The following is a 461373-nucleotide window of genomic DNA, read 5'->3' as shown; positions in this document are numbered from 1 at the left end:
TCGGCTACATGATGGATGTCTCCGACGAAAGCGGCGTCGAGTTCGCCAATGAGCGTGGCCAGACCTTTACCCAGGTGCCCGAGGAGGATATCGAGCGGCTGCGTGGCGTGACCGAGGAGCTGATCGCCGCATGGGCCGCCGATGTGGAAGATCGCGGTGTCGACGCCGATGCCGCGCTTGAGCACTTCCGTGAGCAGCTTGCCCTGGCCGCCGAGAGCGAAGGCATCGCCGACCGCGTGGTACGCCAGTAACGTTCCGGCTAGCGGAGACTTTTCATGCCGACCCTGTCGACATTCTGGTTACGGGCCGGCCGTATCATGCAGCTGGGGCTGGAGGGGGTGGCGGGAGCCACCCTCTTCGCCATGATGCTGCTGACCACGGCGGACGTGATCGGTCGCTATTTCTTCAATTCGCCGATTCTCGGCACCGTCGAACTGACCCAGCTGATGCTGGCGGCCGTGGTGTTCCTGTCGCTGCCGGTGGTGTGCTGGCGCCAGGAGCACGTCAGCGTCGACCTGCTCGATGCCATCTTTCCCGCACGGCTGGTGTGGGTGCGTGAGGTGATCGTCAACCTGATCGTCACCGGCGCGCTGTGGGTCATGGCTCGCCGGGTCTGGGCGCTGGGCGAGCGTGCCATGGAATGGGGAGACGTCACCGAGTTCCTGCGTATCCCCAACGGTTACCTGATCTATCTGATTTCCATCATGCTGGCAGCGTCGGCGCTGCTGACGCTGCTGCGAGCCGTGCTCTACTTCCTCGAGGGTATCAAGGTACTCGAGCGTGGCGGCCCGCTCAGTCCTGAGAAAGGCAAGGGAGGCGATACATGATTGAAGCACTCTACGGGTTCGCCGCCCTGCTGCTGCTGGCGTTCCTGCGCGTGCCGCTGGCCTTTGCCATGGGCATCGTCGGCTTCGGAGGCTTCTACTACCTGACCGGCAACTGGAACGCCGCCGAGGCCATGGCCGCGCGCCGGGTGGTGGACACCGCCATGGACTATGGCCTGTCGGTGATCCCGCTGTTCATCCTGATGGGCAACTTCGTCTCCCACGCCGGGCTTTCGGATGCCCTGTTCCGTGCCTCCAACGGTTTTCTGGGTCACCGCAAGGGTGGCCAGGCGATGGCCACCATCGTTGCCTGCGGCGGCTTCAGCGCCATCTGCGGCTCGAGTCTCGCCACCTGCGCCACCATGGGGCGCGTGGCCATGCCCCAGATGCGCAAGTATGGCTACAAGGACTCGCTGGCCGCAGCCTCCATTGCCGCCGGCGGCACCCTGGGGATCCTGATTCCGCCCAGCGTGATGCTGGTGATCTACGGTATCCTCACCGAGACCAGTATCCGCGAGCTGTTCGCTGCCGGCTTCATTCCCGGCGTGCTGGGGATATTTCTCTACCTGGGGGCGGTGAAATGGGTCATGTGGCGCGACCCGGACGCGGGCCCTGCCGGCGAGAGGGTGCCCTGGCCCGAGCGCATGAAGGCACTCAAGAGCGTGGGCAGTACCCTGGCGCTGTTCGTGCTGGTGATCGGTGGCATCTACCTGGGCGTGTTCACCCCCACCGAGGCGGCCGGCATCGGTGCCATGGGCGCCTTCCTCATCGCCCTGGCGCGGCGAGCGCTGACGCCCCAGGTACTGATGAACGTGCTGATGGACACCGTGCGCACCACTGCCATGTTGTTCGCCGTGATTCTTACCGCCCTCATCTTTGCCAACTTCATCAACCGGGCGGGCCTGCCCAGCGATCTGCTGGCCTTTGTCAATGCGCTGGATATCGCGCCCTTCATGGTGATCCTGGTGATACTCGCCATCTATATCCTGCTGGGCTGCGTGTTCGAGAGCATGTCGATGCTGCTGCTCACCGTGCCGGTCTTCTTCCCGGTGGTGGCGGGCCTGGGTTACGACCTGGTGTGGTTCGGCATCCTGGTGGTGATCGTGATCGAGATCAGCCTGATCACGCCGCCAGTGGGGATGAACGTCTTCGTGCTGCGGGCGGTGCTGCCGGATGTCTCCACGGGAACGATCTTCCGCGGCGTGACGCCGTTCTGGGTGGCCGGCATGGTTCGTGCGTTGCTGGTGCTGCTGTTCCCGGCTATTGTGCTGTTCCTGCCGCAACTGCTCTATTGATTTCGCTATTGATGTCAGACCGGGCGTGGGATGAGGAGAGCCGCGATGAACATGGAAGACACCCAAGCCGATAGCGCCAGGGATGGTGCCGTCGGTACTGAAGGGCCGTCGACAAAGCCTGAGCTGGATCTCAACCAGTTCCTGCCCTATCGACTCAATAGCCTGGCCGACCGCATCAGCCAGGCGTTGGCCGAGCTCTATGCGGAGCGCTACCAGCTCAATATCGCCCAGTGGCGTGTATTGGCCTGGCTCAGCCACTGCGACGAGCTGACGGCGAAGAAGGTATGCGCCTACACCAACATGGACAAGGCCCGCGTCTCTCGGGCCATCCAGGCCCTGGAGGACCGGGGACTGATCAGCCGCACGCCGTCGCCCCGGGATCAGCGGCTGCACGACCTGCATCTCACCCCGGCGGGCCAGGCACTGCTGACCGAGCTGATTCCCGCGGCCCAGGCCTGGGAAGCCGAACTGGTCGCGACCCTCACCGCGGGCGAGTATCGCGACCTGCTCAACGTGATGCGCAAGCTGGAACGGCAGCTGGAGCGGATTGGCTAAAAGGGCTGGTCGTGTCGGTTATGGCGTGGCACAGGAGGGAGCCGCGTTTTCCAGCGGCATCACCGGCCGCAGGTAGAATTGTCCGCCCATGTTGCAGCGCGTGCGCCCCTCGCCGCTGAAGTCGACGAAGCAGTCCTGTTGGGAGTGCCCGCCGGCACTTGCCTGGTTCCAGAACCAGCCAGCCGGCGTGTCCGGGAAGGCGTCGAGGTCGATAGCCATGGGCGCCTGTCCCTGACGCTCTTCCGGAGGCTGCATCAGTCCACGCAGCTCATGGAAGCGGGGCAAGCGCCAAGGGCAGTTTGGGCTTGCCAGCGCCTGGATTCGTGACTGTGCCTCACTCCAGCTGAAGCGCTCGGCTTCGCCCAGGCATCGCCCGTCCTGGTATTGTTGACCCAGGCTGCAGCGCATCCAGGCGAGTTGCTGGCGCTTGTCGATGACCACGCCATGAGGTTCGCTTTCATCGCTGGACGCGCTGCTGCCCCAGGCGACACCGCACGCTGCCAGAAGCACTCCCGCAACCATCACCCGAGTGAGCAGGCTCATGCCTCTACCGTCATCTCGGAAGGAACGCGCCCGCCAAGACGGGCAGTGATTTCCGCGGCGGTTTCACGCACCAGCTCGCCGAGCTCCACCAGGCGAGATTCGGGAATGCGCGCCACCGGGCCGGAAACCGAGATCGCCGCCAGCGGTGTGCCATGCTCGTTGTGTACGCAGGCCGCCACGCAGTGCAGGCCGATGGCGTGCTCCTCGCGGTCGCAGGCGTAGCCCTGCTGGCGGATCTCGGCCAGGCCGGCCCGCAGGGAGTCGGGCGTGTGCAGGGTGTTCTCGGTCACCCGGGACAGGCCCCGCTCGGCCAGCACGCGTTCGAACTCGTCATCGGGGAGCCAGGCCATGAGCGCCTTGCCGACTCCCGAGGCATGCAGAGGCGCCCGGGAGCCGAGGCGGGTGATCATGCGCATCATCTGTGGCCATTCGCTCTGGGCCAGGAATACCGCCGTGGCACCATCGCGGATGCCCAGGTTGGCGGTTTCGCCGGTCTGGGCGGTCAGGCGGCGCAGGAAGGGCCGGCTGGTGGCTACGAAGTCCCGGGCCTCCAGGAAGCTGTTGCCGATCCGGAAGGTCTTGACGTCGATCTTCCACACGCCGAGCTCGTTGTCCTGGGTGATGAAGCCCTGGCTCTGCAGGGCCTGGAGCAGCCGATGGGTGGTGGAGGGCGCCAGGTCGACCATCTCGGCCAGCTCGGACAAGGCGAGGCCCCCCGGGGTTGCCGCCAGCCGCTCGAGCAGGTTGAGCCCGCGCACCAGCGATTGGCTATGGCCACTGGTACTCTTGCCGGGACCTGGCGGCCGTCCCGCCGTTCTGCGTTTGACTTCACTCACCTGCATGGTCTCCAAATTCTCGGTGGGCCTTGTGTTGGCACACGTAGCAGCCAGGGTCAGGCCTTCTTGTCGAAATGAAAGCAGCTCTCAGGATACCCGCTCCGTTTCACCTTGTCGCGGCGACGGAAAAGCCTTCCATTCTCTCTTTCCCACGTCTTTTCAGCGATGCCGCCAGATCGGCGGGCGTTTCTCGATGAAGGCATCGATGCCCTCGGCCACATCTTCGGCCATCATGTTGCAGGCCATGGTGTCGCCGGCGAAGGCGTAGGCCTCATCCAGCGGCATCTGCAGCTGGCGCTGGAACATGGCCTTGCCGGTGCGCACCGCCACGGCACTCTTGGCGCAGATGCTGTCGGTCAGTCCACCGAGAACCTCATCCAGCGCGCCCTCCTCGGCGACCCGGTTGATCAAGCCCCAGTCCAGGGCCTGGTCGGCGTCGATGAAGTCGCCAGTGAAGAGCATCTCCTGGGCGCGCTTGCGACCGACGCTGCGCGAGAGCGCCACTGCCGGGGTGGCGCAGAAAAGCCCCACGTTGATACCCGATACGGCAAAGCGGGCCGAGCGGACCGCCACGGCCAGATCGCAGCTGGCCACCAGTTGGCAGCCGGCGGCGGTAGCGATGCCCTGGACCCGGGCGATCACCGGCACCGGCAGGCTGACGATGCGCTGCATGACCTCACCACAATGCGCGAATAGCGATCGGTAGTAGGCTTCGTCGGGGTTGGCGCGCATCTGCTTGAGATCGTGACCGGCACAGAAGGCCTTGCCGGTGGCGGCGATGACTACGCAGCGCACCGTGTCATCCTCGGCCAGACTGGAGAGTTCATTATCCAGTGCTGCCAGCATCTCCTCGGAAAGCGCATTGAACTGGCGCGGACGATTCATCGTCAGGGTGGCGACCCCGCCCTCGTCGCGGCGGATCAGCGGCATGTCGTCATCAGTCGTCTGCATTGATATATCCTAGAGTGGGCCCGCCACCAGCCTAGCCCGTCACGACCGTCTTTCGTCATGCCTGCGACCAAAGACGGTGCCGCCAGGAGACCATCATGATCGAACCGAACTCCCGCCATCCGGACGCTACCTCACTGCATAAAGGGCTGCCCGAGACCGGCAACCGTCTGCTGGCCGATGTGAGCCTGCCCGCTGCCGTCATTCATGAGGCGGCACTGGCCCACAACCTGGCCTGGATGCAGCGTTTCTGCGAGGCCCACGGGGCGCGGCTGGCTCCCCATGGCAAGACCACCATGACACCGGCGCTTTTTCATCGGCAGCTGCAAGCGGGAGCCTGGGGTATCACCCTGGCAACGGCCGCGCAGTGTCGAGCAGCCTTTGCCCACGGTGTCCGGCGTTTACTGATGGCCAACCAGCTCGTCGGTGAGGCCAACATGGCCATTGTTGCCGGATTGATCGAAGCCGGTGCCGACTTCTACTGCGTGGTCGACAGTGCCGAGAACGTTCGTCAACTGGGGCGCTATTTCGCGGCCCGTGGCCTGTGCCTGCAGGTGCTGATCGAGCTGGGTGTCGACGGGGCTCGCTGTGGCTGTCGTGGTCAGAACGAGGTGATGGCACTGGGCGAACTGGTGGAGAGCGAGCAGGCCCTGGTGCTGTCGGGATTGGAGGGCTTTGAGGGCGTGGTCCATGGCGACGACCAGGAGTCCCAGGTGCGCGGGTATGCCTGGCAGCTGGTAGAAGCCGCCCAGGCCCTGGACCACGATGGGCTGATTGAGAATCCCCATCCCTTGATCACGGCATCCGGGTCGGTCTGGTATGACCTGGTAGCCGAGGTCTTTCTGGAGGCTGGGCTAGGCAGCCACTTTGTCCCGGTCCTTCGCCCCGGCTGCTATGTGGTACACGACCACGGCATCTATCGCTCGGCCCAGCATGCGGTGCTGGGGCGGAGACCCGGTATCGATCAGGGCCTCCGGCCGGCACTGGAAGTCTATGCCCAGGTGGTGTCGCTACCCGAACCTGGCTTGGCCATTCTCGGTCTTGGCAAGCGTGATATCGGCCATGACCAGATGCCCGAGCCGCTGCGCCGCCATCGAGAGGGTGGCAGCATCGGTGACATTCGCTCGGTGGCGGGGTGGCGTATCACCAAATTGATGGACCAGCATGCCTTTGTCACATTGCCCCATGACGAGCGGGATGAGCCGCGCCATGATCCGGTCAGGGTCGGTGACATTGTCGCCCTGGGGATTTCACACCCCTGTCTGACTTTCGACAAGTGGCGTCGGCTATGCCGGGTGGACGAGCGCCTCGAGGTTATCGAAGTGATGGAAACCTGCTTCTAGGAGCCTGCCGCCTCACGCAGGGCCTTGAGCCGCGCCAGTCGGTCGCCGAACAGATAGGCGCCCAGGGCCAGCAGGATGATCAGTGCGCCCAGCAGCATGGTGGGCGAGGGCTGCTCCTGGTTCAGCGCCATGCCCAGGCCGAGCGCCAGGATCGGCGTGATCAGTGTCACCAGCGCCACGGTGGCAGCTGGCAGCCGCGAGAGAATCAGGAAGTAGCAGAGAAACCCCAGCAGCGAGCCGAACAGGGCGAGATAGAGGACCGACCACAGGCCGCGGGTGGTGAGCGGCACCGCAAGGGGCTCGCCGCTGGCAAGCCACAGCACGAAGAAGCACGGCAGGCTGAGCGCCAGGGCGCCGAGGGTCTGCTCTAGGGGACCTAGCCCGGCGGCAACGCGTTGAACGGCGATGCCGCTGCCGCTGAACAGCGTTACTGCCACCAGCATCAGTGCCAGCGCCAGGAACTGGTCCTGCCCCAGCGCCAGGCTATCGGCGAAGACCACCGCCAGGCCCACCACGCCCAGGGCGCAGCCCAGCCAGTGCCAGCGCTTCAGCTTGGTGGCCCCCGGCAGCACCTGCAGGATGAGTCCGGAAATCAGTGGCGCCATGCCGAACATCACCGACATCAGCCCCGACGGCAGCGTCATGGAGGCGTGATAGCTCAACGCCATGGCCCCGAATACCCCGGGGACGGCGGCGGCATAGCTGGTCATGGCCCGGCGGTCCAGCCGCAGCCGCTCACGGCGCAGGAACAGTACCACCGCCAGCCCCGCCAGCAGGGCGATCAGCATGCGCAGCAGTACGCTGCCGACCGGCGCGCCCGCTTCGGCGCTCCATTTGATGGTCAGTGGCGTGGTGGCCCACACCAGCACCACGATCAGGTAAGCGACTCCGGTCGGCATGCAATCATCCTTGCTGCTGCCCATGGGCAGGATATTATTCGGATAGTAACCATTAGCACAAAAAACACCGCTGCGTCATACGACGCAGCGGTGTTGTCGGTCTGGAGCCTGTCGGACTTAACGCTGAGCTGCTGCCTGGGCTTGCGGCGCTAGCCGGCCTCAATCCTGAAAGTTGGTCTCGGAGTAGAGCACCCGTACCTTGAGCGTGTGCTCGACCTGGCGCAGGGCTTCCAGTGCCTGGGGGCCATAGGCCTTGTCCACGTCGATGACCACGTAGCCGACCTTCTCGTTGGTCTGCAGGTACTGGCCGGAGATGTTGATATTGCTCTCGGAGAGGACGCGGTTGATCTCGGAGAGCACGCCCGGCACGTTTTCGTGGATATGCAGCACGCGATGCTTGTCCGGGTGCGCCGGCAGGGCCACCTCGGGGAAGTTGACCGAGGTGACGGTGGTGCCGTTGTCGGAGTAAGTGATCAGCTTCTCGGAGACCTCGATGCCGATGTTCTCCTGGGCTTCCAGCGTGGAGCCGCCCACGTGCGGCGTGAGAATCACGTTGTCCAGGCCACGCAGGGGGCTGACGAACTCCTCGTCGTTACCCTTGGGTTCCACCGGGAAGACGTCGATGGCGGCGCCGTAGAGCCGGCCCTCCTTCAGTGCCTCGGCCAGATCCTCGATCACTACCACGCTGCCGCGGGAAGCGTTGATCAGGATGCCACTGCGCTTCATCAGCGCCAGCTGCTCCCTGGCGATCATCCACTTGGTGGAGGGCAGTTCCGGCACGTGCAGGCTGACCACGTCGGCACGGGCCAGCAGCTCTTCCAGGCTGGCCACCTGGTTGGCGTTACCCATGCCGAGCTTGGTCACCACATCGTAGAAGATGACGTTGAAGCCCAGCGATTCCGCCAGCACCGAGAGCTGGGCACCGATATTGCCGTAGCCGACGATACCCAGGGTCTTGCCGCGGGCCTCATGGGAATTCTTGGCGCTCTTCAGCCAGCCGCCCTGATGGGCATGGGCGTTCTTCTGGGGAATGCCGCGAAGCAGCATGATCGCCTCGGCCAGCACCAGCTCCGCCACTGAACGCGTGTTGGAGTAGGGCGCATTGAACACCGGGATACCACGGATCAGCGCCGAGGTCAGGTCGACCTGATTGGTGCCGATGCAGAAACAGCCCACGGCCGCGAGCTTCTCGGCCGCCTCGAACACACGCGAGTTGAGCTGGGTGCGCGAGCGAATGCCGATGAAATGAACGTCCCGTACCTTCTCGACCAGCGTCGCCTCGTCCAGCGAGGTCGCCACGTGTTCGATGTTGGTGTAACCGGCGTTCAGGAAATTGTCCACCGCGCTCTGGTGGACGCCCTCGAGCAGCAGGATTTTGATCTTGCTCTTGTCCAGGGACGTTTTGGCCATGGTCGAATCAACCCCTTCTTCGGTGCGAGCCGCATGCGGTGACGGGACAGCCGTGCCGCGACAGTAGTGAGCCTGAAGGCCTGCCGAACAGCGAGGAAAGGGCATTGGCAGGCTTGAAACAGGGCGCTTATGGTAGCACAGCCGCTTCGGGTGAAGATGAAAATGCTGCGCCGCGAAGATGAGCGCGCTGCAGGTTGTTGCGGGCGGCAGACGAACACCGGGGGAGAGCGTGTATACTGTGGCCCCTATAGATAGCGGTGATGGGCTGGGACTTTCCATGGCAGAGCGAGACAAGCAACCGTCGTCAGAGACGATGGCGAGCGATGAGGCCGGTGCCGACTTCGCCACCACCGTCGAGCGACTGGAACAGTTGGTGGAGCGGCTGGAGTCCGGCGAGCTGTCGCTGGAGGGCTCGCTTGCTGCCTTCGAGCAGGGAGTGCGCCTGACCCGCGACGCCCAGCGTCGCCTCGACGAGGCCGAACTGCGGGTGCGAACCCTGGTCGAGGGCCCGGAAGGCGGCGTCGACTTCGACAGTTTCAGTGCGCCATCCGAGGAGGAGGCCGATAGTGAACGCTGACCCCTTCGCGGTGCGTCTGGCCGCCGATCGTGCCCGGGTGGACGCCTTCCTGGCGCGCGCCTTCGATGCGCGCCAGACCGCCGCCCCTCGCCTGGATGAGGCCATGCGGCATGGGCTGCTGGTGGGCGGCAAGCGGCTGCGTCCGGTGCTGGTCTACCTGGCCGGCCGTGCGCTGGGTGCCGCCGACGCTGACCTGGATCCCTCGGCCGCTGCGGTGGAGCTGGTTCACGCTTACTCGCTGGTACATGACGACCTGCCCGCCATGGACGACGATGACTTGCGCCGCGGCCAGCCCACGGTACATCGCGCCTATGACGAGGCCACGGCGATATTGGCCGGCGATGCCCTGCAGACCCTTGCCTTCGAGGTGCTGGCCAGTGCCGCCCATCCGCGGCTGCCCGCACTGATGCTGACACTCGCCCGGGCCGCCGGCCGCGACGGCATGGTTGGCGGACAGGCGCTGGACCTGGCGGCCGTTGGCGGCCACCCTGACGTCGAGGCCCTTGCCACCATGCATGCCCACAAGACCGGTGCGCTGATTCGTGCCGCGGTACGCATGGGAGCGCTGACGGCGGTGGTCGAGAGCGACCCTCGGGTAGCGGCACTGGAACATTACGCCCAAGCCCTTGGCCTGGCTTTCCAGATACACGACGACGTCCTCGACGTGACCGGTGATACCCGTACGCTGGGCAAGGCCTCCGGCGCCGATGCAGCCCGCGACAAGCCCACCTACCCGGCGCTGCTGGGGCTGGATGGCGCTCGCACCCGGGCCTTGGAGCTGACCGAGGAGGCCCTGGCAGCCCTGGCGCCGCTGGGCGAGGCGAATGCACCGCTGGCCGAGCTGGCCCGCTACATGATCGAACGAGACCACTGAGGAGGCGTTGAAAGCGGTGATTCAGCGATTCCCTGACAGACAGAAGCCTACATGAAGCTCTACGACGAAATTCCCGGCGAGCGCCCGGTGACACCGCTGCTCGACACGCTGGATTCCCCGGCGGCGCTACGGGCGATGAACGCCGGCCAGCTGGCGCAGCTGGCCGATGAGCTACGTGCCTACCTGCTCTACAGCGTCGGGGTGTCCGGTGGCCATTTTGGCGCCGGGCTGGGCGTAGTGGAACTCACCGTGGCGCTGCATCACGCCCTGGAGACGCCCCACGATCGGCTGGTGTGGGACGTGGGCCATCAGGCCTACCCGCACAAGATCTTGACGGGTCGGCGGGAGGCGATGACCAGCATACGACAGTATGGTGGCCTGGCCGCCTTCCCGCGCCGTGCGGAGTCGAAGTACGACACCTTCGGCGTTGGTCATTCCAGCACCTCGATCTCGGCGGCGCTGGGCATGGCCCTGGCAGCGCGCACTCGCGGCGAGACGCGGCGCGTCTGTGCGGTGATCGGCGACGGCGCCCTGACCGCGGGCATGGCCTTCGAGGCACTGGCCCATGCCGGGCACGTGGACGCCAACATGCTCGTGGTGCTCAATGACAACGAGATGTCGATCTCCGAGAATGTCGGCGGCATCGCCAGCTACCTGGCGAGCATTCTCTCGAGCAAGCCCTACCTGGCCATCCGCGAAGAGAGCAAGCGGGTGTTGTCGCATCTGCCGGGTGCGCTGGAGCTGGCGCGGCGCACCGAAGAGCACATGAAGGGCATGGTCAGCCCGGCCACGCTGTTCGAGGAGATGGGTTTCAACTATATCGGCCCCCTCGACGGCCACGACCTGCCCACCCTGGTCCAGACCCTGCGCAACATCCGTGACCTGGAGGGTCCCCAGTTTCTCCACGTCAAGACCCGCAAGGGTCGCGGCTTCCTGCCCGGCGAGGCGGACCCCATTGGCTACCACGCCATCACAAAGCTGGAAAAGAGCGAGCTGGAGAAGAGCGGTGGCGTGGCGAGCAAGCCCGCTGCACCGGCCAAGAAAAAATCGCCCAAGTACTGCAACGTCTTCGGCAACTGGATGTGCGACATGGCGGCCAGCGATTCACGGTTGATCGGCATCACTCCCGCGATGCGCGAAGGCTCCGACCTGATCCGCTTCTCGAAGGAATACCCCGAGCGCTACTACGACGTGGCTATTGCCGAGCAGCATGCGGTGACGCTTGCCGCCGGCATGGCCTGCGAGGGCATGAAACCGGTGGTGGCGATCTACTCCACCTTCCTGCAGCGGGGCTACGACCAGCTGATCCACGATGTGGCGGTGCAGGGGCTCGATGTCACCTTCGCCATCGACCGGGCCGGCCTGGTCGGCGAGGACGGCCCCACCCATCACGGCAGCATGGATCTCTCCTACCTGCGCTGCGTGCCCGGCCTGGTGGTACTGGCGCCCGCCGACGAGGCCGAGTGCCGCGCCATGCTCAGCGCCGCCTACCACTACCCCGGCCCCGCCGCGGTGCGCTACCCCCGCGGCAGCGGCCCCGGCGTGGCGATCCCGGCGAACCTGGTGCCGCTGGAGATCGGCAAGGCGGAGCATCGGCGCGAGGCCGGCAGCGACGGCAGTCGTATCGCACTGCTGGCCTTCGGCAGTCTCAACGGCCCCGCCGCTGCGGTGGCCGAAGCGCTGAACGCCACCCATATCAACATGCGCTCCATCAAGCCGCTGGACCGGGAGGCCATCCTGGCCGCCGCCGACGAGCACGACCTGCTGGTAACCCTGGAAGAGAACGTCGTGGCAGGCGGTGCCGGCAGCGCCGTCAACGAACTGCTTGCCGCCGAGGGGGTGCAGGTGGAACTCCTCAACCTCGGCCTTCCCGACGCCTTCGTCGAACACGGCAAGCCCGCTGAACTGCTTGCCGAATGCAGACTGGACGCGCCGGGTATCGAAGCGGCGATTCGCGCGCGTCTCGGCTAATCGAACCAACCATAGTGCATACCAAGCCGGCCTTATTGGCCGGTTTTTATTGAATTAACGTTGAATAATGATGGTTAAGCAGTGAGCAATAAAAGCTCGCAAATGGTGCATGGCTATGTAAGGTTAGGTAATCAATGCTCTTGACTGCCTTGCTTGCCCATGCCTGAAGGCACGAAGACACCTGCAATTGGTTGCATCGATGATTGAGGGAGGTAGCTTTAGCTCGCGACTGGCGGAGGTGCCATGGTTAGATGGATAAAAATCGGTATCGGCAGTTGCAGGCGTGTGCAGCGAAGGGCAGGAAACGACCCAAAGCGGACTAAGGCGTTGAGATGCCTATGCCATCCTTGGAGTCGCTACGTTCACGGCGAGTGTGAATATTTACCGCTTAGCTTTTACGGGGACATGTGTTGATAAGTAAAGTCAAGATTTATGGCTACCGCGTTTACGACCAGTTCATATTGGAGCCTAACCAGAGTCTAAATTTAATAGTCGGCGCAAACGAGGCCGGAAAATCGACGCTCATGGAAGCGATAACGCTGGCTCTGACAGGACGTGTAAATGGTCGTTATGCCTCGGAAGAACTCAATCCATACTGGTTTAACACGACCATGGTTAACGACTTTGTTTGCAAGCTGCAAAGTGGGATGAACCCCTCACTACCAGAAATACGAATTGAGTTGTTCTTCGACGATCGTGCAGAGCTGCAGCAGTTATGCGGGGCAATCAATACTGATGTGCCAACCACCGCTTGCCCTGGTGTTGCCATTAGGGTATATCCAAATCCAGATTATTCTTCAGAAATTGATGAGTGGAAGAAAAGTCCGTCGAATCTTCTGCCAGTAGAATACTACGCTCTGGATTGGCGGTCTTTTGCCGACGAAAAGATTACGCGCCGTCCAAAGCTTCTATCAACGGCAGTGATTGATTCACGCACTATACGGTCGTTATCTGGCGTTGATTATCACTTGCGCCAAATTCTTGGCGATCATCTAGAGCCAGCGGAGCGAGCAGAGATATCGCTAGCCTTTAGGCAAATGAAAGCTTCAATGTCAGAAACCTCGCTGAGTGGCATCAACGATCGTTTAGGTGGGCTCCATGCCGCCCTTCATGACCGGCCAATGGCATTGGCTATGGATCAAAGCGCTCGAACTTCGTGGGAGAGCTCAGTCATCCCTCATGTCGATAATGTGCCGTTTTCTATGTCGGGACAAGGTCAACAAGCAGCTATCAAGATATCGCTGGCAATGAGTCGTCATTCAGGGGTGACAAACTTTGTGATGGTTGAGGAGCCCGAGAATCACCTTACACATACTAGCCTTACGACCCTGATTTCGCGTATACGCTCTTTGGCGAGCGATGAACAGCAACTTTTCGTGACAACCCATAGCTCTTTCGTTCTCAACCGCTTGGGACTCGATGCTCTCTTGCTTGTGGAGAACAGCCTGCAAAGCAGAATTCCCGATTTAGATCCAGAGACTGTTTCGTACTTCCAGAAACTTCCAGGTTACGACACCCTTCGTATGATACTGGCCAAAAAAGTTGTGCTAGTGGAAGGGCCCTCGGATGAAATAATTTTCGAACGTATTTTTAGTGATTTGCACGGGAAACAACCGATGGAGTGTGGAATTGATGTGCTTAGTATGCGCGGCTTGTCGCTGAGGCGCTGCCTAGAGTTATGTGCATCACTAGACAAAAAGGTAGCTGCACTACGAGATAATGACGGGGCCTCTCCAGCAGAGTTGCGTCAGGGTGTTAAGGTATGGTTGAAGGAAAGTAGGCGCGAAATATTTATTGGCGAAGTTGATCACGGTGAAACACTTGAGCCTCAGCTGATTCACCAGAATGGTGAGGCTTCGCTGAGAAAAATTCTTGGAATTAGAGCGGATGCAGACCTTGCGACCTGGATGAAGCGAGAAAAGACGGAGGGTGCAATCAGAATTGCAAGTACAGCGCAGGTCGTTCAGCCACCGGACTATATGGTGCATGCAGCTCGTTTTATCTATGACTAATTATCTAACGCTTGCGGTTGCCGGATCGCGAAAGACACAAGGCGTGGTCGAACACTGTGCATCGCTTTCTAGCGATCGACGCGTATTGGTTTTGACGTATACGCAAACTAATCAGGCAGAGTTGCGTAGTCGACTCGCGCAGCATGCCGGCGGCCACCTTGGAGTGGAGGTGTTGGGATGGTTTACTTTTCTTTTGCGACATTTTGCTCGTCCGTTCTTGCCATTTAAATTCCCTTCCGAGAGAGTACTTGGCTTTAATTTCGATGGCCGCCCCCACAGAATGGCAAAGGGCAAGAGTCGCTTTATCGATTCGAAAGGTGCTATCTATGGTTGCGAATTGGGTCGCTTATCTCATGAGCTAGTTTCGGCTAGTGCGGGAAAACTAGTGCAGCGACTGGAATGTCTCTACGATGAAATTCTAATAGATGAAGTGCAGGACCTCAGTGCTTATGACTGGGAAATCATTGACGTTCTGCTCTCTTCATCAGTTGATATGCGGATGGTTGGCGATATTCGCCAATCTGTGCTCGCGACGAATCCTCGTAGCAGAATGAACAAGAAATATGCTTACGCCGAAGCGATAAAATGGTTTCGCGAGCGTGAGGGAGAAGGGCTGTTAGAGATCGAAGAGAACGCAATTACTTGGCGTTGCCATCCTAACATTGCTACATTTTCCGACACAATTTTCGACCCAAGCTGGTCGTTTCCGGCAACTGAGTCAAGAAATGAAAAGGTGACAGGACATGATGGCGTGTTCCTCATCGAAAGCAAGCATATCGATGAATATATCGACAATTTCAAACCGCAATGTCTGCGTAGTACGGCAAATTCCGGTAAAGCCTATAGTCTCGACTATTTGAATTTCAAGCTCGCAAAGGGGACGACTCATGAGCGCGTTTTAATAGTGCCGACGAGTGATATCGCCAAGTTTTTGCGTACGGGCGCCTACTTGCCTCCCACGCCTGCAGCTAGTTTCTACGTCGCTGTGACACGGGCGGCACAAAGCGTGGCGATTGTCATGGACAATCCAGGTGGGTCTACTCTTCCCTATTGGCAACCTTAGCGTAAAGGCCTGCTTTTAAAGCCCGCTATTGGCCGATAGACGAAGTATAGGCTAAGCTGTTATGGAGCCTAAGTGCCTGATGCCTTATATTTTAATGCCGAGGCAGTGCTGAGAAGAATTGCACATGATGTTGCTCTTTTCTTTGAGTATATTAGAAGGTTGTAGTTGGTTTTTTCAGATTTTAGTATTTAAAATGTAAAATAATTCGTAGGCAGCATTACGTTAGGCAAAAATTGCTACTGGAGAGGCCAGATGTCATTGCTACCAAACTCGTCCAGCACCGAAATAAAAGCGCCGCGCTCGATAGAAGCATACATGGCCGCTTATGAAGCACTTCGGCCTGTCTCGGAGCTTGATGCGCGCGCCACCTTAACTCTAATAACGTCGCTTGCTCTCATCGGACTCAGCTTAGCAAGCCAGAAGCCGGATAGTGTCCAGGTTTTGGGGTTCAATCTTCAAACTGAACATTGGTTACTACTGGCTTTTCCGCTAGCTGCCGTAGTATTTTATGCAACTACGCAGCTGATGATTGCGTGGTTGATCGAGAAACATTACAAGCGCTATATGCTTCATGGCCCAATTAACTCTATGAGAGAGGAGCTTCGTTTAATTCATCTCCAGTATCTTGATAAGCTTGCGAATTTTCAAGATGAATCTGAGCGGATGTCGGAGAAAAGAAGGGATATCTGGGCCTGGTATAAATCAAAAATTCGAGTTCTAAATGATAAGGAAAAGGAGCTTTTTGATAGTAATTCTGCCGAGGAGTATGATGATAGGAGAGAGTCTCTTTCTAAGGCGAGAAAAAAAATTGAGACGCAGCTAAAGTTGAGGATGGATAAAGCGGGTGTTACCGAATTTGACTATGAGGTTAAGGATTACCTTGAACGTCGATTTGACAAGGGGGTTCCAAGCATGGAGGAGGTTCTTGCCAGTAAGGTCTTGGAGCATATAAGGAGAATATTCTGGCTTCAAAGAATCCGAGTTGCTCTTGGATTTTATCTGCCGCTGGCAATTGCATTTTTTTCGATAGTGACTCTGGCTGTTGCTGCAGTTTTTCCTTCCTGGCTTTCACGCACTTCCCTAACTTTATGACGGTCTATGTTACACAGATTTCTGCCGCCTAAAGGCGGCATCTTTATAAGTTCTCACTGATCGTCCGCTTCTGGCCGATTCCTGCCACTGGGCTGAGGGTATATCTCAGTGACGGAGAAAGAGCCGGCTGGTTTCTTGCTTTCTGTGCCACGCTATTGTTGGTGCTCTCTCCAAGGTTGGCAACACCGCTGTCGCGAGCTAAAGCTACCTCCTACAGCGTTCTTTTCTTATGTGGTGCCGCGTCATGGCGAAAATTGTCTCTATCGAACCACCGCCGTCTCCGCCTGTCGTGCGCTAACGTGTCCTCCTGCAATTGTCTTAGGCAATCAAGGGGGCGGGCTGTCGATTAGGTCGTATCCCATACGACTACTGGATGCTAGGGCAAGTCGTGAGAATCAGTTTATGCAAAGCGGGCCCATCGGCCCACCAGTTCGGAGGGCGTATGTTTGATCATGTCAAATTCGGCGTCAGCGACTATGCGGCAAGTAAAGCCTTCTTCTTGAAAGCCCTCGAACCACTCGGGGTGGTGGGGGGAGCGGAAGGAGACCCGTCATACGGTGTGGAGCTTTGCGGAAGGGGCGATTCGTCGCTGTGTCTGAATCAAGCCAAGGAGAAGCCTGCTCCTCTTCACATCGCGTTCGTCGCTGACACTCGTCAACAGGTCGAGGCATTCTATCGTGCAGCCTTGGAGGCAGGGGGCAAGGACAACGGCGCTCCCGGTCTGCGTCCGCACTATCATCCAAACTATTATGCGGCCTTCGTCATCGCTCCGGATGGGCATAACATCGAGGCCGTTTGCCATCAGCCGGAGGCCTGAGTAGCGGGTGGTGCGCCAAGCGGCAATGCCGTGAAAGGCAGTCTGCGCGTTTACCGGACTGTCGATTGCGTGGTGTCTCGTTCGACGACTGGGTGCGAAAGCAAACCAGGAGGATGAGTTGATGCGTAAAGTGATTGTCGGTGCCATGGTTTCACTGGATGGCGTCATGCAGGCGCCTGGCGGGCCGCATGAAGACCCGACCAGTGGCTTCCGCTACGGCGGCTGGGTCGCACCGCTGGTGGACGAGGTGTTCGGAGAAGAGATGGATAAGCTGTTCCGTCAGCCGTTCGACCTGCTGCTTGGCCGCAAGACGTATGAGATCTTCGCCGCGCACTGGCCGTATGCGGAGGAAGGGCCTGATGACTTCATCGCCAGAACCTTCAATTCGATCAAGAAGTACGTGGCGACTCGAAAGGGCCTGGATTTGACCTGGAAGGAGTCGGTGGCCCTCCGTGACGCGGCATCGGGTGTCGCCAGGCTGAAGCAGGAAGACGGACCGGCACTTCTCACCCAAGGCAGCACTGCGCTGGTCCAGACGCTGCTGCAGAGCGACCTCGTCGATGAAATCAATACGTTCACGTTCCCCGTCGTTTTAGGGAAGGGCAAGAAGCTCTTCGATGATGCGGTAAAGCCAGCAGCGTACGAGCTTGCGGCCAGTCGCGTGTCGCCCAACGGTATTGTGATCGCGAAGCATATACGCGAGGGCGTGGTGAAAACGGGGGATTTTGCCATGGATCCGCCAACTGCGGCGGAGGTCGCGCGGCGCGAGAAGGTGCAGTGGGAAGGTTAGCGAGCGATTAGCCAGGGTGGGCAGCACTCCGGTCACCGAACCGTCGGGCCGGAGCTGAAGCCACCTCCATCAGCGCTTGTCTCTTATGTGGCGCATGGCTGCTATGCCAGCATCGCCGTCGTTGGCTATTCCGTGGTTCTCACGTCATAGACACATTGCCCCGCCACGAACGTCTGCTGCGGCTGAAGTTCGCTGTCGAGAAGCGTTACATCGGCGTCGAAGCCGGTAGCGATACGTCCCTTTCTGGCGTGTAAACCGAGTACCCGAGCCACGTTCGTGGAAATCAGACCCAAGGCCGATTCGAGCGGCAGCACACCTTCACGAACGAGACGTTGCCAATCCGCAATCAGTGTCGTGTTCTTGGCCACCTTCATCCCCAGGTACGTCCCGTTGGTATCGAATTCTGGCAAACTGCCATTGCAATCGGAGCTCATGGTGATGAGTTCGGGGGGAACCCCACGGGCCAATAAGCGAGATACCGCATCAAAGGCGGAGAGTCCATCGCCGGCATCTTCAAAGGCAGTGACATCGACAGTTGCATTGAATGCTAGTGCATAGTCCGCGGCTTCCTCGAGCAGTGCAGCGTAGCGATTTACATGGGTTGGGATCACTTGATCGGCGGGAATTTCGGTCTCGGATAGCAATCTGCGCAGCGGTTCGAGTCCCCGCTTTCCGTCACCGATATGGAAATGGCAGATACCCCGCTTGCCGGCCAGCATGGCGCCAACGCGAGTATCACTGACGATACGTTCGATTTCATCCTGCCGTGGCTGGCTAGATCGATGGTCCGAGATGGCGATTTCGCCGAGGCCTATGACTTCAGGAATCCACGCCAGGTCGCGTTGAATGTCGCCGGTCAGCGTGGGGGGCGGAACGCGATACGCACCGGTATACATGAAGGCCGATATGCCTTCGGCACCAAGCCCACGCACCTTGGCCAGCAGGTCTGCCGGGGAGCGGCTGATGCTGTCGGTGCCAAGCACACCCACCACCGTGCCAATTCCCATCGACGCGATTTCCCGGGCCGTAATTTCCGGGCAGCGGGTACCGCAACCGCCTTCGCCGCCGCCCCCGGTGACATGCACATGCTGGTCGATGAAGGCGGGGACGGCGATAAGATGATGCGCGTCCACCACATGGATAGGCCAGCCCCTGGGGATGTCGAGATCGCGTCCCAGGGCTGTGATTCTCCCCCCTGCCATGAGGATGTCGGTTTGCTCGAGCCGTTCGGGCGAGTTAATACCACCGACGCGCAATAGCGTCATGAGCCCGGCTTTACATACATCGCTGGGTATCATGTTCGTCCACCTGCGTCGCTATCCGCGGTTGGGGTATCCGGCAAGAACCGCCGCCCGCGCAGGCGTTCGGTGGCACTCTCGATATCCTCGATCAGTAGAACCAGTAGATCGCCCTCCCTGGCCTCGTCGAACGCTCTGTCGACGGCGTGACGTTCGTCCATGATTACCTCGACGCGGCAGGTGCCAGACTCCGATTCTGCCCCAGCGCGCAGCAGGCCGACGGTTTCACCGACGGGGCGGCCCCGAGGCGCCGTTTCACAAAGCAAGACGATGTCATGCATGCTGGCCAACTGAGCTCCCAGGGCATAAAGGTCTTCATCACGACGATTACCCGGGGCGCTGGCCACGCTGATGCGCCGCTGAGCAGGGATACGGCTGACGAGTTCGCTCAGGGCTTTCAGCGCCGGCACGTTATGGCCGTAGTCGATCAGCACTTTTATGTCCCCGGCGTCGATAAAATTGGTGCGTCCCGGATTCTGCCCCGGCGTCGGGTGAAACGTCTGCAGGCCCAGTTGGATATCGGCAATGCTCAGCCCCAGCGCGTAGGCTGCGGCGCTGGCGGCCAGGGCATTGGCAACATTGAAACGGGCATGGCCTTCGAAGGTAATCGGGGTATCCCCTACCGAGATGATGGAGGCTTCGACATTCCCTTGGCGCATCACGATGCACTCGTCATGAACCGTGAATGCGACCCCATGGTCTTGCACATGCTCACGGACAGGCTCTGAGTCGGAATCCAGAGAGAAGTAGATCACCTTCCCTCTGGCCCATTCCCTGCTTGCCAGCACACGCGGATCATCGGCATTGAGCACGGCCGTCCCTTCCTGGTGGACCGCGTCGATCACCACGGTCTTGCAACGCGCGAGCTCATCCAGGGTATGGATGTCGTTTTCCCCGAGATGATCACTCTCAATATTCAGCAGCACGCCGACCTGGCATTCATCGAAACCCAACCCGCGACGCATGATGCCGCCCCGCGCCACTTCCAACACGGCATACTCGACGGTTGGCTCGCGCAGAACGGTCACGGCCGCCTGTGGTCCGCTGTAATCTCCCCGCATGATGACGTGGTTGTCGATCTCTATGGCCCCAGTGCAGGCCGTGCCGACACAGCCTCCCGCTTGACGGAGCAGGTGAGAGATCAAACGTACCGTTGTCGTTTTTCCGTTGGTTCCGGTCACCGCAACAATGGGTATGCGACCGGTGTCTTCTTTATCTGGAAATAGCATCTCGATGACGTGATGACCGACATCCCGGCCCGTGCCATGGGTCGGTGAAAGGTGCATGCGAAATCCCGGACCCGCGTTGACTTCGACCACTGCGGCAGACTGCTCCTCCAAGGGCACCGTCAGAGTCTCGGCGAGCAGGTCGATCCCGATGATATCGAGTCCGACCAGGCGGGCGATGCGCTCTGCTGCGTATTTCACTTCAGGGTGAACATCCTCGGTGACATCCGTTGCAGTTCCCCCGGTGCTCAGGTTCGCCGTCGACTTCAGATAGATGACCTTGCCTGTCGCGATGACGCTCTCCAAGCTAAGATTCTGCTGTGCTATCAGCCGATGGGAATGTTCGTCCAGCTGAATCTGTGTCAGCAGGTTTTCATGGCCGATACCGCGACGCGGGTCCCGGTTCTCCCTGTCTATCAGCGCCTGCAGTGTCGTCTGACCATCGATGAGCCGCGCCACGGCCTTGCGCAGCTGCTCCATGACGCCGCGCCGAGTCCATGACGTCCTGGCCAAGTGCTACGGTTCCACCAATCCGGTGAACGTGGTGCGGGCAACCGTCAAGGGCCTCGCTTCCATGCAGTCGCCGGACGACATCGCCGCCAAGCGCGGCCTGTCTGTCGGCGTATGTATCGGGTACGTCGCCCGGCTGTAGTGGCAGTAACTCTTTCTTGGCCGGCTTGGCCAGCGCCGCTTCGATCGCTTCGATATAGGCGCTGAGCTTCACCGGGTCGTTGTTGCCGATGTTGAATAGCCGGTAGGGTGCGCTGCTGGTCGCGGGATCCGGCTGGCTGCTATCCCAGTTCGCGTTGGGCTCGGCGATCTGGTCACTGGCACGAATCACCCCTTCGACGATGTCGTCCACGTAGGTGAAGTCACGGGTGTGGTTACCGTGGTTGAAGACCGGGATCGGCTCATCGGCCAGAATGTTCTTGGTGAACTTGAATAGCGCCATGTCCGGCCGGCCCCAAGGCCCATAAACCGTGAAAAAGCGCAGGCCTGTGGTTGGCAGGCCGAACAGGTGGCTGTAGCTGTGCGCCATCATCTCGTTAGCTTTCTTGGTCGCAGCGTAGAATTGCAGAGGGTGGTTGGCCCCTTCATGCTCAGAGAACGGCATCTTGGTGTTGGCCCCATAAACGCTGCTGGTACTGGCATAGGTCAGGTGTTGAACCTTGGCATAGCGGCAAGCCTCCAGGATATTGGTAAACGCGACGACATTGCTCTCTACGTAGCTGTGCGGATTCTCCAATGAATAGCGAACGCCCGCTTGAGCGGCCAGGTGGATCACTCGATCAAACGCATGCTCGGCAAAAATAGCATTGACCCTGGGCTGATCTGCCAAATTGTCACGGATGAAGTGGTAGTCGCTTCCCGTGTTCGCCGCCGTTTCTTCAAGTATCGCTAGCCGCGCTTCTTTAATGGCGGGATCGTAGTAATCATTGACACTATCGTAACCAACGACACTATCGCCACGCTCGAGAAGACGCTTGGCAGTGTGGAAGCCGATAAAACCGGCATTACCCGTTACAAGTACTTTCATGAGCTCACAACCTGAGTATTTACTAGCGATAATTATAGAAGTAATAGCCATAGTGGCCGGAGGCCGTCGATGCCTTGCGCTCCATGGCATTCAGGATGGCGCCCTGCACTACCAGACCGTTGCCTTCCAGGCGCCGCTTGGCTGCCATGATCTCGCGCACCGGGTTGGTTTCGAACCGCGCCACAAGCAAGGTGGTATCACACTGCTTTCCGACGACGCTGGCATCGGTCACAGCCAGTACCGGCGGTGTATCAACAATAATTAGATCGAACTGTTGACTCAGTTCCTCCATGGCTATGGCAAAACGTGGCTGCATCAGCAGTTCGGAGGGATTGGGCGGCGCCGTGCCTCGAGTGATGAGCCAGTAGTTTTCCATTCCAGTCGGCTGGATGATTTCCTCCAGCGGTATTTGGCCTGCCAGATAGTCGGCTAGGCCGTTTTCGCTCGCCTTGCCAAAGGCGTGGTGAATGTGGCCTTTGCGCAGGTCGGCGTCCACAATCAATACCCTTTTTCCCGCCTGGGCGCTGACAGCACCGAGATTGATACTGACGAAGCTCTTGCCTACACCCGGGCTGGGGCCAGTGATCATCAACCGATTGTTACGCCCTTCGAGCATGGCGAAGTGCAGGCTGGTTCGCAGGCCACGCAGGGCCTCAAGTGCCAGGTCAGAAGGTTCTCGCTCCGCCAGGACTCCCACCACAATGTCTTGAGCGGGCTTTCGGCGTTTACGCTTGACCCGGCGTGCCAGCTTGTTCTGCGCACTGGATAGCGGGATGGTGGCATACACAGGGAGTCCGGCAGACTCGATCTGCTCGGGGGAGTCGACGCCGCGGCGCAAGAGTTCACGCAGTAATACGACGCCGATCGCCAGAATCAAGCCCAGCAGCGTTGCCAGGATAGTGGTCCTCGCCCTGTTGGGCGACACTTGGCCAGAGATTTCAGCGCGGTCTATGATTCGAATGTTACCGATAGTGCCGGCCCGGGCGACCTGAAGTTCCTGCATCTTGTTGAGGACGTTCACATAAATTGCCTGGGTGACTTCCACATCGCGTGTCCGACGCACAACTTCTTGCTGGGCAGCCGGCAGTTCATTGACGCGAGCATTGAGCTCGGCACGATCCTGTTCGATCTGGCTCTTCTGCCGGAGCAGTGCCTGATAGCTGGGGTGACTTGGTGTATAGCGCTGGGCCAGCTCCGCTTCCTGAAACTCAAGCTCATTCAGCCGGGTGTCGAGCTCGATGTAGCGCTGAATGGCTGCCTGAGCTTCGCTGCTGAGGTCCACGCTATCGAGGTTGGCGCGATATTCGTTGAGATTCTGCTCTGCGCTTACCAGTTGTTCACGAAGTTCGGGAGCCTGCTGCTCCAGGAACTCCAGGCTCTGTTGCGCCTGTGCCGACTGACGCTCAACGTTCTGTGTGAGGAAGGTTTCCGCCACTGCATCAAGGGTACGGGTGATCTCCTGAGTATCCGGTCCGACCATGGTCATGCGCAGCATTCCTGTCGGTGTCCCTCGGCCTCCGGCTTCCACTACCTGCAAGCGACTACCGATGGAGCGGATTGCAGAATTGCGGTGCCGCTTGAGCAGTTGAAACCGCGCACCGACAGCAGCATCGAAGCCGTCGATCGTCAACTCAAGGTCGCCATCTAGGAATATTTCCGGCTGACCAATGCGTCCATTACCCACAGCCTCGCCATTGACCAGCACGCGGTAACGATCGTCGAGGATACGCTCAACCAGAATCTGCTGGCCCCGGCGCCGGTCGGACAACTCGAAACGAGGAACATCGATACTTTCATTGCCCCATATATGCGGCTGTCCATCCATGAAGCCGGGGCGCGGTATATTGCGGCGCAAAACGAAATTTCCGATCACCGGCAGCTCGACGGGCCGGATGATTATGTCCTGTCCAAGCCAGTCCACAACCTGCCCCAGCACCATGCGGGACTGCAGAATCTGCAGCTCTGCCGGTGTATTCAGGCTCTCTGTGCCAATGATGTTGCCCACATCGCCCAACGGACTGACGCTCGAACGGCGCTCTACCTGCACAAGCGCATCCGATTGGTAAATCGGCGTCGCCAACATACCGTGAACGAAGCCGACCACGGCAAATAGGCCAGTAACGAATATGATCAACCATTTATGATCGATCAGGACACCAAACATGCGTCCCAGATCGATGGTTTCCTCGGCGGGGGCTTGAGTCACTTGTTTATCAGACATTGCGCTCTACTTCAGACAGTTGAGAAAGATATTGGGGCAACACGTTTCATAGTCTCGACACCCAACCATCGGTTGCTTGCAACAACATCCGATGCACATGCTTGAACACATCATGACTTTTACGATACGGATCGGGGATATCACGCCCATCGCCATCCTCCAGCCACTTCCCGAGTCGCATGGTCTTGCCTAGCATTTCTGGCCAGCGGTTGGCAATTTCCCGACGTTGCCCATCGCTCATCACCAGCACCAGATCTGCGTTGGTCATCATATCGTCGTCGAGCAGGCGCGCCTGATGTCCTGCGACATCGAGGCCATCTGCCATGGCCAGCTGCAACGCCTTGGGATCTACCCCCTGCCCCACCAAGGCGCCGAGGCCCGCTGACTCAAACCGACGCTCAGGCAAGCGCTTGCGGAGCATCGCCGCAGCCACAGGGCTGCGGCAGATATTGCCCGTACAGACAATGAGGATGTGATCGAACATTCTCAGAGCAACTCATCCAGATTGGCAGTGGAGCCGCGGATGTCGCCTGGCAGACCGATGGATGGCAGCAGCAAGCTAATCACACGGTTCCAGCGAGCCAGCGGTGCCGCAGTGACATAGACAATATCTTGCGGCTCCAGCGGAAAGGCGCCTGCCAATGCAAAAGCCGTGGCATCGTTGACATCGAGCTGATAAACCGTTGCCAGTTTTTCGCTTGTCTCCGGCTGGCGACGCAGTACGAAGATACCCGAGGCATTGGCAGTGACTTCATTGATGCCGCCCGCTCGTGAGATGGCATCCGAAAGCGACAAACGCTCGCGATTCATCGGCAAGTTACCCGGCGAACGCACCTGCCCCATCATGGCGATTCCCTGATTCTCGGCAGTGGGGACGTGAATGATGTCGCCATCCTGTAACAGCCGATTCTGCCTCTGGTCCCCTTCGCTGAGCAGCGCGTACAAAGACAGTCGCTCCTCCTCGCCTTCGCGAATGAAAGTGAGATCATGCCAAAAAGCGTCAGAGGTAGGGCCACCCACTTCACTGATGGCATCAATGATTGTCATCGGCACATTGGTGATCGGCAGAACGCCAGGGGAGCCTACCGCACCAGTAACATAGATTTTCTTGGAGTTGAACGCTGCCACGAACACATCGACCTGAGGATCTGTAAGGAATTGGGAAAGGCCGCGAGTCATCTGTAAGCGGATCTGATCGGTGTTCTTGCCCGCCACATTAATACGCCCCAAGAACGGATAGAAAATTGTCCCATCGGCGCGCACCTGATTCCCGACCTCTGCGGGGCTGCGTTCCGCACCGGCAGGAATCGTCAGTTCAGGATGATCGTAAACCACGATGCTCAACACATCACCAGGTCCAACAACATAATCGTAGTCAGCAATCTGGCTACGCAGTGTGTACGGCATGGGGCTAACCCTTCGCTCGGCTCGCTCCAGGGAATTGATAATTTCAGGCGTGATGGGTTCGATATCAACCAGATGCTCCAGTTCCGGTGCTGGGCCCGTGTCGTAGTCCATGTGCCCGCCGGGGGCGATAGCACAGCCTCCGAGCGTCAACATGGCGGTGAGAATCAATATCTGGCGTGTAGCAATCAAAGTGCGCATTGGCCGTTCCCCCATTTTTTCAATTGTATGTGGCGCCCTGGCCTTGGCGATCTCGTCCAGGCACGCTACCGCCCCGAGGTGTGCGGCGCATCCCCGAGGCCTGAAGCGTCACTACGCTTATTCTTTCCTTTAGTGGTTCCCTCAAGGCCAAGGCAATTCTCAAAAGCCCGGCCCTGCCTTACAATTCGCTACGAGTCAGGACGTCTCAATATCCAGCAATTGCCCCGGCAACAACTTTTCCAAGGCGGTAAATTAGTGTCAGCTGAATCTACGCTCCTTTGCCTGCTACCCTCGGCATAACGGCAACAGACGGCCAGTCGCTAACTACCCTCCACTAGCCCGGGCTGTGCTAGCGCCCTTTGGGTGAATAGAAGGCCACACTGGCTGTAACCGGTTTACCGCTGCTTCCCCCCTCTTCCCGAGACGTGCTTGTTTCTTGCCAGTTGGTGGACATCTCGACCTGTGATGGCGATTTTCCTCCTTTCGACAAGACTGTTTCAGACATGCCAGGACTGGGAGTCGTATCGGTGCTTCGCGCTTGTGGCTCGAAATCGATAACATCAGACTGGGGGTGGTACTGGGTCGGCGCTTCCATCAGCACGCGACGAATGCTGTCTGCATCCTGATTCTTACAGGCTGTGTGCAAGGATGAGAGAATCGGCTCTAGTTCCTCCCAACTTAGTGAAGCTTCGTTGGCCGTCATGATCCGAGGATGACGCGTCTTGCCTACAGCCTCGGTCACGAGAAGTTCTTCATAGAGCTTCTCGCCAGGGCGCAGCCCAGTGAAAATGATAGAGATATCACCCTTTTTTTCTCCTTCTGCCAGTCCCTGACCCACCGGACATCCCTTACGCAAAACCTGCGGGGAGGATGGGTTCGACTGGGGGAAGTGTGGCTCGAGGCCAGTCAGGCGCACCATCCGTGTTGCCAACTCGACGATCCTGACCGGCTTGCCCATGTCGAGAACAAACACATCGCCACCCCGGGCCATGCCTCCGGCCTGTATCACCAACTGAGCTGCCTCTGGAATTGTCATGAAGTAACGTGTGATTTCTGGGTGGGTGACAGTGATAGGGCCACCCATTTCGATCTGCTTGCGGAAGAGAGGTACAACGGAGCCAGACGATCCCAGCACGTTTCCGAATCTCACCATGGAGAAGCGGGTCTTTTGCTGCAAGGCGGCCATCGACTGGCAGACTAGCTCTGCCATTCGCTTGCTGGCACCCATAACATTGGTAGGCCTGACCGCTTTGTCGGTAGAGATTAATACCATGTCGTCGACACCTGCAGCGATGGCTGCCTTGGCTACTGCCAAGGTGCCGAATACGTTGTTTAGCACCCCCTCCCCGGGGTTATATTCAACCATTGGCACATGCTTATAAGCTGCGGCATGGTAGATGGTGCTAACCCCAAAATAATCCAGCAACCCTTTAATGCGATCACCATTTTGTACTGATGCCAGGATAGGTTTGAAAACGACCTCTATCGACTCAGCTGCTGCGATGCGCTGTAGATCGTTTTCAATACGGTAAAGTGAAAATTCCGAGGCATCGACCAGCAGCAGTTTACTTGGATGCTGCCGGAGAATTTGGCGACAGAGCTCACTGCCAATTGAGCCTCCAGCACCAGTAACCATGACGACCTTTCCTGCTATATTCGCCACCATGAGAGTCTGGTCGGGAGGCACCGGGTCTCGGCCCAACAAGTCCTCGACCGCCACGTCGCGCAGCTCGTTGAACTTAGCTTTACCGGAAATGACATCCGCCATGTCAGGAATTGTCTGAACCGGGATGGATAGCGGCTCCAGCGACTCAATGATATCCTGACGACGGGAGCGAGTGGCTTCCGGCACCGCTAACAGCAATTTTTCGACGCCATAGCTATTGATTACACGGTTAGTGTCGTCTGGGGCATACACTCTAAGCCCCTGAACATGAGTTCCCTGCAACTTCGGCGCATAATCGACGAATCCGACCGGCTCGTAGTCCCGCCCATGGTGAAGCGACATCACCAACTGCCTGCCTGCAGCCCCTGCACCGTAGATCAGCACCCGCGTCTTGAGGCGCTGTTGACCGCGTTGATACAGCAGGCGCAACGCTAGTCGTACACCACCGATGGTCATCAGCGCTAGCATGATGTAGATAAAGGGCACAGACCGCGGGACAGGTAGACTAAACACAGTGCTGACGACACCCAGCGTCAAGGCCGAACCCATGACCCCGGCCATTACGGCCTGGAAGGCCTTGAGACCCATATAACGAATGATGGCACGGTAGAAACCTAATCTCATGAAGATGATTAAACTAACCGGCACCACCACAGGTAATGCCATCCACACTGCAGGATCCGTAAGGAAACGCGTTGAGTCCAGCCGCAGCAGCATCGCAGTAAAGAAACTGACCACAATTAGAAAAGAATCGGCCAGGAGCTGGATAGTCTGCTTATGACGCCGTGGCAGGCTAAACAGCTTTTTAAGTAGTTGTGCCATTCTCTATCCCTTTTCTTGGCCAAACCAGCCCCAGGCCCATCCTGAACCCTTTGAAGCGCCAGTCACATCAAAATAACGATTGACACATTCAATGTAACATTGAGTATCGAACAATACGACTTGAGCACAACCTTAATAACGTAATCCCCACCCCCTTACAGAAATGATGTTTTCGCCACATTTAGACAATGCCGAAAGCTGATTGCCAACCACAGTGCCACATTACGTATCGGATGAGGTTGAGCGCAACATTAACCCCTTAATACCGACACACCTTATGAATATAAAAGTCAGGCACCACACCAATCTCAGACGATTCATAGAATTGATGCCACACTAATGTTCCGCTCTCAGCATCAGAAGCGAACAATAAAAACATTAACTCTCTAATACCGGCATTCCCAGGAAACTGGCCACCACACCAAATTCACGAGAACTCTACATGGCGAACCCCTGATCCTGGGCAACACTTGATCCTGTTTGGCTAACCACAGTTTCACACTACGTATCCGACGCTATTTAACTCAACCTTAATAGCATCAACCTAACTTGCTTAGAAAATTGGTCATCGCACCAAGCTCAGGTGATGCTTGGTCATGGGTGAGGTTTCGGCTCAGCGTGGCCGCAGGCAGGCTAGTGGGGTATGCTAGCCCGTGTCATTGTGTGCCGAGGCACAGACAATCGTAGACCATAGTCGACCAAGGCATAGCACGCTCTAGGTCAACTGCCCCATGATGACCACATTTTGTTACAGTCAACGCAAGGTGCCTGTTTAGACCGATGGACGCTCAGTACAAGCCCCAAGAGACCGAACGTGACGCCCAGAAGTTCTGGGACGAAAACCAGTGCTTCAAGGCGGTGGAGGACACCGGCCGCGAGAAGTTCTACTGCCTGTCGATGTTTCCCTACCCCAGCGGCAAGCTCCATATGGGGCATGTGCGTAACTACACCATCGGTGACGTGGTTTCTCGCTATCAGCGCATGCAGGGCAAGAATGTGATGCAGCCCATGGGCTGGGACGCCTTTGGCATGCCGGCCGAGAACGCGGCGATCCAGAATCGGGTGCCACCGGCAAAGTGGACCTATGACAACATCGACTACATGCGCAACCAGCTCCAGGCACTAGGCTTCGCCTACGACTGGAGCCGTGAGTTCGCCACCTGCGATACCGACTACTACCGCTGGGAGCAGTGGTTTTTCACCAAGCTGGTGGAAAAAGGGCTGGTCTACAAGAAGATGTCCACCGTCAACTGGGACCCGGTGGACCAGACGGTGCTGGCCAATGAACAGGTCATCGAGGGCCGCGGCTGGCGCTCCGGCGCCCTGGTCGAGCGGAAGGAGATTCCCCTGTGGTTTCTCAAGATCACCGACTATGCCGAGGAGTTGCTGGCCGATCTCGACACTATCGAGTGGCCCGAGCAGGTCAAGACCATGCAACGCAACTGGATCGGCAAGTCACGGGGGGTCGAACTCAGCTTCGACATCAAGGCAGCCGATGGCAGTGGTGCTGAAGCGCTCTTGGTCTACACCACCCGCCCCGACACGCTGATGGGGGTGACCTACGTGGCAGTGGCGGCCGGTCATCCGCTGGCCAAGTCGGCTGCCAGGGACAGCGTCGAGCTGGCCGCCTTCTGCGAAGAGTGCGCCCGTGGCGGAACCTCCGAAGCGGCGCTGGCCACCATGGAGAAGAAGGGCATGCCCACCGGGCATGTTGCGGTGCATCCGCTGACCGGAAGAGAAGTGCCGGTCTACGTGGCTAATTTCGTCCTTATGGAATACGGCACCGGTGCGGTTATGGCGGTGCCCGGCCATGACCAGCGCGACTGGGAATTCGCCACCAAGTATGGCCTCCCGATCGAAGCGGTGATCGCCGACGAGAATGGTCAGGCACCGGACCTCTCCAAAGGAGCCCTGGAAGAGTACGGCATGGTAATCAACTCCGGTGAATTCGACGGCCTCGATTTCGCACAGGCCTTCGATGCCATCGCCGCCAGGCTCGAGTCCCTCGGCCGCGGCGAGGTGAAGACCAACTATCGCCTTCGCGACTGGGGCGTTGCCCGCCAGCGTTACTGGGGCGCACCGATCCCGGTAAAATACGGTCCCGAGGGCCAGACCGTGCCGCTCTCCGACGAGGAACTGCCGGTCGCCCTGCCCATGGAGGTCACCGTCGATGCCAGCGGCTCGCCGCTGAAGCGCATGCCTGAGTTCTCGGACCTGGGAGACGGCTGGGTGCGCGAGACCGACACCTTCGATACTTTCATGGAGTCCTCCTGGTACTTCGCGCGCTTCTGCTGTGCCGATAACCACGATGCCATGCTCGACGAGCGTGCCGACTACTGGCTGCCGGTGGATCTCTATATCGGCGGCATCGAGCACGCCATCCTGCATCTGCTCTATGCGCGCTTCTTCACCAAGCTGATGCGCGACCTGGGCCTGATAAAGGTCGACGAGCCCTTCCAGCGCCTGCTCACCCAGGGCATGGTGATCGCCGAGACCTTCTATCGCTCGACGCCCAACGGCGGCAAGGAATGGTTCAACCCCGCCGACGTGGAGGTCAAGCGCGATGAAAAGGGCCGCCCAATCAGCGCAGTGCTGATCGAAGACGGCCAGCCGGTGGAGATGGGCGGCATCGAGAAGATGTCGAAGTCGAAGAACAACGGCGTCGACCCGCAGTCGATGATCGACCGCTTCGGCGCCGATACCGTGCGCCTGTTCATGATGTTTGCCGCGCCGCCCGAGCAGTCACTGGAGTGGTCCGATTCTGGTGTGGAAGGCGCCAGCCGCTTCCTGAAGCGACTCTGGCGAATCGTTTTTGAACACCTCGAGGCCGGGGCGCCAGGCACGCTGGATAGTGCCTCGCTCGACGATGCCCAGCGTGAGCTGCGCCGCAAGACCCATGAGACGATCAAGAAGGCCAGCGACGACATCGGCCGTCGCACCACCTTCAATACGGCCATCGCTGCGGTCATGGAGCTTTCCAATGCATTGGGCCGCTTTCAGGCTGACAGCAACAGCACCTCCCCCCAAGGCCTGGCCGTGGCACGGGAAGCCATCGAGGCCTGTGTACTGCTGCTCTCACCGATAACGCCGCACGCCTGTCACGCTCTTTGGCACAGCCTTGGCCATGAGGAAGCGGCCATCGACGCTTCCTGGCCGCAGCTGGATGAATCAGCCCTGGCTCGCGATACCCTGGAGCTGGTAGTGCAGGTCAACGGCAAACTGCGGGCACGCATCGAGTCACCGGCAGACGCCGACAAGGCCGATATCGAGGCTCAGGCGCTCTCCGCGGAGAACGTTCAGCGTCACATAGAGGGAAAGACGGTCCGCAAGGTGATCGTGGTACCCGGTAAGCTGGTCAATATCGTTGTGGCGTAACGCCCCCAGGAGTCGATCAATGCAGCGACGCACCTTCCTCGGGTTATTGCTGACCGGCAGCGCCAGTCTCGGCCTCACAGGCTGTGGCTATCGTCTGAGAGGTCTCGATGCGACCGGCCCGGCCCTCAGCGAGATCGCCATCGCCGGTAGCGAGAGCGACCTTGTCGGAATGGTGCGGGAAAGGCTGGAATCCGGCGATACCCGTGTGCATGCCCAGGCGCCACTGGTTTTGAACCTGGGTGCCGAGGCGTTCCGTGAACGCCCCCTCGGCATCCAGGGAACGGGGCCCCGCGAGGTGGAAATGGAGCTCCGGGTGCCCTACTCGGTTCAGCGGCAATCCGATGGGGCCTATCGACTGCCTCAGCGGCAGATCGAGGTCGTTACCCGCTTTACAGTCAGCGATGACAACTTGTTGGCTCAGGAGGATATCCGCGAAGAGGCACGGCAGGAGCTGCGCCGCGATGCTACCCGCCGGCTGCTGGACGAGCTGCGTTCTCTGGAATGACGAAAAAACGATGAAGGTCTTTGCCGACAAGCTTGCCGATGCGCTGGCCAAGAAACTCCCCCCGGTGGTCATCGTCGCCGGTGAGGAGCCTCTACAACACATGGAAGCCTGCGATGCCGTCAGGGCGGCGGCCCGCTCCCGCGGCATCGAAGAGCGCGATATCCTGAATGTTGAAGCCAACTTTGCCTGGGGCAGGCTGCGTGAAACTGCCGCCAGCCTGTCACTATTCGCTTCCAGCAAGCTGATCGAACTCAGGCTGGGCTCAAGCAGCTTGGGGCAGGAAGGCGCTAAGGCTTTGAAGGAGCACGCTGGAGAGCTCCAGGGCAGCGATGATGTGCTGCTCATCGCCATGGGCAAGCTCGACTATCGTCAGCAGAAGAGTGCCTGGTTTCAGGCGCTCGACAAGGTTGGCCTGTTCGTTCCGGTATGGCCGGTGGACCCTTCCCGTCTAGGCTACTGGCTGCGGGATCGCGCCGAGCGATACCAACTGTCCCTCGAGCTCGATGCCGCCCGCATGCTGGGTGAGCGTACCGAAGGCAACCTGCTGGCCGCCGACCAGGAATTGCAGAAACTCTCCTTGCTGCTACCCAAGGGCACCCGTATCGGTCCCACCGAGATCACCGGAGGCGTCGAAAACAGCGCCCGCTACGACGTCTTCACGCTGATGGATGCCTGCCTGAAGGGAGAGCGCGAGCGGGTCTCGCGCATCATTCGCGGGCTGCGTGGCGAAGGTGTCGAGCCGCCGATCGTACTCTGGGCACTGACCCGGGAGCTGCGCACCCTGCTCTCTCTTCATCAGCATCTGTACCAGGGCCAGAGCTTCGAACACGCCTGCAAGGCCCAGAAACCCGCCATCTTCGACAAGCGTCGACCGGCCTATCAGCAGGCCATCGCGCGACTGCCTATGAAGCGGTTGCACAAGCTCCTGCTCCTGGCCCAACGCCTGGACCTGGCGATCAAGGGTGCCAGCCCTCTGCCACTGTGGAACGGCCTGCACGATCTGGCCCTGACCCTGGCCGGCGGCCGTGGCCTACTCGCGGAACTCCCCTCCTCATATCGTGTGGGTTAACGCCTCGATTTAAAGCGTTAACTCTGCGTCAGATATTCGCCCCGAAATACTGCGATCATCCCACTGAAAACCCTGCCTGGGAGCCACCTGCATGAGCCGTCCCTTACGCCTGACGCTTTCACTGGTCGCCCTGACGACCTGCTTGTTCGTGGCGCTCGCCATGGCGCCCGTCCAAGCCTCCGCTGCCGCCCCCAGTGAACTCACCCCGTCACAGGATGAGACGCCGATTCTCACGCTGCACAGCGACGGCGAGCGCCGTCCGGTCAGTCGCGCCGAAATCGAGTCATCCCCCCTCCATGAGGTGACACTTCAGCATTTCGAAGGCCCCCAGGGGAGCTTCGCGGGCGTGTGGCTGGACGACTTTCTCACCTCCCAGAACCTTGACGTTTCCGCCACGCTGCGGCTTATCGCCCACGATGACTATACGGTCTTCATCTCCCCCCAGGATCGTGAAGAGACGCGCTACCTGCTCGCCACGCGACTGGATGGTGATCCCCTGACGCTCGAGGAGTTCGGCCCCACCATGCTGATCGTACCCGCCGATGCCCAGGCCGTTGAAGTCGGCACGGCGAGCATGACGCACTGGATCTGGTCGATTCGAGACATCCAGGTCCAATGAGCCAACGCCATTACCGCGCCCTGAGCTGGCAGATGGCCTTGGGGTTCACCCTGCTGGCGGGCGTCTGTGCCCTGGCCATAGGGTTCTACATGATCAATGCTCGCCAGCACGTGGGGGCCAACTACGCGGCACTGGTCGCCGATGTGGTGCGGGCCCAGCAGCACCCTGTTTTGCTTCGCCACACGTTGGACAGACTACAGTCACCGACACCGCAGTTAGACCAGGAGCGCCTCGAGAATCTGCTGTGGCGCATACCCCAGCATATCGACGGTGTCACCTATGGCCTGGAAAGAAGCCAACTTGATTCAGGGGCCTATGCCTCGGCGCTAGACAGGCTGCGTCGTGTAGAAGAGCAGATGCCGGAGCTGCAACACCACATCGATGACGTACTGGGGGGAGCCGCCCCGGATGGACTAACGCGACTCGGCTACGTGATCGAGAACGAGCTGTCATGGGCCTATAGCGAGCTCAACGAGCTCATCCACGTCGCAGCCGCCGAGCAGCGATTAACAATGGAACGACTCACCTGGGCAATCGGTGCCCTGGTCGTACTGGTGTTGATGGTGGTCGGCGGGCTCATGCTCGCCCTGCTACGTCTGCACAGGGAACGAGAAGCCGTGAAACGTCTCAGCCTGGCCGACGAGCTGACCGGACTTGGCAACCGGCGCTATCTTCTTGAAGTCGCAGGTCGTCTTCATGAGCAGAGCCTGCGCAACAACCAGCCGCTGAGCATAGCGCTGCTCGACCTTGATCTCTTCAAAGAGCTCAATGACAGCCTGGGGCATCCAGCCGGTGATAGAGTGCTGAAGGCCTTTGCCAACGCTATCCAGGAAGAGATACGCCAGGCCGATTTTGTGGCCCGGATCGGCGGCGAGGAGTTTTGCATTCTGATGCCCGACACACCGTCGGAAGGGGCTTTTGAACTCGCTGAACGCATTCGACACCATATCGCTGGGCTCACCGAACCGACACTCGGCGCGCCGACGACACTCACCGTCAGCCTGGGCCTGGCCACGGGACAGGGGCAGGGTTCACACTTCGACTCGCTCTACTCACGCGCCGACAAGGCACTCTACAGAGCCAAGGCGAATGGGCGAAACTGCACACGTGTCGCCTGAGCCGGCCAATTTACATGATGCAAGAGCATGAAATATCACGGCCTTTCTGCTTATACTAAGAAGGCATCGTTGGAGTGCAGGACGCATCCCACTCGCCGTGACAGCGATACGGATCATTCAAGAGCCGGAAGCCCAAACCAAAAAGAAGGAAGATCGCCATGAAAAGACTCTACCGTTATCTCAGCCCGCTGCTGATCATCGCCATGCTGCTGGGAAGTATTTCCGTCGCCACGGCCGCCCCCGTGCCTGCCAGTGATCTTGTGACCACCCAGGCAGCCCTCAGTGCCGAGCGGCCCGATGCCGATCGCGAGCGCATTCACGAGATTCTCTCCCGGGCCGACGTCCAGGAACAGCTGATTGCTCAGGGTGTGGACCTTGATGAAGTGGAAGCTCGTGTAGCCGCTCTTTCCGATGAAGAGGCACGCCAAATGGCCGAGCAACTCGAGCAGCTGCCGGCGGGTGCCAGTGTCGTCGGTGCATTGCTGTTCGTCTTCGTCGTATTGCTGGTTACCGATATTCTCGGTCTCACCAACGTATTCCCCTTCACGCGTTGACAGGAAGCGTTATGACAGCTCGCCGATTCAGGCAGCTCTTGAACGCCCGCTTTGCGGGCGTTCTGCTGTCGGCCCTCTCGATGATGCTCGCTGGGTGTGCCACCAGCCCGCAGCTGGCCGATGCCACGGAAGCTTCCCTTCCCATGCGGGCGAATATCGAAGGCGTACCATTCCATGCCCAGCAGGAGTACCAGTGTGGCCCGGCCTCGCTTGCCATGGTGCTCAACAGCCAGGGTGTGGATGTGGCGGTGGACACCCTGATTCCACAGGTCTTCATCCCGGACCGGGAGGGCAGCGTTCAGCCGGAAATGCTGGCGACCACCCGCCGCCATGGCCTCATACCCTACGTACTGAACAATAGTTTCGATGCTCTTCTTATCGAGATCGCGGCTGGCCATCCGGTAGTGGTAATGCAAAACCTGGCACTTCCTGCCTGGCCCATGTGGCATTACGCCGTGGCCATCGGCTACGATCGAGAGGCCGAGGAGCTGATCCTGCACAGTGGCGAGGAACCCGAGCGCATCGAGTCCTTCCGCCGCTTCGATGCCACCTGGGCACGAAGTGATCGCTGGGCTTTCGTTGCACTGCCAGCGGGGCAGCTTCCAGAGGCGATCGGCGCATATCGTGCCCTCGATGCGATCGCCTCCTTTGAGCAGGTACAGGGGGCGCAGGCGGCACTACCCGCCTGGGAAGCCTTGGTCAGCCGCTTTCCAACGTCCGCCATGGGACACTTCGCGCTGGGCAATGCTCGCCATGGGATCGGCGACATGCCGGGTGCCATTGATGCCTTCCGCGAGGCTGTTCATCATGATGATGAATTTGCCGTGGCATGGCTCAACCTGGGGCTGTCACTGAAGAACCAAGGCAGCGACGAGGAAGCCCAGCGTGCCTTATCGAGAGCGGCGGATATTCCCGGCCAGTGGCAGGCACAGGCCCAAGAGGCATTGAAGACGTACTAGATCGTCATTGGTCACAGGAAGAATCAGATCATGAGCTACGACATTGTCCTCAAGCGCATTTATAGCCCTGCCGAGACGGAGGATGGCGCCCGAGTGCTGGTGGATCGCCTCTGGCCTCGCGGCAAGCGCCGCGAGAGCCTGGCCCTCACGGAGTGGTATCGGGACGCTTCGCCCTCCACCTTGCTCAGGCGCCAGTATCATCAGGACGAGATCAGCGAAACCGTCTTCGCTGCACGCTACCGAGGCGAGCTTCGCGATGACCCTGCCTGCCTGATGCCCCTGATGCGCCATGCCCGACGCGGGCGCTTGACGCTGCTTTCGGCTGCCCGCCATCTTGACGACTCCCACCTGCCACTGCTGCGGGATGCTCTGCTCCAGGCCCTGCAGGACGAGGATGTCGCCGATTGCGAACCGGCCTCGCCACCGTGCTTTGCCCATCAGGTTGACCCGGAGAACTGAAAACGGCGCCCTTGGGCGCCGTTTTCACTTGCGTGGACTCTGACCAGGATCAGAACACCCGATTGAGACCATTCTGCGCCGCCACCCGATAGGCCTCGGCCATGGTGGGGTAGTTGAAGGTGGTGTTGACGAAATACTTCAAGGTGTTGGCCTCGCCCTTCTGCTGCATGATCGCCTGGCCGATATGGACGATCTCCGAGGCCTGGTCACCAAAGCAGTGGATGCCGTAGATCTCCAGGGTGTCCTGGTGGAACAGGATCTTGAGCATCCCGACGGTATCCCCGGTAATCTGCGCACGGGCCGTATCCTTGAAGAAGGCCTGCGCCACTTCATAGGGCACCCGGGCCTCGGTCAGTTCCCGCTCGGTACGGCCGAAGGAGCTGATCTCCGGGATGGTGTAGATCCCCGTGGGCACCTCGTTGACGTAGCGATAGTCCCTGTCGAGCAGCTCGTCGCAGGCGTTGAGACCCTGGTCGTAGGCAGCGCTTGCCAGGCTCGGCCAGCCGATCACGTCACCGGCGGCATAGATGTGGGGGATCGCGGTGCGGTAGTGATCATCCACCTGCAGCTGACCTCGGCCATTGGCCTCCAGTCCGATATTCTCTAGCCCGAGTTCATCGGTATTGCCAGTTCGTCCGTTGGCCCAGAGGAAGGCGTCGGCGCGCAGCTTCTTGCCCGACTTGAGGTAGACCGTAACGCCGGACTCATCGCCCTCGACGCGCTCATACTCTTCGTGGTGACGAATCAGCACCCCGTGCTTGCGCAGGTGATAAGAGAGCGCGTCACTGATCTCATCGTCAAGAAAGGAGAGCAGGCTGTCACGGTTATTGATCAGGTCGACCTTGACGCCCAGGCCGGAGAAGATCGAGGCATATTCGCAGCCGATGACACCGGCACCGAAGATGATCAGCGTTCGGGGAGTATGCGACAGGCTGAGGATAGTGTCGGATTCGTAGATACGCGGGTGACGGAAGTTGATATCCGCTGGCCGATAGGGGCGTGAGCCGGTGGCAATAACGATTTTCTGGGCGACAAGTTCTTCCAGCGCCTCCTGCCGATCACGAATCAGCAGCGTATGCTCATCCTTGAAACGTGCCACACCGCTGAACAGGTCGATCCGATTTCGGGCGTAGAATCGGGTGCGCATTTCGACCTGCTGGTCGATGGTGACCCGTGAGCGTTCCATGACCCTGGGAAAAGAGAACCAGCGAGGCTCACCGATATCGCGAAACATGCGATTGGTATTGAAGGCCATGATCTGTTTGACCTGGTGGCGCAGCGCCTTGGAGGGAATCGTGCCCCAGTGGGTACAGTTGCCGCCCACCACCGGCTGCTTCTCCACGACCGCAACTCGCTTGCCGTGCTTGGCAGCATTGATAGCCGCACTCTCACCGGCGGGGCCGGTCCCGATTACCACCACGTCATAGTTATGAACTGCCATGGACTCTCGCTTCTCCTTTTCCCTAGCATATTGGTTGAGGATGGCAATCAGCGCCGGGTTGCATCGTACCCCAGGTCGGCGCCGCGGCTTTCATCACTCTTGCGACGAGCGCTGCGGCTGTTCTTGCGGTTCTCCTCCTCGCAGATCTCATCCTTGCCACCGCAAACCTCGCAGCCGTCCTTTAGGCCCAGGTTATTGAGCCCGCCGCAGGAGCCGGCTATGGGCTTGCGCCCCATGATCACGCCAATCGCCATGGCAGCCATGACGAGCAGCATGAAACCGAGAACCAAGAAGAAAATGTTCATGTCGCGCTCCTCACAATTAGTGCTCGAGCCACGGCTCCATTGCCGCGGTGTAGAGAATTTCAACACCCTGTGGTGTCTTGACAACGAGCCGGGCGGCACTATCCATCCCCAGCACCTGGCTCATCGTCGTATTCTGCTGGTCGGCGGCCATCAGTAACAGCGCCTGACGCGATGCCTCGCTGGCAGTGTCGGCCACCACGCTGATTCCCAAGGTTCTGGGCAGAGCAGGTATTGTCACGGGGGTGGGCCTGACCTGTCGATGCACCAGTGCAGCACCTGTGAGGTTGATTCGAGGCCCCGCGCCCTGCTCCGGCAGTCCCGCATGCTCGAGAGATAGCCACCAGCCTCCTCCGGGTGGCAGCCCGCGGGTGCGAATCACACCGCCAACCTCGACCATCATGTTTTCGACATCATGATCGGTAAGCCATTCCGTAAGATGATCGACGGCAAGCGCGTGTAATAGACGTTCCAATTCGTCGCCAAGTGATATGGGAGGCGCAAACGGTAGCCGCGCAGCGCCGGAAAAGGCGGCTGCAAGCGACCCCATAAGGGCATCTCGCTGCTGCTGGAGGTGTGCTAGCTCACTTTGTATGCCGACCGCAATACGTTCCCGCTCTTGTGCATCGAGATCGGCATACAGGGTGATATGGTAACCCGTGCCCAGGGCAGTACCCTGGTACAGCTGCTCCTGAAGCTGGCTGCGACAGGCGCTCAGTAGCGCCATGGGCAGCATCATCAGGAGGAACATGAACAGGGCTGGCCCACCATGGGCCAGCCCTGAAAATCGCCGTGAAGCGAGTGAGATCATCCGCCGAAGTCATCCAGCAGGATGTTCTCGGGCTCCACCCCCAGGTCAAGCAATAGCTTGATCACAGACGCGTTCATCATGGGCGGCCCGCACATGTAGTACTCGCAGTCCTCAGGTGCCGGATGGTCCTTGAGGTAGTTGTCGTACAGCACGTTGTGGATGAAACCGGTCGGGCCTTCCCAGTTATCCTCGGGTAGCGGGTCGGAGAGTGCCAGGTGCCACTCGAAGTTGGGGAACTCCTCGGCCAACTGGTCGTACTCCTCGTTGTAGAACGTCTCGCGCCAGGAGCGGGCACCGTACCAGAACGAGATCTTCCGCTGGGATTTCAGGCGCTTGAGCTGATCGAAGATGTGGCTACGCATGGGCGCCATGCCGGCACCGCCGCCGACGAAGATCATTTCCGCGTCGGTCTCCTTGGCGAAGAACTCACCGAAGGGCCCCATCACCGTTACCTTGTCTCCCGCCTTGAGGCTGAAGACATAGGTCGACATCAGGCCCGGCGGATGGCTGGTGTTGGGCGGCGGCGTGGCGATACGGATATTGAACTTGAGGATCCCCACCTCTTCCGGATAGTTCGCCATGGAGTAGGCGCGGATGACCTCCTCGTTGCTCTTGTGGGAGAGCTTGAACAGGTCGAATTTCTCCCAGTCGCCCCGATACTCCTCCTCGATATCGAAGTCGGAGAACTTGATATCGTAGGGCGGCGCCACCAGCTGAACGTAACCGCCGGCACGGAAATCGACGTTCTCGCCTTCGGGTAGCTTGAGGTTGAGCTCCTTGATGAAGGTGGCAACGTTCGGGTTGGAGATGACATCGCACTCCCACTTCTTGACGCCGAAGACCTCCTCGGGCACCTCCACCTTCATGTCCTGCTTCACCGGTACCTGGCAGGAGAGGCGCCAGCCGTCCTTCTTCTCGCGCATGGTGAAGTGGGACTCTTCGGTGGGCAGGATGGCACCGCCGCCCTCTTCTACGCGGCACTTGCACTGGGCGCAGGAGCCACCGCCGCCGCAGGCCGACGACAGGAAAATGCCGTTGGCGGCCAGGGTATCGAGCAGCTTGCCCCCGGCTTGGGTAGTCAGGGTGTGCTCGGGGTCGCCATTGACCTCGATGGTCACGTCCCCGGTGCTCACGAGCTTACTGCGAGCTGCCAGGATCACCCCCGTCAGACTGATAACGATCAGGGTGAACATGAACACACCGAGCAAGATGACAGATGTTGCAACCATGTCGGTTTCCTATTTGCTGTGAGTAACCTGATTCCCGGCGACGGATAACGTCGCCGGAAACGCGCCCTGGCTCAGAGCTGAATGCCGGAGAAGGACATGAAGCCCAGCGACATCAAACCCACGGTGATGAAGGTAATGCCCAGGCCCTGCAGGCCAGCGGGCACATCGCTGTACTTGAGCCTCTCGCGCAGACCCGCCAGAGCCGTGATCGCCAGCGCCCAGCCCACACCGGAGCCGAAACCATAGACCACGGACTCGCCGAAGTTGTAGTTGCGCTCGACCATGAACAGCACGCCACCAAGGATGGCGCAGTTCACGGTGATCAGCGGCAGGAACACACCCAGGGCGTTGTAGAGCACAGGCACATACTTGTCGAGGAACATCTCGAGAATCTGAACCAGGGCGGCGATGACGCCGATATAGCTCAGCAGCCCCAGGAAAGAGAGGTCGACGTTCTCGGTACCGGCGATACCCGTCCAGGTGAGTGCCCCTTCCGCCAACAGGCCATTGTAAATGACGTTGTTGACCGGCACGGAGATGGTCAGCACCACGATGACCGCGATCCCCAGGCCGAAGGCTGCCGAGACCTTCTTGGACACCGCCAGGAAGGTACACATGCCCAGGAAGAACGCCAGGGCCAGGTTCTCGACGAAGACCGAGGCAACGAACAGACTAATATAGTGTTCCATGTTACACGGCCTCCTTGGGTTCGGTGTTGTGCTTCATCTTGAACTCGTTCTCCTCCACCTGCTCGGGGTGCGCTTCACGAATGATCCAGATCATCAGACCAATAATGAAGAACGCCGAGGGCGGCAGCAGAAGCAGGCCATTGGGCACGTACCAGCCCCCGTCCTGAACGGGCTGCAGAATGGTGAAACCGAATATGCTGCCAGAGCCGAACAGCTCGCGCACGAAGCCGACGAACATCAGTACCAGACCATAGCCCAGGCCATTGCCGACACCGTCGATGAAGGACATCTTCGGGTTGTTCTGCATGGCGAAGCCTTCGGCACGGCCCATGATGATGCAGTTGGTGATGATCAGGCCGACGAAGACAGACAGCTGCTTGGACATTTCATAGGCAAACGCCTTGAGTACCTGATCCACCACGATGACCAACGATGCGATGATGGTCATCTGCACGATGATACGGATCGATGAGGGTATGTGATGTCGAATCAGCGATACGAACAGGTTGGAGAAGGCACAGACGAAGATGACAGCCAGGGTCATGACCAGCGAAACACTCATGCTGGTGGTGACCGCCAGCGCCGAGCAGATGCCAAGCACCTGCAGGGCGATGGGGTTGTTCTTCGTCAGCGGCGCCGTAAGTACGCTCTTGGGAGTTGCATCCGCCATGATCAGGCTCCTTCCGCTTCGAGTTCGACGTCGGCTTCCTGAGCCTCTTCCTGGTCGATTCCTGCACGGAATTTCGCCAGGTACTCACCAAAACCTTCCGGGCTCAGCCAGAACTGCAGCATGTTGGTGACGCCATTGGCCGTCAGCGTGGCGCCGGAGAGACCATCAACCTGATGCTCTCCGGTTCCTGCACCGCGGGCTACGCGAATGGCAGGCTGGACACTCTGTTCGTCAGCGTAGATCTCCTTGCCCTGCCACTGAGCCTGCCAGCGCGGGTTGTTGACCTCGGCACCCAGCCCCGGGGTCTCGCTGTGCTCGTAGTAGGTGATGCCGACAATAGTGTTGCCGTCGCCCTCAATGGACATGTAGCCGCGCATCAGCCCCCACAGGCCCTGACCTCGAATCGGTACGATGATCTGCTCGGGATCATCGGGGTCGCCGACCAGGTAGACGGTGGCGTAGTTCTCGACCCGGGACAGGCCGGCAATGTCGCGATCCCCGGAGAGAGTACGACCGGTGGCCGGATCACGGGCCGCCTGGAAGTGGTCGAAGGTCTCCGGATCAAACTGATCGGTATATTCACCGGTACGCATATCCACCACGCGGGGCGTGATTTCGGCGAAGGCAGCCTCCACGTCAATGCCGCGTTCATAGAGGTTGGCAACGCGCAGGATATTAGTCTTGCGGTCGAGTTCCTCATTGAGCTGCTGCATGGGACGCAGCGCCACGGCAGCGGTGGAGACGATGACCGAACACACGATGCAGAGTGCGAACGCCACCGTCAGGATCTTCTTGATGGAGTTATTGCTCTGTGCCATCAGGCAGTCTCCTCGGCCGGTACACCGGTGCGCTGCAAGCGGCGCTTGATGTTGGCCTGAACAAAGAAGTGATCGATCAACGGCGCGAACAGGTTGGCAAACAGGATCGCCAACATGATGCCCTCGGGGAAGGCCGGGTTGACCACACGGATCAGTACGGTCATTACCCCGATCAGCGCACCGAAGATCAGCCTTCCCTGGTTGGTCATGGAGGCGGATACCGGATCAGTGGCCATGAAGACCATGCCGAAGGCGAAGCCGCCGACCACCAGGTGCCAATACCAGGGCATGGCGAACATCGGGTTGGTGTCGGAGCCGATCAGATTGAACAACGCACTGGTCGCCACCATGCCGAGGAAGACCCCGAGCATGATTCGCCACGAAGCGATCTTGGTCCACAGCAGGATGGCCGCGCCGATGAAGATGGCCAGCGTGGATGTCTCACCGATCGACCCCGGGATGAAGCCCAGGAAGGCGTCCCACCAGGTGAACTCAGTGGTCAGTGCAGCCATGCCCTCCTGGAAGGCCAGGGAGAGGGCCGTTGCACCTGTGTAACCATCGGCCGCCACCCACACCGCATCGCCGGAGATCTGGGCCGGGTACGCGAAGTAGAGGAAAGCACGGCCGGTCAGCGCCGGGTTGAGGAAGTTCTTTCCGGTGCCGCCGAAGATTTCCTTGCCGATCACGATACCGAAGGTGATGCCCAGGGCGACCTGCCACAGCGGGATATCAACCGGCAGGATCAATGCGTAGAGCACCGAGGAGACGAAGAAGCCTTCGTTGACCTCGTGGCCACGCTTGACGGCGAAGAGCACTTCCCAGAACCCGCCAACCACGAAGGTCACGAGATAGATCGGCAGGAAGTAGGTCGCACCCAGCACGATATTCGACCAGAAGCTGCCCGGGTCGTGGCCGGCGGTCAGCGTCATCATGATCGCCTCGCGCCAGCCCGCCATGGAGGCGTAGCCTTCGGCAATCGCCATGTTGGACTGCCAGCCGGCATTCCACATGCCGAAGAACATGGCCGGGAAGGTACAGGCCCAGACCGTGATCATGATGCGCTTGAGATCGATACCGTCACGCACGTGGGCCGTGGTCTTGGCCACGCTCGGGGGCGCATAGAAGATGGTGTCGACCGCTTCGTACAGCGGATACATCTTCTCGTACTTGCCACCCTTGTGGAAATGCGGTTCGAGATTGTCGAGTGTCTGTCGGATACCCATCATCAGGCCTCTTTCTCGATCATGGTGAGGTTGTCACGCAGGATGGGACCGTATTCATACTTGCCTGGGCACGCATAGGTGCACAGCGCCAGGTCCTCTTCATCCAGCTCCAGGCACCCGAGCTGCATGGCCACCTCGATGTCGCCGACGATCAGGGAACGCAACAGCTGGGTCGGCAGGATATCCAGCGGCATGAGCCCCTCGTAGACCCCAACCGGCACCATGGCACGCTCGGAGCCGTTGGTCGACGTCGTGGGGGCGTAGTTGCGCAACCCCGTGAACTTCGACAGATAGATACCCATGACCGAGTGGCGATTGAACCCTGGAGACAGCCACCCCATGAACTGGCGCTTGTTGCCCTCTTCCAGCATGGTGAACTGGTTGTGGAAGCGACCCAGGTAACGCAGCGACCCTTCACAGGCAAAGCCTGAAAAGACCGAGCCGGAGATCACGCGCGTCTCATCGGGTTCGATGACTTCACCGGTCAGCAGTTCCTCGGTGCTGGCCCCGATACGGGTCCGCAGCAGTCGTGGGTTCTCGGCCCGGGGACCGCCTACCGCAACGACACGGCTCATGTCGAGCCTGCCCTCAGCGAACAGCTTGCCGAAGGCGATCACATCCTGATAGCCGATGTGCCATACCCGCTTGTGCAGGGCGACCGGCGACAGGAAGTGGATATGCGTGCCGACAAGCCCCGCGGGATGGGGGCCGGAGAAGGTCTCGACCTGAACGCCAGCGACGTTGCCCCCGGGGATTTGCGCATCCGGGGCGGTGCAGAGATAGACCTTGCCCTCGGTCAAGCGCGCAAGCACCTTGAGGCCGTCCTCGAAGGCTTCAGGCTGCTCGTTGATGATCCCGGCAGGATCCGGACAGAGCGGGTGGGTATCGATTGCGGTGACGAAGATATCGGCCGGAATGCCGTCGAGGGCCGGGCTGCGCGAATAGGGGCGTGTCCGCAACGCGGTCCACATCCCCGACTCGACCAGCTGGTCGACCACGGCCTGGCGATCCAGGCTCTCGAGCTTATCGCGACCATGGGCAGTGAATGACACCGCCTCTTCGGTCTCGTCGACCTTGATGACCACCGAGAGCAGCCTGCGCTTCTCTCCGCGATTGATGGCGATGACTTCGCCGGCAGCCGGTGCCGTGAAGCGCACACCCTCGTTTTTCTTGTCGGTGAAGAGCAGTTGGCCCAGCTTCACCTTGTCCCCTTCCCGGACCTCCATGGTCGGCTTCATGCCAACATAGTCGGTACCCAGGAGTGCCACGTGGCGCACCGGCCGCGCATCTTCGATGCGCGGCTCGGGCGCCCCCATGATGGGGAGATCCAGGCCTTTCTTGACTTCGATCATAGTCTCGCCCAGTTGATGGATCGGATATACGAAGGAAAGGGGTTCGAATGGATTCGAATTCTTATTAGCGTCAGTACGTTACCAGTCAGGCCCGAAGGAGCTTCGGACCACCCCGAAAAATCCACGGTATTATAAAGACAAGCGTGCTCAAAGGCCACACGACCTATGGTCGCAAACCGCCAAAGAACACACGCAGGGCGGAACGAACCCAGGGTAAAGAAGACGTTGAAAGTGCCTCATACCGAGCCGCCGCGCGGCCTGGGAAGCCTGCACCGGCACATGAAGGGGTGCCGGCGCAGATGAGGCAAAGATGACCTGCGTCATGGCATTCCCGACCGCAGGGGTCGGGAAAGGGGGACGACTCGGCTTCGGCGCTCAGCCCCGGGCGCGAGGCAACTTGAGAAAATGCACGTTGGAAATGTGCTGCAGGATGCGCACCACCTGGCAGCTGTAGCCGAACTCATTGTCGTACCACACGTAAAGCACCGCGTGGCGGCCGTTGGCGATGGTGGCCTTGGCATCCACGATCCCGGCATGACGGTTACCGACGAAATCGGATGACACTACCTCCGGTGAATCCACGTAGTCGATCTGCTTCTGGTAGGCAGAGTCGATGGACATGCGACGCAGGTAGTCGTTGAGAGCCTCCGCATCGGTTTCCTTCTCCAGGGTCAGGTTGAGGATCGCCATGGAGACATTGGGCGTAGGAACACGGATGGCGTTGCCGGTCAACTTGCCGCCGAGCTCGGGAAGCGCCTTGGCCACGGCCTTGGCGGCGCCGGTTTCGGTCAACACCATGTTGAGCGGCGCACTGCGCCCGCGCCGGTCGCCCTTGTGATAGTTGTCGATCAGGTTCTGGTCGTTGGTGTAGGCATGCACCGTCTCGACATGGCCATGTTCAATGCCATATTCGTCGTTGAGCACCTTGAGCACCGGCACGATGGCATTGGTGGTGCATGACGCTGCCGACAAGATCGTATCCTCGTCGTTGATGTCACCATCGTTGATGCCGAAGACGATGTTCTTGATATCGCCCTTGCCCGGCGCGGTGAGAAGTGCCTTGGCTACTCCTTTGCACTGGAGGTGCTGGCCCAGGCCAGCCTCATCGCGCCAGATACCCGTATTGTCCACCACCACGGCATTGCTGATGCCGTAGACGGTGTAGTCGACATCGGCCGGAGAGTCGGCGTAGATCACCTGGATGACGTTGCCATTGGCGGTGATGGTGCGGGCCTCGACGTCGACGCTGATGGTGCCGTCAAAGGGACCGTGGACGGAGTCGCGACGCAGCAGGCTTGCCCGCTTCTCGAGATCCTTGGCGATATCGCCACGGCCGCGCACGACGATGGCGCGCAGACGCAGCAGGTTGCCTCCGCCGGCTTTCTCGACCAGCACGCGCGCAAGGATCCGGCCAATGCGACCAAAGCCGTAGAGCACGACATCCTTCGACTCACCGTTGTTGCCATTGGCATCGCGCCGATCGACGATCTCGCTGAGCTCCTCACGCAGGAAGGCCTTGGCATCACCCCCGCCGCGCTGCTTGAAGGCCACGCCCAGCTTGCCCACGTCCACATGGGCGGGTCCCAGGTTTAGTTCGGTCATGGCCTGGACCAGCGGGAACGTATCCTGAACGGAAAGCTCCGTCCCCTCGACCTTCCTGACGAAGCGGTGGTCCTTCAGGATGCGAATCACCGAGCGGTTGAACAGCGACCGTCCATAGAGGGTGGTGACCACATTGTTGTGACGGTATAGGCTGCCGATCAGCGGAATCATCTGCTCGGCGAGGGCCTGGTTGTCGTGCCAATCCTGAAAAACGGTGTCGAGGGGTTGCTGACTCACGTGAAGCCTCTCTGATGATCTGGAATTCATACGCATTATCACGTCAGCCATCGGGCGGAGCAATCGCAGGATGGTCGCAGGCGCTGTAGGGGGATTACAGAAATGGCGGGGTGACTACAAGGCAATCCTCGGGCTGGTATGATCCCCTGTGTCGATTTCAAGGCCCGCGCGGTCTCGATACTCGCACCCAGCCCGTTCCATCGGCCCGACCAGAGAGCCTAACGATAGTGCCTGACGACACCATGTCCCATTTCTCACTGCTCGATCCGCCACGCCCCAGGTGTCTCCGAGACACCCTCTTCTGGCACACCCCTCCCGGCAGCGGCACCGCCCTGGCCCTGGCTCACCTTGCCGAGGACGCCCCCCTGCTGGTGGTAACCGCCGATACCGCCGGCGCCCAGCGCCTCGAGAACGACCTGCGCTTCTTCTCCACCACGCCGGTACTGCCCTTTCCCGACTGGGAGACCCTGCCCTACGACAGCTTTTCACCCCATCAGGACATCGTCTCGGCAAGGCTGCGCACCCTGCGCCGGCTGCAGGACGGCACGCACGGCATCGTCCTGGTGGCAATCAACACCCTGATGCAGCGCCTCCCGCCGGTCGAGTACATCGCCGGCCGAGTACTGACGCTGGAAGTGGGCATGCGCCTCGACCGGGAGGGCTTTCGCGAAAGCCTGTCCCGGGCCGGTTACCGGGCGGTCGAGACCGTATACGAACCCGGCGAGTACGCCCTGCGCGGCGCCCTGATCGACCTCTTTCCCATGGGCAGCGAGTCTCCGCTGCGCATCGACCTGTTCGATGACGAGATCGATACGCTGAGACACTTCGACCCGGACACCCAGCGCAGCCGGGAAAAGGTCGATGGCGTGGAACTCCTGCCGGCGCACGAATACTCGCTGGCACGCTCAGCCATTGCCTGTTTCCGCGAAGGCTTCGAGACCCTGTTCGACGTGGATCCACGCCAGTGCCCGCTGTATGTGGATGCACTCAAGGGCATACCCTCCCCCGGGCTGGAGCAGTACCTGCCGCTTTTTTTCGAAAATACCGCAACCCTGTTCGAACACCTGGCGGAGGGAACCCGTGTAGCGCTGCTGCCGGGAGTGTTTGATGCTGCAGAACATCACTGGGCGGCCATAGAGAGCCGCTACGAGAATCTCGGGGTGGACCCCACACGCCCCCTGCTACCACCTCATCGCGCCTTCGTGCCGGTTGCTGAGGCGTTTGCGGCCATCAAGCAGCACCCCCGGGTCGAGATTACCGACGACCCTGACCACCGCCACGCCCTGCTGCCCGCGGCCAAGGCGCCTCCATCGGTACCCATCAACGCAAGGGCGAAGCAGCCGCTAGCCGCCCTTGAGGCGTTCCTGGCCCAGAACCCCGACACCAGGACGCTGTTCGTCGCCGAATCCCGGGGCCGTCGCGAAGCCCTGGAAGAGACGCTGGCCCCGCTGCACCTCCAGCTTCCGCATGCGGCCGATTTTCATAGCTTTCTTGACGGTGATAGCCGCCTGGCGATCACCGAAGGCGAGATCGACGCCGGCCTGTGGCTGGAGCGCCCCGACCTTGCCGTGATCAGCGAGACCGAGCTCCTCGGTGACGTGGTGCGCCAGAGCCGCCGCCGGGAAAAGGCGACCGATGCCAACGAGCTGGCCGTTCGTCACCTCTCCGAGCTGCGCCCCGGCGCCCCCGTCGTCCACCAGACCCACGGTGTCGGACGCTACCGCGGCCTGGAGACCCTGGAAGCCGGCGGCCAGGCAGCCGAGTTCGTCGCGCTGGAATACGCCGAAGGCGCCAGGCTGTATGTGCCCGTGGACAGCCTGCATCTGATCTCCCGCTACGCTGGCGCCGACGACGAACTGGCTCCGCTGCATCGGCTCGGCTCCGACCACTGGGACAAGGCACGCCGCCGTGCCGCCGAGAAGATACGCGACACGGCAGCCGAGCTGCTCGATGTCTATGCCCGCCGCGAGGCGCGCGAAGGGTTTGCCTGCACCCCACCGGATGACGAGTACAGCCGCTTCGCCGCGAGCTTCCCCTTCGAGGAGACCCCGGACCAGCGTGCCGCCATCGCCGCGGTCATCGGCGACATGACGGCCCCTCGCCCCATGGATCGGGTGGTCTGCGGCGACGTCGGCTTCGGCAAGACGGAGGTCGCCATGCGCGCCGCCTTCCTCGCCGTACAGTCAGGCCGCCAGGTGGTGGTGCTGGTGCCCACCACCCTGCTCGCCCGCCAGCACTATGAGAACTTCCGTGACCGCTTCGCCGACACCGCCGTGCAGATCGAGCTGATCTCGCGCTTCACCGCCGGCAAGGGCCAGGCCGAGTCGCTTCAGCGCATCGAGTCCGGCAAGGCCGATATCGTCATCGGCACTCACAAGCTGCTGTCTAAGTCGATGAAACTGCCTAACATGGGACTTATTATCATCGACGAGGAGCACCGCTTCGGCGTTTCACAGAAGGAGCGGCTCAAGAACCTGCGTGCAGAAGTGGACATCCTTACGCTGACCGCCACGCCCATCCCGCGCACCCTGAACATGGCCATGAGCGGGATCCGCGATCTCTCCATCATCGCCACCCCTCCCGCTCGCCGTCTGTCGGTGAAGACTTTTGTCCAGCAGCGCGACGAGTCAGTGATCAAGGAGGCGATCCTGCGCGAGATACTGCGTGGCGGCCAGGTCTACTTCCTGCACAACGAGGTAAAGACCATCGAGATCGCCGCCGAGAAGGTGCGCGAACTGGTGCCAGAAGCGCGGGTGGCAGTGGCCCATGGACAATTGCCGGAACGCGCACTCGAGCGAGTGATGTCCGACTTCTACCACAAACGTTTCAACGTGCTGGTCTGTTCCACCATTATCGAGACCGGCATCGACGTGCCCAGTGCCAATACCATCGTCATCGAGCGCGCCGACCGTTTCGGCCTAGCCCAGCTCCATCAGTTGCGCGGCCGGGTCGGGCGCAGCCACCACCAGGCCTATGCCTACCTGCTCGCTCCCCCACCGCGCACCATGACCCGTGATGCGGCCAAGCGCCTTGAGGCAATCGCCGGAGCAGAGGACCTTGGGGCCGGCTTCACCCTGGCCAGCCACGACATGGAAATCCGCGGCGCCGGTGAACTACTCGGCGAAGAACAGAGCGGCCAAATGGAGGCGATCGGCTTCATCCAGGAAGGCAAGGCCGAACAGGCGCTGGAGAGTATACGCGACATGCTCTCGCCCCAGGCGAACGTGCTGCGTGGGGGAAAGCGGCAGACGATAGATGCCGAGGAGCTGGTGCCCGGCGACATCGTGATGGTGGAGAGCGGCGACCGGATACCGGCGGATCTGCGTCTCATCGAAGCAAAGCGCCTGCGTACCGAAGAGGCGGCGCTGACCGGGGAGTCCACGCCGGTCGACAAGCAGACCGAACCGGTAGAGGAAAACGCCGACCTCGCCGAGCGAAGCGCCATGGCCTACGCCAGCACCATCGTGGCCCAGGGTACGGCGGTGGGTCTCGTGGTGGAAACCGGGACCCGAACCGAAATCGGTCGTATCTCGGAGATGCTGCGCGATGTGGAGCAGCTCAAGACCCCCTTGCTGCGCCAGCTGGACCGGGCCGGGCGGGTGCTGGCCATCTTCATCCTGGGTGCCGCCGCTCTGACCGCAACGTTCGGCGTGATCATTCATGACCAGGCCATCAGCGCCATGTTCATGGCCGCGGTAGGCCTCGCGGTTGCCGCCATCCCCGAAGGGCTACCCGCCATCGTGACCATCACCCTCGCGCTGGGGGTGCAGGCCATGGCCAAGCGCAACGCCATCATTCGCCGGCTGCCTGCAGTGGAGACCCTGGGCTCGATCTCCACCATCTTCTCCGACAAGACCGGCACCCTCACCCGCAACGAGATGACGGCACAGGCCATCTGGCTGCCCGAAGGCGAGTTTCGTCTTTCCGGCATCGGCTTCAAGCCGGAGGGCGAGCTGCAACTCGCCCCGAGGGACAAGGAGAGTGACGAGGAGGGTGAGACGATCTCACTGGACGATTACCCCGCCCTGGCTCACTTCCTCAAGGTCGGCGTGTTGTGCAATGACGCCGAGCTGGCCAAGGAAGAGGAGCGCTGGACGATCCACGGCGACCCCACCGAGGGAGCCCTCGTCGTGGCTGCCGCCAAGGGCGATGTCGATACCCACGAGCTTCGTGAGGAACACCCCCGCAAGGATGCCATTCCCTTCGAGTCCGAACGCAAGTACATGGCCACCCTCAACGACCTGGATGGCAGTCGTCTGCTGGTCAAGGGCGCACCGGACCGGCTGCTGGAAATGTGCCACAAGGTGCGCGGTGACGATGGCGATAACGACCTCGACCACCAGGAGTGGGAGGACCGTATCCATGCCCTCTCGTCCCGGGGGCTTCGGGTACTGGCACTGGCAGAAAAGGATGGCGAAGGCATCTCCGGCGAACTCAGCGACGAACACGCGGAAGAGGGCCTGGTGCTGCTTGGCCTGGTGGGGCTGCTGGACCCCCCACGGGAAGCAGCGATCGAGGCGGTCAAGCAGTGCCTGCAAGCCGGCATTCGCCCGGTCATGGTGACAGGTGACCATGCCGTGACTGCCCGTGCCATCGCCGACCAGCTTGGCTTCGCCCAGACCGAGGAGGCGGTGAGCGGGCGCGAGCTGGAATCCATGAGCGACGAGGAGCTCGAAAAGAAGATTCTGAAAGTGGATGTCTTCGCCCGCGCCGCGCCGGAGCACAAGCTGCGCCTGGTCAAGGCGATGCAGGCCCAGGGCGGCATCTGCGCCATGACCGGCGACGGGGTCAACGATGGCCCTGCCCTCAAGCGTGCCGACGTCGGCGTTGCCATGGGCATCCAGGGCACAGAGGCCGCCAAGGAGGCCGCCGAGATGGTGCTGGCCGATGACAACTTCGCCACCATCGTCAATGCCATCGAAGAGGGACGGAAGGTCTACGACAACATTCGCAAGACCATCACCTTTATCCTGCCCACCAACGGCGGCCAGGGCCTGGCGATCATGCTCGCCGTGCTCGGGGGAACCATGCTGCCGGTGACGCCGCTGCAGGCGTTGTGGGTCAACATGGTGGTGGCGGTGACCCTGGGCCTGGCCCTGGCCTTCGAGAAGGCCGAGCCGGATATCATGCAGCGTCAGCCACGGGATCCATCGGCGGCACTGCTCGAGCAGTCGCTTGATGTCGGCTGCCGGAACATGGCCCTCGATGACATAGCCATCGATCAGCGCCGTATGACAGGAGGAGAGTTCCGGGGTGACACCGTGTTCCATCTTTACCGAGCGCATATCGCGGGTCTTGTGCTGGCGAACCTCGAAGCCCTCCTCTCGGAGGTGATCGGCCCAGTCGGTACAACAGCCACAGTTGGGATCCTGGTACATCTCGACCACCGAACNGGAAGCGTCATGCGATTCGAAGAGACTTCGTAGCTGGCTGGCATCCATGAGCCCCAGATCGGTATCGCTCACACGGACCTCCAATTTTTCCAGTGAGTCCGTATAGAGTGTGGGAAATATCTGGGATATGACAAGTGCATACGAAAAATGCCGCCTGGCGCAGAGCGCCAGGCGGCATTTCAAGTATTCGATGGTGGAGCCTAGCGGGATCGAACCGCTGACCTCAACACTGCCAGTGTTGCGCTCTCCCAGCTGAGCTAAGGCCCCACGTGTACTCTCGCAAGAACGAGGCGAATGATACCGACCACTGTTTTCCCCGTCAACCTTGCTCGTCAGTTTTCGCGCCTCGTTGACGGTAACGTTTAGTACCGGCGCCAAGTCAATTTCCCTTGGCCAACGAGTGTGGCAAGCTTGGTGGTTTAATGACCATACGCTCTCTTCACGGACGGCTCTCTTCACGGGCGCTTCCGTGATCAACAGCAATGACGAGGAACGTCAGCCTTGATCAAGGTTCTCATTGTCGATGACCACCATCTGGTTCGTACCAGTCTCGCTCGCCTGCTGGATGAGGAGGAGGACATCGACGTTGTCGGAGAAGCTGCCAGCGGCGAGGAGGCTATCACGCTGAGCCGCAAGCTCGACCCGGACGTGGTGCTGATGGATCTGCGCATGCCGGGAATTGGCGGACTCGAAGCGACGCGCAAGATCATGCGTAACAGCGCTGATATCCGCGTCCTGGCCCTGACCGGCTTCATGGAAGACAACTTCGCCCAGCGTCTGCTCGAGGCAGGAGCCGGGGGCTTTATCAGCAAGGATACCCAGGTACCGGATATGGTCGATGCCATCCGCAGCGTATTTGCCGGCCACCGCTATATCAGCCCGGACATCGCTCAACGCCTGGTGTTGTCACGCTTCGACTCGGAAGAGAACCCCTTCGATCAGCTCTCTCAGCGCGAGCTGCAGGTGGCGATGATGATCGTCAACTGCCAACGAGTCTCGGAAATATCGGATCGGCTCTTCCTCAGCCCGAAAACCGTCAACACCTATCGCTACCGAATCTTTGAAAAGCTGGGCGTGCAGACCGACGTCGAACTCACCCACCTGGGCCTGAAACATGGTCTGGTCGATGGGTTCGATACCGTCAACTGATTCGAACGATCTGGTAAGCTTGGGACTCACGCTCCAGCCAGTGCCAAGATGACTTTCGACTCTCGACAGTTTCTCGCCCACCTGACCCAGGCACCGGGCATCTATCGCATGCTCGACGAGCAAGGCGAAACCCTCTACGTCGGCAAGGCCAAGCGGCTGAAGGCCCGCTTGTCGAGTTACTTTCGTGGCACCCTCAACGCCAAGACACAGGCCATGGTCGGTCGTATCGCGGACGTTCAGGTCACCGTGACCCGCAGCGAGATCGAGGCGCTACTGCTTGAGCAGACCCTGATCAAGGAGCTGCGTCCGCCCTACAACATCCTGCTTCGCGACGACAAGTCCTATCCCTTCGTCTTCGTCACCGACCGCCACCCCTACCCGGCGCTTGAGTACAAGCGGGCCAGGCGGCGCCACGAGGACGGCCGCTATCTCGGACCCTACCCCAGCAGCGGCGCGGTACGCGAAAGCCTGTCGCTGATGCAGAAGATCTTTCGCATTCGCAACTGCGAGGACAGCGTCTTCGCGCACCGCACCCGACCCTGCCTGCAGTATCAGATCCAACGCTGCAGCGCCCCCTGTGTCGGCTATATCAGCGAGGCAGACTATCGACGCGACCTGGAGCACGCCGTGATGTGCCTGGAAGGTCGCAGTGAACAAGTCACCGGCGAGCTGAGCGAGGCCATGGAGGCTGCCAGCCGGGAGCTGGCCTTCGAGGACGCCGCCCGCCTGCGCGACCAGGTACAGCATCTACGCCAGCTCCAGCAGCGCCAGTTCGTCGACACCGGGGGCGGCGACGCCGACGTCTTCGCCTTGGCGGAACGCGAGGACTCGCTGTGCATCTCCGTGCTGGCGGTGCGTCAGGGGCGCCTGCTGGGTGCCCGCCACCACAAGCCCGGCAACAGCCTGGGCCTGGCGACATCCGACCTGCTGGCCGAATTCGTCAGCCAGTACTATCTCGGCCAGGGCAGGGAAATCCCCCGGGAGGTGATCACCAGCCTGGCGCTTGCCGATGCCGATATCCTGGAAAGTGGCCTTTCGGCTCGCGCCGAGCGCCGAGTTCGCCTGACACACAGCGTACGCGGCCATCGCCAGCAATGGCTCGAACTCGCTCGCACCAACGCCGAGCAGCAATTGGCTGGCCAATTGGCCAGCCAGGCCCAGCTGACCCACCGCTTCGATGCGCTGCGTGATGCCCTGGCGCTGTCCCAGGTGCCGCAGCGGCTGGAGTGCTTCGACATCAGCCACAGCCATGGCGAGGCCACCGTGGCCTCCTGCGTGGTATTCGACCAGAATGGGCCACGCAAATCGGACTACCGGCGTTTCAATATCGACGGCGTAGCAGCCGGTGACGACTATGCCGCCATGCGCCAGGCCCTGAGCCGCCGCTTTCGCAGACTCGCCGAGGGAGAGGGTGTGACGCCGGATATCCTGCTGGTGGATGGCGGCAAGGGCCAGCTGAATCAGGCCCGCGAGGTGCTGTCCGAGCTGGGACTCGAGCATATCCTGCTGCTGGGGGTAGCCAAGGGCCACACTCGCCGTGCCGGCCTGGAAACCCTGTTCGTGGAAACTGTCGATCGCACCCTCGACCTGGACGGAACCTCACCGGCCCTGCACCTTATTCAAAATGTCCGTGATGAAGCCCATCGGTTTGCCATAACAGGGCATCGCAGCCGGCGCGACAAGACAAGACGCAGCTCCACACTGGAAGATATCGAAGGCATCGGCCCCAAGCGCCGACGGGAACTGCTGCGGTTCTTTGGCGGCTTGCAGGGCGTAAAGCAGGCCAGCCGGGAGGAGCTGGCCAGGGTCCCCGGGATCAGCGCCTCCCTCGCAGACACGATTCATCGATCGCTGCATGGATGAAAGGACCCACTGCGGATAGAATGGTGGCCTTCTCGGTAACCCTGACCTCAGGCAAGGATCCCCCTGTCAATGAACATCCCCAACATCCTGACGCTGGCTAGAATCGCCTTCATCCCGCTGCTGGTGGTGTTCTTCTATCTACCCTTCTCCTGGAGCATGCCGGTTGGCGCCGGCCTTTTTGCCCTGGCCGCGGTAACGGACTGGCTTGATGGCTATCTGGCACGCCGCTGGGACCAGGCCACTCCCTTCGGTGCCTTCCTCGACCCGGTGGCTGACAAGCTGATGGTCGCCGTTGCCCTCGCCCTGCTGATCGAACGCTTCGACAGCATGTGGTTGACGCTGCCGGCACTGGTGATCATCGGTCGCGAGATCGTGATCTCGGCGCTGCGGGAGTGGATGGCCGAAATGGGTAAGCGCGGCAGCGTCGCTGTCTCCTGGCTGGGCAAGGTCAAGACCACCCTGCAGATGGTCGCCCTTCTGCTGCTGTTGGCTTTTCCGCCGGGCACCCAGCTCGCCCTTCTCGGCATTGCCACGCTCTACGTCGCCGCCATCCTGACCCTCTGGTCCATGGTGCTTTACCTGCGTTCCGCCTGGCCCCACCTGAGCCGATCCATGTAGCAGGCAAGGCCAACAAGTGATTGACAGAAACGACCTTATCCGTATAATTCGCTCTCGAGTCGAGCGGGAATAGCTCAGTGGTAGAGCATCGCCTTGCCAAGGCGAGGGTCGGGAGTTCGAATCTCCTTTCCCGCTCCAGTTTCTTTTTCCAAATTCGAATGTGCCAAGGCTCGGCCCGAGAGCCGGGGCGAACCCCCTATGGGACGCCATACAGTCTGATGTATCCAGGCAATACCGATAAGCGGGAATAGCTCAGTGGTAGAGCATCGCCTTGCCAAGGCGAGGGTCGGGAGTTCGAATCTCCTTTCCCGCTCCAATCTCTTCGGGTAATGCCTTGGAACAAGGTTCCCAAGAGAAGCGGTATCGAGGGTCGTGAGCCGGTGCGCCGGTCCGATCGATCTCCTTTCCCGCTCCATACGACTCATTGAGGCTGGATGGCAGAGTGGTTATGCAGCGGACTGCAACTCCGTGTACGCCGGTTCGATTCCGACTCCAGCCTCCATTATTCCCTTCAGTTGTCTGCTCGAACCCCGTGCCGCCCGGATGGCGAAATTGGTAGACGCAAGAGACTTAAAATCTCTCGGTGGCAACACCGTGCCGGTTCGAGCCCGGCTCCGGGCACCAGACTCTTCGCTATCCCGTTCCTCTACCGGTATCATCGGACGTTAACGAGCCGATTCGGCTGATGCAACAGGTTCCAGCGAGACCCCGCATGCCCCGTAGCGAACATGACGTACTGATTGTCGGCGGTGGCGTTGCCGGCCTTACCCTGGCCTTGCACGCGGCCGGCAGCCGTCGCGTCACCCTGGTTCGTCCCGCAAGCGACGATCAGAGCGCCAGCCGCTGGGCACAAGGCGGCATTGCCGCCGTGCTTTCTCCCCAGGATGACTTCAGCGCTCATATTGCCGACACCCTGGTGGCAGGCGCCGGCCTGTGCGACGAAGGCGCCGTGCGCTTCACCGTCGAACAGGGACCAAGTGCTATCGAGTGGCTGCTTTCCCTTGGCGTGCCCTTTACCCGCGACCCGGATCCCGCCTCTCTCTATCCTTATCACCTTACAAGGGAAGGGGGACATGGGGCGCGACGCATCATCCATGCCGAGGATGCCACCGGGCGCGCGGTACTCGACACCTTGATGGCAAACACGCTGGCCCACCCCGACATCACGATACGAGACGACCTCACCGCCATCGGACTGCTGGCCGATAGCCGTGGTCAGTGCCGCGGCGCGCGCTGTCTGGCTAGCCATGGCGAGGCCACCGAACTGCTGGCGGCCGACACCATTCTGGCAACGGGAGGCGCCAGCGGCCTCTATCGGCATACCACCAGCCCCAACCCCGCCAGTGGCGAAGGCATGCTGATGGCCGCCGAACTTGGCGCCGAATTGATGAACCTGGAGTTCCAGCAGTTCCACCCCACCTGTCTCTACGATCCGGAAGGCAGCCCTTTCCTGATCAGCGAGGCGGTGAGAGGAGAAGGCGGTCACCTGCTGAATGCGCAAGGTGAACGCTTCATGCCTGCGCTCGACCCCCGCGCGGAGCTGGCCCCCCGGGATATCGTCGCCCGCGCCATCGACGCCGAAATGCAGCGCACCGGCTCCCCCCATGTCTGGCTAGACATACGCCACCTGGGGGAACACGCAATACGCCACCATTTTCCCACCATACACTCGCATTGCCTTGGTCGCGGCCTGGATATTCCTCAACAGCCGATACCGGTGGTGCCTGCCGCTCACTATAGCTGTGGCGGGATCGCCACCAACCTGGATGGTGCCTCTACCGTCCCGCACCTCTACGCCATCGGTGAAGCAGCATGCACCGGGTTGCATGGCGCCAATCGCATGGCCAGCAATTCACTGCTGGAGTGCCTGGTATTCGCTCGCAGCTGCGCGGCATGCCTGGCTGAAACTCCACCACCGCTAGAGGCGCCGCTGGCGGAGTGGCAACCGGGCCGGCAGACCGTCGATCTCGAGCAGGTTCGTCGATGGCGTTTGACCATGCGCGATATCATGACCCATCGCGTTGCCATCGTGCGACGGGACCAGGGCCTTGAGGCCGCGGCGCACGAGCTTGGCGAATTGAGTGCCGAGGTGGGAAAAATGGTGGCCGAGTCAGTACCGAGCGCGCCTCTTGCCAGCCTGTGGCATGCGCTGAGGCTGGCCAGAATGAGCGTGAACGCTGCCAGAAACCGCCGCGAGTCTCGCGGCCTGCACTTCAATCCCGACTGTCCACAACCAGCCCGGCACCCACGGCCTTCCCGCCTGCATCTCAGCGATCTGGAGCAGGCGGGAAAAGACCGCTAAGAAGCAAGCAGTACTGGAAGCGGTCAAGCAGAGAGAACCAGCCAGCGGCGCAGTTGGCGAAGCGCTTCCGGGGAACTGCTGTCCGGCCATAACCAGAGACTGCGCCCATCGATTTCGAGCGCTATCAGCCAGGGACCTAGATAGCGGCAGCGCAGTGCGACATCATGACGCTCGACGCCCGCCTCGGGCCACCAGTTCCAACGACAGCCGCTTTTTCCCTCAGGCACGATATTCAGCCGACCGCAGACACGACCATGCTCAAGCCGCCATGCCACCAGCAACATCCAGGCAAGGCCCAGCCCCGCCAGCCAGGCATTACCAAAACCCACCAGCATAGCCATCAGCATCAGTGCCAATAGCGCATGAACCCACCGCGCTAGCCTAGACGGGACGACGCGGATCGTTATCGGCGTTCTCGGCATGTTCCTGAATCAGCCGCACAATTCGATGAAAGGCGGGATCTTCCGGCTGCTCGCGCCGCATCAGCCAGGCGAACAGATCCTGATCCTCGCCTTCGATCAGCAGCCGGTAGGCCTTCTGGTCCTCTGCGTCCAGGTGATCGAAACAGTGCTCGAGAAAGGGAATCAACAGCAGGTCCAGCTCCCACATGCCGCGACGGGAGTGCCAGTAGAGCTGCTTGCGCAGGGCCGCCGCTTCAGGGGTTGTCACTTGGTCATCCGGATTCGTCGTGTCGCTCAACGTCGGCCTCGACTGTGCAGGTAAGTGGATTGTCAGTATACCGGAGCCATCAAAACGGGACAGCCTAGCGAGACGGTTTCGACACACTCCTTGACCATGGTCGTAGTGCGTTGTTTTATCTCGGTTTGCACAGTATGCTGATCAAAGAAGAATAAAGCCACCCAGGTCCAACCGGATCCGGGAACTGCTTGGAGATCACCGATGACCAAATCCGAATTGATCGAGCAGATTGCAATGCATCAACCGGAGCTTTCGATCAAGGAAGTCGAATCTGCGGTTCGCCTGATCCTCGATGACATCACCGACACCCTGGCAGAGGGCGGGCGCGTGGAAATTCGTGGGTTCGGCAGCTTTTCGCTGCACTATCGCGAGCCACGAGTCGGCCGCAACCCCAAGACTGGCGAGCCAGTCGCGCTCGAGGGCAAGTTCGTGCCACACTTTAAACCGGGCAAGGAGCTTCGCGAGCAGGTCAATGCCAGCCGCGCCCTCGGCTACTAACCGAATTCATCACAAGGGATACCCACATGCGTTGGCTAAAAGGCCTTATCCTGGCCCTCATTCTGCTGGCGGTGCTACTGGTTGGCATTCTGTTCGCCGTGAACAACCAACAGACCGTGCCGCTCAATCTTATCTGGATGGAACTGCCGGCCGTGTCGCTATCGGTCTGGCTGCTGGCTGCCCTGGTCTGTGGCGTAATACTAGGCATGCTGGCCATGACCGGCGTATGGCTGAGACTGCGTACGGCGCTATCCCGTGCCCAGCGACAAAATCGGCAACAGCGCAAGGAGCTCGACCGGCTGCGTGTGCAGGAGCTCAAGGAACTGCCCTAAATGCCCGATGTCCTGCTGCTGGCCCTGTTGGTGGCAGCCGTTGCCATAGGCTGGTGGCTTGGCCGGCGTGAAAGGCGCGGCTACCGCGACGATGACACGCCGGCGTCACTGTCTCGGGATTACTTCGTTGGCCTGAACTATCTGCTCAACGAGGAGCCGGATCGCGCCATCGAGACTTTTGTCGGCGCACTCGAAGTCAACAGCGAAACGATCGATACCCATATCACCCTGGGCAACCTCTTCCGCACCCGGGGTGAAGCCGATCGCGCCGTCAAGATTCACCAGAACCTGCTGGCCAGGCCGACACTCACGTCCGCACAGAGCGATCAGGTCCAGCTCGAGCTCTCGCGTGACTTTTTCAACCTCGGCCTCCTCGACCGAGCCGAGCGATTGCTTCAGCAGCTGATTCGAGAATCCAGCCACGACGATGTTCGCCACGCCGCCAAGCGCCTGCTGGCCGACCTTTTCGATCGCGAAGGCGAGTGGCAGGCCGCCTTCGACGTGGCCCACCCAACACTGACCCGCCAGCATGACGACCTCCGCCGTGCCGCTGCCCACTGGCTTTGCGAACTGGCTGAACAGGAGCGCCGCTCCGCCAGCCCGGGACTGGCCAGAAAGCATTTGCGACTGGCCCTCTCCGTCGATGCGAAGTGCGTTCGCGCCAACCTGCTGCTGGCAGCCATGGCGCAGGACACCGGCCACTACCGGGATGCCATTCGCCTGTTGATGCGCATACCCGACCAGGACCTGGACTTCATTCCCACGGTGCTGGAACCCTTGCGCCACGCCTATCAACTGCTGGGTGATGAGGATGGGCTTGTCACCCGCCTGGAAGGCCTGCTGGACCGCGCCCACTTTACCAGTCTGATCATCATGCTTGCCGAGACGCAGCGAAGGCGACTCGGCAACCAGGCCGCCATCGATCTGGTCAGCGAACTGCTCAATCACTCGCCAAGCCTGGGAGCGCTCGACTACCTGCTCGATCTCTACCAGCACCAGCAACAGGAGCGGGATACGCCCGATAGCCGTATCCAGCTGCTCAAGCAACACACCCACACCCTGCTCCAGGCACGACCGCGACACCGCTGTGGACGCTGTGGTTTCGACGGCGAGCCACTACATTGGCAATGTCCCCGCTGTCGCAGTTGGGGCACTACTCGCCCCATTACAGGCATCGAGGGAGAGTAACTCGCCACCCTGCAGGGATCAGGCAACCAGCTCTTGCTCAATGGCCTCCAGGGCCGCCATGGGATCCTTGGCCCGGGTTACTGGCCGACCAATGACAAGATGCGTACTGCCTGCGGCCATGGCCTCGCGTGGTGTCATGATTCGCCGCTGATCATCCGCTGCAGCGAAGCTCGGGCGAATACCGGGAGTCACCTTGAGAAAGCGGTCTCCACACAATTCGCGCAGACGAGCCGACTCCTGAGCCGAGCAGACGACCCCGTCCATCCCGCTATCCATGGCCAGCCGCGCCAGCCTCTCGACCTGTTCGCCAGGCGCCTGAGTGACGCCTACCTCCTGAAGGTCCGTTGTTTCCATGCTGGTCAAGACCGTCACCGCAATCAGATGTGTGGTCAAACCATGGCGCTCGAGCCGCTCTCGGGCGGCCTCCATCATACGTCGCCCGCCCCCGGCATGGACATTGACCATCCAGACTCCCTGCTCGGCAGCCGCCTGCACGGCGCCAGCCACGGTATTGGGAATGTCGTGGAACTTGAGATCCAGAAAGACCTGAAAGCCTCGTCCATGCAGCGCCTCGACCACATCCGGGCCACTACGGGTAAACAACTCCTTGCCCACCTTGACCCGACAACGTGTTGGATCGAGTCGGTCGGCCAGGCACAAGGCTGCATCAAGCGAGGGTTGATCCAGGGCGATGATCAGCGGCGAGTCACTAGACACAATAGGGGCTCCAGTCGGCGTCTTGGTTGAATGCAGGGAGTATATCAGCCCTATGACTAACCGTTCCCCAACGCCTGGACTATGCTCAAGTCCAAGGAGGAAAAGAGACAGGATAAAGGCCTGCGGTCTTGCCTGAAGGCCCGGGAGGATAATATGACCAGCGACCCTCGAATCGGCCCCATCACCCTGCCCCATAGCCGGGCCCGGCGAGTGCTCGAATCACTGCTGGAAGACTCCGGCATCACATTGAATGGCGATGCTCCCTGGGACCCAAGGATATACCACCCTGACTTTTGCTCCCGAATACTCCGCCAAGGCTCACTGGGTCTTGGCGAGTCCTACATGGATGGCTGGTGGGAGTGTGAACGCCTCGACGAGCTGGCCCAGCGCCTGTTGCTTCATGGCCTCGGGGAACGTGCCCGCCCCCCCTCCGACCGGCTGATGTATCGCCTTCAGGCTGGCCTGCTGAACCTTCAGAGCAAGGCACGCGCCTATATGGTCGGAGAAGCCCACTATGATCTGGGCAATGATCTCTTCGAGCGCATGCTCGATCCCACCATGTGTTACTCCTGCGGCTACTGGAAGGAAGCCGATTCCCTGCACGAAGCGCAGTTGGCCAAGCTGGAGCTGGCCTGTCACAAGCTCGAACTGCAGCCCGGCATGCGGGTGCTTGATATCGGCTGCGGATGGGGGAGCTTCGCCAGGCATGCAGCCATGAACTATGGCGTTTCCGTCACCGGGATCACCATATCCCGGGAACAAGCCGACCTGGCCCAGCTACGCTGCGCAGGCCTGCCCGTGGAGGTTCATCTCGCGGATTATCGCGATCTCCAGGGCAGGTACGACCGCATCGTTTCAATCGGCATGTTCGAGCACGTGGGGCATCGTAACTATCGTGCCTATTTCGAGACCGTCGGGAGGGTGCTGGCGGATGAAGGACTCTTCCTGCTCCATACCATCGGCTCGAACAGCTCGCATATCACCGTCGACCCCTGGATCGATCGCTATATCTTTCCCAATGGCGTCCTGCCCTCTGCCTGCCAGGTGGCAGATGCCAGCGAAGAACTCTTGCTGATGGAGGATTGGCAAAACTTCGGGCCAGACTATGACTCGACCCTGATGGCCTGGCTGAAGAACCTCGAGCATTACTGGCCAGAGCTTGCCAAGCGCTACAGCGAGCGCACACACCGAATGTTCCGTTACTATCTCTCTGTATGCGCAGGCGCCTTCCGTGCCAGGGACCTGCAGCTATGGCAGATCGTATTCTCACGCGACCGTACCTGTCGTTATGACGCCCCGCGGTGAGGCAGACGGCGAATGGCCCTCTTACAACCCCTGTCGTCAATTTCCTACAGCAACAGCCAGATGATTTACTCATCGTTACAACGTATATTAGGCGTTCAAAAACGGCTCAGCCTTTGAAACCAGCGCTTTCGAGCGCCTCGGTTTTCCTTGTGTATTGAGCCCACACAAAATAATGACAGACCTGCACGCAGCAGGGACTACAGGACGCCCGCATGACCGAAGAGAACGCCATGTCGGGTGGGGGGCTGGGGCTGGAGCTGCCTGGCAACGTTCGTGACTTTACCGAACGACTGCCCGGCGTCATCTTCCAGTTTCATCGTGGCCTAGATGGCCACATGCACTTCCCCTACCTCGCCGGGAACGGTACCAGCCTGCCCGGTATCGACCGTGATGCTCTGGGCCAGGACGCACGGCACATGCTCGACCGTCTCTATGACGACGACTATCCCAAGCTGATGGCTGCTATCGAACGCTCGGCGCGATGGCGCGTTCCCATCGCAACCAAGTTTCGCATTCGTCTGGCCCATGGCCGAACCCGATGGGTGGCACTTCGCGCTCAGCCAGAGGATGCCCAGAGCGGCGTACTCTGGTATGGCCTGATGATCGATATCACTGAGCAGATGGTGGAAGAAGCACGCCTGCGCCGACTGTCGGATACCGACGATCTGACCGGGCTGGCCAACCGCCGAAAGCTGATGGTCCGACTCGCCGAAGAGATCTCGAGATGCAACCGGCATGGCTCACCCCTGTCTCTGATGCTCATCGATCTCGACCACTTCAAGCGCGTCAATGATACCTGGGGGCACCTCCAGGGTGATCAGGTGCTGATCGAGCTCGCCAGGCTTTGCCGTAAGCTGCTGCGCGAAGAAGACACCATCGCTCGGCTCGGCGGCGAGGAGTTCGCCGTGGTCCTGCCGGCCACCCCCCTTGTCCGTAGCCTCCCGCTTGCCGAGCGGCTGCGACATCGCATCGGCGAACACCCCTTTGGCATCGAGCCCGGTCAGATCACCGTCAGCATTGGCCTGGCCGAATACCGCCCAGGAGAGCCTCGCGACGTTCTCATTGAACGCGCCGATCGCTGCCTGTATGCGGCCAAGCACCAGGGGCGCAATCGGGTAGAGAGCTGACCTGGACCTCAACGGCGCTGGTCACGTTGCTGGAAAAAACGCATCAGCCCATGCACCGGCAAATACAGCACCAGTGGCCAAACCAGCATCAACAACACCAAATAGACGGGTAAAGGCAGGATATCCTGTTGCATCCCGAAAGGACCCTGTACCCAATTGATGTTTCGTTCGGCCTCGGTGAACAGAAAGGTCAGAGGAATCACCACCCAGGTAAGCAGCGTCTGCCAGATCAAGGCGCGGGGAAGCGCGTACTGGTCGATCCCAAGGGCAGCGATTTCCGCAAGTACCGGGGGGCCAGTGTGATCACGCCCAACCTGGCCGAGTTCGAAGGTGTGGTCGGTCACTGCCGCGACGACGCCGAGCTGGCTGCCCGGGGCGAGGCGCTGTGCGTGGAGCTCGAACTCGAGGCCCTGCTGATCACCCGCAGCGAGAAGGGCATGACGCTGATCCGGGCCGGGCACNCAATCTCAAGGTAGTCAGCATTAATGTCGATGACGCCCCGGAAATCGCCGCCGAACAGGGCGTTCGTGGCGTTCCCACCGTGATGCTGTTCAAGTCGGGCTCCAAGGTCGCCTCGCTGGTCGGTGCCCAATCCAAGTCACAGCTGGCACAGTTCATCGATCAGAACGCCTGACTCCAGGCGGAGCCCCGTTCCCCTTCGCCCCGGCCTGGCCGGGGCGAATCGTGTCCGGCTCAGACAACGTCGGTCAGATAGCTTCGAGCAAATGGCTTCAAACGAATCACTTCGGTTAGGTGATCTCGTCGCGCTCGGAAACGCTCGGCTCCTCCCCGAAGCCTTTCGCGGCGACGACCGGCTCTTTTCCAGGCCCCAGCAGATAAGCAATCCAGCGCGTCTCGGGGTGGCTGTCCAGGGCAATCTTCAGCGTCATGGTCAGCACCACCGACAGCAGCATGCCCACCACACCCAGCATCCAGCCCCACACCACCAGCGACAGGAAGGCAACAAGAGTCGACAACCCCAATGCCCGTCCCATCATTCGCGGCTCCACCAGGTTGCCGAGTGTGAAGTTGATCACCAGATAGGCCATCGCCAGCATGAAGGCATCCGCCACCCCACCGTGCTGTGACACCAGCAGCAGCAGTACGGGGGGGAAGGCGGCCAGCGCCGAGCCGATGTTGGGGATATAGTTGAGGGCAAAGGCCAAGACCCCCCAAAGCAACGGGAAGTCCACTCCCATTACCACGCAGGCCAGCCAGGCCAGCACACCGGTCACCAGGCTGATGACCGTCTTGACCGCCAGGTAGCGCTTGAGTGTCTGGCTGAACTCCTCGAAACGCTGCAGGCTAGGCGCCGGATCATCCAGCGCCAGGGAAACCTTGGCACGAAAATTGAGCGTCTCGTACAGCATAAAGATTACCAGCAGCGCTATCAGGACGCTCTGCACGAACAGGTTTCCCAGTCCACCCAGCAGGGTAGGCAGCCAGGCGCTGCCGTCCTCGACTTCCACCAACCCCGCCAACAGGTCGGGGTCGATGGCCAGACCCATGGAAGCCATGCTGTCGAGAAGATCCAGATAGCGCTCGTAGAGCCGCGACTCGATTCCGGGCAGCGCCTGAATGAAAGTGCTGAAGGAATTGACTACCAGCAGCCCGACCAGGGAGAGGAAGCCACCGATCACCAGCAGGGTGATCAGGACCGCCAGGCGCAGGCTCACCCCCCAACGATGCAACCAGTTCACCGGAGCGGTGCAGATCACCGCAATGAACAGTGCCAATAGCAAAGGCACGATCAAGTCAGCTCCTGCCCTGATGCCGGCAATGATGATCACCAGTGCAGCCAAGGCCAGCGTCAGCGTGAGAGGATAGCTGTAATTCGAGTCACTGTTGCGGCGAAGCATGACCTGTCCCTGTCTGGCGTGTGTAGTCATCATGGCGCCTGTGGGGCGGCGACACAAATGGCCCGTTCACCAGGCGGGTACACGCTGAACGCGGACACTCGACATAATCTGCGCTGTTACGGAACCTTACTCGCCGCCACATCTCGAATCGAACAGCGTCACCCATCAATCACCCTGGCACGCTCATCCCTACAGCACCGCGGCAAGGAGGCTTCATGCCCCGTTCACTTCTCTCAACCTGCCTGTTGGCAGGCGCACTGGTCGCCATGACTCCTTTCAGCGCCATGGCCGTACACGCCGATGACATTCGCTCGCGGCTCGATGTCCAGGCCGAGGCCCAACTGGAAGTGGTGCCTGACCGCGCCACGCTCAATGCCAGACTATGGGAGCGAACTCCGGCTGTGCCCCGGGACGAGGAATCCACCTCTGATCCCGCCGCATTGCGAGAGGCACGTGACCGACTCGAGGAGCGCGCCGCCGTGCTGATTCGCACCCTGGAGGAGGCCGGTGTCGAGCGTGATGCGATCAGTGCCGGTTCGCTGAACGTCCAGCCCGAATACCTCCCCGGCGCCCGAACCAGTGAAGGCGAGCGTGAAACTCTGGTACGAACGCGCCTCGAACGCCCCTTCGAGGTGAAGGTGGCCGACCTGGAGCGCCTGCCCCTGTTGCTCGATGCACTGACCGAAGCCGGGGTCAATGCCCTGGACGGCGTGATGTACGACCTCGCCGACCGCGACGCCGCCACCGATGAAGCGCTGGTAATGGCGCTGGAGAAGGCGCGCCACAAGGCCGAGTTGATGGCCTCCACCCTGGGTGTGACGCTGGGGCCGGTGATCACTGTGAGCGAGACCCAGTCGCCGATCTTCGCCCCGCGCATGATGGCCATGAGTGCCGATATGCGTGAAAGTGCACCCCAGGCGGAGTATCGCCCCGGCACCGTCACCATCGACGCCGGGGTCAGCGTTAGCTGGACGATCGAACCGGAGTCATAAGCCCAAACGAAAACACCCCATCGATGCCAATCGGTGGGGTGTTTCATTTGCCGCACCAAGCATACGGCCGTATGCCTAGGCGCCTGTCGGATTTGACCGATCGTCGCGAGGGATTTGACTTCGGATCTCGCAGTAGATCAGCGTCAAGTGCGACAGGTTTCTAGGTGTTAATTGTCTCGACGCCGCCCATGAAGGGCCGCAACGCCTCGGGCACGGTGATCGAGCCGTCGGCGTTCTGGTGGTTCTCCATCACGGCGATCAGGCAGCGCCCCACCGCCAGGCCGGAACCGTTGAGGGTGTGCAGCAGCTGCGGCTTCTTCTGCTCGGGGTGGCGGAAACGCGCCTGCATGCGCCGCGCCTGGAAGTCCTCGCAGTTGGAGACTGAGGATATCTCGCGATAGGTCTCCTGGCTGGGCAACCACACTTCCAGGTCATAGGTCTTGGCCGCACCGAAACCCATGTCTCCGGTGCATAGGGTCACCACCCGGTAGGGGAGCTCGAGTGCCTGCAGGATCGCTTCGGCATGGCCGCGCATCTCTTCCAGCGCCACATAGCTCTGCTCGGGCTCGACCATCTGCACCATCTCGACCTTGTCGAACTGGTGCTGGCGAATCATGCCCCGGGTGTCGCGGCCATGGGAGCCCGCCTCGCTGCGGAAGCACGGCGTATGGGCGGTGAGCTTCACCGGCAGCGCCTTGTGGGGCAGGATCTCGTCACGGGCGAAGTTGGTCAGCGGCACTTCCGCGGTGGGAATCAGGTGATAGCCCCGCTCGTCGTCCAGCCGGAAGAGATCCTCGCCGAACTTGGGCAGCTGGCCGGTGCCGTACAGCGACGCCTCGTTGACCATAAAGGGGACGTAGCACTCCTCGTAGCCATGCTCCAGGGTCTGCTTGTCGAGCATGAACTGGGTCAGGGCGCGATGCAGGCGGGCGATGGGGCCGCGCATCACCGCGAAACGGGCGCCGGTCAACTTGGTTGCCAGCTCGAAGTCGAGGTTGCCCAGGAGGCCGCCCAGATCCACGTGATCCCTCACCGTGAAGTCGTAGGTCTTGGGTGTGCCCCAGCGATGCAGTTCGACGTTTTCCTCTTCGCTCTCACCCTCCGGCACGCTCTCGTGGGGCAGATTGGGCAGGCCGCTGATCAGCTCGTCCCATTCCGCCTGCACCTCGGCAAGCCGAGCCTTGGCCGCATCGAGCCGATCGCCCAGATCGCTGACCTCGGCCAGCAGCGGCTGGATGTCCTCGCCTTGGGCCTTGGCCTGGCCGATCGACTTGGAGCGGGTGTTGCGCTCGTTTTGCAGGGTCTCGGTCTCGGTCTGGATCTCACGGCGCCGGGACTCCAACGCCTCGAGTCGCATAGTGTCTAGCGTGAAGCCACGCTTGGCCAGTCGTTGTGCGACCATCTCGAGGTCGCTGCGCAGCAGTTTGGGATCGAGCATGGAATCCAGTCCGTCGCATTGGGTGAAATCGGCCGCCCATTGTAGGCAAAAGGGCGGCCGTGTGCCATGCAACAGCCGTTTGCCGGGATGCGCACCACCGCCCTCTCAGGGTAAAGTAGCGGCATCCCTTCTACCTGTCCTGCCACGCCACGACAGCGAAAACGACCGAATACGACACCATGATCTCACGACTGGACACCGCTCAATCGAGCACCCTTGCCGGCCTCGACGCCCGCTACCTACGCTTTCTCGACGTACTCAAGGCGCGGGGCTTCGAGGGCGACATCGCCCCGGACTATGCCAGCCGCACGGTGCAGGCCACCGATAACTCGATCTACCAGCGCCTGCCACAGGCAGTGCTGTTTCCGCGCCACGCCGCGGATCTCGAGCTGATCGCCCGGCTGGCCGGCGAAGCGGCGCACCGCCAGGTCGTGCTGACACCCCGGGGTGGCGGCACCGGCACCAACGGCCAGTCGCTCACCGACGGCCTGGTGGTGGATGTCTCCCGACACATGAACCAGATACTGGAGATCGACGTCGAGAACCGCCGGGCAAGGGTCCAGGCCGGGGTGGTCAAGGACCAGCTCAATGCCGCGTTGAGACCCCACGGGCTGTTTTTCGCACCGGATCTCTCCACCTCCAACCGCGCCACCATCGGCGGCATGATCTCCACCGACGCCAGCGGCCAGGGCAGCTGCGAGTATGGCAAGACACGCGATCACGTACTCGAGCTCGACACCCTACTGCTGGGCGGTGAACGCCTGCTTAGCCGACCCATCGCCGAGGCCGAACTGGAGACGCTGTGCCACCACAGCGGGGTGATCGGCAACGCCTACCGCACCGCCCGGGAGATCATCGATGACCAGGGAAAGCTGATCGCTGCCAAGTTCCCGCCACTCAACCGCTGCCTGACGGGCTATGATCTGGCGCACTTGAGAGATGCGGAAGGTCGCCTCGACATGAACAGCCTGCTGTGCGGCTCGGAAGGTTCGCTGGGTTTCCTCAACGAGGCCGTGCTCAACGTACTACCGATTCCGAAGCACTCGACCCTGGTCAACGTGCGCTACGCCGGCTTCATGGACGCCCTGCGCGATGCTAAGGCGCTGATGGCTTCCGCAGCCAAGCCCACCTCCATCGAGACGGTGGACGACAAGGTGCTGACGCTGGCCATGGAGGACTTCGTCTGGGACAGCGTGGCCGAGTTCTTTCCCAGCGCGGATAGCGCCAAGGACAGCAACACCGCCACCGCAACGCAGCAAGCCGCAGCCATTCGTGGCATCAACCTGGTCGAGTTCAACGACGACGACCCCAAGCGGCTCACCGAGCGTGTCGCTGCCTTCTGTCGCCATCTGGAAGCGGATGCAAGCGTGCCGCGCCTGGGCTACACACTGGCCGAGGGCCGCCCCCAGATCCAGAAAGTCTACGGCATGCGCAAGCGCGCCGTAGGCCTGCTGGGCAATGCCAGGGTCGATGAAAAGGGCGAGAAGCGCCCGATTCCCTTCGTCGAGGATACCGCGGTGCCGCCGGAAAGGCTGGCGGACTATATCGCCGAGTTCCGCGTCCTGCTCGATGCTCGCGGCCTGGCATACGGCATGTTCGGCCATGTGGACGCCGGCGTGCTGCACGTGCGCCCGGCCATCGACATGAAGGACCCCGTCCAGGAACAACTGATTCGAGAGATCTCCGATGAAGTCGCCGAACTGACCCACAAGTACGGCGGGCTGCTGTGGGGCGAGCACGGCAAGGGGGTACGCTCGGAGTACGCACCAAAATTCTTCGGCGAGCTTTACCCCAGCCTGCAGCGGGTCAAGGCCGCTTTCGACCCTCACAATCAGCTCAATCCCGGCAAGATCGCCACGCCTATGTTGATCCCGCCCGAACCCGCGGGAATGGCGCTTGATACCCCGGCCGAGCCCTCTGAGGAGGCATTTGATATCTCGCCCGAAGCGGTAGAGGCGCAGCCGGTCAACCTGATCGACCCGGGCTTGCTGACAATCGATGGTGTGCCCACCCGAGGCCAGCTCGATCGCCAGATCGACGAACGTGTGTGGCAATCCCATGCCGCCACGGTGTACTGCAACGGCAACGGCGCCTGCTACAACTACGACCCCAATGACGCCATGTGCCCCTCGTGGAAGGCCACCCGCGACCGCGTCCATTCGCCCAAGGGCCGTGCCAGTCTGATCCGCGAGTGGCTGCGCCTGCAGGGCAACGCCGGCATCGACCTGGTGGAACAGGCACACCAGCAGCGCGCCGAAGGCTCCCTGGGGTTTCTCAAGCGCCTGCCGGCCCGAATACGCAATACCGTCAAGCGCCGTGAGGAGGCCGACTTCTCCCATGAAGTCTATGACGCCATGGCCGGCTGCCTGGCGTGCAAGTCCTGCGCTGGCCAGTGTCCGGTGAAGGTCAACGTACCCGAATCGCGCTCGCTCTTCCTCGAAGCCTACCACGCTCGCTACCTGCGTCCTGTGCGCGACTACCTGATTGGCGGCCTGGAGTTCTTCGCGCCGGCACTGGCATCGGTCGCACCGCTGTACAACGCCGCACTGAACACCCGCCTGGTCGAGCGACTATTGGCCGGCCCCATCGGCATGGTCGACAGCCCACGGCTATCCCGGGCGAGACTGAAGCAGCAGCTGGCAGCCTGGGGGATTAGCGAAGCCACGCCGATTTCTCTAGGGCTTCTGACCGAAGCGCAGAAGGCCCGAAGCGTGGTCATTGTGCAGGACGCCTTCACCAGCTTCTTTGAGGCCGATGTGGCGCTGGATATCGTCGAGCTACTCTCGCGCCTGGACATCCGGGTGTTCGTCGCCCCCTATTCGCCGAACGGCAAGCCGCTGAATGTGCAGGGCTTCATGGGCGCCTTCACGCGCACCGCCGAAAAACAGGCCCGCCGGCTTCGTGCATTGGCCGAGTTCGGCGTGCAGCTGGTGGGCATCGACCCGGCCATGACCCTGACCTACCGCCAGGAGTACGTGAAGGCACTCGCGCCCGATAGCGTACCCGAGGTGCTGATGCTACAGGAATGGCTGGTGGCTCAGGGCCAGCGACTGGTGCCGCCGGGGCTGAGCCAGCAGTTGGAAGCCCTGGCTGATCCCGGTTACCGGCTGCTGTCCCACTGCACCGAGAAGAGCAACGCCCCCGGCAGTCCCAAGGCGTGGCAGCAGGTATTCGCCGCCTTTGGCTTCGAACTAGAGTTGCTCAGTACCGGTTGCTGCGGCATGTCCGGCACCTACGGGCACGAAGCGCGCAACCTGGAGACCTCGAAGACCATCTATGCCCAGTCGTGGCAGCCAGTCGTGGAAGGCGAAGCCAGCCCCGGCAGGCTGCTGGCTACTGGCTACTCCTGTCGCAGCCAGGCGAAGCGCCTTTCAGACACCGGCTTGCCCCACCCACTCCAGGGGCTGCTGAACCAGCTGCGCCAGTTAAGTTGGTAAATGAACAGGTAAAGCAGAGGCAAACAGAGAGGTCGGCGGGCTGACTCGCTGGCCTCCATCGACCAGCCAGTTACGAACAGGAGGCAGAATGTCCCGCACCCTGATCATCCTCGGACTTTGCAGCGTTGCCATCGGGCTGCTCTGGCCCTGGCTCTCCAAGCTACCCCTCGGCCAACTGCCCGGCGACATTGCGATTCGGCGAGAGAGCTTTTCGTTTTATTTCCCCATTACGACAATGATCCTGATCAGCGTGGTGCTCTCGCTGATCATGTGGCTATCGAGCAGGTGACCTGCGCTGCAACGCCTTGATTCGCCGTGAGAGGCAGCTCCTGTGTGAGTCTAAAATCAACCACCAAAGTATGCTTGGTAATTCACATTCAGCAGCGAATCGTCCTCCCCCATGGACATCAAGAAGATTCTTATCTTTCGATTGCCGTCGATCCAGCCCACTTTCGCTTGTCGCATGGCACCTGCCTGTATCATTTCTGAATCGACTTCTTGTCCATATCGATCGCGCATTATTTCCGTCAATGAATCAACCAACGGCAGCATGGAATCGAAATCACGCGTGTTATTCAGCTTCAATGTCACTTGAGAAAGCTGACCATTAACAAAGAAAAAACGCTGTGTGAAGGTCTCGTCCGCCAGCTCGACGTCATCTCGGCGCACGGCTTCAACCGCACGGGTCGCCAGGCGACCTCCCTCTTCTTCGTCTAAACGGTAAGCGTCATCAATGACACGCATTACCTCTTTAATCGTCATCCCAGCACTGGCAGGCCCCCAAAGCTCCGCTGATAACGCTGGATTAGGCAGCAAAAACAGCACCAAGATGCCAGCAATTAACTTCTTCATCAGTGACCCTTTCATATTATCCGCAGGGAGAGATGCCCGCAAAATTGTCGAGCATTGGCTCATCACCGCTATTGGCGAGCATGGCAAATTGGCGTTGTCGGGGGATCAGCGAGTGAGTGGTAGCTCACCAACCATAAGAGCAACGTGGTGGCTGCCCTTATGGTTGGTATAAAAATGGCTTAGAAGAAAAGTCGCCTCAGCGCTTCGCCGGGGTCATCTTCGCGCATGAAGGCCTCGCCGACGAGGAAACCATTTACGTCGTACTCGCGCATGCGCAACATGTCACTGCGGGTATTGATGCCGGACTCGGTCACCACGGTGACGCCCGCCGGGATATGCCCCAGCATGTCCAGCGTGGTTTCCAGGCGAGTCTCGAAGGTGTGCAGATTGCGGTTATTGATGCCCACCAGGTCGATTCCCAACTTGAGCGCGCGCTCCAGCTCATGCACGTCATGCACTTCCACCAGCACATCCATGCCCAGCAGCACCGCCTGCTGGTATAGATCGGCCATGCGAACGTCATCCAGGGCGGCAACGATCAGCAGGATACAGTCCGCGCCAATAGCGCGTGCTTCGCTGACCTGATAGCCGTGAATGATGAAGTCCTTTCGAATCACCGGCAGATCACACGCCTCGCGTGCCTCGACAAGGAAGTCTTCATGGCCCTGGAAGAAGTCGGCATCGGTGAGTACCGAGAGGCAAGAGGCACCACCGACGGCATATTGTCTGGCGATCTCACCGGGCTGGAAATCTTCACGGATGACACCCCGTGAGGGGGAGGCCTTCTTGATCTCGGCGATCACTGCCGGGTCGCCCTCATCGATGTTCTGGGTCAGCGCTGCAATGAAGCCGCGGGGGGCCTCCTGCCGCTCGGCCAGCGCCAATAGCTCGGCCTCCGGCACGGCACGCTGCCGCTCGGCGACTTCCTCGTCCTTGCGGGCCAGGATGCGGGTCAGGATGGTAGGGGGTGCGTCCTGCGTCGGGCTCATGGTGATGTCTCATTGCGGGCGGCACTGGCCGCGGATAAAGCCGGTAGGCGGACTATCTTACCTATCACCCGCGCGACATTGAAAGAGAGACTGCCCAAGTCGGCTGCCTGCGCGCTCTTCTGCCCCCCCATCACCCGGGCCTCTTCTCCATCCAAGCACAGTCACCGGTGTGCGCTGGCGGCAACGGGGGGCACGTGCCAGAATCCACCGATGGAAACCACGCCGACATTTCATGAGGCCTTCACCAGCGTTTGGCCCTGGGCCTCGCCGCTGCCGGGCGTTCGCCTGGTCGCCACACGCTTCGATCCCACGCGTATTGGCAAGCAGGGAGCCGGGCGCGATCTCTCCGATTCTGGCTCCAGCTACGAGGGCATCGCCCTGCCTCCCCCTCTGCAAGGCGCCATCGCCAAGCGGCGCGCCGAGTTCATTGCCGGGCGCCTGTGCGCAAGGCGAGCTCTATGGCTCCTGGACGGCCGGAACGCGACGCCAGGCATGAACGAAGACCGATCCCCCTGCTGGCCTGGCANGCCACACGCTTCGATCCCACGCGTATTGGCAAGCAGGGAGCCGGGCGCGATCACTCCGATTCTGGCTCCAGCTACGAGGGCATCGCCCTGCCTCCCCCTCTGCAAGGCGCCATCGCCAAGCGGCGCGCCGAGTTCATTGCCGGGCGCCTGTGCGCAAGGCGAGCTCTATGGCTCCTGGACGGCCGGAACGCGACGCCAGGCATGAACGAAGACCGATCCCCCTGCTGGCCTGTTGACTGCGTAGGCGCCATTACCCATAACGATGGCTGGGCCGCTGCGCTGGTTGCCCCCAGGCAGGCCTATCTGGGGCTCGGCCTGGACGCCGAGCGGCTGCTGGATGCAGCCCAGGCCCTTCGCCTGGCCAGGCGCGTGCTTACCCCAGAGGAGGTTGCTCGCCTCGAGCGGTTACCCGAGTCAGAGGCTGGCCTGATGGTTACCGCGACCTTTTCCCTCAAGGAGAGCCTGTTCAAGGCCCTCTATCCGGTGGTGGGCCAGATGTTCCACTTCCAAGCCGCCGAGCTGGTGTCTTGGCACGGCGTCGGCGCAGCTCGCCTGCGCTTGCTCAACAATCTGGGCTCAGGCTGGACGGCCGGGCGCGAGGTCGTCGGCGAAGCCTGCCTGCATGAAGGTCGCCTTCTCAGCCTGGTATCACTGCCCGCCCGTGTCCACGACTCATTCGGCACTTGAGCACATCTCACCCTCTGACACGCCTCATTCCCCCGGGCTTCGCCGGGCCATCAGGGAAGCAGAACACGGGTGAAATCGGCCAGTTCCTTCATTTTCTCCAATGGTAATTTGGAGGCCTGGGCATCCTGGGCCATCATCACGCCCTCTTTCAGCGTGTCGGCAATATCCGCGCAGTAGAGCGCAGCGCCGGCATTGAGTGCGACGATGTCCGCCGCCAGCCCCTCACCCACCAGAGCCTCGCGGACCAGGCGCAGGCTGTCCTCGGCGCTGACCACCTTGAGCGACGTCATGTCATGACGCTCGATACCCAGCTCCTCGGGGGTGATCGTGTAGCGGCGGATCACGCCATCCTTCAGCTCTGCCACCTGGGTCGGTGCGGCCAGCGAGATCTCGTCCAGCCCATCCTCGGCGTGTACCACCATGACATGGCGGCTGCCGAGATACTGCAGTACCTCGGCCATCAGTGGAACCAGCTCTGGTGAGTAGACACCCAGCAGCTGATTGGGAGCGCCGGCGGGGTTGGTGAGGGGCCCCAGGATATTGAACAGGGTGCGCACGCCCATTTCCCGGCGCGGCCCGACAGCAAAGCGCATGGCCGGATGATGGTTGGGGGCAAACATGAAACCGACGCCCACCTGTTCGATACAGCGCCCTACCTGGTCCGGCTTCAGATCCAGGTGGATACCCGCCACGTCGAAGAGGTCGGCGCTGCCGGAAGAGGACGATACGCTGCGATTGCCGTGCTTGGCCACATGGGCGCCACCGGCGGCAGCCACGAAACTGGCGGCGGTCGACACATTGAACAGGTTGGCGCCATCCCCGCCGGTACCGACGATATCGACAACGTTCTCGGCCGAGACCCTGACCCGCTTCATGAGCTCACGCATGACCTGGGCCGCCGCGCCGATCTCTTCGGCGGTCTCACCTTTCATGGCCAAACCAACCAGCAGGCCGCCTATCTGGGCATCGGTAGCCTCGCCGGTCATGATCTGCTGCATCACCGAGTGAGTCTCGTCGAAGCTCAGGTTCTCGCGGCGCATCACCGCGCCAATGGCCTCTCGCATCTGCATGGAGGAAACTCCTCTGTCTCTGTCGGGCGCGGATCAGCGACGCTTCAGGAAGTTGGCCAGCAGCTCATGCCCCTGGCGGGTAAGGATCGACTCAGGGTGGAACTGCACCCCTTCGATGTCCAGTTGGCGATGACGCAGGCCCATGATCAAACCCGGCGTCACGTCGTCCTCGTCGGTCCAGGCGGTTACCTCGATACACTCGGGCAGGCTGTCGGCCGCCACCACTAGGGAGTGATAGCGGGTCACCTCCAGCGGATCATCCAGCCCTTCGAAGACACCCTGGCCATGGTGATGGATCCGGGAGGTCTTGCCGTGCATCACCTGGGGTGCCCGCACGACCTCGCCGCCATAGACCTGGCCGATCGCCTGATGGCCCAGGCAGATACCGAGAATCGGCAGGCGACCGGCAAAATGGCGAATTGCCGCCATGGAAATGCCTGCCTCGTTGGGCGTGCAGGGTCCGGGGGAAATGACCAGGTGGCTGGGTGCAAGCGCCTCGATCTCTTCCAGGGTGATGGCATCGTTGCGATGGGTGACCACGTCGGCCCCCAGTTCACCCAGATACTGCACCACATTGAAAGTGAAGCTGTCGTAGTTGTCGATCATCAGCACGGACATGGCGGTATAGAGTCCTGTTCTATTGCAGCTGACCAGTGGCCAGGCAGAGGTTACCCAGATCGAATGCGTCGGTCATGCCAGCCGTGCAGAGCCACCAGGTACAAAAATGCCGCCCGGACGGCGGCATGGTCATTCAAGACACAGGTATGCCGCCCCGCTTCAGGAGCGCCACCACGTCCGGCTAGAATGAATGTAATCTGGCGATGTCATACCGCAATAGTGCCGTTGTGCCGGGCTGGCTGTCAATCCACCGAATCACGCCCGCGCCCCGCCACAACGACCGCCTGTTTACACGGCGCGGCTAGCCAGCCCAGTCCGCAGTCTCTATTATCGAGTCCATGCGCTGCCGCAAAAAGGAGATTTACGATGCGCCCATCCCGCCATGCCCTGCTCTGGCTGGCTCTCCCCCTGGCTGCCATGGCAGGCACCAGCCAGGCAGTAGCATCCCCCAAGGTGGTAGCCACCTTCTCGATCCTCGGCGATCTTGTAGCCCAGGTCGGGGGCGATGACATTCGCCTGGTGACGCTCACCCCGCCCGGAGCCGAAGTCCACGAGTGGGAGCTGACCCCCAATAACTTCATCGCCCTGGAAGACGCCAAGCTGGTTTTCTACAACGGCTACCAGTTGGAACAGTGGATGCGCCAGGTGCATGCTACCGTAGGCAACCAGGCCCCTCTTGTCCCACTGGCGGAAGCGTCGGAGTACCCCACCCTGCCCATCGTCACCGGCGACTACAGCGGCGAACCCGACCCCCACCTGTGGATGGATCCACGTGCGGCAGCAGCCTATGTACAAGTCATTGCCGAGACGCTGGCCGAGCTGCACCCCGACGCCGCCGACAATTTCCATGCCCGCGCCGAAACGGCGCGCGATATTCTAGCTGCACTGCATAAGGAAATTACGAAAATCCTCGCCGACATTCCCGAAGAGCAGCGTCTACTGATAACCAGCGAGGCCGCCTTCGTCTACTTTGCCGATGCCTATGGGTTCCGTCATGACGGTATCTGGGGCACCAATGCCGAGACCGAAGGCTCCCCCCAGCAGATGATGCGAATCATCGATCTGGTCAACGAGGCGCAACCTGCCTCACTGTTCTGGGAAAGCACCATTTCCGATCGATACGTCAGCAGTATCGCTTCCGATACCGGCCTTGCCGTGTCCGGCCCGCTCTACGTCGACTCACTGAGTGAACCGGATGGAGAGGCAGCCAACTACGTTTCGCTCATGAAGCACAACGCCTCACTGATCCGCACTGCACTGCTCGGCGACGAGGAGATCGCGGACGACAAAGAAGAAGACCATGAGAGTCGCGATGAGGAGGACGAAGAGAAGGACGACGAAAAGTCGGATTCGGAAGCGTAACTTATAGCGGACTCATCACACTGAGTCATTGTATGCGGCGGCCCCAGAGGCCGCCGCACTTCGTAGGAAGCGCCACCAGGCGCCATGCCCCGTTAGACGCTCACAGGTTATCCAGCCCCTTCTCGGCCATGGCCACGGCGCGGAAGATCGCCCGACCCTTGTTGAGTGTTTCCTGCCACTCCATCTCGGGCACCGAGTCCGCGACGACCCCAGCCCCGGCCTGTACATGCAATTCGCCGTCCTTGATCACCGCCGTGCGGATCGCAATCGCGGTGTCCATGTTGCCATGCCAGGAGAGATAGCCTACTGCTCCCGAGTAGATGCCTCGCTTGACCGGCTCCAGCTCGTCGATGATCTCCATGGCGCGGATCTTAGGCGCGCCGGAAAGCGTGCCCGCCGGGAAGGTGGCACGCAGCACGTCCATGGCCGTCAGGCCCGGCTTCAGCCGCCCAGTGACATTGGAGACGATGTGCATCACGTGGGAGTAGCGCTCCACCGCCATCTGGTCGGTCACCACCACCGAGCCGGTCTCGCTGATGCGCCCTACGTCATTGCGCCCCAGGTCGATGAGCATCAGGTGCTCGGCGACCTCCTTGGGGTCACCCAGCAAATCGGCCTCAAGCGCCCGGTCCTCCTCTTCGGTCCTGCCCCGAACCCGGGTGCCGGCAATCGGACGTACCGTCACCTCTCCATCCTCCAGGCGAGTGAGGATCTCCGGAGAGGAGCCCACCACGTGGTGGTCATCGAGGTTGAAAAAGAACATGTAGGGTGAAGGGTTGAGGCTTCGCAGGGCACGGTAGAGGTCAAGCGGCGACGCCTGGTAGGGAATCGACATGCGCTGGGACGGCACGCACTGCATGACGTCACCGGCCAGCACATACTCCTTGATCGTCTCCACCGCTGCCTTGAAACCCGCCTCGGTGAAGCCGGAAGTGAAGTGCCCCTCCTCCACCGCGCTGCGGCCAGTGCCGGGGCTGATGGTGTTGAGCGTGGCACTGCGCAGGCGCACCTCAAGCCGCTGCAACCGCTCCACCGCCGCCTCATAGGCGTCCGACGCCGCAGGGTCGGCATGGGTCCAGAGCGTCAGCCGGCCCGAGAGATTGTCGAACACCACCAGATCATCACAGACCATCAGCAGGATGTCAGGGACACCCAGCGGATCGGCCTTGGCAGCCACATGGGGCCCACGCAGCCGCGGTTCGATATAGCGGATGGTGTCGTAGCCGAAGTAGCCCACCAGGCCACCATCGAAGCGGGGCTGATCGTCCAGCCGAGGCACCTTGAAGCCGGCATGAAACTGCTCGATCCAGTCGAGCGGGTCCTCCACCTCGGCCATGCCCTGCTGCTCGCCGTTGATGATATGGCTGACGGTAAATCCGCGAACCTCGATTCGCTCCTGGCAGGGCAGCCCGATGATGGAGTAGCGGCCCCACTTCTCACCACCCTGCACGGACTCCAGCAGGAAGGTCCAGGGCTCGTCGGCCAGCTTCAGGTAGGTGGAGAGCGGCGTGTCGAGATCGGCCAGCACCTCGCGGGTTACCGGAATGCGGTTGTAGCCGGCAGCCGCCAGCTCGCGGAAACGTTCGAGAGTCATCATGCCCGGGTCCTTGGTGGTGGTGACTAGCTGGTGGTGACTAAACGAGTTCTTTCAGCGTTTCGATCAGGGCGTCAGGAAGACTATTCTGCACCGGTTCGCCATGATTGTAACCGTAGGGAACCGCCAGGGTGCGAAAACCGGCCGCGCGACCGGCGGCGATGTCATGACGGGAATCACCTACCATCAGGCAGGTCGAAGGAGGCAGGTCGAAGTGAGCGGCCACGTGAAGCAGCGGGGCTGGATCCGGTTTCTTCTGCGGCAGGCTGTCGCCGCCCAGGCAGAGCGCAAAATGCCGCTCGAGGCCGAACTGAGCCAGGATCGGCTCGATAAAGGCGTAGGGCTTGTTGGTGACCAGCGTCAGAATCCGGCCGCCTGCCTGCAGGGCATCCAGCGCTTCACACACTCCGGGATAGAGCCGAGTACGCGCCCCTGGGTCCCGGCCGTAGTGATACAGAAAGCGTCGGTGCCCGGCTTCGAGTGATTCGACCTCGGGCGGCTCGCCCAAGGCATCGGTCAGCGCTCGCTCCACCAGCTTTTGCGCCCCGTTGCCAACCCACCTCGTTACCTTCACCTCGCCGGCCGGTGGAAGGTCGAGCTCTTCCAGCACCTTGTCGACGGCAGCGGCCAGGTCGGGCACGGAGTCGATCAGGGTGCCATCCAGATCGAAGCTGATCAGCCGGATATCTTTCAGAATGGGGTGCATGGTGCTTCCTCGCTGTCCTGCCGGTTCTTGATCCAGCTGCGCTTGCCCACCGCCGAGAGCCGCTTGACCTCCGCCTCGAGCCGCAGCGCATCTCCGTGGCTGCCCACCGGCTCCTGATGCACCAGCGTAAGCGGCCCACGCCCGCGCAGGGCCTTGGCGCCCCGCCCCGCCTCATGTTGAGCCACGCGCCGGGCGACGTCGGTGGTGATCCCGGTATAGAGCGCGCCTTGGAGTGTCTCGAGCATGTAGAGGTACCACAGCGGGGCCTGGGCACCTTCGTTCACCGCGGAGCGACTCCGGCCAGCTGCTCGCGGAAGTCGCGGAGCACGCTGTCGTAGCGATGCGGGTCGGCAGCGTTGGCGGCCTTGAAGATCGCGGAGCCGGCCACGAAGGTATCGGCACCGGCCGCAGCGATCTCGGCAATGTTGTCGACCTTGACCCCACCGTCGATCTCGAGGCGAATCGCCCGCCCCGAGGCGTCGATGCGTTGGCGTGCCGCGCGCAGCTTGTCCAGGGTGCCCGGCAGGAAGGCCTGGCCGCCGAAGCCCGGGTTGACGCTCATCAGCAGGATCATGTCGACCTTGTCCATCACGTGGTCGAGGAAGGAGAGCGGTGTCGCCGGGTTGAACACCAGCCCCGCCTTGCAGCCGCCATCGCGAATCAGCTGCAACGAGCGGTCGATATGGTCCGAGGCCTCCGGGTGGAAGGTGATGTAGGTGGCGCCGGCGTCGATGAAGTCGCCGATCAGCCTATCAACCGGCTTGACCATCAGGTGAGCATCGATGGGCGCGGTGACGCCATGCTTGCGCAGCGCCTCGCAGACCATGGGCCCAATGGTCAGGTTGGGTACGTAGTGGTTGTCCATGACGTCGAAATGGACGATATCGGCCCCGGAGGCCAGCACGTTGTCCACTTCCTCGCCCAGCCGGGCGAAGTCGGCGGAGAGAATGGAGGGGGCAATGAGAAAATCGCGGATCGCGTCGGTCATGGCAAGTCCAGGCTATCGCTCGGAAAGAGTGGTCCGCATTCTAGCAGGAACCGCCAGGGACGGGGGAATGGGGCACCGCGGCGAAGAAAACCGCCACAGTCATATTTCTAAAACGAATAAAAAACCTTATTGTAATTCCTCATTGTCAGAATTAACCTTAGCCCACTGTTCCCTTATTGGAGTGTCTCGCATGCATCTGCTGTCCACCGTTCGCCGCACCGCACTAGCCGTTGCCCTGGGTGTCAGCCTTGCCACCCCGGCCCTGGCCGCCGAGCGCGAGATTCTTAACTCCTCCTATGACATCGCCCGCGAGCTCTTCTCCGCCATCAACCCGGAATTCCGCGACTGGTGGCAGGCCGAGCAGGGCGAGGAAATCGCCATCCAGCAATCCCACGGCGGCTCCTCCGCCCAGGCCCGTGCCATCCTGCAGGGGCTGCGTGCCGACGTGGTGACCTACAATCAGGTGACTGACGTCCAGGTGCTCGCCGATGCCGGACTGGTGGCCGGGGACTGGCAGGAACTGCTGCCCAATAACGCCTCGCCCTACTACTCCACCACGGCGTTCCTGGTACGCAAGGACAACCCTAAGGGCATCGAGAGCTGGGACGACCTGGTGCGTGAAGACGTCAGGATGGTCTTCCCCAACCCCAAGACCTCAGGTAATGGCCGCTACACCTACCTGGCCGCCTGGGGCTTTGCCCAGCAGCACTTCGATGGCGATGAAGAGCAGATCCATGACTTCATGCGCACCTTCCTGCGCAACGTGGCAGTCTTCGACACCGGTGGCCGCGGCGCCACCACCACTTTCATCGAGCGTGGCATCGGCGACGTGCTGATCAGCTTCGAATCCGAGGTGAACAACATCCGCGGCGAGTACGGTCGTGACGACTACGAGGTGATCGTGCCGCCGGTCAGCATCCTGGCCGAATTCCCGGTGGCGGTGGTCGAGCCCAATGCCGAGCGCAACGGCACCCAGGACCTGGCCCAGGCCTATGTCGAGTACCTCTACAGCGAAGAGGCCCAGCGCATGCTGGCCGGCTTCAACTACCGCGTCCATCACGAGGCGGTCGTGGAGGAGTTCGCCGACCAGTTCCCCGAGACCGATCTGCTGCGGGTCGAGGATATCGTCGGTAGCTGGGAGCAGGCCATGGACGAGCACTTCGCTGGCGGCGCCCTGCTGGATCAGCTACAGCGCCGCAGATGATCACACTCGCGACTCGCGCCGGCAGTACCCCCAAGCGGGTGCTGCCGGGCTTCGGCCTTTCGCTCGGCATCAGCCTGATGTTCATCTCGCTGGTGCTGCTGCTGCCGCTGACCGGGCTGTTCGGTCAGCTGGCAGGGCTCAGCCTGGCCGAGTACTGGGAAATCATCACCGAAGGCCGGGTGGTGGCCAGCTACATGGTCACCATCGGCGCGGCTGCGGTGGCCGCCTTGGTCAACGGCGCCTTCGGGCTGCTGCTCGCCTGGGTGCTGGTGCGCTACGAATTCCCCGGCAAGCGCCTGCTCGACGCGCTGATGGACCTGCCCTTCGCCCTGCCCACCGCCGTCGCCGGCATCACCCTGGCAACGCTCTACTCCAGCAACGGCTGGATGGGGCGGCTGCTGGAGCCGCTAGGCTTCCAGGTCGCCTACACCTGGGTGGGTATCGCTCTGGCCATGTCCTTCACCAGCATTCCCTTCGTGGTGCGCACGGTACAGCCGGTCCTGGAGGACCTGCCCCATGAAGTGGATGAGGCCGCCTTGACCCTCGGCGCCTCGGACGGCACGGCCTTTCGCCGCGTGATCCTGCCGCACCTGTGGCCGGCCCTGGTCACCGGCACCGGGCTCGCCTTCGTGCGCTCGCTGGGTGAGTTCGGCGCCATCATCTTCATCGCCGGCAACATGCCCTACGAGACCGAGATCACCGCGCTGATGATCTTCGTGAAGCTGCAGGAGTACGACTATGTCGGCGCCTCGGCCATCGCCTCGGTGGTGCTGTTCGTCTCGCTGGCCCTGCTGCTGGTGATCAATATCTGGCAGGGCCGCTTCATCAAGCGACTGCATGGGGGGGCGGGCTGATGCAACGGATCGGTGATGCGCCCCGGGTCCGGCGCCTGCTCGTTTTCCTGGCCGTGGCCCTGTCGGCGCTGTTCCTGCTGCTGCCGCTGGTAGCCATCTTCGCCCAGGCCTTCGCCCAGGGGGTGGGGGTGTTCTGGACCAACGTCAGCAATGAATACACCGTAGCGGCCATCGGCCTTACCCTGTTCATCGCCCTGCTGACGATTCCCGTCTGCCTGGTGTTCGGCGTGGCGCTGGCATGGCTGGTCACCCGCTTTCGCTTTCCCGGCCGGCGGATCCTGCAGACCCTGATCGATATCCCCTTTGCGGTCTCGCCTGTGGTCGCCGGGCTGATCTACCTGCTGCTCTATGGCCGAACCGGCTGGCTCGGCAGCTGGCTCGACGGCTACGACATCCAACTGATGTTCGCCTGGCCCGGCATCCTGATGGTGACCATCTTCGTCACCTGCCCCTTCGTGGCCCGGGAGCTGATACCGCTGATGCAGGCCCAGGGCTCCCGGGAAGAGGAAGCCGCCGTGACCCTCGGGGCACCGGGCTGGACTATCTTTCGCCGGGTGACGCTGCCCAACATCCGCTGGGCACTGCTCTACGGCGTGATACTGACCAATGCCCGTGCGGTGGGAGAATTCGGCGCCGTGTCGGTGGTCTCCGGGGCCATCCGGGGCCAGACCAACACCCTGCCGCTGCACCTGGAGCAGCTCTACCAGGACTACAACACCGTGGGCGCCTTCGCCAGCGCATCGCTGCTGGCCTTCATCGCCCTGCTCACGCTGGTTGCCAAGGCCAGCCTGGAATGGCGCGCTGCGCGCCGGGAGGTTCACGCATGAGCATCCGCCTTCAGAATATCGCCAAGCACTTCGGCACGAGCCGCGCCCTGGAGCCAGTGAACCTGGACATCCGCGACGGTGAGCTGATCGGCCTGCTGGGACCCTCCGGCTCCGGCAAGACCACCCTGCTGCGTATCATTGCCGGCCTGGAGAGCGCCGATCGCGAACCCGCCGGCCGCATCCTGTTCGGCAATCGCGATGTCACCAACCTGCACGTGCGCGACAGGCGCATCGGCTTCGTCTTTCAGCACTATGCGCTGTTTCGCCACATGACCGTGTTCGACAACGTGGCATTCGGTCTTACCGTGATGCCACGCAAGAGCCGGCCCACCAGCGGCGAGATCCGCGCCCGGGTGCATCGACTGCTGGAAATGGTCAAGCTCGAGGAGCTGGCGAACCGTTACCCTGCACAGCTCTCCGGCGGCCAGCAACAGCGCGTCTCGCTGGCCAGGGCGCTTGCCCTGCGTCCCGAGGTGCTGCTGCTCGACGAGCCCTTCGGTGCGCTGGATGCCAAGGTGCGTCAGGAGCTTCGCCGCTGGCTGCGCCACCTGCACGATGAACTCAACTTCACTAGCGTCTTCGTTACCCACGACCAGGAAGAGGCACTGGAACTATCCGACCGTGTGGTGGTGATGAGCAATGGCCGTATCGAGCAGATCGATACCCCGGACACCCTCTATCGGACGCCGACCAACCGCTTCGTGTTCGAGTTCCTGGGTGATGTGAACCACCTGGAAGGCTCGGTACGGGATGGTGTCCTGACCTGTGGCGATGCCCGACTGGCCGTGGACCTGCCCGACGGAGCGGAAGAGCTGCTGCTGCGTCCCCACGAGGTGGAGCTGGTGGAAACCGCCACGGCCAAGGCGCATCTGCCGGTCACCGTGACGGCGATCTCGCCGGTGGGTGCCGAAGTCAGGGTGGAATTAGAGGCCGACTGGCTGGGAGAGCCCTGGCTGGCGACCGTGCGCCATGCCGATTACGAGCGCCTGCGCCTGACCCGCGGCATGCGACTGTTCGCGGTGCCGCGGCGCTGGCACCGATTTCCCGACGAGCGCAGCACGCCTGAAAGCAAGCGCCTAGAGGCCGCCTGAACCGGCCGATGGCCCGATAGGTTCACTCGACGTTGGGCTGGCGGCACCAGGCCATGAGGGTTTCGCTCTCGCCGCTCAGCGGTTCGAGTCGATCCTCCACCGATTGAAAGCCGAGCCTGCGGTAGAACGAGACGGCACGCACGTTGCGCGAATAGACGCACAGGGTGATTCGCTCACGGCACGTCATGGCATGGGCCATCAAGTGCGTGCCGTGGCCGAAGCGCTGGAAGTCCGGGTCGATGAACAGCGCCTCGAGGTGATCACCATTGAGGGCCGCGAAGCCGATGATGCTGCCACCCAGTTCCAGTACGTGCGTCTCGGCGCCAGGCAGATAGCGCGTGGCCATGTCATGGGCGCGACGCTGCCAGAACTCGGCGGGAATGAAGTCGTGGGCCAGCTGCGAGGCGCGCAACCAGATATCGACGAGGTGCGGCATGTCCTCCTTGGCTGCGGGTCGAATCATAAGCGCTCTCCCTGAGTGGAACCCTATTGTAACCGCTCTGCCATTGTCGCGCTCAACGCTGTTGCGGTTGGCCTCGTCGCGGATATACTCGCCATCTGTGCCAGCTCAAGGCGATGCGCTCGATCTTTATGAGCCCCTTTACCTAGCCATTTTCCGTCGCCTTCCTCCATCATCACTCAGGAGAACCCTAGATGATTCGACGACCTTTTCGCCTTACGACGCTGCGTACAGCTGCCCTGCTGCTGGCTAGCGCCCTGCTGGCAGGCTGTGCCAGTCCACACTATCTGCAGTTGGATCCACAGCGCACCGCCGCGGTCCCGGCCAGCGGCAGCGGCCAGGCCATCACGGTAATGGCGGTGGATGACCGCGATGGAGAGGTAATCGGCACCCGGAGCGGAAGTGCCATGGCGACATCCACCATCACCGTCAGCGCCCATGAGCTGGTGCCGCGTCTCCAGCGCGAAGCCGAGCGCGCGGTGCGGGAGATGGGCTTCTCGCCCACCACGGAGCCGGCGGAGGGGCGGCCCAGCCTGACCCTCACCCTGCTTCACCTGGGGTATGAGCGGGGCGAGAGCCGGCCGGTCATCGACGAGGCCCGCCTGGAGGCAGTCTTCGAAGCCAGGGCGGTCAACGGTGGCAACACCTATACCGGCACCTACACCTCGCGCCGCACCCAGAGCTATGCACTTCGTCCGGATCGCGACACCAATGCGCGCATGCTCAACGACCTGCTGAGCGACGGCCTCGATCGCGCCTTCCGCGACCCGGAACTGGGCCAGCTGCTGGCACGCTGAACGAGCCACTGTATCTCCCTCGCATCTCTTCCTGCCAAACCAGAAGCGGGCGCCCAAATGGGCGCCCGCCTGGTTTAACCTGCTCTCTAGAGGTCCCCGCTCCCGCTAGACGGCGGGACCCCGGCGCACCATCGCCCAGACACTTTCACGAAAACCGCTCCCCTCTTCGGGCTCCCCATCCTCCAGGTGAGTAACCAGAAAGTTGGGCTCGAAGAGTTCGCGCACCTCGTCGGCACAGACACTGAACGGCGGACCGCCGCCCTCGTCGCCTGGGGCGCGCATCAGGCTGATCACCAACCCACGCGCGCTGGGCGGGATCAGTTGGGCGAGGTGAAAGGCATAGCGCTGGCGGGTCGCCGGCGGCAATGCGATCAGCGCCGCCCGGTCGTAGAAGGCGTCGATCTCGGCCGCCTGCTCGATGTGGAAATGAAAGAAATCGCCACACCACAGCTCGACGCTGCCCTGGCGGCAGATCGCGAAGGGCTCCTGCCGATAGCGGGAAATCTCACCGGTACCTTCGGCGACAAACTGTTCGACCGCTTCCTCGGCCAGCTCAATGCCCAGCACCGGATGATCGTGCTGGGCAAGCCAGCGCATGTCGAGACTCTTGCCGCAAAGAGGCACCAGCACCTTGGTGCCTGGCTTCGCCCCGAGCAGTGGCCAGTGCTCAATCAGCGCCGGATGCACCTGTGGACGATGAAACCCGATGCGCCCTTCCCGCCAACGTTCTAGCCAATTCAGGGCCATAGCCTCTCCTTCAAGCTCAATGGCATCAGAACCAGCGGTCGCGCTTGCGTTTCTTGCGTGGCAGATGCGGAATGATCAGTCCCACCAACAGGCCGGCGCCAGCCACCCCGCCGCCATACATGAAGTAGCGTATCAGCAGGTCCTCTTCCTGGGTGTCCAGTCGAGCCTGCAATTGACGTATGGTCTGGCGTGACCGGTCGGCTTCGCTGTCGAGCTGGCGATTGCTCGCCTCCAGCTCGGCAATGCGCTGCTCGCGGACCTCCAGGGTCTCGGTCATCGCCGAGACCCTCTCCTCCCAGGTCTCGTTGATGCCGCCAAGCTCCTCTTCCAGATCGGCCACCTGCCTTTCAAGCGCCGGCAACTGCTGGCGCGCACTCGGCTCCTCCTGCAATTCACCGCTGAGCACCCATACGGTATTGCCCTCGGTGTTGCGCACCCGGCTGTAGTTCCCGCTGGTTTCAAGCACGCTCACCGGCTCACCGGAGGTCAGGGTGCCGACAATGCGGTAGCCATCGGTCGGTCCGCTGCGAACATAGGTGGTGAGTTCGTCGGATACCCAATGGGTAGCGTCCGTATTCTGCTGGGCGTGCAGCGGCAGGGCCATCAGCCCCAGTGTGACGCCCGCCATGAGGGTCTTGAATCTATGCATTGTCATGCCGTTGTCCTGCTATCGAAGGCTCGTGCGGCAGCTGCTGCGCCGCGACCTGTATGCCGCCGTCGAACCTCCCGTTCGCACTGCGGCCGATGAGACCATTGTTGAAGAGGGCTATCCACAGCTTCTGTGGATAAGTCCCGGGAAAAACGCGGGAAAGACCCTGCTACCTGTTGCCCCACATGGCCCCGGGTCGAACTGGTCACTTCATGACCAGTTCGACCCGGAGCCGTTAGCCCCCTTCTAACTCTCCCCCCTGGGCGGCGGCATCGGCGCCCGGGGAAACTCGGCGATACGTCCTTCGCTCTTGACTGCCCGAGCCGGCCCCTCACGCTCCACTTCGTCGATACGGACGATGGAGTTGATCGGCAGGTAGCTGCGGGTCACACCATCGAAGGTGTGGCGCAGCTTGTCGGCCGAGGGATCCACCACCAGCTTCGAGCGGTCCTGGAAGACGAATTCCTCGATCTCGATGAATCCCCAGAGGTCGCTTTGGAATATCTCGCGGGCGTAGAGTTCCCACACTTCACCTTGTTGGTGAAAAACCACCCGATAGATTGGCTTGGCCGCCATAAGGCCGTCATTCCTTCCCGTTCGATTGACCGTTGTGCGCCCGAGTTTCAAGGCGCACGCCTGCAGACTCGCAAGCGTAACACAGTCGATGGACGACGAGACCACCACGCTGGCCCCACTGCCCCTGGTTCCGTATAATGCTCCCATCTTCGAGAACGGCCCGGCAGGCTGGCCGAGCCGCATTCCCGCGACACTCCACTCACCGGTGACGCAAGCGTCGGGCAACCGATCGCGATCCTATTCTTATGGCGAAGAAACTCTTCATCAAGACCCACGGCTGCCAGATGAACGAGTACGACTCCGCTCGCATGGCGGATCTGCTCGGCGAATCCCATCAGTTGGAACTGACCGACGACGAAGGCGACGCCGACGTCATCCTTCTCAATACCTGCTCGATTCGCGAGAAGGCCCAGGAGAAGGTCTTCCACCAGCTCGGTCGCTGGAAGAAACTCAAGGAGGCCAATCCCGACCTGGTGATCGGCGTGGGGGGCTGCGTGGCCAGTCAGGAAGGGGAGGCTCTGCGCAAGCGCGCCCCCCATGTCGACATGGTCTTCGGCCCCCAGACCCTGCACCGTGTCCCGGCCATGCTCGATTCCCGGCGCAACGATCAGATTTCCGTGGTCGACGTCACCTTCCCGGAGATCGAGAAGTTCGATCACCTGCCCAGCCCCAGCTCGGACGGGGCCACCGCCTTCGTCTCGGTCATGGAAGGCTGTTCCAAGTACTGCACCTTCTGTGTCGTGCCCTATACCCGCGGCGAGGAAGTCTCACGCCCCTTCGAGTCGGTCATGGACGAGGTCATCCACCTGGCCGATCAGGGGGTACGCGAGATCAACCTGCTGGGACAGAACGTCAATGCCTACCGCGGGGAGAACCAGCTTGGTGACGAGATCGACCTGGCCGAGCTGATCGCCTGCGTGGCGGCGGTGGAAGGCATCGATCGCGTCCGCTTCACCACGTCTCACCCGGTGGAGTTCACCGACAGCCTGATCGAGGCCTATGGCGAGATACCGGAACTGGTCAGCCACCTGCACCTGCCGGTACAGGCCGGCTCCGACCGTATTCTGGCAGCGATGAAGCGCGGCCACACCGTCGAGGAGTACGTGGAGAAGCTGGAGCGCATCCGCAAGTTGCGCCCCGATATCAGCTTCTCGTCGGACTTCATCATCGGCTTCCCCGGCGAGACCGAAGCGGATTTTGAAGCGACCATGGACCTGATCCATCGCATCGGCTTCGACCACTCCTTCAGCTTCGTCTATTCGGCACGCCCCGGCACACCGGCGGCAAGCCTCGCCGACGATACTCCCGAGAGCGTCAAGAAGCAGCGCCTGGCGATTCTTCAGGAGCGTATCATCCAGCAGGCCATGCAGATCAGCCGGCGCATGGTGGGGTCGACCCAGCGGATTCTGGTCACCGGTTTCTCGCCGAGGGATCCAGGCCAGCTCTCAGGGCGTACCGAGAACAATCGGGTGGTCAATTTCCGTGCCGCCAACCCCACCGAGCTGATCGGCCACTTCGTCGACGTGACCATCACAGAAGCGCTACCCAACTCGTTACGTGGCGAGCTGCACTCACCGGCACTACACTGAGCATTCTGTCATTGCCCCGGCCTTCGCCGGGGCAGTAAGCTGAGCCCACATTCGCAACGCATGGATCCCCCTGTCTTGAGCCAGCCAACTTCTCAGGCGAACCGCATCATCACATTGAGTCTCGAACCCAATGACCCCCAGCGTCTGGCCAATCTCTGCGGTCAGCGCGATGAGCACCTCAAACTGGTCGAGGAACGACTCGGCGTCACCCTTCGCAATCGTGGCAACGTGTTTCAGCTGGCAGGGCCCGGACATCGAGTCAAGGCGGCCGCCAACGTACTGGAACACCTCTATCGCGAAGCCGAAGCCAGTGACCTGGCACCAGACACCGTGCATCTCTTCCTTCAGGAGTCCGGCCTCGAGGCGCTGGATGAAGAAGAGGGACACGAAGACGGCGACGTCCTGCTGCGCACGCCCAAGGTGCTGATCAAGCCCCGCGGCCAGAACCAGCAGAGCTACGTTTCGAGCATTCGCGCCCATGACATCAACTTCGGCATCGGTCCGGCCGGCACCGGCAAGACCTACCTGGCCGTCGCTGCAGCGGTTGAAGCCTTGAATCATCAGGAGGTGCGCCGCATCCTGCTGGTGCGCCCGGCCGTGGAGGCTGGTGAAAAGCTCGGCTTCCTGCCCGGCGATCTGGCCCAGAAAATCGATCCCTACCTGCGCCCGCTCTATGACGCTCTCTACGAGATGCTCGGCTTCGAACAGGTCGGCAAGCTCATCGAGCGGCAGGTGATCGAGATTGCCCCACTGGCCTACATGCGTGGGCGCACCCTGAACAACGCCTTCATCATTCTCGACGAAAGCCAGAACACCACTCGCGAGCAGATGAAGATGTTCCTGACCCGTATCGGTTTCGGTTCAACTGCCGTGATCACCGGGGACGTCACCCAGGTCGACCTGCCCCGAGGGTCGAGCTCCGGCTTGATCCAGGTGCTGGAAGTGTTGCGGGGAACGCCCGGTATTGGAGTCACTCACTTCGCGGCCAAGGATGTGGTGCGCCATCCGCTGGTACAGCGCATCATCGAGGCCTACGAGGGCTTCGAGGCCGAGCAGGAGGTGCAGGAGCGTGCCCGGGCCGAGGCCCGCACCCGTGAGCGCGAGTCGCTGCGTCAGGAGCGCGAGCGCCACAGGGGCAGCAAGGACTACGGCGAGACATGAGTTCCCATGCGGTAGTCGACCGTCAGATCGCCTCCACGGGCAGCGGCTTGCCGGTGCAGTCGGCGCTACAGGCCTGGGTCGATGCCGTACTGGCTCACTTCCCGGGAGAGCGTCGCACCGAGGTCACTATCCGCATCGTCGATGCCGACGAAGGCCGGGCGCTCAACCGGGACTATCGCGGCCACGACCGGCCCACCAACGTGCTCTCCTTCCCTTTCGAAGCGCCCCCCGGCATCGAACTGCCGCTGCTCGGGGACCTGGTGATTTGTCACCCGGTGGTTCAACAGGAAGCCCTCGAGCAGGACAAGCGGCTGGAAGATCACTACGCTCATCTGGTGGTCCATGGCACACTGCATCTGCTCGGGCATGACCATATTGACGAGTCGGAAGCCGACACCATGGAGCAGCTGGAGCGCGATATCCTGGCGACCTTTTCCATTGCCGACCCGTATCTACCGGTTCAGGTCATGAGTGGTGGCAATGGCGAGCGACACTTCGATAGCGAGGACGAGAGACTCGACCCATGAGTGAAGACCGATCGAACGGCCAGGGCGGAAAGTCCTGGCTAGAGAAACTACTCGGCGCCCTCTCGGGTGACAATGATGGTCCCAGTTCACGGGAAGAGCTGATGGAGTTCCTGCGCCAGGCCGGCACTCGTCTGAAGTTGGAGCAGGACGCGATGATGATCATCGAGGGGGCCCTGAACATCAGCGACCAGCAGGTGCGCGAAGTGCTGATACCCCGCTCCCAGGTCGCGGCCATTGCCGCCGACCAGCCGCCGGACGAATACCTGGCGCTGATCGACGAGACGGGACACTCCCGTTACCCGGTCATCGGCGAGAACCTTGATGAAATCAAGGGGCTGCTACTGGTCAAGGACCTGCTGCGCTTGCTCAACTGCCCGGACGAGGAGCGCGATAACTTCCGTATCGAGGATATCCTGCGGCCCGCCATGTTCGTACCGGAGTCCAAGCGACTCAACAGCCTGCTCAAGGAGTTTCGCGACACCCACAATCACATGGCGGTGGTAGTCGACGAATATGGCGGTACTGCCGGCATCGTGACCATCGAGGACATTCTCGAGCAGATCGTCGGCGATATCGAAGACGAGCACGATACCGACGAGGAAGACGATATCCGCGACCTGGGCGAAGGTCGCTATGCCATTCGCGCCCTGACGCCGATCGAGGATTTCAACGAGCGCTTCGGCACCGACTTTTCCGACGACGAGTTCGATACCGTCGGCGGCCTGGTCATGCAGCGCTTCGGCCACCTGCCCGGGCGCGGTGAACATGCCGAGCTGGGCGGCTGGCGTTTCACCGTACTCAACGCCGACAATCGTCGCATCCGCCTGCTGGAGGCAGCTCAAAACAGTGACGCAATCACGGAAGAATAGGCAAGCCAGGATGCCACGACTAACCATGACGGAACTTCGCCTTTCCCCGGTAGCCGCCTATCTGCTGGCGGTGATCGCCGGCGTGCTCACCACACTGACCGCCTCCCCGTTCGAACTCTGGTGGCTAGGCCCGGTCGCCGCTGGGCTGATGGTCGTGGGCATTCATTACCTGTCACCCCTCCAGGCCGCGTTGAAGGGCTGGTGCTATGGGGTCGGTCTGTTCGGCTCCGGCGCTTCCTGGGTCTATGTGTCGATTCACGACTACGGCTACACCGGGGTGCCGTTGGCGCTGTTCCTGACCACCCTGTTCGTCTGCTCCATGGCGTTGTTCTTTGCCGCCACCCTCTGGCTCTATCGCCGGCTGACAGGCCCTCGCCTCGCTTTCCTCACCTTTGCCGGCGCCTGGGTGCTCGGTGAGTGGCTGCGCACCTGGCTGTTCACCGGATTCCCCTGGCTGCTTCTCGGCAGCGCCCATGTGGACTCCCCGCTGGCCCCCTGGGCACCGATAGGCGGCGTCTACCTGCTCTCGCTGCTGACGGTGCTCACCGGCACCCTCGGGGTCGAATTCCTGCGTCGCCGCTGGTGGGCCGCAGCACCCGTGGCTGTGTTCTGGTTGGCCCCGTTGATCCTGCCGACTCAATGGACATCACCCGCCGGCGAACCCCTGCGCATCGCCCTGTTGCAGGGTAACCTGGACCAGCTGATCAAATGGACGCCAGAAGGTCAGCGCATCGCAGCCAATACCTATCTGGAGATGACTCGGGAACAGGCCGACGATATCGACCTGATCATCTGGCCGGAAGCGGCCTTGCCGATGTTCGAGGACGAAGCAATGCAGATTCTGGCGCGCGCGCAGTCCACCATGCCGCCAGGCAGCGCCCTGCTGACAGGCATCCTGCAACGCGAACAGCGTGGGCTCTACTACAACAGCGTGATCGGCGTCGGCAATACGGAAGGCGAGTACCGCAAGGCGCATCTGGTGCCCTTCGGCGAGTATCTGCCGCTGGAGCGCTGGCTGCGTGGAACCATCGCCTTCTTCGCCCTGCCGATGCCGGCCATGACCCAAGGTCCTGATAGACAGCCTCCAATCAAGGCCGTGGGCACCACCATCGGCAATGCGATCTGCTACGAGATCATCTACGCCGACCTTGTGGCCGATCGGGCCCGTGATTCCGAGCTGCTGCTGACGGTATCCAATGACACCTGGTTCGGCGAGTCGATCGGTCCGCTGCAGCATCTGCAAATGGCCCGCCTGCGCGCCCTCGAGAATGGCCGCTATGTGGTGCGCGCCACCAGCAATGGCGTCACCGTGATCGTCGACCCCCAGGGCCGCATCACCGCCCGAGCCCCCCAGTTCGAGACCACCTACCTCACCGGGGAAGCCACGCCGATGCAGGGCCTCACGCCATTCACCCGCACCGGCAGCTGGCCAGTCTGGCTGCTCGCCATCTTGCTGGTATTGCCGGGGCTTTGGCTGAAACGTCGTGCCTATGTGACTGCCAAAGCCTGAGGGTGGTGACGTCAATTCCTGCCATGGCAGGCAATCACCACCCTGTCGGAGGTAGCTTTAGCTCGCGACCGCGGTGTTGCCAACGCTGGCGATAGCCACTGCCCTTGCAGCCTCCGCCGGGGCGCCTGCCGGCGCCAGTCGCGATGGAAACCAGCGCTCCAACAGCTGATTTTTCCTGCCATGGCAGGCAATCACCACCCTGTTGGAGGAAGCTTTAGCTCGCGACCGCGGTGCTACCAACGCTGGCGATAGCCACTCACCTTGCAGCCTCCGCCAAGGCGCCTGCCGGCGCCAGTAGCGATGGAAACCAGCGCTCCAACAGCTGATTTTTCCTGCCATGGCAGGCAATCGCCACCCTGTTGGAGGAAGCTTTAGCTCGCGTTCATCCGGACCGACGCTAAATCGTCATCCAAAAAAAACGTGGCCCGCTCAAAGGCGGGCCACGCTGACTCCTTCTCGTCGATGCCTGCCGATTACTCCTTCGGCGGCACTTCCCCCAGCACCTCGGGAATGGTCATGCGCACGTAGCGCCCCGGCGCTTCCTCGAGCAGCGACAGTTCGCCCTCGCCCGGCTGGCGTGCCGGCACCATCTTCTGCAGATCGGCGTAGCCACCCTCGGTCATCCACTGCTGCCAGTGCGGCCACCAGGAACCTTCCTGAGGTTCGGCGCCGGCCAGCCACTCCTCATGACTATCGGGCAACTCGCTATTGGTCCAGTAGCCGTACTTGTTCTTGTGCGGCGGGTTCACGATACCGGCGATATGGCCGGAACCACCCAGCACGAACGTGGTCGGCCCCTTGGGCAGCAGCGCCCCGTAGTAGGTGCTGTTCCACTTGGCGATATGGTCGTCGCGGGTCGAGATAAAATAGCTCGGCGTGGAAACCTTGCGCAGGTCGATCTTGACCCCATCCAACTCAATACCACCGGGCTGCACCAACCGATTTTCCAGGTACATGTTACGCAGATACCAGCCGTGCGTTGCCGCCGGCAGGTTGGTTCCATCGGTATTCCAGTAGAGCAGGTCGAATGGTGCGGGGTTCTCGCCCTTCAGGTAGTTGCTGATATAGAACGACCAGAAGAGATCGTTCTCGCGCAACAGGTTGAAGGTATAGGCCATGGAGCGGCCATCGAGATAGCCATCATTCTCGAGCCGAGCCTCGATACCGGCCAGGATCGGCTCACTCAGGAGCACGCCGATCTCGCCCGGGTCGCGGAAATCCTGCAGCGTGGCCATGTAGGTCACTGACTTGACCTTGCGACCGCGGCGGGTACTGGTGAGATAGGCTACCGTCGATGCCGCCAGGGTTCCACCGACACAGTAACTGAGAAGGTTGACCGATTTTTCGCCACAGGCCTGCTCGATGGCCTCCATGGCGGCGACCGGCCCCATCTGCATATAGTCGGCCCAGGTCAGATCCCCCTGCTCGGACCCCGGGTTGCGCCAGGAAATCAGGAACACGGTGTGTCCCTGATCCACCAGCCACTTGACCATGGAGTTATCCTGACGGAGGTCGAGAATATAGTACTTGTTGATCCAGGGCGGCACGACCAGTAGCGGCGTCTTGAAGACCGTCTCGGTCGTCGGCGTGTACTGAAGCAACTGAATCAGTTCGTTCTCGTAAACCACATGGCCCGGTGTCACGGCGATGTTATCACCCACCTCGAAGGCGCTGCGATCGGTCATGCTCACATTCAGACCATCGGCGGAATTGGCCAGGTCATGCCTCAGTCGGGTCAGACCATCTACCAGGTTCTGGCCGCGTGTCTCCATGGTGCGCCGCATGACTTCGGGGTTGGTAGAGATGAAGTTGGTCGGCGCCATGGCGTTGACCAGTTGGCGCGCATAGAAAGCCAGATTGCGCTTCTGTTGCTCGGGCAGCCCCTCAAGGCGCTCAATCAGCTCTTCGACCATGCGCGAGAACAGCAGGTACTGCTGCATGATCGCCTGGTAGAAGGGGTCATTGCTCCAGGCCTCGTCGTTGAAGCGCCGATCACCCCGCGGGGGTGTTATCAGGGGCTCGACCGGCTCGCCATGGACAGAACGTATGCTGTTCTCCCACAGCTGCCATTGATCCTGAACCAGACGCGCCTGTGTTTGCCACAGCAACATCGGGTCACGCATCAGTGACTCTGCGCCGGCCTTGAAGGCTTCCCGCATATCGCTATGAATGGTGTCGGCCGCCGCATCGGGCGCCATTCGTGCAAGCAGGTCCTGCATCAATGCCTGATACTGCTGCCCCATTTCCTGCAGCTGCGTATTCCACTCTTCCCACTCGGCTTGAGATGGACCTTCCGACCCTGACAGCATTGCCCACTCCTGATCATCGACTCACGGCGTAACTTCAACGAGCCGCCTCCACAACATCCTGCAGGAGGACGCTGTGGAGGCGGCAGCGTCGCCCGGGACTCCAGGCGACACAGGGATATTTTCAGCTTTTGCGCGAAGACTGGCTGGTTGCCTTGGCCGGGGCATCCGCCTTGCCCGAGCCTGCCGGCTTGGCACTCTCGCCACTCTCGCGCGCCTGGTCGGCCAGCTGCTGGCCGGCCTCGCTAAGCAGCTTCTCCAGCTCAGAGCGGAATTCCTGGCTCATCTCGTTCAACGCCTGGGCATCCTCCATCATCTGCTTGGAGAGTTCGCTCATCATTTCGGCCTGCTGAGCGCCGAACTGCTGGAGATCCTCCGCATCACTGATTTCCGAGGCACTGCGCATGCGCTCGGTACCCAGCTGACTGTAGCGTTTCATGGCCTCCAACTGATACTCGGTCATCTTTTCCATATTGCCGAGCATCAGCGAGTTCAGCTTGCGCATGGGCTCGAAGAAGCGGCGCGTCTGCTGATTGAAATTGTCGATCATCTTGTCCTGCATGGTGGTAACCTCCTGTGGACCTGAAGTCATGCGGGCGCAGCGCCAATCCCCCTTCGCCAATCACCCTTCGCTATTACTGAACGGCAAACTTCGCGGCATGAATGCTGCACTGCACAAAGCGTAGTCTGCCACGCCCTTGGTTGCAACTTAATGTAGCTCATTCCAAGGTCGCACAACTGCCGATTTCGCACTTGGAAGCCATTGTCCTGGCCGGGTCACTCACTGCGCTGCGACCTCGAGCGAGCACTCGCCGTACCTGCCCGCTTGCTGCTCTTCTTAGCCTCGGCCGGCTCTGGCTTCTGCTCGCCCTTGGCCGCTGCCTTTTCCTTTCTTGCTCCGGCTCTTTCCTCTTCGGATTCTGCTTGGTCCGCCTTGCCGCTACTGGCCTTGCGCAGCATATCCAGCATCATTTGCTGGTAGGTGCCGAAGCTGGCAAGCCCTTGAGACAACCCCTGGGTCATGCCCTGAGAAAGTCCCTGAGATAGCCCCTGCTGCTGCAGAAAAGGCTGCATAAGGCTCATGGGGTCGTAGCCTTCGACCCCAGCCTCCATCTGCTTGTGAATCCGGTTCAGCAAATCCTGCTGGAAAGCCTCGACATCGGGCAGGCCCAGGGAGCGGCGGAACTCGTCAGGGGTCAGGTCGAACTCGACGTTGATCTTCATGGCGGTACTCGGCTCAAGTGGTTTATTGAGTGTAGCAGCCAGCCAGGCCCAGCGGGCCTAGCCCGGAATCCGATTCAGCGCAGCACCGGCGTGGTGACGCGCACGTCGGTATTCTGCGCGCGGTGACGCAGCAGGTGGTCCATCAAGGTCAGCGCCATCATGGCTTCGGCGATCGGCGTGGCACGAATGCCCACGCAGGGGTCGTGGCGTCCCTTGGTGATCACTTCGACCGCCTGGCCATGCAAGTCGATGGAGCGCCCCGGCGTGGTGATGCTCGAGGTCGGCTTGAGCGCCAGATGCGCGACCAGCTGCTGTCCCGAGGAGATGCCGCCGAGCACGCCGCCGGCGTGATTGGAGAGAAACCCCTCCGGCGTCATTTCATCGCGGTGCTCACTGCCCCGCTGCGCCACGGCGGCGAAGCCGTCGCCGATCTCCACACCCTTGACGGCATTGATGCTCATCAAGCCATGCGCCAGCTCGGCATCAAGCCGGTCGAAGACAGGCTCACCAAGCCCCGGAGGCAGGCCATCGGCCACCACGGTGATCTTCGCACCCACCGAATCCTGGGCTCGACGCAGCTCATCCATGAAGGCCTCGAGCTCAGGCACCCTGTCCGGGTCGGGACAAAAGAAGGGGTTGTCATGTACCGCCTCCCAGCTCTTGAAGGCGATCTCGATGGGGCCGAGCTGGCTCATGTAGCCGCGCACTACGATGCCTTGGGTGGCCAGGTACTTCTTGGCGATCCCCCCTGCCGCCACCCGCATGGCGGTTTCCCGGGCACTGGAGCGGCCACCGCCCCGGTAGTCACGAATACCGTACTTGTGATGGTAGCTATAGTCGGCGTGGGCGGGGCGGAACTGATCCTTGATGTTCGAGTAGTCCTTGGAACGCTGATCGGTGTTCTCGATCAGCAGCCCGATGGAGGTGCCGGTGGTCACCCCCTCGAACACGCCGGAGAGGATCTTCACCTGGTCGGGCTCGCGGCGCTGTGTGGTGTGACGTGACGTGCCGGGGCGCCGACGGTCCAGGTCCTGCTGCAGGTCGGCCTCGGTCAACGGCAGGCCCGGCGGGCACCCGTCGACGATGGCGCCAAGGGCCGGCCCATGGCTCTCGCCGAAGGTAGTGACGGTAAACAGCTTGCCGAATGTGTTGCCGGACATGGGCGTGCCTCCTGAGTGATTCTATGGATGATCGCTGTCAGCGATCAGGCGAAGGACGCCGCATGGGCGTCGAGTTCCGCGGCAGAGAGAGCGAAGACGCCCTGGCCGCCACGCTCGAAGTCGAGCCACAGGAAAGGCACCTCGGGAAAGGCGGCCTCCAGGTGGCGGTCCGAATTGCCCACTTCGACGATCAGTACACCGTCCTCGGTGAGATGCTCACGGGCCTGGCGCAGGATACGCCGGACGATATCGAGCCCGTCATGTCCCGCTTCCAGCGCCAGGCTCGGCTCATGGCGAAACTCGGAGGGCATGGTGGCCAGGTCACGGGCATCCACGTAGGGAGGGTTGGAGACGATCAGGTCGTAGCGCTGGCCGCCGAGGCCGTCGAATACATCCGACAGCACGGCCCGCACCCTGGCACCCACCTCATGACGCTGGATGTTCTGCTTGGCCACCGCCAGCGCTTCCGGGCTGATATCGGCCAGGTCGACGTCGCAGGTGGGCAGGTGCAGCGCCGTGGCGATACCGATGCAGCCCGACCCGGTACAGAGGTCGAGCACCCGGGTCGGCGGTTGATCCGGAAACCACGCCTCGAACCCCGATTCGATGAGCTCGGCAATCGGCGAACGGGGGATCAACACTCTTTCGTCCACGTGGAAGGGAAAGCCGGCGAAGAAGGCTTCGCCCAGAAGATACGGCAGCGGGCGCCGGGTGGTGATGCGTTCGCGTACCAGGGCCACGATACGCAGGCGCTCCATGGGCAGCAGCCGCGCATCCAGCACCGCCGGGTCGACGTTCCAGGGCAGGTGCAGCGAACCCAGCACCAAGGCGACCCCCTCGTCCCAGGGCGAATCGGTGCCGTGCCCGTGGAACAGGCCGGCCAGATGAAACTCGCTGACACTCCAGCGCAGGTAGTCGCGTAGCGTGACGAGGTCGGCGGACAGGGCCGCATCATCCAGGGTGAGCGTCGAACGGGAAACGGAAGAGGATTCGGCCACGTGGGTTCCTGTGGGATCGGTTGCTGACAGGGGTCGATTGTACCCGCGGTGGCCAACGGTTCACAGTCGCGCTCAGGCCGCTATACTGTGCGCCCCGAACCCTTCCCACGAGTAGCACATGAGCCGACGCCGACGCCCACCGGATGAAGACGATGTCAGCGCCTTTCGCCAGGCACTGCATGAAGCCGGCGTGAGGCGTATTGTCAGCGACCGTGCCGATCCCGGTCGACCACGTCGCAAGGATCCGTCGGCGGCCGAGCGGCGCGCCGCGGCGGTTGCCGCGGGGAACAGCGACACTGCCAGCCGAACCAGCGATGGCCGCGTGGAGCCCGTGCGCCCATCGGAGCCGCTCGATTTTGCCCTGTCCGACCTGCCCCACCGCACTCGCACCCAGCTAAAGCGGGGGCGCATTGCCTGGGAGGCGGGGCTCGACCTGCACGGCCTTACGCTGGACGAGGCACGCTGCGAACTGGAGGGGTTTCTGCGTGACGCTGCCGCCAGTCGCATGCGCTGCGTGCTGATCGTGCATGGCAAGGCGTGGGGCAGCACCGCCGACTACCCCGTGATCAAGAGCCATGTGAACGCCTGGTTGCGCGAATGGCCGGCGGTACTCGCCTTCTGCTCGGCCCTGGATGCCGATGGGGGCACCGGCGCGGTTTATGTCCTGTTACGCCGCCGTGGCCAGGATGCCTAGCAGACTCACACGCCGCCTCCCGATTCACGTTCCGCCGGCATCTGGGGCGGCTGAACGACCATTCCTGGGCTTCCCCCATGGGATCGACCTTCGTATTGGTCCAGCGCCTGCAGGGTGAGGTGCCGCCCGAGCCTTATCAGGGCGTCGGCACGATGGAACTCGAAGGCGCCACAGACCGTCTTGGGGACTTCGATGAGGATATCCGGGGGATAACCTGCCACCTTGTATTTCGCCAATGCCGCCTGGGTGATGTCGAAGGAGGCCAGGATCATGTCCAGCCGCCCCCAGGCGCGACGACCAGTGGAGGCCTTCCCCGCCCCGGCTTCACTCTCGTCGCCCCCCCCGCCGTTGCCCAGCCCATCCAGAAAACGGCGGGTCGCACCGCGCACATCCATCCAGCCGCTCAGCGACGAGTCATTCTCTGATACCTCTTCGTCAACGCCCCGCTCTGACGGCAGCAGGTCCTCCAGAGTCACCGGCTGCGGGCTATGGGCAGTGACATTCACCGCCAGAATGAGGTCGGCATGGGCCGATACGGTCGGGATGATCGGCAAAGGGTTGAGCAGGCCGCCATCTACCAGTGTCTGGGCACCAATATGCACCGGGGTGATCACCCCCGGGATGGCGATGGAGGCGCGCATGGCACGCAGCAGAGAGCCCGACTGGAACCACACTTCACGCTGACGTGCCAGGTCGGTGGCCACCGCGGTGAAGGGAATCGGCAGGTCCTCGATCTGGATGTCACCCATCAGGCCCTGCAGCTTGCTCATCACCTTGCTGGCCCGCATGGCTCCCATGGGGCTCCAGGTGACATCCACCAGCTTCAGCACATCGAAATAGTCGAGTTGGCAGACCCATTCGCGATAGGCATCGAGCTCTCCCGCCGCATAGACACCCCCGATGACCGCGCCCATGGAGCAGCCGGAGATTGCCACGACTTCGTAGCCACGGGCCTCCAGCACATCGATCACGCCGATATGGGCATAGCCCCGTGCGCCTCCGCTTCCAAGGGTCAAGGCGACACGCTTACCGGTCTTCGCTGCCATCGAACCACTCATATTGCACCACTCCTGATGTCGCTCCCTGTTACGCGCCCGCTTCCATTGCCTGCCATTCGAGGATGGCTCCCGCTACTGTCGCTACCGCACCGGGCTCCAGGTGCAGATGGTGTCCCCCGGGCAATATCCGCCTGGTCAATGTCGGAACCGCCGATCGTGCGGCGGCAGCCGACTCCCGCCCGCCGAGTATGCCACTCTCGCCTTCGATCAACAGCACCGGCGCCTGGATGGACCCGAGCAGGGCCAGGACCTGTTCCGGCGTCAGGCGCACCGGCGAGGGCCAGAGCAGGCGACCGTCGGTGCGCAACCGCACATGACCGTCGCCTTCGTCATTCAGGTTGCGCGCCACCACCGGGGCGGCCGTTTCGGCATCGATGGGCGTCACTCCACCCGCTACCCGTGCCGCAACGGCAGTCTCGACATCAGGGTAGCGTGGTGGGGCCGATAGGGAACGACGACTGGCGCGCAGCCCTTTGCGCAGCTGTTGTGCAGCATCGCCGGCTGGAGTGGTGAGCGCTCCCAGGCCATCGATCAACACCAGTCGACTGATACGTTCAGGCAGTGCCGCCGCGACCAGGCAGGACACCACTGCTCCCATGGAGTGAGCCAGCAGGGTGGTTTGCTCCAAGCCAAGCTCATCGGCGGCATCCAGCAGGTCGTGGCAGTAGTCCCACAGCGCATAGTCGCCGGCGACATGTTGCGAATGACCGTGTCCGCTGAAGTCGATGGCAACGATGCGGATCCCTAGTTGGCGTACCAGAAGGGGCGCCAGCCGCGAGAAGCTCGCCGCGTTATCCAGCCAGCCGTGGAGTGCCAACCAGGTCGGCACCTCCTCTGGACCCCAGCACAATCCCGCGAGCCGCCCACCGGCCAGGCTAATGTCTCTTGGATCGCTCATGCCGAGTTCTCCAGCAAGTCATCCAGCATTGCCAGCAATGCCTGTCGCGTCTCCTCGGGGTGCTCCATGGGAAACATGTGCGTACCCGGTACCAGAGCCAGCTTGATCCGGTGCCGTTCAAGCCGACGTCGTCGCGCCGGGGTGATCAGGTCGGAATCGCTACCGGCGAGCAGCCCAAAAGGCACTTGCAGGCGCCGTGGAAGGCGGGTCAAGTGGTCCGGAAGCTGGCGGAATATCTCGGTCTCGATGGCTGGATCATAGACCAGCTCGGCCGTTCCATCATCGCGCAGCCGGGTGCCTCCCTCAACATAGTCATGCAGCGCATCGGGCGTGAAGCGCCGGAACAGGCCACGACGACGCAGGTGATTGGCCATGGCCTCACGGTCGGGCCACGCCAATGGCGGGCTCCTGACTATGGGTGAGATGATCGAGCAGCTCATCGCGCAGTGCCAGCCAGTTGTGGCCGACCGGGTAGTCGGGATGATGACCCAGGCGATCGACCGGATGAACGTCGAAGCGCTCGTGTAGCGGTGCGAGCAGGCTGCGGTAGCTCATGCCGGGAAAGCCGTTGGCATGGGCGAAGATCAATCGCGGTCGTTGGCTAGCGGGGGAAGCGGTCATGGTGGAATCCAGTGTCAAGCAAGACGTAAAGTCTATGGCGATAGCAGGCTAACGGGTTTACCCTATTTCGCCAAGTCGATCTGAAGTGTCCCCTAAGGAATCGCTGAACAAATCATCGAGCGAGATGAAGCGCAAGGCGCACGGAGCACAGGAACCGGAGCATATGGGGTATATGTGAGGATTCCGAGCACCGCGCAACGCAGCGATTCGCTCGTGTAGGCATTTGTTCAGTGTTTCCTGGAACCCAAGCCCTATCGGAGTCTCCCCATGCCAGCGCCGCGCCCCCCGCGTGATACCCGGATCCGTAACCGAATTTTCTGGATCACCGTGATTGCCGCCGTGACGGTCGGCCTTTGGCTGGCTCGCTGAATGGAACTGATCGACGTCTTCTTCGGCACCCTGGAAGTCACGCTGCCGGTCTTCGTCATGGTCTTCATCGGCCTGGGCCTGAAGCGTGCCGGCTGGATCGATCAGCCCTTTATCAATACCGCTTCGCTACTGGTCTTCAAGGGCACCATGCCGATGCTGATCTTTCTCAGCATCATCAAGGCCGACCTGGACGCTACCCTGAACCCGCTGCTGCTCGGCTTCTTTGCCCTGGCCACCCTGGGCAATTTCCTGTTCAGCTGGGGCTGGGCGATCCTGCGGGTGCCTCATGCCGACCGTGGCGTCTATGTCCAGGGCGCCTTCCGCGGCAACTGCGGCATCGTCGGGCTCGCCCTCGCCGCAGGCATGTACGGTGACTATGGCCTCTCCGCCGGCGGCCTGCTGCTGGGGGTGGTGATTCTTACCTACAACGCCTTTTCGGTGATTGCCCTGGCCGCCTACCAGCCCCATCAGCGCACCAACTGGCGCAGTATCGCCTCGCACATCGCACACAATCCGCTGATTCTGGCAGTGGTAGTGGCTGTGCCGGTGGCCGCCCTCGAACTGCGCCTTCCCGGCTGGCTGATGACCTCAGGGGAGTATTTTGCCTCGTTGACCCTGCCCCTGGCGCTGGTCTGTATCGGCGCCACCCTCTCCCTGGGCTCGATCCGGGCATCGGGACGCCTGGCCACTGGCGCCAGCCTGATGAAAATGATCACGATACCGGTACTGGCCACCAGTGCCGCCTGGCTGGTCGGCTTCGAAGGGCGCGAACTCGGTGTGCTCTTCCTGTTTTTCGCCAGTCCCACGGCAGCGGCTGCCTTTGTAATGGCCAAGGCGATGGGCGGCAACGCCGTGCTGACCGCCAATATCATCGCCCTCACTACGCTGATGGCAAGCGTGACCATCACGCTAGGGGTGTTTGGCCTGCGTCTCGCCGGGCTGATCTAAGCGTTGCCGTCATCGTCTAGCCACCGCTGCGGATCACAACCTCGAACTGCTCGAGCCCGCCGCCCTCGCCGACGGCTTCCCTGGGCATGGGGTTGGCGTGGGCGCGCTTGAAGTCATCGCCGCCGACCCAGGCGTGAAAGGCCTCCTGGCTCTCCCACTCGGTCTCCACCACATAGGGGGCCTGATTGCCCAATGGCCGAAGCACACGCATGGCCAGAAAGCCCGGCTGCTTGTCGATTTCGCCGGCTCGAGCACGAAAGCGCGCTTCGAATGCCCCCTCATGGCCGGGGTTGACGAAGACGCGATTGTTGACGACGAAAGTCATGGCAGTTCTCCATTGATTCAGGGCCGCTCATCTGGCCAGGTAACGTCGTTTGGCGCCATGAAGCGCAGTAGCCTGGCGCAGCCCGCCGCCCACACCTCGGCTTCGAGCTCGGCCACGGCCGCCGTGGGAAAGCCCAGCCCGCGGTCACTTCGCCCCTCGACCAGCAGCCCTGTCACGGCACCCACCAGCGGCATATGGCTGACCAGCACGAACGGCCCTCGGCCGGTCTGCTCCAGCAGCCAGTCAATCACCGCCTCGGGGGGATCGTCCGGCGTGACGATACCCAGGGTCTGAATCTCACATCCCAGGCTGGCCGCCACATGCACCGCCGTCTGTTGCGCTCGCCGATACGGGCTGGCGAGTATTCGCGCCTGGGCCAGCTCCTGATACTGCAGCCAGTCTGCCATGCGCGCAGCTTCAGCATGGCCACGAACGGTGAGCGTGCGCTCGGCATCGACGCTGCCCGGGCCGGCCTCACCATGGCGCATGATCAGCAGGCGCTTACTCATTGCCCGCTCCCATGCCTGCTGGCGTCCGGCTGGTCGTCGGCGGCCTCGACCCGCCGGTGGGCCCGCTGCACGTCCTCCCGTGAGAGCAGAAATTCCACATCGCTGCTCTGCTCCCCCCGCATCAGCATGCGCGCCATTTCGCGCGCCGGCACGCCCTGGAACAGCACTTGGTAGAGCCCTTCGGCCAGGGGCATGTAGACACCGGCCTCGCGAGCCTTGTCGCGCACCAGGCGCACCGTGTTGACCCCCTCGGCTACCTGACCCAGAGCCGCCACCGCCTCATCGAGGGATTTTCCCTGGCCCAGCGCATAGCCGACTCGGTAGTTGCGCGACAGGTCCGACGAGCAGGTGACGATCAGGTCACCCACGCCGGCAAGGCCGAGGAACGTCATGGGATTGGCCCCCTGGTCCACCGCAAAACGCCCCATCTCGGCCAGCGCCCGGGTCATGAGCATGCTGCGTGTGTTCTCGCCCATGCCCAGCGCGGCGGCCATACCGGCGGCGATCGCATAGATATTCTTTAACGCCCCGCCCAGCTCAACGCCGTAGCGGTCGTTGCTGGCATAGACCCTGAAGTAGTCACAGCTCAGCGCCTGCTGCACCCGGGTACGAGTCAGCGGGTCGTCGCTGGCCACTACCGTGGCGGTGAGCTGTTTCTGGGCGATTTCGGTGGCCAAGTTAGGGCCCGAGATCACCCCGATATGGGTAAAGCCCGTCTCCTCCTGAAGGATCTGGCTCATCAGCTTGAAGCCCTCCTCCTGAATACCCTTGGTCGTACTCACCAGGATCTGGTCGGAGCGAAGCCAGGGGCGTGCCTGCCGCACGACGTCACGAAAGGCCTTGGAGGGAATCGCCACCAGCACCAGTTCCGCCCGCTCGAGCACTGCCTGCATATCACTCGATGCCTTGACCGCCGGGTTGATGGCAAAGTCGGGCAGGTAGCGGCCGTTTCGGTGTTCACGGTTGATCTGTTCCACCAGATCGATGTCGCGTAGCCACTGACACACTTCTGCCCCGTTGTCGGCAGCAATGCTGGCAAGTGCAGTACCGAAACTGCCCCCGCCCAGCACCGCCACCCGCATGGGTTCATCGGACATGTTCACCCCTGAAAAGTCGGGTAGAGAGAAGAGTGTAACGAAAAGCGCCCCCTTCGGGGGCGCCTGATGCCTAGCATAGCACCGGGCCGGCGATACCGGCCCGGGCGATATCGCCTCAGTCGATCAAGGAGAGCAGCGAATCGATGCTCTCACGGGCATCGCCATAGAACATCCGCGTGTTCTCCTTGTAGAAGAGCGGGTTCTCGATGCCCGAATAGCCCGTGCCCTGGCCACGCTTGCAGACGAAGACGACCGAGGACTTCCAGACCTCAAGCACCGGCATGCCGGCGATGGGGCTGTTGGGGTCGTCCTGGGCGGCAGGGTTGACGATATCGTTGGAGCCGATGACGATCGTGACGTCGGTCTTGGGGAAATCATCGTTGATCTCGTCCATTTCCAGCACGATATCGTAGGGCACCCTGGCCTCGGCCAGCAGTACGTTCATGTGCCCTGGCAGACGCCCGGCCACCGGGTGTATGGCGAAGCGTACCTCCTTACCTGCCGAGCGCAGCTTGCGCACCAGCTCGCTCACCGCGTTCTGGGCCTGGGCCACGGCCATGCCGTAGCCAGGCACGATAACCACGCTGTCGGCGTTATTCAGTGAACTGGCCACGCCCGCGGCATCGATGGCCACCTGCTCGCCCTCGATCTCGGCAGCCGGCCCCTGGGTGCCACCACCGAAGCCACCGAGAATGACGCTGACGAAGTTGCGGTTCATCGCCTTGCACATGATGTAGGAGAGAATGGCCCCGGAGGAACCCACCAGCGCCCCCGTGACGATCAGCAGATCGTTGGAGAGGGTGAAGCCGATCGCTGCCGCCGCCCAGCCCGAGTAGCTGTTGAGCATCGACACCACCACCGGCATATCGGCACCGCCGATACCCATGATCAGGTGCCAGCCGATGAAGAAGGCCAGCGCCGCGAGAATCAGCAGGGTCCAGAAGCCGGCACCGTTGAGGTAGAGAATCGCCAACAGCAGACTGAATGCGGCCGCTCCCGCATTGAGCATATGGCCGCCGGGCAGCTTATGTGGCTTGCCGTCCACCTTGCCGGCCAGCTTGCCGAAGGCCACCACCGAACCGGTGAAGGTCACCGCACCGATGAAGATGGCGAACACCACCTCGAGCTGCAGGAAGGTGAGTTCATCCGATGCCTTGGTCGCCACCAGGGCGGCAAAGGCCGAAAACTCCTGGTAGCCGGCACCGAGTGCCTGTGCCGCCAGTACCCGACGCCGCTCGAGATCGGCGTTCCAGGCGACGAACACCGCCGCCAGGCCGACGAAGCTGTGCAGCGCCGCCACCAGCTGGGGCATTTCGGTCATGGCCACCCGCGTGGCCACTTTCCAACCAATCACCGAGCCGATCGCGATCATCGGGATCATCAGCCAGTAGTTGCCGATGCCCGGACCGAAAGCGGTGAAAAGCACCGCCACCGCCATGCCGACGATGCCGTACCAGACGGCACGCTTGGCTTTTTCCTGATTGCTCAGTCCACCCAGGGAGAGCACGAAGAGAACGCTTGCCGCAATGGCTGCGGCAGAAACAAAACCTTGACCCAACATGTCGTTACTCCGCCGCTCAGGACTTCTGGAACATGGCCAGCATCCGGCGTGTCACCAGGAAGCCACCCACTATATTGATGGTCGCGATCAGTACCGAGATCGCCGCAAGCAATACCACCACCCAGTTGCCCGATCCAATCTGCAGGACCGCCCCGAGAATGATGATCCCGGAAATGGCATTGGTCACCGCCATCAGCGGCGTATGCAGCGAATGGCTGACATTCCAGATCACCTGGAAACCGACGAAGCAGGCCAGCACGAAAACGATGAAGTGTTGCATGAACGAGGCCGGGGCAATCTGGCCAAGCAGCAGCATCAATGCGCCCCCGACGCCAAGCAACGTCACCTGTCGTTTGGTCTGCACCTTGAAGGTGGCAAGCTCTGTGGCCTTCTTCTCCTCCGGTGTCGGCACCTTCTCCTTGGGCTTGGGCTTGGCGGCGGCAATCGCCTTGACCTTGGGGGGCGGCGGCGGGAAGGTAACCTCACCCTGATGAGTGACCGTCGCCCCTCGGATCACGTCATCTTCCATGTCATGGACGATGGCACCATCCTTTTCAGGCGTCAGGTCGGTGAGCATGTGACGGATGTTGGTCGAGTAAAGCAACGATGACTGGGTCGCCATGCGCGAAGGGAAGTCGGTAAAGCCGACGATGGTCACGCCATTGTCGCTGACCACCTTCTCGTTGGGCTTGGTGAGGTCGCAGTTGCCGCCCTTCTCGGCGGCCAGGTCGACAATGACCGACCCCGGCTTCATGGCCTTGACCATGTCCTCCAGCCACAGCTTGGGCGCTGGCTTGCCGGGAATCAACGCCGTGGTGATGACAATATCGACCTCTGGCGCCTGCTCACGGAACAGCGCCAGCTGCTTCTCGCGGAACTCGGGGCTTGACGGTGCGGCATAGCCGCCGGTGCCGGAGCCATCCTGGGAATCCTCGAAGTCGAGAAACAGGAACTCGGCGCCCATCGATTCGATCTGCTCGGCAACCTCGGGGCGCACGTCGAAGGAGCGAACCACCGCACCGAGGCTCGTTGCAGTACCAATGGCGGCGAGACCCGCCACACCAGCGCCGATGACCAGCACCTTGGCCGGTGGCACTTTCCCGGCGGCAGTGACCTGGCCGGTGAAAAAGCGGCCGAAATTGTTGCCCGCCTCGATCACCGACCGATAGCCGGCGATATTGGCCATGGACGACAGGGCATCCATCTTCTGGGCCCGAGAGATTCGCGGGACCATGTCCATGGCGACCACGGTGGCCCCCCTCGCCCGGCAGCGCTCCAGCAGCGCCTCGTTCTGGGCCGGCCAGAAGAAGCTGATCAGCGTCTGGCCGTCCCGCAGCAGGTCGGCTTCTGCGTCGCTGGGCTCGCGCACCTTGATAACCACCTCGGCCTCGCGCCAAAGTGCCTCGGCGCTCTCCACCACTGCCACACCGGCGGAGCGATAGGCCTCGTCATCGAAACCGGCAGCGATGCCGGCTCCTGATTCGATCAGGCATTCGTGTCCAAGCTTGTGTATGAGCTGCGCACTGTCAGGGGTCAGCGCGACGCGTGCCTCCCCCTGGGCGAGCTCCTTGGGTGCACCAATCTTCACGTTGGATCTCCCTTATGGTTATCGAAGTTTCGGATAGGTCAAACTGACTATTCATACCTGACCATGCCGCAATGCACAACCGCAATGATGTCGATCGACAGCAACTGAATGTAGCACTATCCGGCTGAAATAATGGAAAAAACAGGATGTGACGTTGACGTAAAGGGCCGACCTGGCCGTGATCACAAACACGCACAGGCCGCCCGAAGGCGGCCTGTGACGTGGACCATCGATGGGGTATTGCCCTTGCGGAATCAGGCTATCAGCAGCGCATTGAGGCGCTTGACGTAGGCCGCCGGATCATCGAGATGACCGCCCTCGGCGATGATCGCCTGATCCAGCAGGATTCGCGCCAGGTCAGCGAAACGTTCGCCCTCCGCCGATTCGAGCCGGTCGACCAGCGCATGTTCCGGGTTGAGCTCGAGTATCGGCTTGACCTCAGGCACCTTCTGCCCGGCCGCCTCCATGATGCGACGCATCTGAAAGCCCATCTCATGCTCGGGCAGCACCACACAGGCCGGCGAATCGATCAGTCGATGGGTCACCTTGACCTCCTGGACCTCGTCCCCCAAGGCCTCCTTGACACGCTTGACCAGCGCCTCCTTGGCCTTGGCGGTCTCTTCCTGGGCCTTCTTCTCCTCTTCACCCTCGATCTCGCCAAGATCGAGATCACCCTTGGCCACGTCGAGCAGGGTCTTACCGTCGAAGTCGGTGAGGTGGCTCATCAGCCACTCGTCGATCCGATCGGAGAGCAGTAGCACCTCGATGCCCTTCTTGCGGAAGATCTCCAGGTGCGGGCTCGACTTGGCCGCATTGAAGCTGTCGGCCACGATGTAGTAAATCTTTGCCTGCCCTTCCTTCATGCGCTCGACGTAGTCGGCCAGTGACTGGTCCTGGGTGGCACTATCGGTATGCGTTGAGGAGAACCGTAGCAGCCCTGCGATCTTTTCACGGTTGGCGTAGTCCTCGGCCGGCCCTTCCTTAAGCACGGTGCCGAAGGTATTCCAGAAGGTCTGGTAGCTTTCCTTGTCCTTGGCCAGCTTCTTGAGCATGTCGAGCGCCCGCTTGGTCAGCGCACTCTTGATCTTCTCGACCTTGGGATCCTGCTGAAGCAGCTCACGGGAAACGTTGAGAGAGAGTTCGCGGGTATCGAGCACCCCCTTGATGAAACGCAGGTAGAGCGGCAGGAACTGCTCGGCATCGTCCATGATGAAGACGCGCTGCACATAGAGCTTCACGCCCCGGGAGCCATCCCGCTCGTAGAGGTCGAAGGGAGCACGCCCCGGCACGAAGAGCAGACTGGTGTACTCGAGCTTGCCCTCGACCTTGTTGTGGCTCCAGGTCAGCGGATCGCTGAAGTCATGGGCCACATGCTTGTAGAACGCCTTGTACTCGTCATCGGAGATCTCGCCCTTGGGCCGGGACCAGAGTGCGGTGGCCTCGTTGACGGTTTCCCAGGTGGTAACTTCGCTTCCCTCTATCTCATTGCCGTCGTCATCCTTGGCGGCCTCGATCCTGGGCATGCGTACCGGGACCTCGATATGATCGGAGTACTTGCGCACCAGCCCCTTGAGGCGGAAGTCGTCGGCAAACTCCTTGGCATCCGGCTTGAGGTGAAGCACGATTTCGGTACCGTGGCGCTCGTTCTCGATATCTGCAACGGTAAACTCGCCTTCTCCCCTGGAGCGCCACTCGACGCCCTCCGCCTTGTCAGTGCCGGCCTTGCGGGTTCGCACTGTCACCTCATCGGCGACGATAAAGCTGGAGTAGAAGCCCACGCCGAACTGGCCGATCAGCCTGGCATCCTTCTGCTGCTCGCCGGAGAGCTGCTTGAGGAACTCGGCGGTGCCGCTCCGAGCAATGGTACCCAGGTTGTGAATCACCTCGTCACGACTCATGCCGATGCCGTTGTCGCGTACCGTTACCGTGCCGGCCTTCTCGTCATGCGTGATCTCGATACGCAGTTCGCTATCGCCTTCATACAGCGCATCGTTGTCCAGCGCCGCATAGCGCAGTTTGTCGCAGGCATCGGCAGCGTTGGAAATCAGCTCGCGTAGAAATATCTCCCGGTTGGAATAGAGGGAGTGAATCATCAGGTGCAGCAGCTGCTTGACCTCAGTCTGGAAGCCGAGCGTTTCCTCGTGAGCGGTAGTGGACATGGATCGGTTACCTCATGGCTTGAACCAGCGGCGACGCCGCCATGGCGTCGCGCGTGTAGAACTGTTCAGCGATATGGGGTCCGAGGCGGGAATTTCAAGCGTCGGGGTGTTCTGTGGTGCTCAAGACGAAGTGCAGACGCGCCGTGGCCACAGGTTCATCTTCACGCTCCTGCCAGGCCTTGACCTGGACATTGGCCATGCGCCGTCCCTCCCGCAAAAGGCTGCAGCGAGCATGGGTCGGTATCACGCGGGCCGCGCGTAGATAATCAATGGAGAAGTCGACGATACGCGGCAACCGGGGTGTCCGCGTCGCGAGCATCAGGTCGAGGGTGCCGGCTGTCTCCATGAAGGCAGCCACCACCCCGCCGTGAACGGCAGGCAGCAGGATGTTGCCGATGTTGTGAGGGCGCGGTTCAAGATGAAAAACCATGCCGTCTCCCTCGGTGTCGGGCGATGCCGAAACGCCAATGAAGCGGGTATAGGGCACTCGCTCCAGCCAGGCGGCGACATCGCCTTCGGCCCGGGTTTTCTCCAGCCAGGCCGCATCGTGAAAGTCGTCAACCATCGTCGTTCGCTCCCTCATTGGCCCCGCTGAACAACGCCTCACCAAAGCCCGGCGGCGTGTTGCGAGGCCCCAGGCGCATGAAATTGCCAATGCCGCGGGCCACCGGCCGCTCGGGATCCTGCCAGAGCGTGCCTTCGGTGAAGACCACCGATTCTGTTACGGAGAGCACACGGGCACTGGCCATGATGGGACGACCCGCCAACGCCGGCCGGTAATGGTCGACGCGCAGGTCCAACGTCGGGCAGACCTCCGGCGAGGGCAGGCCGCAAAGCACCGCAGAGCCGCATACCGTATCCAGCAGCATGGTGAGTACGCCACCATGCACCAGCCCCCGCGTGGAATCGCCCAGCAGCTCGTCACGCCAGGGAAGCCGCATTGTCACCTCCGGGGGAACCACACTGATCACCTCGAGTCCCAATTCCTGGGTATGCGGGATGATAGAGACGAAGCGGGTCAGAGCGATTCGCCAGGCCTCGGGGTCACGGCGGACAACCTCGCCAGGCTGTATGTCTTGGGTCACATCCTACTCCTCACGATAGCCCAACAAGCGTTTGATAGGAACCTGTTCAGCCTAGCCCTCACGCTGTTTGCGCACAAGCATCTCACCGTTGAACGAAGCCAACCAACACCCTGGAAATCATCACCCAACCCCTACTCAAATATGCTCCAATGGGCGACGATACAGAGGTTCCGACTCAAGCCTTCCGGAGGCCGCCACCATGCGCCATCGCCACCTGCTAAACAGCGCCGCCGCCTGGTTTGCCGCGGCTGCCATCAGCCTGCCACTCGTTGCTCATGCCCAGCCGAGCGACAGCGCCATGCGTGAGGCACTGGAGGCGGCTCGCAACCAGCAGTGGAGCAGAATCAACAGCAGCACCATCAATGATCATGTGCTCTACGGCTATGTGGAGTATCACCGCCTGCGCGATCAACTGCCCCAGGCCGAGCCCAGCCAGATACTGGCGTTCATCGAGCGGCACAAGGACGCCCCCCTGGCCGAGTGGATGCGCGGCCAGGCCATCAGCCGCTACGGCAGCGCAGGTCGCTACGGTGCCGTCCTCGCCGTTGCCGATGGCGAGCCCGCAGGCGCCGAACGTCAATGCCATTACTATACGGCGCTGCTTGGCAGCGATCCCGAGGCTGCTGCGCAGGGTGGGCGAAAGCTGTGGCACGTGGGCAGCTCGCAATCGTCAGCCTGCGACCCCCTGTTCCGCCAACTGCGGGAAACGGGGGAGATCAGCGAAGTCGATATCTGGGAGCGCAAGATGCTGGCCTGGCAACAGGGCGAAAGCGGTCTTGCCAGCTACCTGGGTCGCCAGCTCGGCAGTCGTTGGCAGGAAGCCCGCGACGCCAAGGCCCGCCTGCAGGGGAATTACGCCGCCATCACCCAAGTACCCAACTGCATCGGCCCCGAGTGCCTCGGCAGCGGGGCGCTGTTTGCCGCTGCCATGCATGGCTTCACCCGTGCCGATACCGAAGCCGCCATGGAGGCATGGCGCAAGGTTGCCCCTTACCTGACCTTCGACGGCGAGCATCGCCATGCCATCGAGGAGGACCTGGCCTTCTACTCCCTGGTGCGCAACATCGACAATAACCGGGGCTGGGTGGACGATATTCTGCCCCGGGTGGGTACCGCGCGGGTACTCGAGTTGCGCGTGCGCCATGCCCTGAGCAGCCGGGACTGGTCCGGCGCACTCCGCTGGATCGAGGCAATGCCCGATGAGACCCGCGACAATAGTCGTTGGCAATACTGGAAGGCGCGGGCCCACGAACAGCTGGGTGACACGGAGCGTGCCCAGGTCGCCTATGCTCGCGCTGCCGACGGACGCAATTTCTTCGCCTTCGCCGCATCGGACCGTCTCAATCGCCCCTATTCCCTGAACCTCGAGCGCAATGGCTTCGACGAGGCGTATCGTCAGGAGGTCGCCCAGTGGCCAGCCGTGCAGCGTACGGAAGCCCTGCTGCGCATCGGCGAGGATGGCCTGGCCAACAGCGAGTGGCTGAATGCAGTGGCCATTGGAACACCCAGAGAGGCGCGGGCCCTCGCCGACTACGCCGCGCGCCGGGGCTGGCATGCTCGCCTTGTCCAGACCACCATCACCGGCCAGATGTGGGACGCGCTGGACTGGCGCTTTCCGGAAGCCTATCGGGATTACTTCCTGCGCTGGGGCAACAATACCGGCGTTGACCCTTACCTGCTGATGGGCATTGCGCGACGCGAAAGTGCCTACAATCCGACGGCGCTCTCCCCCGCTGGCGCCCGCGGGCTGATGCAGATAATGCCCGGCACCGCCACCCAGCTCAGCCGCCAGCTCGGCATCAGTGACCCCGGGTCTTACGGCGTGCTCGACCCGGAGCTCAACATCCGCTTGGGCAGCACCTATATTCGCGACATGACCGACCGCTATCGGGGCAATCGCCTGGCGGCAGCCGCGGCCTACAATGCCGGCCCCGGCCGGGTCGATCGCTGGCTGCGCGACTCGCCAGAGGAGTTCGACCTCTTCGTGGAGAGCATTCCCTTCCGCGAGACACGCGACTATGTCCAGGCGGTGCTCGCCTACCGGGTCATCTTCGAGAGCCTGGCCAACGGAGGCAGCACCGAGGGCGTTTCGATGCTCAGCTCGGCGGAAACCACGGTGCGCTACGACGGTTCGCTGCTGGCACGCAACTAGCCGGCGCCACTCGAACGACACTAGAATTACCCTTATTGGGCTCCGGTTGCATACCGGGGCCCAAGCGTTTGCAATCGCTCAAACGGGGTGACGCTCCAGCGCCAGCTTGATGCCAAACCCGATCAGTACCGCGCCGGTTGCTCCATTCAAGACGCGCGCAAAGAGGCGGCTTCCCAGCCAGCGCCCCGCACTGCCCACCGTCAAGACGATACCGATCTGCCACAGGTTGGCGATGATGAAATGCACGCCTGCCAGACACAATGACTTGATCAGGGCAGGGTCCGTCGGGGCGATGAATTGGGGCAGAAATGCCATGTAGAAGACAACGGTCTTGGGATTGAGCACGTTGGACAGCAGCCCTTCCCGAAGCGGCCGCCACACCGAGCGCGCCTCGCGCGCGCCCATCACGCCTTCAATTGGCAGGCCCTGGCCACGTCGTGCCGCCAGCAGACTGGCGATCCCCAGCCATATCAGGTAACCGGCTCCCGCCACCTTGAGCAGGCCGAAGGCCCATGCCGACTGCAGCAGGATCAGGGAAATCCCCAGCGCCGACACGGTGGCATGCACGAACAGGCCACAGCAGATCGCCACGCTGGTCAGCACACCATCACGCACGCCACCGCGAGCCGTGTTGCGGATCACCAGTAAAGTATCCACCCCGGGGCTGAGAGTCAGCAGAGTAATGGCAACCACAAATGGCCAGAACTGGGCATCCCACAACATGGCTCGAGCGCTCCCTGCCGATGCATTACCCGGGATCGGGCAACGGGGCGATTCTACGCCATCGCCTTACAAACCAACACCTGGCACTCAATGCCTCGATCGGGACAACACGTTCCGGGTAGCATGGCTGCGGCTTTGCCGTGGTCGTCAGAGAACCGCACCGGTTGGCTACGCGGTGCCGGCGGCCTCCCTGCAGCCAGCTTTTCGATCTGGTGCGTAGCGCCTCGCAGGCAGGCATGGGTCGGCTCAAGGACAGACTCGGTATGGCATATTTCATGCTCGGGATTCGCTGGACGCTCCGATTATTTCTATCTAAAGTTGTTTGGGCGGGCATGGTGGTTCGCCACTCATGCATTATCCGTTGCGTCGGAAAGCAAGTGGGAAGTCGTTAACAGTATGTCGAACTGTCGATAGACCCGAAGCGCACTTTTCTCGCCTTGCCCACGCACTTCGGGCCTCCGGTACTGCCGAGTGCCCTGCACGATCAATCAGTAAGTAAGGAAATCGACAATGGCAACTGGCACTGTCAAGTGGTTCAACGATACCAAGGGCTATGGCTTCATCTCTCCGGACGACGGTGGTGACGACCTGTTCGCCCACTTCTCCGAGATTCAGGCTGACGGCTTCAAGACCCTGCAGGATGGCCAAAAGGTTACCTTCGAGGTCACCCAGGGCAAGAAGGGCCTTCAGGCCTCCAACATCAAGCTCGCCGACTGAGGTACTGCTTCGGCAGGCGCATTGGCCTGGCTTCTGCTTGAAGACTGGCCCCCCAGACGAAAGGCCCGCCTGACGGCGGGCCTTTTTCATGGCATGACGCAGCACGGGCCCTCAATCCTCGATGTCGAACTGAGGCGCTTCACTCTGCGGGTCGCGCCGCTCGGCTTCTTCGAACTGTTCGTCGAGTTGGCGCCGCGCTTCCTCGAAGCGACGCTCGGTTTCCTCCAGCATGGCATCGATATCCGACTGCGTCGTTTCGCCTCGCCGCTCCGCTTCCTCGTCGATGGCCGAAGGGGAGTCGCCGGTATCATCGTCCTGCATGGGTTCGATCGTCGAGCGAAAGTCCGTCGACTCTTCCATCGGCTCCAGTGCCGGCGAATCTCGCTCAACCTCTTCATACTGTTCATCAATACGCCGCTGTGCCTCCTCGAAGCGACGCTCGGTGTCCTCCAGGATGGCATCGATATCCGAGCTGGTAGGCTCACCCGGCAGGGCGCCCCCTTCATCCAAGGTTGCAGCCGGTGATTCACCCAACGTCTCGGCATCCGCTTCTATGTCGTCGCCCGGCTCTATGGGAGCAGCGTCCTCCGGTGTGGCCTCTTCCTCTGTCACGGGCGCCTCTTCGGTCGCCGCTTCCGTATCGTCGGGCATGGTATCTTCCAGTGTCTCGCCCGCGGGAATCTCCGTCTCCTCGACCTCGGGTGCCCCGGCCTCGTCTTCCGTATCGCCACAGCCAGCCAGGCCCAGCGCAAGGGTCAGCCCTACCGCGGCAAGCTTCCAGGGGGTCTTCGCCATTCAAGTATCTCCAGTCAATGTGAGGCCGTCAGGAAAAGAGATCCATTGCAGCAAAGCCCTGACGAACCTGCAAGTCGAGAGCACGTGCCCTGTGATAATAGGTTGGACAGCGCATCGACAAAACGATCCCTTTTCAGCGGGTAGAGCCAGGTATCAATCAGCGGCTGTCGCCGGCAATGGGCAGCCCATTGACCAGGCAACCGCCCGCAACATCTCAGCCTCAGGCGGCGCAATACGACCGTCGTGGAACACGCAGCGCGCCATGGCATCCAGCAGCAGAATCTTGTCGTCGTCCGGCAACTGCAGCAGCTTTTCCACTGCCTGATCCAGCTCCGCCGGACCCGCCAACCGGTCCATGTAAGCTGGCGCGATCGGCAACGCCTGAAGAGCGGACTGAAAAGCCTCCCTGGCCTCAGCCTCTTCCACATCCCCCGCCTTGGCCAGGCTCGACAGCAAACGTGCAATGGGAGCCTCCAGCGCAGCCAGCTGAAGATGACGGTGTCGACGGTAACGTGGCCCTTCGATTCCCACAAGCACGATACGATGCAGCGCCCACTGCAGGGCACCGGGGTGCGTCTCCTCGGCCATCAGCCGGGCAAGGCAGGTCCGGAAGCCGGCGAACTGAGCCGTGGTCAGCTGGCGCAGTACCGGTAAAGCCAGTTCGATCAGCGCCAGCCGCTGGCCAGGGGTCATGGCCGCCAGCGGAGGAGCCAGGCGGTCCAGCTCCACCAGCACCTCTGGTAGCGCCTGGTCCACCAGCGCCTGACGCTGGCGCTGGCGGCTGGATGGATCAACGCCCATCAATATGCCGTAGACCAACGCCCGGGCGGCATAGGGCTCATGGGCAGCCTCCAGCAGGCGGTCGTCCAGCCCATCCAAGGTCTGGCGTGCACGCAGGATATCCGCCGGGCCGGGCTGCCCGACCCGCTGCGAAAGGCCATGCGTACCGGCAGAGTGCGTCGTCGTGGGCCGAGACGACAGGGTATCAACGGCGGCTAGACCCGCCAGCCCGGCAGTCGACGGCATATCGCCGGGTTCACGCCTTTCGGCTGCCGGATCGTCACTGACCGGCCGCGGCTCCGGGAGGTTTCCATCCCAATCGGGCTCTAGTCGCTCGATACGCGTAGTCAGCGGCGGGTGGGTGGCGGTGAGCCCGCTCAGGCCGCGCAGGCCGCGACCGAAATAGAGATGACTGAACTCGGCTGCCTGAGTGGCCCGCAGCTCGGAGCCATGGGAGTGGGCCGCCAGGCGCTTCAGTGCCCGCGCCAGGCCTGCCGGATTGCGGGTGTACTGCACCGCGCTGGCATCCGCCAGGAACTCGCGCTGCCGGCTGACGGCAGCTTTGATGAGATTGCCGCAGAGCGTTCCCACGTAGCCCACTGCCATCAGAGCAATGCCCGCACCCAGCATTACTGCCTGGCCGTTACCGCGACGCGAGCTGCGCACCGCACGCCGACCGACCATGCCCCGCAGCAGCATGCGGCCGACCAGGCCAATCACCAGAATACCGTAGAGTAGCGCGACGAGGCGCATGTTGAGGCGCATGTCGCCGTGCAGGATATGGCTGAATTCATGGGCTATGACACCCTGGAGCTCGTCTCGATCGAGTGACTGGATAGCGCCACGGGTGACACCGATGGCGGCATCGTGGGGCGCGTGGCCCGCGGCAAAGGCGTTGATGGCGGACTCTTCCAGCACATAGACCGCCGGCACGGGCATGCCAGAGGCGATGGCCATCTCCTCCACCACATTGAGCAGTCGTTGCTCGTCGGTGTCATGGGTATTCGCATTGATCAGGCGTCCCCCCAACGCTTCGGCAACCGCAGAGCCGCCGCCCCGGAGCTGCCGGTGGCGCATCAGGCTTCCGACAGCCACCACTGCCACAACCCCAAGGGCGACACTGCCAAGCAACACCGGGTCGAACGCACGCGCCAGGGGATCGGCACCGGCTTGCCCGCCATCGAGCAGTGCCATGGCCACCGCCACGATCAGCACCGCCGCAGCCACCATACCGGCCACCGCCATGAGCAGCAGGAGTACCAGCCGTACCGTCAGCCGCCGCGCCTGGTCCTGGGCTCCGAAAAAGTCCATTCCTACTCCCGTCAGAAGCTGACCTTGGGTGCCGCCTGAATCTCGGCGCTATCCTCGAATTCGAGCAGGGCCGCATCCTCTCGATGCCCCAACGGACCTGCCAGCAGGATCGGAGGGAAACTCTGCTTGTAGGTGTTGTACTGCATGACCGCGTCATTGAAGGCCTGACGAGCAAAGGCGACCCGGTTCTCGGTGCTGGTGAGCGTCTCGGAGAGCTGGCGCATATTCTCGGATGCCTTGAGATCCGGGTATGCCTCCATGACCATGTTGAAGCGTCCAAGCGCAGCCCCCAGCGCCCCTTCGGCACCGGCCAGTTCGGCCATGGCTCCCGGCTCTCCGGGTTGTGCCGCGGCGTGCTTTAGGCCCGCCAGGGCCGTATTACGCGCCTCTGTGACAGCCTGGAGTGTCTCACGCTCATGGGCCATGTAGCCCTTGGCCGTCTCCACCAGATTGGGAATGAGGTCGTAACGACGCTTCAGCTGTACCTCGATCTGTGCAAAGGCATTCTGATAGCGGTTCTTCAAGGCCACCAACCGGTTGTAAATACTGACGCTGTAGATGACCAGCAGGCCCAGCACCACCAGCACGATGATCAACGAGACATTCATGGCTGCTCCTCTCCTTTTTGCGCGATGCGCGCGATCTCGTTCCGGACGAAAAACATAGTCTTGACCCTGATCAATTCACGACAAACCGGGCATTCCCACACAAGGCCATACGCGATGATATAATGTGGCCTCAGACGTATCATGTCGCCAGTGACCGTGGCACATCGCCAGTCATCCATCGAATCAGGCTAATGTTACTATCTGAAATGACAGGCTAGCCTGTCCACGCCCCGCTTAACAGCGACAAGACCGATTGTCGTATCAACGGAACATGCTCAGGGGAGCCGGTCTTGGCAGAGCAACTCAGGGATTTTCTCAAAGCGCTGGCCCATGCCATGCGTAACCTGTTGCCGATTATCATTGTGGTGGTCCTTTTTCAGGCACTGCTGTTGAGGCAATGGCCCGACAACGGGTTAAGCATGACGATCGGCCTGTTGATCGTTGCCGTTGGCGTCGCGCTGTTCCTGCAGGGGCTAGAACTGAGTATCTTCCCGGTGGGCAAGCGCCTGGCCAACCAGTTCGCTCGCCGCGGCTCGATGCCGATCCTGATGCTGTTCGGCTTTGCCATCGGATTCTCTGCGGTGGTGGCCGAGCCGGCGTTGATCGCTGTCGCCGATCAGGCCGCACAGATCAGCGATGGGCGGATCAACGCCCTGACGCTACGCCTGATCGTTGCCGGCTCCGTGGGGCTGGTGATGGCGCTCGGTGTGTTCCGAATCATTCTGGGCCACCCCCTGCACTGGTATATGATCGTGGGGTATATGCTGGTCGTCTTGGTGACGTTCTTCGCGCCCGAAGAAATCGTCGGCCTGGCCTACGACTCCGGCGGGGTGACCACCAATATCGTCACTGTGCCCCTTATAGCCGCCCTGGGCATTGGCCTCGCGGCCTCCATTCGTGGCCGCAGCTCACTGATCGATGGCTTCGGCCTGGTGGCGCTGGCCGTGATGGTGCCGATGATCAGCGTCCAGCTCTACGGCATCCTGGTCTACGCCGATCCGGGCAGCATCGCCAATAGCGCAGAGCTGGTCGCGCCCAGCAGCGACACAGAGCCCCCTTCCGGGCTGTTGGTCATGGTGCTCGATCTTTTCAGCATGTTGCGCGACGTGCTGCCGATCATTCTGGTGATCCTGTTCTTCCAATACGCCGTCCTCAAGCGTTCACTTGCCGATCCACTCAGGGTCAGCATTGGCTTCGCCCTGGTCATCATCGGTCTCTACGCCTTCGTGGTGGGTCTCAAGCTCGGCCTCTTCCCCATCGGCCAGAGCATGGCCTACCAATTGGTCACCCTCGATACCTGGCTCTGGGTCTATCTCTTCGCCTTCTGCATCGGTTTCGCCACCACCATGGCCGAACCGGCACTTATCGCCATTGGTCAGCAGGCCGAAGAGGCAGCAGCGGGCAAGATCCAGGGCAACGTGATCCGCCTGCTGGTGGCACTCGGCGTGGCCATTGGCATTACCATCGGTGTACATCGCATCATCACCGGCGACTCCATTCACCACTACATTATCGGTGGTTATACGCTGGTTATCCTGCTGACCGCCCTGGCGCCCCGGTATATCGTGGCTTTGGCCTTCGACCTGGGAGGCGTAACGACCTCCGAGGTGACCGTGCCCCTGGTAACGGCGCTCGGCATTGGCCTGGCCAGCCAGATCGATGGACGTAACGTACTGATCGACGGCTTCGGGCTGATCGCTTTCGCCTCGATCTTCCCTATCGTGACCGTTATGAGCTATGCCATCCTCATGGATTGGGTGGCCAAGTCTGGAGGCAAGAGGACATGAAGTTTTCGCTATTGGTTGCCATCGCTCCGGAGGATCTCGAGCAGGAGTGCATCGATGCCGCCACCGACGCGGGTGCCGTTGGCATGACCCTGATGTCAGGCCGAGGAATCGGTGGGGAGCGCAAGAAGACCTTCTTCGGCCTGACCTTCGAGGGCAGTCAAAGCATCATGCTGATGACGCTGGAGAAAGGGCTGTCGCTGAAGGTACTTAAGGCCATACGCCAGGTACTCAACGCTTCCGGCGATGACTCCAAGGGTTTGGTAATGACGCTGCCCGTGGAGCACCTCGGTGGCATCGACATGTCGCAGGTCAAGCGCTTCGAAGAGCGGCTCAGACACGACCACTGATTCAATAACAGACGGAGTGACAAGATGCTGGTCAAGGACATCATGATGCGCGACGTGGTGACGGTATCGCCCTTCGCCACCCTTCGCGACGCCCTGGGGTTGATGAAGCGCCACAACCTCAAAAGCCTGGTCGTCGAGCAGCAGGACCCCCACGACGCCTGGGGCCTGATCACCTACACCAATATCCTCAAGACCATCGTCGCCGAGAACGGTGATATCGACTTGATCAACGTCTATGACGTCTGCGCCAAGCCGGCCATCGGCGTCGGCGAGTCACTGGATGTGCGTCATGTCGCCAGCCTGATGACCGACAGCGTGGTGAAGCGGATTCTGGTGCTCGATGACAACAAGTTGGTGGGCCTGGTCACCATGGATGATATCGTAGGGACCGTTCTCGACATGATCGAGTAAGGCTACCGGAACGACACATGCAAGATTTCTTTACCTGGCTGGGCAAGACACTCGGCGAGATCATCCGTTTCATGGTGGATCTGCTGATCCACTTCTTCCAGAACCTGGGCGATGCCGCCCGTGGATTTTTCCACGGCCTCTCCGCTTCGCTAGGCGTCCCGACTACCCTGGTGAGCCTGTTGATCCTGGTTCTCGGCCTGTGGCTGCTCTATCTGGGCCTGCGCGCCCTGCTGCGCCGGCGCCTGGTGGCGACCCTGATCTGGGGGCTGCTCGGCGTCACGGTGTTGAGCTGGCTGATCAACTGAGCCTTCTCCGCCCGAAGCAACAGCACCACCCGAAACAGCAGCGCCGCCCCATGGGCGGCGCTGTGGTTCGTGCCAGGTTTAGCGACCGATTGCCGGCCTTCAAGCCAGCGCTTTTTCCACCACCTCATAGACGTTCGGCGAGAGCTCCTCGGCGCGAATACGCTCGAGCTCACCCTTCATCAAGTCCTGGCGGGTCTCGTCGAAGCGCTGCCAGCGGGTCAGCGGAGTGATCAGCCGTGCGGCGATCTCCGGGTTGAGTCGATTCAGCTCGATCACCACATCGGCGAGCAGTCGGTAGCCCTCTCCATCGATACGATGAAAGTTGACGCGGTTCTGGTTGGCGAAAGTTCCGACCAGGGCACGCACCCTGTTGGGATTCTTCAATGAGAAGGCCGGATGGTCCATCAGGTACCTGACACGGTCCAGCGCATCCGACTGAGGGCGGGTGACCTGAATGCTGAACCACTGGTCCATTACCAGCGGGTCGTGCGCCCATTTCTCACCGAAGGCTCGCAAAGCCGGGTCGGCCAGGTCCGTGCGGCTGCTGTGAGTGAGCAGGGTCAGGGCATGACGCACGTCGGTCATGTTGTGATCGGCACGGAACTGCGCCTGGGCCGATTCGATGCCCTGCTCATCCTCTATCGCCATCAAGTAGTTAAGGGCAACGTTCTTGAGGCTACGCTGGCCAATCTGCTCCGGTTCGGGAGCATAGGGAGCATCCGAGCGATTCGCCTCGAAAAGCGCCATGAATTCATCGCGAAGGGTGACAGCCAGGGATTGCTTGACGAAGGTGCGCGCCGCATGGATGGCATCCACATCCACCAGCGGCTGCTGTTCGGCGATATAAGCTTCGGAGGGAAGGGTCAACATCTCGGCAAGCACCGCCTTGTCGTCGCCGCCACGCTCAAGCAGGGCCCGGAAGGCCTCGACAACACGAGGATCCATCACCTTCTCGACACCATTGCGGTGTGCAGCAATCAAGTCATCCAGCGCCAGCATGGCCAGTCGCTGGCCGGCATCCCAGCGATTAAAACCGTCGGAGTCACTGGCCATGAGGAATGCCAGGTCTTCGCGACTGTAGTGGAAGCGCAGCTGAACCGGCGCAGAGAAGCCGCGCAGCAAGGAGGGCACCGGCGCCTCGGAAACGTCAGTGAAGATGAACGTCTGTTCGTCTTCACATAGATGAATCACCGCATCACTACCCAGCGAATCACCGTTCAACGTCAAGGGCAAGTCACGACCGCTCTTGGTACCTACCAGGCCCATACGCAGCGGAATGTGCAGCGGCTTTTTCTCAGGTTGGCCGGGGGTGGCCGGGGTACGCTGGCGCAGGGTCAGGTGGTATTCGGCATTGGCATAGTCGTACTCACCGTGGGCATCGATCTCCGGCGTCCCGGCCTGAGAGTACCAGCGCATGAACTGGGACAGGTCAAGCCCCGATGCCTCTGCCATGCAGCCTACGAAATCCTCGATGGTTACCGCCTGCCCGTCGAAGCGTCCAAAGTAGAGATCACTGCCGCGGCGAAAAGCTTCCCAGCCCACCAGATTGCGCAGCATGCGGACCACCTCTGCCCCCTTTTCATAAATAGTCAGGGTGTAGAAATTGGTGATCTCTATGTAATGATCAGGGCGTATCGGATGCGCCGTAGGCCCGGCATCCTCGGCAAACTGGGCCGTGCGGAAGAAGGAGACGTCCTCGATGCGCTTGACCGGCGCCGAATTGACATCGGCAGAGAAGCATTGATCACGGAAGACGGTGAATCCCTCCTTCAGCGAGAGCTGGAACCAGTCACGACAGGTCACCCGGTTCCCTGACCAATTGTGGAAGTATTCGTGGGCAACGATCCCCTCGACCCGCTGGAAGGCGGCATCGGTGGCGGTATGGGGATGGGTGAGCACCGCTGCCGAGTTGAAGATGTTGAGTCCCTTGTTCTCCATGGCGCCCATATTGAAGTCGTTGACCGCCACGATCATGAACAGGTCCAGGTCGTACTCACGCCCGTAGGTCTCTTCATCCCACGTCATGGCCCGCTTCAGTGACGCCATGGCATGGTCGGTCTTGTCGAGGTTCTCCTCCTCGACCCATATCTGCAGCGCCACCTCGCGCCCGCTCATGGTGGTAAAGCTGTCTTCTACTTTCTGGAGATCCCCGGCAACCAGGGCGAACAGATAGCAGGGCTTGGGGTGTGGATCCTCCCAGGTCACGAAATGGCGCCCACTCGGCAGCTCACCGCGCTCCACCGGATTGCCGTTCGAAAGCAATACCGGCTCACGGGTTGCGTCGCCTATCACCGTGGTGGAAAAGGTCGCCATGACATCGGGTCGGTCCAGGTAATAGGTGATGCGACGGAAGCCCTCTGCCTCACACTGGGTACAGTACATGCCGTTGGAGAGGTAGAGTCCCTCGAGCGCGGTATTTTCCTGCGGGGCGATTTCCACCTCGGTATCCAGCAGGAAACGCTCCGGCACCCGGTGTACGATCAGACCGGTTGCCGTGAGCGCATACTCATCCTGTTCCAGTGGCTGACCATCGATGGCGATGGACTTGAGCACGAGCTGCTCGCCATCGAGTTCAAGGGCGGCGCCGGCTTCTCGTTCCGGATGGCGCTCCAGGTGCAGGCGAGCCTTGACCCGGGTGGCATCGGGCTTGAGATCGAAGGTCAGTTCGGTGTGAGTGGCACGGTAGGCAGGCGGCCGATAGTCGCTGAGATAGGTCGGCTTGGGTTCAGACATCGCGGAAAGGCTCCTGACGGGAATCGACGACCATTGTACGGGGGCCGGCTCCCGAACCTCAAAGGCAGCCGTCGATTCAGCGGCGAACAAGCTGCGCGGGGGGAGCGCCAAGCCCCCGAGGCTCGGGACGGCTGGCAATCCACAGGCCCAGCAGCACGAGCCCGGTAACAAGCGTCACTTTCAGCCAGACCACGCTGAGGGTGAACAGCAATACCAGGATCGAGAAGCTCAGCATGGCCCCAGCCAACCATTTGGCGTGGCGGGGAATGGCTCTCTCGCCCTCCCAGGCCACCACGGCCGGACCGAAGCGGGGATGCTCACGAATCCACAGCGCAAAACGCGGCGAACCGCGAGAGGCCGCCCAGACCGCCAGCAGCATGAAGCAGGTTGTCGGCATCAGCGGCACGAAGACACCGATGACACCGAGGCAGAAGCTGACCCAGGCCAGGGCAATGTATGCGGCACGGCGAAGCGAGTGCATGCGCTTCCTCCGGAAGTGAGGCGATCCTGTTGCTGACCATTGAAGCCCATCACTGCCACCGTGGCCAATCGCCTCTGCCTATGGCGAAAAAAGAGCCCGCCACTGGGCGAGCCCGATACTGTCATCAGCGACCGGCATTGACAACCGGGTTATCAGCCGTTTTCACTGAATAGGTATTTCACGGCGGGCCGGCTTGGCTTGTTCACTGCGCGGCACCCGCACCGTCAGCACCCCTTTATCGAATGAGGCCTGGATCTCCTCATCCCGGGCATCCGCCGGCAGGTCCAGTACGCGCCGGAAGCTGCCATAGGAGCGCTCGACACGATGTAACTGGTGCTCCTCCGTACGGCTCTCGTGGCGCTTCTCGCCTTCAATGACCAGGCGATGGTCATCCAGGGAGAGCGTGATGTCCTTCTCCTCTACCCCCGGCACCTCGACGCTGATCACGTATTCGCTGCCACGCTCGGCGATATCGAGCCGTGGCTGCAGCAGACCCGGCATGTCCCCAAGGCGACTTTCCAGGGACGGCATGCCGAACTGACGCATCACGCTGTCCATCCAGCGATCCAACTCCTGATGCATGCCCAGGAACGGCGTGAGCTCACCCCGCCGGGACTCAACCGTGGTTGGCGGAGCCGGGGTATCAGCGTTCTCGCTCTTGAACCAGTTCCAGGGAGAGAGCTTCTGCAGATTCATACGCCACCTCCTGTTTGCTCACTTCATATGTGACACAAATCGGAATACCCAATGCCGTCGGGCTGCCCCTTGACATTAGCAGAATTGGTGGCGAATGGCGGGATTTCAAGTTCGCTTTCACCCCGACTTGACCTGTATCAGATCACACTGCAGTAGGGTGGAGGATCCAGCATCGAATGTCGTGATGCGGCAAGGCAGCACGACACCAAGGCACTCGCTCAGTCCCGAAAGTTGTCGAACTGCAGCGCCAGGTCGGGGCCGCCCTCGCCCCGCAACAGGGCCATGACCTGCTGCAGGTCGTCGCGCTTCTTGCCGGTCACACGGACCTTGTCGCCCTGGATCTGGGCCTGGACCTTGAGCTTGCTATCCTTGATGCGCTTGACGATATCCTTGGCTTCCTTCTGCTCGAGCCCCTGCTTCAGGACGATCTGCTGGCGGGCCCGGACGCCGGAAAGCTCGGGGTCCTGGGGATCCATGCAGCGGGCATCGATACCCCGGGCAATGAGCCGGTTGCGCAGCACGTCGAGCATCTGCGTCAGCTGGAAATCGACCTCGGCCTCGAGCTGAACGGTGTCACCATTGAGTTCGAGGCTCGCCGTCACACCCTTGAAGTCGAAACGACCCTGGATCTCGCGATTGGCCTGGTCAACGGCGTTGCTGGCTTCGTGCTTGTCGAATTCGGAAACGATGTCGAAGGATGGCATGGTCAAGTCCCACTGGCCGATTATAAGGAGGGTGGAAACGCATTCTAGCAGTTGCAGGTTATATTCACCTATCACACCGCCGTCAGCGGCTTTTCCATCTGCCAGCCGGCGCATCCATCCTCATAGTAGTCTTCCAGCCAACGCTGCAGGGTGAAGCCCATGCGCCGATATAACGCCAGCGCAACCCGGTTGTCGGCACGCACCTCCAGAACCAGGCGCTCACCGCCGCACCGCCGCGCCTCCTGCTCCAGGGCCTCGAGCAATTGGCGACCGATTCCCATCCCACGCACCTCGGGATGTACGCAGAAGGAGTAGAGACGCACACGCTGACTGCTTCGGCGAAACAGCAGGATGCCATGGCCGAGCAGGCGGTTCTCGGCGTTCTCGACCAGCAGAATATGGGCATTGGCCCGATTGAGCAGGTGCCACAGTTGCCGACGGCTGAATTGATCACCCTCGAAGGCGACCTGCTCGAGACGAACGAGGGCGTCCAGATCCTTGGCCTGCGCCTCGCGCAACGTAACGGTCATGTCATGAATTCCGGTTTGGCAGCAACGGATTGTCGCTATGCATCGCACACTTGTCAGCAGCAGCGCTGGATGAAATTTTTTCAGGCTGCCAGCATCTTGTCCATAACCTCGGTCAAGGGCATGCTGAATGCCTCTCCCCGCCGCCCTACCTACCTCACCAGGAACCTCATGTGCCCGCTACGTATCGTCGTTGACCGCCTGGATGACTGGCGGCCCTATTACCCTACCGAGGATCTGGTCAGTGCCGACGATTTCCTGTCACTGGACCGACGGCATCGTACCAGCCGCGACGACCAGGACCGGGCCACTCATGTCATCAACCTTTGCAGTGAGTTGGACTATCTGGGGCGCGGCTACTACGTCTCGCTACTCGCCCAGGCCCGTGGGCAACGTGTCCTGCCCACCGTGGAGACGCTCAACGCACTGGCACGCAAGTCACTGACCGACTTGCAGCTGGACTCCCTGGCACCGCTGCTCGGCGAGCTGGCCAGCGAGGGGCAGCTTCTTGGAGACCAGGTGACGCTGCGCCTGCTTTTCGGCGAGTGTCGCGAGCCCGGGCTTGCCAGGCTGGCACGGCGCCTGTTCGAGCGCTTGCCCTGCCCGCTGCTGGAAGCCCGCCTGGTACGTCGTCACGATCTATGGCGCCTGTCACGGCTCAAGCCATTGCGGCTGCGCGACCTGACCGTCGATGAACAGGACCTGTTCGCCTCATCGCTCAATCGCCATTCGCTCAAGGTATGGCGCACGCCCAAGGCGCGTCGGCGCTATCGCTACGACCTGGCAATCCTTATCGATCCTCAGGAAGCCCTTCCACCAAGCAATCGCGGCGCGCTTCGGGCGTTCATCCGCGCGGGCCGCCGCATGGGAATCAATGTGTCGCTCATCACCCGCCGCGATATGAGCCGGCTTGCCGAATTCGACGGCCTGTTCATTCGCGAAACCACGGCGCTTGATCACCACACTTATCGCATGGCCCGGCTGGCTGAGCATGAAGGCCTGGTGGTGATCGATACCTCTCAGGACATCCTGCGCTGCACCAACAAGGTCTATCTGCATGCCCTGCTACGCGCCCGGGGGGTGCCTGCGCCGGAAGGCCGGCTATTGAAGCGCGGGGACCGGGGCCGCCTGGCCGAATCGCTGCAGGGCATGACCTTCCCACTGGTCTTGAAAATACCTGATGGCGCCTTTTCCCGCGGCGTGGTGAAGGTTTCGGACTCAGACCAACTGGAACGGGAGGCCACCAAGCTGTTCGACAGTTCCGCTCTGCTGCTGCTCCAGGAGTGGCTGCCTACCGAATATGACTGGCGCATCGGCGTGCTCGACGGCCAGGTTCTCTTCGCCAGTTGCTACTACATGTCGCGTGGCCATTGGCAGATCTATGACCATTCCGGTGAACGGATGAAAAGCGGCGGCTTCACCACCCACGATCCCGATGACGCGCCGCCCGCGGTACTTCAGGCTGCCCTCAAGGCCACTCGCCTGATCGGCAACGGCTTCTATGGTGTGGACATCAAGCAGGCCGGCGAGCGAGTCGTGGTCATCGAAGTCAATGACAACCCCAATGTGGATGCTGGCATAGAGGATGCCGTGCTGGGCAAGGCACTTTATGAGCGCATCATGCGCGTCTTCCTGACACGCATGGAAGCACGGCGACATCAGGCGGGCATCGTCAGCCTGCCTTGAAATGCGCCCCCCAAAAAGAACAAGCCGGCTTACGCCGGCTTGTTGCTTCTATTTCTGTATTCTCTTCCGATAACGACTAATTTCGATGTCGATCAAGCCTTACGACTGGCTACTCGCCGTCGAACGGGTTACGCAGCACGATGGTCTCGTTGCGGTCCGGCCCGGTGGAAATGATATCGATGGAAATACCCACCTTCTCTTCCAGGAAGCTGATATAGGAGCGAGCGTTCGCCGGCAGTTCTTCCACTCGCTTGATCCCGAGGGTCGATTCGCTCCAGCCCGGCAGGTCCTCGTAGACTGGCTCGAGGGCTTCGTAGCCTTCGGAATCCACCGGCGTGTCGAGTACCTCGCCGTCCTTGCCGCGATAGCCGACGCAAACCCGGATATTTTCCAGGCCGTCCAGCACATCCAGCTTGGTCAGGCAGATGCCGGAGACCGAGTTGATCTGCACGGCGTGCCGCAGGGCGACGGCATCGAACCAGCCACAGCGACGCGGGCGCCCGGTGGTGGCGCCGAACTCGTGCCCGCGCTCGGCCAGATGGCGGCCATGCTCGTCGAAGAGCTCCGTGGGAAAGGGTCCGGAGCCGACACGGGTGGTGTAAGCCTTGGTGATGCCCAGCACGTAATCGAGGTAGAGCGGCCCCACGCCGGAGCCGGTAGCGGTGCCGCCGGCAGTGGTATTGGAGCTGGTAACGAAGGGATAGGTACCGTGGTCGATATCGAGCAGTGAGCCCTGCGCACCTTCGAAGAGGATGTTTTCCCCAGCTCGGCGAAGCTCATGCACCAGGCCCACAGTGTCGCAGACCATGGGGCGCAGTTCCTCCACCATGACCATGGCTTCGTCGAGCACCTGCTGGAAATCCACCGCCTGCTCGCCGTGATAGTTCACCAGCACGAAGTTGTGATAGTCCAGGACCTCGCCCAGCTTGGAGGCAAAGCGCTCACGATGGAGCATATCCCCCAGGCGCAGACCGCGGCGCGCGACCTTGTCCTCGTAGGCGGGGCCGATACCGCGGCCGGTGGTGCCGATCTTGGCGACGCCACGCGCCTTCTCCCGCGCCAGGTCGAGACGGACATGGTAAGGCAGGATCAGCGGGCAGGCGGGCGAAAGACGCAACCGCTCGCGTACCGGAACCCCCTTCGCCTCGAGCTCGCGGATCTCCTTGATCAAGGCTTCCGGCGACAGCACCACGCCGTTGCCGATGACACAGGTCTTGTCCTTGCGCAGGATACCGGAAGGGATCAGGTGGAGAACGGTCTTCTCACCGTCGATGACCAGGGTATGGCCAGCATTGTGCCCCCCCTGGAAACGCACCACTGCAGAAGCGGATTCGGTCAGCAGGTCGACGACCTTGCCCTTGCCCTCGTCTCCCCACTGCGTGCCCAGTACGACTACGTTCTTGCCCATTGTGATCTCGTCTCTCGTGTCGGCGCCCCCACTGGGGCGCGTCCATGATCCGGCCCGCGGGCCGCGTTCGGTGACCGGCCCGCATTGCCGGTGTGGTCAAGTCTAAAGCGCCACTATCTGCCAGCGACCATCGCTATCTACCAACTGGTGGCTGCAACGATGTGCCTCAGGAGCGGTAGCCTGGCCCGGCAAGGCCTGAACCACGCGCTTGCCTTGCTCACGCAGTGTTGCGATCGCTTCTGCTATACCCTCGCCTTGCGCCGGTGCCCAGATGCCATCGCAAGCCGGCTCGCTCTGTACCAAACTGGCCAGCAGCTTGAGGTCCATGGAAAAACCGGTCGCCGGCCGCGCACGGCCAAAGGCCCTGCCGGTATCGTCATAGCGTCCGCCCTTGGCCAGCGCCTGGCCATAGCCGGGCACGAAGGCGGTAAACATCATGCCCGTGTGATAACGGTAGCCCCGTAGCTCGGCAAGATCGAAATAGAGGTCGACCTGAGGGTGGGCATCCCGCACACCCTGGTACAGCGCTCTCAACTGAGCCAGCGCCTCGGTTACCGCTACCGGAGCACCGGTAAAGTGATCAAGCGCCTCGTCCAGCACCTCCGGACCACCGTGCAGCTCGCCAAGTGCCATGAGCATTGCCGCCAATGCCGGATCCGACACGCTGGCACCGACCTGCTCCGACAGTGCCCCGGGAGACTTCAGTTCGAGTGCTTCGAACAGCGCCCGCTCCTGATCGCGATCGAGCTCGGCCGCCTCGACCAGGCTGCGATAAATCCCGATATGTCCCAGGGCCAGGTGCAGCTCCTCGGCGCCCGCCAGCCTGAGACTGGTCAACGCCAGCAGCAGGATTTCCAGGTCGGCTTCCAGGCCGGCATGACCAAACAGCTCCACACCTACCTGCACCGGGCTGCGCCCACCCTGATGCTGGTCGGCCTTGGCGCGCAGCACGTTGGTGCAGTAACAGAGCCTGGCCGGCCCCTGGTGCCGCATCGAATGGGCATCCATTCGAGCCACCTGGGGCGTCACGTCGGCACTGACCCCCATCATGCGGCCCGTCAACTGGTCGGTCAGCTTGAAAGTCTGCAGATCGAGGTCGGTGCCGGTACCGGTAAGCAGGGAGTCGAGGAACTCCACCGGCGGTGGCATTACCTGATCGTAACCCCAGCAGGGATAGAGATCGAGCAGCGCCCGGCGCAGCTCTTCCATGCGGCTCGCCTGAGGCGGCAGCACTTCGTCCATGCCGTCGGGCAGCAGCCAGCGGTCAGCAATGGTCATGTTGTCAATCCTGCAAGACAGTTGGAAGCGGGGCGAAAAGTATTTGCGTTGCCAAAGAATGCCCACAAAAAAACCGGGCCACGCCCGGTTCGAGGATTCTATCACGTTTGCCGGCGGGTTGAACCCCGCCGGGCGCCAGGATGAAAGCTCATGGAGGGGGCGGAAAGCCTGCCCCGCCCCTCCAACTCAGTCCTGATCTGGGAACGGCGACTTGAGATAGCGGAAGAAGTCGCTGGAGGGATCCAGCACCAGCATATCCTTTTCGCCATCGAAGCTATCACGATAGGCGTTCAGGCTGCGCCAGAAGGAGAAGAACTCCTGGTCCTGGCCGTAGGCTTCGGAGAAGATGCCTGCCGCTTCGGCATCACCTTCACCTCGAAGCGTTTCGGCACGCTCGGTGGCCTGTGCCAGAAGTACCTGGCGTCGGCGATCGGCGTTGGCGCGAATACGCTCGGCCTCTTCCTGGCCCTGGGCTCGCCATTCGCGAGCCTCCCGCTCACGTTCGGAGCGCATACGGTCATAGACAGCCGCCGACACGTCTTCCGGAAGGTCGATCCGCTTGACTCGAATGTCGAGTATCGAGACCCCCAGTTCTTCACGCATCAGGGAGTCGAGATCCTCGGTGGGCCGGATCATCAAGTCGTCGCGACGCTCGGCGATGATCTGCTGAAGGTCCAACCGGCCAAACTCGTTACGCAGGCTCTCGTCGACCCGCGGCTGGATCAGGCGGATCGCCATCAGCTCATCACCGGCAGTCGCCTCGTAGTAGCGGGTCGGATTGACCACCTGCCACTTGACGAAGGAGTCGACGATCACCGCCTTCTGTTCGAGGGTCAGGTAGCGGCTGGTATCGGTATCCAGCGTCAGCACCCGGGTATCGAACTTGCGTACGGTCTGGGTGATCGGGACCTTGAAGTGCAGTCCCGGCTGGATGTTCTCCTCTATGACCTCACCGAAGCGCAGCTTGACGGCACGTTCGGTCTCGTCGACCACATAGAGACTGTTACTGGCCAGCCAGGCAGCGGCCGCCAGAGTACCCACGATAATCAGTGAACGATTATTGATCATTTAGCGGCCCTCCCTGCGGATACCACTGTTGCTGCCGCCGCCCTGCGCGGAGGAGGTGGTGCGGAGCCGCTCCAGGACGCGCGGGTCCAGCTCGCCGCTCTCGCCACGGGCACTGTCACCTTCGCCATCTCCGCTGCGGGTTCCGCCGGGACGCTGGTCGAGGGGCAGATACATCAGCGGTGTCTCGTCGCTGACGTCGATCAGCACCTTCGGTGTCTCGCCGAAGACCTCGGCGATGGCATCCAGGTAGAGACGCTCACGCATGATTTCCGGTGCATTGCGGTACTGGACCAGCAGTGCATTGAAGCGGTTCGCCTGACCCTGAGCCTCGGCAACCACCGACTCACGATAACCCTGACCCTGTTCGACCAGGCGCTGCGCCTGACCCTGAGCGGCAGGTATGATGGCATTGGCGTAAGCCATGCCCTCGTTGATGGTCCGCTGACGATCCTCACGAGCCCTGATGACGTCATCGAAAGCATCAATGACGGGAGCCGGCGCCGAGGTGGACTCGATGTTGATGGTCTGCAGGCGTATACCGGTGCCATAGCTGTCCAGATACGACTGCAGGCGGCTGGCGACGGAGCTGCCGAGAATTTCACGTCCGGAAGTGAGGATCTCGATCATATCGGTGCCACCGACCACGTGACGCAGTGCGGAGTCCAGCGCATTCTCGATCGACAACTGCGGGTTGCGCACGTTGAGCACGAAGTCACGCGGATTGTTGACCTGATACTGGGCCGATATCTCGACCTCGACGATATTCTCGTCGCGGGTCAGCATCGCCTGTGATTGCGTCAGCGAGCGAACCCGGGTCACGTTGACCATGCGCACATCATCGATCAGGGGCGGATTCCAGTGCAGGCCGGGCGTGACCACGTCCTGGAACTTGCCGAAGCGCAGTACGACACCGCGCTCTGCCTGGTCGACCAGATAGAAGCCCGAGGCCCCCCAAATCGCCAGGGCAATGACGAGCAGCAGGCCGGGCAACGCCAGAGTATTGCGCGGCTTGCCGCTGCCCCCCTTGCCGCCCTTGCCACCGCCACCTTTGCCACCGCGACCACCCAGCATGCCATTGAGCTTGTCCTGAAACTTCTTCAGGGCTTCATCAAGGTCGGGTGGCCCCTGGTTACCGCCACGGTTTCCGCCCCCGCCGCCATTACCACCGCCGCGCCGGCCCCCTCCGCTCCAGGGGTCATGCTGGTTGCCACCACCACCAGGCTCATTCCAAGCCATACGTCGTCTCCACTCTGCGTTGCCTCCCCGCCACCGTCTTCTGGGTAGTGGGGGAGTCGGTTGCCATCCTGTCGTCGGCGCCAACGGCGCCTGGCTATTCTGTTTATGGGGAAGCCGGTCATCTGGCCAGAGAGCCCGAGGCTATCTGGCCTCCCATACCGGGCGTTCACACAGTTCAGGAGGAAGGTAATCCTCGGCCCGCTCATCCAGCCGAGACATCAGCTGCAGGAAGTCGCGCCGGGGAAGTCGCACTTTGAGTCCCACTCTGCCATCCGGTTCCTCGAAATGCTCTTCTCTGACTGCGCCAAGCTCATGCAGGCCCGCCCGCAGCCGCCCCTGTTCCGGAGAAAGTGTCAGTGAAAAGTCAATCACGTCATCGGCGAGGCACTCCGAAAGCGCCTCCTCCAACAAGTCGAGCCCCCGGCCCTCCTGCGCTGAAACCCAGACCACCTCCGGGCGGCCCTGGCCGTCACGCTCGATTCGCGGAGCGCTGTCGAGCAGATCGATCTTGTTCATTACCTTGAGCATCGGCACATCCAGGGCACCGATTTCATTCAGGACACCCTCGACCTCGCTGATATTGCGTTCGCGATCAGGGTCTGCGGCATCAATGACGTGTACCAGCAAGGTTGCCTCGGATGCCTCCTGGAGCGTGGCCTGAAACGCCTCTACCAACTTGTGTGGCAGGTGGCGGATAAAGCCGACGGTATCGGCTAGCACCACGGGGCCCACATCGCCGATTTCCAGGCGCCTCAACGTCGGATCGAGGGTAGCGAACAGCTGGTCTGCCGTATAGACCTTCGATTCGGTCAACGCATTGAATAGCGTCGACTTGCCGGCGTTGGTGTAACCGACCAGCGAAACGCTGGGTATCTCGGCCCGAGCCCGGGCACGTCGATTCTGGGCACGCTGAGTACGCACCTTGTCGAGGCGCTTGTGTATTGCCTTGATGCGCGCCCTCAGCAGACGCCGGTCAGTCTCCAACTGGGTCTCGCCGGGCCCACGCAGGCCAATGCCGCCCTTCTGTCGCTCCAGGTGAGTCCAGCCGCGCACCAGTCGGGTCGACATGTACTCCAGTTGCGCCAGCTCGACCTGCAGCTTGCCCTCATGCGTACGTGCCCGCTGGGCGAAGATATCGAGGATGAGCCCCGTGCGATCGAGAACGCGACACTTGAGCACTTGCTCGAGATTGCGTTCCTGGGAAGGGCTCAGGGCATGGTTGAAGATCACCAGTTCCGCGCCGTGAACGCTCAGCGTCTCGCGCAGCTCCTCGACCTTACCGCTGCCGATGAAGGTACGCGAATCGGGCCGTTGCCGGCTACCACTCAACAGGGTGGCAGGCTCGGCACCCGCCGAGCGCACGAGCTCCAGGAATTCACCTGGATCCTCGCGCTCACGCTCATCCTGAAAGTCCACATGAACCAGTACTGCCGTTTCGCCGGCATCGGGACGTTCAAAAAACAATCAATAACCTCACACGTTGCTTTCCGGCTGAGCCGCAGGGTCCTGCGGCGGCAGGCGTACATTACGCGATGGCACCACCGTGGAAATGGCATGTTTGTAGACCATCTGGCTGACGGTATTGCGCAGCAGTATGACGAACTGATCGAATGACTCGATCTGTCCCTGCAGCTTGATGCCGTTGACCAGGAAAATCGACACCGGAATGCGCTCCTTGCGCAGGATATTCAGGTACGGGTCTTGAAGGGATTGCCCTTTGGACATGCTACCTCTCCCTAAAACGTTCTCATGAGGGGTGGAAGTTGTGTTCTTGGGTTGTCTGCCTATAGCGGCATGACACCATGCCGGCTTGGCCTGGTCACCCGGCCACTCGAAGCCAACATCTTACGCTAAGAGCCGAATTCGCGCACGAATTTCAGGATTTCACTCAACGCGTCGTTACCTTGGGTATCGACCCAGTGTAGACCCGGCCAACCTCGCAGCCAGGTCAATTGGCGCTTTGCCAGTTGCCGCGTCGCAATAACGGTGCGCTGGCGCAGCAGCTCGATATCACCCTCGCCATCGAGCTTACCATCGAGATAGTCCCATACCTGACGATAGCCCACGCTCTTCATGGAGGGCAGGTCGGCATGCAGGTCGTCACGGGCACGCAGCGTTGCCACTTCCTCGACCAAGCCGTCCTCCAGCATGCCATCGAAGCGTTGGGCAATACGCTCGTGCAGGATATGACGTTCGAATGGCGTGACTCCTATCGACAACACCTTCCAGGGGAAGGTTTCAGGACGTTGCTCCCGCCAAAGATCAGTGAGGGTCTTATTCGTGGCCCGGTAAACCTCCAGGGCACGCATGAGACGCTGCGGATCATTGGGGTGTATGCGGCTGGCAGATTCCGGATCGATGCGCGACAGCGCTTCATGCAGGGCGGCGAGCCCATCCCGCTCGACCTCACGCAATAGCTCGGCGCGTATTGCCGGGTCGGCCGGCGGGAGGTTGGCCACGCCTTCGAGCAGGCGCTTGGCGTACATCATGGTGCCGCCCACCAGCAGCGGCACCCGGCCCGCTGCGGTAATTTGTCGCATCTCGCGAAGTGCGTCATCGCGAAAATCCGCCGCCGAATAGGGCTCGGCCGGATCGCGAATGTCGATCAATCGGTGTGGCGCCCGGGCTAGCTCCTGGGGCGAGGGCTTGGCGCTGCCGATATCCATGCCGCGGTAGACCATGGCCGAATCCATGCTGACCAGGTCACACTCGAGGCGCTCATGCAGCGCCATGGCCAGGTCGGTCTTGCCGGCGGCGGTGGGACCCATCAGAAGGATGGCGGGGGGGCGGGTATCTGGCAGTGACAAGGAGCTACTGTCCTCTCATAAAGAGCCGGTCGAGGTCCTTCATGCTCATCTCGGTCCAGGTGGGACGGCCGTGATTGCACTGGCCGCTGCGCTCGGTACGCTCCATGTCACGCAGCAGAGCGTTCATTTCCGCGATCGTCAGCCGCCGGTTGGCTCGCACGCTGCCATGGCAGGCCATGGTGGCCAGCAGCTCGTTGACGTGTGCCTCCAGGCGATCGGACCGGCCGTAGCGCTCCAGGTCGCTCAGCATGTCGCGAATCAACGGCTCGACATCGGCATCCATCAGCAGCGCCGGTACCTGGCGTACCAGCAAGGTCTCGGGGCCGGCCACATCGAGCTCCACGCCCAGGCGGGAGAAGGCGTCGCGCTCGGCCTCCGCGGTGGAGACTTCCGCGGCGCTGGCCGCCAGCGACACCGGCACCAGCAGCGGCTGGGCCTGCAGTCCACCATCATCCCCGGCCTCACCATGCACCTGATGCTTCATGCGCTCGTAGACGATGCGCTCATGGGCGGCATGCATGTCCACGATCATCAGGCCGCGCTCGGTCTCGGAGAGGATATAGACACCATGCAGCTGGGCAATGGCGTAGCCCAGCGGCGGCGCGCGGGTAGCATCCTCCTCGGGTAGCGATGGCCGCGCCGGCAGGGTCTCGGTGCCCGCAACCGCGGGCTGGCGCTCGGCAAGGGCCGCGCCACCACCGGCGTCTGGCGCCGCCGGCTGGGGGGTGAGCAGGCTCTCCTCATGTTCCGGATGCAGCGCCCGATAGCCATTCATGAAGGCCCGCACGCGATCCGGCGTCACCCTATCGCCGTCGCCGCCGGTCTGAGCGTGCAGCGCCAGGGGCTGCTGTTGCCAGCGCCCGCCGCTTTCGCGGACCTCGTGCCCGGCCGGGCTCGCCTCGTCGCTCGCCGACATGCCCTCGGCCACGTCGGCGGCTCGATCACCCTGCTCGCCGGGGCGCGCCTCGGCCAGGGCCCGATGCAGGCTCGAGAAGAGAAAATCATGCACCATGCGGCCGTCGCGGAAACGCACCTCATGCTTGGTGGGATGGACATTGACGTCCACCACCGTGGGGTCGACCTCGAGGTAGAGCACAAACACCGGATGGCGGCCATGAAACAGCACATCCCGATAGGCCTGGCGTATGGCGTGGGCCACCAGGCGGTCGCGCACCACACGGCCGTTGACGAAGAAATACTGCTGATCGGCCTGGGCCCGGGAGTGGGTAGGCAAGCCGACCCATCCCCATAGCCTGAGGTTGCCGGCTTCGAGATCCAGATGCAGGGCATTATCGAGAAAGCCCTTGCCGAGCAATGCACTGATACGCCGCTCGCGAGCCGCCGCATCCGGGCTGGCAGGCAGCTGATGCACGGTCTTCTGGTTGTGCCGAAGAACCCAGGCAATATCGAAACGCGACAGCGCCAGGCGACGAAATGCCTCCTCCACGTGGCCGTACTCGGTCTTCTCGGTACGCAGGAACTTGCGTCGCGCCGGCGTATTGAAGAAGAGGTCGCGAACCGTCAGGGAGGTCCCGCGGGGGTGCGGTGCCGGCGTGACCCGCGGCTCCATCTGGCGGCCCTCGGCGACCACACGCCAGCCGCTGCGGGGGTCGTCGTCGACGTTGGCCACCAGCTCAAGGCGCGACACCGAGCTGATCGAGGCCAGCGCCTCGCCACGAAAGCCCAGGCTGGCCACACCCTCGAGATCATCCAGTGAGGCGATCTTGCTGGTAGCATGACGCGACAGGGCCAGAGGCAGGTCCTCCTCGCCGATACCGCAGCCATCGTCGCGTACCCGAATCAGCCGGGTGCCGCCCGCCTCGAGTTCCACCTCGATCCGCCGACTGCCGGCGTCAATGGCATTCTCGACCAGCTCCTTGACCACCGATGCGGGACGCTCGACCACCTCGCCAGCGGCGATCTGGTTGGCCAGCCGCGGGTCGAGCACCCGTATGCGACGCACCTCGAGCGTTTCGTCAGCCATTTCGTCGGTGGTTGTCATGAGCGCGGGATCCTCAACACCTGTCCAACACGAATCACGTCTCCGTTGAGCTCGTTGGCCTGTTTCAGCTGCCCTACCGGTACGCCATGGCGTGCCGCAATCTGGGACAGGGTATCCCCCGGCTGAATGCGATACTCGTTACCTGAGGGAGTACGCTGGTTGTCCCGCTGCCAGGCAAGCAAGCTGGCGGGCGGCGGGTTACGTCGAAAGTGTTCGGCCAGGCCCGCGAAGATCGACTCGGCCAACTTCTGCTGGTGCCCCGCATCGCGCAGGCGTCGCTCCTCGTCGGGGTTGGAAATGAACCCCGTCTCGATCAGCAGGGAAGGGATATCCGGAGACTTCAGCACCATGAAGCCCGCCTGCTCCACCCGCGAACGGTGCAACCGGTTGACCCGCCCCAACTGATCCAGCACCTGGCCACCGATGGCCAGCGAATCGTTGAGCGTCGCGGTCATGGTGAGATCGAGCAGCACGCCCCGCAGCACCTCGTCCTTGTCGTTCAACGACAGGTTGCCATCCACGCCACCGATCAGGTCGGCCTGGTTCTCGCTTGCCGCCAGCCACTGGGCGGTTTCAGAAGTGGCACCCCGCTGGGAGAGGGCATACACCGAGCTGCCGCTCGGCCGGGGGCTGTTGAACGCATCGGCATGAATGGAGACGAAGAAGTCGGCCTTCTGCTCGCGCGCGATACGGGTGCGCTGGCGCAGGCCAATATAATAGTCTCCATCACGGATCATCACGGCACGGAAGCCCTCTGCACCATCCACCAGTCGCTGCAGACGACGGCTGATCTCCATGACCACATCCTTCTCGCGGGTGCCGCCAGGCCCGATGGCACCCGGGTCTTCCCCTCCGTGCCCGGGGTCAATGGCGATGATGATATCCCGGCGTGGGTGCGGTGCCGCCGGCTGTTGCGCCACCACTTCGGGATCTATGCGCGGCGCATCTGCCTCGGCGGAGCCGCTTCTGTGCCGGTTGGCGGCGATTTCCTGCTCTCGGATCATCGCCTCGATGGGATCGATCGGATTTTCCACGGCGCTTTCGCCCGGGTATTCCATGTCCACCACCAGGCGATGGCCATACTGGTCATTGGGCGGCAGCGTGAAGTGACGCGGCTCGACCGCCCGGGAGAGCTCCAGCACCACCCGAAGGCCGTTGCCGTCCCGCACCCCGCTGCGTACGGCAGTAATGGCACTGCCGTCCAGGTTCAATGAGGAAAGCTCGGTGTTGAGGCCGCTGTCATCGAGGTCGATCACCAGCCGCCGAGGGTCGTCGAGCAGGAAGATATCGGCCTCGGCATGGCCAGACAGGTCGAAGACCAGGCGGGCATGATCGGGAGCGGCCCAGAGTCGCACATTGTCGACCTGTGCCGACTGCGCCAGCGGGGCGAGCAGCAGCAGCGAAAACAGCACGGCAAATAGCGCGCAGTGCCGTAATAGCACTGTGGCAATTGGCTCTCTCGAGCGAAATAAGGAAGGCAGGGATCGGGTCTTCATCACTGTTTTTCGCGTTCCTGCTCGATAATTTCATCGTCCTCGCCCATCTCCTGCGACAACGTCATCAGGACGGAGCGCCCCAGGTCGGAGAAGGCTTCCAGGCTGGCGGTACGGCCCGGGTCGCTCAGGCTCAGGGTGATACACAAGTCCGGCTCCGGCAACCACCCCGCTCCCCGGCTTGGCCACTCGACAATGCACAGGGCGTCGTCGGCGAACAAGTCGCGGCCACCGATGAACTCCAGCTCCTCCGGGTCCCCCAGCCGATAGAGATCGAAATGGTAGAGACGCTTGCCACCGATTTCGTAAGGCTCCACCAGGGTGTAGGTCGGGCTCTTCACGGCCCCTTCGTGCCCATGGGCGCGCAGGACACCGCGGGTGAGCGTGGTCTTGCCCGCCCCCAGCTCACCCTCCAGATAGACACGACCGTGGCCGCCCAGAGCACGCCCCAGGCGCCTGCCTAAGGCGACCTGGCAGTCTTCGTTATCGAGTCGCACGCGCATCATCGCTACCTGCCTGGGGATAGATACCAAAATTGGCCTCTGGATTGATCAGACGTCGGGCATAGGATGCCAGATCGGCAGCAAGCAGACCACGCTCTCCGCCTTCTCTAGCCGCCAGATCGGCAGCCATGGCATGCACGACCACGCCCAGCCTTGCGGCACTCTCCAGCGGCACTCCCTGGGCCAGCAACGCGCCCAGGATCCCCGAGAGAACGTCCCCCATTCCCCCTGAAGCCATGCCAGGGTTGCCATAGGGGCAGACTGCCACCCCCATCGGCCCTGCTACCAGAGTGCCGGCACCCTTGAGTATGATCACCCCGCCGCGCCGACGCTGCAATTCGGCCGCTGCCGCCGGTCGGTCCGCCTCCACCTCGTCGGCACTGATGCCCAGCAGGCGAGCGGCCTCGCCGGGATGCGGTGTCAGTATCCAGTCGTCTCGCCGCTCTTCGGCCCAGCGGCCGGCAAGCAGATTGAGGCCGTCGGCATCCACCACCAGAGGCAATCCTGACATCAGCGATGACTGGAGCATGCCCTGTCCCCAGGCGCCCTGCCCAAGCCCCGGCCCCACCACCACGATATCGGCACGGGCAGGAAGCTCACCGAGGTCGGCCGCCCCGCGCAGTCCATGGACCATGACCTCCGGGCAGTATGTCAGAGAAGCCGTGACATGCTCAGGCGCCGTGACCAAGCTGATCTTCCCGGCGCCCAGCCGGGCGGCGGCCTCGCTGGCCAGCAGTGCCGCACCGCCGAAGCCGGGTGCGCCTCCCACCACCAGCACATGACCCATGGCCCCCTTATGGGCATCTCGCGCCCGTGGCGGCAACAGGGCCGGAAGCAAGTCGCCGTTAAGCAGCCAGGCTGCCGGCCCTAGATCCCGGTGGGCCCCGGCATCAACGCCCAGCGCCCGAAAATGCACTTCGCCAGCCAGATCGGGAGCACGCCCGGTATGCAGGCCGATCTTGTCGCCGATAAAGGTGACCGTGCGAGTGGCCCGCACCGACACCCCAAGCACGGCCCCGGTATCCGCCGCCAGGCCTGACGGGATATCGATGGCCAGCACCGGCAGGCCGCAGGCGTTGATGGCCTCGATGGCATCGAGGAAGTCACCGCGCACCTCACCGCCAAGGCCGGTCCCCAGCAAGGCATCGACCACCACCTCGCCGGTGAAGTCCAGGCCCGGCTGCCATGGCACTATGCCGACCCCTGCAGCCGTGGCCATTTCGGCAGCCCGTGCCGCGTCGCCCTTCAGGCTCTCGGGCGCCTTGAGGACGATGCGCTGGACGTCGAGCCCCGCCACACCGGCAAGGGCCGCAAGCACGTGGCCGTCGCCGCCGTTGTTGCCGCCGCCACACAGCACCGTGATTCGTCTCACTCCCGGCCAGCGGGACTTGAGGCTCTGCCAGGCTGCCGTCGCCGCCCGCTGCATCAGCGCGAAACCCTCGATGCCCGCCGCAATGGTGCGACGGTCGAGTTCCTGGACCTGGGCGGCCCGGTACAGCGGCCTCAGCGTGGCCGAGCGTGTCATGTCGCTATGGCTCGCGGACATCCGGTGTCTCCCCTGCAAAGGATGCTTTATCATGGGAGTGTATGCGCAATGGCGCCTTCGCCAATCCCCCCAGCACGCATTTACCCGGTTTTTTCTCGATCATGACGCTTCCGGCTACCCTGGACGACAGCGCCCTCGCCGCCCTGGCCGACACCATCAAGACCTGGGGCCGGGAACTGGGCTTTCAGCAGGTAGGCATCACGGATGTCGACCTGGCTGACGACGAGCGCTACCTGCAGCGCTGGCTGGATGCCGGCCATCATGGCGAAATGGGCTTCATGGCCAAGCATGGCACCAAGCGCACTCGCCCGGAGGAGCTCATCCCAGGCACCATTCGTGTCGTCAGCGTCCGGCTCGACTACCTGCCCGCTGACGTGGAGAGCGCCAAGGTGCTGGGCCAGCCGGATACCGCCTACGTTTCGCGCTATGCCGTGGGCCGCGACTATCACAAGCTGATGCGCAAGCGCCTGGCCACTCTGGCAAAATGGATCGAGGAGAAGGCGGGACCCTATGGCTACCGCGCCTTCGTCGATTCGGCCCCGGTGATGGAACGAGCCCTGGCGCGCAAGGCGGGCCTCGGCTGGGTGGGCAAGAATGCCATGCTGCTCAACCCCAGGGCTGGCTCGCTGTTCTTTCTCGGCGAGCTTTACGTCGACCTGCCGCTGCCGGTGGATCCCCCCTTCGAGAGCGAACACTGCGGCAGCTGTAGTGCCTGCCGTACCGCCTGCCCCACCGGAGCCATCGTCGAAGACCGTGTGGTAGACGCCAGGGCCTGCATCTCCTATCTCACCATCGAGCTTTTCGGCGCCATCCCCGAGCGCTACCGCGAGGCCATGGGCAACCGGGTGTTTGGCTGCGATGACTGCCAACTGGTCTGCCCCTTCACCCGCTTCACCCACGCGACCCAGGAGGCGGACTTCGCCCCACGCCACGACCTGGACAGGGCCAGCCTGGTATCGCTGTTCGCCTGGGGGGAGGAGGAGTTCCTGGAGAAGACCGCCGGCAGTCCGATCCGGCGCATCGGCTACGAGCGCTGGTTGCGCAACCTGGCGGTGGGCCTGGGTAACGCACCCTGGAGCGAAACGGTGGAGGCTGCCCTGCGCGCCCGTCTCGCCTACCCTTCCGACCTGGTCCGCGAGCATGTGCGCTGGGCGCTGATGCGCCAGATAGAGAAGCGCCGGCAGTTAATTTCAAGACAGATCTAGAGTACGTCGTAGCATCCATGCTTGCTTGCGCCGTGACGAAACCGGACTTATGACTCCTCCGCATCCCTTTCACTTTCACTTCCCGCCAGCCGTAGAAACGTATTGCGATAGTGCGCCAGCTCGGCCACCGACTCACGAATATCATCCAGCGCCTGATGCGTATTGCGCTTCTGAAAGCCAGCCAGGGCTCTAGGGTTCCAGCGCTTGGCAAGCTCCTTGAGCGTCGAGACATCCAGGTTGCGGTAGTGGAAGAAGTCCAGCAGCTCCGGCATCTCCCGCTCCAGGAAGCGCCGGTCCTGATGCACGCTGTTACCGCACATCGGCGACGAACCCGGGGCAACATGGGCCTTGAGAAAATCCAGGGTCTGTCGCTGGGCCTCGGCGGTATCAATCGTGCTTTCGTTCACTCTTGCCACCAGCCCAGACTCGCCGTGGGTCTTCTGATTCCAGTCGTCCATCGCTGCCAGCAGGGCCTCGGACTGATGGACGGCAAGCACAGGGCCTTCGGCGATCAGGTTCAAGTCACCATCGGTGATCAGAGTGGCCACCTCGATGATGCGCTCGCGCTCCGGATCAAGCCCGGTCATTTCGAGATCGATCCACACCAGCAGATCCTGGCGCGGTTCAGTGGAATCATTCATGGGCAGCTCCAAAAAGCGGGCACAGCAGGACACGCCGGGCCACGCTGGTTACAATGCCATCATTGTAGCTATCTTCGGGTGCCCATGAGCAAACGCAAGTTGAGCCGCCAGCAACGCTGGCGTATCGAGAAGGTCCAGGCCGAACGCGCTCGCCGCTCCGAACAGCGCGATGCCCAGGATTCCCGGAAGCTCGCTGCCGGCGAATACGGCCCCGAGCAGCCCGGCCGCGTCATCGCCCATTTCGGGCGCACTCTGGACGTTCGCGGCGATGATGGCGGCGGCCCGGTACGCTGCCATCTGCGCGCCAACCTTGAAGGCCTGGTCACCGGCGACAGGGTCGTCTGGCGCGCCGCCCAGGACAGCAGCGGCAATGTCGTGGACGGCGTCGTGGTAGCCCGCTCCGAGCGACAGAACGTGCTGGAGCGGCCCGATGCCCGAGGTCAGCTCAAGCCCGTGGCCGCCAACATCGACCAGATCCTTATCGTCTTTGCCGTGGAGCCCGCACCCCACCCCAACCTGATCGACCGCTACCTGGTGGCCGCCGAGGCAACCGGTATCGCGCCGGTACTGGTGCTCAACAAGATCGACCTCCTGCCGGAGGATGGTGGCGAACTGACGGCACTGCTCCACCGCTACGAGACCCTGGGCTATGCCGTGGTGACATCTACCACGGCCCGGGAAGATGGCCTGGAGGCGCTGCATGCCTGCCTCGCCGAACGGACCTCGGTCTTCGTCGGACAGAGCGGCGTGGGCAAGTCGTCGCTCATCGACCGTCTGCTGCCGGAAGAGGAACTCCGCATCGGGGCGCTGTCGAAGGATTCACGCAAGGGCACCCACACCACCACCACAGCACGTCTCTATGATCTGCCCACCGCCGAAAAGGCCGAGCTGATCGACTCTCCCGGCATTCGTGAATTCGGGCTGGTCCACCTGGACGAACAGCAGGTCGCCGAAGGCTTCATCGAGTTTCGCGACCTGCTGGGGCGCTGTCGCTTTCGCGACTGTCGCCACCGACAGGAGCCGGGGTGCGCCCTGCTCGAAGCCGTGGAGCGCGGCGAAGTACACCCGGAACGCTTTGCCAGTTATCGCCGCATCGTCGAGAGCCTCAACGGACCTGAGCGTTTAGGATGGCTAAAGTGAAGTGATGATACGACACCGGCTGACACAAAGGCTGAACTGGAGGAGAGCGCTATGAGCTCTGAAGAGAATCTGCTGCCGCTGATCGTCGAACCCGAACAGCTTGCCGAGCACCTGGACGATCCTCAGCTACTGATCATCGACGTACCGCTAAAGGCCGAGAGCCACGACCAGGGGCACGTACCCGGCGCCGTGTTTCTCGACTTCCGCAAGCTCATGCGTGGCGAAGGCGACGTACCCTGCGAGGTGCCCAGCACCGATTCATTATCGCACCTCTTTTCAGAGCTTGGCCTGACCCGCGACACCCATGTGGTAGCCTATGACGATGAAGGCGGCGGCTGGGCCGGCCGGCTGCTGTGGACGCTGGAGTTGATCGGCCATACCCGCTATTCCTACCTCAACGGCGGCATTCACGCCTGGCGCCACGCTGGCCAACCCGTCTCCACCGAGCTACGCACGCCCTCTCCCAGCGAGTACGAGGCCGAGATCCTGCATCCCGAGGTGGCCATCGATCGAAGCGAACTGCAGGAGCGTCTCGGCGAGAAGGGCTTCGCCATCTGGGATGCCCGTTCGCCGGCGGAGTACCGTGGCGAGAAGGGCGAAAATCGCCAGCTTGGCCACATTCCCGGCGCGGTCAACATGGAGTGGACCGAGGCCATGGACAAGGAGCGTGCACTGCGCATTCGCGACTACGCCGAGCTGATTACCGAACTGGAAGCACTGGGCCTGACCCCGGACATGGAAGTGGTCACTCACTGCCAGAGCCACCACCGCAGCGGCTTCACCTGGCTGGTGGGCAAGGCACTGGGCTTCGAGAAGATCCGCGGCTACGCCGGCTCCTGGAAGGAGTGGGGCAACCGCGACGATACGCCGATAGAGAAATAAGCAGCCTGCAACCAAAGTGCCCGCGCGGGGCGAATCGCGACAATCGAGGACGAAACCCTGACTTTCGTGTGCCGGGCTGGAACAAGGTCCCTCTTGCCAGCCCTAAATCGATATACCGTCGATTTGCGCTAACCGGCCCACTCAAGCCAGCGCCCTCGCTAACGTCGCTTCGCTGCCCCACCCGGTCATCTCCACAGCCAGCCAACCGGAATCTTTACCTTGTCTCTCGCCAAGTTCTTTGCACTGATCCAGTACCCGATCCCCCACCACCTGCTCTCGCGACTGGTGGGTTGTCTCGCCGAATGCCGTGTCGCCTGGCTCAAGAATGCGCTGATCCGGGCCTTTATCAAGGTCTTCAAGGTGGACATGGGTGAGGCCGCCGAGCCCGACCCCACGGCCTACGCCACCTTCAACGACTTCTTCACCCGGGAACTGAAGCCGGAAGCCCGCCCCCTGGGCGAAGGGCTGCTCTCCCCCGCCGACGGCAACCTTTCCCAGTTCGGCCCCATCGAGGCGGACCGCCTGCTGCAGGCCAAGGGGCACCGCTTCTCGATGATCGACCTGCTCGGCGGTGACGCCGACGCTGCGCAACGTTACACCGGCGGCAGCTACGCCAATATCTACCTCTCGCCCAAGGACTATCATCGCGTACACATGCCGCTGGCCGGCACCCTGACCGAGATGGTCTATGTGCCGGGGCGGCTCTTCTCGGTCAACGCGGCCACGACGGAGCACGTGCCTAACCTGTTCGCCCGCAACGAGCGCCTGGTGTGCCACTTCGACACCGAATATGGACCCATGGTGGTGGTGCTGGTGGGCGCCATGATCGTCGCCGCCATCGAGACGGTATGGGCCGGGCAGGTCACACCGCTCTCGGGCCAGGTGCAGCGCATCCGCTTCGACGAGCCGATTCACCTCGAGCGCGGCGCGGAGATGGGACGCTTCAAGCTCGGCTCCACAGTGGTGATGGCCTTCGCCGGCCAGGTCGATTTCGACGATGCGCTGGCGCCCAAGTCCAAGGTTGCCATGGGCCAGTCGCTGGGAGTGTTTAAAAACTCATAGCGAGGAGCTACGAGGACAGGCCAAAGAGGAGGTCCGATGCCATGGGTGAGGAGCACTGCTCCGAACGGGCTGGCCATGGATGGCCAGCACCGGCCCTGCAAGCGGAGCAGGACGCGAGAGCGCCGCAGGGCATCGGTAGCGCCCAGGGAGGGGTTCACAGCGCCTCCTCGTCGGCCTGTCGTCGGATCAGCCCGAGCGGTCAAACTTCTGTGATAGTTCTTCAGCAGCTCGGCGTAGCGAAGGCCATGACCTCCGCTACGCTCGCCCTGCCCAGGGCGAGCTGGATCAGCCGATCCATGCCCAGCGCCACGCCGCTGCCTGACGTCATTCCGTGCTCAAGCGCCGCCAGCAGCCGCCGGTCGATATCGACTTCCGGCAGTCCCAGGCGCTTCCGGGCGGCATTGTCCTCGGCGAAGCGCGCGCGCTGCTCCTCGACGTCCGTCAGCTCGTCGTAGCCGTTGGCGAGCTCCAGCCCTGCCAGGTAGACCTCGAAGCGCGACGCCACCCAGGCACCGTCCTCGGGGTCACGATGGCGCCGGGCCAGGGCGGCCTGGGTGGCCGGGTAGTCCACTACCACGTCAAGCCCCTCCCGACCCAGGCCTGGCTCGACCACCAGGCTCATCAGCAGGTCGAGGCAGTCGTCACGGGGCGCGTCCTCCATGTCGAGACTGCCGCGCTCGCCGGCGATTCGACGCAGCGCATCGAGCTCCACGGTAAAGGGGTCGAACCCCAGCACATCCCGGAACAGCTCGCGGTAGCGCCGCCGGCGCAGTTGGCCCGTCTCATTCCCCAGTTCTGGGCCAAGCACGGCGCGGATCAGCGCTGTCGTCTCCCCGATCATCTCGTCGAGGGAGAAGCCCGGGCGGTACCACTCCAGCATGGTGAATTCGATGTTGTGGCGACTGCCCACCTCGCCGTCACGAAAGCTGCGCGCCAGCTGGAAGATCGGCCCTGAGCCTGCGGCCAGCAGCCGCTTCATATGGAACTCGGGAGACGTCTGCAGCCATAGCCTTTCCTGCCCCGCCGGCGTGGTTGCCATAAGCGACAGCGACGCCAGGTGCACGTCGGTGCTGCCGCCGTGTCCCAGCACCGGCGTCTCCACCTCCAGCACGCCGCGCGCGGCGAAGAACGTTCGCACCTCCCCCAGCAGCCGCGCCCGCTCGCGCAGCGTCTCGAGACTCGCCGTGGGTCGCCAGTCGGTTGTCATCACACCTTCTCCATAACGACGAAAGCCACGCCGGGAAAGCGTGGCCTACGTGGAAGCCGTAGCAGAGTGCGGCTGATCCGGCGACAGGCACTTCGCGGAGGCGCTGTGAACCCATCCCTGGGCGCTACATTTGTCATCCCTGACAAATGACCTCCGCTTCGACCTGTCCCCGGCGCCGCTAGCCATGGAGTCTCATTTCTTAGGCTCGTGAAACGTACTCGCCGCTGCGCGTATCAATTTTCAGCACTTCACCCTGGTTGATGAACAGCGGCACCCGGACCACGGCGCCGGAGGAGAGCGTGGCCGGTTTGGAGCCGCCCTGGGCGGTGTCGCCCTTGAGGCCCGGGTCGGTCTCGACCACTTCCAGCTCGATGAAGTTGGGCGGCGTCACGCTGATGGCGTTGTCGTTCCACAGGGTCACAGTATAGGCCACCTGCTCCTTGAGCCACTTGGCCGTGTCGCCCAAGGCCTTCTTCTCGACCGCATACTGCTCGAAGGAACCATCGGTCTTCATGAAGTGCCACATGTCGCCGTCGGAGTAGAGATACTCCATCTCCAGATCCATCACGTCGGCGCCCTCGAGGGATTCGCCCGACTTGAAGGTGCGCTCCCAGACGCGACCGGTGATCAGGTTGCGCAGCTTGACCCGGCTGAAGGCCTGGCCCTTGCCCGGTTTGACCAATTCATTCTCGACGATCGAACAGGGGTCGCCGTCCAGCATCACCTTCAGCCCGCCCTTGAATTCGTTGGTAGAATAGTTCGCCATATTGCCTCTCGAATGATCGAGCGCGTCGCAGCACGGTCTGGACGCGCGGATATGAAATCGACGAGGAACCAAGCCCTCGCCTATGTGACTGGTGTGCCGCATGATAACCCGAAGCCCCGCCCTTTTGCAGAGACAGGCGTCATCGCAACCCGATGTGACGCCCTTGATTCTGCGCTCAGCCTGGCAAGCCCAGCTCTCGGGCGCCATTCGCGACCCGCGGGAACTGTGCCGCCGCCTGGACCTCGACGACAGCTGGCTGCCGGGAGCAGAGCGCGGTCACGAGCTATTCGAGGTGCGCGTCCCGGAGGCCTTCCTGGCACGCATGCGCCACGGCGACCCGAACGACCCATTGCTACGCCAGGTGCTGCCGCTTGCCGCCGAAGGCGAGGCGATACCCGGTTACATCACCGACCCCCTGGCGGAAGCCGACCACACCCCGGCACGGGGACTGATCCACAAGTACACCGGCCGTGTCCTGCTGATCGCCAGCCCCACCTGTGCGGTGAACTGCCGGTACTGTTTCCGGCGCCACTTTCCCTACGAGCAGAACGCGCCCTCCCGCAGCCAGTGGGATGCCTCCCTCGAGTATCTACGTGGCGACACCACGATCAGCGAAGCGATCCTCTCCGGCGGCGACCCCCTGGCCGCCAGCGATCGCCAGCTTGCCTGGCTGGTGGAGCGGCTCGATGCCATCTCCCACCTGAAGCGGTTACGCATTCACACCCGGTTGCCGGTGGTGATTCCCGACCGGGTCGACGATGCCCTGCTCGGCTGGCTCTCGGCGACGCGCCTGCAGAAGGTGGTAGTGCTGCATATCAACCATGCCAACGAGATCGACGAAGCGGTGGTGGCAGCCTGCGAGCGGCTGAAAGGAGCAGGCGTCACACTGCTCAACCAGAGCGTGCTGCTGCGTGGGGTCAACGACAGTGTCGATGCCCTGGCCAGTCTCTCCGAGCGGCTCTTCGAGGCCGGTGTGCTGCCGTACTACCTGCATGTGCTCGACCCGGTGGCGGGCGCCGCCCACTTCGATGTGCCAGACGAAGAGGCCCGCGAGCTGGTCGCGGGCCTGAGGGAGAAACTGCCGGGCTTCCTGATGCCGCGGCTGGTGCGGGAGATTCCCGGCGAGACGAGCAAGACGCCGCTGTAAACGACGAATTTATGGACCAATTGGCAACAGTGGCACGAGCAGCGCCGGGGGCAGGCCGAAGCGGGGGTCCGATGCCATGGATGGCATCGGCAGCGCCCAGGGACGGGTTTACAGCGCCCCCGCGAAGGCCTGTCGCCGGATCAGCAGCGAGTTACTACTTCACTTCCTCCAGCGTCGCTGCTGTCACGTTGGCGGCCGGCGGCTGGGTGGAGGCGTACCGGTTGATGGCGCTGACCACCGCCTTCATGGACGCGGTCGTGATGCTCTCGTCGATACCGACACCGAACACCGCATCCCCCTCGATACGCACCTCCACGTAGGCGATCGCCTCGGCGTCCGAACCCTGGCCGCGGGAGTGCTCGTGGTAGTCGATGATCTCCACATCGTGGCCGGCAGCGGCCAGGGCCTTGATATAGGCGGCCAGCGGGCCATTGCCTTCGCCCTGGATGCTGCGGCGCTCGCCACGCTCCTCGATGGTTGCCTCGAGCCTCACCTTGGGGCTGTCCGGCTCGGAGGAGAGCCGGTGATTGATCAGCACCATGGGGTCACGCTTCTCGAGGTACTCGTCGGCAAAAGCCTGGTAGATCATCTGGGAGGTGATCTCCTTGGCCGTGCGGTCCGCGACCTCCTGCACCACGTGGCTGAATTCGATGGAGAGCCGACGCGGCAATTCGATGCCGTGCTCCTGCTCCAGCAGATAGGAGATGCCGCCCTTACCCGACTGGCTGTTGACGCGGATCACCGCCTCGTAGCTGCGGCCCACGTCGAGGGGATCGATAGGCAGGTAGGGCACTTCCCAGACAGCCTCGGGGTCGGCACGACGCTCTGCCATGCCTTTCTTGATCGCGTCCTGGTGGGAGCCGGAGAAGGCGGTGAATACCAGATCGCCCACATAGGGGTGGCGCGGGTGTACCGGCAGCTGATTGCAGTACTCCACCTCGCGCATGATCGGCGTGATGTTGGAGAAATCGAGGCCGGGATGAACGCCCTGGGTGTAGAGGTTCATGGCGAGGGTGACGATGTCGACGTTGCCGGTACGCTCACCGTTGCCGAACAGGGTACCCTCGACGCGATCGGCACCGGCCATCACGGTCAGCTCGGCCGCCGCCACGCCGGTGCCGCGGTCGTTGTGAGGATGCACGCTGACGATCAGGCTGTCACGGCTCTTCACGTTGCGGCAGAACCACTCCACCTGATCGGCATAGTTGTTGGGCGTGGCGGCCTCCACGGTGGCCGGCAGGTTGACGATCATCGGCTTCTCGGGGGTTGCGCCGTAGGCCACCATCACCGCCTCGACCACCTCCTTGGCGAAATCCATCTCGGTGGTGGTGAACAGCTCCGGCGAGTACTGGAAGCTCCAGTTGGTTTCGGGTGCTTCGCTCATGCGCTGACGGATCTGCGTGGTGGCGTCCACGGCGATGCCGATGCACTCCTCCTTGCTGACACCGAACACCACGCGACGAAATACCGGATCGGTTGCGTTATAGACGTGGACGATGGCGTTTTTGGCGCCCTTCAGGGATTCGAAGGTACGATCGATCAGGTGCGGCCGCGCCTGGGTCAATACCTGAATGGTCACGTCGTCGGGCACCTTGTCCTGCTCGATCAGGGCGCGAACGAAATCGAAATCGGTCTGGGATGCCGAGGGAAAGCCGACCTCAATCTCCTTGAAGCCGATCTTCACCAGCAGGTCGAAGAAGCGCTGCTTGCGTTCATGATCCATGGGATCGATCAGCGCCTGGTTACCATCGCGCAGGTCGACACTGCACCACAGCGGCGGTGGTTCAATACGTTTGCCAGGCCACTGGCGGGCGGGCAGATCGACGGCGACGAAGGGGCGGTACTTGGCGGCGGGGTTATCGAGCATCATGGCGGCATTCTCGCTGAGTAGGCGTTCTGGTGGTCAGTATACGGTTCGGCGTCATGGTTGTGTCAGGAGTACGGGCAGTCCGGCTGCACGGGGACGTGCAGTAACGGAAGCGCCCCGGCTGCACGAGGCATGCCGGGGCGCTGGAATCACTAGCACGTCGGAGTGCGCGAACGATCACGTCGGAAACGATCGCATCGGAACCACGGCGGCTACGGATAGAGACGGGGAGGAATGACATTTCGGTACCTCAACTGACCTGAACAAGACTTCGCGATGCACGGCATCGCCCGGCGCGTTTAAAGGCCGGTTAGTAGTCGTAGGTCAAGGCTGAGGTGACGAAATGAGAGTTTCATGCCTCTAGAAAATCAGTCTGGCGGCGGCTTGTCAAGCCTGACCATTCGTCTTCTTCTTCGATGGCGCGATTTCGGCCTCGCGCCACCACACCAGAAGCGCCTGCGGCGCCGACTCCTCGGCGACTACCTGGGACCAGAGGACCTCACCACCTTCATCCACCAGCGCCACGCAGAACCGACGACGATCGTTGCCGGCCTCCCTGTCGGGTATCCCGGACAACACCAGCAACAGGGACTGCAGTTCGCTGAGCTGCGCTTCGCTGCAGAGAGCGCAATGGACGCAGCGGGGACGAGCCAGCCCGGGGAAGTGGGCAACGCCACCCTGGCGACTCAGACGCAACACGTGACCAGGCCCCAGAGCGGGCGGCTCCCCCACGGGATTCTGTGTCACGGCAGCACGCCGACCGTGCGCCATGCTTCACGCACGGCCTCGACGACCTCGCTCGACGCGCCGAATCGCCTGGCGGCGTTATCCCGCGTCAGCCCGGCAAAGGTGGCGAAGTCGCTATTGCGTGCCAACCGTGGGTCGACCAGGGTGTCGTACCAGACCCATCCAGCACGCTCCCAGGCATAACCACCCAGGGCGATGGCAGCCAGATGGAAGGCGCGATTGGGAATGCCGGAGTTGATATGCACCCCGCCGTTGTCCTCATGAGTTTCGACCAGGTCATTCATATGACCGGGCTGAGGGTCTCTGCCAAGCAAGGGGTCGTCGTAGGCCGTTCCAGGCTCGGCCATGGAGCGCAGAGCCCGGCCGGCAACCCGCTCCGTGAACAGGCCCTCGCCGACAAGCCAATCGGCCTGCTCGACACGCTGCTCCCGCTGACGCTGCTTGACCAGGCTGCTGAAGACGTCCGACAGCGACTCGTTGAGGGCCCCGGCCTGATAGGCATACTCCAGCGCCGCCTCGTGCTGGATGACACCGTGGGTCAGCTCATGGGCGATGATATCGACGGCGATGGTGAAGCGGTTGAAGAGCTCCCCGTCACCGTCGCCGAAGACCATCTGCTTCCCGTCCCAGAAAGCGTTTTCGTACTCCTTGCCATAATGCACGGTAGCCAGCAACGCCATGCCCTGGTCATCAAGGGAGTGACGACCATAGACCTCCCAGAACAGACGATAGGTGGCCCCCAGCCCGTGGTAGGCCTCATCGATGGCCGGATCACCGCTGTCGCCCTGTCCTTCACGGCGCACCAGCTTGCCCGGCAACACCTGCTGCTGTTCGGCCGAATGAACATAGCGAGCCGGCTCGCCCCGACGCTGGCTGCCCGGAGGCAGCGTCACCGCCCCGGCGCGGGCGCGAAACCGGCTATCGACGAGCAGCGTGTGGCGTGCACATTCACGTAATCGTCCACTGCCGCCGGTGGCGATATGCTCGAGCAGATAGGGGGGCAGAAATGGTCTTGTCGGCGATGGTTTCGAAGCGCTCACACCTCCCTCCTGATTCCCTTCGGGGCCGGCCCACGCTATCAAGGCCTGGCCTGTTGTATTCAGTCCAGATCCTTCAAGATTAGGCGTTCATCCGTCCCTGCGCTCCAGCATCGCCTCCATTCGCGACAGCTGATCGCGAAGCTGCCGTACATCGTTGCGCAGACCATGCAACTCGGCGGCCTCACCCGTTCCACTCTCCAGCTCGATCGCCACGCTCTCCTTCTGCATCACATCCAGCACGATGCCGATCATCATGTTGAGAAAGATGAAGGCGTTGAGAAAGATGAAGGTAAGAAAGAACATCCGGGCGTTGGGGTAGTGCTCCATAGTCGGGTAAAGCACCGCCGTTGCCCAGCTCTCGAATGTGGCCACCTGGAAGAGGGTCAGCATCGCCAGCGAGATATTGCCCCAGAGCCGCTCGTCCACATCATGGAACAGGAAGCTGCCGATGGCACCGTAGATGTAGAAGATGATGAACATCAACAGCGCCACATAACCCATGCGTGGGATCGACTTGAACAGTGCCGCCATCAGCATGCGCAGTTCGGGGATCATCGATACCAGGCGCAGCACACGGAAGATGCGCAGCAGGCGGCGATAGCCGAGCACGGCATAGAGGGCGCGGCTGGCGTCCATGCCGATGAACCAGCATCCCTTGGCATCGCGGACATGGAGCTTGCCCATCATGTCGGGAAATTGTTTTCCCAGCGGCACGGGGTCGAAGTCCGACGCCTGGATATCCACCATCGTCACCCGCTGTGCCAGCGGATGACGGGATAGCCAGGCCACCTCCCGCTGGCACAGCGGGCAGTGGCCATCATGGTAGAGGGTCACGGGGGCCTTGGCGGCCAAGGGCTCGCTTCGGTGCATTTTGTTTACCTTAAGCTATCCAGTTAATATTAATTGTACAATTTTTCATCTTTGCACGCTCTTGCTGACAATGCGTGTCGGCAATCTCTTACAGAGAAAGGTATCCCAGGTTAATAGTGATCGCCCTTAGTAGCTGTCATAGTGAGGACATCGGGCAAGGAGGCTCACAGGGAAGACCGAGTCAGGAAGACTCATGTACCAAGGATGCTCAGGCAGGATGCTTGAGGCAGTGGAAAGGAAGCGAAGATTCAGCCCGGCCTTACAGCCGGGTTTCTTTTGTGTGGTTCATCCTTATACAACGACAGCGGGTAGCTCCTCCCGGCGCGTTGGGTACTGATCCAAAGATAGGGCCTCTATTCCAGGTATCAGGCTGAAGCGTTGTTGCAAAGCATGGCCAGAAATTCATGCTGTGGCATCGGTCGGCCAAACAGATAACCCTGATACAGACTGCATCCCAAACCGGCGAGAACCGAGCGCTGCATCTCCGTTTCTACCCCTTCGGCGATCACTGACATCTCCAGGCTTTTTGCCAGGGCGATGATGCTTGCAGCGATGGGCGTCGACTGTGTGTCGTGACTCAAATCGCGGACGAAAGCGACGTCTATCTTGAGCGTATCCAGGGGTAGCGACTTGAGATAGGCCATGGAGGAGTAGCCGGTCCCGAAGTCATCCAGTGCGAAGCTGATGCCCTCGCGCCGCAGCATGGTCATCTTCTCGATGGTTCCCTGCGGATCGCTGAGCAACAGGGATTCGGTAAGCTCCAGGGTCAAACACGCTGGGTCAGCGCGATGACCTTGAATAGCCGAGAGAACCTGATTCACGAAGTCTGGCTGCTGGAATTGACGCACGCTAACGTTCAGGGACAGCTTCAGCGCGCGTAGCGCTGGCTGCTGGCGCCACTCTCCCAGCAACCGGCACCCTTCCTGCAGGACCCAGTTGCCAAGTGGCAGGATCAGGCCACTCTCCTCAGCCAGCGGAATGAACACCCCAGGGGATATTTGGCCGCGGCTTGAATGCTGCCAACGGATCAGGGCTTCAGCGCCTACCACTCCATGCACGGCATCCACTTGGGGCTGCAGGTGCAGGTGGAAATCATCGCTGTCGATGGCGAGACGAAGCTCGCGCTCAAGAGCAAGGCGCTCCTCCAGCTCCTTCTCCAGCGCGGGGCAGAACAGCCGAGGGGAGCCATTGCGCTCGCGCTTGGCCTCCAGCATGGCCAGGCCGGCGCGCTTCAATAGGTGTGTGGTTCCTCCCCCCGGATGGGGCGAGAAGATCAGCATGCCGACATTGATTCGGCACGGATAGGTGTGGCCTTGGAGCTGGTAGTCCGCGGTAAGAGAGGCCATGACACGGTCGGTAAGGCGGTGTGCTTGATGTTCCGCAGTGGGCTGATCCCGCGTCGAAAGCGGGGTCAGAAGGGCAAATTCATTCCCATCTAGCCGTGCCACGAACAGATCGTTGCTGGCCCAGCCACGCAGACGAGCGGCCAACTGGCGAAGCATCTCGTCTCCGACGTCCTGTCCCAGACTATCATTGAGAAACTTGAAGCGGTCGATGTCGAACAGCACCAATAGAGCCAGTGAGTCGGCGGACCCGGGGAACTTCTTGGAGCCATCAAGTCGTTCTTGCAGGGCTCGGCGGTTGGGAAGCTCGGTCAGAAAATCATGGTAGGCAATATAGAGTATCCGCTGCTGGGCTTGCTGTTCGGCGGAGCGGTCACTGATCAGCGCTACGTAGTCCCGTTCTTCACTGTCGGCGTAGCGCACTTGGCTGACGCTCAGCCAGGCAGGAAAGGAGGTGCCATCGCGGTGCTGTGCCTCGATCAGACCGCTCCACTCGCCTTTCTCCGCCAGAGATTGCTGGATGCGCCGATTTAATACCTGGCTGTCATCGACATACGCCATCTCCCACAGAGAGCGCCCGGTCGTGTCCTGATGCTCCAATCCCAGCAGTTTTTCGAAAGCCTGGTTGCAGAGCCGAATGCGGGTCCGATCGTCGAATAGCACCACTCCATCGCGCAGTGCCGAGATAACTTCCAGTAGCTGGGTCCGTGTCATGTGTTGATGATGCTCACTGGCCTGCAGGCGACGCTGAACCCGAGAGGCGGCGATGGTAAGCAGCGCTGTCAGCAAGGCGCTGCCACTGATCAGGTAGATCAGCCAGTGTGACTCAGTCGATGAAGTTGCTGTGGCGCCCGGTAGTGGCACGAACCAGGCTGCCTGCATGGCCACGTAGTGCATGCCGCTGATGGCAAGCGATACACATAGCGCCGAGATGAGAGCGCCGGTCCTGGCACGCTGTTGGCCCCACTCCTGGCGGCACAGGCGGTAGGCATAGACGCTCAGGATGCCAAGGCCGATGGCCACGCCCAGTGAGACCAGGAACAGCCCAAGGGAGTGGTAGAGCTCGGCAGGCATGCGCATGGAGGCCATGCCGGTGTAGTGCATGAGCCCGATGCCGAGCCCCAGGCCGGCCCCGGCCAGCAGCGAGGTGCGGTGGGGCGGGATTTTCTGCCGGGACAGTACCAGCATGACCGCCAGGCTCCCCAGCATGGCGGGAATAATGGACAGCACGGTCAGGGCTGGTGCATGGGTGACGGTAAAATCAAGCTGATAGGCATGCATGCCAGTGAAATGCATGCTCCATACCCCAAGGCCCATTACGCTGGCTCCGGCAATCAGCCAGAGCCAGCGCCAACCTGCTCGCTTGAGCGTGCCGACGAGATTGATAATGTCCAGTCCGGTATAGGCGGCTGCCAGCGCGACAGCCCAGGAAACGAGCACGAGGGGAGCGTAATGCACGCCCTGAATGGCCCCCAGGGCATGGGGGTCGATCACGAGATGGGTAAATATCGTCATGCAGTATTCATCGGCAGCGCTCTCGTATTACTGAGGGGCAAAAAGAGTCATTGCATCTCCAGAAGTGCAAGGTGAATGCCCCGGGATTTCCAGATACCCATCACCCTGGCCTCGGGCGCGTAGCTTGTCCATTCATTCCGGTCCGGTGCGAGCGCTTTTGCTTACAGTACGTGTCGGTAATCTCTTACAGAAATGGTATCCCCGGGTAATAGTGATCTCCCTACGTAGCTGTCATAGTGAGCGCATCGGGCAAGGAGGCTCTACAGGGAAGGCCGAGTCAGGGAGACTCACGCACCAAGGGATGCTCAGGCAGGATGCTTGAGGTAGTGGAAAGGAAGCGAAGATTTAGCCCGGCCTCACGGCCGGGCTTCTTGTTATGTGGCTCTTGCCGCGGGAAGCTCTTCCCAGCGCGTCGAATAGCGCTGGGTGAGGTTATCGCAGCGCAGATGCCAGGCTGCGCCCTGGCAGTGATGCCATCCCCTTTTTAGCCTCGACATCAGACGACACCAATCGCGTAGTTGAAATCGCATAGCTGAATGCACGGCCGAGCTTGTGACCGCCGCGACCGATGCCCGGTCGGGACGATTTCATCGTGTGGCGCGAGGCTGGCGCCTGCTTGCCTAGAGCGGCTGCTTGGTCGGACGGATGATAATCTCGTTGACATCGACATACGCCGGCTGCTCGATGGCGTAGGTAATCGCCCGGGCGATGGCATCGGCATCGATGGCCATGTCGTATAGCTCATTCACGCCTTCGGCGGTTTTGGGATCGCTGATGGTGGACGTCAGTTCGGTGGCAATGGCCCCGGGAGAGATGTTGGTGGAGCGGATCTCCTCGCCGCCTTCCTGACGAATGCCCTCGGACAGCGCCTTGACGGCATACTTTGTCGCGCAGTATACCGCCGCCGAAGGGAAGACCACATGGCCGGCAACGGAGGAGAGGTTGATGATATGACCAGCATGCTGCTCGCGCATGGTCGGTAACACCGCGGCGATGCCGAAGAGCACGCCCTTGATGTTGACGTCGATCATCTGTTCCCACTCGTCGACCTTGAGCTGGTCGAGCGGTGACAGCGGCATCAGGCCGGCATTGTTGACCAATACGTCGATGCGGCCGTAAGTCTCCCTGGCCGCGGCGGCCAGCGCCTCGACCTGGTCGCGGTCGGTCACGTCGGTGACGCGGTAGATGGCCTCGCCGCCCTGGTTGACGATGACATCGACCAGTGACCTTAGCCGATCCTCACGGCGAGCTCCGAGGACGAGTTTGGCTCCGCCCTTGGCCAGGCGATGAGCTGTGGCTTCGCCGAGGCCGCTGCTGGCACCGGTAATGATGACGACCTTGCCATTGATCTCTGACATGGATGCGTCTCCTCTGGACTTGAATTGGCTGGTGTTGCGAATAGGGGGGAAGAGCCCCGACCGACGGCCGGGAGTTGGGAAACGGGGATTACGCCGGCTGCTCGGAGAGGCTCGGATAATCGATGTAGCCGCGCTCATCGCCACCGTAGAAGGTGCTGTCGTCCCACTCGTTGAGCGAGGCGCCGAGACGGAAGCGCTCGGGCAGGTCGGGGTTGGTGATGAAGGGACGCCCGAAGGTCACCAGATCGGTCTTGCCGGCGGCGATGCGTTCGCGGGCCTCCTCGGCGCTGTAGGCACCGTTACCGATATAGGCACGCGAAAAACTTTTCTGGATGGCCTCGATCACCGGTTCGGGACGCCCCCTTTCGTGGTTGCCCTGGAAGGAACCCTCGACCACCTCGATAAAAGCTATCCCGATGCCATTGAGGGACTTGGTCATGTGGAAGGTGGTCACGGCAAAAAAATCGACTTTACGTTAACGAATTCCTTCATACCAAAGCCGCCGTGTTCACGTCCGTATCCAGAATCCTTGACCCCGCCAAAGGGCATATTCGGATCAGCGGCCCCGAACGAGTTAATTCGGATCATGCCCGTGTCGAAGTAATTGCGGGCCAGCTTGATAGCATATTCCTCGTCTCTGGAAAAGATTCCTCCGCCCAGACCATAGCGGCTTTCATTCGCCAGTCGCATGGCGTCCTCGTCATCTTTGGCGCGGATGATCGACGCGACAGGCCCAAAGATTTCATCGTCGTAGGCTGGCATTCCGGGTGAGAGATTTGCCAGCACCGTGGCCGGATAATAGACACCCTTGCGGTCAGGCGCTTCTCCGCCGCACAGGAGTTTTGCACCCTTGGAGACGCTGGCGTCCACCTGCTCTTTAACCGTGTCAAACTGGTCCTGGCTGGAAAGCGGACCAAGCTGGGTATCCTTATCCGTGGGATCGCCCATGGTGATGCCTTTCATTTGAGCGACGAACGCATCGACAAAGGCGTCATAAGCCTTGTCGGCCACGATGAAACGCTTTGCGGAAACGCAGGTCTGTCCGTTGTTGTACAGCCGCCCCATGACCGAAAATTTCACCGCCGTTTCGATGTCGGCATCCTCAAGCACGAGGTAGGCGTCATTTGAGCCCAGTTCGAGTACCGTCTTCTTTAGCGCCGTGGCGGCCACAGCACCGACGTGTCGCCCGGCCCCGTCGCTGCCGGTCAGCGTAACACCACGGACCTTGGGGTGGGCGATGAGCTTGTCGCTGGTGTCGTGGTCGATCACGATGACCTGAAACAAGTCCTCGGGCAGGCCTGCCTCAATGCACAATTCACGCAGGCGCAGGCCAGACCCAGTGCAGATGCTGGCGTGTTTCAGAACACAGCCGTTGCCTGCCATCAGATTTCCCGCCAGCACGCGAATCGGCTGGTAAAGGGGAAAGTTCCAGGGCTGGATCGAATAGATGACGCCAAGCGGCTGATAGCTGACGATGCCGCGATTTCCATCGGGACCGTGCGTGCGCTCTTCATCGGCCAGCGTCTCGGGTCCGTTTTGAGCGGTGTAATCACAGATCGCCGCACAGAGCTCGATCTCAAGGTGCCCGTCGTTCACGAGCTTGCCGGTTTCGCTGGTCATCAAGGCGGCCAACTCATCGGCATTGTTGCGCAACTTTTGGCCGATCGTCTTCAGATATGGGGCACGTTCCTGATGAGTCAGTTCGCGCCATTTCAGAAAAGCCGCATGGCAGGCCTCGATCCGGTCCGTTGCCTCCTTTTCGGTCATGATGTCGTAGGTCTGAATGTCTTTTTGGGTCGCGGGATTAATGGTGGTGATTGTCGACATGGTCGCCTCCTCCTGTATTGATAGGGAAACGCAGGGCGGTGAAATGCGTCCTTTCCCTCGTCAACGTTGGTGCTGAACGGACCGCAAGCGTTTCGCATTTTCAATGGCGATGCTGCTGGTACCGCCGGTGATGATGCAAATCTAGCCATCAAGTTTCTTGGCTATGTCGTCCATTCGATATTTGAAGAAGTGGCCCCTCCTCTAAATGGGAAGAACGGCAAGCACGACTGGTCCGACGAGGATCCTGTCAGATAGGAGACATGCCGGGGAGTTTTCGGCTGCCGCACGCATCTCATCCAGGCATCGGCAACGTATAGGTCCGTTCTTTGCGCTCACTCTTTGTCGACGTGTTCCATGGCATATCGGTACTCACGCGCTGTTTGAGGATTGTCATTCGGAACTCAGATCTGATCACCACGCATCGGCAAGAGCGCTAAGCGCTATCTAGACCATCAGTTTTGTGGATAGCGATTGTCGCGTCTGTGCGGTATCACACTGAGCCAAGATCTCTGCTTGTATGGCGCATCAGCCAGACTCCAGATTGCTGCCGAAGCACCGTTCCCACGGTTACGCGGGGCGGCCGCCCCTAAGCCTGCCGGAGGTAGGATTCGGCCAACACCTGAAGGCCTGGGTGGCTACGCAGAACGGGCATGAACCCCCGCAAGAAATTGTCCAGGCAATGAAAGGTGTTCTACCCTGTTTTAAACGAGCATTAAACGCCATTGAGGCTGCGAGGGTAGCCCGAGGTTGCTCCATGCATCTTCGTCTCTCGCGACTAGTCCTCAGCGGGCAGGGTGGGAGCGAGACCGATGACCACATCATCGCAAGCGGGTCCGGTCATTTCGCTTCCCCAAGGTGGGGGAGCGTTGAGTGGAATTGGTGAGACGTTCTCGCCCGACGTATTTACGGGCACCGGAAACTTCACGATCCCGCTTTCATTACCCGAGGGTCGCAACGGCTTCCAGCCTCGTCTGAATCTGCTCTACAGCACAGGTAACGGCAACGGCCCTTTCGGACTCGGCTGGGACCTGGGGATCCCCGGTGTCAGCCGACGTACGGCCAAAGGGGTGCCGCGTTACGGGGACGCTGAAGACGTCTTCATCTTGTCGGGCGCCGAAGATCTCGTACCCGTTTCGGGTGATTTCCCCGACACGGTGCGATACCGGCCCCGCACGGAAGAATTGTTCGCGGACATCGCCTATCGCCGTGAAGCCGGGAGCCGCTACTGGGAGGTGCATACTCGCGATGGTCTGGTCAGTACCTATGGCACGCCCGGACGTGCCGCAAGCGAACCTGCCGTCATTGCTGATCCTGCCGATCCATCTAGAGTGTTCGCCTGGAAGCTGACGCGAACGGTTGATCCTTTTGGAAACGCCATCGAGTACGAGTACGAGCGCGACACTGGCAAGCAGGATGGCCATCACTGGGATCAGCTGTACCTGAAACGCATCCGGTATGTCGACTTCAGTGTGGAGAGCGATACTCGGTTTCTAGTGTGCGTCGCCTTCGATTACGCGGATCGACCAGACAGCTTCTCTGAGTACCGCGCGGGTTTCGAGATCCGCACCCGTAGGCGCTGCCGGCAGATCACGGTGAGCTCCCACGCTGACAAAGATAGGGCGATTCGCAGTTGGCGCTTTGTCTACTTGGATGAACGGATTGCGTTGGGCGAGTCCCAGGTCGCTGCGCTGCCTCGCAATGGCATTTCATTGTTGAGCCGGATAGAGGTCACTGGCCATGACGGCGACGACACGCAGGAGTTGCCTCCGCTGGAGTTCGGTTATACGGCGCTGGAGCCAGACGAGCGAGCATTCTTTCCCATACGAGGTCGAGCGCTTCCCGCGAAGTCACTGGCTAGCCCGGACTTGGAATTGGCCGACCTGTTCGGGAACGGGCTTCCGGATCTGTTCGAGCTCAGTGACTCCATTCGCTATTGGCGAAACCTCGGCAATGGACGCTTCGATCTTCCCCGCGAGATGAGCGAAGCGCCCGCAGGGCTACGCCTTGCGGATTCGGGTGTGCAGCTTATCGATGCCAATGGCAATGGAAGCGTTGACCTCCTGGTGACCTCGGGGCCGCTGGCCGGGTACTTCCCGATGGCACGTGGCGGCGCTTGGGATCGCCGTTCTTTCCGCAGCTATCCAAAGGCACCTAGCTTCAACCTTGAAGATCCTGAGGTGCAGCTCATCGATCTCAACGGCGATGGCGTCACGGACGCGGTGCGTTCGGGCGCGCGATTTGAATACTACTTCAACGACCCTCGGAAAGGGTGGACCCGCACCACGCAGGCTGAGCGGGGCGAGCTCGGTTCCTTCCCGAACGTCAAGTTCTCCGATCCGCGTGTGCGCTGGGCGGACATGACCGGTGATGGGCTGCAGGACATCGTCATGATTCATGACGGCAGCGTCGACTACTGGCCCAATCTCGGTCATGGCGAATGGGGCAGACGCGTCTCCATGCGCACCGGCCCGCGCTTCCCCCACGGCTACGATCCGGAGCGGATCTTGATCGGCGACGTCGACGGCGACGGCGTGGCCGACATCGTCTACGTCGATGACGGCAAGGTATTGCTCTACATCAACCAGTGCGGCAACCGTTGGAGCGAGGCAACCATCATCACGGGAACCCCCGGGGCGGATGCCGACGTGCGTCTGGTCGATCTGCTCGGCAGCGGTATCAGTGGGCTTCTGTGGAGCCGGGACGCTCACGCGCCGGGTCGAACTTCGCTTCACTTCCTCGATTTCACCGCTGGGGTGAAACCCTACCTGTTGAACCACATCGATAACCACATTGGAGCGGTTACGCGTGTCGAGTATGCCCCGTCCACACGGTACTACCTGGACGACGAGCAGGATCCGCGAACTCGCTGGCGGACACCGCTTCCTTTTCCGGTGCCGGTGGTTGCAAGCGTTGAAGTAATCGATGCGATTTCGGGCGGTAAGCTGACCACCGAGTATCGTTACCATCATGGCTATTGGGACGGGGCTGAGCGGGAGTTCCGCGGTTTCGGTCGGGTCGATCAGCGCGACACGGAGGCGTTCGACCGGTTTGCGTCTTCCGGCCTGCATCCGGGCCGTCGCTTCGACATGGTGGAGCCGAAGATGTTCTCGCCACCGATCGAGAAGCGTACCTGGTTTCACCAGGGGCCTGTGGTTGAGCGGTCCGGCAGCTGGAGCGAATCCGATTATTCGCAGGAGTACTGGAAGGGTGATCCACCACTTCTGGACCATGCCGGACGAATGGCCGCCTTCCTCCAGTCATACAGTGCATGTCCCGACGAGCAGGCGTCGTCCGCCGACGCCGCCATCAAGCGGGACGCCCTCCGAGCGTTGCGCGGAAACGTTCTTCGCAGCGAGTTGTACGCTCTGGACGACTCTCCCCTGCAAGGCAAGCCGTACACGGTGAACGAGTATGCCTATGACCTGCGTGAAGAGGCCTGCCCTGACGACTGCAACTCAGAGCGAAGGCGGATCTTCTTCCCGCATCGGAAGATCGAGCGCACGACTCGGTGGGAGCGCGGCGACGATCCAATGACCCGCTTTATGTTCAGCGATGCCTACGACGACTTTGGTCAGCCGCAGCAGCAGACGAGCATCGCCATGCCTCGCCGCAAGGTGAAGAGGCGATCGCTGCGAGGCGCGAGCGTTGGCGCACTCGACGGTGACGACGTCAACGAAACCCGCGTTCTCGCCAGTCATACGCGCACCGACTACGCTGTGCCCGATGAAAATCTGTACATTCGCGACCGCATAGCCCACGAGCGCGGGTTCGAGATGAATGCGCCACCGGAGGTCGACGAGTCCGACCCGACGGATCTACAGCAGATACTCGTCGATCAGGCTTTCGCGGCCCGAAGCATCCACGAGCAGTTTCGCAGTTCGTCGGACCTGCGCCTTATCCGCCACCTTGTGCATCACTATGATGGCGAGGCATTCATCGGACGCGAAGCCGGGGAGCTCGGTCCTTACGGCGCGCTGACACGGACCGAAGCGCTGGTCTCCACTGAGCAGGAGCTGGTGAATGCGTACGGCGAGCGAAGGCCTACCTATTTGGGAGGAGCTACAACACCTCCTCAGGGCGCGCCGGAAGGCTTCGCGCAGCAGGTCGGATATCACCGGCAGGAAGCCTCCGAGCACTATCACGCCGGGTACTACGCTGACCAGCAGCGCAAGCGCTTTGACTTTCAGGAGGACAATGCTGCGGAGTGGCGCGGGATGGTAACCGCCGTCCTGGATCCGCTCGGACATCGAACGACTATCGACCTCGACCGATTCCGACTGTTTCCGGCGCGTGTCGTAAATGCCGTGGGCCTGGAAAAGGTCGCGTTGCATGACTACCGCGCTATGCAGCTCCGCCAGGTCACCGATGCCAACGGCAACACAAAACACTTCCGCTACACGCCGCTCGGCATGCTGCACAAACAGTTCCTCGAGAGCCGCGATGGGGAAGGAGGCAGCGAACGACAGCCGGAGATCGAGCTCGAGTACGACTTTCTCGCCTATGAGCGCTCGCGAGGTGAGCCGAAGCCCCAGCCGGTCTTCATTCAAACACGCAAGCGGGTTCGACACGCGAGCGACGATGTGTCGAACGAGACGGTCGAGTCGCGTGAGTATTCCGACGGGCTGGGACGTGTGGTCCAGGTGCGAGCCCAGGCCGAGGATCTGGTCTTCGGCGACACAGGTGACGACGTGGGTCTCGCCATACAGCCGGGCGTTGATCGATCGGCCGTGGGTCGTCGTGTCGCCGAACGGGTAGTGGTGAGCGGCTGGAAGGTCCACGACAACAAGGGTGAGGTCGTCGAGCGTTACGAGCCTTTCTTCTCAAACGGCTGGGACTTCCAACCCAAGGCTGATGCATCGACGGGGCGGCACTCCGTGCTGTTCCGTGATCCGCGCGGCCGTGTCATCCGCACCTTAATGCCCGATGGCTCCGAAGAGCGGGTGATCTTCGGCACGCCTCACCTGCTGGAGGATCCCGAAGACTTCGCCCCGAGTGCATGGGAACGTTACACCTATGATTCCAATGACCTAGCACCCTTGTCGATGAGTCGGTCCGACGAGGCGAGCGGAATATCGCTTACCGAGCGCGCGCCCCCCGATCATCACTTCACCCCGGCAAGCATCATTCTCGACGGCCTTGACAGAGCGATTTGCCGCGTCGAACGAAACGGCAAGCGCCCCGGCGAGGACTGGTTCATTACGAAATCCTCCTACGACCTGCGCGGCAAACTGCTGACAGACATCGACGAGCTGGGCCGTCCTGCCTTCACACATGCTTACGATCTTCTTGAAAGAGAGCTGTCGGTCGCGGTCATGGATGCCGGGCGACGCACCACGGTGTTCGATGCAGCCGGCAACGTCATCGAGCATCGCGACAGCAAGGGCAGTGTTGTGCTGCACCAGTACGACGATCTTAACCGGCGAACCGGGAAATGGGCCCGGGACGCCGAGAGTGACGCCGTCACGCTGCGCGAGCGGATCGTCTACGGTGACGACGAGGCGGGCTCTGCAATGAATCGCGCGCAGGCAAGGCAACGCAATCTGCTAGGCCAGCTGTTTCGACACTACGATGAGGCCGGGCGGCTCACCTGTGAGCGCTATGACTTCGAGGGTAATCTCACAGAGCAGGTGCGGCAGGTCATCAGTGATACCGCGCTGGAGCAGGGCTGGCGTGCGGACTGGAGCAGGGCGCGCGCCGGGGATGATCTCGACGGCCGTGCGTATCGCACCAGCACGCGTTACGACGCGCTCGGCCGTGCAATGGAGCTTGTTTATCCGGCGGATGCTGGGGGACATCGTGCGCGGCTCGTGCCGCAATACGACCGCGCCGGTGCGCTGCAGAAGGTCTCGCTCGACGGCGACACCTACGTTGCGCATATCGCCTACAACGCCAGGGGGCAACGGGTCCTTGCCGTTTGGGGAAACGATGTCATGACACGCTACGCCTACGATCCGTATACCTTTCGCCTGGCGCGCCTGCGCTCCGAGCGGTATCGAAAGGCCTCACCCGACACCTTCGCGGGCCACGGTGCCCCTCTGCAGGATTTTACCTATCGCTACGACCTGGCCGGCAATGTTGAATCCATCGCTGAGCGCACGCCGAACGCCGGCATCGCCGACACGTCGGAGGGCCGGGATCGACTTCGGCGCAACTTCTCCTACGACCCGCTATACCGCCTGAGCGCGGCGACGGGCCGGGCTTGTAGCGAATTCAGCCCTACGAACGCCATGCGCTGCGGGAACTTCGAGCATTCTTACCGTCCCGGCGCGCCGCTGCCCAACCAGCACAATGCTCCGGAGCTGACAGCCGCGTATACGGAACGCTACGCCTACGATCCGGCCGGCAACCTGCGTGAGCTACATCGCAGTGTAGGGGAGAGCATCCGGAAGCGCCGTTTTGTCACTGCGGCCGGATCGAACCGACTGGTACAAGTCTCGCAAGAAAGCACGGAGCAGTCATTCCAATACGACGCCAACGGCAACATGAGCCACGAAAATACCGAGCGCCACTTCGCCTGGGATCATGCCGACCGTCTGGTGAGCTTCGTTAATCGTCCCCATGACGCGAGCCGCGCATCCGTAGAAGTCCGTTACCTGTACGCTGCCGACGGAAGTCGGATCAAAAAGTACGTCCGCAAAAACGGGGCTCAACGCGGGGCAAGCAAAATCTATATCGGCGGTGCGTTCGAGCATGACCGTTGGGCAGAAGGCGGGACCATGCGGGAGAGCATTCACCTGCATGTCATGGACGACCGTCAGCGCATTGCCCTCCTGCGCCGCGGCCCCGCCCATCCGGATGACGCGGGGCCGCCGGTGCAATATCACCTGGCCGACCATCTCGGAAGCAGTCATGTGGTAATTAACGCCGATGGCGGGTGGATCAACCGTGAGGAGTACTTCCCGTACGGCGAGACCAGCTTCGGGAGCTTCGCCCGCAAGCGTTACCGCTTTGTCGGAAAGGAACGTGACGAGGAGAGCGGTCTGTACTATCAGGGCGCGCGCTACTACGCACCCACGCTGGCCAGATGGATGAGCTGCGATCCGGCCGGCGATATCGATGGCCTTAACCTCTACCGGTACGGCCGAGACAACCCGCTGCGCTTCGTCGACCCGGGTGGAATGGAGTCGGAGGAGCCGCAGCAGGGGTCACGAAGTAATCCGATCACGGTGCACTCGCTGGAGGAAGTGCCGGAGAATGTGCGAACGGATGTAAAGCAGGGTGAGCTTGAAGGTTGGTATCAGGCGCCCCAGGACTTCGGAACTGTCGAGCACGGTGATTTGGATACGGCCGCCGAAATTGAGGATGCAGGCGGCAAATTCTACCGGTACTTACCCGATAAGGTAGGAACCGGTGCTGGTCTCCCGGCAGGGGAACGCTCACTGTCCGGCGCGACTTCAGAGCTGGACCAAGCGAAAGCGCTTGCAAATGCATTCGGGAAGATGTTCGGCATATCAGAGAAGCTTGTCGAAGGTCACGTCCAGTCCCGGATCGCTGAGAAACCGAACGATCTGTCCCGCACTAGAGCGCTGGAGAGGCAGTCCCGTGCATTCAAGTGGATGGGCAAATTGAGCATTGGTGCGCCCGGTTACCTAATCGATGCTTACCAGGTGGCCACTGCTGAAAACAGGGCGGCGGCGGCGGCCGAAAAGGCCGTTGCGGGCGGAACCGGTCTGGCGGCTGCGAAAGCGGCTGCGGCCATGCCCGGAGTGCAGGCTATGCGCTACCTCGGACCCAAGGGTTGGCTTGCCTACGGGGTTATCGTTGTCGGAGCAGGAATTGCTGGTAGCGAGGCGGGGAAACGCATCTTTAACAACCTGAGGGGCGTCGAGGTGGGGCCGGTACCCGGCGGACGGCCCGGGAGAGATCGTGCCTTCGATATTCCCGACTCCGGCGCTTCCGAGTGGTGAACTGATGGATGCGCCGTTGTCGACGTCGGGTCGGCAAGTATTCGCTTGCAAGCAGAGGAGGATGAATCGATGCCAAATCCACCCGTAGCAATGTTCGCACAGATCACTTCCCCGGTAACGAGAGTCATCATCGGGCCTGACAGGCGGTTTCGGGTGAGTATCGACGCCTGGGGGCAGATCGTCACCACTGGCGGCGGAGGGGGGCCGGAAATCGAGCCTGGGCGGGTGCTGGTGTCACTGAGCGGTGGAGGCTTTTCGGAAGCCACCAAGGTGCCCTCACCCCCCAGGCGCTGGCGGTTTTCGGGCCGAGCTGGTGCCTCCGACAAACTTGATATAGAGGTGCGCGCCGAACCTCCTCCGGACCTTCAGGGCCAGCCCGGCGTGGCCCGACGCACCGTGGACGTGGTGCTCGACGATGAGCCGCCTGAGGTGGAGATCGACAGTCCCGCTGAACAGGACACATTCCCGATGGAGGGCTCACAGTTCGAAATCACGGTAACGGGAGCGGCGTCGGATTCGCCAGCGGGTGTCGCTCGGGTCCTGGTAGGCGTGGGTGTCACATCGGAGCGGGCCGATTTTCGGGACGGCCGATGGAGCAAGAAGCTGACGTTGGAAGGCATCGGCCGCCACAGGATCATGGCGCGAGGGGTAGACCGGGTCGGCAACGAGAGCGACCCGCCGGTGCGTCGGACTGTAAGGACTGTCGATGTGGGCGATCCAGTTATCGAGATCACCAGTCCCCGTGGAGACCAGCACCTCGTCTGGCCTGGGGATGGCGATATGGTGCTGGAAGTCGAGGGGACTGCAGGTGACGACGGCAGTGGCGTGGCAGTTGTGGAGTGGCGTCTCGAAAGCGAAGAAGAGTTCCTGCCGGCCACGGAAGTGGGCAGGGATTGGTCAGAATGGAAGGCGCATGTCCCGATACCGGGTCCCGGCGTGCACGTAATTCATTTCCGCTGCCGGGACAAAGCGGACGCAGATCCTAGCGTGGACTCACCGAATGAAGACACTGATCAGTTAAAGGTTCTCGCCGACGACAGCCCGGAGGCGATCGAGATCGTCGAGCCGCACAGTCCCCATCCCGTGATCATCGAGGAGGATAGTGTCACCGTGGAGGTCGAGGGGACGGCTTCCGATGCGGTGATGGATATCATCCGTGTCGAGTGGTCGTTGGATGATAGTGATTTCCAGGCTGCCGACGCGGGGGAAAACGAGGACTGGTCGAATTGGCGCTTCTCCGTTCATGTGGATCGACCGGGCAATCTTCAGATCTTGGTGCGAGCCGTCGACGTGTCCGGGCAGACGTCAGCGCCGGCTGAGCTGGTCGTGCAGGGACGGGAGGTCGTCTGATGTTCAACGAACAGGCGTATCTGCGAGAGCTGCTGGCGTTTGCCAGGCTGCGTGCGCGAGATTCGGATGGGGAGGCGATAACGGAGCAAGAGCTGGAAGCGGCGTTTCTCCAGCCTTTCGCTCGGCTAGCGATGGACGACGAGCGTTCCGCCGCAGAGCAGCCCGTATCGCAGGTGCGACTGGCCGTCGAGGTGCTGCGCAGGCTGGTGGACGAGGAAGAGCCGGCAGAAGCCGAGTACAGGGAATTGGCTATCGATAGCCTGCTCGCGCAATGGGGTGTGTCGCACGCTGAGCTGCTGTCGGCAGGCGAAGCGCGTCGACAGGATGATGCGGATGCCGGGGCCGCTGAGATCGTCGACTCGCTGGCCGAACGTCTCGGCATTGCGCCGGAGCGGGTGAACGAGCTGCTTACCGCTGGCGAGAAGCCGACCGAGGAGCGACTTGAGCAACTGTTCGGTCTGCCCTCCACCAAACGGGATCCACTTGACCCGCTCGACGCCGAGCCCTCTTTGCTTAACTGGCAACGTGAACGGCTGCCGGAGCTCGATGAGGGACCAAGCGAGAACCGTGAGGGTCGCGGCCCGTCATTGCGGGATCAGGCGGAGCAGGCGCTGGAGCAGACACTGCAAGCGGCGGTGGCCTCGGCGGAAACGTCGGCGCTGCCTAGCCTGCGGGACATTCTCGTTGCTGCCATCATAGCCCGGCACGCGTCTGGGGAAGGTGGCGAGCCGAACCAGTCGGACGCGATCAACGGTTTGACTCGTCACCTGGCGTTGGACTTAGGGAACGGTGGTCAGGTGAGGACGACGCGCCTGGGACAGGCAACCGAAACCCTACAGACTGTCATTTTCGGCTTGCGCGCCGGTTGGTTCGCTCAACGCCAACGTCTGCCGGTGATCCCGGATCCTCATCCGGCCGCTGGATGGCGTATCGCATTCGGCTCGGAGTACGAACCGGCGGACTTCGATGAGGACTGGCACTGGCTCGGCACATATCCGATGTGGCGCAGTGCGTTCCAGACCCTCGTCTACACTGACGCTGCTTTGTTCCCGAGCCTGCTGTTGGAGAGCGCGCCCCATCATCAGCCGAGCCGTGCGTTCCGGTCTCTGATCGAGCAGCTTCGAACGATATCTCAGCTTACGCCGCGTCAGGCCCGCCAGTTGGCGAACGGCAAGCCGGGGCGTGGGGAAGTGCCCGGTTATCTGGCGATGCTGCGCGAGGAGGTCGGAAACGATCTTCCAGAGGGCGAAGACTTCGTCATCACGGAGCAACTGGACGAGAAGGCCCTGAGGCAGCGGCGTTCTGCGATCAGGGAGCATTTCCACGCCGAAGGGCTGGTTGCAGGTGAACAACTTAGCTGGCTCCAGCGAGCCCCTGACTGGCTGAAAGAGGTCTACTACTTCGTGCCGCTTACGCTGGCCCTGCACCTGCAGCGCAGTGGGCACTTCTCGGCCGCGCTGGCTTGGTACCGCACGATCTACGCGCACGAGTGGGAAGTCGGGGAGCGAAAGGTCTTCTTCGGCCTGGTTGTCGAAGAAAGCCTCGGGGTGCGGCTATCCCGGCCACCCGAGACCTGGCTGCGCGAGGAGTTGAATCCGCACGATCACGCCAGCATGAGCTTACGGAAAAACATTTACACCCGCTTTACGCTGCAATCCATCATCGGCTGTTGTCTGGAGTATGCCGACGCGGAGTTTAGCGCTGCCAGGTCTTCGTCCGTAGCCCGTGCGCGGAGTCTCTATCTCACCGCGCTAGACCTGCTGCAGCTCCCTGAGATGTTGCCACCAGAGGATGATCGCGCGACAAGCAACCCGGTTGTCGACGGCAGGCTCTTACCGGAGAATCCCGCCATCGCTGTACTGCGCCAGCACGCCGAGCTGAATCTGGAGAAGTTGCGCAGCGGCCGTAACATCGCGGGGCTGGAGCAGCCCGGGTGGCGTGAACGGGGAGCAGGTTCTGTGGCCGCGCCGTTGCAGCGCACTGTCGCTTCGCGACCCACTATTTATCGCTACCAAGTGCTGATCGAGCGCGCCAGACAGCTCGTCGGCATCGCCCAGCAGATCGAGGCAGCGTTTTTGTCGAGTGCCGAACGGGCGGACGCTGAGGCGTACAATTTCCTTCAGGCACGCCAGGACCTGGCGCTGAGTGAGGAACAGGTCGAACTGCAGGAACTGCGAGTGGACGAAGCTGGCATGGGAATTGAGCTGGCGCGGTTGCAGCGTGAACGTGCACGAGAGCAGCGCGATGGCTATAAAGCGATGATCGGGGTGGGGCTGATGTCCTACGAGCGGGAGATGATCAATGCCTATCAGGGAGCGGCCGATGCCAGAAAGCGCGCAATGATGGCGGCTTTCTGGGCGAATGCCGTCTCCTCCGCGGCATCAGCGATTGGAGGAGGGGTCGCCGGCATAGCGACGTCAATGGCCGGCACCGCTGTCAGCCAGTATGTGACGCAACGGGAAAAGGAAGCCCTGGAAGCGACCACGGCTGCCCAAATCGCATCAGTGAACGCCGGCTTCGAGCGGCGAAAACAGGAATGGCGCCGGCAGCAGGGACTGGCAGAGAAGGACCTGGCCATTGGAGGTAAACAGGTCGCGTTAGCTTTCCTGCAACACCGCATGGCCATACAGGAGCGCGGAATCGCCAACCTGCGAACAGAGCACGCGGCCGTGACGCTCGACTTTCTCGCTAACAAGTTCACCAATGCCGAGTTGTACGAGTGGATGAGCGGCGTGCTGAATCGGGTGTACCGGTTCTTCCTACAACAGGCCACGGCCACGGCGCTGCTGGCGCAGAACCAGCTTGCGTTTGAGCGTCAGGAAAAGCTTCCCGGTTTCGTACAGCAAGACTACTGGCGGCCACCCGCCGAAGGTGAGGCGTCGGCGACTGGTGGTGATGGGGCGCCTGACCGTCGAGGCCTCACTGGATCGGCGCGGCTGCTGCAGGACATCTACAAGCTGGATCAGTTCGCCTTCAAGACCCGCGAGCGCCGGCTCGAGCTGAGCCAGACCTTCTCCCTGGCGCGGCTGTTTCCGTTCGAGTTCGAGCAGTTTCGGCGCACCGGCCGGCTGGCTTTCGTCACGCCGATGGAACTTTTCGATCGCGGATTTCCAGGCCACTACCTCCGGCTCATCAAGCGGGTGTCGGTCTCCGTGGTAGCGCTGGTTCCCCCGGCCGAGGGCATACGCGCGGTACTCGCGGGCTCCGGTGTGTCCCGGGTGGTGGTCGGGCCGGAGGTGTTCCGCACCGTCGAGTTACAGCGCAGCCCGGAGCTCATCGCCTTCACTTCCTCAATGAACGCCACCGGGCTCTTCGCGCTGGAGTCCGACAGCGAGCTGCTGCTGCCCTTCGAAGGGCAGGGTGTGGATACGACCTGGCAGCTCGAGATGCCACGTCCGGCCAACGCGTTCGATTATCGAACGATCGCTGACGTACTTTTCACGATGGACTACACAGCACAGCACAGCGCGAGCTACCGCCGCCAGGTGATCGGTTACTTCGACCGCAACCTGCAGGCCGAGCGTCCGTTTCACTTCCGCCAGGAGTTCGCCGACCAGTGGTATGAGCTACACAACCCCGGCCGTACGAAGGCGCCAATGACGGTGCGCGTCCGGACCCGGCGGAGCGATTTTCCGCCCAATGTCGACGATTTGCACATCGAGCATCTGTTGCTGTGCTTCGCCGGGGTCGACGCTGCCGAGCTCGAGTTGCCGTTCATCCAGGCGCTGCGTTTCACCGGCGAGGACGGTATTACAGTGGACGGCGGTGGCGCACAGCCGATAGACGGCATCGTCAGCACCCGGCGGGGGAGCTGGAATGCCCTGCGCGGGCAGCCTCCGCTGGGGGAATGGGAGTTGGTCCTACCTGATACCGAGGAGATGCGAGAACTGTTCGAAAGCGAAAGGATCGAGGACATATTGTTTGTCATCGGCTACAGCGGGACAGCATCTGAATGGCCGGTCTGACCTTATGTAGCGACTGCGGATTTGAACCGAACCCCGATGGAAAATCACCTTCGTTACCGCGGTAGGTAGGATCAAGCATGTGTAAAGGAATCTGGTTTTTCCAATAGTGTCGGCCAGGTCGAGCCGCCGGAAGGCAGTCTGACTCAAATCAACGGGTCTCCGAGAAAGCGGGTACGGGGCAGCTTCTTGTTATGTGGCTCTTACCTCGGGTAGCTCTTCCCATCGCGTCGAATAGCGCTGGGTGAGAGTATCACATCGAAGGTGCCAGGCTGTGCCTGGGCTGGGCGTGTCGAATAACAGACGGATACCTGATGTTCAGCTCGAAGGATGAGCGTCACTCGGGATTGATGCAGTGCAAAAAATGCTACGCTGAGTACTGAGCAGCTGCAAAGGCGCTCGCTTTCGATCATCCGGATTCGATGGAGGCCACTGTCGATGCATCAGGATAACCGGACGAAGTCCCGATCCAGTGAGAAAGCGCTGAGCGCACCTTCTCCATCCGTCGCTGAGCGGCCTAACCCGGGGTATTACGCCACCCACGCCCTGGACCGGGCGTTCAAGGCCAACCTGGCCCGGATGACGGCGGGCGTCACGCCTGCGGGGCTCACCAGCGTCTATTTCGAGTGGCTGACGCACCTGGCACTATCGCCGGGCAAGCAGGTGGAGCTGAGCGAGAAAGCGCTGCGCAAGTCGCTGCGCCTGGGCCAATATGTCAACCGGTGGATGCAAGATCCGGCCACCCCGCCCTGTATCGAGCCCATGTCCCAGGATCGGCGTTTCGATGATGAGGCGTGGCAGCAGTGGCCTTACAATCTCTTCTACCAGTCCTTTCTGTTGACCCAGCAGTGGTGGCACAACGCCACCACCGGGGTCGAGGGATTGCCACCGCAGCGCGAATATGTGGTCAACTTCGTGACCCGTCAGCTACTGGATCGCTGGTCGCCTTCCAACATTCCTTGGCTGAACCCGGAAGTCATCGCGACAACGCTGCAGTCAGGTGGCAAGAACCTGATGGACGGGTGGCAGAACGTCATCGAGGACTGGGAGCGCAACGTGTCGGGCAAGCCACCGGTGGGTGCCGAGCGTTTTCGCGTCGGTGAGGAACTGGCCGTAACACCGGGCAAGGTGGTCTATCGCAACCACCTGATCGAGCTGATTCAGTACATACCCACCACTGAGCAGGTACATGCCGAACCGGTACTCATCGTTCCGGCCTGGATCATGAAGTACTACATTCTCGATCTGACGCCTGGCAAGTCGGTGGTCGAGTACCTGGTCGATCAGGGCTACACAGTATTCATGATCTCCTGGCGCAACCCCGGCTCGGAGGATCGCGACCTGGGCTTGGAGGACTACCGGCGCCTCGGGCCCATGGCAGCGCTTGATGTGGTCACCGAGATCACCGGTCAGCCACGGGTTCACGGCGTGGGCTACTGCCTGGGGGGAACCCTGCTCTCCATTGCCGCCGCCGCCATGGCACGCGACGACGACAAGCGGCTGGCGACCCTCACCACCTTGGCGACCCAGGTGGACTTCACCGAGGCCGGGGAGCTGATGCTGTTCATCGGCGAGAGCCAGGTGTCCTATCTGGAGAATATGATGTGGGACCAAGGCTATCTGGACGGCTACCAGATGGCCGGGGCTTTTCAGATCCTGCGTTCCAACGACTTGGTCTGGTCGCGCATGGTGCACAGCTATCTGCTCGGCCAGCACCAGCCCATGAACGAGCTGATGGCGTGGAACACCGACATCACTCGCTTGCCCTACCGCATGCACTCTGAGTATCTGCGCCAACTTTTTCTCAACAATGACCTCGCCAGCGGTCGCTATCAGGTGGAACATCGCCCTGTGGCCATCCAGGACATTCGTGCTCCGATTTTCGCCGTTGGCACCACTTCCGACCATGTGGCGCCCTGGCAGTCCGTCTACAAGGTCCACCTGCTGACGGATGCCGACGAAGTGACCTTCCTGCTCACCAGCGGTGGCCACAATGCCGGCATCGTCAGCGAGCCGGACCATCCGAGGCGCCATTTCCAGATGCGCACCCAGCATCAGGGCGAGCCCTATGTCGATCCGCTGAACTGGCGGGAGACCACGCCGGAGCAGGAAGGCTCCTGGTGGCCGGCCTGGCGGGAGTGGTTGGTGGCGCACTCATCGGGCAAGACGGCACCGCCGCAGATGGGCAGCGAGCGCTTCCCGCCGTTGGAAGACGCACCGGGGAGCTACGTGCGACAGCCTTGAGCGAGTAGACAGCCTTCAGCCTATAGCCAGCCCTGAATCCAGCATGACCGTCCACCCCGTTCGCGTGCGTCTTCTATGCTGAAGGGAAGCGCCGAATAAATGGAGGCGGCTTATGCTGGGGGCCATTGCTGGCGACGTCATCGGCTCAATTCACGAAGGGGCCGGCACAAAGACACGCGACTTCGAACTGTTTGCGCCGAGCAGTACCTTCACCGACGACACCGGCTGAGCGTCGCGGTAGCCGAGGTGCTGCTCGATGTTGGCAACTTCGTCGACGCCTTTCACGATTACTATCGCCGCTATCCCAACGCCGGTTTCGGCGGCCGTTTTCGCCAGCGCATTGCCAGCGGATTCGCTTCGGGTCGGCCTGGGCGAGGTCGCGGACGCTCTTGATGCCGATGACGGCAAGACGCTCGGCGAGTCGGTTGCCCACGCCCCAAACGTCACCCAGTTCGAAGCGCCGCAGCATAGTGCGGGTTTCCTTACTGTCGATCTTCAGTATGCACACCCCGGTGTTGGAAACTCGGCTGCTGCTGTGCATCGTTCTCGGGGTGGTTTTGCTGGGTGGTTGTGTGTAGTGGAAAGGAAGCGAAGATTTAGCCTGGCCTCACGGCCGGGCTTCTTGTTATGTGGCTCTTGCCGCGGGAAGCTCTTCCCAGCGCGTCGAATAGCGCTGGGTGAGGTTATCGCAGCGCAGGTGCCAGGCTGCGCCGGGGCTGGGCGTGCCGAGCTTCACGGTGCCGCGCCCCATTCTGCTGTTCAGTTCATCCATGATGCTCATCAGCTTCTGGCTGCGGTTCCTGTCGGCGTCGCTCTGGGGCGTGTCGAGCAGCGAGAGCTGCTGTCGATTGGCGTCGATGAGGTCGAGCAGCATCACGCCGCCTTTCTGGTACCGGTAACCCTGGCGGTAGATTCGTTGGAGGGCTTGGCCGGCGGCGTGCAGGATCTCGCGGCTGTCGTCGGTGGGGCGGTACAGTTCGACGGCCAGGCTGGGCGAGTACTGGGGCAGGTCGTTGCGAAACGGATTGGTCTTGAGGAACACCAGGACGGCACGGGCGAGGCTATTCTGGCGGCGTAGCTTCTCGGCGCCGCGCTGGCCGTGCTGACGAATCGCCTCGCGGATCTCGCTGAAATCGTTGGTCAGCTTGCCAAAGCTGCGGCTGGTCATGATGCGTTGGCGGGGCTCATGGAAATCGTTCAGCTCGATACAGGGTATGCCGCGCAGCTCCAGGGCGGTGCGTTCGAGGGTGACGCTGAACTGCCGGCGGATGCGCTTGGGGTCGGCCTGGGCGAGATCCCAGGCGCTCTTTATGCCAATGAGGGAAAGGCGCCCGACGAGCCGCCGCCCCACGCCCCAAACGTCACTCAGTTCGGTCTTCTTCAGCAGCGCCTGGGTTTCTCGGTTATCGGGCCGTATTGCGCATACGCCGCGATAGGCCGGTATCTTCTTGGCTGCTCTGTTTGCGAGTTTGGCGAGGGTGCGGGTAGGGGCCACGCCGACGCAGACGGGAATGCCGGTGTACTGGCGCACCTTGCGATGGAGCTGTCGGGCGTGCTCGAGGAGCTGATCGTTGGCAAAGCCATCGAATCTCACGAACATTTCATCAATCGAGTAGGGCTCGACGCCGGCAGAGTACTCCTCGAGCACGTCCTGTACCCGCGCGGACATGTCGCCATAAAGTTCGTAGTTTGACGAGAGCAGGTGAATGCGGCCCTGGCGCACCAGGTGCTGGATCTCGAACGCCGGCGTGCCCATCTCGATGCCGAGAGCCTTGATCTCGTTGGAGCGGGCGATGAGGCAGCCGTCGTTGTTGGAGAGTACGCCGACGGCCTGGCCATCCAGCCGCGGCTGAAACACGCGCTCGCAGCTGACGTAGAAGCTGTTGCAGTCCACCAGGCCGATCAAGCTCATACCGGATACTCGTGAATGACGGCGCGCACTACCCCCCAAACCTGGCAGTCGAGGTCCTCCAGGGGAATCGGAGCATAGCGGGTGTTGCCCGAGCAGAGGTATGGCTGGTTACCGAGCCGCTCGTACCGCTTCACGGTGATCTCGCCGTCGACCATGGCGACCAGGATATGGCCAGGGCGGGGCTCAATGGAGCGATCGACCAAGAGCAGGTCACCTTCATGGATGCCAAGTCGCATCATGCTGTCACCAGTGACGTTCATGTAGAACGTGGCCGAAGGGCGCTTCACCAGGCGCTCGTTGAGGTCGAGGGTACGGCCCTCGTAGTCCTGGGCCGGGCTGGGAAAACCGGCGAGGCCGGCGCGGCCCAGGGCAAGCGGGTAGGGCAGCGCAAGGGAGGGTGGTGCAGGGTGTGCGGAAAGGATCGTATCGTGTGGCATGAGGTGGTCTCGCGAATGCTGTCATTACATACAGTATCCTCGGTGGGCACGGTCACAGGCAACAGGTGATGACTAATGGACGTTGGTGCCGCTTCGTACATGGCATCAGTCGGTTATCTGTCGGTCATTTCAGATTTTTCTGCTATACATAGTGTTATAAACTTAAAATGGTGACGTAATGTCATTGACTGGCTTGCTGTCGATCATTCGACGGTACGCGCTCGCAGGGATGCTGGCTGGGCTGTCGTCGACAGCGGCTGGCAGCGTGGAGGGGGCAGCGTTGGTGCCTGCCTCCAGTTGGGCGGTGCTTGCCATCGTCGCCCTTGTAGGTCTGGCGTTGGCGGCAGCGTGCGGCGCCTGGTGGGGCCGCCGCGTGGGTTCCCGAAGGGCCGCTCACTCGCCGGCCGACAAGGTGAAACTGGCCAACGATTCAGATGGCAGGGATTATTTGCCGTGTGGTGTAGCCACCGATATCACCGAGTGCCATGCGATCCAGGAAAGCAACTATCGCCTGACCTTCTATGATCCGCTGACCGGCCTGCCCAATCGGCGCCTGATGCTCGATCGTCTGGAAAGGGTGGTCAAGGGGTCCCGGCGCACGGATCGCTATGCGGCGCTGATGTTCATTGACCTGGATAATTTCAAACTGGTCAATGACACTCAGGGGCTCTCTCAGGGCGATCATCTCCTGCGCCACGTTGCCGATCACCTTTCGCGTGCGGTACGAGAGAGCGACACCCTGGCGCGGCTGGGAGGCGATGAGTTCGTTCTGCTGATTCACGACCTGGCTCCCGATCAGGAACAGGCGGCTCATGCTGCCGAGCTTGTGGCGGAAAAGCTGTTGGCCCGCATTCTGGAAGCCCAGCAGGATCAGGAGCAGGCGCTGACCCTGCCGATTACCGGCAGCATCGGCGTCACGCTGTTCGCCGACGGCGAGACCAGCGTGGAGAGCGCCATGCAGCAGGCCGACATGGCGCTGCAGCAGGCCAAGGGGGCGGGAGGCAATACCCTGCGCTTCTTCAATTCCGCCATGCAGGCCACGGTGATGGCACGTGTCCAGTTGGAAGCCGATCTGCACCTGGCCCTCGCTCGGGATGAGTTTCGCCTTCACTACCAGGTGCAGGTGGACTCCCTTTCACGCGTCACCGGGGTCGAGGCGTTGATTCGCTGGGAGCATCCGCAGCGTGGCATGGTATCGCCCGGCATGTTCATTCCCTTGGCGGAAAAGAACCGAATGATTCTACCGATCGGGTACTGGGTCCTCGAAACCGCCTGCCGGCAGCTTGTCGTTTGGGCACAGGAGCCGGAGCGGGAGAGTTTGAGCATTGCCGTCAACGTCAGCTCCGTGCAATTCCATCAGCCGGATTTCGTGGTGAGAGTCCAGCAAATACTGAAAGAAACGGCTGCCAATCCTTGTCGACTGACGCTGGAGGTGACCGAGAGCCTGCTGATGGATGATCACCAGCGGGTACGCGAAATCATGCTGCGGCTCAATCAGATCGGCATCCGCTTTGCCCTGGATGACTTCGGGACGGGTTACTCTTCGCTGAACTATCTCAAGCGGTTGCCACTGGATGAATTGAAGATCGACCAGGCTTTCGTCAACGGCGTGCTTGACGACCCGGTGGATGCCGCGATTGTCCAGGCCACCATCACCCTGGCGGCTAGCCTTGGGCTTGACGTGACCGCAGAAGGGGTAGAGACCGAGGCGCAGCACCAGTGGCTTCTGGCAAACGGTTGCGAAGCCTTCCAGGGCTATCTCTTCGGCAGGCCGCAGCCGGTGGCGGAGCTGCAGGTGGGCCAAGTCTCCTGTACCCATGGTACGTGATAGGGCCGTGCTGGGCTTTCCCACCGGCTCCTTGTCTAGGGTAAGCTGTATCACGTATCAGATATTACCGGCGGCCTGTCTTCTTCCGCCCTTCACTAAACCACTGGAGAGTCTTCATGCCCTTTCGTTCCTTGCTTGCCGCTACCGTGCTGATGTTGCCGCTGACCGCCGTGGCAGAATCGCCCAATATCGCCAGCCGCTGCGCCGGCTTCGTCAAGAAACTGGGGGGGGGAGCGCTGTCAGCTCACTGCGCTGAGCCTGAACTCGTGGCACGCTTCATCGCCGCCGGTGACGGTATCGCCGACGATTTCGAGGCCCGGGAATTCGGCCGGGCAATCCGCAAGGTGATGGATTTGGCCGACGAGGCCAATACCTACATCGCCGAGAAGGAGCCGTGGGTACTGGCCAAGCAGGAGGATCGCGAGCAGGAAGTACTCGATATCTGCTCGGTGGGCCTCAACCTGTTTCGCCAGTTGATGGTCTACCTGGCGCCGGTGGTACCGGCCATGGCTGAAGAGGCAAGGCAGTTCCTGCAACTCGACACGCTCGACTGGCATAGCCGTCACGACGTGCTTCTGGGCCACGAAATTGCCAAGTTCAAGCCGTTGATGACCCGCGTGGAACGTGATCGTATCGATGCCATGATCGAGGCCTCGAAGGAGGATCTGGTGGAAGAACAGAAGCTCAAGAATGCCCCCAAGGGGCCGCTGACCGATGATCCCATCGCCCCTGAGATCACTTTCGACGACTTTGCCAAGGTGGATCTCCGCATTGCCCGTATCGCCAAGGCCGAGTATGTCGAGGGAGCCGACAAGCTCCTGCAATTGACCCTGGACCTGGGCGGCGAGAGCCGCACCGTGTTTGCCGGCATACGTGCAGCCTACGCCCCGGAGGCACTGGAGGGCAGACTGACGGTCATGGTCGCCAACCTGGCCCCGCGCAAGATGCGCTTCGGCATCTCGGAGGGCATGGTCCTCGCTGCGGGCAACGACGACGGCATCTACTTGCTGTCGCCGGATTCAGGTGCCGAACCCGGCCAGCGCGTGAAATAACCACCCGCTCGATGCGCGGCCCTGCCGCGCATCGTTCGCCTGCCTCGCCTTATTCAAGTTCGACCGTTAGCGGCCGATATAACTGCTAACAAACATCTCGAACAACAATTGAGCCTCAGGCGTGTGCCATGACCCCACCCTTCTCGTCACTCCGCCACCGCTTTTTCCTCGCTCTCGGCGGCGTGCTGTGCTTCGCGCTGCTGGCGCTGATACTGGTGGCCCGCTACCAGATCATGCCGATTCTACTGGAGGACGAGGAGAAGTATGCCAGCGGCGAACTGGATCGGGTCGAGCGTACCCTGGGCAGCGAACTTAACCATATGCGGCGCCTGGTGGAGGACTGGGCATGGTGGGACGATACCTACGACTTCATCCAGGGTCAGCGCCCGGAGTATACCGACTCCAACATCTATGAAAGTACCCTGGAAACCCTCGATCTCAAGATGATGATCTTTCTCGATGTCCGCAACCAGCCCAGCTGGGTAGCAGGCTATGACGAGGATGGCGAGTTCACGTCCTGCCCCGACACGGCCCCCCCCTGCGACTGGGCCACTACCTATATCAACTACCTGCAAGCCAGACTCGACAGCGAAAACGAAGCGTCACAAACCTGGCTACTCGCCCAGCCAGAGCTCGCCATGGCGGCCATGTCGGGCATCTACCAGAGCCGGGAAACGTCTCCCTCGGCCGGCTGGCTGATGATGGTGCGCCCCCTTTCGGCGCCCTGGCTTGAACAGCTCCGCGACACAACCGGCATCGATCTGCACCTGACCAGCATCGCAGCGGAGAACGAGGCAGTCCACGAAAGCCTGGAACGGGTTTCAGCGACTCACATGGCGGCAAGCCGAGCGGTCGACGCCATGCCCGACGACCGGTTGGTTCGCATCGATGCGACTCTCCCGCGCCAGCGTTACCAGGCCAGCCTGGAGACCTTTCGCTTTGCGCTCTACTGGACCAGCGGGGTACTGGTCCTGACAGTGCTGGTGGTGCTGTGGCTGCTCGAGAGCATCGTACTGGCCCCGCTTCGCCAATTCTCACGCTATACGCAGCGCCTGCATCTCGATACGACACCTTCTCCCATGCCAGCCTCGTTGTTGAATCGGCACGACGAGATCGGCACCCTGGCCCAGGAATTTCGCCACCTGCTCGACCATCAGTACCAGCAATCCACCCTCCTGCTCGAATTGTCTCAACATGATTCGCTGACCGGACTTGCCAACCGCCGTCTGTTCGATGAACAACTCAAACAGACCATGCATCAGGCGCAGACCCATGGCACGCAGGTAGCCACCTTGATGATCGATATCGACCATTTCAAGCTTTACAACGATCACTATGGCCACCTTGCCGGCGATGATTGCCTGTCCACCCTCGCTGAATTCATGCAAGGCCACTTGGCCTCTCACCGGTTTCTGGCCGCCCGCACCGGAGGCGAGGAGTTCAGCATCCTGATGCCCGGCACCTCACTGAATGAAGCACTGGACCATGCCCACGAGCTGCTGGAGGCAATCAATTCACTGGCGCTGCCCCATGAGTACTCCCCAACCAGCCCCTACGTGACAGTCAGCATCGGGGTTGCCGCCAGGCAGGACAACCTGTCGACGCCAAGCGATATCATGCGCGCCGCCGACCAAGCCATGTACCAGGCCAAGGCCGGCGGGCGGAACCGAGTAGCGGCTTACCAGGCTCAGGATCAGACCAGCAGCATCGAACACTAGCCCCAATCGCCCATGCAACTTCCTGTAAGAACGGGTTGATTCCAGGCGGTATGCCCCAGGTGCCCTGGGGCATATAATAGGCCCCCTCGATTCACCGTAGTCATCAGGAGAAAAAGTGAGGGGCGACTCAACGCTGATTGATGCCATCGACGCCCTGTTGCCGCAGACGCAGTGCGGCAAGTGTGGCCATCCGGGCTGTCGACCCTACGCCGAGGCAATTGCTGACGGCGAGGCGATCAACCTCTGCCCTCCCGGGGGCCAGCAAACCGTGACGCAGCTTGCCCAGTTGACAGGCCGCCCCCCGCTGCCCCTCGACCAACCGGCCCAGCCCCCCCTGGTCGCCTGGATCCGCGAGGCGGAGTGCATCGGCTGCACCAAGTGCATCCAGGCCTGCCCGGTAGACGCCATCCTCGGCGCAGCCAAGCGCATGCATACGGTCCTCGCCGCAGAGTGTACCGGCTGCGAACTGTGCGTCGCGCCATGCCCGGTCGACTGCATCGATCTGCTACCCCATCCCGACTGGCTTGCCGCCGACAGCGAAGCGGACAGGCAAGGCTATCTGGATTCCCGGGCTCGCAAGGGGCGACGGCGCTTCGAGGCGCGCAATCGGCGCCTGACAAGGCAGGCACGTGAGAAGCGCCTGGAACGCCAGCGCCGCCTGATCCGCCAAACCTCTCGCACCAGCCGTAGCAGTGCGGACAATCGGCCCGAGCGACGTCAACGCCAGATGGCCGTCAATGCTGCCGAACAGGCCCTGCGCCGCGCCAGGCAGCAGTTGGCCCATGCAGAGCGCCAGGACACTGCCGAGGCAATCGCGATGGCCCAGGATCGAGTAGCACAGGCAACCAGACTGCTCGACGATGCCCGCACTTCCCTGGACAACACGCCCGCACGCTGACCACCTGAGAATCGTCCGAGATGAATGCCCAGAAACGCTTAGAGATCTTCACACGATTACGCGAGCACAACCCGGAGCCCACCACGGAGTTGCACTGGTCGACCCCTTTCGAGCTACTCACGGCGGTGCTGCTCTCTGCCCAGGCTACGGACGTCGGTGTGAACAAGGCCACCGCCAGGCTGTTCCCGGTGGCCAATACGCCGCAGGCGATACTCGATCTCGGTATCGATGGGCTTAAGGAGCACATCAGGACGATTGGCCTGTATAACACCAAGGCCGAGAACCTGATGAAGACCTGCCGCATACTGGTCGAACAGCATGGCTGCAAAGTCCCGAAAACCCGTGCCGACCTGGAAGCGCTGCCCGGCGTCGGCCGCAAGACCGCGAACGTGATCCTCAATACCGCCTTTGGCGAACCTACCATTGCCGTAGACACGCACATCTTCAGGGTGTCGAATCGCACCGGCCTTGCCAAGGGCAAGGATGTGGTAGAGGTGGAAAAGAAGCTACTGCGTCATGTCCCCCGGGAATTTCTGCAGGACGCCCACCATTGGTTGATCCTGCACGGACGCTACACATGCGTGGCGCGGAAGCCGCGCTGCGGCAGCTGTGTCATCGAGGATCTCTGCGAGTTCAAGGACAAAGTCGACCTCTAGCCTGGGCGTAAGCCGGCTTGGCATTGCGCATCGAGGTTCATATGTGCGGGGACCGGCGGCGCAACGGCCGCGGCCCCCGCCCCTGACTCACTCTCGGCGGGACCTGCCTTTCATGCCCCTCCGGTCGTCGGGTTAGTCACGCTCCCGACGCGGCAGACTCGACTGATGGGGATATCCAGACAGCGTGAGTGCTCCTGGATGATGTCGGTGTCTTTCGCAATATAGACACAATAGATCTTGTCCTCGGAGATGTAGCTGTGCATCCACTGCAGATCGGCCGACCCCAGTTCGTTGCGGACTGCGTTGGACTGGCGGGACGCCTCTTGCAACTGCTCGGCGGTAAGCTCATGGGCTCCCGGAACTTCGCGCTCGATCACGTACATTGGCATGGCTGGTTCCTCCTTCAGTTGCTTACATACCGCAGGTATGTATAATAGATACCAGCAGTATGGATAATAGATACCACCGGTATGCTCGTCAAGAGGAGATGCATTTGGGTGTACTCTCGCAGAAAATTGCTCAGGGTCGGGCCACCCGGGAAAAGCTGATCGCGGCGGCACGGGCCGAGTTTGGCGAGCGTGGCTACGCCGAGACTTCCGTCGAAGAAATCGTCCGGCGCGCCGAGCTCACCAAGGGCGCGTTCTATCATCACTTCTCGGGAAAGGACGAGTTGTTCCTGCGAGTGTTCGAGAACATCAAGCGCGAACTGGGACGAGCGGCATTCGTCATTCATGGCGACTACAAACCGTTCAGCGAGCCGGATTCTCGCAACATCCGGATGGATGAGACCTTCCACGCCCGCAGCAACCGCGATATCTGGCGGCAGCTCAACGATCGCTGCCGGCGCTACGTCGAACTCCACATCGATCCCGATCTGCGGCGCATCGTGCTGGTAGACGCCCGCTGGGTGCTTTCCTGGGAAACCTGGCAGCGCGTCGAGGGCGAGCACGGCATCACTCTGTTGCGAGCGGATCTGCGCATCGCGATGCGCCGCGGCATCGTGCGCGCGCTTCCGCTGCCCACGCTGGCGACGCTGCTGACGGGGGTCCTGAACGAGACCTGTCTACTGGTGGCCAACAGGCCCCAATCGGAGGCAGCGCTGGACGATGCGATGACCGTTATCTCGAGCTTCCTCGACGGACTGCAAACCGACGAGTTTCGCCAGGGAAGCGGAAGCCTACCTTAAGCACTGAGCCCCATTGGTCGACTTGGCCTGAACTACGACTGCGACCAAGGGCGGCTTTGCATATTCGCGCACGCTGTTGGACGATAGCCACTCGGCAAGTCGACGACAACAACTATCGAGCCGCTCCATGCGCATCCACGACCGCCCCATTCAAGAACGAATCGAGGCGCTGCTCTCCCTCTCCCGGGAGCACGCCGACACCTTCTGCAGCCCCTCCGCCGGGCTGGCTCGAGAGCGTTATCTGGCGACACATCCCACCCGTATTGTGGTGATGAAATGCATGGACGGGCGCATTCATCTTCCTCATGCCACCCGCACCCCGCTGGGGATCATCACGCCCTTCCGTAACCTTGGCGGCATCTTTAATCTCGGCTGGCCCTATCTGGGTGACATGCTGACCGACACGGTTTACGAAGCGACCCACAGCGGCCATGGGGTCCTGATGATCATCACCTACCACTTTTCGCGGGGCGAGAAAAAACGCGGCTGTGCTGGCTTCGACTGTGACGCCGAGGCGGCCCTGGCCCATGCCCGAGCGATCCGTGTCCAGGCCGAGCAACTCTTCGGCCATGACCACCGCCATGTCTATCCCTTGGTCTGTGGCTTCGAAACTGACGGCGACGCCTTGATCGTGCATGGCAATGCCGATACCCGTCTCGACATCGGCGAACTGAGCCTGGCCGATGCCAGCGACCTTGACCGCCGGGTCGCCGCTCTGTGCCCCGACATGCCTTCCGATATTCGTCGCGACCTGCTGCCACTACTGGAAGGCAACCTACAGCATGTGGACTCGCTTCGAGGCGTCCCCCGCCAGCTCGATATCGAGCATAGAGAGTGGGTAATCTGCGTGGGCCGTGGCTTCGACTTCCTCCACCTGCCCAATACCGCCCTGATCGTCGGACCCTATAGTCCGGATCTTTCGGAGCCCATCGGCACCGCTGCCGCCATTATCGATGCGAATATGAAAACCGGCCGCATTCCCGATGACGGCTTTCTCCTGCTGGCCTCGACCCCCTATCAGGAGGTCGGTGTGGACCGTGCTCGAGCCGAAATGAAATCCCACTTTCTCGCGGAGTTCGCCACCCAGGTCATTGCCCGCGAACATCCAAAACTGGCCAAGCGCATGATCCGGCGCACCGCCGTTGTTCATTGGCCTAGCCGCCGACTGGAACTGCTCAGCGACGCCTGACTAGCCGGAGATCGACATGAGCCTACTCAAACTCCTGCTGCTGCCCCCCACCATCAATGTGCTGCTGGTATTGCTCGGGCTGATGCTCGGGCTTCGGCGCCTGCTTGGGGCATTGCTGGCAATGCTGGGCCTGGTCGGGCTGCTCGCACTCGCTACCCCTCTGGCCAGCCACGCCCTGCGCCAGGGTTTGGAGCCCTACCCAGTACCGTTGCCCAGCCAGCTGGAGACCGCACAGGCCATCGTGATCCTGGGCGGCGGCCGTGACTACAATGCCCCGGAATTCGATTGGGGCGATGCCCCCGCCAACGCCACCTGGCGACGCCTTGCCTACGGGACGCATCTGCATCGTGACACCGACTTGCCGATACTGGTCAGCGGTGGCCGGGTGCATGACGAGCACAGCGCCGAAGCCAGCCTGATGGCGGCAGCGCTGCGCGAGGTCTTCGACGTGCCGGTTCACTGGATGGAGGGCGAGAGCCGAAATACCACCGAGAACGCCCGCTTCAGCGCCGACATGTTGCTCGCCACGGATATCAGCCATGTGGCGCTGGTATCCCAGGCCTGGCACCTGCCCCGTGCCGTGGCGGAGTTCGAAGCCGCCGGGCTGACTGTCATCCCTGCGCCGACGGAATTCACCAGCCCGCCGCCACAGGGGTGGCACGCCTGGATACCGCGGGCGTATCACCTCAATCAGAGTACCCGAGCACTGAACGAGTGGTTGGGTCGCGCCTGGCTAGCCATGCGCGACAGGCTGCCGCTGTAGCAGCAACACCCCCCTCAGAAACCCAGCGCCTCCAATCGATCGGCCAGCCCTTCGAGGACGTCGATTCCCTGGACGTCGGTGGGCAGCCAGGGAAGGCGCGGGCGTGGCAGTCTTGTCAGCTGGTCATCGATACGTGCCAGATAGGTAGCCTCCTGCTCGCGACGGGCACGCAGGAACTCCCCATCGGCATCATCGGGTATCACCCGATTGACCAGGGTACCGGCCACCGGAATATTGACTGCCTCCAGCGCCTCGACGGCACGCACCGTCTCCAGGATCGGCAGTCGCTCCGGTGTCATGACGAACAGAAAGCTCGTCTCTTCCGGATTTTCGATCCGTCGACGTGCGCGATGAAACAGCCGCCGCCGGTCGATCAGGGTGCGAGCCACATCCCGGGTCTTCTCATCCAGGTCGCTCAGCGGATCTTCCTGAGGGTCGTCGAAGGGGGTCGCCACATCGCGGCCACGCCTGGGCGTCAGGTGCGAGAGGACCTTGCCCAACTCTTCGGACTTGCGATTATGGGACAGCAGCCCATCGGTCCAGGCGGCCATCGCCTCCGGCAAGGTAAGCAGCCGCAGCGTATGGCCGGTGGGCGCGGTATCAAAGATGATCAGGTCATAGGGCGCCTCGTCGTCAGTCACCAGTCGCGAGAGTCGCTCCAGCAGCGCGGCCTCCTGGGTGCCGGGCGACTGCCGCGTCAAACGCATCTGCCGCTCGAGTTCCTTCATCATCTCCGGCGCGGCATAGCGCCGCATCTGCTCGGTGACACGGGACAGGTGCGCTTCGACCTCGATGTCCGGGTCGATCTCCATGGCATCCAGGTTCGGCAGCAGCCGACGCGGGGTGTCGCCCAGTTCCCGGTCGAAGACGTCGCCCAGGCTGTGCGCCGGGTCGGTGGAGACCACCAGCACGCGGCGGTCGCGCCGCGCCGCCAGCACCGCCAGCGAGGCGGCTACGGTGGTCTTGCCGACACCGCCCTTGCCGCCTACCCAGAGCAGGCGTTTATCTAGAAGATCCTTCATGCTTTCTCAGCCTTTGGCCGATGCCGAGGTGAGCCCCGACGACAAAGGTCATTGAGGAGGCGCTGTGAATCCTTCCCTGGACGCTACATTTGCCATCCATGGCAAATGACCTCCTCTATGACCTGTCCCCGGGCCTCTTGGCATGCTTTTCTCAACATGTGCCTAACAGCACTTGAAATGATCCAGCGGCGAGCGCTCCATGCCCATGCGACAGTGCCAGTCGTGGAAGCGCTCGAGCAATAGCGGCTGGAGCTCCAGGGTGTAGTAGGCGGCCGGATTGGGTACGCCCATCATCTCGGAGAACACCAGCAGCATGAACAGGTCGTCCTCGTCTCGCCGTGCACGGGCAATTGCACCGCGGTAGCGCGAAGAGTAGACCTCCTCCGCGAAGAAACGGGCCTGGCCGAGCCAGGCCCGAATCCGTTCGAGACGAGGATCATGACCGCTGCCATGATCGTCGTGCATACGCTGCTCCTCCACTGTCAATTGTCGCCCTGCTCAGCCATCTCGGCCCGCGAACGCTTGAGGGCCGACGCGCACTCCATGGCCACCATGATCGCGGCAATCAGTACCACGATATCGACAACCAGCAGGAAATAGTTGCCCTGCTCGAAGAAGGTGCGAAGCTGGATCAACAGGGCCGCTATGGTCATTACCAGCAGGAAGCAGAGTGGCACCAGCGTGTACCACATGGGACGACGCAGGCGCACCAGCATCACGGTGATGACCAGCAGCGTCAGGCCGGCAAGCAGCTGGTTGGTGGTGCCGAAGAGCGGCCAGATGATCATGCCACCGGTGCCGTCGGCGCCACCGGCACCAAAGGCCAGCAGCAGGCAGCTACCCACCGCCAGCAGCGTTGCCGGCACGTTCTTCTTCATCCAGGGCTGGTTATATATCTCGCCCCACTCCTGAAAGATATAGCGCTGCAGGCGCAGCCCGGTATCCATGGTGGTGCCGGCAAACAGCGCCGCCATCACCGTGAGCAGGGTCGCGGCCGTCGCTTCCGGCAGGCCAAGGCCGTTGTGGATCATGAAGGCTCCGCCTTCCACGAACGCCGTGACGCCACCCGCTCCGAAGGCGGTGTACATGGCTTCCCAATCGGCAAAGGTGGCAAAACCGGCGGTGGCGGCAAGGATCGCGGCCAGCGCCAGCATGCCTTCGCCCACCGCCCCAAAATAGCCCACGAAGCGGGCGTCGGTTTCCTTGTTGAGCTGCTTGGAAGTCGTGCCGGAGGAGACCAGGCCATGGAAACCCGAGATGGCACCACAGGCGATGGTGACGAACAGCAGCGGCAGCATCGAGGGCGTCCCGGCGGGCACCGGCGAGTCGCCGCTCGGTGTTCACCTGGGCCAGGCGATATCCAAGGGCGACCGCATGGACTACGCGATCCAGAAGGCCGTCGAGCTGGGTGTGGCGGCGATCACGCCGCTGTATACGGAGCATGGCGACGTGCGCCTCAAGGAGGAGCGCGAAGCGAAAAAGCTCGCCCATTGGCAGGCGGTGGCCGTCAGCGCCTGCGAGCAGTGCGGCCGCGCCACCGTACCGCCTGTTCACTCCCCCATGCCGCTGGCCGACTGGCTCGACGAGCGCGACGAAGCCCTGCGCCTGGTGCTTCATCCCGCCACCAACCGTGCCCTGGCACGGGAAACCGCTCCGTCCAGCGTGGCGTTGCTGATTGGCCCGGAAGGCGGCCTCTCCAGTATTGAAGTCGACGCCGCCCAGGCTGCCGACTTTTCACTCCTCTCCCTCGGCCCGCGTATCCTGCGTACCGAAACCGCCCCGGTGGTGGCACTCTCCCTGCTGCAGTATCGCTTCGGGGACCTGGGCTGAAACCTGCTGATTGACTCGGTATATTCGAATCAATAACGCTTTATAGACTTTGGTCTATTTTTGTACATTGTGCCTTGCAGGGCGGAGAGCGGCCTATTAGGTTGTGTGTTGTATGATGTATGACAACAAGCGCAATCGATCGTCCTGAGCCAGTGCGATAGCGGAACCCAGAGCCGGCGATGCGTGCAACCGAAGAGGAAGAGTTCGTGAAATTTTCCAGAGCAGCTGTGGTACACGCCGTAGGTGATGGACTGCTGTCTTTTCCCATTACCGATTTCGATGACGAAGGCCGCTTCGATGCGGATAGCTATCGTCGCCGCCTGGAGTGGTTCATCAGCCACGAGATTTCGGCCGTCTTCGTAGCCGGCGGCACAGGCGAATTCTTCAACCTCTCGCTGGATGAATATCGCGAAGTGGTGCGCGTGGCTGTCGAGACGGTGAATGGCAAGCTACCGGTCATCGCCAGCGCCGGGCTGAGTGTCGAGAGCGGCAAGGCCTTTGCGACAGCCGCCGAGGAAGAGGGCGCTGACGGAATCCTGCTGATGCCTCCCTACCTCACAGAATGTCCCCAGGACGGTCTTGTCGAGTATGCGCGCCAGATCTGCGACGCGACTACGGTGAACGTCATCTACTACAACCGCGGTAACGGCATCCTCAATGCCGAGTCGGTCCAGGCGTTGGCGGACCTGTGCCCGAACTTGATCGGCCTGAAGGATGGCAAGGGCGACATGCAGGCGCTGAACAGGATCGTCAAGACCGTGGGGGATCGCCTGGTCTACGTCGGCGGCGTGCCGACCGCTGAAATCTTTGCTGAAGCTTATTTGGCCATTGGTGTGAATACCTACTCCTCGGCCGTGTTCAACTTCGTGCCGGACATGGCCGTCAAGTTCTACAAGGAACTCCGCAAGGGGAATAGTGAGGTCGTCAAGCAGATCACCAACGACTTCATTATCCCCTTCGTGGATCTCAGGGATCGGAAGGCGGGCTATGCCGTCAGCCTGATCAAGGCCGGCGCCGAGATTATAGGGCGTCCGGCGGGTAGCGTGCGCGCTCCTCTGACCATGCCCTCCTCCGAGGAGCACCAGCAGCTCGAAAAGCTGGTGAGCATCGCCAAGCAACTATAACTACCTGTACAGCACCCAGCATTGGAGGTAATGACATGAAAAAGACAATGATTGCAGTGTCAATGGCCGTAGCAGCCACCGGGTTGGCCACATTTGCTCAGGCTGCCGAAAACTATCCGGAGCGCAGCATCGAGTTCATCGTGCCCTATGGCCCGGGCGGTGGTTCAGACAATGTCGTGCGAGCCTTGCAACCCAAGATCGAGGAAGCCTTGGGCGGTACATTGGTTATTCGCAACATCTCCGGCGGGGGAGGTGCCGTTGGCTATAACCGTGCTGTCAATGCCGCAGCCGATGGTTACACCGTGACCACGCCGAACAATGCGAATTTTACTCTCGAAGGTCTGGGCAACGTCGACTTCACCTATGGTGATTTCGAGTACATTGCTCGTGTGCTGGTTGAGCCCTACATCCTGGCGGTTCGTCAGAATGATGACTGGACCGATTTCGAGTCACTGATGGAGTCGATCGAGGCGGGAAACCGGTTATCCGTAGGCTTCTCTGGCGTCGGCTCCTCGACTCATGTCACGGCTGTTGCCATTGGTGAAGAGTTGGGCGTCGACTTCAATTTCATTCCCTTCGATGGCGGTTCGGCTGCCGTATCGGCGGCCATGGGCGGCCATGTGGATGCCGTGGTGCTCAACCCCAACGAGATCCTGTCCGCGGTGGAGGGTGGTCGACTCAACCCCATGCTCTCTACCGGTGAGGACCGCACCGACATTTTCCCAGATACCCCGACCATGGTCGAGTTGGGCTATGAACTCGAGCTGAACCAGTGGCGTGGCATTGCTGCACCCAAGGGCATCAGCCAGGAAATCGAGGACAAGTGGGTCGAAGCCGTCAAGCATGCCGTCGAGGACCCAGCTTTCCAGAGGTTTGCCAAGGAAGGGGGCTCCGAAGTCATGCCGCTCTTTGGCGAGGAACTGGATGAGTTCGTTCGCCGCACGGCTGACCTCATGATTCCCATCGCCCAAAGCGTTCAGGAATAACCTAAAAGGTTCTTTTTTATGAACAGGCCTGTCAGTGAAATTGTCGTTCACTTGGTGCTGATAGGCCTTGCGGGATACTTCCTTGTTGAATCTTTTTCGATACGTGGAAGTGCAGCCGGCGGTAGTCTACCGCCGGCCTTTTTCCCCAAGGCAATCTGCATTCTTCTATTGGTGTTGTTGAGCATCTCCCTGCTCAAGGCTATCCATGGAATGGTAAAGAAAAGGGAAGGAGCGGCTGAGATCAGTTCTTCTCACAGTGCGGTTATTCCTGTTATCAGCTGGCTTGTGGTCTTGTCGCTTCTGATTATTTATGCCGTGTTGCTAGAGCGACTTGGTTATATCTTATCGACAACTCTGTTGGTGTTTTGTGTGGTGGGTACGCTGGTGATCTTTAGTGCCGATCCTGACAATCGAGTGTCGGCCAAGGGGGTCGCTCAGTTGGGAGCTTTTGCAGCTTCCGTATCCGTTACGATTTTTCTCCTCTTTAGCAAAGGGTTCGGCATCATGCTGCCAACCCTTGGCATGATGGGGGTATAGCATGGCTGATTATATCGATGCCTTCGGGCTTGTGTTCCAGGGCTATGTCTTGCTGGCTATAGCCGGGGGTACACTGCTCGGCCTGATCATGGGGGCTCTGCCCGGCTTGACCGCGGCCATGGCCATCGCTCTTCTGCTGCCGCTGACCTTTGGTATGCCGCCGGTGATGGGGGTCGGCATGCTGTTGGGCACTCTCTGTGGTGCCATCGCCGGTGGCTCCGTGTCGGCTACACTGCTCAATATTCCAGGCACTCCCTCGTCAGTAGCCACCACCCTGGATGCCTTTCCCATGGCCCGTAAGGGCCAGGCCGGGCGGGCCCTTGGGATCGCCATTGTGGCTTCCTTCCTGGGGGGGATCTTCAGTGCGATAGTACTGAGCGTTCTGGCGCCGCCCATCGCCGAGTTCGCCCTACGGTTCGGTGCAGCCGAGTATTTCGCACTGAGTATTTTCGGGCTGGTCATCATTGCTTCCGTGGCCAAGAGCCTGATCAAGGGGCTTGTGGCGGGTCTTATTGGCTTACTGCTGGCGACAGTTGGCACTGACCCCATTGCGGGTGTCACGCGCTTCACCTATGGCCAGTCTTCCCTCCTTACGGGTATTAACCTCTTGCCGGCACTGATCGGTCTCTTCGCCGTTTCCCAGGTGTTGGCCGATGTCGTTGACTACTTCAAGACCGAAAAGATCGGAAAATCCAAGGCTAAACTGGATAAAGCGTCACCGCGTTGGCTGGAAGTCCTGAGGAACTGGAAGGTACTGCTGTCGAGTTCTGTTATCGGCACCATCGTAGGTGCCATTCCAGGAGCCGGGGGTAGTATTGCGTCATTCCTCTCTTATGACCAAGCCAAGAAAATGTCCAAGACGCCCGAAAAGTTTGGGACCGGTCACCCTGAAGGTATCGTGGCCTCCGAGTCATCAAACAACTCTTTGGTGGGTGGTTCACTCATTCCCATGTTGACGCTGGGAGTGCCAGGTGAGGCGGCAACAGCGGTGCTGATGGGAGGCTTGATGATCCAGGGAATCCGTCCTGGGCCAATGCTTTTCGCTGAGCAGGGAGCCATCATCTACGGAATTTTCATTGCCTTCTTCGTTGCCAATATCTTCATGCTGATGTTCCAGTGGTTTGGGATTCGTATCTTCGTCAAGGTACTGCAAATTCCGCGCAAGCTACTGATGGCGATGATTTTGGTGTTCTGTGTGATCGGCGTCTACGCCGTCGACTCGGATATCTTCAATGTTTATCTGATGCTTGGGTTCGGGGTGCTCGGCTACTTCCTGAACAAGTATGGTTTCGGTACGGCACCCGTCATCCTGGGGCTGATCCTGGGGCCCATTGCCGAGTCCAATCTGCGCCGTGCCCTGTTGCTGTCGGGGGGAGATTGGTCGGTCTTTGTGATGCGTCCGATCAGTTTCACCTTCCTGGCCGTGGCTCTAATCTTTTTGATCTTCACCTATTGGCAGAATACTCGCCACAAGACTCTACTGACCTGACGAGAGGTGGTCCATGTTTCCTTCGATCAAGAAAATGCGTGTGGTACCGGTCGCCGGCTATGATGGCTTCCTGTTGAACCTCAGCGGTGGCCATGCACCCTGGTTCATTCGTTGCGTGGTGATCCTCGAAGATGATGCCGGTAATCAGGGCGTCGGGGAGATCCCTTCCAGCGCCGGTATTCTCAAGGGGCTGGAGCAGTGCCGCGAGCTTGTGGAAGGTTCGCGTATCAACGACATCAAGCAAACGCTGAATCAAGTCCGACTGTTGCTGGCCAAGAACGGTCGTGAGGAGCGGGGCCGCCAGACCTTCGATCTGCGTGTGGCAGTTCATGTGACTACAGGCCTCGAGTCGGCCCTTTACGACCTCTTCGGCCAGGCGCTGCAGATGCCGGTGGCTGACTTGCTGGGCCAGTACGGGCGTCAGCGCGATGAGGTTGAAGCCCTCGGCTACCTGTTCCTGCTCGGCGACCCTGCAAAGACGGATCTGCCCTATCCCAAGGCTGACAATCCGCAGGATACCTGGGATGAGGTGCGCTACCGCGAGGCGCTGACGCCCGAGGCGGTGGCCAACCTGGCCAAGGCGGCCTATGAGCGCTATGGCTTCAGGGACTTCAAGCTCAAGGGCGGTGTGCTGCGCGGCGAAGAGGAAGCGGACTGTATTCGCGCACTGCACGAGGCTTTCCCCGAAGCGCGTCTGACACTGGACCCCAATGGCGCTTGGACCCTCGATGAGGCGGTACGGGTGCTCGATCCCATCAAGCATTTGCTGAGCTATGCCGAGGATCCCTGCGGCCAGGAAGAGAGCTACTCCGGTCGCGAGACCATGGCCGAGTTCAAGAAGCGCACCGGACTGCCTACCGCGACCAACATGATCGCTACCGATTTCAAGCAGTTGCAGTATGCCGTTCAGCTCAATTCGGTGGACATCCCGCTGGCAGACTGCCACTTCTGGACCATGCAGGGTGCTGTGGCGGTGGGCGAGCTGTGCAACGAGTGGGGCATGACTTGGGGCTCGCACAGCAACAACCACTTCGATATTTCGCTGGCGATGATGACCCATGTGGCCGCGGCTTGCCCCGGGGAGATCACGGCTATCGATACTCATTGGATCTGGCAGGACGGCCAGCGGATCACCAAGAATCCGTTCGCGATCCGCGATGGCAAGCTGAGCGTGCCGAAGGTGCCGGGTCTGGGGGTCGAGCTGGACGAGGAGAAACTGATGGAGGCGCATCGTCTGTATCAGAGCCTCGATGTGACACAGCGCAACGATGCCATGGCCATGCAGTACCTGATTCCCGGCTGGGAGTTCGATCCCAAGCGGCCGGCTCTCGTCCGTTAGCACCAGGCCGAGCTAGCCTGGATAAATAAGCGTATGTTGTGAGGGATACATTCATGCCGAGGAAGTTGATATGCCAGCTGAATTAGGGCAGCTCAATGTGCGCAGGGTAGGCCAGCAGGGAAGCCTGTCTGTGCATGTGGCGGACCAGCTTGAAGTCCTGATCACTGAAGGCAAGATTGCGGTTGGGGACAAGTTGCCGCCCGAGAGCAGCCTGTGCGATTCCTTTGGCGTCAGCCGCACGGTGATCCGTGAAGCCATTACCCACCTCAAGTCGCTCGGGCTGGTCGAGACACGTCGTGGGGTCGGTACGACCGTCTTGCGTTCGACCACTATTGAGGCAAGACCCGCTAAGAGCATCAATCCGACCACGGTGAAGGATATCCTTCACGTGCTTGAGTTGCGTTTGACACTGGAACCAGCGGCAGCAGAGCTGGCAGCGTTGCGGTATGACGATGAGGACAGTCGAATCCTGCAGGCTCGCCACGAAGCTTTCATCAAGGCGCATGCCGATAAATCGCAGGCACGTGTGGAGGACTACGAGTTCCACCACGCTATTGCCAAGGCGACCAAGAACCCATTTTTCAATCAATTCTACGAGCAGCTTAGCCAGAGTGTGATCCCTCGCGCCAAGCTACTCAGCATGGAGATCAATCCCGTAGCGTCGGAGCGCTATCTGGCACGCGTACAGGAGGAGCACGCCTACATTCTTGAGGCGATCCTGTCGCGGGACGCAGAAGCCGCTCGTGAAACGATGTTCCAGCACCTGAATCGCGCGAGAAATATGTACGCCAAGTATCAGGAAGCCTGAAATGGATTGAGTCATCGCAATTAACCAGCACGAAATTTAGGAGCCATTATGTCCCTTCAAGGCAAGCTGCTAATCGGCCGGGAGGCCGTCAGCGGCAGTTCCACGCCCATCCATGGCGTCAACCCCGCCACTGGCGAGACGCTGGAGCCCACCTACGTCGGCGGAAGCAAGGCCGAGGTCGAGCGCGCCTGCGAACTGGCCGAGGCGGCCTTCGGCGCCTATCGTGAGACCACCCTCGAGCAGCGTGCGACGTTTCTGGAAACCATCGCCGCCGAGATCGAGGCCATCGGTGACGGCTTGATCGAACGCGCCATGGCCGAGACCGGCCTGCCCCGGGCGCGCCTGGAAGGCGAGCGCGGCCGCACCTGCGGCCAGCTGCGCCTGTTTGCCGCCGTGGTGCGCGCCGGCGAATGGCTCGACGTGCGCCTCGACCCGGCCATGCCGGATCGTGAGCCGATGCCTCGCGCCGATCTGCGCCAGCGCCACATCCCGCTGGGCCCGGTGGCGGTGTTCGGTGCCAGCAACTTCCCGCTGGCCTTCAGCGTAGCCGGTGGCGATACCGCCTCGGCGCTGGCCGCCGGCTGCCCGGTGATCGTCAAGGGCCACTCCGCCCACCCCGGCACCTCGGAGCTGGTGGGTCGTGCGGTGCAGAACGCTGTCGAAACTGACGTGCTCCTGGCGCCACATAACCCATGCGTGGGATCGACTTGAACAGTGCCGCCATCAGCATGCGCAGTTCGGGGATCATCGATACCAGGCGCAGCACACGGAAGATGCGCAGCAGGCGGGCCAGCAGCACCATTTCCGAATCGTCCATGGGGATCAGGCTGGCGGTGACGATCAGGAAATCGAAGACGTTCCAGCCGTTCCTGAAGAAATCGCGCAGGCGCTTCTCCGCCGCCATCCGGATCAGTATCTCCACCAGGAAGAACACCGTGACAGCCACATCCAGCACCAGCAGCGCCTGCTGGAAACGGGTGACTTCCTCATAGGTCCGCGCGCCGATCAGCAGGGCCGAGAGCACGATGATGGAGATCACCGCGAGTTCAAAAAACTTGTTGGCGCGCAGACGCTCGAAGCGCAGGCGCCAGGTGTCGAAGGAAGCGCTCATGGGTGTGTCAATCTCATGCCAGACTGGGTCTTGAATAGATGGCTGCGGCGTGATCTTACCATGCAGCGGTCGGCGTATATGGGCGGTCATTCTGGCCGCCAGTCATATCGCCAGTCGCCACGCACAGCAACTGACCGCAAATTACTATAACGAAACGATTATTTACTCCATTTCCTTGTGAGAGCCGGCCGGACTCGCCTACGTTCCTAGTACTGGTTCGTGCGAACGGAAAAGGGGTCCCGCACATGAGCGAACAGAAACAGCCTCCCCAGGAGCAGTCATCGCAGCCGGGCGATGAACATGCCATGGCGCCCAGGCCCGAATTCATTCGCCAGAGCTACCGCGGCGCCGACAAGCTCAAGGACAAGGTGGCGATCATTACCGGCGGCGACAGCGGCATTGGTCGTGCCGTTGCCGTGCATTATGCCCGCGAGGGGGCCGATAGCGTGATCGTACACCTGGATGAAGAGACCGATGCACGGGAAACCCAGGCCCTGGTCGAAGCCGAAGGACGCCGTTGCCTGGTGCTGAAAGGCGACGTGGGCGAGCCGGATTTCTGCCATGACATCGTCAACGAGGCCATGGCAGAATTCGGCAAGGTCAATATCCTGGTACACAACTCAGCCGAGCAGTACGACTGGGATGACATCACTGATATCCCGCCGGAGCAGCTGCAGCGCACCTTCCAGACCAACGTCTTCAGCCACTTCTACCTGACCCAGGCGGCGCTTCCCCATATGCACGAGGGAGACGTGATCATCTGTACCTCTTCGATCAACGCCTTCAAGGGCAACGACACCCTGATCGACTACACCGCCACCAAGGGGGCCATTCAGGGGCTGGTTCGCTCCCTGGCCATGGCACTGGTGGACCGGGGAATCCGAGTCAACGCCGTGGCGCCCGGCCCGGTTTGGACACCGCTGATTCCGGCGAGTTTCCCCGAGGAAAAGGTGGCCAGGTTCGGCGGCCAGGTACCGATGGACCGGGCTGGCCAACCCTCCGAGATGGGCCCCGCCTATGTCTATCTAGCCTGCGAGGAGTCCTCCTACATGAGCGGCCAGACATTGCACCTCAACGGCGGGGTCGTACTCAATACCTGATCCTGTCCGACACCTGAAGGCATACCGCACCCGGCCGGGACTTTTCCAGGCCGGGTGCGAGCCGCCGGCTATTCGGCGGTGTACCGTCAGGTAGTCAGATCGGCCGGATCGAGTAGGCCCAGCAGGTCCTGGGCGTGCTGGGCCGCTTCCCGGCCCAGCGGGGTCATGTAGCCGCCATCGGCCTGTGTCACCAGGCCCTTGGCATAGAGGCGCGCTGCCGCGGCAATGGCCTCGGGGGCGGCGCTGGAGTGAACCTTGATCCCCTCCTGGGTCGTATCCAGATTGTAAAGACAGAGAATATTGAGCTCTTCGAGTTGCTCGGTAGTGAAACGCGGTTGGGGCATGGCGACCTCCGGTCTGATGGGGTTCTTCGAAGGTAAGCCAGAAAGCCTCCTGGAACCAGCGCTTCAGCGTCTCTCGTCTTCCAGGTCCACCTGTCGATAGCCCATCAGGTAGAGCACGGCATCGATGCCCAGGGTCGATATCGACTGCCGTGCCTGGCTGCGCACCAGCGGCTTGGCGCGAAAGGCGATGCCCAGCCCCGCGGTGGCAAGCATCTTCAGGTCGTTGGCGCCATCGCCCACGGCGATGGTCTGCTCCAGGGTCAGGCCTTCGCGCTCGGCGATCTCCCGCAGCAGGGCGGCCTTGCGATTGGCATCGAGGATCGGTTCGCGGACCTCGCCGGTCACCTTGCCGTTCTCGATCAGCAGCTCATTGGCATGCACCTCGTCGAAGCCGAGCTTCTCCTGCAAGTGCCTGGCGAAGTAGGTGAAGCCACCGGACAGAATCACCGTGCGGTAGCCCAGCCGCTTGAGGTGGTACATCAGCCGCTCGACACCATCCATCATCGGCAGGGTATCGGCGATCTCGGCGAGCACGGTCTCGTCGAGGCCCTTGAGCTTGGCCATGCGCTCGCGGAAACTCTGCTGAAAGTCCAGCTCCCCACGCATAGCACGCTCGGTGATCTCGGCCACTTCGTCGTAGACGCCATGGCGGCGCGCCAGCTCGTCGATCACCTCGGCCTTGATCAGGGTCGAATCCATGTCGAAGCAGACCAAGCGGCGATGGCGGCGCCAGATGGAGTCCTCCTGGATGGCGATGTCGACGCCATGCATGGCACCGAGTGCCAGCGCCTTCTCGCGCAGCGCGTCGAGATCCACTTCCTCGCCGCGCAGCCAGCACTCGACGCAGGCGCCCTGGGTGTGGTGATCCCGGGGTACGCCACCGTCCAACGGCTCACGGCCTGAGAGACGATGAATCAGCTCCACGGTCAGGCCATGCTCGGCGGTGAGCGCCCCCACCTCGGCGAGGATGCCGGCAGGCAGGTGCGGTGCCAGCAGTGTCAGGATCAGTCGCGGTTCGCTGGCCTGAACGCTCCAGCGCTGGTAATCCTCGGCGCTGACCTGGATCGCCTGGATCTCGAGACCCAGGGTGTCACCGGCGGCACTCAGGGCGCTCTCCAGGTCGCTCTCCCGGTCGAGCCCGACCAGCGCCTCCAGCGAGACCATGCCGAAGGTCACGCTCTGGTTGATGTCGAGCAGCCGCGCGCCGCTGCGCGCCATGGCCTGGCCCAGGCCGGCCAGCTGGCCGGGTCGTGCCGCGCCGGTGGCGCGAATCAGCAGTCGTCGTGTCATGCATGCCTCAGGATACGCTGATAGGACGGCTTTCGGCGCCAGGTCTTCGAGGAGGCGCTGTGACCCCATCCCTGGGCGCTACATTTGCCATCCATGGCAAATGACCTCCTCTTCGACCTGCCCCTGGCCGTCAGGTTATGGCTTTAGTCTGCCGAGCTTTCTAGCCTATCGACCTTCTGCAGGCCGCGGGGCAGCTTGCTGCCACGCCGGCCACGCTCACCACGATAATAATCCAGTTCGCCGGCCTTGAGCGTCAACTTGCGCTTGCCGGAATGGATCACCAGCGCGGCCCCTTCCGGCAGCACGGTGATATCGCGCACCAGTTCCTCGCGGCGAGCGGCGCGGGCGCCGGGAATATCGATCATCTTGTTGCCCTTGCCCTTGGCCATCTCGGGCAGCTGGTCGAGCGGGAAGAGCAGCAGGCGCCCCTCGTTGGATACCGCCGCCACGTAGCTGCCCTGCCCCTCCGGCACCTGAATCGGCGCCATCACACGACAGCCCTTGGGCACCGAGAGCACCGACTTGCCCGACTTGTTCTTGCCGGTCAGATCTTCGAGGCGCGCCACGAAACCGTAGCCGCCATCGGACGCGAGCAGATAGCGGGTGGTCGGCGGGGCCAGCATGACCCCAGCCATGTGGGCTCCCGCGACGACGTTCGCCCGTCCGGTCACCGGCTCGCCCTGGCTCCTGGCGCTGGGCAAATTGTGGGCCGCCAGGGTATAGGCTCGTCCCGTGTCGTCGAGCAATACCAGCGGCTGATTCGTCTTGCCCCGGGCCACCAGCGCAAAGCTGTCGCCGGACTTGTAGGAGAGCCCTTCGGGGTCGATGTCATGTCCCTTGGCGGCCCGAATCCAGCCCTTCTCGGAGAGCACCACGGTGATGGGGTCGGCCCCCATCAGCTCGACCTCGGACAGCGCCCGGGATTCCTCGCGCTCGACGATCGGCGCACGCCGCGCATCGCCGTGCTCACGCCCCGCCTCGCGGATCTCCTCCTCGATCAGGTCGGTCAAGGCGGCTTCATTGCCGAGCAGTTCCTGAAGGCGCTTGCGTTCCTCCTCCAGGGCATCCTGCTCGCCACGGATCTTCATCTCCTCGAGCTTGGCCAGGTGGCGCAGGCGCAGTTCGAGTATCGCTTCGGCCTGGCGATCGGTGAGTGCGAAGGCACGCATCAGCTCGGCCTTGGGTTCATCCTCCTCGCGGATGATGCGAATCACCTCGTCGAGATTGAGGTAGGCCGCCAGCAGGCCCTCGAGGATGTGCAGCCGGTCCTCCACCTTGCCCAGGCGATGCTCCAGGCGCCGGCGGACCGTGGCGCGGCGAAAACGCAGCCACTCGCCGAGCATGTCGGGCAGCGGCATCACCCGCGGCCGGCCGTCGAGGCCGATGACATTGAGATTGACGCGGATGTTCTTCTCGAGATCGGTGGTGGCGAACAGGTGCGCCATCAGTGCCTCGATATCGACCCGGTTGGAGCGCGGCTCGATCACCAGCCGTGTCGGGTCCTCGTGGGTCGATTCGTCGCGCAGGTCCGCCACCATGGGCAGCTTCTTGGCGTTCATCTGGGCGGCGATCTGCTCCAGGATCTTGGAGCCGCTGACCTGGTAGGGCAGCGCGGTGACCACGACCTTTCCCTCCTCCAGGACGTAGCGTGCCCGCAGCTTCACCGAGCCACGGCCGCACTCGTAGAGTTTGCGCAGGTCGGCACGGGGCGTGATGATCTCGGCCTTGGAGGGGAAGTCGGGGGCGGGCAGGAACTCGACCAGGTCCGCCGTGGTGGCATCCGGGTTACGCAGCAGGTGACAGGTGGCCTCGACCACTTCGCTGACGTTGTGCGGCGGTATATCGGTGGCCATGCCCACGGCGATGCCGGTGCCGCCGTTGAGCAGCACATGGGGCAGCCGCGCCGGCAGCACCACCGGCTCGTTCATGGTGCCGTCGAAATTGGGGGTCCAGTCCACGGTGCCCTGGCCCAGTTCGGCGAGCAGCACCTCGGCAAACTTGGACAGCCGCGCCTCGGTGTAACGCATGGCGGCGAAGGACTTGGGATCGTCGGGGCTACCCCAGTTGCCCTGGCCGTCCACCAGCGGGTAGCGGTAGCTGAACGGCTGGGCCATCAAGACCATCGCCTCGTAGCAGGCGCTGTCGCCGTGGGGATGGAACTTGCCCAGCACATCGCCGACGGTACGCGCCGACTTCTTGTACTTGGCGTTGGCACCCAGCGCCAGCTCGCGCATGGCATAGATGATGCGCCGCTGCACCGGCTTCATGCCGTCGCCGATATGCGGCAGCGCCCGGTCGAGGATCACGTACATCGAGTAGTCGAGGTACGCCTTCTCGGTGTATTCGCGCAGCGAGAGGCGTTCGACGTCGCCCTCCGCCACCTGGATATCCATGGTCATACGATAAGCCCGTGGTCAGGGTTCAGGAATCGTTGTCTGCTACACCCGTGGCTTTACCGGGGACAGGCCTTCGCGGAGGCGCTGTGAACCCATCCCTGGGCGCTACATTTGCCATCCATGGCAAATGACCTCCGCTGCGGCCTGTCCCCGGCGCCACTCGCCCTTGGTGCTAGACCTCTATGTCCGCTAGGTTGCCATAGTCTTCGAGCCAGCTCTTGCGGTCACCGGCACGTTTCTTCGCCAGCAACATGTCCATCATCTCCATGGTGCCGTCGCCGACTTCGCGGGTGAGCTGCACCAGGCGCCGGGTCTCCACCGCCATGGTGGTCTCGCGCAGCTGCAGCGGGCTCATCTCGCCCAGCCCCTTGAAGCGCTGCACGTTCACCGTGCCGCGCTTGCCCTCCAACCGCCGCAGGATCGCCGCCTTCTCGCTCTCGTCCAGGGCATAGTGAACCTCCTTGCCCAGGTCGATGCGGTAGAGCGGCGGCATGGCCACGTAGACATGGCCGGCGTCCACCAGCGTGGGGAAGTGACGCACGAAGAGCGCACACAGCAGGGTGGCGATATGCAGACCGTCGGAGTCCGCATCGGCGAGAATGCAGATCTTGTGGTAGCGCAGCTTGGAGAGATCGTCGCTGCCCGGGTCCATCCCCACCGCCACTGCGATGTCGTGGACCTCCTGGGAGCCGTAGATATCGTGGGACTCGACCTCCCAGGTATTGAGGATCTTGCCGCGCAGCGGCAGGATCGCCTGGGTCTCGCGGTTGCGTGCCTGCTTGGCACTGCCCCCGGCGGAGTCCCCCTCCACCAGGAACAGCTCGCCCTGGGCCGGGTCCTGCCCGGAGCAGTCGGCCAGCTTGCCCGGCAGGGCCGGGCCCGAGGTGACCTTCTTGCGCGCCACCTTCTTGGCGCTCTTCTGGCGCCGCTGGGCGGCGTTGATCACCAGCTCGGCCAGCGCCTCGGCCTGGTCGACGTGGTGGTTGAGCCACAGCGAGAAGGCATCCTTGACCACCCCGGCAACGAAGGCCGCCACGGTGCGCGACGACAGGCGCTCCTTGGTCTGGCCGGCGAACTGGGGGTCGAGCATCTTCACCGACAGCACGTAGGAGACGCGCTCCCAGAGATCGTCGGCGGTGAGCTTGACGCCCCGCGGCAGCAGGCTGCGGTATTCGCAGAACTCGCGCAGGGCATCGAGCAGCCCTGAACGCAGGCCATTGACGTGGGTGCCACCCTGGGGCGTGGGGATCAGGTTGACGTAGCTTTCCATCAGTGGCTCGCCGCCCTCGGGCAGCCACTGGATCGCCCAGTCCACCGCCTGCTCGTCGTCGGCGAAATGGCCGATCAGCGGCGAGGCCGGCAGCACCTCGTAGCCATCGGTGGCCTGGGCCAGGTAGTCGCGCAGGCCATCCTCGTACTGCCAGACGCTCTCGGCACCGTCGGCCTCGACCAGGGTGACCTTCAGCCCCGGGCAGAGCACTGCCTTGGCCCGCAGCAGGTGCTGGAGCCGGCCCATGGCCAGTCGGGGGCTGTCGAAATAGGTGAGGTCGGGCCAGAAGCGCACGATGGTACCCGTGACCCGCTTGGCCACGCTGCCTGTCACCGCCAGCTCAGACACCTTCTCGCCATGCTCGAAGGCCATGGCGTGCCGGCTGCCGTCGCGCAGCACCTCGACTTCAAGGCGGCGCGACAGGGCATTGACCACCGAGACCCCGACCCCGTGCAGGCCACCGGAGAAACGGTAGCTGGACTGAGAGAACTTGCCGCCGGCATGGAGCCGGGTCAGGATCAGTTCGATCCCCGTGACGCCGTGTTCGGGATGCATGTCGATGGGCATACCGCGGCCATCGTCGCTGACCTCGATGCCGCCATCCTCCAGCAGCCGAACGGTCACTTCCCGGGCATGCCCCTCCAGCGCCTCGTCGACGCTGTTGTCGATCACTTCCTGGATCAGGTGGTTGGGGCGGGTAGTGTCGGTATACATGCCGGGGCGCTTGCGCACCGGGTCGAGGCCGGAGAGTACTTCGATTGAGCTGGCGCTGTACTGTGTCATGCGTCGTCCATATCCAGATCCTGATCGGAAATGCGCCCGGGCTCCAGGCGGTGGCCACCGTGGGCGAGAATCGCTGGAAGATACTCTGCCAGCATGCCGAAGGCATGATCGCCACCGGGGTGCAGTATGGACCGGGCACCGCGGTAGAGATCGAAGGCGTCCGCCGGGTCGAGGCTCTCGTCGGCCGTCCCCAGCAGCAGCAGATAGCGCTCGGGCGAGACCGACAGCGGTGTCAGGCTCGCCAGTTCCTCGAGGTGGCTCGACCCGATGGCAAAACGCTCGCCGGTATGCGCGTTGACGAATACCTCATCGACCCAGCCCGTCACCAGGCGCACCGGCCGCACCGCCGGGTTGATCACTACGGCGGGCAGGTCATGGCGCTCGGCCAGGCAGGTGGCCAGGAACCCACCCATGGAGCTGCCGGCCACCAGCGGATTCGGCCCCAACTCGCCGAGTCGTGCCTCGGCAAGCCGATAGGCGGCCGCCGGCCGGTGCGGCAGCTGGGGCGTATCGCAGCGCAGCCCCAATGCCTTGCAGGCCAAGCGCACCAGCGCCGCCTTGGGTGAGCCAACGCCGCTGTTGAAACCATGGAGGTAGAGTACACCGCTGGCACTCGGCCTGCGCTTCGGCGCACTCAGCATACCCAAATACCTGTATGCATTGCCAGTTTCACTTTCGTCTCATCGAATGTTTCACCTTCCGCCTCAGCGTTCGTCACGACTCGCGTCATCCGCTTCCGCCTGCCAGACGGCCGCGACCAGGGCCCGGGTGGAGGCGTCCATATGTTCGCCACCGGCGTGATTGGCCAGGATCTCCTCGGTCTCGCCAGCGATCTGCTTGCCAAGCTCGACGCCCCACTGATCGAAGGGATTGATCCCCCAGATCGTCGCCTGCACGTACACCTTGTGCTCATACAACGCGATCAGGGCTCCCAGGGTGGCGGGGGACAGGCGGTCGAGCAGCAGCGTGGTGGAGGGCTGATTGCCCCGGTAGCGCTTGTGGCCGGGTCGTTCTCCCGGCTCGTCGATGGCGTCATCACCCAGCATCAGGAGCCGCGACTGGGCGAAGCAGTTGGCGAGCGTCAGGCGGTGCTGCGACTTGAGATGCTCTCGGGTCTCCGGTTCGGCGACGTCGTCATAGCGCCGCAGCGGGGCGATGAAGTCGCAGACCACCGGCTGGGTGCCCTGGTGCAGCAGCTGGTAGAAGGCGTGCTGCGCGTTGGGGCCAAGCTGCCCCCAGAGCACCGGGCAGGTCGAATAAGCCACCTCGCGGCCATCATGGGTCGCCGACTTGCCGTTGGACTCCATCTCCAGTTGCTCGAGATAGGCGGCGAAATACTCCAGCCGGCCGTCGTAGGGCAGGATCGAGTGGGCACGGATATCAAGGAAGTTGACGTTCCAGATGCCCGCCAGGGCCAGCAGCACCGGCAGGTTGTCGGCGAGAGGCGCTCCGGCGAAATGACGGTCCATGGCATGGGCACCGGCGAGGAAGTCACGGAAGTGAGCCATGCCGACCACCAGGGCGATGGGCAGGCCGATGGCGCCCCATAGCGAATAGCGCCCCCCCACCCACTCCCAGAACTCGAGCTGATTGGCCTCGGCTATACCCCATTCGCTCATCTTCTCGGGCTTTGCCGAGACGCCAATGAAATGCTGGCGCATCACCATCGCTTCGTCCACGCCGCCATTACCGTCACGCACCAGCCGCGACAGCAGCCAGTCACGGGCGGTACGAGCGTTGGAAAGCGTATCGATGGTGGTAAAGGATTTTGAGGAGATCACGAAAAGGGTGGTCTCGGGGTTGAAGCGGCTCAGGTAGTCGACCAGCTGGGAGCCATCCATGGTCGAGGCGAAATGCACATCGATATGGGCGGCATCGGCGGGTCGATAGTCAGCCAGAGCGTGGGTCACCATCAAGGGCCCAAGATCCGACCCACCGACCCCGAGGTTGACCACATCGTGGATCGGATGACCGGTAGCGCCTCGCCACTGGCGAGTGTGAAAGCGCTCTACCATGGCTTCGAGCTTAGCCAGGGTGGCATGCACGCCGGGTACCAGGTCCTCCCCTTCCACCACCAGTGAGGCATCGCTTGGCAAACGTAGCGCCGTGTGAAGGGCTGGTCGATTCTCGCTGACATTGACGCGTTCTCCGGCAAGCAATGCCTCGATGGCTTCCGGGACGCCAGCCTCACGGGCCAGGTCGAGCAGCCGTTCCAAGGTCGCTTCGGACCAGCGCTGCTTGGAGAGATCCAGGGTCAGGCCCGCCGCCTTCCTTGTGAAGGTCCGGCCCCGCTGAGAATCCTCGAACAGCTCATGCAGATGGCGCTTGCGCATCTCTCCCGCATGTCCCGCCAACACTTCCCAAGCGGCCGTCCGATCGATGGGGGAATGGCTCATCTGAATCCTCCGTGTTCATTGTCGTCCATTGATGCAGCCAGCCTACGACACGCGTAACATAGTGGCCAACCTGCACTTTCCGGCATGCCCCATGAGTGATGCATCTTACCGTGACGCGATCTTTTCCACACCCCTGGACCGGGTCGCACGCTTCTCCTTCGATGAACAGGTCGTCGCCTGCTTTCCCGACATGATCCGCCGCTCGGTGCCCGGCTACGGCCAGATCCTGGGGATGCTGGGGCTTATCGCCCAGCGCCACCTGCGCCACGGCGCCCATGTCTATGATCTCGGCTGCTCGCTGGGCGCAGCGAGCCTGGCCCTGGCCGGCCAACTGCCGCCCGATGCCTTCCGGCTCACCGCGGTGGATCTCTCACCGGCCATGGTGGCGCGGGCCCGCGAGACCCTGGCGGCCGAATGCCCCGGTCATGCCATCGAGGTCGCCGAGGGAGATATCCGCACCCTAGACTATCGGCCCTCGGGGATGATCGTACTCAACTTCACCCTGCAGTTCCTTCCCCGCGAAGACCGGGACGCCGTGATCGCCCGGCTCCATGAGGCACTGGAGCCCGGCGGAGTGCTGGTGCTTTCCGAGAAGGTGGTCGACCTGGACGAGCAGGACAACGCCTGGCGCGTGGAGCGCTACCACGACTTCAAGCGCGCCAACGGCTATAGCGACCTGGAGATCAGCCAGAAGCGCAACGCGCTGGAAAACGTGCTGGTACCGGACAGCCTCGATGCCCACCATGACCGCCTCGCCCGGGCCGGCTTCTCGCGTTCGCTGACCTGGTTCCAGTACCTCAACTTCGCCTCCCTGATCGCATTCAAGGAGGCCTGAGGTGGCGATTCCCGTCGAACAGCGGCCGCTCTATCACGCCTTCGTCGACCAGGGCCTTGACCCCGGGCTCGCCCGCCTGCCCGAGCAGCTGGCCCGGGGGCTCGACCGCCAGCGCTACGGCGACCTGCCGGCCTGGGAGAAGGCTGTCTCCAAGCTGCCCGCCCTGCCCGAGGCACGCGACGTGCGCCTCGATGCCGATACCGTGACGGTCGACTGCGCCCTCTCCGATTCACAGCGCCGCCAGTGCGAGAACCTGCTCAGAAAGCTGATGCCCTGGCGCAAGGGGCCCTATTCGTTGGCCGGCATTCCTATCGACACCGAGTGGCGCTCCGACTGGAAGTGGCAGCGGGTCGCCCCGCACCTGGCCACGCTGGCCGGCCGGCGCGTGCTCGACGTCGGCGGCGGCAGCGGCTACCACGCCTGGCGCATGGCCGGCGCGGGGGCCGCCTTCGTGCTGGTGATCGACCCATCGCCACGCTTCTACTACCAGTTCCAGGCGCTGAGGCACTTCGTCGGCGATGCCGACAAGGGCCGCACCCACTTCCTGCCAGTCGGCATCGAGGAGGTACCTGAAGGGCTCGGCTTCTTCGATACGGTGTTCTCCATGGGGGTGCTCTACCACCGCCCCTCACCGCTGGAGCACCTGTTGCAGTTGAAGGACACACTGCGCCCCGGCGGCGAGCTGGTGCTGGAAACGCTGGTAGTGGAAGGCGACGAGACCACCGTACTGCTACCCGGCGAGCGCTACGCCGCCATGCCCAACGTCTACTTCCTGCCCTCTTCCAAGGCGCTGTGCCATTGGCTCGAACGCTGCGGGCTCATTAACGTGCGGGTCGTCGACGAAGCCGTCACCACCCTCGACGAGCAGCGCGCCACCGAGTGGATGACCTTCCAGTCGCTGGCCGACTTCCTCGACCCCGAGGACCCGTCAAGGACCCGCGAGGGCTACCCTGCTCCCCGCCGCGCGGTGGTCATGGCCAACCGACCGAGGTAGGTGACTGGATTAGGTGAGCGGCGCCGGGGACAGGTCGTAGCGAAGGTCATTTGCCATGGGTGAGGAGCATCGCTCCGAACGGGCTGGCCATGGATGGCCAGCCCCGGTCCTGCAAGCGGAGCAGGATGCGATAGCGTAGCAGGGCAAATGTAGCGCCCAAGGACGGGTTCACAGCGCCTTCGCGATGGTCCGGCACCCCGGGGCCTGTCGCCGGACTAGCCGCAGATCATGTCGCCGAGTGCCACAGCGACCCATCAACGCCTCAGTATCACCAGCCAGCGCCCCAAGTTCAGAATACTCGCCAGCGATGCCGCCACGTAGGTGAAGGCACAGGCGGTCAGCACATGGCGGGCGCCGGGCATGTCGTAGGGGGGGACGTAGTCCTTGAGCAGGGGCAAGGCGCGCTGGAAACTGGCATCGAATTCCACCGGCAGGGTCACCAGGTGAACCAGAGCCGCCGTACCGAAGCTGATCACCGCCATGGCTATGACGATGGCCAGGCCACCGGGAAGTCGGGTCAGGATGAACAGGAAGGGTGCTGCCATCATCAGCAGGGCGCCGATCTTCTCGGCCTTCTGTGCCACGCCCACCAGGCGAGCTCGGGCGATCAGCGGCGCATAGCCCTGATGGTGCTGGATCGCATGCCCCACCTCATGGGCCGCCACCGTCACGGCAGTGAGGGAGCGTCCTTCGTAATGATCACGTGAAAGCCGTACCCGCCGCGCTTCTGGGTCGTAATGATCGCCTTGCTCGGTCAGCTCCACCTGAACTCCCTCGACGCCCATCCGCCGCAGCAGGTGTTCGGCCAGCTCGGCGCCGGTACCGGGATAGTCGTCCCGGCCTCGGGAGTGACGTGCCAACACCCACTTGGCCCAGGCATTGGGAAGCAGGAAGATGGCCAGCAGCATGGCGATCAGCAGGACGATCATCGGGGGTCTCACTCCGGCAGGGCAGATCACGGCAGTTCAGGATTAGACCAAGCCTACCAGAGCGGGTTTCACGGTGCAGAGGGAAGCACAGGCAATATCAGCATCAACTCGTCTCTTCGCGGGAATCCCGGCGAACCGCCTGCAAGCCCTTCTCTGAGATGAAGCCCCGGTCATGGGCATGTACCGCCATCGCCGTGCTATCGGCAGCAAGTATAAGTTCGCAGTCGGTATGGGCGATCTCCTGGCGCAGGCGGTCGATGGCGCGCTCGCGGTCAACATGGCTATCGACACGGCGGATGTAGATGGCCATCACCCCGCCGGGGGGCTCCTTGACGATCCGGGTATAGACTTCGGGATCATGCTGACCGCTGTCACCAATCAGTACGCAGGGCAAGTCGTCAAAGAGATCCAGCATTCGGGTTATCAAGGCATACTTGTGCTCTTCGGCGCGGCGCGGCCAGGGCCTTCGCCAGGTGATCCCCCACTCACGCAGGAACAGGATCGGCCCCACCGGGATGTCATTCATCTGGAAGAATTCCTCGAGCATTTCGTAGATGCTCCATGGGCCCCGCGAGACATACAGGATCGGGCGGCGAGCCTCTTCACTCTGGCCGACATAGAGCGCCTGGTAGAAGGCAGACACGCCGGGAAAGGCGGTACGCTGGTGGGCCTGCTTGACGAACAGCCGGTAGAGCATGCGCAGCTTGTCAGCCACGCCGGTATACATCACCGTATCGTCAATATCGCTGATCACCAACAGGTCGGTGTCTTCCGGAGGAATATAGACGTCGGTATAGCTGTGGATGGGCTCCGCCCCGTCATGGGTCACGACGTGAAGGTCGGCGCGATGCCAGGAGATGTCCAGCGGCAGCGGTTCATGCAAGGCGAGCTTCGCGTTGAAATAGCCGTCATGATCCGTAGTCACGGTGATGTCGTTGCCACCGAGGGTGACGTGCACTTCCACATCGGGCAGCCCTCGCCTGACGATGCGCCGCGCCACATCGGCGACATCCCGCAGGGCACCATAGGGAGGAATCACACGCCCCAGCCTGGTCTGGCGGAAGACACGCCCCATCAGGAATGCCTCGCGGGTGGAGCCATAGCCACGGTAGGGATGCACCACGGGACCGCCACGGCCGCGGTCGCTCTTCATCGGCCTGGCGATGGCGCGTAGCAGGCGCCGGATCCGTTGCGGTGCCCGGGGGCGATCAGCCATCAGGCGGAGTCCCCGGCAACAGCATCACGCCATGGTCTCGGCTCGGCCTGTTCAACCTGCATGATGGCTCTCCTTGTCCTGCCCGTGTAGCCCCTTCCTTCCCTGCCTGCACTGCGTGCCTGGCCCCTGCCCATAAACCGGAAGGCGTACTGGCCAGTGTGAAGCATTACGTCCCAAGATCAAGCCGGACGGCGCCCCTGGCACGGTATGTCCATGCAACGCAGCGATTGGCTCGTGCAGGCATTTGGCTCGCGCAGGCATTTGTGCAGTGTTTCCCTAACTCAGCAGGGAAAACACCATGCCAAGCAGCGCACAGGCGCCCAGCACCTTGAGCATGCCCAGCTTGAAACGGAAGATCGCCAGCATGGCCCCGGCAGAGAGCAGCAGGGCCAATGGATCCAGGGTGGCCAGGTCGGGAATCAGCAGCCGCAGGCCCGCCCCGCGCCACTCCCCCACTTCGCCGAAAACCACATGAATGCCGAACCACACAGCCAGGTTGAGCACCACTCCCACCACGGCGGCGGTGATCGCCGTCATCGCGCCGCTCAGGGCGGCGTTGTCGCGCAACCGCTCCACGTAGGGGGCACCGAGGAATATCCACAGGAAGCAGGGCACGAAGGTCACCCAGGTGGTCAGCACCGCGGCTAAAGTCGCCGCCACCCAGGGGTCCAGGGTGCCGGCGTCGCGAAACGCGCCCATGAAGCCGACGAACTGCACCACCTGGATCAGGGGGCCGGGAGTGGTCTCGGCCATGCCTAGCCCGTCGAGCATCTCCCCCGGGGCCAGCCAGCCATAGTTCTGAACCGCCGCCTGGGCCACGTAGCTCAGCACCGCATAGGCACCGCCGAAGGTGACCACGGCCATCTGGCTGAAGAAGGTGGCGATCTGGGTAAAGACACTGTCGAAGCCCAGCACGGCAATGAGCAGCAGCACCGGGGTGAGCCACAGGGAGAGGAAGATGGCCGAGACCTTGAGCGACCAGGCCCGGTTGACGCGGGCATGATCCGGCAACTGCTCGCCGAGCAGCGACTCGCTGTCGGCAAGCCCCTTCTCCCCGTTTGCGCCATGGCCGCCCCCTACCTGGAACAGCGGCGAGCCCGCCCGACCGCCGAAGTAGCCGATCAGGGCCGCCGAAACGATGATCAGGGGGAAGGCGATGTCCAGAAAGAAGATAGCCACGAAGGCCGCGGCGGCAATGCCCAGCATCACGTTGTTCTTCAAGGCCCGCTTGCCGATCCGCACCACGGCGTTGACCACGATGGCCAGCACCGCCGCCTTGAGACCGAAGAAGAGCCCTTCGACCAGGCCCACGTTGCCCAGTGCCGCATAGAGGAAACTGAGTGCCAGGATGGCAATGAACCCCGGCAGCACGAAGAGTGTGCCCGCCAGGAGGCCACCCCGGGTGCGATGCATCAGCCAGCCGATGTAGATCGCCAGTTGCTGCGCCTCGGGGCCGGGCAGCAGCATGCAGTAGTTCAAGGCGTGCAGGAAACGGTTCTCGCCGATCCACTTCTTCTCTTCCACCAGGATACGGTGCATGACCGCGATCTGCCCCGCGGGTCCGCCGAAGCTCAGCAGAGCGATACGCAGCCAGACATGCACAGCCTCGCGGAAGGGAACATCATGGGGGACGGCATCGGGCGGCATAGGCGTTCCTGGTGCGGTAGGGAAAAGCGATTCGACAGCCGAATAACGAAGCCCCGCTATATTAGCAGGGCTTCGTAGATAGCATTAACAAGGCTTCGAAGACAGTATTAGCAGGGCCTCAAAGACAGCAGGATGACGCGATCAGCGTGTCAGCAGGTTGCGCACGTCCTTCGCCTCCCAGTGCGGGAAGTGCTTGCGCACCAGCGCGTTGAGATCCGCCTCGAAGGCCGCCCAGTCGACCTCACTGCCCTGCTTGGCATCATCTTGCACAATGGAGCGAATCATCCCCGCCCCCACGGTGACATTGGTCAGCCGGTCGATGACGATGAAGCTGCCGGTACCGGGGCTCTGCGCATAGGGATCCAGGGCCACCTCGGCGGTCAGCTCGACGCGGCAGCGAGCGATGGCATTGAGCTCGAGCTGATCGGTGCCGTGCCGCTCCAGGGTGTTGACGTCCACCTTGTGGTGAATGGTGCGCACCTGGCCGGAGACCGAGCGTCCCGCCAGGCGGATATCCACCTGACGGCCCGGCGCCAGGGGCTGCTCGTGCATCCAGACGATATCGGCATCGAAACTGTTCGACAGGGCGATATCGGCATCCTCGGCGACAATCCAGTCCCCACGGGAGATATCGAGCTCGTCTTCCAGGGTGACGGTAACCGCCTGGCCCGGCCAGGCGGCTTCCAGATCGCCGTCGAAAGTAACGACCCGCTCGACGCGGCTGGTCTTGCCCGAGGGCAGCACCTTGACCGCAAGCCCGGGGCGCAGCACGCCCGCTTCGAGGGTACCGGCATAGCCGCGGAAATCCAGGTTCGGGCGGTTGACGTACTGCACCGGAAAGCGCAGGTCGACCACGTTGCGATCCCGAGACACCTCAACGGTTTCCAGCAGCTCCAGCAGGGCCGGGCCGGGCTCGCCGTCGACGGCATACCAGGGCGAGCGGTCGCTGCGATTGACCACGTTGTCGCCTTCCAGCGCCGAGATCGGCACGAAGCGGATGTCGCTGGCCGACAGTTGCTCGGCGAAGCGACGATAGTCGGCGACGATCTCGTTGAATCGTGCTTCCTCGAAGCCCACCAGATCCATCTTGTTGACCGCAATCAGCAGGTGCTTGATGCCCAGCAGGTCGGCGATGAAACTGTGCCGACGGGTCTGGGTCTGCACCCCGTAGCGGGCATCGATCAGGATGATCGCCAGGCTGGCGTTGGAGGCGCCGGTGGCCATGTTGCGGGTGTACTGCTCGTGGCCCGGGGTATCGGCAATGATGAACTTGCGCTTGTCGGTGGAGAAGAAGCGGTAGGCCACGTCGATGGTGATGCCCTGCTCCCGCTCGGACTGCAGGCCGTCCACCAGCAGCGCCAGGTCCACGGCATCGCCGGTGGTACCGCTCTTCTTCGAATCCCGGGTGATCGCCGCCAGGTGGTCGTCGAAGATCATCTTGGAGTCATGCAACAGCCGACCGATCAGGGTCGACTTGCCGTCGTCGACGCTGCCGCAGGTGATGAAGCGCAGCAGGTCCTTGTTCTCGTGCTCGTGTAGGTACTGCTCGATATTGTCTGCAATCAATGTCGATTGATGGGCCATGATGTCATCCCGATAATCTTTGGTCAGACGCTGAGAGAAAAGTCAGCGAGCGATGGCCGGACAAGGCAAACAGCGGTGAAAGAGCGGAGTTTACTGTAGTAAATGAGCATCTTGAGCCGATGTTTAACGCCGTATGGCCGAGCGCAGCAAGTTTTCGCCAGCGGCTAGAAGTACCCCTCGCGCTTCTTCTTCTCCATGGAGCCGGCCTGGTCGTGGTCGATGGCACGGCCGCTGCGCTCGCTGGTACGGGTCAGCAGCATCTCCTGGATAATCTCGGGCAGGGTGGCTGCCTTCGACTCCACTGCGCCGGTGAGCGGATAGCAGCCCAGGGTACGGAAGCGCACCCATTTCTCCTCAGGCACTTCTCCCTCGGCCAGCGGCATGCGCTCGTCGTCGACCATCACCAGCATGCCGTCTCGCTCGACGACCGGGCGCGGGGCGCTGAAGTAGAGCGGCACGATAGGAATCTGCTCCAGGTGTATGTACTGCCAGATGTCCAGCTCGGTCCAGTTGGAGAGCGGAAAGGCGCGGATCGATTCGCCCTTGTTGATGCGGGCGTTGTAGAGGTTCCACAGCTCCGGCCGCTGGTTCTTGGGGTCCCAGCGGTGAAACTTGTCGCGGAAGGAGAACACGCGCTCCTTGGCACGGCTCGCCTCCTCATCCCGGCGAGCACCGCCGAAGGCGGCATCGAAGCCATACTTGTTCAGCGCCTGCTTGAGGGCCTCGGTCTTCATCACGTCGGTATAGCCGCTGGAACCGTGGTCGAAGGGATTGATGCCGGCGGCACGCCCCTCTTCGTTGGTATGCACCAGCAGCTCCATGCCCACCTCAGCCGCCATGCGATCTCGGAATGCGATCATCTCGCGGAACTTCCAGGTGGTGTCCACGTGCAGCAGCGGAAACGGCGGCGGGCCGGGATAGAAGGCCTTGCGCGCCAGGTGCAGCATCACCGAGGAGTCCTTGCCGATGGAATACATCATCACCGGGTTGGCAAACTCGGCGGCCACCTCGCGAATGATATGGATGGACTCGGCTTCCAACTGCTGGAGATGGGTCAGGCGCTGGGGCGAAAGAGACGCCTGCTCCGCTCCGGCAGCCTGGGCGGCCGGCTCGCGTGCGGGTGCATGAAGACTGGTCATCGGCCCGGGTACCTCGCATGACTAAGGGCAAGAAGGATCATGCGACACAGATTAACGCCGGAACCATAATAACGTAAAAGAATGATTGCCTATCTTTTTAGTCGATATGCGAATAACGCTACACTATCAGAGGTCGACACGCTCCACCCAAGTCAGCCACTCGCCGTCGGTCAGGTCCACGATGCGATAGCCGGGACGAGAGGCCTCGTCGATGGCGAAATCAGCCGAGCCGGGCAGGAACTGGTCGGTGGTGGAGGGGGTACCGTAGACAGCCACCCCCTGCCGACGGCTGGCCAGCGCCTGATGAATGTGACCGCAGAGGATCATTCTTACCTGGGGAAAGTCGGCCAGCGTCTGCCATAGGGCGTCGCGATCCTTTAGCCCGATGGCATCGAGCCATTCCGAGCCCAGGCCAAGCGGCGGATGATGCATCGCCAGCAGCGTAGGCCGGTCGTCCGCTACCAGCTGCTCGACCAGCTCGGCAAGACGCGTTTCCCCGATCTCGCCATGGGCCTGGCCAGGTACACTGGTATCCACCGTCAACAGGCGCCAACCGCCGAGGTCGACCTCCCGTTGGATGGCCTTGACCGGCTCCATCAACTGGGGCTGGTCGTGGTTGCCGGCCAGCCAGAACCAGGGGCAATCCAGCCGCGACAGCAACCCATGAGCCAGCTCATAGGAGGCCGCGGTCTCGTCCTGGCTGATATCGCCGGTGACCAGCACCAGGTCGGGATGCTCACCGATGGCGGCGTTCACCACCGCCTCGAGTTGGCGCAAGGGGAAGCCGGCCCGGGAGCGTGCCCGGGGATCGGCATGGAGGTGGCAGTCGGTGATCTGGACGATACGCATCAGGGCAGCTCGCTCATCAAGGTAACGCCCTCGTCAAGGCAGTTCGGGCAGGTCGGCGGGGTGGCCGTGCGCCAGGCCATGGGCCAGCCACTCTCCAAGGAAGCGATTGAGCTGCAGTTTTTCGTCGGGCTGGAACATGCGCAGGTTGGGGTAGCGGTAGCGGCCGTCGAAGTGACGTTCGCGCTGAAAATCGGTGACCTCGGCCATGCGCACATCATGATAGAGATGCACCCGCATGCGCGGTGGCTCGATGAGCCCCTCCATGAGGCCGCTCTGGGTCACCCGCGCCATGGTGGTATAGGGCGCCTGCTCGAGTATCTCAAGATGCAGGGTGCCGAAGCGGCCGTTCTGCCCTGTCAGCTCCAGCTGTCGGGTTTCACCCGCGCCCAGGTCGCCCAGCAGCCGGGTCAGGCGCAGGTAGTTGGCACTGCATTCACCCTGCAGGCCCTTTAGATCGGTCACATAGGCGGTTCTTGCCACGCTACCTCCTTGCTCTCAGAGACGCTCGCTCGGCAGCCAGCCAGTAAAAGGCGATAAGACACATGGCATTGTCGAGTCGGCCAGCCTGCAGGAGTTCCCAAGCCTGAGTAAACGGTAGCACGTGAACGCGAATGTCCTCGTGCTCTTCGTCGAGCCCATGCACGCCTCCCAGGCCCCCACAGTCCACCAGGGCACAGTAGAGGGTGACCCGCTCGTCGCAGGCACCGGGGCTAGGGTAGTAGGTATGCAGTTCGATCACCTCGTCGACGGGGCAACCGGCCTCCTCCATGGCCTCGCGACGAGCCACCTCGGCCCGGCTCTCTCCCGCTTCGACCAGGCCTGCCACCACTTCGAGCTTCCAGGGCGAAACGGGGTCGGCCAAGGCACCCGCACGAATCTGCTCCACCAGCACGACGCAATCCCGCTCCACATCGTAGAGCAGCACCCCTACGGCATCATGGCGGCAATGCACCTCGCGCACCACCTCACCGCTCCAGCCACCGTCGAAGAGCCGATGGCGAAGGTGCACCTCCTCCAGGCGAAAGAAGCCCTGATACAGGCAGCGCCGTTCGCGCAGCTCCACATCGTCCGCCGAAAAAGCGGGGAGAAGCGTGAGCTCGCGACTCTGGTCGTAGTCGAGGTTCTGGTCGTGGCTGTTGGGCATGCCATTCTCCAATCGACGAATGGCGACCATTATCATGACCGGGGCCCGAAATGCCAACTGCCGTGCGGTCAGAGCGACCGGCACGGCAGCGAAGGGCAGGGCCAGGAGGAGGGTTGAGGAAGAAAGAGTCAGGCAGAAAGGATCAAAGCGTCCCCAGCAGGGCTCTTGCCTCTTCCCGCAGTGCCTCGTCGGACGTCTCCCGGTCCGGACGCGCCGTGCCATCCACGGCACGCTGGGCATGTTCGCGGGCCTCCGCCTGGCGACCTTCATCCTCCAGGAAAGCGGCATAGTAGAAGTTCACGTCGATGCCGTCCGGTCGAATCTCCAGCGCACGCTGGAACATTTGCTCGGCGGTATCGCTGTTGCCGAAGCCGACCGGACGACCCGGCGCGCGGTCATACAGTGCCCCAAGTGTCACGTAGGCAGAACCGTTACCCCCTTCCGGGTCGAGTTCAATGGCCTTTTCCAGGGCGTCGCGGGCGCTGCGCGCACTGCCAAGGGCGCCCAGACCACTGCGCTCACGGGCATGAGAGGCCTCGATGATGCCATACCAGATCAGCGGCTGGGCCTCCCCTGGATGGGCCTCTGCCAGGCGCTCGGCCTCGTCGGCGAGCGACTTCAACGCACGGCGACGATCACCCTCGGCGCGCTGTGTATTGATCTGCTCCCAGCGCTGCTTCAGCGCTTCCACGTCACCTTCCCAGGCGACGGCGCTGCCGAGCGGGGCCAGTGCAATGCCGATGCCCAATGCAACGGCAAGTAGATGGTGTCGAATCATGTCCGGTCTCCTTGGGGTTATTCTTGAACGGTACGACGGGTTCGTTCATGCAATGTAACGAACGTTTGAATGAACTTCCAGTTCCCGTATTCACCCCTTGGCCCCCAGCGGGAGAATGGCGTATGTTGCGACTCTCAGTCGAAACAGGAGCGGAATGGCATGAAGGGCCGCAACATGACCCGCTGGCGCGACCCGGCCAAGGACCCGCGCCAGGAACCCAAGAGCAACCTGATCACCCTCGAGGGGGCGGAACGCCTGCGCGGCATCCTCGACCACCTCTCCCGGGTGAAGCGCCCGGCCCTGTCGGCCAAGGTGGGTGAGGCGGCGGCACTGGGGGACCGCAGCGAGAACGCCGACTACACCTATAACAAGAAGGAGCTCAATCGCGTCATCGCGCGGATCCGCTACCTGACCAAGCGGCTCGACGAACTACAGGTGGTGGACCGGCTGCCGGCGGCGACCGACAAGGTCTATTTCGGTGCCTTCGTCACCCTGGAAGACGAGGAAGGCGAGGAGATGCGCATTCGCATCGTCGGCCATGACGAGACCGATACCGTCAAGCGCTGGATCAGCGTCGACGCACCCTTGGCCAAGGCTCTGCTGGGCAAGGCGCTGGACGACGACGTGACGGTGAAGGCACCGGCCGGCGACACCACCTACGTGATCACGGATATCGCCTACCGCGATCCACAACAGTAACGCATGGAGGCACCATGCCCGTGGTATTCCGCTACAAGGGAATTCGTTTCTTCTTCTACTCGAATGAAGGAAGCCCGCTGGAACCCATGCATATCCATGCCGAGAGCGGAGACGGCGAAGCCAAGATCTGGGTCATGCCACAAATCGCCATCGCCAACAGCTGTGGCTACAATAGAAAGCAGCTTGCACAGCTCATGCAGCTGGTGGAAACACATCGCAGCGAGATCGAGAGGGCCTGGAATGAGCATTTCCGCCAAGACCGTCAGCTTTGACGAGCACACCATGTGGGTCGAACTCAGCGACGGCCGGACCCTGGGCGTGCCCTTGGCCTGGTTCCCTCGCTTGCTGCATGCCAGCCCCGTTGAACGCGATCAGTGCCGGATCAGCTATTCCGGAAAGGGACTGCACTGGGACGACCTCGATGAAGATATTTCCGTCGAAGGCCTGATTGCCGGACGCGGCGACACGACCCAGCACCACGGACGCGTCGCCTGAAGGCTAACCTGAATATCAGGAGAAGCAGCGCCTCGCCTTCACCGCTCGATAGACCCGAAAGCGCCGGTCATCGGCAAGGATTTCGAAGCCGCCGAAGGCGCTCTGCAGCAGATCCGGGTAGGGCAGGAAGGCGTTGGCCACCAGGATGAGCTGGCCGCCCGGCACCAGGTGGTCCGGCGCCTCGCGGATCAGGCGCCCGGCCGGACCGTAGTCGATGCTGCGCTCCTGATGGAACGGGGGATTGCTGACGATGACCTCGAAACGACGCTCGCCCAGGGTCGAGTAGACATCGCCGGCCAGCGCCTCGCCCTGCAGGTCGTTGGCTATCAAGGTGCGCCGGGTCGCCTCGACGGCAAAGCCATTGACGTCCACCGCCGTGACCCTGTGGCCGCGCCGCGCCAGCCAGGCTGCCAGCACCCCGTCGCCGCACCCCATGTCGAGTAGCTCGCCCCGCCCCTTAGCACCACCTTCCGGCAGCACATCCTGCAACTGCTCGAGCAGCAACCTGGTGCCATCATCAAGCTTGCCGTGGCCGAACACGCCCGGGTGGCTGACCAGGGTCAGTCCCTCGGCCTCGAAGGAGGACCAGGCCGCATCCGGGTCGATATCCACACGGTCCAGGCGTGTCTCGAATAGCGAACAGCGCCGGGCGCTATCGCGCTTGCGACAGCCCAGCCCCAGCGCCGCCAGCACCTTGAGCACCCGCCTGATGCCGCCCTGGTTCTCCCCCACCAGCTGCAGCCGCGTTCCCGCAGGCAGGTTGGCGCAAAGCCACAGCAACCACCACTCTCCCAGGGCGTGGGCCTTGGGCCAGAACAGCACCGCTCCCGGGGGCTCTGCTGACACCGGAGCATCGAAGGGGGAGCTGGCCGCAAGGCCTCGGGCCCGCCAGGCTTGCAGCACTGCATGATCGGCGCTGAGCACGCTGCCCTGCCCTGCCCCATCCTCAGCGCCCTCGAGCCAGGCGTCGCGGGGCGGCGCTACCCACAGCCAACCTCGGTAGTCGGCGTCCTGGCGTTCGAGCAACTGGCAGACCGGGGTCTCGGCAGGCATCAGGATCTCCTTGAGCAGGTGGCGGTATCGGTGCGAACCAGGGTATAGAGCAGGTAGCGGCCCAGCCGCCAGTGGGGTTCCGTGCGGCAGTAGCGCTGCTCGAGCGCCACCAGCCGGGTCCAGTCGGCCTCCGTGGTCGGCGGGTGGCGCAGGTAGTCGTGGAAGACTCGAACTCCTGCTACTGCCTCGATGGTCAAGCCGTTCTCTGCGCTCCAGGTCTCAATCTGGTCGTGAGTCAACGGGGAGATCGGCGTCAACCGCTGACGCTTGCCGGTGCCCTCCAGACGGTCATCCAGCGCCTTCTCGAGATTGCCCTTGACCACGTTGGACATGCGCAGCGCATCGCGGTTGAACACCATCAGCGACAGCTGTCCTCCCGGCGCAAGGTGTCCTGCCAGGATGGCCAGCGCCGCCCGGGGATCGTGCAGCCACTCCAGCACCGCATGACAGACAATCAGCGGCCAGGGGTCCGCCGCACGCTGCGGCAGTGCCTGCAGCGATGCCTCGACGAAGGTGATCGGCTGCCCGGCCAGCGCCTGACGGGCATGATCGAGCATATCGGCGGCCGGCTCGACCAGAGTGACCGCATGGCCACGTCGGGCAAACCAGCCCGAGAGCTGACCCAGGCCACCCCCCACGTCGAGCACCGGCTGGTCATCGAGGCGGAGCATTTCCGGCAGCAGGCGATCGAGCAGGGCCAGGCGCAGTGCCCCGCGAGGGCCACCATAGAGGCTGCCGGCAAACTTCTCGGCCAGACCGTCGAAGTGACGATCTCCATCCGACGAGAAGGGAGAGACGGGGAGTGACATAGTGGGCTCGGAACAAGGGATGAGAAGGCATTCTACCCGGGCAGAACCGGAAACGTCGAAGGTAGAGCCCGGGCCCGGTAGCCCCCTGAGCCTGTGCTTGTATATCCTATGCTTACATTAGAGTAGTGGTAGGCTTCTTATTCCTGCGCTAGCATCGAGAAGCACCATGAGCAAACATGAGGCAGGAGGCCCTGAATGTTCAAACGTACAAGGAAAGTGTTGTGCCCCGAGTGTAATGGTAGCAACTTCTGGAACGCCAACCCCAGGCTCTCCGATGTGCTCCACTGCCGCTACTGTCACACGAAGATCACCACCTACGAAAAATACGTGGAATCAACCGCCCAGGAAGAAGCACAGCGCCTGCTGGCGGAATTCATGGAAATTGATGTCTCGCAGGATCTCACCCACCTCAAGACCATCCTTTCAGCCCCCGAGCATCGCATGAGACTTTGAAGTAAGAGATCTTGCGATTATCGTCACAATCGGGTAGGGGCCGGGGTCACCCCCGGCGCCCTCCCACACCACCGTACGTACGGTTCCGTATACGGCGGTTCATGAAGAACGACTAAGCCCCTCTTACCGTTTCGAGTACCGAGATCCTGGATGGCAGCAAGGTGGCCGAGGGCGACGTGCTGCTTGGCATCGCTTCCTCGGNCGACGGCATCGCCGACAAGCTGGGTGCCGCCATCGGCGCCTCACGGGCCGCGGTGGACGCCGGCTTCGTGCCCAACGACATGCAGGTGGGCCAGACCGGCAAGATCGTCGCCCCCGAGCTCTACATCGCCGTGGGCATCTCCGGTGCGATCCAGCACCTGGCCGGGATGAAGGACTCCAAGGTGATCGTGGCGATCAACAAGGACGAAGAGGGGCTATTTTACTTCCACGAGTTCTTCGAGACAGGCGAGGATGAGGTGGGTGGCGCCCACCGCCTGGTCTTCGCCGACGACCCCCAGGTGCTGGCCAGCCTGGGCGAGCGCACCTATCACGGCCGCGCCGGCGGCACGCCGCCGCTGCGCCACCTGCGCAAGCTCAAGCAGGTCTCCCGGGTCCGCCCCGCCTCGGCCATGCTCAAGGATTACTCCTTCAAGCAGCCGGCGTATGCGCAACTTCATGAACAGATGGCGGAAGGGCTGGAGGCGCATGGCCAGCGGGCCGGGGTTGATAAAGAGTATGAGCATTACGACTCCCCCGGCCGCTACAAGGCCGACGCCTCCGGCGAGGCCTTCACCCGCATCCGCCTGGAACACCTGCGCCACGATGCGCTGACCGCCGAGGCCGAGAGCGACCTGCCCGAGCTCGCCCCCGGCACCCGTTTTGTACTCACCGACCACGATGCCGACAGCCTCAACCGCGATTGGCAGGTGGTCTCGGTGGTGCATCACGGCAGGCAGCCCCAAGCACTGCAAGAGGACGCAGTGGGGGCGACAGGAGGCACCCGCTACCACAACGAGCTGCGGCTCACCCCCGCCGACACCGCCTGGCGCCCCGAGCCCAACCCCAAGCCCCGCGTCGACGGCCCGCAGGTCGCCTTCGTGGTCGGCCCCGAGGGCGAGGAGATCCACTGTGACGAGCACGGCCGGGTCAAGGTGCAATTCCCCTGGGACCGCTACGCCGAGCCTGATACCGCTGGGGCTGGCGGCGAAGCCGCTGTAACCGCCGGGGCTGGCGGCGAGGCCGCTGTAACCGCCGGGGCTGGCGGCGAAGCCGCTGTAAAAAGCGGTCCAAGTGCGTGGATTCGCGTCAGCCAGGGCTGGGCCGGCGGCGGCTACGGCAGCATCGCCATACCCAGGATCGGGCACGAGGTGATCGTGTCCTTCCTCGAAGGCGATCCGGATCAGCCGCTGATTACCGGGCGGGTCTACAACGCCGTCAACACACCGCCATACGAACTCCCGGCCCACAAGACCCGCACCGTGCTGCGCACCCAGAGCCACAAGGGCGATGGCTTCAACGAACTGCGCTTCGAGGACGAAGCCGAACGGGAACAGATCTGGATGCACGCCCAGAAGGACCTGGAGCTGCTCACCAACAACGACCGCACCGAGGAGATCGGCAACAATAGCTTCCTCACGGTGCACCATGACCGAATCAGTGAGATTCACCACGACGACCATCTGACCGTGCGCGGTCAACGCCACGTCCAGGTCGACGGCGACGACCACCTGATCGTCGGCGCCACGCGCCATGAGAAGATCGGCCGTGCCCGACTCATGGAAGCGGGCCAGGAGATCCACTACAAGGCAGGCGACAAGGCGGTTATCGAGTCCGGCGCCGAAATCACCCTCAAGGCTGGCGGCAGCTTTATCAAGCTCGACCCCAGCGGCATCACCATCGTCGGCGCCCAGGTGAGGATCAACTCCGGGGGCAGCCCTGGCTCGGGAAGGGAACAGGCCGCCACGGCGGCGTTGCGCCCGGGGCAGGCCGTTGTCGAAACAAGCGACGACGTGACGCTCAAGGCAGCCGGCCACTCCATGGAAGCCGGCGGTCTCATGGCGGCCACCCTTGCCACTGCGACCAGCATCACGCCGGAGCCCGATGCCATGGATGACAACGCCATGGAAGCGCGAGTGGAAGAGCCAGCTATCGATCCGGAGGAGGAGGCACGGCAGAAGGCGGCCCGCTGGCGGTGTCGCCAGGAGCAGATTGCGGCAGCCAGGCAAAAGACAGCAACCATGCCGGCCAATGACGAGCGCGCCCACTTGCTGGCGACAACCGAGCGATTCGAACGGAACAATATGGCAGTGGAGCATGCTCGCCTATCGCAGCATGTCTATCATCCTGACCAGCCTGCACCAACGGGGTGGGCGGATATCAGCCAAGATGAGGAATTATTGGCTGATATGGACCTCGATCCAAGACAACTGCAACCAGTAGATAGCAATTTTGGTGCTGGTTTTTATGCACCAAACCCTGCGATTTATGGTGACTCCCTTGAGCTCGCGCTAGCATTCAAAGGAACCAATTTTTCTGTAACTGAAGACATCAAGAACAACTTGGCTCAAGGCATGAACATCAATGCGGAGTATTATGAAAGAGCTGTATCGCTTGGAAATAGTCTTAAAGAGTCTGGCGCGAAGATACATATCACAGGGCATTCACTAGGTGGTGGACTGGCATCCGCAGCTTCTCGAGCCAGCGGCCTCTCAGCCACCACCTTCAATGCCGCGGGGTTGCATCCCAAGACGGTGGAACGCTATGGCGGCACGCTGCATAAGCCGGCTATCGAGAATATCCAGGCCTTCCGTATCAATGGCGATATCCTTACCAGTCTGCAGGAGCATGGCTGGGGCTCGACCCTGGCCGGAGCCGGCATCGGCTCGTTGATGGGCGGATGGAAAGGCGCGGCTTTCGGCGCGCTGGGCAGCAACGCGCTGGCCGTGCTGATGCCGCCGGCGGTGGGCACGCCCTACCGGCTCCCCGGGCGGGGAACGAACCCCATCGAGCGGCACAGCATGGTCCAGGTCATCGAGGGGCTGGAAGCCCAGAAGGCGAAGGACCAGCGCATTATTGCCGATGCCACCGGCCGGCACTGCCGCTAACCAAGGGTCAATAGCCAGGAGCCACCATGCCCAACACCAGGCCGCGATACGCTCGAATCAACTGCGCCATTTTCATTCTGTTGCTGGCGACCCTGCTCGTCAGCGGCTGCCAACCATCCAAGGGACTCAGCATGTCACGCAACTACTCTGCCGAGGATATCTTTACCGGCCCGCAGCTCGAGCTGGCCCGGGCCATCGAAAGTAACGACATGGCTGCGCTACGCCGGAGCGCCGTAGGGGTCGATCTCCATGCCCAGGGCAGGCAGCAGATGACGCTGATGTGGTTTGCAATGATGCAGAAGAATACCGATGCCATCCGCACCCTGGTGGAGCTGGGCGTACATCCCAGCGACGATGAAATGGATGGCATGCCGGCGCGCACCCCTCTGGGAGCCGCGCTGATGAGTGAAGATACGTTCTATCTGGAAGCCATGCTTGATGGTGGACTCTCACCCAATGATGCCAAGGATAGTGATACTCCTCTGCTTGAGAAAGCAGTTATTAGCAGTACATTAGATCATGTAAAGCTGCTGGTAGAGCGAGGTGCAGATATAGACACCAAATCAGCACTGGTAGGTAGAACAGCTTTTGATTTAAGCACTTCAGGAACGAAGCCAGAGGTTGCTATCTATCTGCTGGAACACAGCAGCGAGCCCAACGTGCGCACTGGAACGGGCGTGACCACTGCTTGGCGTGTTCATCTAAGAATCCAGGATCTCCAACCCGGCCCTCTGCGTAACGACTTTATCAAGCTCCGCGATATGATGATTGAACGCGGCGTCGAATTCCCACCTCCCTCCCCGGTAGAGATGCGAGAACAGATGCGGGCCGAAGGCCTGACCCCTCGGGTGCCCCCGGGCCATGATCGCTGATCGATTATCACCGGCGATGGGCTACCAGGCCAGCGCACTCGAGTGTCCGTCTCTCGGGTGCCGGGGTCTGCCCCCGGAATCAGCGATGGAAGCTTTTGATCCACTCGACGAAGCGCCCACCGGGGCGGTAGTGATCGAGAATGGAGAAGTGGTCGTCGGCTTCCAGGGTATCGGCACTCACTTCGATGCCCTGGCCACGCAGATGCTCGGCGTGGGCCAGCATCTGCCGCTCGAACTCGCCGGACTCCTTGCCACCGGCCACCAGGAAAACCCGGGCCGGTACCCGGCAGTGCTGGAACAGCGGGCTGTAGTCGGCAACATCTCGCCCAGTGAGCTGAAGCTTGGGCTGCAGCCATGACCAGGGAAAGGGGCGCAGGTCATAGAGACCGCTGATCGCCAGCACGCCACGGATCAGGTCGCCGGGCAAACCGTAGTCTCCCTCCCAGTCGGTGGCCAGCAGCATGGCACAGAGGTGGCCGCCGGCGGAGTGGCCGGAAACGCTCAGTTGGCGGGGATCGACGCCCAGCGATTCGCCGTGACGATGCACCCAGGCCACCGCCGCCCGGCTCTGGCGCACCAGTTCGCTGAACGGCACGGCGGGACAGAGCGCATAGTTGACCACCGCCACGGTGATGCCGGCCTCCACCAGGCCGTCGACGATAAAGCCGAATTCCTTGTGGCTCAGCGAGCGCCAGTAGCCACCGTGAATGAAGAGGTGTACCGGTGGGGGGCTGTCCGCCTGAAAATCGCCATGGGCGTGGAAAATATCCATGCATTCGGCAAGGGTCGGGCCGAAGGCCACGTCCTGTGTCACTCGGTAGCGCGCACGGGAGGCCTCGCTCCTCTCGCGCCACGCTTCCAGCAGCGTCGGCATCGCCAGCGGGTCACGGCCCCGCGAGGGGTCATACTCGCGGTCGATCTCCTCCTGGGTGGAAAACTCCCGATAGAGCATTTTCGGCTCCTGTGATCATCATTGTTCTTGGGAAACGCTGCACAAATGTCTGCGCGGAGAAATCGCTGCGTTGCGCGGTGCTCGGAGTCCTCACCTATACCGCATAGGCTCCGGGTCCTGCGCTCCGTGCGCCTTGCGCTTCACTCCGCTCGCCGATTCGTTCAGCGCTTCCCTTGGTGGCTGTGATTCATGCCAGGGCGGCTCGGCGCTCCCGGAAGGCCGACAGCACCATGCCCAGCGGGGCCAGCGCCAGCACCAGGAAACCGATCAGGGTCCAGCCGGGCAGCGAGATACCCATGAGCAGGAAGTCGATCTCTGCGCATTCGCCGGAGCCCGAGAACACCATGGCCATCACGTCGCGCAGCGGCAGGACATCCATCATGTAGTCGAGTCCCGGGCCGCAACTCGGCACCTGGTCCGGCGGCAGCGATTGCAGCCAGAGATGGCGCCAGGCCACCGCGATGCCGCCGATCACGGCGGCCAACGAGAGTCCGCTGTAGGCCACCGCGCCCATCCGTCCCCGTGGGTTGTGAATGGCAGCAACCAGAAATACCGCCGCCGCCGCCAGCACCGCCACACGCTGGAAGATACAGAGCGGACAGGGTTCCAGGCCGGCAATGTGCTCGAGTCCCAGCGCCACCAGCATCATCAACGCACAGAAGGCCAGACCGGCAAGGCTCCAGTGACGCACGCTCAACCGCTGCAGTGACGAAACCATCAGCCCTCCCTCCGGCTTTCCGCCACAGCGGCACGGGGCTCACGGGCACTGTCGAAGTAGCGGCTCAGAAAGGTGTCGAAGTCCTCGACATCGCCGGCTTCGATATCGCCCTGCTGTTGATGAGAGGTCTCCACCAGCTGATCGAACAGCGCCTCGCGGGCCGGGTCCATGGGCTCGGCCTGCAGCCTTTCGGCCTGCTGCTGCGCCAGGGCGAGAACAGCATCGACAAACTCCTCGCCGCTCTCCTCGAGCTGGCGCAATAGCTTGCCGGATGGCGTCAGCGAGGGGTCGGAGAGGCTCGGCAGTTGGGCTGCCAGGGCGTCGCGGTGCGGCGAGCCCTCTTCGAGCTGGTCGAGCAGCTCGGCCACCTGCTCCATTTCCGCTACGATTTCCCCGCCCCAGTCGGCAACCGAGCGACGCTTGCCATCGTGCTCCAGGCGTAGCTCGGGGTCGCGCCCGCGCTCCACCACACGCTGGCGGTTGTCGTCGAGACGGTCGCACTCCTCGTCGGGAATCCAGGGACTCTCGGAGAGCAGGCACCACATGAGGAAGGTGTCGAGGAAACGCAGACGGGGCTCGTCGATACCCAGGGCGAGTGAAGGGTCGAGATCGAGACAGCGCACCTCGATGTACTCCACGCCGCGCGCCTCCAGCGCCTGGCTGGGGGTCTCGTTCTGGCGGGTCACCCGCTTGGGGCGGATGTCGCTGTAGTACTCGTTCTCGATCTGCAGGATGTTGGCATTGAGCTGTTGCCAGCTACCGTTTTCCTCTACGCCCATGGCCGCATAGGCCGGCCAGGGCGTGGAAATGGCGTGCCGCAGGGTGCCGACATAGTTGGACAGCGAGTTGAAGCAGATCTTCAGCTGCGCCTGCACCTTGTTCTGGTAGCCCAGATCCGACATGCGCAGGCTGGTGGCATGGGGCGAGATCAGGGTGTCGCGACCATGGGCCTGCAGCTTGTCGGGAATCCTGCCGTCGGGGAGGAAGCTGCGGTCCAGCGCCGGCGAGGCACCGAACAGGTAGAGCAGCAGCCAGCTGTGACGGCGGAAATTGCGAATCAGGCCGAAATAGCGACTGGAACGATAGTCGTTCATGGGGGTGTCGGCTGCGCCATCCCGCTCCCGCAGCACCTCCCACAGCTCGTTGGGGAGGGAGACGTTGTAATGAATGCCGGCGATAGCCTGCATGATCCGGCCATAGCGCACGTCCAGCCCCTTGCGGTAGACGTGCTTCATGGTGCCCACATTGGAGCTGCCGTAATCGGCGATGGTCACGCTGTCGTTGCCATCGAGGCGCGACGGCATGCTGGCCGGCCAGATCAGCTCATCGCCCAGGCGGCGATAACTGAAGCGGTGCAGGTCGGCCAGGAAGGCCATGGCATCGCCAGGGCGGCAGTACACCGGGGTAATATACTCCAGCAGCGCTTCTGAGTAGTCGGTGGTGATATAGGGGTGGGTCAACTTCGAGCCCAGCGCCCGGGGATGCGGTGTGTCGGCGATGCGGCCCTGGGCATCGACGCGCAGCCCCTCCTTCTCTATGCCCCGCAGCAGGCGACCGAAGCGACCCTGGGCGGCAAGAGCGGAAAGGTGTGAAACGATGGCAGTATATGAATCAGACAAGGCATTGACCCCATGTCTCGGAAGCCTGATACAGGTTCCCCGGTCGAAGCGTACCGGCCGCCGGGGGCGGCCGACAATGGGCTGACAGATGTAGATGAGAGTATGGCGTCAGGGGTGCAGGGTTCAAGACTTGCCCTTCTTTGCCTTGAGCAGCGCAGCACCCAGGGCCCCCACCGGGCTGGCCGGCTGGCTCTGCTGCCCCGCGCCGCCATTCCTGCGCGCCGGCTTGCCCTGGCCCCGGCGTTCGTCACCACCGCCGCGCCGCGGCTTGCCGCCGGCCTCTTCGCCCGGCTGGTCGTCCAGGCGCATGGTAAGGGCGATGCGGGCACGCTCGATGTCCACGCTCATCACCTTGACCTTGACGATATCCCCGGCCTTGACCACGGTGCGCGGGTCATCGACGAACTTGTCCGACAGGGCCGAAATGTGCACCAGCCCGTCCTGATGCACGCCGATATCGACGAAGGCGCCGAAGTGGGTCACGTTGGTCACGGTACCCTCCAGGATCATGCTCGGCTCCAGGTCCTTGAGCGTTTCCACCCCTTCGCGGAACTCGGCGGCCTTGAACTCAGGCCGCGGATCACGGCCCGGCTTGTCGAGCTCCTTGAGGATATCGCTGATGGTAGGCACGCCGAAACGCTCGTCGGCGAATTCGGCGGGCTTGACCGCCTTGAGGGTGGCGCTGTCGCCGATCAGGCTGGACAGCTCCCGGCCGCTGCGCTTGGCGATGCGCTCCACCAGCGGGTAGGCCTCGGGGTGGACCGCACTGGCATCGAGCGGATTGTCACCGTTCATGATGCGCAGGAAGCCCGCGCACTGCTCGAAGGTCTTGGGGCCCAGGCGGCTCACGTCGAGGAGCTGCCTGCGGCTGACGAAGGCGCCCTCGGCGTTGCGTCGGGCGACGATATTCTCGGCCAGGGCCGGGTTGAGGCCGGCCACGCGGGACAGCAGTGCACTCGATGCCGTGTTGAGATCCACCCCGACGGCATTGACGCAGTCCTCGATCACGGTTTCCAGGCTGCGGGAGAGTTGAAGCTGGGAGACATCGTGCTGGTATTGCCCCACGCCGATCGCCTTGGGCTCGATCTTGACCAGCTCGGCCAGCGGGTCCTGCAGGCGCCGGGCGATGGAGACCGCGCCGCGGATGGTGACGTCGAGGTCGGGCAGCTCCCGAGACGCGTACTCCGAGGCGGAGTAGACCGAGGCACCGGCCTCGCTGACCATTACCTTCGATAGCGCCTTTTTTCCGGCAAACAGCTTGAGCAGGTCGGCGGCGAGCCGGTCGGTCTCGCGACTGGCGGTGCCGTTGCCCACCGCGATCAGCGCCACATCGTGGCGTTCCACCAGCCTGGCCAGCTCGGCCAGGGAGGCGTCCCAGGCATTGCGAGGCGCATGGGGATAGATGGTGGCGTGCTCGAGGAACTGGCCCGTGGCGTCCACCACGGCCACCTTGCAGCCGGTGCGCAGGCCGGGGTCAATGGCGAGCGTCGCCTTCTGCCCCGCCGGCGCGGCCAGCAACAGGTCCTTGAGATTGGCGGCAAAGACGCCGATGGCGGCAAGCTCGGCGCTCTCGCGCAGCCGCCCCATCAGCTCGGTCTCCAGGTGGGTATAAAGCTTGACCCGCCAGGTCCAGCGCACCACGTCGGCGAGCCACTTGTCGGCGGAACGACCCTCGTCACGAATCTTGAAGTGGCGGGCGATGGCGACCTGGGCCGGGTGAATCGGCGCCTCGTCTTCGCCTGGCAGGCGAATCGCCAGGGTCAGCACCCCTTCGTTACGGCCGCGGAACATCGCCAGCGCCCGATGCGACGGCACCTTGGCCAGCTTCTCGTCATGTTCGAAGTAGTCGGAAAACTTCGCGCCCTCGCGCTCCTTGCCGTCCAGTACCCTGGCGCTGAGCTCGCCCTCGCTCCACAGGCGCTCGCGCAGTAGCCCGACCAGCTCGGGGTCCTCGGCGAAGCGCTCCATCAGGATCTGCCTGGCCCCATCCAGTGCCGCCTTGGCATCCTCCACGGCGGGAATATCGCCCTCTGCAGGACGCAGATAGCGGCCGGCTTCGGTCTCCGGATCCAGGGTCGGGTCGGTGAACAGGGCATCGGCCAGCGGCTCGAGCCCCGCCTCACGGGCGATCTGCGCCTTGGTCCGGCGCTTCTTCTTGTACGGCAGGTAGAGGTCTTCCAGGCGCTGCTTGGTGTCGGCCGCCTGGATCTGCGCCGCCAGGGCATCGGTCAGCTTGCCCTGTTCCTCGATGGCGGTGAGCACGGTGCCGCGGCGCTCCTCGAGTTCGCGCAGATAACGCAGGCGCTCGTCGAGCTGGCGCAGCTGGGTGTCATCGAGGCCACCGGTGACCTCCTTGCGATAGCGCGAGATGAAGGGCACGGTGGCCCCGCCGTCGAGCAGCTCAACCGTGGCCGATACCTGCTGCGGTCGAACGGCGAGCTCTTCGGCGAGGCGTGAAATGATTCGGGTCGTGGCGTCCATGACATCCTTGATGTAGCAACAGCAAAAGATCGCGCCAAGTTACCATAAACGCCACGCGCTCGCCGCAGCCAACGTCAGCGCCGGAAACGACCTCCCTGATAATGGAGGGCCTGGCCCAGTACATCATCGAGGGGTTCAGGCTGTAGCGGGGATAAACGTCAACGCCAGGCCGTTGTTGCACCAGCGCAGGCCGGTGGGCTCGGGTCCGTCGCTGAAGACATGGCCCTGGTGACCGTGGCAGCGGGCGCAGTGATATTCCGTCCGCGGCCAGATCATGCTGAAGTCGAGCTGGGTCAGCAGGTGGCCCTCGACATGCTCGAAGAAGCTCGGCCAGCCGGTGCCGGAGTCGTATTTCATGGCGCTGGTGAACAGCAGCAGATCACAGCCGGCGCAGTGATACTCTCCCTCGCGCCATTCGTCGTCCAGCGGGCTGGACCAGGGTGGCTCGGTGCCGTGGTCGCGCAGGATGTCGTACTGCTCCGCAGTGAGCCGCTCGCGCCACTCCTCGTCGGAGAGCTCGAGCCGCTCGAGCCCCGGCGCGGGTTCAAGATTCAGGCGGGGAAAGCCCCAGGCGGCTCCCGGCAGTAGCCCCACCGCACCGGTGGCACCGACCAGACCCAGAAAATGACGTCGTTTCATGCCAACACTCCTCGTTGATGCCGCTCGTTCCTGCAGGCCCTGGCTGCATGGCCTGACCATCAGGCGGGACGCACAACGAAACGGGGAAGGACGATTGTCCTTCCCCGTTCAGACCGCTGGAATCTCGGCGGGTTCGCCTCAGGTCAGGCTCGGTCCGGCCTTGACGATGGCTTCGCTGACGCCGTCGAACTTCTTGAAGTTGTCGCCGAACTTGGCTGCCAGGTCACGAAGGTTGCGATCATAGGCGGACGAGTCTTCCCAGGTCTCGCGCGGGTCGAGCAGACGCGAGTCGACGCCCGGCACCGACACCGGCACGTTCAGGTTGAGGCCTTCGATGCGCTTGGTCTCGATCTCGCGCAGCACGCCGGACTGGATAGCGCTGATGATGGCCCGAGTGGTCGGAATCGAGAAACGCGAGCCGCCTTCGCCATAGGCACCGCCGGTCCAGCCGGTGTTGACCAGATAGACCTGGGCATCCTTGGCTTCGACACGCTTGATCAGCAGGTCGGCGTATTCACGCGCCGGACGCGGGAAGAAAGGCGCACCGAAGCAGGTGGAAAAGGTGGCTTCGAGCCCGGCGGAGGAGCCCATCTCGGTGGAGCCAACCTTGGCGGTATAGCCGGAGAGGAAGTGATAGGCCGCGGCTTCCTTGGAGAGCACCGACACCGGGGGCAGAACGCCTGACATGTCGCAGGTCAGGAAGATGATGGCGTTGGGCTCGCCGGCACGGTTCTCCGGCACGCGCTTGCCCACATGCTCAAGCGGGTAGGCGGCGCGGGAGTTCTGGGTCAGGCTGTCGTCGGTGTAGTCCGGCTCGCGGCGATCGTCGAGCACGACGTTCTCCAGCACGGTGCCGAACTTGATGGCATCCCAGATCACCGGCTCGTTCTTGGCCGAAAGATCGATGCACTTGGCGTAGCAGCCGCCTTCGATGTTGAACACGGTGCCTGGGCCCCAGCCGTGCTCGTCGTCGCCGATCAGGTAGCGAGCCGGGTCGGCGGAAAGTGTTGTCTTGCCGGTGCCGGAGAGGCCGAAGAACAGTGCCGTTTCGCCATCCTCGCCAACGTTGGCCGAGCAGTGCATGGGCAACACATCGGAGGCCGGCAGCAGGAAGTTCTGAACCGAGAACATCGCTTTCTTCATTTCGCCGGCGTAGCGCATGCCGGCGATCAGCACCTTCTTCTGGGCGAAGTTGATGATGACGGTACCATCGGAGTTGGTGCCGTCACGGTTTGGCTCACACACAAAGAAAGGCGCGTTGAGAATGGTCCACTCGTCCTTGGCGGACGGGTTGTAGCCTTCCGGGCGCACGAACATGGTGCGTCCGAAGAGGTTGTGCCAGGCCGTCTCGGTAGTCACGCGCACCGGCAGGTAATGGGTTGGATCACTGCCCACATGCAGCTCGGACACAAAGCGCTCGCCACTGGTCAGGTACGCCTCGACACGCTCCCACAGGGCATCGAAATGCTCAGCCGGGAAGGGACGATTGACACTGCCCCAGTCGATCTGGGCGCTGGTCGAGGGCTCATCGACGATGAAGCGGTCCTTGGGGGAGCGGCCGGTGCGCTCGCCGGTGTTAACCACCAGGGCACCATTGGCAGCCAGGCGGCCTTCACCACGCGCCACTGACCGTTCGATGAGTTCGGCGCTGCTGAGATTGACGTGTGCTTGAGGAGCGGCTTGGGATGTGGTCATGTGATTTCCTGGGCCTTGCGGCCGGTTCTCTCTCGTGGGCCAGGCGTCCATAACGCCCTTTGCTATGAGGTGTCCGATCGTCCGTGCGGATGTATCCCGTCTTGTCTCTAGCCGATCGGCCATAAGGCGGCGCCATTATGGCAAAAAGGCAGCCCACAGGAAATGCTCTCGTTAGCCGAAGTTCTTGTAGTTTTACTACTACATCAACACCATATCGCAGCAGGTTGAACACTATCGCATTTGTGCCATGCAGCATTCGACGCGCAGGATATATTGTAGTGAAGCGCTGGCAGCAAATCCGCCATGAACGCGCGCTCAGTGCAGTGTTCGCCCCTCACCGTCCGGCTCCGCCAACAGCGCTTCCACTTCGGCTTCGCCGAAACGGTAGTGGGTATGGCAGAAGTGACACTGGGTCTCGATCTCGCCCTGCTCGGCCAATACCTCGCGCAGCTCCCTCTCCCCGAGGCTCAACAAAGCCTCACCAATGCGGGCGCGGGAACAGGTACAGCCGAAGCGCAACGGCTTGGGTTCAAAGACGCGCACCGTCTCTTCATGGTAAAGGCGATACAGCACCTCACGCTGGTCGAGTTCCAGAAGCTCGTCGCTGCGCAGGGTCCTGGCCAGATGCACGCTTCGCTCCCAGGCATCGTCGTCCTGGTTCATCGAGTCGTTGGGCAGACGCTGCAGCAACAGCCCACCGGTACGCGCACCGTCCGATGTCAGCCGCAGGAAGGTGGGCAGCTGTTCGGACTGAGAGAAATAGGCTTCCAGGCACTCGGCCAGGCTGTCGTACTCCAGTGCCACAATACCCTGGTAGCGATTGCCATCCTTCGGATCCAGGGTGATCACGATATGGCCGTCGCCAACCAGGTCGCGAAAACCCTGGCTGTCATCGGGCAGGTCGGTGCCCTCGGCCAGGCGCGCAATGGCGCGCAGCTCGCCACCGGGATTGGACTCGGCCATCAACAGCGACAGCGCTCCCTGGCCACGCACCTCGATACTGAGAATACCGTCGAGCTTGACGGTATCGGTGAGCAGAGCAACGGCCGAGAGCAGCTCCCCCAGTAGTCGGTTGATCGCAGGCGGGTAGCCGTGGCGGTCGAGCACATCGCAATAGGCGCGCTCGAGGGTAACGATCTCGCCACGCACATTGGTGCGCTCGAAGAGAAAACGCTGAATCTGGTCGCTCATGGCGTACGGTCTCGTAAAGGGGCTCGTTTATTCGTCATGCTGACGCTGGAAGCGGTGGATGTCCCGGCGCTGTTTCTTGTCGGGTCGGCGCAGAGGGTGCTGCATGGCCTGGTTGGTGAGGCGCCTGCCCTCGGCTTCACGCAGGCGTCGTGCTTCACTCTCGGCTGTCTCGCGGTAGAGCTCGCGTGCCTCGGAGGCACCACGGCGCTGGTCGGAAAGCGCCACGACCTCCACTTCCCAGTGGTCCCAGCCCTGGGGCACGCGAACCAGCGCCCCGACCTCGACGCTCTTGCTGGTCTTGGCACGGGCACCGTTGTAGTGGACCTTGCCACCTTCGATGGCCTTCTTGGCCAGGGCCCGTGTCTTGAAGAAGCGCGCGGCCCAGAGCCATTTGTCGAGGCGGACACTATCCATTTATCTCCTCCCTATCCATTCTCTCCTCCCTGCGACTTGTCAGCACGGATTTCCGGCGGCAGCGTCTCCGGCAGGATGGCGGCGAAGCGATCCAGGACGATAAACTCCTTCAGCTCCTTCTCCGGCCGGGTGCTGTCGGGCTGCTTGATCCCCAGCAGGTGTCGAATGCCATACTCCCGCGCACTTTCCAACACGTCCGGATTGTCGTCGATGAACAGGGTGCGGGCAGGATCGAAGGGCTCGACCTCCTGCAGCGCGAACCAGAATTCCTGGGCTTCCTTGGGCACGCCCAGGTCGGCCGAGGAGACGATGGCGTCCAGGTAGTTCTCGAGACCGGTGATCGGCAGCTTCAGTTCCAGGCTCTCGCGGTCGGCATTGGTCGCCAGCACGACGCGAGGGTGGGCCTGCTTGAGCCACTCGAGGAAATCCAGGGCATCGCTGCGCAGGCCGATGAGGTGCTGAATCTCGCGCTTGAGCGCAACGATGTCTACCCCCAGCTCGCGACTCCAGTAGGCCAGGCTATACCAGTTGAGCGTCCCTTTTTCACGAATGATGCGCGCCCGCAGGACTTCCTGGGTCGCTTCATCCAGCCGATGCAGCTCCACATAGCGCCTGGGCAGATGCTCCAGCCAGAAATGGCTGTCGAAATGTAGGTCGAGCAATGTGCCGTCCATATCCAGCAGAACGGTATCGATGGCGCGCCAGTCGATCATGGCGACTCCCGGTGGCGTCAGTACGGTGAAAGGCGTGATATTGTACTCAATCGACCCCCTCGGCGCATGCCTGGCCAGCAAGTTCAGATCGCCGTCGGCTCGCCTGTTCGCAACGGAGCTCTCATGTCCGAGACATACTATCTGCAGAAACCCCAGGTCCTGTCACGCCAGTCGGTGGCCAGAAGTCGTCTGTTTCACATCGAGTCGCTGGAACTTCGCTTTGCCAACGGTGCCGAGCGTACCTTCGAACGGCTGACCGGCAGCGATCACGGCGCGGTCATGATCATCGCCATGCCGGACCCGGAGCATGTGCTGTTGATCCGCGAGTATGCAGCAGGCTTCGAGGACTATGTGCTCACCCTGCCCAAGGGCCTGGTCGACCCTGGAGAGGATCCAATCACTGCCGCCAACCGCGAACTAATGGAGGAGTGCGGATTCGGTGCCCAACGCATCGAGCCACTGGTGGAACTGTCGCTGGCCCCCAATTACATGCGTCATCGCATGCAGGTGATGCTGGCAACCGACCTCTACCCGAAACGGCTGCCCGGCGACGAGCCGGAACAGCTGGTGGTCGAGACCCATGCCCTGGAGGAACTCCCGGCCCTGCTATTACGCGAGGATTTCCATGAGGCTCGCGCCATCGCGGCGCTTTTCATCGCCCGCGACACCCTGCGGCAGCGGCGCAGGGAGGACACCTCCATGAGCTGGTAAAGGCCAGCAGAGCGAGAATACCGTGTCCTATGCCTGCAGATAGCGCGGCATACCGCTACCTTCCTTGATGCGTATCCAGCGCTCCTGCCGGTGGCTGTCCATCCCCGCCTCCAGCAACCACATGACATCAAGCGCTTCATCCACAGTAACGGGTGGCGGCATTCGCCCGGCGAGAGCATCGGCAATGGCGGCATAGTAGGCCGGATAGTTGCCGGGCATTCCGGGATGCTCCTGGCCCACCAAAGAAACCGCGTCACCCTCTCCCTCGTTCAGCGTCAGGCGGCCGGGGCGCTCGTCGATACCCCAGAAGGGCGTCGGCACCTGGCCCACACGCAGCCAGTTCTCCTGGGGATCGCGACCATACTTGACGAAACTGCCCTGAGTGCCATGCAGCGCCAGCTGCGGGGTCGGGTGGGCAACCAACGAGCTGGCCTTCAGCGTCACCCGCAGGTCGCCGTAGTCGAGCAGGGCCAGGAAATCATCGTCCACCTCGGCTCCATCCCGGGCAGCCTTCAGGTCCAGCAGAATGGCCCTAGGCATGCCGAACAGGACATTGACCTGATCGAGCAGATGGGCGCCCAGATCGTACCAGATACCGCTGCCGGGCTTCTGCTTCTCGCGCCAGCGATCGGCGACCAGAGGCCGGTAGCGGTCGAAACGGAGCTCCAGGGACCCCGGACGGCCCAGGCGGCCCGACGCCAGCAGTGCCCGGAGGGTGAGGAAGTCACTGTCCCAGCGACGATTGTGAAAGACGCTGATCATCCGCTCTTGCTTCTCGGCCTCGACCTTCAGCAGCCGAGCCTCCGGCACCGATACGGTGAAGGGCTTGTCGATGACCAGGTGCTTGCCGGCCACCAGCGCCGCCTTGCCCAGCGGATAGTGGGTATCGTTGGGGGTGGCAATCACCACCAGGTCGATATCGCTTCTTGCAAAGAGCGCTGCCGCCTTGGGCAGTACATCCACCTCGGGCAGAGTTTCACGCACCCGCTCCGGCGCACTGCTGACCACGGCCAACAGCTCCAGCCCGGGGGCGGACTGTATCAGCGGTGCATGAAAGACACGGCCTGCGGTACCGAAACCGACCAGGCCAACACCGTAGGTCTGCTTCATCATGAACATCTCGCTTGAGGGCATCGGTACGCCGGGAAAGGACCCGGCGTACGGAACGGTCGAGGATCAATCGAGCTTGGCGAGGTCGCGCACTGCCCCCTTGTCGGCAGACGTGGCCAGTAGCGCGTACGCCTTGAGCGCCGCCGAGACCTTGCGGGTGCGCTGAATGCTCGGCTTCCAGGCCTGACTGCCGCGCGCCTCTTCCGCTTCACGCCGCGCTGCAAGTTCGGCTTCGCTCAGCTTGACGTCGATCGAGCGATTGGGAATATCGATGCGAATGATGTCGCCGGAACGCACCAGGCCGATGGCACCGCCCGCCGCGGCTTCGGGAGAGGCGTGGCCGATGGAGAGCCCCGAGGTACCGCCGGAGAAGCGGCCGTCGGTGAGCAGTGCACACGCCTTCCCCAGCCCCTTGGACTTCAGGTAGGAGGTCGGATAGAGCATCTCCTGCATCCCGGGGCCGCCCTTGGGCCCCTCGTAGCGGATCACCACCACCTCGCCCGCCTTCACCTTGCCCTCGAGGACATGCTCCACCGCCTGGTCCTGGGACTCGACCACATGGGCCGGCCCCTCGAACACCAGAATGGAGTCGTCGACGCCGGCGGTCTTTACCACGCAGCCGTCCTCGGCGATATTGCCGAACAGCACGGCCAGGCCGCCTTCCCGGGAAAAGGCGTGCTCAAGGTCGCGGATACAGCCGGTGGCGCGATCGCCATCCAGGCTCGGCCAGCGGGCACTCTGGGAGAAGGCGGTCTGGGTGGGGATGCCACCGGGGCCTGCCTTGTAGAAGTCGACCACCTCGGGGCTTGGCGAGCGCATGATATCCCACTCGTCCAGGGCGTCCTTGAGGGTGTCACCGTAGACGGTGGGCACCCGGGTATCCAGCACCCCGGCACGCTCCAGCTCACCGAGGATCGCCATGATGCCGCCAGCGCGGTGGCAGTCCTCGATATGGTACTGCTGGGTGTTGGGTGCCAGCTTGCAAAGCTGCGGCACCTCCCGCGACAGCCGGTCGATGTCGGCCATGGTGAAGTCGATCTCGCCCTCCTGGGCGGCAGCCAGCAGGTGCAGGATGGTGTTGGTGGAACCGCCCATGGCGATATCCAGGGTCATGGCATTCCTGAAGGCCGCCTTGGAGCCGATGGCCCGGGGCAACAGGTGCGCCTCGTTGCCCTCGTAGTAGCGCTTGGCCAGGTCGACGATTCGGTGTCCCGCTTCCTCGAACAGCTGGCGCCGGTCGCTATGGGTCGCCAGCACCGTACCGTTGCCCGGCAGCGCCAGGCCCAGCGCCTCCATCAGGCAGTTCATGGAATTGGCGGTGAACATCCCTGAACAGCTACCACAGGTGGGGCAGGCGCTACGCTCGATCTCGGCGATGTCCTCGTCGCTGTAGCTGTCGTCAGCGGCATAGATCATTGCATCGATCAGGTCGATGTTGTGGTCGAGAAGCTTGGTCTTGCCCGCCTCCATGGGTCCACCGGAAACGAAGACCACAGGTATATTGAGGCGCATGGCGGCCATCAGCATGCCGGGAGTGATCTTGTCGCAGTTGGAGATGCACACCAGGGCGTCGGCGCAGTGGGCGTTGACCATATACTCGACGCTGTCGGCGATGATGTCGCGGCTCGGCAAGGAATAGAGCATGCCGTCGTGACCCATGGCGATGCCGTCGTCCACCGCGATGGTATTGAACTCCTTGGCGACGCCACCTGCCTTCTCGATCTCCCGGGCCACCAGCTGGCCCATGTCCTTCAGATGCACGTGCCCCGGCACGAACTGGGTGAAGGAGTTTGCCACGGCGATGATCGGCTTGTGGAAATCCTCGTCCTTCATGCCGGTGGCACGCCACAGGGCGCGGGCGCCGGCCATATTGCGACCGGCGGTGGTGGTACGGGAGCGGTATTCGGGCATGGTGTCCTCTTTAAGCGCTAGGTGCGCCATATCGTTCGTGCCGTCTCGGGTCGCCATGGCGGCGGTTGACGGTCTCGGTGTTCAGGTCAGCCCAGATTCTGTCATGCACGGGGCGTGGCGGCTAGACTGACAGCGAGCTGTCCTCGGCAAGCGGCTGGGTGCCATAGAGTACCCAGACGTCCAGCGCCGGGCCCAACTCCTCAATCAAGCGCAGCTCATCCGGGTGCTGCTCCAGGACCTGCCGGGCACAGATGCCCGCCTCGAAACGCCCCTCCACCAGCCCCTCGGCCACCGCCACGGTGGTGGGCGCATCGATCTCTTCGTCAAAGGAGGAGAGGTCTGTGTAGTAGCGGGTGGCCGGCTGGCGTGCCACCCGGCGAGGCTCGGCAATATCGCGCCGTGCCAGCAGCGCCAGGGGATGACTGCCGGCGACGAAGACGTCCACCGGAAAGACGCGATGCATGTAACGGCCGACGCAATCGGCGTGGCTGAAGTGGGCCGTACACTGCAGCACCCGGTCCACCTCCCCCCCCGCCAGTGCCGCGAACGCCGCCGGAAAATCATCGAATAGCCTCACCTCGGCATCGGCGGGACCACGAGCATCGAGATACCGACGCAGTACCAGTACGTGGTTATTGCCCTCAGGCCCCAGCGTGGCAAAGATCATCTCTCTTCTCCTCGGTACACTCAGATCACCACTGACGTTCCCGTCTCCGCCGAGGCGCCTATCGGCGCCAGTCGCGATGCGAAGCAGCGCTCCAACAGCGGCTTTTCTCTCCATGGCAGCTGAGCCACCCTGTCGGAGGAAGCTTTAGCTCGCGACCGCGGTGTTGCCAATGCTGGCGATACCTACTGCCGTTACCGCCTCCGCCAGGGCGCCTGCGGCGCCAGTCGCGATGGGGACCAGCGCTCCAACAGCTGTTTTTTCCACCGGCGCGAACCGCCAGGGCGCCTGCGGCGCCAGTCGCGATGGAAACCAGCGCTCCAACAGCTGGATTTTCCTGCCATGCCGGGGTGTTACCTAGACCGCAAAGATCACCAGCGCCCCCGCAACGACCAGCAGCACCCGCAGCCAGAGGGGACGGCGGGCGATGACGCCATAGGAGATCCCGCCCAGGCCGATGGCTATCTTCACCGCGTCGAATACCGCCGCGAAGGGGTCGAAGGCGAGGCGGATGATGTCCGGGTTGGCGACCATGGCCAGGGGGATGATATAGAGCCCGATGCCCAGGGCCATGGCCTTCATCGCCACCTTGAGCCAGTTCTCCCCCACCATGCCGGCGGCGATGAAGACTCCGCCGCAGACCGGCGGCGTGATGGTCGAGAGCAGCGCGAACCAGAACACGAACAGGTGCGCCAGCAGCGGTTCGAGACCGAGGGCGATGAGTGCCGGCCCGGCCACCGAGACGCAGATGACATAGGCGGCCGTGGTCGGCACCTCCATGCCCAGCACCAGGCAGGCAAGCGCGGTGAGCAGCAGCGCCGGCCACAGCATCTCGTTGGAGAGAGAGAGAATGCCCGAGGTTATCTTGACCCCCAACCCGGTCATGGACAGCACCCCGATCACCAGCGAGGCACAGATGATGATCGCGCCGATAATCGCAACCTGACGCCCGGCCGTGACCATGGCATCAGCCATTCGCGAAGCGAAACCGCGCAGCGAGAAGCTGAGCGTCACATCGAAGAACAGCAGCAGCATTCCGGCAAAGATCGCCAGGCTCGCCGCATACTGGGGCGTGTAGCCACCGAGAAAGATGCGCTCGAGCAATATCACGAAGGGCACGGCGAAGAAGAGGGAGGTGATCATCACCTCCTTGCCGCTGGGCCTGTCGCTTTCAGCCATGGGGCTCAGGTCATGGCGCGTGGCGTAGGCGTTGATACCCACCCAGACGGTGGCGAAATAGAGAATGGCCGGCAACATTGCCGCAGCCATGATCTGGGTATAGGGCGTACCGGTAAGCTCGACCATGACGAAGGCGCCGGCCCCCATCAGGGGTGGCATGATCTGCCCGCCCGAGGAGGCCACCGCCTCCACGCCGCCGGCCAGAGCACGCGGATACCCCAGGCGCACCATGGTGGGAATGGTGATAGCCCCGGTGGAGGCAACGTTGGCAGAGGCGGAGCCGGAAATCGACCCCATCAGAGCCGATGAGATGACCGACACCTTGGCCGCTCCGCCCGTCAACCGCCCGGCGAAAGCGCTTGCCATGTTCATGAAGCCCTGTCCCGCCTCTCCGGCATTGAGCACTGCGCCGAAGATGACGAAGATTGCCACCACGCCAACGCTTACCCCCGTGAGTGACCCCCAGAGGCCTCCCTCGGCGATGGTCAGGGTGCCGACGAAACTCTGCATCGGCAGCCCCGGGTGGCCGAACTGGCCGGGTATGTGGGCGCCGAATACCGCATAGAGCAGTGCTGTCACGGCAACCAGGGGCAGCGGCCAGCCAATGGCGCGACGGGCCGCCTCCAGTGCCAGTCCGATGAGGAAGACCCCGATGATCATCTGCAGGTGGGTGTCGATGAAGCCGTACTGCTGCGACAGCGCCTCCTCGTTGAAGGCGATATAGCCGCAGGCGGCGATACCCAGCCCGGTCAGCAGCCAGCCGCTCCAGCGCTCGAACGGCGTGCGTGCGGCGAAGATCAGGACCCACGGCAGCGCGAGAGCCATGTGAATTGGCCGGCTCACCAGCGCCGGGGTAAGCCCGTAAAAAATCAGGCCCAGGTGAAAGACCACCGTGATGCCGCCCAGCAATACCCAGGCCGGGTGAACCCGCGACCCTATACTCCCGACGGCCTTGCCGGCCGCCGGAGAAGAGGAGAATGTCGACATAGAGAGGGTGCCTTTCGATCAGGGCCAGGCCAGGAGCACTGGCCCCAACAGGGAGTTAGGCATTGTCTGAAAAGTCGGCGAACGAAGGCCAGACAAGGCAAAAATCGGCGAAAAGACGGAGTTTACGAGGTGTAAATGAGTACTTTGAGCCGATTTTTAACGCCGTATGGCCAAGTGCAGCCAGTTTTCGGACAGTGCCTAGCGCAGTTCGTCGGGAATCTCGATACCAACTTCATCGTAGTAGCGCACCGCGCCCGGATGCAGCGAGCCGGCAATGTTCCCAATCATGTCGTGGGTGATGCTGCCCCACCAGGCCGTCTCTTCCGCCATGGCATCCCGGCGCTCCCAGAAGGTCCTGGTCAGGGTGTAGGCGGTGTCATCGTCCATGCCGGTGGTGGTATAGGCGATAACGGGCAGTGACGTGGTCTCGACGTCCTGCTCCACGCCAGAGTAGGTGCCGGCCGGAATGGTCTGCCGCGCAGCGCCTGTCTGCTCGATTTGCTCGTCGGTCAGGCTCACCAGGCTGATCGACATGCTCGCTGCGGTCTCGATCACATTGGGTGTGGGGAAGGAGCTCGCCGTGACGAAGGCATCGATCTGTCCGTTCTTGAGCGCATCGGGGCCACTGCCGATCTCGGCGCTGGCCACGCGCACCTTGTCCATCATGTTGAACAATTCAAGATAGCGCTCGGCCTCTCGGGCGCCAAAGGTGCCACGTCCGATCAGGATGTGCTTGTCTTCCAGGTCTTCGAGACCGATGACCCCGTCACCACCTGCCGCAACGAAGTGCATGGTGATTGCCGGAATCGGGAACAGGCCACGAATCTCCTGGAACTGGGGACTCTGACGTTCTGCAAAGGGTCCCTCTCCAGCCATGGCGCTCTCTACCAGCCCTGGAGGCGTGGTAAAGACGTAGTTGCCTTGCCGGGCCATCACTTCCATCACGTTCTGCACAGAGCCCTGGCTCTCTTCCAGCGTAAGCTGGATATCACCATCGGTACCCTTGCGGATCGCCTCCGAGAGTTCCACACCCATCTGGTAATAGGCGGTGCCGGCGGAAGCGGATTTATAGGTAACTCGGGTTTCCGCCTGGGCGGAAAAGGCTGCAGCGCCCATCATGACGGCGGTCGCCGAGGCCAGCAGGCTGCGAGTGAAAGTAGGCATAAACTGACGCATGCGTATCTCCCTAGGAAGTGTCCAGCACCGCTGAGCGATGTCGGTTGTTATAAAAAACGTCTACCAAAAGACTATAATGCCGATTTTTCCAGCCTTGAACACCCGAATCTTGGCATCGAAGGAAAGACTATGCGAACAGCAGCGGTAATCGGCGCCGCAGGGGGAATCGGCTCAGCCATTTGTGAGGCAATGGTCGCAGCTGGGTACAGTATCTTCCTGCTCGACCTAGAGGAGCGCCAGGAGAGCGTGGTGCCAGCGCTCACAGCCTGGGGCGAACGCGCGGCGTTCGTGCCTTGCGACCTGGCCGAACCTGCCAGCATTGCCCGGGCGTTTGCGCAGATCGAGCGGCAGGGTAAGGGGCTTGACGCATGCATCAATGCAGCCGGTGTGATCCGACGCGGTCGCTTCGTGGATGTCTCACAAGAGGACCTGGATACCATGATGGCGATCAACGTCACCGGGGCCTTCCAGGCAATCCAGGCCGCCGTCCGGCTGATGATCGCAAGCGGTGGTGGGCGTATCGTCAACGTCGCCTCGGCGCATGGCCTGCGCACCACGGCCGAGCGTTCGAGCTATGCAATGACCAAGGGCGCGATCCTGGCGCTGACCCGGGCACTGGCGGTGGAACTGGGGCCTCAGGGAATACTGGTCAATGCAGTGGCACCAGGACCCGTCACCACCGGCATGCAACATGCCGACTCCGAGTCACGTCGCCTGTGGCAGGCCTCCACTCCGCTTGGGCGCGTCGCGGCTGCCAACGAGGTAGCGCGAGCCGTGGCGTTCCTTGCCTCTCCGAGCAACACCTTCATCACCGGCGACACCCTGATCGTCGATGGTGGCGCCAGCGTCTCCATGGGTTAGTCGATTAGCCAAAAGCTACCTTGGCCACATCCTGATAACGCCTGGCAAAATGCACCGTCACCCCCTCCTTGAGGTAATCGGGAAGTTCCGCATAGTCGCGGCGGTTGGCCTCAGGCAAGATCACCTCGAATATCTTGCTGCGACGGGCAGCGATGATCTTCTCGCGGATGCCACCTACCGGCAGTACCTGGCCGGTCAAGGTCAGTTCACCGGTCATCGCCAGCGGCCGGTCGATGGACAGGTGCAGGGCGAGGGAGAGCAGTGCCGTGGTCATGGTCACCCCCGCCGAGGGGCCATCCTTGGGCGTGGCCCCTTCAGGGACGTGAAGGTGTACGAAGGCAGAATCGAAGAAATCCGCGTCGGCGCCGTACTCCGCCAGGTGCCCCAAGGTGTAGCTGTAGGCGATATTGGCGGACTCCTGCATGACTTCGCCAAGCTTTCCGGTGAGCTTGAAGCCCCGGGTCAGGGAATGCACCTTGCCCGCCTCGATGGGCAGGGTCGCCCCGCCCATGGAGGTCCAGGCCAGGCCGGTGACCACACCCTCCCCCTTGAGCACCTGCTCCTGGCGGAACAGCGGGGCACCCAGAAACTCCTCCAGGTTCTTCACTGATACCTTGACCGACTGCTGGTCGTTCTCCAGCAGCTTTACCGCCGCCTTGCGCACGATGCTGTGGAGCTGTTTTTCCAGCTGTCGCACACCGGCCTCCCTGGCGTAACCCTCAATGACCTGCTTGAGCGCCGCATCGGTGAGGTTGATACGCTTCTTCGGAATCCGGTCGCGTTCAAGCAGCTTGGGCCAGAGATGGTTCCTGGCAATGGCCACTTTCTCTTCGGCGATGTAGCCCGATAGCCGTATCTGTTCCATGCGGTCGAGAAGCGGCCCCGGAATCGAGTCCAGGGTATTGGCGGTACAGACGAAGAGCACCTTGGAGAGATCGAGCCGCACGTCCAGGTAATGGTCGAGGAAATCGATGTTCTGTTCCGGGTCGAGCACCTCCAGCAGTGCCGAGGCCGGGTCACCTTGGAACGACTGTCCCATCTTGTCGATCTCGTCGAGCATGATCACCGGGTTCTCGACCTCGACCTCCTTGAGCGCCTGCACCAGCTTGCCCGGCATGGCGCCGATATAAGTACGGCGGTGGCCCTTGATCTCGGCTTCGTCGCGCATGCCACCCACAGAGAAACGATAGAACTGGCGCCCCAGGGCTTCGGCGATGGATCGCCCGACCGAGGTCTTGCCGACCCCCGGGGGGCCGACGAGCAGCAGGATCGAGCCTCCCACATCGCCCTTGAAGGTACCCTCGGCAAGGAACTCGACGATTCGCTCCTTGACGTCCTTGAGCCCGTCATGGTCGCGGTCCAGTATCTCGCGAGCATGGGCGAGCTCCATCTGGTCGACGCTTCGCACCCCCCAGGGCATCGATGTCAGCCAGTCGAGATAGTTGCGTGTGGTGCCATACTCCGGCGAGCCGGTCTCCAGCACCGAGAGCTTATCAAGCTCCTCTTCGATGCGGGTCAGTACCTTGGGCGGCACCACCAGGCTCTCGAGGCGGTCACGGAAGGTGTCGACATCGTTCTCGCGATCGTCCTTGGAGATCCCCAGCTCGCGCTGGATTACCTTGAGCTGTTCACGCAGGAAGAATTCGCGCTGGCGTTCCTGCATCTGGGCATTGACCTGCTCGCTGATCTCCGTCTGCAGCTGGGCAACGTCGATCTCCTTGCGCAGCAAGGGCAGCACCTTCTCCATGCGCGCCTGTACCGGCAAAGTTTCCAGCACTTTCTGCAGCTCGCCTCCCCGTGCCGAGGTGATGGCCGCAGCAAAATCGGTCAGCGGACCCGGCTCGTGGGGGCTGAACCGATTGAGGTAGTGCTTGAGCTCTTCGCCGTAGAGCGGATTGATCGGCAGCAGCTCCTTGATGCCGTTGATGATCGCCATGGCATAGGCGCGGGTCTCGTCCTCGTCGGCATCGACCGGCTCCCGCGGGTAGCTCACCTCGACCAGATAAGGCGGTTTCTTGGATAGCCAGCGCTGGATATGAAAGCGCCTGAGACCCTGGGCAATGAACTGGAGCTGCTGATCCTCACCCTGCAGCTTGTGAACCTTGACCGCCGTGCCGTATTCGGGAAACGACTCGTGGGTCAGGTTATCGACGCCGGTATCGCCGACGAAGGCAACCCCCAGGGTATGGTGAGGCGTGTTGCCGACCCGGCGCATCGTGTCCTCCCAGCGCTCACGGTTGATCACCAGAGGCTGCACTTGAGCAGGGAAGAAGGGGCGGTTGTGAATCGGCAACAGGGAAATTCGTTCGGGCAGGGATTCGCTTGCCGGCACCATCGCGTTGCTCAGGGACTCTTCCGTCTCACCGTCGGATCCTGTCCACTTCTCGTCCGCGTTATCGTCTTCCGCGTTATCGCGCATCGATTGCTGCCAATTCTGCTCATCCTGATCGTAATCGCTCATCGAAACCTCATCCTGAAGCTGGGCGCCTGGGTCTGACCTGAGGAATGCGGGCGCGACCGGCCAACTTCAAGTCATCGGCCCACTATTTCCAGGTGCGGCGGTCAAGATGTCGTGTTCAAGGTGGCGTGAAATCGCCTCGGCAGCAAAGAGTGCCAGGCTAGCAGGACAAAAGTGCATGCTGACGTCTGTGGCTCAGCGCCACAGCTGGGGCAAGGGGCGGCTGTTGACGCGCACCTGCCCTCGGCCCACGTCGACTTCCAGGGTGCGGGTGTCCAATGGCAGGCCGAGCCATAGGGCCACCACGGTAGGCAAGTCGTACCAGGTTAAGTCGCCGTCGAGTCGCTGTCGCCAGCGCGCCTGCATTGAGGGGTCGTCGGCGTCGATCAGACTCAATTCATCGAGGCGACGTCCATCGAAGAACAGTGAGCCATCGGCCCGGGCCGACAGTCCCATCATGGGACTATCCAGTTGAAGGCTCAGCAAGTCGAGGCGTGGCGAATCTTTCAGGGTCTCAATCAGATGCGGCTCGAGCTGAGCCAACAGCTCGCGGCGGCCAAGTTCATGGTGACCACTGGCGGCCAGCTCACGGAGTCGAGAAGTGCTCACCCGAAGCGCATCGGCATTCAGGCGTGACAGCTCGAGTAACAGATCACCGGTGAGCAGTACTTCGCCCGCGGTATGCACTTCGCCCAAGTCGACAGCGAGCTGCATTCTGAGCTCCCGCTCATCGAGGACCGTGCGATTGGTGACACGAAGATTGCTGGCATCCAGGCTCAATAGAGGCTGACGCCAGGCTACCGACTCGACCTGCAGCCGGTCCTCCTGTGTGAAGGAATGGGCATCTTCGGTATAGGCGTAGTGGCTGTTGAGCGTGGAGGGGCCGATTGCGAGGCTGGCAGTCCCATCCGTCAACCGCCAGGAATCGAGGTGAGCCCGGAGACGCCAGTCGCCCTGCTCCCCGCTGAAATGGAGACGCCCCCCATCGAACACCAGTTCGCGATCCTGCTGGGTGACCCGCAAGGGAGAGAGGCGAAGCCCGCCTTCCAGGGTCCCGGTCAGAGTATGGTAGCTGGCCTGCCAAAGGGGAGGCGACGAGGCCAGCAAGTCACCGAACAGCTGGGCAGCCTCAGGACCATGGCGCAACATCGCCTCGCCGTTCAGGTGGGTATTGAGCACCCCGTGTCGCGCCCTGTAGGTCAGCTCCAGCTGCCAGACATTCCCCAGCAGCGGTGCCAGGTGGATGCGGCCGGTCGACGACCACCATCCCCGCTCAAGCTCCGAACGCGACACGACCAGCTCACCACGTGCCTCGAGATCACTCAGCGTTCGCGCCATTTCCCGTTCGAAGAAGTGGCTGGAAAGGGCCTGCCCCGCCAGCCAGAGCAGCAGCAGGAAAATTAGCAGCGGGACGATGAGACGTTCCTTGCGCACAGCTCCGCCTCCTTGTCATTTCCTTGACTAATACGGCTTTCAGTAAACTAGTGTAACCAAAGCCAGAGGTGCATCGTACTCCAAGCGTAGATTCCGGCCAGCACATCATCGATCATGATGCCGAACCCCCCTGCTACACGACGATCCGCCCAGCGAATCGGCCACGGCTTGAAGACATCGAAGATGCGAAACAGGATGAACCCCCAGAGCGCCGCTTCCCACGAGAAAGGCACCGCCGCCATGGTGATCCAGTAACCGACGAATTCATCCCAGACAATACCGGAGTGGTCATGCACACCAAGATCACGCGAGGTCCTGTCACAGAGCCAGATACCCACGACGAAGGAAACTGCCACCAGAATCAGGTACCAGTTCAGCGGTAACTCTGACATCAGCCAGTAAAACGGGATGGCCGCCAGGGTACCGAAGGTACCCGGCGCCCAGGGCACGGCACCGCTGCCAAGGCCGAAGGCAAAAAAATGGACGGGCCGCCGCCAGACGCTCGGGGGCGCGCGATTCATGTCGCCCCTCCCTTGGCATTCGCCACCCCGAAATGCTGCCAGCCGTGGAGGACAGTGTCGCCAACACCGGACAGGCCCAGCTCGGCCGTGACCGTGCCGAGCGACGTCAGCGCCAGCCCCAGCCCGGCCAGGCGACGAGTCGCCTCCGCCATGGCTTCGGCGGGCAGGCTGACCAACAGCTCATAGTCATCGCCACCGCCCAGTGCGGCCTGCCGAGCTCGGTCAGGGCCCAGAGCCTCGAGCAGCCCTTCGGCCAGGGGCAGCGCATCGACATCGATGCTTGCGCCCACGCCGGAAGCGGCCAGTACATGCCCCAGGTCTGCCAGCAATCCATCGGAAATATCGATGGCTGCGGTGGCCAGGCCGCGCAAGGCCTGTCCCGCTTCAAGTCGAGGCTGGGGAAGAAGGTAACGCGCCAGCAGGGGATGCTGCATGTCCCTTTCGCCGTGCTGCCAGAGTGCCAGACCTCCAGCCCCGCCCCCCAATGCACCGGTCACGGCCAAACGATCTCCGGGCCTTGCTCCGCTCCGCGTGAGGGCCTGCCCTTCGGGCACTTCCCCCATTACCGTTACCCCGATTGCCAGCTCACCGCGGGTCACGTCACCGCCGACCAGGGTGGTACCGGTCGCCGCACAAAGGTCATGAAACCCCCGGGCGAACTCGGATAACCAGGTGTCGTCAGTATCTGCCATGGCCAATGCCATCAGGCACCAGCGAGACTCGGCGCCCATGGCCGCCAGATCACGGAGGCTGCCCGCCAGGGCACGATGGCCGATCGCCACCGCCGGTGCGGTGCCGGGAAAATGGACCTCAGCGACCGACGTATCCACACTGACGGCCAGCCGCGAACCAGGGTGCGGTATCAGCAACGCACAGTCATAGCCCACGCCCAGGACCACACCGGCCCGTGAGCCCGGGGCGGCAGGCGTGAAATGACGGGCGATCAGCTCGAATTCACTGGTCACCTTGGCACCTTCAGCGACGACGCGCGCTGACCTCGGCGCTGCGCAACCGCGAGGCCAGTTTGTCGAGAATGCCGTTGACGTACTTGTGACCGTCGGTGGCGCCGAAGGACTTGGCCAATTCGACCCCCTCGTTGATCACCGCCCGGTAGGGGACATCCGGCCGATGCGACAGCTCGTATGCACCGAGCCTCAGAATGGTCAATTCGATGGGATCCCGCTCCTCGATACGCCGGTCGAGCAAGGGTCCGATGGCGGCATCCAGGTCGCCGCGATAGCGAGCCACGTTGTGCAGCAGGTCGTGAAAAAGTGCCAGGTCGGCGATCTCCATGACCTTGGCCCAGTTTTCATGATCCTCCATGTCCTCGTCGGGCAGCTGGCTGCGGAACTCCGCTTCAACTGCCGAGATCGACTTGCCGGTCATGTGCCACTGGTAGAGGCCCTGGACGGCCAGCTCCCGGGCGGCGCGCCTCTTCTGCTGCCCCGTCGAAGGGGGGCGCTTGGAACGCGGTTCACTCATGACTCTCTCCGGCATCACCGAAGCCCCGCAGCAACGACACCATCTCCATGGCGGCCATGGCGGCCTCGGCACCCTTGTTGCCAGCCTTGGTACCGGAGCGCTCGATGGCCTGCTCGATGGAGTTCACGGTCAGCACACCGTTGGAGATGGGCGTGTCGAACTCCAACTGCAGGCTGCCGAGTGCCGAATTGCAGCCCCCCGCCACATATTCGAAGTGCGGTGTACCGCCACGTATCACAGCGCCCAGCGCGATCACCGCATCCGGCTTGGCTACCTGCAGGGCCCGCTTGACCGCCAGCGGTAGCTCCCAGGCACCGGGCACATTAACGATATCGATATGGTCGGCATCCACGCCATGGCGCATCAGGATATCCACGGCACCCTCCACCAGGCTGTCGACCACATGATGATTGAAGCGCCCCACCACGATCACGTAGCGGCCGTCGACATCGACGAAGTTGCCTTCCAATTGAGACAAGGTATGCATCGCTAATTCCTGAAAATAGTCCTGCTGAATTAACAGGCGCACCCCAGGGTGCGCCAGCTTTCATCATAGCGCCAGACGGCGACCGTCTCAGTTCTCGATGGGAGCCTCGATGTCGCCCGGCGCAATCAGTTCGACAACTTCGAGGTCGAAGCCCGACAGCGCCGAGAACTTCCAGGGTGAGCTGAGCAGACGCATCCTGCCCACACCAAGATGGCGCAAGATTTGCGAACCCGTGCCAATGGTCAGGTAGTTGCCGGCACCGTCCGAGTCGCTGGTACGAGGCAGGCGGCGACGCTCCAGAAAAACCTCCAGCTGATCACGGAAGTCCTGATGCGGACGCCCATCATCGAGCAGGACGAAGACACCCTGGTCGACGCGGGCCACCTCATCCAGTGCACTGTGGGTGGTCCAGTTCTTGCCTTCACCCTTCTGCAGGCCAAGCAGATCCCGCATGGTATCGGCCAGATGCACTCGCACCGTAGTCAGCGAATCGGGGGTCGGCGTCCCCTTGACCAGCGCCACGTGGTGCGCACCTTGAATTCGATCGCGGAAGACATGCAGCGTCATTTCTCCTGCGGCCGTGTTGACCGGAGTCGACTCCACCGGCTCCACCGTCTGCTCATTATGAATGCGATAGTGGATCAGGTCGGCGATGGTGCCCATCTTCAAGTCATGCTCGGCAGCAAAACGCTCGAGCTCGGGCCGCCGGGCCATGCTGCCATCGTCGTTCATGACTTCGCAGATCACACCGCTGGGGTCACAACCTGCCAATGCCGCCAGGTCGCATGCCGCCTCGGTATGTCCGGCACGCCGCAGCACGCCGCCGGGCTCGGCCATCAGCGGAAAGATGTGGCCGGGCTGAACGATATCCTCGGCCCGGGCATTACGGGCCGCTGCCGCCTGTACGGTACGCGCCCTGTCCGCGGCCGAGATGCCTGTGGTCACCCCCTCCGCCGCTTCGATGGAGAGAGTGAACTTGGTGCCAAAGCCGGAACCGTTGTCGCTCACCATCAGCGGCAGCTTTAGTCGCTCGCAGCGCTCTCGCGTCATGGGCATGCAGATCAGGCCCCGGGCATGGCGTGCCATGAAATTGATGTGCTCGGCCCCGACCTTCTCGGCGGCCATGATGATGTCGCCCTCGTTCTCACGATCCTCATCATCCATGAGGATCACCATCTTGCCCTGACGAATGTCCTCGATCAGGTCTTCGATGGAAGCGAGGCCCCCGCGGGAAGATTGCACCATGGAATCTCCGATTGATTCAGCAAAAAGGCGTTGTGGCACTTCGACCGTGGCGTGAGCAACGTCCGTGACTAACATCCATTACTAAAGTTCTACGCCCCGCCTCGAATGGGCGTCAGGGTACCTTGGCGCGGCGTCGGGCGCCAGTAGTGAGCAACCTTGGCGCGGCGTCGGGCGCCAGTAGTGGCACCTTGGCGCGGCGCTAGCCCCTGTAGCGAGCGAGCTGTTCCCGGCGCCCTGATGAATTCAGCCCTGAAGCCGCGCGGGTCGAGCGGTAATACGCCAGTCGCGACCGACAGCACGGATATCGATGATATCCAACGGGCGCTGCTGGGCCATACGCGTCAGTCCCGGCAAGGCGAACAGCGGCCGCGCCTCACCGCCCAGCAGGGTCGGCGCCACGAACAGCTGCATCTCATCCACCAGATTCGCGTCGAGCATGGCGCCAGCAAGTGTGGCCCCGGTTTCCAGCAGCACCTCGTTGACCAGCTCTTGCTCCGCCAGATAGCCCAGCAAGGCGGCAAGATCGACACGGCCACCCTCGCCAGCCGGCAATACCAGTATTTCGGCACCGGCTGACTCCAGCCGGGCACGCCGATCGACATCGTAACCCATGACCGTTGCCACCAGAGTGCGCCCGGATTCACGCAGGCAGGCCGCGGCCTGGGGCAGACGAAGGTGTGTATCCACCACGACCCGCAGTGGCTGGCGTCTGGCGATGGCATCAGCATCCTCCAGGCCAAGTTGGCTTGCCCTCACGGTCAGGCGAGAATTATCGAAGATGACCGAATCAACGCCGGTCAGCACAGCACTGGATCGCGCACGCAACCGCTGGACTTCCGAACGGGCATGGGGGCCGGTAATCCATTGGGATTCGCCGGACTCCATCGCCGTGCGCCCATCCAGGCTCATCGCCATCTTCAATCGCACATAGGGGCGATGGCGACTCATTCGCGACAGGAAACCAGGATTGATCGCTCTAGCCTCTTCCTCGAGCAGGCCGACATCCACCTCGATTCCCGCCTCGCGCAGCATGGTGATGCCTCGGCCGGCCACCTCCGGATTGGGGTCGCCCATGGCCACCACCACCCGCTTCACCCCGGCGTCGATCAGTGCGACGGCACAGGGGCCGGTACGCCCATGGTGGGAGCAGGGCTCCAGGGTCACATAGGCTGTCGCGCGGCGGGCTGCTTCACCAGCCATCCGCAAGGCATGCACTTCGGCATGGGGTTCGCCGGCACGCTCGTGCCAGCCCTCTCCTACCAGCCGATTGCCCTTGACCAGAACACAGCCCACGCGGGGGTTGGGGTCGGTGGTGTAGAGACCACGGCGGGCCAATTGAAGCGCCCGAGCCATCCAGGCGGCGGCAGTAGGCTTGGCCATATCACTCCCTGGCAGAAAGGGTAAGGCGGGATTCAGCGCTCGCCGTCGTCAGCCGTTCCCGGCGGGAATCCCGGCTCCCGCGACAGGCGGTCGATCTCGGCGCGAAACTCGTCGATATCCTGAAAGCGACGGTAGACCGACGCGAAACGAATGAAGGCAACCTGATCGAGTCGCTTGAGCGCCTGCATCACCGCCTCGCCGATGTCCCGCGCCTGGATCTCGCGCTCGCCACTGGCACGCAGCCGCTGGCGAATCCGCTCCACGGCGGCCTCGATGGACTCGGCGCTGACCGGTCGCTTCTCCAAGGCCCGCAGCATTCCAGCACGCAGTTTCTGCTCGTTGAAGGTTTCGCGAGAGCCATCGGCCTTGACCACCCTGGGCATCACCAGCTCGGCGGTCTCATAGGTGGTAAAACGCTCACCACAGGCCGTGCACTGGCGGCGGCGACGCACCTGGTCGCCCTCAGCCACCAGGCGGGAGTCGGTCACACGGGTATCATTGGCGCCACAAAAAGGGCAATGCATGGTATCGATCCGAATGCGAAGCGGGGCGACCGACTGCAGGCCGCTCATGGTTCAATAGTGCAGTATTGTAACCTCTGGCCCGCTGGTCGCCCAGCTTCGACACCAAATGCGGGGAAGCGGTAGAACGAGCACCTCCGATCAATGCTTGTGGCCGTGACCGTGATCATGCCCATGATCCTCGGCATCCAGGTTGATGCGGCTGACCGGCGCCTCGACCACCTGGCTCTCGCCGTTGTCAAAAGTAAGCGTCAGCTCGACCGGCTCCCCTTCGACAAGGGGTGAGGTAAGCTTGATCAACATCATGTGCAGACCGCCTGGTGCAAGCGCCACCGTTTCACCGGCGGGGACGATGATGCGCGACACCTTGCGCATCTGCATCACGCCATCGACATCTTCGTGATTATGCAACTCCATCACCTCGGCGGTGGGCGAGCTGGTATCCACCAGGGCGATATCCGTGTCGCTGGTATTATGAAGCGTCATGAAAGCTGCCGATGTTTCCGAGCCCGGCGGCACGGCGCGCACCTGGGCATCTTCGATATTGAGCGCATCGGCTAGCGCAGTGAGCGACACCAGAGAAAGGCCGGTAGCGAGTAGAAGAGTGCGGGGCAACATCATGCGGGGCTCCTTGTTGTATCGTTATGCCATGCGACAGAGGGGAAGCGAGCAGCATACTATTCCGTTACCCGCTTCGGAGCCAGGCTGCGTCAACTCGACACAGTCCGGCGTGAACCGGCAGTCATCAATAGCTGACACACTGGCGAGTCCATTGCGACGGATGGCTCGACATAGGAGAACTGCGCTGCATGAACGCCCTGCAACAGAGCATCGCCCTGGGTCCATTGGGATTCTCACTGGGCCAGGTGCTGATCATGGTAGCCTTCGGGATGGCCTTGCTGGCCGGAACCCTGATCGGACGACGCCATCGCACCCCGGTGGCCGATACACTTTTCACCCTGCTTCTTCTCAGCCTGGCTGGGGCTCGACTGCTGTTCGTGGCCCGCTACTGGAGCAGCTACGACGACATGATGTCGATACTGGATATTCGTGACGGCGGTTTCGACCCAATCGGCGGTCTGGTGGTGGGACTGGCCTATGCTCTCTGGCTGATGTGGCGACTTCCTGCCCAACGGGTGCCCCTGGCCGGCGCCCTGCTAACCGGCGCCCTTACCTGGGGCCTCATCGCCGGCCCCCTGGTCTTGCTGGAGGGAAGCGCCAGACCGATTCCGGACACGTCCCTGGCCACCCTCGGGGGCAACCCTACTGAACTGCCGTCGCTGGCAGCAGCAGAGGGTCAGCCGATGGTGGTGAACCTATGGGCCACTTGGTGCCCGCCCTGTATCCGCGAAATGCCAGTCTTCGAGCAGGCCCAGAAGGAAATCGACGACATCACCTTTGTCTTCGTCAATCAGGGAGAAAGCGCCCAGCATGTGAACCGATTCCTCACGGAGCACTCTCTTGAACTGGACAATGTGCTGCTCGATTCGACCAATGCACTTGGCGAGGTTACCGGGTCAATGGCCATGCCTACGACGCTTTTCTACGACGCCGATGGCCGCCTGAGCAATACGCACTTTGGGGAACTGTCGCGAGCCACCTTGCACAGCGGCCTCGAGCGCCTGCGCTGACGCCACTTACAACATGCACTTCCCTACCCATTTCAAGGAATCGACATGGCTTTTCGACTCTCACTGCTCGCTACCAGCCTGACAGCTATTGCCACAGCCCAGATGGCCTATGCCGGCGACTGGCCGGGCCCGGTTCGTGCATTGACCGAGCAGGGGCTTGAGGTGCACGGTGAATTCGAAGCCCCCAGCGGGCTTACCGGCTACGCAGCCAGCCATCAGGGACGTGAGATGACCGTCTTTGTCACTTCCGATGGCAATCATGCCATCGTCGGCACCATGATCGATGCCGAGGGCAACGATCTCTCTGAGGCCCCTCTCGATGAACTGGTGCGGGCGCCCCAGGAGGGCGAGGTATGGCAACAATTGGAACAGAGCCACTGGATTCAGGACGGCCAGCCGGATGCTCCCCGTGTGCTATATACCTTCACCGACCCCAACTGCCCCTATTGCCGGCAGTTCTGGGAGCAAGTTCGCCCCTGGGTCGAGGCCGGGGAAGTTCAATTGCGCCATATCATGGTGGGCATCCTCAGTCAGAACAGTCCTGCCAAGGCAGCTGCCCTTCTGGGCGCCGAAGACCCAGAGGCCGCTCTGCATGACCACAGTAGCGGCGATGATATTGGCCCCTCTGCCCAGCCACGCGACATAGAAGACCAGGTGTATCGCAACAACCAGCTTTTCGACGAGCTGGGCCTATACGCCACGCCAACCACCGTCTTCCGACATGAAGATCGCCTTCAGCGGGTGGATGGCATGCCGGAGGAAGCACGGCTGCTCGAGATGATGGGGGGCACGGCACCCTGAGTCGCGTCGTACAGAAAACGCCCCTGCCGCAAGGACGGCAGGGGCAGAAGCGTGTCAACGAGTAACAGTGGCAGGGATCAGCTCCTGGCAGGTATAGCCCGGGCGAGAAACCAACCGGTAACCATGGCGACCAGCATGGCAAACAGGGGGGCAGTCAGCCCAGCGATTGACGCAATGGCCGGCCCGGGACAGTAGCCTGAAAGCCCCCAGCCTATCCCGAACAGGGCCGAACCACCAATCAGCCGGGCATCGAAATCTTGACGAGTAGGCAGTTGGAAGGTCTCGCCAATCAGCGGCTGTTCCTGGCGGAAAACGAACCGGTAGCCAATGAAGGTGGTCACCACGGCGCCGCCGAGTACGAACATCAGCGTCGGGTCCCAGGCGCCGAAAATATCGAGAAAACCGAGCACCCGCGCGGGGTCAGTCATGCCGGCGAGCGCCAGTCCCAGCCCGAACAGCAACCCGGAGATATAACCCATCAGCGTCTTCATGCACCACCTCCGATCACGTGCCGCACGATATAGACGGTAACGATGGCGCATGCCAGGAAGGTCACCGTGGCCACCAGGGAACGTGGCGACAGCCGTGCCAGCCCGCAGACACCGTGCCCGCTGGTGCAGCCACTGCCCAGACCGGTCCCCACGCCGACGAGAAGGCCTGCTATTAGCATCAGACCCACCCCACCGGCAGGCTGGCCGACCACTACGCCAGGCGCATCGGCCACGTTACCCAGGCCGCCGCCCAGCAGCATTAGCAGCAGCGGGCCGCTGACCAGGCCCATCATGAAGGCCACGCGCCAGGCGCTGTCGCCCTTGGGCAGGGTCGTCACCAGGCTGCCGACAATTCCGCTGATGCCGGCGATGCGGCCAAGCGTTGCCATCAGCCATACGGCCGAGAGACCAATCATTACGCCACCTACCAGCCCCTGCAGGCTCGCTATCCAGTCCACGTTAACCTCCTTTATGACAGTCGATCTTCAACAGCCGTTGTCCCCGGAGACACCGGATCGGTAACACCGCAAGGGCGCCCCAGGGCATGTGTTTCACCGCACAACGAGCGCCAGGCATCAAAAGTGCTGAGGAACACCTGACCGGTCATATCGCGGCAGAACTGGGTCTTTTCCAGCCGGTCCATGACCGGCCCCTTGACCTCCGCCAGGTGCAGCTTGACTTGGGCATCGCGCAGGCGGGCATTGATCACCTCCAGGCTTTCCAGGGCCGAGGCGTCGATGACATTCACCGCCTGGCAGGCAAGTACGATGTGGCGCAGCCCCGGCTGGCGCGCCGCAAGTTCCATGACCGTATCCTCGAGGTAGCGCGAATTGGCGAAATAGAGACTCTCATCGACTCTCAGGATGGCCAGCTGCGGGTCAGTTTCCACTTGATGCCGCTCCACGTTGCGAAAATGTTCGGTACCTGGAACACGACCCACCACGGCGCTATGTGGGCGGCTGGTATAATAGAGGTGCAGGGCCAGCGAAAACCCCACGCCGGCCAGAATACCGGACTCCACACCAACGCCGAGCGTCACGCCGATGGTGACGAGCATGGCCATGGCATCGCAGCGGGAGTACGCCCAGGTACGTCTGATGGCGGAAAGGTCCACCAGTGACAAGACCGCCACGATGATGGTGGCCGCCAGGGTGGCAATGGGCAGATAAGCGATCAGCGGCGTCAGCAACAGCGCTGCGCCGGCTATTCCCAATGCCGTAAAGGCGCCTGCTGCAGGCGTCTGAGCGCCAGCATCGAAGTTCACCACCGAACGGGCGAAACCACCGGTGACCGGCATGCCACCGGTAAAGGAAGCCGCAATATTGGATGTGCCGAGCCCCACCAGCTCCTGGTCCGGGTCGATACGCTGCCGCCGCTTGGCGGCAAGTGTCTGGCCCACCGACACCGACTCCACGAAACCGATGACGCTGATCAGAAGAGCGGCCACGAAGAGCTGGCTCCACAGGCCGCTGTCAAAGCCCGGCAGCGTCAGCGGCGGCAAGCCGGCCGGCACCTCACCCACCACGGCGACTCCCAGGGCATCCAGTCCCATCCCCCAGGTGGCAAGGGTCGTCACGGCCACGGCAAGGATCGGGGCGGCCTTGGCCAGCATGTCCGCCGGTCGCGCAGGTACACCCACCCGCCGCAGGGCTGGCTTGAGCCAGCGCCTGGCGGCATACAGGAAGAGCAGCACGGAAAGTCCAATTGCCAGGGTTGGCGCATTCACACCGTCCAGGCTGACGGCCAGGCTGCTCAGCAGATCCAGCAGGTTATGCCCGCTCGCCTCAACGCCCAGCACGTGCTTGAGCTGACTGGCGGCAATGATCAATCCGGAGGCGGTGATGAACCCCGAAATCACCGGGTGGCTGAGAAAATTGGCCAGAAAGCCGAGCCTCGCCACACCCATCAGGGTAAGGATCAACCCCGACATCAGCGCCAGCACCAGGGCTGCACCGAGATATTCCGGCGTCCCCTGGGGGGCGACCTGCCCCACCGCCGCTGCCGTCATCAGTGACACCACCGCTACCGGCCCCACTGCCAGCGTGCGGCTGGTGCCGAACACGGCATAGATCACCAGTGGCGCGATGCTGGCGTAAAGACCCACCTCCGGCGGCAACCCGGCCAGCATGGCATAGGCCAGCGACTGCGGTATCAGCATGACAGTCACAATCACCGCCGCCAGCAGGTCGCTACCCAGGGTGGCGCGGCCATAGCCAGGCAGCCACTGCAGGATCGGAAGGTAGCGCCGGGGGTTCATTGCTCAGTTCTGCCCGGCACCCGCTTCCAGCAACCCACGCCGCTCTTCCAGGTCATGGCCGGCTGCATGGGCCGCTGCCATCAGGGCGGGAATATCACAGGTGGCGTCCTTGCTGCGGGCATGTGCCCAGAGATGTACGGCGCGCTTGCCGGTCCTGCAGAAGGCCAGGATCGGCGTGGGTAACGCATCCAGGGCTTGGCCGAATGCCTCGATATCGGCATCGCTGTATTCGCCCGGTGTGACCGGGATACAGCGCCACTTCAGACCCAGATCAGCGGCCTTCTCACTCAGGGCACGATCGTCGGGGTGATCCTCGGCTTCACCGGGGCGGCGATTGCAGATCACCGCCTTGAAACCCCGCCGGGCGATCTCCTCGAGGTCCTGAGGGGCCACGGCATCGGCGATGGAAAAACCGCTCTCCAGCTCTTGAATATTCATTCGCTTCGTCTCCTGGCTCACTCAGAATTTGTTGATCGGGACCTTGAGGTATACCTGGCCGTTGTCCTCGGCCGGCGGCATGTGGCCGGCACGCATATTGACCTGCACCGAAGGGATAATCAGCTTCGGCATATCGAGGGTCGCATCGCGCTCGGTACGCATCTGGACGAACTCCTCCTCGCTGATGCCTTCGTGCACATGCACGTTCTGTGCGCGCTGCTCGGCCACGCTGGTTTCATGCTGGTACTTCTCTCGTTCCGGCGCCTTGTAGTCGTGGCACAGGAAGATGCGGGTCTCCCCCGGCAAAGCCAGGACCTTCTGGATGGAGCGATAGAGGGTGCGGGCATCACCGCCTGGGAAGTCGCAGCGGGCAGTACCGTAGTCGGGCATGAACAGGGTGTCGCCGACGAAGGCGGCATCGTCGATCACATAGGTCAGGCAGGCAGGTGTGTGGCCCGGTGTGTGCAACACACGCCCTACCAGGCTGCCGATGGCAAAGGTGTCGCCTTCCTCGAACAGGCGGTCGAACTGGCTGCCATCCCGGGCGAACTCGGTGCCGGCATTGAAGGCCTTGCCGAAGACATCCTGCACCACTGTGATGTTGGCGCCGATACCGGTCTTTCCGCCGAGGTTCTCATGCAGATAGGGCGCGGCGGAGAGATGATCGGCGTGAACGTGGGTCTCGAGGATCCACTCGACCTCAAGGCCGTTGTCACGCACGAAGGCGATGATCTGGTCGGCGGAGCGAACATCGGTGCGCCCCGCGGCGTAATCGAAATCGAGCACCGAGTCGAGGATCGCACAGGACTTGCTGTCGGGATCCTGCACCACATAACTGAAGGTGTTGGTGGGCTCGTCGAAGAAGTGGGTCACGATCGGCGTGGACATGGGCTAATACCTCCAATCAGTGTCGTTGCCTTCCAGAGTGAGCTACAGCATAGCGCAAATACAGTTATAAAGATATACTGTTTTGGAATTAATGAGCTACAGCTCTGTACTAATAGCGATAGCCACTCCCTACAACGAACGAGACCCATCACCGTGGTGATGGGTCCCGAGTCACGCAATCAAACCGGCTATTGCTTCTTCAGCTTGCAGGTATTGATTCCCAGCAGGGTATAGGCCGGGCAGAAGTTCAACAGCCCGGTGGCCAGCGGCAGCAAGCCGATCCATCCCCAGGCACTGATGACGCCGGTCATCGCCAAGCCGATCAGCACGGCGCCGATCACGATACGCGCAATCTTGTCGATGCTACCTACGTTACTCTTCATGCAGTTCACCTTGTGACTTGATGGCCTCAGAAACTGAAAACCGGAATAGTCGAATCACGCATCATTTCGGCCATTGGGCCAGGAGCCGCAACGCCAACACCCTCTCGCAGATCAGCTTGCTCATGTTCGCTGTTGGGCAAATAGATCGCGCACACGTCGACCTGGGCGCCATTGGTGATCAGCATCTGCAAGATGCCTTCCGGGGTGACCTGCCCGGCCGGATTTTCTGGTGGCGTATTGACAGGCTCGGCGCTGGCATAACCCTCTACGGCCAGGTCTCCGGCAGCATCACAAAGCAGGATCGAAAGATCAGCGCCCTGCTGCTGCATGGCATTGGAAAGGATCATCGCCATAGCCTGTGTCTGCAGGGAGTCGCTGGTGAGGATCACCAGTGCGCGCTCGGCGCTGTCTTCTTGGCCGTGGTCGTCGCCGTGGCTGGCGGCAAGCGCCGTACCGAAAAGACCCATCCCGGTAGCAACGGCGGCCAGGGTCAGTGTTGTCTTGATGCTCATTTCCTCACCTCTCTCATTTGATTCATTGCGCTGGCATCGACTCCAGGATGCTGTCTGAGCCGAATCCTTCGACTGCTTATACCACAAAGGAATATATTAATAACCTAACTCCAGAAAAACAAGAGTAGCCCATAACCTGATAGCTGGCACGCGACATAGGGACGCATCTTGATGTCAGTCAATATTTCCAGCTTGAGGCCAGACAGAATCGATCGCCCTAGGACAATGCTTCATTTCTCCGTCGCGAAAGAGAAGGCGCAAGCGATGCAAGAGAGGCATCAACCACCTGATACGCAGGAACCGCGAAAAAAAAGGCCGCTTGAAAGCGGCCCGGAGAGTCGTATGGTGCTGCTCTAGAGCTCGATCCGGTCGCCGTAGGCAGGGATCTCTGCCTTGATGGCGCTCTCGGCCAGGCCGGCCTTCAAGGCCTCCTGGGCCGCAGGCTCGCCGTGGACCAAATAGAAGCGAGGGTTGTTGCGGAAGGCGCCGGCCCAGCCGATCATGTCGGTCTGGCCCGCGTGAGCCGAGAAGCCGCCGATGGTATGAACCTTCGCCTTGACCGCCAGGTCCTGCCCCAGGACGCGTACCCGCTGGGCACCGTCGACGATCTGGCGACCCAGGGTACCGGCAGCCTGGAAACCGACAATCACCAGCCGTGTATTTGGCTTCTCCAGGTTGTAGCGGAAGTGGTGGATGATCCGTCCGCCGGTACACATGCCGGCACCGGCAATGATGATCGCACCGCCATGAATGCGATTGATCGCCATGGACTCCTCAACGGTACGGGTCATGCGCAAAATCGGCAGGTACTGGCTGGTGTCGCCGCTGGCGGCGATATTGAGCACCTTTAGGTCCTCGGCATCCAGCGCCTTGCGCGCCCGGTGGTAGAGTTCGGTGACCTTGATCGCCATGGGACTATCGAGGAACACCATCTGCTGGCGCAGCCTCCCCTCGTGGTAGAGCACGCTGAGATGATAGAGGATCTCCTGGGTACGCCCCACGGCGAAGGCGGGAATCAGCACATTGCCTCCCGCCTCGTGGGCCTTCTCCAGCACCTGGGCAAACTCCTCCAATGTCTCGTCCAGAGGGCGGTGGTCACGGTCACCGTAGGTACTCTCCATCAGCACCACATCGGCCTCATAGACCTTGTCGGGGTCGCGCATCAGCACCGAGCTGGGATTCCCCAGATCGCCGGAGAACACCAGCCGCTTCTGCTGGCCACCGGAGGGGACGGTCAGCTCGACAATCGCCGAGCCTAGGATATGGCCGGCATCACGGAACACCAGGGTGGCACCGCCGGGCAGGTTGACCGGCTGGCCATAACGGTGGAACTCGCAAAGTGCCAGAGTTCGCTCCACGTCGTCCAGGTCGTAGAGCGGTTCAACCAGTGGCTTGTCTTGGCGCTTGCGCCACTTGTTCTCCCATTCCACGTCCTTGGCCATGACAAAGGCGGCATCCTGCAGCATGATTTCAAGCAGGTCACGAGTGCCACGGGTGCAGTGGATGGGCCCACTGTAGCCTTCTCGCACCAGCTTGGGCAGCAGGCCTGCGTGATCCAGGTGGCCATGGGAGATCACCACCCCTTCGAGTTCCCTCGCCAGCTTGCCGAACGGCCTGGCGTTCGCCTCATCGGCATCTATACCGCCCTGGTGAAGGCCACACTCCAACAACAGCTTATGGGTACGATCATTACCATCTACTTCAAGAAGATAGCGAGAGCCGGTCACTTCCCCGACCGCTCCCAGAAAGGTCAATGTCGACATTGCGTCTCGAGCCTGCGCGTCTATGAGTGTCTAGCCGCCAGCATACCGGAAGGTAGCCACCTTGGGTCGAACAAGTGCAGACAGATAGGAGCGACCAAAGCGCCGACACACTTTGGTGAAACAAGGCTGGTTCAGGAGAATAGCGACTGCTTCGGCATCGCCCCGGCACCCTCCGCGCCCCACCAATAAGCGATACCTTCGACCCAACCCGAGGGGCCCGCCGATCGGCTACGATAAAGCGCCGGCTGGCATGGAGCCAGGGTAGAGACATCACTGCCTCGAATCACCACCGCCTGGTCTACGGCTTCCAGCAGCGACTGGTCGCTGGGTCCATCGCCGAGACCCAGGGTCAGCGGCTCGCATCCCCGCAGCGATTTGAAGCGACCCACCAGCCAGGTCACGGCCCCACCCTTGTCCAGGCCGCCGGTAACATGCCAGAAGCGTCGGCCTTGAACCAGATTCAGGCCATCGCCCTGAAGCGCCTCGCGAAAGGCGGCAAGGGATGAGGCATCGCTCTGCCATAACAGGGGTTCGCTCCCCTGGCGCATCCGAGCCAGCCGGGCCTCGTCCGCCTTCACCCCTGTCAGCGCCATGACCTCCTCTAGCGTCATCTCGCCCAAGGTCCTGAAAACACCCCCAAGTCGTTCCCGCCACACGCTGAGTCGCTTTCGAATGAAGTCGATATCCAGGCCCAGGTTTCGCATGGCACTCCCGTCCGAACCATAGCTATCACGCTCCAGGTGGGCATGCCGCCAGGCCGGGGGCAAGCCAACCACGCTCCCATTTTCGGCAATGAATGGCGTATCGCCTAGCCCGAGCTGCTCTCGCAATGGCAGTAACTCGGCACGGGTACGACAGGTAACCGGAATGACCGGCACGCCCAGGGTCTTGAGCCGCTTCAGCCAAGGCTTGGCTTGCTGCCATTGAAAGCTGTCATGGTCGAGCAAGGAGCCGTCGAGGTCGGTGAAGACCAGGCGCGGCTGCAGGGCGGGGTCCAGAAGAAGCGGCTTCATCGTCATGGTGGCTCCAGCGCGATCGGGATTGGAAAACCCTATGCATGGAAAATCCTCTGCATGAGTCGTGCCAATCCAGCCTGGAGGCCAGTGCGGCTCGCCCCTCCCCGAGGGCAGGCGTGCTGGCAGCGTCGAATCGCCACCAAGGCGGCATCGCATGCACAGAAATAGTGCAAAAAAGCCCCGTTCTGGTGCAACCAGAATGGGGCTTACGATTCAGGTACTCAACTAAAGCTAGCTATCGCCGAGAGTGGTTCTCAGCGATAGACGGGGAAGCGCGCGCAGACAACTTCGACCTTGCCCTTCACCTCGGCTTCCAGAGCGGCGGTATCGTCGCCCCTGGCCATGGTGTCGAGAATGTCGCAGATCCAGCCGGCCAGTTCACTGCACTCGGCTTCACCGAAGCCGCGTGTGGTCACCGCCGGGGTGCCGATGCGCAACCCGGAGGTGACAAAGGGGCTCTGGGGGTCGCCGGGTACGGCATTCTTGTTGACGGTGATGTGGGCGCGCCCCAGGGCGGCGTCCGCATCCTTGCCGGTCAGGCCCTGCTTGATCAGCGACAGCAGGAAGAGATGGTCTTCGGTACCACCGGATACGATGTCGTAGCCGCGCTCGATGAACACGCCGGCCATGGCTTGGGCGTTCTTGACCACCTGCTGCTGGTAGGTCTTGAACTCCGGCTCCATGGCTTCCTTGAAGCAGATCGCCTTGGCAGCGATGACGTGCTCCAGCGGGCCACCCTGACCGCCGGGGAAGACTGCGGACTGCAGCTTCTTTTCGATCTCGGCATCGCCCTCGCTGGAGAGAATCAAGCCGCCGCGGGGACCGCGCAAGGTCTTGTGGGTGGTGGTGGTGACCACGTGGGCGTGGGGCAGCGGAGTCGGGTAGACGCCAGCGGCCACCAGGCCGGCCACATGGGCCATGTCGACCAGCAGATAGGCCCCCACCTCGTCGGCGATCTCGCGGAACCTGGCCCAGTCGATGATCTGGGAGTAGGCGGAGAAGCCGGCGATGATCATCTTCGGCTGATGCTCGCGGGCAAGCTTCGCCACTTCCTCGTAGTCGATGCGACCACTCTCGTCGATGCCGTACTGCACGGCGTTGTAGTGCTTGCCGGAGAAGTTGGGCTTGGCGCCGTGAGTCAGGTGGCCGCCGGCATCGAGGCTCATGCCCAACACGGTATCACCCGGCTTAACCAGCGCCTGGAAAACCGCGCTGTTGGCCTGGGACCCGGAGTGGGGCTGGACATTGGCGTAGCTGGCATTGAACAGCTGCTTGGCATAGTCGATGGCCAGCTGCTCGACGATGTCGACGTATTCGCAGCCGCCGTAGTAGCGCTTGCCGGGATAGCCTTCCGCGTACTTGTTGGTCAGCTGGCTGCCCTGGGCTTCGAGAACCCGGGGGCTGGCATAGTTCTCGGAGGCGATCAGCTCGATGTGCGCTTCCTGGCGAGCGACCTCTTTTTGCATCGCATCGAACAGGACATCATCGAAACCGGCAATCGTCATGTCACGGCTGAACATCGGCGGGGAACCTCGCATCACGGGAAGAATCAGGATGCATAATGATACCCCAGCCCATGACGGCTTTCACTTGAAAGGCCGTCATGGGCAGCAACACCATTTCTCATGCAGGCTTTAGCCCTGCTGCAGCTTCAACGTGTTTCCACCTTCATGGAAAGCTTATCCGGAAGCCCCAGCGGGTCAACCATGTAGGTGGCCATGTTGCTTTCCGAGGGCAGGGTAATACTGATATCCAGCTCCTCGGCTGCCCCTTCCAGAAGCTCCACCAGCCCCATCAGAACCGACTGAACCTGAGGGCCGAACATCATGCCGAAACCCTGGGCCTGGGTTCGCGCCTGCTCGACATACTGCGCTTCGGTAACACCCTCCATCGCTGCCCCCAGTGTGGCCAGGCGACCGAAGAGCCCTTGATTGGCGAGCGATAGACGGATGTCGCCCCCCAGCAGTGTCGCGGCTTGCAGCGAGCCGGCATCGGCAAAGACATCTGCGGGTTCCATCCCACCCGGCAGCACGACGGGCAGATTGATATCTAGCATCAGGCGTAGTGCGTCGTGAAGTTCGATACGACTGTCGCTGACCAGGACACTGTGCTCGCTTCCCTCCTTCCAGCTTCCCAGGAAGGCGGCGTCAAGGCGCAGCTCACCGGTCCCGTCGGTCAGTACGTTACTGGCCATGCGCAGTTGGGTCCGCTCGTCTTCCGGGGCCATTTCGATCATGCGAGCCAAGTCCATATGAAAGCCTTCGATGCGCACCCCGCCCTGGCCGTCAGAAAAGTCGCCATCGACATCCAGGAGCTCCAAGCTGCCGACCAGTTGGTCAGATTCGATCGCGAGGTCGCGCAGGATCAGTGAGTTCAGCTGCTCCTCACCGTCCACATCCAGCCCGGTCAATCCTTCGAAGCGCAGGGAGGCGAGCGTAAAGGAGCCGGAGCCGAACTCATCAAGGTCTTCCCCCGAGCCTGCCACTCCCGTGAGCTCCAGCATGCCGATGCCATCATGGGCCAGCGACTGTCCGCGAACCTGTTCAATGGTCATGCGGCCCTGGCTGCTGGTGAAAGGGGTACCATAGAACATGTCCTCGGCAATCTCAGAGGCAAGGTCGATCACGATGCCATCGATCGCCAGGCTGCCAATGCGGACCTCGTCTGGCGCCAAGCTGTCGTCCAGGGGGAAGACCGCTCGCGAGGGCTTGCCCAGCACGATACGTTCTGCACTCATCAGCATCAGCTCGGTCAGACTGTCCTCGATGCGCACCCCTTTCAGGGTGACCTCATCGGGACTGTCATAGTCACCGCTGACCTCATAGCTGTCGATGAGTAGCCGCTCACCCTCCTCGGACTCGAAGACGAAGTCCTTGGCTGTGACACGGGAGCGCAGCATGGCACTGGAGACATCGCCGATCTCGACGTTGCCGTAGCCCCCGAACAGGGAGCGAAGCTCGGTCTCGAGCCGTTCTGCGTCGGCAAATGCCGCGCCGGACACTCCCGTCAGCGTGGCGAAAGCCAGGGCGGAACCAAGGCGCGAAGCACCTGGACGTGGTGCATTCATCGACGTCACCTCCTCTGTGAAAGAATAACAGCGCGCCGCACGGCCGCCTTTACATAGTGTAACCAGAAAAGCGCCCCTCGGCTTCCCTCGCCAACGGAGCCAGTCAATGTCAGGTCAACGCGGAGTCCGGCACACGACGCAGTCATTCACGCTTCACCAAGCAGGCCAAGGCTCTCCATTGGCGTCTGCCGACGCACGCTGCGCGACAGTGCATGACCGATCACGCCGATGACCAGCGCACCACCCAGCGGAAGTATCAGCCATAGCCCCCAGTGGATACGCGGCGCCAGGTCGAACCAGGCAAGGTAGATTCCCGCCGCGGCCAGCTCGGCAAGCAGCGCCCCCATCAGCCCGCTGGCGAAGCCGAGAATCGCGAACTCGGCCCCCTGCACTCGCGAGATCAGGCGGTCACCGGCACCGAATACGCGCAGCAACCCGCTCTCGTGGGCACGGGTCGGACGGCTGGCGGTAAGGGCAGCATAGAGCACGCTGATACCGGCCAGGAGTACGAAGCCGAGCACGAACTCCACCGCACGGGTCACCTGGGTCAGCAGCTCTCGGACCTGGCCGAGGATCGCCTCGACGTTGAGCAGCGAGACACCCGGGAACTCGCGAACCAGCGCCCTGCTGATGTCGTCGCGCTCACGGTCGAGGTGGAAGGCGGTGATATAGCTGTGACCGAAACCCTCCAGCACATCCGGCGGGAAGATGACGAAGAAGTTGGGGCGGAAGCTGTCCCAGTCCAGATCGCGCAGGCTGGTGATCTCGCCGACGATATCCTCGCCACCGATGGTAAAGGTCATGGCATCACCCAGCCCCAGCCCCAGCCGCTCGGCCAGGCCATCTTCTATCGAGATCGGCACCCGGCCTTCGGCAAGCGTGGGTGACCGGTCGAACCACTGGCCGGCCACCAGGCGATTGCCCACCGGCAGCGTCTCGCGCCAGGTGAGATTGAGCTCACGGCGCAGCGAACCGTCGCCGCGGGCATCGGCCGGCACTGCATCGCGCGGAGCCTGGTCGTTAATCGCCGTGATTCGTCCGCGCACCATCGGATAGAGGGTGGTGCGTTCATCCACGGCATCGTCCAAGGTATCGATAAAGGCGTCGCGCTCACCGGGCTGGATATTGATGGCGAAGTAGTTGGGTGTGTCCTCGGGCAGTTGGTCCTGCCAGGTACTCAACAGGTCGCCGCGCACCAGGGCAATCATCGCCATGGCGGCAAAGGTCACCGAGAAGGCCAGCAACTGACCGAGGCTGGCGCTGCGGCGGCGTGCCAGCTGGCGCGCCCCCAGGCGCAGCGCCTGACGCTTGCCACCACCGGCAGACGGCATCCGTGCCACCAGGCGCAGCACCAGTGACAGCAGCAGCCAACCCAGCCCCCACAGCAGCACCAACATCACCAGGCCGCCCACCAGCAGGCCGAAGGCCAGCTGCGGGTCGCCGGAATAGAGCCACAGCAAGCCGCCGAACACCAGGCTGGCCACTCCTACCACCAGCCACGCCGAGGCGGGAAGCGGATCGAGTTCGCGACGCAGCACCTTGAGCGCGCTGACACGCTTGAGGCGCAGGAGCGTCGGCCCGGCGAAGCCGACCAGCACCGCCAGCGCCGTCAATATGCCCAGCAGCAGCGGCAGCGGGCCGGGGGGCGGCAGCTCCATGGGCAGGAAGGCGGTGAGCAGCCACAGCAACCCGGCCTGGCCGACCAGGCCCAGCAGCGCCCCCACCATGGAGGCAGCCAGAGCGAGCCACAGTAGCTGCAGGGCAAACAGCTGGGTCAGCTGACGCTGGGTGGCACCGAAGCAGCGCAGCAGCGCCGCGGTATCCAGATGGCGCTCCACGTAGCGCCTAGTGGCCATGGCCACTGCCACACCGGCCAGCAGCACCGCGGCGAGTCCGGCCAGGCTCAGATACTGTTCCGCCCGCGACAGCGCATTACCCAGTTGGGGACGATCGCGCCGGACGTCACGCACTTCGACGCCATCGGCAGTCAGCCCCCGCAAGCGTGGCAGCACCGCATCGACCTCACTCGGCGCCCCCCGGGCCAGCAGCGAGAACTCGATGCGGGAGCCGGGTTGCACCAGGTCGCTCGCCTCGATATCGGCCTGATGCATCATCAGGCGCGGATTGAAATTGGCGAAGCCCCCGGACTGGTCCGGCTCGCGCTCGACCAGGGCGGTAACCTCGAGACGCGTCCGACCAACCTGCACCCGATCGCCGAGGTCGACCTCCAGCAGCTGCGCCAGGCGTGGCGACAGCCAGGCCTCTCCCGGCGCAGGACCGCGTGCAAGCCGCTCGACACCCGCCCCGCGGTCGACATGGACCTCGCCGTAGAGGGGGTAATTGTCGTCGATGACCTTGAGGCTGGCCGGCTGGAAGGCGTCTTCGTGGCTGGCCATGGATACCATGCCGACCTGCTCGCTCAGGGTCAGTCCGGCCTCTTGCAGCGTCTGTCGCAGGGTATCCTCGAACGGCCGTGCCTGCTCGAGCACGAGGTCACCGCCCAGCATCTGCCCGGCCTGGCGTTCGAGGCCGCGCTCCAGACGGTCGAGAAAGAAGCCGATCATGGTCGAGGCGGCCACCGCCAGGGCCAGCGCCACGAACAATGCACGCACGTCGGCGGCGCGCAGGTCGCGGCGCATGCCACGCAACGACAGGGCCAGGGCTCCCATCCCCCGGCGCGCCTCGGCAGGTTCAGGAACAGTACCGACGGCGTCGCTCATGCCCCCACCTCATCCAGCTCCAGTGGCATGAGCCGCCCCTCTTCCAGCTGAAGGCAGCGATCGCAGCGTCGCGCCAGGGCATAGTCATGGGTCACCAGCACCAGGGTGGTGCCCGCCTCGCGGTTCAGGGCAAACAGCAGGTCGATGATGCGACCGCCCGTGGCATGGTCGAGGTTGCCGGTGGGCTCGTCGGCGAAGACCAGCTGCGGTTCGGTGACGAAGGCCCTGGCCAGGGCAACGCGCTGCTGCTCACCGCCGGAGAGCTGCTTGGGCAGGTGGTCGAGCCGCTCGCCGAGGCCGACCCGAGCCAACCAGTCGCGGCCGCGCTGCTCACTATTGGTAAGCGGCGCCAATTCCAGCGGCAGCAGCACGTTTTCCAAGGCCGTTAGCGTCGGCAGCAGCTGGAAATTCTGGAACACGAAGCCGACCCGACCGGCACGGAGGCCGGCGCGTCCATCTTCATCGAGGCTCGCCAGCGCCTCGCCGAATAGCGTCAGTTCGCCACTGGTGGGCTGGTCGAGCCCGGCCAGGAGGCCGAGCAAGGTCGACTTGCCGGCACCACTGGCTCCGAGGATCGCCAACGTCTCGCCAGGGAACACTTCGAGGTCAAGGGCACTCAGAATGGTCAGCGGTCGTTCACCGCTGGTGACCTGCTTGCCCAGGCCGCGGGCGTGTAGAATCGTGGAAGAGCTGGTTCTCGAGGAGTCTGACATGACTAGAGGTATCCCTGTGCTGCTGTCTATTTCCGATCAACTGAGCCGGCGTTGGCGCCACTGCCTTGGCGTCTGCTTGCTGGGCCTGATGGCACTCGCTGCCTCACCGACCGCGCTGGCCGCCGGCACCCCGACGCTGCTGGTCATGGGCGACAGTCTCAGCGCCGCATACGGCATCGAGCAGGATGAAGGCTGGGTCAGTTTGCTGGAAGCGCGTCTCGACGGAAAGGCGGAAGTGGTCAATGCCAGCATCAGCGGTGAGACGAGCAGCGGCGGCGCGAGCCGACTTCCCGACCTACTCGGACAGCATGAACCCCACATTGTTCTGCTCGGGCTGGGCGGCAACGACGGCCTGCGCGGCCTGCCACCCAACCAGCTGGAGGCCAACCTCGCCGCCATGATCGAGGCAAGCCGCCAGGCCGGCGCCGAGGTGCTGCTACTTGGAATCGATATTCCGCCGAACTACGGCCAGGCCTACCGCGACGCCTTTACCGGGGTCTTCTTCCAGCTCGCCGAGTCCTACGAGCTGGCCCTGCTCCCCTTCCTGCTCGAAGGGGTGGCGCTGGAAGAGGGCATGATGCAGTCCGACGGCATTCACCCGACGCCCCTTGCCCAACCGATCATCCTCGACAATGTATGGCCCGAGCTCCTGCCGCTGCTGGAGCGCAACGGCGTAGCTGGCTCCTTGTCCGACGGCTGACCAGGCCCTGTGCATAAGCAGCCTCTCACGACGTCGCCGGCACCGGGCTTTTCTGCCACTGCTGGAGCCCCAGCCCACCGAGAATCAGCACCAGCCCCACCAGGGTGGAGTGTAGGATCGGCTCGCCGACCACCAGGAACAGCAGCAGCAGCGATACCGGCGGCGACAGGAAGATCAGGTTTGACACCTTGGCGGTGCGCGACACCCGGTGTACCGCCAGCTGCCACAGCACGAAGGCGACGCCCATCTCGAACAACCCCACATAGACCCCTGCAGCAAATCCCTTCCAGCCGAGCCAGGAGAAACCGGGGCCGAGCAGCATCAGCAGGGTAAGCACCGGCAGCGCAACGGTGAAGTTCTGCCATTGGGCCACCAGCGGCGGGCGGTGATCGCGGGCATTGAGCAACCAATAGAGCGCCCAGAGCAGCGTCGAGGCCAGCGCCATGCCCACCCCGAGGGGATCGGCGAAGGCCACGTCGAAGACCGCCCCCCGCGTCGCGATGACCCAGACACCGGCGTAGGCGATCAAGCCGGCAAGGATGTCGATCCGGGTCAGGCGCTGGCATAGAATCGGCACCGCCAGGAAGGCCATGGCCAGCGCCCAGGTATAGTTGAGCGCCATGGCCTCCTGGCCCGGCAGCCGGTCGTAGGCGCCGAACAGCAGGAGGTAGTAGGCCACCGGGTTCATCAACCCGGCCCAGGCTGCCGTGCGCCACCCCTGCGAAAGTGCCTGGTCCACCTGGCCCTGGCGCACCATCAGCACGCCGATCAGCGCCCAGGAAACCAGCGAGGCAAGCCAGATCAGCTCCAGTGGCGACATGTAGGCAAGTGCGATCTTGAACGCCGTGGCCACCGTGGACCATAGCGCCACGGCGCCAAGACCAAACAGTATCGCCTGGCGGTCGCGATTCGGTTCGGCCGCCCTCACCGGTCGACATGCCCAAGATCGCGCCCCGGATCAAGCCTGTCCCGGACCCGCTGCTTAAGCTGCTTGCTGTCGGGGAAGCCGCCGTCTCGCTTGCGTTCCCACAGCGAATCATCGTCGAAGAATATCTCGAAATAGCCGCCGTGGGACGGCACCAGCGCGACCTCATCGAGGTCCTCACCGAAGGTGGAAAGCAGCTCCTGGGCCAGCCAGGCGCTGCGAAGCAGCCACTGACACTGGGTGCAGTAGTGGATGCGAATACGTGACATGTCGGCCTCCCTGTCGCAACAATGATGGCTCCGATGATAACAGCCGAGGAGCCCGCATGGCTGAACGCGAGATCAGTCAGTCCCGCCTCTACGAATGGTTGACCGGTGACGAGGACAGCCGGATGTGTCGTGACATTCCCGACGAGGCATGTGACGAACAGCCGCACAACTTCTTCCTGCACCTGTTCGCATCCCTGGGCAACAAGCTGGCCGACGAGCTCTCCAGCGCCCGCCTGGTACTGCCCTGGCTGCTCGGTGTCATCGGCGCGCCCCTGTGGATGGTGGGCCTGCTGGTGCCGATCCGCGAATCAGGTGCCCTGTTGCCACAGCTGTTCGTAGCGGGCTTCATTCGGCTCAAGCCGGAGCGCAAGTGGGCCTGGGCGGTCGGCGGTGCGCTGCAAGCTCTGGCCGCCGCTGCACTGGCACTGCTCGCCCTGTTCGGCAGCGGTGCCATTGGCGGCGCCCTGGTCCTGGTTGTGCTGGTGGCGCTGTCACTGGCCAGGGGACTATCGTCGATCGCTACCAAGGACGTGCTGGGCAAGACCATTGCCAAGGGCCGTCGCGGTACTTTGCTGGGCTGGAGCGGCAGCGTGGCCGGCGCCGCAACCCTGGTTGCGGGCCTGGTGCTGATCCTGTTCGAAGATCGCCCCGGCGAGCTGGCGCTGGCCGTACTGCTTGGCGTGGCGGCGCTAGGATGGGGGCTGAATGCCCTGTGCGCGGCGTGCATTCGGGAAACGCCGGGGGCCGTGGAGGGCGGCGAGAACGCCTGGGACAGCATCAAGCTGGGGCTACGCCTGCTGCGCGAGGACCGGAATTTCCTGCACTTCAATCTCTCCCGAGCGCTGCTGCTTGCCAGCGCCCTGGCACTCCCCTATGTGGCGCTGCTGGGCCAGCAGCAGAGCGGCACCGAACTTGGCGGGCTGGGCATCCTCATCGTGGTATCCGGCGTTGCCGGCATGGTGGCAAGCCCCGTCTGGGGCAAGCGCTCCGATGCGTCCAGCCGCACGGTGATGCGCGACACCGGCCTGGGCGCGGCGGCCTGCTGCCTGCTGGGCGCCAGCTTCGCCTGGCTGCCCGGCGCCTGGACGAGTACGGTCTGGCCCTATGCCATGGTCTATGCGTTGCTGGTGATCGTGCATGCCGGCGTCCGCCTGGGGCGCAAGACCTATATCGTCGACATGGCTGGGGAGGAGCGACGCGCACTCTATGTGGCCCTTTCCAATACCATCACCGGCGCGCTGATGCTGCTGGCAGGAGGCCTGGTGGGCGCTCTCGCCCAGTGGCTGGGCACTACCTGGCTGCTGGTATTTCTCGCCGCCATGGCACTGGCAGCAGCGCTCAGCGCGAGCAAGCTGCCGGATGTCGAGCAGTAACCGCGGGTAAAGATTGTCAACGCGCCCCGGGCTGGCCATGATATATCATCGAAATGAGCCGTTGTCGGCTAGCCGATAGCCAGGACCCGAGACAGGAATGCCTTGTATGAAACGATCCCCAATGATCAGCCCGGAACTGCTTGAGCGCATTGTCGACGCTTCGGTGGACGGCATCGTCGTTGCCGAGCAGGAGGGCGACGAGAATATTCTGATCTACGTCAACAAGGGCTTCGAACGACTCACCGGATACAGCGCAGACGAGATTCTCTATCGAGACTGCCGCTTTCTACAGCAAGAGGACCGTGACCAGCCTGGCCTTGATAACATACGCAAGGCCCTCCAGGAGGGACGCCCCTGTCGCGAGGTACTGCGCAACTATCGCAAGGATGGGACGCTATTCTGGAATGAGCTGTCGATCACGCCCCTGTACGATGAAGAGGACAAGCTCACCTACTACATCGGCGTACAGAAGGACGTCACCGAGCGTGTCGAGATCCAGATGGAGCTCGAACGACTGAAGGCCGAATACGGCCTCACCTGAGGCAACGCCCGAGCCAGGTCAAAAAAAGATCGATCAGGGCTTGCTCTGGACGCCTGAGGGATATATATAGCCGTCAGGTGCCGACGTATCGACACCATGGCGCTTCTGGTCCGTCGCTTCGGACGCGAAGCGAATGCTTGTGATGTTTCGACCGCCGCTTCGGTCGTCATCGGGCCATGGAGGATGTCACATGAGCCAAGAACCCCTGATCAGCGATTCTCATGAGGATGAGCAGGAATTCCTCGATGCCGTCAACGATGACGATTATTCCCGCCCTCGGGCTTCCAGCCGACACGAAACCCTGCGCGCCCGTCGCCGCGTAGAGGCACTGCTGGAGGATCGTCGTCTGCAGCGCGCCATCGAGGACGACTGGATGCTGCTCGACGAAGAGGACGAGTAGCCCCACGGCTGACCACCATGCCGGAGCAAAGGAAGCGCTGCATAAATCGGCGAGCGGGATGAAACACAAGGCGCACGGAGCGCAGAAACCGGAGCCTATGGGGTATAGGTGAGGATTTCGAGCACCGCGCAACGCAGTGATTCGCACGCGCAGACATTTATGCAGTGTTTCCCAAAGGCCGGCGCAATGCTGGCCTTTACCCTGCCTGGCCACTATCATCGTGGCCACTGAAACCCTCAACCCAGTGGAATTCCATGGCGCAATACGTCTACACCATGAATCGGGTGGGCAAGGTCGTACCCCCCAAGAAACAGATTCTCAAGGACATCTCGCTCTCCTTCTTCCCGGGCGCCAAGATCGGTGTGCTGGGCCTCAATGGGTCCGGTAAATCGACGCTGCTGCGTATCATGGCCGGCGTCGACAAGGAGCATGAAGGGGAAGCGCGTCCCATGCCCGGCATCAACATCGGCTACCTGCCCCAGGAACCGCAGCTCGACGACGAAAAGAGCGTGCGCGAGACCGTGGAGGAAGCCCTGGGCGAGATCCAGGACGCACAGGCCAAGCTCGATGCCGTTTACGCCGCCTACGCCGAGCCGGATGCCGATTTCGACGCCCTGGCCAGCGAGCAGGCGCGGCTCGAGAACATCATCGAGGCCGCCGATGCCCACAACCTTGAGCGCAAGCTGGAAGTCGCCGCCGATGCGCTCCGCCTGCCGCCCTGGGACGCCAGGGTGGGCAATCTCTCTGGCGGCGAACGCCGCCGCGTAGCTCTGTGCCGCCTGCTGCTCTCCAATCCCGACATGCTGCTGCTCGACGAGCCCACCAACCACCTGGATGCGGAATCCGTGGCCTGGCTGGAGCGCTTCCTGCACGACTATTCGGGCACCGTGGTGGCCATCACCCACGACCGTTATTTCCTCGACAACGTGGCGGGTTGGATTCTCGAGCTCGACCGTGGCCAGGGCATACCCTTCGAGGGCAACTACTCCCAGTGGCTGGAATCGAAGGAGAAGCGCCTCGAGCAGGAAGCCAAGCAGGAAGCCTCGCGCCAGAAGGCGATCAAGCACGAGCTGGAGTGGGTGCGCAGCAACGCCAAGGGCCGCCAGGCCAAGAGCAAGGCGCGCCTCAATCGCTTCGAGGAGATGCAGTCGGGTGACTTCCAGAAACGCAATGAGACCAACGAGATCTATATTCCGCCCGGGCCGCGCCTGGGTGACAAGGTCATCGAATTCCATGGCGTCTCGAAGCGCTTCGACGACAAGCTCCTCTATGAGGACTTGAGCTTCACCGTGCCCAAGGGTGCCATCGTGGGCATCGTCGGCGGCAACGGTGCCGGCAAGTCGACGCTGTTCAAGCTCATCGATGGCAAGGAACAGCCGGATGGCGGCGAAGTCGTCGTCGGCGATACCGTCGAGATCGCCTACGTCGAACAGCTACGCGATGCGCTGGACGACAAGCAGACGGTATGGGAAGCGGTGTCCGACGGCCAGGACATGCTCAACATCAACGGCTATGAGGTCTCCTCGCGGGCCTACGTGGGTCGTTTCAACTTCAAGGGCAACGACCAGCAAAAGTTCCTCAAGGACCTCTCCGGCGGGGAGCGCGGCCGCCTGCAGCTGGCCCAGACCCTCAAGCAGGGAGCCAACGTGCTGCTGCTCGATGAACCGTCCAACGACCTGGATATCGAGACCTTGCGTGCCCTGGAAGAGGCCCTGCTCGCCTTCCCCGGCTGCGCCTTGGTGATCTCCCACGATCGCTGGTTCCTCGATCGGATCGCTACCCACGTACTCGCCTTCGAGGGCGACTCCCAGGTCGTCTTCTTCGAGGGCAACTACACCGACTACGAGCTGGATCACCGCAAGCGGGTCGGCAACGATACGCCCCACCGCATGAAGTACAAGCGCATCGACGCCTAAAGTGCTCTCGATACGCTTGCCATCAAGCCCCGACCTACACAAGGCGGGGCTTTTTGCTGGTCCCTACCTGACCTTTCCACAGAAACCAGTCCACCGACAATGTTAGGTTTCCGCTATGTTTACCCTCATAGCAGAATATCTTGCCATGAAGCATGACCGTCATACCGGAGACCAGGTCACTACCATCCTCAACGCCAACGAGCACACTCTCGATCACCGCGTCAGCCCGACATAAACGCGTGACCGAGCCGACCCTCTGCCGCGGGACAGCCACGTAAATCGGGATGGGAGTTGTCGGAAGCCAAGTGCCTCCGCGAACCGGAGACCGAGAATGCCCGTCTTGAGCAGGTCCGGGCGGAAAGCGCTCTCGACAATGCAAGCGTACCTACTTCTCACATGGAAAGCGGGCCTGAGTCAGGGGGAATTTCAGACCGAGTCGTAACCCAACGCCGAAAAGGATTTCCAATGATCACAGCATTTTACAATCCCATCAAGATGGTCAAGGCGTACCGACAAAGCATCGCTTACATACCCAGCCTGCTAGCGCTGGGGTATTTTTTGCTGGGATTGGCGGCTGTAGTGCCAGAAGAAGGGCTGATTCCATTACCTGTTACGCTTGAGTTCTTACACTTTACCGACACCGAAACGCGCCGCACGCTGTTATCGGCCTTGCTCACAGGCATGGTCTCACTGATGGTCTTCAGCTTCTCGATGGTCATGTCGGTGCTTTCCCAGGCGGGTGGAAACTTTTCTCACAAGCTGGTTTTCGGCCTGGTAACCAAACGGCATCATCAATGGGTGCTTGGGCACTACCTAGGTACCATTCTTTATGTTCTGATGCTGCTGATGATGCCGGGAAGCGACGATTCGCCAGGCTTATGGCGTTCGTTGCACGCCTACTTGGGTGCGGTGATGGTGATTCACTGCCTCGCGCTATTCGTCTATTTTATCCACAAGGCTTCACAGTCAGTGCAAGTCAATTCAGTTGCCGCCAGCCTTCATCAAGCCACCAGCCATTCTCTGAGCCGCATGAAAGCGCGCCAGCAAGCGGCGCGATTCGAGCATTTTTCCCAGGTCAAACCAGTCACTACCACACACTTTTTCATCGCTTCAGACCAAACCGGCACGATCCAGCGAGCGGATTTCGAGAAACTCGCCGAGTTGGCCGCCAATAAAGAAGCCATTCTGTATTTTAACGTTTCATTGGGTGATTTCGTTCTGAAGGGCTATCCCTTGCTGAGTGTCGAAGCGGCAGACGCCCCGGATGAAGAATGGACACAGGAAATACTGGCGCAGGTCGTGCTTGGCCAGGCCGAATCGATCGAGGATTCCCATGTGCATGGGTTGACACAACTGATGGAGATCGCCATCAAGGCGCTATCACCCGGCGTGAACGATCCCGGCACTGCTTTGTTATGTATCAATCAGTTGGCAGATTTGTTGCGGCAAAGGCTCGACTTCAGCCCCTGCAATGCACTGGTGGATGGGCAGGGTAAGCTTCGAGTCACATGGCCTACGGAAGACTTTCATAACCTGCTATATCGCATTATCACGCCGATTCTACGCTACGGGCACAAGGACCTGTCGATTGGCCTGAGCCTCCTGGAGGCGTTGAAGACGTTGTCTCTCTTTGCCGGAAGCGCACAGAGAGAAAGTTTACAGCAGCAGGCTGATAGAGTGTTCGAGATGCTGAACCAGACGGCCCAGCATCATCTCGATCGTGATTTTATCAACAGGGAGCTTCATCGCGGCGAGCACCGCTTGATACTGCCAGATTCGCTACCCGCCACATTTAGACGTGACGAGGAATAATCAACCTCGCCCGCGAATCAGCGACACGATGAATAGCACGATGAACAGGAAAAACAGAATCTGAGCGATGGTAGTGGCTGCACCAGCGATGCCGGTAAAACCAAGCACACCTGCGATAATGGCGATGATCAGGAACAACATTGCGTTGCCGAGCATAGTGACCTCCTTGGTCTTTTGATTTCTAGCGCAAAAGCGCCGAAAATTCCCTTTGTGTGTCCCTAAGCTTTGCGTCAACTGATGGAATCGTCAAGTTACCGCCCGTCATCCCTTGTAACGGATGCCTGCTTTCCGTAACCCTCAAATGCTCAATAGAAACCCGGCTCCCCGGCAGGACGGGTCTTGAAGCGACGATGCAGCCATAGATACTGCTCGGGGTGCTTGCGAATGGCGCCTTCGATAAAGGCGTTAACCTGGGTTGCATCCTGCACTTCGTCGCCGCTGGGAAAGGCTTCCAGCGGGGGGTGGCACTCGATGGTATAGGTGCGGTCATCGGGGTTGCGGTGGAACATCAATGGTACGACCGGTGCGCCGGTCATCCGCGCGATCTTGGCAGTCAGTCGAATCGATGCCGTCTCGATTCCGAAAAAGGGCGCGAACACGCTCACATCACGGCCGAAGTCCTGATCCGGAGAGTACCAGACGATATGTCCCGCCTTGATGCGACGTACCACGCCACGCAGATCACGGCGATCGATGGCTTCGCCGAAAATATCGCGGCGTGCATCGGTCATGAAGCGATCGAACAAGGGATTGTTGTGGGGACGATAGACGACATCGGCCGGGAAGTAGAGCGAATGTAGCGCCCCGCCAAGGTCGAGGGTAGAGAAGTGAATGCCCACCACCAGCACCCCCTTGCCACGGGCCTGAGCGGCAGCAAGATGGTGCCGGTTCTTGTAGGTGACCCGGTGACGCAAGTGCCGTGGGTCGCGACACCAGGCGGTTGCCGTCTCGAGTATCCCTATGCCGTTGGCGATGAAGGTCTCGCGGACCCGCTGGCGACGCTGCTCATCGCTCCATTCGGGAAAACAGAGGCGCAGGTTGGTATCAACGATATGCCGGCGCCGTGGGACCAGGCGCCAGACCAGCAGGCCGATACCCTTGCCCAATGCCAGCTTCAGCCGCCACGGCAGCCAGGCACCCGTCCACATGAAAGCGATCGCCAGCCAGGCGGGCCAGAAGCGCGGGTGGGCAAAGGAGGAGGGCCAGTTACGCTTGGACATACAGGTTCCATTCGCTCAAAACGCACATCATACCGTGCCCGCTAACGTCTCGCAGGTGAGGTGTCGCCAACGCGGCACTCCCCCCTCAGGCATCGAGACCAAGATAGCGGCGCGGCACCCTCGGAAGCACGCCGGTAAGCAGGGTATAGCTGATGGTGTCGCAATGACGTGCCACCGTATCTACCGACAGTACCCGGCCGTTGCTGGCCTCCCCCCACAGCACGACCTCGGTACCGATACCGGCCTCGGCAATGTCGGTCACATCCACGGTAAGCATATCCATGGACACCTTGCCGGCTAAGCTGGCAGGCTGCCCCGCCACCAGAACCGGCGTGCCATCCACGGCGTGGCGGTCATAGCCGTCACCATAGCCGCAGGCCACCACCGCGATACGCGATGGCCGCGGCGCTCGCCAGCGTCCGGCATAGCCAACGGCTTCGCCGATATTCAAGTCGCGCATGGCGATGATCTCCGAGCGCAGCGTCATGACCGGCTTCAGGCGTCGCGTCGCATCACTGGCAACCTCCAGGGGATCGCTACCGTAAAGCATCACCCCTGGGCGCACCCAGGCACCATGCGCCTCGGGCCAGGCCAGGGTCGCCGGCGAGTTGGCCAGGCAGAGCGGCACGTCGAGACGCTGCGCCAGCTCTCGCATGCAGGCGAGCTGCTGGCGAAAATAGCCGTCATCGACGGCGTCGGCGGTGGCAAAGTGGCTCATCAGCTGCACCGCGGTGACACACTCGGGACTCTCCGTGAGGCGCTTCCAGACATCGGTGACCTCTTCTGGCGTGAATCCCAGGCGATGCATGCCGGAGTCGACCTTGAGCCACACCGGGATCGGCCGGGCCGGGCGGTGCGCCAGCAAGGCATTGACCTGCCACTCGCTATGCACCGCCAGCCACAGGCCAAGCGCTTCGACACGGGCCAGCTCGCCGGCCTCGAAGATACCCTCGAGCAGTACGATCGGTGCTTCGATATGGCCCTCTCTCAAGGCCTCGGCCTCCTCGATGCTGGCAACCGCAAAGGCAGGCGGCCTGACGCCGGCCGGCAGGGACTCCAGCGCCGCTGCACAGGCGACGCTGCCATGGCCGTAGGCGTCGGCCTTGATCACTGCCAGCGCCTGGCTGTGGGGTGCCAGCTCGCGAGCCAGGCAGTAATTGTGACGCAGGGCGTCAAGGTCGATATCAGCGACCAGGGGCCTTGCCATGAAAACCTCCTCACGAGAAGCAATGACGCCGAATTATCCTCTATATGATTACTATAATCACGAAAAGAACCACCGATTTATCGGTGGTTCTTTATAGGTAATTCTAAAATTCAACAAAATATCAGTTTATCTTATGTCGACAAATCATCATGTCAGCCAGTCTTCACGAAGGCGCCCGGGGACGCTCGCCAATATTCATGACCGGACTGTCATTGGCCTCGTCCGGCAGCTCCAGGGAGACGCTCTCCTCATCGGAAAGCCAGGCATTGACAGCCTGGATCGAGTCCGCCCCGAGCAGCCCCGCCTGCAGCTGTAGCTGCAGCAGACCCAGCACATAGTCATAGCGGGCTTCGGCATGGTCGGCGATGGCATTGAACAGGCTCTGCTCGGCATTGAGCACGTCGACGATATTCCGCGTGCCCACCTCGTAACCCGAGCGCGTCGCCTCAAGGGCGCTCTGGTTGGACACGATCGCCTGGCGGCGCGCCTCGACGGTCTCCACATCGTTATTGACGCGGGTAAACAGCGAACGTACCTGCTGGATGGTGTCGCGGCGCTGTGCCTCGAAATCGTACTGGCTCACCTCCAGGGCAAAGCCGCTTTGGCGGATCTGTGCCTCGGTGGACCCGCCCGTATAGAGCGGTACGCTGGCACGAAGTCCGACCTGGCTCTCGGAGCTGTAATTCGTACCGGTACGGTCACTGTCCGACCAGCCATAGGTAGCGAAGGCGGAGACTACCGGACGCTGCCCCGCCCGGGAGATCTCGACCTGGCTCCTGGCGACTTCGATACCCGCCTGTGCCATCAGCACCATGGGGCTGTTGTCCATGGCGAGCGTCACCCAGTCCTCGCGATCCCCCGGTTCGGGCGGCACGATGGGGATATCGTCATCCAGGGCATCGATGCTGTCATAGCGGTGCCCGGTCAGCCGCTCCAGCGCCTCGAAGCTGACCTGCATGGCGCTTTCTGCCGCGATGCGCTGAGCGCGCGCCAGATCGAAGGAGGCCTGGGCCTCATGCACGTCGGTAATGGCGATCAGCCCCACCTCGAAACGTTCACGGGCCTGCTCCAGTTGGCGACTGATGGCTGTCTCCTGTGCGCGACGAGCGCTCAGGATATCGTGAGCACGCAGGATCTCGAAGTAGGCATCAGCCACCGTGAAGAGCAATTGCTGTCGGGCAACATCCAGTGACACGGCATCGCGGTCGATCTCCCGCTCGGCCCGAGCGAGCTGGGCCTGTCGCGCTGGATCATAGAGCGCCTGCTCGGCGTCCAGGCTTACCCCGACGCTATTGATGGTGTCGTCTCGCGGAGCCACTTCGCCCGGCACGCCGCCTTCAGGCACGCCTTGCTGGCCCTGGGCAGCGCTTGAATAGATTCGCGAATGGCTGACGTTGCCCCCGACCGCAATCTGCGGCAGCAGGGTACCGCGCTGCACGTCCCGGGCAGCCTCGGTCGCCAGAAAGCCGGAGCGGACGGAAGCCAGCTCGGCATCGTTCTCGAGGGCATCCTGGGCAATGGTCCAGAGGTCGGCGCCTTGCGCACTGCCGGCCATTGAAAGAGTGACAAACGTGGCAATCCAGCGCTTGCGAAAGCAACGTGATAAGGCTGGGCGAGACATGGTCGATGTTCCCTTAACGACAAGACGCGCCCGGAAAACCGCAAGGCGCGACGACGATGCGCCGTAGCGCACCCATGATACGAACTGGCCGGAACGGGCCGCCTGCCGGGCCAGCGGCCCATCCCGGAGCATAAGGGAAATGCTGAACAAATCGACGAGCGAGATGAAGCACAAGGCGCACGGAGCACAGGAACCGGAGCATATGGGTTATATGTGAGGATTCCGAGCACCGCGCAACGAAGTGATGCACTCGCACAGTCATTTGTGCAGTCTTTCCTAAGCGCTATTCGAAGATAGAGTCCATGGACAGGCCCTGCTTCTCCAGTACTCGACGCAGCTTCTTGAGCGCTTCAACCTGTATCTGGCGTACCCGCTCACGGGTCAGGCCGATTTCGTCTCCAACCTCTTCCAGCGTAGCGGCCTCATGCCCGCGCAGGCCGAAACGGCGGATCACCACCTCTGTCTGCTTTTCGGTCAGTTCCGCCAGCCAGTCGTCGACATGCTGCTTGACATCGACGTCCACCAGGGACGACTCGGGACCCTGCTCGTTGTCATCGGCAATGGTCTCGATCAGCGGCTTGTCGCTTTCGCCGCCCATCGGATAGTCCACCGACGAAACGCGCTCATTGAGCCCCATCATCTTCTTGACCGCCTCAACCGGCTTGTCGAGGTGTTCGGCGATCTCCTCGGCGGTGGCCTCGTGGTCGAGCTTCTGGGTCAGCTCGCGGGCCGCCCGAAGGTAGATATTGAGCTCCTTGACCACATGGATCGGCAGGCGAATGGTGCGCGTCTGGTTCATCAGCGCCCGCTCGATGGTCTGGCGAATCCACCAGGTGGCATAGGTGGAGAAACGGAAGCCCCGCTCGGGATCGAATTTTTCAACGGCGCGAATGAGCCCAAGGTTCCCCTCCTCGATCAGGTCGAGCAGGGTCAAGCCTCGGTTGAGGTAGCGCCGGGCGATCTTGACCACCAGGCGAAGGTTGGACTCGATCATCCTCGATCGACCGGCGGGGTCGCCCTTCTGGGCAAGGCGGCCGTAATAGACCTCCTCTTCCGGTGTCAGCAGGGGGGAAAAACCAATTTCGTTGAGATAGATCTGAGTGGCATCAAGGCTGTGATGATAGTGCTTATCCTCACGACTCAGCGCCTTTTCGAACGCCTCCTCTTCCCCGACTACACTCTCTTCACTGGCGCCAAGCTCCTGCTCGGCTTCAGCGACATCCTCTAGATTCACGTCCTGAAGGTCCCGTTCAAGCATGCTCATCGGTTGCTACCCCGTGGTTTCGTCCTGAGGTGCCGGTCTACACCTGACATCATCTTTCGGCACGCGTTGCGCTGTTATTATGTCATCACGCGGCGTCGTTGACGCCGCCATACTACCCGGCGGATGGCCCGAAGCGACGGTCTACCGCTCCGGCAGATAGTTCAGGGGGTCCTGAGGCTGGCCATCCTTGCGCACCTCAAAATGCAGCCTGACGCTCTCCGCATCACTATCACCCATGGTGGCGATGACCTCACCGGCCTCGACCACATCATTCTCGCGAACCCTGAGGCTGTCGTTGTGGGCGTAGGCGCTGAGGTATTGGTCATTATGCTTTAGCAGAATGAGGTTGCCATAGCCTCTCACTCCGCTGCCCGCATAGACCACGATACCTGGGCCAGCTGCTCTGACAGGTTGCCCCTTTTGCCCGTCGATATCAATGCCCGCGGTGATACTTCCGCCTTCACCGAAACGCCCGATGAGGGCGCCATCGGCCGGCCATTGCCAGTCGACCTCTTCCACCGGCGTGTAGCTTCGACTTTCTCGCTCAGGCGGTTGTTCCGGTGCACCCGCCACCTCGGTTCCGGCATCCGGCTCGGCGGCTGGGGCTGGCTCGGGTTCCGGTGCCTCGACCACTTCCGGCTCTTGCGACGGCTCGGGTGTGGGCTCTGGCTGACGCTCCGGTTCAGGCTCGGGCTCGGCGGCCGGTGGTGCCGCGGCGATCTGGCCGGCGCTTTCCACCGCCGCCTGGCTCGGGCTCGGCTCTCCGCTCTCCAAAGGCTCGGCAGTCAGGCGCCGGCTGCGCTCGATGGCCTCGTCATCAGGCAGCAGCCAGTCGCTATCACCAACGTCGACAGCACCGCCCAGGCCAGTGGCCGTGGCAACTTCCGTATCGCGCTGCTCGCGGGGAGCTTCGCTGGCGGGGCGCGCGGCTCCACTCTCGTCCAGCCGCAGCTGCTGGCCTGGCTCGATCCTGTAGGGTGGGCTGATCTGGTTGAGGCGCGCCAGATCGCGATAGTCCATGTCGTGTCGCCAGGCAATACCGTAGAGCGTATCGCCAGCCTCCACGGTGTATTGACTGACAGAAGCACGCTCGCGACTCACGGAGAGATCGCGAACCTGGGGAGCGGAGTGCTCCTGCTGAGCGGCACAGCCGGTCATCGCCAGGGCGACGGCGGATACCAGTAATACCTTACGCATTGGAGCCATCCTCCTTGTCAGGCGAAGTTTGAGGGCCGGCCGCCACCTTGCCGGAGGCACTCACACGATGGTAGCCAGCCAGGGCCAGCACCAGCACGGCGCCGATCAGCATCGTGGCCAGCACCGGCAGCATCAACCCGTAGTCCCCGGTCAGGTTGGCGTAGTCTCCGGGAGTCAGGTAGCGGTAGTCGAGGGGGATCATCTGGCCTTGCGGGCCGAGCTGGTAGCGCACCAGCTCACGCCAGGGCCAAAGCACCGGCAGCGAGCCGACGATGAAACCGATCAGCAGCTGCATCGTGGCGGTGCGATGGTGGTGCAGCAGCCACGACAGCAGGCGCGAAAAGCCAAACAGGCCGATCAGGCAGCCCACCGCGAAGATCGACAGCAGCTCCAGGTCGAAACCGCGAATGCCTTCCATCACCGTGCCATAGAGCCCCATGGTCAGGAGCAGGAAGCTGCCGGAGACCCCGGGCAGCAGCAGAGCGCTGATGGCGATGGCGCCCCCGACGATCAGCATCAATGCCTCGCTGCCCAGCAGGGTGATGACCGGCATCAGCGAAGGCAGCGCATGGGCCAGCAACAGTCCAACGACGAGAGGCAGCAGATGCCACAGCTTCCAGTCGGCGGGGTGACGACTGACCACGATGGCCGAGGCGGCAACCAGCCCGAAGAAGAAGCCATTGAGCAGCAGCGGGTGCTCTTCCATCAGCCACACCACCAGGTGGGCCACCGTGACCAGGCTGGCACCGATACCGAGCAGCAGCGGAATTGCAAACGCCAGGTTGAGGTGGGTGGCCAGCAGGGCAAGGCCGCCACGACGCCAGGCAGTGAAGGCACTGGGGCCAAACTGCTTGATGGTATGGATCAGCTCCTCGTAGATGCCGGTGACGAAGGCAATGGTGCCGCCGGATACCCCGGGAACCGCATCCGCGGCCCCCATGCCGGCGCCCTTGAGGAACACACTGAGTTGACGCTTCAACGAATCACTCCTTGCAGCAGCGGCACGAAACGAACTCTCTCGAGCCGCTTGACTTCTTGTCGGTTGCCGACGCGACGAACCCGGGTCAGCCATTGCTCTCCCCCGGCATCGGCCAGCGGCAGAATCATGACGCCGCCATCGGCGAGTTGGGACACCAGCACGTCCGGTAATTCCTGAGCACAGGCGGTCAGCAGTATGACATCGAAGGGCGCCGCTTCGGACCAGCCGTGCCCCCCGTCCGCCAGCCGCAATCGAACGTTGTATGCCTTGAGCAGACGTAGACGCTCCGCCGCTCGGTGATGCAAGGCATTGATTCGTTCGACGGACCAGAGTTCCGGTACCAGCCGTGCAAGAATCAACGTTTGGTAGCCGGAGCCGGTACCGATCTCCAGCACGCGCCGGGGCGACTCATTCAGCACCAGCTCGGTCATCCGCGCCACCATCCATGGCTGGGACAGCGTCTGGCCCAGACCGATGGGCAGCGAGGTGTCCTCGTAGGCCCGGTGTGACAGCGCCTCATCGAGAAACAGGTGGCGCGGCTCACTGGCCATGGCCGTGAGTACCCGCTCGTCCTCGATACCCTGGTCGGCCAGGCGTGCGACCATCCGGTCTCGGGTTCGCTGCGATGTCATGCCCACCCCGCGCAGCAGCTCGGGCAGTTGTTCAGGTGAATGCATCCAGCCAGCCTTGCACGTCTTCGATGGCCGCATGACGCGTCAGATCGGTCTGCAGCCGGCCAGGCCCACCCGGGTAAAGAGAAAGGCGGTACTGGCCCGGGGCGTGGCGAAGCGGATGTCCGAGGCCATGGCAATGATCGCCCCGGCACCGACACAGATGCCATCGACGGCGGCGATGACCGGCTTGGTACAGTGGATCATCGCCTTGACCAGGTCACCGGTCATGCGGGTGAAGGCCAGCAGCTCCTTCATGTCGCTATCGACCAGCGGTGCGATGATTTCGTGGACATCGCCGCCGGAGCAGAAGTTGTCGCCGTTGGCGGTGAATACCACCGCCTTGACGTCCTCGGCATAGACCAGGTCGCGGAAGGTGTCGCGCAGTTCGGCGTAGCTGTCGAAGGTGAGCGGATTCTTGCGCTCGGGGCGGTTCAGGCGAATGACGGCGACCTCGCCCTCCATGCGCCAGAGGAAGTGCTGCGGCGTCAGTTCCGCCAGTTTCATTGTCTATCTCCCGTATCGGCCGGCAAGCCGTGCAGTAGCTCGCCGATATGGTGGGCATCGTCTTCGGTGACGCCGTCGAGCAGGGCATTGACCCAGCCTTCGTGGGCGACGGCCATGTCCGAGAAGGTGGCGCGTCCGGCCGCGGTGAGCCGTACCAGGGTGGCGCGCCGGTCTCCCTCGATGGCGATACGTTCCACCAGGCCATCGTCGACCAGGCGCTCGACGATGCCGGTGACATTGCCATTGGAGACCCGCAGCCGCTTCGACAGCTCGTTCATTTTCAGCCCGTCCGAGTCGCGGTAGAGCGCTGCCATGACGTCGAACCGGGGGAGGGTGGAGTCGAACGACAGGCGCAGCTTTTCACGCAGTTCCGCCTCGATCTGGCGGGTCACCCGCAGCATGCGTAGCCATAGCCGCAGGCGCTCCTTGCTCAGGGACTCCTTGCCAAGGGAGTCTCCGGCAGGCGTTGCCGGCTCGAGCGGCTGACATTCGTTGCTCATGCCTCACCTCCCGAGATCGAGATCGCCTGACCGGTAATGGCACCGCTGTGGGGGCCGCAGAGCCATAGCGCCGTGGCCGTGACCTCGGCGGGCCGGATCAGCCGCCCCGTGGGATTGGTCGATTGAAAGTGGGCGCGGGCCTGCTCGGGGCTCTGGCCGGTCTTGTCGACCACGTTGGCAATGCTGGCTTCCAGTAGCGGGGTATCGGTGAAGCCGGGGCACAGCGCATTGACGGTGATGTCTCGGCCCGCGGTTTCCCGAGCCAGGGCGCGTACCAGGCCCACCACGCCGTGCTTGGCGGCGCAGTAGGGCGCCACATAGGCGTAGCCCTTGAGCCCGGCGGTGGAGGCCACGGCGATCAGGCGCCCGCCATCGTTGAGGTGGCGCAGCCCCTCGCGCAGGGTCAGGAAGACCCCGGTGAGATTCACCTCGAGCATGCGCTGCCACTGCGCCAGCGAGGTGCGCGAGAGCGGCGCGCTGTCAGCAGCGCCGGCGTTGGCGATGACGATATCGACCTCGCCCAGTCGCTCGAAGAGCGCGATCATGTCGGCTTCGCTGGTGACGTCGGCCACGGCAGTTGAAACGTTCGGGTGCCCTTTGGCCACGGCCTCCAGTGCCGCGCCCCGCCGCCCGGTGATGGTCACCGCGGCGCCGGCCTCGGCGAAGGCCTGCGCCATGTCGGCGCCGATGCCGCTGCCACCGCCGGTGATGACCACGCGCTTGCCCTGCATTTCGCTCTCGTTCATGTTTTCGTTCACATCATCGCTCATGTCCACCCCTCGCCGCGCTCGGCCAGGCGCTGGAGCTGGTCGCGGCCGGGGCCATAGGGTTGTGGCCAGTCGCACTGGCTGTCACCGAGGCCCGCCGCCGCGTGCAGTGTCCAGTAGGGATCGGCCAAGTGCGGCCGGGCCAGGCAGACCAGATCGGCGCGGCCCGCCATCAGGATCGAGTTGACGTGGTCGGCCTGGTAGATGTTGCCCACCGCCATGGTGGCCATGCCGGTTTCGTTGCGGATGCGATCGGAGAAGGGGGTCTGGAACATGCGACCGTACATCGGCCTGGCCCGGGTCGAGGTCTGTCCGGCGGAGACGTCGATGATGTCTATCTCGGCGCCCTTGAGCAGGCGGGCTATTTCGACAGCCTCATCGGGGGTGACACCCTCGTCGCCGACCCAGTCGTTGGCCGAGATGCGAACCGCCAGCGGCTTGTGAGTCGGCCAGGCCTGGCGCACCGCTCGGATCACCTCCAGCGGGTAGCGCATGCAATTTTCCAGCGAGCCGCCGTACTCGTCATCGCGACGGTTGGTCAGCGGCGTGATGAACGAGGAGAGCAGGTAGCCGTGGGCGGCGTGTACCTCGAGCATGTCGAAGCCGGCGCGCTCGGCCATCTTTGCTGCGGCGACGAACTCGTCGCGTACGCGGTCCATGTCGGCGCGGTCCATGGCCTTGGGTACCTGGTTGCGATCCGACCAGGGCACGGCGGAGGCCGCCAGGATCGGCCAGTTGCCCTCGGCCAGCGGCGCGTCCATCTCCTGCCAGCCGAGCTGGGTCGAGCCCTTGGGGCCGGAGTGGCCGACCTGGGCGCACAGCTTCGCTGGGGTCTCGGCGTGAACGAAATCGCACAGCCGCTTCCAGGCCGCTTCGTGCTCTGGGGCGTAGAAGCCCGGGCACCCCGGGGTGATGCGCCCTTCGGGCGATACACAGGTCATCTCGGTATAAACCAGTCCGGCGCCGCCCTTGGCGCGCTCGGCGTAATGCACGAAGTGCCAGTCGGTTGGCCGTCCGTCCACTGCCTTGTACTGGGCCATGGGGGAGACCACGATGCGGTTGGCGAGCCGCATGTCGCGCAGCGTGAAGGGGGCGAACATCGGCGCCCGCGACCCGCCCTCGTTGCCCGCCTGCTGCTGGAACCAGCGCTCGGCGCTCTCGAGCCACTGTGGGTCGCGCAGGCGCAGGTTCTCGTGGCTGATGCGCTGGGAGCGGGTCAGCAGGGAGTAGTTGAACTGTACCGGGTCCAGGTCCAGGTAGCGTTCCACCTGCTCGAACCACTCGGTGGAGTTGCGCGCCGCCGACTGCAGGCGCAGCACTTCGGTGCGACGCTCCTCTTCATAGCGGGCGAAGGCGCTGGCCATGTCGGGTTCGCTGTGCAGATACTCCGCCAGGGCGATGGCGCTCTCCAGTGCCAGCTTGGTGCCAGAGCCAATGGAGAAGTGCGCGGTGGCGGCGGCGTCGCCCATCAGCACCACGTTGTCGAAGCTCCAGCGCTCGCACAGCACCCGGGGGAAGTTGATCCATGCGGAGCCGCGTATATGGTGAGCATTGGTCATCAGTGCATGGCCGCCCAGATGGCGGGCGAATATCCGTTCGCAGACGGCGATCGACTCCTGCTGGCTCATCTCGCCGAAGCCAAAGGCCTCCCAGGTGGCTTCGCTGCACTCGACGATGAAGGTCGCGGAATCGGCGTCGAACTGGTAGGCATGGGCCCACACCCAGCCGTGTTCCGTCTTCTCGAAGATGAAGGTAAAGGCATCGTTGAAGGTCTGGTGGGTACCGAGCCAGACGAACTTGCAGGCACGCACGTCGATATCGGGATTGAAGTGTTCGGCATAGCGCTGGCGGGTGCGGGAGTTGAGGCCGTCGGCGGCCATCACCAGGTCGAACTCGCGGCGCAATTCATCGATGGCGGTGTCGGGGATGTCGCTCTGAAAGCGCAGCTCGATGCCGAGCTCGCGAGCGCGGGCCTGCAGCAGCAGTAGCAGGCGGTGACGGCCGATGCCGCAGAAGCCGTGACCGGTGGAGACCGTCTTCACGCCATCGTGGATCACCGCGATATCGTCCCAGTAGGCGAAGTGTTCGCGGATGTGCGCTGCACTCACGGCATCGTTGGCGGCCAGGTTGTCGAGTGTTTCGTCAGAGAGCACCACGCCCCAGCCGAAGGTGTCGTCGGGAAGGTTGCGCTCGAACACCACGATCTCGTGAGCGGGGTCGTGCAGCTTCATGCTGATGGCGAAGTAGAGCCCTGCTGGGCCCCCGCCGAGACAGGCTATCCTCATGGGGTGTGATCTTCCGCCGGTTATCGTTGTTTGTCTTGAGACTAGGTCGTAATCGAATATAGTTCAAGTATGAAATTTCATGATTGAAGTTTCTGGCTTGAACTATATCGTCCTGGATTCTGGCCGACCCAGGATTGACAGCGAGCCTGGCAGGGGTGAGTCTGTGCTTTCAGGTCGAAATGGCATCGGCTTCATAAGGGAAGGAGGCGGACATGCTGGAAGATTGCAAGAGCGCTCGGGAGCGCTGGGGTGGCGTACACCAGCTGATCGACCGCTGGCTCGACGAGCGGCGCGAGCTTCTGGTGAACTTCATCGAGCTCAAGGAGGCCTGCGACACTGAGCTCGAGGCCGTGAGCAAGCCCCAGATCGATCGCTTCAGTGAGCTGCTGATGGACTATATCAGTGCCGGTCACTTCGAGATTTACCCCCAACTGCGGGAGGAAGCACTGGCCTTCGAGGATCAGGATGCCCTGGGGATCGCCGCGAAGCTGTTGGAGCGCCTGGAAATGTCCACCGAGCTGGTGCTCGCCTTCGATGCCGACTACTCCACGCCAGTGCGCTGCCAGCACTTTCTGCCACGGCTGCCTGCCTGGCTCGACCGCCTGGCCAAAGGGCTGACCGAACGCTTTGCCTTAGAAGACCAGTTGATTGCACGGCTGCATGCCGCCCACACGCCGCTGGCCACTTCACAGGCCGAGCCGAACAGGGCCTGAGAGCCGGGCCTGGAAACAAGGCTCAGAGAATTGACACTACCGAATTGATCGGCAAATCACCTGAGAAACGCCCTGGGCCGCTTGACCGCCCAGGGCGTTTTTCATTCATGGGCGCCAGGACAAAATGTCACTCGGCTTGGGTGGCTGGAGCCGTCCTGGTGCGCCGGCCCTGTCCCAGAACGAGCATGCAGGGCGTCAGCAACAGCGTCAGCCCGGTGGCAAATACCAGGCCGCCGGCGATAGCGCTGGAGAGCTGGGTCCACCACTGGGTCGACGGCGCCCCGAAGCCCAGGCTGGGGGCGAACAGGTTGACGTTGATTCCCAGCACCATGGGCATCAGCCCGAGTACCGTGGTGATGGCGGTGAGCAGTACCGGGCGCAGGCGCAGCCCACCCGCTTCCAGGGCCGCCTGGGCAGGGCCGAGGCCTTCCCGACGCAGCTGGTTGTAGGTGTCGATCAGCACGATATTGTTGTTCACCACGATGCCCGCCAGGGCGATGATCCCCATGCCCACCATGACAATGCCGAAGGGCTGGCCGTTGATCAGCAGGCCCATCAGCACGCCAGCCGTGGAGAACACGATGGCCGACAGTACCAGCGCAGCCTGGTAGAGGCTGTTGAACTGGGTTACGAGTATCAGTGCCATCAGGCCGATCGCCACCAGGAAGGCGGTGATCAGGAAGCGGCTGGCTTCCTCCTGCTCTTCCTGTTCGCCGGCCACATTGACCTGGACGCCGTTGGGCAGGGCGGAGGGGGCCATCGACTCCATCAGTGCCCGCAGCCGCTCGTCGGGCTGGTAGCCGTCCGCCACATCCGCTTCCAGGGTAACCGCTCTGCGCCCATCGATGCGGTGCAGGGTGCCCACCTTGGGGGCGGGCTCGAGGCTGGCGAAGTGCGAGACGGGTATCTGGCCACGCAGGGTATTCAGTGTCAGCCGGTCGAGCTGGTCAAGGGTGCGCGAGGCGTGGGGAAGGCGTACGCGAATGTCCACTTCATCCGGGGCGTGTGCCGGCCGGTAGCTGGCGACCTGCAGGCCGGTGGTGATGAGCTGCACGGCGCTGCCGACGGCGGCTACGTCCGTACCCAGCCGGGCGGCGGCCTCGCGGTCGACGTTGAGGCGCCATTCGATGCCGGGCAGGCTGCGATTGTCCTCGATGTCGCGAAAGCCACCCAGGCGCTCCATGGCGCTGCGGATGTGGGCGACGGCGGCATCGCCGTCCGCCGGTTCCTCGGCGCTGACCTCGAGCACGATGGGCTTGCCGGCGCCGGGCCCCTCCTCCTGCTGGCGAAACTCCAGGACTATGCCGGGCAGGTCAGCGGTACGCTCGGTCATCTCGTCCATGATCTGTCGGGCTGGCCGGCGCTGCTGCCAGTCGATCAACTGGAACTGCACCACGCCGATCACGTCGTTGCCGATCTGCTCGTCGGGTACGCCGTAGGAACGGGCATAGAGCGCCTGCACTTCGCTCATGCCTGCCAGGCGTGCCTCCACGCGACGCACGATGGCGTCCTTCTCGATGGTGGAAAAATCCCCCCGGGAGCGCACGACCACCTGGGCGCCGTCGGGTTCGACCGCAGGGAAGAACTCTACGCCATGATTGAAGCGGCCGTAGCCGGTGAAAATCAGCGCCATCAGCAGCAGGGCAACGAGCAGTGTCATGCCGGGCCAGGCAAGCAGGCGGGCCAGCACGGCACGATAGAGACGCCCGCCGGCGGTGATCAGTTCGTCGCCATGGGCGGGGCGGGACGTGCGGGCGCTTAACAGTCCCCCCAGGGTCGGCAGGAAGATGAGTGCCATGGCGAGAGAGGCGAGCAGGCAGAGGATCACCGTGGCCGGCAGGTACTTCATGAATTCACCCACCACACCGGGCCAGAATAGCAGCGGTATGAAGACGGCAAGGGTGGTTGCGGTGGCGGCAATCACCGGCCAGCTCATCCGTGCGGCCGCGTTGACCCAGGCGTCGTGGGGTGACTGTCCCTCGCGCAGGTTGCGATCGGCCAGTTCGCTGACCACGATGGCGCCGTCCACCAGCATGCCGGCGACCAGGATCAGGGCGAACAGCACCACGATGTTGAGGGTATAGCCGATCGCCCAGATCAGCAGGATGCCGGTGAGGAAGGCGCCGGGAATGGTCAGCCCCACCATCAGCGCCGAGCGCAGCCCCATGGCGGCCAGTATCACGACCAGCACCAGAACCACTGCGGTCAAGACGTTGTTGAGCAGCTCCGAGAGCATCTGCTCGACGGTGTCCGACTGGTCCATGATGGTGGTGATGCTGAGTTCGTCCGGCAGCAACGGTTCGGCCTCCGCCAGCACCTGGCGGACGCTGGCGATGGTGGCGATCAGGTTGGCCCCGGCGCGCTTGGAGATTTCCAGCACCAGGGCGGGTTCGTCGTCGATACGGGCGAACCCGTCGGGATCCTTGAAGGAGGGGTGGATCCAGGCGACATCGGCGAATGTCACGACCCGGTCACCGTCGACCTTGACCGGCATGTCCATGACGTCTTCCAGCGATGCGATGATTCCCGGCACCTTGATCGGGGCGCGGCCGGCGCCGGTGTCCAGGCTGCCTGCGGCCACCAGCCGGTTGTTGCGGCTGATGAGGCTGAAGAGTTCATCGAAGTCCACACCGTAGCTGTCGAGCACCAGGGGGTCGAGCACGATCTCCAGCATCTCCTCGCGCTCGCCGCCGATATCCACCTCGAGAACCTCGGGTATCCCCTCCATGGCATCCTGGAGGCGACGGGCGATGGCGAGGCGCTGGGTTTCCTCCAGGGCACCGGATATGCCCAGGGTCAGTACCGGGAAGAGCCCAACGTTGACCTCGAAGACCCGGGGTTCATCGGCCTCCTCGGGTATTTCTGCGCTGGCGATATCGACCTTCTCGCGGACGTCGGCCAGCGCCTGGCGCGGGTCGAAGCCGGCATCGAACTCCAGGGTCACGGCGGCGTGGCCCTCGCTGGACTGGGCCGTCATCTTGCTGACCCCTTCGATGGTGCGCAGCTCCTGTTCCATGGGGCGAACCAGCAGCCGCTCGCCATCCTCGGGGCTGACCCCCTCAAGCGAGAGGGAAACGTAGATGATGGGAATCGCGATGTCCGGATTGGCCTCCTTGGGCACTACCTGCCAGGCGGCGAAGCCGGCCAGCAGCAGCGAGGCCAGAATGAGCAGGGTGGTCCGCGAACGGTCCAGCGCTGCTTCGATCAGGGTGCGCATGGTCAGGGGGTCTCCCGTGCCGCCTGGTCCTGCTCGATCGCCACCGCCGTGACACGATCGCCCTCCGTGACGAACCCGCCCCCGAGGGTGATCAGGCGCACCGTCTCGGGCAGGCCGGTGGCCCGCACCTCCCGGGTATCGGTCTCCACCAGGCTGACTCGGGAGATCACGACCCTGTCGTCATCGTCCAGATGCTTCACGCGCAGTTGGCCCTCTTCGTCCAGCTCCAGCAGCGCAGGAGAAAAGCGGTGAACGTAGCGCTCCGGCAGGGTGATGGTCAGGCTGGCGCTGGCGCCGGCAACCCGGCGCCGCTCCGGGTTGTCGAGGGTTGCCTCGATGTAGTACGAGCGGGTGGCATCGTCGGCGCGGCTGGCCACATGGGTCAGTTCGCCGGGGAGCGTGGTGCCGTCCAGCAGGCGCACCTCTACGGGCAGGCCGGGTTCGAGGGTCAGGGCGTCACGTTGAGAAACCCAGGCGCTGGCGGTGAGGCGGCGGTCATCGATCAGTCGGCCGTAGGCCTCGCCGGGCTGCAGTACGTCGCCGAGCTCCACGTCCAGGCGGTCGAGCTTGCCGTCGAAGGGGGCAGCGGGGCGGGTCTCGGCCAGAGCATGGCGCAGTTCGGCCACATCGGCGGCGGCCATGCTGACGCTGCTCTGCAGGCGCAGGTATTCGGGTTGGGAGATCAGTTCGCGCCGACGCAGGTCGTCGGCGCCGCTCAGTTCGGCCCGGGCCAGGGTGAGCTGGTCCTCGGCTCTCGCCAGCTGTGCCTCCAGGGCATCTGTCGAAAGGACCAGCAGGGACTCGCCCGCTTCCACCCGGCTTCCCAGGGAGACCGGCAGCTCCGAGACCCGTCCGGCCTGGCGGCTGCGGAGTTCCACCTCTCGGGCGGCTACCAGTTGGCCCTGAGCGACCAGGCGCGGCGCGTGGGGCGCGGCCTGGCTGAGCCGGTACTCGACGCGGGTCGGTGTCTCGGCGGGTTGGGCTTCGCCAGGGGGGGGCTGCTGCTGAAAACGATCGAAGTCGCCGAGTGCCAGCCACAGCAAGAGCGCCAGCAGCAGGACTGCGGCCAGCAGATAGGAAAGAGGAGGACGTCTGGGCATTCGAACTTCCGTGGTTTGGCGTCAGCGGCGAGTACGCGCGCTACTACAGCCTGGCGCAGAGTGTGTTAAATGAATCGCATTAATCTACTGCAAAAGCCGGGCGTTGGGCCAATTTCATTCAATCTGTTTCGTTATAGAAGCGGCAAATTCCCCTGAGGGCGATAATTTTCGCAGTATTTCATCGAAAGGGAAGTCTTCGTGCACGAAATGGCAGGCTTTTCCGGGGCCATCGCGTCAGCTGCCTAGCCGGAGGTCGGATTGAGTTTTGTGCACTGCAGGCATAACATTCACCGCGTTCCGAATCCGAGCCAGGGCGGCCCGATGCCGGCCGGCTCATCCTCACGGCGACCAATCCGAAGGAGCAATGATGAAAGATCCCGTACGTATTGCCATTACCGGCGGTGCTGGCCAGATCAGCTACTCCCTTATCTTCCGTATCGCGGCTGGCGACATGCTGGGCCCGGATCAGCCCGTCATTCTCCAGCTGCTCGAGATCACGCCGGCCATGGATGCCCTGAACGGCGTGGTCATGGAAGTGAATGATTGTGCCTTCCCGCTGGTGCAGGACATCGTCGCCACCGACGATCCCAATGTCGCATTCAAGGATGCCGATTTCGCCCTGCTGGTCGGCGCTCGCCCGCGTGGCCCCGGCATGGAGCGCAAGGACCTGCTCGAAGCCAACGCCGCGATCTTCTCCGTGCAGGGCAAGGCGCTGAACGACAACGCCAGCCGCGACGTGCGCGTCCTGGTGGTGGGTAACCCTGCCAACACCAACGCCCTGATCGCTTCCTGCAATGCGCCGGACCTCAGCCCGCGTCATTTCACCGCCATGACGCGCCTGGACCATAACCGCGCCCTGACCCAGCTGGCCCAGAAGACCGGCAAGCGTGTCACCGACGTCGAGAACATGATCATCTGGGGCAACCACAGCGCGACCCAGTACCCGGACCTGGCTCACACCAAGGTGGACGGCAAGCCGGCTTTCGACCTGGTCGAGCGCGACTGGTACGAGAACACCTTCATCCCTGACGTGCAGCAGCGTGGCGCGGCGATCATCAAGGCGCGCGGTGCCTCTTCCGCCGCTTCTGCCGCCTCTTCCGCCATCGACCACATGCGCGACTGGGCGCTGGGCACCGACGGCGTGGTGAGCATGGCGATTCCCTCCGATGGCAGCTACGGCATCGAGAAGGGCATCATCTACTCCTACCCGGTGCGCTGCCAGAACGGCGACTACGAGATCGTCCAGGGTCTCGAGGTTGACGACTTCAGCCGTGGCCGCATGAAGGCCACCGAAGACGAGCTGCGTGAAGAGCGCGCCGCTGTCGAGCATCTGCTGGGCTGATCGCTTAGATAGCCGCACGACAACGCCCCGACGAGACGCCTCGTCGGGGCGTTTTTTGTTGGTGTCGGGTGGCACCGCCGGGAGGCGCCTTGGCGGAGGCGGCAATGTCAGTGGCTGTCGCCAGCGCTGGCTGGCACCGCTGGGAGGCCTTCGGCCTCCAGTCGTGAGCTAAAGCTTCCTCCAACAACGATGTAGCACCGTCGGTGGAAAGAGTCGCTGTTGGAGCGCTGCTCCGCATCGCGACTGGCGCCGGCAGGCGCCTTGGCGGAGGCCGCGACGTCAGTGGCTGTCGCCAGCGCTGGGTGGCACCGCGGGGAGGCCTTCGGCCTCCAGTCGTGAGCTAAAGCTTCCTCCTACAATTTTTTTCTCATATGGCGGGGCTTCAATCCCGCAGGCTGATGATCCGCCAGCCTTTCTGCTCGGCCACTTCACGCAAGGTATCGTCCGGGTCGACGGCAACCGGGTGGTCGACGAGCTCCAGTAGCGGCAGGTCGTTGTGAGAGTCGCTGTAGAACCAGGAGCCGTCCAGGGTCAGGTCCTTGTTAGCCAGCCACTCCTCCAGGCGCTTCACCTTGCCTTCTCTATAGCTGGGCGTGCCGCTCACCTTGCCGGTATAACGGCCGTCGACCACTTCCGGTTCCACGGCGATCAGATGGTCGATGCCCAGGCGTTCTGCAATCGGGCCGGTGATGAAGCGATTGGTGGCGGTGATGATCAGCAGGGTGTCGCCCCGGGTCCGATGCCTGGCGACCAGTTCCTCGCCCTTGGCGAGGATGTGAGGCTCGATCTTGCTGGCCATGAACTGCTGGTGCCAGGCGGCCAGCTGTTCGGGGCTGTTGTCGACCAGTGGTTGCAGTGCCACGGCGAGGAAGGCGTGGATATCCAGCGTGCCGGCGTTGTAGTCGGCCATGAAGCGGTCATTGGCTTCCCGGTAGGCCTGCGGGTCCACAGCGCCCTGTTCCAGCAGGAACTCGCCCCAGGCGTGGTCGCTGTCGATGGACAGCAGGGTGTTGTCCAGGTCGAAGATGGCCAGACTCACGGCTTACCTCTTTCGATTGTTGAATGCATGGTTGAATAGAAGCCAGCGGCAGATAACGACTGACATTCATAAAAGCCCCGGATTATGGCAGACATCGCTCGCCGGTGCTAAGCCACGGGTCGTGCTGCTTTCCTCTCCTTGTACAGTGGGCATGGGAGGCGCCGTTATTTTGTTGTATTGATGCGCTTCCCGGCATTGTGGAAGAATGGCTATCAATGATGAATTTACAAGGTGACGTCCGTGATCGACGCTGACGGCTTTCGCCCCAACGTTGGCATCATCATCGCCAACGGAAAGGGGCAGCTGCTTTGGGCACGTCGGGTAGGACAGAATGCGTGGCAGTTTCCCCAGGGAGGCATCAAGGCAACCGAAACACCGCAACAGGCCCTCTACCGCGAGCTGGAAGAGGAAATCGGCCTGACTACCGATGACGTCGAATTGCTTGCCTGTACCCGGGGATGGCTACGCTATCGCCTGCCGCGACGCATGGTTCGCATGCATTCCAAACCGGTCTGTATCGGCCAGAAACAGAAATGGTTCCTGCTGCGGATACGCTGTCAGGAGAGCCGAATTTGCATGGATCGTTCGGGGAAGCCCGAGTTCGATGGCTGGCGCTGGGTCAGTTATTGGTATCCACTGGGCCAGGTCGTACCCTTCAAGCGTGAGGTCTATCGCCGTGCATTGAGAGAGCTCTCCCCACGGGCTCAGCGGCTGGCGCTGGAAGGGCGCTGATGCACAGTCGGTGGCAGTCCAGGAGTCGGGCGAGTCGTAACGACGGTGTCGATGGCACTATCTCGCATCGATTTCTTCAGCTAGGCGGGAGATGAGAACAATGGAAAGTAAAACGCCGATGCTGGAGGTTCTGCGACGGGTCATCCAGGAGGTAAACGGGGCTCGCAACCTGGATGCGGCCCTGGCCACCATGGTGCGTCGTATCCGCAAGGCCATGCATACCGATGTGTGCTCTTTCTACCTCTTCGACCCCGAGATCGAAGAGCTGGTGTTGATGGAGACCATCGGTCTCCACAGCCGGGCCGTGGGGCGCGTCAGCCTGCGGGTAGGGGAGGGTCTGGTCGGGCTGGTGGCGGAGCGGGAGGAGCCGCTCAACCTGGAGGATGCGCCGGCTCACCCTCGCTTCCGCTATTTCGAGGCTACCGGCGAGGAGCGCTATTCGAGTTTTCTCGGGGTGCCTATCATCCATCAGCGCCGCATGCTTGGCGTACTGGTGGTGCAGCAGGGTGAAAAACGCCGCTATGACGAGGAGGACGAAGCCTTCCTCATTACCATGGGGGCGCAGTTGGCCGGCGTGCTGGCCCATGCCCTTGCCACCGGTAGCCTGACCCGGCCTAGCTTGCCGGGTGGGCAGGCGCTTTTTACAGGCGTTGCCGCGTCACCAGGCATGGCTATCGGCGAGATCGTGGTCATCGCTCCGCCGGCGGACCTTAGCAGTGTGCCGGACCTGGTGCCCACCGATGTCGAGCACGAGATCAGCCGGCTTCGCGTGGCCATTGGACGCGTACGCGAAGAAATCAAGGCCGCCGGGGAGCGCCTGGCCAACCGGATTTCGGCTCAGGAGCTGGCGCTGTTCGAGGTCTATCAGCAGATGCTCAGCGAGGCGGCGCTTTCCCAGGAGGTCGAGAAGCGCATCCGCGAGGGCCAGTGGGCGCCGGGAGCGCTGGCTGATGTCGTGCGCCGCCACGTGCAGTATCTCGAGCGGGTCGACGACGACTATCTGAGGGAGCGCGCTGCCGACGTGCGCGACCTGGGGCGCCGCGTGCTGGCCCATCTCCAGGAGGAGACCCCTCAGGTCCCCGATGTCTTTCCCGAAAGCACCATCCTGGTGGGTGACGAAATCAGCGTCGCCACGCTGGGCGAGGTGCCCAGGGAACGGCTTGCGGGCTTGGTTTCCGTGCGTGGTTCCAGCACCTCTCATGTGGCTATCATCGCCCGGGCCATGGGTATTCCCACCGTGCTGGGCATGGTCGACCTGCCCCTGCCGCGGCTCTCCGGCGCCAGGGTGGTGCTGGATGGCCACCGCGGGCGACTCTTTGTGCGACCGTCGGATGAACTGGAGAGCCGTTACCGCAGCCTGATCGCCGAGGAAGAGGCGCTGACCGAGGTGCTGGAGCATGAACAGGACCTGCCCAGCGAGACTCCCGATGGCCATGTGATGCCGCTGATGGTCAATACCGGCTTGGCCATCGATATGACGGTATCGCTGAAGAAGCGAATCAGCGGTGTCGGTCTCTACCGAACCGAAGTGCCGTTCATGATTGCCGAACGCTTTCCCGGTGAACAGGAGCAGGCCAGGCTGTACCGCGATCAGTTGGAAACCTTCTCACCGCTGCCGGTGGTCATGCGCACCCTGGATATCGGCGGTGACAAGGACCTGCCTTACTTCCCCATCGAGGAGGCCAACCCCTTTCTCGGCTGGCGTGGTATCCGGGTCACCCTCGACCACCCCGAAGTGCTGATGGTGCAGCTGCGCGCGATGCTGCGTGCTTCCTGCGGACTGGGCAACCTGCAGGTACTGCTGCCGATGGTGACCAATGTCGACGAGGTCGACGATGCCCTGAAGCTGCTTGACCGGGCCATTCGCGAGCTAGGTGAAGAGGGGGTGACGGCGCAGCGCCCGCTGATCGGCGTGATGTTGGAGGTGCCGGCAACCCTCTATCAGCTCGATGCCCTGTCCGAGCGGGCCGATTTCTTCTCGGTGGGCAGCAACGACCTGACTCAGTACCTGCTGGCTGTGGATCGTAACAACCCCAGGGTTGCCGGCCTCTACGACGCCTGCCATCCGGCCGTGCTTTCGGCCATGTCCCGCCTTGCGGAGGAGTCTGGCAGGTTGAAGAAGCCGATCTCGGTGTGTGGCGAACTGGCCGGCGACCCAGCGGGTGCGCTCCTGCTGATGGGGATGGGGTTCGATGCGCTGTCGATGAATGCGCCCAGCCTACCTCGCGTTCGCGCCGCCATTCGGCGCGTGTCGTTAAATGCGGCACAGGCCCTGGTGCAGGAGACCCTGACCCTGAATACACCGGGAGCGGTGCGCAGCCACCTCTTTTCACGGCTCAGCGAATGGCAGCTGGCGCACCTGCTGCCGCCGCGGGACTGATGCGCCCATGTGCCTGATTGCCTTCGACTATCGCCCGGGCTGTCGTTTCCCGCTGAGGCTGGTGGCCAACCGCGATGAATTCTACCAGCGCCCATCGGCGCCCCTGGGGCAGTGGCAGGAGGCGCCGGATATTGTTGGCGGCCGTGACCTGGAGGCCGGTGGCAGCTGGTTGGCAGTGCATCGACGCGGCCGCTTTGCAGCCGTCACCAATGTGCGCGATCCCGAGCTCAAGGTTTCCGCCGACGCCCCCAGCCGTGGCCACCTGGTGCGAGAGGCGCTGGAGTACCATGATCTCGCCGGTTGGCTGAAAGGGCTGGCTGATGGAGAAGGCTGGCGATATGCCGGCTTCAACCTGCTGGTCGGCGAGATGGATCGACTGTGGCATTTGCACCGGGGGCGTGACCGGCTGGTGCTTGGCGAAGTCACTCCCGGTGTCCATGGGCTCTCCAACGCCGGGCTGAACACCCCCTGGCCCAAGTTGATCAAGGCGCGACAGGGCGTGGTCGAAGCCCTGCGTTGCGGCCGTTGGCCGGAGGAAGCCCTGGCGGCCCTGTCCGATGCGTCTCGGGCCGAGGATGACCAGTTGCCCGATACCGGCATCAGCCTGGAGCTAGAGCGTCTGCTATCGGCCCCCTTCATCGTTGGTGAGCAGTACGGTACCCGTGCCATGAGCTGGCTGGAGTGGGATGCCGAGCGCGACGCCATCCGTCTTGGGGAGCGCCGTTTCGGTCCCGGCGGCATGTTTGCCGGGGAGAACGAGGAGAGTGTCGCGCTTGCCCGCCAGGTACCGTCATGACAGCCGTATCCGCGCGGCGTACACTCTAATGAACGACGCGTTAGCACAGGGATGAGAATGCACCCCGCAATTCACAAGGATCGCCTCTGGTCGCATCTTGTCTGGCCGCTGCTATGGCCTCTGCTGCTGGCACAGCTGTTGTTGGTGCTGCTCTGCCTGGCCGTCGGGCTGTTTCTCTGGCTGGCCACACCCGACCCCACCTCCTGGGCGGCTTCCGGTTGGCTGCTGCTGACGCTTCTGGTCGGCACCACCTTGACCACCGCAGCCTTTCTGCTGCAGCTACGGCACCGGCTGCGGGAGTGCGAAGCGCAAATGGAGGAGGGGTTGGGGCGTGTTGAGCGGCTGCTGCTCGAAGCCGACCAGATATTGCCGTGCTGGCTCGCCCCTCCGGTCCTGACTGTCTCCGACCTGGACTCCCCCAATGCGCGCCTTGAGAAACTCCAAACCAATGTGGCTCAGTTGCACGCTCGCCTGCGTCAGGCGCCCGACCTGGGAGGGTTGCTCATGTCGGTATCGCGTCCGGCACTGCTTCTTTACCAGGGTCGTATCGTCGCTGCCAACATAGCCATCGAGCGCTTGATGGGGGTGCGAGCCGAGGGCTTGGAGAGCCCGGAAACGCGGCTGCGCAGCATGCCGGTACGCGACGGGGAGCCCATTGAAATGCAGGTGCTCGATGCGGAGGAGCGCTGGCGTCAGTTGGAGGTGGAGCGTTTCGAAGCCGGGGACTATCAACTGCTGCTGTTTGACGATCTGCGCGACAGGCTGCCCCAGCTCGGGGGGCTGGTTGCTGCGCGTGAGCGTGCCCGGGAGGACTCCCGGCTCAAGTCACGCTATCTGACCCTGTTGCAGCGTGAGCTGGAGCCGTTGCTCACCGAACTGACCGAGCAGATGCAGAAACCCGATTGCCTTGCGCCGGGACACCTCACCGAACTGCGCGAGCGCATGGCCGAAGTCACCCTCCTGGTGAAGAGTCTCGCCGGTGACGGTATCGCGCATGAATCCCCCGACGGCTCGCTGGTGTCCACACCGGCTCTACCGCTGCGCGTCCTCGTCGTCGATGACGGGCCGGTCAATCGCATGCTCGCCAGCCAGGTGCTGGAAGGACAGGGCTTCGAGGTCGACTGCGTGTCCAGTGGGCAGGAAGCGCTGGATCGCCGTCCTTTGCAGGCCTACGATCTGGTGTTGATGGATATCTACATGCCCGACATGGATGGCCTGGAGGCAGCGCGCCGCTGGCGTGAGCTGGAGGCGGGCGACCCCGAAGGGAGTCGCAGCGTCCTGGTTGCCCTCACCGCCAATGCCAGTGAGGAGGATCGTCGCCGCTTCCGCGAGGCGGGGATGGACGACTACCTGGCCAAGCCCTATGGGCCCCGGGCACTCATTAACCTGTTGCGCCACTGGCGGCCGGATGCCTTCGATGTGCCCGTTTCCTCTTGACCCTGCGTGTCCGCTTTCGGCCACCCTCCCTGCCTTTTTCTGCCACTCCCCTTGTCTGCTACTGCCACCCCGGCCGGGTGAGGTGGGTGGCCCCGAGATTTCTGCCTTGAGGATGCCATGAACTATCCCGATATCGACCCGGTCGCCATTGCGCTGGGGCCCTTTCAAATTCACTGGTATGGCCTGATGTATGTCATCGGCTTCGTCGGTGCCTGGTGGCTGGGTCGTCTGCGGGCCGAGCGGGTGGGTCTGACCCGCGACGACGTGGGCGACCTGCTCTTCTATGCCGCCATCGGGGTGGTGGTCGGTGGCCGCCTGGGCTACGCGCTCTTCTACGGCATCGGCCAGTGGCTGGCAGACCCGCTCTGGGTGTTTCGGATCTGGGACGGCGGCATGAGCTTTCACGGCGGCCTGATCGGGGTGCTGCTGGCGGCACTCTGGTTCGCTCGGAAGAAGCGGATGGCCTTCTTCACCCTCACCGACTTCTTTGCCCCCATGGTACCCATCGGCCTTGGCGCAGGCCGGATCGGCAACTTCATCAACCGAGAGCTGCCGGGGCGGGTCACCGAGCTACCCTGGGGCATGCCGTTTCCCGGCATGGGGCCAGAACCGCGCCACCCCACGGCGCTCTACGAGGCCTTTCTCGAGGGCCTGGTCCTCTTCGTGGTGCTCTGGTGGGTGTCCGCCCGACCTCGCCGGCGCGGGCTCGTCTCCGGGTTATTCCTGCTGCTCTATGGCGTGTTCCGCTTCCTGGTCGAGTTCTTCCGCCTGCCGGATGCCCATATCGGCTATCTCGCCTTCGACTGGTTCACCATGGGGATGCTGCTGACGCTGCCAATGATCGCCTTCGGCATCGTGCTGATTCTGTGGTCGCGCCGCCAGCCGGTGGACGAGGTGTCACGAAGTGATACTCGGCCTGAATAGGACGGGAGCCGGAGAGAAAGGTAGACTCACGGCCTAGCAACTATTCCATGCAAAAACCCCATGCAAAAAAACATGCAGAGTTCGCCAACGATGCCTGACGACACTATCCAGCCTGCGCTCGAGCAGGCGCCACATGAGCAGTCCCCGCTCGAGCAACCCTATCTGGACCTGATGCGACTTGTGCTCGAGCAGGGCGTGGAGCGTGACGACCGCACCGGCGTGGGCACCCGCTCGGTGTTCGGCCACCAGATGCGCTTCGACCTGTCGCGGGGCTTTCCCCTGGTGACTACCAAGAAGTTGCACCTGCGCTCGATCATTCATGAGCTGCTGTGGTTCCTGCGCGGCGACACCAACATCGCCTATCTGCGGGATAACGGGGTGCGGTGAGCCGCGAGGTGGTCGAGGCCATGGTCGCTGGTGCCTGCCGCGAGAGCGGCGCGAGGCTTGGCGTGGCGATCAGCGGCGTGGCCGGCCCGGGAGGTGGTTCGCCGGACAAGCCGGTGGGCACCGTGTGGCTGGCCTGGGGCAATGCCGAGGGGCAGCAGGCCGAGCAGTTGCACTACCCCGGGGACCGCCGGGCGGTACGCGAGCGCGCGGTGCGCGATGCCATCGTCGGCCTGATCCGTCATATCGAGGCCAATCACGCCAAGGACACGTAGGCGCCACGCTTGGCGTGGGGCGATTTTTTCGCCATACTACTGTCCAACCATACAGTGTCCGGGCGACCCCTTATCGGTTTCGTCCGCCATTCCGATTGTTTGGCAAGCGAACGGCACCTTGCGCCGTAAGCCCAGCAACCGAATTTCTTCCGACGAGTTCTACGAGGAGCGCCACATGGCACAGGAAGACAACCGTTCGAAGGCATTGAATGCCGCCCTTTCCCAGATCGAGCGCCAGTTCGGCAAGGGCACCGTGATGCGGCTGGGCGATACGCCCCGGGTGATCATGCCCTCGGTGTCGACTGGCTCCCTGGGCCTGGATATCGCCCTGGGCATCGGTGGTCTGCCGCTGGGGCGGGTCGTCGAGATCTTCGGGCCGGAGTCCTCGGGCAAGACCACCCTGACCCTCTCGGTGATCGCCCAGGCCCAGAAGCAGGGCAAGACCTGCGCCTTCATCGATGCCGAGCACGCGCTCGACCCCAGCTATGCCGAGAAGCTCGGCGTCAACCTCGACGACCTGCTGGTCTCGCAGCCCGATACCGGTGAGCAGGCGCTGGAGATATGCGACATGCTGGTGCGCTCCGGCGGCGTCGACGTGATCGTCATCGATTCCGTGGCCGCCCTGACCCCGCGGGCCGAGATCGAGGGCGAGATGGGCGACTCCCACGTCGGCCTGCAGGCGCGCCTGATGTCCCAGGCGCTGCGCAAGATCACCGGCAACATCAAGAACGCCAACTGCATGGTGATCTTCATCAACCAGATCCGCATGAAGATCGGCGTGATGTTCGGCTCGCCGGAAACCACCACCGGCGGCAACGCACTCAAGTTCTACGCCAGCGTGCGCCTGGACATTCGCCGTACCGGCTCGGTCAAGTCGGGCGACGAGGTGACCGGCAACGAGACCCGGGTCAAGGTGGTCAAGAACAAGGTGGCGCCGCCGTTCCGCCAGGCCGAGTTCCAGATCCTCTACGGCAAGGGCATCTACCATGCCGGCGAGGTGGTCGACCTGGGCGTGCAGTGCAACCTGGTCGACAAGGCCGGCGCCTGGTACAGCTACAAGGGCAACAAGATCGGCCAGGGCAAGGCCAATGCCGCCCAGTTCCTCGAGGACAACCCGGCGGTGATGGAGGAAATCGAAAGCCAGATCCGTGGCCAGCTGCTGGCGACGGTAGAGCCCCGGGAGAAGGAGGCCACCGCCGAGCTGGCCGATGACGCCGACGAAGGCAGCCTGCTCTAAGCCATGCTGGGCCAGCCGGCGAGCGATCGCGAGACCTCCCCCAGGGAGGATGCCATTCGCCTGCTGGCTCGGCGCGAGTATTCTCGCGCCGAGCTGGCGGAGCGGCTGGTCGCGAAGGGCCACGACTCGGCCGCCATTGGGGACTGCCTGGACGCCCTGGCCGAGCAGGGACTGCAGTCGGATAGCCGTTTTGCCGAGAGCTTTCTGCGCTCGCGGGTGGCCCGGGGCCAGGGCCCGCTGAAGATTCGTGGCGAGCTTTCCCGGCGCGGTATCGACCGCGCCACCCTGGAGGCCGCTTTTGCCGAGGCGGAGACCGACTGGTTTGCGCTGGCCTGTGATTCTCTGGCCCGGCGCTTCGACGGTCCCGGCGACTCGCCCCGCGAGCGCGCGCGGCGGGAGCGCTTCCTGGCCAGCCGAGGGTTCGATTTCGAGCATCTGCGTCACGCCCTTTCCCATGCCTGGAACTGCCATTGAAACGGCCGCTTCGGCTCGCACTCTTCAGTCGCTTGACAACTACGCTATAATACCCCCCTTTGCGAACGCCCCGGGTGGCGCTTCGGCGCGCCACGGCGCCCCTGCAGCGGCCTTTTTTCGACGGCCGCACCCGCTTTCCCGCCCGTCGGGTCATCATGCTCATCGCCACGGATATTCCATGAAAAGCGCAGACATCAGACAGGCCTTTCTGAGTTACTTCGAGGAGCACGGACATACCGTCGTGCCGTCGAGCTCCCTGGTGCCGGGCACAGACCCGACCCTGCTGTTCACCAATGCCGGCATGGTGCCATTCAAGGATGTCTTCCTGGGGCGCGACCCGCGTCCCTATGTGCGGGCCGCATCTTCCCAGCGCTGCGTGCGCGCCGGCGGCAAGCACAACGATCTCGACAACGTCGGCTACACCGCGCGCCACCACACCTTCTTCGAGATGCTGGGCAACTTCAGCTTCGGCGACTACTTCAAGCGCGATGCGATCCGCTTCGCCTGGACCTTCTTGACCGAGACGCTGGGGCTGCCCAAGGAGAAGCTCTGGGTCACGGTGCATGTCAGCGATGATGAAGCCGAGCAGATCTGGAAGGAGGAGATGGGCATCGACCCGGCGCGCTTTTCCAAGCTCGACGAGGACAACTTCTGGCAGATGGGCGATACGGGGCCCTGCGGTCCCAGCTCGGAGATCTTCTATGATCACGGCCCAGAGGTGTGGGGCGGACCTCCCGGTAGCCCGGAGGAGGACGGCGATCGCTACATCGAGATCTGGAACCTGGTGTTCATGCAGTTCGACCGCGATGCGGCGGGCAACCTGAACCCGCTGCCCAAGCCCTCCATCGATACTGGCATGGGCCTGGAGCGCATCGCTGGCGGTGATCGATTCCGGCCTGCAGCGACTGCTGCGCCGCGGTGACCAGATGACCCCCGAGGATCGACAGCGGCGCTATACCCGGCTACGTGACGCCGTGGCGCACATGACCCGCCTGGTGGAAAGCGCGCTGACCGCCGCACGGCTGGATGGCGGCCAGGTAGAGGCCGAGGCGGCTCCCTGCGACCTGGCAGCCATCACCCAGCAGGTATGCCAGCTCCAGGAGGAGGCAGCTGACTCCCGACGCATCAGACTGGAGTCCATGGCCTCGCCGCCGCTGGTCGTACTCTGCGACAGGGCACTGATCGAACAGATCCTTGCCAACCTAGTATCCAACGCCTTGAAGTATTCCGCACCGGACGCCCCCATCACGGTTCGGCTCGACCGCCACGGCGAACACGCCACCTGCACTGTGCAAGACAGGGGGATCGGCATACCGGAGGCGGACATGCCTCAGCTCTTCGAGCGCTTCTTTCGTGCACGCAATGTCGCGGCGATGCCAGGCATCGGCCTGGGCTTGAATATCGCCAGGCATCTGGCCCGCTTCCAGAATGGCGACATCACCGTGGACTCCCGGGAGGGAGACGGCACCACCTTCACGCTCACGCTACCACTCGCCGCTGGAGGGGCCGCGCCATGATCGACCCGACGCCACAAGCAACTGCCATGCCGGCGCTGATTCTCTGCGCCGAGGATCATGCCGAACTGCGGGGGGATATCTGCGAGGAACTGAAAGAGGCCGGCTACGCCGTCATCGAGGCCGCCGACGGACGGGAAGCCATCGACCAGATCAACGCCGTGGCCCCGGACCTGATACTCTGCGACATCAATATGCCGCACTGCAACGGCTACGAGGTCTTGCGGGACATTCGCAATACCCGCCCCGACCTGGCCGACACCCCGTTCATCTTTCTCACCGCCCTCTCCGACCCGCGGGACGTGGTGGATGGCAAGCGCACCGGCGCGGACGACTATCTGGTCAAGCCCGTGGACTTCGACCTCATGCTGGCCACCATCGATGCCCGGCTGCGCCAGGTGAGGCGCATGCGCAGCAAGGCTGTCGGGGAAATCACCGAACTGCGCCAGGCCATGGCCGACCTGCGCCAGGAGGCGAGCAGCCAGGCCTTTGTTGCCGCCACACGAGCCCTCGACCTGGTAGCACCTGGCATGGTCCTGCTGGGGCGAGACGGACAGATACTCTTTGCCAACCGGGCGGCTCATCGGTTGTCGCAGGATACCGAGCAGTTGGAGCTGGGCCAGAGCCTGTCCGCCGCCGGCAGCGGCCAGGACCTGCGCAAGACCATTCGCGCCGCGCTCAAGAGCAGCCAGGAGGGGGAGGAAAAGGTGACATGTCTGCGGCTCAACCGCCCGGGTGAACGTCGCGACCTGCTGATATTGGCCTGCTCCCTGGGCCGCACCGACGGCTCGCCCCATGAACCAGCGGTGGTGGTCCTGCTCTCGGACCCGGAAAAACGCGCCCAGGTGCCCCGGCAGATACTGGCCAGCCTGTTTGGGCTTACCCCGAGCGAAGCCGGTATCGCCCTGGCCCTGGCCGAGGGACTGCGAAGCGAGGAGATTGCCGAGCGCATGTCGATCTCCACCACCACGGTGGCCTTCCACCTGCGCAACCTGTTTCAGAAGACCGACACCCACCGCCAGGCCGACCTGATCGCCCTGGTGCTTTCCGGTTCGATGTCGGTCACCCTGCCCTGAGACGCCCCGTTACGCGTTTCTCAAAGATTGGCCGAGACCCGTGTGCCCTGCTCGATGGCGCGCTTGGCATCGAGTTCTGCGGCTTCGTCGGCGCCGCCGATCATGTGTACCTCCATACCCGAGGCCTGCATCGGCTCGAGGAGTTCGCGCACCGGGTTCTGGCCGGCGCAGACGACGACGCTGTCGACCTCGAGCAGTCGCGGCTCGCCATCCTGGCGAATGTGGAGTCCGTGATCATCGATGCCCATGTACTCGCAGCCAGCCAGGGTCTCGACGCCGCGATGCTTCAGCGAGGCACGGTGTACCCAGCCGGTGGTCTTGCCCAGCCCCTTGCCTGGCTTGGAGGCCTTGCGCTGCAGCAGAAAAACTTGGCGGGGCGTATCGGGACGCTGCGGCGGGGCGATCCCACCCCGTTCGGAGACGCTGAGATCCACGCCCCATTCGGCACACCAGGCCTCGGTGTCCATGGCGGGGTGGCCAACATGGGTGAGGAGCTCGGCGACATCGAAACCGATCCCCCCGGCGCCGATGATCGCCACCCGGCGGCCGACGCGCTCCGGATGATGGATGGCCATGGGATAGCTGAGCACCTTGGGGTGATCATGGCCCGGCAGGGTCAGTTGGCGGGGCTGGACGCCGCTGGCCAGCACCACGGCATCGAAGCCCTGGAGGGTATGGAGATCGGCACTGCAATTGAGTCGCACTGAGACACCGTACTTGTCGAGCATGACCTTGAAGTAGCGCAGGGTCTCGTCGAACTCCTCCTTGCCCGGTATCTTTCGCGCCAGGTTGAACTGTCCGCCCAGTTCGCTGTTGCGCTCGAACAGTACCACGCGATGCCCCCGCCTTGCCGCGGTGACGGCAGCCGACAGACCCGCCGGCCCGCCGCCGACCACGGCGATATCCCGTACTGTCTCCGCCGGGAGAATCTCGAGCTCGGTCTCGTGGCAGGCCTGCGGGTTGACCAGGCAGGAGGTCAACTTGCCCTGGAAGGTGTGATCGAGACACGCCTGGTTGCAGGCGATACAGGTGTTGATCTCTTCGCTGCGCCCTTCAGCCGCCTTGGTGATCCAGGCCGGGTCGGCCAGGAAGGGTCGTGCCATGGAAACCATGTCCGCGTGGCCATCGGCCAGCACCCGCTCGGCCACGTCCGGCATGTTGATGCGGTTGGTGGTGATCAGCGGCACGCTGAGTTCCGTCTTCATGCGCCGGGTCACTTCGGTGAAGGCCGCCCGCGGCACACTGGTGACGATGGTGGGTATGCGCGCCTCGTGCCAGCCGATGCCGGTATTGATCAGGTTGACGCCTGCCGTCTCGAGAGCCCGCCCCAGGGTGACGACCTCTTCCCAGGTGCTGCCCTCCTCCACCAGATCGATCATCGACAGGCGGAAGATGATAAGAAAGTCCTCACCCACTGCCTCGCGGATCCCCTTCACGATCTCGACGGCAAAGCGCATGCGACTGTCGAACGCACCACCCCACTCATCACTACGGTGGTTGGTACGCAGGCAGAGAAACTGGTTGATCAGGTACCCCTCGGACCCCATCACCTCGACGCCGTCATAGCCAGCCTCCCGGGCCAGGGTGGCACAGCGCACATAGTCGGCTATCTGGCCTTCAACTTCCTCACCGGTGAGCTCCCGGGGGGCAAAGGGGTTGATGGGGGCCTGGATCGGCGACGGTGCCACCAGCTCGGGGGAATAGGCGTAGCGACCGGCGTGCAGGATCTGCATGCAAATATGACCGCCCTCGGCATGCACCGCTTCGACCACGCCGCGGTGATTCGCCACCTGCTCGCTGCGCTCCAGGGTTGCCGCCCCCTGAAAGACGGCGCCCTCGGGGTTGGGAGCGATACCACCGGTGACGATCAGACCGACGCCTTCACGGGCCCGTTCGGCATAGAAGGCCGCCAGGCGGGAGAAGCCATTGGGCGCCTCTTCGAGATTGGTATGCATGGAGCCCATCAACACCCGGTTGGGCAGCGTCAGGTGGCCCACGTCGAGCGGACGAAAGAGATGAGGGTAGCGCACGCCGAACTCCTCCTGCTGGTCAAGGTTTCAAACAACTGTATGATAGCCAAGCGGGATGCGCAAAGATAATGATGCACCATAGGCGAAAGCAGCATAGCGCAGCAGGAGAGCAAGAGAAGACAGGAAAGGAAAAACCGTGCATAACGAAAGACCCCGAGCCATTCGGCTCGGGGTCTGGAAAATCGTGTTGGCGGACCGGACGGGACTCGAACCCGCGACCTCCGGCGTGACAGGCCGGCATTCTAACCAACTGAACTACCGGTCCGCGTGGTGGGAGATACCGGATTCGAACCAGTGACCCCCAGCATGTGAGGCTGGTGCTCTAACCAACTGAGCTAATCACCCACGGATACCGCACTTCATTTACTAATAGCCCTGCTCGATACAACGCTACTCGATACTGCATGCAAGTCATCGTGGCGGACCGGACGGGACTCGAACCCGCGACCTCCGGCGTGACAGGCCGGCATTCTAACCAACTGAACTACCGGTCCACAAGACGACAAGACATCAGAAACAGTTGGCGGACCGGACGGGACTCGAACCCGCGACCTCCGGCGTGACAGGCCGGCATTCTAACCAACTGAACTACCGGTCCGCTGCGTGCTTCCTACGTGATCACTCGCCATCGCTTGATGCTCGAGAGCGATGGTGGGTGGTACTGGGTTCGAACCAGTGACCCCCAGCTTGTAAGGCTGGTGCTCTCCCAACTGAGCTAACCACCCCGGTCACGTGGCGCTGAATTCTACAGGGATCCGGTTGGTTGTCAATGCCTTTCAGAGTGTTGCCGCATGAAGGCGGCGATCACTCCCGCCGCTTCCTCGATCAGCCCCTCCTGGGTGAAACCGGAAGCACGCCGAGGCTTCCAGTCGTGATCGCCATCTTCCAACAGATGCACCGCAACGTCATCGCCCAGCCGATAGCTTTCGACTTCTTCGCGGTTGCCAAAGGGGTCGCGGCTACCCTGAACCACCAGGGTCGGACAGCCGAGCAGCGGCCAGTGCGAAAGGCGAAGGCTTTCCGGCTTGCCCGGCGGATGGAAGGGGTAACCGCACAGGATCAATCCTGCGGCCTGGTCGCGGGCCGCCAGCAGGCTGGCAGCTCGTCCGCCCATGGACTTCCCGCCCAACCAGAAGCTACCCAGTTCGGGATGTGTCAGAATGTCGCACCAGGCACTCATTTCATCCACCAGACGATCGATGCGCGGTGGCGGAAAACGCTTGGCTTCTTTCTGCATTCGCTGCATGTAGGCGAACTCTATCGCCAGGGTTTGCACCCCCTGCTTCGCCAGACTGCCACGCAGTTGGCTCATGAAGGGCGACCCCTGTCCAGCCCCCGCCCCATGGGCGATCAGCAGCCGGCCGACGCTTCCGTCACCCTCAACTTCCAGCGGACCCAGCCCCTCGACACGCCAGCGTCCGGTCTCCCCTTCGAGGAGGCGCTCGCGGAGGCGCACCGAAGAAATTGCTACCCGATCAAGTCGTGCAAAGTACGACACCGGTCAAACTCCTGTGTGAGTTTCGCCCTTGGGCGTGTTTCAGTCTGCGATGCGGCTGCGATAGAATCCATTCTGTTTTTGACCCGCTTCACCCAACCGTGAGCGCCGGCCGCAGCATCCGTGACGGCCGGCTCTCGATACGCGTTCGATGGGAACCTGACATGAGCACAGCATTAGAGCACCCGACCTACAATTACAAGGTAGTTCGGCAGTTCGCGATCATGACAGTCGTGTGGGGCATCGTGGGCATGCTCCTCGGCGTCATCCTTGCCGCACAGCTGGTTTGGCCGCAACTCAACCTCGACCTGCCCTGGACGAGTTTTGGCCGCCTGCGCCCGCTGCACACCAACGCCGTCATCTTTGCCTTCGGTGGTTCGGCGCTGATGGCAACCTCCTATTATGTCGTGCAGCGTACCTGTCAGACGCGCCTGTTCTCCGACAAGCTGGCAGCCTTCACCTTCTGGGGCTGGCAGGCGGTGATCGTATCGGCAGTGATCACCCTGCCGCTTGGCTACACCACCACCAAGGAGTATGCCGAGCTGGAGTGGCCAATCAATATCCTGATCGCCGCAGTATGGGTCAGCTATGCCATCGTCTTCCTGATGACCATCAAGCAGCGCAAGACGTCGCACATCTATGTCGCCAACTGGTTCTTCGCCGCCTTCATCCTGACCGTGGCCGTGCTGCACATCGTCAACAATGCCGCGATCCCGGTCACCGCCATGTATTCGATCTCCATCTACTCCGGCACCATCGATGCCATGGTGCAGTGGTGGTACGGGCACAACGCGGTCGGCTTCTTCCTCACCGCCGGCTTCCTCGGCATGATGTACTACTTCGTTCCCAAGCAGGCCGAGCGCCCCATCTACTCCTACAGGCTATCCATCGTCCATTTCTGGGCGCTGATCATGATCTACATGTGGGCAGGCCCACACCACCTGCACTACACCGCCCTGCCCGACTGGGCCCAGTCGCTGGGCATGGTGATGTCGATCATCCTGCTGGCGCCCTCCTGGGGCGGCATGATCAACGGGATGATGACGCTCTCCGGCGCCTGGCATAAGCTGCGCACCGACCCGACCCTGCGCTTCCTGGTGGTTGCCCTGTCATTCTACGGCATGTCCACCTTCGAAGGACCGATGATGGCGATCAAGACGGTCAACGCTTTGTCGCACTACACCGACTGGACCATCGGCCACGTCCATGCCGGCGCACTCGGCTGGGTGGCAATGATTACCATCGGCTCCATGTACCACCTGATCCCGCGCCTGTTCGGTCGCACCGAAATGTATTCGGTCGGCATGATTGCAGTGCATTTCTGGCTGGCTACCATTGGAACGGTACTCTATATCGCCTCCATGTGGGTCAATGGCATCCTGCAAGGCCTGATGTGGCGCGCCATCAACCCCGACGGCACCCTGATGTACACCTTCATGGAGTCCGTCGAGGCCAGCGGTCCGGGCTATATCGTGCGCCTGATCGGCGGCCTGTTCTGGATTATCGGCATGCTGATCATGGCCTACAACGTCTTCAAGACCATCCAGCGCAGCGAAGCCGTGCAACATCCGATTCCGCAGACCGCCTGAGCAACCGGGGATACCGACACCAATGAAACACGAGATTGTCGAAAAGAACGTAGGCCTGCTCGCCGTGTTGATCCTGGTGGTGATCAGCTTCGGCGGCCTGGCCGAGATCGTGCCGCTGTTCTTCCAGAAGCAGACCACCGAGCCGGTCGAGGGCCTGCGCCCGCTCTCTGCCCTGGAACTGGAAGGCCGTGACATCTATCGCCGGGAAGGCTGCGTCGGCTGTCACTCCCAGATGATCCGCCCGTTCCGCGCCGAGACCGAGCGCTATGGCCACTACAGCGTGGCTGGCGAGTTCATCTACGAGCACAACTTCCTTTGGGGCTCCAAGCGCACCGGTCCCGACCTGGCCCGCGTCGGTGGCCGCTACAGCGACGACTGGCACCGTGCCCACATGTACAACCCGCGTGACGTGGTGCCGGGATCGATCATGCCGGCCTACCCATGGCTCTTCGAGCGTACGCTCGATGGCAACGATACGCCGCGCAAGATGCGGGCGCTGCGCACCCTCGGCGTGCCCTATACCGACGAGGATATCGAGAACGCCACCCGCGAAGTGCGTGGGCAGCAGGAAATCACGGCCCTGGTCGCCTACCTGCAGCAGTTGGGTACCGTGCTCGAGGGCACACGCTGACCATGGATACCGGAACCTTTCGCGGCATCATCACCTTTTTGCTGATCGTCGCCTTTCTCGGCATCACCTGGTGGGCCTACTCCCGGCGTCGCAAGCCGGACTTCGATGAGGCGGCCAACCTGCCCTTCGCCGAAGAGGATGAGCAGCCAATACGTGACAGCAGCGCCTCGCCCCGCTCGAGCAGCGAGTCGGGCGACAACGGCGATTCCCGTACGAACAAGGGAGACAGAAACACATGAACAATCTTTGGGATGACTCCCTTTCCGGGTTCTGGAGCGCCTGGATCATCGTTCTCACGCTGGGCTCCATTGCCTTCGCCTTCTGGATCCTCTACGCCAACCGCAAGACCGACAAGGTGCCGGATGCCGATGGCAACGTAGAGACCACCGGTCACGCCGCCGACGAGATCGAGGAGTACGACAACCCGCTGCCCCGCTGGTGGTTCCAGCTCTACGTGGCAACGATCGTTTTTTCGCTGGGCTACCTGCTGCTTTATCCGGGGCTGGGTAACTTCACCGGCCTGCTTGGCTGGACCCAGGAAGGCCAGTGGGAAGAGGAAGTTGCCAGGGCCGAAGAGCGCTTCACGCCAATTTTCGCCCAGTACCAGGAGATTCCGATCCCGGAACTGGCCCGGGATGAGGAGGCCATGCTGGTCGCCGACCGCATCTACCAGAACAACTGTGCGGTATGTCACGGCGCCAACGCCCAGGGCGGCTACGGGTTCCCCAACCTGACCAATGACGACTGGCTCTACGGCGGCGAGCCCGAGCAGATCATGACATCTCTGGTCAGGGGACGTAACGGGCTGATGCCCTCGTTCCAGACGCTTGGCGCGAACAACATCGAGAACGTCACCCAGTATGTCCTGTCGCTTTCCGACCTCGAGCATGAAGCCGACCGTGCCGAGCAAGGGGCGGCGGTCTATGCCTCGGTCTGCGCCGCCTGCCACATGCCGGACGGCAGCGGCAACCAGGCGCTGGGCGCCCCCAACCTGACCAATGACATCTGGCTTTACCAGATGCCCGGCCAGAGCGTTGCCGACTCGGTTCGCCAGACCCTGCGCAACGGTCGTAACGGCCATATGCCGGCTCAGGAAGCCTATATCGGTGCGGAGCGTGTCCATCTCGTCGCCGCCTACGTCTACAGCCTTCGTTTTCGCGACTGAGGACGTAGCCGGGCAGTAAGGGTGCGGCCTGAGGTCGCACCCTTTCTCTTGGTGACGGGGCCTCGATACAATGGACCTGTTTCATTGCTCCCCTTCTGCGGGCCATCCCTGCCCGCCACGAGTCCGCCATGAGTGACAAGATACCCGCCCGCGATGTGACCCCGGATCCCGTGGGCCACCACGAACCGCGCGCCGTCGTACAGCAGGAGATGTACGCCAGCCGGCGGCATATCTATGTGCGCGAGATCAAAGGGTTTTTCCAACGCCTGCGTCGCTGTGCCAATTGGCTGCTGATGCTGGCCTTCTTCGTCACGCCCTGGATTCAGTGGGACGGCCGCCCGCTGATCTGGTTCGACCTGCCAGGACGGGAATTTCATATCTTTGCCGCGACCTTCTATCCCCAGGAGTTCATCCTGCTCTCGTGGCTGCTGATCATCTGCGCCTTCGGCCTGTTTTTCATCACCGTTTTCGCCGGCCGGGTGTGGTGTGGCTACACCTGCCCCCAGAGTGTCTGGACCTTTCTTTATATCTGGGTCGAGCATCGCCTGGAGGGCTCTCGGAACCGTCGCATCAAGCTCGACCGCCAGCCCATGAACCTGGACAAGGCATGGCGCAAGACCGCGAAGCACATCATCTGGCTCGCGATCGCCCTTGCCACGGGGGTCACCTTCGTCGGCTACTTCACACCGATCCGTGAACTGGTGGTGGAACTGCCCACCCTCCAGGCTCACGGCTGGGCCTATTTCTGGTCGGGCTTCTTTCTGGTATTCACCTACCTGAATGCCGGCTGGCTGCGCGAGCAGGTATGTATCTACATGTGCCCCTATGCCCGCTTCCAGGGGGTGATGTTCGACGCCGACACCCTGATCGTGTCCTATGACGAGGCTCGCGGCGAACCTCGCGGTTCACGCAAGAAGAGTCTCAGCCATCAGCAGGCTCGGGAGGCCGGATACGGTGACTGCATCGACTGCGACCTCTGCGTTCAGGTCTGCCCCACCGGCATCGATATCCGTGACGGCCTACAATATGAATGCATCACCTGCGCCGCTTGCATCGATGCGTGCGACAGTGTGATGGACAGGATGAACTATCCGCGGGGGTTGATCCGCTATACCACCGAGAATGCCCTGGAAGGCAAGCCGACTCATATCCTGCGTCCGCGACTGATGGGCTACCTGGTGGCACTGCTGGTGATGATTGGCCTGTTTGTATGGGCGCTGAGTGATCGCATGCCGCTGGATTTTGAAGTCGAGCGGGAACGCGGGCAGCTCTATCAGATGACCCGTGACGGCCGTATCAGCAATGTCTTTTCCCTGACTCTGCGCAATCAGGATCGCGAGGACCATGAGTTTCGCCTCGAAGTAAGCGGCCTGCCCGGGTTGGAGATCGATCCCGACACACTGCGTGTTCCTGCCGGTGCCTCGCGCAGGTTCGCGGTACAGGTCACCGCCGACGCCGAGGTGCTGGAACTGCCCAGCCACCCGATCCAATTGAACGTACAATCCCAACAGAACGAACGCATCGCACTTGAACGTGACACCCGCTTCATCGGCGAAGCTCGGAGATGACCATGACCACCCACTCCCCCTGGTACAAGCAGTTCTGGCCCTGGTTCCTGCTGGGCCTGCTCTTTACCTCGATCTTCGGCAGCTCGACCCTGGCCGTCATGGCCGTGCGAACTGCCGACGGCCTGGTACAGCAGGATTACTATGAGCATGGTCGAGCGATCAATATGGTGCTGGCCAAGCAGCAGCGTGCCCATGAACTCGATCTGGCGGCAGAACTGCGCATCGACCCCATGACCAGCGACATCATCGTTCAGCTCGAAGGTGAAGAACGCCCCGAGCGGCTCTACCTGAAGCTGATTTTCCCCACGCTGGGCGGCCGCGACCAGGACATCGTTCTGGAACACGTGCGAGATGGGCGCTATCTCGGCCAGGCGCCCGACAACCTGCGGTACCGCTGGTACCTGCAGCTGCACCCGAGCGAGGTCGAGCCGGCCTGGCGCCTGGTAGGCGAAGGCAGCTTTCCCAGCGAGGACGAATTTGCTCTGACGCCTGGCATCGTGGACCGCGGCTGATGGCTTGCGTCTCGACATACTCAGCCGAGCGGCCATGAATCAGAACGCCACCGCGGCAGAACAAACTACGCCAGACTGCTATCACTGCGGCAGCCAGGTCCCGGCGGGTGCGCCCTGGACGATCACCCTCGACGACCAGGCACACCCGCTCTGCTGCCCCGGCTGCGAGGCGGTGGCGCACGCCATCGTCAACGGCGGGCTCGAGAGCTACTACCGCTTTCGTACCGAACTGCCCGAGCGCCCGGACGATCGCCAGAAGATCAAGGCCGAGACCTGGGCCGTCTTCGACGACCCTGGGCTGCAGCGGGAATTCGTCCACCCCGAAGGCGAAAATGGCCTGGTACGCGCCACCCTCGCGGTGGACGGTATTACCTGTGCAGCCTGTGCCTGGCTGATCGAGCATCGCCTGAACGCACTGGATGGCGTCAGCGCCAGTGCCGTGAATCTCAGCCATCACCGCGTTCGCGTGGCCTGGGACCCGGCCCGGCTCAAGCTATCGCGCATCCTCGCTGAGATGGCAGCCATCGGTTACGGCGCCCAGCCCTATGAGCCTGATGCGGCCCAGCAGCGGCTGCAGTTCGAAGAGCGCATGACGGTTCGACGCCTGATCATCGCCGCCGTCGGCATGATGCAGGTGATGATGTTCTCCATCCCCATCTACATGACCAGCCCCGGCGAGATCAGCGAGGACTTCTACGCCCTTTTCCACTGGCTCTCCTTTGCCCTGGCCACGCCGGTGGTATTCTTTTCGGCTATGCCGTTCTTCCGCAACGCGGTGCGCGACCTGCGCACACGGGTGCTGGGCATGGATGTACCGGTCTCCATTGCCATCGGCGGGGCCTACCTGGCCAGCGGCTACGCTGTGATCACCGACACTGGCGAGGTCTATTTCGACTCGGTGGCCATGTTCACCTTCTTTCTGTTGTTCGGTCGCTACGTCGAGGCCAGGGCCCGTCGACGCAGCGGCCATACCGGCAACGCCATGGCCGGGGCCCTGCCGCTGTCGGCGACGAGACTGACCGTGGAGTGCGAAGAGCGCATCCTGCCGGCCAGCGAACTCGCCACCGGCGACCGGATTCTGATCAAGCCCGGCCATGGCGTACCCGCCGACGGCGTGATCGAGGAAGGCGAGTCCAGCCTCGACGAGTCGATGCTCACCGGAGAGTACCTGCCGGTGACACGCCGCGTCGGTGACAGCGTGGTCGGCGGCAGTCAGAACATCGAGAGCCCGTTGATCGTGAGGGTCACCCATGCCGGCAAGCAGGCCCGGGTGGCCGGTATCGTCGACCTCACCGACCGCGCCTTCGCCAGCCGCCCCCGCCTGGCCCAGATGGCCGCGCGCATGTCCCACCTGTTCGTGCTGCGACTGCTGCTGGTGACCACCTGTGTCTCCATTGCCTGGTGGTTCATCGACCCCTCCCGGGTGCTCTGGGTCACGCTCTCGGTACTGGTGGTGACCTGCCCCTGCGCCCTGGCACTGGCCACCCCCACAGCACTGACCGCCGGCCACGGCCAGTTGCGACGCCGCGGCGTGCTGATTACCCGCGCCGATGCCATCGAGTCATTGTCCCAGGTGGACCGGGTGATCTTCGACAAGACAGGCACCCTGACCAGCGGCGAAATGCAGCTGCGCGAGACGCGGCCAACCGGCGACCTGTCGATAGATCGCGCACGGGTGATCGCAGCAGCCATTGAGGCTCACTCCGAACACCCCATTGCCCGCGCCTTCCGTCCCTGGCGCCAGGCCACCGTTCAGGCCAGCGAGCGAACAAGCCACACCGGGCAGGGCGTCGAGGGGAGCATCGCTGGCCGGCTCTGGCGGCTTGGCCGCCCTGAATTTGCCGCACCCCAGCAGAATCTGGCGCTGCCTGAAGCGGGTCAGTGGCTGCTGCTCACCGAGGAAGGCGAGCCTCGCGCCTGGTTCGCGCTCCATGACCGTGTCCGCGAAGACGCCGCCGCCACCGTTTCGGCGCTACAGGCCCGCGGCGTCGCGGTGGAACTGCTCTCCGGCGACAATGTAGGCGCCGTGGAAAGCCTTGCCCAAGCCCTCGGCATCGACGCCTGGCGTGCCGCCGCCAGCCCCGAGGAAAAACTGTCGCATATCCGCCAATGCCAGGAGCGTGGAGAGAAGGTGGCAATGATCGGCGACGGCATCAATGACGTGCCGGTTCTCGCCGGTGCCGATGTCTCCATCGCCATGAATGGCGCTACCGACCTGGCGCGCACCAGCGCCGATGCCGTATTGCTCAGCCCCCGTTTGATGCGTATCGTCGAAACCATCGAGATCGCCAATGCTACACGCCGCATCATGCGCCAGAACATGATCTGGTCTGTGTGCTACAACTTCTCGGCTCTGCCCCTGGCTGCCATCGGAATCGTGCCGCCCTGGGTGGCAGCTCTGGGGATGTCGGCCAGCTCCCTGGTGGTGGTGGGCAATGCCCTCCGCCTGAGCCGCTATCGCACCGCACCGCCGCCGGCCCCGGTCAACTCCGCTCGCCTGGTGAACGCATGACCATTCTTTACATGCTTATCCCGCTCTCGCTGATCCTGCTCGGCTTGGCGGTCTGGGCCTTCTTCTGGGCCGTCAAGAACGATCAGTTCGAGGACCTTGAGGGGCCCGCGCATCGCATCCTGTTCGATGACGATGAGAACGACCTGACACCAGAAGCCCGAGAGCAGCGTCGCAAGCCAGCCGGAGAAAAGCCCGAGGCCTCCCAGAGCGACGAGCCCCCCGACCGCTGATGGATCCCACCGGTCTCGGCCTGCCACCGCTGCTGGCAGCCTTCGTCTTCGGCCTGCTCGGCGGCGCCCATTGCATCGGCATGTGCGGCGGCATCATGAGCGCCCTGACCTTTGCCGTCCCCCCCAGCATGCGCAGTCCGGCACGGCTCTCCGGGCTGCTGCTCGGCTACAATCTGGGGAGAATTCTCAGCTATATGACCGCAGGCGCCCTTGTCGCCTCGCTGGGCACGGTGATCGCTCTGTCCTCCACGGCGCGGATCATACTGCAGCTGTTTGCCGCCGTGATGCTGATCCTGATGGCGCTCTACATCGCCGACTGGTGGAAAGGCCTGCTCAGGGTCGAGGCAGTCGGAAAGCGGCTATGGCGATACCTCGAGCCCATCGGCAGGCGCCTCATGCCGGTCATCAGCATCCCACAGGCGATCGGCCTGGGCGCGGGGGGGGGCTGGCTGCCCTGCGGCCCGGTCTACTCGATGCTGGCCTGGAGCCTGGCCATCGCCGACCCCGTCCGCGGCGCGCTGCTGATGGCGGTCTTCGGGCTCGGCACGCTGCCTGCACTGCTGGTAACCGGTTTCGCCGCGCGCCAGTTGGGCGCGCTGATCCGACACCGGGCCACGCGTACCCTGGCTGCCCTGTCTATCATCGCCTTTGCAATATGGCAGCTCGTCTCGCTGCTGGGAGTCGGAATCGCACACTGAAACGAGCGGCTCATCAGCTCATTATGGCTTCGCTTGACGCAGCTCAATCCGCGACGGACGCGCTACCGCTAGCATGTGGACATCTTATGAGACGCCGGAGTGTCTTCATGTCCGTCCCCGCGATGTCCCTACATGGAATGATGGCCGATCCCTTCGCCTGGGACGAAGAGTTGCTGAGCCGATACGATATCCATGGGCAGCACTACGCCTCGTATCCAGAGCCAGCTTCCTTTCAGGAAGACATCGGCGAGGTGGATTACCAAAAGGCTCTGGCAAAGAGCAATGACAGCGGCCGCCCCCTTTCGCTGTATATCCATCTCCCGTTCTGCCGCAAGGCCTGCTATTACTGCAGCCGCAACAGGGTGGTCACCAAGGCTACACGCCTCACCGAGCCCTATCTCTCCCGGCTCGACCGGGAAATGGTCCTGGTAAGGTCGCATCTCGATACGCGCAGGGAAGTCAGCCAACTGCACTGGGGCGGCGGCACGCCGACGTTCTTCAGCCTTAACCAGATGAGCGACCTCATCGACCGCCTGGACGCCCGCTTCGGACTCTCCAGCGCCAGGGGCCGCGACTATGCTATTGATATCGACCCCCGCGAGGCCGATGTCTTTACCCTGCGCCACCTCCAGGCCCTTGGCTTCAACCGCCTGAGCCTCGGTGTCCAGGATCTCGATCCCAAGGTTCAGCGTGCAATCAACCGCGTACAGCCACGCATCCTGACGGAGGCCCTTCTTGATGAAGCTGACCGCCTGGGCTTCCGCTCCCTGAACCTCGACCTGATCTATGGCCTCCCCTTCCAGACCCGCGACACCTTTTCTGTCACCCTGGAGCAGGTCATAGCCATGGCACCGGCCCGATTATCGCTGCTCCACTACGACCCCATGTCGCAGCGGGCTTCCCAGCAACGCTTTCGCCACCAGGACCTTCCTGGCCCGGAAGAGAAGCTGGCCATTCTGAAAACCAGCATCACCATGCTGACCAATGCCGGCTACGTGCATATCGGCATGGGCCGCTTCGCCCGGCCCAGTGACAGCCTGGTGAAAGCCCAGCACCAGGGAACGCTAAGGCGTAATATCCAGGGCTACTCCAGTCATGAGCACTGTGATCTGGTAGGACTGGGCGTCTCGGCCATCTCTCAACTGGACGGGCTGTACACCCAGAATCACACCAAGCTGAGCGCCTACGAAGCGGCCCTGGATGCCAGCCGCCTGCCTACGGCACGAGGGCTTCGCCATACCTTCGACGACCGGGTCCGCCACCATGCCATCGAGCGGCTGCTATGCGACATGCAGCTGGACCTGAATCAACTGGAGGAGAACTTCGGCATCGACGCGCAACGCTACCTGGCGGACGCCCTGGCTCGCCTGGAAACGCTGGCCCGGGATGGCCTGTTGACATGGCATGGGAGACGTCTCGTTGCCACCCCGATCGGAAGGCTGCTGATTCATCATCTCGCCATGGCCTTCGATGCCCATCCACCACAACGACCAACTTAACCTTTTTCTTGAATTCTTCAGCGATTTCGGCAACTTGCGCCAGCGAATAGCTCGGCATATCAATGTGTTGCGACCAATCGTCACAACGGGCATTCTCCCAGGCCAAAGAATGCTCCATAATACCTCTATGATCACGATCAAGGAGGTGACCAATGGCTGTACAAACGGCCAATGCGGTCGACAAGCGGCGTTCCCTGCTGCATGAAACTCGCTGCCAGAATTGCAGCCTGAGTTCCCTGTGTCTGCCGCTGGCGCTCGAGCTTGAAGATATGGAACAGTTCGACGCCATCATTCGCCGTCGCGCACCCCTGAAGAAAGGCGAGTCGCTGTTCCGTCAGGGCAGCGCTTTCAACAGCGTCTATGCCGTGCGTTCCGGCAGCCTCAAGCAGGTCACCACGGAAGGTTCCGGCGACGATCAGGTCACCAACTTCTACCTGCCCAGCGAACTGGTCGGGCTCGACGGCATCGACGAGCAGGCCTATCCCGGTAGCGTGATCGCACTCGAGACCACCACGGTTTGCGAGATCCCCTTCGACCGCCTCGATACGCTATCTGAGGTTTTGCCAGAGCTGCGTGGCCAGCTCTACCGCAGCATGAGCAAGGAGCTCAGGGACGACCGCCGCATGATGCGCCTGCTATCGCGCAAGACCGCCGACCAGCGCCTGGCCAGCTTCTTCTCCAGCTTGTCGGACCGCTTCCGTCGACGCGGCTACTCGCCGTACAGCTTCCGGCTCTCCATGTCCCGGGCCGATATCGGCAACTATCTGGGCCTGGCGGTGGAGACCGTCAGCCGTATCCTGGGCCGCTTCCAGCAGCAGGGCCTGGTGGAGGTCTCAGGTCGCGAAGTCAACATACTGAACCTGGAAGCCCTGCTTGCCCAGGCCCAGGAAGAGCACTGAGCCCAGGGCTCACCTGCCAAATAAACGCCCCGTCGAGCAAAGCGCGACGGGGCGTTTATTTATGGGCCTACTACCGATGACGTCAGTCTCCGCGGCCACAACCGCTTCCGTTCAGCCCCCGTGGGTCAGGTCGATGGCATCGATATGGTTCTCTTGACGCCTGGCCTGCTTCTCCTCGAGACCGGTAAAGTCGAACAGGTCGCGGTCAGCCAGCTGTGAAGGGGCCACATTGGTCACCGCCTTGAACATGCTCTCGAGCCGGCCAGGGTGCTTGACTTCCCACTCGGCCAGCATCTCCTTGACCACCTGGCGCTGAAGATTGGGCTGTGAGCCGCACAGGTTGCAGGGAATGATGGGGAACTGCATCAGCCGGGCAAACTCGGCAATATCGGCCTCGCGACAATAGGCCAGCGGGCGAATGAGGATATTCTTGCCATCATCGGACAGCAGCTTGGGCGGCATGGCCTTGAGGCTGCCACCGAAGAAGAGGTTGAGAAACAGCGTCTCGAGTATGTCCTCGCGGTGATGCCCCAGGGCAATCTTGGTGGCACCGATCTCCTCGGCGAAGCCGTAGAGCGAGCCACGCCGCAGTCGAGAGCAGAGCGCACAGGTGGTCTTGCCCTCCGGTGTCTTCTCCTTGACCACCGAATAGGTGTCACGCTCGAGAATATGGTACTCGATACCCATGGCGTCCAGGTAGCGCGGCAATACATGCTCGGGAAAGCCGGGCTGCTTCTGGTCGAGGTTGACCGCCACCAGGGAGAAATTCACTGGCGCGTTGCGCTGCAGGTTGCGAAGTATCTCCAGCAGCGTGTAACTATCCTTGCCACCCGACAGGCAAACCATCACCCGGTCGCCCTCATGGATCATGCCGTAGTCGATGATGGCATTGCCTGCATGGCGACGCAGGCGCTTTTGCAGCTTGTTGAACTCCCGCCGGGCCTTGGCATCCAGGCCATCCAGCAGAGAGCCGGGCTCATCTGCAGAACAAGGTGAGAGCCTGTCTGAGTGGCCCCGCAGGGCGAGTGGGTCGATTGTCATGGCGTCTTGCATGGTCACGGCGCTGCCAGGGCGTGTGGTGGATATCGGGGCCCATCCTACCATCGCAGCCCGCTACTGGCGACGCCCGGCCCTACCAGCAGGGTCATGCCTCCCGCCGGGCCTGCATGGTTCCGCGCTCCAGCTTCAGATACATCAGCGCCGTGGTTACGGCATCCCCTAGCGCGGTGTTGCGCCCCATTACCGGCACCCCCAGTATTTCCGCTACCGTATCGAAGCGAATCGTCGTCGGATCCGGATCCATGGCACTGCGGCGTAGCTGGCGATGGTAGAGCTGAGCCACGTCGATGCCGGTGTTGGGCAGCTCGAAACCGAACAGTGGACGTAGCTGGCGATTGAGAATGGCGAGGTCGAAATCGAGGTGCCAGCCCAACAATGGACGATTACCGATGAATTCCAGCAGCTTAGCCAGCGCCTCGCCGGGGCTCTCTCCGTCGTCAAGATCGATGCCGCGCAGTCCGTGAACACAAATGGAGTCCCCCGTGAGCGAAGCGGGACGCCGGAGACGCAGATCCAGCGACTCACTGGCCAGTACCCGGTCGCCACGCACCTTCACGGCGGCGATGGAAACCGGCTCTGCCGTGCGGGTGTCGACACCGGTGGTTTCACAGTCAATGGCGACCAGCTCATCGCCAGTATAAGGGTGAAACAGCCAGCCATATTCGCCGTTGGCGTGACGGCGACGATCCTTGGCCCGACGCAATGCTCGAAGCATGTAGCCTCCTGTTGTTATTAACGGGCTATTATCCCGCTGGTGACCGGCTATTGGCCTGTACTGACCTGACTTTGCCTGTGCGCTAACCGATGTTCCTTTCTCCCTCAGGAGTACTCCAGGTGATAGCGTTGTGACAGGCTCTGCTTGAATTCCTTGACGATATGCAGCGCCTCCCGCAGCAGGTCTCGCTCGAGCGACGACAGCTGCTGCACGACGACCCGGTCCGGGCTCGCATCGTCGGCACTGCCGTCCAGGCGCTCCAGCTGCTGCTTGAGACGCAGCTCGGTAAACAGCGAGAGCGCCTCCGACAGATCCTCGGCAATCCGCTCCTCCAGGCGCCCATCGGCGGCCAGCGCCTCCAGGCGCTCCAGGGTCGAGGTCGGCTTGATTCGCCGCTCCAGGGCCATGGTTCGCACGCCATGCACGATGGGAAAAATCCCGCCCTTCTTGATGTCGATACCGTGCTGGGGCTTCTTCAGCGAACCGAACAGCGTCAGCGGCGTGGAGAAACGCAGCGCAGCACGAGCAAAGTAGGAAAGCAGAATCTCGTCTCGGGAGCACGCCGCGAACAGCGACTCGCGCACCTTGTCGAGCAGCGCAGGGTTGCCGGCCACGGCGTGGGAATCGAGCATAATGGCGAGCTTCATCAGGCTGTCACCATCGCGGACTCTGACCCAGTGCGCGATACGTTCGCGCCACTGGGTCACACTACCCACCCATTCGGGGTTGGAGACCATGATGTTGCCGGGGCATGGCGGGTAGCCCAGCTCGATCAGGGTCTCCGTGAGGCGCTGCATCTGGTCATTGACGTCCGGCCAGTGGAGGTCATCGGCAAGGATCAGCCCGTTGTCCTGATCGGTCTTGAGTATCTGCTCGCCACGCCCTTCGCTGCCCATCACCATCAAGCAGCTATCGCCGTGGTAGCGCTCATCGATCAGGAATCCCCAGGCCTTGGACATGATGCGGCCATTGAGTGCCGCCAGCAGGCCCATGGCAAAGCGAAGCTTGACCCCCTGGGCCATCAGCGCCTTGACCAGCTCCGGCGTGCGATGGCTGGCACGGAACAGGGCATCGAGACTGTCGGCCTGCTCCACCTGAAGGCTGACCACATAGCTGCGGCTGGAGAAGTAGCTTAGCACATCGGTCAGTTCCACCACCCCGATCGGTCGCTCACTCTCCATGACCACGACCCGCTCCACCTTGAAGCGCGTCATCTTGACCAACACCTCGAACAGGTATTGATCGGGGCCCACCGTGACCAGCTCGAAGGTGGCTACCTCGCGCACAGGGCTGGCCTGATCACGCCCTTCCAGTACCAGCGCATCGAGCAGGTTGGTCTTGGTGACCATGCCAGCCCCCTGACCGCCGTCGACCAGCAGACTATCGGCGTGACTGTCATGCAGAGTGGTCACCGCATCGGCAATGGTCGCCTCCCGACCAACGCAGAGCGGAGTGCGCATGCACTCGCTGACCTTGGCGAGCATGAAGCCGGCCATGGTCACGCCGCCTTCGGCGCGCTGTTCGGTCAGCAGTCGCGCCTTGTGAGCCAGGGTCTGGCGGAAGAATTCCGCAAAGGGTGGAAATTCATCGCACAGCTGCAGGAATAGTTTCTTGGGCAGCAGATAGCACAGGCTTTCCTGCTCGGCGCGAAAACGATAGCGGCTCTTGCCGTTGAGTATGCTGATGGCACCAAAGAGATCGCCTGCGGTGTAGTGACCGATCCGTTCACGTGCACCTGGCAGGGTGGTATCCAGTTCGGCGACTTCTCCCTTGTGTATGAGGAAGACGTACTCACCGGGCTGGCCAGTTTCGAGAATGATTTCATCACGGTCGAAATAGGCCAGGTCGATGCCACTGCGAACGCGTTCGCGCCCCTCATCATCAAGAAAGGTAAAAGGTGGTTGAGAGAGATCGACATCGACCATGCTGCTGCCCTCGTTGTGCGGCCGTTTTGCTCAGGATAGATCAGGGCCATGGCTGGACCAGCAAGGACGAAAACACTCACGCAAGTGGACGCCTAACCGTTCCGGCAGCGGGTCTTCGACCGGGTCTTCCAAGGACTCTCTGCTGTCACCCACATCGTGAAGAGGTCCTGGGCAGCATAACAAGATCATCTTTTACGGCATAACCTAGACCATCGTCCTACAAGTCGGAACAATCCAGAGACGCAGCCTTAGACAATAGTCTATTCGCCAAGTAATTAGACAAAAGTCCATACAGCCACACGGCTAGACAATCGTCCTACTCCCGTGCCGGCCGCAGTATTAACCCAGCCAGCTTTCAAGATTAACCGATTGAAATGAAAGGTAATTTTATTCTATCGTTCAATCACAGTTTACTCATGATACCAAAGTCTGGGATTTAATTTTCTCATTTATTGACCAGTATTGCCGGTGTGTCATGCAAGGCAATTGCACATCGGTAATACACTTCGACAACCGGCAAGAGACATGGTGGGAAAAGTGGCCTGTGCCGCGCAGGGATAACGATAATTAAAGGTGCGAGCCGGCGCCATTGCCGAGGTGAACAACGTACAGTTGACCACGCAGGACAACCCTGGTGAACCCTGTTATCTCTCTGTGCAACTTCCCAACCTCAAAAACAAGTGGAGAGCAACACTATGGCAGATGATACATCCAATGCTGCTGCGTACTGGAAAGCGAACGTTCGCACGATTACCGGGTGCCTGGTTGTGTGGGCCCTGGTCTCCTATGGCTTCGCCATCCTGCTGCGCCCATTGCTGTCAGGTATTCCTATCGGTGGCACGGACCTCGGCTTCTGGTTTGCCCAACAGGGCTCCATCCTGACTTTCATCGGACTCATTTTCTTCTACGCATGGAAGATGAACAAGCTCGATGAAAAATTCGGCCTTGGGGAGTAAACCGGCATGAGTCAATTTGCAATCAACCTATTGTTCGTGGGCGGCTCCTTTGCCCTTTATATCGGCATTGCGATCTGGTCACGGGCCGGCTCGACCAAGGACTTCTATGTCGCCGGCGGCGGTGTCCATCCAATCACCAACGGTATGGCAACCGCAGCCGACTGGATGTCGGCGGCGTCCTTCATCTCCATGGCCGGCCTGCTGGCATCCGGCGGCTACGCCAACTCCTCTTTCCTGATGGGCTGGACCGGTGGCTACGTCATCCTGGCCATGCTGCTGGCGCCCTACTTGCGCAAGTTCGGCAAGTTCACCGTTCCCGACTTCATCGGTGACCGCTTCTACAGCAGCACTGCTCGCCTGGTGGCGGTGGTCTGCCTGGTCGTCGCCTCGGTGACCTACGTAATCGGACAGATGACCGGTGCCGGCGTCGCCTTCTCCCGCTTCCTGGAGGTCAGCAACACCTGGGGCATCTGGATCGCTGCCACTATCGTCTTCCTGTACGCCGTATTCGGCGGCATGAAGGGCATCACCTACACCCAGGTGGCGCAGTACGTGGTGCTGATCATCGCCTATACCATTCCGGCCGTGTTCATTGCCCTGCAGCTCACCGGTAACCCGATCCCGATGTTCGGCATGTTCAGCACGCACACCGAGTCCGGCATGCCGCTGCTGGCCAAGCTGAGCGAAGTGCTGGTGGAACTCGGTTTCCAGGACTACGCCGCTGACGTGGACAACAAGCTGAACATGGTGCTGTTCACCCTGTCGCTGATGATCGGTACCGCCGGTCTGCCCCACGTCATCATCCGCTTCTTCACCGTGCCGAAAGTTGCCGATGCACGCTGGTCCGCCGGCTGGGCCCTGGTCTTCATCGCCCTGCTCTACCTGACCGCTCCCGCCGTGGCATCCATGGCACGCCTCAACCTGCTGACCACCGTCTACCCGGAGGCTGCCGGCCAGGTCGAGAACTATGAAGAGGCAATGGCAGAGCCGATCCTCTACGAAGATCGTCCCGAGTGGTTCCGTACCTGGGAAGAGACAGGCCTGATCACCTTCAACGACCTGAACGACGACGGTCGCATCCAGCTCTACAACGACGCCAACCCGGCCTTCGCCGATACGGCCGCAGAGCGTGGCTGGGAAGGTAACGAGCTTGAGGTCAACAACGACATCCTGGTACTGGCCAATCCGGAAATTGCCAACCTGCCAGGCTGGGTCATCGGTCTGGTGGCAGCCGGCGGCATCGCGGCGGCACTCTCCACCGCGGCGGGTCTGTTGCTGGCAATCTCCTCTGCCATCAGCCACGACCTGATCAAGAAGACCATCAACCCCAACATCACCGAAAAAGGCGAAATGCTGGCGGCACGGATCTCCATGGCCGGCGCTATCCTGCTTGCCACCTACCTGGGGCTGAATCCGCCCGGATTTGCGGCCCAGACGGTGGCATTGGCCTTCGGTATTGCCGGCGCATCACTTTTCCCGGCACTGATGATGGGTATCTTCTCCAAGCGGGTTAACAGCAAGGGCGCCGTTGCCGGCATGCTGGCAGGCCTCATCTCCACTCTGCTGTATATCTTCACCTACCTGGGCTGGCTCTTCATTCCCGGCACCAACATGCTGCCCAACACGCCGGACAACTGGATCATGGGCATCTCGCCGCTCTCCTTCGGCGCGATTGGGGCAATATTCAACTTCGCCGTTGCCTTCGCAGTCTCTTCAGCAACCGAGGAGCCTCCGCAGGAAATCCAGGACCTGGTGGAAAGCGTTCGCTATCCCAAAGGCGCTGGCGGTGCGGTTGACCACTAAGCCATAATGGATTCCTGACACAGCCAAGCTGTTGTGGAATCAAAACCAAGTCGGGCTTCCACCAGGAAGCCCGACTGCTTTCGGAAGGTACACTAATGATATGGCATCTGGTTGCAGCGATATTTGCCGGGCTGGGCGCCGCAGGGATTGGTCTGCTACTGCGGCTGATGAGTGGCAAGCGACTGCCACGCTGGATCGTTCCGGCTTTCGCCGGCCTGGGCATGCTGGGTTACCAGATTCACTATGAATACTCCTGGCTGAGTCACAAGCAGAGCCAGCTGCCGGCCACGGCCCAGGTGGTAGCTACCGAGGAGGGAGAAGCCTTCTGGCGCCCCTGGACGTACTTCTTCCCCATGACGACGGCCTTCAACGTGGTGGATCGAAGCAGCATGGTGCCGAGAGAGGCGGACGATCAACAGCTGGTCGAGTTCATCCTCTATCGCTTCGAGAAGGATTACGTGGACCGCTTGACGCATCAGGCGTTCCTTATGAACTGCACTACCCGAGAAAAGCTGCCGCTGATCGGTGAAGAGCGCCAACCCCGCTTCTCTGCCCTGCAGAGCGTCGACAGCGATACGCCCCTTTATCAGACAGTCTGTCGCGACAGCTGAACCCGCCAGCACCTACCCATTGCCGGCCTGTCATCGTTAGGCCGGCCCTCTCGTTCCCGACTCCCGACTTCCTGCTGCCCCGGTCATTGAGTGACTGCCCTCCCGGCCGCCATTGCCATAGAATGGTCCGCAGACCCGAGGGAGATAGTGCATGTTCGCCGGTTGGCTACTGATTGCCGTTTCACTGCTCTATATTGCCGTGCTGTTCGCCATCGCCTGGCGTGGCGATCGCCATGCCCGCAAGCATGGTGCCAGCCGCCGCCGTCCTATCATTTATATCCTGGCGCTGGCCATCTACTGTACCTCCTGGAGCTTCTATGGCGCGGTCGGCCAGGCCGCCACGGCCGGATGGTCCTTCGCCAGCATCTACATTGGGCCCATTCTTACCTTTCTGCTGTTCTGGCCGGTGCTGGCCAAGATGATTCGAGTCGCCAAGCGACAGAACATCACGTCGATCGCCGACTTCATCGCATCACGCTACGGCAAGGCACAGTCGCTCGCCGCTTTTGCCAGCATGGTGGCCCTGATCGGCACGCTGCCCTATATCGCCCTCCAATTGAAGGCCGTCTCCACGTCGTTTGCCGTACTGACCGATGCCACGGACATTACCCATACGCCGCTATTCGCCGATACGGCCTTCTTCGTCGCTATCGTCATGGCTGCCTTCGCCATCCTCTTCGGCACCCGGCATACCGACGCGACCGAGCACCACGAAGGGCTGATTCACGCCGTGGCCTTCGAGTCGCTGGTCAAGCTGCTGGCTTTCCTGATCCTCGGTGCCTATGTGACATGGGGGATGTTTGGCGGGCTCGGCGACCTGTTGGGCCGGGCCGACAGTCAGCTGGAGCTGCAGCGACAGTTGGCCGACCAGGACTTCGGCCGAAGCTTCTGGGCGCAGACCCTGCTGGCAATGCTGGCGATCTTCTGCCTGCCCAGGCAGTTCCATGTCGCTGTCGTGGAGAACACCCACCCCGATGACGCCTCAAAGGCGCGCTGGCTTTTTCCGCTCTACCTGGTGGCCTTCGCCTTCTTCATCCTGCCGATCGCCGCCGCCGGCCTTGCCACCTTTCCCGACGGTTCGGTTGAGCCCGACACCTTCGTGTTGGCGCTGCCCATGGCCGCAGGTAACCAATGGCTGACTCTGCTCACCTATATCGGCGGCTTCTCGGCAGCCACCGGCATGGTGATCGTGGCCACGGTGGCGGTATCGATCATGATCTCCAATGAAATCGTGATTCCCCTGCTGTTCAGGCTGCGCTGGCTGGACGCCCGGCCACGTGACTACGGCCGCCTGGTGCTTCAGGTACGACGGATCACCATCTGCGTCATCCTGGCGCTGGCCTATGGCTTCTACCATCTGATCGGTGAATTCAGTTCGCTGGCCTCCATCGGCATGCTCTCATTTGCTGCCGCCGGCCAATTCGCCCCTGCCCTGCTTGGCGGCCTGTACTGGAAACGTGGCAATCGACTGGGCGTGATCGTGGGCATGAATGCCGGCTTCGCCATCTGGGCCTATAGCCTGCTGATGCCTGCCTTGATTCAGGGCGGGGTACTCCCGGCTGACTGGATCGATGGTGGCCCCTTCGGCCATGCCTGGCTCACCCCCACCGCCCTGTTCGGGCTCAATTTCGGCGATAGCTTCACGCATGGCGTGATGCTCTCTCTCGGGGTAAACCTGTTCTGCTACATCTTCGTATCCCAGATTACCTCACAGCGTGTGGTCGAACGGATTCAGGCCTCGCTGTTCGTTGACAGCGTCGAAACTCGCCAGACCTCGGTCAATCGCCCCTGGACCGGCGCCACCACGATAGGTGACCTGAAGGTACTGTGCGAACGCTTCCTGGGCGCGAAGCAGGTACAGCGCGGTTTCGACGACTATGCAAGGCGCACCGGCAAGCCGCTGGAGGATAGCTCACGAGCTTCCATCGACGTTATCCAGTTCACCGAACGTTTTCTGGCCTCGGTGCTGGGGGCGTCGTCAGCGCGGATCGTGGTCAACTCGGCGCTGCAGGGCCGCGGCATCGGCATTTCGGACGTGATCTCCATCGTCGATGAGGCCTCGCAGGTTCTCGAGTTCAATCGCGCCCTGCTGCAGGCCACCATCGAGAACATCAATCAGGGCATCAGCGTAGTGGACCAGAACCTGCGCCTGGTGGTCTGGAATCAGCGCTATCTGGAACTGTTCCGCTTTCCTGATCACCTGATACGGGTGGGCGCCCCCATCGACAAGATCTTTCGCTATAACGCTCATAATGGGGAATACGGTCCCGGCGATCCGGAAGAGCATGTCCAGTTGCTCATCGACAATATTCGCGACGGCCAGCCACACCGCTACGTTCGCTACCGCCAGGATGGCAGCGTGCTGGAGGTGCAAGGCAATCCCATGCCGGGGGGGGGCTTCGTCTATACCTACCAGGACATCACCCAGCAGAAGCGTATCGAAGAAGCGCTGATTCGCTCCGAGAACAATATACGTATCTATACCGACAACGTGCCGGCGTTGATCGCCTACTTTGACAAGGAGTGCCGCTACCTCTTCACCAACCGTGCCTATGAGCAGGCCTTCGGCATCGACCGAAACGAAGTCATTGGCCAGTCCGTGGACACGGTAATCACCGATGAAATGGCCCGGGAGCGCGCGCCCTGGATTCGTCGGGCACTGGCCGGAGAGCGGGTCAGCTTCGAGGTTTCCATGCAGGGAAGCGACGGCATCCGCTATATGCTGGTTACCTATACGCCACATTTTGGCGACAGCGGCGCCATTCTCGGCTTCTTCGCCCTTTATCAGGACATTACCGAGCGCCGCGTGGCGGAAATCGCCCTCAAGGAAACCAATGAAACGCTCGAGGAGCGGGTCCGGGAGCGCACCCAGGCGCTGTCGGAAGCCAACGCCGCCCTGCGTCAGGAGAACCGGGTACGCGCCGAAGCCGAACTGGCCCTGCGGCAGGCCAAGCAGGTGGCCGAGGACGCCAACGCGTCCAAGACGCGCTTCCTGGCAGCGGCCAGCCATGACCTGTTGCAACCGCTCAATGCCGCTCGTCTCTTCACCTCGGCGCTCTCCCAGGAGGACGTGGCCGCGGACATGCGCCGCACCATCGGTCATATCGACAATTCGCTGCAGGCCGCCGAAGAGCTGCTGGGCACCCTGCTCGATATCTCCAAGCTCGATGCCGGCGCACTCACACCCCGGCGCAGCCACTTTGCCCTGGCAAATATCATGCAGCCGCTGTATGCCGAGTTCGCGGTCATGGCCGAAGACCGTGGCCTCGACCTGCTGATGGTACCGACGAGCCTCTGGGTCGACAGCGATCCACAAATGCTCCGGCGCATCGTGCAGAACTTCCTGTCGAATGCGATTCGCTATACGCAGGAGGGCCGGGTGCTGCTCGGCTGCCGGCGCCAAGGGCAGCGGCTCTCCATCGAGGTGTGGGACAGCGGCCCCGGCATACCCGAGTCCAAACAGTCGGAGATATTCCAGGAGTTTCGTCGTCTCGACCAGACAACCCGTCACAAGGAGAGCGAGAAGGGGCTGGGGCTTGGTCTCTCCATTGCCGATCGCATGAGTCGGGTACTGGATCATCCGATACAGGTCCGCTCACGGGAGGGTCACGGTACGGTCTTTTCCGTCAGCGTTCCAGTGGTGGAGGCACGCCCTCTCGAGGCAATATCGGAGCAGGCTGTGGCTCGCCGAGCCGGCAACAAGCTCGCCGGCACCCGTATCCTCTGTATCGACAACGAGACACTGATCCTGGAAGGCATGAAGGCCATGCTCTCAGGCTGGGGCTGCGACGTGCTCACCGCCACCAGCATCGGTGGTGCCAAGTCGGTGCTGCGTAACCTGGACGGCGAACCGGATGCGATTCTGGCGGACTATCACCTGGACAACGAGGTGACCGGTCTGATGGCCCTGGAAGCGCTCAGCGAACGCCTCGAGGGCGCCGTGCCGGGTATCGTGATCACCGCCGACCGCACCGAGGAAGTAGCCGAGGTGATCCGTCGCTCGGGCTACCACCTGCTGCAGAAGCCGGTGCGCCCTGCCGCCCTGCGCGCCCTGCTGACCCGCACACTACAAGCCAGCCGTGCCACCAGGCAGGAGAATTAATGCCCTTAAGCGTTCAAGGCATGCCGGTGGGAGGCCTAAGCGGAGGTCATTCGCCATGGGTGAGGAGCACTGCTCCGAACGGGCTGGCCATGGATGGCCAGCACCGGCCCTGCAAGCGGAGCAGGATGCGAGAGCGCCGCAGGGTGAATGTAGCGCCCAGGGAGGGGTTCAAAGCGCCTCCGCGTTGGCCTGCCCACCGGGGCCTAGCGTCGGACAGGTCAGCGCCAGTCAAATAACAAAACCGCCGGATGTTGCCATCCGGCGGTTTTGCTCTGCATCGATGCTCAGCGCGAGTCGCTCAGGACTCGACCTTGGGCGGCTCCACCTCGAGCTTCTGGGCGGCGATCACCGCCTGGGTACGAGAGTGTACGCCCAGCTTGCGCAGGATGGCCGTGACATGGGCCTTGATGGTCGCCTCGGAGACGCTCAGCTCATAGGCAATCTGCTTGTTGAGCAGGCCCTCGGTGAGCATGTTGAGCACCCGAAACTGTTGCGGAGTCAATGAGGCGATGGCTTCGGCAAAACGGGTCTCCTCCTCGTTGGAGTCGCCCATGGCATCGGCCAGTTCCTTGGGAAGCCATACCTCACCATCCAGGATCTCGCCCACCGCTTCCGCGATCAGCGCCAGGGAAGAAGACTTGGGGATGAAGCCGGAAGCACCATAGTCGATGGCCCGACGCACCACATAGGGCTCGTCACTGCCGGACACCACCGCCACCGGGATATCGGGAGTCTGGCCACGTAGCTGGATCAATCCGGAAAAGCCATGAGCGCCGGGCATATGGAGGTCGAGCAGAATCAGGTCGGCATCGGGATGGCGTGTCACCACCTCATTGGTCGCCGCCATGGTGTCGGACTCGACGATCTCGGCCTGGGGCGCCAGTTGGCGCAGCGCCTGGGTCAGGGCTGCACGGAACAGCGGATGATCATCGGCAACGATGAATTTCTGGGCAAACGCCATGGATTCTCCTCCGGTTCCTCGAGCAGTGGGCCAAGGGCCGACTCACTGGGCTCATCAATCGATAACGGCATGTTACCCCATGCGCCGAAGCTTTCCCAAGCGTATACGACCGATTGTCGACAAACGCTATCAGCACGCACTTCACACTAGTCCTGTTGGAAGGTGGAAACGCCCTTGCAAACACGTCCGGCAAACCCGAGAGCGCTCGTATCTGCGAAGAGACCCACAAGTAAGAGAAAGCCATGGCAGAGTGGTTGAGCCAACATCTGGACAGTGCCATAGGCCCCTAGCCCCCCCGGTCTAGCCGGGGTATTTTAAGCCAGTGTTGCACACGCCTGGCAAGAGAATGAGCATCGAAAAAAACGCCGCCGCCAAGGAGGGGGCGGCGTGATGCCGGGTGATGCGCCGTATGGCTACATATGATCTCTCGGGATCACCTTCTCCCAGTTCTTGGAAAAGACGCGATAGTCGTCCTCATAGGCATCGAGCTGGGCATGAATGAAGAAGTTGCTCTCATCACAGCTCAGCACGGTGCGAGTATAGATCTCCACATTCCAGGCGTCCCGCTTGAACGAGCGCTCGGTATAGGTCTCGCCACGCGCCGAGGTGAAGTCGTCATTGAAGGTGCTGTACCATTCGCGGGTACTTCGGCGGACTTCGGTGCCGATGTCTTCAATGCGAAAATGCCCTTGGTCATTGATCACCTCGAGTGTCGACTCCTTGGTTGCCAGGTCACGATGGAGCAGCCAGTTATGTTCACTGGCAGCGAAGTGATGGACCTGAATCGGCGGCGCCTCTTCGGGTTCAGGGAACTCGGAAAGGCGTCTGTCCTCCTCCCCGGGTGTTCGCTCGGGCAGGATCAGCACGCTGCGGTCGGGGTAGATATCGACCTGCGCCGGTTCCGGCGGCAACCAGGCCAGTGGCCAATAGGAGGTGGATACCGAGACCCGCAGCTGATGCCCCGCCGGGAAGCGCTGGGCGATGCCATTCATGGGGATGCGCACCCGGTATCGCCGATGCGGCACGAGCGGTTCGGGGTTGGCATCGCTGTCACGATGCGACAGGTTGAGCAGGCCATAGGTGACACGCGTCGACTTGCCATCGGGCGCCACGTCCGAGAGACGCACGGCAAGCATCGCCTGAGGCTTGTTGCTGGAGACTTCCAGCTCCAGTTCCGGGACGCCGAAGATCTCCAGGGATTCGGCCAGTTGCCGGCTGCTGAAGATCAGCGAGCCGCCGTCCTCCTCGCGCTGATCGCCTGGCAGGTCCGGGGTGGCAGCATAGGAGCACCACTTGCCTGCCGCCATACCCACGCTGAGCGGCGACTGCAGCGCCAACGCACTCTCCTCGCCTTCGCGCTGGTGTGGACCGCCATGCCCCTCGCCCATATGAATGGTGTAGGGACCCAATTCGTAGCGCCGCTGCTTTATATTGGGAGAGGGCCAGGCAGACTCGCCGATCCAGCGCCCCGGTCGCTTGTCGTAGGAGGTATCGGGCGGCACGCTGTCCTGCTCCCAGGAGCGCAGCATGGGCTCGTCCATGATGCCGGTCTCCTTGCCCTTGAGCCAATGATCCCACCAGCGCAGCGCCTCCTGCAGAAAGCCGATGGCGGGGCCGGGCAGGCCCTGGTGGGGATACTTGTGGCCCCAGGGTCCGATGAGTCCCTTGCGTGGCACCTCCAAATGCTCCATCAGCCGCAGCACGGTGTTGGTGAAGCCGTCTGCCCAGCCGCCAATGGCATAGACCGGGCACTGGATTGCCGAGTAGTACTCGCACACCGAACTGGTCGACCAATAGGGACTGCGGCGCTGGTGCTCGAGCCAGGGCTCGAGCCACAGGCCACTGTTCTCCATGCGATCGAACCACATATCACGCCAACGGTTGCCGACGATCTGCGGGTCCGGCGGCAAGGTATTGAAGGCGAACATCACCGTAGCTTCGGAGAGGTTGTCGCCGAGCAGGCAGCCGCCCATGTAATGCATGTTGTCCGCGTAGAGGTCGTCACTCGAGCAGAGGCTGATGATTGCCTTGAGCGCGGGCGGCTGCTTGGCCGCTACCTGCAGGCTGTTGAAGCCCCCCCAGGAGATCCCCATCATACCGACATTGCCGTCGCACCAGGGTTGTTCGGCGATCCAGGCGATGGCATCCACACCATCCTCCTGCTCCTGCTGGGTATACTCGTCGGTAAGGACTCCATCCGAGTCACCGCTGCCCCGCATGTCGACCCGGACACAGACATAGCCATGCCCGGCCATGTAAGCATGGTTGGTATCACGGGCACGGGTGATGTCGCGCTTGCGGTAGGGAATGTACTCAAGTATCGCCGGCATTGCTGCCCGCTCGGCCTCCTCCGGCAGCCAGATCCTGGCTGCCAGCTGGGCGCCATCGCGCATCGGGATAAAGACGTTTTCTATCTCGCGAACCTTGTAGGGAAACGACGCTTTGACAGTCACGTATCCTCCTTGATGGTTCATTCGATGGGTTCGATCTCGAACTCGAGCGCCTCCAGGCAAGCCCTGTAGCGCTCCTCTATCTGATCGTGGTCCTCACCTGCAACATAGAGGGTTCCCAGGCGATAGCTGAAGCTGTCCTGGTGCATCAACTCACCGAGTTGCGTGCCCGGCTCCACGTCGATCCGCACCTTGGTTCCAGGGAAGCGCTCAACAAGCGCCTCGATTTCCGCTTCGCTGGGTATTCGCCTGACGATGCCGTCCCTGTGCTCGTAGGGGATGTAGCACTTGGCGGCCACGGCTGCAACGCCCTGTCGATTGGCCAGTGAAGGTCGTTCGCCCAAGGCGATGTCGAGGGCCACCTCGTGATTGGACATCCCGTCCACCATGATGAATATCTCGCTATGGGACTGAGAGATTCGCGTATTGAACTCGATCAACCAGAGCTTGTCCGTTTCCTCGTTCCACATGAACTCGGCATTGAAGCAACCGTTGTCGTAACCGATATGCTCGAGGAAGCGACGCGAGACGTCGATCATCTGGCGATGTATGCGCTCGGGCAGGTTGCTTGGATACTCCAGGCGGTCATAGGGGATGTCCTTGTTGACCGAATTGGGCTGGGCGATGATACCGTGAACGTTGAACTCGCCACGGTAAACCGTGCCTTCGGGCGCGCCCTGCACACCAGATACGATCTGTTCGACAATGCAGGAATTACCGTCCATATGCTGGATCTCGGATGGAAGCTCGGCGTGGCGCAGCGCCTCATTGAAGGGATCGCCGAGCTGGCGGATACCTTGGCGAATCGCTTCAATCGCAGCGTGAAACTGCTCGGCGTTCTCGATCCTGAAGCCCAGGTGCGAGGAGAACGCCTTGACCGGCTTGATCCAGAACGGATAGTCGAGGGTGACCTGAGAAAGCGGATCATCGGCGAAGGGGTCAACGCCGCAGAACGTCGGCACCACCTCCGAGATTACCTTCTGCTGTTCGAGCCGGCTCCAGTACTTGTGCTCACACTTGAGCACACACTCTACCGAGGGCGCGGGGATGCAGTACTCCTGACACAGGATGGGCACCATGACGCTGGTAGGAAAATCCCATTGCGCCAGGATGGCGTCGACGGAACCATCAAACGACTTGAGCCTGTCACGGGCTTCGTCCAACAAGGCATCGAAGGAAAAGCTGGGCGACTCGACGGCTTCCTTGACGGAAAGCAAGCCATGGATCTCGAATCCATTAGCGTGGCGTAGCGTCTCCAACTCCTCACGCTGTTGATCTTCCAGCGCGACGATAAAAATGTTCCTTTTCATTTCATCAAACTCCGTGACAAAAACGTTGGAGCCACGCCGTGTGGCCCAAATTTCCCTATCTCCTCTTCAAGATATTCAGCCCTACCCTAAGGTTCCATGCCCTGGACGATTCTTTACCTTTCTGCATCGTGAGAAACAAAAAGGAACGGAAGAAGCGGTTACTTAGCCTGTCGTTTCGACCCCGTGCCGCTGTCATTGACAGGCTTTCGTGGCCGACTAACCTTCACCTCATAGCCAGGCGTGGCCTTGGGAGCCTACCGAGCCCAGCGCCTAGGCTTGATGCCCACAGGACGGGACATCAAACGTGACATCAAGGAGATGACCTATGAACGCTCTCGAGCTGCTCAAGGAAGACCATGAGACAGTACGCGATCTACTCAACCAACTGGTAAATACGACGGAGCGTGCTGAAAAGAAGCGCCCTGAACTGTTGGCCAAGATCGAAAAGGAAATACGGGTTCACACCCAGATCGAGGAAGAGATTTTCTACCCTGCCTTCAAGAAGGCTAGCGGCAAGACCAACGATGTCATGTATTACGAGGCTCACGAGGAGCATCGCGCCGTCGAAGAGCTGGTATTGCCCGATCTCAAGAAGACCGACCCCGGCGGCACCCAGTTTTCCGGCCGTGCCAAGGTGCTCAAGGAACTGATCGAACACCATGCCGAAGAGGAAGAGGAAGAGATGTTTCCTCAAGCCAGGAAGACCATGTCGCAGAGTGAACTCGAAGAGCTCGGCGAAAAGATGCAGGCACGCAAGAAGGTGCTTATGGCCAGTTGAGTCCAGCCTGCCGATTCGGCTTCTATCTACTCCCGAACGCGGGCCTCGGCGATAACGTCGGGGCTCGCTGCGTTTCGAGACTATGGCGCTTCCCTGCAGCACGACTAGGCTGGAAATACGGATAGTGAAATGGCAGCTCAGCGGCCAAGGATGATGCCGATGAAGAAACTCAAGGAGTACCACCGCAAGCGAGACTTCGAGAACAGCCTCGAGCCTGCCGGCGAGGAAGGAGCGACTTCGGCGACAGGCAAGCTTTACATCATGCACAAGCACGCGGCGAGCCATGATCACTTTGACCTGCGCCTGGAGCAGGACGGCGTGCTGCGCAGCTGGGCGCTACCCAAGGGGCCGAGCCTTGTGCCCGGTGAGAAGCGCCTTGCCGTAGAGGTCGAAGACCATCCTCTGGAGTATGGCGAGTTCGAAGGCGTGATACCTGAGAAATCCTACGGCGGCGGCACCGTCATGCTGTGGGATTGCGGCGCTTGGCAGATCAAAGGCAAGTCGACCAAGGACCGCCTCGACATCGAGCTCGATGGCGAACGGCTCAAGGGCAGTTGGACCCTGACCCGCATGAGCGGCAAGCGCCAGGACAAGCATGGACGCAACTGGCTGATGATCAAGCGCAGCGATGACAACCAGCGCATGGACGATTCGCTCACGGTCGATCTCGACACCAGCATCGCCAGCGGACGCAGCATGGAGGAGATCGCCGACGATCGAGATCACACCTGGTGTACGACCAACGACACGGACGAGACTCTCGACGGCGATCCACTCGACCCGAAGGCCCTTCGCGGCGCCCGCAAAGCCAGGCTTCCCCGCGACGTCAAGCCTCAATTGGCCACCCTTGCCCGCGAAGTGCCCACCAAGGGCAACTGGATTCACGAGATCAAGCTCGACGGCTACCGTCTGCTTGCCCGCCTGGAAGCAGGGAATGTGAGATTGATCACCCGCAACGGCAAGGATTGGACCCGCCGCTTTCGCGAAATCGCGGAGGCGCTGGAACCTCTGGCGGTGGATTCGGCGCTGCTCGATGGCGAAGTGGTGGCCATGGGCAGGGATGGCGTGAGCCGCTTCAGCGAACTCCAGGAGGCTCTCTCCAGCGGCCGCACGTCCGCCCTCGTCTACCAGGTCTTTGATCTCCCTTATTTCCAGGGCCATGACCTGGCAAGCGTTACCCTGCTGGAGCGCAAGCGCACCCTGGAGGCGCTGCTCGCCGATGCCGGCATGAAGGAAGGCAAGATTCGCTACTCCGACCACCTCGACACCCAGGGCAAGGCCTTTCACGAGCGCGCCTGCCAGATGGGGCTCGAAGGCATCATCTGCAAGCGCGCCGACAGCCGATACCAGCAGAAACGCAGCCGCGACTGGCTCAAGGTCAAGTGCGTCAGCCATGAGGAGTTCGTTGTCGGCGGCTATACCGAGCCCGGCGGCTCACGCAAGGGCTTTGGCTCGCTGCTGATGGGGGCCTACGGCAAGGAGGGGCTGGTCTACGCCGGACGCGTGGGGACCGGCTTCAGCCATCGGCTGCTGGAAAGACTTGGCGCCACACTGCAGGAGCTGGAAGTCAAACGCTCCCCCTTTCATGGCGGTGTGCCGGATAGCCGCTCCGTACACTGGGTGCGACCCGAGCTGGTGATCGAGGTGGAGTTTACCGAGCGCACTCGTGACGGCCGCCTGCGCCATCCGGCCTTTCGCGGCCTGCGTGAGGACCGCAACCCGAAGGAGATCCGCATGACCCCGATCAAGGAGATGGCTGCCGAAGGCGCTCCGGAGGAGAACACGAAGTCGGCCGAGCCAGCCCCTCGCAAGCGCAAGGGCGAGACCTCGTTGCTCGGGGTGCGCATCACCAGTCCCGACCGGATTCTGTTTCCCGAGCAGGGCCTGACCAAGCTCGACCTGGCGCGATTCTACGACCAGATCCACGAGTGGGTCCTGCCCCACCTGGCCCGGAGGCCGCTCTCCCTGGTGCGCTGCCCCCAGGGACGCGACGACGAGTGCTTCTTTCAGAAGCATCCCCAGCGAGCCATACCGTCAAGCGTACCCCGTGTCGATGTGCCGGAAAAAAAGGGCAGCGCTGAATATGTCTATGTCGAGTCGGCCGCGGACCTGGTGGGCCTGGTGCAGGCCGGCGCGCTGGAGATCCACCCCTGGGGCAGTCGCATCGACCATCTCGAACAGCCCGACAATCTGGTGTTCGATCTCGACCCCGATGAAGGCATCGCCTGGAAGGAGATTCTGCGCGTGGCCCGCACCCTGCGCGAGCGCATCGAATCGCTGGGTCTCACACCCTTTGTGCGCACTACCGGGGGCAAGGGACTGCATCTAGTGGTGCCGATCGAGCCCGCCGCCGAGTGGGACCAGGCCAAGGCCTTCGCCAAGGGCGTAGCCGAGGCCCACGCCAGGGATGATCCCCAGCGGCTGACCACCAACATGTCCAAGGCCAAGCGTAAGGGTCGCATCTTCATCGATTACCTGCGCAACGGCCGCGGCGCAACGGCCGTCGCCTCCTACACGGTACGTGCACGCAAGGGGGCGCCGGTCGCCGTGCCGATCCGTTGGGACGAACTCAACGCTGCGCTGCGCGCCGACCGTTACAACGTCGAAAACCTGCGCCGACGGCTCTCGGCGCTGCGCGAGGACCCCTGGACGGGCTTCGCCGAGGGGGCTCGCCCACTGGATGCCGACCTGCTCAAGCGCGTCGGCGTGAAATAGGCAGCAGTACGGAGCGAGGGATACGACATGAGCGAAGCACACTGGTGGCTGGAGTCCGGACCCGAGACCTGCCAGTTCCGCCTGCGCACCTTTCATTACGAGGCAGGCTATCACTGCATCGACTGTGATCGGCCGATCTGTCCGGCTTGCGTGGCGGAGCGCTTAGAGAGCCGCGAAACGCTCTGCCCGGAATGCCATGAGGATGCAACTCAGCGCTCACAACACACCCATGAGCGGGAGGAGGGCTAATGGCGGCACGAGCGATGTGGAAAGGCGTGATCCGCTTCGGCGAGGTTCAGGTACCGGTCAAGCTCTATTCGGCGGTGCAGGATCGCAGCGTGCATTTCCGCCTGCTCCACGAGAAGGACCGCTCACCGGTCAAGCAGGCCATGGTCAATCCCGAGACCGACGAAATCGTGCCCTACGCAGAAACCCGGCGTGCCTTTCGCACCGGCGAGGGCAGTCTGGTGGTGTTCGACAAGGAGGAGCTGGAGGCGCTGGAGCCCGACTCGGGTCGCGACATCGAGGTGATCCGCTTCATGCCGTCCCAGGCGATCGACCACCGCTGGTACGACCGCCCCTACTATCTCGGTCCCGACGGCAGCGAGTCGCTCTACTTCACCTTGGCCGAGGCCCTGGAGAAGAGCGGCAAGGAGGGCCTGGCCCGCTGGATCATGCGCAAGAAGCGCTATGTCGGCGCGCTGCGCCTGCACCGGGGCGTACCCATGTTGATGTCGCTGCGCCACGCAGAGCAGGTGGTCCCGGTCGAGGCTCTGGAGCCGCCCGGGGGCAAGCCGCTGGATACAAAAGAGCTCGACATGGCAAGGCAGTTGATCGGCATGCTGGAAGCGGAGTTCGATCCCGAAGAGTACCACGACGAATATCGTGAACGAGTAATGGAACTGATCGAGGCCAAACAGCATGGCAAGAGCGTCAAGGTCACCCCCATTCGTCGCCGCAAGGCTTCCGACGACCTTTCCAAGGCGCTCGAAGCCAGCCTGAAGAAGGAACGCAAGCGTGCCTAGCCAGAGCAAGCCCCAGACTAAAGGCAAAGAGAAGGAGAAGGACAAGCGCAAGGACCCATCGGCGAAGCGCGACGAGAAGAAACGCTTTCACGCCAGCGGCCCACGCCCGCTGTGGTCGGGTACCATCACCTTCGGCCTGGTCAGCCTCCCGGTCAACCTCTACCCGGCCAACCGGCCCAAGACTGTATCGCTTCGCATGGTCGACTCGGAAGGCACGCCGCTGGCACGGCGCTACTTCTGCGAGCTGGAGCAACGCGTGCTCGACTACGACGAGCTGGTTCGCGGCTACGAAGTCGAGAAGAACGAATTCGTGGTAGTGGAAGATCGCGAACTCGAGTCGCTGGCTCCCGAAAAGTCACAGGAAATCGACCTAAAGCGCTTCGTCGGCCTCGACGAGATCGACCCGATGTATTTCCAGCGCGCCTACTTCATGACCCCCGACAAGGGCGTGACCAAGGCCTACCGCCTGCTGGCCGAGAGCATGGAGGCCACCGGGCGGGCCGGCATCGCCACCTTCGTCATGCGCGGTAAGGAATATCTCGTGGCAATCATTGCGGAGAAAGGCATCCTGCGTGCCGAGACGCTGCGCTTTGCCGAGGAGGTACGGGCGCCGGAGGATATCGGCCTGCCCGCACCAACCAAACCCGACAAGCAGCGAGTCAAGGCCATGCAAAAGGCCATCGAAGCTTTAGCGGAAGATGACTTCGAGCGCGACGAGCTACAGGACCTGCAGAGCCAGCGAATCGTCGCGCGAGCCGAGGAGAAGCTATCCCGCGGCAAGGACGTCATCACCTTGGGTGAGGAGGAGAGCGAGCCGGATGTGGAGCCGGAACAGGGCGGCGAAGTCATCGACCTGATGCAAGTGCTCAAGCAGAGCCTGGCCGAAGGCCGCCCCCCGGGAGGACAAGAGAGCGACAGCGACACCTCGAGTCGCCAGGGCCAGAAAGCAGAGAAGCGCAAGCAGGCCAGCAAGCGCGACACGACCCGGAAGACAGCCGCCCGTGACAAGAGTCCCACTACCGAGCTGGAAAATCTCTCCCGAGACGAACTCTATGCGCGCGCCCAACAACACGACGTTCCCGGCCGCAGCCGCATGAGCAAGGCCGAGCTGCTCAAGGCCATCGTTGCCGCCGGTTGAATCGAAAAAGCCGGCCCGAGGGCCGGCAGTATTCCGTACCGCAACTTCATTACTTGATCGCGCGATTCTCGATCAGATCGTCGACCACGCTCGGATCGGCCAGGGTGCTGGTATCGCCCAGGCCGTCGGTTTCGTTGGCAGCGATCTTGCGCAGTATGCGGCGCATGATCTTGCCCGAGCGGGTCTTGGGCAGACCCGGCGCCCACTGGATGACGTCCGGGGAAGCGATCGGGCCGATATCCTTGCGTACCCACTGGGTCAGCTCTTTCTTGAGCTCGTCGCTGGGCTCGACGCCATCGGTCAGGGTCACGTAGATATAGATGCCCTGGCCCTTGATGTCATGGGGGAAGCCAACCACCGCGGCCTCGGCCACGGCCTCGTGAGCCACCAGCGAGGATTCAATCTCGGCGGTGCCCATGCGATGGCCGGACACATTGAGCACGTCATCGACCCGCCCGGTGATCCAGTAGTAGCCGTCCTCGTCACGACGACAGCCGTCACCGGTGAAGTACATCCCCTTGTAGGTGGAGAAGTAGGTCTGGACGAAGCGATCGTGGTCGCCCCAGATCGAGCGGGCCTGGCCCGGCCAGGAGTCGAGAATGACAAGGTTGCCGTCGGCGACGCCCTTGAGTTCGTTGCCTTCGCTGTCGACCAGTGCCGGCATCACGCCAAAGAACGGCAGCGTGGCCGAACCCGGCTTCAGGTCCATGGCGCCGGGCAGCGGCGAAATCAGGATGCCGCCGGTCTCGGTCTGCCACCAGGTATCGACGATGGGGCACTTGGAGTTGCCGATCACCCGGTAGAACCACTCCCACGCCTCGGGGTTGATGGGCTCCCCTACCGAGCCAAGCAGGCGCAGGCTGTCGCGCTTGCTGGAGTCCATGACCGCATCGCCATGTGCCATCAGGGCACGGATGGCGGTTGGCGCTGTGTAGAGAATCGCCACATTGTGCTTGTCGACGATCTCGCCCATACGGCCGTGGCTCGGGTAGCTCGGCACACCCTCGAACATCAGTGTGGTGGCCCCGTTGGCCAGCGGCCCGTAAACGATGTAGCTGTGCCCGGTGACCCAGCCCACGTCGGCGGTACACCAGTAGACCTCACCATCCTGATAATCAAAGATGTACTGGTGGGTCAGGCTGGCATAGACCAGATAGCCGCCAGTCGTGTGCTTGAGGCCCTTGGGGGCTCCGGTAGAGCCGGAGGTGTAGAGAATGAACAGCGGGTCCTCGGCGTTCATCTCTTCGGCGGGGCACTCGGTAGCCTGTTTGTCGACCAGATCGTGATACCAGACGTCACGGCTATCGTTCCAGTCGATCTCGCCGCCGGTGCGCTTGACCACCAGCACGTTCTTGCATACCTCGGTGCCCTTGCGTGTCAGGGCAGCATCGACATTATCCTTCAACGGCACCTGCTTGCCACCACGCACCGACTCATCGGCGGTAATCACGAGCTTCGAGTCGGCACCGTTGATGCGCTGGGCCAGGGCGTCGGGGGAGAAGCCACCGAACACCACCGAATGTACCGCACCGATACGAGCGCAGGCCAGCATGGCCACGGCCGCCTCGGGAATCATCGGCATGTAGAGGGTCACCACATCGCCCTTGCCAATGCCGAGTTCCTTCAGCGCGTTAGCAAGCTGGCAGGTCTTGGCATGCAGCTCGCGGTAAGTGACATGCTTGGCGTCCTTGGGATCATCGCCTTCCCAGATGATGGCGGTCTGGTCGCCACGCGTTTCCAGGTGGCGGTCGAGGCAACTGACGCTAGCGTTCAGGGTGCCATCCTCGAACCAGCGGATATCGACGTTATGCGAATCGAAAGTGGTATTCTTGATCTTCGTCGGCGCCTTGATCCAGTCGACACGCTTGGCCTGTTCCGCCCAGAACCCCTCAGGGTCGTCAACGGACTGCTGGTACATGGACTGATACTTTTCCTTATCTACCCAGGCGTTGGCGGCAAAGTCGTCGCTTACCGGATGGACTTTCTGCTGTTCGGTCATTGAATAGCCTCTTCCAGGAGATGCACCACTCTCTGTGGATACCGCCGGCAGCATTATTGTTGGTTGCGCCGGCACCATGATGTCCCTCCAGCATATACCTCCTGTAACGACCTTCCCCTTAGACCTTGGTATCAAGATTTTTCTTTTTTATTTCAAATAGTTGGATATGCTTTAAGGCTCTACAAACGGCTGATAGACCAAGGTCTGAGCACAGTGACGACAGCGGTAGCCCCTGCCTCGGCGCGCCAGGGAGTGACGTCGTGCGGTAAAGGCGTGCTCACGGCAGCGGCAGACGTAGCGGTAGGGTGCAGGACTCGCCCGTCCCGTATCGAAGGCATGGGTCACCCGGGGCTCGAGGCCGAAAAGCTGTTCCATAACCGTGCGCCACTCGCGGCCATGGGGGCGCGCCCGGTGGCCATCGCTGAGATGGTGAACCAACCAGTGGGCCATCTCGTGGGGCACCACCTCGACCAGATAAGCGTGGCGATTTTCTCGATAGAGCACCGGGTTGAAGCGCAGACCACCGCGCCCATAGTGCGCCTGGCCCGCGCATTTGCCACGCAGGTCGCACCAGACCCGTGGCCGCGGCAAATCGGGATGGACTTCGACACAAAGGCTCCAGGCGGCGTCGACCCGGTCGAGCAGAGCCTGCTGCAGCGCCGAGTCGTCGAGCTGATTCAACCAGGTCGCCCCCGGGTCGGGAAGTGCCGGCCGGTTCGAAGCGGCAATGGGACGCTTGAGAACAGTAGCGGGAAGGTTCATGGCGAAGCGAAGGGTCTCCTGGTGCAGGCGGGGCCTGGAGCAGATTCCTGGTTCGGCCGGTAGCGCATGAGAAGGACCGGATGAGACCAGGGTGCTAGAATGGAGGCCCTGGAGGGCGACGTCCAGCCCAGGCCGGCACAAGGCCCTTTTCCGATTCCGACACACCCTTATCCGACCCGCCGCCAGCGAGAGGCCCCATGTCCGACACGCCCCAGCCCCAGCCATTGCTCGAGGATGAAGCGCTCGAAAGGCTCGACGAGTACCTGGAGTCCGACCACGTCGACCCCGATGCCCTGGACCTCATCTCGGCCCACGGCTTCCTGGTAGCCCTGGCTGTCGCCCCGAGCGAAATCGAGAGCGCCACCTGGATCGCCGAACTCTTCCAGGGCGAGCCCGCCTTCGCCGACGATGCCGAGCGCAGCGAGATCCTCGGCCTGCTGGAGCGCCTGCGGCATAACGCCATCGACACCCTCGAGCAGGGCGGGCTCCCGGAGCTTCCCTTCGATACCGCCCTGGACGGCCTGGCGCCGGAGGAAACACCCATCGGCGACTGGTGCGCCGGATTCATGGAAGGGGTTTTCCTGGATGAGGCGTCCTGGTTCGAGCACGACGAAGAGACCGTGGCCACCCTACTGCTGCCCTTCATGGCGCTTTCAGGCCTGTTCGAAGACGAACCCGACATGGCGGAGCTCGCCACCGACACGGCACGGCTTCAGTCGCTCGTCGACCAGCTGCCGGAACTGGTGCTGGATCTCTACCTGCATTACCGGGTACCGCCGGAGACACCCAAGCCTATGCCGCGCAAGAAGAAGCCCGCCGCCCGCCGCCCCGGCAAACACGGCGGCAAACGGTAGTCTTGCCTGTGTTACCAATGGGCACGGTAGCGCAACAGAACGAATTACCCGGAAGCGCTGGCGCTGGAGCTAACGCAGCCGCGTCAGCCAGCCGTCCACCCGGCCGAACACCCACTCCTTGAACTTCTGCCAGCGGGGGCGTCGCGCCCACCCCTTCCGGGTGATCTCCTGGCTGGCCGAGAAGTTGCGCTCAAACAGGGCAGCAACCTCACCGGCAAAGCGGGCATCGTCCACTTCCTGGTTGGCCTCCAGATTCCAGTGCAGGCTCCAGTGATCGAAGTTGCACGAGCCGATGCTCGACCAGTTGTCCACCAGGGTGAACTTGGCGTGAATGAAACTGGGTTCAAATTCAAAGATCCGCACCCCGGCCTTGAGCATTCGACGATAGAAGCGCTGGCCGGCATAGCGAACCCCGGGGTGGTCGTGATCCTTCCCCGGCAGCAGAAGCCGTACATCGACCCCGCGCCGCGCCGCCCGTACCAGTCGCAAACGCAGGCTGAAGGTAGGCACGAAATAGGGTGTGCAGAGCCAGATACGCCGCTGTGCCGCGGAGACCCGGGCATAGAGGGAGTGTCGAATCGCCTGATAGCGATAGCCCTGACCCCAGACAACCCGGCCGCGCATGCCCCGATAGTCCTCACGCTGCGTCAACCGGAGGCCCACTTCACGCACCAGGGAGGGCGCCCCTTCGCCGCGTGTCATGGGCGAGTCCCAGAGCCGGGAGAAGAGCCGTACCCAGTCGGCCACCACCGGGCCCTCGATACGCACCGCCACCTCGTACCAGGCACTCAGAAACTCATCGACGGCGCCGAAGCCGCCGGTAAAAGCCACCCGGCCGTCCACTATCACCACCTTGCGATGATCCCGGGTCAGGTTGCGCGCCAGGGAATGAAAGCCCAGCGGATTGAACAGCCGCAATGCTATGCCGGCGACCTCGATACGCTGCCGATCCTCCCCGAGCAAGCCCCTGGCACCGTAGCCATCCAGCATCAGGGCAACCTTCACCCCCCGCTCGGATGCCCGAATCAGGGCATTGAGCAGCGCCGTTGTCAGCCGTCCCGACTCCATCAGATAGAGTTCGATCAGTATCGAATGGCGCGCCTCCTCGATGGCATCGAACATCGCCGGCAAGAAGCGCGATGACTCCGCCAGCAGCTGGAACCGATTGCCATCCCGCCACACGCCATGCATGGCATGTCTCCCGTATTCAGTTGCGTGGCTGAATTGACGCACGTTTGCACGCCGAGGGAAAGCACCTGACCCGATGGACGGGGCAAGGCTATACTGGCGCCTCGCCCCCAGCAGAGGCAACCGGATGGCCCTTGCTCTTCCCCTTCTCGCTCCCCTTCGCAGTCTGCTCAGACGCCTGGTCAATGCCTGTGTGGAGACCCGGCTGATCGAGCCTGCACCCGATGCCCTGGCGCTCGACCCGGGACTGCCGACCCTCTATGTGCTGCCCCATCCGGCGCTCTCCGACACGCTGCTGCTGGAGGCCCTGTGTCAGCGCCACGGGCTGCCGCCGGCCAAAGGAAAGCGCAGAATCCATGGCGTCGAACTGCCTGCGTGCCTGCCCCTGCCAGCCCGGCGCCGACGCCTCTGGCGGCGCGGGACGGCCAAGCCAGCGCCCTTCATCACGGCCCTGGAGCAGCTAGCGGCGGATCCCGATGCCGATCTGCAGCTGGTGCCGGTCAGCGTGTTCTGGGGCCGGGCTCCGGGCAAGCGTTTCGGTTTCTGGCGCATGCTCGCCGCCGATAGCTGGCGACTGACAGGACGAATGCGTCGCGCCCTGTCGGTACTGGTCAATGGTCGCAACGTAGAGGTCCACTTCGGGGCTCCGCTGCGCCTTCGCGACCTGCTCGATTCACGCGGCCCGGCACTGGCCAACCGCAAGACCGCCCGGCTGCTGCGCGTTCATTTCCGGCGCATGCGTACCCGCGTGCTGGGTCCGGACCTCTCCCATCGTCGCACCCTGATCGAAGGAGTGGCCAGAAGCCCCGAGGTCCGCCGTGTCATCGAGGAGCTCGCCAGGAGCGAGAAGCGCTCGCCACAGCGCCTCGAGCAACGCGCCCTGCGCTACGGTCGCGAGATCGCCTCCAGCATGACCTACCCGGTGCTGCGTTTCATGGACGGGCTGCTACGACGCCTCTGGAATCGACTCTATGACGGCGTCAACGTGCAGGGGCTGTCGCGCGTCAAGGAGCTGGCCGGCGACCATACTCTGGTCTATGTCCCCTGCCACCGCAGCCATATCGATTATCTGTTGCTCTCCTATGTACTCTATCGAGACGGGTTGATGCCACCCCATGTCGCTGCCGGGCGCAATCTCGATATCCCGCTGATCGGCCCCCTGCTGCGACGCGGGGGCGCCTTCTTCATGCGCCGCAGCTTTCGCGACAAACCGCTCTATGCTGCCGTCTTCAATGAGTACCTCCATCGCCTTCTGGCAAGGGGCCATCCGCTGGAATACTTCATCGAGGGAGGCCGCTCGCGCAGCGGCCGCATGCTGACGCCGCGGCCAGGCATGCTGGCGATGACCCTGCGCTCCTTTCACCGCAGCGCCGCCGCCACCAGCCCGCCGAAACTCGCCTTCATACCGGTCTATATCGGCTATGAGAGAATCATCGAAAACGCCAGCTATCAGCGAGAGCTGCGCGGTGGCAAGAAACGCAAGGAGAGTCCGCTGGCACTGCTGCGTGTCCTCGGTCAGCTGCGCCAGCCTTTCGGCCAGGTCACGGTCAGCGTCGGTGACCCGCTGCTGCTCGGCGACTACCTCAACCGCCTGGATCCCGATTGGCGCAACGCACCGATCGACCCGAAGCCCGCCTGGCTCGGCGAGGCGGTACCGCGGCTGGGCATTGAACTGGCCACACGCATCAACGCCGCCGCCGCCCTCAATCCGGTCAACCTCGTTGCCCTGGTGCTGCTGGCAACGCCTCATGATGCCCTTGAGGAGAGCCTCATGACACGTCAGTTGGCTCTGCTTGTTCGCCTGCAGCAGTATTGCCCGGGAGGTCTGGATGTCAGGCTGCCGGAGGGCGCGCCGAGCGACTGGATAGAGCAGGTCATCGCGCTGGGCATGATCGAGCGTCGCGCCCACCCGCTGGGCGATATTCTGGTGGCCAAGCCGGATCAGGCCAGCCTGCTGGTGTGGTACCGCAACAACGTGCTGCATCTCTTCGCCCTGGCCGGGCTCACCGCCTTTGCCTTCCGACATGCCCCGCAGCACGACCTGGACAGCCTGCTCCACCTGCTCGAGCCCGCCTGGCCGATACTCGCCCGGGAACTCTTTCTCGAGGAGGCAAGCCTGGCCAGCATGCTGCCGACCATGCTCGATGCCTTCGGCCAGGCGGGGCTTCTGTCAAAGGAGGCAGGTGCCTGGCTGCGCGTCGAGGAACTCGAGGCCGGCGAACAGCTCAACCTGCTGGGGCGGTTGATGCAGCCTCCCCTCGAGCGCGGCTACCTGCTGCTGGCCACTCTGCTCAACCAGCCGCCGGGGAGCCAGGGCCGGGACGACCTCACCGAGTGCAGCCGGCAGATGGCCGAACGCCTGGCACTTCTCTCCGGCCGGGATGCGCCGGAGTTCTTCGACCGCAATATCTTCGCCGGGTTGATCCGCAGCCTCGAGGCCAAAGGCTGGATATGGGAAGCCAATGACAGGCTGTGGTACGACGAGCAGCTATGCGAGGCTGCCCAGCGTTCACAGGTGCTGTTCGATACTGAGCTTCGTCACCGGCTCCAACTGGTCACTCGGTGATAGGCCGACGGGAGCCAGCGCCATGAGTCAGGCCAGTGAACGATGTACGTAAAGGTCGTAGCGGCTGGTCTTGCCTTCGATGACATGGCGGGGGGCGGGGCCGGCAATGGGCGGGGCCTTGCGCGGACGCTTCACCACCACCCGATGCGTCGCCACGTCCAGAGCCGCCTCGAGCAGGCGCGGCGCATCGTCGTCATCGCCGGCCAGCAGCCGAAACAGCCGCATCTCCTTCTTCACCAGGGCCGACTTCTCGCGGTGGGGAAACATGGGATCGAGATGGACCACCTGCGGTGCCACGCCGCTGTCGGCAACCAGAGCGGCCAGATGGCGGGTGGCATCGCCATGGGCCAGCGCCAAGCGCTGGACGATGTCTGCCGTCTCGGCATCGTTGCGAGCGCGAATCAGGGCATCCTCCAGCAGCGCATGAATGACAGCTACGCGCTCGATCATCAGCACCCGGGCGCCGAGACTCGCCAGCACGAAGGCATCCCGCCCCAGCCCTGCGGTGGCATCCACCACGCTAGGGGTGACGCCACCGCCCAGGCCACAGGCCCGGGCGATCAGCTGTCCGCGCCCACCGCCGAAGCGCCTGCGGTGCGCCGCACGGCCGGACACGAAATCAACCACCAGGGGTTTGCCGTAGCGCTTTTGATCGCCGCAGAGAGCCAAGGCACCGTCCACATGCCGCAATATCAGCTCGGCACCACCCGCCGCGTCTAGCGTAAGCCCCATGCGCTGGGCCAACGGTGCCAGCACGTCCCCCTCGACCGCGACCCTGCATTCGGTGTCCATACCACTCACTGACTCTTCTTCCAGGCAACCTGGTCGCGCAAATAGACCGGCTGAACATCATGGGCGGCATGACGTTCACCGGCGGCATAGGCACGTGCCGCCAACAGGACCATCTCCTCGGCGGCCGGCTCCAGCGTGGCGTCGCCCTGGCGGACCGTTGTGCGAATCTCGTCCGGCATCGTCTCTCGTAGCGTCCAGCCGGAGCCCACGCCGACCCAGTCGCACGATGCGTGGGCTGCCGGCAGCTGCAGGCGCTCCGGAGGCATGACAGCCTCCTGCGACAGGGCCTCGGTCACCCCCTCGTGACAGAACCAGGACGCCACGTAGATTTCACCCATGCGCGCGTCCAGCGCGGTGATGACGTGGGATAGGGCGTGGCGGCGATGGGCAGCAAGAGCCAGGGCTTCCAGGGTTGAAACGCCGAGCAGGGGACGATCCAGCCCGTAGGCCAGCCCCTGGGCGAGGCCCGCCGCGATACGCAACCCAGTGAAGGAGCCCGGACCATGGCCATAGGCCACGGCGTCCAGCTCGGCAGGCGCGAGGCCGGCCTCGGCCAGCACCTTGTCGACCATCGGCAGCAGGCGGCGAGTATGCTCACGGGGCGTGAGCGCAAAACGCGAGACCAATATGTCATCGCCACCCTCGCGCTGCAGCAGCACGGCGGCGGAACAGGCACTCGAGGAGGCATCAAGGGCCAGCAGAATCGGCATAGGTGGGCATCGTGACGAGAAGTGGGTGGCCATTATACGCCGCTGGCGGTAAAACGACGATGGCCCGCACAGGCGGGCCATCCAAGGAGCGGTTTTCGTGAAGCCGAATCAGTCGTCCAGTGCCTGGCGCACCTGAGCCGTAATATCATCGACACTACCCACGCCATCGACCCGATGATAGACGGGAGCCGCCTGGGGCTCCTTCTCGGCCCACTGCTTGTAGTAGTCGACCAGAGGAGCGGTCTGGTCATGATAGACAGACAGGCGGTGACGCACCGTCGACTCGCTGTCATCCTCGCGCTGAATCAGGGGCTCACCGGTGACATCGTCCTTGCCCGCTTCACGGGGGGGATTGTATTCGATGTGATAGACCCGGCCGGATCCCGGATGCACGCGCCGACCCGCCAGGCGCTTGACGATTTCCTCATCGGCCACGGCGATCTCCAGCACATGGTCGATCTTCACACCGGCTTCCTTCATGGCATCGGCCTGGGGAATGGTGCGGGGAAAGCCGTCGAAGAGGAAGCCATTCTCGCAGTCGGGCTGGGCAATACGCTCCTTGACCAGTGCGATGATGAGGTCATCGGAAACCAGTCCACCACTGGACATGATCTCCTTTGCCTTCAGCCCCAGTTCACTGCCTTCCTTGACGGCGGCGCGCAGCATATCGCCAGTGGAAATCTGCGGAATATTATAGCGTTCGCAGATGAACTGGGCCTGTGTGCCCTTGCCGGCACCCGGGGCGCCCAACAGGATCAAACGCATCTGGCTGCTCCTTGAGAGAGTGATAAATTCTGTGGTGAAGAAGGGTTGGAAAAGAACGATAACCGTGTGGCCCCGGCCAGACAACCTCGAATACGCTGGCGGGGACAGTCATGCAGGGTAAAGAGTCAGCCTTTTCAGCCAATTAACTCACAACTTGCACTTTGGTCTTCCCTATGGCTGGCCTGGCCTGACGAAAACACCGGCGACGCCCAGGAGGCGCCGCCGGTGTGCGGAGTCGAACCAATGCTTACAGCAACAGTCGACGGATGTCGGTCAACACATCGGCCAGGAAGGCCGTGAATCGCGCCGCATCGGCACCGTTAATGGCCCGGTGGTCGTAGGAGAGCGACAGCGGCATCATCAACCGCGGCTCGAAGTCACTACCGTTCCAGACCGGCTTCATCTGCGCCTTGGAGACGCCGAGAATGGCCACTTCCGGTGCATTGACGATAGGCGTGAAGGCCGTGCCGCCAATGGAGCCAAGGCTCGAGATCGTAAAGCAACCGCCGGTCATCTCTTCGCGCTTGAGCTTCTTGGTCTGTGCCTTCTTGCCAAGCTCGGCCATGGTAGTGGCAATTTCGATCAGTGACTTCTTGTCGGCATCGCGTACCACCGGCACCATCAACCCATCCGGTGTGTCTACCGCGATCCCGATGTGAACATACTTCTTCCACACCAGGGTCTCACCGTCTCCCTTCAGGCTGACGTTGAACTGCGGGAACTTGGTAAGCGCAAAGGCGCAGGCCTTGACAAGGAAGGGCAGTGGCGTGAGCTTGGCGCCCTGTGCCTCGGCCTCGGCCTTCATCGCCTTGCGGAACGCTTCCAGCTCGGTAATGTCCGCCTCATCGAACTGAGTCACATGGGGCACGTTGAGCCAGCTGCGATGCAGGTTGGTGGCGCCCATCTTGAGCAGGCGCCCCATGGGCTTCTCTTCCACTTCGCCGAACTGACTGAAGTCGACCTCGGGAATCGGCGGAATACCGGCACCACCCGTGGCTGCCGGAGACGGCGCCGCTGGCTGAGACTTACCGCTCATGACTTGCTTGACGTAGGCGTGAACGTCCTCCTTCAGCACCCGCTCCTTCGGGCCGCTGGGCTTGACCAAACCCAGGTCCACCCCCAGCTCCCGGGCCAGCATGCGCACCGCCGGACCGGCATGCACCAGCTTGCCGTCCCGCGGCTTGTGCGCTGCCATCTGCGCTTCAGGGCTCGGCGTCCCGCCCGACGTCGGAGCAGGCTTGTCCGCCTTTGCCGAAGATGCCGACGCCTTCTGCTCGGCCGGCTTCTTGCTCTGCTCCTTGCTGGCGGTCGGCTTGGCACCGGCCACTTCGATATAGCCGATCAAGTCACCTTCGGAGACGGTGTCGCCCTCCTTGACGGTGAGCTCCACCAGCTTGCCCTTGTAGGGGCTCGGTACATCCATGCTGGCCTTGTCCGACTCCAGGGTGATCAACGGGTCTTCCTCGTTGACCTCGTCCCCTTCGCTGGCGGCCATCTCGATGATCGGCACGTCGCTGGCGCCAGACAGATCCGGCACACGAATCTCTTTGCGCTCGGGCTCACCGCTGCTGGCGTTCTCCTCCTCGGCCGGGGCCTCAGGGGACTTTTCGTCGCCAGCACCCTCGCTGGACGACGCTTCCGGCTCGCCGCCTTCGTCAGCGCCCTCGCCGGCAATTTCCATGGTCCCGACCACATCGCCCTCGGAAACCGTATCGCCCTCTTTCACCGTCAGCGTGACCAGCTTGCCGGTATGGGGACTCGGCACATCCATGGAGGCCTTGTCCGACTCCAGGGTAAAGAGGGTATCTTCAGCCGCGATGTCGTCGCCTTCGGCCACCGCCACCTCGATGATCTCTACATCACTGGAGCCACCCAGGTCGGGTACCGTGATCTCGACGGTGCGCTTGCCGCCACCGGAACTCTTCTTCGCCGCCGGCTTCTGCTCGGCTGCCTGGGAGTCCTGCTTGGTCGCCGACTCGTCACGCTTGGGCTCAGGCTTGTCGGCCTCTTCCTCGCCGCCGGCATCGTCGCTGCCACCGCCTTCCACCTCGAGCTCAACGATGTCGTCGCCCTCGGAAACGGTATCGCCCTCCTTGACCAGCACCTTCAACACCTTACCGCCCTTGGGCGCGGGCACGTCCATGCTGGCCTTGTCGGACTCCAGAGTGATCAAGGTATCCTCGGCGTCGATGACGTCGCCTTCGGACACCGCGATTTCGATGATTTCGACATCTTCACTGCCGCCGATGTCGGGAACTTTTATGATTTCGCTACTCAAGGTCGCGCTCCTTCCAAATCGTGCCTGGAGCAGGCGGGCCCAGGGCCCGCCTGGCCACCGGAATCAGCTGGTCAGCGGATTAGGCTTGCTGGGATCAATGCCGTACTTCTTGATCGCCTCGGCGACGACCTTGCGGTCCAGCTCGCCGCGGTCGGCCAATGCCTTGAGTGCAGCGACGGTCACGAAGTAACGATCGACCTCGAAGAAATGGCGAAGCTTTTCGCGAGTGTCGGAGCGCCCATAGCCATCGGTCCCTAGTACATGGTAGTCGTTCGGGACCCAGGCACGAACCTGATCGGCGAACAGGCGCATGTAGTCGGTCGAGGCAATGACAGGCCCCTCGCGGCCCTCGAGGCAGCGCGTGACGTGCGGCTTTACCGGCTCGTCACCCGGATTCAGGAATGCCTCACGCTCCAGACCCAGTGCCTCGCGGCGGAGTTCATTGAAGCTGGTGACACTCCAGATTTCGGAGCCAACCCCCCACTCGTCGGCGAGCATCTGGGCGGCCACTTCGACCTCCCGCAGGATGGTGCCGCAACCAAGCAGCTGTACGTGCCCCTTGTCGCCCTTCACCTCGCGCAGGCGGTACATGCCCTTGATGATGTCCTCGGCCGGCAGCTCGTCGAGTTCGGGATGCTCGTAGTTCTCGTTCATCACTGTCAGGTAGTAGAAGCAGTTCTCCTTGTCGGCGAACATGCGCTTCAGGCCATCCTGGACGATCACCGCCACCTCATGGCCATAGGTCGGATCATAGCTACGGCAGTTGGGAATGGTGGACGCCTGAAGATGGCTATGGCCATCCTGGTGCTGCAGACCTTCGCCATTCAGGGTGGTCCGCCCCGCGGTACCACCGACCAGGAAGCCGCGGGCCTGAAGATCACCGGCAGCCCAGGCCAGGTCACCGATGCGCTGGAAGCCAAACATCGAGTAGTAGACGTAGAACGGCAACAGCGTCAGGTTGTTGTTGCTGTAGGAGGTTGCCGCGGCGATCCACGCCGACATGGCGCCCGCCTCGGTAATGCCCTCTTCGAGGATCTGCCCCTGCTTGTCCTCGCGGTAGAACATGATCTGGCCCTTGTCGACGGGCTCGTACTTCTGGCCTTCGGAGGTGTAGATACCGAGCTGGCGGAACATCCCCTCCATGCCGAAGGTGCGTGCCTCATCGGGTATGATCGGCACCACCTGCTTACCGAGTTTCTTGTGCTTCACCAGGCCATTGAGCACGCGCACGAACGACATGGTGGTAGAGACTTCCCGGCCCTTCGAGCCGCCGGTCTGGGAAGCGAATATCTTGTCGTCCAGCGAGGGAATCTCGAGCGCCTCGAAGTCACTGCGGCGCTGGGGCAGGTAGCCGCCCAGACGTTCACGCTGCAGGTGCATGTACTTGAGCTCGGGGGAGTCATCCTCCGGCTTGTAGTACGGCACCTCCTTGAGCTGCTCGTCGGTGAGAGGAATGCCGAAGCGGTCGCGGAATTTGCGCAGCGCCTCGTACTCCATGGTCTTGACCTGGTGCGCCTCGTTGGCCGCTTCGCCGTCGCCGCTGCCCATCCCGTAACCCTTGACCGTGTGCGCCAGAATCACGGTAGGCTTGCCGTTGGGGTTGTTGACCGCCTCGTTGTAGGCCGCATAGACCTTGAAGGGGTCATGACCGCCGCGGTTGAGCTTCCAGATGTCCTCATCGGACATGTGCTTGACCATCTCTTCGGTTTCCGGGTACTTGCCGAAGAAATGCTCGCGGGTATAGGCGCCACCGTTGGCCTTGTAGTTCTGGTACTCGCCGTCGACTGCCTCATCCATGCGCTGCTGCAGGATGCCCTTCTTGTCCTTCTCGAACAGCGGATCCCAGAGCCGGCCCCAGACCACCTTGAGCACGTTCCAACCGGCACCACGGAAGACGCCCTCGAGTTCGTCCATGATCCGGCCATTCCCACGCACCGGACCATCGAGACGCTGCAGGTTGCAGTTGATCACGAAGATCAGGTTGTCGAGCTTTTCACGGCCGGCAAGAGAAATAGCGCCAAGGGATTCCGGCTCGTCGCACTCGCCGTCTCCCATGAAGCACCAGATCTTGCGATCGTACATGTTCTTGAGTTCACGTGAATCCAGATACTTCATCACGTGAGCCTGGTAGATCGCCTGGATCGGCCCCAGGCCCATGGAAACCGTGGGGAACTGCCAGAAGTCCGGCATCAACCAGGGGTGCGGGTAGGAGGAGAGACCGTCGCCATCGACTTCCTGTCGATACTTGTCCATTTGCGCCTCGGTGAGACGCCCTTCCAGGTAGGCACGGGCATAGACGCCAGGGGCCACATGGCCCTGGATATAGACCAGATCGCCTTCGAAGTCGCCATTGGGCGCTCGGAAAAAATGGTTGAAGCCCACGTCGTACAGAGTCGCTGCCGACATGAAGCTGGCAATATGACCACCCAGCCCGGGATTCGCCCGATTGTTGCGTATGACCTGGGCAATGGCGTTGTAGCGAATCAGGGAGCGGATCCGACGCTCCATGAACAGATCGCCCGGCATGGGCGCTTCGCGATGCACCGGTATGGTGTTGCGATGCGGCGTCGTCACCGAGAAGGGAGCCTGCATTCCGTCACGGCGTAGCCGGTCAGCCAGGCGCGTCAGCAGGTACCGGGCGCGATCTTCGCCCTCACGATCCAGGACCGACTCCAGGGAATCTATCCATTCCGTGGTTTCGACCGGATCGAAATCTTCTCTTGCCTCAAGACTCATAGACGTCTCTCCGAGTGACAATGTGATGTCAGGAAACCCCAGCGGGTAGGTGGGGCATGTTCTTACTGACGATCAGGGAAATCGGGGCCGCCGGGCGGCTCTTGTAGTGAAATTACGGAACAACGTGGCGCTGGATACCACTAATGGCGTAGAACATACCGGAAAGTCGCCTCCCTGCCAATTAAAACAGAATGGAAAAAGTTTCCATAACAACCACATTGCATTGCAACACAAGCCCTTAGGCGCGCTTGAGCATAGACCGCCCAGCTGAAACAGCGCATGTAATAAAACTACCGTATGATTCGATCCATGTTCCTGTAGACACAGCATTTCCTCTTTCCAATCAGCCAAGGCAGTGGCGGAAGTAGGCCCAGTCGAAGGCAGGCCCCGGATCGGCCTTACGCAACGGGGCGATACGCGCGTGACTGGTAATGCGCCCTGGCGTGATATCAGGATAGTCGTCCATGAGCGCCTGCACAGCATGCGCGAGGGTTCGATACTGGGCCTCCCGATAGGCACTGACCTCATTACCTTCCAGCTCGATGCCGATGGAGAAGTCGTTGAGCGCACGTCGCGCACGCCCCCCCTCGATCCAGCAGGAGCGACCGGCATGCCAGGCACGACGATCGAAGGGCACGAACTGTACGCACTCGCCATCGCGGCGAATCAACAGGTGCGCCGATACCTTCAACTCGGCAATGGCCGCAAAGAAGGGGTGCGCGTCGGGATCGAGGCGGTTGGTGAACAGGCGCTCGATATGGTCACCGCCGTACTCGCCGGGAGGCAGGCTGATCGAATGCAGCCCCACCGCCGAAACTTCATGCTCGGGCCGCCTGTCCTGATTCGGTGACGGCACCTGTCGCGCTCCCTGTAACCAGCCGCTGTCGATTCTCATCTCGCTCCCCTGACGCCCTCGCTGTAGTTCCCTATAATGACGGTCTTGCAGCTCCTTGCCCATGCGCTCCATGAACCCGAAAAGGCCTGCCATGCATTATCAGGATGCCCTTATCGAAGAGATCCGCGCCAGCGCGGCTCACCTGCTCGCCGAGGATGTCGGCCCCGGCGACATCACCGCTCAGCTGATTCCCGATACCCAGTGGGCAAGCGCCCGGGTGATCACCCGCGAGCCGGCGGTACTCTGCGGCATGGCCTGGGTCGAGGAGCTCTTTCGCCGACTCGATGTCAGCGTCACCCTGCGCTGGAGCGCTGCCGATGGCGACCCGCTGGAAGCGGGCCAGTGCTTTCTCGAACTCGAAGGCCCCGCCCGCAGCCTGCTCACCGGAGAGCGGGCGGCGCTGAACCTGCTGCAGACATTGTCGGCTACCGCTACCCGCACACGCCACTACGCGATGCTGCTCGAAGGCACCGGCGTGCGCCTGCTCGACACCCGCAAGACCCTGCCCGGGCTGCGCCTGGCACAGAAGTATGCGGTCACCTGTGGCGGCGGGCACAACCACCGCATCGGACTCTATGACGCCTTCCTGATCAAGGAGAACCACATCGCTGCCTGCGGCGGAATCGAGGCGGCGGTGAAGGCCGCCCGCCGTATCGCCAGTGACCTGCCGGTGGAAGTGGAGGTGGAGAGCTTCGAGGAACTCGACCAGGCTCTGGCCGCCGGCGCCGACATCGTGATGCTCGACAACTTCTCCCTAGACGACATGCGCGAGGCGGTGAAGCGCAATGCCGGGCGTGCCACCCTGGAGGCGTCAGGCAATGTGGATGAGACCACCCTGCGCGCCATCGCCGACACCGGCGTCGACTGCATCTCCAGCGGTGCCCTGACCAAGGACATCAAGGCCATCGACCTGTCGATGCGCATCGTCGAGCTGGGCAACTCCTAGCGGAGCCAACCCATCCGCGACGCCTTGCCCCGGCTTAGACCGCAAGGCGTTGCGCGACACTCCCCGTACCATTCTCTCAGGTTTCCACCGCTACCAGCCGCTTCTCCAGTCGCCGACGCGGAAGCCGCTCCCCGCCACGCTCCAGCCACTCCTCACCACGGTCCTGCCAGCCGCGACGCAGCAGGCTGTCAGCCAGCATCAAGCTGGCATCGATGGTGACCCTCTCGCAGCCGTGCTCCAGCAGCAGTCGCTTGGCGTGGACCAGCAGGGTCGTGCCGATACCCCGCCGTGCCAGCGAGGGCCAGACATAGAGCGTCTCGATATGGGCTTCGGAAACGTTCAGTTCGAGAAAGCCCACGCAGCGACCGTCGCAGGCGGCAACCAGCGTCGTATAGAGCGCCTGACGCGCCCCCCATACGCTCGCCTCGCGCGGCAGCGAGTTCGCCCATGCCTCCCGCTGTTTAACGCTGTAGTGGGACGCCGCGCCCTGCATGACGGCATGGTGGAAGACTTCAGCCTGGTCGGCTCCGTCGCGGGCCATGGCCTGGCGATAGATGATCCGTGGAGACTGGGCAGGCGCCGATGGCGCTTCCGTGGTCGTCATCGTTTCCACCCCGTTGTTCCTGCTGTAAGTGACAAACCCGGCACGCAGGTTACACAAGCTCGCTGTCGCGGCCAATGGTGGGCATAATCGGCGCCATGACTCCTGCACAACCTGACGCCGACTTCGCGATGCAACCCATTGGCCACATCGCCAGCGACTTCCCCGACAAGTTCGGCATCCCCCGACAGCCGGTCCTGGCGCCGGCCGCCCGCGCCCGCCTGGTGCTCTCCCCCCCCTTCTCCGACCCCCTCGCCGTGCGCGGACTGGAGGAGTTCAGCCACCTGTGGCTGACCTTCATCTTCCACCTTAGCCCCGATCGGCGCTGGGCGCCGCTGGTACGCCCGCCCCGGCTGGGGGGCAATGCCCGGGTCGGCGTCTTCGCCAGCCGCAGCCCCCACCGCCCCAACCGCCTCGGGCTATCGCTGGTGGAACTAATCGACATCGATACCCGCGGCGGGGTATGCCTCGAGCTGCGCGGCTGCGACCTGGTCAGTGGCACCCCGGTGCTCGATATCAAGCCCTACCTGCCCTGGGCGGAAGCACGCCCCGAAGCCCGCGCCGGTTTTGCACCGGAAGCGCCGTTACGGCTTGCGGTGGGTTTCTCGGCCGATGCGGAAGCCGCCCTGGCAACACGGCCCGATGGCGCCTCGCTGCGCGAGCTGGTCATCCAGGTCCTGGCCCAGGACCCGCGGCCTGCCTATCACGGTGCGGGGCGCCAGGGGGGCGAAGCACGGGTCTATGGGGTAAGGCTGCGCGACGTGGACGTTCGCTTCCAGATAGATAACGACGCAGAGGCCTCCAGGATCCGGGTGGTCGAGATCGTGCCGGCCTGAACGGTGGCCGGCAACGACAAAGGGCCCCGCGGGGCCCTTTATTCAGTGACATCCAGACAGCAACATCTGAGTCGTCGACATCTAACGTCTACGTAAAGTCGACGCCAATCCGCCGCCCCACTTCCTCGTAGGCCTCGATCACGCCGCCCAGCCCTTGGCGGAAGCGGTCCTTGTCCATCTTGTCCCGCGTCTTGGCGTCCCACAGGCGGCAGCCATCCGGTGAGAACTCATCGCCCAGCACGATCCGTCCCTTGAACAGGCCGAACTCCAGCTTGTAGTCCACCAGCGGCAGGCCGCCGTCAGCGAAGAGCTGCTTGAGCACCGCGTTGACCTTGAAGGTCAGTGCCTTCATCTCGGCCAGCTGCTGCGGCGTGGCCCAGCCGAAGGTCTCCGCCAGCGACTCGTTGATCATCGGATCATGCAGGGCGTCGTTCTTGAGAAACAGCTCGAAGGTTGGCGGCGAGAGCTCGCGCCCCTCCTCCACGCCGAGGCGCTTGACCAGGCCACCGGCAGCGATATTGCGCACCACGCACTCCACCGGGATCATCGTGAGCGTCTTGACCAGGCTCTCGGTGTCGGAGAGGCACTGCTCGAAGTGAGTCGGAATACCTGCCGCCTCGAGCTTGCCCATGATGAAGGCATTGAAGCGGTTGTTGACCATGCCCTTGCGCGCCAGCGACTCCATGCGCTCGCCGTCAAAGGCGCTGGTGTCGTCGCGAAACTGCAGGACCACACGATCCGGATCATCGGTGGCAAAGACCGACTTGGCCTTGCCGGCATAGAGTTCTTGGCGCTTTTCCATGGGGGTCTCCAGAAAGGGTTATCGCAAGACGAAAGGGGGGGCTCTCAGCTCACCGCCTGCCATTGCAGCCCGTGGTCCTGAGCGGCAATCGTCAGACGGGAGGCATCGCCATCGAGCAGTGGCGTCAGCGCCTCGAGCGCCAGCTCGGGGCGATTGTTGTGTTCGGAAAGGTGAGAGCAGACGATTCGCTGCAGGCGATCCAGCCCCAGCCGGGCAAGCAGCGTGGCCGCCTGGCCGTTGGCCAGATGCCCCCAGTTGCCGCCCACGCGACGCTTTAGCGTCGGCGGGGAGGGGCCCGTCTGCAGCAGGTGCGGGTCGTGGTTGCATTCGAGAATCAGCGCATCGCAGCCACGAAATGCCTCTGCCACATGATCGCTGGGATGCCCCAGGTCGGTCAGCACACCGAGGTGGCAACCGGCCGCCTCGAAACGGAACTGGATCGGCTCGCGGGCGTCATGGGGCACGGTGATCGGATCGATGAGCAGCCCCTTGATCGCGAAGCGCGACTGCGGCGTGATCCAGTGAAGCTTAGGCACCTCACCCAGGCGGCCGGAGAGCCAGGTGCCCGGGGTCATATAGACCGGCACGCCATGGCGTCGTGCCAGCGGCCCCACGCCGCGCAGGTGGTCGCCATGCTCATGGGTCACCAGCACGGCATCCAACTGGGAAGGATGGATATCCAGCCGGGCCATACGGCGCTCGGCCTCACGCAGGCCGAAGCCGCAGTCGACCAGCACCCATGCCTCACCGTCGCTGACCAGGGTGGCATTGCCCTTGCTTCCGCTGCCCAGCGACGCAAACCGCAGCCGCCCCTGCAGCGGGACGACCGGCGGCGAGTCAGCAGCAGCCAGCTGCGACATCAGCGCAGCAGGCCTGCCACCCGCTCCAGCAGCTCACGGGCATCCCTTTCCAGGAAACGTCGCTCGCTCTCGTTGATGGCGCGCAGAGTTGTCCGCTCGGGTCCTTCGGACTCCAGCGCCAAGCGGATATGCTGGGGCATCTGTCGTACATCCGGGCTCATGATGATCTGCACGACCCCACGATCACGCTCGGAGGCGGTCATGTAGTTGATCAGAAAGTCATGGCTCTGAGGGTTCTGCTCAACCAGCTCACGGCGATCCTCCACGGTGAAGTCGGCTTCAAGCTGGTGACTGAGCTCGGCCCAGACTCGATCGATATCCAGCGGAATCCGTACGACCCACTCGCCATCGCCGCGCTGCTCCAGGCGCAAGCGGTCCTCAGCAGCGATCTGCTGACCGGCCAGGGAAGCGGCGCTAGCCGTGGCACTGCGTGCACTGAAGTGCTGCTCCAGGGCGTCAAGACAGGCGGCGACCGGGCGGCCCGTCTGGTCGCAGCGCACCTCACTGTCACCCTCGCGTAGGCCCTGCCGAACGCTCAGGCGGCCCTGGTCGGTTTCCAGCACGCCTCGCGTATCGTCGCTGGCCTGGACCTGCAGGCCACGGGCTCGAGCGAAGTCCTGCAGCTGAGGCCAGACCATACCCGGGTCAGCCCCTACCACCAGCCAGCGGTCGCTGCCGATTTCACGGCGTTCGACATAGTCACGCTCCGTCGCACGCCCGGCTACCAAGCGCTCGGGGCTGGGTGCACTGAAGCGTTCGCTGGAACGCAGCGTGCCAGTGGCCTCCGGAACCGGCATGGCATCCCGGTAGCGCTCGATATTGCGACCTTCCGGAAGGACCAGAGGCGCACTGCGCTGGGCCTCCACATAGTCGATATTACGGTCATCATAGAAGCCATCGCGTGCGCAGCCAGCGGTTGCCAGGGCGAGAACCGCCACCAGCGGCATCCATTTCAGCGCAAAATTCATGCGTCCACCTTGCATCGTATTAATCGGGGCGTCGGGATATCGGGTCCGGTCGCAGCGTCAGTCGTCTGTCACCCCTGCCAGTTGCAGGGCCTCACCCACGGTCGAGTGGTACTTTTCGGACAGCCAGGTCAGCGGCAGTCGGATACCCGGATCCAGCAGTCCCATGCGGTGCAGGGCCCACTTGACTGGAATCGGGTTGGACTCGATACCCAGGTTGGTATGCAGCGGCATCAGCCGCGTATTGATCTGGTGCGCCTTGTCGGCATCGCCAGCCACGGCGGCAGCACACAGCTCGTGCATGGCCCGGGGTGCGACGTTGGCGGTCACCGAGATGTCGCCATTGCCTCCCATCAGCATGAAATCGCAGGCGGTGGCGTCATCGCCGGAGTAAAGCATGAAACCGCTGCCCTTGAGACGACCGATCAGATCCTCGGCACGCTCCAGGTTGCCGGTGGCATCCTTCAGGCCAATGATATTGTCGACCTCGGCCAGGCGCAGTACGGTCTCGTTATAGAGGTCCGAGCAGGTGCGGCCCGGCACGTTATAGAGAATCACCGGAAGTTGACTGCCCGCGGCCACTGCCTTGAAATGCTGATACAGCCCTTCCTGAGTCGGCTTGTTGTAATAGGGGCACACCGAGAGGCAGTAATCGGCGCCCACTTCACTGGCATAGCGTGCCAGTTCCACGGCTTCCGAAGTAGCATTGGCTCCGGTTCCGGCGATAACCGGGATGCGACCGTTGACCTCTTCCACCACGGTGCGTATCACGTCGAAGTGTTCGGCAAATGACATGGTGGTGGGCTCACCGGTGGTGCCGGCCGCGACAATGCCATCGGTGCCATTGTCGAGGTGAAAGTTCACCAAGCGGCGCAGCGCCTCCCAGTCGATGTCGCCATTGACCTTCATCGGCGTCGCCAGGGCGACGATACTGCCAGTGATCATCCTCTCGTTCCTCTCCGCTCATGCCGCTCTCGGGTACCAATTGTCGGCAGGCCCCTCGATGCAAAGGGTAAATGGTACTCAGGCGGCCGAAGGCTGTACAGCGGCACGCACCGGAGACTTTGACAGACGTGGCGCTATTGCGTGTAATCAAGACCTTATCAAAAACCAAGGATCCCCGACATGACGCTTGCCATCGGCCAATCCGCGCCAAGCTTTACCGCTACCGCCACCGGCGGTACGACAGTCACCCTGTCCGAACTCAAGGGCCGGCAGGTGGTCCTCTTTTTCTATCCCAAGGCCAGCACGCCCGGCTGCACCACCGAGGGCGGCGATTTTCGCGACCGCATGAGCGACTTCGAGGCCGCCAATACGGTCGTACTCGGCGTGTCCCGCGACGGCATCCGTGCCCAGGAGAACTTCAAGGCCAAGCAGGCCTTCAACTTTGAGCTGATCTCCGACAAGGATGAGACCGTCTGTCGGCTGTTCGATGTCATCAAGCTCAAGAAACTCTACGGCAAGGAGCACATGGGCATCGAGCGCAGCACATTCCTGATCGATGCGGAAGGCAAGCTGGCCCGGGAGTGGCGTGGCGTCAAGGTTCCGGGCCATGCCGATGAAGTGCTCGAGGCTGCCCAGGCACTATATGCCGCTGGTTAATGACAGCTTCCGCCCGGTGTACTGGGCGGAGGCCCCTCCGCCCTCTCATCCTGTTGCCTGCCTCACTTCTCCACGACCTCCTCGACGACGCCCTCCTCCGCCTGATGCTGCTGGATGCCACGAGGCCAGGCGTAGACCAGCGCCTTGAGCAAGGTAGCGAGTGGAATGGCAAAGAAGATGCCCCAGAACCCCCAGACACCGCCGAAGAAGAGCACCGCGACGATGATGGAAACCGGGTGCAGGTTGACCGCCTCAGAAAACAGGATCGGCACCAGTACATTGCCATCCAGCGCCTGGATGATGCCATAGGCAATCAAGACATAGAGGAACTGGTCGCTGAGGCCAAAATGAAATCCGGCAACCGCCGCCACCGGTAGTGTTGCGACGGCAGCACCGATGTAGGGCACCAGCACCGAGAACCCCACCAGTACCGCCAGAAGCGCCGAATAGGGCAGACCGAAGAAAGCAAAGGTGAAGAACGTCACGGTCCCGACAATGATGATCTCGATGAACTTGCCGCGCACATAGTTGGCAATCTGATCGTCCATCTCATGCCAGATGCGGGTCATCAGGTGACGCTTCTGGGGCATCAGCGAGAGCGTGAATGCCACCAATTGGTCGCGGTCCTTGAGCAGGAAGAAAACCAGAATGGGCACCAGAACCAGGTAAATGATCAACGACAGGACGTTGCCCAGCGAGGCTAGCGACAGGGTCAGCATCCTTTGACCGAACTGGGTCATCTCCCGCCCGGCGACACCGATCCACTCCTGCACCTGATCTGGCGTCACCAGATTGGGATAGCGCTCCTGCAGGTCGCCCAGCCAGCGCTGGCTGCTGGCGAACATCCGCGGTGTCTCCTGGACCAGGCCCACCAGCTGATTCCATATCAGCGGCATCAGGATGAAGGCCAACGCCATTAGTATGCCAATGAACCCCAGAAATACCACGATCACCGACAGCAGGTGGGGTACGCCTCGGCGCGTCATGGCATTGACGCCGCCCTGCAGCAGAAAGGCAATCACGAGGGCGGTGAGGAAAGGCGCCAGCATGCGACCGAACAGGATCACTACCGCGAAGCCCAGTATCAGCACCACCAGCAGGATCACTGCCTCCTCATCGGAGAAGTAATGATCTACCCAGCTCTTGAAGACCTGACGCAGGGTCATGAAACAGGCTCCTCGCCCTTGCGAATCCAGTAGTGAAAACGCTCGCCTCGCTCTTCACGCGCCACCAGTTCATGAATGCTCTGCTCGGCGAAGGTCTCGAAGTCACGCCAGGAACCCGCATCGGTAGCGATGACCTCAAGAAGCTGGCCGGCCTTGAGCCTGGCCAGTCCCTGCTTCGCCTTCAGCAGCGGTAGCGGGCACGGCAGGCCGCAGGCGTCGAGCACGTCATCTGGTTGCACAGCCATGGTAACTCCCGGGAGAATGCAGGTTGTCGCAAATAAGGGTGACGCTCTTGCGAACGTCAAAGCCCCTGAGATTTAAAGGCACTTTACAGGTCGAATCAATGTCGGATAAGCATTCGATCCCCATTATGACGAGGTTGGCCATGCTGCGTAACATCCGCACCTTCCTGACCGGCAGCGCCTTGGTGCTGGCGCTTGTTCTTACCGGTCCGGCTAGCGCCGCGGATGACTATGGCTTGCCCAGCCTGACCACCGGCAGCCAGGCCATAAGCGGTGAAGAGTATCGCCTGGGCCGCGCCTGGCTGCGCCAGTTCCGCGCCCGTGCGCCTCAGTGGCAGGATCCCATCGCCCAGGACTATGTGGAGTCACTGCTGGCACGCCTGGTTCCCCACAGCGGTGTTGATGGATCCCGCACGGTCGTGACCCTGGTCGATAGTCGCACCCTCAATGCCTTCGCCGTACCGGGCGGCGTCATTGGCCTGAACGCTGGCCTGTTCGCCTTCGCCGACGAAGAGGATGCGGTGGCCTCGGTGCTGGCCCATGAACTGGGCCATCTCTCTCAACGCCACTATGCACGCGGCCAGGCCCGTGCCGAGCAGACCCAGATCCCCGCCATGGCGGCCATGCTGGCCGGCATGCTGATCGCTGCCAGCGGCGGCGGCGACGCCGGCGTGGCCGCCGCCATGGGCTCACAGGCGGCCTTTATACAGGATCAGTTGAGCTACTCCCGGCGCTTCGAGCAAGAGGCCGATCGCATCGGCCTGCAAGCCATGTCCCAGGCTGGCTTCGACCCACAGGCCATGGTCCGCATGTTCCGCGCCATGCAGCGACAGGCCAGCCTCCAGGGCGGCAACCCTCCGGAGTTCCTTCTCACCCACCCGCTGACCGAATCCCGGATCAGCGACGCCGAATCACGAGCCTCGCAGCTGGAAGCCGCTGAGTCTCGCAATAGCGGGCCAACCTATCACCTGATTCGCGCCCGCGCCCTGCTGACGATCCACCAGCGCGATCCGCAGCAAGCGGTCAATCGCCTGGCACAGGACGACGCCCCGGATACGGCACGACGCTATCTCGACGCTCTGATCGAGGCCCAGCGGGGCAATACCGAGAGCGCTCTCGCCGCCCTGGATGGCCTGGCCCGTGAGCTACCCGACCTCGCCATGATTCCCGCCAGCGCCGCGGAGGTCGCCTTCGATGCCGGTCGCTATGAGGATGCCATCGAGCGAAGCCGACGCCAGCTGAGGCTGATGCCTGGCTATATGCCTGCCACCCGCATCATGGGCGAAGCGCTGCTGCAACGGGATCCCAACGAGGCATACCGCGTCCTGCGCGAACTGGCCGAGCGACGTCCGGAGGACCCCCAGGTCTTCACCCTGCTCGCCGAGGCCGCAGGCCGCAGCGATCGCGAGGCCTGGGGCCACCTGGCCCGAGCCGAGCATATGCAGCTGACCGGCAGCATCGACCAGGCCATTCGGCAGCTCGACATAGCCAAGCAGGTCGCCGAGCGAAGCGCCGATGGCAACGCTGCAGCGCGCATCGCGCAGCGGCGTGAGGACTTCGTGGGCTACCGCGAAACGCTGGAGAAGTTCTAGCCGCGATAAGGAGAGAAGCGGCATGTAAGCGGTTTAGCCGGGACGCTGACGCAAACGAGCCGGACAGCGTCAATCGACAGGGATGTCGATTGAGGACTGGCAAGAGGGACCTTGTTCCAGTCCGACGCGGTCCGGCTCGTGGAGCGTCAGGGTTTCGTCACGGCGCAAGCGAGCATGCCTGCTTCGAAGTCATTCTTGCTGGCTACCTCTGGAAGTTGAGCATACGCTCCAGTGGCTTGAGGGCGGCGTGACGCAAGGCGTCGTCGACGAAGATCTCGCCGCTACCCTCGCGCAGGGCGCCGGCCATGTTGTCCAGCGCATTCATCGCCATCCAGGGGCAGTGGGCGCAACTCTTGCAGGTCGCACCGCTACCGGCGGTGGGCGCCTCGAACAGGGTCTTGCCGGGCACCGCCTGCTGCATCTTGAAGAAGATGCCGCGGTCGGTGGCCACGATCAGCGTGTCGTGGGGCAGCTCCTTGGCCGCCTTGATCAGCTGCGACGTCGACCCCGTCACATCGGCAAGTTCGACCACCGCGGCCGGCGACTCGGGATGCACCAGGACTGCCGCTTCCGGGTAGAGCGCCTTCAAGTCCTCGATACCCTTGGCCTTGAACTCCTCGTGGACGATGCAGGCACCGTCCCACAGCAGCATGTCGGCACCGGTCTTCTGCTGGATATAGCCACCCAGGTGCTTGTCCGGCGCCCAGAGTATCTTCTCGCCGCGGGCCTGCAGGTGCTCGATGACGTCTACCGCGATGGAGGAGGTCACCACCCAGTCGGCACGCGCCTTCACCGCCGCAGAGGTATTGGCATAGACCACCACGGTACGATCGGGATGCGCGTCGCAGAAAGCACCGAACTCGTCGGCGGGACAGCCGATGTCGAGCGAGCAGGTCGCCTCCAGGCTCGGCATCAACACTCGCTTCTCGGGAGAGAGGATCTTGGCGGTCTCGCCCATGAAGCGCACCCCGGCCACTACCAGGGTGTCGGCTTCGTGGCGCGCGCCGAAGCGAGCCATTTCGAGAGAGTCGGCGACGCAGCCGCCGGTCTCTTCTGCCAGCTGCTGGATGGCGTCGTCGGTATAGTAGTGGGCCACCAGCACGGCATTCTGCTCCTGGAGCAGCCGCTTGATCTCGGCGACGCGAGCATCGTCCTCGGCGGGAATCCGGGTGGGGCAGTAGGCGCGGGCAAGGTGCTCGCGCACCTCAATTCTGGAAGTCATGATCGTCATCGTGTCTACCACTGTGACTGGCAGGGGCTCCCCCTGCATGTATCGGGTACATCGCGAATTGCACACTCCGTGCAGGCGATGCGCCTGGGGCCAAGATTGCGTCTCTCGCTATTTTGACCCATACCCTTATTCTAGACCAGAACGGTGCGGTATTGGCCAGTTCCGGTCAGATTAAAGTGGCATGCGAATAGGATGCGGGCTTCGTCCGCCAGGTTCAAGGGCGCTCGAAGCGCTTTCACAACCGGTGCCGAGGGTGCGTTAGCGCACCGACTGCGGCCTGACGTCGTGCCAGAATCGTGCTAACGATGCTTCACGACATCGTGAAAGCCGTTAAGAACGCGAGGCCACCATGTCATCCCCAATTCAGCCCCCCGCTCCCGCGAATACGTTCAAGAAAGTCACGCGCCGGCCCGACCAAGCGCCAGGCGAACAGCAGCACGGCTATCCTTTCAAGCCGGAACGCTTGCCGGAAGCACCGCTTGCCACACCTCCCGACGAGGCGCTCGACGAACCTGCCCCCCGCGCCGCCGAAGGCGACGATGACCTGATGAGTCAGGATCCCAACGCCACCGTCTCCGACGTGCCCTCCTGATTTCTCGGCTGTCGCGTCCTTGATGGGCGCGCCAGCCGATTTCATCGGAGTGCCTCCTACGGTAGTGGCTCAGCCACGGGTTGAGCCCGCCAAGCCGGACTGCGACTGTGCCATTAATCGTTCATTTCTTTGATTTTTTGCTTTCACTCTTGATATCGCCGTACTTTGCTTCAGCCTTTCCGCCCTGCTTTTCGGCTTTACCCTTGTACTCCGTGCTTTTATTGCCCGTCACCTTGCCAGCAACTTCCTTTGCCTTTCCCTTCGCTTCTTTCGCATGACCCGTGACCTGATTCTTGTTCATGAGCTGACCTCCAGATGATCGCTGCACTTGGACTCACCCTCTTACCATGGACTCATGTCGATGCAGGGTGAGCTCTTAATATAGTTATAGCCCGGGGCATAGTCCGTACGGCGCCAAACTTAGGCGAGGTGATTTTATTCAGACAAAACTCCGGCAATAAACACCTCAGCACATAGGCCTCAGGACTGAATTTTCCCCTGTTTTCAAAGCTGCGATCTAATGGGTAGAAGAATCTTTTCTGACAGCTTTTCGCGCCATGGACGGCTCTTCCAGTCAGCCAGGGAATACGGTTCAGCCGACAGGAGATCGGCCTCGAACACTGCGGTCATCTGAGTGGCGAAATCGTTGCTGTAGATATTCAAGCTGGCTTCGTCATTGAGCCGAATCGAACGCATGTCAAAATTGGTTGAACCCACCGACACAAACTCGTCATCGATGACCAGCAGTTTCGTGTGCAGCATGGTCGGCTGATAGATGTGGATCTCGGCACCGGCGCCAAGCAGCGCGCCCCAATCCGACTTGGAAGCGATCTTTACAGTCACAGCATCGATGTGCGGCCCAGGCAACAGGATGCGAACGCGAACCTCACGACCACGGGCGGCGATCAGGGCTTCGATTAACATGCTGTCGGGCACAAAGTAGGATGCCGCCAGGTCGATGGTCTCCTCGGCCGCCGCGATGGCCAGCAGAAACATCAGATGCATGCTCTCGCTCCCGCCGGATGGCGAGGCAACGAAGACATGCGCGTCCATCCCACCCGCCTCCTCTAGGGGCGGAAAATAGCTCGGGCCGTTCAGCACCTGGCCAGTGGTCTTGATCCAGTTGTCGTTGAAGGCCGCTTGCAACTGCGCCACTACCGGCCCTTCAATCCGGAAGTGTGTGTCCCGCCAGTTTTCGGGATCGCCTCCGTCGCCAGTCCACAGATCCGCGATGCCTACCCCGCCGGTGAACCCGATGCGGCCATCGACCACCAGCAGCTTGCGATGCGTGCGGTTGTTCATGCGGCCCAGGTTGTACCAGTGCAACGGCCGATAGCGATGCAACTGCACACCCGCGGCCTGCATGGAGTCCAGCAGTGACTGCTCCATCTTGTTGCTGCCGACCCAGTCGATGGTGACGCGAACCGGCACGCCCGCACGGGCACGTTCGGAGAGCGCTTTCGAGAATGTTTCACCAATGTCACCAGACCAGTAAATGAAGGTCTCGAACGTGATTGAAGCCTGCGCCGAGCGAATGGCCTCCAGCATCGCCGGAAAAATCTCGTCGCCGTTTTGCAGCGCGGCCACTTGATTGCCGGCCACTATCGCAGGGCCAAGCAAAACCGACATCTCGCGCCGAAACTGCGGATCCGAGACAGCGTGGTGGTGTTCGATCTTGCGCTCCATCACGTCCCCGGGTGTCATGAAGTTCTGCAACAATACGAGCACCAAGCTGGTGGCCAGAATAGTGGCTCCGATAACCCAGAGCATTGATTTTCGCCCCCCAGTCAATGACGTTCCAACCGTGCGAAGGAGAACAGCGCAGTCAATGGGTGCCGGCGGCGTTCGATTTGCGCGCGCAGCAATTCGGCACCAAGCATGCTGTAAGTGATGCCGTTACCCCCATAAGCCAGCGCGAACAGAACACGGGGGCCGTACTGCGGGTGGCCACCAAACAGCGGCAGTCCGTCGCTGGTTTCAGCAAACGTACCTGCCCAGGCAAACGCCGGTCGTGCATGAAGGTGGGGGAACAAACGGGAGACCTTGCGCTGCAGCGTCGCCGCCTTGCGGTCGACCGATCGATCACGCCGAGCCGGGATATCGCGGTCATCGTCTTCCCCGCCGACCAACAGCCGTCCATCGCCAGTGCTACGCAGATACAGATACGGTCGCGCGGACTCCCACAGCATCGTGTTTGCCAACCAGCCCAGCTCGGTAGGATCGACGGGGTCGCTGATGTAAGCGTAGCTGCTGAGATTCGTCGCGACCCGCTGGCGCAACCAGCATTGCGCTTCGTAACCGCTGGCAATCACGGCGTGCTTCGCCCTGATCGAGACGCCACTGGCTGTAGTGAGCTGTACCGAGCGCGTCGTCGCTGTGATGGCTTTCACCTGCGTGCGATCGAACACGCGCGTGCCCTGTCGCTGCATTCTACGCAGCAATCGTGAGGCGAGCCGGTAGGGATCGACCCTGGCGGCCACCGAGCTGAGGATGGCAGATGGCGCCGTCAGTTCGTATTCATCCTTGAGCGCAACACGGCTCAGCCAGCGAACCGGAAATCCGTGCTGTTTCCGCCAGGCAAATTCGTCAGCCAAGCGTGGATGATCGGCGCGATTGCTGGCGTAGTAGAGGCTTTCACAATTGGCGAAATCGACATCGCCGACCGCATGCGCGACTGCTTCGATCATGCTGATCGCACGCAAACTGGACTGATAAGCAAGCAGTGCTGAGGCTTGGTCGAAACGCCTGGCGAGATCTATCGCATGGGTATCGATTTCATACTGCAGCAAGGCGGTGCTGGCAGATGTGCTGCCCCAGCACACGTCGCGCTGATCGAGCACGACGACATCGTGGCCATGGCCAGCCAGCTCATCAGCGATCAGCGCGCCGGTGATGCCAGCGCCCACCACCGCGACATCGCAGCTCAGATCGGCATCAACCTGCGGGAAGGCATACATCAGGCCATTCTTGACCGCCCAGAACGGATAACCGCTTTTCAAGTCCACCGGCAACTCCCGCCGCATCATTCCTGGAGTGTAGATCCGGTAGTGTCAGCCGGGACGATAGCCGCGTCGGTGCGCTGCCACACTGAGTGTACATAGCAGAACCAGACGACTGCATCAGCGCTAGCGCGCCTGATCGACTCGACGCAATTGCCCCAAATCGGTATCTGACGCAGGAACGGTTCATTCCTTCCGCGCCGACTCGCGAACCTCGCCGTACGTCCTTGCAGCTTTGGACTTCGCGGCACCGACGCTGCGATCTCTCGCTTCGCCAAGCATGTCGTCCTCGATCTCGGTCGGCGGTACCAGCGCCCCCAGGGCAGCGCCGATAGCGATGCCGAGGCTTCCCGCGATCAGCGGCTGGTCCCGATAGAACTGCACCAGATTTTCCCGGGCGTTCTGCATCGATTCATTCATGTTCGCGGTTGCACCGTGCACGCGATCACCCACTGCGGCGGCCTTGTCCTGAGATTTCGCGGCGATATCTCCAAGCGCGTTCTTGACACTGTGCCCGTCCATGCCTGTGCTCTTATCATATGTGTCATCGGCACGCCCAGCGACATTGTTGCGGGACGACATCATCATCCACGAGATGCCGATGCTGGTGAGTATCACCGGCATCGGGTTGTTTTTCACCTGGGCTCCCAGGTTGCGGCCAAACTCTCCTCCGTGTTCGCGGGCCATGCCGAGCGCCTGGTCGATGAGCTCGCCAGGGGAAAGCCGATCGGACAGCTCGCTCGCGGTCCTGCCGAGGCGGGCGCGGGCCTGGTCGACTTCACGCTCCAGCTGTTCCGGGCTTTTCGCCCCGTCATGTTGATCCTCGTCGCGGTGAATGTCATCGCTGTGCGTATCGGTAGCGTTGTTCATCGGGTTGCCCTCTTTAATGTTTCTTTATCTTTCCTTGTGGACGCCAGCGTGCGATCCGGAACGATCGAGTGAGCGCTCATTTTTTTCTTGGCCGAACTAACCATCAGGTAACCGACTAGGAGTGCTACCGTGCCGACGATCAGCGCCGCGAGCCAGGGGTCCACGACGTTGCTGAGCCCAATAACCGCGCTCATGAGCAGCACAACGAGCCCCGCCATGGCGATGGCAGCGCCCGTCGCTATCGCGCCGACTGCCGTTTTCGCTTCCGAGACGGACTCCCCGACTTCAGATTTCGCCAACTCGATCTCTTTGCCGAGCAGCGTGGACAGGTCTGTGGCGAGGTTGCGAATCAGATCGGCAATTGATTCGGTACCGTGTTCGCGGCTCTCCGCTGGCGCCGAGCCGCCCTGCGCCATTTCGTGTTTCTGCTTCATGGCATCTCCCTCCCGTCACCGCTGCGCGGGGCAGTCGATGTGCTGTCCATTTCCATCATGTCCCGTTCACGTGGCTGCACCGGCGTGCCTGTCGAGATGTCGTCATCCAGAAAAGTTCTATCGCTGCGGTAAGCGTCGGGCCGATAGGCGTCGTCATCCCGTGAAGTGTCATCGTTCCGGTATGTGCCGTCATCGTCGTGGTCGCGCTCCGCGCTCGCCTTGAAGAACCGCGACAAGCCAAAGCCGACTGCAATGCTGCCAAGCATGTAAAGCGCGGGATTGTCCCGCGCCAGGCGCTTGGCATCATTCGCCAGCTCATCGACGCTGCGGCCTTCGAGCTGTTCGGCCGCCTTCGCGAGGTTGCTGCTCAACTCGCGCGCATAGCGCGCCAGGCCTTCGCGGTCTTGATCGTCGAGACTGGATGCCGCTGCATCGATGGCATCCGACAGGGCGTCGGTCTCATCCGCGAGCCGGTGCTGTCCGGCTTCGGCCTTCTCGCGCGCCTCGGCGCCCACTTCGCGTTTCGCTTCGCGGGTGTCTTCATCAATTTTCTGTTTCGGCGCCACGTTACCAGTGGGGTCGGGCATGCTGCTCGCGCTGCGGCGATTGGGACCTGGATTCGATGGTGTCATTACACACTCCTCAGCATTCAGTCGAATGCTCGCTCTCTGATGGATTTCCAATTCGCACGTGCACAGAAGGTGCTCACAAGAAGCGCGGCATGTGCGCATGACGCGCAAGAGAAGGGTTGCGACGCGTATGCAGCATCGTAATCGACGTGCTTCCAAGCTGAGTTTTGCCAGCTTTCGGCGTAGCGTCTGTGCGCTACCAGACACAACAACGCTGTCCCCTGCCCACTGGTATCCAGATCACTTAGCACCCTTCAGTGGACCTCGAAACTGGGCCCAGGCGCCAAGCTCTGAGGACGGACCAGAAAGTTACTGCTGGCCAGTCGACTCACGCCCAAAAAGCCGAATGGCTATGTGCGCAACTGCACCGACGCGGTAGCGCCTCCTTACCTATTGTTGGACATTCAACTGGCCGGCATCTGCCGCATTGTTGAACCCAGCCGAGTGACGCAGCCCGCCTGTCGGCGCGCCGTCTTGCACGTGGTAAGGAGAAGACCGTGAAAAGGGATCCGTATATCAAGGAACAGCTGCATGAGTTGTTGTATCAGGCTCTTGAAACGGAACGCGGTGGGATAAAGATCTACGAGGCCGCGTTGGGATGTGCACAGAACGAAGACTTGAAAGGTGAATGGGAGGAGTACCTTGAGCAGACCCGCACCCACGAGCAACTACTGCTGAAGGTGTTCGAGGAACTGGGACTGAATCCGGACACCGTAACGCCCGGCCGGGAAGTGGTTGCCCACCTCGGCGATTCGCTGGTCACCGCGATGGAAATGGCAAAGGCGAACGCCAGTGCTGCGGCCGCTCAACTCGTGGCCGGTGAGTGCGTGGTTCTGGCGGAAACCAAGGATCTTCAGAACTGGCAACTGATTGGGCATCTGGCCGATCAAGGCAAGGGGGAAGAAACCAGCCCGCTCAAGGCCGCGTTTGACGCGGTGGGGGAGGAAGAAGAGCACCACCTCCACCACACGAAGGGGTTCCTCCGCGAATTGTGGATCGATTCGCTCGGGTTGCCGGCGGTCCTGCCGCCCCCCGAGGAAGTGAAAAAGGTTGAAACCGCGATCGGCGCTGCGCGGGCGGAGAGCCAGCGCGAAGAGATGCTGCAGACAAAGCACTGACAAATGCCGGGCCGTGGCGACCAAAAAGTAACCCATCTCACTCAGGAGCGCAGCCAATGGACCTGTTACGCATTATCGTTGCGATCCTCTTGCCACCGCTCGGCGTCTTCCTGCAGGAAGGTTTTGGCAAGCACTTCTGGATCAATATTCTGCTCACGCTGCTCGGCTACATTCCCGGCATCGTTCACGCCGTGTGGATCATCGCCAAGCGATGAACGCGGCGTTGCCGCCAACTGACGCACCGCAGCGCCGATCGGCCGTACACCGACTCGCGCGCCTGATGGATGCCTATCTGGCTCGAAGCGCACCTCGCTGATCGAATTCGCCAGATAGACGGCCTTTACGTTGGTTACCGAACGTCCAATATCCAGATAAGCCTGCGAGTCAGACTGTCCATCCACACGTTTGCACTCAACAGTCCACGGTTTGCACGGTCCACAGCCAGCATTAATAGCACGAGAATGACAGATTCGTGGAAAGGTTCGAAATTCAGAGATAGAGGGCCATAATCACTACACCTGAAAAGGCAATCTTCGCTATTGTAAAAATAAAACTCGAACCCACCATTTCTTCATTCAACGGCACCTGAACTCCTGTAACTTAAAGTGACAGGCAACAGTAAAAATCTGGGAGGGAAGCACCTTTTTCTTTGTCCAAATGCCGGAAAAAAGTTTCCGAAACACCGCAATTAATTTATGTCACTAACCACGCAGAATCAGCACGACAGGGCTATCTCTGCCAATCATTTAATTGCCTTGAACAATAAGAACCTCCCGAAAACACCTGAAAAGTGCATTTTTATCTCTGTCGCGTTAAGCTACAATGAAAACTGTATCCGGTGAGTGAGATTTGGAGTCTCGTATGCCCATAATCATTAATGAAACCAATGCCTATATACAGCTGCGAGACAAGGCTGAAGCGCAGCTGCAGGCGGGCACGGCACCGTCCGCGAGTCACGGGTCGGTGGGCGTTGACGCCCTGCGCCTGCTCCATCGCCTGTCCAGTAATCCCGATAACGCGGACGATGCCCTCAAGCTGCTCCATGAATTGCAGGTTCACCAGGTGGAGCTTGACTTGCAGAACGAGGAAATTGCTGCCAATGAACGTGCGCTTGTCGAGGATTTGAGCCTTTACCGGACACTTTTCGACTCCGCCCCTCTTGGCTACTTGCTCGTCGACCTCGAGGGTAACGTTATTCAGGGTAACTTTGCCGCCGCGGAGCTTTTTGGAATCGAACGAGACGAGTTCGAGGGACATCCCATCGACACGCTCCTGCTCGCTCAAAGCCGGCCAAAGCTGCTTGGCTTGCTGCAGCAGGTCGCACAGAGCGGCGCCAGGGCTTCCTGCGTAGCCGAGACAGCAGGAAGCACAGGGACCCGGCACATGCAGTGCTTTGCCTCCCTCGCACCAGAACGCAAGCATTTACTTTTGGTCTGCTGCGAGTGCGCCAATGCCGAGTAACCCCGGTCTACCGCTCTGCGCCATGGACGCTGTGACACCTGCCAAGCCAACGGCGATGCTCCGGTGACCGCACGCATTCTGGGCATTGGCGCCTCCGCCGGTGGCCTGGCGCCGCTGGAACAGTTTCTGGCCCAGGTCCCTCCCCATAGCCATATGGCCTATGTGGTGGTACAGCACCTCGATCCCACCCATAAGGCGTTGCTCCCGGAATTACTCCAGCGCGTCACCCCGATGCCCGTACGGGAAGCCACCCAGGGCATGCCCATCGAGCCCGACTGCGTGTATGTAATTCCGCCGAATGCGGAAATCAGCGTTGTCGACGGCTTGCTGAAGCTCGCAGCGCCCATGGAACCCAGGGGGCTGCGCCTGCCCATCAACGTGCTGTTTTCTTCCCTGGCCATCGCCCAGGGGGAGCAAGCCATCGGTGTGGTATTGTCCGGCATGGGCTCCGACGGCACTCTGGGCTTGCAGGCGATCAAGGCCGTGGGCGGTATCACGGCAGCGCAACAGCCCGACTCAGCTCAGTTCGATGCCATGCCCAACAGTGCCATCGCTGCAAACTGTGCCGATATCATTGCCCCGCCTGGCGACTTGCCCACCCGCATCCTGGCCTGCGTTGCCCAGGCGTCCAACCCAGGCACCTCCGGTGTGGAAGCAGAAGAACCGGAACCTGAAGTCGATTCAACGCCCTTGAAGCGCATTCTTCGCCTGCTTCAACTGCAAACTCGCCACGATTTCTCCCTCTACAAGCCAAGCACCCTGCACCGCCGCATGGAGCGGCGCATGGCGATCCACGAAATCGCCACCTTGGCGCTTTACGCAGATTATCTCCAGCACAATCCCCAGGAGATCGACCTGCTGTTCAAGGAAGTGCTCATCGGAGTCACCAGTTTTTTCCGCGATGCCCCGGTCTGGCAGCATCTGGCGGAAACCACCCTGCCCGAATTGCTGACGCAACAGCCCAGGGAGCCCCACCTGCGTGCCTGGGTGGTCGGCTGCTCAACCGGTGAAGAGGCCTACTCCCTGGCGATGGTCTTTACCGAGGTGCTGGAAAAGCTGCCACAAGCCCATGGCGTTACCCTGCAGATATTCGCCTCGGACCTGAGCCCGGACGCCATTGCCACCGCACGCCGTGGGCACTACACCGCCGATATCGAAACGAGCGTCTCGGCGGAGCGCCTGGCGCGCTTCTTCAGCGCCCATGAGAACGGCTATCACATCAACAGCAATATCCGCGACCTGGTGCTGTTCGCCCAGCAGGATGTGGTACTTGACCCCCCCTTCACCCGCCTCGACCTCATTTCCTGCCGCAACCTGCTGATCTACTTCGACCAGAGCCTGCAAAGCAGACTCATTCCCCTGTTTCACTACAGCTTGCGCGCCGGGGGCGTACTGTTACTGGGGAGCTCGGAGACGGTAGGGCGCAACACTCAGTTGTTTGCTCCCATTCAAGCCAAGCTGCGGCTTTATCGGCGCCAGGATAATACCCGGAGCGGTGACACCCGATTGCCGGTAAAGGCGTTTCCACCCCTCTCCTGGATAGCCAAGGAGCTTCCCGTGCCCGCCAATCACTCACCCTCCCAGCCAAAGGATAACCTGCAAGCGGCGGCCGACCAGGTGTTACTGCAGGTCTACGCCCCTGCCGCGGTGGTGGTCAACGATGAGGGTGATATCGTCTACATCAGCGGGCGCACGGGAAAGTACCTGGAGCCTGCCGCCGGCAAGGCCAACTGGAATTTTCACGCCATGGTGCGGGAAGGCCTGCGAACGCCCATCGGCAGCGCCCTGCGCCAGGCTGCGGACCAGCGCGAGCCGCTACAGTTGCAAGGCCTTCAGGTGCAGCTGCCCGGCGGCGGCATGCAGAGCGTCGACATCACCGTACAGGCGCTGCGAGAGCCCTCCACCCTGCGCGGGATGACGATGATCGTATTTCGCGACATCGCCCAGACTCATGCCGGCCCGGCCAGCAAAAGCAAGTCGGCAACAGCAGCGCAACGGGCCCATGCCGCCGAGCTGCAACAGTGCCAGGATGAAATCCAGACCCTGCGTGAGGAAAACCGGGCTTCCCGGGAGGAGTTGCAGTCAGCCAACGAGGAATTGCAATCGACCAATGAGGAATTGCAGTCCACCAACGAAGAGCTGACCACCTCGAAGGAGGAGATGCAGTCCATGAATGAAGAGCTGCAAACCATCAACGCGGAGATGCAGACCAAGCTCGACGATCTCGCCCTCGCTCAGAGCGATATGAACAACCTGCTCAACAGCATTGAGATAGCCATTCTGTTTCTCGACCAGAACTTGAACCTCCGTCGCTTCACCGACCGGGCATCAAAGATCATCAGCATTCGCGAAAGCGACATCGGCCGCCCCCTTAGTGACCTCACCACCACCCTGCAGTACCCGGAACTTAACGACGACGCCCTTGACACCTTGAACACCCTGGCCTTCTCCGAGAAGCAGATCACTACCACCGACGACCGCTGGTTTACAGTACGGATCATGCCCTATCGCCGGCTGGACAATGTCATAGACGGCGTGGTGATCACCCTTTTGGATATCACCGCGACCAAGAAGTTGGAACAGTCCCTGCGCAAGGATTTGCAATCGTGACGGTAAGGCCAGAATAATCTCGTCGGCACGATGGATCCGGGTAGATACTACTACCCGGACCTTCCGCACTATGCCTACTGAGAAATCCGATCAGCTGCGTAGTAGGACTCAATGGTCGAATTCCAGGTAGCGTCAGCCATGTTCGGCCATTGATCCTTGTCGAAGCCCGGTGCGTTCTTTAGGCGCTCGACATCGACGTCTAGCAAGAACCGTCTGTTCTGCGTGTCGAGCTTCAATGCCTTCCAGGGCACAGCGAACAGGCGATCACCCATGCCCAGAAAACCGCCCGATGCCAAGACTGCGTAACGTATCTTGCCCTCGGTTATATCAAGCATAACGTCCAGAACCTTGCCTAGCTCTTCATCCTGCATGTTATATACGTCATCGCCAGTTATGGTGGAAGCACTGAGCAACATGGCGCCTGCCTGCATATCGTCGGCGACGGCGTAACTACTCTTTGATTGTACTGCTGGATCGTTCATTTCTTTTCCTTCTTGGCATCGTCATTGATTTTTCCCAACACGGAGCCACCCTTGTCGCCATTATTCTCGACTTTACCCTTCTTCTCCGTGCGCGTGTCGTCGGCAACTTCCTTAGCCATATCCTTACTCGAACTATCTTTGACCTGATCCTTGTTCATGACCTTTACTCCAGACGCTCGTTTAACCTGGATTCTTCTTCTAACCATGAACGCATGTAAAAACAGGGTGATACTGAGAAAATAGTTGCTGATCCCGGCCTGGTCTGTGCGGTGCCTAACTTATGAGAATCCATTTTTTTCAGACAGGTCCACGAGTTTCTGCATCACCGGACGGCGGCGCTGTGTGTGGTAGCGCACCGAAGAGTCGCCCGCTTGCGCCTAAGCTGAAATATCTTTTCTTTTCATGATCTCCAGGCCCAGAGGGCCGACATCTTGTGCCCATACACCGCTATCCATATATGGGTCAAGGGGTGTCAGGACCGCATATTGAGCGGTAGAGGAAACCCATGAGCTTCGAAAAGAGAACGCAAATCGACTTTGCACCCGGCGAACAACGGCTGCTTCGTTACACCATTGTCGCACTCAGCGCCGTCACCCTGGTTGGCACCGTCGTGTTCATCATCTGGGTTCTGGGGCAGATCATCGGCGCCCTGCACTCCCTGGTCTTCCCTCTTGCCATCGCGGGGGTGATGGCCTTGATCTTGCTCCCGATCGTAGAACGCTTCGAGCGCCACCTACGTATGAACCGGCTCGGCGCCGTGATCTCTCTTTTTGTGATCCTTTTCGGCCTGTTTCTCACGGTGATGGTGCTGATCCTGCCGACGGCTATCCATCAGGGCAGCCAATTCTTCCAGTCTGTGCCTGAGATCGCCGAGCGCGGACACGCCAGCCTGTCAGCCCGGTTCCCGAGAGCATTGCCATTGGTGGAAGACGCCATCGTCGAAATGGAGATCCATTCGATGCTTCCGGATGCAGAGGAGGCCACTGATCGCACCATGAAATACATCGGTTTCCTGGTGGGCCTCGGTTTCGTGCCCCTGTATCTCTTCTTTGCGCTACTCTCCGGTGGTCGCATGAAGCAGCATGCCAAGGGGATGCTGTTCTTGTTCACAAAGCAGCGGCAGAACGAAGTTGTGTACCTGGTTCAGCTCTTTATCAATTACGTCACCGCCTTTTTCCGCGGACAGCTGACCATCGCCTTGATCATGGGAGTGATGATGGCAGTTGGTTTTACCGTCATCGGCCTCGAGGCCGCAATTTTCCTGGGTCTCGCCCTGGGGCTGTTGAACATCGTGCCCTACCTTGGCTTCATTGTCGGCATTGTCACCGTGCTTCCCATCGCCTATTTTCAGCCAGGAGGGGGCTCACAGCTCGTCATGCTGGTGCTGGCGGTCATCGCTGTCACACAGCTGGTGGAGAGCATGCTGCTCACGCCCAAGATCATGGCCGATCGCTCAGGCCTGCACCCGGCCCTGGTCGTGATCTCCATCCTGTTCTGGGGAACGGTGCTGGGTGGGGTCGTCGGCATGATCCTCGCCGTTCCCCTGACAGCGTTCCTCCTCACCCTCGGGGAGCACGTGAAAAGCCGGCTAACCACCACGACCGGGCCTGACGCCCTCGACCAGCAGATAGTCAGAGAAACCATTGGCGACGATGAGCGTCATACCTGACAGGTCACCTTAACCCGTCTACAGCAACAAGGAAGATACGATCATGACTATGAAAACAAGCGGACACGAGACCATCGATCAGGTTGCGGGCAAGGCTCATGAAGCAGTAGACAGGGCAGCCGAAACCGCTGGCAAGGCCGAGGAGTACACTCGGGAGCAGGCATCCCGCGCCGAAGAGCACATTCGAGAGGCAACTGTCCATGGGCGCCAGCGGGCCGATGATGTGCTTGAACGCGTGAGCGCCCACGTCCGCGAAAACCCGCTGATGTCCATTGGCATCGCCTTTATCGCTGGCGCGCTGTACTCATCGTTGAGGCGCCGCCGGTAATCTCGGCATGCAGGATGCCAAAACCTGCGAGGCGACGAAACTGCCTGGCATGCCGCCGAAGGCAACACTCTCGGCGTAGCCTGGATCGCAAGGCAACCGTCACCTCATGATTTTCCAGCTGACGCCTCCCCAGGGCGCGTCAGCAGGTCTAATGCTGCGCCACCTCCGGTGATGTGCCGACGGTAAAGGCTGCGATCAGAGGCATAGCAGCCGCAGGAAGCCTCGATCAGCCCCGTTCGGTCCAGCACCACGATGTCTCCTCGCTGATAGCGAATCAGGCGGCGCGACTGAAGTGCCATGGCAGCCAAAGTGATGCCGGCGCGACGCACCCCCAGCATCATGGCCAGGAACTCGTGGGTAAGATGCAGCTCATCCGAGTGTGCACGATCCTGGGTCATCAGCAGCCAGCGCGCCAGCCGGGCCTCCACCTGATGGAAGTGGGTACATGCCGCCACCCGGGATAGCTGGTGCATGACCACATATAGATAGCGCTTCAGCAGCGCCTGAAGCGTGGGGCTCTGCGCCAGGTGGCGACCAAAGACAGCCGCCGGCATGCGCAGCGCCGGGCCTGCCCCCTGTACCAGTGCGAGCCAGGGTGACTCATCGACCCCCAGAATCAGGGGCGTTCCCAACATCCCTTCACTGCCGACCATCGCCACTTCCAGCTGCTCCCGGTCACTGCTCAGGTTGGCAATCTGGGAGATGAAGCTGTCGAGGGGAAAATGGACATGCGAAATCCGCCCTCCGTGCTCGGTAATCACTTCACCGAACACCAGGTCAATGACCTGGCAATCGGCAAGGAACGATGCCCTCTCCTGTTGTGGCAACCTGTCAATAAGATGATTGGTGATCGGACTTGGGGGTGTAGAATTCATGGGCGCGCTCCCGGTGGAAAACATCGGTGATGGGCACATGGCAAGCAAGGGATCAGGAAATTACCAATAGACCGCTGAGAGAACACTGGCATGTCCTTCACATGCCGTCGGTGCGCCAGGATACATACGCAGGACAGGCACTGCGCGAGAACCCACCCGGCCCGATAAGGAAAGGGGCCTTCAGCCGGGGCGATGGAAGCTCAGCAGACGGTCGTACTCCTGCCTGACGACCGAGTAGCACTCACAGACACGCGCTTCCAGGCCAGGCCTGTCGAGAATGCTGATGTGCCCGCGGCGGTAGGAAATCAGTCCGGCCCGCTGCAGCTTGCCGGCCGCCTCGGTGACGCCTTCTCGGCGGACGCCAAGCATGTTGGCGATCAGTTCCTGGGTCATGACCAGCTCGTTGACCGGCAAGCGATCCAGGCTCAGCAGCAGCCAGCGACACAGCTGTTGATCCAGGCTGTGATGCCGGTTGCACACTGCAGTCTGCGCCATCTGGGTGATCAGGGCCTGGGTGTAACGCAATAACAGATACTGGAACGTTGACGCGCGATCGAACTCGTCCTTCAGCAGTTGCCCATCAAGGCGATAGGCGCTGCCGGCACTCTGCACGATGGCACGGCTCGGTGTGGACTCACCTCCCATGAACAGCGCGATACCGACGATACCCTCTCCACCGACGACGGCAATTTCCGTCGAATCCCCATCCTCCATGACGCAAAGCAGCGATACGATGCAGTCCAGCGGGAAATAGACGTGCCGCATCGCCTTTCCCGACTCGGCCAGCGAGTCTCCCAGCGTCAACTCTACCAACTTGAGGTGGGGCTCCAGGCGCTGGTATTCATCCTTGGGCAGGGCCGCAAGCAAATGATTCTGACGCGGTTCTTGTTTCAGGGCCATGACTGACACTCCTTGTCGGTAAAGCTCCCCGAGTGCGGGAGAAATAGTAGTCCCGACGCATAAGGTATAGCGAACAACAAGCAATTGCTATGTACGCTAACGCACGGAAGCGATGCCGTCACGCTACTACGCTCGCGGGATATTGGCCAAGCCGCGCGCCCGGCCTGGCCAGGCCATGCCGCTCCACCGGGGCTCATACGCAGGCGGAAAGGAATTCGACTCATGGCAACGCCAACGTTTCTGTTGATCTCGCCTCCTGCCACTCGGGCTCGAGCACCTCAGTGGGCCACGCCACCCTTGCCCACCTGGGCGCGCGCACCATGGACTCTGCCAGCTTCCGGGCCGACTGAATGAGGGACGAATCGCTGGTTGAACAGCCTCCATCAGCCTCCTTGCACTCGGTACGCTCCCAGGACCCTGTGCGGCAAGGACACACCCAGATCCACGCCTCGAGGCGGGACGTCGCAGCGGCCCTGGACACCGAGCGGGCATGGACTCGGGTGGCCCTCAACACCGTCGGCGATGCGGTCCTGACCATCGACCTTCAGGGCGCAATCACCTACATGAACCGAATGGCTGAAATTCTGTCAGGCTGGTCGGAACCGGAGGCGATCGGCCAGCCCATTTCCCGAGTGCTCCTCCTTGTCGACAGCAAGACACAGCAAACAACCATCACCTCCGGGCGGCGGGCCATCGAAGAGAACAGAGCGGTAGGCCTCGCCCTGGATGGCGCACTGCTCCGCCAGGATGGCAGCAAGCTTGAGATCGAGGATTCAGCCGCACCGATCCACGACCGAGACGGCCGCGTCACCGGTGCCGTGATCGTGTTTCGCGACGCTTCCATGTCTCAGGTCATGCTGGACAGGATGGCCTACCTGGCGCAGCACGATGCCCTCACCGGCCTGGCCAATCGCGCGCTGATGACGGAACGGCTCTCCCACGCCATCGGCCTAGCCCGACGACACCGGCACCTGGTCGCCCTGCTCTATCTTGACCTTGATGCCTTCAAGCCCATCAATGACTCGCTCGGCCATGCCGTGGGTGACAGTTTGCTCCAGGCAGTTGCCGCTCGCCTACGCGATTGCATGCGCGACATCGATACTGTCTGCCGCCAGGGCGGTGACGAATTCGCCATCCTGCTTGCCGAGATCAAGAAGCCAGAAGACGCCACCAAGGTTGCGAAAAAACTGCTTGCCGTTCTGAGCAGGCCGTACCGTATCGAGGGTCATGAACTCCTCATCACGCTCAGTATCGGCATCAGCCTCTACCCCGATGACGCCGACGATGCCGAAACCCTCATGCATAACGCCGACATGGCCATGTATCACACCAAACGAAATGGCCGAAATGGGCACCAGTGCTACACCACTGAGATGAATACCCTGCCCATCCAGCGGAGACGAACCGAACCGGGGGTGCATCGGTCACTCGATTCAGCCCAACTCTTCTTCAACTTTTAGTCGAGTGTACGCCAACGCACAGACGGCGGCCCTGCCCAAGACATATTCTTGGTGTGAGTGAGGCAGGGAACAGCCGGTACAGGGAGTTACGCTACGCGTCGCAAGGACTGCGACGCCATCAGAACACGAACCATACCGCAGTATCCTGAAACAGGAACATGCGCCGCAGAGGAATCCATTATGAACAACATCGTTTATATCGTCGGCGCCATCGTCATCGTGGTGGTGATTTTATCCGTCCTCGGCCTTCGTTGAGACAAGCGAGAATAACCCCCACCTAGTGCAGCTCGGGCATGAGGGAATTTACATAGATTTTTTAATTAACCGCCATAGAAAAAGCGCCCTCGCTTCAGAAAGCGAGGGCGCTTTTTTGTCAATCTGGTGGGTCGTGTAGGATTCGAACCTACGACCAATTGGTTAAAAGCCAACTGCTCTACCAACTGAGCTAACGACCCGGTGCTCGCGTGCAAGCATACAGGTTCAGATGGTGGGTCGTGTAGGATTCGAACCTACGACCAATTGGTTAAAAGCCAACTGCTCTACCAACTGAGCTAACGACCCGTCCGAACGGGGGCAGATATTACCTATCCAGCCCCCTGAAAGCAAGGGGTTTCTGGCAGCCTGTCCAACGGCTTCCCGCCGACCGGCTCAGCGGCCGCGAGGGCTCTTCGGCTTACGCATTGCCTGTACCGGCCGACGCTTGTTCTTGTCGCGGCTCCAGCGGTTCTTCTCGTCGGGCGTCAGCTCCGGGACCTTGCGCGAAGCCAGGCCCGCACTCTCGGCCAGGTCGTCGATCTCGGCCTGGGAGAGCTCCACCCACTCCCCGGCCTTGGCCCGCTTGTCGAGGAAGATATTGCCGTAGCGCACACGCTTCAGGCGGCTCACCGTCAGCCCCTGGGATTCCCACAGCCGCCGCACTTCGCGATTGCGCCCCTCGGTGATCACCACGTGGAACCAGGTGTTGATGCCCTCGCCGCCAAACTCCTGCACATCGGTGAAGCGTGCCGGGCCATCCTCGAGCATGACGCCCTGGACCATGGCCACGACCTGCTCCTTCTTCACCTCGCCCATGACCCGCACGGCGTACTCACGCTCCACCTGCGTGGAAGGATGCATGAGTCGGTTGGCCAGCTCGCCGTCGGTGGTGAACAGCAACAGGCCACTGGTATTAATGTCCAGGCGCCCTATGGCGACCCAGCGCTCGCCTTTCAGGCGCGGTAGGCGCTCGAACACGGTACGCCGCCCTTCCGGGTCCTTGCGGGTGCACAGCTCGCCTTCCGGCTTGTTATACATGATCACCCGCCGGGGAGTCTCCTCGACGCCACGCAGGGTGACGGGGCGGTCATCGAAGCTGACCCGGTCGCGCATCTCGATGCGGTCGCCAAGGGTGGCCACCTTGCCGTTGATCTTGACGCGACCCGCCGCGATGGCAGTTTCCATTTCGCGACGCGAGCCCAGCCCGGCGCGGGCCAGTACCTTCTGCAGTTTTTCCGTGGTGGTCGTCATGGTTCGTCAGATGTCTCATCAGGTGTGAATTCCGCCCCCGCTCCGCCGTCATCATCGACGCTGGTGCGGGCACGTTCGGCCAGGCGGGCTTCCAGATCGGCAAAGCTCAGCCCGGGCCTGTCGGACGCCTTCCCGGCGTGTGTCGCGTCGGCCATCCCGGCCGTCGTGTCGTGATTCTCGCCAGTTTCCCGCGTGGCCGCCAGCGCTGTCTCCTCCTGGCTTTCGTGCGCTTCACCGCTCACCGCGCCAGCAACCGCTTCGCTGCCGTCGCCGGGGTCCTCCTCGTCCTCTTCGACCGGCTCGTCGGCCTGGGCCAGCACGGGGCTGGGCGGAGGCGGCGCCTCGTCCTCGAAGAAGGGCTCAGCGACCCCTTTCAGTTCATGCATGGGCGGCAGCTCGTCCAGGGTCTTGAGTCCGAAATCGTCGAGGAACGAACGGGTGGTGGCATAGACCGACGGCCGGCCAGGCACATCCCGGTGGCCGACCACGCGAATCCAGCCCCGCTCGGCCAGCGTGCGCATGATCGAGCTGCTCACCGCCACGCCCCGCACCTCTTCGATATCGCCTCTGGTCACCGGTTGCCGATAGGCGATCAGCGCCAGGGTCTCGAGCAGCGCTCGCGAATAGCGCTGGGGCCGCTCGTCCCACAGCCGGGAGACCCAGGGGGAGAGACGCGGCCGGATACGCAGCTGGTAGCCGGAGGCGGTCTCGATCAGTTCCATGGCCCCTGCCTCGTGGCGCCCCTCGACGCGCTCCAGCGCTTCACGCAGGGCGCGGCGCGGCGGTCGTTCGTTGTCGTCGAACAGGCCCTCGAGACGCCCCAGCGACAGCGGCTCCGCTGCCGCCAGCAAGGCCGCCTCGAGAATCTCGTCGAGGCTGTCCGGCAATTCCATGGCGCTCATGCCCCTCCCTCCTGCGGCGTGTCGACCTCCTCTTCAAAGGGACTCTCGACATCATAGGGGCTTTCGACATCGGCTCCCTCATCGTCGAAGGCCGTCTCACCCGCCTCCTCTCGCGGCGCTCGCGCCCGCACATGGATCGGCGAGAGCGGCGCATTCTGAACGATCTCGATCATGGCCTCCTTGGCCAGCTCCAGGATGGCCATGAAGGTGACGATCACCCCGGACCTGCCCTCCTCCAGCGTGAAAAGCGCTTCGAAGGGCGTGTAGTGCTCGTGGGTCAGGCGCTCCATGATCGCCAGCATCCGCTCCCGGGTGGAGAGCGTCTCGCGACCGATATGGTGCGCCTGATTGAGTTCGGCGCGCCGCAGGATGCCGGCCAGGGCACCGAGCAGCTCATCGAGTTCCACGTCGGGATGGAGCACCCGGGCCTGCAGCGGCGGCAACGTGGCGCGGGCCGGGAACCAGTCGCGCCCCACCCGCGGCAGCTCGGCCAACGCCTCGGCGGCACTCTTGAGCTGCTCGTACTCCTGCAGGCGACGGATCAGCTCGGCCCGCGGGTCGTCCTCCTCGACGTCGCCGTTCGCCTTGGCCGGCCGCGGCAACAGGGTACGCGACTTGATCTCGGCCAGCATCGCGGCCATCAGCAGGTACTCCCCGGCCAGCTCGATCTCCATGGCCTTCATCAGCTCCACATACTCGATGTACTGATGGGTGATGGCGGCCACGTTGATGGCCAGGATATCCAGGTTCTGGCGGCGGATCAGGTAGAGCAGTAGGTCCAGCGGGCCTTCGAAGGCCTCGAGGAATATCCGAAGCGCCTCCGGCGGAATGTAGAGATCGTCCGGCAGCTCAGTGATCGGCTCGTCGAACAGCCGCGCCAGGGCCTCCGCTGGAACGGCGGCATCCGGCATGTCACGCTGTTCAGGCGCGTCCGTCTGGGGCGTCTCGCTCACGCGGGGCTGGCCTCTCGGGGGAAGAGTCGATCAACGGGGCAGTCTAGCAAGATGGTGGAACGAGAGACAGCATGACACTCTCCGAGGCTGCAACTTCCACGTCGCTCGGGGCTACTCCGGCGACAGGCCTGCGAGGAGGCGCTGTAAACCCTTCCCTGGGCGCTACCGATTCCATCCCTGGAATCGGACCTCCTCTTCAGCCTGCCCCCGGCGCACCTTGCTCCAATCTAGATGCTCTCCTCTATTCCGCCGCCTCAGCCTTGCGATAGCGCCCGGTGTAGTCGAACAGCTTCTCACGCACCTGCCAGTGGCGGCCCATCTTGCGCCCCACCACGAAGTCCGGTGCCCGCAGGCGACGCTGCTCGGCCACCACCTCATACGGGGAAGTCGGACGCCAGGGGATTCCGGGCGCGCGCAGGTGGTCGCGCAGGAACACGGCGCCGAAGGCGGCGCGCTGGGCCGGGGTCTCCAGGGCGAACCATTCACTCAGGCTCGCCCCGTCCTCGTCATGGTAGGTCACCTTGAGCCGCGGCAGGCCACGGCCGTTCACGGTCGCCTCGAGCTGCATTCCACTGACGCGAAGCACCCGGGCATCCTTCAGGCGCAGCGCCTCCTTCAGCTTGTCGTCGGCGTCCACCAGCAGGGTGTCGCAGCCATGGCAGCGCCGGGCGGCGATATCGTTCTCCGCGCCGCAGTCGCCACACACCTTGAAGCGAAAGCGAAAGTCGCACTGCTGGTTGTCGATCAGCCCCTGGCAGCGGCGCCCGAAGTGCTCGATGACCAGCTCGCCGTCGCGCCGCCCCCAGTAGAGGTTGGCGTGGCCGCAAGCGGGGCATGCGACCTGCACCGGCTCGGTATCCGAGGCCGGGCGGGGGCTACCCACCTCGGGTGCGTAGAGGTCCCAGGAATTACCGGCATAGTCGAGAATGAGACAGTCGCGCTTGCCCGGCGAAGGCCGCAGGCCGCGACCGACGATCTGCTGATAGAGGCTCACCGACTCGGTAGGCCGCAGGATGGCGATCAGGTCGACGTGGGGGGCATCGAAACCGGTGGTCAGCACCGCGACGTTGACCAGGAACTTGAGCCGTCGGGCCTTGAACGCGGCGATGACCGCCTCGCGCTGCTGCGATGCCGTCTCGCCGGTAATCAGCGCCGCCTCACCAGCCGGCAGGTAGCCAAGGATCTCCTCGGCATGGGCCACCGTGGCGGCGAACAGCATCACCCCTTGCCGCTCCCGGGCACGCTCGATGACTTCGGCGACGATGCCCGGGGTCGCACGGCTGGCAGCCACCACTCGATTCAGCTCGTCTTCCCGATATAGCCCGCCGTCGGCAGGCCGAAGCGCCGAGAAATCATAGCGCAGTTCTTTACCATCCTTGAAAAGCGCCGCATCGACACGTGCCGGTGGAGCCAGATAGCCCTGCTTGACCATCAGTCGCAGGGGTTGCTCGAAGACGCAATCTCGGAAGAAGCAGTCGTCGTCACCACGCACCATGCCGTGATGGTGACGGTGGTAGATGAATCCCTGCCCCAGCCGGTAGGGCGTCGCCGTGAGGCCCAGGATCTTGAGGCTCGGATTGTGCCGGCGCAGCCGGTCTATCACCCGGCGGTAGCTCGAATCCTCGTCCATGGAGACACGATGACACTCGTCGATCACCAGCAGGGTGAAGGCGCCACGGGGGTGATCGCCAGCGGCGAAACGGTCGAGGTTGCGCATCACCGACTGCACCGAGCCGAACACCACCTGGCGGGCGCTCTCCTTGAGCCCGAGACCGGCGCTGAAGATATCGGCCTCGAGCCCGTAGTCCTGGTACTTGGCATGGTTCTGTACGACGAGTTCACGCACGTGAGCGAGCACCAGCACCCGCCCCCGGGCCAGCCTCGCCAACTCGGCGATCACCAGCGACTTGCCGCTGCCGGTGGGCAACACCACCACGGCCGGCTCGTGGCCTGCGCGAAAGTGCTCAACGACCCGCTTCACCGCCTGCTGCTGGTAGGGGCGCAACGCAGGTTGACGGGCAGGCGGCGAGACAGTGGACGACAACGTCATTGGCAGATCAACATGGGCAGGTCAGGCATGGCGGCACGAAGCCGCCATCTTACCCGGTCAACCCAGCCATCGTCAGGCTTGACTCGGCCTCAAGGGAAATGGGGCTCTCTGCCCTCCATTCGGGCGGCCACGGCCTCCATCTGCTCCTCGCCGCCCAGCAGGCCACCCTGCAGGCGCGCTTCTAGAGCCAGCCGCTCCCGCTGAGGAAGCCCGGGGGCAAGCGTGAAAAGCTCGCGGGCGGCAGCCACCGCCTTTGGCGAGCGCGCCGCGACCGAAGCCGCGATAGTCCGGGCGATTTCCTGCGGATCATCGGCAAGCCGGGTCACGATGCCGAGCGCCAGGCCTTCGGCCCCATCCAGCTTGCGCCCCGTCCAGGCCAGCTCACGCAGGACGTCCGTCCGAATATCACTCGCCGTCACACTGATTGCCATATCCGGAATGATGCCCCAGACGATTTCCAACAGCGCCAGGCTGACGTCGGGGTGAGCCACCCGGATGTCCGCCCCCAGCGCAATCTGCAGGCCGCCACCGTAGACATGGCCATGCAGGGCGGCAATCACCGGCACCCCGGCGTCACGCCAGCCCAGCGCCAGGCGCTGTACCGGATTGACCCCCCGCTCATCCGCTGCCAGTAGCGAGGACAATCGCTGTGGCTGCGTCATGATGGCCGCCATGTCGAGTCCCGCACAGAAACTCTTGCCCTCTCCAGCCAGCACCACGGCACGCAGGCCATCGAGCTCGGTCAGGCGCTGCTGCGCCGCGAGCAGGCCGTCGATCATCGCCCAATCGAGCCCATTGTGCTCTCGCGCACGCTTCAGGGTCACCTCGGCCACATGGTGCGAAAAGGTAAGCACCACTCGGTCACAAAAAATTTCATTTTCCATATCGTCTTTCCATTCAAGCGCTTTTCGATAGTTTGGCGGCTTTCAGCGCACTATTCAAACAACTGTTTTATTTCTCGATAGGCGGCTTCCCCAGCGCTCGTCTATAGTGGAAGTTTAGAGCCGTGTCAGACGAAAGCCGTAGTCCACTCATCGGGCAATGGGGGATGGTGGTAATGGTTTTCGTAATACCCAGCGAATGGAATCGTTGCCACAGCGCTTAAAAACGTCGTGGCAGTTGATGCAAATCATGTAAAACGGGCAATACGGTCGCCAGTCTCCTTCCATGAAAGGACGCTGCTGCCCTACCCCGTTTAGAGGACACTGCCATGCCTGAAACTAGAACAAAGATCGCCAGGCTCGTATTGGTACTGGATGAATTGTTGACCTTGGCCGAGGCCCATGAGAAAGCCGAGCTATCCCGCTACCGCCAGCTCGCCTTCAGCTTCCTGACCTTCGATACTTCGGTAAGCCGCCTGATGGCATCCTTGGGCATCCAGTGTGAGATGCGCATCGAAGAGCTGCAACGCGTGTCCCGTCAGCTTGGGCTGTCGGATGGGCTGACAGAATTGCCCACCCGCGGAGAGCAGCCCAGCGCCGCCCAGCCCTACTTCATCTGTAGTCCGGACATGGCAAGCGATGTCCTGGAACAGGCCATCATCGATGCGAAGTACTCGCTGCGGTTTCACCAGCATCTCCGCGAGGCCACCGCTATACCGGCGCTCTATCCCGCCATGTCGGTCATCATCAAGCAAAAGCAGGCGGAACATGCCGTACTTGAGGGTTTCATGAGTAGCCGAAGCTGCCTGGACCTGACAATGATGGCGTCATAGAACCCGTATCTTGCAAGTCACAATCCACCACAAAAACGAATGAGGCGACCTGACGGTCGCCTCATTCTTTTCACGCACTTGTTTCGCGCCCTTGCTTCACTGATGCCTGTCAGTCCAACCAGACCCGAGCGTTGCGGAACAGCCGCATCCAGGCGCCTTCCTGGCTCCACTCCGCCGGACGCCAGGAGTTGGTGACGGCCCGGACCACCCGCTCCGGATGCGGCATCATGATCGTTACCCTGCCATCCGGCGTCGTCAGACCGGTAATGCCGGAGGGTGAACCGTTGGGGTTGGCCGGATAGTGGCTGGTCACCTGCCCGTAGTTGTCCACGTAGCGCAGCGCCACCTGGGTCCCGACCTGCATGCTGCGCAGGTGGGCGCTGTCGCGGAATTCCGCACGCCCCTCCCCATGGGCCACAGCGATCGGCAGGCGTGAGCCCTCCATGCCAGCCAGCAGGATCGAGGGGCTCTTCTCCACCTGGACCATGGCCACCCGCGCCTCGAACTGCTCGGACTCATTGCGCACGAAGCGCGGCCAGTCTTCGGTGCCGGGAATCAGCTCCCGCAGCTGGGCGAACATCTGGCAGCCGTTGCAGACGCCCAGGCCGAAGCTGTCGTCCCGGGCGAAGAAGGCGGCAAACTGCTCGCGAGCCCGCTCGTTGAACAGTACCGACTTGGCCCAGCCGCCGCCGGCGCCCAGCACGTCGCCATAGGAGAAGCCGCCACAGGCAACCAGGCCCTTGAACGACTCGAGACCGACGCGCCCCTCGAGGATATCGCTCATATGCACGTCAACGGCCTCGAAACCCGCACGGTCAAAGGCCCAGGCCATTTCCAGCTGGCCGTTCACGCCCTGTTCGCGCAGGACTGCCACCGCCGGTCGAGCCGTATTCACGTAGGGCGCGGCGATATCCTCATCCACGTCAAAGGCAGGACTCGCGGAAAGACCCGGGTCGCGGCTGTCGAGCAGGCCATCGAACTCGCTCTTGGCGCACTCCGGATTGTCGCGCAGTGCCTGCATCCGGTAGCTGGTCTCGGCCCAGGTGCGCTGGGCCAGCAGCCGCGTGGTCTCCAGCAGCGGCTCCTCGAAGAGGGTCACGCGGACCTGATCGTCGTAGCGCGGCCGGGCAATGACGCCGCAGGTCTCGATACCCGCGCCGGCGAACTGGGCCAGCACTTCCTCGGTGTACTGGCGATTAACCTGAATCACCGCACCGAGCTCCTCGGCAAACAGCGCATCCACGGCGTCGGCCGGCTCGTCGATCAACCAGTCGAGCTTGATCTCCAGGCCAGCGTGGGCGGCAAAGGCCATCTCCAGCAACGTCACCAGAAGCCCGCCGTCACTGCGATCGTGATAGGCGAGCAGCTTGCCGTCACGGTTGAGGCCCTGGATCACCGCGAAGAACGCCTTGAGGTCCTCCGGGTCGTCCAGGTCGGGGCAGGCATCACCCACCTGGCCATAGACCTGGGCCAGGGCCGAGCCGCCCAGGCGATTCTTGCCAGCGCCCAGGTCGATCAGGATCAGGTCGGACTCGTCCTGCTCCAGGTTGATCTGCGGCGTCAGGGTGGCCATGGCATCGGTAACCGGGGCAAAGCCGGTAACGACCAGGGAGAGCGGCGAGGTGACACTCCGCTCTTCCGGCTCGCCCTTGGTGTCCTGCGTCGTCCAGGCGGTACGCATCGACATGGAGTCCTTGCCCACCGGAATCGCAATGCCCAGCGCCGGGCAGAGCTCCATCCCCACGGCATGGACAGCGTCGTACAACGCCTGGTTTTCGCCGACGTGGTCGGCGGCGCTCATCCAGTTGGCGGAGAGCTTGATATCACCCAGCTTGGCGATGGGCGCCGCCGCCAGGTTGGTAATCGCCTCGGCGACCGCCAGTCGTGCGCTGGCGGCGGGATCGATCAACGCCACCGGCGGCCGCTCGCCCATGGCCATGGCCTCCCCGGCATGGGTATCGTAGCTGGCGGTGGTCACCGCCACGTCGGCCACGGGCACCTGCCAGGGGCCGACCATCTGGTCGCGGGCCACCATGCCGGTGATGGAGCGGTCCCCGATGGTGATCAGGAAGCCCTTGGAAGCGACGGTGGGCAAGCGCAGCACGCGCTCCATCGCCTCGCGCAGGTCCAGGTTGTCGAGCATCACACCCGACAGATCCCGGCTTTCCCGCTCGAATTCGCGCTGCATCTTTGGTGGCTTGCCGAACAGCACGCTCATGGGCAGGTCGACCGGCTGGCTTTCGAAATGGCCGTCGCGCACTTCCAGGTGATGGGCCTCAATGGCCTCGCCGACCACGGCGTACGGGCATCGCTCCCGCGCACAGAGCGCATCGAAGGTCTCCAGGTCCTCCGGCGCCACCGCCAGCACATAGCGCTCCTGGGCCTCGTTGCACCAGATCTCCAGCGGACTCATGCCCGGCTCGGCATTGGGCACGGCACGCAGGTCGAAGCGCCCGCCACGGTTGCCGTCCTTGACCAGCTCCGGCAGTGCATTGGAGAGGCCGCCTGCGCCCACGTCGTGGAAGAAGCGAATGGGGTTGGCCTCGCCCAGGGCCCAGCAGCGATCGATTACCTCCTGGGCGCGGCGCTCGATCTCGGGGTTCTCGCGCTGCACCGAGGCGAAGTCGAGATCGGCACTCGAGGTACCCGAGGCCATGGAGGAAGCGGCGCCGCCGCCCAGGCCGATCAGCATGGCCGGGCCACCCATGACGATCAGCTTGCCACCGACGGGAATCACGCCCTTCTGGACATGGCCATCGCGAATGCTGCCGTAGCTGCCGGCGATCATGATCGGCTTGTGGTAGCCACGCCGCTCGATGCCCCCGGCGCCCATGGCATCCTGCTCGAAGGTGCGGAAGTAACCGGCAATCGCGGCGACCTGCTCGACCTGCACGTGGCCCTGGCGCCCTGCCTGATCGGCTACGGCGAGATCGCCAACTGGCTGAATGGCCGACCGGACACCGTCCGCGGCGAGGCCAACCCCTATGACGCCTGGATCGCCATGTACGAAGGCGAAGAGTTCCAGGGCGCCATGCGTACCGAGCTGGAGTGGCTCGATGCGCGACTGGCCGACGTCACCCCTTCGCGCTTCCAGGAGCTGTCGGAGGTATTCCGCGATGCCACGCGACTGGAGATCGATTTCTGGCAGATGGGGCTGGACCGCGCGGACTAGCCCACAGCCATGCAAGACCGTTGCCGCTGCGAAGACGTGAGGGGCGCCGGAGACAGGTCTAAGAGGGGGTCCTATTCCAGGGATGGAATCGGTAGCGCCCAGGGAGGGGTTCACAGCGCCCCCTCGCAGACCTGTCACCGGATCAGCCCCGGGCTTGAGGCAGAAACGTAGCGGCGACGAACCTGCCCGCCGATGATGGCGGGCACCACCACGCTTGACGGGGTGCCGTTGAAAACGGCTGAGATCATGCAGCGCCAGCCGGCGATGGAGCATGGATCCCGTTGAACCTGAACTGGCTAGGACCAGCGTAGGGATCAAGCGACACGCAGAGAGGCCAAGGCCGCTCTGCCCCTGTCCTCCCAGCTGTCCTCCCTGACAACGCACAACAGCCGCAATACCCTAGGGAGAACACTCCATGAGCAAGACCCAGCACTTCCTCGCCGATACCGCCATGGTCGACGAGGCCGCCATCCAGCCGCTGCCCGGCTCACGCAAGGTCCATATCGAAGGCTCACGCCCCGACATTCGCGTGCCCTTCCGCGAGATACCGCTGTCCCCGACCAAGACCTCCGGCGAGGACGAAGAGAACCCGCCGCTGCTGGTCTACGATACTTCTGGCCCCTACACCGACCCCGAAATCAGCGTCGATCTGCGCCGTGGCCTGCCGGAGCTGCGCCGCGCCTGGATCGAGGAGCGTGGCGATACCGAATTCCTCGATGGCCCCACCTCCGACTACGGCAAGCGCCGCGCCAACGACCCCATGCTGGCCCAGCTGCGCTTCGACCTGAAGCGCACGCCACGGCGCGCACTCCCTACAAAAGATGGCCGGGTAGGAAACGTCACCCAGCTGCACTACGCCCGCCAGGGCATCATCACCCCGGAGATGGAGTTCATCGCCATTCGCGAGAATCAGCGCCGCCAGGCGCTCGGTACCGAGGAAGTCGAGCGGATTCTCGGCCATCAGCACCCGGGCCAGGGCTTCGGCGCACGCCTGCCGGAAGAGATCACCCCGGAATTCGTGCGTGCCGAAGTGGCCGCCGGGCGGGCGATCATCCCCTGCAATATCAACCACCCGGAGTCCGAGCCGATGATCATCGGCCGCAATTTCCTGGTGAAGATCAACGGCAACCTGGGCAACTCGGCGGTCACCTCCTCCATCGAGGAGGAGGTCGACAAGATGACCTGGGGCATCCGCTGGGGCTCGGATACCATCATGGATCTCTCCACCGGCCAGAACATCCACGAGACCCGCGAGTGGATCATCCGCAACGCTCCGGTGCCCATCGGCACGGTGCCAATCTACCAGGCGCTGGAGAAGGTCAATGGCGTGGCCGAGGACCTCACCTGGGAAGTCTTCCGCGACACCTTGATCGAGCAGGCCGAACAGGGCGTGGACTACTTCACCATCCACGCCGGCGTCTTGCTGCGCTACGTGCCGCTGACCGCCAAGCGTGTCACCGGCATCGTCTCCCGCGGGGGCTCCATCATGGCCAAGTGGTGCCTGTTCCATCACCGGGAGAGCTTCCTCTATACCCACTTCGAGGAGATCTGCGAGATCTGCAAACAGTACGACGTGGCCTTCTCCCTGGGTGACGGCCTGCGTCCCGGCTCGGTTGCCGACGCCAACGACGAGGCGCAGATGGCCGAACTCAAGACCCTCGGCGAGCTGACCCATATCGCCTGGAAACACGACGTCCAGGTAATGATCGAGGGCCCCGGCCACGTGCCCATGCATCTCGTGAAGGAGAACATGGACAAGCAGCTGGAGTACTGCGACGAAGCGCCCTTCTACACCCTCGGCCCGCTGGTCACCGACATCGCCCCGGGCTACGACCACATCACCTCCGGCATCGGCGCGGCGATGATCGGCTGGTTCGGCTGCGCCATGCTCTGCTACGTCACGCCCAAGGAGCACCTCGGCCTGCCCAACAAGGACGACGTCAAGACCGGCATCATCACCTACAAGATCGCCGCCCATGCTGCAGACCTTGCAAAAGGTCACCCGGCCGCCCAGCGCCGCGACAACGCCCTCTCCAAGGCGCGATTCGAGTTCCGCTGGGAGGACCAGTTCAATCTCGGCCTGGATCCCGACACCGCCCGGGAGTACCACGACGAGACCCTGCCCAAGGACTCCGCCAAGGTGGCGCACTTCTGCTCCATGTGCGGGCCGAAGTTCTGCTCCATGAAGATCAGCCAGGAAGTGCGCGACTACGCTCGGGACAACGGCCTCGATGGCGATCAGGAAGCGGTGATGAAAGGCATGGAGGAGCAGGCGGAAAAATTCAGGAAGGAGGGTGCCGAGCTCTACAAGGAAGTCTGATCTTTCCCGATGCTTTCTTTCCCGATGCTTGGAAAACTCTGCACGCCGGCCACTGGTCGGCGTGTTTTTTTTCATCCCATGGCGACAGCGAAGAAGGTGCGGATGTAGCCTGTACCCATGACGGTGGCCGGTACCTGCTTATGCCACCCCTTGTGCAAGGATATAGTGCAGAAGGACAAAACCATGCCCCACCTGCATGTAGCGCTAGTGACAGAGCGCCCCGAAGCCAGCCTGATCCCCCTGCTGCAGCTGCGACCCCAGCGGGTCGTGCTGGTTGCCGGACGGCAGCAGCAACAGACCGCCGAGCGGCTGCAGATCCTGCTGCAGCACGAGCTGTCCTCCCATACCGAGTTCCATCGGTGGGACGAGATGCCGGAGCGAGATCCGAAACACATCAGTGAGTTCGCCACTCGCCTGGCCCAATGGCTATCTCAGCAACAGCAGGACGCCCCAGGGCTTACGGTCACCTATGACCTGGCCGACAGTGACAAGCTCACCGCCCTGCTATTCCAGCAGGCCATGAGGCACTGCAAGGCCGACTGGCTGTATGTCGACACCCGTGCCGGCGCGCTCTATCGCTTGGGGCCGGGACTGAATCCCTCGACGCTGGAAGCCGTGGCCATCGAGTCCGTGCTTGATGTCGATACCTTCCTGCAGGCCAACGGACGCAAGCGCATCAAGGCGCTGTCCGACAACCCGGCCTGGCGCAGCGCCGCCGAACGCCACAAGGCTTTGACCCACTACTTGGGCCACCAGGCCGACAAGCTGGCATGGCTCTTGAGCGAGTTCCATGAGCGGGTTCACGGTTCCCAGGGCGTACTGGTTACGACGGACGCACGCGAAGGCCTACGCCTCGACCCATCCGCCCGCCATCAGCGGCTGAGTCGCGCACCGCACTTCCCTTGCACCGACGCGCTAAGCGAGTTGAATGCTGCCGGCTTGCTCGAGTGGTCGAGTGCCGACCCTCAGCGGGTGAGCTTTTCCTCTCTGACGGGGGCACTCTACCTCGGCGGCGGATGGCTAACCGAATTTACCTGGCTCTGCGCCCAGGAAGTCGGGCTGCACCAGGCCTGCTGTGGGGCCCATATACTCGATCTCAGCGGGCAGCACAACGGCGAGCCCGTGGTCTCCGACTGCCTCGCCGCGCACCACAACCAGCTGCTGTTCATAGAGTGCCTGACCACAGGACCCGGCCCCGATGCCTGTCTTGAGCAGGGACTCAAGCGGCTCCACGCCATGCTCGACCACTCGGCCGGACTGGTCAGCACCCGCCTACTGCTGGCCTGCGGCGAATTCGACTGCGCCCGCCAGCACCTGACCGACCTGCAGCGCAACCAGGGGCTCGAGGTGGCTGTCATTGAGTGCAGCGAGCTGAAGCTGCTGCCCGACTATCTTCGACACTGGATGGAGACCGGCCGCTGGCCACAGCCCTGAGCTTGTAAACAGCCATGAGCTTGTGGAACACACGGAGCCCATTAAACAAAACGCCCCCGTCAGGCGACAGGGGCGAGAAAATGGCTTATGAACTCCGGAACCTGGCTGATGCCGTCCGATCAGAAGCGGAAGCGTACACCGACACTTGCCGCATCGAAGGTGTAGTCGGACTTGTCCAGGTAGCGCATGTAGTCAGCACCCACCGCCAGGTTCGGTGCCACATCGAACTCGGCGCCGGCTCCATAGGAGAAACCGTTCTCACGGTCCATATCGAAATCGACTTCAGTCATGCCCACCAGGCCGTAAAGCCGAAACTCTTCTGAAATAGGCGCAATGCCCTTTGCATAAGCACCCACCAGGTAGTCCAGCTCGACATCCCCGTCGGAGCCGCCGGCACCCACGTGAGCCTCTGCGGCGAAGAATTCGTTGAACTGGGCGCCACCTCTGATGCGTAGCCCCGTCGAGTTGGTGGACGAAGCGCCATCGGGATTGAGATCCCAGAACATGGCATCACCACCGACATAGCCTTGAGGGTACATCGGTACCTGATACTGGGCCTGGGCTGCGGTTGCGAAGGCGCCGGTGATCAATAGGGCAGCGGGAATGGCTAGCAGTTTCATGATGCACCTCCATTAAGAAACAGCGTTTCCTTACACGCAGAGGAAGTCTGGTACAACTGTGGCAATCACGCAAGTGAATTTCCCGACTGAAAAAACTTCCTCCTTGTCAGGGACGCCGTGAAAGACTCAACAGCACGATGCCACCCAGCACGATCCCCCCGCCGATCAGTTGTATGCTGCTCAACATCTGCCCCAGCACCAGGTAGCCCAGCACCAGCGAGGCCACCGGTTCAACGTTCATCACCGGCGCATTGCGGGCCATCTCCAGCCGCGGCACGCTGATGAAGAGTACCGAAAACGCCACGCTGTAGAGTACGGCCAGTGACACCAGCCCCGCCCAGCCGGTGGCACTCGCCGGCAGCGCCATTCCACCGGGCACCAGGCTCATCGCACCGGCCAGCAGCATGGCGACAAGCACCGTCAGCATGGTGAGCAGGCTGCGCAGGGTGCTGCCCACCTCGGCAAGGCGATGCTCGGTGATCCACAGCGCAAAGGAGAAGGCGGTAGCGGCGCCGAGACCGAAGGCCACGCCCGTCAGCCACTCCTCTCCCAGGGCCTGGGGCGAAGCCACCAGGGTCGGCACGTCGAGTACCACCACCAGCCCCGCCAGGATCACGGCCATGATCAACGCCGCCCGCAGGGTCGGACGCGGCCCCCCCAACGCCCAGGACAGCAGTGCCAGCTGTATGGGAAAGGTGTTCATCAGCAACAGCGCCACCACCACCGGTATGCGGGCCACCGACGAGTAGAGGCAGAGGCTCTGTACCGCCACCATCAGCCCCGCCAGCAGCTGCCATCGTCGCGCCCCCGCCGGCAACACCAGGCGCTTGCCCTGGGCCATGAACAGGATGACAAGCACAGCCAGCGCAACGGCGGAGCGGACAAGTACGGCCAGCAGTAGCCCGGTACCCTCGTCGAAGGCCAGGCGAGCCGCCACATGATTACCGGCAAACAGCGTGGCGACACCGGCCAGAAGCAAGACGGCAACATGGCGGGGCAGCAATACGGGTACGGCCATCGCCGATGACGACATGAGTGGTTTTTCCGTGTTTGAAGGATGGCGGTCAGCATGCCAGCGTTTTCAACAGAAGCCCATTCTTCCCTGGTCATGCACAATGAGCGAATCGAATGATAGCCTGCAAAGCATCTCATGGTAGACTAAGGTCTAATGTCTATGCTACCCCCCAATGAAGCGCTGAATAAATCGGCGAGCGGGATGAAGCACAAGGCGCACGGAGCACAGAACCGAGCGAAGCGACAAACAGCCGTAGGCTGGCCCCGAAGGGGCGAGAAGCCGTAGGCTGAGAGTCAACCGGAGCCTATGGGGTATAGGTGAGGATTTCGACCGGGCTGGCGCACCAGCACCGCGCAACGCAGTGATTCGCACGCGCAGACATTTATGCAGTGTTTCCCTAACTCATACCACCGGGAGAACCGATGAACGCTTCGGTACTGGTCATCAACTGTGGCTCGTCCTCGATCAAGTACGCGCTGATACCCGCCGCAGCGGACCAGCCGCGCCTCGCTGGCATTGCCGAACGCCTGGGCAGCAGCGACGCCTTCCTGAAGGGTATCGACAGCCGCAGCGAGCGTTTCGAGAAGGCCCTGCCCGGCGCCGATCATACCCGGGCGCTAGAGGCCATCCTGGAGCATCTCGAGGGCCACCGGCCCGCCGCCGTTGGCCATCGCATCGTTCACGGCGGCGAGCGCTTCACGCGGGCCGCGCGGCTCGACGATGAAGTGATAGCAGCCATCGAGGCCACCGCCGCCCTGGCCCCGCTGCACAACCCCGCCAACCTGGAAGGCGTGGCGGCCACATGCAAGCTGTTTCCCGATCTCCCGCAAGTGGCCGTGTTCGATACGGCCTTTCACCAGTCATTGCCACCCCAAGCCTTCCGCTACGCTCTGCCGGAAGCGCTCTACCGTGATCACGGCATCCGTCGCTACGGCTTCCATGGCACCAGCCACGCTTACGTCAGCGAGCGTGCCGATGCCCTGAGCGGCATCGAAGGTGGCTGGCTGACCGCACACTTGGGAAATGGCTGCTCCACCTGTGCCGTCTGGGAGGGCCGCAGCCTCGACACCAGCATGGGCCTGACCCCGCTCGAAGGCTTGGTGATGGGCACCCGAAGCGGCGACGTGGATCCCGGGCTTCACGCCCACCTGGCACGCCAGCTCGGCTGGAGCCTGGAGCGCATCGATGAGGTCCTCAATCGCGGCAGTGGCCTGCTGGGTCTCTCCGGGCTGACCAACGACATGCGCGAGCTGGAAATCGCCGCCAGCGAAGGGCACGAGAACGCCCGGCTGGCCATTGAGGTCTTCTGCTATCGCATCGCCAAATCACTGGCAGCGCTCTCCTGCGCCCTGCCCCGCCTCGACGGTATTGTCTTTACCGGCGGCATCGGCGAGAACTCGCCGCTGGTCCGCGAAAAGGTCGTCAGCCATCTGCCCCACTTCGGCCTGGGCCTGGATCGTGCCGTCAACGCCCAGACGGTGCGTGGACGCGAAGGCCGCATCGACGGGGGGCATCCGGCGGCACCTCGCCTCTGGGTCATCCCCACCGATGAAGAGGGCCGCATCGCCAAAGAAACCCGCCAGCTACTGGACGAGACCACCCCATGACACCACGCAATGCCCGCCCGCAACCCCAGGTCCTGCTGATGGTGCCGACCAGCGTGGGTGTCGGGCTGACATCGGCTAGCCTGGGCCTGATGCAGGCCCTCGACACCATCGGCCTCAAGGCCGGCTTCCTGAAGCCGTTTCGCCAGGACGAACTCAACGGCCCCGGACCCGACCGTTCCACCGCCTTGGTCAGCAGTACCCTGGGGCTGGAGGCGCCGCCACCCATGCCCCAGGCCGAGATGGAGCGGCTGCTGCGCCAGGACCGGCTCGATGTGCTCATGGAGCAGGTGATCGAACTGCATGACCAGGCCATCGAGCGCCAGGCGGGAACAGCACCGGAACTGATCGTGGTGGAAGGGGTGGTGCCGACGGCTCATGGCACCTACGCCACACAGCTCAACACCCACTTGGCCCACGCCCTCAATGCCCGCATCATCCTGGTGGGCAGCGGTGACACGGTCGAACCCCGAGTCCTGGCCGAGCAGTTGGACATGCATGCCCAGGCCTTCGGCGGCATCGGCTCCGCTCGCACCCTGGGCTGCATCCTCATGCGCATGCCCAACCCGCCCGGCAGCGAAGCGCCGCCCCTGCTCGCTCCCGGCGGCCGCATGCAGGTCGATGAGCGCCTGCTGGCCGAGCTGCGACGTTATTCGCCAGCCCTGGCCACCGACCGCTTCCACCTGATCGGCGTGGTGCCCTATAACGCCGCCCTGATCGCCCCGCGGGTCGTCGACGTGGCCCGTGCCCTGAACGCGCGCTTCCTCAGTGAGGGCGATGCGGCCAACCGCCGGGTGCTCTCCACCAGTCTCTGCGCCCGTAGCGCCGCCAACGCCCTCCATGCCTTCCGTCCCGGCAACCTCATCGTCACCTCGGGCGATCGTGACGACATCGTGCTCGCCTCGGCGCTGGCCACCATGAACGGTGTGCCCATGGCCGGGGTCCTGCTGACCAACGGCTACATGCCCAACGACAACATGATCGAGATGTGCCGTCCCGCCCTGAAGACAGGCATGCCCGTGCTGGCCGTGGATACCGACAGCTTCACCACGGCCAAGGACCTGGGGCGGATGGGCAATGACATTCCCATGGACGACCTGGAACGCGCCGAACAGGTGACGCGCTTCGTGGCCGAACACATCGACCTGCAGTGGCTGAAGGACCACCTGAGCCGAGGCTATGCCAGCCGGCTCTCGCCCTCGGCCTTCCGCTACCAGCTGGTCAAGCTCGCCCAGCAGGCGGACCGACGCATCGTCCTGCCCGAAGGCAGCGAACCGCGCACCGTGGAAGCCGCCGCCATCTGCCAACAGCGAGGGATCGCCCGCTGCGTGCTGCTGGCACGTCGAGAAGAGGTCGAGGAGGTGGCGCGAAACCGCGGCATCGAGCTGCCGGAAGGGCTGGAGATCATCGACCCGGAATCGATACGGGTCCGCTACATCGCGCCCATGGTCGAACGGCGCGGCGGCAAGGTTAACGCGCTGACCGCCGAGGATCAGCTCCAGGACAATGTGGTACTGGGCACCATGATGCTGCAGCTCGACGAGGTCGATGGCCTGGTTTCGGGGGCGATCCATACCACCGCCAATACGGTGCGCCCGGCCTTCCAGCTGATCAAGACCGCCCCCGACTACCGCCAGGTATCGTCGATCTTCTTCATGCTGCTGCCCGAGCAGGTGGTGGTCTATGGCGACTGCGCGGTCAATCCCGACCCCGACGCCGAGGCGCTGGCCGAGATCGCCATCCAGAGCGCCCGCTCCGCCCAGGCCTTCGGTATCGAGCCCCGGGTCGCCATGATCAGCTACTCCACCGGCGAGTCGGGCAGCGGCGTCGACGTGGAGAAGGTGCGCGAGGCCACCCGGCTGGCCCGCCAGCAGGCGCCGGACCTGCTGATCGACGGGCCGCTGCAGTACGATGCCGCCGCCATCGAGAGCGTCGGCCGCCAGAAGGCGCCCGATTCACCGGTGGCCGGGCGCGCCACGGTGTTCGTCTTCCCCGACCTCAACACCGGCAACACCACCTACAAGGCGGTACAGCGCAGCGCCCGGGTGGTCAGCGTCGGCCCCATGCTGCAGGGCCTCAACAAGCCGGTGAACGATCTCTCCCGAGGCGCCCTGGTAGACGACATCGTCTATACCATCGCCTTGACGGCGATCCAGGCAGCGCAGCGGATGAACCCCTAGAGCAAGAAAGTCTCGCCATCCTCTGTTTCGCTACAACCCCGCTCCCGGAGGCGCTTCGAGGGCTGGTAGGGCGCGGGGTCGATCCGGGTGGGTCGACCCAACAGCTGGTCGACCAGCAGCCGTGTCGCCGCCGGCGCCAGCACCAGACCGTTGCGATAGTGCCCGGCATTGACATGGAGTCCCTCGATGCCGGGCACCGCGCCGATGAACGGAATGCCATCCGGCGCCGCGGGCCGGAGCCCGGCCCAGTGGTGCTCGATCTCGCACTCGGCCAGTGCCGGCAACATGGCAATGGCGCTCTGTCGCAGCGAGTCCCGCGCCGCCTCGGTGGGGCGTTTGTCGAAATCCACCTGCTCCAGGGTCGAGCCGACAAGCACACGGCCGTCGGCTCGCGGAATCAGATAGCGTCCATCGGCGAGCACCACGCGCTCCAGCAGCTGCCTGCCTCCGGGCATCGGCGGCGTGCGGAACAGCATCATCTGGCCCTTCACGGGGCGCACAGGTAGCGCGACCCCGATGCTACCCAGCAGGACCCCGCTCCAGGCACCGCCGCACACAATCACCTGCCCTCCCGTGATACGTCCCTGGGAGGTAACCGCCCCTGTGACACGCCCTTCTTCCATGCACAGTGCTTCGACCGATGCCCCCTCATGCAGGGTAACGCCGGGCAACGTCATGAGATGGGCTCGCAGTGCCTGACAGAGCCGTGGGTTGCGGACACTGCCCAGGGTCGGCATCCAAAGGCCACTGGGCAGGCCTGCCGCCAACCAGGGCTCCTTCCGGTAGATGAATGCCGCATCGACAGCCTCAAGCGGCTTGTTGGCACGTTTCGCCCACTCGAATGCCCTGTCGCCATCGTCGACCCGCAGGTAGAGCAGCCCCTTCTGGCGATACTCGGCATCGATACCCGTCGCCTCCAACAGCTGTGCCGTCAGCGCGGCGTACTCGTCCCCGGCCTGCTGCGCCAGGTTGGAGACCGGCTCGCTGTAGCGCCAGGGGTAGAGGGGCGAGACGATACCTCCCCCGGACCATGACGCTTCCTGCCCGCACTTTCCTCGCTCCACCAGGGTGACGGTATGCCCGGCAGCAGCCAGCTGCCAGGCGGTCATCATGCCGATGACGCCTCCACCGATAATCAGAAAGTCTTTCACCATGACCCCTTAAGTCGTGAAGCCGAGAATCCAACCAGCGGCCCGGCCGGCATCGCCAGTCCACCTGCCGCCATAGCTTACCTTGCCAGCTTCCCTGTCGTCTTCAGTACATGCGTCGCTGCACATAGGCTCCAAACGCGATACGCCCCGCGAAGGCGGGGCGCAGAGGTGCCACAACAAAATTATAGGCGCGCTGTTCAGATTGCCCCTTTCAACCGCTCGCTGCGCCGTCTCAGCAGTTCCATGGTCACCAGCAGCAGGGTCGACATCAGGATCAGGATGGTGGCCATGGCGGCGATGGCCGGGCTGATGTTCTCGCGAATACCAGAGAACATCTGGATCGGCAGCGTGCGCTCGGTGGGGCTGGCGATGAACAGCGCCACCACTACCTCATCGAACGAGGTGGCAAAGGCGAACAGGCCGCCGGAGACCACCCCGGGGACGATCTGCGGCAGGATGATGGTGAAGAAGACCCGCAGCGGGTTGGCACCGAGACTGGCGCCGGCCCGCACCTGATTGAAGTCGAATCCCTGCAGGGTGGCGTTCACGGTAATCACGACGAAGGGCACCCCCAGCACGGTATGAGCCAGGACCAGGCCGGCATAGGAGTTGAGCAGGCCCACCTGGGCGAAGAAGAAGTACATGCCCACGGCGACGATCACCAGCGGCACCACCATGGGCGAGATCAACAGCGCAATGATCAGCCCCTTGCCGGGAAAATCGGCCCGATTGAGCCCTACCGCGGCCAGGGTGCCGAAGGTCATCGCCAGCAGGGTCGCCAGTGGCGCCACGATCAGGCTGTTCTTCAGCGCCCCCATCCATGGGCCGGATGTATCGAAGATGGCCGCATACCATCGCAGCGAGAACCCCGGCAGTGGATAGGTCAGGAAAGAGCTGCTGCTGAACGATAGCGGAATGATCACCAGCACCGGGGTGATCAGAAACAGCAGGACCAGACCGCAGAATCCGCGGAAGACCCAGAACCAGACCTTTTCTATCGGCGATGCATAGGGAGGCAGAGCCATTATTCTTCTCCTGAGCGGTCAGTGCCGGATCATCTGCTTGCGGTTCACCAAGCGGTGGTAAACCAGGTAGAGCATCAGCGTTACCACCAGCAGGATGCTGCCAAGTGCCGCTGCCATACCCCAGTTATTGGTGCTGTTGGTGTAGTAGGCCACGTAGTAGCTGACCATCTGGTCTGCCGGTCCGCCTACCAGGGCCGGAGTGATGTAGTAGCCCAGCGCCATGATGAAGACGAGGATCGTGCCTGCCGCGATGCCGGAAATCGTCTGGGGAACGTAGACCTGCCAGAAGGCGGCAAAGGGATGCGCGCCCAGCGACACGGCAGCGCGCTGGTAGCTGGGCGAGATGCCCTTCATCACGCTGTACAGCGGCAGCACCATGAACGGCAGCAGGATATGCACCATGGCGAAGAAGACGCCGATGCGGTTGAACACCAGCTGTAGCGGAGAGTCGATTACGCCCGTGGCCATCAGTGACTGGTTCACCAGGCCATTGGACTGCAACAGGATGATCCAGGCCGCTGTGCGCACCAGCAGCGATGTCCAGAATGGCAATAGCACCAGTATCATCAGCAGGTTACTGGTTTTCGCCGGCAGCGTGGCCAGCAGGTAGGCCAGCGGAAAACCCAGTGCGAGGCAGATCAGCGTGACGCCTCCGGCGATCACCAGGGTACGCTGGAATACCGCCTGATAGAGACGGTCGCCTTCACCGATACGTTGAATCTGGCCGGTGTCGCCGCGCTCGAGATCCACCGACGCCAGCAGATAGCGGTCCGTGGTCGGCGGTGCTGCGCGTTGGATACCCAGCCAGGTGGCAGTTTCGCCCCAGGCCTCATCGATCTCGATAAGGGTGGTGGTCCAATCGGCATCGCCCTCCAGGCTCGCAGGCAGGCCGCGCAAGGTGCGCATCAGCAGGCTGCGGTACTGAGTATCCTCATAGTTGAGGCGGCGCCCGATGCGCCCCAGCCCGCCCCCCTGGCGCGAGTCGCGCAGCTCTGCGGCGAAGGATGCCATGGTGGACTCATCGGGCAGTCCGGTACCGTCCCATCGCTGCAAACCGGCCGTGGTGAGCGGCATGACGGATTCCAGCTCGGTGTTGTCGACGCTGCGCCACAGCATGCTGCCGATGGGCATGACAAAGACGACAATCAGAAACAGCGCCAGCGGTGCGACCAGCCCGAAGGCCTTCCACTTACGCAGCCGCTCGGCGCGACGTAGCTGGGCCTTGAGCGTACCCGCCGGCCTGGATGGCGGCTGCGAAGCCGCAATGGTCGTGGTCATGGCCTTCTCCCACTGATGAAGACCGGCGTGACCCAGCGGGTCGGGACACGCCGCAAGAAACGGGGCAGCGGCCGGTAAGCCGCTGCCGACGTCGTGGGATCAGCGCGCCGCCCAGGCGTTGAAGCGCTGCTCCAGCTCCTCGCCGTAGTCGACCCAGAAAGCGGTATCCACGGCCAGCGCACCTTCCATGTTCTCTTCATGGGTTGGCATGCGCCGCGCCTGCTCTTCATCGAGCTGGGCAATGGCATCCGGATGCACCGGGCCATAGGGAATCAGGCTGGAGTAGGCGGCCTGGTTCTCAGGCTGGCTGGCGAAGATGATGAAGTCGTAGGCTTCGTCGACATACTCGCTGCCCGCCACGATGGCCCAGTAATCCAGGTCGTAGATGCTTTCGTTCCAGACGATCTCCAGGTTGCTGCCTTCTTCCTGGGCGGCGGCGATGCGGCCGTTGTAGGAAGAGGTCATGACCACGTCACCGGCAACCAGCCACTGGGGCGGCTGTGCACCCGCCTCCCACCACTGGATGTGCTCCTTGATCTCGTCGAGCTTGGCAAAGGCGCGGTCGACGCCTTCCGGCGACTCGAGCACCTCATAGACCTCATCGGCCGGCACGCCATCGGCCATGAGCGCGAACTCCAGCGTGTACTTGGCGCCGCGACGCAGGCCACGGGTACCGGGGAACTGCTCCACATCCCAGAAATCGGCCCAGGATGTCGGCGGCGTATCCAGGGCGTCGGCATCGTAGGCCAGCACCGTGGACCAGACGAAGGTGCCGACACCGCACTCATCGAATGCCGAGTCGATCAGTTCATTACCCAGGCCAAGCCGGCCCCAGTCGATGGGCTCGAACAGCCCCTCGAAACAGCCGCGGACCAGCTCGGGTGACTCCATCTCCACGAGATCCCAGCTGACATTGCCGGTCTCGACCATGGCCCGGATGCGCGACAGCTCACCGTTGTAGTCGCCCGGCGTGAGATTGACACCCGTGCTCTCCTGGAAGGGGCCGTAGTAGGCCTGCTGCATGGCGTCACCGGACGCACCGCCAAAGGAGATGACGGTCAGTGCCTGGGCGCCAGCGGAAACGGCCAGCCCCGGCATCGTCACCTGGCTGCCCGATATCACCGCCGTGCGCGGCAACTGACCGGGAGGCTTCCGTGAAGGCAACTTCGTATCGCATCCTGGTCATGGGCGTCTCCGGCTCGGGCAAGTCGCACATCGGGCGGTTGCTGGCTGAGAATCTGGGGGTCAATTTCATCGACGGTGACGGCTATCACTCGCCTGGGAACATCGAAAAGATGGGCCGTGGCGTGCCCCTCACCGATGCGGATCGTCAGGAGTGGCTCGACACCCTGGCCGGCCTGTTTGACGAACATCGACGGCGCAATGAGTCGGTAGTGATTGCCTGCTCCGCGCTGAAGGCGCGATATCGGGACATATTGCGCCAGGGAGATCCGGTGCTGGCCATTCTCTACCTGCGGGGTGACCGCGATCTGCTGCTTGAGCGTCTGTCTACGCGGCAGGGCCACTTCTTCAAGGGCGATAGCATGTTGGATAGCCAACTGGCCGACCTGGAGCCGCCCGATGATGACGAGGCACTGGGGTTGGACATCTCGCTGCCGCCGGAAACGATTGCCGGTGAATTCGCGCGTTGGCTAAGGCAGCATGAAATGTCGTGACGCCAGGCCGGGTAATGCTGTCGGAGCATGAATGGTTTAAGGTATTCGGCTCTGAGCCGACCCCTTGCTCAGGATACTCACCAGCAGGCCGGGACGCCGTGAAGAAAAAACGCCCAACACTCCAGGATATCGCCGACCGCGTCGGTGCGACGAAGATGACCGTCAGCCGTGCCCTGCGCGACCCGACCACCGTCTCCGAAGGACTGTGTGAGCGTATCTTCGCCGCGGCGGAGCAGGTCGGCTATATCCCCAATCGTGCTCCCGACCTGCTCTCCCGGGCAACGAGCCACTCCATTGGCGTGCTGGTGCCGTCGTTGACCAACCAGGTGTTTGCCGATGTGCTGGTCGGCATTGAGGAGGTCACTGAACCCCTCGGCTATCACTTGATGCTTTCCCACTACGGTTACAGCCAGGAGCTTGAAGAGCGCAGCCTGGCGTCACTGCTCTCCTACAACGTTGACGGGGTGATCCTCTCCGACAGCCTGCATACCGCTCGCACCTGCCGGATGCTGGAAACTGCCGGCATACCCACCGTGGAGATCATGGATTCGCTGACGCCGCCGCTGCACCAGGCGGTGGGTTTCGATAATGTCCGCGCCGGCTATGACATGATCAGCGAGATGGTACGACGCGGACGGCGCCATATCGTTTACTTGGCCGTGCGCTTGGACGAGCGCACCCGCCAGCGCGAACAGGGGTATCGTCAGGCGATGGAGGAGCATGGACTGCAGCCCATCACCCTACAGCGGAGCCAGCGTTCGTCCTATAGTGTGGGAGCCGCGCTGCTGGATGAAATTCTGGCAGAGCATCCCGAAACCGATGGCATATTCTGTACCAACGACGATGTCGCCGTCGGCGCCTATTTTGAGTGCCTGCGCCGCGGAATCCGAGTGCCGAAGCAGATGGCTATCGCCGGCTTCCATGGCCACGACGTGGGTCAGGTGATGTCACCGCGGCTGGCGAGTGTCATCACCCCGCGTCAGGCGATCGGGCACAGGGCGGCCAGTGAGCTGCTCAATCGTATCCACGGTAATGCCATGGGTGAGGCCGTGATCGACCTTGGGTATACGGTCGAGCCTGGCATGACGCTTTGAGGCTGCCTCGATGCCGCTGCGGCCGGTGAGCCTGATCAGCGTTTGTTGTCTGAGTCCTTTTCTCCAGGGCGGCGGGCAACAAGGGTTATCTCCACGTTCGAGGAACCGCTGAGGCGTGCCGATTCGGTACAGGTCCGGGCCGGGTAGCGATGGCCTTCGAAGAACTCGGCATAGGCCGCATCCATGGTGTGAATCGTATCCAGGTTTGTCAGGTGAATGTCCACTCTCACGGTGTGTGCCAGGCTCGCGCCGGCGTATTCCAGCATGCGTGCCAGGCGTCGCATGACCCACCGGGTCTCTTCGGCAATGTCGCCCACCACCGATTCGCCACCCTGAATATCGGTAACCGTCAGTCCCGATAGAAAGATGTAACCGTCATCCATGACGATGTGGCTCCCGGGAAAGACAGGCACGGCGAGAGTGGGGTCGTTGAGATACTGATGCATGTTGTATTCCCCGTGATTTGCGTAACTCACTCACTATAGTTGGACAGTTAACCGCATGCGCAAGTCGGCTCATAGCTTGATATCGGTCATATAGTTGGGGATAAACACTGACAGGATTTGCTGCGCCGCAGTATGCTGGGATGAACGAAGCGCAAGGAGACTTAGGGCTTATGGACAGCAGTGACCAGATCGAGAATCGGACATTCGACGAGATCGAGCCAGGCGAGAGCGCATCGATCGAGAAGCGACTTACGCTGGATGACATCAAGCTGTTTGCCATCATGTCGGGAGACATCAACCCGGCCCATCTTGATGACGACTTTGCCAAGAGTACTCGGTTCCAGGAAGTCGTCGCCCATGGCATGTGGGGTGGGGCCCTGATTTCCACCGTGCTCGGCACCGAGCTGCCGGGTCCTGGGACGATCTACCTGGGACAGACCCTGCGCTTTCTCAAGCCGGTGAGGCTAGGCGATGTGCTGCGAGTCAGCGTTCGTGTACGCGCCAAGGATGAGCAGCGCAAGCGTATCGTCTTCGACTGTCGCTGTACCAACCAGAATGGCGATACGGTGATCGAAGGCGAGGCAGAGGTACAGGCGCCCACCGAGAAGATTCGTCGCACTCGTACCGTGTTGCCGCAGATTCGCATGGCCGAGCGAGCGCGACTGCATGAGATGCTGGCGGCGGCGGAGCATCCCGAGCCGGTCGATATGGCCGTGGTGCATCCGGTGGACGAGGTCTCGATCCTGGGGGCTGCCGAGTCGGCCCGCCAAGGACTGATTCGGCCGGTACTGGTGGGACCCGAGATGAAAATCCGTGCCGCCGCCGAGGCGGCTGGCATCGATATTGCCGAGTTCGAACTGGTCGATGTCCCCCACAGCCATGCGGCAGCCGCCGAAGCGGTTGCCATGACCCGCTCCGGCAGGGTGGGGGCGCTGATGAAAGGGGCGCTGCACACCGAGGAGCTGCTTCATGAAGTGGTCAAGCGCGACACGGGGCTGCGAACCGAGCGCTGCTTGAGCCATGTGATGGCCTTCGACGTGCCGACCTATCCGCGGCCACTGTTCATCACCGATGCCGCGATCAATATCTACCCTACGCTGGCCAACAAGATGGATATCGTCCAGAACGCCATCGACCTGGCCCACGCACTGGGTAACGCCAACCCCAATGTGGCAATACTTTCGGCGGTTGAAACCGTCAACCCCAAGATCGCCTCCACCCTGGAAGCCGCTGCGCTGTGCAAGATGGCCGAGCGGGGGCAGATACGTGGCGGAACCATCGACGGTCCGCTGGCCTTCGACAATGCCGTTTCCGAGGCTGCTGCTGCCGCCAAGGGGATCGTCTCGCCGGTGGCGGGTCGGGCGGATATCCTGGTGGCACCGGATCTCGAATCAGCCAACATGCTGATGAAACAGCTGACCTACCTGGCCGATGCCACCGGCGCCGGCCTGGTGGTGGGGGCGCGGGTGCCCATCGTGCTCACCAGCCGTGCCGACGACGCCATCACCCGTATGGCTTCCTGCGCCCTGGCGCTGCTGGTGGCCGAGTACAAGAAGCGGGAGCACGGCTGATGCGAGAGATACTGGTCATCAACAGCGGCTCCTCCAGCATCAAGTTCGCCCTGTTCGGCGCCACGTCGGAGGCCCAGCCGAAGGACCTGCAGCTGCGCTATCGCGGCCACTTTGCCGGGCTCGGCAGCCAGGCTCGACTGAGCCTCAAGGATGGGGAGGGCGAGGCGCTGGACCCTGGCTTGGCCGGCTCTGCGCTGAGCGAAGTGCCAGCCGATCTCGACCACGATGGGGCGCTGTCCAAGCTGCTGGCCTGGATCGAGGCGCACCCGGATCTCGGCGATATCGGTGCGATAGGGCATCGCATCGTGCATGGCGGCCGCGACTACGTCGAACCAATTCGCCTCGACGCCGACACGCTGGATGCCCTCGAGGCACTGGTGCCGCTGGCGCCACTGCACCAGCCCTACGGCCTGGCGCCGGTTCGTGCCCTTGCGACACTTCGGCCCGACCTGCCCCAGGTGGCCTGCTTCGACACCGCCTTTCATGCCGACCAGCCCGGCGTGGCTCGGACCTTTCCCCTGCCGCGGCGGTATCGCGACGCCGGGGTCATCCGCTACGGCTTCCACGGGCTCTCCTACGACTACATCAACCGTTCCCTGAACGACCGGATACAGCCGACGCATGGTGGTGAAGCAAGGGCGGGTAGGGTGATCGTCGCCCACCTGGGCAACGGGGCCAGCCTCTGCGCCATTCGTAACGGCAAGAGCGTGGCTTCCACCATGGGCTTCACCGCCGTGGAAGGGCTGATGATGGGCACCCGCAGCGGCAGCCTCGATCCGGGGCTGGTATTACATCTGATCCTTCAGGAAGGCATGCCGCCCGAAGCCGTTCAGCAGATGCTCTACAAGGAGTCCGGCCTGCTCGGGCTCTCAGGCATCAGCGGCGACATGCGCGAACTGTTGCAGAGCGATGCACCCGAGGCGGCCGAGGCTATCGAACTGTTCGTCTACCGTATCGTCAGCGAGATCGGCAGCCTAGCCGCCGCCCTCGGTGGGCTCGACCACCTGGTGTTCACCGCCGGGATCGGCGAACGGGCCGCCCCGGTACGTGCTGCGGTGGTGGAAGGCTGCCAATGGCTGGGGACAGCCCTCGACCCGGCTGCCAATCAGGCCGATGCTCCCGACATCGCAGCGGCAAACAGCCGGGTGGGCCTGTGGGTGATACCCACCGACGAGGAGCGCATGATCGCCTGGCATGCGTCAGCCCTTCTGGACCAACGCGCCTGACCCTGAGGCGAGACGTCGTTGCTCACACCATTCGCCAAGGCGCGGCGGGGGGCTCATTCAACAGCTCCACCAAGATATCCAGCGCCTTGGCCAGTGCCTCCCGTGATGGGGCGGCACTGAGACACAGACGCAGCGCCTGGGGAGCGGGCTCGCTGCCGACGCAGAAGGGTTCGGCGCTGGTGACCAGGACGTCGCGTCGTGCCAGTGCTTCCTGCAGCACTGCGCTGCGCAGCCCTTCCGGTAATGGCAGCCACAGGTTGGCGGCATGGGGTCGGCCGCCGACGTCGAAGCCGGTGAGCATCTCCCGGGCAAGTGACTGACGCTCCCCCAATTCCCGTGTTTGCCAGTCGAGCAGCGTCGTGTTGTCGTCGCTTGCCACCCAGCGACACACGGCCTCTACCATCAGCGAGGGCACCATCCAACTCTGGGCACGTAGTGCAGCGGCGAGGCGCTCCCGCAGCGCGGGAGGGGCCACCAGGGCACCAATGCGCAGCCCGCCAGCCAGCACCTTGGCGGTACTGAAGATGAACAGGGTTCGCTCCGGTGCCAGGCGATAGAGCGGGGTGCCGCGCTCCTGTTCCGGCAGGTACTGAACAGCGTCCTCCAGGATCAGGAAATCATGCCGGCGGGCCAACTCGACCAGGCGCTCGCGGCGATTCTGGCTGAGTACCGTGCCGGTAGGATTGTTCTGGTCCGGCGTCAGATAGATCAGTCGGGGCTGCTGCTGGGTGCAGAGGCGGGCCAAGGCCTCCATGTCCATGCCTTCGTCGTCCATGGGAACGCCCACCACCTTGAGATGCGACTGCTGGGCAGCGTCGATCAGGCCCGGATAGGTAAGCACATCGGCAGCGATGCGTTCGCCCGGGCGTGTCAGGGCCTGCAGGGCCAGGCTGATGCCGTGCTGCCCGCCCTGGGTAATCAGCAGTTCCTCGCCTTCGACAGGCATGCCCAGGTTTGTCATCCAGGCTGCCAACTGCTCGCGGTGGGCAGGAATGCCGCGCTCGGACTGGAACGCCACGGCGCGCTGAAGCACTTCGTCGTCCTTGGCGATACCCTTTAGCGCTCTGCCCAGGGATGCGGCACGCAGTGGGTGAGGCGGTGGCAGGCTGAGGCTGAGATCGATCGTGCCGGCATCCATGGGGTGGCTGTGCCGCAAGGGTGTCATTGGCGAGGTATCGCCATTGCGCACATAGGTGCCACTGCCTATCCGAGCGGTTACCCAGCCCTGGCGTTCGGCCTCGGCATAGCCGCGGGTCACCGTTCCTACGGTGACGCCAAGCGAGTCGGCCAGCCGCCGCTGGGGTGGCAGGCGCTGACCCGGCGCCAGTTCACCGGCCTGTATCGCCCGGGCAATGGCATCGGCGATGCCACGGTAGCGGGGTCCTTGGGTCGTGATGGTGGGGTGCCAGATTGTCATGGTGACAATAAAACCTTTGACGCCATAATTGTGCCCATTATGCTGGGAAGTGTGCGCGAATCCAACCAATATAGGCAATATTGTAGGGATACAATAATGGAAGCTTTGGCGTTACTGGGGCCGGCGGCCCTCTACATGATTTCCATGACCATCACCCCCGGGCCGAACAACGTCATGCTGACGGCCTCGGGGGCCAACTACGGCTTCATGCGCACCCTGCCGCATATCTTCGGTATTCTGGGGGGCTGTTTCCTGCTTTTCGCCGGTATCGCCCTGGGGCTGGGGCTGATCTTCGAGCGCTACCCGCTGGTCCAGACCACCCTGCGTATCGTGGGCAGCGGCTACCTGCTCTACCTCGCCTGGAAGATCGCCACGGCACCGCCGCCCGATCTGCGCCGTCGTGGCGAAGGGCGACCGCTGAGCTTCTGGCAGGCAGCGGCCTTCCAGTTCGCCAATCCCAAGGCCTGGGTCATGGGGCTGGCGCTGATGGCGGGCTTCCTCCCCCAGGGCGGCGATACGGTCATGAACGCCTTGATGCTTGCAGGCTTCGCCGAACTGGTGGCGCTGCCTTGCATTGCGCTGTGGGCAGGGTTCGGCACTGCCATCGGCCGCTGGCTACAAACACCGCGGGCGTGGCGCATATTCAATGGTGTCATGGGCGGGCTTACCGCGGCCTGCGTCTACTTCATCCTGAAATGAGCCTTAGCTCGCCACGATAGCCCGTTCCACGATTCGCCATGCAGCGGCTTTGTCGATACTCATCGCTAGTGTGCCAAAGTGCGAGCCCCAGGCGCTGCTTAGGTTGGCACAGCGGGTGTCGAGGAAGGTATCGGTTACCTCCTGGCTGCCGTAGCGCATCAATTCTGCTGCACGGCCTCGGCCCAGCGGGTCCAGGTCTCGCCGTAGGGCAGCGGCAGCAAGCGAACCTCCTCGCCGTCATAGCCCATCTCTTCGAGCAGCTCACGGGCCCGCTCCGGATTATGGTCGTAGGGCTCGAGCTCGTCGTTCTGGAAACGGGCATTGGAACCGAAGGCGGAAAGCGGAACGTTACCGAGCTCGTTCCAGAGGACTTCATGGGCGAATTCACGGTCCATGGCGTACATCACCGCCTGGCGGAACCGCTTGTCGGCGGTGGGACCCTCGCGGTTGTTCATCCACAGCATGGCGAAGGGACTGAAGTACTCGTGACCCTCGTCGGTGATGCAGGTGTTGTCCATGGCGGACAACCGCGGGATATCGAAGTTCTCAACCGTGCCGTTGGGCAGGACATCGACGGTGCCGTTCTCGTAGGCCACGGCACGGGAGGCGCCATCGGGAATGATGTGCCAGTTGATGCCGTCAAGGTAAGGCAGGTCGTCCTCGTAGTAGTCGTCGTTGCGAACCAGTTCGATGACGGTGCCACGGTCCCAGTTCTTGAACTTGAACGCACCGGTGCCGATGGGGTGGTTGTTGTGTTCGTTGTCGCGGAAGTCGGTGCCCTCATAGAGGTGCTTGGGCACCATGGTGAAGGTGCCGGCCTCGAAGGAGAGCAGGAAGGGACCGAAGGGGTCGGACAGGGTGAAGACCACGGTATGGTCGTCGGTCGCCTCAATGCTCTCGACGTGCTGCAGCACGGCACGGGCACTGGGGTTCAGCTCACGGTGAAAGACGTCGGCCGAGAAGACCACGTCGGCGGACGTGAAGGGTTCGCCATCGTGCCAGAGTACGCCTTCGCGCAGATGGAAGGTCCAGGTCAGGCCGTCATCGCTGACGTCCCAGGATTCGGCCAGTTGTGGCATTGGCTCGAGGTCGGTGCTGTAGCGCAGCAGACCCTCGTAGATATTGCCTGCCACGACTCGGGTCGGCGCGTTCTGTACCATGCCAAGTACCAGGCCCGGGGGCTCGGGTTGGATGATGGTGTTGATGGTGCCGCCGGATCGGGGCTCCTCGGCGATGGCGGCTGTGGACGTAAAGGCCAAGGCGGCGATGGCGATGGCCAACGGTGTCTTCATCATCATTATGGCTTTCCTTTTTGTTTTATCGTTGCTGTCTTGTTTAACGATGCCGAGAGATTGGTGACATTCTTGAGCATTCCTATTGACCATAGCAGTCGAAATTTAAACTGTCGACAGTCGGCAATCGACGGTCGACAGCTAGTGTGCTTGGGTCATACTCTAGGCTCAACATCTCTTCCATGAGACTAGTCAGCATGTCTTCAAGTAACGCTATAGGTGATTCCACGTTCATTCAGCAGCGCAACCTGGTGGAGCAAGTCGCCGATTACCTGACCCAGGCGATCATCGGCCAGAAATTTGCGCCAGGCGAACGCCTGTCCGAGGTCCAGCTGGCCCGCGACCTCGGAGTCAGCCGCGCCCCGGTACGCGAGGCGGCGCGCCTGCTGGAAAGCCGTGGCCTGCTCGTATCCCAGCCCCGGCGGGGCTTCTTCGTCCGCGCGCTGGACGCCGCCGAGCTCAACGACATCTTCGATCTCCGCCTGTGCCTTGAGCGCCATGCCATGGCGCGCCTGGTGGATAATTTCGACGTCGACAAGGAAGAGAAGCTGCGACGCCAGGTGGAGGTCATGTGCGAGGTCGCCAGCGGCGACAGCGAGAGCCGCAAGATCGAGGAGGACCTGGTCTTCCACCGCATGGTGATCGCTTTTTCCGGCAATCGGCGCCTGCTCAAGGCGTTCGATGACATCACCCACGAGCTACGTCTCTGCATCGCACTGATCGGCAAGACCCATGCCGACCCCGACAGTATCTCGACCTGCCATTGGCTGCTGCTCGATGCCCTCGCCAGCGGCGACCCCGAACGCTGTCGCGAGGCCATCGACTACCATATCGGCGTGGCACGGGATTACGTTGTCCAGGGCATTGGAGAGACCGCCTGACGCTTCGGCTTGGTACTAGTTGTTCGGCATGGGCCTAGTGATTCGGGGCATGGGATAGCGGCGATCCGCCTTGCCCGCCTTGACCACCTGCCCGGGGGTCTCATGGCCGATCAGTGCGGGAAGGGTGGCCGAAACGGCCAGCAGCGCATCCAGGTCGACGCCTGTATCCACCCCCATCTGCTCGAACATGTGTACCAGGTCCTCGGTGCAGACGTTGCCGGTGGCACCGGGTGCGTAGGGACAGCCGCCCAGCCCGCCCAGCGAGGCATCGAAGCGGGTGACTCCCGCCTGCCAGGCGGAGAGGGCGTTGGCCAGCCCCATGCCCCGGGTATTGTGGAAGTGCAGGGTGAAGGGCGTGTTCGGCCAGCGCGCCAGCACGTCTTCGCACAGCCTGTCGACCTGCACCGGATTGGCCATGCCGGTGGTGTCGCAGATCGTAATGCCGTCGATGCCCATATCGACCAGTTCGCCAATCAGTTCCAGTACCCGCGCCTGTGGTACGTCGCCTTCGAAAGGGCAGCCAAAGGCGGTGGAGAGCGAAGCGTTGACGAACACGCCGCTTCCGGTCGTCACTTCGAGAATAGTGGCGAATCGCTCCAGCGACTGGGCCGGTGTCATGCGAAGGTTGGCCAGGCCGTGGGAGTCGCTCGACGACATCACCAGGTTGATCTCATCCACGCCGCAGGAGAGGGCTCGCTCGCAGCCGCGCAGGTTGGGGACCAGCACGGTTATGCCCACCGCTTCCCGGCGACGGATGCCGCGTACGACCTCTTCGGCGTCCCGCAGTTGGGGAATGGCTTTCGGCGAGGTAAACGAAGTCGCCTCGACTCGTGCCAGGCCAGTGGCCGACAGGGCGTCGATCAGGCGGATCTTGTCTGCCGTGGGGACGAAGGCGGCTTCGATCTGCAGGCCGTCGCGGGGTGCCACCTCGTTGATCTGCAAGGGTGTCATGGGGCTCTCCTGGGATTCTTCAGATGATGCCTGCCTGGCGCAGCTTGACCCGGGTCTCGTCATCGATACCCAGCTCGTCCAGTACCTCGTCGGTGTGCTGCCCGAGCGACGGGCCGCCGTTTCCGAGCCTGCCGGGAGTGGCGCTCAGCCTGGGGAGGACACCGGGAACCTTGAGCGGTTTGCCATTGGGTCGGATGAAGGTCTGGATCATCTCCCGGGCCAGGTAGTGAGGATCGCTGGCGATATCGGCGGCGGTATAGGGGTAGCCGACGGGGACTCGGGCGGCTTCGAGCTTTTCGATGATCTCGTCGCGAGAGCGCGCCTGGGTCCAGGCTTCGATGGCGCCGTCGATGCGTTCGGCCTGCCGGCTGCGTCCGTCGTTATGGGCGAGAGCCGGCTCCTGGGCCAGGTCGTCGCGGCCGATCACCCCCATCAGGCGCTTGAAGATGCTGTCGCCGTTGCCGGCGATGAGCACATAGTCGCCCCCTCGGCAGCGGTAGGCGTTTGACGGGGTGATGCCGGGCAGGGCGCTGCCGCTGGGCTCGCGGATCTCGCCGCTGGCGTCATATTCCGGCAGCAAGCTCTCCATCATGGCGAAGACCGATTCGTAGAGCGCGACGTCGATGACCTGGCCCTGCCCGCTGCGGGCGCGCTCCTGTAGCGCAAGCAGGGTGCCGATAACGGCATAGAGGGCGGAGAGCGAGTCGCCGATACTGACGCCCACCCGAACCGAGGGCTCGCCAGGGTGGCCGGTGAGGTAGCGCAGCCCGCCCATGGCTTCGCCGATCACGCCGAAGCCGGGCTTGTCCCGGTAGGGGCCGGTCTGGCCATAGCCGGAGACACGGACCATGATCAATGCCGGATTGATGGCCGAGAGCGCCTCCCAGCCTAGCCCCCAGCCCTCCAGGGTCCCGGGGCGGAAGTTCTCCACCAGCACGTCGGCTTCGACAGCGAGACGGCGCACCAGGGCCTGTCCTTCCTGGCTGCGAAGGTCCAGCGAGAGCGAGCGCTTGTTGCGTGTCTGGACGTGCCACCAGAGCGAGGTGTCATCCTCTATCATTCGCCATTTGCGAAGTGGATCGCCGGTTCCCGGCGGCTCGATCTTGATCACGTCGGCACCGAACTCGCCGAGCAGCTTGGTGGCAAAGGGGCCGGCTATCAGCTGGCCGAGTTCGAGAACCTTCAAGCCCTCAAGCGGCAGGCGACGGTCTTGCGGGTTCGACATGGTAAGCACTCCTTGCACAGATACCCTTCAGGATGCGGGACCGGAAGGGTGGCAACAATTCAGCAAAGGGGAAGTCAGGGTTCGTCCATGGCGAAGACATGGCGTAAGATCTACGGGTTGCCCCGTAACCGGCCCGGAGGATACCAAGCCGTGCGACGCTTTGATTTCATGACGCTCAAGCTCTTCGTGTCGATTGCCGATGAAGGCCGGCTGACCGCAGCGGCGGAGCGGGAGCACATGGCGCTGGCGGCAGTCAGCAAGCGCATCAGCGATCTCGAGTCGCTGGTCGGCACCTCGCTGCTGTATCGCCGGCCTCGAGGCGTGGAGCTGACCCCGGCAGGGCATGCCTTCCTGCATCACGCCCGCCGGATCCTCGAAGACATCGAACGCCTTCGGGCGGAGCTGAGCGAATATGGCGAGGGCGTGAGGGGGCACGTGCGTATCCATTCCAACACCTCGGCCATCATTGCCTTTCTGCCCCAGGACCTGAGTGCCTTCTCCCGGCTCTACCCCGAGATCAAGATCGACCTCCAGGAGCGTATCAGCTCGGAGGTGATCGCTGCTGTTCGTGATGGCCTGACCGACGTGGGTATCTTCGCCGGGCATGTTGCCTGCGACACCCTCCAACTGCTGCCCTATCGCAGTGATCGACTGGTGCTGATGACGCCACGCGATCATCCGCTGGCGGATCGGTCGTCCATCTATCTTCACGAGGCCACCGATCACGATTTCATCGGCCTTCAACAGGACACCTCGCTGCAGTCCCTGCTGCATGAGCAGGCGGGCCGCGCGGGAAAGACGCTGCGCATGCGCATCCAGGTGCGCAGCTTCGATGCCATCTGTCGCATGATCCATCATGGCATGGGGGTCGGCGTGCTGCCGGAGCGGACGATCTATCGCGAGCTGGGGGATCTGCAGCTGAGAAGCATACCCCTGAGCGACGAATGGGCCAGGCGTGAACTGGTGATCGGCGTCCGGCAGTACGATGCCCTGCCGGTTATCGCGCGACACCTGGTGGATCATCTCACGGCCCCGGCCTGAGCCGGCTCAGCTGTCGCGCACGATGGTAAAGGGCGACCACTGCTGGCACAGCGGGGTGACCTCGAGCCGCGTGATGTTGACGTGGGCGGGGAGTTCGGCGACATGCAGCGCCTGCTCGGCCACGTCATTGCGGTGGTGATCTTCCTCTGCCTGGCCGGCATCCAGGTGCAGGGCTATGGCACCTTCGGCCTGGTTACGGTATTCGTCTTCGCGATCTTCGGCTACTTCCTGAAAAAGTTCGATTACTCCTTCGTCACCTTCCTGGTGGCCTTCATCGTCACGCCCATGCTGGAGATGAACCTGCGCCAGTCGGTGATCCTTTCGGGCGGTGAGATCGGCATCTTGCTCGATCGGCCCATCGCCCTGGCCTTCATCGTCTTCACGGTGCTGATGGTGCTGCACCTTGGCTGGAGCAGCTATCGCCGTCGGATGAAGGCGCGCTACAAGGCCAGGACAGATAGTTGAGTCGGCCGTACTGCAACCGCGCAAGGCAGTGAAGCAAGACACGCAGCAAAACAACGACGCAAGACACGAAGCAAAACAACGAAGCAATAAAGAGGGTTACACCATGAAAATTAAGCTACTCACGACCGCCATCCTCTCTTCCGCCATGGCGCTCGGCATGGCCGGCACGGCCCAGGCCGACGAGTTTCCCACCAAGCCGTTGACCCTTGTCGTCGGCTTCGGCGCTGGTGGCAGTACCGATATCCAGGCCCGCGTGCTGGCCAACGTGCTGGAAGACGAACTCGGCCAGCCGGTCAACGTAGTCAACCAGCCGGGGGCCGGTGGCGGCGTGGCACTGGCGCGCCTGGCCAACAATACCGACGAGGGCTACACCTTCGTCTTCGGCACCTCCATGACCATCACCTTCGGCCCGCTCTCCACCGAGACCACCTATCAGTTGGATGACTTCCGCTACGTGGCCGGCGTGACCCTGGGCCAGTCGGCCATGGTCACCGGTGAGGACCGTGAGTTCGGCGATACCTGGGAAGGCCTGATCGAATATGCCCGCGAGAACCCGGGCACCAGCTATGCCACCCAGACCGCACTGGATCGCATGATCATCGAGTACATCGCCCGTCAGGAAGGCCTCGACCTGCGAATCGTACCCACCGCCGGCGGGGCCGGCATGGCGCCGCTGATCCTCTCCGGCGACGTGGATTTCGGCTACAGCGGGGGCACCCACTCCGGCTATGCCGACAGCGGCGAGATGCCGGTGCTGCTGAGCCTGGCCGAAGATCGCCTGGTTGCTTTCCCCGACGCCCCGACCCTGCAGGAAGCCGGCTACGACATCAACGCCGCCGAGATCCGCGTGGTGATGGTGCCCAAGGACGTACCGGACGCCCACGTGGCGCGACTCGCCGAGGCACTGGAAGCGGCAACCCAGGACGAGCGCTTCATCGAGATCACCGAGGAGCGCATCCTGATGCCGGTGACCTACATTCCCGAGGATGAGGTCACCCAGACTCTCGCCGATCAGGTCGAGGGCTACAAGGCCCTGCTGGAAGAACTCGGCGGCCTGCCCGAAGACGAGGAGTAATCGCTCAGGCGCCAATCTGTCCACAAAACCTGCCCGCCGCTCCGGCAACCCGGGAGCGGCGGCAACGGCGAGCTGAAACCGGCCCTGAACGGGCCACCGCTCGCGCCACTTTGGCCCTGCTATCCGCAAGGCCATCAAGAAATGAAGAGGTCCAACAATGAAAATGAAGCTTCTGAGCACTGCCATTCTGTCCGCCAGCATGGCCTTTGGCACCATCGGCCTGGCACAGGCCGACGAATTTCCGACCAAGCCGCTGACCCTCGTCGTCGGTTTCGGTGCCGGCGGCAGCACCGATATCCAGGCCCGCGTGCTGGCCAACGTGCTGGAAGAGGAGCTCGGCCAGCCGGTCAACGTTGTCAACCAGCCTGGCGCCGGTGGCGCCGTCTCGCTGACCCGGCTGATGAACAACCAGGATGAGGGCCATACCTTCGTCTACGCCGGGACCAACGGTACGCTCACCTTTGCACCGCATGCCCACGACACCGATTTCACGCTGGATGACTTCCGCTATGTCGCCAGCATCACCACCGTGCAGCACGCCATTGTCACCGGCGAAAACCGTCCCTTCGGCGAAAGCTGGGAAGACCTGATCGAGTACGCCCGCGAGAATCCGGGCACCAGCTATGCTACCCAGCACGCCTTGGATCGGCTGGTCATCGAATACATCATGGAGCAGGAAGGCATCGACCTGCGCATCATTCCCACCTCCGGTGGCGCCGGCATGGCCCCGCTGATCCTGTCGGGTGATGTCGACTTCGGCTACAGCGGCGGCACCCACTCCGGCTACGCCGACAGCGGCGAGATGCCGGTGCTGCTGAGCATGGACTCCGAACGCCTGTTCGCCTTCCCGGACGCCCCGACCATTCAGGAAGCCGGCTACGACCTGGATACCTCCGACTTCCGCGTGGTGGTGGTGCCGAAGAATACCCCGGACGCCCATGTAGAACGCCTTGCCGAGGCGCTTGAAGCGGCGACCCAGGACGAGCGTTTCATCGAGATCACCGAAGAGCGCATCCTGATGCCGGTCCACTTCATGGGTGAAGAAGAGGCCACGGAGATGCTGCATGCCCAGTCGGAGAGCTATCGCCAACTGCTGGAAGACATGGGCGGTGTCCCCGACGACGAGTAACGCCATACGCAAGATGCACCGATTCAGCGCCCGCCTCTCGGCGGGCGCTGTCCTATGCGCAGGCCGGCCTCAGGCACCCTCGATCGATATGCGAGCCTGGCAGGCCCGCAGCCGCTCGATCAGCTCGGGTATCGCATCGTGCTCCAGCTCGGGATCGAACCCTCCGATACGCTCGAACCAGGGGCGGGTCACACAGATGGTGTCGGTGGGCGAGGCTCGATACAACCAGTTCAGTAAGCGTAAAAGTACGCTCCTGTGCTGCACCCCCAAGAGCGCGGCATCCCACCCCTGCTGGCCAATGTCGCTGAGCTGGTTGTCCAGCCATGCAGGGAAGCCATGCAACGCCCCGCCGGGGAAGAGCAGAAGTTCGCCCTGGCTGGCCGCCACGGCACCGTTGAGCCGCTCACCCAGCGGGCAGCGTGGACAGGGCAACAGGGTGACGCCGAAGCGGCTGGCCAGCCCGGGCAACCGCCGGTCACCGGTATCGTCGACCACCAGCAGCTCATGCTTGCCTTCACCGTATCGTGGATCGCGCTTCAGCACGCCGAGGTGTCGTGGCAGTTGGGCGCCGAAGGAGCGGGCATCGAAGAGAATACTGCTCGCATACATGCGGCCGACTCCTGTACGGCAAGCGAAGGGGACAGGCTTGCAGGATAGGGGGCGTTAAATGTCATATAACGTATCGTTGTGTGTAGAAAGGAAGCGAAAAGTATCCAGACTGGTTTTCATCGCCCCTCCCTGCCAGTTCAATCCGCCATGAAACAGCAGGATGGGCAGCGTGGCGTCAGTCCTAAGGCGGCCATAGCCCCAACTGGAAGCCGAGGCGTCTCTACCACAACGGCACGATGGCTGAGGTTCTGCTATTCCCCTTCCGTCCTAGTCTGTACAATGCGCCTCCACTCTCCCTACCCCCGCGCCTAGGGTACTTTCTTGTTATGTGTACATAGGTGCGTAGATGATGACGAGCCACAACCTATGAGCACAGCTGTTCCCTCTCAGATCGAGAGCCTTCGCAATATCGCCATTATTGCCCACGTCGACCATGGCAAGACCACCCTGGTCGACAAGCTCCTCAGCCAGTCCGGCACGCTGGACCGCAAGGCCGAGGGGCAAGAGCGCATCATGGATTCCAACGACCAGGAAAAGGAACGCGGTATCACCATCCTGGCCAAGAACACCGCGATTCGCTGGCAGGCCCCCGGTGCCGAGCAGGTCTACCACATCAACATCGTCGACACCCCGGGACACGCCGATTTCGGCGGCGAGGTCGAGCGCGTCATGTCCATGGTCGATTCGGTGCTGCTGCTGGTGGACGCCGTCGACGGCCCCATGCCCCAGACCCGCTTCGTGACCCAGAAGGCCTTCGCCCAGGGCCTGAGGCCGATCGTGGTGGTCAACAAGATCGACCGCCCCGGCGCTCGCCCGGACTGGGTCATCGACCAGATTTTTGACCTGTTCGACAACCTTGGCGCCAGCGATGAGCAGCTCGACTTCCCGATCATCTACTGCTCGGCGCTCAACGGCATCGCCGGACTGGATCCGGAAGAGCTGGCCGACGACATGACGCCAATGCTTCAGTCCATCGTCGACATCGTCGAGCCGCCCAAGGTCGAGCTCGACGGACCGTTCCAGATGCAGATCTCGGCGCTCGACTACAACAGCTATGTCGGCGTCATCGGCCTTGGCCGCATCAAGCGCGGCAGCGTGCGTCCCAACCAGCAGATCACCGTGATCAGCACCGACGGCACCACCCGCAAGGGCAAGATCGGCCAGGTGATGACCCACATGGGCCTGGAGCGCGTGCAGACCGAGCAGGCCGATGCCGGCGATATCGTCTGCATCACCGGTATCGACAACCTGTCGATCTCCGACACCCTGTGCGATCCGGCCGCCGTCGAGGCCCTGCCGCCGCTGTCGGTGGACGAGCCCACGGTCTCCATGACCTTCCAGGTCAACGATTCGCCCTTCGCCGGCCGCGACGGCAAGTACGTCACCAGCCGCAACATCAAGGAGCGTCTCGAGCAGGAGCTGATCCACAACGTGGCGCTACGCGTCGAGCCGGGCGAGACCCCGGAGAAGTTCAAGGTGTCCGGCCGCGGCGAGCTGCACCTCTCGGTGCTGATCGAGACCATGCGCCGCGAAGGCTTCGAGCTGGCGGTGGGCCGCCCCGAGGTGATCATCAAGGAGATCGACGGCGTCAAGCAGGAGCCGTACGAAGAAGTGATCATCGACTGCGAAGAGCAGCATCAGGGCGCCATCATGGAGGAGCTCGGCTACCGCAAGGGCGAGCTGACCAACATGAACCCCGACGGCAAGGGCCGTGTTCGCCTGGACTTCATGATCCCGGCCCGTGGGCTGATCGGCTTTCGCGGCCAGTTCCTGACCCTGACCTCGGGCACCGGCATCCTCACCAGCCGCTTCGACCACTACGGCCCGCTGAAGCCCGACGCCTCCATCGAGCGGCGCAACGGCGTGCTGGTCTCCATGGTCGACGGCAAGGCCCTGGCTTATGCCCTCTATGCCTTGCAGGAGCGCGGCAAGCTGATCATCGACCACGCCACCGAGGTCTACGAGGGCATGCTGGTGGGCATCAACAACCGCGCCAGCGACATGGTGGTCAACCCCACCAAGGGAAAGAAGCTGGACAACATGCGCTCCACGGGCAACGACGAGAACATCGTCCTGACCCCGCCGGTGAAATTCTCGCTGGAGCAGGCCATCGAGTTCCTCGACTCCGATGAGCTGGTCGAGATCACGCCCAACCATATCCGCCTGCGCAAGAAATTCCTCAAGGAAAACGAGCGCAAGCGCGCCAAGAAGTAAGCCGATCCCAACCTGTCATGACGCTGCCATCAGCGTCATGGCGGGACGATCCGAAAACCGGTGCCAGAGTCTGGCACCGGTTTTTTGTGGTCGGTCCCCGGCGCTTACCGATCCCAGAGCCCGCTTGTGAGATGCAGAGTGTAGTGGTCAAGTATTTTTGGCCACTGAGTTTTGAGCATTCCAATAGTTCTTTTCTGCCACATTCGGCGGCAGTCCATCGTTATGCCTGTGCGGCCTTAGGCTACTGTAGTAACCGAGCATATAATCAGTGACCGACTGCTTCGCCATGGCAGCATCGGGATAGCCAATCTCTGGCATCCACTCCGACTTCAAGCTCCTGAAGAAGCGCTCTGTNCCTGCCGCGCCTGCTGCCCCGGAATGTGCCGCTGCACATCCTGCTGCCGTCGCTGGTCGTTGCTGCTGCCATGCTGGTGCCGCTGCTCTATCTGGGCCTGCGGGCCTTCGAAGCTGACAGCGCCACGCTTGTCGATCTGGTCTTGCGTCCCCGCAACCTCCAATTGCTGATCAACACTCTGGCCCTGGCCGCAGGCGTGGTGGTCTTGACCACCGTCATGGCTTTCCCGCTGGCCTGGCTGGTCACACGCACCGATATTCGCTTCAAGCGAGCCCTGACTATCATGGGCGTCATCCCGCTGGCCGTGCCGGGCTACGTAATGGCCTATGCGCTGATCGGCCTGGGTGGCAACTACGGGGTGCTGGCCCAGCTCACCGGTATTCAGCTGCCACGCATTCAAGGCTACCTCGGCGCCACCCTGGCGCTGTCGCTCTACACTTTTCCCTATCTCTTCCTCAACCTGCGCACGGCCCTTTCCGGCCTGGACGGCAACCTGGAAGAGAGCGCACGCAGCCTGGGTTACACCCAGGGCGAGATTCTGCGCAAGGTGACGCTGCCTCACCTGATGCCGTCGTTGATGGCCGGCTGGCTGGTGATCACCCTCTACGTGCTGGGCGACTTCGGTGCCGTTGCGCTGATGCGATACGAAGCCTTCAGCTACGCCATCTATACCCAGTACTCCGGCGCCTTCGATCGCATCTATGCCGCCTGGCTCGCCATCATGCTGCTGGCAGTAGCAGCCAGCTTCGTGATGCTCGACAGCCTGGTGCTCAAGCGTAAGCTGGCCCGTGTCGGTACCGGCGTGGCGCGGCCGCTGCGCCCTACCCCCCTGGGCAGGACCCGCTGGCTGGCCTGGCCCTACCTGATCGTGCTGTTCGGTATCTCCATCGGCCTGCCGGTGATGATTCTCGGCTACTGGCTGCTGCTCGCGCCCCCCGACATGAGCTTCTTCGCCCGGGTGCCGGGGACCTTCCTGCGCTCTGCGGGCGCCGCACTGCCAGCCGCACTGCTGGCGGCCGCTTTCGCCCTGCCCCTGGCCTTCCTTACGGTACGCTACCGCTCTCCCTTCTCGACGCTGATCGAGCGCTCGGCCTATATCGGCTATGCCCTGCCGCCACTGGCGCTGGGCCTGGCCATGGTGTTCTTTTCGCTGCGTACTGCACCGTTTCTCTACCAGACCCTGGCACTGCTGATCATTACCTGGGCCATGGCATCCCTGGCGCTGGCGCTGGGGCCGATCCGCAACTCGCTGCTACAGACCCGGCCCAGCATGGAGCAGGCTTCCCACTCGCTGGGCCATGGCCCAGCGAGCACCTTCATCCATGTGATCTTCCCACGCCTGCGGCGCGGCATCCTGGCCGGCGTCGTACTGGTCTTCGTACTCTGCATGAAGGAGCTGCCGATCACCTTCATGCTGGCCCCCACCGGCTATACCACGCTGGCGGTCACCGTATTCACCCGTACCTCGGAAGGCATGTTGGCCGAAGCGGCGCCCTTCGCCGCCGCCATCGTGGTGTTCTCGAGCCTGTCCGTGGGCCTTCTGCTCACCAAGGAGGGCAAATGATGACGAACCTCAATCTAAGCGCCGACCCACAGGGTAGCCCTGTCCGGCTGATCGACCCGCTGCTCTCGGTGGAGCGGCTCAACAAGCGCTACCGTGATGGTGACCCACTGGCAGTAGAGGACGTGAACTTCACGCTGGGCAATGGCGAAATCCTTGCTCTGCTGGGTCCCAGCGGCTGTGGCAAGACCACCACACTGCGCATGATCGCCGGCTTCGAGACGCCGGATGGCGGGGAGATCCTGCTGCATGGCAAGCGAGTGACCCAACTACCGCCCCAGCAGCGCCGTATCGGTATCGTCTTCCAGGACTATGCGCTCTTCCCGCACATGAGCCTGGGTGAGAACGTCGCCTTCGCCATGCGCCATATCGCCAAGGCGAAACGCCCCGCCAAGGCGCGGGAATGGCTCGACCTGGTGGGCCTGGCCGACCTCTCCGCCCGTATGCCCGACGAGCTCTCGGGGGGCCAGCAGCAGCGTGTAGCCCTGGCCAGAACGCTGGCCGCAGAACCGGAGCTGGTGCTGCTGGACGAGCCCTTCTCCAACCTCGATGCCGCCCTGCGGGAGTCGACCCGCAAGGAAGTGCGTCGCCTGTTCAAGGCCGCCGGCACTTCTGTCATCCTCGTTACCCATGATCAGGCCGAGGCGCTCTCCTTCGCCGATCAGGTAGGGGTCATGCATTCGGGCCGGCTGCTGCAAATGGACCGTCCGGAGTGCATCTACCAGACGCCCGCCACCTCCTTCGTCGCCGAATTCCTTGGCCATACCAACCTGCTCGAGGGTGAGGCCGACGGCGAGATCGCCCAGACTGCCCTCGGCCCCGTGGCGATCAACCACCACCATCAGGGCCCGGTACGCCTTTCGCTGCGCCCGGAGCACCTGTCGCTGTCAGCCGCACCCGACGACCATGGCGCCACCATCGTCGAGCGCGAGTTCCGCGGGCACGACTGCTACTACCTGCTCGAGCACCACGGCCAGCGATTCTGCGCCATCACCCCCAGCCACACTCTGTGGAAGATCGGCGAGCAGGTACGGCTCGAGCCCCAGCGCACCGCCACGGTGCTCAGGGACTGAGCGGGGCCAAACGCCAGTTGCTCAGGGGTGGGACGGCGAGGGCCTAACATCGCGGCTTTCCCGGGGCCCGGCCTTCGCGGAGGCGCTGTGAACCCCTCCCTGGGCGCTACATTCTTCATCCCTGAAGAATGACCTCCGCTCCGACCCGTCCCCGGCGCCGCTTGCGTAGGTGGCGCCCGCTAGACTACTGGCTCCGAACTCACGCTAGTGAGCCTCGTCCCAGTCCACCCCACTCTCCGCTTCGACGATCAGCGGCACGCTGAGCTCGGCGGCGGCCTGCATCTTCTCCTTCACCTGCACAATGAAGTCGGCCACCTCGGCCTCGACCACTTCGAAGACCAACTCGTCGTGGACCTGCATCACCATCACGGCGTCGAAGTCGGCCGCCTTGCCCGCTTGCTCATGCAGCCAGGTGTCGACCTCGATCATGGCGCGCTTGATGATATCCGCCGCGGTGCCCTGCATGGGGGCGTTGATCGCGGTACGCTCGGCGGCCTGGCGCCGGGCATGGTTCTGGGCACGGATCTCCGGCAGATAGAGCCGTCGCCCGAAGACCGTCTCCACGTAGCCATCTTCCGCCGCCTGGGCACGAATGCGATCCATGTAGCGCGCCACGCCGGGATAGCGGTCGAAATAGCGATCGATATAGGTCTGCGCCTGACTGCGCTCGATATGCAGCTGCCTGGAGAGCCCCCAGGCGCTCATGCCGTAGATCAGGCCGAAGTTGATCGCCTTGGCGCTGCGCCGCTGGTCGCCGGAGACCTTGTCGATGGGCACGCCGAAGACCTCGGAGGCGGTGGCGGTATGGATGTCACGCCCTTCGGCGAAGGCGGTGAGCAGTCCCTTGTCCTCGGAAAGGTGGGCCATGATGCGCAGTTCGATCTGCGAATAGTCGGCGGCGACGATGCAGTAGCCCGGCCGGGCGATGAAGGCCTGGCGGATCTTTCGTCCTTCTTCGGTTCGTATCGGAATGTTCTGCAGGTTGGGGTCGCTGGACGAGAGTCGCCCGGTGGCGGTGACCGCCTGGTGATAGCTGGTATGCAGTCGCCCCGTTGCCTTGTTGACCAGCCGGGGCAGCTTATCCGTGTAGGTGGACTTGAGCTTGGAGAGCCCCCGGTGCTCCATGATCACCTTGGGCAGCGGATAGTCCAGCGCCAGCTCCTCGAGCACGGCCTCGGCGGTGGAAGGCGCTCCCTTGGGCGTCTTCTTGATCACCGGAATCTTCTGCTCCTCGAACAGTATCTCCCCGAGCTGCTTGGGCGAGCCGAGGTTGAACTCGCGACCGGCCAGCTCGAAGGCACGAATCTCCAGCTCACGGATGCGCTCGGCCAGCTCCTGGCTCTGGCGGTGGAGCCGATCGGCATCCAGGGCCACGCCGGTGCGCTCCATGCGCGACAACACCGGGATCAGTGGCCGTTCGATGGTATCCAGCACATCGGCCAGGCGCCCCTCGGCTTCGATCCGTGGGCGCAGCTCGCAGTGCAGCCGCAGCGTCACGTCGGCATCCTCGCAGGCATAGGGTACGGCCTGCTCGAAGTCGATCTGGTTGAAGGTGAGCTGTTTGGCTCCCTTGCCGGCGATCTCCTCGAAGCTGACGGTCTTCTGGCCGAGATACTTCAGCGCCAGCGAGTCCATGTCGTGGCGGGTCGCCGTGGAATTGAGGACGTAGGACTCGAGCATGGTATCTGTGAGCGGCCCGCGCACGGTGATATCGTAGTTGGCCAGCACCGAAATGTCGTACTTGAGGTTCTGGCCGATCTTGCCCCGCTTGGCGTCCTCCCACAGCGGCTTGAGCCTCGCCAGCACCTCCTCGCGATCGAGCTGGTCGGGCACATCGATGTAGTCGTGGGCCACGGGGATGTAGGCCGCCTCCCCCGGCTCCAGCGCCAGTCCGATGCCAACGATCTCGGCGACCATGTAGTTGAGGCTGTTGGTCTCCAGGTCGAAGCAGAACGCCTCGGCCGCTCCAAGTCGCGAGAGCCAGTCGTCCAGCTCTTCCCGAGTCAGGATCAGGTGGTTCTTGCACGCCGCCACGCTGGCCGGCGGTGCCTCCGGATCGAGGTTGCCCGCCGCGCCTGTACCTGCGACCGCGGCGCCACGGCCCACGTCGTCGACGCCTTCGTCCTTGCCTTCCAGCAGTTCCGACAGCCAGGCCTTGAACTCCAGTTCGGTGTACCAGTGCTTTAGCGCGTCGCGATCAGGATGGGCGATATCCAGGTCGTCGAGGCCCACCGGCAGCTCGCAGTCGGTCTTGATGGTGGCCAACTGGTACGAGAGATACGCCATCTCGCGGTGCTCCTCGAGCTTCTTGGGCAGCGTCTTGGCCCCCCGAAAATCGAGCGTCTTGACCTTTTCCAGGTCGGCATAGATGGCATCCAGGCCGCCGCCCATGCCCTGCAGCAGTCCCAGGGCCGTCTTGCCGCCGACCCCAGGCACGCCGGGAATGTTGTCGACCTTGTCGCCCATCAGCGCCAGGTAGTCGATGATCAGCTCCGGCGGCAGGCCGAACTTGGCCTTGACCCCCTCCACGTCGAGGGTCTCGTCCTTCATGGTGTTGACCAGCGTAATGTGCTCATTGACCAGTTGGGCCATGTCCTTGTCGCCGGTGGAGATCACCGCGTCACGGCCCGCCTCCGTGGCATGGCGTGCCAGGGTGCCGATGACATCGTCGGCCTCTACCCCCTCGACACACAGCAGCGGCAGTCCCAGCGCTCGAACGCAGGCATGCAGCGGTTCCACCTGGGAGCGCAGGTCATCGGGCATGGGCGGGCGATGGGCCTTGTACTGATCGAAAAGCTCATCGCGAAAGGTCTTGCCCTTGGCATCGAAGACCACCGCCATGGGGCTGTCGGGATAATCCTTGATCAGTCTCTTGAGCATGTTGAGCACGCCTTTCACGGCGCCGGTGGGCTGCCCCTTGGACGTGGTCAGGGGCGGCAGGGCGTGGAAGGCTCGGTAGAGATAGGAGGAACCGTCGACGAGAACGATGGCCGTGTCGGCCATGTATCGGCATCCGTTGAGTCTGTGCAAGAAAACGTGATCCTGGTCAGCCATGATACGCATTGCGCAACGGTTTTGCCGCCGACATTGGGTTCGTGTTGTCCAACGTCGTACACTGCATCTATACCCGCGCGGTGAAAGCGATTGTCGCAAGCCGGCTTTGGAGGTCGAGATGAACACAAAGCGTCATATCCTGGCTGTCGCACTGCTCTCCCTTGGGCTTGGCCTGACCCTTGCCACCCCGGCCCTGGCGCAATCCTCCGCCGATGTGGAACCCGATATCACCATCCGCCAGGAAGAGGATCGCACCATTCGCGAGTACCGGGTGAACGGCCAGCTTTACGCCATCGAGATCCGTCCAGCCCAGGGTCCCAGTTACTACCTGGTGGACCATGACGGCGACGGCAACTTCGAACGCCAGGAAGGCGACCGCATAGCCGTGCCCCAGTGGGTGCTGATCAACTGGTAGCGCCCGATCCGTGCTTTGACGATGCCCGGATGTCGAACCATCCTCCTCGGACGTGCATCGAAGTGCCAAGTCGCTACAATAGGCGGCTTGGCAACCCGGGCGAGAGAGACATGGCCGTATTCACACCACTAAGCGACGCTCAGGTCGCAGAATTCCTCAGCCATTTCGACGTCGGTTCGCTGGCGACACTGGAGGGCGTGGCCGGTGGCACCGAAAACTCCCCCTTCTTCGTCACCACCGATCGTCGTGAGCTGGTTCTGACCCTCTTCGAGCAGGGCGAACATGAGGAGCTGCCGTTCTTCGTCGAGCTGCTCGACTATCGGGACGAGCATCGCCTGCCGGTGCCGGGTCCCGTTCACGATCGTGAGGGTGTCGCCCTGCACAGCCTGTCGGGGAAGCCATCGCTGCTCTTCCCGCGGTTGCCGGGCCGCCATCCCCTGTCACCCAGCCTGGAACAGTGTCGTGTCCTCGGCGATACCCTGGGTCGCATGCACGTGGTCTCGCAGCACTTTCCCGGCCACCGCCCCAACCCTCGCGACCTGAACTGGCTGATGGCCATGCATCACCGGGTGCTGGTCTACCTGTCGCCGGAGGACCAGGCGCTGATGAAGGACGAGGTGGAGATCTACCAGGGGGTCTTCGGTGATGCGCCACCGCTACCCCAGGGGGCGCTGCACGGCGACCTCTTTCGTGACAATACCCTGTTCGAGGGTGATCGCCTCGGCGGCATCATCGACTTCTACAATGGCTGCACCGGGGACCTGCTCTTCGACCTGGCCATCGTCATCAACGACTGGGCCTCCGACGCCGACGGGCGGCTGGACGCCGAGCGCCACGACGTGATCCTGCGCGCCTACCAGAATCGGCGACCGCTCACCGGCCCCGAGCGCGAAGTGTGGCCAACGATGCTGCGCATGACCGCCCTGCGCTACTGGCTTTCCCGCCTGCTGGTGGTCTATGTGTACCCGCCGGCCCATGACCTGACGCCCCACGATCCGACACAGTTCCATACCATTCTCACGGCACGCCTTACCCATGGCGCCCTGCCCCTGCCCGAAGCGAGCAACGCATGACTCTATCGATGGGAGCAGCCTCCGGCCCCGCCCAGCGCGCCCGACGCACCTGGAACATCGACCAGTGGGGCAGCGGCTATTTCGATGTGGACGATGCCGGCCACGCGCTGGTACGACCGCTCGGCAGCGAAGCCGACGGCCCGGCGCTGCCACTCGCACCGCTAGTGGACGAGTTGCGTGAAGCCGGCCTGCGCCTGCCGGTGCTGGTGCGCTTCAGCGATATCCTCCACGACCGGGTCGAGCAGCTCTGCGATGCCTTCGACCTGGCCATGACCGAGGAGGAGTACACCGGCGGCTATACCGCGGTCTATCCCATCAAGGTCAATCAGCAGCGCCGGGTGGTCGAGGAGATTCTCGCCACCCGCGAGCGCGGTCACGGGCGAGTCGGCCTCGAGGCCGGCAGCAAGCCGGAGCTGCTGGCGGTGCTGGCACTCTCCGGCGACGGCCCCTCCTTGATCGTCTGCAACGGTTACAAGGACCGCGAGTACATCCGCCTGGCACTGATGGGAGAAAAACTCGGTCACCGGGTGTATCTAGTGGTAGAGAAGTTTTCCGAGCTGCCGTTGATCATGGAAGAGGCTGAACGGCTCGAAGTGACCCCTCGTATCGGCCTGCGGGCCCGCCTGGCCTCGGTGGGGATGGGCAAGTGGCAGGATACCGGTGGCGAGAAATCCAAATTCGGCCTCACCGCCGGCCAGATGCTGGCCGTAGTGGAAAGCCTGCGCAAGACCGACTCCCTCGGCTGCCTGCAGCTGGTGCATTTCCACCTGGGCTCGCAGATCGCCAATATCCGCGACATCCAGTTCGGCCTGCGGGAGTGCGCACGCTTCTACCAGAGCCTGCTGGCACTCGGCGTCCCCATCGATACCGTCGACGTGGGTGGCGGGCTCGGCATCGACTACGAAGGCACCCGCTCGCGCAGCTTCTGCTCGATCAACTACTCCATGCGTGAATATGCCCGCAACGTGGTCAGCGCCTTCGCCCAGGCCTGCAGCGAGGCAGAGATACCCCAGCCCCACCTGATCAGCGAGTCCGGCCGGGCGCTCACCGCGCACCACGCCGTGCTAATCACCAACGTGATCGGTGAGGAGCGGGTCAACGACCAGGCTCCCGAGCGCCGGGCCGAGGATGACCCCCAGCTCGAGGAGCTGTGGCGGGTCCACGACCTGCTCTTTGATCACATGGAGCCTCGTGGGCTGGTGGAAGCATGGCACGACCTGCTGCAGGCCATGAGCGAACTGCATGCCCGCTTCATCATGGGGCTTGCCGACATCACCGTGCGCGCCGAAGGCGAAGGGGTCTATTTCGCCGCCTGCGCCCGCCTGCGCTCACGGCTGGACAGCCGCAACCGGGCCCATCGGGAGATCATCGACGAACTGGCCGAAAAGCTCGCCGACAAGCTGTTCGTCAACTTCTCGCTGTTCCAGTCTGTGCCCGACGTCTGGGGTATCGACCAGATCTTCCCGGTGTTGCCGCTGACCGGACTCGACCGCGAGCCGACCCGCCGCGGAGTGATCCAGGACATCACCTGTGATAGCGACGGCCGCATCGACGGCTACGTGGATGGCCAGGGCGTGGAAACCACCCTGCCACTACCGGAGTGGCGCGAGGGCGAGGAGCGACTGCTGGGCTTCTTCCTGGTCGGCGCCTATCAGGAGATCCTCGGCGACCTGCACAACCTGTTCGGCGATACCGACTCGGTGGACGCCGCCCTGGGCGACGATGGGCGCTGGGTGTTGTCCCATGCCCAGCAGGGGGACCGTGTGGCCGACGTCCTCGCCTACGTCAATTTCGATGCCGAGGTGCTGCGTGAGCGGCTGGCCGGCCAGCTGGCCGAGAGCGGCCTGCCGCAGGAGGAGCAGGCACAGTTCCTCGACGATCTCTCCGCCGGGCTGCAAGGGTATACCTACCTCGAGTAAGTGAGGCCGACACACTCAAGCGATAGACGACAAGACGCCCCCGCGTCATACCAGCGCGGGGGCGTCTTGTCGTGAGGCTATGGTCTCGCCTCAGGCTGCCTGGTTCACTCCGCTACCTTGACCGTCGCTTCCAGGCCCCCGGTCAGAGTCATGCGAAGCCTGGCGCCACGGGGTAACTCACCCACTCCTTCGGGCGTACCGGTGAGGATCACATCACCCGGCTGCAGGGTGAAATGTCGGCTCATCTCCGCTACCAGTGTCGGGACCGGGAACAGCATGTCCGAACCTTCGCCATGCTGTCGCAGCTCACCATCGATCTCCAGCTCGAAGGAGAGCGCATTCCAGTTCGGCACGCGGCTGAGCGGCAGGAAGTCGCTGAGCGGGCAGGCACCGTCGAAGCACTTGGCCACTTCCCAGGGGTGACCCTTCTCCTTGAGGCGCGTTTGTACGTCGCGCAGCGTCAAGTCCAGGCCAAGGCCGATACCGACGATGGCGCGCTCTGCCTCGTCCGACGTGGCATGGGATAGCTCCTCGCCGATAAGCAGCGCCAGCTCGATCTCGTAATGTACATCCCCGCGGGAAAAAGGAGGATCGAGCGGCTCGTCCAGGTTGACCACACTGGGGGCTGGCTTTATGAACAGCAGCGGCTCGCTGGGTACCGGGTTATCCAGCTCCCTGGCGTGGTCGGCATAGTTGCGACCAATACACACGACCTTTCCGAGCGGATGGGGAAACTCCTGACCATCGGTAAAACGTGGGACAAAGCGCATGGCGGGTCTTCTCCTTCTCAAATGCGTGCCGCTCTTCAATAACAAGCTAGACAGTCTACCCCACCAAGCGCCCTGTTCCACAATCCCCCAGGCTCGAGGAGGGCATCACTGCTCCGGCGACCACGCTTCGTCCGGAGCATGGGCCAGGAAGCTTGGCCGTCTGCGCCGGGCAGCGAAGGGTTCGACACACGCATTATCACGTCGATTGTAGACGAAGAAGATATTGCTGCGCGGATCCGGCGACATGTTGGCATTCGATCCATGCAGTGTATTGCAGTCGAACAGCAGCAGGCCACCGGCGGCGCCAGTCGGTGCCTCGATGCCGTTTCGCTCGACCAGTTGCCTGAGCGCATCGCGCCTCGGCACGCCGAACTCCTGGCGCTTCAGTGACTGCTTGTGGTGATCATCGGGCGTCTCGCCAAGGCATGGCACATAGATCTTGTGTGAGCCGGGAATCAGCATCAGCGGTCCATTGAAAGCATGGTTGTCGGTCAGCACGATGGAGGCGCTCACCGCATGCATGGAAGGCATGCCGTCCTCGGCGTGCCAGGTCTCGAAGTCGGAGTGCCAACTGAAGCCCTTGCCCTCGAAGCCAGGCTTGTAGTTGATACGCGACTGATGAACATAGGCGTCGCCGCCAAGAATCTGCCGGGCCCGGCCCATCAGCCGCTCATCGTGGGCCAGCTTCCGGAAGTGCTCGGAGAGGAAGTGGACGGCAAACAGCGAACGGATCTCGCGGCTGTCGGGCTCGGTGATGCTGAAATCGCGACCACGGAAGTCGTCGCGCCCCAGCAGCTCGTTCAGCTCCTCATACAGCACCTCGAGCTCCTCTCCCCGGATGAAATTGGGCTCGAAGAGGAACCCCTTGCGGTCGAACTCATCGAGCTGCGCCTGGCTCAGTGGGCCATCCTCGGCACGCCCCTTGACCACTGCCTCCTGGCGGTCGAGCCAGGGCACATCGAGCGGCTCGCTCAGGCGAGTGGGGTAAGGATCCTGTATCCGGTTGGCATAACCTGCTGCCTGGCCGAGAGCGGCTGACGCACCGGCAACGGTGTAGTCGGTTGCCTGTTTCAACTTGCGGGTGGACGATGTCTGCACTGGCATCCCAATCACCTCCTGTGTATCCGTGACCAGTTTTCAGATTGAACTCGCCCCAACGGCACTGTCGCCGTGGCGGGAGGCCCCAGGGGGACCTTGCATGGAAGAATGTGGTGATCATCAGATGGGGTTTCAAGGCCCGGGTAGCAAGTGTGTTTCCCGCTGCGCAGACACGAAAAAACCGCCTCGATGGACGGTTTAAAATAGCTGCAATTCGCTGATTTCCCAAATTTCCACCCGCTTCGGATGGTGCCGGCACCAGGAGTCGAACCCGGGACCTACTGATTACAAGTCAGTTGCTCTACCAACTGAGCTATGCCGGCTCGGGGCCGATCCAGGCGAACTGCAGAATCGGAAAAGCGTTGGCGTGGCTGGGGTACCAGGATTCGAACCTGGGAATGCCGATACCAAAAACCGGTGCCTTACCACTTGGCTATACCCCAGCAGTTTGGTGGCCAGAGACGGAATCGAACCGCCGACACGGGGATTTTCAATCCCCTGCTCTACCAACTGAGCTATCTGGCCGCTGCCAACGGTGCGTATTAAACAAGATACGGCCTTAGGCGTCAAGCCCTTCCGTTTCATGAAGATGGCGAAATGGCATCGATGCCCTCCCGCTCACTGGTCCCGAGGCACGTAGCCCTCGGCCTGGTCGGTCTCGCGGTTGTCGAGGAAGCGCTCCATCTGGTCGTTCAGATACTTTCGTGACTCCGGATCGAGCATGTTCAGGTGCTTTTCGTTGATCAGGCGGGTCTGCAGCGCCTGCCACTCCTCCCAGGCCTTTTTAGAGACATTTTGCTGGATGTCCTGCCCCTTCTTGCCCGGCAGCGGCGGAAAGGGCAATGCTTCCAGCTCCTGCTGATACTTGCGGCAGAATACGGTACGGCTCATGGTGGCTCTCCCTGTTGTGGCTTGAACCCTGAATCTTCGGTGCTTGGGTCGTGGCGAGGCTCAGCTCGCCGGGGGCTCGAGTGAGAATGGCGACAGCGCCATCAGCAGTGACTTGACCGGCGCGGCCAGTCCGATGCTGGCAGGATTTCCCGGATCGTACCAGCAACGCGACTCGTCCACGGCGGAAGCGCCACGGCAATGGGCCAGCTGCGGCGTGATCTCCAGGCGAAAGTGGCTGAATACATGGATGAAGGGTGACCAGGCGCGGCCGAGCTCGGCATCCGGGGCGTGGCTGTCCAGCCAGGCCTCAAGCGACGCGATGTCGTCGAACTGGGGCAGCCCCCAGAGCCCGCCCCACAGGCCGCTGGAGGGGCGCTGCTCGAGCAGGACCCGCCCCTCTGGATCCTGCAGCAGCAGCATCCTGGTGGTGCGTGTAGGCAGCGCCTTCCTGGGCTTGGATTCGGGAAAGCGTCGCTCCTCGCCCCGACGGTGGGCCACGCAGACATCGGCGAAGGGGCAGGCCATGCAGTCGGGCTGTCCACGCCGACAAAGGGTTGCCCCGAAATCCATCATCGCCTGGGTATAGTCGACCAGGCGTTCCTCTGGGGTGTAATGCTCGGCCAGGGCCCAGAGGCTGCGGGAAACGGCCGTTCTTCCCGGCCAACCCTCAACGGCATGCAGCCGGGCCAGGCTGCGCTTGACGTTGCCGTCGAGAATGACTGCCCGCCGGCCGCTGCTCTGGGCGATGATCGCACCCGCAGTGGAGCGACCGATGCCCGGGAGCGCGGATAGCGCCTCCAGGTCCAGCGGCAGCTCGCCGGCATGACGCTCGACGATCTCCCGGGCCGCCTTGTGCAGGTTGCGCCCACGGGCGTAATAGCCCAGTCCGGTCCAGAGATGCAGCACATCATCCTGATCAGCCTCGGCCAGAGTGGCAACATCAGGAAAACGTGTCATGAAACGCTCGAAATACGGAATCACCGTGGCAACCTGGGTCTGCTGCAGCATGATCTCCGATACCCAGACCCGATAGGGCGAGCGCTCCTCCTGCCAGGGCAGATCATGCCGGCCATGACGGTCGAACCAGGCCAGCAGGCGGCGCTGGAATGCTTCCGGGGAAAGAACCGGCGTCGGCATTTCTGTTATCGGCAAAGCTCACCCCGAACAAAAACAATACGATAAAACGACACGAAAAAAAGCGCCGACTGGGGGAAGTCGGCGCAGAAACTGACTTGCTTGATGCTCAATTGAATAGACCACGCAGGGCTTCTCGAAGTTCCTTGCCATCTTCACCCAGGCGCTCTTCGAGACGTTCCAGCGGCCGCTCCAACCGGCGCTCAATCTCACCGCCGGCACGGCGAGAGACTTCATCACGCAGCAGCTCGACCAGGGTGGCTTGAAAGGCGTTGCGATCGAAACGACACCATTCGCCACTATCGCCGCCAAGTTCGCCCGTGCAGCGAACCGGCAGGGGGACCCGCTCCAGACGCGGATTCACCGAGCAGGCTGCCTCGGCAGCATCGACGAAACGTGCCGCAGCTCGCAGGTCGAAGCGTTCGGTTGCCAGATCCAGTTCCCCCTCACCATCCAGGTTGATCCCGGGGATGGTGACCAGAATGCTCTCGCTGCGAGCAACGCCATCACTGATGCGCAAGCTGGCCTCGGCCCGCTCGAAGCGAGTGTCATCGCTCCAGTCACGGTTCAGCTCCTTGCCCTCGACCATGGCAGCCAGGGTACACAGCTCCTCGGAGATATTGACGTCGAGTACCGCCCCCTCGTCGATGTGGCCGCTCAGGCGCCCGTTCAGGCTACGCTTGAGTGCGGGCAAGGTGTTGTAACGCGCTTCCAGTCCACCCTCCAGGGAGAGGCGCCCACGCAACGGCGCCGGCGAGTCGTCCCCGGCAAGCGCCTGGATCATCGGCTCCAGGCGCACCCGGGAGAGCTCGGGAGACAACTGCCAGCGTATCGGGTCACGCGCCAGGTCAAGCTCGCCACTCGCCGTCAGCTCGCCACCATATAGCTTGGCGCTGATCCGCTCCAGGCGATGGCGACCGTCGCTGCCTGACAGCGTCAGGTCAACGTCGGTGAAGTCGAGCCCACCCAGCTTCAGGCGCTCGAGCTCGAGGGCAGCATCCAGGGTCAGATCAGCGAGCCACTCCACGGGAATCAGCGGCGAGGCTTCATCGGCATGGGCCTGGCGGATACCGAAGAAACCGCGCAGGGACGCGCTCTGTTCCGCAGCATTCGGTGGCGGCAGGTAATTGTCCAGGTTCAGGGTATCACCCTGCAGCGCCAGTTTGAGCGCACGCCCATCGAAGCCCATGCCCAGCCGACCGGTAAAGGTGCTGTCATCAAGGACTAGTGTCAGACCAGAAAGCTCGGCCTGGGTCAGGTCACCCCGTATGGGACTGGTCAGTGCCACGTCCGAGAGCGCACGGGAGCCGGCCATGTCGGGCAACTGATCAATGCGCGTCAGCCAGGGGCGAAGCGACAGGGGTGCCAGACTGACCTGCCCGCTGTAGGAAGGTGCCTCGTCGAGCCCGGCCAGGTTGAGGTTACCGCTAAGCCGCAGGTCATCGGGGCCGGTAAGCAACAGGTCACGCAATTGCGCCGTACTCTCCGCCAGATCCGCCTCCATGGCGAAGGCCAGCACCAATGGGACGGCCGACTCCCCCAGCCGGGGATGCTGTACGCTGCCTTCCAGACGCCCCTCATGCAGCTGCATGCGCTGGCGTGACAGGTCCAATACCAGTTGCTGTCCGGTCAGGTCCGCCTGCTGGCGGCCTTCTACACCCCCGAAACGCGTCGCCGTGCTCAGCCTCAAGCCCTCCATGACATAGCGCCGCTCGGCGAGAGCCAGGCTTGTCCGGCCCTCGAGGGAAATCGTGCTGGCCAGCCGCGGTGTTCGCTCGAGTTCGCGCCAATCCAGCGTGCCGTACGAAGTCAGGCTGAAGGAGGTCTTGAGGGGAAAAGCGCGCTCCGGGTTGACGTTGGTGCCGGAAAGGGCGACCTCATCGAGCAACCACTCACTCTCGCTGGCCAGGTCGCGGTAGCGTACGGCACCGTTGCGAACCTGGACATTGGCGATATTGAGCGCCACGGCAAGATTGCTGCTTTCCAGGCTAGGCCCGGCACTGGCGGGGGCCAGCGCCGACTCGGCCCCTTCACGCCGCTCATCCAGGCGCTGGAGCAACGGCTCCCAGTTGCCCTGCCCTTGCTCGTCGCGCACCAGCCGAAGCTGCATGCCATCCAGGGATAGGCCTTCGATGGCGATTTCTCCACGCAGCAGGGGGGCAAAGGCCAGGCTCACCTCGGCCTTGTCGAAGGCCAGGAAGGGAGGCGCATCCGGCGTCTGCTCTGGCAAGTGGCTTTCCACACGCTCCACGCTGACCCCCAGCCGCGGGTAGAAGGACCAGGTCAGTGGCCCGTTCAGCGTCAGCTCCATGCCGCTGTGCTCGCGCACCACCTCGATCAGCCGTGGCTTGAAGTCCTCCGGGTCGAGGAAGGTAGTGACGTAGACGACGGCGGCCACCACCGCCACGCCCAATACGCCAATGGCCGCCAGCAGGGTTTGCAAGAGTCGCTTCATGGTTTACCGCCTCCTTGCAGCGGTGGAGCCAGTTCAAAGTAGTTTCCGGCTGCATGCAGGCGATAACCAAGCCGGGAAAGCAGCAGTTGATCGGCCATCGGCAGCTGGGAGGCTGGCGCACGCAGGTCAAGCCCCCGGTCCGCTGCGGCGCTGCTGACCAGCGCCAGCAGGCGGGAACCGACACCGCGCCTTCGGGTGGTCTTGCGCACGCAGAGCTCCGAGAGCCACCAGGCTTCGGCATCGGCACTCACGGCAACGGCACCCAGCAGTCGATCATTGAAGCGTGCGCAGCCGAAGAAATGGCCAGCCTCGAGGTGATGCTGGATGAAGTCATCCACCGGTGCGGAGAGGCGCGCAGCCGGCGCGTCGGCGTAAATGCGCTGCAGGTCTTGCCGGGCCTGCGCATCCAACGCCCAGGCGGCGTGATCGACGATATGAAGCGTAACCGGCATGGTGGTCTCCCTGGGCCGCGGCGCTGGGCCGCCGCTATGATGGGCGCATTGTAGCGGATGGGGGGCTCGATTCTCTATAATGAACGGCCCCATGATGGCAAGCACCGTCCTTGCCTGCCCGGTAGCCGTTCAGTCAGGGGTTTCCGGGGCCACCCATGCCGACGCGCCAAAGCGCGGGAGAGAGTCCGACATGTCCGAGCGTATCGCCACGGTAACCCGTGACACCCAGGAAACCCAGATCACGGTAACCGTCAATCTCGATGGCGAAGGCCGGCTGGCCTGCGAGACCGGCGTCCCCTTCCTCGACCACATGCTCGACCAGGTAGCGCGCCACGGCGTGCTCGACCTGGACATCAAGGCCGTAGGCGATCTACATATCGATGACCATCATACCGTAGAGGATCTCGGCATCACGCTAGGCCAGGCATTTGCAGAGGCGGTCGGCGACAAGCGCGGCATCCGGCGCTATGGCCATGCCTATGTACCGCTGGACGAGGCGCTCTCCCGTGTCGTGATAGACTTCTCCGGTCGCCCCGGGTTGTTCATGGACGTGGAATTCACCCGCGCCACCATTGGACGGCTGGATACCCAGCTGTTCTGGGAGTTCTTCCAGGGGTTCGTCAATCATGCCCGGGTCACGCTGCATATCGACAACCTGAAGGGCTTCAATGCCCACCATCAGGCGGAAACCATCTTCAAGGCCTTCGGCCGTGCATTGCGCATGGCCGTTGAGCCGGACCCGCGCATGGCCGGCCAGATGCCGTCCACCAAGGGCTGCCTGTAGTGCCGACGACCGAAAACTGAGGAGCCTTCATGACCATTGCCGTCATCGACTACGGGATGGGCAATCTGCATTCGGTTGCCAAAGCCCTTGAGCATGTCACCCACGAGCATGTGATCATCACCCGCGACCCTCGCTGCATTCATGGCGCTACTCGTCTGGTGCTGCCGGGCCAGGGTGCCATTCGCGACTGCATGAGCGAACTGGAAAAGACCGAGCTGCGCGGCCTGGTGCTGGAGCTGTTGGCCAACCAGAGCAAGCCGCTGCTGGGCATCTGTGTCGGACAGCAGATGCTGCTCGATTACAGCGAGGAGAACGGCGGGATCGCCTGCCTGGGTTTTCTCTCCGGCGAGGTGAGGCACTTCCCCACGGATATGCGTGATGCCAACGAGCAGCGTCTCAAGGTGCCTCACATGGGCTGGAACCTGGTACATCAGCATCATGATCACCCGCTCTGGAACGGCATCGACCAGGACGAGCACTTCTATTTCGTGCATAGCTATTATGCCGAGGCCAGCGACGATGCCACGGTGTTCGGCACCACCGAATATGGCCATATCAATGCCCATGTGGCCATCGGCCGAGATGCTACTTTTGCCGTCCAGTTTCACCCGGAGAAGAGCTCCCGGGCAGGGCTCAAGCTACTGGAAAACTTCATCAATTGGGCCCCCTGAAGCCCGAGCCGGTCTTTTCTAGGCCCCCGACGCCGCGCCTGCACAGGCGCCCGGGACCATGCCCACCGAGGACAATGACATGCTGGTAATACCCGCCATCGATCTCAAGGACGGCAAGTGCGTGCGACTGAAGCAAGGCCGCATGGATGACGCCACCACCTACGGCGACGACCCCGTGGCCATGGCTGCGCGCTGGGTCGAGGCCGGCGCACGCCGCCTGCATCTGGTCGACCTGAATGGTGCCTTCGAGGGCAGGCCGATCAACGGCGAGGCCGTGACAGCCATTGCAAAACGCTGGCCGGAGCTGCCGATCCAGATCGGCGGTGGCATCCGCTCCGCCGATACCATCGAGCACTACCTCTCCGCCGGGGTCTCCTACGTGATCATCGGTACCAAGGCAGTCAAGGAGCCCGCCTTCGTCGGCGAGATGTGTCGCGCCTTCCCCGGCCATGTCATCGTCGGCCTCGATGCCCGTGACGGCTACGTCGCCACCGACGGCTGGGCCGAAGTCTCCAGCGTCAAGGCCACCGACCTGGCCAAGCGCTTCGCCGACGACGGGGTCTCCAGCATCGTCTACACCGACATCGCCCGCGACGGGATGATGAATGGCGTCAATGTCGAGGCCACCGCCCAGCTGGCCCGTGAGGGGGGCCTTCCGGTTATCGCTTCCGGCGGCGTCACGAATCTCGACGATCTGCGCGCACTGGTAGCAGCCGGCGAACCGGGCATACTGGGCGCCATCACCGGTCGCGCCATCTACGAAGGCTCGCTGGACGTCGCCACGGGCCAGCGGCTATGCGATGAACTGACTGCAGGGCTCGACCGAGCCGGGAGCTGAACAGATGGGTCTTTCCAAGCGTATCATCCCCTGTCTCGACGTCGATGCCGGCCGCGTGGTCAAGGGTGTGAACTTCATCGGCATCCGCGATGCCGGCGACCCGGTGGAGATCGCCCAGCGCTATAACCTCCAGGGCGCCGACGAGATCACCTTTCTCGACATCACGGCGAGCCACGAGGACCGCGACACCACCGTCGAAATGGTCGAACGCATCGCCGGCGAGGTGTTCATCCCGCTGACCGTGGGCGGCGGCATCCGCACCTGCGACGACATTCGCACCATGCTCAATGCCGGCGCCGACAAGGTGTCGATCAACACCGCTGCGGTGAACAACCCGGAATTCGTGCGCGAGGCCGCCGACCGCTTCGGCAGCCAGTGTATCGTGGTGGCCATCGATGCCAAGCGGGTCTCCGGTGAAGGCGAGCCGCCCCGCTGGGAAATTTTCACCCACGGTGGCCGCCGCCCTACCGGGCTCGATGCCGTGGAGTGGGCGAAGAAGATGGTAGCGTACGGTGCCGGTGAGCTGTTGCTGACCAGCATGGATCGTGACGGCACCAAGTCGGGCTTCGACCTGGGCGTGACGCATGCCATCAGCGAGGCGGTGACCGTGCCGGTCATCGCCTCAGGCGGTGTCGGCACACTGGACCACCTGGTGGAAGGGGTGTTGGAGGGTGGTGCCGATGCGGTACTGGCGGCCAGCATCTTCCACTTTGGCGAATACACCATTCCCGAGGCCAAGCGCTACATGGCCGAGCGCGGAATCGAGATGCGGCTTTAACCGAAAGCTCCTGGAGAGTGATTGTGATACCGGCATGGACGAAGACTCGCCGGCTGGTCGGCGCTTGCCTGGCACTGGCCCTCCTGCTTCCCTCAAAGGCAGTCATGTCAGAACAGCAGCCGAACTGGCCGCCACAGCGGGAGGTCAGCCATGTGCTGCTGCAGACCAGCCTCTATACCCGCCACTTCAATCCCCAACCCGACCACAACAACCATCAGGAGCTGATCAGCCTGGAGCTGCACAACCCCCAGCGCTGGCTGGTCGGGGGCGCCCGCTTCCTTAATTCCTTCGATCAGGAAGCCATCTATCTTTATGCCGGCCGCGAATTTCCCTTTTGGGAGCCCAGCGACAACGTAACTGTGCGCGCCAAGCTTACCGCCGGGATCCTGCAAGGTTACCGCGGCGAGTATCAGGACAACATCCCCTTCAATCGCTATGGAACGGCGCCCGCCGCCCTGCCTAGCCTGGGGATGCAGTGGGGCCGCTTCGAAGCCGACCTGATCGTCTTTGGCACCGCCGGTGCCATGATCCTCGGCGGTATCCGCTTTTAGCGAAAACGGGCTGAGCCTAGCCCGCTTCGAGCCCTAGATTGCTCACACCTTCGTTACACCCTAGCCGACGCAGCGCCTTGAGAGCCTCTCGGTCGAGACTTTCCTCGGCCGCCTCCAGTACCGCATCCTGAAAGTCGATCTCGTCCGCCATCAGCGGGTGCTCCCGAATGCGGACCGCCAGGCGCTGGGCGTCTTCCTCTCCTTCGGTCAGTTCGATGAAGGCACGCACACCGCCCTTGGAGACACGACTGACCTCCAGCACCGCATCGGGGGCCTCGCCGCGCAGGGTATCCAGCAACGCCGACAGTGCCACCACCGCCTCCACCGCCCGGCGGACGCCGAAGCTATCGTCTGTCGCCGTCGGCTCCAGTTCGGCCAGCTTCTCGGCCTGGCGGTCGAAGTCGATGCGCGCCTCCTTGACCGCCAGCTGTTCCCATACCAGGTCAAGAATCGCCCTCAGGCCGGCAGGGTTGCCTTCACCGGTCGTCTGGGCATAGAGCCCGTAGTTGGGTAGCAGCCGCTCGCACAGCGCCGCCATAAAGGCTTGCTGCTGACGCGGCGAAAGGGCCTGAAGGCGCTGATGAAAGCCACCGGTTGGCTGACTCATGGATTCTCTCCGGAAAATGAGGGTCTGAGGGTGAGCGCAAGGAGCGCCAGGGGGATCATGGCCACAGGATCTCGCTGGCAACCCGCCCACCGCCATCGAACAGCACGCCTTCGGAAACCAGCCGTGCGCGCTGTTCGACGGCACCAGGGTGGTCAGCCAGACGACGCGACGCCGTGATCACGCGAAACCAGGGCAGGTCGTGTCCTTCAGGAAGATCCCGCAGCGCCCTGGCCACCAGCCGTGGCGTGCCACCGTCGGTCATCGCCGCGATGCGGCCATAGGTGGTAACACGGCCTGCCGGTATCTCGGCGATGATCGTCAGTATCTGTTCCCGCAGCGCCGGCTTCATGTACTCTTGCGCCCCCTGTCATGTTTCGTATTTCATCGATGGCGAGGTTCCCATGCATCTACACCTGCTTCAACACAGCCCGCACCACGGCCCCGCCCGCATCGCCGACTGGCTGGACAGCATGGGTCACAGCCATACGGTGTTTCATCTGTACGCCGGCGAGGCGCCCCCCGACCTGGCCGACTGCGATGCCCTGATCGCGCTCGATGGCGCCATGAACATCGATGACGTCGCGACCCATCCCTGGCTCAAGCGCGAGCGAAAGCTGATCGGCCGGGCACTGGATGGCAACAAGCCCCTGCTGGGCATTGGCATGGGGGCCAGGCTGATCGCTGCGGAGCTGGGCGCCACGGTGGGTCGGGGCACCTTTGCCGAAGTTGGCTGGCACGAGGTGACGCTGGCGCCAGAGAGCCCTTTCGACCTGCCGGAACAGTTCACCGCCTTCATGTGGCATGGCGATGTCTTCGCCCTGCCCGACGACGCCCTGCCACTGGGCGGCAGCCCGGTCAGCCCCGTTCAGGGCTTCGCCTGGGATGCGGGTAGAGCCCTTGGCCTGCTGTGCCATATCGAGGTGACCCGCGCCGGCGTGGCCGAGCTGCTGGACTGCGAGGAGCGGCCGAAAGGCAGCGACGCGAGCCCTCACGTGCAGGCTCGCGAGGCGATCCTGGCCGATACGTCCCGTTTCGACCGGCTGGCGCCACTGCTCGATCGCCTGCTCAGTCAATGGTTGCGGAGCACACCTGCCTGAGCGGGGGTCAGGCTGGCTGCAGCCGCTCCGGGTCATGTCGCGGCGCTTCGGCCGACCAGGAGCGCGCAGCCGCCAGGCAGCTATCCCAGTCGCCCACGTGCAGGAACCGCTGGGGATCGCGCCGTTCGAGCTGATAGCGGTACATGGGGTCGTAGTATTCCGTCAGCAGCGGCGCCAGCCACGCCTCATGGGCCTGGGTGTTACCGCGCTCGTGCTCGCGAAAGGCCAGGGCCTGAAGCCTGGCGATACGTGACAGGCGAGCACTGCCCAGCCGTTTTCTCAGCCGCGACAGGGCGGTGGCGAGCTGCTTGCGCATCAGCGTCCAGCCCAGCCATTCTCCGAACTGGTGGCGGTAGATAGCCCAGAGGTCATCGATGTAGTCCTTCTGGATCTGGCCGATACGCCAGTCCAGCGGCATCTCCACGCGGATACGCGGTGCCTGCTCCATGGCTCGCCAGAAGGCCAGCGGCACGCTGGCCGCGCCGATCTGGCGTGACTCGTCCTCCACCACCAGCGGGCCGTCAAGCGAGAGCAGGCGCAGCCCCATGGCGTGTTCGAAATCGATCTGAGAGGGTGCCGGCAGCGGGTGACGGCCAAAGGCGGAGCCCTTGTGTCGGGCGCAGCCCTCCAGGTCCAGACCGTTGGGCAGCCGCTGGATCAGCGCCGTCTTGGCACAGCCGGTGAGCCCACCGATCACCAGCAGCGGCTGCTCGGCGGCGGCGTCGATGCGTGCACACAGCCCCTGCCGCATGGCCTTCCAGCCACCGCGGATACGGGGCCGCTCGAACCCCACGTCGGCCAGCCACTGCTGGGCGATCTGCGAACGCAGCCCACCGCGAAAACAGTAGACGATGGCCTCGGGCTGCGCTTGCAGCAGTGAGTGCCAGGCCGTCACCCGAGCCGCCTTGATGCCGCCGCTGACCAGCCGCTGGCCGAGCTCGATGGCCGCCTGCTGGCCGCGCTCCTTGTATTCGATCCCGACCAGATGGCGCTCCTCGTCATCCATCAACGGCAGGTTGACCGCACCGGGCAGACCGCCCTGGGCGAACTCGACCGGCGCACGCACATCGATCAGCACGCGTCCCTCGCGCAGCAGGCTGAGATCGGGTTCAACCAGCGGCAAGCTCATCCGCGCACCTCTATCAGCGCCGCACCTCCGGCCGGGATGATCTCGCCAAACGGCACCAGCTCGATGCCATGGGCACGACCGATACGCTCCACGTCATCCTCCCAGGAGGGGTGGACCGAGATCAGCAGGCCGCCTGAGGTCTGGGGATCACAGAGCCACTGCCAGTGGGGCTCATCCATCTCCTTGAGCGCGGTTCCCAGGGCCTCACGGTTGCGATGGGTACCGCCCGGCACGGCGCCACGCCGACGATACGCCTCGGCCTCGGCCAGCCGCGGCAGGCGCCGGAAGTCGATCCGCGCCGCCACACCGCTGGCGGTGCACACTTCGGAAAGGTGACCGGCCAGGCCGAAGCCGGTCACGTCGGTCATGGCGTGCACGCCCTTCACCTTGGCGAGGTCGATGCCGATCTGATTGGCTTTCAGCATGGTCTCCCGGGCCAGCGTCTGGTGCCCGGACTCAAGCAGCCCCTGCTTCTCTGCCGTGGTCAGAAACCCCACCCCCAGCGGCTTGGTCAGGAACAGCAGGTCGCCGACCTGCGCGCCCTTGTTGAGCTTCAGGTGCTCGAGGTCCACCAGCCCATTGACCGCCAGGCCAAAGATCGGCTCGGGGGCGTCGATGGAGTGGCCACCAGCCAGGGCAAGGCCGAGCTCGCGGCATACCGACTGGGCACCGGCCACCACGTCACCGGCGATCTCCGGCCCCAGCTTGTCCAGCGGCCAGCCGAGAATCCCCAGGGCCAGTACCGGCGTGCCGCCCATGGCATAGACATCGCTGGTGGCATTGGTGGCGGCGATACGCCCGAAGTCGAAGGGGTCGTCGACGATGGGCATGAAGAAGTCGGTGGTGGCAATCATGCCGCGGCCATCACCCAGGTCGTAGACGGCAGCATCCTCACGCCCCTGATTACCGACGAGCAGGCCCTTGTGGCCGGCACCCGGGCCAGCCTTGGCCAGGATGCTGTCAAGTACGTCAGGGGCGATCTTGCAGCCGCATCCAGCGCCATGGCTGTACTGGGTCAGGCGGATTGCACTCATCTCGTTCTCCTTGGCAGTTCATGACAACCATTCTATATCAGTGAGGCCCCGTTGCCTTACAGGGCCTCCAGGGCATCGGTCAGCTTGTCCACGGCAACCACCTCCATGCCTGCCGGGGCGCGCTTTGGCGCGTTGCCCCTGGGCACGATGGCCCGGGTGAAGCCGTGCTTTGCCGCCTCGACGATGCGCTCCTGCCCGCTGGGCACCGGGCGAATCTCGCCGGATAGCCCCACCTCCCCGAATACCACCAGCTCCCGCGGCAATGGGCGATTCTGCAGGCTGGAGACTACCGCCAGCAGCACCGCCAGATCCGCGCTGGTCTCCAGCACCTTAACCCCACCCACCACGTTGAGGAAGACGTCCTGGTCGCCGGTGAACAGGCCACCATGGCGATGCAGTACCGCCAGCAGCATGGCCAGGCGATTCTGGTCGAGGCCCACGGCAACCCGGCGCGGATTGCCCAGGGCCGACTCGTCGAGGAGCGCCTGCACCTCCACCAACAGTGGTCGTGTCCCTTCCCACACCACCATGACCAGGCTGCCCGAGGCCAGCGTCTCGCTGCGTGAAAGAAAGATGGCACTCGGGTTCTTCACTTCCTTGAGCCCGTGCTCGAGCATGGCGAACACGCCGAGCTCGTTGACCGCCCCGAAGCGATTCTTCTGTCCACGCAGGGTGCGAAAACGCGAATCGGCACCACCCTCGAGCAGCAGCGATGCATCGATCATGTGCTCGAGCACCTTGGGGCCTGCCAGCGATCCATCCTTGGTCACATGGCCCACCAGTAGCAGCACGGTATTGCTCTGCTTGGCGAAGCGAGTCAGGGCGGCGGCCGACTCTCGCACCTGCGCCACCCCACCCGGAGCCGAGGCGATATCCTCCAGATGCATGGTCTGGATCGAATCGATGACCAGTATCTCCGGGCGCTCGCGCTCAGCGACGGCCAGCACGGTTTCGACGCTGGTCTCTGCCAGCATCTTGAGACCACGGGTGGGCAGCTGAAGCCGGTGGGCCCGCATCGCCACCTGGGAAAGCGACTCCTCGCCGGTGACATAGAGCACCTGGCGGGACTGAGCCAGCTTGCAGGCGGTCTGCAGCAGCAGGGTCGACTTGCCGGCGCCCGGATGCCCACCCAGCAGCACCGCCGAGCCGGGCACCAGGCCGCCACCCAGCACGCGGTCGAACTCCTCGAAGGTGGAGGAGAGCCTCGGCACCTCGGAAAGGTCGACATTGCCCAGATCCACCACTTCCCGAGAAAGGTTTCCCGCATAGCCGCTGCGACCGGTGGCACCCGACGTAGCCGCACCGGGGCGGGCGGCAGACAGCCTCACCTCAGTCAGCGTATTCCACTCCTGGCAGCTCGAGCACTGGCCCTGCCACTTGCTGTACTCCGCACCGCATTCGGTGCAAACAAAGGCGCTTTTCGCTTTGGCCATGCCGGCCCCTCTTCCAGTTGAGGCACCATTCTAACAGGCGCCCACCAGGCTGTGCCCGAACGCACGAAGGCGGCCCGCAAGGCCGCCTTCGGTTCAATCAAGCCAGGAGAGATTACAGACGCTGTAACTGCAAGGCTTCGTTGTTCTGGAACCGGCGCCGCTGGGGGTCGATCAGCTCCAGCGTTGTCTCGTCGATGCGCAGGAAGTAGTAGATCTGCCCTTCCCCATCGGGAGTCAGCTCGTAGACAGTGGCATCAGGATCGACCGCGGTACCGCTGAGCACCTCCCAGTTGCCAGCGTAATTCTCATCCGGTGGCTCCTGCGGGTGTTCGCGATAGCTGGCACGCAGTGTAAAGGTGCGCTCCTCCAGGGAGGCCTGCTCATCTCCCATGAGCCGCACATCCAGATCGATCCCTGCGCAGTTGCGGCAGGGCAGTGTGCCTTGGTAGGCCACTTCGGCGTCATCCATCGCCGGGTCGGCACGATCATCCATCGGGCCGGCTGCACAACCGGCCAGTAAGGCCAGCATGGCCGAGCCAGCCAGCAGGGTCCTGATTTGCATTTTCTTACTCCTAACCTATGGGCTTGACGCCGTGAACTACGGCAGCCTGTCTCACAGCATAAACCCTCTCAGCTTTAGCAGACAGCCTCCGACTCGTAGGGTTCCCCGGGGATGCCTTCAACTGGCGCCAGGATAGACATGCATGAACACCAGAGCCAGGACGATGGGCATCACCACCAGGCTCCCCAGGTTACCGATCAACACCAGCGAAGCCACCTTGTGGGGCTCCTGCTTGTACTGCTCGGCCACCAGATAGTTGAGCACAGCCGGTGGCAAGGCGGCAAATACCCACAGCGACGCCGCTTGCAGACCGGTCAGCTCCAGCCACAGGATCATGGGCACAGCCAGGATCAGCCCAGAGAGCGGGCAGAGCAAGGCGCCGAGCAGCCCGGTCTTCCAGTCGCCGAAGTCGATATCCAGCATGCGCACCCCCAGCGCGAACAGCATCAGGGGGATGCAGACGCCTCCCAGCATATGCAGTGCCTCGAGCAGCCATCCCGGCAATGGCACTCCGCCCAGATTGAAGCCCAGGCCAGCGATGCTTGCCAGCACGATGGGCATACGCAGCAGTCGCCACAACGGTGTACGCGGGCTGAGAATATAGAGCCCCACGGAGAAGTGCAGCAGCATCTCGACGATGAACAGCACGACCGCCGCCGGCAGGGCCGCCTCACCGAAAGCCAGTACCAGCAGTGGGATCCCCATGTTGCCCGAGTTATTGAACATCATTGGTGGCAGGAACGTCTTCGGCTCCAGCTTCAGCAGCTTGGCCACCGGCCACAGCACCAGGCCGGAACCCAGCACCACCACAGCCGCCGCCAGTGCCAGCCCGGCATACTCCGCCAATGGGGCCTGCCGGTCCGCCAGGACGGCGAACACCAGCATCGGCACAAAGATTTCCATATTGAGGGTATTGAGGCTGCGGATATCCGGGGTGCGAAAGCGCCCATAGAGGGTGCCACAGCCTGCGATCAGGAATACCGGTAGCAGCGTGGCGATTATCTGTGCGGTCATCAAAGGGTTCCGGGTATTCGGTTTCGCTCAAGTGCGCCTAGGCTAGCACGTCAACGGCTTGCGCGGTCACGCCGCTCGGGTCAACATGGGCTTCATCGACCAGCACGACACACTCGGTGATACGCTCCAACAGTGATGCAATGGCATCACGGCAGTGGCCATGGGCAGTCGGTGCCGCGATTACTCACGACAATTGCCGGATACGCTTGAGACGTATCACGTTGTCCTTCCTTTTCAGGAAGAACTTGTCAGCATGATTCACATTGTTAAAGAGCAGACTGTCAATCGACAGTCATAAACCGGTCATCGCGCGGTGCGAGGATGGCTTATGACTGCGGATCCGATCAGGTAATTCGACTGTGAGGAAGTGGCGAAGCCAAACGATCTGAGGCTAGGCGAAAGGTGGCGACGCATAGTTCGCTATGCGAGGAGCCTTTCAACGACGCATCAGGAAGTTTGGTGGAGCCAAGCGGGATCGAACCGCTGACCTCCTGCGTGCAAGGCAGGCGCTCTCCCAGCTGAGCTATGGCCCCCTATCAACATCGACTCCTTCAAAAGGAGCAAATGCAATTTCGTCGGAGACAAGGCGCTTTGGGCCGACGTGTAGCCTGCTACACGAGGTTCAAAGCAACGCCGTATCCGGCGAAATTTGGTGGGTCTGGGCAGATTTGAACTGCCGACCTCACCCTTATCAGGGGTGCGCTCTAACCAACTGAGCTACAGACCCGTCCGAACGGGGGCAGATATTACCTATCCAGCCCCCTGAAAGCAAGGGGTTTCTGGCAGCCTGTCCAACGGCTTCCCGCCGANAATCCTGGTACCCCAGCCACGCCAACGCTTTTCCGATTCTGCAGTTCGCCTGGATCGGCCCCGAGCCGGCATAGCTCAGTTGGTAGAGCAACTGACTTGTAATCAGTAGGTCCCGGGTTCGACTCCTGGTGCCGGCACCATCCGAAGCGGGTGGAAATTTGGGAAAAGTGACTGCCGACGATCTGCTCGATGGGCAGGCCGGTAATGAGGGCACAGGTCGGGTTTGCGGTAGCGATCCTCCCCTGACCATCGAGGGAGAAAACCGCATCGGGATTGTAGGCAAAGAGCGAACGGTAGCGCTGCTCACTCTCCCATAGGGAGCGCCTGTCCGCCTGTCGCTGATGGGCCAGCCCCAGGCTGAATGCCATGAGATAACTCAACAGCAGTCCTGACAGCGCCACCCCACCGGGTATCAGCCCTGCCTTGAGCATGTCGCCGACGGCATCGGGAAAGACATCCAGCGTCAGCTGCAATCCGCCAGGCATGCCGATGTGGCGTCTGGCAACAAGCGGATACTCCAGCTCGCTCGCAGTGCGGCCAGGTGCTCGCATATCGATCAGCGACTCACCTGCGCGGGATACGCGAACCATGGAGTTGCCCAGCTGGACGCGCAGCTCCTCCTTCAGCAGCACCGCAAGATCGAGGCTACTCACCAGCCGCTGCCCCGTCGAGGGCAGCAGGGTGACCATCAGCGCCATACGGCTATGCATCGAGTCGGCCAACATCAAGCGTGGCTGGGGGAAATTCAACTGCAGCCACGACACGACGTCAGGGTCATCCACCCGCTCGGTCAGCCACTGGCCAGCCGCGCCGCTCCGTGAATGCCGCCATGTCCAGGCCCCATCATTCGACAGGCCAATCGCCTGCATGCCGGGGGAGTCCCCGAAATAGGTCTCGACATAATTCTCGCGCGCAGCCTCGTCCGGCGTGATCCCGAGAGCATCCAACCGCTCGGCCATTCGTTGAGCCAGCAGTAGCTGGGCGCTGAAGACCTGCTCGGCGTTGTATTGCAGATTGTCCAATAGATGGCTGGCCTGGAGCTGCTTCTCCTCTTGATAGTGCCAGTTCAGCACGTACCAGGCAGAGCAGCTCAGCAACACGCCAAAGAGACCCGCACCCAGCGCAAGTCTCCCCATTCGCGGTTGTGGTCGGTCGACGCCGATTGCCATCATCAGCATCGACCCTCCCAGGAGCATGGCCAGGAAGGTTCCCAGCAGTGGTGAGGAAGCGTTGTTCAGCGTCCAGGCCACCTCACCGCCCGGCAGGAAGAGCCGGAGCAGGGCCAGGAGACTGATGCATACCAGCAGGACGCCGACACAGGCCCATAGCCAACGACCTGCGCGACGGCCGACACCGATCATCAGGCAGAACGCAGCCAGCATCAGCACCGCTGACGCCAGGGAACCCAT

The 461373-nt window shown here is 62.5% G+C and carries 399 protein-coding genes, 18 tRNA genes, 21 pseudogenes and 1 riboswitch (1 of these 439 only partly in view); of the genes and pseudogenes, 187 read left to right on the top strand and 251 right to left on the bottom strand.

What is annotated here, in order from left to right:
• The 4 genes in view from LOKO_RS04800 to LOKO_RS04785 are tightly spaced (at most 51 nt apart) and all read left to right on the top strand, a layout consistent with a single transcriptional unit that may run on beyond the window.
• On the top strand, positions 1-251 hold the end of the coding sequence (locus LOKO_RS04800; RefSeq protein WP_066445795.1) for a TRAP transporter substrate-binding protein. It extends 805 nt beyond the left edge of the window; only the last 251 of its 1056 coding nucleotides appear in the window; its start codon lies off the left edge, out of view; it ends in the stop codon at positions 249-251.
• 24 nt (positions 252-275) lie between these two features.
• The gene (locus LOKO_RS04795; protein ID WP_066445788.1) at positions 276-827 is read left to right on the top strand and encodes a TRAP transporter small permease; all 552 of its coding nucleotides are present in this window, start codon (positions 276-278) and stop codon (positions 825-827) included.
• Positions 824-2119, top strand: a complete 1296-nt coding sequence (locus LOKO_RS04790) for a TRAP transporter large permease (protein ID WP_066445786.1) — start codon at positions 824-826, stop codon at positions 2117-2119. Before LOKO_RS04795 ends, LOKO_RS04790 begins: the two co-directional genes overlap by 4 nt.
• Positions 2120-2170: 51 nt before the next feature.
• The gene (locus tag LOKO_RS04785) at positions 2171-2674 is read left to right on the top strand and encodes a MarR family winged helix-turn-helix transcriptional regulator (protein ID WP_410505413.1); all 504 of its coding nucleotides are present in this window, start codon (positions 2171-2173) and stop codon (positions 2672-2674) included.
• A gap of 18 nt (positions 2675-2692) precedes the next feature.
• On the opposite strand, the gene LOKO_RS04780 is transcribed toward LOKO_RS04785, so the two are convergent.
• The 3 genes from LOKO_RS04780 to LOKO_RS04770 form a co-directional block, all read right to left on the bottom strand.
• Complete coding sequence (locus LOKO_RS04780) at positions 2693-3217, bottom strand: Lcl C-terminal domain-containing protein (RefSeq protein ID WP_066445773.1); 525 nt, start codon at positions 3215-3217, stop codon at positions 2693-2695.
• Complete coding sequence (locus LOKO_RS04775) at positions 3214-4053, bottom strand: IclR family transcriptional regulator (RefSeq protein WP_066452221.1); 840 nt, start codon at positions 4051-4053, stop codon at positions 3214-3216. The genes LOKO_RS04780 and LOKO_RS04775 overlap by 4 nt, the downstream gene beginning before the upstream one ends.
• Positions 4054-4212: 159 nt before the next feature.
• Entirely contained in the window at positions 4213-5004 is a 792-nt protein-coding gene (locus LOKO_RS04770; RefSeq protein ID WP_066445770.1) for an enoyl-CoA hydratase, read from the bottom strand.
• A 95-nt stretch (positions 5005-5099) separates the two neighbouring features.
• On the opposite strand from LOKO_RS04770, the gene LOKO_RS04765 reads away from it, so the two are divergent.
• Positions 5100-6344: an amino acid deaminase gene (locus LOKO_RS04765; RefSeq protein ID WP_066445769.1), complete on the top strand. Its 1245-nt coding sequence runs from the start codon at positions 5100-5102 to the stop codon at positions 6342-6344.
• On the opposite strand, the gene LOKO_RS04760 is transcribed toward LOKO_RS04765, so the two are convergent.
• Together LOKO_RS04760 and serA are read right to left on the bottom strand one after the other, a co-directional pair.
• Positions 6341-7243 (bottom strand): DMT family transporter, encoded by a 903-nt coding sequence (locus LOKO_RS04760; RefSeq protein ID WP_066445767.1) that lies wholly within the window; start codon positions 7241-7243, stop codon positions 6341-6343. The genes LOKO_RS04765 and LOKO_RS04760 overlap by 4 nt on opposite strands.
• A 159-nt stretch (positions 7244-7402) precedes the next feature.
• Positions 7403-8653, bottom strand: a complete 1251-nt coding sequence (gene serA, locus LOKO_RS04755) for a phosphoglycerate dehydrogenase (protein WP_066445763.1) — start codon at positions 8651-8653, stop codon at positions 7403-7405.
• 277 nt (positions 8654-8930) lie between these two features.
• On the opposite strand from serA, the gene LOKO_RS04750 reads away from it, so the two are divergent.
• The 8 genes from LOKO_RS04750 (at position 8931) to LOKO_RS04715 (ending at position 17849) form a co-directional block, all read left to right on the top strand.
• Complete coding sequence (locus LOKO_RS04750) at positions 8931-9230, top strand: exodeoxyribonuclease VII small subunit (protein ID WP_066445761.1); 300 nt, start codon at positions 8931-8933, stop codon at positions 9228-9230.
• Positions 9217-10104, top strand: coding sequence for a farnesyl diphosphate synthase (locus LOKO_RS04745; RefSeq protein ID WP_066452220.1), 888 nt, complete (start codon positions 9217-9219; stop codon positions 10102-10104). The genes LOKO_RS04750 and LOKO_RS04745 overlap by 14 nt, the downstream gene beginning before the upstream one ends.
• A gap of 51 nt (positions 10105-10155) precedes the next feature.
• A complete protein-coding gene (gene dxs / locus LOKO_RS04740; RefSeq protein ID WP_066445758.1) occupies positions 10156-12075 on the top strand; it encodes a 1-deoxy-D-xylulose-5-phosphate synthase in 1920 nt (639 codons plus the stop codon).
• 407 nt (positions 12076-12482) lie between these two features.
• On the top strand, positions 12483-14087 hold the full coding sequence (locus LOKO_RS04735) for an ATP-dependent nuclease (RefSeq protein WP_417935378.1): 1605 nt from the start codon (positions 12483-12485) through the stop codon (positions 14085-14087).
• Positions 14062-15150 carry a UvrD-helicase domain-containing protein gene (locus LOKO_RS04730; RefSeq protein ID WP_201025357.1) on the top strand — a complete coding sequence of 363 codons (1089 nt, stop codon included), beginning with the start codon at positions 14062-14064 and terminating at the stop codon, positions 15148-15150. The genes LOKO_RS04735 and LOKO_RS04730 overlap by 26 nt, the downstream gene beginning before the upstream one ends.
• Before the next feature lie 252 nt (positions 15151-15402).
• The gene (locus tag LOKO_RS04725) at positions 15403-16242 is read left to right on the top strand and encodes a hypothetical protein (RefSeq protein WP_066445751.1); all 840 of its coding nucleotides are present in this window, start codon (positions 15403-15405) and stop codon (positions 16240-16242) included.
• Positions 16243-16684: 442 nt separating this feature from the next.
• Positions 16685-17059 (top strand): VOC family protein, encoded by a 375-nt coding sequence (locus tag LOKO_RS04720; protein ID WP_066445748.1) that lies wholly within the window; start codon positions 16685-16687, stop codon positions 17057-17059.
• Between the two features lie 121 nt (positions 17060-17180).
• Positions 17181-17849 (top strand): dihydrofolate reductase family protein, encoded by a 669-nt coding sequence (locus tag LOKO_RS04715; protein WP_066445746.1) that lies wholly within the window; start codon positions 17181-17183, stop codon positions 17847-17849.
• A gap of 125 nt (positions 17850-17974) precedes the next feature.
• On the opposite strand, the gene iadA is transcribed toward LOKO_RS04715, so the two are convergent.
• Positions 17975-19147 carry a beta-aspartyl-peptidase gene (gene iadA / locus LOKO_RS04710; RefSeq protein WP_066445739.1) on the bottom strand — a complete coding sequence of 391 codons (1173 nt, stop codon included), beginning with the start codon at positions 19145-19147 and terminating at the stop codon, positions 17975-17977.
• On the bottom strand, positions 19144-20853 hold the full coding sequence (locus LOKO_RS04705) for a Mur ligase family protein (protein WP_235588937.1): 1710 nt from the start codon (positions 20851-20853) through the stop codon (positions 19144-19146). The genes iadA and LOKO_RS04705 overlap by 4 nt, the downstream gene beginning before the upstream one ends.
• Before the next feature lie 13 nt (positions 20854-20866).
• Between LOKO_RS04705 and LOKO_RS20060 the strand changes: the two are divergent.
• A pseudogene (locus LOKO_RS20060) lies at positions 20867-21025 on the top strand (30S ribosomal protein S5); the annotation flags it as partial.
• Between the two features lie 162 nt (positions 21026-21187).
• On the opposite strand, the pseudogene LOKO_RS20055 reads toward LOKO_RS20060, so the two are convergent.
• The 5 genes and pseudogenes from LOKO_RS20055 to LOKO_RS04680 form a co-directional block, all read right to left on the bottom strand.
• Positions 21188-21910, bottom strand: a pseudogene (locus LOKO_RS20055) (NAD-dependent epimerase/dehydratase family protein); the annotation flags it as partial.
• A 22-nt stretch (positions 21911-21932) separates the two neighbouring features.
• The gene (locus tag LOKO_RS04695; RefSeq protein ID WP_066445736.1) at positions 21933-24131 is read right to left on the bottom strand and encodes a polysaccharide biosynthesis tyrosine autokinase; all 2199 of its coding nucleotides are present in this window, start codon (positions 24129-24131) and stop codon (positions 21933-21935) included.
• Between the two features lie 46 nt (positions 24132-24177).
• Positions 24178-24615 carry a low molecular weight protein-tyrosine-phosphatase gene (locus tag LOKO_RS04690; protein WP_066445733.1) on the bottom strand — a complete coding sequence of 146 codons (438 nt, stop codon included), beginning with the start codon at positions 24613-24615 and terminating at the stop codon, positions 24178-24180.
• A 2-nt stretch (positions 24616-24617) separates the two neighbouring features.
• A complete protein-coding gene (locus LOKO_RS04685; RefSeq protein ID WP_066445731.1) occupies positions 24618-25736 on the bottom strand; it encodes a polysaccharide export protein in 1119 nt (372 codons plus the stop codon).
• 349 nt (positions 25737-26085) lie between these two features.
• Positions 26086-28224, bottom strand: coding sequence for a nucleoside-diphosphate sugar epimerase/dehydratase (locus LOKO_RS04680; RefSeq protein WP_083517427.1), 2139 nt, complete (start codon positions 28222-28224; stop codon positions 26086-26088).
• A 780-nt stretch (positions 28225-29004) separates the two neighbouring features.
• Here LOKO_RS04680 and leuS point away from each other — a divergent pair.
• The 8 genes from leuS (at position 29005) to LOKO_RS04640 (ending at position 36882) form a co-directional block, all read left to right on the top strand.
• Entirely contained in the window at positions 29005-31599 is a 2595-nt protein-coding gene (gene leuS, locus LOKO_RS04675; protein ID WP_066445730.1) for a leucine--tRNA ligase, read from the top strand.
• Between the two features lie 19 nt (positions 31600-31618).
• On the top strand, positions 31619-32104 hold the full coding sequence (locus tag LOKO_RS04670; protein ID WP_066445728.1) for an LPS-assembly lipoprotein LptE: 486 nt from the start codon (positions 31619-31621) through the stop codon (positions 32102-32104).
• A gap of 10 nt (positions 32105-32114) precedes the next feature.
• The gene (gene holA, locus LOKO_RS04665) at positions 32115-33173 is read left to right on the top strand and encodes a DNA polymerase III subunit delta (RefSeq protein ID WP_066445723.1); all 1059 of its coding nucleotides are present in this window, start codon (positions 32115-32117) and stop codon (positions 33171-33173) included.
• A gap of 91 nt (positions 33174-33264) precedes the next feature.
• The gene (locus LOKO_RS04660) at positions 33265-33792 is read left to right on the top strand and encodes a hypothetical protein (protein WP_066445714.1); all 528 of its coding nucleotides are present in this window, start codon (positions 33265-33267) and stop codon (positions 33790-33792) included.
• Positions 33789-34910 carry a GGDEF domain-containing protein gene (locus tag LOKO_RS04655; protein WP_066445711.1) on the top strand — a complete coding sequence of 374 codons (1122 nt, stop codon included), beginning with the start codon at positions 33789-33791 and terminating at the stop codon, positions 34908-34910. Before LOKO_RS04660 ends, LOKO_RS04655 begins: the two co-directional genes overlap by 4 nt.
• Before the next feature lie 158 nt (positions 34911-35068).
• Positions 35069-35464, top strand: coding sequence for a PA2779 family protein (locus LOKO_RS04650; protein ID WP_066445709.1), 396 nt, complete (start codon positions 35069-35071; stop codon positions 35462-35464).
• 11 nt (positions 35465-35475) lie between these two features.
• On the top strand, positions 35476-36423 hold the full coding sequence (locus LOKO_RS04645) for a PA2778 family cysteine peptidase (RefSeq protein WP_066445705.1): 948 nt from the start codon (positions 35476-35478) through the stop codon (positions 36421-36423).
• A 30-nt stretch (positions 36424-36453) separates the two neighbouring features.
• Positions 36454-36882: a DUF488 domain-containing protein gene (locus LOKO_RS04640; RefSeq protein WP_066445702.1), complete on the top strand. Its 429-nt coding sequence runs from the start codon at positions 36454-36456 to the stop codon at positions 36880-36882.
• A gap of 49 nt (positions 36883-36931) precedes the next feature.
• Here the strand turns inward: LOKO_RS04640 and sthA are convergent, their stop codons facing one another.
• The 10 genes from sthA to LOKO_RS04590 all read right to left on the bottom strand — a co-directional run bounded on the left by sthA (position 36932) and on the right by LOKO_RS04590 (position 47256).
• Entirely contained in the window at positions 36932-38323 is a 1392-nt protein-coding gene (gene sthA / locus LOKO_RS04635; protein WP_066445701.1) for a Si-specific NAD(P)(+) transhydrogenase, read from the bottom strand.
• Positions 38324-38370: 47 nt separating this feature from the next.
• Complete coding sequence (gene nqrM / locus LOKO_RS04630; protein WP_066445697.1) at positions 38371-38628, bottom strand: (Na+)-NQR maturation NqrM; 258 nt, start codon at positions 38626-38628, stop codon at positions 38371-38373.
• A gap of 16 nt (positions 38629-38644) precedes the next feature.
• Entirely contained in the window at positions 38645-39436 is a 792-nt protein-coding gene (locus LOKO_RS04625; protein ID WP_066445695.1) for a hypothetical protein, read from the bottom strand.
• Entirely contained in the window at positions 39433-40665 is a 1233-nt protein-coding gene (gene nqrF / locus LOKO_RS04620; protein ID WP_066445694.1) for an NADH:ubiquinone reductase (Na(+)-transporting) subunit F, read from the bottom strand. Before nqrF ends, LOKO_RS04625 begins: the two co-directional genes overlap by 4 nt.
• 71 nt (positions 40666-40736) lie before the next feature.
• Positions 40737-41354 carry an NADH:ubiquinone reductase (Na(+)-transporting) subunit E gene (nqrE, locus tag LOKO_RS04615; protein WP_066445691.1) on the bottom strand — a complete coding sequence of 206 codons (618 nt, stop codon included), beginning with the start codon at positions 41352-41354 and terminating at the stop codon, positions 40737-40739.
• A 1-nt stretch (position 41355) separates the two neighbouring features.
• Positions 41356-42024 carry an NADH:ubiquinone reductase (Na(+)-transporting) subunit D gene (locus LOKO_RS04610; protein WP_066445683.1) on the bottom strand — a complete coding sequence of 223 codons (669 nt, stop codon included), beginning with the start codon at positions 42022-42024 and terminating at the stop codon, positions 41356-41358.
• Positions 42025-42026: 2 nt separating this feature from the next.
• Positions 42027-42842 (bottom strand): Na(+)-translocating NADH-quinone reductase subunit C, encoded by an 816-nt coding sequence (locus LOKO_RS04605; RefSeq protein WP_066445674.1) that lies wholly within the window; start codon positions 42840-42842, stop codon positions 42027-42029.
• A complete protein-coding gene (locus LOKO_RS04600; protein WP_066445669.1) occupies positions 42842-44068 on the bottom strand; it encodes an NADH:ubiquinone reductase (Na(+)-transporting) subunit B in 1227 nt (408 codons plus the stop codon). Before LOKO_RS04600 ends, LOKO_RS04605 begins: the two co-directional genes overlap by 1 nt.
• The gene (locus LOKO_RS04595; RefSeq protein ID WP_066445666.1) at positions 44068-45417 is read right to left on the bottom strand and encodes a Na(+)-translocating NADH-quinone reductase subunit A; all 1350 of its coding nucleotides are present in this window, start codon (positions 45415-45417) and stop codon (positions 44068-44070) included. Before LOKO_RS04595 ends, LOKO_RS04600 begins: the two co-directional genes overlap by 1 nt.
• Before the next feature lie 375 nt (positions 45418-45792).
• Positions 45793-47256: a glyceraldehyde-3-phosphate dehydrogenase gene (locus LOKO_RS04590; RefSeq protein WP_066445663.1), complete on the bottom strand. Its 1464-nt coding sequence runs from the start codon at positions 47254-47256 to the stop codon at positions 45793-45795.
• 242 nt (positions 47257-47498) lie between these two features.
• Between LOKO_RS04590 and mfd the strand changes: the two are divergent.
• Both mfd and LOKO_RS20705 read left to right on the top strand, forming a co-directional pair.
• A pseudogene (mfd, locus tag LOKO_RS19775) lies at positions 47499-51101 on the top strand (transcription-repair coupling factor); the annotation flags it as partial.
• Positions 51102-51134: 33 nt separating this feature from the next.
• Positions 51135-52367 (top strand): annotated as a pseudogene (locus LOKO_RS20705) (HAD-IC family P-type ATPase); the annotation flags it as partial.
• Positions 52368-52454: 87 nt separating this feature from the next.
• On the opposite strand, the pseudogene LOKO_RS20045 reads toward LOKO_RS20705, so the two are convergent.
• Positions 52455-52526 (bottom strand): annotated as a pseudogene (locus LOKO_RS20045) (DUF411 domain-containing protein); the annotation flags it as partial.
• 314 nt (positions 52527-52840) lie between these two features.
• Positions 52841-52916 (bottom strand) — tRNA-Ala (locus tag LOKO_RS04580).
• A 234-nt stretch (positions 52917-53150) separates the two neighbouring features.
• On the opposite strand from LOKO_RS04580, the gene uvrY reads away from it, so the two are divergent.
• The 8 genes from uvrY (at position 53151) to nadB (ending at position 58581) form a co-directional block, all read left to right on the top strand.
• Entirely contained in the window at positions 53151-53798 is a 648-nt protein-coding gene (gene uvrY / locus LOKO_RS04575) for a UvrY/SirA/GacA family response regulator transcription factor (protein ID WP_066445660.1), read from the top strand.
• Positions 53799-53846: 48 nt separating this feature from the next.
• Positions 53847-55661, top strand: coding sequence for an excinuclease ABC subunit UvrC (gene uvrC / locus LOKO_RS04570; protein WP_066445657.1), 1815 nt, complete (start codon positions 53847-53849; stop codon positions 55659-55661).
• 69 nt (positions 55662-55730) lie between these two features.
• Positions 55731-56279: a CDP-diacylglycerol--glycerol-3-phosphate 3-phosphatidyltransferase gene (pgsA, locus tag LOKO_RS04565; RefSeq protein ID WP_066445655.1), complete on the top strand. Its 549-nt coding sequence runs from the start codon at positions 55731-55733 to the stop codon at positions 56277-56279.
• A gap of 63 nt (positions 56280-56342) precedes the next feature.
• A tRNA-Gly gene (locus tag LOKO_RS04560) sits at positions 56343-56417 on the top strand.
• A gap of 103 nt (positions 56418-56520) precedes the next feature.
• Positions 56521-56595, top strand: a tRNA-Gly gene (locus tag LOKO_RS04555).
• 112 nt (positions 56596-56707) lie between these two features.
• Positions 56708-56781: transfer RNA gene (locus LOKO_RS04550), tRNA-Cys, on the top strand.
• 35 nt (positions 56782-56816) lie between these two features.
• Positions 56817-56903, top strand: a tRNA-Leu gene (locus LOKO_RS04545).
• 88 nt (positions 56904-56991) lie between these two features.
• Positions 56992-58581 carry an L-aspartate oxidase gene (gene nadB / locus LOKO_RS04540; protein WP_066445652.1) on the top strand — a complete coding sequence of 530 codons (1590 nt, stop codon included), beginning with the start codon at positions 56992-56994 and terminating at the stop codon, positions 58579-58581.
• Between the two features lie 23 nt (positions 58582-58604).
• Here nadB and LOKO_RS04535 read toward each other — a convergent pair whose 3' ends face one another.
• Together LOKO_RS04535 and LOKO_RS04530 are read right to left on the bottom strand one after the other, a co-directional pair.
• On the bottom strand, positions 58605-58922 hold the full coding sequence (locus LOKO_RS04535; RefSeq protein WP_158509924.1) for a hypothetical protein: 318 nt from the start codon (positions 58920-58922) through the stop codon (positions 58605-58607).
• 40 nt (positions 58923-58962) lie between these two features.
• On the bottom strand, positions 58963-59250 hold the full coding sequence (locus LOKO_RS04530; protein ID WP_066445648.1) for an FAD assembly factor SdhE: 288 nt from the start codon (positions 59248-59250) through the stop codon (positions 58963-58965).
• A gap of 231 nt (positions 59251-59481) precedes the next feature.
• Here LOKO_RS04530 and LOKO_RS04525 point away from each other — a divergent pair, with 231 nt between their 5' ends.
• Genes LOKO_RS04525 through lapB form a run of 3 tightly spaced genes read left to right on the top strand, consistent with a single transcriptional unit; the run spans position 59482 to position 61298 of the window.
• Positions 59482-59778 carry an integration host factor subunit beta gene (locus LOKO_RS04525; protein ID WP_043514416.1) on the top strand — a complete coding sequence of 99 codons (297 nt, stop codon included), beginning with the start codon at positions 59482-59484 and terminating at the stop codon, positions 59776-59778.
• A 26-nt stretch (positions 59779-59804) separates the two neighbouring features.
• Positions 59805-60110 carry a lipopolysaccharide assembly protein LapA domain-containing protein gene (locus tag LOKO_RS04520; RefSeq protein WP_066445646.1) on the top strand — a complete coding sequence of 102 codons (306 nt, stop codon included), beginning with the start codon at positions 59805-59807 and terminating at the stop codon, positions 60108-60110.
• A complete protein-coding gene (gene lapB, locus LOKO_RS04515) occupies positions 60111-61298 on the top strand; it encodes a lipopolysaccharide assembly protein LapB (RefSeq protein ID WP_066445640.1) in 1188 nt (395 codons plus the stop codon). It abuts the gene before it with no gap.
• A gap of 18 nt (positions 61299-61316) precedes the next feature.
• On the opposite strand, the gene pyrF is transcribed toward lapB, so the two are convergent.
• Entirely contained in the window at positions 61317-62015 is a 699-nt protein-coding gene (pyrF, locus tag LOKO_RS04510) for an orotidine-5'-phosphate decarboxylase (RefSeq protein WP_066445636.1), read from the bottom strand.
• A gap of 153 nt (positions 62016-62168) precedes the next feature.
• On the opposite strand from pyrF, the gene cfa reads away from it, so the two are divergent.
• Both cfa and LOKO_RS04500 read left to right on the top strand, forming a co-directional pair.
• A complete protein-coding gene (gene cfa / locus LOKO_RS04505; RefSeq protein WP_066445633.1) occupies positions 62169-63320 on the top strand; it encodes a cyclopropane fatty acyl phospholipid synthase in 1152 nt (383 codons plus the stop codon).
• 212 nt (positions 63321-63532) lie between these two features.
• Positions 63533-64447 (top strand): GGDEF domain-containing protein, encoded by a 915-nt coding sequence (locus LOKO_RS04500; RefSeq protein WP_083517424.1) that lies wholly within the window; start codon positions 63533-63535, stop codon positions 64445-64447.
• Between the two features lie 8 nt (positions 64448-64455).
• Here LOKO_RS04500 and LOKO_RS20380 read toward each other — a convergent pair whose 3' ends face one another.
• On the bottom strand, positions 64456-64581 hold the full coding sequence (locus LOKO_RS20380; RefSeq protein WP_256379990.1) for a hypothetical protein: 126 nt from the start codon (positions 64579-64581) through the stop codon (positions 64456-64458).
• 102 nt (positions 64582-64683) lie between these two features.
• Between LOKO_RS20380 and LOKO_RS20040 the strand changes: the two are divergent.
• Positions 64684-64908 (top strand): annotated as a pseudogene (locus tag LOKO_RS20040) (bifunctional heptose 7-phosphate kinase/heptose 1-phosphate adenyltransferase); the annotation flags it as partial.
• Positions 64902-65081 (top strand): annotated as a pseudogene (locus tag LOKO_RS04490) (thioredoxin family protein); the annotation flags it as partial. The pseudogenes LOKO_RS20040 and LOKO_RS04490, both read left to right, overlap by 7 nt.
• A gap of 115 nt (positions 65082-65196) precedes the next feature.
• Here the strand turns inward: LOKO_RS04490 and LOKO_RS04485 are convergent.
• Positions 65197-66306: an AI-2E family transporter gene (locus tag LOKO_RS04485; RefSeq protein WP_066445624.1), complete on the bottom strand. Its 1110-nt coding sequence runs from the start codon at positions 66304-66306 to the stop codon at positions 65197-65199.
• Positions 66307-66521: 215 nt separating this feature from the next.
• Between LOKO_RS04485 and LOKO_RS04480 the strand changes: the two genes are divergently transcribed.
• Positions 66522-67298, top strand: a complete 777-nt coding sequence (locus LOKO_RS04480) for an SIMPL domain-containing protein (RefSeq protein WP_066445621.1) — start codon at positions 66522-66524, stop codon at positions 67296-67298.
• Positions 67299-67458: 160 nt separating this feature from the next.
• Here LOKO_RS04480 and serS read toward each other — a convergent pair whose 3' ends face one another.
• On the bottom strand, positions 67459-68736 hold the full coding sequence (gene serS / locus LOKO_RS04475) for a serine--tRNA ligase (protein WP_066445619.1): 1278 nt from the start codon (positions 68734-68736) through the stop codon (positions 67459-67461).
• Between the two features lie 179 nt (positions 68737-68915).
• On the opposite strand from serS, the gene LOKO_RS04470 reads away from it, so the two are divergent.
• The gene (locus LOKO_RS04470) at positions 68916-72173 is read left to right on the top strand and encodes an FAD-binding and (Fe-S)-binding domain-containing protein (RefSeq protein ID WP_066445615.1); all 3258 of its coding nucleotides are present in this window, start codon (positions 68916-68918) and stop codon (positions 72171-72173) included.
• 88 nt (positions 72174-72261) lie between these two features.
• Complete coding sequence (locus LOKO_RS04465) at positions 72262-72462, top strand: DUF2905 domain-containing protein (RefSeq protein WP_066445611.1); 201 nt, start codon at positions 72262-72264, stop codon at positions 72460-72462.
• Positions 72463-72518: 56 nt separating this feature from the next.
• On the opposite strand, the gene LOKO_RS04460 is transcribed toward LOKO_RS04465, so the two are convergent.
• Together LOKO_RS04460 and trpC are read right to left on the bottom strand one after the other, a co-directional pair.
• Complete coding sequence (locus tag LOKO_RS04460; protein ID WP_066445605.1) at positions 72519-73025, bottom strand: hypothetical protein; 507 nt, start codon at positions 73023-73025, stop codon at positions 72519-72521.
• Between the two features lie 179 nt (positions 73026-73204).
• On the bottom strand, positions 73205-74014 hold the full coding sequence (trpC, locus tag LOKO_RS04455) for an indole-3-glycerol phosphate synthase TrpC (protein ID WP_066445603.1): 810 nt from the start codon (positions 74012-74014) through the stop codon (positions 73205-73207).
• A 210-nt stretch (positions 74015-74224) separates the two neighbouring features.
• On the opposite strand from trpC, the gene LOKO_RS20700 reads away from it, so the two are divergent.
• Positions 74225-74746: a hypothetical protein gene (locus LOKO_RS20700; protein ID WP_470303283.1), complete on the top strand. Its 522-nt coding sequence runs from the start codon at positions 74225-74227 to the stop codon at positions 74744-74746.
• Positions 74629-75228, top strand: coding sequence for a 4'-phosphopantetheinyl transferase family protein (locus LOKO_RS04450; protein ID WP_470303292.1), 600 nt, complete (start codon positions 74629-74631; stop codon positions 75226-75228). Before LOKO_RS20700 ends, LOKO_RS04450 begins: the two co-directional genes overlap by 118 nt.
• Positions 75229-75278: 50 nt before the next feature.
• Here the strand turns inward: LOKO_RS04450 and trpD are convergent, their stop codons facing one another.
• On the bottom strand, positions 75279-76298 hold the full coding sequence (gene trpD, locus LOKO_RS04445) for an anthranilate phosphoribosyltransferase (RefSeq protein ID WP_066445590.1): 1020 nt from the start codon (positions 76296-76298) through the stop codon (positions 75279-75281).
• Positions 76299-76331: 33 nt separating this feature from the next.
• Complete coding sequence (locus tag LOKO_RS04440) at positions 76332-76916, bottom strand: anthranilate synthase component II (RefSeq protein ID WP_066445587.1); 585 nt, start codon at positions 76914-76916, stop codon at positions 76332-76334.
• Between the two features lie 366 nt (positions 76917-77282).
• Between LOKO_RS04440 and LOKO_RS04435 the strand changes: the two genes are divergently transcribed.
• Positions 77283-78278 carry a metal ABC transporter solute-binding protein, Zn/Mn family gene (locus tag LOKO_RS04435; protein ID WP_066445584.1) on the top strand — a complete coding sequence of 332 codons (996 nt, stop codon included), beginning with the start codon at positions 77283-77285 and terminating at the stop codon, positions 78276-78278.
• A gap of 100 nt (positions 78279-78378) precedes the next feature.
• Here the strand turns inward: LOKO_RS04435 and trpE are convergent, their stop codons facing one another.
• Genes trpE through rpe form a run of 4 tightly spaced genes read right to left on the bottom strand, consistent with a single transcriptional unit; the run spans position 78379 to position 81566 of the window.
• The gene (gene trpE, locus LOKO_RS04430) at positions 78379-79872 is read right to left on the bottom strand and encodes an anthranilate synthase component I (RefSeq protein WP_066452218.1); all 1494 of its coding nucleotides are present in this window, start codon (positions 79870-79872) and stop codon (positions 78379-78381) included.
• A 40-nt stretch (positions 79873-79912) separates the two neighbouring features.
• Positions 79913-80578, bottom strand: a complete 666-nt coding sequence (locus LOKO_RS04425; RefSeq protein WP_066445575.1) for a phosphoglycolate phosphatase — start codon at positions 80576-80578, stop codon at positions 79913-79915.
• Positions 80563-80862: a GIY-YIG nuclease family protein gene (locus LOKO_RS04420; protein ID WP_066445572.1), complete on the bottom strand. Its 300-nt coding sequence runs from the start codon at positions 80860-80862 to the stop codon at positions 80563-80565. Before LOKO_RS04420 ends, LOKO_RS04425 begins: the two co-directional genes overlap by 16 nt.
• Positions 80859-81566 carry a ribulose-phosphate 3-epimerase gene (gene rpe / locus LOKO_RS04415; protein ID WP_066445570.1) on the bottom strand — a complete coding sequence of 236 codons (708 nt, stop codon included), beginning with the start codon at positions 81564-81566 and terminating at the stop codon, positions 80859-80861. Before rpe ends, LOKO_RS04420 begins: the two co-directional genes overlap by 4 nt.
• Positions 81567-81756: 190 nt before the next feature.
• Between rpe and cysP the strand changes: the two genes are divergently transcribed.
• From cysP to LOKO_RS04395, 4 genes are read left to right on the top strand one after another with little or no spacing between them, the layout of a single operon-like run.
• Positions 81757-82770 (top strand): thiosulfate ABC transporter substrate-binding protein CysP, encoded by a 1014-nt coding sequence (gene cysP / locus LOKO_RS04410; RefSeq protein ID WP_066445562.1) that lies wholly within the window; start codon positions 81757-81759, stop codon positions 82768-82770.
• Positions 82767-83624 carry a sulfate ABC transporter permease subunit CysT gene (gene cysT, locus LOKO_RS04405; RefSeq protein ID WP_066445556.1) on the top strand — a complete coding sequence of 286 codons (858 nt, stop codon included), beginning with the start codon at positions 82767-82769 and terminating at the stop codon, positions 83622-83624. Before cysP ends, cysT begins: the two co-directional genes overlap by 4 nt.
• Positions 83624-84451 carry a sulfate ABC transporter permease subunit CysW gene (cysW, locus tag LOKO_RS04400; RefSeq protein WP_066445555.1) on the top strand — a complete coding sequence of 276 codons (828 nt, stop codon included), beginning with the start codon at positions 83624-83626 and terminating at the stop codon, positions 84449-84451. Before cysT ends, cysW begins: the two co-directional genes overlap by 1 nt.
• On the top strand, positions 84448-85542 hold the full coding sequence (locus tag LOKO_RS04395; protein ID WP_066445552.1) for a sulfate/molybdate ABC transporter ATP-binding protein: 1095 nt from the start codon (positions 84448-84450) through the stop codon (positions 85540-85542). The genes cysW and LOKO_RS04395 overlap by 4 nt, the downstream gene beginning before the upstream one ends.
• Positions 85543-85564: 22 nt before the next feature.
• On the opposite strand, the gene LOKO_RS04390 is transcribed toward LOKO_RS04395, so the two are convergent.
• Positions 85565-86005 carry a GNAT family N-acetyltransferase gene (locus LOKO_RS04390; protein ID WP_066445550.1) on the bottom strand — a complete coding sequence of 147 codons (441 nt, stop codon included), beginning with the start codon at positions 86003-86005 and terminating at the stop codon, positions 85565-85567.
• A gap of 191 nt (positions 86006-86196) precedes the next feature.
• On the opposite strand from LOKO_RS04390, the gene LOKO_RS04385 reads away from it, so the two are divergent.
• Entirely contained in the window at positions 86197-86799 is a 603-nt protein-coding gene (locus LOKO_RS04385) for a YajG family lipoprotein (protein ID WP_066445546.1), read from the top strand.
• A gap of 105 nt (positions 86800-86904) precedes the next feature.
• Here the strand turns inward: LOKO_RS04385 and LOKO_RS04380 are convergent, their stop codons facing one another.
• From LOKO_RS04380 to LOKO_RS04365, 3 genes are all read right to left on the bottom strand, one after another.
• Complete coding sequence (locus LOKO_RS04380) at positions 86905-87546, bottom strand: class I SAM-dependent methyltransferase (RefSeq protein ID WP_066445544.1); 642 nt, start codon at positions 87544-87546, stop codon at positions 86905-86907.
• 25 nt (positions 87547-87571) lie between these two features.
• On the bottom strand, positions 87572-88150 hold the full coding sequence (locus LOKO_RS04375) for a TIGR04211 family SH3 domain-containing protein (RefSeq protein ID WP_235589000.1): 579 nt from the start codon (positions 88148-88150) through the stop codon (positions 87572-87574).
• Between the two features lie 291 nt (positions 88151-88441).
• The gene (locus LOKO_RS04365; protein ID WP_066445539.1) at positions 88442-88771 is read right to left on the bottom strand and encodes a DUF1820 family protein; all 330 of its coding nucleotides are present in this window, start codon (positions 88769-88771) and stop codon (positions 88442-88444) included.
• Between the two features lie 245 nt (positions 88772-89016).
• Between LOKO_RS04365 and miaB the strand changes: the two genes are divergently transcribed.
• The 5 genes from miaB (at position 89017) to lnt (ending at position 94427) form a co-directional block, all read left to right on the top strand.
• Entirely contained in the window at positions 89017-90360 is a 1344-nt protein-coding gene (miaB, locus tag LOKO_RS04360) for a tRNA (N6-isopentenyl adenosine(37)-C2)-methylthiotransferase MiaB (RefSeq protein ID WP_066445535.1), read from the top strand.
• Positions 90361-90435: 75 nt separating this feature from the next.
• Positions 90436-91521: a PhoH family protein gene (locus LOKO_RS04355; protein WP_066445531.1), complete on the top strand. Its 1086-nt coding sequence runs from the start codon at positions 90436-90438 to the stop codon at positions 91519-91521.
• Positions 91518-92048 (top strand): rRNA maturation RNase YbeY, encoded by a 531-nt coding sequence (gene ybeY / locus LOKO_RS04350; RefSeq protein WP_066445529.1) that lies wholly within the window; start codon positions 91518-91520, stop codon positions 92046-92048. Before LOKO_RS04355 ends, ybeY begins: the two co-directional genes overlap by 4 nt.
• The gene (locus LOKO_RS04345) at positions 92045-92917 is read left to right on the top strand and encodes an HlyC/CorC family transporter (protein ID WP_066445527.1); all 873 of its coding nucleotides are present in this window, start codon (positions 92045-92047) and stop codon (positions 92915-92917) included. The genes ybeY and LOKO_RS04345 overlap by 4 nt, the downstream gene beginning before the upstream one ends.
• 25 nt (positions 92918-92942) lie before the next feature.
• A complete protein-coding gene (gene lnt, locus LOKO_RS04340) occupies positions 92943-94427 on the top strand; it encodes an apolipoprotein N-acyltransferase (protein ID WP_066445526.1) in 1485 nt (494 codons plus the stop codon).
• Positions 94428-94900: 473 nt separating this feature from the next.
• Here the strand turns inward: lnt and phaC are convergent, their stop codons facing one another.
• From phaC to prmB, 5 genes are all read right to left on the bottom strand, one after another.
• The gene (gene phaC, locus LOKO_RS04335) at positions 94901-96736 is read right to left on the bottom strand and encodes a class I poly(R)-hydroxyalkanoic acid synthase (protein WP_066445524.1); all 1836 of its coding nucleotides are present in this window, start codon (positions 96734-96736) and stop codon (positions 94901-94903) included.
• 121 nt (positions 96737-96857) lie between these two features.
• Entirely contained in the window at positions 96858-97295 is a 438-nt protein-coding gene (locus LOKO_RS04330; protein ID WP_043517541.1) for a phasin family protein, read from the bottom strand.
• A 215-nt stretch (positions 97296-97510) separates the two neighbouring features.
• Complete coding sequence (locus LOKO_RS04325) at positions 97511-97957, bottom strand: DUF6489 family protein (protein ID WP_066445521.1); 447 nt, start codon at positions 97955-97957, stop codon at positions 97511-97513.
• Between the two features lie 74 nt (positions 97958-98031).
• A complete protein-coding gene (aroC, locus tag LOKO_RS04320) occupies positions 98032-99117 on the bottom strand; it encodes a chorismate synthase (protein WP_066445518.1) in 1086 nt (361 codons plus the stop codon).
• Between the two features lie 44 nt (positions 99118-99161).
• Complete coding sequence (prmB, locus tag LOKO_RS04315; RefSeq protein WP_066445515.1) at positions 99162-100115, bottom strand: 50S ribosomal protein L3 N(5)-glutamine methyltransferase; 954 nt, start codon at positions 100113-100115, stop codon at positions 99162-99164.
• A 118-nt stretch (positions 100116-100233) separates the two neighbouring features.
• On the opposite strand from prmB, the gene LOKO_RS04310 reads away from it, so the two are divergent.
• Positions 100234-100809: a Smr/MutS family protein gene (locus tag LOKO_RS04310; protein ID WP_066445512.1), complete on the top strand. Its 576-nt coding sequence runs from the start codon at positions 100234-100236 to the stop codon at positions 100807-100809.
• Between the two features lie 5 nt (positions 100810-100814).
• Here LOKO_RS04310 and LOKO_RS04305 read toward each other — a convergent pair whose 3' ends face one another.
• From LOKO_RS04305 to LOKO_RS20480, 4 genes are read right to left on the bottom strand one after another with little or no spacing between them, the layout of a single operon-like run.
• Complete coding sequence (locus LOKO_RS04305; protein ID WP_066445509.1) at positions 100815-101867, bottom strand: patatin-like phospholipase family protein; 1053 nt, start codon at positions 101865-101867, stop codon at positions 100815-100817.
• Positions 101868-101895: 28 nt separating this feature from the next.
• Positions 101896-102765 carry an alpha/beta fold hydrolase gene (locus LOKO_RS04300; protein ID WP_066445507.1) on the bottom strand — a complete coding sequence of 290 codons (870 nt, stop codon included), beginning with the start codon at positions 102763-102765 and terminating at the stop codon, positions 101896-101898.
• Complete coding sequence (locus LOKO_RS20485; RefSeq protein ID WP_335339206.1) at positions 102762-103163, bottom strand: hypothetical protein; 402 nt, start codon at positions 103161-103163, stop codon at positions 102762-102764. Before LOKO_RS20485 ends, LOKO_RS04300 begins: the two co-directional genes overlap by 4 nt.
• Positions 103144-103386 carry a hypothetical protein gene (locus tag LOKO_RS20480; protein ID WP_335339205.1) on the bottom strand — a complete coding sequence of 81 codons (243 nt, stop codon included), beginning with the start codon at positions 103384-103386 and terminating at the stop codon, positions 103144-103146. Before LOKO_RS20480 ends, LOKO_RS20485 begins: the two co-directional genes overlap by 20 nt.
• Before the next feature lie 369 nt (positions 103387-103755).
• On the opposite strand from LOKO_RS20480, the gene LOKO_RS04290 reads away from it, so the two are divergent.
• Positions 103756-104703, top strand: a complete 948-nt coding sequence (locus LOKO_RS04290; protein ID WP_066445505.1) for an AEC family transporter — start codon at positions 103756-103758, stop codon at positions 104701-104703.
• 16 nt (positions 104704-104719) lie between these two features.
• On the opposite strand, the gene LOKO_RS04285 is transcribed toward LOKO_RS04290, so the two are convergent.
• The 8 genes from LOKO_RS04285 to LOKO_RS04250 form a co-directional block, all read right to left on the bottom strand.
• Positions 104720-105028: an antibiotic biosynthesis monooxygenase family protein gene (locus LOKO_RS04285; RefSeq protein ID WP_066445500.1), complete on the bottom strand. Its 309-nt coding sequence runs from the start codon at positions 105026-105028 to the stop codon at positions 104720-104722.
• Between the two features lie 17 nt (positions 105029-105045).
• Complete coding sequence (sixA, locus tag LOKO_RS04280) at positions 105046-105537, bottom strand: phosphohistidine phosphatase SixA (RefSeq protein WP_066445498.1); 492 nt, start codon at positions 105535-105537, stop codon at positions 105046-105048.
• Entirely contained in the window at positions 105534-106634 is a 1101-nt protein-coding gene (locus LOKO_RS04275) for an NAD(P)H-dependent glycerol-3-phosphate dehydrogenase (protein WP_066445496.1), read from the bottom strand. Before LOKO_RS04275 ends, sixA begins: the two co-directional genes overlap by 4 nt.
• 115 nt (positions 106635-106749) lie before the next feature.
• The gene (locus LOKO_RS04270; RefSeq protein WP_066445493.1) at positions 106750-108195 is read right to left on the bottom strand and encodes an NAD(P)(+) transhydrogenase (Re/Si-specific) subunit beta; all 1446 of its coding nucleotides are present in this window, start codon (positions 108193-108195) and stop codon (positions 106750-106752) included.
• A gap of 16 nt (positions 108196-108211) precedes the next feature.
• Positions 108212-109783 (bottom strand): Re/Si-specific NAD(P)(+) transhydrogenase subunit alpha, encoded by a 1572-nt coding sequence (locus tag LOKO_RS04265; protein WP_066445490.1) that lies wholly within the window; start codon positions 109781-109783, stop codon positions 108212-108214.
• 254 nt (positions 109784-110037) lie between these two features.
• Positions 110038-111942, bottom strand: a complete 1905-nt coding sequence (gene htpG, locus LOKO_RS04260) for a molecular chaperone HtpG (RefSeq protein ID WP_066445487.1) — start codon at positions 111940-111942, stop codon at positions 110038-110040.
• A gap of 94 nt (positions 111943-112036) precedes the next feature.
• Positions 112037-112507 (bottom strand): PaaI family thioesterase, encoded by a 471-nt coding sequence (locus tag LOKO_RS04255; RefSeq protein WP_066445484.1) that lies wholly within the window; start codon positions 112505-112507, stop codon positions 112037-112039.
• Complete coding sequence (locus LOKO_RS04250) at positions 112500-113027, bottom strand: PaaI family thioesterase (RefSeq protein ID WP_066445481.1); 528 nt, start codon at positions 113025-113027, stop codon at positions 112500-112502. Before LOKO_RS04250 ends, LOKO_RS04255 begins: the two co-directional genes overlap by 8 nt.
• Positions 113028-113226: 199 nt before the next feature.
• Here LOKO_RS04250 and LOKO_RS04245 point away from each other — a divergent pair, with 199 nt between their 5' ends.
• On the top strand, positions 113227-115179 hold the full coding sequence (locus LOKO_RS04245; RefSeq protein ID WP_066445478.1) for a transglycosylase SLT domain-containing protein: 1953 nt from the start codon (positions 113227-113229) through the stop codon (positions 115177-115179).
• A gap of 78 nt (positions 115180-115257) precedes the next feature.
• Here the strand turns inward: LOKO_RS04245 and LOKO_RS04240 are convergent, their stop codons facing one another.
• On the bottom strand, positions 115258-115902 hold the full coding sequence (locus LOKO_RS04240; RefSeq protein WP_066445475.1) for a LysE family translocator: 645 nt from the start codon (positions 115900-115902) through the stop codon (positions 115258-115260).
• Between the two features lie 510 nt (positions 115903-116412).
• Here LOKO_RS04240 and LOKO_RS04235 point away from each other — a divergent pair.
• Positions 116413-116619, top strand: a complete 207-nt coding sequence (locus LOKO_RS04235) for a cold-shock protein (RefSeq protein WP_043515357.1) — start codon at positions 116413-116415, stop codon at positions 116617-116619.
• Between the two features lie 111 nt (positions 116620-116730).
• Here the strand turns inward: LOKO_RS04235 and LOKO_RS04230 are convergent, their stop codons facing one another.
• The 3 genes from LOKO_RS04230 to LOKO_RS04220 form a co-directional block, all read right to left on the bottom strand.
• Complete coding sequence (locus tag LOKO_RS04230; RefSeq protein ID WP_066445473.1) at positions 116731-117414, bottom strand: midas domain-containing protein; 684 nt, start codon at positions 117412-117414, stop codon at positions 116731-116733.
• A 153-nt stretch (positions 117415-117567) separates the two neighbouring features.
• Positions 117568-119505, bottom strand: coding sequence for a M48 family metallopeptidase (locus tag LOKO_RS04225; RefSeq protein ID WP_066445471.1), 1938 nt, complete (start codon positions 119503-119505; stop codon positions 117568-117570).
• An 11-nt stretch (positions 119506-119516) separates the two neighbouring features.
• Positions 119517-120113 carry a LemA family protein gene (locus LOKO_RS04220; protein ID WP_066445470.1) on the bottom strand — a complete coding sequence of 199 codons (597 nt, stop codon included), beginning with the start codon at positions 120111-120113 and terminating at the stop codon, positions 119517-119519.
• 290 nt (positions 120114-120403) lie between these two features.
• On the opposite strand from LOKO_RS04220, the gene LOKO_RS20475 reads away from it, so the two are divergent.
• Genes LOKO_RS20475 through LOKO_RS04200 form a run of 4 tightly spaced genes read left to right on the top strand, consistent with a single transcriptional unit; the run spans position 120404 to position 122963 of the window.
• Positions 120404-121900 (top strand): DUF1538 domain-containing protein, encoded by a 1497-nt coding sequence (locus tag LOKO_RS20475; RefSeq protein ID WP_335339204.1) that lies wholly within the window; start codon positions 120404-120406, stop codon positions 121898-121900.
• A complete protein-coding gene (locus LOKO_RS04210; protein ID WP_066445468.1) occupies positions 121897-122247 on the top strand; it encodes a P-II family nitrogen regulator in 351 nt (116 codons plus the stop codon). Before LOKO_RS20475 ends, LOKO_RS04210 begins: the two co-directional genes overlap by 4 nt.
• A 24-nt stretch (positions 122248-122271) precedes the next feature.
• Complete coding sequence (locus LOKO_RS04205; protein ID WP_066445467.1) at positions 122272-122658, top strand: CBS domain-containing protein; 387 nt, start codon at positions 122272-122274, stop codon at positions 122656-122658.
• Positions 122659-122675: 17 nt separating this feature from the next.
• On the top strand, positions 122676-122963 hold the full coding sequence (locus LOKO_RS04200) for a hypothetical protein (RefSeq protein ID WP_066445466.1): 288 nt from the start codon (positions 122676-122678) through the stop codon (positions 122961-122963).
• A gap of 99 nt (positions 122964-123062) precedes the next feature.
• Here LOKO_RS04200 and pepN read toward each other — a convergent pair whose 3' ends face one another.
• The 5 genes from pepN to LOKO_RS04175 form a co-directional block, all read right to left on the bottom strand.
• Positions 123063-125696 (bottom strand): aminopeptidase N, encoded by a 2634-nt coding sequence (gene pepN, locus LOKO_RS04195; protein ID WP_066445463.1) that lies wholly within the window; start codon positions 125694-125696, stop codon positions 123063-123065.
• A gap of 76 nt (positions 125697-125772) precedes the next feature.
• Positions 125773-126177 (bottom strand): YbaN family protein, encoded by a 405-nt coding sequence (locus LOKO_RS04190; RefSeq protein ID WP_066445460.1) that lies wholly within the window; start codon positions 126175-126177, stop codon positions 125773-125775.
• 162 nt (positions 126178-126339) lie between these two features.
• Positions 126340-126873 (bottom strand): Hsp20/alpha crystallin family protein, encoded by a 534-nt coding sequence (locus LOKO_RS04185; protein WP_066445456.1) that lies wholly within the window; start codon positions 126871-126873, stop codon positions 126340-126342.
• Between the two features lie 218 nt (positions 126874-127091).
• Entirely contained in the window at positions 127092-127577 is a 486-nt protein-coding gene (locus LOKO_RS04180; protein WP_043512550.1) for a YajQ family cyclic di-GMP-binding protein, read from the bottom strand.
• 71 nt (positions 127578-127648) lie between these two features.
• Positions 127649-128107 (bottom strand): GNAT family N-acetyltransferase, encoded by a 459-nt coding sequence (locus LOKO_RS04175; protein WP_066445454.1) that lies wholly within the window; start codon positions 128105-128107, stop codon positions 127649-127651.
• Positions 128108-128275: 168 nt separating this feature from the next.
• Between LOKO_RS04175 and LOKO_RS04170 the strand changes: the two genes are divergently transcribed.
• On the top strand, positions 128276-129790 hold the full coding sequence (locus tag LOKO_RS04170; RefSeq protein ID WP_066452216.1) for a RimK family protein: 1515 nt from the start codon (positions 128276-128278) through the stop codon (positions 129788-129790).
• Positions 129791-129899: 109 nt separating this feature from the next.
• Here the strand turns inward: LOKO_RS04170 and LOKO_RS04165 are convergent, their stop codons facing one another.
• From LOKO_RS04165 to LOKO_RS04115, 11 genes are all read right to left on the bottom strand, one after another.
• Positions 129900-131198, bottom strand: a complete 1299-nt coding sequence (locus LOKO_RS04165) for an adenylosuccinate synthase (RefSeq protein WP_066445453.1) — start codon at positions 131196-131198, stop codon at positions 129900-129902.
• A 102-nt stretch (positions 131199-131300) separates the two neighbouring features.
• The gene (locus tag LOKO_RS04160) at positions 131301-132476 is read right to left on the bottom strand and encodes an ATP phosphoribosyltransferase regulatory subunit (protein WP_066445451.1); all 1176 of its coding nucleotides are present in this window, start codon (positions 132474-132476) and stop codon (positions 131301-131303) included.
• A gap of 186 nt (positions 132477-132662) precedes the next feature.
• Positions 132663-133544, bottom strand: a complete 882-nt coding sequence (hflC, locus tag LOKO_RS04155; RefSeq protein ID WP_066445448.1) for a protease modulator HflC — start codon at positions 133542-133544, stop codon at positions 132663-132665.
• On the bottom strand, positions 133545-134780 hold the full coding sequence (hflK, locus tag LOKO_RS04150; protein ID WP_066445444.1) for an FtsH protease activity modulator HflK: 1236 nt from the start codon (positions 134778-134780) through the stop codon (positions 133545-133547). It abuts the gene before it with no gap.
• 141 nt (positions 134781-134921) lie between these two features.
• On the bottom strand, positions 134922-136244 hold the full coding sequence (gene hflX / locus LOKO_RS04145; RefSeq protein ID WP_066445440.1) for a ribosome rescue GTPase HflX: 1323 nt from the start codon (positions 136242-136244) through the stop codon (positions 134922-134924).
• Positions 136245-136253: 9 nt separating this feature from the next.
• Complete coding sequence (gene hfq / locus LOKO_RS04140) at positions 136254-136505, bottom strand: RNA chaperone Hfq (protein ID WP_066445437.1); 252 nt, start codon at positions 136503-136505, stop codon at positions 136254-136256.
• A gap of 125 nt (positions 136506-136630) precedes the next feature.
• Positions 136631-137581, bottom strand: coding sequence for a tRNA (adenosine(37)-N6)-dimethylallyltransferase MiaA (gene miaA, locus LOKO_RS04135; protein WP_066452215.1), 951 nt, complete (start codon positions 137579-137581; stop codon positions 136631-136633).
• Positions 137582-137591: 10 nt separating this feature from the next.
• A complete protein-coding gene (mutL, locus tag LOKO_RS04130; RefSeq protein WP_235588936.1) occupies positions 137592-139589 on the bottom strand; it encodes a DNA mismatch repair endonuclease MutL in 1998 nt (665 codons plus the stop codon).
• Positions 139586-141085, bottom strand: a complete 1500-nt coding sequence (locus LOKO_RS04125) for an N-acetylmuramoyl-L-alanine amidase (protein ID WP_083517423.1) — start codon at positions 141083-141085, stop codon at positions 139586-139588. Before LOKO_RS04125 ends, mutL begins: the two co-directional genes overlap by 4 nt.
• Positions 141085-141585 (bottom strand): tRNA (adenosine(37)-N6)-threonylcarbamoyltransferase complex ATPase subunit type 1 TsaE, encoded by a 501-nt coding sequence (gene tsaE / locus LOKO_RS04120; protein ID WP_066445435.1) that lies wholly within the window; start codon positions 141583-141585, stop codon positions 141085-141087. The genes LOKO_RS04125 and tsaE overlap by 1 nt, the downstream gene beginning before the upstream one ends.
• Positions 141566-143131 carry an NAD(P)H-hydrate dehydratase gene (locus tag LOKO_RS04115; protein ID WP_235588935.1) on the bottom strand — a complete coding sequence of 522 codons (1566 nt, stop codon included), beginning with the start codon at positions 143129-143131 and terminating at the stop codon, positions 141566-141568. Before LOKO_RS04115 ends, tsaE begins: the two co-directional genes overlap by 20 nt.
• 101 nt (positions 143132-143232) lie before the next feature.
• Here LOKO_RS04115 and queG point away from each other — a divergent pair, with 101 nt between their 5' ends.
• Positions 143233-144336 (top strand): tRNA epoxyqueuosine(34) reductase QueG, encoded by a 1104-nt coding sequence (gene queG, locus LOKO_RS04110; protein ID WP_066452211.1) that lies wholly within the window; start codon positions 143233-143235, stop codon positions 144334-144336.
• Between the two features lie 47 nt (positions 144337-144383).
• On the opposite strand, the gene orn is transcribed toward queG, so the two are convergent.
• Positions 144384-144977: an oligoribonuclease gene (gene orn, locus LOKO_RS04105; protein ID WP_066445428.1), complete on the bottom strand. Its 594-nt coding sequence runs from the start codon at positions 144975-144977 to the stop codon at positions 144384-144386.
• 84 nt (positions 144978-145061) lie between these two features.
• On the opposite strand from orn, the gene rsgA reads away from it, so the two are divergent.
• From rsgA to asd, 3 genes are all read left to right on the top strand, one after another.
• On the top strand, positions 145062-146117 hold the full coding sequence (rsgA, locus tag LOKO_RS04100) for a small ribosomal subunit biogenesis GTPase RsgA (protein ID WP_066445425.1): 1056 nt from the start codon (positions 145062-145064) through the stop codon (positions 146115-146117).
• 51 nt (positions 146118-146168) lie between these two features.
• Entirely contained in the window at positions 146169-146999 is an 831-nt protein-coding gene (locus tag LOKO_RS04095; RefSeq protein ID WP_066445422.1) for a sulfurtransferase, read from the top strand.
• A gap of 219 nt (positions 147000-147218) precedes the next feature.
• Complete coding sequence (asd, locus tag LOKO_RS04090; RefSeq protein WP_066445417.1) at positions 147219-148061, top strand: archaetidylserine decarboxylase; 843 nt, start codon at positions 147219-147221, stop codon at positions 148059-148061.
• A gap of 220 nt (positions 148062-148281) precedes the next feature.
• Here the strand turns inward: asd and epmA are convergent, their stop codons facing one another.
• The gene (gene epmA, locus LOKO_RS04085) at positions 148282-149268 is read right to left on the bottom strand and encodes an EF-P lysine aminoacylase EpmA (RefSeq protein ID WP_066445414.1); all 987 of its coding nucleotides are present in this window, start codon (positions 149266-149268) and stop codon (positions 148282-148284) included.
• Positions 149269-149467: 199 nt separating this feature from the next.
• On the bottom strand, positions 149468-150034 hold the full coding sequence (gene efp, locus LOKO_RS04080) for an elongation factor P (protein WP_066445412.1): 567 nt from the start codon (positions 150032-150034) through the stop codon (positions 149468-149470).
• Between the two features lie 100 nt (positions 150035-150134).
• Here efp and epmB point away from each other — a divergent pair, with 100 nt between their 5' ends.
• Positions 150135-151181: an EF-P beta-lysylation protein EpmB gene (gene epmB / locus LOKO_RS04075; protein ID WP_083517422.1), complete on the top strand. Its 1047-nt coding sequence runs from the start codon at positions 150135-150137 to the stop codon at positions 151179-151181.
• Between the two features lie 154 nt (positions 151182-151335).
• Here the strand turns inward: epmB and leuA are convergent, their stop codons facing one another.
• The 9 genes from leuA to LOKO_RS04035 form a co-directional block, all read right to left on the bottom strand.
• Positions 151336-153051 carry a 2-isopropylmalate synthase gene (gene leuA / locus LOKO_RS04070; protein ID WP_066445410.1) on the bottom strand — a complete coding sequence of 572 codons (1716 nt, stop codon included), beginning with the start codon at positions 153049-153051 and terminating at the stop codon, positions 151336-151338.
• Positions 153052-153435: 384 nt separating this feature from the next.
• Positions 153436-153795 (bottom strand): protealysin inhibitor emfourin, encoded by a 360-nt coding sequence (locus tag LOKO_RS04065; protein WP_144439608.1) that lies wholly within the window; start codon positions 153793-153795, stop codon positions 153436-153438.
• A complete protein-coding gene (locus LOKO_RS04060) occupies positions 153792-154835 on the bottom strand; it encodes a M4 family metallopeptidase (protein WP_066445405.1) in 1044 nt (347 codons plus the stop codon). Before LOKO_RS04060 ends, LOKO_RS04065 begins: the two co-directional genes overlap by 4 nt.
• Before the next feature lie 87 nt (positions 154836-154922).
• Positions 154923-155705 (bottom strand): ion transporter, encoded by a 783-nt coding sequence (locus LOKO_RS19755; RefSeq protein WP_083517421.1) that lies wholly within the window; start codon positions 155703-155705, stop codon positions 154923-154925.
• Between the two features lie 365 nt (positions 155706-156070).
• Entirely contained in the window at positions 156071-158563 is a 2493-nt protein-coding gene (locus tag LOKO_RS04050) for an EAL domain-containing protein (RefSeq protein ID WP_066445403.1), read from the bottom strand.
• A 374-nt stretch (positions 158564-158937) separates the two neighbouring features.
• The gene (locus LOKO_RS20575; RefSeq protein WP_158509923.1) at positions 158938-159060 is read right to left on the bottom strand and encodes a DUF4113 domain-containing protein; all 123 of its coding nucleotides are present in this window, start codon (positions 159058-159060) and stop codon (positions 158938-158940) included.
• Positions 159061-159183: 123 nt separating this feature from the next.
• Entirely contained in the window at positions 159184-159921 is a 738-nt protein-coding gene (locus tag LOKO_RS04045; RefSeq protein WP_066445400.1) for an SDR family oxidoreductase, read from the bottom strand.
• Positions 159922-160009: 88 nt separating this feature from the next.
• Entirely contained in the window at positions 160010-160360 is a 351-nt protein-coding gene (locus LOKO_RS04040) for an oxidoreductase (RefSeq protein WP_144439607.1), read from the bottom strand.
• A gap of 11 nt (positions 160361-160371) precedes the next feature.
• Positions 160372-161748 (bottom strand): NAD-dependent succinate-semialdehyde dehydrogenase, encoded by a 1377-nt coding sequence (locus tag LOKO_RS04035; RefSeq protein ID WP_066445397.1) that lies wholly within the window; start codon positions 161746-161748, stop codon positions 160372-160374.
• A gap of 809 nt (positions 161749-162557) precedes the next feature.
• Here LOKO_RS04035 and LOKO_RS04030 point away from each other — a divergent pair.
• The 3 genes from LOKO_RS04030 (at position 162558) to LOKO_RS04020 (ending at position 174970) form a co-directional block, all read left to right on the top strand.
• A complete protein-coding gene (locus LOKO_RS04030) occupies positions 162558-169655 on the top strand; it encodes a SpvB/TcaC N-terminal domain-containing protein (RefSeq protein WP_083517419.1) in 7098 nt (2365 codons plus the stop codon).
• A 69-nt stretch (positions 169656-169724) separates the two neighbouring features.
• Positions 169725-171005 carry an Ig-like domain-containing protein gene (locus tag LOKO_RS04025; protein ID WP_144439606.1) on the top strand — a complete coding sequence of 427 codons (1281 nt, stop codon included), beginning with the start codon at positions 169725-169727 and terminating at the stop codon, positions 171003-171005.
• A complete protein-coding gene (locus LOKO_RS04020) occupies positions 171005-174970 on the top strand; it encodes a Tc toxin subunit A-related protein (RefSeq protein ID WP_066445383.1) in 3966 nt (1321 codons plus the stop codon). Before LOKO_RS04025 ends, LOKO_RS04020 begins: the two co-directional genes overlap by 1 nt.
• Positions 174971-175159: 189 nt before the next feature.
• Here the strand turns inward: LOKO_RS04020 and LOKO_RS20570 are convergent, their stop codons facing one another.
• Entirely contained in the window at positions 175160-175270 is a 111-nt protein-coding gene (locus tag LOKO_RS20570; RefSeq protein WP_417935390.1) for a DUF4113 domain-containing protein, read from the bottom strand.
• Positions 175271-175405: 135 nt separating this feature from the next.
• Here LOKO_RS20570 and LOKO_RS04015 point away from each other — a divergent pair, with 135 nt between their 5' ends.
• A complete protein-coding gene (locus LOKO_RS04015) occupies positions 175406-177211 on the top strand; it encodes a PHA/PHB synthase family protein (protein WP_083517418.1) in 1806 nt (601 codons plus the stop codon).
• 150 nt (positions 177212-177361) lie between these two features.
• Here the strand turns inward: LOKO_RS04015 and LOKO_RS20375 are convergent, their stop codons facing one another.
• The 3 genes from LOKO_RS20375 to LOKO_RS04005 form a co-directional block, all read right to left on the bottom strand.
• Positions 177362-177496 (bottom strand): hypothetical protein, encoded by a 135-nt coding sequence (locus LOKO_RS20375; protein ID WP_256379987.1) that lies wholly within the window; start codon positions 177494-177496, stop codon positions 177362-177364.
• Between the two features lie 340 nt (positions 177497-177836).
• Positions 177837-179123 (bottom strand): Y-family DNA polymerase, encoded by a 1287-nt coding sequence (locus LOKO_RS04010; RefSeq protein ID WP_083517417.1) that lies wholly within the window; start codon positions 179121-179123, stop codon positions 177837-177839.
• The gene (locus LOKO_RS04005; protein WP_066445381.1) at positions 179120-179560 is read right to left on the bottom strand and encodes a LexA family protein; all 441 of its coding nucleotides are present in this window, start codon (positions 179558-179560) and stop codon (positions 179120-179122) included. Before LOKO_RS04005 ends, LOKO_RS04010 begins: the two co-directional genes overlap by 4 nt.
• A gap of 178 nt (positions 179561-179738) precedes the next feature.
• Here LOKO_RS04005 and LOKO_RS04000 point away from each other — a divergent pair, with 178 nt between their 5' ends.
• From LOKO_RS04000 to nth, 5 genes and pseudogenes are all read left to right on the top strand, one after another.
• Positions 179739-181388: a putative bifunctional diguanylate cyclase/phosphodiesterase gene (locus tag LOKO_RS04000; RefSeq protein WP_083517416.1), complete on the top strand. Its 1650-nt coding sequence runs from the start codon at positions 179739-179741 to the stop codon at positions 181386-181388.
• Between the two features lie 170 nt (positions 181389-181558).
• Positions 181559-182440: pseudogene (gene metG / locus LOKO_RS03995) on the top strand (methionine--tRNA ligase subunit beta); the annotation flags it as partial.
• Positions 182441-182568: 128 nt separating this feature from the next.
• Positions 182569-184158 (top strand): diguanylate cyclase, encoded by a 1590-nt coding sequence (locus LOKO_RS03990; protein WP_066445379.1) that lies wholly within the window; start codon positions 182569-182571, stop codon positions 184156-184158.
• Positions 184159-184273: 115 nt separating this feature from the next.
• Entirely contained in the window at positions 184274-185056 is a 783-nt protein-coding gene (gene rsxB / locus LOKO_RS03985; RefSeq protein ID WP_066445377.1) for an electron transport complex subunit RsxB, read from the top strand.
• A 20-nt stretch (positions 185057-185076) separates the two neighbouring features.
• Positions 185077-185712 carry an endonuclease III gene (gene nth / locus LOKO_RS03980; RefSeq protein ID WP_066445374.1) on the top strand — a complete coding sequence of 212 codons (636 nt, stop codon included), beginning with the start codon at positions 185077-185079 and terminating at the stop codon, positions 185710-185712.
• A 110-nt stretch (positions 185713-185822) separates the two neighbouring features.
• On the opposite strand, the gene LOKO_RS03975 is transcribed toward nth, so the two are convergent.
• Complete coding sequence (locus LOKO_RS03975; RefSeq protein ID WP_066445371.1) at positions 185823-186101, bottom strand: DUF4242 domain-containing protein; 279 nt, start codon at positions 186099-186101, stop codon at positions 185823-185825.
• A 104-nt stretch (positions 186102-186205) separates the two neighbouring features.
• Here LOKO_RS03975 and LOKO_RS03970 point away from each other — a divergent pair, with 104 nt between their 5' ends.
• The 3 genes from LOKO_RS03970 to LOKO_RS03960 all read left to right on the top strand — a co-directional run bounded on the left by LOKO_RS03970 (position 186206) and on the right by LOKO_RS03960 (position 188850).
• Entirely contained in the window at positions 186206-186898 is a 693-nt protein-coding gene (locus LOKO_RS03970; RefSeq protein ID WP_066445361.1) for a TetR/AcrR family transcriptional regulator, read from the top strand.
• 127 nt (positions 186899-187025) lie between these two features.
• A complete protein-coding gene (locus tag LOKO_RS03965; RefSeq protein WP_066445359.1) occupies positions 187026-188087 on the top strand; it encodes a hypothetical protein in 1062 nt (353 codons plus the stop codon).
• A 16-nt stretch (positions 188088-188103) separates the two neighbouring features.
• On the top strand, positions 188104-188850 hold the full coding sequence (locus LOKO_RS03960) for a YdcF family protein (RefSeq protein WP_066445356.1): 747 nt from the start codon (positions 188104-188106) through the stop codon (positions 188848-188850).
• 14 nt (positions 188851-188864) lie between these two features.
• Here LOKO_RS03960 and LOKO_RS03955 read toward each other — a convergent pair whose 3' ends face one another.
• The 3 genes and pseudogenes from LOKO_RS03955 to LOKO_RS03945 form a co-directional block, all read right to left on the bottom strand.
• Complete coding sequence (locus tag LOKO_RS03955) at positions 188865-189872, bottom strand: ArsA family ATPase (RefSeq protein WP_066445354.1); 1008 nt, start codon at positions 189870-189872, stop codon at positions 188865-188867.
• Positions 189873-190034: 162 nt separating this feature from the next.
• Positions 190035-190337, bottom strand: coding sequence for a cory-CC-star protein (locus LOKO_RS03950; RefSeq protein ID WP_066445353.1), 303 nt, complete (start codon positions 190335-190337; stop codon positions 190035-190037).
• Between the two features lie 17 nt (positions 190338-190354).
• Positions 190355-191194: pseudogene (locus tag LOKO_RS03945) on the bottom strand (carbon starvation CstA family protein); the annotation flags it as partial.
• Here LOKO_RS03945 and LOKO_RS03940 point away from each other — a divergent pair.
• The 8 genes and pseudogenes from LOKO_RS03940 to LOKO_RS18565 all read left to right on the top strand — a co-directional run.
• A pseudogene (locus tag LOKO_RS03940) lies at positions 191169-191702 on the top strand (16S rRNA (uracil(1498)-N(3))-methyltransferase); the annotation flags it as partial. The pseudogenes LOKO_RS03945 and LOKO_RS03940 overlap by 26 nt on opposite strands.
• 206 nt (positions 191703-191908) lie before the next feature.
• Positions 191909-192826, top strand: a complete 918-nt coding sequence (gene kdgD / locus LOKO_RS03935; protein WP_066452207.1) for a 5-dehydro-4-deoxyglucarate dehydratase — start codon at positions 191909-191911, stop codon at positions 192824-192826.
• 35 nt (positions 192827-192861) lie between these two features.
• Positions 192862-193812: a Bug family tripartite tricarboxylate transporter substrate binding protein gene (locus tag LOKO_RS03930; RefSeq protein ID WP_083517413.1), complete on the top strand. Its 951-nt coding sequence runs from the start codon at positions 192862-192864 to the stop codon at positions 193810-193812.
• A gap of 18 nt (positions 193813-193830) precedes the next feature.
• Entirely contained in the window at positions 193831-194349 is a 519-nt protein-coding gene (locus tag LOKO_RS03925; protein WP_066445342.1) for a tripartite tricarboxylate transporter TctB family protein, read from the top strand.
• Position 194350: 1 nt separating this feature from the next.
• A complete protein-coding gene (locus tag LOKO_RS03920; protein ID WP_066445340.1) occupies positions 194351-195838 on the top strand; it encodes a tripartite tricarboxylate transporter permease in 1488 nt (495 codons plus the stop codon).
• A gap of 13 nt (positions 195839-195851) precedes the next feature.
• A complete protein-coding gene (locus tag LOKO_RS03915) occupies positions 195852-197177 on the top strand; it encodes an enolase C-terminal domain-like protein (protein WP_066445337.1) in 1326 nt (441 codons plus the stop codon).
• A 70-nt stretch (positions 197178-197247) separates the two neighbouring features.
• Positions 197248-197985 (top strand): FadR/GntR family transcriptional regulator, encoded by a 738-nt coding sequence (locus LOKO_RS03910; RefSeq protein ID WP_066445334.1) that lies wholly within the window; start codon positions 197248-197250, stop codon positions 197983-197985.
• 48 nt (positions 197986-198033) lie between these two features.
• Positions 198034-198645 (top strand): annotated as a pseudogene (locus LOKO_RS18565) (aldehyde dehydrogenase family protein); the annotation flags it as partial.
• Positions 198646-198664: 19 nt separating this feature from the next.
• On the opposite strand, the pseudogene LOKO_RS03900 reads toward LOKO_RS18565, so the two are convergent.
• Positions 198665-199096: pseudogene (locus LOKO_RS03900) on the bottom strand (ion transporter); the annotation flags it as partial.
• 245 nt (positions 199097-199341) lie between these two features.
• On the opposite strand from LOKO_RS03900, the gene LOKO_RS03895 reads away from it, so the two are divergent.
• Entirely contained in the window at positions 199342-200196 is an 855-nt protein-coding gene (locus tag LOKO_RS03895; RefSeq protein WP_066445330.1) for an SDR family oxidoreductase, read from the top strand.
• Positions 200197-200282: 86 nt separating this feature from the next.
• On the opposite strand, the gene LOKO_RS03890 is transcribed toward LOKO_RS03895, so the two are convergent.
• From LOKO_RS03890 to pgi, 6 genes are all read right to left on the bottom strand, one after another.
• Positions 200283-200540, bottom strand: a complete 258-nt coding sequence (locus LOKO_RS03890) for a TIGR02647 family protein (RefSeq protein ID WP_066445328.1) — start codon at positions 200538-200540, stop codon at positions 200283-200285.
• 63 nt (positions 200541-200603) lie between these two features.
• Entirely contained in the window at positions 200604-201830 is a 1227-nt protein-coding gene (gene serB, locus LOKO_RS03885) for a phosphoserine phosphatase SerB (protein WP_066445326.1), read from the bottom strand.
• 143 nt (positions 201831-201973) lie between these two features.
• Positions 201974-204229, bottom strand: a complete 2256-nt coding sequence (gene parC, locus LOKO_RS03880; RefSeq protein WP_066445322.1) for a DNA topoisomerase IV subunit A — start codon at positions 204227-204229, stop codon at positions 201974-201976.
• 169 nt (positions 204230-204398) lie between these two features.
• Positions 204399-206279, bottom strand: coding sequence for a DNA topoisomerase IV subunit B (parE, locus tag LOKO_RS03875; RefSeq protein WP_066445320.1), 1881 nt, complete (start codon positions 206277-206279; stop codon positions 204399-204401).
• Entirely contained in the window at positions 206276-206920 is a 645-nt protein-coding gene (locus LOKO_RS03870) for a YqiA/YcfP family alpha/beta fold hydrolase (RefSeq protein ID WP_066445319.1), read from the bottom strand. Before LOKO_RS03870 ends, parE begins: the two co-directional genes overlap by 4 nt.
• A 63-nt stretch (positions 206921-206983) precedes the next feature.
• Positions 206984-208675, bottom strand: coding sequence for a glucose-6-phosphate isomerase (pgi, locus tag LOKO_RS03865; RefSeq protein ID WP_066445316.1), 1692 nt, complete (start codon positions 208673-208675; stop codon positions 206984-206986).
• A 91-nt stretch (positions 208676-208766) separates the two neighbouring features.
• Here pgi and cmoA point away from each other — a divergent pair, with 91 nt between their 5' ends.
• Positions 208767-209510: a carboxy-S-adenosyl-L-methionine synthase CmoA gene (gene cmoA, locus LOKO_RS03860; protein WP_066445312.1), complete on the top strand. Its 744-nt coding sequence runs from the start codon at positions 208767-208769 to the stop codon at positions 209508-209510.
• Position 209511: 1 nt separating this feature from the next.
• On the top strand, positions 209512-210504 hold the full coding sequence (gene cmoB, locus LOKO_RS03855) for a tRNA 5-methoxyuridine(34)/uridine 5-oxyacetic acid(34) synthase CmoB (protein ID WP_066445309.1): 993 nt from the start codon (positions 209512-209514) through the stop codon (positions 210502-210504).
• A 254-nt stretch (positions 210505-210758) separates the two neighbouring features.
• On the opposite strand, the gene LOKO_RS03850 is transcribed toward cmoB, so the two are convergent.
• The 9 genes from LOKO_RS03850 to LOKO_RS03810 form a co-directional block, all read right to left on the bottom strand.
• Positions 210759-211433, bottom strand: a complete 675-nt coding sequence (locus LOKO_RS03850; protein WP_066445306.1) for a zinc metallopeptidase — start codon at positions 211431-211433, stop codon at positions 210759-210761.
• A 103-nt stretch (positions 211434-211536) separates the two neighbouring features.
• Positions 211537-212649 carry an App1 family protein gene (locus LOKO_RS03845; RefSeq protein WP_066445303.1) on the bottom strand — a complete coding sequence of 371 codons (1113 nt, stop codon included), beginning with the start codon at positions 212647-212649 and terminating at the stop codon, positions 211537-211539.
• 276 nt (positions 212650-212925) lie between these two features.
• Positions 212926-214296, bottom strand: a complete 1371-nt coding sequence (chrA, locus tag LOKO_RS03840; RefSeq protein ID WP_066445300.1) for a chromate efflux transporter — start codon at positions 214294-214296, stop codon at positions 212926-212928.
• 141 nt (positions 214297-214437) lie between these two features.
• Positions 214438-215880, bottom strand: a complete 1443-nt coding sequence (gene cysN / locus LOKO_RS03835) for a sulfate adenylyltransferase subunit CysN (protein WP_066445297.1) — start codon at positions 215878-215880, stop codon at positions 214438-214440.
• Positions 215881-216044: 164 nt separating this feature from the next.
• Entirely contained in the window at positions 216045-217019 is a 975-nt protein-coding gene (gene cysD / locus LOKO_RS03830; RefSeq protein ID WP_083517412.1) for a sulfate adenylyltransferase subunit CysD, read from the bottom strand.
• A gap of 126 nt (positions 217020-217145) precedes the next feature.
• Positions 217146-217868, bottom strand: coding sequence for a phosphodiesterase (locus LOKO_RS03825; protein WP_066445295.1), 723 nt, complete (start codon positions 217866-217868; stop codon positions 217146-217148).
• Positions 217869-217901: 33 nt separating this feature from the next.
• Entirely contained in the window at positions 217902-218348 is a 447-nt protein-coding gene (locus LOKO_RS03820) for a DUF1249 domain-containing protein (RefSeq protein WP_066445289.1), read from the bottom strand.
• A gap of 1 nt (position 218349) precedes the next feature.
• On the bottom strand, positions 218350-219012 hold the full coding sequence (locus tag LOKO_RS03815) for an NUDIX domain-containing protein (protein ID WP_066445286.1): 663 nt from the start codon (positions 219010-219012) through the stop codon (positions 218350-218352).
• A 142-nt stretch (positions 219013-219154) separates the two neighbouring features.
• Complete coding sequence (locus tag LOKO_RS03810; protein ID WP_066445284.1) at positions 219155-219790, bottom strand: tetratricopeptide repeat protein; 636 nt, start codon at positions 219788-219790, stop codon at positions 219155-219157.
• Positions 219791-219949: 159 nt separating this feature from the next.
• On the opposite strand from LOKO_RS03810, the gene greB reads away from it, so the two are divergent.
• The 3 genes from greB to LOKO_RS03795 are packed head-to-tail and all read left to right on the top strand — an operon-like array spanning position 219950 to position 220984.
• Positions 219950-220489 carry a transcription elongation factor GreB gene (greB, locus tag LOKO_RS03805; protein WP_083517411.1) on the top strand — a complete coding sequence of 180 codons (540 nt, stop codon included), beginning with the start codon at positions 219950-219952 and terminating at the stop codon, positions 220487-220489.
• Positions 220490-220503: 14 nt separating this feature from the next.
• Positions 220504-220761: a DUF4160 domain-containing protein gene (locus tag LOKO_RS03800; RefSeq protein WP_066445281.1), complete on the top strand. Its 258-nt coding sequence runs from the start codon at positions 220504-220506 to the stop codon at positions 220759-220761.
• Complete coding sequence (locus LOKO_RS03795) at positions 220730-220984, top strand: DUF2442 domain-containing protein (protein ID WP_066445279.1); 255 nt, start codon at positions 220730-220732, stop codon at positions 220982-220984. The genes LOKO_RS03800 and LOKO_RS03795 overlap by 32 nt, the downstream gene beginning before the upstream one ends.
• Before the next feature lie 15 nt (positions 220985-220999).
• Here the strand turns inward: LOKO_RS03795 and LOKO_RS03790 are convergent, their stop codons facing one another.
• On the bottom strand, positions 221000-222037 hold the full coding sequence (locus LOKO_RS03790) for a methyltransferase (RefSeq protein ID WP_066445277.1): 1038 nt from the start codon (positions 222035-222037) through the stop codon (positions 221000-221002).
• Positions 222037-222846 (bottom strand): methyltransferase domain-containing protein, encoded by an 810-nt coding sequence (locus tag LOKO_RS03785; RefSeq protein ID WP_066445274.1) that lies wholly within the window; start codon positions 222844-222846, stop codon positions 222037-222039. Before LOKO_RS03785 ends, LOKO_RS03790 begins: the two co-directional genes overlap by 1 nt.
• A 195-nt stretch (positions 222847-223041) precedes the next feature.
• Between LOKO_RS03785 and LOKO_RS03780 the strand changes: the two genes are divergently transcribed.
• The 5 genes and pseudogenes from LOKO_RS03780 (at position 223042) to LOKO_RS03770 (ending at position 227257) form a co-directional block, all read left to right on the top strand.
• A complete protein-coding gene (locus tag LOKO_RS03780; protein WP_066445272.1) occupies positions 223042-223299 on the top strand; it encodes a hypothetical protein in 258 nt (85 codons plus the stop codon).
• Between the two features lie 203 nt (positions 223300-223502).
• Positions 223503-223712 (top strand): annotated as a pseudogene (locus LOKO_RS19750) (FAD-binding protein); the annotation flags it as partial.
• Positions 223707-225293, top strand: a pseudogene (locus LOKO_RS19145) (type VI secretion system Vgr family protein); the annotation flags it as partial. The pseudogenes LOKO_RS19750 and LOKO_RS19145, both read left to right, overlap by 6 nt.
• A 24-nt stretch (positions 225294-225317) precedes the next feature.
• Positions 225318-226385 (top strand): Tle-like phospholipase domain-containing protein, encoded by a 1068-nt coding sequence (locus LOKO_RS20695; RefSeq protein WP_470303291.1) that lies wholly within the window; start codon positions 225318-225320, stop codon positions 226383-226385.
• Positions 226386-226411: 26 nt separating this feature from the next.
• Positions 226412-227257, top strand: a complete 846-nt coding sequence (locus LOKO_RS03770) for an ankyrin repeat domain-containing protein (protein WP_066445271.1) — start codon at positions 226412-226414, stop codon at positions 227255-227257.
• 79 nt (positions 227258-227336) lie between these two features.
• Here the strand turns inward: LOKO_RS03770 and LOKO_RS03765 are convergent, their stop codons facing one another.
• The 9 genes from LOKO_RS03765 to yrfG form a co-directional block, all read right to left on the bottom strand.
• Positions 227337-228209, bottom strand: coding sequence for an alpha/beta hydrolase (locus tag LOKO_RS03765; protein ID WP_066445268.1), 873 nt, complete (start codon positions 228207-228209; stop codon positions 227337-227339).
• Positions 228210-228396: 187 nt separating this feature from the next.
• Positions 228397-228927: a disulfide bond formation protein B gene (locus tag LOKO_RS03760; RefSeq protein WP_066445265.1), complete on the bottom strand. Its 531-nt coding sequence runs from the start codon at positions 228925-228927 to the stop codon at positions 228397-228399.
• Positions 228927-230546, bottom strand: coding sequence for a glutamate--cysteine ligase (gshA, locus tag LOKO_RS03755; RefSeq protein ID WP_066445262.1), 1620 nt, complete (start codon positions 230544-230546; stop codon positions 228927-228929). Before gshA ends, LOKO_RS03760 begins: the two co-directional genes overlap by 1 nt.
• A 123-nt stretch (positions 230547-230669) precedes the next feature.
• A complete protein-coding gene (locus tag LOKO_RS03750) occupies positions 230670-233027 on the bottom strand; it encodes a Tex family protein (protein ID WP_066445259.1) in 2358 nt (785 codons plus the stop codon).
• Between the two features lie 135 nt (positions 233028-233162).
• Positions 233163-233666: a peptide-methionine (R)-S-oxide reductase MsrB gene (msrB, locus tag LOKO_RS03745; protein ID WP_066445256.1), complete on the bottom strand. Its 504-nt coding sequence runs from the start codon at positions 233664-233666 to the stop codon at positions 233163-233165.
• A gap of 138 nt (positions 233667-233804) precedes the next feature.
• Positions 233805-235361, bottom strand: a complete 1557-nt coding sequence (locus LOKO_RS03740; RefSeq protein ID WP_066445254.1) for a phosphoenolpyruvate carboxykinase — start codon at positions 235359-235361, stop codon at positions 233805-233807.
• A gap of 315 nt (positions 235362-235676) precedes the next feature.
• Complete coding sequence (hslO, locus tag LOKO_RS03735; RefSeq protein ID WP_066445252.1) at positions 235677-236552, bottom strand: Hsp33 family molecular chaperone HslO; 876 nt, start codon at positions 236550-236552, stop codon at positions 235677-235679.
• Between the two features lie 27 nt (positions 236553-236579).
• Positions 236580-236966, bottom strand: coding sequence for a ribosome-associated heat shock protein Hsp15 (gene hslR / locus LOKO_RS03730; RefSeq protein WP_066445249.1), 387 nt, complete (start codon positions 236964-236966; stop codon positions 236580-236582).
• An 11-nt stretch (positions 236967-236977) separates the two neighbouring features.
• The gene (gene yrfG, locus LOKO_RS03725; protein ID WP_066445247.1) at positions 236978-237679 is read right to left on the bottom strand and encodes a GMP/IMP nucleotidase; all 702 of its coding nucleotides are present in this window, start codon (positions 237677-237679) and stop codon (positions 236978-236980) included.
• Positions 237680-237802: 123 nt separating this feature from the next.
• Here yrfG and nudE point away from each other — a divergent pair, with 123 nt between their 5' ends.
• On the top strand, positions 237803-238390 hold the full coding sequence (nudE, locus tag LOKO_RS03720) for an ADP compounds hydrolase NudE (protein WP_144439604.1): 588 nt from the start codon (positions 237803-237805) through the stop codon (positions 238388-238390).
• Between the two features lie 27 nt (positions 238391-238417).
• On the opposite strand, the gene LOKO_RS03715 is transcribed toward nudE, so the two are convergent.
• The 5 genes from LOKO_RS03715 to LOKO_RS03695 form a co-directional block, all read right to left on the bottom strand.
• On the bottom strand, positions 238418-239500 hold the full coding sequence (locus LOKO_RS03715) for an oxidoreductase (RefSeq protein WP_201025388.1): 1083 nt from the start codon (positions 239498-239500) through the stop codon (positions 238418-238420).
• A gap of 66 nt (positions 239501-239566) precedes the next feature.
• Positions 239567-241411 carry a dihydroxy-acid dehydratase gene (ilvD, locus tag LOKO_RS03710; RefSeq protein ID WP_066445241.1) on the bottom strand — a complete coding sequence of 615 codons (1845 nt, stop codon included), beginning with the start codon at positions 241409-241411 and terminating at the stop codon, positions 239567-239569.
• 121 nt (positions 241412-241532) lie between these two features.
• Positions 241533-242078 (bottom strand): hypothetical protein, encoded by a 546-nt coding sequence (locus tag LOKO_RS03705; protein ID WP_066445235.1) that lies wholly within the window; start codon positions 242076-242078, stop codon positions 241533-241535.
• Between the two features lie 354 nt (positions 242079-242432).
• Positions 242433-244241 (bottom strand): TRAP transporter permease, encoded by a 1809-nt coding sequence (locus LOKO_RS03700; RefSeq protein ID WP_066445233.1) that lies wholly within the window; start codon positions 244239-244241, stop codon positions 242433-242435.
• 198 nt (positions 244242-244439) lie between these two features.
• The gene (locus tag LOKO_RS03695; RefSeq protein WP_417935389.1) at positions 244440-245405 is read right to left on the bottom strand and encodes a TAXI family TRAP transporter solute-binding subunit; all 966 of its coding nucleotides are present in this window, start codon (positions 245403-245405) and stop codon (positions 244440-244442) included.
• Between the two features lie 141 nt (positions 245406-245546).
• On the opposite strand from LOKO_RS03695, the gene LOKO_RS03690 reads away from it, so the two are divergent.
• The gene (locus LOKO_RS03690; protein ID WP_066445227.1) at positions 245547-246278 is read left to right on the top strand and encodes an SDR family NAD(P)-dependent oxidoreductase; all 732 of its coding nucleotides are present in this window, start codon (positions 245547-245549) and stop codon (positions 246276-246278) included.
• Positions 246279-246282: 4 nt separating this feature from the next.
• On the opposite strand, the gene lon is transcribed toward LOKO_RS03690, so the two are convergent.
• The 10 genes from lon to LOKO_RS03640 form a co-directional block, all read right to left on the bottom strand.
• On the bottom strand, positions 246283-248739 hold the full coding sequence (lon, locus tag LOKO_RS03685; protein ID WP_066445225.1) for an endopeptidase La: 2457 nt from the start codon (positions 248737-248739) through the stop codon (positions 246283-246285).
• Between the two features lie 192 nt (positions 248740-248931).
• Positions 248932-250170, bottom strand: coding sequence for a DUF945 family protein (locus LOKO_RS03680; RefSeq protein ID WP_066445224.1), 1239 nt, complete (start codon positions 250168-250170; stop codon positions 248932-248934).
• A 47-nt stretch (positions 250171-250217) separates the two neighbouring features.
• On the bottom strand, positions 250218-250691 hold the full coding sequence (locus LOKO_RS03675) for a phosphatidylglycerophosphatase A family protein (protein WP_066445223.1): 474 nt from the start codon (positions 250689-250691) through the stop codon (positions 250218-250220).
• Positions 250688-251656: a thiamine-phosphate kinase gene (thiL, locus tag LOKO_RS03670; RefSeq protein ID WP_066445218.1), complete on the bottom strand. Its 969-nt coding sequence runs from the start codon at positions 251654-251656 to the stop codon at positions 250688-250690. The genes LOKO_RS03675 and thiL overlap by 4 nt, the downstream gene beginning before the upstream one ends.
• Before the next feature lie 10 nt (positions 251657-251666).
• Positions 251667-252173, bottom strand: a complete 507-nt coding sequence (gene nusB / locus LOKO_RS03665; protein WP_066445215.1) for a transcription antitermination factor NusB — start codon at positions 252171-252173, stop codon at positions 251667-251669.
• On the bottom strand, positions 252166-252660 hold the full coding sequence (ribH, locus tag LOKO_RS03660) for a 6,7-dimethyl-8-ribityllumazine synthase (RefSeq protein ID WP_066445213.1): 495 nt from the start codon (positions 252658-252660) through the stop codon (positions 252166-252168). Before ribH ends, nusB begins: the two co-directional genes overlap by 8 nt.
• Before the next feature lie 87 nt (positions 252661-252747).
• Entirely contained in the window at positions 252748-253905 is a 1158-nt protein-coding gene (gene ribBA, locus LOKO_RS03655) for a bifunctional 3,4-dihydroxy-2-butanone-4-phosphate synthase/GTP cyclohydrolase II (RefSeq protein ID WP_066445210.1), read from the bottom strand.
• 243 nt (positions 253906-254148) lie between these two features.
• Positions 254149-255285, bottom strand: coding sequence for a bifunctional diaminohydroxyphosphoribosylaminopyrimidine deaminase/5-amino-6-(5-phosphoribosylamino)uracil reductase RibD (gene ribD / locus LOKO_RS03650; protein WP_066445208.1), 1137 nt, complete (start codon positions 255283-255285; stop codon positions 254149-254151).
• A 32-nt stretch (positions 255286-255317) separates the two neighbouring features.
• Complete coding sequence (gene nrdR, locus LOKO_RS03645) at positions 255318-255809, bottom strand: transcriptional regulator NrdR (protein ID WP_066452203.1); 492 nt, start codon at positions 255807-255809, stop codon at positions 255318-255320.
• A 138-nt stretch (positions 255810-255947) separates the two neighbouring features.
• A complete protein-coding gene (locus tag LOKO_RS03640; protein ID WP_066445206.1) occupies positions 255948-256427 on the bottom strand; it encodes a copper chaperone PCu(A)C in 480 nt (159 codons plus the stop codon).
• A 188-nt stretch (positions 256428-256615) separates the two neighbouring features.
• Here LOKO_RS03640 and LOKO_RS03635 point away from each other — a divergent pair, with 188 nt between their 5' ends.
• Positions 256616-257437 carry a TlpA disulfide reductase family protein gene (locus LOKO_RS03635; RefSeq protein WP_066445198.1) on the top strand — a complete coding sequence of 274 codons (822 nt, stop codon included), beginning with the start codon at positions 256616-256618 and terminating at the stop codon, positions 257435-257437.
• Between the two features lie 45 nt (positions 257438-257482).
• Positions 257483-258238: a thiol:disulfide interchange protein DsbG gene (gene dsbG, locus LOKO_RS03630; RefSeq protein WP_066445195.1), complete on the top strand. Its 756-nt coding sequence runs from the start codon at positions 257483-257485 to the stop codon at positions 258236-258238.
• A gap of 77 nt (positions 258239-258315) precedes the next feature.
• Here the strand turns inward: dsbG and LOKO_RS03625 are convergent, their stop codons facing one another.
• The 13 genes from LOKO_RS03625 to LOKO_RS03565 form a co-directional block, all read right to left on the bottom strand.
• Entirely contained in the window at positions 258316-258729 is a 414-nt protein-coding gene (locus LOKO_RS03625; protein WP_066445192.1) for a DUF6691 family protein, read from the bottom strand.
• Positions 258726-259187, bottom strand: coding sequence for a YeeE/YedE family protein (locus LOKO_RS03620; protein WP_066445189.1), 462 nt, complete (start codon positions 259185-259187; stop codon positions 258726-258728). Before LOKO_RS03620 ends, LOKO_RS03625 begins: the two co-directional genes overlap by 4 nt.
• Before the next feature lie 11 nt (positions 259188-259198).
• Positions 259199-260986, bottom strand: a complete 1788-nt coding sequence (locus LOKO_RS03615) for a SulP family inorganic anion transporter (protein WP_066445186.1) — start codon at positions 260984-260986, stop codon at positions 259199-259201.
• A 3-nt stretch (positions 260987-260989) separates the two neighbouring features.
• On the bottom strand, positions 260990-261424 hold the full coding sequence (locus tag LOKO_RS03610; RefSeq protein ID WP_066445183.1) for a protein tyrosine phosphatase family protein: 435 nt from the start codon (positions 261422-261424) through the stop codon (positions 260990-260992).
• Between the two features lie 21 nt (positions 261425-261445).
• Complete coding sequence (locus tag LOKO_RS03605; RefSeq protein WP_066445180.1) at positions 261446-262312, bottom strand: MBL fold metallo-hydrolase; 867 nt, start codon at positions 262310-262312, stop codon at positions 261446-261448.
• 188 nt (positions 262313-262500) lie between these two features.
• Positions 262501-262695 carry a YgaP family membrane protein gene (locus LOKO_RS03600; RefSeq protein ID WP_066445177.1) on the bottom strand — a complete coding sequence of 65 codons (195 nt, stop codon included), beginning with the start codon at positions 262693-262695 and terminating at the stop codon, positions 262501-262503.
• Between the two features lie 26 nt (positions 262696-262721).
• Positions 262722-263207 carry a DsrE family protein gene (locus tag LOKO_RS03595; RefSeq protein ID WP_083517410.1) on the bottom strand — a complete coding sequence of 162 codons (486 nt, stop codon included), beginning with the start codon at positions 263205-263207 and terminating at the stop codon, positions 262722-262724.
• Positions 263208-263560: 353 nt separating this feature from the next.
• Entirely contained in the window at positions 263561-264970 is a 1410-nt protein-coding gene (locus LOKO_RS03590; RefSeq protein WP_066445174.1) for an MBL fold metallo-hydrolase RNA specificity domain-containing protein, read from the bottom strand.
• Positions 264971-265101: 131 nt separating this feature from the next.
• Entirely contained in the window at positions 265102-265989 is an 888-nt protein-coding gene (locus LOKO_RS03585; protein WP_066445172.1) for an HAD-IIB family hydrolase, read from the bottom strand.
• A gap of 251 nt (positions 265990-266240) precedes the next feature.
• Positions 266241-267506 (bottom strand): serine hydroxymethyltransferase, encoded by a 1266-nt coding sequence (gene glyA, locus LOKO_RS03580; RefSeq protein WP_066445169.1) that lies wholly within the window; start codon positions 267504-267506, stop codon positions 266241-266243.
• A 131-nt stretch (positions 267507-267637) separates the two neighbouring features.
• The gene (locus LOKO_RS03575; protein ID WP_066445168.1) at positions 267638-269053 is read right to left on the bottom strand and encodes a hypothetical protein; all 1416 of its coding nucleotides are present in this window, start codon (positions 269051-269053) and stop codon (positions 267638-267640) included.
• Between the two features lie 146 nt (positions 269054-269199).
• Positions 269200-271722: an ABC transporter permease gene (locus tag LOKO_RS03570; RefSeq protein WP_066452201.1), complete on the bottom strand. Its 2523-nt coding sequence runs from the start codon at positions 271720-271722 to the stop codon at positions 269200-269202.
• 47 nt (positions 271723-271769) lie between these two features.
• The gene (locus LOKO_RS03565) at positions 271770-272486 is read right to left on the bottom strand and encodes an ABC transporter ATP-binding protein (protein ID WP_066445166.1); all 717 of its coding nucleotides are present in this window, start codon (positions 272484-272486) and stop codon (positions 271770-271772) included.
• Positions 272487-272574: 88 nt separating this feature from the next.
• On the opposite strand from LOKO_RS03565, the gene LOKO_RS03560 reads away from it, so the two are divergent.
• On the top strand, positions 272575-273186 hold the full coding sequence (locus LOKO_RS03560; RefSeq protein WP_235588998.1) for an arylesterase: 612 nt from the start codon (positions 272575-272577) through the stop codon (positions 273184-273186).
• Positions 273187-273211: 25 nt separating this feature from the next.
• Here LOKO_RS03560 and LOKO_RS03555 read toward each other — a convergent pair whose 3' ends face one another.
• The gene (locus LOKO_RS03555) at positions 273212-274114 is read right to left on the bottom strand and encodes a DMT family transporter (RefSeq protein ID WP_235588934.1); all 903 of its coding nucleotides are present in this window, start codon (positions 274112-274114) and stop codon (positions 273212-273214) included.
• Positions 274111-274380 (bottom strand): Rdx family protein, encoded by a 270-nt coding sequence (locus tag LOKO_RS03550; protein ID WP_066445161.1) that lies wholly within the window; start codon positions 274378-274380, stop codon positions 274111-274113. Before LOKO_RS03550 ends, LOKO_RS03555 begins: the two co-directional genes overlap by 4 nt.
• Positions 274381-274436: 56 nt before the next feature.
• Between LOKO_RS03550 and LOKO_RS03545 the strand changes: the two genes are divergently transcribed.
• From LOKO_RS03545 to LOKO_RS03525, 5 genes are all read left to right on the top strand, one after another.
• On the top strand, positions 274437-275753 hold the full coding sequence (locus LOKO_RS03545; protein ID WP_066445158.1) for an MFS transporter: 1317 nt from the start codon (positions 274437-274439) through the stop codon (positions 275751-275753).
• A 106-nt stretch (positions 275754-275859) separates the two neighbouring features.
• Entirely contained in the window at positions 275860-276294 is a 435-nt protein-coding gene (locus tag LOKO_RS03540; RefSeq protein ID WP_066445154.1) for a PAS domain-containing protein, read from the top strand.
• 190 nt (positions 276295-276484) lie between these two features.
• Positions 276485-276694, top strand: a complete 210-nt coding sequence (locus LOKO_RS03535) for a PA3496 family putative envelope integrity protein (RefSeq protein ID WP_066445146.1) — start codon at positions 276485-276487, stop codon at positions 276692-276694.
• 254 nt (positions 276695-276948) lie between these two features.
• Positions 276949-278610, top strand: coding sequence for an energy-dependent translational throttle protein EttA (gene ettA, locus LOKO_RS03530; protein WP_066445128.1), 1662 nt, complete (start codon positions 276949-276951; stop codon positions 278608-278610).
• Positions 278611-279075: 465 nt separating this feature from the next.
• Positions 279076-280422, top strand: a complete 1347-nt coding sequence (locus LOKO_RS03525) for a DUF2254 domain-containing protein (protein ID WP_066445126.1) — start codon at positions 279076-279078, stop codon at positions 280420-280422.
• Here LOKO_RS03525 and LOKO_RS18555 read toward each other — a convergent pair whose 3' ends face one another.
• From LOKO_RS18555 to LOKO_RS03470, 12 genes are all read right to left on the bottom strand, one after another.
• Positions 280423-280578, bottom strand: coding sequence for a DUF1328 domain-containing protein (locus tag LOKO_RS18555; protein WP_083517408.1), 156 nt, complete (start codon positions 280576-280578; stop codon positions 280423-280425).
• Positions 280579-280727: 149 nt separating this feature from the next.
• Complete coding sequence (gene lpxL / locus LOKO_RS03520) at positions 280728-281642, bottom strand: LpxL/LpxP family Kdo(2)-lipid IV(A) lauroyl/palmitoleoyl acyltransferase (protein WP_066445121.1); 915 nt, start codon at positions 281640-281642, stop codon at positions 280728-280730.
• 85 nt (positions 281643-281727) lie between these two features.
• Positions 281728-282849, bottom strand: a complete 1122-nt coding sequence (gene alr / locus LOKO_RS03515; RefSeq protein ID WP_066445118.1) for an alanine racemase — start codon at positions 282847-282849, stop codon at positions 281728-281730.
• Between the two features lie 163 nt (positions 282850-283012).
• Positions 283013-284470, bottom strand: a complete 1458-nt coding sequence (locus tag LOKO_RS03510) for a TolC family outer membrane protein (RefSeq protein ID WP_066445107.1) — start codon at positions 284468-284470, stop codon at positions 283013-283015.
• A 283-nt stretch (positions 284471-284753) separates the two neighbouring features.
• Positions 284754-285728 (bottom strand): RNA polymerase sigma factor RpoS, encoded by a 975-nt coding sequence (gene rpoS, locus LOKO_RS03505; RefSeq protein WP_066452199.1) that lies wholly within the window; start codon positions 285726-285728, stop codon positions 284754-284756.
• Between the two features lie 147 nt (positions 285729-285875).
• On the bottom strand, positions 285876-286931 hold the full coding sequence (locus tag LOKO_RS03500) for a peptidoglycan DD-metalloendopeptidase family protein (protein WP_066445104.1): 1056 nt from the start codon (positions 286929-286931) through the stop codon (positions 285876-285878).
• A complete protein-coding gene (locus LOKO_RS03495) occupies positions 286924-287910 on the bottom strand; it encodes a DUF368 domain-containing protein (RefSeq protein WP_066445101.1) in 987 nt (328 codons plus the stop codon). The genes LOKO_RS03500 and LOKO_RS03495 overlap by 8 nt, the downstream gene beginning before the upstream one ends.
• The gene (locus LOKO_RS03490) at positions 287907-288587 is read right to left on the bottom strand and encodes a protein-L-isoaspartate(D-aspartate) O-methyltransferase (RefSeq protein WP_066445093.1); all 681 of its coding nucleotides are present in this window, start codon (positions 288585-288587) and stop codon (positions 287907-287909) included. Before LOKO_RS03490 ends, LOKO_RS03495 begins: the two co-directional genes overlap by 4 nt.
• A 39-nt stretch (positions 288588-288626) precedes the next feature.
• Positions 288627-289088, bottom strand: a complete 462-nt coding sequence (locus LOKO_RS03485) for an enoyl-CoA hydratase-related protein (RefSeq protein ID WP_235588933.1) — start codon at positions 289086-289088, stop codon at positions 288627-288629.
• A complete protein-coding gene (locus tag LOKO_RS03480; protein ID WP_066445090.1) occupies positions 289085-289588 on the bottom strand; it encodes a MarR family winged helix-turn-helix transcriptional regulator in 504 nt (167 codons plus the stop codon). Before LOKO_RS03480 ends, LOKO_RS03485 begins: the two co-directional genes overlap by 4 nt.
• Entirely contained in the window at positions 289585-290358 is a 774-nt protein-coding gene (locus tag LOKO_RS03475; protein WP_201025356.1) for an SDR family NAD(P)-dependent oxidoreductase, read from the bottom strand. Before LOKO_RS03475 ends, LOKO_RS03480 begins: the two co-directional genes overlap by 4 nt.
• Positions 290355-292640: a bifunctional salicylyl-CoA 5-hydroxylase/oxidoreductase gene (locus LOKO_RS03470; RefSeq protein WP_066445087.1), complete on the bottom strand. Its 2286-nt coding sequence runs from the start codon at positions 292638-292640 to the stop codon at positions 290355-290357. The genes LOKO_RS03475 and LOKO_RS03470 overlap by 4 nt, the downstream gene beginning before the upstream one ends.
• Positions 292641-292852: 212 nt before the next feature.
• Here LOKO_RS03470 and rsd point away from each other — a divergent pair, with 212 nt between their 5' ends.
• On the top strand, positions 292853-293353 hold the full coding sequence (gene rsd / locus LOKO_RS03465) for a sigma D regulator (protein WP_066445079.1): 501 nt from the start codon (positions 292853-292855) through the stop codon (positions 293351-293353).
• 127 nt (positions 293354-293480) lie between these two features.
• On the opposite strand, the gene LOKO_RS03460 is transcribed toward rsd, so the two are convergent.
• Positions 293481-296570 carry an efflux RND transporter permease subunit gene (locus LOKO_RS03460; RefSeq protein WP_066445078.1) on the bottom strand — a complete coding sequence of 1030 codons (3090 nt, stop codon included), beginning with the start codon at positions 296568-296570 and terminating at the stop codon, positions 293481-293483.
• Positions 296571-296572: 2 nt separating this feature from the next.
• Positions 296573-297670: an efflux RND transporter periplasmic adaptor subunit gene (locus tag LOKO_RS03455; RefSeq protein WP_066445076.1), complete on the bottom strand. Its 1098-nt coding sequence runs from the start codon at positions 297668-297670 to the stop codon at positions 296573-296575.
• Between the two features lie 367 nt (positions 297671-298037).
• Between LOKO_RS03455 and LOKO_RS03450 the strand changes: the two genes are divergently transcribed.
• Entirely contained in the window at positions 298038-299012 is a 975-nt protein-coding gene (locus LOKO_RS03450) for a malate dehydrogenase (RefSeq protein WP_066445074.1), read from the top strand.
• Between the two features lie 382 nt (positions 299013-299394).
• Here LOKO_RS03450 and LOKO_RS03445 read toward each other — a convergent pair whose 3' ends face one another.
• Positions 299395-300051: a histidinol-phosphatase gene (locus LOKO_RS03445; protein ID WP_066445070.1), complete on the bottom strand. Its 657-nt coding sequence runs from the start codon at positions 300049-300051 to the stop codon at positions 299395-299397.
• A 240-nt stretch (positions 300052-300291) separates the two neighbouring features.
• Here LOKO_RS03445 and LOKO_RS03440 point away from each other — a divergent pair, with 240 nt between their 5' ends.
• The 12 genes and pseudogenes from LOKO_RS03440 (at position 300292) to LOKO_RS03385 (ending at position 311280) form a co-directional block, all read left to right on the top strand.
• Entirely contained in the window at positions 300292-300783 is a 492-nt protein-coding gene (locus tag LOKO_RS03440) for an RNA pyrophosphohydrolase (protein ID WP_066445066.1), read from the top strand.
• 118 nt (positions 300784-300901) lie between these two features.
• On the top strand, positions 300902-303163 hold the full coding sequence (ptsP, locus tag LOKO_RS03435) for a phosphoenolpyruvate--protein phosphotransferase (protein WP_066445060.1): 2262 nt from the start codon (positions 300902-300904) through the stop codon (positions 303161-303163).
• Positions 303164-303170: 7 nt separating this feature from the next.
• Entirely contained in the window at positions 303171-303959 is a 789-nt protein-coding gene (locus LOKO_RS03430) for an NRDE family protein (RefSeq protein ID WP_066445058.1), read from the top strand.
• 57 nt (positions 303960-304016) lie between these two features.
• A complete protein-coding gene (locus LOKO_RS03425) occupies positions 304017-305396 on the top strand; it encodes a response regulator (RefSeq protein WP_066445055.1) in 1380 nt (459 codons plus the stop codon).
• 117 nt (positions 305397-305513) lie between these two features.
• Complete coding sequence (gene lgt / locus LOKO_RS03420; RefSeq protein WP_066445053.1) at positions 305514-306320, top strand: prolipoprotein diacylglyceryl transferase; 807 nt, start codon at positions 305514-305516, stop codon at positions 306318-306320.
• Between the two features lie 90 nt (positions 306321-306410).
• A pseudogene (gene thyA / locus LOKO_RS03415) lies at positions 306411-306704 on the top strand (thymidylate synthase); the annotation flags it as partial.
• Positions 306698-306979, top strand: a pseudogene (locus LOKO_RS03410) (CinA family protein); the annotation flags it as partial. The pseudogenes thyA and LOKO_RS03410, both read left to right, overlap by 7 nt.
• 175 nt (positions 306980-307154) lie before the next feature.
• Positions 307155-308216, top strand: a complete 1062-nt coding sequence (recA, locus tag LOKO_RS03405) for a recombinase RecA (protein ID WP_066445047.1) — start codon at positions 307155-307157, stop codon at positions 308214-308216.
• Positions 308217-308219: 3 nt separating this feature from the next.
• A complete protein-coding gene (locus LOKO_RS03400; RefSeq protein ID WP_066445044.1) occupies positions 308220-308690 on the top strand; it encodes a regulatory protein RecX in 471 nt (156 codons plus the stop codon).
• A gap of 178 nt (positions 308691-308868) precedes the next feature.
• Positions 308869-309567 (top strand): annotated as a pseudogene (locus LOKO_RS03395) (alanine--tRNA ligase-related protein); the annotation flags it as partial.
• A 4-nt stretch (positions 309568-309571) separates the two neighbouring features.
• The gene (locus LOKO_RS03390; protein ID WP_066445039.1) at positions 309572-310207 is read left to right on the top strand and encodes a sensor histidine kinase; all 636 of its coding nucleotides are present in this window, start codon (positions 309572-309574) and stop codon (positions 310205-310207) included.
• On the top strand, positions 310204-311280 hold the full coding sequence (locus LOKO_RS03385; protein WP_066445036.1) for a response regulator: 1077 nt from the start codon (positions 310204-310206) through the stop codon (positions 311278-311280). The genes LOKO_RS03390 and LOKO_RS03385 overlap by 4 nt, the downstream gene beginning before the upstream one ends.
• 20 nt (positions 311281-311300) lie before the next feature.
• Here the strand turns inward: LOKO_RS03385 and LOKO_RS03380 are convergent, their stop codons facing one another.
• The 7 genes from LOKO_RS03380 to LOKO_RS03350 all read right to left on the bottom strand — a co-directional run bounded on the left by LOKO_RS03380 (position 311301) and on the right by LOKO_RS03350 (position 314808).
• Positions 311301-313244: an FAD-dependent oxidoreductase gene (locus LOKO_RS03380; protein WP_470303290.1), complete on the bottom strand. Its 1944-nt coding sequence runs from the start codon at positions 313242-313244 to the stop codon at positions 311301-311303.
• 254 nt (positions 313245-313498) lie between these two features.
• A tRNA-Asp gene (locus tag LOKO_RS03375) sits at positions 313499-313575 on the bottom strand.
• Between the two features lie 3 nt (positions 313576-313578).
• Positions 313579-313655 (bottom strand) — tRNA-Val (locus tag LOKO_RS03370).
• 72 nt (positions 313656-313727) lie between these two features.
• A tRNA-Asp gene (locus tag LOKO_RS03365) sits at positions 313728-313804 on the bottom strand.
• Between the two features lie 27 nt (positions 313805-313831).
• Positions 313832-313908 (bottom strand) — tRNA-Asp (locus tag LOKO_RS03360).
• Positions 313909-313959: 51 nt separating this feature from the next.
• Positions 313960-314035: transfer RNA gene (locus LOKO_RS03355), tRNA-Val, on the bottom strand.
• 41 nt (positions 314036-314076) lie between these two features.
• Positions 314077-314808, bottom strand: coding sequence for an alpha/beta family hydrolase (locus LOKO_RS03350; RefSeq protein ID WP_066445029.1), 732 nt, complete (start codon positions 314806-314808; stop codon positions 314077-314079).
• A gap of 161 nt (positions 314809-314969) precedes the next feature.
• Between LOKO_RS03350 and ccoN the strand changes: the two genes are divergently transcribed.
• The 11 genes from ccoN (at position 314970) to fnr (ending at position 326108) form a co-directional block, all read left to right on the top strand.
• Complete coding sequence (ccoN, locus tag LOKO_RS03345; RefSeq protein WP_066445027.1) at positions 314970-316394, top strand: cytochrome-c oxidase, cbb3-type subunit I; 1425 nt, start codon at positions 314970-314972, stop codon at positions 316392-316394.
• Positions 316395-316416: 22 nt separating this feature from the next.
• The gene (gene ccoO, locus LOKO_RS03340) at positions 316417-317025 is read left to right on the top strand and encodes a cytochrome-c oxidase, cbb3-type subunit II (protein WP_066445025.1); all 609 of its coding nucleotides are present in this window, start codon (positions 316417-316419) and stop codon (positions 317023-317025) included.
• 2 nt (positions 317026-317027) lie between these two features.
• Positions 317028-317264: a CcoQ/FixQ family Cbb3-type cytochrome c oxidase assembly chaperone gene (locus tag LOKO_RS03335; protein WP_066445022.1), complete on the top strand. Its 237-nt coding sequence runs from the start codon at positions 317028-317030 to the stop codon at positions 317262-317264.
• Positions 317261-318190, top strand: a complete 930-nt coding sequence (gene ccoP, locus LOKO_RS03330; protein ID WP_066445020.1) for a cytochrome-c oxidase, cbb3-type subunit III — start codon at positions 317261-317263, stop codon at positions 318188-318190. Before LOKO_RS03335 ends, ccoP begins: the two co-directional genes overlap by 4 nt.
• A gap of 128 nt (positions 318191-318318) precedes the next feature.
• Complete coding sequence (gene ccoG / locus LOKO_RS03325) at positions 318319-319758, top strand: cytochrome c oxidase accessory protein CcoG (RefSeq protein ID WP_066445017.1); 1440 nt, start codon at positions 318319-318321, stop codon at positions 319756-319758.
• Entirely contained in the window at positions 319755-320270 is a 516-nt protein-coding gene (locus LOKO_RS03320) for a FixH family protein (protein ID WP_066445011.1), read from the top strand. The genes ccoG and LOKO_RS03320 overlap by 4 nt, the downstream gene beginning before the upstream one ends.
• Before the next feature lie 34 nt (positions 320271-320304).
• Entirely contained in the window at positions 320305-322782 is a 2478-nt protein-coding gene (locus LOKO_RS03315) for a heavy metal translocating P-type ATPase (protein ID WP_066445007.1), read from the top strand.
• Positions 322779-323012, top strand: a complete 234-nt coding sequence (ccoS, locus tag LOKO_RS03310) for a cbb3-type cytochrome oxidase assembly protein CcoS (RefSeq protein WP_066445005.1) — start codon at positions 322779-322781, stop codon at positions 323010-323012. Before LOKO_RS03315 ends, ccoS begins: the two co-directional genes overlap by 4 nt.
• Positions 323012-323710, top strand: coding sequence for a sulfite exporter TauE/SafE family protein (locus LOKO_RS03305; RefSeq protein ID WP_066445002.1), 699 nt, complete (start codon positions 323012-323014; stop codon positions 323708-323710). The genes ccoS and LOKO_RS03305 overlap by 1 nt, the downstream gene beginning before the upstream one ends.
• Positions 323711-323817: 107 nt before the next feature.
• Positions 323818-325209, top strand: a complete 1392-nt coding sequence (gene hemN / locus LOKO_RS03300; protein WP_235588932.1) for an oxygen-independent coproporphyrinogen III oxidase — start codon at positions 323818-323820, stop codon at positions 325207-325209.
• A 152-nt stretch (positions 325210-325361) separates the two neighbouring features.
• Complete coding sequence (gene fnr / locus LOKO_RS03295) at positions 325362-326108, top strand: fumarate/nitrate reduction transcriptional regulator Fnr (RefSeq protein WP_066444997.1); 747 nt, start codon at positions 325362-325364, stop codon at positions 326106-326108.
• Between the two features lie 111 nt (positions 326109-326219).
• Here the strand turns inward: fnr and ttcA are convergent, their stop codons facing one another.
• The 3 genes from ttcA to LOKO_RS03280 all read right to left on the bottom strand — a co-directional run bounded on the left by ttcA (position 326220) and on the right by LOKO_RS03280 (position 329807).
• Positions 326220-327161 carry a tRNA 2-thiocytidine(32) synthetase TtcA gene (gene ttcA, locus LOKO_RS03290; RefSeq protein WP_066452197.1) on the bottom strand — a complete coding sequence of 314 codons (942 nt, stop codon included), beginning with the start codon at positions 327159-327161 and terminating at the stop codon, positions 326220-326222.
• A gap of 91 nt (positions 327162-327252) precedes the next feature.
• A complete protein-coding gene (locus LOKO_RS03285) occupies positions 327253-327882 on the bottom strand; it encodes a 3'-5' exonuclease (protein ID WP_066444994.1) in 630 nt (209 codons plus the stop codon).
• 104 nt (positions 327883-327986) lie between these two features.
• Complete coding sequence (locus tag LOKO_RS03280) at positions 327987-329807, bottom strand: putative nucleotidyltransferase substrate binding domain-containing protein (protein WP_066444991.1); 1821 nt, start codon at positions 329805-329807, stop codon at positions 327987-327989.
• Between the two features lie 695 nt (positions 329808-330502).
• Here LOKO_RS03280 and LOKO_RS03275 point away from each other — a divergent pair.
• The 4 genes from LOKO_RS03275 to LOKO_RS03260 all read left to right on the top strand — a co-directional run bounded on the left by LOKO_RS03275 (position 330503) and on the right by LOKO_RS03260 (position 337279).
• Positions 330503-330763 carry a DUF4212 domain-containing protein gene (locus LOKO_RS03275; RefSeq protein ID WP_066444986.1) on the top strand — a complete coding sequence of 87 codons (261 nt, stop codon included), beginning with the start codon at positions 330503-330505 and terminating at the stop codon, positions 330761-330763.
• 6 nt (positions 330764-330769) lie between these two features.
• Positions 330770-332566, top strand: coding sequence for a sodium:solute symporter family protein (locus tag LOKO_RS03270; protein WP_066444984.1), 1797 nt, complete (start codon positions 330770-330772; stop codon positions 332564-332566).
• A 95-nt stretch (positions 332567-332661) separates the two neighbouring features.
• Complete coding sequence (locus LOKO_RS03265; RefSeq protein ID WP_066444981.1) at positions 332662-333177, top strand: hypothetical protein; 516 nt, start codon at positions 332662-332664, stop codon at positions 333175-333177.
• A 151-nt stretch (positions 333178-333328) separates the two neighbouring features.
• A complete protein-coding gene (locus LOKO_RS03260; RefSeq protein ID WP_066444978.1) occupies positions 333329-337279 on the top strand; it encodes a hybrid sensor histidine kinase/response regulator in 3951 nt (1316 codons plus the stop codon).
• Between the two features lie 298 nt (positions 337280-337577).
• Here the strand turns inward: LOKO_RS03260 and LOKO_RS03255 are convergent, their stop codons facing one another.
• The 3 genes from LOKO_RS03255 to LOKO_RS03245 all read right to left on the bottom strand — a co-directional run bounded on the left by LOKO_RS03255 (position 337578) and on the right by LOKO_RS03245 (position 342000).
• Positions 337578-338240, bottom strand: a complete 663-nt coding sequence (locus LOKO_RS03255; protein WP_066444975.1) for a LuxR C-terminal-related transcriptional regulator — start codon at positions 338238-338240, stop codon at positions 337578-337580.
• A 413-nt stretch (positions 338241-338653) separates the two neighbouring features.
• A complete protein-coding gene (locus LOKO_RS03250) occupies positions 338654-340714 on the bottom strand; it encodes a CocE/NonD family hydrolase (RefSeq protein WP_066444973.1) in 2061 nt (686 codons plus the stop codon).
• Entirely contained in the window at positions 340711-342000 is a 1290-nt protein-coding gene (locus tag LOKO_RS03245; protein ID WP_066444971.1) for an ATP-grasp domain-containing protein, read from the bottom strand. The genes LOKO_RS03250 and LOKO_RS03245 overlap by 4 nt, the downstream gene beginning before the upstream one ends.
• Before the next feature lie 325 nt (positions 342001-342325).
• Here LOKO_RS03245 and LOKO_RS03240 point away from each other — a divergent pair, with 325 nt between their 5' ends.
• The 5 genes from LOKO_RS03240 to ku (LOKO_RS03220) all read left to right on the top strand — a co-directional run bounded on the left by LOKO_RS03240 (position 342326) and on the right by ku (LOKO_RS03220) (position 347656).
• Positions 342326-342778 carry a hemerythrin domain-containing protein gene (locus LOKO_RS03240; RefSeq protein WP_066444969.1) on the top strand — a complete coding sequence of 151 codons (453 nt, stop codon included), beginning with the start codon at positions 342326-342328 and terminating at the stop codon, positions 342776-342778.
• A 159-nt stretch (positions 342779-342937) separates the two neighbouring features.
• Positions 342938-345493: a DNA ligase D gene (gene ligD / locus LOKO_RS03235; RefSeq protein ID WP_066444966.1), complete on the top strand. Its 2556-nt coding sequence runs from the start codon at positions 342938-342940 to the stop codon at positions 345491-345493.
• A 27-nt stretch (positions 345494-345520) separates the two neighbouring features.
• Positions 345521-345742, top strand: a complete 222-nt coding sequence (locus LOKO_RS03230; RefSeq protein WP_066444965.1) for a hypothetical protein — start codon at positions 345521-345523, stop codon at positions 345740-345742.
• The gene (gene ku, locus LOKO_RS03225) at positions 345742-346518 is read left to right on the top strand and encodes a non-homologous end joining protein Ku (RefSeq protein WP_066444961.1); all 777 of its coding nucleotides are present in this window, start codon (positions 345742-345744) and stop codon (positions 346516-346518) included. Before LOKO_RS03230 ends, ku (LOKO_RS03225) begins: the two co-directional genes overlap by 1 nt.
• Complete coding sequence (ku, locus tag LOKO_RS03220) at positions 346511-347656, top strand: non-homologous end joining protein Ku (protein ID WP_066444953.1); 1146 nt, start codon at positions 346511-346513, stop codon at positions 347654-347656. The genes ku (LOKO_RS03225) and ku (LOKO_RS03220) overlap by 8 nt, the downstream gene beginning before the upstream one ends.
• A gap of 49 nt (positions 347657-347705) precedes the next feature.
• On the opposite strand, the gene acs is transcribed toward ku (LOKO_RS03220), so the two are convergent.
• Positions 347706-349655, bottom strand: coding sequence for an acetate--CoA ligase (gene acs, locus LOKO_RS03215; protein ID WP_066444950.1), 1950 nt, complete (start codon positions 349653-349655; stop codon positions 347706-347708).
• A 171-nt stretch (positions 349656-349826) separates the two neighbouring features.
• Positions 349827-350417 (bottom strand): SprT family zinc-dependent metalloprotease, encoded by a 591-nt coding sequence (locus LOKO_RS03210; protein WP_066444946.1) that lies wholly within the window; start codon positions 350415-350417, stop codon positions 349827-349829.
• 197 nt (positions 350418-350614) lie between these two features.
• Between LOKO_RS03210 and LOKO_RS03205 the strand changes: the two genes are divergently transcribed.
• Positions 350615-351271 (top strand): YecA/YgfB family protein, encoded by a 657-nt coding sequence (locus LOKO_RS03205; RefSeq protein WP_066444944.1) that lies wholly within the window; start codon positions 350615-350617, stop codon positions 351269-351271.
• A 69-nt stretch (positions 351272-351340) separates the two neighbouring features.
• On the opposite strand, the gene LOKO_RS03200 is transcribed toward LOKO_RS03205, so the two are convergent.
• Complete coding sequence (locus LOKO_RS03200) at positions 351341-352462, bottom strand: phospholipase D-like domain-containing protein (RefSeq protein ID WP_066444942.1); 1122 nt, start codon at positions 352460-352462, stop codon at positions 351341-351343.
• 124 nt (positions 352463-352586) lie between these two features.
• On the opposite strand from LOKO_RS03200, the gene plsB reads away from it, so the two are divergent.
• On the top strand, positions 352587-355025 hold the full coding sequence (gene plsB / locus LOKO_RS03195) for a glycerol-3-phosphate 1-O-acyltransferase PlsB (protein ID WP_066444939.1): 2439 nt from the start codon (positions 352587-352589) through the stop codon (positions 355023-355025).
• A gap of 27 nt (positions 355026-355052) precedes the next feature.
• Here the strand turns inward: plsB and LOKO_RS03190 are convergent, their stop codons facing one another.
• The 6 genes from LOKO_RS03190 to ampD form a co-directional block, all read right to left on the bottom strand.
• Entirely contained in the window at positions 355053-355757 is a 705-nt protein-coding gene (locus tag LOKO_RS03190) for a class I SAM-dependent methyltransferase (RefSeq protein ID WP_066452196.1), read from the bottom strand.
• 65 nt (positions 355758-355822) lie between these two features.
• Positions 355823-356527 (bottom strand): tRNA (adenosine(37)-N6)-threonylcarbamoyltransferase complex dimerization subunit type 1 TsaB, encoded by a 705-nt coding sequence (tsaB, locus tag LOKO_RS03185; RefSeq protein WP_066444937.1) that lies wholly within the window; start codon positions 356525-356527, stop codon positions 355823-355825.
• Between the two features lie 108 nt (positions 356528-356635).
• Complete coding sequence (gene adk / locus LOKO_RS03180) at positions 356636-357292, bottom strand: adenylate kinase (RefSeq protein ID WP_066444935.1); 657 nt, start codon at positions 357290-357292, stop codon at positions 356636-356638.
• A gap of 247 nt (positions 357293-357539) precedes the next feature.
• The gene (gene aceF / locus LOKO_RS03175; protein ID WP_066444933.1) at positions 357540-359570 is read right to left on the bottom strand and encodes a pyruvate dehydrogenase complex dihydrolipoyllysine-residue acetyltransferase; all 2031 of its coding nucleotides are present in this window, start codon (positions 359568-359570) and stop codon (positions 357540-357542) included.
• Positions 359571-359633: 63 nt separating this feature from the next.
• Positions 359634-362306 carry a pyruvate dehydrogenase (acetyl-transferring), homodimeric type gene (gene aceE, locus LOKO_RS03170; protein WP_066444929.1) on the bottom strand — a complete coding sequence of 891 codons (2673 nt, stop codon included), beginning with the start codon at positions 362304-362306 and terminating at the stop codon, positions 359634-359636.
• Between the two features lie 343 nt (positions 362307-362649).
• On the bottom strand, positions 362650-363201 hold the full coding sequence (ampD, locus tag LOKO_RS03165) for a 1,6-anhydro-N-acetylmuramyl-L-alanine amidase AmpD (RefSeq protein WP_066452195.1): 552 nt from the start codon (positions 363199-363201) through the stop codon (positions 362650-362652).
• A 91-nt stretch (positions 363202-363292) separates the two neighbouring features.
• Between ampD and nadC the strand changes: the two genes are divergently transcribed.
• Positions 363293-364147 (top strand): carboxylating nicotinate-nucleotide diphosphorylase, encoded by an 855-nt coding sequence (nadC, locus tag LOKO_RS03160; protein ID WP_066444926.1) that lies wholly within the window; start codon positions 363293-363295, stop codon positions 364145-364147.
• Positions 364148-364223: 76 nt separating this feature from the next.
• Here the strand turns inward: nadC and LOKO_RS03155 are convergent, their stop codons facing one another.
• Positions 364224-364751, bottom strand: a complete 528-nt coding sequence (locus tag LOKO_RS03155) for a GNAT family N-acetyltransferase (protein WP_066452194.1) — start codon at positions 364749-364751, stop codon at positions 364224-364226.
• A gap of 95 nt (positions 364752-364846) precedes the next feature.
• Between LOKO_RS03155 and tsaA the strand changes: the two genes are divergently transcribed.
• Entirely contained in the window at positions 364847-365584 is a 738-nt protein-coding gene (tsaA, locus tag LOKO_RS03150) for a tRNA (N6-threonylcarbamoyladenosine(37)-N6)-methyltransferase TrmO (RefSeq protein ID WP_066452193.1), read from the top strand.
• Positions 365585-365672: 88 nt separating this feature from the next.
• Here the strand turns inward: tsaA and purC are convergent, their stop codons facing one another.
• Genes purC through dapA form a run of 4 tightly spaced genes read right to left on the bottom strand, consistent with a single transcriptional unit; the run spans position 365673 to position 369156 of the window.
• Positions 365673-366386: a phosphoribosylaminoimidazolesuccinocarboxamide synthase gene (purC, locus tag LOKO_RS03145; protein ID WP_066444919.1), complete on the bottom strand. Its 714-nt coding sequence runs from the start codon at positions 366384-366386 to the stop codon at positions 365673-365675.
• Positions 366387-366430: 44 nt separating this feature from the next.
• A complete protein-coding gene (locus LOKO_RS03140; RefSeq protein ID WP_066444916.1) occupies positions 366431-367246 on the bottom strand; it encodes an MBL fold metallo-hydrolase in 816 nt (271 codons plus the stop codon).
• Positions 367246-368214 (bottom strand): lipoprotein, NlpB, encoded by a 969-nt coding sequence (locus LOKO_RS03135; protein ID WP_235588930.1) that lies wholly within the window; start codon positions 368212-368214, stop codon positions 367246-367248. The genes LOKO_RS03140 and LOKO_RS03135 overlap by 1 nt, the downstream gene beginning before the upstream one ends.
• A 57-nt stretch (positions 368215-368271) precedes the next feature.
• Positions 368272-369156, bottom strand: coding sequence for a 4-hydroxy-tetrahydrodipicolinate synthase (gene dapA, locus LOKO_RS03130; protein WP_066444910.1), 885 nt, complete (start codon positions 369154-369156; stop codon positions 368272-368274).
• Positions 369157-369336: 180 nt separating this feature from the next.
• On the opposite strand from dapA, the gene LOKO_RS03125 reads away from it, so the two are divergent.
• Positions 369337-369813, top strand: coding sequence for a peroxiredoxin (locus tag LOKO_RS03125; protein ID WP_066444907.1), 477 nt, complete (start codon positions 369337-369339; stop codon positions 369811-369813).
• Between the two features lie 62 nt (positions 369814-369875).
• On the opposite strand, the gene LOKO_RS03120 is transcribed toward LOKO_RS03125, so the two are convergent.
• Positions 369876-370979 carry an AI-2E family transporter gene (locus LOKO_RS03120; RefSeq protein ID WP_066444904.1) on the bottom strand — a complete coding sequence of 368 codons (1104 nt, stop codon included), beginning with the start codon at positions 370977-370979 and terminating at the stop codon, positions 369876-369878.
• Positions 370976-371224 (bottom strand): sulfurtransferase TusA family protein, encoded by a 249-nt coding sequence (locus LOKO_RS03115; RefSeq protein WP_066444901.1) that lies wholly within the window; start codon positions 371222-371224, stop codon positions 370976-370978. The genes LOKO_RS03120 and LOKO_RS03115 overlap by 4 nt, the downstream gene beginning before the upstream one ends.
• A gap of 140 nt (positions 371225-371364) precedes the next feature.
• On the opposite strand from LOKO_RS03115, the gene LOKO_RS03110 reads away from it, so the two are divergent.
• A complete protein-coding gene (locus tag LOKO_RS03110) occupies positions 371365-372813 on the top strand; it encodes a M48 family metalloprotease (RefSeq protein WP_066444897.1) in 1449 nt (482 codons plus the stop codon).
• A gap of 202 nt (positions 372814-373015) precedes the next feature.
• Here LOKO_RS03110 and nadA read toward each other — a convergent pair whose 3' ends face one another.
• Positions 373016-374044 (bottom strand): quinolinate synthase NadA, encoded by a 1029-nt coding sequence (nadA, locus tag LOKO_RS03105; RefSeq protein ID WP_066444894.1) that lies wholly within the window; start codon positions 374042-374044, stop codon positions 373016-373018.
• Positions 374045-374393: 349 nt separating this feature from the next.
• On the opposite strand from nadA, the gene LOKO_RS19135 reads away from it, so the two are divergent.
• Complete coding sequence (locus LOKO_RS19135; protein WP_144439602.1) at positions 374394-374636, top strand: hypothetical protein; 243 nt, start codon at positions 374394-374396, stop codon at positions 374634-374636.
• Positions 374637-374757: 121 nt separating this feature from the next.
• Here the strand turns inward: LOKO_RS19135 and LOKO_RS03095 are convergent, their stop codons facing one another.
• The 6 genes from LOKO_RS03095 to LOKO_RS03070 form a co-directional block, all read right to left on the bottom strand.
• The gene (locus LOKO_RS03095; protein WP_066444883.1) at positions 374758-374937 is read right to left on the bottom strand and encodes a CsbD family protein; all 180 of its coding nucleotides are present in this window, start codon (positions 374935-374937) and stop codon (positions 374758-374760) included.
• Positions 374938-375140: 203 nt separating this feature from the next.
• Positions 375141-376406: a phospholipase D-like domain-containing protein gene (locus tag LOKO_RS03090; RefSeq protein ID WP_066444880.1), complete on the bottom strand. Its 1266-nt coding sequence runs from the start codon at positions 376404-376406 to the stop codon at positions 375141-375143.
• A 17-nt stretch (positions 376407-376423) separates the two neighbouring features.
• Positions 376424-377641: an NAD(P)/FAD-dependent oxidoreductase gene (locus LOKO_RS03085; protein WP_066452192.1), complete on the bottom strand. Its 1218-nt coding sequence runs from the start codon at positions 377639-377641 to the stop codon at positions 376424-376426.
• A gap of 180 nt (positions 377642-377821) precedes the next feature.
• Positions 377822-378505 (bottom strand): DUF3618 domain-containing protein, encoded by a 684-nt coding sequence (locus LOKO_RS03080; protein ID WP_066444878.1) that lies wholly within the window; start codon positions 378503-378505, stop codon positions 377822-377824.
• Complete coding sequence (locus LOKO_RS03075; RefSeq protein WP_066444876.1) at positions 378502-378939, bottom strand: phage holin family protein; 438 nt, start codon at positions 378937-378939, stop codon at positions 378502-378504. Before LOKO_RS03075 ends, LOKO_RS03080 begins: the two co-directional genes overlap by 4 nt.
• A complete protein-coding gene (locus tag LOKO_RS03070) occupies positions 378936-379571 on the bottom strand; it encodes a hypothetical protein (protein ID WP_066444874.1) in 636 nt (211 codons plus the stop codon). Before LOKO_RS03070 ends, LOKO_RS03075 begins: the two co-directional genes overlap by 4 nt.
• Before the next feature lie 494 nt (positions 379572-380065).
• Between LOKO_RS03070 and LOKO_RS03065 the strand changes: the two genes are divergently transcribed.
• The 4 genes from LOKO_RS03065 to LOKO_RS03055 all read left to right on the top strand — a co-directional run bounded on the left by LOKO_RS03065 (position 380066) and on the right by LOKO_RS03055 (position 384757).
• Positions 380066-380686 carry a DUF892 family protein gene (locus LOKO_RS03065; protein ID WP_066444873.1) on the top strand — a complete coding sequence of 207 codons (621 nt, stop codon included), beginning with the start codon at positions 380066-380068 and terminating at the stop codon, positions 380684-380686.
• A 56-nt stretch (positions 380687-380742) separates the two neighbouring features.
• The gene (locus LOKO_RS18550) at positions 380743-380901 is read left to right on the top strand and encodes a YqaE/Pmp3 family membrane protein (protein ID WP_083517404.1); all 159 of its coding nucleotides are present in this window, start codon (positions 380743-380745) and stop codon (positions 380899-380901) included.
• A gap of 646 nt (positions 380902-381547) precedes the next feature.
• Complete coding sequence (locus LOKO_RS03060) at positions 381548-382147, top strand: PAS domain S-box protein (RefSeq protein WP_066444871.1); 600 nt, start codon at positions 381548-381550, stop codon at positions 382145-382147.
• A gap of 63 nt (positions 382148-382210) precedes the next feature.
• Entirely contained in the window at positions 382211-384757 is a 2547-nt protein-coding gene (locus LOKO_RS03055) for a chemotaxis protein CheB (protein ID WP_201025354.1), read from the top strand.
• Positions 384758-384831: 74 nt separating this feature from the next.
• Here the strand turns inward: LOKO_RS03055 and LOKO_RS03050 are convergent, their stop codons facing one another.
• The gene (locus LOKO_RS03050) at positions 384832-385239 is read right to left on the bottom strand and encodes a PRC-barrel domain-containing protein (protein ID WP_066444866.1); all 408 of its coding nucleotides are present in this window, start codon (positions 385237-385239) and stop codon (positions 384832-384834) included.
• The gene (locus tag LOKO_RS19600; RefSeq protein WP_158509921.1) at positions 385236-385397 is read right to left on the bottom strand and encodes a hypothetical protein; all 162 of its coding nucleotides are present in this window, start codon (positions 385395-385397) and stop codon (positions 385236-385238) included. Before LOKO_RS19600 ends, LOKO_RS03050 begins: the two co-directional genes overlap by 4 nt.
• A gap of 347 nt (positions 385398-385744) precedes the next feature.
• Between LOKO_RS19600 and LOKO_RS03045 the strand changes: the two genes are divergently transcribed.
• Positions 385745-386908, top strand: a complete 1164-nt coding sequence (locus LOKO_RS03045) for an AI-2E family transporter (protein WP_066444863.1) — start codon at positions 385745-385747, stop codon at positions 386906-386908.
• A 43-nt stretch (positions 386909-386951) separates the two neighbouring features.
• The gene (locus tag LOKO_RS03040; protein ID WP_066444861.1) at positions 386952-387236 is read left to right on the top strand and encodes an ElaB/YgaM/YqjD family protein; all 285 of its coding nucleotides are present in this window, start codon (positions 386952-386954) and stop codon (positions 387234-387236) included.
• Between the two features lie 104 nt (positions 387237-387340).
• Here LOKO_RS03040 and LOKO_RS03035 read toward each other — a convergent pair whose 3' ends face one another.
• Both LOKO_RS03035 and LOKO_RS03030 read right to left on the bottom strand, forming a co-directional pair.
• Positions 387341-388111, bottom strand: a complete 771-nt coding sequence (locus tag LOKO_RS03035) for a Crp/Fnr family transcriptional regulator (protein WP_083517403.1) — start codon at positions 388109-388111, stop codon at positions 387341-387343.
• A 180-nt stretch (positions 388112-388291) separates the two neighbouring features.
• Complete coding sequence (locus LOKO_RS03030; protein WP_066444858.1) at positions 388292-389011, bottom strand: Crp/Fnr family transcriptional regulator; 720 nt, start codon at positions 389009-389011, stop codon at positions 388292-388294.
• A gap of 419 nt (positions 389012-389430) precedes the next feature.
• On the opposite strand from LOKO_RS03030, the gene LOKO_RS03025 reads away from it, so the two are divergent.
• The gene (locus tag LOKO_RS03025) at positions 389431-390471 is read left to right on the top strand and encodes a diguanylate cyclase domain-containing protein (RefSeq protein WP_201025353.1); all 1041 of its coding nucleotides are present in this window, start codon (positions 389431-389433) and stop codon (positions 390469-390471) included.
• A 379-nt stretch (positions 390472-390850) separates the two neighbouring features.
• Here LOKO_RS03025 and LOKO_RS03020 read toward each other — a convergent pair.
• From LOKO_RS03020 to LOKO_RS02990, 7 genes are all read right to left on the bottom strand, one after another.
• Positions 390851-390926: transfer RNA gene (locus tag LOKO_RS03020), tRNA-Lys, on the bottom strand.
• Between the two features lie 30 nt (positions 390927-390956).
• Positions 390957-391032 (bottom strand) — tRNA-Lys (locus tag LOKO_RS03015).
• An 87-nt stretch (positions 391033-391119) separates the two neighbouring features.
• Positions 391120-391977: a 23S rRNA pseudouridine(2605) synthase RluB gene (rluB, locus tag LOKO_RS03010; protein ID WP_066444851.1), complete on the bottom strand. Its 858-nt coding sequence runs from the start codon at positions 391975-391977 to the stop codon at positions 391120-391122.
• On the bottom strand, positions 391974-392879 hold the full coding sequence (gene scpB, locus LOKO_RS03005; protein WP_066444850.1) for an SMC-Scp complex subunit ScpB: 906 nt from the start codon (positions 392877-392879) through the stop codon (positions 391974-391976). The genes rluB and scpB overlap by 4 nt, the downstream gene beginning before the upstream one ends.
• The gene (locus LOKO_RS03000) at positions 392876-393832 is read right to left on the bottom strand and encodes a segregation and condensation protein A (RefSeq protein ID WP_066444849.1); all 957 of its coding nucleotides are present in this window, start codon (positions 393830-393832) and stop codon (positions 392876-392878) included. The genes scpB and LOKO_RS03000 overlap by 4 nt, the downstream gene beginning before the upstream one ends.
• Before the next feature lie 241 nt (positions 393833-394073).
• Positions 394074-395882 carry a DNA repair helicase RadD gene (radD, locus tag LOKO_RS02995; RefSeq protein ID WP_066444847.1) on the bottom strand — a complete coding sequence of 603 codons (1809 nt, stop codon included), beginning with the start codon at positions 395880-395882 and terminating at the stop codon, positions 394074-394076.
• Between the two features lie 89 nt (positions 395883-395971).
• Entirely contained in the window at positions 395972-396766 is a 795-nt protein-coding gene (locus LOKO_RS02990) for a crotonase/enoyl-CoA hydratase family protein (protein WP_066444846.1), read from the bottom strand.
• Positions 396767-397092: 326 nt separating this feature from the next.
• Here LOKO_RS02990 and LOKO_RS02985 point away from each other — a divergent pair, with 326 nt between their 5' ends.
• Positions 397093-397596, top strand: a complete 504-nt coding sequence (locus tag LOKO_RS02985; protein ID WP_144439601.1) for a hypothetical protein — start codon at positions 397093-397095, stop codon at positions 397594-397596.
• 109 nt (positions 397597-397705) lie between these two features.
• Here LOKO_RS02985 and purL read toward each other — a convergent pair.
• Positions 397706-400537: pseudogene (gene purL, locus LOKO_RS02980) on the bottom strand (phosphoribosylformylglycinamidine synthase); the annotation flags it as partial.
• Here purL and LOKO_RS02975 point away from each other — a divergent pair.
• From LOKO_RS02975 to LOKO_RS02965, 3 genes and pseudogenes are all read left to right on the top strand, one after another.
• A pseudogene (locus tag LOKO_RS02975) lies at positions 400457-400768 on the top strand (thiaminase II/PqqC family protein); the annotation flags it as partial. The pseudogenes purL and LOKO_RS02975 sit on opposite strands and share 81 nt — an antisense overlap.
• A gap of 208 nt (positions 400769-400976) precedes the next feature.
• A riboswitch (TPP riboswitch) is annotated at positions 400977-401099 on the top strand.
• A gap of 84 nt (positions 401100-401183) precedes the next feature.
• Complete coding sequence (gene thiC / locus LOKO_RS02970; RefSeq protein ID WP_066444841.1) at positions 401184-403088, top strand: phosphomethylpyrimidine synthase ThiC; 1905 nt, start codon at positions 401184-401186, stop codon at positions 403086-403088.
• A gap of 183 nt (positions 403089-403271) precedes the next feature.
• Positions 403272-404522 carry a Card1-like endonuclease domain-containing protein gene (locus LOKO_RS02965; RefSeq protein WP_066444840.1) on the top strand — a complete coding sequence of 417 codons (1251 nt, stop codon included), beginning with the start codon at positions 403272-403274 and terminating at the stop codon, positions 404520-404522.
• Between the two features lie 119 nt (positions 404523-404641).
• Here LOKO_RS02965 and LOKO_RS02960 read toward each other — a convergent pair whose 3' ends face one another.
• A complete protein-coding gene (locus LOKO_RS02960) occupies positions 404642-405142 on the bottom strand; it encodes a porin family protein (protein WP_066444837.1) in 501 nt (166 codons plus the stop codon).
• A 106-nt stretch (positions 405143-405248) separates the two neighbouring features.
• On the bottom strand, positions 405249-406175 hold the full coding sequence (locus LOKO_RS02955; RefSeq protein ID WP_066444834.1) for an EamA family transporter: 927 nt from the start codon (positions 406173-406175) through the stop codon (positions 405249-405251).
• A 404-nt stretch (positions 406176-406579) separates the two neighbouring features.
• Between LOKO_RS02955 and LOKO_RS02950 the strand changes: the two genes are divergently transcribed.
• Both LOKO_RS02950 and pta read left to right on the top strand, forming a co-directional pair.
• Positions 406580-407764 carry an acetate/propionate family kinase gene (locus LOKO_RS02950; RefSeq protein ID WP_066444832.1) on the top strand — a complete coding sequence of 395 codons (1185 nt, stop codon included), beginning with the start codon at positions 406580-406582 and terminating at the stop codon, positions 407762-407764.
• Entirely contained in the window at positions 407761-409941 is a 2181-nt protein-coding gene (pta, locus tag LOKO_RS02945; RefSeq protein ID WP_066444830.1) for a phosphate acetyltransferase, read from the top strand. Before LOKO_RS02950 ends, pta begins: the two co-directional genes overlap by 4 nt.
• Here pta and thiO read toward each other — a convergent pair.
• The 4 genes from thiO to LOKO_RS02925 all read right to left on the bottom strand — a co-directional run bounded on the left by thiO (position 409938) and on the right by LOKO_RS02925 (position 414559).
• Positions 409938-411092 carry a glycine oxidase ThiO gene (gene thiO, locus LOKO_RS02940; RefSeq protein ID WP_066452191.1) on the bottom strand — a complete coding sequence of 385 codons (1155 nt, stop codon included), beginning with the start codon at positions 411090-411092 and terminating at the stop codon, positions 409938-409940. The two genes, pta and thiO, sit on opposite strands and share 4 nt — an antisense overlap.
• Positions 411093-411289: 197 nt before the next feature.
• A complete protein-coding gene (locus LOKO_RS02935) occupies positions 411290-412117 on the bottom strand; it encodes an ABC transporter permease (protein WP_066444828.1) in 828 nt (275 codons plus the stop codon).
• An 18-nt stretch (positions 412118-412135) separates the two neighbouring features.
• Positions 412136-413395, bottom strand: coding sequence for an ABC transporter permease (locus tag LOKO_RS02930; protein ID WP_083517400.1), 1260 nt, complete (start codon positions 413393-413395; stop codon positions 412136-412138).
• A 99-nt stretch (positions 413396-413494) separates the two neighbouring features.
• Positions 413495-414559 (bottom strand): ABC transporter substrate-binding protein, encoded by a 1065-nt coding sequence (locus tag LOKO_RS02925; RefSeq protein ID WP_235588929.1) that lies wholly within the window; start codon positions 414557-414559, stop codon positions 413495-413497.
• Between LOKO_RS02925 and LOKO_RS02920 the strand changes: the two genes are divergently transcribed.
• Positions 414550-415071: a gluconokinase gene (locus tag LOKO_RS02920; RefSeq protein WP_083517399.1), complete on the top strand. Its 522-nt coding sequence runs from the start codon at positions 414550-414552 to the stop codon at positions 415069-415071. The genes LOKO_RS02925 and LOKO_RS02920 overlap by 10 nt on opposite strands.
• A 98-nt stretch (positions 415072-415169) precedes the next feature.
• A complete protein-coding gene (gene gntR / locus LOKO_RS02915; RefSeq protein WP_066444817.1) occupies positions 415170-416165 on the top strand; it encodes a gluconate operon transcriptional repressor GntR in 996 nt (331 codons plus the stop codon).
• Between the two features lie 35 nt (positions 416166-416200).
• Here the strand turns inward: gntR and LOKO_RS02910 are convergent, their stop codons facing one another.
• Positions 416201-416611 carry a RidA family protein gene (locus LOKO_RS02910; RefSeq protein ID WP_066444815.1) on the bottom strand — a complete coding sequence of 137 codons (411 nt, stop codon included), beginning with the start codon at positions 416609-416611 and terminating at the stop codon, positions 416201-416203.
• Between the two features lie 170 nt (positions 416612-416781).
• On the opposite strand from LOKO_RS02910, the gene LOKO_RS02905 reads away from it, so the two are divergent.
• Positions 416782-418182 carry a bifunctional enoyl-CoA hydratase/phosphate acetyltransferase gene (locus LOKO_RS02905; RefSeq protein ID WP_066444813.1) on the top strand — a complete coding sequence of 467 codons (1401 nt, stop codon included), beginning with the start codon at positions 416782-416784 and terminating at the stop codon, positions 418180-418182.
• A complete protein-coding gene (locus LOKO_RS02900; RefSeq protein WP_066444808.1) occupies positions 418182-419408 on the top strand; it encodes an acetate/propionate family kinase in 1227 nt (408 codons plus the stop codon). Before LOKO_RS02905 ends, LOKO_RS02900 begins: the two co-directional genes overlap by 1 nt.
• A 22-nt stretch (positions 419409-419430) precedes the next feature.
• On the opposite strand, the gene LOKO_RS02895 is transcribed toward LOKO_RS02900, so the two are convergent.
• Positions 419431-420825: an aminotransferase-like domain-containing protein gene (locus tag LOKO_RS02895; protein WP_066444806.1), complete on the bottom strand. Its 1395-nt coding sequence runs from the start codon at positions 420823-420825 to the stop codon at positions 419431-419433.
• Between the two features lie 96 nt (positions 420826-420921).
• Between LOKO_RS02895 and LOKO_RS02890 the strand changes: the two genes are divergently transcribed.
• Complete coding sequence (locus tag LOKO_RS02890) at positions 420922-421524, top strand: LysE family translocator (protein ID WP_066444804.1); 603 nt, start codon at positions 420922-420924, stop codon at positions 421522-421524.
• Positions 421525-421685: 161 nt separating this feature from the next.
• On the opposite strand, the pseudogene LOKO_RS02885 reads toward LOKO_RS02890, so the two are convergent.
• Positions 421686-422816, bottom strand: a pseudogene (locus LOKO_RS02885) (ABC transporter substrate-binding protein); the annotation flags it as partial.
• Positions 422817-423013: 197 nt separating this feature from the next.
• On the opposite strand from LOKO_RS02885, the gene LOKO_RS02880 reads away from it, so the two are divergent.
• The gene (locus LOKO_RS02880; RefSeq protein ID WP_066444801.1) at positions 423014-423697 is read left to right on the top strand and encodes a GntR family transcriptional regulator; all 684 of its coding nucleotides are present in this window, start codon (positions 423014-423016) and stop codon (positions 423695-423697) included.
• A gap of 15 nt (positions 423698-423712) precedes the next feature.
• On the opposite strand, the gene LOKO_RS02875 is transcribed toward LOKO_RS02880, so the two are convergent.
• Complete coding sequence (locus LOKO_RS02875; RefSeq protein WP_066444799.1) at positions 423713-424648, bottom strand: hydroxymethylglutaryl-CoA lyase; 936 nt, start codon at positions 424646-424648, stop codon at positions 423713-423715.
• Positions 424649-424667: 19 nt separating this feature from the next.
• A complete protein-coding gene (locus LOKO_RS02870) occupies positions 424668-425873 on the bottom strand; it encodes a CaiB/BaiF CoA transferase family protein (protein ID WP_066444796.1) in 1206 nt (401 codons plus the stop codon).
• A 150-nt stretch (positions 425874-426023) separates the two neighbouring features.
• On the opposite strand from LOKO_RS02870, the gene LOKO_RS02865 reads away from it, so the two are divergent.
• The 4 genes from LOKO_RS02865 to LOKO_RS02850 all read left to right on the top strand — a co-directional run bounded on the left by LOKO_RS02865 (position 426024) and on the right by LOKO_RS02850 (position 429583).
• Complete coding sequence (locus LOKO_RS02865) at positions 426024-426914, top strand: LysR family transcriptional regulator (RefSeq protein WP_066444793.1); 891 nt, start codon at positions 426024-426026, stop codon at positions 426912-426914.
• Between the two features lie 102 nt (positions 426915-427016).
• Positions 427017-427379 carry a tripartite tricarboxylate transporter permease gene (locus tag LOKO_RS19125; protein WP_066444790.1) on the top strand — a complete coding sequence of 121 codons (363 nt, stop codon included), beginning with the start codon at positions 427017-427019 and terminating at the stop codon, positions 427377-427379.
• Positions 427380-427482: 103 nt separating this feature from the next.
• Positions 427483-428454 (top strand): Bug family tripartite tricarboxylate transporter substrate binding protein, encoded by a 972-nt coding sequence (locus tag LOKO_RS02855; protein ID WP_066444787.1) that lies wholly within the window; start codon positions 427483-427485, stop codon positions 428452-428454.
• Positions 428455-428611: 157 nt separating this feature from the next.
• The gene (locus LOKO_RS02850) at positions 428612-429583 is read left to right on the top strand and encodes a tripartite tricarboxylate transporter substrate binding protein (protein WP_066444784.1); all 972 of its coding nucleotides are present in this window, start codon (positions 428612-428614) and stop codon (positions 429581-429583) included.
• A 69-nt stretch (positions 429584-429652) separates the two neighbouring features.
• Here the strand turns inward: LOKO_RS02850 and LOKO_RS02845 are convergent, their stop codons facing one another.
• Positions 429653-430192 carry a glycosyltransferase family protein gene (locus LOKO_RS02845; protein WP_066444782.1) on the bottom strand — a complete coding sequence of 180 codons (540 nt, stop codon included), beginning with the start codon at positions 430190-430192 and terminating at the stop codon, positions 429653-429655.
• 366 nt (positions 430193-430558) lie between these two features.
• On the opposite strand from LOKO_RS02845, the gene typA reads away from it, so the two are divergent.
• From typA to LOKO_RS02830, 3 genes are all read left to right on the top strand, one after another.
• The gene (gene typA / locus LOKO_RS02840) at positions 430559-432406 is read left to right on the top strand and encodes a translational GTPase TypA (RefSeq protein ID WP_066444779.1); all 1848 of its coding nucleotides are present in this window, start codon (positions 430559-430561) and stop codon (positions 432404-432406) included.
• A 380-nt stretch (positions 432407-432786) separates the two neighbouring features.
• Positions 432787-434325: an ABC transporter permease gene (locus LOKO_RS02835; RefSeq protein ID WP_201025351.1), complete on the top strand. Its 1539-nt coding sequence runs from the start codon at positions 432787-432789 to the stop codon at positions 434323-434325.
• Positions 434322-435395 carry an ABC transporter ATP-binding protein gene (locus LOKO_RS02830; protein ID WP_201025350.1) on the top strand — a complete coding sequence of 358 codons (1074 nt, stop codon included), beginning with the start codon at positions 434322-434324 and terminating at the stop codon, positions 435393-435395. Before LOKO_RS02835 ends, LOKO_RS02830 begins: the two co-directional genes overlap by 4 nt.
• Positions 435396-435599: 204 nt before the next feature.
• Here the strand turns inward: LOKO_RS02830 and polA are convergent, their stop codons facing one another.
• Positions 435600-438398, bottom strand: a complete 2799-nt coding sequence (gene polA / locus LOKO_RS02825; RefSeq protein WP_066444775.1) for a DNA polymerase I — start codon at positions 438396-438398, stop codon at positions 435600-435602.
• Positions 438399-438567: 169 nt separating this feature from the next.
• Here polA and LOKO_RS02820 point away from each other — a divergent pair, with 169 nt between their 5' ends.
• The 3 genes from LOKO_RS02820 (at position 438568) to speA (ending at position 441856) form a co-directional block, all read left to right on the top strand.
• Positions 438568-438864 carry a DUF2782 domain-containing protein gene (locus tag LOKO_RS02820; RefSeq protein WP_066444773.1) on the top strand — a complete coding sequence of 99 codons (297 nt, stop codon included), beginning with the start codon at positions 438568-438570 and terminating at the stop codon, positions 438862-438864.
• A 110-nt stretch (positions 438865-438974) separates the two neighbouring features.
• Entirely contained in the window at positions 438975-439937 is a 963-nt protein-coding gene (locus tag LOKO_RS02815) for a homoserine kinase (RefSeq protein WP_066444770.1), read from the top strand.
• Entirely contained in the window at positions 439934-441856 is a 1923-nt protein-coding gene (speA, locus tag LOKO_RS02810; RefSeq protein WP_235588928.1) for a biosynthetic arginine decarboxylase, read from the top strand. Before LOKO_RS02815 ends, speA begins: the two co-directional genes overlap by 4 nt.
• Positions 441857-441960: 104 nt before the next feature.
• Here speA and LOKO_RS02805 read toward each other — a convergent pair whose 3' ends face one another.
• The 9 genes from LOKO_RS02805 to LOKO_RS02765 form a co-directional block, all read right to left on the bottom strand.
• The gene (locus LOKO_RS02805; protein ID WP_066444767.1) at positions 441961-442626 is read right to left on the bottom strand and encodes a fumarylacetoacetate hydrolase family protein; all 666 of its coding nucleotides are present in this window, start codon (positions 442624-442626) and stop codon (positions 441961-441963) included.
• A gap of 105 nt (positions 442627-442731) precedes the next feature.
• A complete protein-coding gene (gene thpD / locus LOKO_RS02800; protein ID WP_066444765.1) occupies positions 442732-443730 on the bottom strand; it encodes an ectoine hydroxylase in 999 nt (332 codons plus the stop codon).
• Positions 443731-443971: 241 nt separating this feature from the next.
• A tRNA-Thr gene (locus LOKO_RS02795) sits at positions 443972-444047 on the bottom strand.
• Between the two features lie 45 nt (positions 444048-444092).
• A tRNA-Gln gene (locus LOKO_RS02790) sits at positions 444093-444167 on the bottom strand.
• Positions 444168-444173: 6 nt separating this feature from the next.
• Positions 444174-444249, bottom strand: a tRNA-Phe gene (locus LOKO_RS02785).
• 93 nt (positions 444250-444342) lie between these two features.
• Positions 444343-444615: an oxidative damage protection protein gene (locus tag LOKO_RS02780; protein ID WP_066444760.1), complete on the bottom strand. Its 273-nt coding sequence runs from the start codon at positions 444613-444615 to the stop codon at positions 444343-444345.
• 60 nt (positions 444616-444675) lie between these two features.
• Complete coding sequence (mutY, locus tag LOKO_RS02775) at positions 444676-445752, bottom strand: A/G-specific adenine glycosylase (protein ID WP_417935377.1); 1077 nt, start codon at positions 445750-445752, stop codon at positions 444676-444678.
• A 106-nt stretch (positions 445753-445858) separates the two neighbouring features.
• On the bottom strand, positions 445859-448204 hold the full coding sequence (locus tag LOKO_RS02770) for an AsmA family protein (protein WP_066444756.1): 2346 nt from the start codon (positions 448202-448204) through the stop codon (positions 445859-445861).
• Entirely contained in the window at positions 448201-448656 is a 456-nt protein-coding gene (locus LOKO_RS02765; RefSeq protein ID WP_066444753.1) for an acetyl-CoA sensor PanZ family protein, read from the bottom strand. The genes LOKO_RS02770 and LOKO_RS02765 overlap by 4 nt, the downstream gene beginning before the upstream one ends.
• 190 nt (positions 448657-448846) lie before the next feature.
• Here LOKO_RS02765 and hisB point away from each other — a divergent pair, with 190 nt between their 5' ends.
• The 5 genes from hisB (at position 448847) to LOKO_RS02740 (ending at position 452278) form a co-directional block, all read left to right on the top strand.
• The gene (gene hisB / locus LOKO_RS02760) at positions 448847-449440 is read left to right on the top strand and encodes an imidazoleglycerol-phosphate dehydratase HisB (RefSeq protein ID WP_066444750.1); all 594 of its coding nucleotides are present in this window, start codon (positions 448847-448849) and stop codon (positions 449438-449440) included.
• 29 nt (positions 449441-449469) lie between these two features.
• On the top strand, positions 449470-450111 hold the full coding sequence (gene hisH, locus LOKO_RS02755; protein ID WP_066444748.1) for an imidazole glycerol phosphate synthase subunit HisH: 642 nt from the start codon (positions 449470-449472) through the stop codon (positions 450109-450111).
• A gap of 79 nt (positions 450112-450190) precedes the next feature.
• The gene (gene hisA, locus LOKO_RS02750; RefSeq protein ID WP_066452185.1) at positions 450191-450949 is read left to right on the top strand and encodes a 1-(5-phosphoribosyl)-5-[(5-phosphoribosylamino)methylideneamino]imidazole-4-carboxamide isomerase; all 759 of its coding nucleotides are present in this window, start codon (positions 450191-450193) and stop codon (positions 450947-450949) included.
• A 4-nt stretch (positions 450950-450953) separates the two neighbouring features.
• A complete protein-coding gene (gene hisF / locus LOKO_RS02745; protein WP_066444747.1) occupies positions 450954-451727 on the top strand; it encodes an imidazole glycerol phosphate synthase subunit HisF in 774 nt (257 codons plus the stop codon).
• A gap of 104 nt (positions 451728-451831) precedes the next feature.
• Positions 451832-452278: a hypothetical protein gene (locus tag LOKO_RS02740; RefSeq protein ID WP_066452184.1), complete on the top strand. Its 447-nt coding sequence runs from the start codon at positions 451832-451834 to the stop codon at positions 452276-452278.
• A gap of 16 nt (positions 452279-452294) precedes the next feature.
• Here the strand turns inward: LOKO_RS02740 and LOKO_RS02735 are convergent, their stop codons facing one another.
• Both LOKO_RS02735 and LOKO_RS02730 read right to left on the bottom strand, forming a co-directional pair.
• Positions 452295-452885, bottom strand: a complete 591-nt coding sequence (locus tag LOKO_RS02735; protein WP_066444745.1) for a YjaG family protein — start codon at positions 452883-452885, stop codon at positions 452295-452297.
• Positions 452886-452940: 55 nt separating this feature from the next.
• Positions 452941-453234 (bottom strand): MGMT family protein, encoded by a 294-nt coding sequence (locus tag LOKO_RS02730; RefSeq protein ID WP_066444744.1) that lies wholly within the window; start codon positions 453232-453234, stop codon positions 452941-452943.
• A gap of 52 nt (positions 453235-453286) precedes the next feature.
• Here LOKO_RS02730 and LOKO_RS02725 point away from each other — a divergent pair, with 52 nt between their 5' ends.
• Complete coding sequence (locus LOKO_RS02725) at positions 453287-453982, top strand: type 1 glutamine amidotransferase (protein WP_066444743.1); 696 nt, start codon at positions 453287-453289, stop codon at positions 453980-453982.
• Between the two features lie 7 nt (positions 453983-453989).
• Here the strand turns inward: LOKO_RS02725 and mnmH are convergent, their stop codons facing one another.
• From mnmH to LOKO_RS02690, 7 genes are all read right to left on the bottom strand, one after another.
• Positions 453990-455111, bottom strand: a complete 1122-nt coding sequence (gene mnmH, locus LOKO_RS02720; RefSeq protein WP_066444741.1) for a tRNA 2-selenouridine(34) synthase MnmH — start codon at positions 455109-455111, stop codon at positions 453990-453992.
• Positions 455108-456145: a selenide, water dikinase SelD gene (gene selD / locus LOKO_RS02715; RefSeq protein ID WP_066444739.1), complete on the bottom strand. Its 1038-nt coding sequence runs from the start codon at positions 456143-456145 to the stop codon at positions 455108-455110. Before selD ends, mnmH begins: the two co-directional genes overlap by 4 nt.
• A 56-nt stretch (positions 456146-456201) precedes the next feature.
• Complete coding sequence (gene radA / locus LOKO_RS02710) at positions 456202-457578, bottom strand: DNA repair protein RadA (RefSeq protein WP_066444737.1); 1377 nt, start codon at positions 457576-457578, stop codon at positions 456202-456204.
• A gap of 112 nt (positions 457579-457690) precedes the next feature.
• Positions 457691-458140, bottom strand: a complete 450-nt coding sequence (locus LOKO_RS02705) for a copper resistance protein NlpE N-terminal domain-containing protein (protein ID WP_066444735.1) — start codon at positions 458138-458140, stop codon at positions 457691-457693.
• Between the two features lie 117 nt (positions 458141-458257).
• Complete coding sequence (locus tag LOKO_RS02700) at positions 458258-459154, bottom strand: AEC family transporter (protein ID WP_066444732.1); 897 nt, start codon at positions 459152-459154, stop codon at positions 458258-458260.
• A gap of 457 nt (positions 459155-459611) precedes the next feature.
• Positions 459612-459687: transfer RNA gene (locus tag LOKO_RS02695), tRNA-Ala, on the bottom strand.
• A 117-nt stretch (positions 459688-459804) separates the two neighbouring features.
• Positions 459805-459881: transfer RNA gene (locus tag LOKO_RS02690), tRNA-Ile, on the bottom strand.
• Between the two features lie 147 nt (positions 459882-460028).
• Between LOKO_RS02690 and LOKO_RS02685 the strand changes: the two genes are divergently transcribed.
• Positions 460029-460104: transfer RNA gene (locus LOKO_RS02685), tRNA-Thr, on the top strand.
• Between the two features lie 27 nt (positions 460105-460131).
• Here the strand turns inward: LOKO_RS02685 and LOKO_RS20565 are convergent.
• A pseudogene (locus LOKO_RS20565) lies at positions 460132-460332 on the bottom strand (PAS domain S-box protein); the annotation flags it as partial.
• Between the last annotated feature and the right edge of the window lie 1041 nt (positions 460333-461373).

It is taken from the genome of Halomonas chromatireducens, from assembly GCF_001545155.1.
GTDB classification, from domain to species: domain Bacteria; phylum Pseudomonadota; class Gammaproteobacteria; order Pseudomonadales; family Halomonadaceae; genus Halomonas; species Halomonas chromatireducens.
Note: the sequence above shows the minus strand (reverse complement) of the source record. Positions and strands in the feature narration are given on the sequence as shown.

Coding starts and splice junctions, on each gene's coding strand:
- LOKO_RS04795 (WP_066445788.1), top strand. CDS start 276: ATGCCGACCCTGTCGACATTCTGGTTACGGGCCGGCCGTATCATGCAG.
- LOKO_RS04790 (WP_066445786.1), top strand. CDS start 824: ATGATTGAAGCACTCTACGGGTTCGCCGCCCTGCTGCTGCTGGCGTTC.
- LOKO_RS04785 (WP_410505413.1), top strand. CDS start 2,171: ATGGAAGACACCCAAGCCGATAGCGCCAGGGATGGTGCCGTCGGTACT.
- LOKO_RS04780 (WP_066445773.1), bottom strand. CDS start 3,217: ATGAGCCTGCTCACTCGGGTGATGGTTGCGGGAGTGCTTCTGGCAGCG.
- LOKO_RS04770 (WP_066445770.1), bottom strand. CDS start 5,004: ATGCAGACGACTGATGACGACATGCCGCTGATCCGCCGCGACGAGGGC.
- LOKO_RS04765 (WP_066445769.1), top strand. CDS start 5,100: ATGATCGAACCGAACTCCCGCCATCCGGACGCTACCTCACTGCATAAA.
- LOKO_RS04760 (WP_066445767.1), bottom strand. CDS start 7,243: ATGCCGACCGGAGTCGCTTACCTGATCGTGGTGCTGGTGTGGGCCACC.
- serA (WP_066445763.1), bottom strand. CDS start 8,653: ATGGCCAAAACGTCCCTGGACAAGAGCAAGATCAAAATCCTGCTGCTC.
- LOKO_RS04750 (WP_066445761.1), top strand. CDS start 8,931: ATGGCAGAGCGAGACAAGCAACCGTCGTCAGAGACGATGGCGAGCGAT.
- dxs (WP_066445758.1), top strand. CDS start 10,156: ATGAAGCTCTACGACGAAATTCCCGGCGAGCGCCCGGTGACACCGCTG.
- LOKO_RS04730 (WP_201025357.1), top strand. CDS start 14,062: ATGCAGCTCGTTTTATCTATGACTAATTATCTAACGCTTGCGGTTGCC.
- LOKO_RS04725 (WP_066445751.1), top strand. CDS start 15,403: ATGTCATTGCTACCAAACTCGTCCAGCACCGAAATAAAAGCGCCGCGC.
- LOKO_RS04720 (WP_066445748.1), top strand. CDS start 16,685: ATGTTTGATCATGTCAAATTCGGCGTCAGCGACTATGCGGCAAGTAAA.
- LOKO_RS04715 (WP_066445746.1), top strand. CDS start 17,181: ATGCGTAAAGTGATTGTCGGTGCCATGGTTTCACTGGATGGCGTCATG.
- iadA (WP_066445739.1), bottom strand. CDS start 19,147: ATGATACCCAGCGATGTATGTAAAGCCGGGCTCATGACGCTATTGCGC.
- LOKO_RS04705 (WP_235588937.1), bottom strand. CDS start 20,853: ATGGAGCAGCTGCGCAAGGCCGTGGCGCGGCTCATCGATGGTCAGACG.
- LOKO_RS04695 (WP_066445736.1), bottom strand. CDS start 24,131: ATGTCTGATAAACAAGTGACTCAAGCCCCCGCCGAGGAAACCATCGAT.
- LOKO_RS04690 (WP_066445733.1), bottom strand. CDS start 24,615: ATGTTCGATCACATCCTCATTGTCTGTACGGGCAATATCTGCCGCAGC.
- LOKO_RS04685 (WP_066445731.1), bottom strand. CDS start 25,736: ATGCGCACTTTGATTGCTACACGCCAGATATTGATTCTCACCGCCATG.
- LOKO_RS04680 (WP_083517427.1), bottom strand. CDS start 28,224: ATGGCACAACTACTTAAAAAGCTGTTTAGCCTGCCACGGCGTCATAAG.
- leuS (WP_066445730.1), top strand. CDS start 29,005: ATGGACGCTCAGTACAAGCCCCAAGAGACCGAACGTGACGCCCAGAAG.
- LOKO_RS04670 (WP_066445728.1), top strand. CDS start 31,619: ATGCAGCGACGCACCTTCCTCGGGTTATTGCTGACCGGCAGCGCCAGT.
- holA (WP_066445723.1), top strand. CDS start 32,115: ATGAAGGTCTTTGCCGACAAGCTTGCCGATGCGCTGGCCAAGAAACTC.
- LOKO_RS04660 (WP_066445714.1), top strand. CDS start 33,265: ATGAGCCGTCCCTTACGCCTGACGCTTTCACTGGTCGCCCTGACGACC.
- LOKO_RS04655 (WP_066445711.1), top strand. CDS start 33,789: ATGAGCCAACGCCATTACCGCGCCCTGAGCTGGCAGATGGCCTTGGGG.
- LOKO_RS04650 (WP_066445709.1), top strand. CDS start 35,069: ATGAAAAGACTCTACCGTTATCTCAGCCCGCTGCTGATCATCGCCATG.
- LOKO_RS04645 (WP_066445705.1), top strand. CDS start 35,476: ATGACAGCTCGCCGATTCAGGCAGCTCTTGAACGCCCGCTTTGCGGGC.
- LOKO_RS04640 (WP_066445702.1), top strand. CDS start 36,454: ATGAGCTACGACATTGTCCTCAAGCGCATTTATAGCCCTGCCGAGACG.
- sthA (WP_066445701.1), bottom strand. CDS start 38,323: ATGGCAGTTCATAACTATGACGTGGTGGTAATCGGGACCGGCCCCGCC.
- nqrM (WP_066445697.1), bottom strand. CDS start 38,628: ATGAACATTTTCTTCTTGGTTCTCGGTTTCATGCTGCTCGTCATGGCT.
- LOKO_RS04625 (WP_066445695.1), bottom strand. CDS start 39,436: ATGATCTCACTCGCTTCACGGCGATTTTCAGGGCTGGCCCATGGTGGG.
- nqrF (WP_066445694.1), bottom strand. CDS start 40,665: ATGGTTGCAACATCTGTCATCTTGCTCGGTGTGTTCATGTTCACCCTG.
- nqrE (WP_066445691.1), bottom strand. CDS start 41,354: ATGGAACACTATATTAGTCTGTTCGTTGCCTCGGTCTTCGTCGAGAAC.
- LOKO_RS04610 (WP_066445683.1), bottom strand. CDS start 42,024: ATGGCGGATGCAACTCCCAAGAGCGTACTTACGGCGCCGCTGACGAAG.
- LOKO_RS04605 (WP_066445674.1), bottom strand. CDS start 42,842: ATGGCACAGAGCAATAACTCCATCAAGAAGATCCTGACGGTGGCGTTC.
- LOKO_RS04600 (WP_066445669.1), bottom strand. CDS start 44,068: ATGATGGGTATCCGACAGACACTCGACAATCTCGAACCGCATTTCCAC.
- LOKO_RS04595 (WP_066445666.1), bottom strand. CDS start 45,417: ATGATCGAAGTCAAGAAAGGCCTGGATCTCCCCATCATGGGGGCGCCC.
- uvrC (WP_066445657.1), top strand. CDS start 53,847: ATGACTTTCGACTCTCGACAGTTTCTCGCCCACCTGACCCAGGCACCG.
- pgsA (WP_066445655.1), top strand. CDS start 55,731: ATGAACATCCCCAACATCCTGACGCTGGCTAGAATCGCCTTCATCCCG.
- nadB (WP_066445652.1), top strand. CDS start 56,992: ATGCCCCGTAGCGAACATGACGTACTGATTGTCGGCGGTGGCGTTGCC.
- LOKO_RS04535 (WP_158509924.1), bottom strand. CDS start 58,922: ATGGCTATGCTGGTGGGTTTTGGTAATGCCTGGCTGGCGGGGCTGGGC.
- LOKO_RS04525 (WP_043514416.1), top strand. CDS start 59,482: ATGACCAAATCCGAATTGATCGAGCAGATTGCAATGCATCAACCGGAG.
- LOKO_RS04520 (WP_066445646.1), top strand. CDS start 59,805: ATGCGTTGGCTAAAAGGCCTTATCCTGGCCCTCATTCTGCTGGCGGTG.
- lapB (WP_066445640.1), top strand. CDS start 60,111: ATGCCCGATGTCCTGCTGCTGGCCCTGTTGGTGGCAGCCGTTGCCATA.
- cfa (WP_066445633.1), top strand. CDS start 62,169: ATGACCAGCGACCCTCGAATCGGCCCCATCACCCTGCCCCATAGCCGG.
- LOKO_RS04500 (WP_083517424.1), top strand. CDS start 63,533: ATGACCGAAGAGAACGCCATGTCGGGTGGGGGGCTGGGGCTGGAGCTG.
- LOKO_RS20380 (WP_256379990.1), bottom strand. CDS start 64,581: ATGCAACAGGATATCCTGCCTTTACCCGTCTATTTGGTGTTGTTGATG.
- LOKO_RS04485 (WP_066445624.1), bottom strand. CDS start 66,306: ATGCTTCGCCGCAACAGTGACTCGAATTACAGCTATCCTCTCACGCTG.
- LOKO_RS04480 (WP_066445621.1), top strand. CDS start 66,522: ATGCCCCGTTCACTTCTCTCAACCTGCCTGTTGGCAGGCGCACTGGTC.
- serS (WP_066445619.1), bottom strand. CDS start 68,736: ATGCTCGATCCCAAACTGCTGCGCAGCGACCTCGAGATGGTCGCACAA.
- LOKO_RS04470 (WP_066445615.1), top strand. CDS start 68,916: ATGATCTCACGACTGGACACCGCTCAATCGAGCACCCTTGCCGGCCTC.
- LOKO_RS04465 (WP_066445611.1), top strand. CDS start 72,262: ATGTCCCGCACCCTGATCATCCTCGGACTTTGCAGCGTTGCCATCGGG.
- LOKO_RS04460 (WP_066445605.1), bottom strand. CDS start 73,025: ATGAAGAAGTTAATTGCTGGCATCTTGGTGCTGTTTTTGCTGCCTAAT.
- trpC (WP_066445603.1), bottom strand. CDS start 74,014: ATGAGCCCGACGCAGGACGCACCCCCTACCATCCTGACCCGCATCCTG.
- trpD (WP_066445590.1), bottom strand. CDS start 76,298: ATGCAGATGCGAGAGGCCATTGGCGCGGTGATGCGCCGCGAGAACCTG.
- LOKO_RS04440 (WP_066445587.1), bottom strand. CDS start 76,916: ATGTCCGTGCTGATGATCGACAACTACGACAGCTTCACTTTCAATGTG.
- LOKO_RS04435 (WP_066445584.1), top strand. CDS start 77,283: ATGCGCCCATCCCGCCATGCCCTGCTCTGGCTGGCTCTCCCCCTGGCT.
- trpE (WP_066452218.1), bottom strand. CDS start 79,872: ATGACTCTCGAACGTTTCCGCGAGCTGGCGGCTGCCGGCTACAACCGC.
- LOKO_RS04425 (WP_066445575.1), bottom strand. CDS start 80,578: ATGCACCCCATTCTGAAAGATATCCGGCTGATCAGCTTCGATCTGGAT.
- rpe (WP_066445570.1), bottom strand. CDS start 81,566: ATGACCGACGCGATCCGCGATTTTCTCATTGCCCCCTCCATTCTCTCC.
- cysP (WP_066445562.1), top strand. CDS start 81,757: ATGCATCTGCTGTCCACCGTTCGCCGCACCGCACTAGCCGTTGCCCTG.
- cysT (WP_066445556.1), top strand. CDS start 82,767: ATGATCACACTCGCGACTCGCGCCGGCAGTACCCCCAAGCGGGTGCTG.
- cysW (WP_066445555.1), top strand. CDS start 83,624: ATGCAACGGATCGGTGATGCGCCCCGGGTCCGGCGCCTGCTCGTTTTC.
- LOKO_RS04395 (WP_066445552.1), top strand. CDS start 84,448: ATGAGCATCCGCCTTCAGAATATCGCCAAGCACTTCGGCACGAGCCGC.
- LOKO_RS04390 (WP_066445550.1), bottom strand. CDS start 86,005: ATGATTCGACCCGCAGCCAAGGAGGACATGCCGCACCTCGTCGATATC.
- LOKO_RS04385 (WP_066445546.1), top strand. CDS start 86,197: ATGATTCGACGACCTTTTCGCCTTACGACGCTGCGTACAGCTGCCCTG.
- LOKO_RS04380 (WP_066445544.1), bottom strand. CDS start 87,546: ATGGCCCTGAATTGGCTAGAACGTTGGCGGGAAGGGCGCATCGGGTTT.
- LOKO_RS04375 (WP_235589000.1), bottom strand. CDS start 88,150: ATGGCCCTGCCGCTGCACGCCCAGCAGAATACGGACGCTACCCATTGG.
- LOKO_RS04365 (WP_066445539.1), bottom strand. CDS start 88,771: ATGGCGGCCAAGCCAATCTATCGGGTGGTTTTTCACCAACAAGGTGAA.
- miaB (WP_066445535.1), top strand. CDS start 89,017: ATGGCGAAGAAACTCTTCATCAAGACCCACGGCTGCCAGATGAACGAG.
- ybeY (WP_066445529.1), top strand. CDS start 91,518: ATGAGTTCCCATGCGGTAGTCGACCGTCAGATCGCCTCCACGGGCAGC.
- LOKO_RS04345 (WP_066445527.1), top strand. CDS start 92,045: ATGAGTGAAGACCGATCGAACGGCCAGGGCGGAAAGTCCTGGCTAGAG.
- lnt (WP_066445526.1), top strand. CDS start 92,943: ATGACGGAACTTCGCCTTTCCCCGGTAGCCGCCTATCTGCTGGCGGTG.
- phaC (WP_066445524.1), bottom strand. CDS start 96,736: ATGCTGTCAGGGTCGGAAGGTCCATCTCAAGCCGAGTGGGAAGAGTGG.
- LOKO_RS04330 (WP_043517541.1), bottom strand. CDS start 97,295: ATGCAGGACAAGATGATCGACAATTTCAATCAGCAGACGCGCCGCTTC.
- LOKO_RS04325 (WP_066445521.1), bottom strand. CDS start 97,957: ATGAAGATCAACGTCGAGTTCGACCTGACCCCTGACGAGTTCCGCCGC.
- aroC (WP_066445518.1), bottom strand. CDS start 99,117: ATGTCCGGCAACACATTCGGCAAGCTGTTTACCGTCACTACCTTCGGC.
- LOKO_RS04310 (WP_066445512.1), top strand. CDS start 100,234: ATGAGCCGACGCCGACGCCCACCGGATGAAGACGATGTCAGCGCCTTT.
- LOKO_RS04305 (WP_066445509.1), bottom strand. CDS start 101,867: ATGAGTGGTTCGATGGCAGCGAAGACCGGTAAGCGTGTCGCCTTGACC.
- LOKO_RS04300 (WP_066445507.1), bottom strand. CDS start 102,765: ATGAGCGATCCAAGAGACATTAGCCTGGCCGGTGGGCGGCTCGCGGGA.
- LOKO_RS20480 (WP_335339205.1), bottom strand. CDS start 103,386: ATGACCGCTTCCCCCGCTAGCCAACGACCGCGATTGATCTTCGCCCAT.
- LOKO_RS04290 (WP_066445505.1), top strand. CDS start 103,756: ATGGAACTGATCGACGTCTTCTTCGGCACCCTGGAAGTCACGCTGCCG.
- LOKO_RS04285 (WP_066445500.1), bottom strand. CDS start 105,028: ATGACTTTCGTCGTCAACAATCGCGTCTTCGTCAACCCCGGCCATGAG.
- sixA (WP_066445498.1), bottom strand. CDS start 105,537: ATGAGTAAGCGCCTGCTGATCATGCGCCATGGTGAGGCCGGCCCGGGC.
- LOKO_RS04275 (WP_066445496.1), bottom strand. CDS start 106,634: ATGTCCGATGAACCCATGCGGGTGGCGGTGCTGGGCGGGGGCAGTTTC.
- LOKO_RS04270 (WP_066445493.1), bottom strand. CDS start 108,195: ATGTTGGGTCAAGGTTTTGTTTCTGCCGCAGCCATTGCGGCAAGCGTT.
- htpG (WP_066445487.1), bottom strand. CDS start 111,942: ATGTCCACTACCGCTCACGAGGAAACGCTCGGCTTCCAGACTGAGGTC.
- LOKO_RS04255 (WP_066445484.1), bottom strand. CDS start 112,507: ATGGTTGACGACTTTCACGATGCGGCCTGGCTGGAGAAAACCCGGGCC.
- LOKO_RS04245 (WP_066445478.1), top strand. CDS start 113,227: ATGCGCCATCGCCACCTGCTAAACAGCGCCGCCGCCTGGTTTGCCGCG.
- LOKO_RS04240 (WP_066445475.1), bottom strand. CDS start 115,902: ATGTTGTGGGATGCCCAGTTCTGGCCATTTGTGGTTGCCATTACTCTG.
- LOKO_RS04235 (WP_043515357.1), top strand. CDS start 116,413: ATGGCAACTGGCACTGTCAAGTGGTTCAACGATACCAAGGGCTATGGC.
- LOKO_RS04230 (WP_066445473.1), bottom strand. CDS start 117,414: ATGGCGAAGACCCCCTGGAAGCTTGCCGCGGTAGGGCTGACCCTTGCG.
- LOKO_RS04225 (WP_066445471.1), bottom strand. CDS start 119,505: ATGGACTTTTTCGGAGCCCAGGACCAGGCGCGGCGGCTGACGGTACGG.
- LOKO_RS04220 (WP_066445470.1), bottom strand. CDS start 120,113: ATGAATGTCTCGTTGATCATCGTGCTGGTGGTGCTGGGCCTGCTGGTC.
- LOKO_RS04210 (WP_066445468.1), top strand. CDS start 121,897: ATGAAGTTTTCGCTATTGGTTGCCATCGCTCCGGAGGATCTCGAGCAG.
- LOKO_RS04205 (WP_066445467.1), top strand. CDS start 122,272: ATGCTGGTCAAGGACATCATGATGCGCGACGTGGTGACGGTATCGCCC.
- LOKO_RS04200 (WP_066445466.1), top strand. CDS start 122,676: ATGCAAGATTTCTTTACCTGGCTGGGCAAGACACTCGGCGAGATCATC.
- pepN (WP_066445463.1), bottom strand. CDS start 125,696: ATGTCTGAACCCAAGCCGACCTATCTCAGCGACTATCGGCCGCCTGCC.
- LOKO_RS04190 (WP_066445460.1), bottom strand. CDS start 126,177: ATGCACTCGCTTCGCCGTGCCGCATACATTGCCCTGGCCTGGGTCAGC.
- LOKO_RS04185 (WP_066445456.1), bottom strand. CDS start 126,873: ATGAATCTGCAGAAGCTCTCTCCCTGGAACTGGTTCAAGAGCGAGAAC.
- LOKO_RS04180 (WP_043512550.1), bottom strand. CDS start 127,577: ATGCCATCCTTCGACATCGTTTCCGAATTCGACAAGCACGAAGCCAGC.
- LOKO_RS04175 (WP_066445454.1), bottom strand. CDS start 128,107: ATGACCGTTACGTTGCGCGAGGCGCAGGCCAAGGATCTGGACGCCCTC.
- LOKO_RS04170 (WP_066452216.1), top strand. CDS start 128,276: ATGTGCCCGCTACGTATCGTCGTTGACCGCCTGGATGACTGGCGGCCC.
- LOKO_RS04165 (WP_066445453.1), bottom strand. CDS start 131,198: ATGGGCAAGAACGTAGTCGTACTGGGCACGCAGTGGGGAGACGAGGGC.
- LOKO_RS04160 (WP_066445451.1), bottom strand. CDS start 132,476: ATGACCATTGCTGACCGCTGGCTGCTGCCCGACGGCATGGACGAAGTG.
- hflC (WP_066445448.1), bottom strand. CDS start 133,544: ATGATCAATAATCGTTCACTGATTATCGTGGGTACTCTGGCGGCCGCT.
- hflK (WP_066445444.1), bottom strand. CDS start 134,780: ATGGCTTGGAATGAGCCTGGTGGTGGTGGCAACCAGCATGACCCCTGG.
- hfq (WP_066445437.1), bottom strand. CDS start 136,505: ATGTCCAAAGGGCAATCCCTTCAAGACCCGTACCTGAATATCCTGCGC.
- mutL (WP_235588936.1), bottom strand. CDS start 139,589: ATGACAACCACCGACGAAATGGCTGACGAAACGCTCGAGGTGCGTCGC.
- LOKO_RS04125 (WP_083517423.1), bottom strand. CDS start 141,085: ATGAAGACCCGATCCCTGCCTTCCTTATTTCGCTCGAGAGAGCCAATT.
- tsaE (WP_066445435.1), bottom strand. CDS start 141,585: ATGCGCGTGCGACTCGATAACGAAGACTGCCAGGTCGCCTTAGGCAGG.
- LOKO_RS04115 (WP_235588935.1), bottom strand. CDS start 143,131: ATGTCCGCGAGCCATAGCGACATGACACGCTCGGCCACGCTGAGGCCG.
- queG (WP_066452211.1), top strand. CDS start 143,233: ATGACGCTTCCGGCTACCCTGGACGACAGCGCCCTCGCCGCCCTGGCC.
- orn (WP_066445428.1), bottom strand. CDS start 144,977: ATGAATGATTCCACTGAACCGCGCCAGGATCTGCTGGTGTGGATCGAT.
- rsgA (WP_066445425.1), top strand. CDS start 145,062: ATGAGCAAACGCAAGTTGAGCCGCCAGCAACGCTGGCGTATCGAGAAG.
- LOKO_RS04095 (WP_066445422.1), top strand. CDS start 146,169: ATGAGCTCTGAAGAGAATCTGCTGCCGCTGATCGTCGAACCCGAACAG.
- epmA (WP_066445414.1), bottom strand. CDS start 149,268: ATGACAACCGACTGGCGACCCACGGCGAGTCTCGAGACGCTGCGCGAG.
- efp (WP_066445412.1), bottom strand. CDS start 150,034: ATGGCGAACTATTCTACCAACGAATTCAAGGGCGGGCTGAAGGTGATG.
- epmB (WP_083517422.1), top strand. CDS start 150,135: ATGATAACCCGAAGCCCCGCCCTTTTGCAGAGACAGGCGTCATCGCAA.
- leuA (WP_066445410.1), bottom strand. CDS start 153,051: ATGATGCTCGATAACCCCGCCGCCAAGTACCGCCCCTTCGTCGCCGTC.
- LOKO_RS19755 (WP_083517421.1), bottom strand. CDS start 155,705: ATGCACCGAAGCGAGCCCTTGGCCGCCAAGGCCCCCGTGACCCTCTAC.
- LOKO_RS04050 (WP_066445403.1), bottom strand. CDS start 158,563: ATGACGATATTTACCCATCTCGTGATCGACCCCCATGCCCTGGGGGCC.
- LOKO_RS20575 (WP_158509923.1), bottom strand. CDS start 159,060: ATGTCGAGGCTAAAAAGGGGATGGCATCACTGCCAGGGCGCAGCCTGG.
- LOKO_RS04045 (WP_066445400.1), bottom strand. CDS start 159,921: ATGTCAGAGATCAATGGCAAGGTCGTCATCATTACCGGTGCCAGCAGC.
- LOKO_RS04040 (WP_144439607.1), bottom strand. CDS start 160,360: ATGACCAAGTCCCTCAATGGCATCGGGATAGCTTTTATCGAGGTGGTC.
- LOKO_RS04035 (WP_066445397.1), bottom strand. CDS start 161,748: ATGTCGACAATCACCACCATTAATCCCGCGACCCAAAAAGACATTCAG.
- LOKO_RS04030 (WP_083517419.1), top strand. CDS start 162,558: ATGACCACATCATCGCAAGCGGGTCCGGTCATTTCGCTTCCCCAAGGT.
- LOKO_RS04025 (WP_144439606.1), top strand. CDS start 169,725: ATGCCAAATCCACCCGTAGCAATGTTCGCACAGATCACTTCCCCGGTA.
- LOKO_RS04020 (WP_066445383.1), top strand. CDS start 171,005: ATGTTCAACGAACAGGCGTATCTGCGAGAGCTGCTGGCGTTTGCCAGG.
- LOKO_RS04015 (WP_083517418.1), top strand. CDS start 175,406: ATGCATCAGGATAACCGGACGAAGTCCCGATCCAGTGAGAAAGCGCTG.
- LOKO_RS04010 (WP_083517417.1), bottom strand. CDS start 179,123: ATGAGCTTGATCGGCCTGGTGGACTGCAACAGCTTCTACGTCAGCTGC.
- LOKO_RS04005 (WP_066445381.1), bottom strand. CDS start 179,560: ATGCCACACGATACGATCCTTTCCGCACACCCTGCACCACCCTCCCTT.
- LOKO_RS04000 (WP_083517416.1), top strand. CDS start 179,739: ATGTCATTGACTGGCTTGCTGTCGATCATTCGACGGTACGCGCTCGCA.
- LOKO_RS03990 (WP_066445379.1), top strand. CDS start 182,569: ATGACCCCACCCTTCTCGTCACTCCGCCACCGCTTTTTCCTCGCTCTC.
- nth (WP_066445374.1), top strand. CDS start 185,077: ATGAATGCCCAGAAACGCTTAGAGATCTTCACACGATTACGCGAGCAC.
- LOKO_RS03975 (WP_066445371.1), bottom strand. CDS start 186,101: ATGCCAATGTACGTGATCGAGCGCGAAGTTCCGGGAGCCCATGAGCTT.
- LOKO_RS03965 (WP_066445359.1), top strand. CDS start 187,026: ATGCGCATCCACGACCGCCCCATTCAAGAACGAATCGAGGCGCTGCTC.
- LOKO_RS03960 (WP_066445356.1), top strand. CDS start 188,104: ATGAGCCTACTCAAACTCCTGCTGCTGCCCCCCACCATCAATGTGCTG.
- LOKO_RS03955 (WP_066445354.1), bottom strand. CDS start 189,872: ATGAAGGATCTTCTAGATAAACGCCTGCTCTGGGTAGGCGGCAAGGGC.
- LOKO_RS03950 (WP_066445353.1), bottom strand. CDS start 190,337: ATGCACGACGATCATGGCAGCGGTCATGATCCTCGTCTCGAACGGATT.
- LOKO_RS03930 (WP_083517413.1), top strand. CDS start 192,862: ATGAAAAAGACAATGATTGCAGTGTCAATGGCCGTAGCAGCCACCGGG.
- LOKO_RS03925 (WP_066445342.1), top strand. CDS start 193,831: ATGAACAGGCCTGTCAGTGAAATTGTCGTTCACTTGGTGCTGATAGGC.
- LOKO_RS03920 (WP_066445340.1), top strand. CDS start 194,351: ATGGCTGATTATATCGATGCCTTCGGGCTTGTGTTCCAGGGCTATGTC.
- LOKO_RS03915 (WP_066445337.1), top strand. CDS start 195,852: ATGTTTCCTTCGATCAAGAAAATGCGTGTGGTACCGGTCGCCGGCTAT.
- LOKO_RS03910 (WP_066445334.1), top strand. CDS start 197,248: ATGCCAGCTGAATTAGGGCAGCTCAATGTGCGCAGGGTAGGCCAGCAG.
- LOKO_RS03895 (WP_066445330.1), top strand. CDS start 199,342: ATGAGCGAACAGAAACAGCCTCCCCAGGAGCAGTCATCGCAGCCGGGC.
- LOKO_RS03890 (WP_066445328.1), bottom strand. CDS start 200,540: ATGCCCCAACCGCGTTTCACTACCGAGCAACTCGAAGAGCTCAATATT.
- serB (WP_066445326.1), bottom strand. CDS start 201,830: ATGACACGACGACTGCTGATTCGCGCCACCGGCGCGGCACGACCCGGC.
- parC (WP_066445322.1), bottom strand. CDS start 204,229: ATGACCATGGATATCCAGGTGGCGGAGGGCGACGTCGAACGCCTCTCG.
- parE (WP_066445320.1), bottom strand. CDS start 206,279: ATGACACAGTACAGCGCCAGCTCAATCGAAGTACTCTCCGGCCTCGAC.
- LOKO_RS03870 (WP_066445319.1), bottom strand. CDS start 206,920: ATGCTGAGTGCGCCGAAGCGCAGGCCGAGTGCCAGCGGTGTACTCTAC.
- pgi (WP_066445316.1), bottom strand. CDS start 208,675: ATGAGCCATTCCCCCATCGATCGGACGGCCGCTTGGGAAGTGTTGGCG.
- cmoA (WP_066445312.1), top strand. CDS start 208,767: ATGAGTGATGCATCTTACCGTGACGCGATCTTTTCCACACCCCTGGAC.
- LOKO_RS03850 (WP_066445306.1), bottom strand. CDS start 211,433: ATGATCGTCCTGCTGATCGCCATGCTGCTGGCCATCTTCCTGCTTCCC.
- LOKO_RS03845 (WP_066445303.1), bottom strand. CDS start 212,649: ATGGCTGATCGCCCCCGGGCACCGCAACGGATCCGGCGCCTGCTACGC.
- chrA (WP_066445300.1), bottom strand. CDS start 214,296: ATGCCGCCCGATGCCGTCCCCCATGATGTTCCCTTCCGCGAGGCTGTG.
- cysN (WP_066445297.1), bottom strand. CDS start 215,880: ATGGCCCATCAATCGACATTGATTGCAGACAATATCGAGCAGTACCTA.
- cysD (WP_083517412.1), bottom strand. CDS start 217,019: ATGACCAGTCTTCATGCACCCGCACGCGAGCCGGCCGCCCAGGCTGCC.
- LOKO_RS03825 (WP_066445295.1), bottom strand. CDS start 217,868: ATGCGTATCGTCCAGATCACCGACTGCCACCTCCATGCCGATCCCCGG.
- LOKO_RS03815 (WP_066445286.1), bottom strand. CDS start 219,012: ATGCCCAACAGCCACGACCAGAACCTCGACTACGACCAGAGTCGCGAG.
- LOKO_RS03810 (WP_066445284.1), bottom strand. CDS start 219,790: ATGATTCGACACCATCTACTTGCCGTTGCATTGGGCATCGGCATTGCA.
- greB (WP_083517411.1), top strand. CDS start 219,950: ATGAAGGGCCGCAACATGACCCGCTGGCGCGACCCGGCCAAGGACCCG.
- LOKO_RS03800 (WP_066445281.1), top strand. CDS start 220,504: ATGCCCGTGGTATTCCGCTACAAGGGAATTCGTTTCTTCTTCTACTCG.
- LOKO_RS03795 (WP_066445279.1), top strand. CDS start 220,730: ATGAGCATTTCCGCCAAGACCGTCAGCTTTGACGAGCACACCATGTGG.
- LOKO_RS03790 (WP_066445277.1), bottom strand. CDS start 222,037: ATGCCTGCCGAGACCCCGGTCTGCCAGTTGCTCGAACGCCAGGACGCC.
- LOKO_RS03785 (WP_066445274.1), bottom strand. CDS start 222,846: ATGTCACTCCCCGTCTCTCCCTTCTCGTCGGATGGAGATCGTCACTTC.
- LOKO_RS03780 (WP_066445272.1), top strand. CDS start 223,042: ATGTTCAAACGTACAAGGAAAGTGTTGTGCCCCGAGTGTAATGGTAGC.
- LOKO_RS20695 (WP_470303291.1), top strand. CDS start 225,318: ATGGAAGCCGGCGGTCTCATGGCGGCCACCCTTGCCACTGCGACCAGC.
- LOKO_RS03770 (WP_066445271.1), top strand. CDS start 226,412: ATGCCCAACACCAGGCCGCGATACGCTCGAATCAACTGCGCCATTTTC.
- LOKO_RS03765 (WP_066445268.1), bottom strand. CDS start 228,209: ATGCTCTATCGGGAGTTTTCCACCCAGGAGGAGATCGACCGCGAGTAT.
- LOKO_RS03760 (WP_066445265.1), bottom strand. CDS start 228,927: ATGGTTTCGTCACTGCAGCGGTTGAGCGTGCGTCACTGGAGCCTTGCC.
- LOKO_RS03750 (WP_066445259.1), bottom strand. CDS start 233,027: ATGGACGCCACGACCCGAATCATTTCACGCCTCGCCGAAGAGCTCGCC.
- msrB (WP_066445256.1), bottom strand. CDS start 233,666: ATGAAACGACGTCATTTTCTGGGTCTGGTCGGTGCCACCGGTGCGGTG.
- LOKO_RS03740 (WP_066445254.1), bottom strand. CDS start 235,361: ATGACCACATCCCAAGCCGCTCCTCAAGCACACGTCAATCTCAGCAGC.
- hslO (WP_066445252.1), bottom strand. CDS start 236,552: ATGAGCGACCAGATTCAGCGTTTTCTCTTCGAGCGCACCAATGTGCGT.
- hslR (WP_066445249.1), bottom strand. CDS start 236,966: ATGGATAGTGTCCGCCTCGACAAATGGCTCTGGGCCGCGCGCTTCTTC.
- yrfG (WP_066445247.1), bottom strand. CDS start 237,679: ATGATCGACTGGCGCGCCATCGATACCGTTCTGCTGGATATGGACGGC.
- nudE (WP_144439604.1), top strand. CDS start 237,803: ATGTCCGAGACATACTATCTGCAGAAACCCCAGGTCCTGTCACGCCAG.
- LOKO_RS03715 (WP_201025388.1), bottom strand. CDS start 239,500: ATGAAGCAGACCTACGGTGTTGGCCTGGTCGGTTTCGGTACCGCAGGC.
- ilvD (WP_066445241.1), bottom strand. CDS start 241,411: ATGCCCGAATACCGCTCCCGTACCACCACCGCCGGTCGCAATATGGCC.
- LOKO_RS03705 (WP_066445235.1), bottom strand. CDS start 242,078: ATGATCTTTGCCACGCTGGGGCCTGAGGGCAATAACCACGTACTGGTA.
- LOKO_RS03700 (WP_066445233.1), bottom strand. CDS start 244,241: ATGTCGACATTCTCCTCTTCTCCGGCGGCCGGCAAGGCCGTCGGGAGT.
- LOKO_RS03695 (WP_417935389.1), bottom strand. CDS start 245,405: ATGCCTACTTTCACTCGCAGCCTGCTGGCCTCGGCGACCGCCGTCATG.
- LOKO_RS03690 (WP_066445227.1), top strand. CDS start 245,547: ATGCGAACAGCAGCGGTAATCGGCGCCGCAGGGGGAATCGGCTCAGCC.
- lon (WP_066445225.1), bottom strand. CDS start 248,739: ATGAGCGATTACGATCAGGATGAGCAGAATTGGCAGCAATCGATGCGC.
- LOKO_RS03675 (WP_066445223.1), bottom strand. CDS start 250,691: ATGAATCGCGCGCCCCCGAGCGTCTGGCGGCGGCCCGTCCATTTTTTT.
- nusB (WP_066445215.1), bottom strand. CDS start 252,173: ATGAGTGAACCGCGTTCCAAGCGCCCCCCTTCGACGGGGCAGCAGAAG.
- ribH (WP_066445213.1), bottom strand. CDS start 252,660: ATGCATACCTTGTCTCAATTGGAAGGCAACTTCGTCGATGTCGACGGC.
- ribBA (WP_066445210.1), bottom strand. CDS start 253,905: ATGGTGCAATCTTCCCGCGGGGGCCTCGCTTCCATCGAAGACCTGATC.
- ribD (WP_066445208.1), bottom strand. CDS start 255,285: ATGGCCAAGCCTACTGCCGCCGCCTGGATGGCTCGGGCGCTTCAATTG.
- nrdR (WP_066452203.1), bottom strand. CDS start 255,809: ATGCATTGCCCTTTTTGTGGCGCCAATGATACCCGTGTGACCGACTCC.
- LOKO_RS03640 (WP_066445206.1), bottom strand. CDS start 256,427: ATGATGTTGCCCCGCACTCTTCTACTCGCTACCGGCCTTTCTCTGGTG.
- LOKO_RS03635 (WP_066445198.1), top strand. CDS start 256,616: ATGAACGCCCTGCAACAGAGCATCGCCCTGGGTCCATTGGGATTCTCA.
- dsbG (WP_066445195.1), top strand. CDS start 257,483: ATGGCTTTTCGACTCTCACTGCTCGCTACCAGCCTGACAGCTATTGCC.
- LOKO_RS03625 (WP_066445192.1), bottom strand. CDS start 258,729: ATGAAGACGCTGATGGGTTATATCTCCGGGTTGCTGTTCGGGCTGGGA.
- LOKO_RS03615 (WP_066445186.1), bottom strand. CDS start 260,986: ATGAACCCCCGGCGCTACCTTCCGATCCTGCAGTGGCTGCCTGGCTAT.
- LOKO_RS03610 (WP_066445183.1), bottom strand. CDS start 261,424: ATGAATATTCAAGAGCTGGAGAGCGGTTTTTCCATCGCCGATGCCGTG.
- LOKO_RS03605 (WP_066445180.1), bottom strand. CDS start 262,312: ATGTCCACGCCGATCGTGACCCACTTCTTCGACGAGCCCACCAACACC.
- LOKO_RS03600 (WP_066445177.1), bottom strand. CDS start 262,695: ATGAAGAGTAACGTAGGTAGCATCGACAAGATTGCGCGTATCGTGATC.
- LOKO_RS03595 (WP_083517410.1), bottom strand. CDS start 263,207: ATGAGCATCAAGACAACACTGACCCTGGCCGCCGTTGCTACCGGGATG.
- LOKO_RS03590 (WP_066445174.1), bottom strand. CDS start 264,970: ATGTCGACATTGACCTTTCTGGGAGCGGTCGGGGAAGTGACCGGCTCT.
- LOKO_RS03585 (WP_066445172.1), bottom strand. CDS start 265,989: ATGACGATGAAGCCGCTTCTTCTGGACCCCGCCCTGCAGCCGCGCCTG.
- glyA (WP_066445169.1), bottom strand. CDS start 267,506: ATGTTCAGCCGTGACATGACGATTGCCGGTTTCGATGATGTCCTGTTC.
- LOKO_RS03575 (WP_066445168.1), bottom strand. CDS start 269,053: ATGAATGCACCACGTCCAGGTGCTTCGCGCCTTGGTTCCGCCCTGGCT.
- LOKO_RS03570 (WP_066452201.1), bottom strand. CDS start 271,722: ATGGGAGCCCTGGCCCTGTCGTTGCGTGGCATGCGCCGCGACCTGCGC.
- LOKO_RS03565 (WP_066445166.1), bottom strand. CDS start 272,486: ATGTCAGACTCCTCGAGAACCAGCTCTTCCACGATTCTACACGCCCGC.
- LOKO_RS03560 (WP_235588998.1), top strand. CDS start 272,575: ATGGCACTCGCTGCCTCACCGACCGCGCTGGCCGCCGGCACCCCGACG.
- LOKO_RS03550 (WP_066445161.1), bottom strand. CDS start 274,380: ATGTCACGTATTCGCATCCACTACTGCACCCAGTGTCAGTGGCTGCTT.
- LOKO_RS03545 (WP_066445158.1), top strand. CDS start 274,437: ATGGCTGAACGCGAGATCAGTCAGTCCCGCCTCTACGAATGGTTGACC.
- LOKO_RS03540 (WP_066445154.1), top strand. CDS start 275,860: ATGAAACGATCCCCAATGATCAGCCCGGAACTGCTTGAGCGCATTGTC.
- LOKO_RS03535 (WP_066445146.1), top strand. CDS start 276,485: ATGAGCCAAGAACCCCTGATCAGCGATTCTCATGAGGATGAGCAGGAA.
- ettA (WP_066445128.1), top strand. CDS start 276,949: ATGGCGCAATACGTCTACACCATGAATCGGGTGGGCAAGGTCGTACCC.
- LOKO_RS03525 (WP_066445126.1), top strand. CDS start 279,076: ATGATCACAGCATTTTACAATCCCATCAAGATGGTCAAGGCGTACCGA.
- LOKO_RS18555 (WP_083517408.1), bottom strand. CDS start 280,578: ATGCTCGGCAACGCAATGTTGTTCCTGATCATCGCCATTATCGCAGGT.
- lpxL (WP_066445121.1), bottom strand. CDS start 281,642: ATGTCCAAGCGTAACTGGCCCTCCTCCTTTGCCCACCCGCGCTTCTGG.
- alr (WP_066445118.1), bottom strand. CDS start 282,849: ATGGCAAGGCCCCTGGTCGCTGATATCGACCTTGACGCCCTGCGTCAC.
- LOKO_RS03510 (WP_066445107.1), bottom strand. CDS start 284,470: ATGTCTCGCCCAGCCTTATCACGTTGCTTTCGCAAGCGCTGGATTGCC.
- rpoS (WP_066452199.1), bottom strand. CDS start 285,728: ATGCTTGAACGGGACCTTCAGGACGTGAATCTAGAGGATGTCGCTGAA.
- LOKO_RS03500 (WP_066445104.1), bottom strand. CDS start 286,931: ATGCGTAAGGTATTACTGGTATCCGCCGTCGCCCTGGCGATGACCGGC.
- LOKO_RS03490 (WP_066445093.1), bottom strand. CDS start 288,587: ATGCATTCACCTGAACAACTGCCCGAGCTGCTGCGCGGGGTGGGCATG.
- LOKO_RS03485 (WP_235588933.1), bottom strand. CDS start 289,088: ATGAAACTGGCGGAACTGACGCCGCAGCACTTCCTCTGGCGCATGGAG.
- LOKO_RS03480 (WP_066445090.1), bottom strand. CDS start 289,588: ATGAGCAACGAATGTCAGCCGCTCGAGCCGGCAACGCCTGCCGGAGAC.
- LOKO_RS03475 (WP_201025356.1), bottom strand. CDS start 290,358: ATGAGCGATGATGTGAACGAAAACATGAACGAGAGCGAAATGCAGGGC.
- LOKO_RS03470 (WP_066445087.1), bottom strand. CDS start 292,640: ATGAGGATAGCCTGTCTCGGCGGGGGCCCAGCAGGGCTCTACTTCGCC.
- rsd (WP_066445079.1), top strand. CDS start 292,853: ATGCTGGAAGATTGCAAGAGCGCTCGGGAGCGCTGGGGTGGCGTACAC.
- LOKO_RS03460 (WP_066445078.1), bottom strand. CDS start 296,570: ATGCGCACCCTGATCGAAGCAGCGCTGGACCGTTCGCGGACCACCCTG.
- LOKO_RS03455 (WP_066445076.1), bottom strand. CDS start 297,670: ATGCCCAGACGTCCTCCTCTTTCCTATCTGCTGGCCGCAGTCCTGCTG.
- LOKO_RS03450 (WP_066445074.1), top strand. CDS start 298,038: ATGAAAGATCCCGTACGTATTGCCATTACCGGCGGTGCTGGCCAGATC.
- ptsP (WP_066445060.1), top strand. CDS start 300,902: ATGCTGGAGGTTCTGCGACGGGTCATCCAGGAGGTAAACGGGGCTCGC.
- LOKO_RS03430 (WP_066445058.1), top strand. CDS start 303,171: ATGTGCCTGATTGCCTTCGACTATCGCCCGGGCTGTCGTTTCCCGCTG.
- LOKO_RS03425 (WP_066445055.1), top strand. CDS start 304,017: ATGCACCCCGCAATTCACAAGGATCGCCTCTGGTCGCATCTTGTCTGG.
- lgt (WP_066445053.1), top strand. CDS start 305,514: ATGAACTATCCCGATATCGACCCGGTCGCCATTGCGCTGGGGCCCTTT.
- recA (WP_066445047.1), top strand. CDS start 307,155: ATGGCACAGGAAGACAACCGTTCGAAGGCATTGAATGCCGCCCTTTCC.
- LOKO_RS03400 (WP_066445044.1), top strand. CDS start 308,220: ATGCTGGGCCAGCCGGCGAGCGATCGCGAGACCTCCCCCAGGGAGGAT.
- LOKO_RS03385 (WP_066445036.1), top strand. CDS start 310,204: ATGATCGACCCGACGCCACAAGCAACTGCCATGCCGGCGCTGATTCTC.
- LOKO_RS03380 (WP_470303290.1), bottom strand. CDS start 313,244: ATGGGCTCCATGCATACCAATCTCGAAGAGGCGCCCAATGGCTTCTCC.
- ccoN (WP_066445027.1), top strand. CDS start 314,970: ATGAGCACAGCATTAGAGCACCCGACCTACAATTACAAGGTAGTTCGG.
- ccoO (WP_066445025.1), top strand. CDS start 316,417: ATGAAACACGAGATTGTCGAAAAGAACGTAGGCCTGCTCGCCGTGTTG.
- LOKO_RS03335 (WP_066445022.1), top strand. CDS start 317,028: ATGGATACCGGAACCTTTCGCGGCATCATCACCTTTTTGCTGATCGTC.
- ccoP (WP_066445020.1), top strand. CDS start 317,261: ATGAACAATCTTTGGGATGACTCCCTTTCCGGGTTCTGGAGCGCCTGG.
- ccoG (WP_066445017.1), top strand. CDS start 318,319: ATGAGTGACAAGATACCCGCCCGCGATGTGACCCCGGATCCCGTGGGC.
- LOKO_RS03320 (WP_066445011.1), top strand. CDS start 319,755: ATGACCATGACCACCCACTCCCCCTGGTACAAGCAGTTCTGGCCCTGG.
- LOKO_RS03315 (WP_066445007.1), top strand. CDS start 320,305: ATGAATCAGAACGCCACCGCGGCAGAACAAACTACGCCAGACTGCTAT.
- ccoS (WP_066445005.1), top strand. CDS start 322,779: ATGACCATTCTTTACATGCTTATCCCGCTCTCGCTGATCCTGCTCGGC.
- LOKO_RS03305 (WP_066445002.1), top strand. CDS start 323,012: ATGGATCCCACCGGTCTCGGCCTGCCACCGCTGCTGGCAGCCTTCGTC.
- hemN (WP_235588932.1), top strand. CDS start 323,818: ATGTCCGTCCCCGCGATGTCCCTACATGGAATGATGGCCGATCCCTTC.
- fnr (WP_066444997.1), top strand. CDS start 325,362: ATGGCTGTACAAACGGCCAATGCGGTCGACAAGCGGCGTTCCCTGCTG.
- ttcA (WP_066452197.1), bottom strand. CDS start 327,161: ATGCAAGACGCCATGACAATCGACCCACTCGCCCTGCGGGGCCACTCA.
- LOKO_RS03285 (WP_066444994.1), bottom strand. CDS start 327,882: ATGCTTCGAGCATTGCGTCGGGCCAAGGATCGTCGCCGTCACGCCAAC.
- LOKO_RS03280 (WP_066444991.1), bottom strand. CDS start 329,807: ATGGTCGATGTCGATCTCTCTCAACCACCTTTTACCTTTCTTGATGAT.
- LOKO_RS03275 (WP_066444986.1), top strand. CDS start 330,503: ATGGCAGATGATACATCCAATGCTGCTGCGTACTGGAAAGCGAACGTT.
- LOKO_RS03270 (WP_066444984.1), top strand. CDS start 330,770: ATGAGTCAATTTGCAATCAACCTATTGTTCGTGGGCGGCTCCTTTGCC.
- LOKO_RS03265 (WP_066444981.1), top strand. CDS start 332,662: ATGATATGGCATCTGGTTGCAGCGATATTTGCCGGGCTGGGCGCCGCA.
- LOKO_RS03260 (WP_066444978.1), top strand. CDS start 333,329: ATGTTCGCCGGTTGGCTACTGATTGCCGTTTCACTGCTCTATATTGCC.
- LOKO_RS03255 (WP_066444975.1), bottom strand. CDS start 338,240: ATGGCGTTTGCCCAGAAATTCATCGTTGCCGATGATCATCCGCTGTTC.
- LOKO_RS03250 (WP_066444973.1), bottom strand. CDS start 340,714: ATGAACCATCAAGGAGGATACGTGACTGTCAAAGCGTCGTTTCCCTAC.
- LOKO_RS03245 (WP_066444971.1), bottom strand. CDS start 342,000: ATGAAAAGGAACATTTTTATCGTCGCGCTGGAAGATCAACAGCGTGAG.
- LOKO_RS03240 (WP_066444969.1), top strand. CDS start 342,326: ATGAACGCTCTCGAGCTGCTCAAGGAAGACCATGAGACAGTACGCGAT.
- ligD (WP_066444966.1), top strand. CDS start 342,938: ATGAAGAAACTCAAGGAGTACCACCGCAAGCGAGACTTCGAGAACAGC.
- LOKO_RS03230 (WP_066444965.1), top strand. CDS start 345,521: ATGAGCGAAGCACACTGGTGGCTGGAGTCCGGACCCGAGACCTGCCAG.
- ku (WP_066444961.1), top strand. CDS start 345,742: ATGGCGGCACGAGCGATGTGGAAAGGCGTGATCCGCTTCGGCGAGGTT.
- acs (WP_066444950.1), bottom strand. CDS start 349,655: ATGACCGAACAGCAGAAAGTCCATCCGGTAAGCGACGACTTTGCCGCC.
- LOKO_RS03210 (WP_066444946.1), bottom strand. CDS start 350,417: ATGAACCTTCCCGCTACTGTTCTCAAGCGTCCCATTGCCGCTTCGAAC.
- LOKO_RS03205 (WP_066444944.1), top strand. CDS start 350,615: ATGTCCGACACGCCCCAGCCCCAGCCATTGCTCGAGGATGAAGCGCTC.
- LOKO_RS03200 (WP_066444942.1), bottom strand. CDS start 352,462: ATGCATGGCGTGTGGCGGGATGGCAATCGGTTCCAGCTGCTGGCGGAG.
- plsB (WP_066444939.1), top strand. CDS start 352,587: ATGGCCCTTGCTCTTCCCCTTCTCGCTCCCCTTCGCAGTCTGCTCAGA.
- LOKO_RS03190 (WP_066452196.1), bottom strand. CDS start 355,757: ATGGGGCTTACGCTAGACGCGGCGGGTGGTGCCGAGCTGATATTGCGG.
- tsaB (WP_066444937.1), bottom strand. CDS start 356,527: ATGCCGATTCTGCTGGCCCTTGATGCCTCCTCGAGTGCCTGTTCCGCC.
- adk (WP_066444935.1), bottom strand. CDS start 357,292: ATGCGTTTGATCCTGTTGGGCGCCCCGGGTGCCGGCAAGGGCACACAG.
- aceE (WP_066444929.1), bottom strand. CDS start 362,306: ATGAGTCTTGAGGCAAGAGAAGATTTCGATCCGGTCGAAACCACGGAA.
- ampD (WP_066452195.1), bottom strand. CDS start 363,201: ATGAGAATCGACAGCGGCTGGTTACAGGGAGCGCGACAGGTGCCGTCA.
- nadC (WP_066444926.1), top strand. CDS start 363,293: ATGCATTATCAGGATGCCCTTATCGAAGAGATCCGCGCCAGCGCGGCT.
- LOKO_RS03155 (WP_066452194.1), bottom strand. CDS start 364,751: ATGACGACCACGGAAGCGCCATCGGCGCCTGCCCAGTCTCCACGGATC.
- tsaA (WP_066452193.1), top strand. CDS start 364,847: ATGACTCCTGCACAACCTGACGCCGACTTCGCGATGCAACCCATTGGC.
- purC (WP_066444919.1), bottom strand. CDS start 366,386: ATGGAAAAGCGCCAAGAACTCTATGCCGGCAAGGCCAAGTCGGTCTTT.
- LOKO_RS03140 (WP_066444916.1), bottom strand. CDS start 367,246: ATGTCGCAGCTGGCTGCTGCTGACTCGCCGCCGGTCGTCCCGCTGCAG.
- LOKO_RS03135 (WP_235588930.1), bottom strand. CDS start 368,214: ATGAATTTTGCGCTGAAATGGATGCCGCTGGTGGCGGTTCTCGCCCTG.
- dapA (WP_066444910.1), bottom strand. CDS start 369,156: ATGATCACTGGCAGTATCGTCGCCCTGGCGACGCCGATGAAGGTCAAT.
- LOKO_RS03125 (WP_066444907.1), top strand. CDS start 369,337: ATGACGCTTGCCATCGGCCAATCCGCGCCAAGCTTTACCGCTACCGCC.
- LOKO_RS03120 (WP_066444904.1), bottom strand. CDS start 370,979: ATGACCCTGCGTCAGGTCTTCAAGAGCTGGGTAGATCATTACTTCTCC.
- LOKO_RS03115 (WP_066444901.1), bottom strand. CDS start 371,224: ATGGCTGTGCAACCAGATGACGTGCTCGACGCCTGCGGCCTGCCGTGC.
- LOKO_RS03110 (WP_066444897.1), top strand. CDS start 371,365: ATGCTGCGTAACATCCGCACCTTCCTGACCGGCAGCGCCTTGGTGCTG.
- nadA (WP_066444894.1), bottom strand. CDS start 374,044: ATGACGATCATGACTTCCAGAATTGAGGTGCGCGAGCACCTTGCCCGC.
- LOKO_RS19135 (WP_144439602.1), top strand. CDS start 374,394: ATGTCATCCCCAATTCAGCCCCCCGCTCCCGCGAATACGTTCAAGAAA.
- LOKO_RS03095 (WP_066444883.1), bottom strand. CDS start 374,937: ATGAACAAGAATCAGGTCACGGGTCATGCGAAAGAAGCGAAGGGAAAG.
- LOKO_RS03090 (WP_066444880.1), bottom strand. CDS start 376,406: ATGCTCTGGGTTATCGGAGCCACTATTCTGGCCACCAGCTTGGTGCTC.
- LOKO_RS03080 (WP_066444878.1), bottom strand. CDS start 378,505: ATGAACAACGCTACCGATACGCACAGCGATGACATTCACCGCGACGAG.
- LOKO_RS03075 (WP_066444876.1), bottom strand. CDS start 378,939: ATGAAGCAGAAACACGAAATGGCGCAGGGCGGCTCGGCGCCAGCGGAG.
- LOKO_RS03070 (WP_066444874.1), bottom strand. CDS start 379,571: ATGACACCATCGAATCCAGGTCCCAATCGCCGCAGCGCGAGCAGCATG.
- LOKO_RS18550 (WP_083517404.1), top strand. CDS start 380,743: ATGGACCTGTTACGCATTATCGTTGCGATCCTCTTGCCACCGCTCGGC.
- LOKO_RS03060 (WP_066444871.1), top strand. CDS start 381,548: ATGCCCATAATCATTAATGAAACCAATGCCTATATACAGCTGCGAGAC.
- LOKO_RS03050 (WP_066444866.1), bottom strand. CDS start 385,239: ATGAACGATCCAGCAGTACAATCAAAGAGTAGTTACGCCGTCGCCGAC.
- LOKO_RS19600 (WP_158509921.1), bottom strand. CDS start 385,397: ATGAACAAGGATCAGGTCAAAGATAGTTCGAGTAAGGATATGGCTAAG.
- LOKO_RS03045 (WP_066444863.1), top strand. CDS start 385,745: ATGAGCTTCGAAAAGAGAACGCAAATCGACTTTGCACCCGGCGAACAA.
- LOKO_RS03040 (WP_066444861.1), top strand. CDS start 386,952: ATGACTATGAAAACAAGCGGACACGAGACCATCGATCAGGTTGCGGGC.
- LOKO_RS03035 (WP_083517403.1), bottom strand. CDS start 388,111: ATGAATTCTACACCCCCAAGTCCGATCACCAATCATCTTATTGACAGG.
- LOKO_RS03030 (WP_066444858.1), bottom strand. CDS start 389,011: ATGGCCCTGAAACAAGAACCGCGTCAGAATCATTTGCTTGCGGCCCTG.
- rluB (WP_066444851.1), bottom strand. CDS start 391,977: ATGACGACCACCACGGAAAAACTGCAGAAGGTACTGGCCCGCGCCGGG.
- scpB (WP_066444850.1), bottom strand. CDS start 392,879: ATGAGCGCCATGGAATTGCCGGACAGCCTCGACGAGATTCTCGAGGCG.
- radD (WP_066444847.1), bottom strand. CDS start 395,882: ATGACGTTGTCGTCCACTGTCTCGCCGCCTGCCCGTCAACCTGCGTTG.
- LOKO_RS02990 (WP_066444846.1), bottom strand. CDS start 396,766: ATGGAAAATGAAATTTTTTGTGACCGAGTGGTGCTTACCTTTTCGCAC.
- LOKO_RS02985 (WP_144439601.1), top strand. CDS start 397,093: ATGCCTGAAACTAGAACAAAGATCGCCAGGCTCGTATTGGTACTGGAT.
- thiC (WP_066444841.1), top strand. CDS start 401,184: ATGAGCAAGACCCAGCACTTCCTCGCCGATACCGCCATGGTCGACGAG.
- LOKO_RS02965 (WP_066444840.1), top strand. CDS start 403,272: ATGCCCCACCTGCATGTAGCGCTAGTGACAGAGCGCCCCGAAGCCAGC.
- LOKO_RS02960 (WP_066444837.1), bottom strand. CDS start 405,142: ATGAAACTGCTAGCCATTCCCGCTGCCCTATTGATCACCGGCGCCTTC.
- LOKO_RS02955 (WP_066444834.1), bottom strand. CDS start 406,175: ATGTCGTCATCGGCGATGGCCGTACCCGTATTGCTGCCCCGCCATGTT.
- LOKO_RS02950 (WP_066444832.1), top strand. CDS start 406,580: ATGAACGCTTCGGTACTGGTCATCAACTGTGGCTCGTCCTCGATCAAG.
- pta (WP_066444830.1), top strand. CDS start 407,761: ATGACACCACGCAATGCCCGCCCGCAACCCCAGGTCCTGCTGATGGTG.
- LOKO_RS02935 (WP_066444828.1), bottom strand. CDS start 412,117: ATGGCTCTGCCTCCCTATGCATCGCCGATAGAAAAGGTCTGGTTCTGG.
- LOKO_RS02930 (WP_083517400.1), bottom strand. CDS start 413,395: ATGACCACGACCATTGCGGCTTCGCAGCCGCCATCCAGGCCGGCGGGT.
- LOKO_RS02910 (WP_066444815.1), bottom strand. CDS start 416,611: ATGCATCAGTATCTCAACGACCCCACTCTCGCCGTGCCTGTCTTTCCC.
- LOKO_RS02905 (WP_066444813.1), top strand. CDS start 416,782: ATGGACAGCAGTGACCAGATCGAGAATCGGACATTCGACGAGATCGAG.
- LOKO_RS02900 (WP_066444808.1), top strand. CDS start 418,182: ATGCGAGAGATACTGGTCATCAACAGCGGCTCCTCCAGCATCAAGTTC.
- LOKO_RS02895 (WP_066444806.1), bottom strand. CDS start 420,825: ATGACAATCTGGCACCCCACCATCACGACCCAAGGACCCCGCTACCGT.
- LOKO_RS02890 (WP_066444804.1), top strand. CDS start 420,922: ATGGAAGCTTTGGCGTTACTGGGGCCGGCGGCCCTCTACATGATTTCC.
- LOKO_RS02880 (WP_066444801.1), top strand. CDS start 423,014: ATGTCTTCAAGTAACGCTATAGGTGATTCCACGTTCATTCAGCAGCGC.
- LOKO_RS02875 (WP_066444799.1), bottom strand. CDS start 424,648: ATGACACCCTTGCAGATCAACGAGGTGGCACCCCGCGACGGCCTGCAG.
- LOKO_RS02870 (WP_066444796.1), bottom strand. CDS start 425,873: ATGTCGAACCCGCAAGACCGTCGCCTGCCGCTTGAGGGCTTGAAGGTT.
- LOKO_RS19125 (WP_066444790.1), top strand. CDS start 427,017: ATGCAGCGCCTGCTCGGCCACGTCATTGCGGTGGTGATCTTCCTCTGC.
- LOKO_RS02855 (WP_066444787.1), top strand. CDS start 427,483: ATGAAAATTAAGCTACTCACGACCGCCATCCTCTCTTCCGCCATGGCG.
- LOKO_RS02850 (WP_066444784.1), top strand. CDS start 428,612: ATGAAAATGAAGCTTCTGAGCACTGCCATTCTGTCCGCCAGCATGGCC.
- LOKO_RS02845 (WP_066444782.1), bottom strand. CDS start 430,192: ATGTATGCGAGCAGTATTCTCTTCGATGCCCGCTCCTTCGGCGCCCAA.
- typA (WP_066444779.1), top strand. CDS start 430,559: ATGAGCACAGCTGTTCCCTCTCAGATCGAGAGCCTTCGCAATATCGCC.
- LOKO_RS02830 (WP_201025350.1), top strand. CDS start 434,322: ATGATGACGAACCTCAATCTAAGCGCCGACCCACAGGGTAGCCCTGTC.
- polA (WP_066444775.1), bottom strand. CDS start 438,398: ATGGCCGACACGGCCATCGTTCTCGTCGACGGTTCCTCCTATCTCTAC.
- LOKO_RS02820 (WP_066444773.1), top strand. CDS start 438,568: ATGAACACAAAGCGTCATATCCTGGCTGTCGCACTGCTCTCCCTTGGG.
- LOKO_RS02815 (WP_066444770.1), top strand. CDS start 438,975: ATGGCCGTATTCACACCACTAAGCGACGCTCAGGTCGCAGAATTCCTC.
- speA (WP_235588928.1), top strand. CDS start 439,934: ATGACTCTATCGATGGGAGCAGCCTCCGGCCCCGCCCAGCGCGCCCGA.
- LOKO_RS02805 (WP_066444767.1), bottom strand. CDS start 442,626: ATGCGCTTTGTCCCACGTTTTACCGATGGTCAGGAGTTTCCCCATCCG.
- thpD (WP_066444765.1), bottom strand. CDS start 443,730: ATGCCAGTGCAGACATCGTCCACCCGCAAGTTGAAACAGGCAACCGAC.
- LOKO_RS02780 (WP_066444760.1), bottom strand. CDS start 444,615: ATGAGCCGTACCGTATTCTGCCGCAAGTATCAGCAGGAGCTGGAAGCA.
- mutY (WP_417935377.1), bottom strand. CDS start 445,752: ATGCCGACGCCGGTTCTTTCCCCGGAAGCATTCCAGCGCCGCCTGCTG.
- LOKO_RS02770 (WP_066444756.1), bottom strand. CDS start 448,204: ATGAAGCGACTCTTGCAAACCCTGCTGGCGGCCATTGGCGTATTGGGC.
- LOKO_RS02765 (WP_066444753.1), bottom strand. CDS start 448,656: ATGCCGGTTACGCTTCATATCGTCGATCACGCCGCCTGGGCGTTGGAT.
- hisB (WP_066444750.1), top strand. CDS start 448,847: ATGTCCGAGCGTATCGCCACGGTAACCCGTGACACCCAGGAAACCCAG.
- hisH (WP_066444748.1), top strand. CDS start 449,470: ATGACCATTGCCGTCATCGACTACGGGATGGGCAATCTGCATTCGGTT.
- hisA (WP_066452185.1), top strand. CDS start 450,191: ATGCTGGTAATACCCGCCATCGATCTCAAGGACGGCAAGTGCGTGCGA.
- hisF (WP_066444747.1), top strand. CDS start 450,954: ATGGGTCTTTCCAAGCGTATCATCCCCTGTCTCGACGTCGATGCCGGC.
- LOKO_RS02740 (WP_066452184.1), top strand. CDS start 451,832: ATGTCAGAACAGCAGCCGAACTGGCCGCCACAGCGGGAGGTCAGCCAT.
- LOKO_RS02735 (WP_066444745.1), bottom strand. CDS start 452,885: ATGAGTCAGCCAACCGGTGGCTTTCATCAGCGCCTTCAGGCCCTTTCG.
- LOKO_RS02730 (WP_066444744.1), bottom strand. CDS start 453,234: ATGAAGCCGGCGCTGCGGGAACAGATACTGACGATCATCGCCGAGATA.
- LOKO_RS02725 (WP_066444743.1), top strand. CDS start 453,287: ATGCATCTACACCTGCTTCAACACAGCCCGCACCACGGCCCCGCCCGC.
- mnmH (WP_066444741.1), bottom strand. CDS start 455,111: ATGAGCTTGCCGCTGGTTGAACCCGATCTCAGCCTGCTGCGCGAGGGA.
- selD (WP_066444739.1), bottom strand. CDS start 456,145: ATGAGTGCAATCCGCCTGACCCAGTACAGCCATGGCGCTGGATGCGGC.
- radA (WP_066444737.1), bottom strand. CDS start 457,578: ATGGCCAAAGCGAAAAGCGCCTTTGTTTGCACCGAATGCGGTGCGGAG.
- LOKO_RS02705 (WP_066444735.1), bottom strand. CDS start 458,140: ATGCAAATCAGGACCCTGCTGGCTGGCTCGGCCATGCTGGCCTTACTG.
- LOKO_RS02700 (WP_066444732.1), bottom strand. CDS start 459,154: ATGACCGCACAGATAATCGCCACGCTGCTACCGGTATTCCTGATCGCA.